356 protein-coding genes, 2 tRNA genes, 3 rRNA genes and 7 pseudogenes (2 of these 368 only partly in view) are annotated in these 461,373 nt (G+C 69.4%); 210 read left to right on the plus strand and 158 right to left on the minus strand.

Annotated features, from left to right (window positions below; translation table 11 throughout):
- Positions 1–79, plus strand: partial view of a flagellar basal body-associated FliL family protein gene (locus BKK80_RS22410; RefSeq protein ID WP_071016936.1) — the end only. The gene continues 422 nt to the left of window position 1, outside the view; only the last 79 of its 501 coding nucleotides appear in the window; its start codon lies off the left edge, out of view; the stop codon is at positions 77–79.
- 248 nt (positions 80–327) lie between these two features.
- Positions 328–1,269: a phosphate ABC transporter substrate-binding protein PstS gene (pstS, locus tag BKK80_RS22415; protein ID WP_236903920.1), complete on the plus strand. Its 942-nt coding sequence runs from the start codon at positions 328–330 to the stop codon at positions 1,267–1,269.
- A gap of 157 nt (positions 1,270–1,426) precedes the next feature.
- Here the strand turns inward: pstS and BKK80_RS22420 are convergent, their stop codons facing one another.
- Positions 1,427–1,681 carry a hypothetical protein gene (locus tag BKK80_RS22420; protein WP_071016933.1) on the minus strand — a complete coding sequence of 85 codons (255 nt, stop codon included), beginning with the start codon at positions 1,679–1,681 and terminating at the stop codon, positions 1,427–1,429.
- Positions 1,682–1,876: 195 nt separating this feature from the next.
- On the opposite strand from BKK80_RS22420, the gene BKK80_RS22425 reads away from it, so the two are divergent.
- From BKK80_RS22425 to BKK80_RS22455, 7 genes are all read left to right on the plus strand, one after another.
- The gene (locus BKK80_RS22425) at positions 1,877–2,806 is read left to right on the plus strand and encodes a LysR family transcriptional regulator (protein WP_071016931.1); all 930 of its coding nucleotides are present in this window, start codon (positions 1,877–1,879) and stop codon (positions 2,804–2,806) included.
- 261 nt (positions 2,807–3,067) lie between these two features.
- Positions 3,068–4,330 (plus strand): serine hydrolase domain-containing protein, encoded by a 1,263-nt coding sequence (locus BKK80_RS22430; protein WP_071071367.1) that lies wholly within the window; start codon positions 3,068–3,070, stop codon positions 4,328–4,330.
- 88 nt (positions 4,331–4,418) lie between these two features.
- Entirely contained in the window at positions 4,419–4,751 is a 333-nt protein-coding gene (locus BKK80_RS22435) for a DUF2322 family protein (RefSeq protein WP_071016927.1), read from the plus strand.
- Positions 4,752–4,869: 118 nt separating this feature from the next.
- Positions 4,870–5,736: a GntR family transcriptional regulator gene (locus tag BKK80_RS22440; protein ID WP_156811395.1), complete on the plus strand. Its 867-nt coding sequence runs from the start codon at positions 4,870–4,872 to the stop codon at positions 5,734–5,736.
- A 349-nt stretch (positions 5,737–6,085) separates the two neighbouring features.
- Positions 6,086–6,973 (plus strand): IclR family transcriptional regulator, encoded by an 888-nt coding sequence (locus BKK80_RS22445; RefSeq protein ID WP_083384712.1) that lies wholly within the window; start codon positions 6,086–6,088, stop codon positions 6,971–6,973.
- Positions 6,974–7,199: 226 nt separating this feature from the next.
- Positions 7,200–8,456, plus strand: coding sequence for an MFS transporter (locus BKK80_RS22450; RefSeq protein ID WP_071016923.1), 1,257 nt, complete (start codon positions 7,200–7,202; stop codon positions 8,454–8,456).
- Between the two features lie 145 nt (positions 8,457–8,601).
- Positions 8,602–9,285: a hypothetical protein gene (locus BKK80_RS22455; protein WP_236903922.1), complete on the plus strand. Its 684-nt coding sequence runs from the start codon at positions 8,602–8,604 to the stop codon at positions 9,283–9,285.
- Between the two features lie 34 nt (positions 9,286–9,319).
- On the opposite strand, the gene BKK80_RS22460 is transcribed toward BKK80_RS22455, so the two are convergent.
- The 4 genes from BKK80_RS22460 to BKK80_RS22475 form a co-directional block, all read right to left on the minus strand.
- Complete coding sequence (locus BKK80_RS22460; protein ID WP_071071369.1) at positions 9,320–10,177, minus strand: hypothetical protein; 858 nt, start codon at positions 10,175–10,177, stop codon at positions 9,320–9,322.
- Between the two features lie 205 nt (positions 10,178–10,382).
- Positions 10,383–11,027: a HugZ family pyridoxamine 5'-phosphate oxidase gene (locus tag BKK80_RS22465; protein ID WP_071071371.1), complete on the minus strand. Its 645-nt coding sequence runs from the start codon at positions 11,025–11,027 to the stop codon at positions 10,383–10,385.
- A gap of 258 nt (positions 11,028–11,285) precedes the next feature.
- Complete coding sequence (locus BKK80_RS22470; protein WP_071071373.1) at positions 11,286–11,720, minus strand: ester cyclase; 435 nt, start codon at positions 11,718–11,720, stop codon at positions 11,286–11,288.
- 87 nt (positions 11,721–11,807) lie between these two features.
- A complete protein-coding gene (locus BKK80_RS22475; protein ID WP_084545702.1) occupies positions 11,808–12,830 on the minus strand; it encodes a Bug family tripartite tricarboxylate transporter substrate binding protein in 1,023 nt (340 codons plus the stop codon).
- 254 nt (positions 12,831–13,084) lie between these two features.
- On the opposite strand from BKK80_RS22475, the gene BKK80_RS22480 reads away from it, so the two are divergent.
- The 3 genes from BKK80_RS22480 to BKK80_RS22490 all read left to right on the plus strand — a co-directional run bounded on the left by BKK80_RS22480 (position 13,085) and on the right by BKK80_RS22490 (position 15,705).
- Positions 13,085–13,624 carry a VOC family protein gene (locus tag BKK80_RS22480; protein ID WP_071016913.1) on the plus strand — a complete coding sequence of 180 codons (540 nt, stop codon included), beginning with the start codon at positions 13,085–13,087 and terminating at the stop codon, positions 13,622–13,624.
- Positions 13,621–14,409, plus strand: coding sequence for an SDR family NAD(P)-dependent oxidoreductase (locus BKK80_RS22485; RefSeq protein WP_071071375.1), 789 nt, complete (start codon positions 13,621–13,623; stop codon positions 14,407–14,409). The genes BKK80_RS22480 and BKK80_RS22485 overlap by 4 nt, the downstream gene beginning before the upstream one ends.
- 219 nt (positions 14,410–14,628) lie before the next feature.
- The gene (locus BKK80_RS22490) at positions 14,629–15,705 is read left to right on the plus strand and encodes a LacI family DNA-binding transcriptional regulator (protein ID WP_071016909.1); all 1,077 of its coding nucleotides are present in this window, start codon (positions 14,629–14,631) and stop codon (positions 15,703–15,705) included.
- A gap of 10 nt (positions 15,706–15,715) precedes the next feature.
- Here the strand turns inward: BKK80_RS22490 and BKK80_RS22495 are convergent, their stop codons facing one another.
- Positions 15,716–17,050, minus strand: coding sequence for an MFS transporter (locus BKK80_RS22495; protein WP_071071377.1), 1,335 nt, complete (start codon positions 17,048–17,050; stop codon positions 15,716–15,718).
- A gap of 358 nt (positions 17,051–17,408) precedes the next feature.
- On the opposite strand from BKK80_RS22495, the gene BKK80_RS22500 reads away from it, so the two are divergent.
- On the plus strand, positions 17,409–18,095 hold the full coding sequence (locus tag BKK80_RS22500) for a Crp/Fnr family transcriptional regulator (RefSeq protein WP_071021861.1): 687 nt from the start codon (positions 17,409–17,411) through the stop codon (positions 18,093–18,095).
- Positions 18,096–18,146: 51 nt separating this feature from the next.
- Here the strand turns inward: BKK80_RS22500 and BKK80_RS22505 are convergent, their stop codons facing one another.
- A complete protein-coding gene (locus tag BKK80_RS22505) occupies positions 18,147–18,653 on the minus strand; it encodes a 2,4'-dihydroxyacetophenone dioxygenase family protein (RefSeq protein ID WP_071039419.1) in 507 nt (168 codons plus the stop codon).
- Between the two features lie 37 nt (positions 18,654–18,690).
- Complete coding sequence (locus BKK80_RS22510) at positions 18,691–19,197, minus strand: ester cyclase (RefSeq protein WP_071071379.1); 507 nt, start codon at positions 19,195–19,197, stop codon at positions 18,691–18,693.
- Between the two features lie 295 nt (positions 19,198–19,492).
- On the opposite strand from BKK80_RS22510, the gene BKK80_RS22515 reads away from it, so the two are divergent.
- The 3 genes from BKK80_RS22515 to BKK80_RS22525 all read left to right on the plus strand — a co-directional run bounded on the left by BKK80_RS22515 (position 19,493) and on the right by BKK80_RS22525 (position 21,220).
- Positions 19,493–19,999 (plus strand): MarR family winged helix-turn-helix transcriptional regulator, encoded by a 507-nt coding sequence (locus BKK80_RS22515; protein ID WP_071021858.1) that lies wholly within the window; start codon positions 19,493–19,495, stop codon positions 19,997–19,999.
- The gene (locus BKK80_RS22520; RefSeq protein WP_071071381.1) at positions 19,996–20,781 is read left to right on the plus strand and encodes a DNA alkylation repair protein; all 786 of its coding nucleotides are present in this window, start codon (positions 19,996–19,998) and stop codon (positions 20,779–20,781) included. The genes BKK80_RS22515 and BKK80_RS22520 overlap by 4 nt, the downstream gene beginning before the upstream one ends.
- Before the next feature lie 88 nt (positions 20,782–20,869).
- Positions 20,870–21,220, plus strand: coding sequence for a DUF6616 family protein (locus BKK80_RS22525; RefSeq protein ID WP_071016901.1), 351 nt, complete (start codon positions 20,870–20,872; stop codon positions 21,218–21,220).
- A gap of 31 nt (positions 21,221–21,251) precedes the next feature.
- Here BKK80_RS22525 and BKK80_RS37530 read toward each other — a convergent pair whose 3' ends face one another.
- On the minus strand, positions 21,252–21,398 hold the full coding sequence (locus tag BKK80_RS37530; RefSeq protein ID WP_335582973.1) for a hypothetical protein: 147 nt from the start codon (positions 21,396–21,398) through the stop codon (positions 21,252–21,254).
- An 18-nt stretch (positions 21,399–21,416) separates the two neighbouring features.
- Here BKK80_RS37530 and BKK80_RS37535 point away from each other — a divergent pair, with 18 nt between their 5' ends.
- Entirely contained in the window at positions 21,417–21,548 is a 132-nt protein-coding gene (locus tag BKK80_RS37535) for a hypothetical protein (protein WP_236903985.1), read from the plus strand.
- A 43-nt stretch (positions 21,549–21,591) separates the two neighbouring features.
- On the opposite strand, the gene BKK80_RS22530 is transcribed toward BKK80_RS37535, so the two are convergent.
- The 6 genes from BKK80_RS22530 to BKK80_RS22555 all read right to left on the minus strand — a co-directional run bounded on the left by BKK80_RS22530 (position 21,592) and on the right by BKK80_RS22555 (position 27,696).
- Positions 21,592–22,359, minus strand: coding sequence for a flagellar brake protein (locus BKK80_RS22530; protein WP_071016899.1), 768 nt, complete (start codon positions 22,357–22,359; stop codon positions 21,592–21,594).
- Positions 22,360–22,814: 455 nt separating this feature from the next.
- Positions 22,815–24,845, minus strand: coding sequence for a family 2A encapsulin nanocompartment cargo protein cysteine desulfurase (locus BKK80_RS22535; protein WP_071071383.1), 2,031 nt, complete (start codon positions 24,843–24,845; stop codon positions 22,815–22,817).
- Positions 24,820–25,752, minus strand: coding sequence for a family 2A encapsulin nanocompartment shell protein (locus BKK80_RS22540; RefSeq protein ID WP_071016896.1), 933 nt, complete (start codon positions 25,750–25,752; stop codon positions 24,820–24,822). Before BKK80_RS22540 ends, BKK80_RS22535 begins: the two co-directional genes overlap by 26 nt.
- Positions 25,753–25,881: 129 nt before the next feature.
- Positions 25,882–26,106, minus strand: coding sequence for a helix-turn-helix domain-containing protein (locus tag BKK80_RS22545; protein WP_071016894.1), 225 nt, complete (start codon positions 26,104–26,106; stop codon positions 25,882–25,884).
- Positions 26,103–27,101, minus strand: coding sequence for a serine O-acetyltransferase EpsC (epsC, locus tag BKK80_RS22550; protein ID WP_084085239.1), 999 nt, complete (start codon positions 27,099–27,101; stop codon positions 26,103–26,105). The genes BKK80_RS22545 and epsC overlap by 4 nt, the downstream gene beginning before the upstream one ends.
- A gap of 127 nt (positions 27,102–27,228) precedes the next feature.
- Entirely contained in the window at positions 27,229–27,696 is a 468-nt protein-coding gene (locus tag BKK80_RS22555; protein ID WP_071016892.1) for a rhodanese-like domain-containing protein, read from the minus strand.
- A 578-nt stretch (positions 27,697–28,274) separates the two neighbouring features.
- On the opposite strand from BKK80_RS22555, the gene BKK80_RS22560 reads away from it, so the two are divergent.
- The 12 genes and pseudogenes from BKK80_RS22560 to BKK80_RS22615 all read left to right on the plus strand — a co-directional run bounded on the left by BKK80_RS22560 (position 28,275) and on the right by BKK80_RS22615 (position 44,056).
- A complete protein-coding gene (locus BKK80_RS22560) occupies positions 28,275–30,443 on the plus strand; it encodes a hydantoinase/oxoprolinase family protein (protein WP_071071384.1) in 2,169 nt (722 codons plus the stop codon).
- Positions 30,440–32,194 carry a hydantoinase B/oxoprolinase family protein gene (locus BKK80_RS22565; protein WP_083384269.1) on the plus strand — a complete coding sequence of 585 codons (1,755 nt, stop codon included), beginning with the start codon at positions 30,440–30,442 and terminating at the stop codon, positions 32,192–32,194. Before BKK80_RS22560 ends, BKK80_RS22565 begins: the two co-directional genes overlap by 4 nt.
- Before the next feature lie 126 nt (positions 32,195–32,320).
- A complete protein-coding gene (locus BKK80_RS22570) occupies positions 32,321–33,961 on the plus strand; it encodes an ABC transporter substrate-binding protein (protein WP_084545704.1) in 1,641 nt (546 codons plus the stop codon).
- 7 nt (positions 33,962–33,968) lie between these two features.
- On the plus strand, positions 33,969–35,021 hold the full coding sequence (locus tag BKK80_RS22575) for an ABC transporter permease (protein ID WP_084545705.1): 1,053 nt from the start codon (positions 33,969–33,971) through the stop codon (positions 35,019–35,021).
- Positions 35,022–35,092: 71 nt separating this feature from the next.
- Complete coding sequence (locus tag BKK80_RS22580) at positions 35,093–36,013, plus strand: ABC transporter permease (RefSeq protein WP_083384266.1); 921 nt, start codon at positions 35,093–35,095, stop codon at positions 36,011–36,013.
- Positions 36,014–36,068: 55 nt separating this feature from the next.
- Positions 36,069–37,907: pseudogene (locus BKK80_RS38020) on the plus strand (ABC transporter ATP-binding protein).
- Between the two features lie 149 nt (positions 37,908–38,056).
- Complete coding sequence (locus BKK80_RS22595) at positions 38,057–39,694, plus strand: ABC transporter substrate-binding protein (protein ID WP_071071389.1); 1,638 nt, start codon at positions 38,057–38,059, stop codon at positions 39,692–39,694.
- Positions 39,691–40,659, plus strand: a complete 969-nt coding sequence (locus tag BKK80_RS22600; RefSeq protein ID WP_071016883.1) for an ABC transporter permease — start codon at positions 39,691–39,693, stop codon at positions 40,657–40,659. The genes BKK80_RS22595 and BKK80_RS22600 overlap by 4 nt, the downstream gene beginning before the upstream one ends.
- A 2-nt stretch (positions 40,660–40,661) precedes the next feature.
- Positions 40,662–41,588 carry an ABC transporter permease subunit gene (locus BKK80_RS22605; protein WP_084545706.1) on the plus strand — a complete coding sequence of 309 codons (927 nt, stop codon included), beginning with the start codon at positions 40,662–40,664 and terminating at the stop codon, positions 41,586–41,588.
- Between the two features lie 60 nt (positions 41,589–41,648).
- A complete protein-coding gene (locus BKK80_RS22610; protein WP_071071391.1) occupies positions 41,649–43,391 on the plus strand; it encodes a dipeptide ABC transporter ATP-binding protein in 1,743 nt (580 codons plus the stop codon).
- Between the two features lie 90 nt (positions 43,392–43,481).
- On the plus strand, positions 43,482–43,625 hold the full coding sequence (locus BKK80_RS36625) for a hypothetical protein (RefSeq protein WP_156811393.1): 144 nt from the start codon (positions 43,482–43,484) through the stop codon (positions 43,623–43,625).
- Between the two features lie 86 nt (positions 43,626–43,711).
- Positions 43,712–44,056, plus strand: a complete 345-nt coding sequence (locus tag BKK80_RS22615; protein WP_071016879.1) for a DUF3088 domain-containing protein — start codon at positions 43,712–43,714, stop codon at positions 44,054–44,056.
- A 45-nt stretch (positions 44,057–44,101) separates the two neighbouring features.
- Here BKK80_RS22615 and BKK80_RS22620 read toward each other — a convergent pair whose 3' ends face one another.
- The 9 genes from BKK80_RS22620 to BKK80_RS22660 all read right to left on the minus strand — a co-directional run bounded on the left by BKK80_RS22620 (position 44,102) and on the right by BKK80_RS22660 (position 55,584).
- Positions 44,102–45,922, minus strand: coding sequence for a dipeptide ABC transporter ATP-binding protein (locus BKK80_RS22620; protein ID WP_084545707.1), 1,821 nt, complete (start codon positions 45,920–45,922; stop codon positions 44,102–44,104).
- Positions 45,919–46,860, minus strand: a complete 942-nt coding sequence (locus BKK80_RS22625) for an ABC transporter permease (protein WP_071016877.1) — start codon at positions 46,858–46,860, stop codon at positions 45,919–45,921. Before BKK80_RS22625 ends, BKK80_RS22620 begins: the two co-directional genes overlap by 4 nt.
- Positions 46,861–46,946: 86 nt before the next feature.
- Positions 46,947–47,912: an ABC transporter permease gene (locus tag BKK80_RS22630; protein WP_071016875.1), complete on the minus strand. Its 966-nt coding sequence runs from the start codon at positions 47,910–47,912 to the stop codon at positions 46,947–46,949.
- Positions 47,913–47,958: 46 nt separating this feature from the next.
- On the minus strand, positions 47,959–49,569 hold the full coding sequence (locus tag BKK80_RS22635; protein ID WP_071071392.1) for an ABC transporter substrate-binding protein: 1,611 nt from the start codon (positions 49,567–49,569) through the stop codon (positions 47,959–47,961).
- Between the two features lie 98 nt (positions 49,570–49,667).
- A complete protein-coding gene (locus tag BKK80_RS22640; RefSeq protein WP_071071395.1) occupies positions 49,668–51,125 on the minus strand; it encodes a leucyl aminopeptidase family protein in 1,458 nt (485 codons plus the stop codon).
- A gap of 54 nt (positions 51,126–51,179) precedes the next feature.
- Entirely contained in the window at positions 51,180–52,160 is a 981-nt protein-coding gene (locus BKK80_RS22645) for a tripartite tricarboxylate transporter substrate binding protein (RefSeq protein ID WP_071016870.1), read from the minus strand.
- A 172-nt stretch (positions 52,161–52,332) separates the two neighbouring features.
- A complete protein-coding gene (locus BKK80_RS22650) occupies positions 52,333–53,298 on the minus strand; it encodes a bifunctional helix-turn-helix transcriptional regulator/GNAT family N-acetyltransferase (protein WP_071071397.1) in 966 nt (321 codons plus the stop codon).
- Positions 53,299–53,485: 187 nt separating this feature from the next.
- Positions 53,486–54,532 (minus strand): tripartite tricarboxylate transporter substrate binding protein, encoded by a 1,047-nt coding sequence (locus BKK80_RS22655; protein ID WP_084545708.1) that lies wholly within the window; start codon positions 54,530–54,532, stop codon positions 53,486–53,488.
- A gap of 68 nt (positions 54,533–54,600) precedes the next feature.
- Positions 54,601–55,584 (minus strand): Bug family tripartite tricarboxylate transporter substrate binding protein, encoded by a 984-nt coding sequence (locus BKK80_RS22660; protein WP_157903317.1) that lies wholly within the window; start codon positions 55,582–55,584, stop codon positions 54,601–54,603.
- A 446-nt stretch (positions 55,585–56,030) separates the two neighbouring features.
- On the opposite strand from BKK80_RS22660, the gene BKK80_RS37540 reads away from it, so the two are divergent.
- The 3 genes and pseudogenes from BKK80_RS37540 (at position 56,031) to BKK80_RS22670 (ending at position 57,598) form a co-directional block, all read left to right on the plus strand.
- Entirely contained in the window at positions 56,031–56,282 is a 252-nt protein-coding gene (locus tag BKK80_RS37540; protein WP_071071399.1) for a hypothetical protein, read from the plus strand.
- Positions 56,276–56,975, plus strand: a pseudogene (locus BKK80_RS35780) (acetate--CoA ligase family protein); the annotation flags it as partial. The gene BKK80_RS37540 and the pseudogene BKK80_RS35780, both read left to right, overlap by 7 nt.
- 23 nt (positions 56,976–56,998) lie before the next feature.
- Complete coding sequence (locus tag BKK80_RS22670) at positions 56,999–57,598, plus strand: IclR family transcriptional regulator domain-containing protein (protein WP_084545710.1); 600 nt, start codon at positions 56,999–57,001, stop codon at positions 57,596–57,598.
- Positions 57,599–57,746: 148 nt separating this feature from the next.
- Here BKK80_RS22670 and BKK80_RS22675 read toward each other — a convergent pair whose 3' ends face one another.
- On the minus strand, positions 57,747–60,311 hold the full coding sequence (locus tag BKK80_RS22675; protein WP_071071400.1) for a flavin-containing monooxygenase: 2,565 nt from the start codon (positions 60,309–60,311) through the stop codon (positions 57,747–57,749).
- Positions 60,312–60,435: 124 nt separating this feature from the next.
- Here BKK80_RS22675 and BKK80_RS22680 point away from each other — a divergent pair, with 124 nt between their 5' ends.
- The 9 genes from BKK80_RS22680 to BKK80_RS22715 all read left to right on the plus strand — a co-directional run bounded on the left by BKK80_RS22680 (position 60,436) and on the right by BKK80_RS22715 (position 70,913).
- Positions 60,436–61,467 (plus strand): AraC family transcriptional regulator, encoded by a 1,032-nt coding sequence (locus tag BKK80_RS22680; RefSeq protein WP_071071402.1) that lies wholly within the window; start codon positions 60,436–60,438, stop codon positions 61,465–61,467.
- Between the two features lie 145 nt (positions 61,468–61,612).
- The gene (locus BKK80_RS22685) at positions 61,613–62,254 is read left to right on the plus strand and encodes a DsbA family oxidoreductase (protein WP_071016855.1); all 642 of its coding nucleotides are present in this window, start codon (positions 61,613–61,615) and stop codon (positions 62,252–62,254) included.
- A gap of 284 nt (positions 62,255–62,538) precedes the next feature.
- Positions 62,539–62,778 carry an RHS repeat domain-containing protein gene (locus tag BKK80_RS22690; RefSeq protein ID WP_071016853.1) on the plus strand — a complete coding sequence of 80 codons (240 nt, stop codon included), beginning with the start codon at positions 62,539–62,541 and terminating at the stop codon, positions 62,776–62,778.
- 165 nt (positions 62,779–62,943) lie between these two features.
- Positions 62,944–66,585, plus strand: a complete 3,642-nt coding sequence (locus tag BKK80_RS22695; RefSeq protein WP_071071405.1) for an RHS repeat-associated core domain-containing protein — start codon at positions 62,944–62,946, stop codon at positions 66,583–66,585.
- Between the two features lie 56 nt (positions 66,586–66,641).
- The gene (locus BKK80_RS22700) at positions 66,642–67,187 is read left to right on the plus strand and encodes a tetratricopeptide repeat protein (protein WP_162287354.1); all 546 of its coding nucleotides are present in this window, start codon (positions 66,642–66,644) and stop codon (positions 67,185–67,187) included.
- Between the two features lie 152 nt (positions 67,188–67,339).
- The gene (locus BKK80_RS22705) at positions 67,340–67,888 is read left to right on the plus strand and encodes an RHS repeat-associated core domain-containing protein (RefSeq protein ID WP_071071409.1); all 549 of its coding nucleotides are present in this window, start codon (positions 67,340–67,342) and stop codon (positions 67,886–67,888) included.
- A gap of 47 nt (positions 67,889–67,935) precedes the next feature.
- Complete coding sequence (locus BKK80_RS36630; RefSeq protein WP_157903318.1) at positions 67,936–68,334, plus strand: hypothetical protein; 399 nt, start codon at positions 67,936–67,938, stop codon at positions 68,332–68,334.
- A gap of 533 nt (positions 68,335–68,867) precedes the next feature.
- Complete coding sequence (locus BKK80_RS22710; RefSeq protein WP_071071411.1) at positions 68,868–69,698, plus strand: fused MFS/spermidine synthase; 831 nt, start codon at positions 68,868–68,870, stop codon at positions 69,696–69,698.
- Between the two features lie 60 nt (positions 69,699–69,758).
- Complete coding sequence (locus BKK80_RS22715; protein ID WP_071016847.1) at positions 69,759–70,913, plus strand: DUF1275 family protein; 1,155 nt, start codon at positions 69,759–69,761, stop codon at positions 70,911–70,913.
- A 38-nt stretch (positions 70,914–70,951) separates the two neighbouring features.
- Here the strand turns inward: BKK80_RS22715 and BKK80_RS22720 are convergent, their stop codons facing one another.
- Together BKK80_RS22720 and BKK80_RS22725 are read right to left on the minus strand one after the other, a co-directional pair.
- Positions 70,952–71,395: a hypothetical protein gene (locus tag BKK80_RS22720; RefSeq protein WP_231908172.1), complete on the minus strand. Its 444-nt coding sequence runs from the start codon at positions 71,393–71,395 to the stop codon at positions 70,952–70,954.
- Positions 71,396–71,636: 241 nt separating this feature from the next.
- Positions 71,637–73,421: an acyl-CoA dehydrogenase gene (locus BKK80_RS22725; RefSeq protein WP_071016846.1), complete on the minus strand. Its 1,785-nt coding sequence runs from the start codon at positions 73,419–73,421 to the stop codon at positions 71,637–71,639.
- A 341-nt stretch (positions 73,422–73,762) separates the two neighbouring features.
- On the opposite strand from BKK80_RS22725, the gene BKK80_RS22730 reads away from it, so the two are divergent.
- Entirely contained in the window at positions 73,763–75,382 is a 1,620-nt protein-coding gene (locus BKK80_RS22730) for a 3-(methylthio)propionyl-CoA ligase (protein WP_071039446.1), read from the plus strand.
- A 93-nt stretch (positions 75,383–75,475) separates the two neighbouring features.
- Here BKK80_RS22730 and BKK80_RS22735 read toward each other — a convergent pair whose 3' ends face one another.
- The 3 genes from BKK80_RS22735 to BKK80_RS22745 all read right to left on the minus strand — a co-directional run bounded on the left by BKK80_RS22735 (position 75,476) and on the right by BKK80_RS22745 (position 80,356).
- Complete coding sequence (locus BKK80_RS22735) at positions 75,476–76,414, minus strand: AraC family transcriptional regulator (protein WP_083384709.1); 939 nt, start codon at positions 76,412–76,414, stop codon at positions 75,476–75,478.
- A 560-nt stretch (positions 76,415–76,974) separates the two neighbouring features.
- The gene (locus BKK80_RS22740; protein WP_071016842.1) at positions 76,975–78,096 is read right to left on the minus strand and encodes a porin; all 1,122 of its coding nucleotides are present in this window, start codon (positions 78,094–78,096) and stop codon (positions 76,975–76,977) included.
- Positions 78,097–78,706: 610 nt separating this feature from the next.
- Positions 78,707–80,356 (minus strand): acyl-CoA synthetase, encoded by a 1,650-nt coding sequence (locus BKK80_RS22745; RefSeq protein WP_071016840.1) that lies wholly within the window; start codon positions 80,354–80,356, stop codon positions 78,707–78,709.
- A gap of 261 nt (positions 80,357–80,617) precedes the next feature.
- Here BKK80_RS22745 and BKK80_RS22750 point away from each other — a divergent pair, with 261 nt between their 5' ends.
- Positions 80,618–81,238 (plus strand): DUF938 domain-containing protein, encoded by a 621-nt coding sequence (locus BKK80_RS22750; protein WP_071016839.1) that lies wholly within the window; start codon positions 80,618–80,620, stop codon positions 81,236–81,238.
- A 391-nt stretch (positions 81,239–81,629) separates the two neighbouring features.
- On the plus strand, positions 81,630–82,463 hold the full coding sequence (locus tag BKK80_RS22755) for an AraC family transcriptional regulator (RefSeq protein WP_071016837.1): 834 nt from the start codon (positions 81,630–81,632) through the stop codon (positions 82,461–82,463).
- Positions 82,464–82,694: 231 nt separating this feature from the next.
- Here BKK80_RS22755 and BKK80_RS22760 read toward each other — a convergent pair whose 3' ends face one another.
- Entirely contained in the window at positions 82,695–83,789 is a 1,095-nt protein-coding gene (locus BKK80_RS22760) for a M14 family metallopeptidase (protein ID WP_071039448.1), read from the minus strand.
- A gap of 260 nt (positions 83,790–84,049) precedes the next feature.
- Between BKK80_RS22760 and BKK80_RS22765 the strand changes: the two genes are divergently transcribed.
- Entirely contained in the window at positions 84,050–84,958 is a 909-nt protein-coding gene (locus tag BKK80_RS22765; RefSeq protein ID WP_071016833.1) for a LysR substrate-binding domain-containing protein, read from the plus strand.
- 78 nt (positions 84,959–85,036) lie between these two features.
- Here BKK80_RS22765 and BKK80_RS22770 read toward each other — a convergent pair whose 3' ends face one another.
- Together BKK80_RS22770 and BKK80_RS22775 are read right to left on the minus strand one after the other, a co-directional pair.
- Positions 85,037–85,459 (minus strand): hotdog fold thioesterase, encoded by a 423-nt coding sequence (locus BKK80_RS22770; RefSeq protein WP_071016831.1) that lies wholly within the window; start codon positions 85,457–85,459, stop codon positions 85,037–85,039.
- 111 nt (positions 85,460–85,570) lie between these two features.
- A complete protein-coding gene (locus BKK80_RS22775) occupies positions 85,571–86,596 on the minus strand; it encodes an AraC family transcriptional regulator (RefSeq protein WP_084085265.1) in 1,026 nt (341 codons plus the stop codon).
- Between the two features lie 433 nt (positions 86,597–87,029).
- On the opposite strand from BKK80_RS22775, the gene BKK80_RS22780 reads away from it, so the two are divergent.
- From BKK80_RS22780 to BKK80_RS22795, 4 genes are all read left to right on the plus strand, one after another.
- Positions 87,030–88,076 carry an aldo/keto reductase gene (locus BKK80_RS22780; RefSeq protein ID WP_071071413.1) on the plus strand — a complete coding sequence of 349 codons (1,047 nt, stop codon included), beginning with the start codon at positions 87,030–87,032 and terminating at the stop codon, positions 88,074–88,076.
- 174 nt (positions 88,077–88,250) lie between these two features.
- Positions 88,251–89,507: an MFS transporter gene (locus tag BKK80_RS22785; RefSeq protein ID WP_084085267.1), complete on the plus strand. Its 1,257-nt coding sequence runs from the start codon at positions 88,251–88,253 to the stop codon at positions 89,505–89,507.
- 933 nt (positions 89,508–90,440) lie between these two features.
- Positions 90,441–91,997, plus strand: coding sequence for a ShlB/FhaC/HecB family hemolysin secretion/activation protein (locus BKK80_RS22790; RefSeq protein ID WP_084545898.1), 1,557 nt, complete (start codon positions 90,441–90,443; stop codon positions 91,995–91,997).
- 69 nt (positions 91,998–92,066) lie between these two features.
- Positions 92,067–95,126, plus strand: coding sequence for a two-partner secretion domain-containing protein (locus tag BKK80_RS22795; RefSeq protein WP_071071415.1), 3,060 nt, complete (start codon positions 92,067–92,069; stop codon positions 95,124–95,126).
- Between the two features lie 6 nt (positions 95,127–95,132).
- Here the strand turns inward: BKK80_RS22795 and BKK80_RS36635 are convergent, their stop codons facing one another.
- Positions 95,133–95,309, minus strand: a complete 177-nt coding sequence (locus BKK80_RS36635) for a hypothetical protein (RefSeq protein WP_157903319.1) — start codon at positions 95,307–95,309, stop codon at positions 95,133–95,135.
- A 47-nt stretch (positions 95,310–95,356) separates the two neighbouring features.
- Here BKK80_RS36635 and BKK80_RS22800 point away from each other — a divergent pair, with 47 nt between their 5' ends.
- The 3 genes from BKK80_RS22800 (at position 95,357) to BKK80_RS22810 (ending at position 101,028) form a co-directional block, all read left to right on the plus strand.
- Positions 95,357–98,887 carry a two-partner secretion domain-containing protein gene (locus BKK80_RS22800; RefSeq protein WP_335582975.1) on the plus strand — a complete coding sequence of 1,177 codons (3,531 nt, stop codon included), beginning with the start codon at positions 95,357–95,359 and terminating at the stop codon, positions 98,885–98,887.
- Positions 98,888–99,322: 435 nt separating this feature from the next.
- Positions 99,323–100,375, plus strand: a complete 1,053-nt coding sequence (locus tag BKK80_RS22805) for a phytoene/squalene synthase family protein (protein ID WP_071073230.1) — start codon at positions 99,323–99,325, stop codon at positions 100,373–100,375.
- 92 nt (positions 100,376–100,467) lie between these two features.
- Complete coding sequence (locus BKK80_RS22810) at positions 100,468–101,028, plus strand: hypothetical protein (protein ID WP_071040407.1); 561 nt, start codon at positions 100,468–100,470, stop codon at positions 101,026–101,028.
- Positions 101,029–101,109: 81 nt separating this feature from the next.
- Here the strand turns inward: BKK80_RS22810 and BKK80_RS22815 are convergent, their stop codons facing one another.
- Together BKK80_RS22815 and BKK80_RS22820 are read right to left on the minus strand one after the other, a co-directional pair.
- Positions 101,110–102,438: a collagen-like triple helix repeat-containing protein gene (locus BKK80_RS22815; protein WP_071071419.1), complete on the minus strand. Its 1,329-nt coding sequence runs from the start codon at positions 102,436–102,438 to the stop codon at positions 101,110–101,112.
- 480 nt (positions 102,439–102,918) lie between these two features.
- On the minus strand, positions 102,919–103,926 hold the full coding sequence (locus BKK80_RS22820) for a helix-turn-helix domain-containing protein (RefSeq protein ID WP_071016823.1): 1,008 nt from the start codon (positions 103,924–103,926) through the stop codon (positions 102,919–102,921).
- A gap of 283 nt (positions 103,927–104,209) precedes the next feature.
- Here BKK80_RS22820 and BKK80_RS22825 point away from each other — a divergent pair, with 283 nt between their 5' ends.
- Positions 104,210–105,661, plus strand: coding sequence for an aldehyde dehydrogenase (locus BKK80_RS22825; RefSeq protein WP_071071421.1), 1,452 nt, complete (start codon positions 104,210–104,212; stop codon positions 105,659–105,661).
- A gap of 37 nt (positions 105,662–105,698) precedes the next feature.
- Here the strand turns inward: BKK80_RS22825 and BKK80_RS22830 are convergent, their stop codons facing one another.
- Positions 105,699–106,463: a sulfite exporter TauE/SafE family protein gene (locus tag BKK80_RS22830; protein ID WP_071016819.1), complete on the minus strand. Its 765-nt coding sequence runs from the start codon at positions 106,461–106,463 to the stop codon at positions 105,699–105,701.
- A gap of 530 nt (positions 106,464–106,993) precedes the next feature.
- On the opposite strand from BKK80_RS22830, the gene BKK80_RS22835 reads away from it, so the two are divergent.
- The 3 genes from BKK80_RS22835 to BKK80_RS22845 are packed head-to-tail and all read left to right on the plus strand — an operon-like array spanning position 106,994 to position 112,764.
- The gene (locus tag BKK80_RS22835; RefSeq protein WP_231908263.1) at positions 106,994–108,373 is read left to right on the plus strand and encodes a TolC family protein; all 1,380 of its coding nucleotides are present in this window, start codon (positions 106,994–106,996) and stop codon (positions 108,371–108,373) included.
- Positions 108,357–109,634: an efflux RND transporter periplasmic adaptor subunit gene (locus BKK80_RS22840; RefSeq protein WP_084545711.1), complete on the plus strand. Its 1,278-nt coding sequence runs from the start codon at positions 108,357–108,359 to the stop codon at positions 109,632–109,634. The genes BKK80_RS22835 and BKK80_RS22840 overlap by 17 nt, the downstream gene beginning before the upstream one ends.
- Before the next feature lie 13 nt (positions 109,635–109,647).
- Positions 109,648–112,764 (plus strand): efflux RND transporter permease subunit, encoded by a 3,117-nt coding sequence (locus tag BKK80_RS22845; RefSeq protein ID WP_071071423.1) that lies wholly within the window; start codon positions 109,648–109,650, stop codon positions 112,762–112,764.
- Positions 112,765–112,875: 111 nt separating this feature from the next.
- On the opposite strand, the gene BKK80_RS22850 is transcribed toward BKK80_RS22845, so the two are convergent.
- The 7 genes from BKK80_RS22850 to BKK80_RS22880 all read right to left on the minus strand — a co-directional run bounded on the left by BKK80_RS22850 (position 112,876) and on the right by BKK80_RS22880 (position 118,429).
- The gene (locus BKK80_RS22850; protein WP_071071425.1) at positions 112,876–113,313 is read right to left on the minus strand and encodes a PIN domain-containing protein; all 438 of its coding nucleotides are present in this window, start codon (positions 113,311–113,313) and stop codon (positions 112,876–112,878) included.
- The gene (locus BKK80_RS22855; protein ID WP_071039454.1) at positions 113,300–113,545 is read right to left on the minus strand and encodes an AbrB/MazE/SpoVT family DNA-binding domain-containing protein; all 246 of its coding nucleotides are present in this window, start codon (positions 113,543–113,545) and stop codon (positions 113,300–113,302) included. Before BKK80_RS22855 ends, BKK80_RS22850 begins: the two co-directional genes overlap by 14 nt.
- 55 nt (positions 113,546–113,600) lie before the next feature.
- The gene (locus BKK80_RS22860; protein WP_071016813.1) at positions 113,601–114,410 is read right to left on the minus strand and encodes a LytR/AlgR family response regulator transcription factor; all 810 of its coding nucleotides are present in this window, start codon (positions 114,408–114,410) and stop codon (positions 113,601–113,603) included.
- Positions 114,411–114,417: 7 nt separating this feature from the next.
- Positions 114,418–115,617: a sensor histidine kinase gene (locus BKK80_RS22865; protein ID WP_071071427.1), complete on the minus strand. Its 1,200-nt coding sequence runs from the start codon at positions 115,615–115,617 to the stop codon at positions 114,418–114,420.
- 4 nt (positions 115,618–115,621) lie between these two features.
- A complete protein-coding gene (locus BKK80_RS22870) occupies positions 115,622–116,584 on the minus strand; it encodes a sterol desaturase family protein (RefSeq protein ID WP_071071428.1) in 963 nt (320 codons plus the stop codon).
- Between the two features lie 91 nt (positions 116,585–116,675).
- Positions 116,676–117,188: a DUF6622 family protein gene (locus tag BKK80_RS22875; protein WP_071016808.1), complete on the minus strand. Its 513-nt coding sequence runs from the start codon at positions 117,186–117,188 to the stop codon at positions 116,676–116,678.
- 317 nt (positions 117,189–117,505) lie between these two features.
- On the minus strand, positions 117,506–118,429 hold the full coding sequence (locus BKK80_RS22880) for a LysR substrate-binding domain-containing protein (RefSeq protein WP_071016807.1): 924 nt from the start codon (positions 118,427–118,429) through the stop codon (positions 117,506–117,508).
- A gap of 189 nt (positions 118,430–118,618) precedes the next feature.
- On the opposite strand from BKK80_RS22880, the gene BKK80_RS22885 reads away from it, so the two are divergent.
- Positions 118,619–119,203, plus strand: a complete 585-nt coding sequence (locus tag BKK80_RS22885; RefSeq protein ID WP_231908170.1) for a hypothetical protein — start codon at positions 118,619–118,621, stop codon at positions 119,201–119,203.
- Positions 119,204–119,231: 28 nt separating this feature from the next.
- Here the strand turns inward: BKK80_RS22885 and BKK80_RS22890 are convergent, their stop codons facing one another.
- Positions 119,232–120,608, minus strand: coding sequence for an amidase family protein (locus BKK80_RS22890; protein WP_071071430.1), 1,377 nt, complete (start codon positions 120,606–120,608; stop codon positions 119,232–119,234).
- A 215-nt stretch (positions 120,609–120,823) separates the two neighbouring features.
- On the opposite strand from BKK80_RS22890, the gene BKK80_RS22895 reads away from it, so the two are divergent.
- The 6 genes from BKK80_RS22895 (at position 120,824) to BKK80_RS22920 (ending at position 129,797) form a co-directional block, all read left to right on the plus strand.
- Positions 120,824–122,323, plus strand: a complete 1,500-nt coding sequence (locus BKK80_RS22895; RefSeq protein ID WP_236903924.1) for a TolC family protein — start codon at positions 120,824–120,826, stop codon at positions 122,321–122,323.
- Positions 122,324–122,353: 30 nt separating this feature from the next.
- A complete protein-coding gene (locus BKK80_RS22900) occupies positions 122,354–123,523 on the plus strand; it encodes an efflux RND transporter periplasmic adaptor subunit (RefSeq protein ID WP_071071432.1) in 1,170 nt (389 codons plus the stop codon).
- 1 nt (position 123,524) lies between these two features.
- Complete coding sequence (locus BKK80_RS22905) at positions 123,525–126,689, plus strand: efflux RND transporter permease subunit (RefSeq protein ID WP_084545713.1); 3,165 nt, start codon at positions 123,525–123,527, stop codon at positions 126,687–126,689.
- 128 nt (positions 126,690–126,817) lie between these two features.
- On the plus strand, positions 126,818–127,000 hold the full coding sequence (locus tag BKK80_RS22910) for a hypothetical protein (protein ID WP_071016802.1): 183 nt from the start codon (positions 126,818–126,820) through the stop codon (positions 126,998–127,000).
- Positions 127,001–127,082: 82 nt separating this feature from the next.
- The gene (locus BKK80_RS22915; RefSeq protein ID WP_157903320.1) at positions 127,083–127,640 is read left to right on the plus strand and encodes a DUF746 domain-containing protein; all 558 of its coding nucleotides are present in this window, start codon (positions 127,083–127,085) and stop codon (positions 127,638–127,640) included.
- Between the two features lie 189 nt (positions 127,641–127,829).
- Complete coding sequence (locus tag BKK80_RS22920; RefSeq protein ID WP_071016798.1) at positions 127,830–129,797, plus strand: APC family permease; 1,968 nt, start codon at positions 127,830–127,832, stop codon at positions 129,795–129,797.
- A gap of 49 nt (positions 129,798–129,846) precedes the next feature.
- Here the strand turns inward: BKK80_RS22920 and BKK80_RS22925 are convergent, their stop codons facing one another.
- Together BKK80_RS22925 and BKK80_RS22930 are read right to left on the minus strand one after the other, a co-directional pair.
- Entirely contained in the window at positions 129,847–130,272 is a 426-nt protein-coding gene (locus BKK80_RS22925; protein WP_071016796.1) for a universal stress protein, read from the minus strand.
- Positions 130,273–130,512: 240 nt separating this feature from the next.
- On the minus strand, positions 130,513–131,229 hold the full coding sequence (locus BKK80_RS22930) for an SDR family oxidoreductase (RefSeq protein ID WP_071016794.1): 717 nt from the start codon (positions 131,227–131,229) through the stop codon (positions 130,513–130,515).
- A 272-nt stretch (positions 131,230–131,501) separates the two neighbouring features.
- On the opposite strand from BKK80_RS22930, the gene BKK80_RS22935 reads away from it, so the two are divergent.
- The 3 genes from BKK80_RS22935 (at position 131,502) to BKK80_RS22945 (ending at position 134,580) form a co-directional block, all read left to right on the plus strand.
- Positions 131,502–131,717 carry a hypothetical protein gene (locus BKK80_RS22935; RefSeq protein WP_071071434.1) on the plus strand — a complete coding sequence of 72 codons (216 nt, stop codon included), beginning with the start codon at positions 131,502–131,504 and terminating at the stop codon, positions 131,715–131,717.
- Positions 131,718–131,916: 199 nt separating this feature from the next.
- A complete protein-coding gene (gene purT, locus BKK80_RS22940; RefSeq protein WP_071071436.1) occupies positions 131,917–133,122 on the plus strand; it encodes a formate-dependent phosphoribosylglycinamide formyltransferase in 1,206 nt (401 codons plus the stop codon).
- Between the two features lie 294 nt (positions 133,123–133,416).
- Entirely contained in the window at positions 133,417–134,580 is a 1,164-nt protein-coding gene (locus tag BKK80_RS22945; RefSeq protein WP_071071438.1) for an MFS transporter, read from the plus strand.
- Positions 134,581–134,740: 160 nt separating this feature from the next.
- Here BKK80_RS22945 and BKK80_RS37230 read toward each other — a convergent pair whose 3' ends face one another.
- Complete coding sequence (locus tag BKK80_RS37230; RefSeq protein ID WP_071071440.1) at positions 134,741–136,906, minus strand: Ig-like domain-containing protein; 2,166 nt, start codon at positions 136,904–136,906, stop codon at positions 134,741–134,743.
- A 525-nt stretch (positions 136,907–137,431) separates the two neighbouring features.
- On the opposite strand from BKK80_RS37230, the gene BKK80_RS22955 reads away from it, so the two are divergent.
- Positions 137,432–138,367 (plus strand): DUF535 family protein, encoded by a 936-nt coding sequence (locus BKK80_RS22955; RefSeq protein WP_071016783.1) that lies wholly within the window; start codon positions 137,432–137,434, stop codon positions 138,365–138,367.
- A gap of 63 nt (positions 138,368–138,430) precedes the next feature.
- Here BKK80_RS22955 and BKK80_RS22960 read toward each other — a convergent pair whose 3' ends face one another.
- The 4 genes from BKK80_RS22960 to BKK80_RS35790 form a co-directional block, all read right to left on the minus strand.
- Entirely contained in the window at positions 138,431–140,542 is a 2,112-nt protein-coding gene (locus BKK80_RS22960; RefSeq protein WP_071071442.1) for a TonB-dependent receptor family protein, read from the minus strand.
- Entirely contained in the window at positions 140,539–142,710 is a 2,172-nt protein-coding gene (locus tag BKK80_RS22965) for a PQQ-dependent dehydrogenase, methanol/ethanol family (protein ID WP_071039468.1), read from the minus strand. Before BKK80_RS22965 ends, BKK80_RS22960 begins: the two co-directional genes overlap by 4 nt.
- 310 nt (positions 142,711–143,020) lie before the next feature.
- Positions 143,021–144,511, minus strand: coding sequence for a phenylacetaldehyde dehydrogenase StyD (styD, locus tag BKK80_RS22970; RefSeq protein ID WP_071071444.1), 1,491 nt, complete (start codon positions 144,509–144,511; stop codon positions 143,021–143,023).
- Between the two features lie 136 nt (positions 144,512–144,647).
- Positions 144,648–145,643, minus strand: coding sequence for a helix-turn-helix domain-containing protein (locus BKK80_RS35790; RefSeq protein ID WP_162287355.1), 996 nt, complete (start codon positions 145,641–145,643; stop codon positions 144,648–144,650).
- Positions 145,644–145,917: 274 nt separating this feature from the next.
- Between BKK80_RS35790 and BKK80_RS22980 the strand changes: the two genes are divergently transcribed.
- The 3 genes from BKK80_RS22980 (at position 145,918) to BKK80_RS22990 (ending at position 149,669) form a co-directional block, all read left to right on the plus strand.
- Complete coding sequence (locus BKK80_RS22980; RefSeq protein ID WP_198173427.1) at positions 145,918–146,685, plus strand: GntR family transcriptional regulator; 768 nt, start codon at positions 145,918–145,920, stop codon at positions 146,683–146,685.
- An 81-nt stretch (positions 146,686–146,766) separates the two neighbouring features.
- The gene (locus BKK80_RS22985; protein ID WP_071040412.1) at positions 146,767–148,305 is read left to right on the plus strand and encodes an acetolactate synthase large subunit; all 1,539 of its coding nucleotides are present in this window, start codon (positions 146,767–146,769) and stop codon (positions 148,303–148,305) included.
- A 731-nt stretch (positions 148,306–149,036) separates the two neighbouring features.
- Positions 149,037–149,669 (plus strand): DUF3313 family protein, encoded by a 633-nt coding sequence (locus BKK80_RS22990; protein ID WP_071016774.1) that lies wholly within the window; start codon positions 149,037–149,039, stop codon positions 149,667–149,669.
- A gap of 376 nt (positions 149,670–150,045) precedes the next feature.
- Here BKK80_RS22990 and BKK80_RS22995 read toward each other — a convergent pair whose 3' ends face one another.
- The 5 genes from BKK80_RS22995 to BKK80_RS23015 all read right to left on the minus strand — a co-directional run bounded on the left by BKK80_RS22995 (position 150,046) and on the right by BKK80_RS23015 (position 154,299).
- Entirely contained in the window at positions 150,046–150,474 is a 429-nt protein-coding gene (locus BKK80_RS22995) for a nitrile hydratase accessory protein (protein WP_083384252.1), read from the minus strand.
- Positions 150,471–151,133 carry a nitrile hydratase subunit beta gene (gene nthB, locus BKK80_RS23000; RefSeq protein WP_071071448.1) on the minus strand — a complete coding sequence of 221 codons (663 nt, stop codon included), beginning with the start codon at positions 151,131–151,133 and terminating at the stop codon, positions 150,471–150,473. Before nthB ends, BKK80_RS22995 begins: the two co-directional genes overlap by 4 nt.
- Complete coding sequence (gene nthA / locus BKK80_RS23005) at positions 151,130–151,813, minus strand: nitrile hydratase subunit alpha (RefSeq protein ID WP_071071450.1); 684 nt, start codon at positions 151,811–151,813, stop codon at positions 151,130–151,132. The genes nthB and nthA overlap by 4 nt, the downstream gene beginning before the upstream one ends.
- Positions 151,814–151,957: 144 nt before the next feature.
- Positions 151,958–153,085, minus strand: a complete 1,128-nt coding sequence (locus BKK80_RS23010; protein ID WP_071039473.1) for an acyl-CoA dehydrogenase family protein — start codon at positions 153,083–153,085, stop codon at positions 151,958–151,960.
- A gap of 14 nt (positions 153,086–153,099) precedes the next feature.
- Complete coding sequence (locus BKK80_RS23015) at positions 153,100–154,299, minus strand: acyl-CoA dehydrogenase family protein (protein WP_071016768.1); 1,200 nt, start codon at positions 154,297–154,299, stop codon at positions 153,100–153,102.
- Between the two features lie 315 nt (positions 154,300–154,614).
- Here BKK80_RS23015 and BKK80_RS23020 point away from each other — a divergent pair, with 315 nt between their 5' ends.
- From BKK80_RS23020 to BKK80_RS23030, 3 genes are all read left to right on the plus strand, one after another.
- A complete protein-coding gene (locus BKK80_RS23020; protein ID WP_071016766.1) occupies positions 154,615–155,619 on the plus strand; it encodes a tripartite tricarboxylate transporter substrate binding protein in 1,005 nt (334 codons plus the stop codon).
- Positions 155,620–155,716: 97 nt separating this feature from the next.
- Positions 155,717–157,237 (plus strand): class I adenylate-forming enzyme family protein, encoded by a 1,521-nt coding sequence (locus BKK80_RS23025; RefSeq protein ID WP_071071452.1) that lies wholly within the window; start codon positions 155,717–155,719, stop codon positions 157,235–157,237.
- A gap of 159 nt (positions 157,238–157,396) precedes the next feature.
- Positions 157,397–158,362: a Bug family tripartite tricarboxylate transporter substrate binding protein gene (locus BKK80_RS23030; RefSeq protein WP_071016762.1), complete on the plus strand. Its 966-nt coding sequence runs from the start codon at positions 157,397–157,399 to the stop codon at positions 158,360–158,362.
- 160 nt (positions 158,363–158,522) lie between these two features.
- Here BKK80_RS23030 and speE read toward each other — a convergent pair whose 3' ends face one another.
- From speE to BKK80_RS23070, 8 genes are all read right to left on the minus strand, one after another.
- Positions 158,523–159,794, minus strand: a complete 1,272-nt coding sequence (gene speE / locus BKK80_RS23035) for a polyamine aminopropyltransferase (RefSeq protein ID WP_071071454.1) — start codon at positions 159,792–159,794, stop codon at positions 158,523–158,525.
- Between the two features lie 239 nt (positions 159,795–160,033).
- Positions 160,034–160,531 carry a MaoC family dehydratase gene (locus BKK80_RS23040; protein ID WP_071016759.1) on the minus strand — a complete coding sequence of 166 codons (498 nt, stop codon included), beginning with the start codon at positions 160,529–160,531 and terminating at the stop codon, positions 160,034–160,036.
- Positions 160,532–160,637: 106 nt separating this feature from the next.
- Positions 160,638–161,627, minus strand: a complete 990-nt coding sequence (locus tag BKK80_RS23045; RefSeq protein WP_071016757.1) for a Bug family tripartite tricarboxylate transporter substrate binding protein — start codon at positions 161,625–161,627, stop codon at positions 160,638–160,640.
- Positions 161,628–161,724: 97 nt separating this feature from the next.
- Complete coding sequence (locus tag BKK80_RS23050; protein ID WP_071016755.1) at positions 161,725–162,588, minus strand: HTD2 family dehydratase; 864 nt, start codon at positions 162,586–162,588, stop codon at positions 161,725–161,727.
- A 56-nt stretch (positions 162,589–162,644) separates the two neighbouring features.
- A complete protein-coding gene (locus BKK80_RS23055) occupies positions 162,645–163,487 on the minus strand; it encodes an HpcH/HpaI aldolase/citrate lyase family protein (RefSeq protein WP_071021799.1) in 843 nt (280 codons plus the stop codon).
- 17 nt (positions 163,488–163,504) lie between these two features.
- A complete protein-coding gene (locus tag BKK80_RS23060; RefSeq protein ID WP_071071456.1) occupies positions 163,505–164,887 on the minus strand; it encodes an MmgE/PrpD family protein in 1,383 nt (460 codons plus the stop codon).
- 247 nt (positions 164,888–165,134) lie between these two features.
- A complete protein-coding gene (locus BKK80_RS23065) occupies positions 165,135–166,328 on the minus strand; it encodes a CaiB/BaiF CoA transferase family protein (protein ID WP_071071459.1) in 1,194 nt (397 codons plus the stop codon).
- A gap of 16 nt (positions 166,329–166,344) precedes the next feature.
- Complete coding sequence (locus BKK80_RS23070) at positions 166,345–167,514, minus strand: acyl-CoA dehydrogenase family protein (protein ID WP_071039480.1); 1,170 nt, start codon at positions 167,512–167,514, stop codon at positions 166,345–166,347.
- A 472-nt stretch (positions 167,515–167,986) separates the two neighbouring features.
- Here BKK80_RS23070 and BKK80_RS23075 point away from each other — a divergent pair, with 472 nt between their 5' ends.
- The 3 genes from BKK80_RS23075 to BKK80_RS23085 all read left to right on the plus strand — a co-directional run bounded on the left by BKK80_RS23075 (position 167,987) and on the right by BKK80_RS23085 (position 171,896).
- The gene (locus BKK80_RS23075) at positions 167,987–168,949 is read left to right on the plus strand and encodes a tripartite tricarboxylate transporter substrate-binding protein (protein ID WP_071016747.1); all 963 of its coding nucleotides are present in this window, start codon (positions 167,987–167,989) and stop codon (positions 168,947–168,949) included.
- 143 nt (positions 168,950–169,092) lie between these two features.
- Positions 169,093–170,526, plus strand: a complete 1,434-nt coding sequence (locus BKK80_RS23080; RefSeq protein WP_071071461.1) for a TldD/PmbA family protein — start codon at positions 169,093–169,095, stop codon at positions 170,524–170,526.
- On the plus strand, positions 170,523–171,896 hold the full coding sequence (locus BKK80_RS23085) for a metallopeptidase TldD-related protein (RefSeq protein WP_084085275.1): 1,374 nt from the start codon (positions 170,523–170,525) through the stop codon (positions 171,894–171,896). The genes BKK80_RS23080 and BKK80_RS23085 overlap by 4 nt, the downstream gene beginning before the upstream one ends.
- 165 nt (positions 171,897–172,061) lie before the next feature.
- Here the strand turns inward: BKK80_RS23085 and BKK80_RS23090 are convergent, their stop codons facing one another.
- Positions 172,062–172,964: a LysR family transcriptional regulator gene (locus tag BKK80_RS23090; protein ID WP_071016742.1), complete on the minus strand. Its 903-nt coding sequence runs from the start codon at positions 172,962–172,964 to the stop codon at positions 172,062–172,064.
- 155 nt (positions 172,965–173,119) lie between these two features.
- Here BKK80_RS23090 and BKK80_RS23095 point away from each other — a divergent pair, with 155 nt between their 5' ends.
- From BKK80_RS23095 to BKK80_RS23120, 6 genes are all read left to right on the plus strand, one after another.
- Positions 173,120–174,139, plus strand: coding sequence for a Bug family tripartite tricarboxylate transporter substrate binding protein (locus BKK80_RS23095; protein WP_084545715.1), 1,020 nt, complete (start codon positions 173,120–173,122; stop codon positions 174,137–174,139).
- Positions 174,140–174,164: 25 nt separating this feature from the next.
- Positions 174,165–174,851 carry a 3-oxoacid CoA-transferase subunit A gene (locus BKK80_RS23100; protein ID WP_071071463.1) on the plus strand — a complete coding sequence of 229 codons (687 nt, stop codon included), beginning with the start codon at positions 174,165–174,167 and terminating at the stop codon, positions 174,849–174,851.
- Entirely contained in the window at positions 174,841–175,545 is a 705-nt protein-coding gene (locus BKK80_RS23105) for a 3-oxoacid CoA-transferase subunit B (protein ID WP_071016739.1), read from the plus strand. Before BKK80_RS23100 ends, BKK80_RS23105 begins: the two co-directional genes overlap by 11 nt.
- Positions 175,546–175,675: 130 nt before the next feature.
- A complete protein-coding gene (locus BKK80_RS23110; protein ID WP_071016737.1) occupies positions 175,676–176,590 on the plus strand; it encodes an SDR family NAD(P)-dependent oxidoreductase in 915 nt (304 codons plus the stop codon).
- A gap of 1 nt (position 176,591) precedes the next feature.
- Positions 176,592–177,455 (plus strand): MaoC/PaaZ C-terminal domain-containing protein, encoded by an 864-nt coding sequence (locus BKK80_RS23115; RefSeq protein ID WP_071071465.1) that lies wholly within the window; start codon positions 176,592–176,594, stop codon positions 177,453–177,455.
- Entirely contained in the window at positions 177,452–178,741 is a 1,290-nt protein-coding gene (locus BKK80_RS23120) for a CaiB/BaiF CoA transferase family protein (RefSeq protein ID WP_084085277.1), read from the plus strand. The genes BKK80_RS23115 and BKK80_RS23120 overlap by 4 nt, the downstream gene beginning before the upstream one ends.
- 171 nt (positions 178,742–178,912) lie before the next feature.
- Here the strand turns inward: BKK80_RS23120 and BKK80_RS23125 are convergent, their stop codons facing one another.
- Positions 178,913–180,814 (minus strand): bifunctional sugar phosphate isomerase/epimerase/4-hydroxyphenylpyruvate dioxygenase family protein, encoded by a 1,902-nt coding sequence (locus BKK80_RS23125; RefSeq protein ID WP_071071468.1) that lies wholly within the window; start codon positions 180,812–180,814, stop codon positions 178,913–178,915.
- 191 nt (positions 180,815–181,005) lie between these two features.
- Between BKK80_RS23125 and BKK80_RS23130 the strand changes: the two genes are divergently transcribed.
- On the plus strand, positions 181,006–181,773 hold the full coding sequence (locus BKK80_RS23130) for an IclR family transcriptional regulator domain-containing protein (RefSeq protein WP_071016729.1): 768 nt from the start codon (positions 181,006–181,008) through the stop codon (positions 181,771–181,773).
- Between the two features lie 55 nt (positions 181,774–181,828).
- Here BKK80_RS23130 and aroQ read toward each other — a convergent pair whose 3' ends face one another.
- From aroQ to BKK80_RS23150, 4 genes are all read right to left on the minus strand, one after another.
- Positions 181,829–182,320 carry a type II 3-dehydroquinate dehydratase gene (aroQ, locus tag BKK80_RS23135; RefSeq protein ID WP_071071470.1) on the minus strand — a complete coding sequence of 164 codons (492 nt, stop codon included), beginning with the start codon at positions 182,318–182,320 and terminating at the stop codon, positions 181,829–181,831.
- 48 nt (positions 182,321–182,368) lie between these two features.
- On the minus strand, positions 182,369–183,433 hold the full coding sequence (locus BKK80_RS23140) for a porin (RefSeq protein ID WP_071071473.1): 1,065 nt from the start codon (positions 183,431–183,433) through the stop codon (positions 182,369–182,371).
- Positions 183,434–183,487: 54 nt separating this feature from the next.
- Entirely contained in the window at positions 183,488–184,816 is a 1,329-nt protein-coding gene (locus BKK80_RS23145) for an MFS transporter (RefSeq protein ID WP_071039490.1), read from the minus strand.
- A gap of 138 nt (positions 184,817–184,954) precedes the next feature.
- Positions 184,955–185,788 (minus strand): shikimate dehydrogenase family protein, encoded by an 834-nt coding sequence (locus BKK80_RS23150; RefSeq protein ID WP_071016721.1) that lies wholly within the window; start codon positions 185,786–185,788, stop codon positions 184,955–184,957.
- A 301-nt stretch (positions 185,789–186,089) separates the two neighbouring features.
- Between BKK80_RS23150 and BKK80_RS23155 the strand changes: the two genes are divergently transcribed.
- Entirely contained in the window at positions 186,090–187,184 is a 1,095-nt protein-coding gene (locus BKK80_RS23155; protein WP_071016719.1) for a 4-hydroxyphenylpyruvate dioxygenase family protein, read from the plus strand.
- A 28-nt stretch (positions 187,185–187,212) separates the two neighbouring features.
- Here BKK80_RS23155 and BKK80_RS37780 read toward each other — a convergent pair whose 3' ends face one another.
- Positions 187,213–187,338 (minus strand): hypothetical protein, encoded by a 126-nt coding sequence (locus tag BKK80_RS37780; protein WP_257786835.1) that lies wholly within the window; start codon positions 187,336–187,338, stop codon positions 187,213–187,215.
- Between the two features lie 392 nt (positions 187,339–187,730).
- On the opposite strand from BKK80_RS37780, the gene BKK80_RS23160 reads away from it, so the two are divergent.
- Complete coding sequence (locus tag BKK80_RS23160; RefSeq protein ID WP_071016718.1) at positions 187,731–187,967, plus strand: hypothetical protein; 237 nt, start codon at positions 187,731–187,733, stop codon at positions 187,965–187,967.
- A gap of 248 nt (positions 187,968–188,215) precedes the next feature.
- Here the strand turns inward: BKK80_RS23160 and BKK80_RS23165 are convergent, their stop codons facing one another.
- The 6 genes from BKK80_RS23165 to mhpA all read right to left on the minus strand — a co-directional run bounded on the left by BKK80_RS23165 (position 188,216) and on the right by mhpA (position 195,255).
- Positions 188,216–188,581, minus strand: a complete 366-nt coding sequence (locus BKK80_RS23165; RefSeq protein WP_071016716.1) for a hypothetical protein — start codon at positions 188,579–188,581, stop codon at positions 188,216–188,218.
- 339 nt (positions 188,582–188,920) lie between these two features.
- Positions 188,921–190,018: a porin gene (locus tag BKK80_RS23170; protein ID WP_071071475.1), complete on the minus strand. Its 1,098-nt coding sequence runs from the start codon at positions 190,016–190,018 to the stop codon at positions 188,921–188,923.
- 147 nt (positions 190,019–190,165) lie between these two features.
- Positions 190,166–191,167 (minus strand): NAD(P)H-quinone oxidoreductase, encoded by a 1,002-nt coding sequence (locus tag BKK80_RS23175; protein WP_071039494.1) that lies wholly within the window; start codon positions 191,165–191,167, stop codon positions 190,166–190,168.
- A 60-nt stretch (positions 191,168–191,227) separates the two neighbouring features.
- A complete protein-coding gene (locus tag BKK80_RS23180) occupies positions 191,228–192,568 on the minus strand; it encodes an MFS transporter (RefSeq protein WP_071016710.1) in 1,341 nt (446 codons plus the stop codon).
- 189 nt (positions 192,569–192,757) lie between these two features.
- Positions 192,758–193,603: a fumarylacetoacetate hydrolase family protein gene (locus BKK80_RS23185; protein WP_071016708.1), complete on the minus strand. Its 846-nt coding sequence runs from the start codon at positions 193,601–193,603 to the stop codon at positions 192,758–192,760.
- A 140-nt stretch (positions 193,604–193,743) separates the two neighbouring features.
- Positions 193,744–195,255, minus strand: a complete 1,512-nt coding sequence (mhpA, locus tag BKK80_RS23190; protein ID WP_071073236.1) for a bifunctional 3-(3-hydroxy-phenyl)propionate/3-hydroxycinnamic acid hydroxylase MhpA — start codon at positions 195,253–195,255, stop codon at positions 193,744–193,746.
- Between the two features lie 118 nt (positions 195,256–195,373).
- On the opposite strand from mhpA, the gene BKK80_RS23195 reads away from it, so the two are divergent.
- The gene (locus tag BKK80_RS23195) at positions 195,374–195,922 is read left to right on the plus strand and encodes a VOC family protein (protein WP_071016705.1); all 549 of its coding nucleotides are present in this window, start codon (positions 195,374–195,376) and stop codon (positions 195,920–195,922) included.
- Positions 195,923–196,037: 115 nt separating this feature from the next.
- A complete protein-coding gene (locus tag BKK80_RS23200) occupies positions 196,038–196,805 on the plus strand; it encodes an IclR family transcriptional regulator (protein ID WP_071016703.1) in 768 nt (255 codons plus the stop codon).
- A gap of 34 nt (positions 196,806–196,839) precedes the next feature.
- Here BKK80_RS23200 and BKK80_RS23205 read toward each other — a convergent pair whose 3' ends face one another.
- From BKK80_RS23205 to BKK80_RS23240, 8 genes are all read right to left on the minus strand, one after another.
- Entirely contained in the window at positions 196,840–197,061 is a 222-nt protein-coding gene (locus BKK80_RS23205; protein ID WP_071039495.1) for an acyl-CoA carboxylase biotin carboxyl carrier protein subunit, read from the minus strand.
- 60 nt (positions 197,062–197,121) lie between these two features.
- Positions 197,122–198,675 (minus strand): acyl-CoA carboxylase subunit beta, encoded by a 1,554-nt coding sequence (locus tag BKK80_RS23210; RefSeq protein WP_071071478.1) that lies wholly within the window; start codon positions 198,673–198,675, stop codon positions 197,122–197,124.
- A 34-nt stretch (positions 198,676–198,709) separates the two neighbouring features.
- Entirely contained in the window at positions 198,710–200,473 is a 1,764-nt protein-coding gene (locus tag BKK80_RS23215) for an AMP-binding protein (protein WP_071039497.1), read from the minus strand.
- Positions 200,470–201,507 carry an ABC transporter ATP-binding protein gene (locus tag BKK80_RS23220; protein ID WP_071071481.1) on the minus strand — a complete coding sequence of 346 codons (1,038 nt, stop codon included), beginning with the start codon at positions 201,505–201,507 and terminating at the stop codon, positions 200,470–200,472. Before BKK80_RS23220 ends, BKK80_RS23215 begins: the two co-directional genes overlap by 4 nt.
- 11 nt (positions 201,508–201,518) lie before the next feature.
- Complete coding sequence (locus tag BKK80_RS23225) at positions 201,519–202,487, minus strand: ABC transporter ATP-binding protein (protein WP_071039499.1); 969 nt, start codon at positions 202,485–202,487, stop codon at positions 201,519–201,521.
- An 86-nt stretch (positions 202,488–202,573) separates the two neighbouring features.
- Positions 202,574–203,494 (minus strand): ABC transporter permease, encoded by a 921-nt coding sequence (locus BKK80_RS23230; RefSeq protein WP_071071487.1) that lies wholly within the window; start codon positions 203,492–203,494, stop codon positions 202,574–202,576.
- On the minus strand, positions 203,487–204,398 hold the full coding sequence (locus tag BKK80_RS23235) for an ABC transporter permease (protein ID WP_071071490.1): 912 nt from the start codon (positions 204,396–204,398) through the stop codon (positions 203,487–203,489). The genes BKK80_RS23230 and BKK80_RS23235 overlap by 8 nt, the downstream gene beginning before the upstream one ends.
- 115 nt (positions 204,399–204,513) lie before the next feature.
- Positions 204,514–206,127 (minus strand): ABC transporter substrate-binding protein, encoded by a 1,614-nt coding sequence (locus BKK80_RS23240; protein WP_071071492.1) that lies wholly within the window; start codon positions 206,125–206,127, stop codon positions 204,514–204,516.
- 278 nt (positions 206,128–206,405) lie between these two features.
- Here BKK80_RS23240 and BKK80_RS23245 point away from each other — a divergent pair, with 278 nt between their 5' ends.
- A complete protein-coding gene (locus BKK80_RS23245) occupies positions 206,406–207,218 on the plus strand; it encodes a GntR family transcriptional regulator (protein ID WP_071039502.1) in 813 nt (270 codons plus the stop codon).
- A 39-nt stretch (positions 207,219–207,257) separates the two neighbouring features.
- Here the strand turns inward: BKK80_RS23245 and BKK80_RS23250 are convergent, their stop codons facing one another.
- Entirely contained in the window at positions 207,258–208,409 is a 1,152-nt protein-coding gene (locus tag BKK80_RS23250; RefSeq protein WP_071016700.1) for an AraC family transcriptional regulator, read from the minus strand.
- 236 nt (positions 208,410–208,645) lie between these two features.
- On the opposite strand from BKK80_RS23250, the gene BKK80_RS23255 reads away from it, so the two are divergent.
- From BKK80_RS23255 to BKK80_RS23300, 10 genes are all read left to right on the plus strand, one after another.
- Entirely contained in the window at positions 208,646–209,653 is a 1,008-nt protein-coding gene (locus BKK80_RS23255; protein ID WP_071016698.1) for a tripartite tricarboxylate transporter substrate binding protein, read from the plus strand.
- Positions 209,654–209,722: 69 nt separating this feature from the next.
- Entirely contained in the window at positions 209,723–210,760 is a 1,038-nt protein-coding gene (locus BKK80_RS23260; protein WP_071021787.1) for a Bug family tripartite tricarboxylate transporter substrate binding protein, read from the plus strand.
- 74 nt (positions 210,761–210,834) lie between these two features.
- Positions 210,835–212,583: a long-chain fatty acid--CoA ligase gene (locus BKK80_RS23265; protein WP_071071494.1), complete on the plus strand. Its 1,749-nt coding sequence runs from the start codon at positions 210,835–210,837 to the stop codon at positions 212,581–212,583.
- A 153-nt stretch (positions 212,584–212,736) separates the two neighbouring features.
- Positions 212,737–213,723, plus strand: coding sequence for a tripartite tricarboxylate transporter substrate binding protein (locus BKK80_RS23270; RefSeq protein ID WP_071016694.1), 987 nt, complete (start codon positions 212,737–212,739; stop codon positions 213,721–213,723).
- Positions 213,724–213,768: 45 nt separating this feature from the next.
- On the plus strand, positions 213,769–214,548 hold the full coding sequence (locus BKK80_RS23275; RefSeq protein ID WP_071071496.1) for an enoyl-CoA hydratase/isomerase family protein: 780 nt from the start codon (positions 213,769–213,771) through the stop codon (positions 214,546–214,548).
- Between the two features lie 62 nt (positions 214,549–214,610).
- Positions 214,611–215,777, plus strand: coding sequence for a thiolase C-terminal domain-containing protein (locus BKK80_RS23280; RefSeq protein WP_071071498.1), 1,167 nt, complete (start codon positions 214,611–214,613; stop codon positions 215,775–215,777).
- 101 nt (positions 215,778–215,878) lie between these two features.
- Entirely contained in the window at positions 215,879–217,066 is a 1,188-nt protein-coding gene (locus BKK80_RS23285) for an acyl-CoA dehydrogenase family protein (protein WP_071016689.1), read from the plus strand.
- Positions 217,067–217,535: 469 nt separating this feature from the next.
- Positions 217,536–219,458, plus strand: coding sequence for a PrkA family serine protein kinase (locus BKK80_RS23290; RefSeq protein ID WP_071016687.1), 1,923 nt, complete (start codon positions 217,536–217,538; stop codon positions 219,456–219,458).
- 37 nt (positions 219,459–219,495) lie between these two features.
- On the plus strand, positions 219,496–220,758 hold the full coding sequence (locus BKK80_RS23295) for a YeaH/YhbH family protein (RefSeq protein WP_071016685.1): 1,263 nt from the start codon (positions 219,496–219,498) through the stop codon (positions 220,756–220,758).
- Positions 220,759–220,843: 85 nt separating this feature from the next.
- Positions 220,844–222,373, plus strand: a complete 1,530-nt coding sequence (locus BKK80_RS23300; protein WP_071016684.1) for a SpoVR family protein — start codon at positions 220,844–220,846, stop codon at positions 222,371–222,373.
- Between the two features lie 76 nt (positions 222,374–222,449).
- Here BKK80_RS23300 and BKK80_RS23305 read toward each other — a convergent pair whose 3' ends face one another.
- Positions 222,450–223,904 (minus strand): protoporphyrinogen/coproporphyrinogen oxidase, encoded by a 1,455-nt coding sequence (locus BKK80_RS23305; RefSeq protein WP_084545718.1) that lies wholly within the window; start codon positions 223,902–223,904, stop codon positions 222,450–222,452.
- A gap of 242 nt (positions 223,905–224,146) precedes the next feature.
- Between BKK80_RS23305 and BKK80_RS23310 the strand changes: the two genes are divergently transcribed.
- The gene (locus BKK80_RS23310) at positions 224,147–224,845 is read left to right on the plus strand and encodes a TetR/AcrR family transcriptional regulator (RefSeq protein ID WP_071016680.1); all 699 of its coding nucleotides are present in this window, start codon (positions 224,147–224,149) and stop codon (positions 224,843–224,845) included.
- Positions 224,846–224,892: 47 nt separating this feature from the next.
- Here BKK80_RS23310 and BKK80_RS23315 read toward each other — a convergent pair whose 3' ends face one another.
- Genes BKK80_RS23315 through BKK80_RS23325 form a run of 3 tightly spaced genes read right to left on the minus strand, consistent with a single transcriptional unit; the run spans position 224,893 to position 227,619 of the window.
- Positions 224,893–225,879: a Bug family tripartite tricarboxylate transporter substrate binding protein gene (locus BKK80_RS23315; protein ID WP_071039506.1), complete on the minus strand. Its 987-nt coding sequence runs from the start codon at positions 225,877–225,879 to the stop codon at positions 224,893–224,895.
- Between the two features lie 58 nt (positions 225,880–225,937).
- The gene (locus tag BKK80_RS23320) at positions 225,938–226,399 is read right to left on the minus strand and encodes a MaoC family dehydratase (RefSeq protein WP_071016676.1); all 462 of its coding nucleotides are present in this window, start codon (positions 226,397–226,399) and stop codon (positions 225,938–225,940) included.
- A complete protein-coding gene (locus BKK80_RS23325; RefSeq protein ID WP_071071502.1) occupies positions 226,396–227,619 on the minus strand; it encodes a CaiB/BaiF CoA transferase family protein in 1,224 nt (407 codons plus the stop codon). Before BKK80_RS23325 ends, BKK80_RS23320 begins: the two co-directional genes overlap by 4 nt.
- Positions 227,620–227,744: 125 nt before the next feature.
- On the opposite strand from BKK80_RS23325, the gene BKK80_RS23330 reads away from it, so the two are divergent.
- Positions 227,745–228,635 carry a LysR substrate-binding domain-containing protein gene (locus BKK80_RS23330; protein WP_071016673.1) on the plus strand — a complete coding sequence of 297 codons (891 nt, stop codon included), beginning with the start codon at positions 227,745–227,747 and terminating at the stop codon, positions 228,633–228,635.
- A 43-nt stretch (positions 228,636–228,678) separates the two neighbouring features.
- Here the strand turns inward: BKK80_RS23330 and BKK80_RS23335 are convergent, their stop codons facing one another.
- Positions 228,679–229,791, minus strand: a complete 1,113-nt coding sequence (locus tag BKK80_RS23335) for a helix-turn-helix transcriptional regulator (RefSeq protein WP_071016671.1) — start codon at positions 229,789–229,791, stop codon at positions 228,679–228,681.
- A 363-nt stretch (positions 229,792–230,154) separates the two neighbouring features.
- Positions 230,155–232,587 carry a mechanosensitive ion channel family protein gene (locus tag BKK80_RS23340; protein WP_071071504.1) on the minus strand — a complete coding sequence of 811 codons (2,433 nt, stop codon included), beginning with the start codon at positions 232,585–232,587 and terminating at the stop codon, positions 230,155–230,157.
- A 319-nt stretch (positions 232,588–232,906) separates the two neighbouring features.
- On the opposite strand from BKK80_RS23340, the gene BKK80_RS23345 reads away from it, so the two are divergent.
- From BKK80_RS23345 to BKK80_RS23365, 5 genes are all read left to right on the plus strand, one after another.
- Positions 232,907–233,440 (plus strand): hypothetical protein, encoded by a 534-nt coding sequence (locus BKK80_RS23345; protein ID WP_157903323.1) that lies wholly within the window; start codon positions 232,907–232,909, stop codon positions 233,438–233,440.
- Positions 233,441–233,623: 183 nt separating this feature from the next.
- Positions 233,624–234,406, plus strand: a complete 783-nt coding sequence (locus tag BKK80_RS23350) for an SDR family NAD(P)-dependent oxidoreductase (RefSeq protein WP_071016668.1) — start codon at positions 233,624–233,626, stop codon at positions 234,404–234,406.
- Between the two features lie 77 nt (positions 234,407–234,483).
- Positions 234,484–236,061, plus strand: coding sequence for a fatty acid--CoA ligase (locus tag BKK80_RS23355; protein ID WP_071016666.1), 1,578 nt, complete (start codon positions 234,484–234,486; stop codon positions 236,059–236,061).
- A 1,477-nt stretch (positions 236,062–237,538) separates the two neighbouring features.
- Positions 237,539–238,255, plus strand: coding sequence for a helix-turn-helix transcriptional regulator (locus BKK80_RS37235; RefSeq protein ID WP_071016664.1), 717 nt, complete (start codon positions 237,539–237,541; stop codon positions 238,253–238,255).
- Between the two features lie 64 nt (positions 238,256–238,319).
- Complete coding sequence (locus BKK80_RS23365) at positions 238,320–238,592, plus strand: DUF7696 family protein (RefSeq protein ID WP_071071506.1); 273 nt, start codon at positions 238,320–238,322, stop codon at positions 238,590–238,592.
- A gap of 73 nt (positions 238,593–238,665) precedes the next feature.
- Here the strand turns inward: BKK80_RS23365 and BKK80_RS23370 are convergent, their stop codons facing one another.
- Positions 238,666–239,901, minus strand: coding sequence for an acyl-CoA dehydrogenase family protein (locus tag BKK80_RS23370; RefSeq protein WP_071039510.1), 1,236 nt, complete (start codon positions 239,899–239,901; stop codon positions 238,666–238,668).
- Between the two features lie 105 nt (positions 239,902–240,006).
- Positions 240,007–241,173 carry an acyl-CoA dehydrogenase family protein gene (locus BKK80_RS23375; RefSeq protein WP_071016659.1) on the minus strand — a complete coding sequence of 389 codons (1,167 nt, stop codon included), beginning with the start codon at positions 241,171–241,173 and terminating at the stop codon, positions 240,007–240,009.
- A gap of 249 nt (positions 241,174–241,422) precedes the next feature.
- On the opposite strand from BKK80_RS23375, the gene BKK80_RS23380 reads away from it, so the two are divergent.
- The 3 genes from BKK80_RS23380 (at position 241,423) to BKK80_RS23390 (ending at position 248,391) form a co-directional block, all read left to right on the plus strand.
- Positions 241,423–242,967: an AMP-binding protein gene (locus BKK80_RS23380; protein ID WP_071039511.1), complete on the plus strand. Its 1,545-nt coding sequence runs from the start codon at positions 241,423–241,425 to the stop codon at positions 242,965–242,967.
- A gap of 202 nt (positions 242,968–243,169) precedes the next feature.
- Entirely contained in the window at positions 243,170–245,956 is a 2,787-nt protein-coding gene (locus tag BKK80_RS23385; RefSeq protein WP_071071508.1) for a winged helix-turn-helix domain-containing protein, read from the plus strand.
- Between the two features lie 305 nt (positions 245,957–246,261).
- Positions 246,262–248,391 (plus strand): hypothetical protein, encoded by a 2,130-nt coding sequence (locus tag BKK80_RS23390; RefSeq protein ID WP_071071511.1) that lies wholly within the window; start codon positions 246,262–246,264, stop codon positions 248,389–248,391.
- A 100-nt stretch (positions 248,392–248,491) separates the two neighbouring features.
- On the opposite strand, the gene BKK80_RS23395 is transcribed toward BKK80_RS23390, so the two are convergent.
- Together BKK80_RS23395 and BKK80_RS23400 are read right to left on the minus strand one after the other, a co-directional pair.
- A complete protein-coding gene (locus tag BKK80_RS23395; RefSeq protein WP_071016652.1) occupies positions 248,492–249,163 on the minus strand; it encodes a nitroreductase family protein in 672 nt (223 codons plus the stop codon).
- A 73-nt stretch (positions 249,164–249,236) separates the two neighbouring features.
- Positions 249,237–250,118, minus strand: a complete 882-nt coding sequence (locus tag BKK80_RS23400) for a crotonase/enoyl-CoA hydratase family protein (protein ID WP_071016650.1) — start codon at positions 250,116–250,118, stop codon at positions 249,237–249,239.
- A gap of 293 nt (positions 250,119–250,411) precedes the next feature.
- On the opposite strand from BKK80_RS23400, the gene BKK80_RS23405 reads away from it, so the two are divergent.
- From BKK80_RS23405 to BKK80_RS23415, 3 genes are all read left to right on the plus strand, one after another.
- Positions 250,412–251,386 (plus strand): NAD(P)H-dependent flavin oxidoreductase, encoded by a 975-nt coding sequence (locus BKK80_RS23405; RefSeq protein ID WP_071016648.1) that lies wholly within the window; start codon positions 250,412–250,414, stop codon positions 251,384–251,386.
- 1 nt (position 251,387) lies between these two features.
- Positions 251,388–251,858: a PaaI family thioesterase gene (locus tag BKK80_RS23410; protein WP_071016646.1), complete on the plus strand. Its 471-nt coding sequence runs from the start codon at positions 251,388–251,390 to the stop codon at positions 251,856–251,858.
- Between the two features lie 202 nt (positions 251,859–252,060).
- Complete coding sequence (locus BKK80_RS23415; protein ID WP_071016644.1) at positions 252,061–253,239, plus strand: acetyl-CoA C-acetyltransferase; 1,179 nt, start codon at positions 252,061–252,063, stop codon at positions 253,237–253,239.
- 198 nt (positions 253,240–253,437) lie between these two features.
- On the opposite strand, the gene BKK80_RS23420 is transcribed toward BKK80_RS23415, so the two are convergent.
- Positions 253,438–254,112 (minus strand): histidine phosphatase family protein, encoded by a 675-nt coding sequence (locus BKK80_RS23420; protein ID WP_071071513.1) that lies wholly within the window; start codon positions 254,110–254,112, stop codon positions 253,438–253,440.
- Between the two features lie 230 nt (positions 254,113–254,342).
- Entirely contained in the window at positions 254,343–255,020 is a 678-nt protein-coding gene (locus BKK80_RS23425; RefSeq protein ID WP_071016639.1) for a TetR/AcrR family transcriptional regulator, read from the minus strand.
- 161 nt (positions 255,021–255,181) lie between these two features.
- Here BKK80_RS23425 and BKK80_RS23430 point away from each other — a divergent pair, with 161 nt between their 5' ends.
- From BKK80_RS23430 to BKK80_RS23455, 7 genes are all read left to right on the plus strand, one after another.
- A complete protein-coding gene (locus BKK80_RS23430; protein ID WP_071016637.1) occupies positions 255,182–255,988 on the plus strand; it encodes an IclR family transcriptional regulator in 807 nt (268 codons plus the stop codon).
- 88 nt (positions 255,989–256,076) lie between these two features.
- Positions 256,077–257,315 (plus strand): CoA-binding protein, encoded by a 1,239-nt coding sequence (locus BKK80_RS23435; RefSeq protein WP_236903927.1) that lies wholly within the window; start codon positions 256,077–256,079, stop codon positions 257,313–257,315.
- 53 nt (positions 257,316–257,368) lie between these two features.
- The gene (locus tag BKK80_RS37550) at positions 257,369–257,650 is read left to right on the plus strand and encodes an acetate--CoA ligase family protein (protein ID WP_236903929.1); all 282 of its coding nucleotides are present in this window, start codon (positions 257,369–257,371) and stop codon (positions 257,648–257,650) included.
- Between the two features lie 137 nt (positions 257,651–257,787).
- Entirely contained in the window at positions 257,788–258,333 is a 546-nt protein-coding gene (locus BKK80_RS23440) for a Bug family tripartite tricarboxylate transporter substrate binding protein (protein WP_236903931.1), read from the plus strand.
- Entirely contained in the window at positions 258,330–259,634 is a 1,305-nt protein-coding gene (locus BKK80_RS23445; RefSeq protein WP_071039516.1) for a DUF1254 domain-containing protein, read from the plus strand. Before BKK80_RS23440 ends, BKK80_RS23445 begins: the two co-directional genes overlap by 4 nt.
- A 15-nt stretch (positions 259,635–259,649) precedes the next feature.
- The gene (locus BKK80_RS23450) at positions 259,650–261,014 is read left to right on the plus strand and encodes a DUF1254 domain-containing protein (protein WP_084545720.1); all 1,365 of its coding nucleotides are present in this window, start codon (positions 259,650–259,652) and stop codon (positions 261,012–261,014) included.
- Positions 261,011–262,000 carry a Bug family tripartite tricarboxylate transporter substrate binding protein gene (locus BKK80_RS23455; protein WP_071071515.1) on the plus strand — a complete coding sequence of 330 codons (990 nt, stop codon included), beginning with the start codon at positions 261,011–261,013 and terminating at the stop codon, positions 261,998–262,000. Before BKK80_RS23450 ends, BKK80_RS23455 begins: the two co-directional genes overlap by 4 nt.
- Positions 262,001–262,042: 42 nt before the next feature.
- Here BKK80_RS23455 and BKK80_RS23460 read toward each other — a convergent pair whose 3' ends face one another.
- Positions 262,043–262,933 carry a LysR family transcriptional regulator gene (locus BKK80_RS23460; protein WP_071039518.1) on the minus strand — a complete coding sequence of 297 codons (891 nt, stop codon included), beginning with the start codon at positions 262,931–262,933 and terminating at the stop codon, positions 262,043–262,045.
- 122 nt (positions 262,934–263,055) lie between these two features.
- Here BKK80_RS23460 and BKK80_RS23465 point away from each other — a divergent pair, with 122 nt between their 5' ends.
- From BKK80_RS23465 to BKK80_RS23485, 5 genes are all read left to right on the plus strand, one after another.
- Complete coding sequence (locus BKK80_RS23465; RefSeq protein ID WP_071071517.1) at positions 263,056–263,697, plus strand: glutathione S-transferase family protein; 642 nt, start codon at positions 263,056–263,058, stop codon at positions 263,695–263,697.
- Positions 263,698–263,772: 75 nt separating this feature from the next.
- A complete protein-coding gene (locus tag BKK80_RS23470) occupies positions 263,773–264,768 on the plus strand; it encodes a pyridoxamine 5'-phosphate oxidase family protein (protein ID WP_071071519.1) in 996 nt (331 codons plus the stop codon).
- A gap of 410 nt (positions 264,769–265,178) precedes the next feature.
- Positions 265,179–267,503: a patatin-like phospholipase family protein gene (locus BKK80_RS23475; protein ID WP_071022876.1), complete on the plus strand. Its 2,325-nt coding sequence runs from the start codon at positions 265,179–265,181 to the stop codon at positions 267,501–267,503.
- 208 nt (positions 267,504–267,711) lie between these two features.
- On the plus strand, positions 267,712–268,878 hold the full coding sequence (locus BKK80_RS23480; RefSeq protein WP_083384697.1) for a porin: 1,167 nt from the start codon (positions 267,712–267,714) through the stop codon (positions 268,876–268,878).
- Between the two features lie 102 nt (positions 268,879–268,980).
- Positions 268,981–269,742, plus strand: a complete 762-nt coding sequence (locus BKK80_RS23485) for a YoaK family protein (RefSeq protein ID WP_071039520.1) — start codon at positions 268,981–268,983, stop codon at positions 269,740–269,742.
- Positions 269,743–269,775: 33 nt separating this feature from the next.
- Here the strand turns inward: BKK80_RS23485 and BKK80_RS23490 are convergent, their stop codons facing one another.
- Both BKK80_RS23490 and BKK80_RS23495 read right to left on the minus strand, forming a co-directional pair.
- Positions 269,776–270,873 carry a Zn-dependent alcohol dehydrogenase gene (locus BKK80_RS23490; protein ID WP_071071521.1) on the minus strand — a complete coding sequence of 366 codons (1,098 nt, stop codon included), beginning with the start codon at positions 270,871–270,873 and terminating at the stop codon, positions 269,776–269,778.
- A 167-nt stretch (positions 270,874–271,040) separates the two neighbouring features.
- Entirely contained in the window at positions 271,041–272,057 is a 1,017-nt protein-coding gene (locus BKK80_RS23495; RefSeq protein WP_071039521.1) for a ferredoxin--NADP reductase, read from the minus strand.
- A 188-nt stretch (positions 272,058–272,245) separates the two neighbouring features.
- Here BKK80_RS23495 and BKK80_RS23500 point away from each other — a divergent pair, with 188 nt between their 5' ends.
- Positions 272,246–273,334 carry a ferritin-like domain-containing protein gene (locus BKK80_RS23500; RefSeq protein WP_071021765.1) on the plus strand — a complete coding sequence of 363 codons (1,089 nt, stop codon included), beginning with the start codon at positions 272,246–272,248 and terminating at the stop codon, positions 273,332–273,334.
- A 156-nt stretch (positions 273,335–273,490) separates the two neighbouring features.
- Here BKK80_RS23500 and BKK80_RS23505 read toward each other — a convergent pair whose 3' ends face one another.
- The 3 genes from BKK80_RS23505 to BKK80_RS23515 all read right to left on the minus strand — a co-directional run bounded on the left by BKK80_RS23505 (position 273,491) and on the right by BKK80_RS23515 (position 277,089).
- Positions 273,491–274,255 carry a TetR/AcrR family transcriptional regulator gene (locus BKK80_RS23505; RefSeq protein ID WP_083384696.1) on the minus strand — a complete coding sequence of 255 codons (765 nt, stop codon included), beginning with the start codon at positions 274,253–274,255 and terminating at the stop codon, positions 273,491–273,493.
- A 282-nt stretch (positions 274,256–274,537) separates the two neighbouring features.
- The gene (locus tag BKK80_RS35795) at positions 274,538–275,794 is read right to left on the minus strand and encodes an alpha/beta fold hydrolase (protein ID WP_084545721.1); all 1,257 of its coding nucleotides are present in this window, start codon (positions 275,792–275,794) and stop codon (positions 274,538–274,540) included.
- Entirely contained in the window at positions 275,791–277,089 is a 1,299-nt protein-coding gene (locus BKK80_RS23515) for an MASE1 domain-containing protein (protein WP_071039524.1), read from the minus strand. The genes BKK80_RS35795 and BKK80_RS23515 overlap by 4 nt, the downstream gene beginning before the upstream one ends.
- 263 nt (positions 277,090–277,352) lie before the next feature.
- Here BKK80_RS23515 and BKK80_RS23520 point away from each other — a divergent pair, with 263 nt between their 5' ends.
- A complete protein-coding gene (locus BKK80_RS23520; protein WP_083384690.1) occupies positions 277,353–278,345 on the plus strand; it encodes a Bug family tripartite tricarboxylate transporter substrate binding protein in 993 nt (330 codons plus the stop codon).
- 58 nt (positions 278,346–278,403) lie between these two features.
- Here the strand turns inward: BKK80_RS23520 and BKK80_RS23525 are convergent, their stop codons facing one another.
- From BKK80_RS23525 to BKK80_RS23560, 8 genes are all read right to left on the minus strand, one after another.
- On the minus strand, positions 278,404–279,879 hold the full coding sequence (locus BKK80_RS23525; RefSeq protein WP_071071523.1) for an amidohydrolase family protein: 1,476 nt from the start codon (positions 279,877–279,879) through the stop codon (positions 278,404–278,406).
- Positions 279,876–280,670, minus strand: a complete 795-nt coding sequence (locus BKK80_RS23530; RefSeq protein WP_071039526.1) for an ABC transporter permease — start codon at positions 280,668–280,670, stop codon at positions 279,876–279,878. The genes BKK80_RS23525 and BKK80_RS23530 overlap by 4 nt, the downstream gene beginning before the upstream one ends.
- 33 nt (positions 280,671–280,703) lie before the next feature.
- Positions 280,704–281,609, minus strand: coding sequence for an ABC transporter ATP-binding protein (locus BKK80_RS23535; protein WP_084085293.1), 906 nt, complete (start codon positions 281,607–281,609; stop codon positions 280,704–280,706).
- A 51-nt stretch (positions 281,610–281,660) separates the two neighbouring features.
- Positions 281,661–282,656, minus strand: coding sequence for an ABC transporter substrate-binding protein (locus BKK80_RS23540; protein WP_071071525.1), 996 nt, complete (start codon positions 282,654–282,656; stop codon positions 281,661–281,663).
- 442 nt (positions 282,657–283,098) lie between these two features.
- Complete coding sequence (locus tag BKK80_RS23545; RefSeq protein ID WP_071071527.1) at positions 283,099–283,548, minus strand: hypothetical protein; 450 nt, start codon at positions 283,546–283,548, stop codon at positions 283,099–283,101.
- 76 nt (positions 283,549–283,624) lie between these two features.
- Positions 283,625–284,953, minus strand: coding sequence for an MFS transporter (locus BKK80_RS23550; RefSeq protein ID WP_071021743.1), 1,329 nt, complete (start codon positions 284,951–284,953; stop codon positions 283,625–283,627).
- 54 nt (positions 284,954–285,007) lie between these two features.
- Positions 285,008–286,519 (minus strand): amidase, encoded by a 1,512-nt coding sequence (locus BKK80_RS23555; RefSeq protein WP_071071529.1) that lies wholly within the window; start codon positions 286,517–286,519, stop codon positions 285,008–285,010.
- Positions 286,520–286,797: 278 nt separating this feature from the next.
- Positions 286,798–288,393, minus strand: a complete 1,596-nt coding sequence (locus BKK80_RS23560; RefSeq protein ID WP_071071531.1) for a 3'-5' exonuclease family protein — start codon at positions 288,391–288,393, stop codon at positions 286,798–286,800.
- A gap of 545 nt (positions 288,394–288,938) precedes the next feature.
- On the opposite strand from BKK80_RS23560, the gene BKK80_RS23565 reads away from it, so the two are divergent.
- The 5 genes from BKK80_RS23565 to rrf all read left to right on the plus strand — a co-directional run bounded on the left by BKK80_RS23565 (position 288,939) and on the right by rrf (position 294,096).
- Positions 288,939–290,470 (plus strand): 16S ribosomal RNA (locus BKK80_RS23565).
- A gap of 61 nt (positions 290,471–290,531) precedes the next feature.
- Positions 290,532–290,608 (plus strand) — tRNA-Ile (locus BKK80_RS23570).
- A gap of 10 nt (positions 290,609–290,618) precedes the next feature.
- Positions 290,619–290,694, plus strand: a tRNA-Ala gene (locus tag BKK80_RS23575).
- A gap of 287 nt (positions 290,695–290,981) precedes the next feature.
- Positions 290,982–293,860, plus strand: a 23S ribosomal RNA gene (locus tag BKK80_RS23580).
- 122 nt (positions 293,861–293,982) lie between these two features.
- Positions 293,983–294,096, plus strand: a 5S ribosomal RNA gene (gene rrf / locus BKK80_RS23585).
- The 16S, 23S and 5S rRNA genes sit together here with 2 tRNA genes alongside, the layout of an rRNA operon.
- A gap of 451 nt (positions 294,097–294,547) precedes the next feature.
- On the opposite strand, the gene BKK80_RS23590 is transcribed toward rrf, so the two are convergent.
- Positions 294,548–295,468 carry a DMT family transporter gene (locus tag BKK80_RS23590; protein ID WP_236903933.1) on the minus strand — a complete coding sequence of 307 codons (921 nt, stop codon included), beginning with the start codon at positions 295,466–295,468 and terminating at the stop codon, positions 294,548–294,550.
- 161 nt (positions 295,469–295,629) lie between these two features.
- On the opposite strand from BKK80_RS23590, the gene BKK80_RS23595 reads away from it, so the two are divergent.
- The gene (locus BKK80_RS23595) at positions 295,630–296,088 is read left to right on the plus strand and encodes a CopD family protein (protein ID WP_071021735.1); all 459 of its coding nucleotides are present in this window, start codon (positions 295,630–295,632) and stop codon (positions 296,086–296,088) included.
- Between the two features lie 22 nt (positions 296,089–296,110).
- Here the strand turns inward: BKK80_RS23595 and BKK80_RS23600 are convergent, their stop codons facing one another.
- Both BKK80_RS23600 and BKK80_RS23605 read right to left on the minus strand, forming a co-directional pair.
- Positions 296,111–297,565 (minus strand): GntP family permease, encoded by a 1,455-nt coding sequence (locus tag BKK80_RS23600; protein WP_071071533.1) that lies wholly within the window; start codon positions 297,563–297,565, stop codon positions 296,111–296,113.
- 255 nt (positions 297,566–297,820) lie between these two features.
- Positions 297,821–298,357 (minus strand): hypothetical protein, encoded by a 537-nt coding sequence (locus BKK80_RS23605; RefSeq protein WP_071071534.1) that lies wholly within the window; start codon positions 298,355–298,357, stop codon positions 297,821–297,823.
- A gap of 375 nt (positions 298,358–298,732) precedes the next feature.
- Between BKK80_RS23605 and flhB the strand changes: the two genes are divergently transcribed.
- The 6 genes from flhB (at position 298,733) to BKK80_RS23635 (ending at position 306,469) form a co-directional block, all read left to right on the plus strand.
- Entirely contained in the window at positions 298,733–299,875 is a 1,143-nt protein-coding gene (gene flhB, locus BKK80_RS23610; RefSeq protein ID WP_071021725.1) for a flagellar biosynthesis protein FlhB, read from the plus strand.
- Positions 299,872–301,962, plus strand: coding sequence for a flagellar biosynthesis protein FlhA (gene flhA, locus BKK80_RS23615; protein WP_071021722.1), 2,091 nt, complete (start codon positions 299,872–299,874; stop codon positions 301,960–301,962). Before flhB ends, flhA begins: the two co-directional genes overlap by 4 nt.
- A gap of 10 nt (positions 301,963–301,972) precedes the next feature.
- Positions 301,973–304,333 carry a flagellar biosynthesis protein FlhF gene (flhF, locus tag BKK80_RS23620; RefSeq protein ID WP_071039532.1) on the plus strand — a complete coding sequence of 787 codons (2,361 nt, stop codon included), beginning with the start codon at positions 301,973–301,975 and terminating at the stop codon, positions 304,331–304,333.
- 4 nt (positions 304,334–304,337) lie between these two features.
- Positions 304,338–305,171, plus strand: coding sequence for a MinD/ParA family ATP-binding protein (locus BKK80_RS23625; protein WP_197524016.1), 834 nt, complete (start codon positions 304,338–304,340; stop codon positions 305,169–305,171).
- 120 nt (positions 305,172–305,291) lie between these two features.
- Positions 305,292–306,008: an RNA polymerase sigma factor FliA gene (locus BKK80_RS23630; protein WP_071021717.1), complete on the plus strand. Its 717-nt coding sequence runs from the start codon at positions 305,292–305,294 to the stop codon at positions 306,006–306,008.
- Positions 306,008–306,469: a flagellar protein FlhE gene (locus BKK80_RS23635; RefSeq protein ID WP_071021715.1), complete on the plus strand. Its 462-nt coding sequence runs from the start codon at positions 306,008–306,010 to the stop codon at positions 306,467–306,469. The genes BKK80_RS23630 and BKK80_RS23635 overlap by 1 nt, the downstream gene beginning before the upstream one ends.
- Before the next feature lie 243 nt (positions 306,470–306,712).
- On the opposite strand, the gene BKK80_RS23640 is transcribed toward BKK80_RS23635, so the two are convergent.
- From BKK80_RS23640 to flgA, 3 genes are all read right to left on the minus strand, one after another.
- Positions 306,713–307,171, minus strand: coding sequence for a flagella synthesis protein FlgN (locus BKK80_RS23640; protein WP_071021712.1), 459 nt, complete (start codon positions 307,169–307,171; stop codon positions 306,713–306,715).
- A 69-nt stretch (positions 307,172–307,240) separates the two neighbouring features.
- Positions 307,241–307,537, minus strand: coding sequence for a flagellar biosynthesis anti-sigma factor FlgM (gene flgM, locus BKK80_RS23645; RefSeq protein ID WP_071021709.1), 297 nt, complete (start codon positions 307,535–307,537; stop codon positions 307,241–307,243).
- A gap of 152 nt (positions 307,538–307,689) precedes the next feature.
- Positions 307,690–308,487 carry a flagellar basal body P-ring formation chaperone FlgA gene (flgA, locus tag BKK80_RS23650; protein ID WP_084545723.1) on the minus strand — a complete coding sequence of 266 codons (798 nt, stop codon included), beginning with the start codon at positions 308,485–308,487 and terminating at the stop codon, positions 307,690–307,692.
- A gap of 202 nt (positions 308,488–308,689) precedes the next feature.
- Between flgA and flgB the strand changes: the two genes are divergently transcribed.
- The 11 genes from flgB (at position 308,690) to flgL (ending at position 319,542) form a co-directional block, all read left to right on the plus strand.
- Positions 308,690–309,109, plus strand: coding sequence for a flagellar basal body rod protein FlgB (flgB, locus tag BKK80_RS23655; RefSeq protein WP_071021703.1), 420 nt, complete (start codon positions 308,690–308,692; stop codon positions 309,107–309,109).
- A 7-nt stretch (positions 309,110–309,116) separates the two neighbouring features.
- Positions 309,117–309,524, plus strand: a complete 408-nt coding sequence (gene flgC / locus BKK80_RS23660) for a flagellar basal body rod protein FlgC (protein WP_071021699.1) — start codon at positions 309,117–309,119, stop codon at positions 309,522–309,524.
- A 37-nt stretch (positions 309,525–309,561) separates the two neighbouring features.
- Positions 309,562–310,242: a flagellar hook assembly protein FlgD gene (locus BKK80_RS23665; RefSeq protein WP_071071536.1), complete on the plus strand. Its 681-nt coding sequence runs from the start codon at positions 309,562–309,564 to the stop codon at positions 310,240–310,242.
- Between the two features lie 64 nt (positions 310,243–310,306).
- Entirely contained in the window at positions 310,307–311,539 is a 1,233-nt protein-coding gene (gene flgE, locus BKK80_RS23670; protein ID WP_071021694.1) for a flagellar hook protein FlgE, read from the plus strand.
- 47 nt (positions 311,540–311,586) lie between these two features.
- Complete coding sequence (gene flgF / locus BKK80_RS23675; RefSeq protein ID WP_071021693.1) at positions 311,587–312,330, plus strand: flagellar basal-body rod protein FlgF; 744 nt, start codon at positions 311,587–311,589, stop codon at positions 312,328–312,330.
- A gap of 58 nt (positions 312,331–312,388) precedes the next feature.
- Positions 312,389–313,177: a flagellar basal-body rod protein FlgG gene (gene flgG / locus BKK80_RS23680; protein WP_071021690.1), complete on the plus strand. Its 789-nt coding sequence runs from the start codon at positions 312,389–312,391 to the stop codon at positions 313,175–313,177.
- A 2-nt stretch (positions 313,178–313,179) separates the two neighbouring features.
- Complete coding sequence (locus BKK80_RS23685; protein ID WP_071021688.1) at positions 313,180–313,857, plus strand: flagellar basal body L-ring protein FlgH; 678 nt, start codon at positions 313,180–313,182, stop codon at positions 313,855–313,857.
- A 98-nt stretch (positions 313,858–313,955) separates the two neighbouring features.
- A complete protein-coding gene (locus BKK80_RS23690) occupies positions 313,956–315,029 on the plus strand; it encodes a flagellar basal body P-ring protein FlgI (protein ID WP_197524085.1) in 1,074 nt (357 codons plus the stop codon).
- A gap of 1 nt (position 315,030) precedes the next feature.
- Positions 315,031–316,116, plus strand: a complete 1,086-nt coding sequence (gene flgJ, locus BKK80_RS23695; RefSeq protein WP_071021683.1) for a flagellar assembly peptidoglycan hydrolase FlgJ — start codon at positions 315,031–315,033, stop codon at positions 316,114–316,116.
- Positions 316,117–316,349: 233 nt separating this feature from the next.
- Positions 316,350–318,263 (plus strand): flagellar hook-associated protein FlgK, encoded by a 1,914-nt coding sequence (gene flgK / locus BKK80_RS23700; protein ID WP_071021677.1) that lies wholly within the window; start codon positions 316,350–316,352, stop codon positions 318,261–318,263.
- A gap of 43 nt (positions 318,264–318,306) precedes the next feature.
- On the plus strand, positions 318,307–319,542 hold the full coding sequence (gene flgL / locus BKK80_RS23705; protein ID WP_071021674.1) for a flagellar hook-associated protein FlgL: 1,236 nt from the start codon (positions 318,307–318,309) through the stop codon (positions 319,540–319,542).
- Positions 319,543–320,107: 565 nt separating this feature from the next.
- Here flgL and BKK80_RS35805 read toward each other — a convergent pair.
- Both BKK80_RS35805 and BKK80_RS23710 read right to left on the minus strand, forming a co-directional pair.
- On the minus strand, positions 320,108–320,440 hold the full coding sequence (locus BKK80_RS35805; RefSeq protein WP_157903325.1) for a helix-turn-helix domain-containing protein: 333 nt from the start codon (positions 320,438–320,440) through the stop codon (positions 320,108–320,110).
- 143 nt (positions 320,441–320,583) lie between these two features.
- A complete protein-coding gene (locus BKK80_RS23710; RefSeq protein WP_071071537.1) occupies positions 320,584–321,255 on the minus strand; it encodes a hypothetical protein in 672 nt (223 codons plus the stop codon).
- A 365-nt stretch (positions 321,256–321,620) separates the two neighbouring features.
- Between BKK80_RS23710 and BKK80_RS23715 the strand changes: the two genes are divergently transcribed.
- From BKK80_RS23715 to BKK80_RS36650, 3 genes are all read left to right on the plus strand, one after another.
- Entirely contained in the window at positions 321,621–323,327 is a 1,707-nt protein-coding gene (locus BKK80_RS23715; RefSeq protein ID WP_071071538.1) for a DUF4236 domain-containing protein, read from the plus strand.
- Between the two features lie 150 nt (positions 323,328–323,477).
- On the plus strand, positions 323,478–325,235 hold the full coding sequence (locus tag BKK80_RS23720) for an SNIPE associated domain-containing protein (protein ID WP_236903936.1): 1,758 nt from the start codon (positions 323,478–323,480) through the stop codon (positions 325,233–325,235).
- A gap of 24 nt (positions 325,236–325,259) precedes the next feature.
- Entirely contained in the window at positions 325,260–328,652 is a 3,393-nt protein-coding gene (locus BKK80_RS36650; RefSeq protein WP_157903326.1) for a hypothetical protein, read from the plus strand.
- 2,034 nt (positions 328,653–330,686) lie between these two features.
- Here the strand turns inward: BKK80_RS36650 and BKK80_RS23730 are convergent.
- On the minus strand, positions 330,687–331,589 hold the full coding sequence (locus tag BKK80_RS23730; RefSeq protein ID WP_071021672.1) for a LysR family transcriptional regulator: 903 nt from the start codon (positions 331,587–331,589) through the stop codon (positions 330,687–330,689).
- Between the two features lie 184 nt (positions 331,590–331,773).
- On the opposite strand from BKK80_RS23730, the gene BKK80_RS23735 reads away from it, so the two are divergent.
- The 5 genes from BKK80_RS23735 to BKK80_RS23755 are packed head-to-tail and all read left to right on the plus strand — an operon-like array spanning position 331,774 to position 336,030.
- Positions 331,774–332,976 carry an alpha-hydroxy acid oxidase gene (locus BKK80_RS23735; RefSeq protein WP_071073242.1) on the plus strand — a complete coding sequence of 401 codons (1,203 nt, stop codon included), beginning with the start codon at positions 331,774–331,776 and terminating at the stop codon, positions 332,974–332,976.
- A gap of 58 nt (positions 332,977–333,034) precedes the next feature.
- Positions 333,035–333,712 (plus strand): RraA family protein, encoded by a 678-nt coding sequence (locus tag BKK80_RS23740; RefSeq protein ID WP_071071542.1) that lies wholly within the window; start codon positions 333,035–333,037, stop codon positions 333,710–333,712.
- A 38-nt stretch (positions 333,713–333,750) separates the two neighbouring features.
- Positions 333,751–334,776, plus strand: coding sequence for a hydroxyacid dehydrogenase (locus tag BKK80_RS23745; protein ID WP_232346344.1), 1,026 nt, complete (start codon positions 333,751–333,753; stop codon positions 334,774–334,776).
- Positions 334,777–334,834: 58 nt separating this feature from the next.
- Positions 334,835–335,842, plus strand: a complete 1,008-nt coding sequence (locus BKK80_RS23750) for a tripartite tricarboxylate transporter substrate binding protein (protein WP_084545727.1) — start codon at positions 334,835–334,837, stop codon at positions 335,840–335,842.
- Positions 335,827–336,030 (plus strand): hypothetical protein, encoded by a 204-nt coding sequence (locus tag BKK80_RS23755; RefSeq protein ID WP_071071544.1) that lies wholly within the window; start codon positions 335,827–335,829, stop codon positions 336,028–336,030. The genes BKK80_RS23750 and BKK80_RS23755 overlap by 16 nt, the downstream gene beginning before the upstream one ends.
- 397 nt (positions 336,031–336,427) lie before the next feature.
- Here the strand turns inward: BKK80_RS23755 and BKK80_RS23760 are convergent, their stop codons facing one another.
- Positions 336,428–337,411 carry a GlxA family transcriptional regulator gene (locus BKK80_RS23760; RefSeq protein ID WP_071071546.1) on the minus strand — a complete coding sequence of 328 codons (984 nt, stop codon included), beginning with the start codon at positions 337,409–337,411 and terminating at the stop codon, positions 336,428–336,430.
- A 92-nt stretch (positions 337,412–337,503) separates the two neighbouring features.
- On the opposite strand from BKK80_RS23760, the gene BKK80_RS23765 reads away from it, so the two are divergent.
- Complete coding sequence (locus BKK80_RS23765; protein WP_071071548.1) at positions 337,504–338,289, plus strand: MBL fold metallo-hydrolase; 786 nt, start codon at positions 337,504–337,506, stop codon at positions 338,287–338,289.
- On the opposite strand, the gene BKK80_RS35815 is transcribed toward BKK80_RS23765, so the two are convergent.
- From BKK80_RS35815 to BKK80_RS23775, 3 genes are all read right to left on the minus strand, one after another.
- Positions 338,286–338,570 carry an H-NS family nucleoid-associated regulatory protein gene (locus tag BKK80_RS35815; RefSeq protein ID WP_083384681.1) on the minus strand — a complete coding sequence of 95 codons (285 nt, stop codon included), beginning with the start codon at positions 338,568–338,570 and terminating at the stop codon, positions 338,286–338,288. The genes BKK80_RS23765 and BKK80_RS35815 overlap by 4 nt on opposite strands.
- Before the next feature lie 444 nt (positions 338,571–339,014).
- Positions 339,015–340,271 (minus strand): alpha/beta hydrolase family protein, encoded by a 1,257-nt coding sequence (locus tag BKK80_RS23770; protein ID WP_071071550.1) that lies wholly within the window; start codon positions 340,269–340,271, stop codon positions 339,015–339,017.
- Between the two features lie 67 nt (positions 340,272–340,338).
- Entirely contained in the window at positions 340,339–341,388 is a 1,050-nt protein-coding gene (locus BKK80_RS23775) for an SDR family oxidoreductase (protein ID WP_071039540.1), read from the minus strand.
- Positions 341,389–341,469: 81 nt separating this feature from the next.
- Here BKK80_RS23775 and BKK80_RS23780 point away from each other — a divergent pair, with 81 nt between their 5' ends.
- Entirely contained in the window at positions 341,470–342,153 is a 684-nt protein-coding gene (locus BKK80_RS23780) for a TetR/AcrR family transcriptional regulator (RefSeq protein ID WP_269466357.1), read from the plus strand.
- A gap of 160 nt (positions 342,154–342,313) precedes the next feature.
- On the opposite strand, the gene BKK80_RS23785 is transcribed toward BKK80_RS23780, so the two are convergent.
- The 4 genes from BKK80_RS23785 to BKK80_RS23800 form a co-directional block, all read right to left on the minus strand.
- Entirely contained in the window at positions 342,314–343,153 is an 840-nt protein-coding gene (locus BKK80_RS23785) for an HpcH/HpaI aldolase/citrate lyase family protein (RefSeq protein ID WP_071071552.1), read from the minus strand.
- A 205-nt stretch (positions 343,154–343,358) separates the two neighbouring features.
- Complete coding sequence (locus BKK80_RS23790) at positions 343,359–343,559, minus strand: hypothetical protein (protein WP_071021652.1); 201 nt, start codon at positions 343,557–343,559, stop codon at positions 343,359–343,361.
- 155 nt (positions 343,560–343,714) lie between these two features.
- A complete protein-coding gene (locus tag BKK80_RS35820; protein ID WP_084545728.1) occupies positions 343,715–345,751 on the minus strand; it encodes a 4-oxalomesaconate tautomerase in 2,037 nt (678 codons plus the stop codon).
- A 1-nt stretch (position 345,752) separates the two neighbouring features.
- Positions 345,753–346,343, minus strand: a complete 591-nt coding sequence (locus BKK80_RS23800; protein ID WP_236903938.1) for a tripartite tricarboxylate transporter substrate-binding protein — start codon at positions 346,341–346,343, stop codon at positions 345,753–345,755.
- 133 nt (positions 346,344–346,476) lie between these two features.
- Here BKK80_RS23800 and BKK80_RS23805 point away from each other — a divergent pair, with 133 nt between their 5' ends.
- Positions 346,477–347,622 (plus strand): IS481 family transposase, encoded by a 1,146-nt coding sequence (locus tag BKK80_RS23805; RefSeq protein ID WP_071037586.1) that lies wholly within the window; start codon positions 346,477–346,479, stop codon positions 347,620–347,622.
- Between the two features lie 33 nt (positions 347,623–347,655).
- On the opposite strand, the gene BKK80_RS23810 is transcribed toward BKK80_RS23805, so the two are convergent.
- Positions 347,656–348,009 carry a Bug family tripartite tricarboxylate transporter substrate binding protein gene (locus BKK80_RS23810; protein ID WP_071071554.1) on the minus strand — a complete coding sequence of 118 codons (354 nt, stop codon included), beginning with the start codon at positions 348,007–348,009 and terminating at the stop codon, positions 347,656–347,658.
- A 145-nt stretch (positions 348,010–348,154) separates the two neighbouring features.
- On the opposite strand from BKK80_RS23810, the gene BKK80_RS23815 reads away from it, so the two are divergent.
- Positions 348,155–349,078, plus strand: coding sequence for a LysR family transcriptional regulator (locus BKK80_RS23815; RefSeq protein WP_071021643.1), 924 nt, complete (start codon positions 348,155–348,157; stop codon positions 349,076–349,078).
- A gap of 22 nt (positions 349,079–349,100) precedes the next feature.
- Here BKK80_RS23815 and dctA read toward each other — a convergent pair whose 3' ends face one another.
- From dctA to BKK80_RS23835, 4 genes are all read right to left on the minus strand, one after another.
- Positions 349,101–350,429 (minus strand): C4-dicarboxylate transporter DctA, encoded by a 1,329-nt coding sequence (gene dctA, locus BKK80_RS23820; RefSeq protein ID WP_071021640.1) that lies wholly within the window; start codon positions 350,427–350,429, stop codon positions 349,101–349,103.
- Positions 350,430–350,499: 70 nt separating this feature from the next.
- On the minus strand, positions 350,500–351,846 hold the full coding sequence (locus BKK80_RS23825; RefSeq protein ID WP_071021639.1) for a class-II fumarase/aspartase family protein: 1,347 nt from the start codon (positions 351,844–351,846) through the stop codon (positions 350,500–350,502).
- Positions 351,847–351,899: 53 nt separating this feature from the next.
- Entirely contained in the window at positions 351,900–353,090 is a 1,191-nt protein-coding gene (locus tag BKK80_RS23830) for a CaiB/BaiF CoA transferase family protein (RefSeq protein WP_071071556.1), read from the minus strand.
- Between the two features lie 21 nt (positions 353,091–353,111).
- The gene (locus BKK80_RS23835) at positions 353,112–353,972 is read right to left on the minus strand and encodes an HTD2 family dehydratase (protein ID WP_205683740.1); all 861 of its coding nucleotides are present in this window, start codon (positions 353,970–353,972) and stop codon (positions 353,112–353,114) included.
- 129 nt (positions 353,973–354,101) lie between these two features.
- Between BKK80_RS23835 and BKK80_RS35825 the strand changes: the two are divergent.
- Positions 354,102–354,390, plus strand: a pseudogene (locus BKK80_RS35825) (transposase); the annotation flags it as partial.
- Positions 354,391–354,473: 83 nt separating this feature from the next.
- Here BKK80_RS35825 and BKK80_RS23840 read toward each other — a convergent pair.
- From BKK80_RS23840 to BKK80_RS37555, 3 genes and pseudogenes are all read right to left on the minus strand, one after another.
- A complete protein-coding gene (locus tag BKK80_RS23840; RefSeq protein ID WP_071071558.1) occupies positions 354,474–355,547 on the minus strand; it encodes a porin in 1,074 nt (357 codons plus the stop codon).
- 154 nt (positions 355,548–355,701) lie between these two features.
- A pseudogene (locus BKK80_RS23845) lies at positions 355,702–355,885 on the minus strand (IS3 family transposase); the annotation flags it as partial.
- 3 nt (positions 355,886–355,888) lie between these two features.
- Positions 355,889–356,068: pseudogene (locus tag BKK80_RS37555) on the minus strand (integrase); the annotation flags it as partial.
- A gap of 259 nt (positions 356,069–356,327) precedes the next feature.
- Between BKK80_RS37555 and BKK80_RS23850 the strand changes: the two are divergent.
- The 5 genes from BKK80_RS23850 to BKK80_RS23865 all read left to right on the plus strand — a co-directional run bounded on the left by BKK80_RS23850 (position 356,328) and on the right by BKK80_RS23865 (position 358,431).
- Positions 356,328–356,768 (plus strand): Hsp20/alpha crystallin family protein, encoded by a 441-nt coding sequence (locus BKK80_RS23850; RefSeq protein ID WP_071021628.1) that lies wholly within the window; start codon positions 356,328–356,330, stop codon positions 356,766–356,768.
- Between the two features lie 15 nt (positions 356,769–356,783).
- Positions 356,784–357,191, plus strand: coding sequence for an Hsp20/alpha crystallin family protein (locus tag BKK80_RS23855; RefSeq protein ID WP_071071562.1), 408 nt, complete (start codon positions 356,784–356,786; stop codon positions 357,189–357,191).
- A gap of 53 nt (positions 357,192–357,244) precedes the next feature.
- Complete coding sequence (locus BKK80_RS35830; RefSeq protein WP_231908161.1) at positions 357,245–357,379, plus strand: Hsp20/alpha crystallin family protein; 135 nt, start codon at positions 357,245–357,247, stop codon at positions 357,377–357,379.
- Between the two features lie 120 nt (positions 357,380–357,499).
- Positions 357,500–357,889, plus strand: coding sequence for a hypothetical protein (locus BKK80_RS23860; RefSeq protein ID WP_071021623.1), 390 nt, complete (start codon positions 357,500–357,502; stop codon positions 357,887–357,889).
- A 308-nt stretch (positions 357,890–358,197) separates the two neighbouring features.
- Positions 358,198–358,431 carry a BON domain-containing protein gene (locus tag BKK80_RS23865; RefSeq protein ID WP_071071564.1) on the plus strand — a complete coding sequence of 78 codons (234 nt, stop codon included), beginning with the start codon at positions 358,198–358,200 and terminating at the stop codon, positions 358,429–358,431.
- 302 nt (positions 358,432–358,733) lie between these two features.
- Here the strand turns inward: BKK80_RS23865 and fabF are convergent, their stop codons facing one another.
- Positions 358,734–360,023: a beta-ketoacyl-ACP synthase II gene (gene fabF / locus BKK80_RS23870; protein WP_071071566.1), complete on the minus strand. Its 1,290-nt coding sequence runs from the start codon at positions 360,021–360,023 to the stop codon at positions 358,734–358,736.
- 99 nt (positions 360,024–360,122) lie between these two features.
- Between fabF and BKK80_RS23875 the strand changes: the two genes are divergently transcribed.
- Positions 360,123–360,758, plus strand: a complete 636-nt coding sequence (locus BKK80_RS23875; RefSeq protein WP_071073248.1) for a TetR/AcrR family transcriptional regulator — start codon at positions 360,123–360,125, stop codon at positions 360,756–360,758.
- A gap of 9 nt (positions 360,759–360,767) precedes the next feature.
- Positions 360,768–360,924 (plus strand): annotated as a pseudogene (locus BKK80_RS38125) (IS30 family transposase); the annotation flags it as partial.
- 38 nt (positions 360,925–360,962) lie between these two features.
- Here BKK80_RS38125 and BKK80_RS35845 read toward each other — a convergent pair.
- The 3 genes and pseudogenes from BKK80_RS35845 to BKK80_RS23880 form a co-directional block, all read right to left on the minus strand.
- Complete coding sequence (locus BKK80_RS35845; protein WP_084085301.1) at positions 360,963–361,559, minus strand: lysophospholipid acyltransferase family protein; 597 nt, start codon at positions 361,557–361,559, stop codon at positions 360,963–360,965.
- A 71-nt stretch (positions 361,560–361,630) separates the two neighbouring features.
- Positions 361,631–361,931, minus strand: a pseudogene (locus tag BKK80_RS35850) (Mu transposase C-terminal domain-containing protein); the annotation flags it as partial.
- A gap of 12 nt (positions 361,932–361,943) precedes the next feature.
- Entirely contained in the window at positions 361,944–362,570 is a 627-nt protein-coding gene (locus BKK80_RS23880) for an NADPH-dependent F420 reductase (protein WP_071039547.1), read from the minus strand.
- Positions 362,571–362,652: 82 nt separating this feature from the next.
- On the opposite strand from BKK80_RS23880, the gene BKK80_RS23885 reads away from it, so the two are divergent.
- On the plus strand, positions 362,653–363,033 hold the full coding sequence (locus BKK80_RS23885) for a winged helix-turn-helix transcriptional regulator (protein ID WP_071039548.1): 381 nt from the start codon (positions 362,653–362,655) through the stop codon (positions 363,031–363,033).
- Positions 363,034–363,376: 343 nt separating this feature from the next.
- Here BKK80_RS23885 and yddG read toward each other — a convergent pair whose 3' ends face one another.
- Both yddG and BKK80_RS23895 read right to left on the minus strand, forming a co-directional pair.
- The gene (yddG, locus tag BKK80_RS23890) at positions 363,377–364,309 is read right to left on the minus strand and encodes an aromatic amino acid DMT transporter YddG (protein WP_071071568.1); all 933 of its coding nucleotides are present in this window, start codon (positions 364,307–364,309) and stop codon (positions 363,377–363,379) included.
- Between the two features lie 490 nt (positions 364,310–364,799).
- Entirely contained in the window at positions 364,800–365,615 is an 816-nt protein-coding gene (locus BKK80_RS23895; protein WP_236903940.1) for an NUDIX hydrolase, read from the minus strand.
- A gap of 218 nt (positions 365,616–365,833) precedes the next feature.
- On the opposite strand from BKK80_RS23895, the gene BKK80_RS23900 reads away from it, so the two are divergent.
- The 13 genes from BKK80_RS23900 to BKK80_RS23960 all read left to right on the plus strand — a co-directional run bounded on the left by BKK80_RS23900 (position 365,834) and on the right by BKK80_RS23960 (position 411,981).
- Positions 365,834–366,484 carry a TonB family protein gene (locus BKK80_RS23900; protein ID WP_162287356.1) on the plus strand — a complete coding sequence of 217 codons (651 nt, stop codon included), beginning with the start codon at positions 365,834–365,836 and terminating at the stop codon, positions 366,482–366,484.
- Positions 366,477–366,980 (plus strand): RNA polymerase sigma factor, encoded by a 504-nt coding sequence (locus BKK80_RS23905; RefSeq protein WP_071071570.1) that lies wholly within the window; start codon positions 366,477–366,479, stop codon positions 366,978–366,980. The genes BKK80_RS23900 and BKK80_RS23905 overlap by 8 nt, the downstream gene beginning before the upstream one ends.
- 130 nt (positions 366,981–367,110) lie before the next feature.
- Positions 367,111–368,106, plus strand: coding sequence for a FecR family protein (locus BKK80_RS23910; RefSeq protein ID WP_071071572.1), 996 nt, complete (start codon positions 367,111–367,113; stop codon positions 368,104–368,106).
- A 221-nt stretch (positions 368,107–368,327) separates the two neighbouring features.
- A complete protein-coding gene (locus tag BKK80_RS23915) occupies positions 368,328–380,480 on the plus strand; it encodes a filamentous haemagglutinin family protein (RefSeq protein ID WP_071071574.1) in 12,153 nt (4,050 codons plus the stop codon).
- Between the two features lie 377 nt (positions 380,481–380,857).
- A complete protein-coding gene (locus BKK80_RS23920; protein WP_071021602.1) occupies positions 380,858–381,604 on the plus strand; it encodes an RNA polymerase sigma factor in 747 nt (248 codons plus the stop codon).
- A gap of 216 nt (positions 381,605–381,820) precedes the next feature.
- On the plus strand, positions 381,821–382,594 hold the full coding sequence (locus tag BKK80_RS23925) for a secretin and TonB N-terminal domain-containing protein (protein ID WP_071071576.1): 774 nt from the start codon (positions 381,821–381,823) through the stop codon (positions 382,592–382,594).
- On the plus strand, positions 382,591–383,103 hold the full coding sequence (locus tag BKK80_RS23930; RefSeq protein WP_071039554.1) for an RNA polymerase sigma factor: 513 nt from the start codon (positions 382,591–382,593) through the stop codon (positions 383,101–383,103). The genes BKK80_RS23925 and BKK80_RS23930 overlap by 4 nt, the downstream gene beginning before the upstream one ends.
- 155 nt (positions 383,104–383,258) lie before the next feature.
- Positions 383,259–384,263, plus strand: a complete 1,005-nt coding sequence (locus BKK80_RS23935) for a FecR family protein (protein ID WP_071071578.1) — start codon at positions 383,259–383,261, stop codon at positions 384,261–384,263.
- Positions 384,264–384,417: 154 nt separating this feature from the next.
- The gene (locus BKK80_RS23940) at positions 384,418–396,774 is read left to right on the plus strand and encodes a filamentous hemagglutinin family protein (protein ID WP_071071580.1); all 12,357 of its coding nucleotides are present in this window, start codon (positions 384,418–384,420) and stop codon (positions 396,772–396,774) included.
- 156 nt (positions 396,775–396,930) lie between these two features.
- Positions 396,931–397,731, plus strand: a complete 801-nt coding sequence (locus BKK80_RS23945) for a hypothetical protein (RefSeq protein WP_157903328.1) — start codon at positions 396,931–396,933, stop codon at positions 397,729–397,731.
- Complete coding sequence (locus BKK80_RS23950) at positions 397,728–398,234, plus strand: RNA polymerase sigma factor (RefSeq protein WP_071021589.1); 507 nt, start codon at positions 397,728–397,730, stop codon at positions 398,232–398,234. Before BKK80_RS23945 ends, BKK80_RS23950 begins: the two co-directional genes overlap by 4 nt.
- Before the next feature lie 105 nt (positions 398,235–398,339).
- Positions 398,340–399,362 (plus strand): FecR family protein, encoded by a 1,023-nt coding sequence (locus tag BKK80_RS23955; protein WP_157903329.1) that lies wholly within the window; start codon positions 398,340–398,342, stop codon positions 399,360–399,362.
- Between the two features lie 367 nt (positions 399,363–399,729).
- The gene (locus BKK80_RS23960; protein WP_162287357.1) at positions 399,730–411,981 is read left to right on the plus strand and encodes a filamentous haemagglutinin family protein; all 12,252 of its coding nucleotides are present in this window, start codon (positions 399,730–399,732) and stop codon (positions 411,979–411,981) included.
- Between the two features lie 67 nt (positions 411,982–412,048).
- Here BKK80_RS23960 and BKK80_RS23965 read toward each other — a convergent pair whose 3' ends face one another.
- Positions 412,049–412,498 carry a hypothetical protein gene (locus BKK80_RS23965; RefSeq protein ID WP_236903942.1) on the minus strand — a complete coding sequence of 150 codons (450 nt, stop codon included), beginning with the start codon at positions 412,496–412,498 and terminating at the stop codon, positions 412,049–412,051.
- A 202-nt stretch (positions 412,499–412,700) separates the two neighbouring features.
- Here BKK80_RS23965 and BKK80_RS23970 point away from each other — a divergent pair, with 202 nt between their 5' ends.
- The 12 genes from BKK80_RS23970 to BKK80_RS24025 all read left to right on the plus strand — a co-directional run bounded on the left by BKK80_RS23970 (position 412,701) and on the right by BKK80_RS24025 (position 424,427).
- On the plus strand, positions 412,701–414,383 hold the full coding sequence (locus BKK80_RS23970) for a ShlB/FhaC/HecB family hemolysin secretion/activation protein (protein ID WP_084085313.1): 1,683 nt from the start codon (positions 412,701–412,703) through the stop codon (positions 414,381–414,383).
- Positions 414,384–414,520: 137 nt separating this feature from the next.
- Complete coding sequence (locus BKK80_RS23975; RefSeq protein ID WP_071039560.1) at positions 414,521–416,302, plus strand: DUF2341 domain-containing protein; 1,782 nt, start codon at positions 414,521–414,523, stop codon at positions 416,300–416,302.
- Positions 416,303–416,314: 12 nt separating this feature from the next.
- Positions 416,315–416,725, plus strand: coding sequence for an ExbD/TolR family protein (locus tag BKK80_RS23980; RefSeq protein WP_071021575.1), 411 nt, complete (start codon positions 416,315–416,317; stop codon positions 416,723–416,725).
- Between the two features lie 10 nt (positions 416,726–416,735).
- Positions 416,736–417,452 (plus strand): energy transducer TonB, encoded by a 717-nt coding sequence (locus BKK80_RS23985; protein ID WP_071021573.1) that lies wholly within the window; start codon positions 416,736–416,738, stop codon positions 417,450–417,452.
- A 125-nt stretch (positions 417,453–417,577) separates the two neighbouring features.
- Positions 417,578–419,320: a putative porin gene (locus BKK80_RS23990; RefSeq protein ID WP_236903944.1), complete on the plus strand. Its 1,743-nt coding sequence runs from the start codon at positions 417,578–417,580 to the stop codon at positions 419,318–419,320.
- 10 nt (positions 419,321–419,330) lie between these two features.
- Complete coding sequence (locus BKK80_RS23995; protein WP_084545734.1) at positions 419,331–420,092, plus strand: hypothetical protein; 762 nt, start codon at positions 419,331–419,333, stop codon at positions 420,090–420,092.
- Between the two features lie 41 nt (positions 420,093–420,133).
- Positions 420,134–420,712 (plus strand): YbjN domain-containing protein, encoded by a 579-nt coding sequence (locus BKK80_RS24000; RefSeq protein WP_071021565.1) that lies wholly within the window; start codon positions 420,134–420,136, stop codon positions 420,710–420,712.
- Entirely contained in the window at positions 420,709–420,942 is a 234-nt protein-coding gene (locus tag BKK80_RS24005; RefSeq protein ID WP_071039564.1) for a hypothetical protein, read from the plus strand. Before BKK80_RS24000 ends, BKK80_RS24005 begins: the two co-directional genes overlap by 4 nt.
- A gap of 54 nt (positions 420,943–420,996) precedes the next feature.
- Positions 420,997–421,911, plus strand: a complete 915-nt coding sequence (locus BKK80_RS24010) for a peptidylprolyl isomerase (RefSeq protein WP_071071589.1) — start codon at positions 420,997–420,999, stop codon at positions 421,909–421,911.
- 38 nt (positions 421,912–421,949) lie between these two features.
- Entirely contained in the window at positions 421,950–423,359 is a 1,410-nt protein-coding gene (locus BKK80_RS24015; protein WP_071073258.1) for a Do family serine endopeptidase, read from the plus strand.
- 100 nt (positions 423,360–423,459) lie between these two features.
- The gene (locus BKK80_RS24020) at positions 423,460–423,825 is read left to right on the plus strand and encodes a hypothetical protein (RefSeq protein WP_071021556.1); all 366 of its coding nucleotides are present in this window, start codon (positions 423,460–423,462) and stop codon (positions 423,823–423,825) included.
- 95 nt (positions 423,826–423,920) lie between these two features.
- Positions 423,921–424,427 (plus strand): hypothetical protein, encoded by a 507-nt coding sequence (locus BKK80_RS24025; RefSeq protein WP_071073260.1) that lies wholly within the window; start codon positions 423,921–423,923, stop codon positions 424,425–424,427.
- A 100-nt stretch (positions 424,428–424,527) separates the two neighbouring features.
- Here BKK80_RS24025 and BKK80_RS24030 read toward each other — a convergent pair whose 3' ends face one another.
- Complete coding sequence (locus BKK80_RS24030; protein WP_083384659.1) at positions 424,528–425,421, minus strand: IclR family transcriptional regulator; 894 nt, start codon at positions 425,419–425,421, stop codon at positions 424,528–424,530.
- 134 nt (positions 425,422–425,555) lie between these two features.
- Here BKK80_RS24030 and BKK80_RS24035 point away from each other — a divergent pair, with 134 nt between their 5' ends.
- The 4 genes from BKK80_RS24035 to BKK80_RS24050 all read left to right on the plus strand — a co-directional run bounded on the left by BKK80_RS24035 (position 425,556) and on the right by BKK80_RS24050 (position 429,889).
- The gene (locus tag BKK80_RS24035) at positions 425,556–426,359 is read left to right on the plus strand and encodes an enoyl-CoA hydratase/isomerase family protein (RefSeq protein WP_205683741.1); all 804 of its coding nucleotides are present in this window, start codon (positions 425,556–425,558) and stop codon (positions 426,357–426,359) included.
- Between the two features lie 12 nt (positions 426,360–426,371).
- Positions 426,372–427,610 carry a CaiB/BaiF CoA transferase family protein gene (locus tag BKK80_RS24040; protein WP_071021553.1) on the plus strand — a complete coding sequence of 413 codons (1,239 nt, stop codon included), beginning with the start codon at positions 426,372–426,374 and terminating at the stop codon, positions 427,608–427,610.
- Positions 427,607–428,773, plus strand: a complete 1,167-nt coding sequence (locus tag BKK80_RS24045; RefSeq protein WP_071021551.1) for an acyl-CoA dehydrogenase family protein — start codon at positions 427,607–427,609, stop codon at positions 428,771–428,773. Before BKK80_RS24040 ends, BKK80_RS24045 begins: the two co-directional genes overlap by 4 nt.
- 114 nt (positions 428,774–428,887) lie before the next feature.
- Positions 428,888–429,889, plus strand: coding sequence for a tripartite tricarboxylate transporter substrate binding protein (locus tag BKK80_RS24050; RefSeq protein ID WP_071021548.1), 1,002 nt, complete (start codon positions 428,888–428,890; stop codon positions 429,887–429,889).
- A gap of 117 nt (positions 429,890–430,006) precedes the next feature.
- Here the strand turns inward: BKK80_RS24050 and BKK80_RS24055 are convergent, their stop codons facing one another.
- Positions 430,007–430,636 (minus strand): LysE family translocator, encoded by a 630-nt coding sequence (locus tag BKK80_RS24055; protein ID WP_071021545.1) that lies wholly within the window; start codon positions 430,634–430,636, stop codon positions 430,007–430,009.
- Between the two features lie 396 nt (positions 430,637–431,032).
- On the opposite strand from BKK80_RS24055, the gene BKK80_RS24060 reads away from it, so the two are divergent.
- From BKK80_RS24060 to BKK80_RS24070, 3 genes are all read left to right on the plus strand, one after another.
- Positions 431,033–432,217, plus strand: a complete 1,185-nt coding sequence (locus BKK80_RS24060; protein ID WP_197524083.1) for a lipid-transfer protein — start codon at positions 431,033–431,035, stop codon at positions 432,215–432,217.
- Between the two features lie 45 nt (positions 432,218–432,262).
- Positions 432,263–433,090, plus strand: a complete 828-nt coding sequence (locus BKK80_RS24065) for an SDR family NAD(P)-dependent oxidoreductase (RefSeq protein WP_071071591.1) — start codon at positions 432,263–432,265, stop codon at positions 433,088–433,090.
- Positions 433,091–433,267: 177 nt separating this feature from the next.
- On the plus strand, positions 433,268–434,515 hold the full coding sequence (locus tag BKK80_RS24070; protein WP_071021536.1) for a CaiB/BaiF CoA transferase family protein: 1,248 nt from the start codon (positions 433,268–433,270) through the stop codon (positions 434,513–434,515).
- Positions 434,516–434,601: 86 nt separating this feature from the next.
- On the opposite strand, the gene BKK80_RS24075 is transcribed toward BKK80_RS24070, so the two are convergent.
- From BKK80_RS24075 to BKK80_RS24085, 3 genes are read right to left on the minus strand one after another with little or no spacing between them, the layout of a single operon-like run.
- Positions 434,602–435,243 carry a flavin reductase family protein gene (locus BKK80_RS24075; protein WP_071021533.1) on the minus strand — a complete coding sequence of 214 codons (642 nt, stop codon included), beginning with the start codon at positions 435,241–435,243 and terminating at the stop codon, positions 434,602–434,604.
- 29 nt (positions 435,244–435,272) lie between these two features.
- Entirely contained in the window at positions 435,273–436,028 is a 756-nt protein-coding gene (locus BKK80_RS24080; protein ID WP_231908157.1) for a GntR family transcriptional regulator, read from the minus strand.
- A gap of 31 nt (positions 436,029–436,059) precedes the next feature.
- Positions 436,060–437,067 (minus strand): polysaccharide deacetylase family protein, encoded by a 1,008-nt coding sequence (locus BKK80_RS24085; RefSeq protein WP_071021531.1) that lies wholly within the window; start codon positions 437,065–437,067, stop codon positions 436,060–436,062.
- Between the two features lie 330 nt (positions 437,068–437,397).
- On the opposite strand from BKK80_RS24085, the gene BKK80_RS24090 reads away from it, so the two are divergent.
- From BKK80_RS24090 to BKK80_RS24105, 4 genes are read left to right on the plus strand one after another with little or no spacing between them, the layout of a single operon-like run.
- Complete coding sequence (locus BKK80_RS24090) at positions 437,398–438,573, plus strand: ABC transporter substrate-binding protein (protein WP_071021528.1); 1,176 nt, start codon at positions 437,398–437,400, stop codon at positions 438,571–438,573.
- Positions 438,574–438,611: 38 nt separating this feature from the next.
- A complete protein-coding gene (locus BKK80_RS24095) occupies positions 438,612–439,490 on the plus strand; it encodes a branched-chain amino acid ABC transporter permease (protein ID WP_071071594.1) in 879 nt (292 codons plus the stop codon).
- Positions 439,487–442,126 (plus strand): branched-chain amino acid ABC transporter ATP-binding protein/permease, encoded by a 2,640-nt coding sequence (locus BKK80_RS24100; RefSeq protein ID WP_236903946.1) that lies wholly within the window; start codon positions 439,487–439,489, stop codon positions 442,124–442,126. Before BKK80_RS24095 ends, BKK80_RS24100 begins: the two co-directional genes overlap by 4 nt.
- A 4-nt stretch (positions 442,127–442,130) precedes the next feature.
- Positions 442,131–443,732, plus strand: a complete 1,602-nt coding sequence (locus BKK80_RS24105; RefSeq protein ID WP_071021522.1) for a gamma-glutamyltransferase family protein — start codon at positions 442,131–442,133, stop codon at positions 443,730–443,732.
- Between the two features lie 48 nt (positions 443,733–443,780).
- Here BKK80_RS24105 and BKK80_RS24110 read toward each other — a convergent pair whose 3' ends face one another.
- The 8 genes from BKK80_RS24110 to pgaA all read right to left on the minus strand — a co-directional run bounded on the left by BKK80_RS24110 (position 443,781) and on the right by pgaA (position 454,410).
- Positions 443,781–444,764: a tripartite tricarboxylate transporter substrate binding protein gene (locus BKK80_RS24110; RefSeq protein WP_071071596.1), complete on the minus strand. Its 984-nt coding sequence runs from the start codon at positions 444,762–444,764 to the stop codon at positions 443,781–443,783.
- 157 nt (positions 444,765–444,921) lie between these two features.
- Positions 444,922–445,749, minus strand: coding sequence for a GntR family transcriptional regulator (locus BKK80_RS24115; protein ID WP_071071598.1), 828 nt, complete (start codon positions 445,747–445,749; stop codon positions 444,922–444,924).
- Positions 445,746–446,981, minus strand: a complete 1,236-nt coding sequence (locus BKK80_RS24120; protein ID WP_071071601.1) for a CaiB/BaiF CoA transferase family protein — start codon at positions 446,979–446,981, stop codon at positions 445,746–445,748. Before BKK80_RS24120 ends, BKK80_RS24115 begins: the two co-directional genes overlap by 4 nt.
- 229 nt (positions 446,982–447,210) lie before the next feature.
- Entirely contained in the window at positions 447,211–448,449 is a 1,239-nt protein-coding gene (locus BKK80_RS24125; RefSeq protein ID WP_071071604.1) for a hypothetical protein, read from the minus strand.
- A 70-nt stretch (positions 448,450–448,519) separates the two neighbouring features.
- Positions 448,520–448,963 carry a hypothetical protein gene (locus BKK80_RS24130; protein ID WP_071071606.1) on the minus strand — a complete coding sequence of 148 codons (444 nt, stop codon included), beginning with the start codon at positions 448,961–448,963 and terminating at the stop codon, positions 448,520–448,522.
- Positions 448,964–448,977: 14 nt separating this feature from the next.
- Positions 448,978–450,294: a poly-beta-1,6-N-acetyl-D-glucosamine synthase gene (pgaC, locus tag BKK80_RS24135; RefSeq protein WP_071039576.1), complete on the minus strand. Its 1,317-nt coding sequence runs from the start codon at positions 450,292–450,294 to the stop codon at positions 448,978–448,980.
- Positions 450,295–450,330: 36 nt separating this feature from the next.
- On the minus strand, positions 450,331–452,370 hold the full coding sequence (gene pgaB, locus BKK80_RS24140) for a poly-beta-1,6-N-acetyl-D-glucosamine N-deacetylase PgaB (protein ID WP_071071608.1): 2,040 nt from the start codon (positions 452,368–452,370) through the stop codon (positions 450,331–450,333).
- Between the two features lie 18 nt (positions 452,371–452,388).
- Positions 452,389–454,410 (minus strand): poly-beta-1,6 N-acetyl-D-glucosamine export porin PgaA, encoded by a 2,022-nt coding sequence (gene pgaA, locus BKK80_RS24145; RefSeq protein WP_236903948.1) that lies wholly within the window; start codon positions 454,408–454,410, stop codon positions 452,389–452,391.
- A gap of 928 nt (positions 454,411–455,338) precedes the next feature.
- Here pgaA and BKK80_RS24150 point away from each other — a divergent pair.
- The 5 genes from BKK80_RS24150 to gsiC all read left to right on the plus strand — a co-directional run.
- A complete protein-coding gene (locus tag BKK80_RS24150; protein WP_071071612.1) occupies positions 455,339–456,310 on the plus strand; it encodes a MurR/RpiR family transcriptional regulator in 972 nt (323 codons plus the stop codon).
- On the plus strand, positions 456,307–457,275 hold the full coding sequence (locus BKK80_RS24155) for an isoaspartyl peptidase/L-asparaginase family protein (RefSeq protein WP_071021494.1): 969 nt from the start codon (positions 456,307–456,309) through the stop codon (positions 457,273–457,275). Before BKK80_RS24150 ends, BKK80_RS24155 begins: the two co-directional genes overlap by 4 nt.
- Before the next feature lie 50 nt (positions 457,276–457,325).
- A complete protein-coding gene (locus tag BKK80_RS24160) occupies positions 457,326–459,218 on the plus strand; it encodes a dipeptide ABC transporter ATP-binding protein (protein WP_071071615.1) in 1,893 nt (630 codons plus the stop codon).
- A 62-nt stretch (positions 459,219–459,280) separates the two neighbouring features.
- A complete protein-coding gene (gsiB, locus tag BKK80_RS24165) occupies positions 459,281–460,834 on the plus strand; it encodes a glutathione ABC transporter substrate-binding protein GsiB (protein ID WP_071071617.1) in 1,554 nt (517 codons plus the stop codon).
- A gap of 187 nt (positions 460,835–461,021) precedes the next feature.
- Positions 461,022–461,373: the 5' end (the start) of a glutathione ABC transporter permease GsiC gene (gene gsiC / locus BKK80_RS24170; protein ID WP_071021486.1), read on the plus strand. It continues 569 nt past the right edge of the window; the window shows 352 of its 921 coding nt (coding positions 1–352); it begins with the start codon at positions 461,022–461,024; the stop codon falls past the right edge of the window.

The raw sequence follows: 461,373 nt of genomic DNA on the forward strand, positions 1-461,373 counted from the left end.
GGTCGCTGCCGTGGCCAAGGGCAGCCGCGCCGACGGGCAGGTCGGCGAGGTGTTGTTCACGGAATTCGTGGTGCAGTGACGGACGCTCCCGCGGGGCGCCGGCCGGCCGGGGACAACGCCGTCCTGTGCAGCGCCCCGCGGCGTCCTAGAATGGCCCTATCGCTGCCTCGGAATCGCCGCGCCGCCTGATCGCGATCGCGCGGCACCCGGCGCGGCACCCGGCGCGGCGCGGGCCGGCCTGGCGTACCGGTGCGCCGATGCGCCGGTGCGCCGATGCGGCCGCGGATCCTGGATCCTGCAAGAGCAAGAACAAGCGGAGGTGCCGGCATGGACCGTTCCGACCTGAGCGGCGCCGCGCGGCGCTGGCTGCCGGGCCTCATCCGGCGGTCGCTGTTGTCCCTGGCGTTCCTACTGCCTGCTGCGCACGGCAGCGAGATCACCGGCGCGGGCTCGACCTTCGTCTACCCGGTGCTGGCCAAGTGGGCTGCCTCCTATTACTCCAAGACCGGCAAGGCGGTGGACTACCAGCCGATCGGCTCGGGCGGCGGCATCCAGCAGGTCAAGGCCGGCTCGGTGACCTTCGGCGCGACCGACATGCCGCTCAGGCCGGAGGAACTGCACAGCGCCGGGCTGGCGCAGTTCCCGCTCGTGGTCGGGGGCGTGGTGCCGGTGGTGAACCTGGACGGCATCCAGCCCGGCCAGCTCCACCTCACGGGGCCGCTGCTGGCCCGCATCTACCTGGGCACGATCAGCAACTGGAACGATCCGGCCATCGCCGCCGACAATCCCGGCCTGGTCCTGCCCGACCGCAAGATCGTGGTGGTCCACCGCAGCGACCTGTCGGGCACCACCTTCAACTGGACCGATTACCTGTCCAAGGTCAGCGATGGCTGGCAACGCCAGGTCGGCGCCGGCACCACGGTACGCTGGCCGGTCGGCTTCGGCGCCAGCGGCAGCGATGGTGTGTCGCTCTACATCCGTAACGTCAAGGGGGCGATCGGCTATGTCGAGCTGACCTATGCGTTGCAGCGCAAGCTGGCCTACGCCGCGGTGCGCAACCAGGCGGGCGTCTTCGTGCAGCCGACCTGGGATAGCTTCAGCGCGGCGGTGGCGTCGGCGCAGTGGACGCCGCAGCAGGACTTCTACCAGGTCATCACCAACGCCTCCGGGGACAAGGCCTGGCCCATCACCGGGGTGGTCTACGTGCTGATGCAACGCCGCGGCAAGAGCGCGGGCGATGCCAGGGACGCGCTAGCCTTCTTCCGCTAGGTGCTGCAGGAGGGGCAGGCGGACGCCGACCGCGAGCACTATGTGGCGTTGCCCGAGCCGCTGGTCAGGCAGGTGGAAGGGTATTGGAGCGAGGCGTTCCGCTGAGGGCGGCGGGCACGCGCAAGGCGCGCCGGTATGCGGCCTGCCGCGCCGCGCCTTACAGCGGTGCGCGGTCGGTCGTTTCGTAACGGGCGCCGTCGCTGTAGCTGTCGAACCTGGCGGACTTGGCGCCGTCGACGAAGGTGTCGAACTTCGCGCCGCTCTTGGCGCCGTCGGTGTAGACGTCATAGCGGGCGGTACGGGCGCCGTCGCTGTAAGTGTCGAATCTGCCACTCTTGGCCAGCGCCGGAGCGGCCGTCAGGGCGGCGGCGATGGCGGTGACGACGATCAGGGCGTATTGGTAGGTCTTCATGGCTCACTCACTCCGTTTCTTCAACGGGATGCCGCGTCTTGTATTTGGTCTGCTGCATTGCGACATCCGATGGCGGAATATTAGGCGTTTCCCTTATTTCAATAAATGCTGGCGGCGGAAATGATTGGTTTTGTTTTTGACAATAAATAGGCCGCGCTACGGAAAGAATTCCGGGACAGGCCGGGGGACTGTGCCATGGATCGTCTGCAATCGATGCGTGTCTTCACCAAGGTGGTGGAACTGGGCAGCTTCGCCCGTGCGGCGCAGCAGCTCGAAATGTCCAACGCCGTCGTGACCCGCTACGTGGCCGACCTGGAGAGCCACCTCGGCACCCGCCTGCTGAACCGCACCACGCGCAGCCTGTCCCTGACCGACGCCGGCGAGACCTATCTGCAGCGCTGCCAGCAGATCCTGGAAGACCTCGACGAGGCGGAAGGCCTGGTCACCGCGCGCAGCCAGTCGCTGTCGGGCACGCTGCGGCTGGTCACACCGGTGATGTTCGGCCTGCACCTGCTGCCGGCCTTGATGGCGCGTTTCCAGCAGCGCTACCCCGAGGTGGTCTTCGACGTGATGCTGTCCGACCGCAATGTCGACATCGTGGAGGAGGGGCGCGACGTTGCCGTGATGCTGTCGGACCTGGGCCTGGGCCCGCACCTGGTGGCGCGGCCGCTGGTCTCGGCGGAGATCGTGATGTGCGCTTCGCCCGGCTACCTGCGCGCCCACCCGCCCTTGACCCACCCGCGCGAACTGAGCCAGCACAGCTGCATCGCCATGCGCCTGACAGGCCTGGATACCGAGTGGACCCTGACCGGCCCGGAAGGCGAGCTGACGGTGCCGGTTCGGGCCAGCCTGCTTTGCAGCAATGCCGAACTGGCCCACCAGGCTGCCCTGGCCGACCTGGGCGTGGCGATGCTGGGCTCCTACGTGGTGCGGCCCGAGATCGAAGCCGGGCGGCTGGTGCATGTCCTGCCGCAATACCAGCTGCCGCGCCGCGACGTCAGCGTGGTCTACCCCAGCCGCAAGTTCCTGCCGACCAAGGTGCGGGCCTTCATCGATTTCCTGGTCGACGAGGCGCGCGTCGGCGCCAAGATGGGCGTGCGCGCGGCGGTGCCGGACGTAGCCTGAGCGCTCTTCCTTTCCTTCTCCCTGACAGCCTGATTACCTGGCTGCCTGGCTGCCTGGCTGCCTGGCTGCCTGATTGCCGTGGCTGGCTTGCCCGAGGCCTGGAGCAAGTGCTTTGTCATGCGCAAAGATGCTATCATTCTATTTTTAGAATGACTTGATGCGGCAGCAACGTGCGCCGGAGCGCGAGGGGGCATCCGTCTCCTTCCGTCCGTTTCCCGTTCGTTCGGGCCGGTGCCAGCACAGAACACAGGAGAAACACAGATGACCAAGGCAGAGCGACTGGGGTTTTCGGCCGGACGGCTGGCGGCGTTCGATGCGTGGCTGGATGCGCGCTACGTGGCGCCCGGCCGGCTACCGGGCGCGGTCACGCTGGTGCACCGGCGCGGCGAGCTCGTGCACCGCAACGTAGTCGGCTCGATGGACCTGGAGCGCGCCCGGCCCATGCGCGAGGACGCCATCTTCCGCATCTACTCCATGAGCAAGCCGGTCACCAGCGTGGCGTTCATGACACTGGTCGAGCAAGGCCTGGTTGCTCTCGACGATCCGGTCTCCCGCTTCATCCCGGCGTGGAAGCATCTCGGCGTGGCCGTGGCCGGCGCGCGCAGCCTCGGCGGTTTCCACACCCGCCCGCTTAACCGCGAGATGCTGGTGGTGGACCTGCTGCGCCATACCGCGGGCCTGACCTATTATTTCCAGGCCCGCACCAATGTCGACGCGGCCTATCGCGAGCTCGCCCTCGGCGAACCGGACAATCCGACCGGGCTGGCCGGCATGATCGAGAGCCTGAGCCAGCTCCCGCTCGACTACTCGCCGGGTGAAGCGTGGAACTATTCGGTGGCGACGCATGTGCTGGGCTATCTGGTCGAGACGATCTCCGGGCGGCCCTTCGCCGACTACCTGCAGGAGGCGGTCTTCGGCCCGGTCGGCATGCCCGACACGGGCTTCTTCGTGCCGGACAGCAAGGCCGAGCGCCTGTGCGCCTGCTACAGCCCGGCGCCCGGAGGCGGGCTGGCGCTGCAGGACGACCCCGCGCACAGCAGCTTCCGCCGCGTTCCGGCCCTGGCCTCGGGCGGCAGCGGCCTGGTGTCGACCGCTCACGACTATCTTCGCTTCTGCCGCATGCTGCTGGCAGGCGGCTCGATCGACGGGCAGCAGGTACTGAGCCCCAAGACGGTGGAGCTGATGACGATGAACCATCTGCCCGGCGGCAACACGCTGGACAGGATGTCGCGCTCCAGCTTCAGCGAGGCGGTCTATCCGGGGCTGGGTTTCGGCCTCGGCTTCGCTGTCACGCAGGATGTGGCCGCCACCATGATGCCGGGCAGCGCGGGGGATTATTTCTGGGGCGGCGGCGCCAGCACCAGCTTCTGGATCGATCCGGTGGAGGACCTGGCGGTGGTGTTCATGACCCAGCTGCTGCCGTCGACCGCCAGCCAGATCCGCCGGGACCTGCGCCACTGGATCTACGGCGCGCTGAGCGAGAGCGAAAGCGACGGCGGGGCGCGCCGGCGGCCGGCTGCCTGACGCCGGCCGTCCCGGGCTCGATCGGATAAGATACGGCCCGCCGCGCCACGCGGCGTGACAAATCCATGGAGTGAATTCAGTGACTGCAGTGATCCAGCCGAGCCATGTGTTCAAGGACAACCTCGCCCAGCTTCCCGCCATCGACGGCATCGAGCGCATCGAACTGGTCGACGCCGGCGGCGCGGTGAGCGCCAGCATCGAGAACGTGCCGGGCAAGCAGGGCTCGCTGGCCGTGTACCACTACCTGCAGCAGGCCTTCGGCGCGCTCGACGCCAAGGCGGCCGAACACGGCCTCGCCGTGTTCGCCGAGCACACCGCCGACGCGCGCAACCGCCCGGGCGCACACCCGAACGTCGATCGCCTGCTGGCTATCGTGGCCGGCGGCGAGCCGCTGGGCCTGCGCGTCGTCGCCAAGGCCTGAGCGTGACCCGGGGCGCTTGCGCCCTGCCGGTCCCGTCCGCAGCAGCCTGCCGGCGCGCCGGCAGGCCGGGAATCCGGCCGGCGGCGGCGCCCAGGCGTGAATCCGGGAGCTTGTGATCTTGAGCACATTGCAGAAGTCCGGGCGCAAGGGTGTCGCCCTCTACCTCCAGATCGCCAGCCTGCTGCGAGGACGCATCCTGCAGGGCGAATGGAAGCGCGGCGACCAGCTGCCGACCATCCCGGAACTGTGCGCCGCTCACGGCGTGGGTACCATCACCGTGCGCCAGGCGCTGGCCCGCCTGAGCGACGAGGGACTGGTGAGCAGTGCCCAGGGCCGCGGCACCTTCGTCACCGCCGACGTGGTCTCGCCGGCGGACAACGAACGCTTGCGCCACGCCATCAATGACCCGCTGCGCCTGGCGCCGGGCCAGGCCATCCGTGTGCTGCTGCGCGAGCCGGTCGACGCCTTGCCCGCGGCGCTGCGCACCGGCCAGCCCGAGCACCCGCCTTATCTGCGCATCCGCGCCCTGCACCTGCACGACGGCGAGCCCTACGGCGTGATGGATAGCTATGTCGCGCGGGAAACCTATGCGCGCTTCCCGGCGGGCAGCGACGAGCGGCACAAGATCGGCTACCTGGTCCGCCAGTACAACCGCATCCCGCTGGACAAGGCCCGCCAGGAAATCACCGCCGCCTATGCCGACCAGGAAACGGCCGACCTGCTGGCCGGCGGCGCAGACTGCAGCATGGCCGACATGCTGGTGCGCGTCCGGCGCTGGTGGACTGCGCGCGACGGGCGCATCGCCTATGCCGGCCTCTACCTCTATCGCGCCGACCGCTTCGTGCTCGACGTGACCCACGACCTCACCGACGGTGACGGCGGCCATGAGGCCGGCCGCAGCATCGACCTGGTGCCCGCCCCGCGCCAGGACAAGCCGCCGGCGCGCACCGCCGCCGCAAAGCCCCGGCGCAGGCTCGGGAACTAGCCTGCCGGGTCTTCCGCTTCTTCCGTTCGCGCAAGACCCATCGGGCCAGCTGCCTTCGTGGCAGGCCTTCTTCCCCCACACATTTTCTTGCTCCCCATTTCGGTCCGCATTGCGGACCATTCATTGTTCTAAGGGCTGCGCCAGCGCCTCCATCGCATGGAGGCTGCAGCACATGGATAGCGGGGTTTCGCCTTAATATTGCCTATTTCGATGGTTATCGGACCTATTGTTGCGGGATGGATCGATATACGCCGGCATTCGCAGGCATTTCCTTCGCGGCAGTGTCTCCGTTATGATGGTCCGCTATGCGAACCGAAAATTGAAATTCGTTGACATGGAGTTTTTCGCTATGACAGCATCCGGTCCAAGCAAGGGATCCACCGGCAGCCGGGTGGCGGGTGGCCGCCGACGTGGCGCCGAGGCGGCGCCGAAGCCGAACTACGAGCAGCGGGACATCACCCGTTTCGACGACGCCGCGGACAAGGACCGCCAGTTCGTCACCGCGCTGGCGCGCGGACTGGAACTGCTGCGTTGCTTCGGCGCGGGCGAGCGCCACCTCGGCCTGTCGGAGCTGGCGCGCCGCGCGGGCCTGCCGAAGGCCACGGTGGCGCGGCTGGCGGGCACGCTGGCCAAGCTGGGCTACCTGCGCTACAGCGAGGCGCTGGGCAAGTACAGCCTCGGCACGGGCGTGCTGTCGCTCGGCTACGCGATGCTGTCGAACCTCGACATCCGCGACGTGGCGCGGCCGCTGATGCAGGAGCTGGCCGAGCACGCGCGCGCCTCGGTGTCGATCGGCGTGCGTGACCGGCTCTCGGTGGTCTACATCGAATGGGTACGCAGCAGCGCGCCGATCACGGTGATGCGCGGGATCGGCGTGCGCCTGCCGATCGCCACCACGTCGATGGGGCGCGCCTACCTGGCCGCGGCCGGCGACGCCGAGCGCGACGAGGTGCTGGAACAGGTGCGCCTGCAGGACGCCGAGGCGTGGCCGCGTATCCGCCAAGGGCTGGAGCAGGCCCGGCAGGAATACGCGGAGCGCGGCTTCTGCCTGTCGGTCGGCGACTGGGACAAGGACATCGCCAGCGTCGGCGTGCCGTTCACCGCGCCGGATGGCACCCGCATGGCATTCAATTGCGGCGGCCCGGCCTTCGTGGTCAGCCGCGAGATGCTGGAGAACGAGATCGGCCCGCGCCTCGTGGCGCTGGTCAAGCGCGTGGGCACGGCCCTGGGCCGGTGACACGCGCAGCAGTGCAGGACAGCAGGCGATCGGCGCCTCCTGGCAGCCCCTTGCCCCGTGCGGGCAGGGCGGAGGCGGGGCGCCGCCCGCAGCAGAGGAACGGACGCCGCACGCGTACCGGTCCCGCCGCCGGGTCATGGTGATGACACGTGCCGCAGTCCGCCCGCATCGTCGGATCCGCTGGATCTGGCCGATCGGGAGGCAGGCGCGTCCTTTGGAGGAGTAGATGGAAGTGGGTTTGACCGGCCAGCGCGAACTGGCCGCACGCGACCGGGTATGGATCGCGGTGTTCGTTTTCGCCTTTCTCGGGCTGATGGTCGATGGCGCCGACCTGATGTTCCTGTCCTATAGCCTGTCCAGCCTCAAGCAGGAGTTCGGCCTGTCCAACGTGCAGGCGGGGGCGCTCGGCAGCATCACGCTGGCGGGCATGGCCTTCGGCGGCATCTATGGCGGCTGGGCCGCCGACCGCTTCGGCCGCGTGCGCACGGTGGTCTGGACCATCCTCGTCTTCTCGCTCGGCACGGCGGCGCTCGGCCTGACCCATGACTTCTGGCAGTTCGCGGTGTTCCGCTTCATCGCCTCGCTCGGCCTCGGCGCGCAGTACGTGGTGTGCAACACGCTGATGGCCGAATACGTGCCCACGGCGCGCCGCACCACGGTGCTCGGCACGCTCCAGGCCGGCTGGTCGGTCGGCTACGTGGTGGCGACGCTGCTGGCCGGCTGGATCCTGCCGTCCTTCGGCTGGCGCTGGCTGTTCTTCCTCGCCATCGTGCCGGTGGTGCTGGCGGTGCTGATGCAGCGCTATATCCCCGAGCCCGCGAGCTACCTCGCCGCGCGCGCCAGGGGCGATCTCGCGCGGCGCCGCGGCAACGCCGGGCCGAGCGCGATGCAGCGCATCTTCGGCAATCCGGCGCATCGCCGCATGTTCCTGCTGTGGTCGCTCACGGCGGGCCTGCTGCAGTTCGGCTACTACGGCGTCAACAACTGGATGCCGACCTACCTCGAGAAGGAACTGCACGTGAAGTTCTCCTCGATGACCGGCTATATGGTGGGCACCTACCTGGCGATGATCTTCGGCAAGATCGCGGCCGGATGGCTGGCCGACAGGTTTGGCCGCCGCGCGGTGTTCGCCATCGGCGCGTTCGGCTCGGCGGTCTTCCTGCCGGTCATCGTGCTGTATCACTCGCCGGCGAACATCGTCTACCTGATGACGATCTTCGGCTTTCTCTACGGCATTCCGTACGGCGTGAACGCTACCTACATGACGGAGAGCTTCGAGGCCAGCATCCGCGGTTCGGCGGTGGGCGGTGCCTATAACGTCGGCCGCCTCGGCGCGGCGATCGCTCCGGCGGCGATCGGCTTCATCGCGACCGACGGGTCGATCGGGCTCGGCTTCCTGGTGATGGGCGGTGCCTACTTCCTGTGCGGCCTGCTGCCGGCGCTCTGCATCAAGGAAAAGCTCTACGATCCGCAGCAGGCCTGACGGCACTGCGGGCGGGACGCATCCGCTTCGGGCGGGGCATCCGGGCATCGGAACATCGGGCCGGCGCGGCGCCGGACGGCTTCACTCAAGCCGTGCGGCGCCGAGGCCGTAAAATCCTGCGGATACCGATTGGAGATGTTCCCGAATGAAGAAGGCATTTTTCCTCGCCGCCGTGCTCGCCACCTCGCTGGCCCAGGCCGCCACCGGCCATGCCGCCGGTAACACGGTTGGCAATGCGACCGCCAATGCGACCGGTCGTGCGGCAGGCAATGCGGCCGGCACCGCCGCGCCGGCCAGGGGCGCCGTCGCCTCGGCCGCCTCGGCCGCCGTCGCCGGCAACGTGGCGGCACCGCTCGGCCTGGAACTCGGCAAGACCAAGTGCGCGCGCCTGACCTCCACGCAGAACCACGTGCGCAGCGGCAAGACGCCCTGGGCCGGCGGCGACGCGATCGAGATCAAGAACCTGGCCCGCTTCAACCTGCCGGGCCTGACCCGCGCCATCGTCAACTGCGACGACCAGGACAACGTGGCCCTGGTGACGCTGACCTTCGAGCGCACGGTGCTGGACGAGGTGAGCGGCAAGCTGGATGGCCGCTACGAGGCGAAGCGCAAGACCGAGTCCGGCGCACAGAACGGCTATGCCGAGTGGACGGCCGCCAACGGCAGCCTGGAATTGCTCTCCGCGCGCGATGGCCGGCAGTTCACCGTGGCCTACTGGGCCAAGAATGCCAAGGCCAGGTATTTCGCCTACAGCGCCGCCGCCGACAAGAAGCAACCGGCCGCCTCCGCGCCGGCGGCGAAGGCGCCGGCCCAGCCTGCACCACTCTGACGCCGGCGCCAACGCCCGACATCAACGCTAGGCACTAGCGCCCGACGTACTGCCCGTTGACGAAGCGGCAGTTCGCGCTGGGCCCGTAGAGCTGTGACAGCGGGAGGAACTGCATGCCATTCATGGTCTGCACGCCGACCATCGGCAGGCGTACCTCGAACACCGCACCGCAGTTGGTCTGGGTGCCGATACGCACGCGCGCGCGCATCTGCGCGGCTTCCTTCTGGATCGCTTCCTCGCGCGCCTGGCGCGCGGCGCGCTCGGCCGCCTGCTGCTGCTCGCGGCGCTGCAGCACCTGCTTCCAGCGCTCGTCCAGGCGGTCCAGCTTCGCCACGAGCTCGGCCTTGCCCGGCTCGTCCAGGAACACCACTTCACGCAGATTGCTGCCCGCGCTCGGAATGGCACGGTAGTCGTTCATCAGATCGGAGCCGGGAGCGCGGCCCGGCTCGCTGCGCGTCAGGTCGGCATCCGTGATGGCGGTAAGTATCCCGCCCAGGTCGCGCCGGTAATCGCTGCTGCCGAACGGGGAGCGCTGCGTGCAGGCCTTGCGCGTATCGCAGGCCAGCCAAGCCACGTTGTTGCCATTGAAGTCGACGTCGTCGGTGATGCTCTGCCCGGATTTCAGTACCAGGGTGACGCGGTAGGTGGTGCTGCGGCTGGGGCGCACTTCCACCACCGTGACGCGGGCGATGTCGCGGGCGTTGTAGGCCTGGCCGCGCATCTCGAGCGCCAGCACCGCCTGCTTGTCCTTGCTCCAGCCCCAGCTGCTCCAGGAACCGCCGCGGGCCTGGTAGGCGATGCGGTTGTCCTCGTAGACGTTCAGTGTCGAAGCCAGCCTCGCGGCCTTCTCCTGCGGCGTCGGGGCCACCGTGCAGCCCTGCAGCCAGACCATGGCAGCGCCACACGCGGCTGCCGTCAACATTCTCTTTGCCATACCTTGATGCCAGATGTTCGGGAGGGCCGGCAGCCTTTGCCGGCGTGAGGGGCTACCGTTGCGCGCAAGGCCGGGCATCCCGCTCGGTTATCGGCCGGCCGGATCGCATCTTGAGGACGCCGCGCTGCGGCGAGGGCGGGTGTCGCTTCGCGGTCCGCGGCCGTCAGCGCGGGCGGGCGAGGATGTCGCGCGCGGCGCCGGCGATCGCCTCGGGCTGCAGCGGACGCTCTGCGAAGCGTTCCCTGACGCGCTGCCCCCCGACGGCCAGGTCGATGCCGCAGGCATCCAGGCCGAGCACGCATACACCATCCGGCACCTGCGTGGCCAGCGTGGCGAGCAGGTCCGCTTCCACGCCGGCGTCCAGGCCCGGCAGCGCATCGAGTTCGGCCTGCTCGACCCAGCCCATGCGGCCGAAGCCGGCGATATACCGCACGCGGCGCGCGTTGAGGCGGTAGAAGTGGAAGTCGAGCGAGAGCAGCGCCTCGGTGTTCGGCGCATAGCGCAGGTAGCGCGCGCGCAGGCCGCCGTCCGGCTCGATCCGCTCGGCCTCGCCCAGCAGCGTCAGCCGGCTCGCGGTCTGGACGTCGGCGGCGCCCGGCTGCAGGACCGACAGGCTCGCGCGCGGATCGGCCAGCAGGTTGCGGGTGTGCTCGGCCAGCGCGCTGAGGCAGAGGACCGGACGATGGGCCGCGTCGGTGACATAGGGCACCACCGTCGCATAGGGATACCCGGGCGCGCTGGTCGAGTGGGTGGCGAGGGTGCCGTAGGCGGCTTCGTGCAAGAGATCGATGACGAGTTCGGCGGACATCTTTCACCTGGTTGCGGATCTGGAACGGGCGCGCTGCATGCCGCCGGCGGCGCGCAGCGCCTCTGCCATCGCGCCGCGGATCGGTGCCGACGCCGGGGCGGGCCGCTTCGATTGTAGGCGGGCCCGGCCCGGCGCACCACGCGCGCCTCTTCCGTCTCCCGTGGCTGCCCGGCAAGCGCCGACAGTCCCGTGGCCGCGGCGGGTGCCGTCCATCGCGCTGCCGGCAGAGCCTTCCTTGCGCAGGGCGCCGGGCGCGCCTTACAGCAGCCCGAGCGCGCGCAGCTTGGCGTCGGCCGAGGTGTAGGGACGCTCGCACACGATCTTGTCGGAACCGGGGGCGAATTCGAAGGTGGCGGCCATGCGCACGCGGAAGGTGCGCCCGGTCGGCGCGAAGGTCCTGCCGGCGGCCTGCAGCGGGCCGAGGTGGGTACCCTGCAGCCAGAACTCGACCAGCACCGTGTCGCCGGCGGCGGCGATGGCGATGATCTCGTTGCTCAGGTCGGGGAAGGCGGCGCGCGAGGCGGCGAAGTAGCCGCGCACCGCCTCTTCGCCGTCGTAGACCAGGCCACTGCCGTGCATCTCGTAACGCGGATGCGCGAAGGTGCCGATGACGGCGTCCCAGTCATGCACGCATTCGAGGGCCATATGGTCCCGCACGGTCTGCAGGCGGGCGTCGTTCAGCGGGTTGGACATGATGTGGCGTTCCTTTCCGTGGAGGGGGATGCTGAAGCCTGCGGGCGGGCGCAAGGCCTGCCCGCATGGGTGTGGTGGCGCGGCGCTTCAATCGAGCGAGATGTGCGCCTGTTGCGCGATGGCCTTCCAGGCGGGGATATCGCGCGCGTTGTTCTCCTGCTGCTGCGCGCCGGAGGCGTACCTGGCGGTGATGCCGAGCGCCAGCAGCCTGCCGATCACGTCGGGATCCTTCAGCGTGGTCTCCAGCACCGCGGAGAGCTTGTCGACGATGGGCCTGGGCGTCTTCGCCGGCACGTACATGGCCCAGCTCAGTTCGCGGTCGAAGTCGATGCCCTGTTCCTTGTAGCTGGCCACCTGCGGCAGGCTGGGCGAGCGCCGCGTGCAGACCGCCAGTGCCTTGAGCTTGCCGTCCTTGACGAAAGGCGTGGCGGTGACCATGTCGACGAAGGCCAGCGGGATGTGGTTGCCGAGCAGGTCGGTGATGATCTGCGAGGTGCCCTTGTAGGGCACGTGCTGCATCGGGATGCCGGCTTTCTGGCTGAGCACCTCGCCGCAGAAGTGGCCGGTCGAGCCCGCGCCCCAGCTCGCGTACTGCATGGGCGCGGCCTGCTTGCGGGCCAGCGCCGCCAGTTCCTTGAGGTTGTCGGCAGGAAAGGGATTGGCCGCCAGCATCACGATGGACGAGCTGCCGATGGTGCCCAGGCTCTGGAAATCCTTGACCGGGTCGTAGGGCAGCCGGGAGTAGACGGCCGGTGCCAGCGGATGCGTCGACATGCCGCCGATCATGATGGTGTAGCCGTCCGGAGCCGCGGTGGCCACCGCATGGGTGCCGATGGTGCCGGCGGCGCCGGGCCGGTTTTCCACCACCACCGGCTGTTTGAGCTGGAGCGCGAAGCGCTCGGCCAGGAAGCGGCCGAGGATATCGCCGCCGCCGCCGGCGGCGAATGGCAGCAGCATGCGGATGGGGCGTTCGGGGTAGCCGGCGGTGCCGGCCGCGGCGGCCGGCGCGGCCGGCACCGCCAGCAGCGCGGCGGCCACGGCGGGCAGCCAGGTGCGCAGCGGGCCGGCGAGGCGGCGCGCGCAGCCGGTGGCCGGGTGGGGCTGTCTCATGCTTGTCTCCTTCGGGCGGCACCCCTTCCAGGCGGGGGGGTGGGGGAACGTCTCCCGCTCCGGCTGGGGTGGCAGCCTCGGCTCCAGGGTCTTCTTTTTTAAAATAGTGGAAACGTTTCCATAAGAGTCTCGGCGACCATTGATGACATAACAATCATGGTTAACGCTAGGAAAACAGTACCTCGCAATTCCTCTAGACTGCTTGAATGGAATCGTTTCCATATCACATCAGACCATCGGACAAGGAGAGCGGAATGAGCCTGCGGTTCGGCGCGGTACGCCAGATCGGCTACGTGGTGCACGACATCGAGAAGGCGATGCGGCATTGGAGCGAGGTGCTGGGCGTGGGGCCCTGGTTCTACAAGGAAGAGGTCGGCACCACGGAGTTCCGCTACTACGGCGCGCCGTCGGCATTGCCGGCGCTGTCGATCGCGCTGGCCAACTCCGGCGGCGTGCAGATCGAGTTGATCCAGCAGCGCAACGATGCGCCCTCGCTCTACCTGGATTCGCTCGCGCGCGGCGCCGAGGGCATGCAGCACATCGCCTATTGGACCGACGACGGCTTCGATGCCGATGGCGCTGCGCTGCGCGCGCGCGGTTATGTCGAGGGCCACGGCGGGCGCATGGGCGCGCGCGGGCGCTTTGCCTACTACGTGCATCCGGACCTGCCGGGCAATATCGTCGAGATCTCGGAGATGGCGGGCGGCAAGGGCGAGTACTTCGCCATGATCGCGCAGGCAGCGCAGGGCTGGGACGGCAGCGAGCCGATCCGCCGCATCGGAGTGGCACGATGAGCGCGCCTGCCGAGCGGGTCCTCGCACCGGTGCCGGTGCCAAGGGTGGCCGTGGTCACGGGCGCGGCGCGCGGCATCGGGCTGGCGATCGCCGGCCGGCTCGCCGCCGAGGGCCATGCCGTGGCCTTGTGGGACCTCGACCCCGCGGCCGTGGAAGCGGCCGCCGCCGTGTTGCGTGCGCAGCATCGCGCCGTGGCCGCGGTGGCGGTCGACATCAGCAGCGCCGCACAGGTGCGGGCCGCGCTGGATGACACCGTCGCCGCGCTCGGCCGGCCCGCCCTGCTGGTGAACAACGCGGCCATCCTGGGGCCGAACGGTCCCACCGTACAGGTGGCTCCCGCTGCATGGCAGCGCGTCTTCGACATCAATGTGCTGGGCGCGCTGCACTGCGTGCAGGCCGTGGTGCCAATGATGGTGGCCGACGGCTGGGGGCGCGTGGTCAACGTGGCCTCGATCGCCGGCAAGGAAGGCAATCCCTTCGCCGGTGCCTACGCGGCCTCGAAAGCGGCGCTGATCTCTCTGACCAAGAGCCTGGGCAAGGAGCTGGCGGCCAGCGGCGTGCTGCTCAACTGCATCACGCCGAGCGCGGCCGATACCGAGATCTTCGGCACGCACGACGCGGCGCAGCGCGAGCTGCTGCGCCAGCGCCTGCTGGAGCGCGTGCCCATGCAGCGCTTCGTGCGCGTCGAGGAGGTGGCGGAGATGGCGGCCTGGTTGTGCTCCCCGTCATGCAGCTTCAGCACGGGCGCGGTGTTCGATATCAGTGGCGGACGGGCGGTCTACTAGACCACTGAATCATTGAATTGGCATGGCAGGTACCGACCGATTTCAGCGATTCCGTGGACTAGTTCAGTGGACCGGGCATCGCCCGCGCAACCGCATCGGCCTGCGCAGCCGCTTCGGCGATAATGGCCGGCCGGGCAAGACATGGCCCCCGAGCTGCGCCAGGCCAGTCTCTCCCCTCCAAGAATCCCCGGCAACCGCCCACCGGCCCCTGAGCACGATATGAGCAGTCCACCGCGCAGCCAACGCGCCGACCCGCCCGCGCGGGTCACGATCCGAGACGTCGCCCGCGCCGCCGGCGTTTCCGTCGGCACCGCTTCGCGCGCGCTCAACCGCAGCGGGCCGGTCAGCGAAGCCGCGGTACAGGCGGTCGAGCGTGCTGCCAAGGCGCTCGCCTACGCGCCCGACCCGATCGCGCAGAGCATGCGCACCGGCACTTCCGGCGTCATTGGCGTGCTGGTCTCGGACCTCGCCAACCCGCTCTACGGCCGCATCATCACCGCGGTCGAGACCCGCCTGCAGCGCGAGGGCTACGCCATGGTGGTCGGCAACACGCACAACAGCAAGGCACAGGAGCGGATGATGGTGGACCTGTTCCGCCGGCGCCGCGTGGACGGCCTGATCCTGGGACCGTGCGAGGAAGAGCGGCCGGCCTATCTCGAACAGATCGCGCGCGACCTGCCGGTGGTGGCACTGGACCGCGACTTCGGCGCGCACGGCGCCGGCGTGCACGTCGATCATCGCCGTGGTGCCGGCGAGGCCACGCGCTACCTGCTGGATCTCGGCCACACCCGCATCGCGCTGATGTCGTCCGATGGCGCGCTGCGCCCCGGGCGCGAGCGCATCGAGGGCTACCGCGCGGCCCTCGCCGAGCGCGGCCTGCCGGCCGATGAGGCGCTGGTGCGTACCAGCCGTTCGGCCATGGATCTCTCGTTCAGCGATGCGCTGGCCCTGCTGTCGGCGCCGGCACGTCCCACTGCCTTTCTCTGCCTCGGCACGCGCATCCTCTCCGGCGTGCTGCAGGCGCTCAAGCAGAGCGGACTGCGCGTGCCGCGCGATGTCAGCCTGATCTGCATCGGCGACGGTGACCTGCCGCAGCTCTTCTCGCCGGCCATCACCGCGGTGAGCTGGGACCTGGAGGCGGCAGGCACGTCGTCCGCCGAGATGGTGCTGCGTGCCATCGACGGCGCGGCACAGGGCAAGGAAGGCGCCGCGCCTGCGCGCCGGGAGGTCAGCTTGACGCCGCATCTCGTGGTGCGCGAGTCGTGCGCGCCGCCGCCGGCTGCGGCCGCGCGCTGACGCCCTTTGATCAGGCCGTTTCCGCCCGGCGAGGCCCGCTCATCGCCGGCCGGCCGGGGCGGAAATACAGTACGAAGATCAACGCGGCAAGCACCAGGGCCGAACTGAGCAACAGCAGGCTCAACGTGAAGCCGCCGGTCGCCGCCTTGATGGCGCCGACCGCCACCGGCGCCACCATGCCCGCGCTGCCGCCGACCGTGCTGACGATGGCGATGCCGGCGGCCGCGCTGCGTCCCGACAGCAGGCTGCCCGGCATGGACCACAGCACGGTGAACGCGCTGGAGGTGCCGGCCGCGGCCAGCGCGAGGCACAGGATCGCCGGCAAGGCATCGTGCTGGAAGCGCGTGGTCAGCATCAGGCCGGCAGCACCGGCGAGGGCGCCCGCGGCGAAGTGCCAGCGGCGCTCGCCGGTGCGGTCCGAGTGCCGGCCGACGAGGAGCGAGGCGATCACGCCGGTAGTGGCGGGCACGATGGCGTAGAGGCCGACCTGCATCACTGTCAGCCCCATGCCCTTGAGCATGGTCGGTTGCCAGAAGGCGAGCGCGTAGATGCCGAGGATCAGCAGGAAGGAGACGAAGCCCAGTACCCAGACGCGCGCATCGCGCATGGCGGCGCCGAGGCCGCTGTGGGCATCGGCCGGCGGCGCGGGCGAGTCCGCGCGCAGCAGTGCCTGCAGCCTTGCCTTGTCGGCCTCGTGCAGCCAGGCGGCCTCGGCGGGCCGGTCCGGCAGCGTGCGGAAGGCCACGATGCCCAGCAGCACGCAGGGGATGCCCTCCAGCAGATAGAGCCATTGCCAGCCGCGCAGGCCGGCGGCGCCATCGAGGTAGGTCATGATCGCGCCGGCCATCGGACCGGCCAGGATCGGCGCCACGCTGAACGCCATGAAGAACAGCGCGGTGGCTTGCGCCAGCCGGCGGCGCGGGAACCACAGCGTCAGGTAGTAGAGCACGCCCGGCGCGAAGCCGGCCTCGAACACGCCGATGAGGAAGCGCAGTGCGTAGAACTGCGTCGGCGTGCGCACGAACATCATCGCCGCCGAGGCCAGGCCCCACAGGCACAGGATGCGCAGCAGCGTCGCGCGCACGCCGATGCGCGCCAGCAGCAGGTTGCTCGGCACCTCGAACACCGCGTAGCCGACGAAGAAGAGGCTTGCGCCCAGGCCGAACACGGCATCGCTGAAGGCCAGCTGTTCCTTCATCTGCAACTGCGCATAGCCGACGTTGGTGCGGTCGAGGTAGTTGAACACATAGCAGAGGCACAGCACCGGCAGCAGCCGCCAGCCGATGCGGTGGAACAGCGCAGCCTCGTCGCCCGCGCGTGCCGGGATCGATGTACGCCCGTTCATCGCGCCGCTCCCGTCGGGGCGGCATGGACGGCAGGCACGGTGGGGCCGGCATGGGCCGGTGCGGGCAGGCGTGCGCCTGTTGGCGTGGCGAGGCTCATTGGGGGATGTCTCCGTTCTGTTCTGTTCTGGTCTTGTCTCGGGTGGATGCCATCGCTGCGGGCGATCGGCGCGGGCGAGCGGTGTGACTTGTCGCGCCCGCATCGATTGTCGGCAGCGGGCGCGCGGGACACTGTCGCCTTTTGGCAGTCGCGGATGGGGGAATACCCTTCTCGCCGTCGCCGGCCATTCCGCGGCGCGGGGATGGCTTGGTATATTGCAGCGGTCGTTTTCCCGAAGTCGCGCGATGCCGTCCGACACCATGCGAGACCACTCCACCACCAGGCCGGAAGGTGCTCCTGCCGAACTGCTCTCACCGGAACTGGAAGCCCTGCTGCGCGCGCACGCCATCCGCAAGCGCCTGGCCCGGGGCGACGTGCTGTTCACCTACGGTTCGTCGCCCGATGCGCTGTTCTGCGTGGAGCGGGGCCAGATCCGCTTCAGCGTCACCGCGGCCAGCGGCAAGGAGGCGGTGCTCAGCATGCTGGAGTCGGGCCAATGGTTCGGTGAGGTGTCGCTCTTCATCGATGCGCCGCGTGTCTACGATGCGCGCGCGATGGTCGACAGCGAACTGCTGATGGTGCCGGCCACTTCCTTCCACGAGATCGTCGACGAGCGGCCGGCTTTCCTGCTGGAGTTCATGCGCCTGGTCTGCCGGCGCTACCGCTGGGCACTGGAGTGGATCGACGAGACCATGCTGCTGCCGCTGCCCATGCGGCTGGCGCGCCGGCTGCTGGCGGCAAAGCATGCGCACGACCTGTCCGCGACGGGCGTCCCGCAAGAGCCGGCGGCGCTGCGGCTGTCGCAGGAAGACCTGGGGCAGATGCTTGGCGTCTCGCGGCAGAGCGTGAACCGCCAGCTCAAGGAATGGGAGGCGCAGGGGATGCTCCGGCTCGACTACGGGCGTGTCACGCTGCTCGACCAGGAGGCCTTGCGCCGCCTGGCCTGAGGCTTGGCTCGATGTCGGGCCGGCGCCGGGGCTCGCATCCCGGCCGGTGCCTCAGCCGACCGAGAATTCCGCACCGCCCCTGGGGCGGATATAGCGCGGCATCGGCATCATGCCGGCCTGCACCGCGCCGAGGATCGCCGCTTCGATCGCGCCCGCGTCCATGATGCTGTGGTATTCGCCGCCGACGAAATTGATGTTGGCGCCGTGCACGACCATGATGCCCTCCGCCGCCTCGCTTGCCTCCGCCGGCACCGAGAAGGTGTGGATCGAGCCGCCCGGCTCGTACAGGTAGCTGCCGGCGGTCTGCGGGTCGCCGGGATACTCCACGTAGTTCCACCGTCCCTTGGTCGTGTAGAAATGCACGGTACCGGTGTGGAAATGCGTCGGCAGCACGGTGCCGGGGGCGAAGCAGCCGTACAGTACCCAGACGCCATTCTCGCGGTCGAGGAACAATGGCGTGATGGTCACGCCCGGCACTTCGGTGGGCAGGCGCGGCGCCGTCTCGACATTGAGGGTCAGCAGGCGATCCTGGTGGGTGGTGGCTTCTGGCAGGGTCATGGTCGATGTCTCCGGATTTCGGTGGGGAACATGCCGCTCAGGCGGTGGCCGTCGCGGGCGCCCGGGCGTCGCCCAGCAAGGCCTCGATGGCCTGGTGCCTGCGCTCGGCCGGCAGGCCGGCCAGCAGTTGCCGCAGCATGGACAGGCTGTCGTAGTAGATGCGCTCGCAGGCCAGCCTGTCGCCGTCGAACAGGAAGAAGGCCGTCATGCGGCAGCGGAACGGGTTGCCGGTGGGCGGCAGCCCGTTCAGGTTGCCCCGGTGCGTGCCGAGCAGCCAGAACTCCACCACCACGGCATCGTCGGCGTGGCGCAGCTGGATGATCTCGCTGCGCTGGTCGGGGAAGGCCTGGCGGCTCTGCGCGTAGTAGCGCCGGACATCGTCATGGCCGTCGAAGACGTGCCCGGTGGCGATCAGTTCGTAGCGCGGGTGCGGGAAGGTCGACAGCACCGCGTCGAAATCCTGCCGGACCTCGTCGGCGAAGTGGTCCAGCACGATGCGCTCACGGCGGGCGCGCAGTTCGGCGTCGGGGATTGGGGTGTGCATTGCGGTCTCCATGCTCGATATCGTTGTGCGCGGATCGCGCCCGGCTGCGCAAGGGGCGTGCCGTGGATGCGATCGCGGGACGATTATCGGCAGGACGTGCGCGCAAGACTGTCGCGGATTGGCGGTTGCCGTTCAGGAGTTTCCTGGGGGAGCGGACCGGCGCGGCGTGCCGGCTCAGGCGTCCGCCGCCTCGCCGCGGATATGCGAGGCTGCCGCTTTCTGCAGGTCGAGGTCGTACTCGAGCTGCGCCGGATCTTTGACATGTAATTAGGCGCCATATAATATGGCGACTATGATTGAGCTTGAGCAAAAATACCGGGCCCTGCTGGACGAGGCGGAACGCCGTGGGCTGCCGGACGTGGACAATATCCGCCTGTGTTTCCAGGCGCTGTCGCTGGCCGCCGCGATCGACCGCGATTGCGCGGCGATGCTGGCGCCGCATGGATTATCCGAAGGACGCTTCGTGCTGCTGTTCCTGCTGGACGCGGCCGGCGCGGGCATCGCGCCCAAGGTGCTGGCCGAGCAGGCCGGCGTGACGCGCGCCACGGTCACGGGCCTGCTCGATGGCCTGGAGCGCGAGGCCCTGGTCGAGCGGCGGGCCGATGCCGAGGACCGTCGCGGCGTGCAGGTCCGGCTCACGCGCAAGGGCAAGCAACTGGCCGCGACTGTGTTCGCGCAGCATGGCGGCTGGATCGCCGGCCTGTTCGGCGGCCTGTCCGAGCCGGAGCGGCACCAGCTCTCGGCGCTGCTCGCCAAGGTGGCAGCGGACCTGGCCGCCCGTACGGCGGAGCGGGGCGCATGAACGCGGCGAACGCGGCGGCAACCCGCAAGGGCGCGAGCCGCGCCGCCGATATCGCCCCCGACGTGCTTGCCGCCCTGTCGCGCGGCGAGTTGCAGAGCGCGACGCTGGCGGAGTGCCTGGCGGTGGACCAGGCGCGCTTGCTGGGCGCGGTATTCCCGGCGCTGCCGCCGCCCTTGCACGAGGCCGCCGGGATGGCGTGCCGGCAGGGCATCCTGCAGCGCATGCGCTGCATCGCCGACCTGCTGTGGGCGGAACTGGGAGGCGCCGGCATCGACACCTGCGCCCGGCACGGCTCCGACACGGTGCGGGGCTGGTCCTGCTTCATGATCGGCGCGCAGCCCGGCCTGGACCTGGACGCGCGCCTGGACGCGATCCGTCAGCTGGCGGACGATCCGCACTTCGGTGTGCGCGAATGGGCCTGGCTGGCACTGCGGCCTCACCTGGCTGCGGCGCTGCCCGCCGCGATCGAGCGGCTGGCGGGATGGACTTCGCTGCCCTCGGAGCGCCTGCGCCGCTTCGCCTGCGAGGCGCTGCGTCCGCGCGGTGTCTGGTGCGCGCACCTGGCACCGCTGAAGAAGGATCCCGCCATGGCCCTGCCGGTGTTGTCGCCATTGCGGGCCGATCCGTCAGGTTATGTGCAGGACTCGGTGGCCAACTGGCTCAACGACGCGGCCAAGGACCAGCCGCGCTGGGTCAGTGCGCTGTGCGAGCAGTGGTCGGCACAGAGCCCGGCGCAGGCCACCGCGCGCATCTGCAAGCGTGCCTTGCGCAACGTGAAGTAGGGATGCCGTGAATCGGCCCAGCAACTCAGCAGCGCAGCAGCGCAACAACGCAACCGCGGAACCGCGGAACCGCAACAAGGAGAACGACATGACCACATCCGGCCATCACTATCTCGTCGAGCTGTACACGCCGAAGCCGGCGTGGCGGACGCTGGCACCGGAACAGCGCGAGCGCTTCCTGGCCGGCATCGCCCAGGGCATGCAAGGCCTTGGAGCGCTCGGGATCGAGATCCTGTCTCTGGGCCGGGCCGATGCCGGGGTCGAGCGTGCCGCGGGCCATCGCTACCTGGGCATCTGGCGCTGTGCTGACGCGGCGGCCCGGGATGCCTTGCTGGCGGGTATCGAGGCGTCGGGGTGGTACGGCTACTTCGAGCACGTCAATGCCGCCGGCGGCGGTGGCGGCCTGGCATCCCACCTGGCGGAGCTGGCCGGGGACTGAGGACGGGTTGGCGCGCCCGGCCGCCGCGCGCTCAGTCCGCCGAGATCTTGCCGACCTCGACGACCTTCTTCCAGCGCGCGAATTCACCGGCCTGGAGGACCGAGAACTGCTCCGGCGTGTTGGCCACGATCTCGAAGCCCGCCTCCAGCAGCTTGGGCCTGATGGCCGGATCGCGCACCTGAGCCCGTCGCTGACCATGGTGCAGGTCGACGGCGCCGGCATCGGCACCCGGGCGGCGCAGTTGCTGCTGGCGCGCTGCCGGGGAGAGTCGGTGGCGCCGGCGGTGGTGGATGTCGGTTTCCGTGTCGTCGAGCGCGGCTCGACCTAGTCCCTGCATTGGCCGCCGGGCGCCGGCCCGCGGTGCGGCAGGCCTACATCTCGCGGCCGGCCGTCTCGAAACGGTAGACCAGGCGCTGCAGGAAGGTCCGCTGCGCCGGGTCCAGGGCGAGGAAGCGGCAGCCGACCAGGTGCTGGACCAGCGCATGGCGCCGGATGATGCCGTGTCCGGTGGCCTGCAATGTTGCTTCCATCATGCCGTGCACGCCGAAGTGCAGTTCGCAGCGCTCCACCACGGTACCCGTGGGCAGCACGTCCTGCTGCGCCGCGCTCGAGCGCAGGCCGACGCCCGTCTGCGACAGGTTGTCGATGCCCAGCCGCTGCACGCGCCCGTCCCGCGCCGGCAGCGTGCAGGAAAAGTTGTACTCCGGCGCGATCTGCACGCGCGGCTGCTCGCGGCGCTCGTCGAAGTCGAGCCGGGTGGGGAATTCGGCGGCACAGGCCAGCCCGCCCCGGTAGCGCACCGTGCGCGGGTTCAGGATCGGGAAGCCGATCGGTACGTCGCGCAGCCGGGCGGAAAACCGCACCTCGCCCGAGGCCAGCAGGAAATCCTGTTCGGCTGGCGTGCGGCAGCCTTCGAAGAAAAACAGCCGCGCCACCGGATCGACGCCGAGCAGGATGGTCGACATCGCCGCGCCGCCGCGCCCGAGCAGCTGGCCCCGGCACTGCAGCCAGGCCAGGTCCTGCAGCGCCAGGCTGATGCGTGCCGGATCGAGGGCGGATTCCCGCCCGGCCGCCGGCAGGGAATCTGCCTGTGCCTCCGCGTCGGCGCCATGGCCCTGGCTGGGGTCGGGGTGATCCATGAGATATCCATCGGGAAGCGCCTGCCGCCCCGGGGAAGGCGGGCGGCAGGGCGCAAGATCGAACCAATCCGAAGGATAACGGCGCGCGGAGCTCCGGGCTGAAGTCGCCCTGGACGATTCCTTGCCGGAACGGGACGCCGCGGCGGACCGCGCGGCCGCCGCCGGCTGGGGCCGGACCCGGCTCCAAGCCGGCCCCGACGTGGTCTTAGCCGGCCGTCACCGCTTGACCGGGCTCGCCGTGCGCGGGTTCCCTCACCTGGCGATCCTGCTCTTGCATGTTTGGCTTCCTGACTTCCGGGGGGGAGGGGGGGAGCGCATCATCTCATGGCCCCGCCGGGCCGTTCCCTCGATGGAGTCGTGCGCCGGGGGGCGGCGTGGCCAGGCGCGCGCGGCGCGCCGGCGCCCTGCCCCGGGGAGCCGCCCGCGCCGCCGCGCCCGCCTTCGCGGCCTCTCCCTCAGCGGCGCCGTCCCGCCAGCCGCCGGACCGTGGCCACCATCGCGTCGACCTCGTCGCAGGTGTTGTAGAACGCCAGCGAGGGCCGCACCGTGGCTTCCAGGCCGAAGCGGCGCAGGATCGGCTGGGCGCAGTGGTGGCCGGAGCGCACCGCGATGCCGTCTTCGTTGAGCGCGCGGCCGACCTCCTCGGTGGTGTAGCCGTGCAGCACGAAGGACAGCACGCTGGCCTTGTCGCGCGCGGTGCCGACCAGGCGTACGCCGGGCACCGGGGCCAGCACGCTGGTGGCGTAGGCCAGCAGTTCGTGCTCGTAGTGCGCGATGCGCTCGATGCCGAGACGCGACACGTAGTCGAGCGCCGCGCCCAGGCCGACTGCATCGGCGATGTTGCCGGTGCCGGCCTCGAAGCGCGCCGGCGGCGGCTGGAACACCGTGCGCTCGAAGGTGACGTCGGCGATCATGTTGCCGCCGCCTTGCCAGGGCGGCATGCCTTCGAGGACCGCGCGCTTGCCGTAGACCACGCCGATGCCGGTCGGGCCGTAGATCTTGTGGCCCGAGAAGACGAAGAAGTCGGCGTCCAGCGCCTGCACGTCGACCCGCAGGTGCGAGATCGACTGCGCGCCGTCGACCAGGGCCAGCGCGCCGGCGCGGTGGGCCAGCTCCACGATCTCCGCCACCGGCACCACGGTGCCGAGCGCGTTCGAGACCTGCGTCACCGATACCAGCCGCGTGCGCGGGCCGAGCAGCTTGCGGTACGCATCCAGCAGGACCTGGCCGCTGTCGTCCACCGGGATCACGCGCAGCACGGCGCCCTTGCGCGCGGCCAGCTGCTGCCACGGCACGATGTTGGCGTGGTGCTCCAGGTGCGAGACGATGATCTCGTCGCCGGCGCCGATGTTCTGCTCGCCCCAGGAGTTGGCGATCAGGTTGATCGCTTCGGTGGTGCCGCGCACGAAGATGATCTCCTCGGGCGAGGCGGCGCCGATGAAGCCCCGCACCGTTTCACGCGCGTGTTCGTAGGCATCGGTGGCGCGGCCGGCCAGCGCATGGGCCGCGCGGTGGATGTTGGAGTTCTCGTGCGCGTAGAAGTAGGCCAGGCGGTCGATCACCGCCTGCGGCTTGTGCGTGGTGGCGGCGTTGTCGAACCACACCAGCGGCTTGCCGTTGACGCGTTCGGCCAGGATGGGGAAGTCGCGCCGCACGGCCTCGATGTCGAACGGCGGGCGCGCCGGCGCGAACGGTGTGCCGCGCCGCGCTTCGCGCGGGTGCGCGGCGGCGCGTGCCTCTTCCAGCGCGTAGTGGGCGTGCGGGCCGTGGCCCGCGGCCGGCGCCGCGGACGGTTCGAAGCGCCGCAGCGGCAGCAGGTCGCGCAGCGCGTGCTCGTCCGGCAGGCCGAAGGCGCGCGGGTCGACGGTGGTGCCCGGCAAGGTGGCCGGCGCGGTCGTTGCAGGCCCGCGGGCGGCGTGGTCGAGGAAGTAGTAGGGCGAGGGCGTGGCTGGCGTCGCGGCGGTGGCGCCCAGGCCGTCGGCCTCGGGCACGCCGAGCGCGGTGCCGCCGGCACGCGGCTCCAGCGCCGGCGCGATCGCCACCACGTTGTCGGGCAGGCCGTTCTGCGCCGTGCCGTGCGGCACCAGCGCGGGGGCGCGGTTGCCCAGCGACAGCACGTGCGTGGGGGCGCCCGGCAGCAGGTTGGCGCCGGGCACGCGGCCCTGCAGCGCGTCCTGCGGCGGCAGGCCGGGCACGCCGGTGCCACTGCCGCCCGGCCCGGCCAGCGGCGAGCCGGCGGGGGCCGGGTTGCTGAGCGAGGACAGCAGCGGCGCGGCCGCCGGCAGCGCCGAGGGCAGGCCGCCCACCGCGCCGCTGCCGGCGTTCACTTCGGGCGCGGCGGCGTGGCCGGGCAGCGCGCGGAAGAACCCGGCCGCCAGCCGTGCCAGCGTGGCGGGGTCGGGCAGGCCGGCCGGCAGCGTGGCTGCCGGCACCTCCGGCAGCGCGCCGCCCGCGGCGGCATTACCGGTAGGTGTCTGCATAGTCATGGTACTTGCCGATCTCCACGTCATCGAGCACGGCCAGCGCGTCGGGCGAGTGCACCGCCAGCGAGCAGTACAGCGAGATCAGGTAGGACGCGATGGCCTGGTTGTTGATGCCCATGAAGCGCACCGACAGGCCCGGGCCCTGCTCGCCGGCCACGCCGGGCTGGTACAGGCCGACCACGCCCTGGCGCTTGTCGCCCACGCGCAGCAGCAGGATCTTGGTCTTGCCGTCGGCCACCGGCACCTTGTCGGACGGGATCAGCGGGATGCCGCGCCAGGTGATGAACTGCGAGCCGAACAGGCTGACCGTGGGCGGCGGCACGCCGCGCCGCGTGCATTCGCGGCCGAAGGCGGCGATCGCCAGCGGGTGGGTGAGGAAGAAGGCGGGCTCCTTCCACACCTTGCTCAGCAGTTCGTCCATGTCGTCGGGCGTGGGCGCGCCGGTGAGCGGGAAGATGCGCTGGCTGTCGTCGACGTTGGCCAGCAGGCCGTAGTCGGCATTGTTGATGAGCTGGCTTTCCTGCAGCTCCTTGATGGTCTCGATGGTGAGCCGCAGCTGCTCCTTGATCTGGTCGTGCGGGCTGCTGTAGAGGTCGGAGATGCGGGTGTGCACGTCCAGCACGGTGCTGACCGCGTTGAGGAAGTACTCGCGCGGCTGCTCTTCGTAGGGCACGAAGGTGGTCGGCAGCACGCCCTCGTCCTCGCGCGCGGTGCAGGTGGCCTGCACGGCTTCCGGATCCTTGACGCGGTTCAGGCGGTAGATGCCGGCTTCCACCGGGACCCACTGCAGCAGGTGCGTGAGCCAGCGCGGCGTGATGGTGGAAAGCTGCGGGACGGTCTTGGTGGCATTGGCAAGTTGCCTTGCGGCGTTGTCGCCGAGCGCCGTCTGGCCGCTCACTTGTGTCGACATGGGAGACTCCGGTGGCTTAGAAGAAGAACACAGATGCTTATGACGAAACGGATTATCGGGAGCGCGCCGCGGCGGCTCAACATGCTATAGCCATCAAGCGGGCGCTCGCGGAGGGGGGCGCCGCCGCGCTCAGGACAGCAGCGCGGCGCCGGGCAGCAGTGTCGCGATGGGCACGTGCAGGGCGCGCGCCAGCTTCTCCGCGGTGACGATGGATGCGATCACGGTGCCGCGCTCGATCTCGCCCACGTAGGAGCGGTTGAGCCCGGCGCGCTCGGCCAGCTGTTCCTGCGACCACGCGTGGGTCTCGCGCAGGCGGCGCACCCGGGCGCCGAAGTCGCGGATCAGCGCACTCATGGCGAGGGCCCCGCCAGTGCTCCGGCCGCGTTGCCGAGGGTATGCGCGGCCGCGCCATCGCCGCTGCCGTGCCGCGCTTCATGGCGAGTTTCGTGGCGCGTTTCGTGGCGCGACACCGCCTGCGTCACGTGCGCGCCGGCCGGCACGTTCTCGGTCAGCCACACATTGCCGCCGATCACCGCGCCGCGGCCGAGCGTGACGCGTCCGAGGATGGTGGCGCCGGCATAGATGACCACATCGTCCTCGACGATGGGATGGCGCGGGTAGCCCTTCTCCAGGTGCCCGGCGGCGTCGCGCGGGAAGCGCTTGGCACCCAGCGTCACCGCCTGGTAGACCCGCACGCGGTCGCCGATCACGGCGGTCTCGCCGATCACCACGCCGGTGCCATGGTCGATGAAGAAGCCCGCGCCGATGCGGGCGCCGGGATGGATGTCGATGCCGGTGGCCGCATGCGCCAGCTCCGACAGGATGCGTGCCAGCAGCGGCAGCCCGAGCCCGTACAGTTCGTGCGCGATGCGGTGGTGGATCATGGCGAGGATGCCCGGGTAGCACAGCAGTACCTCGTCCACGCTGCCCGCGGCGGGGTCGCCGTGGTAGGCGGCCAGCACATCGCTGTCGAGCAGCACGCGGATGGCCGGCAGCCGGCCGGCGAACGCGTGCACCGCCGCGACCGCGCGCGCTTCGATGCCGGCCGGGTCGGCGTTGTCGTGGCGCGCCTTGTGGTGCAGCTCCAGGCGGGCCTGCGCCAGCAGGCCGTGCAGCGCGGCGTCGAGCGCATGGCCGACGTAGAAGTTCTCGGTCTGCTGGCGCAGGTCGGGCGGGCCCAGCCGCATCGGGAACAGCACCCCCTTCAGGGTGTCGATGATGTGGGACAGCGTCTCGCGCGCCGGCAGCTCACGCCCGCCGGGTTCCAGCGAGCGCCGCTGCGCCTCGCGCCAGCGCTGGCGCAGATCCTGCAGGTCGTCGACCACCTTGGCCACATCGAACACCGTCACAGCACTTCCTCCGTCTGGTTGGTCCTTGCGTCGATTCCTGCGATGCCTGCTGCGGTGCTTACTGCAGTGTTTACTGCGGTGCCGCCACCGCTGCGGCCGCCGCGCCAGCCGGCGCGGCCGGGCAGGCTCAGTCCTGCAGCCAGGGCAGGCGGTGGAAGCGCCAGCCGTTGCGGGTGCCGCGCTGGCCGGCCTCGTCGAGGTCGCCCTCGAAGCCTTCCAGCACGTTGAAGACCTGTGTGAAGCCGGCCTTGGCCGCGGCCTCGGCGGCCAGCGCGGAGCGCTTGCCGCTGCGGCACAGCAGCACGATCGCGGCCTCCTTGCCGGTCTTGGCTTCCAGTTCGCGCACGAAGCGCGGGTTGCGCGTCAGGCTGGTGCCGCTGGCCCAGGCCACGTGCAGGGTGCCGGGCACCTGCCCGACGAATTTGCGTTCCTCCGCCGAGCGGACGTCCACCAGCACCGCCTCGCCGGCGCTGTGCAGCGCCCACGCCTGTTGCGGCGTGACGCTGCCGGCATAGGGCAGGCCGGCGGCCGCGCCGGCGCGGCGTGCCGCTTCGAGGTCGGCGTGCAAGGGCTTGTCGAGAAGTTCGGCCGTCATGGGGGTCTCCTTGGTTGGCGGCGGCGCCGGGGGGCATTGCCGTCTATAGCCATCAGGAGCCCACTATGCGGGGGCGGCCGGCAAAAGCGAACCAATAAAAACGGCTATCGACATGCGCCGCCGGACGCCGGCGTCACATGCGCAGGGACACCGTGGCGCCGCAGCGCGCCAGCGGCCGGGCTGCCGGATCGCCGGGGAAGGCGCAGGCGATCCGCAGGCGTGCCCGTGCGGTGCGCCGGCATCCCCGTGCGCCTCGGCTGTGCCGCCGGGCGGCATCCCGAACGAAGCAATACGCATATCCATCACCTGTGGCGGCGCATAAGCAAGCACGGAATGCTTCGTTCCGCCGAGGCCGGCCGCGCGTCTAAGCTGGCCCGGCTTCCTGCGCGGCGCGGCGGCTCGCCACCGTGTCCGCCGGCAGGGCGCCGCCGTCTCGTCGTTCCCCTCTGCAAGGCGCGTCGCGTGCCTCCGTGCGGTCTCGCCGGGGCGCCGGCGCTTTCCGCTGTCGCGGTCCCGGTCGAGTGCGCGGCCCCGCCGTGCCCGCGCGCAGGCCCATCCTTCCCATCACACTCTGCGACATGCACGCACAAGATTCCCTGCCGGACGGCGCCGGCATCCGGCTGGCCGTCGACGTCGGCGGCACTTTCACCGATACCGTGCTGCTGGCCGGCGCGCGCCGCTACACCAGCAAGGTGCTGACCACGCCCGAGGCGCCCGAGAACGGCGTCATCCAGGGGGTGCAGGAGCTGCTCGCCAGCGCCGGCCTGACGCTGGCCCAGGTCGATCTGTTCATCCTCGGCACCACCCTTGCCACCAATGCGCTGATCGAGCGCAAGGGCGCCCGCACCGCGCTGATCACCACCGAGGGCTTCCGCGACCTGGTCGAGATCGGATGGGAGGACCGTTTCGCCCAGTACGACATCTTTCTCGACAAGCCCGCGCCGCTGGTGCCGCGCTACCTGCGCTTCGGCGTGCCCGAGCGCATCGACGGCAAGGGGCGCACCCTGCTGCCGCTGGACGAGGCGGCGGTGGCGGCGCTGGTGCCGCAGCTGCTCGAGGCGCAGGTCGAGAGCGTGGCGGTGACGCTGCTGCACGGCTACGCCAATCCCATCCACGAGCAGCGCATCCGCGCCATCCTGGGCGAGCTGGCGCCGCGGCTGTGGGTGTCGCTGTCTTCCGAGGTGTGCCCGGAGATCCGCGAGTACGAGCGTCTTTCCACCACCTGCGCCAACGCCTATGTGCAGCCGCAGGTGGCCGGCTACCTGGAGCGGCTGCGCGCGCGCGTGGCCGCGCTGGGCCTGCGCAGTCCGCTGTTCCTGATGACCTCGGGCGGCGCCATCACCAATATCGAGGCGGGCATCGCCCAGCCGGTGCGCCTGGTCGAGTCCGGCCCCGCCGGCGGCGCGGTGCTGTCGCGCCGCGTGGCCGAGCAGTCCGGTATCGCGCGCGCGCTGTCCTTCGACATGGGCGGCACCACCGCCAAGATCTGCTTCATCGACGACTACCAGCCGCAGATCACGCGCAGCTTCGAATTCGGCCGCGTGCACCGGCACCTGAAAGGCTCCGGCCTGCCGATCCGCATCCCCGTCATCGAGATGGTGGAGATCGGCGCGGGGGGCGGTTCGGTGGCGCGCATCGATGCGCTCGGCCGGGTGCAGGTGGGCCCGGACAGCGCCGGCTCGGATCCCGGCCCGGCCAGCTATGGCCTGGGCGGCGCCGAGCCGACCGTGACCGACGCCAACGCCGTGCTCGGCGTGCTCGATCCGGCCCGCTTCGCCGCCGGCAAGGTGGCCCTGCAGCCGGAGCTGGCGCGCCGCGCGCTGCAGGCGCGCATCGCGCCGGCGCTGGAGGCGGCGCCGGAGTATGCGGCGCTGGCGGTGGCCGAGATCGTCACCGAGAACATGGCCAATGCCGCGCGCGTGCATGCCAGCGAGCTGGGCAAGACGGTGGAGGACTATACGCTGGTCGCCTTCGGCGGCGCCGCCCCGCTGCACGCGGCGGCGCTGGCGCGGCGCCTCGGCATCCGCCGCGTGGTGGTGCCGCAGTCGGCCGGGGTCGGCTCGGCGCTGGGCTTCCTGTGGGCGCCGATCGCCTACCAGGCGGTGCGCAGCTTCTACCAGCGCCTCGATGCCTTCGACGCGGACGCCGCCAATGCGGTGCTCGAACAGCTCGCCGGCAGCGCGCGCGCCATCGTGGCGCAGGCGGCGCCGGGCCAGGCGCTGGCAGTGCAACGCCTGGCTTATATGCGCTATGCGGGGCAGGGCCACGAGATTCCGGTGGAGGTGCCGGCCGGCGCGCTCGGCAGCGCCGATGCCCAGGTGCTGGCCGCCGCCTTCGAGGCGGCCTACGCCGCGCTGTATGCGCGCACGCTGCCCGGCAATCCGGTCGAGGTGATCAGCTGGTCGGTCAACGTCAGCACGGCGGCGCCGCGGCTGGATGCCGCCGGGACTGCTGCCGCGGCCGGCACGCCGGCGCGCCATGCCGTCGCCCAGGGCGTGCGCGTGGTGGTCGAGGCCGGCAGCGGCGCGGCGCGCGGGATACCGGTGTACGAGCGTACCGTGCTGCCCCCGGGGGTGGCAGTGGACGGCCCGGCCCTGGTGGTCGAGGACGAGACCACCACGGTGGTGCCGGCGGGCTTCCGCTTCGTGCTGGACGGCGATGGCCACCTCGTGCTGGACGCCGTGGAAGCGGCGCAGGCGGCGGCCGCCGTGGCCGAGGCAACGGCTGGCGCGGAGGTGCTGCAATGAACGCCCCCCTGCCCGCATTCGCCTCCCGGCCCGGTCCCGGCGAGGGCGGCGCGCGCGACACGCTGCGCCACCAGCTGGTGTGGAACCGGCTGCTGTCGGTGGTCGAGGAACAGGCGCAGACCCTGATCCGCACCGCCTTCGGCACCTCCACGCGCGAAGCCGGCGACCTTTCGGCCGGCGTGTTCCTGCCCGACGGGCGCATGGTCGCCCAGGCCGTCACCGGCACGCCCGGCCACGTCAACTCCATGGCCGAGTCGGTCAGGCATTTCCTGCTGGCTTTTCCCACCGCGCAGATGCGCGCCGGCGACGTCTACCTGACCAACGACCCGTGGAAGGGCACCGGGCACCTGTTCGACATGACCATGGTGACGCCGGTGCTGCGCCAGGGCGAGGTGGTCGCGCTGTTCGCCTCGACGCTGCACGTGGTGGACATCGGCGGCATCGGCGCGGGCCCGGACGGCACGCAGGTGTACCACGAGGGCCTGTTCCTGCCGATCCTGAAGCTGTTCGAGGCGGGCGAGCCGAACCGGGCGGTGTTCGATATCGTGCGCGCCAATGTGCGCGAGCCGGTGCAGGTGGTGGGCGACCTGCACGCGCTGGTGGCCTGCAACGAGATCGGCGCGCGGCGCCTGCTGGCCTTGTTCGACGAGTTCGGCCTGGCCTCGCTGCAGCCGGCCGGCGAGTACATCATCGCGCGCTCGGCCCAGGCCATGCGCGAGGCCATCGCCGCCTGGCCGCAGGGCAGCTGGGAAACCAGCATGACCATCGACGGCTACGAGTCGCCGCTGACCCTGCGCGCGCGCCTGACCATCTCCGGCGAGGGTATCCGCGTCGATTTCGCCGGCTCGTCGCCGATGGTGGCACGCGGCATCAATGTGCCCAAGGCCTATACCGATGCCTATACCTCCTTCGGCGTGCGCTGCCTGATCGGCGCCGACATTCCCAACAACGCCGGCTCGCTGGCGCCGGTGCAGGTGCTGGCGCCGGAGGGCTCGATCCTCAACGCGCCCTTTCCCGCCGCCGTGACCGCGCGCCATATCGTCGGCCAGATGTTGCCCGACGTGGTGTTCGGCTGCCTGCGCCAGGCCCGTGCCGAGGCGGTGCCCGCCGAGGGCGCTTCCAGCTTGTGGAACCTGCAGCTCTCCGGCGGCCAGCCGCTGGCCGGTGACGCCGCCGGCGCGCTGATGCGCAGCCGGCCCTTCGCCATCACCAGCTTCTCCACCGGCGGCACCGGCGCGCGCCCCGGCAAGGACGGCCTGTCGACCACCTCGTTCCCGAGCGGCGTGCGCAATGTCTCGGTGGAGGTGCTGGAAACCGTAAGCCCGCTGGTGTTCTGGCGCAAGGAGTACCGCCCCGACTCGGGCGGCGCCGGGCAGTGGCGCGGCGGCCTGGGCCAGGTCATCGAGGTGGCGCACGGCGACGGCGAGCCGATGGTGCTGGCCGCCGCCTGGGACCGCCTGCTGTACCCGGCGCGCGGCGCCGATGGCGGCGAGGCCGGCGCGCCCGGCACGGTGGCGCTGGCCTCGGGCACGCCGCTGCGCGGCAAGGGCCGCCAGGTGGTGCCGGCCGGCGAGCGCCTGGTGGTGCAGACGCCGGGCGGCGGCGGCATCGGCGCGCCGGCCCGGCGCGAGCCGGCACGCCTGGCCGCAGACGTGCGCAACGGCCTGGTCAGCGCGGCCGCGGCGCACGCCCGCTACGGCGCGCCTGGTAGTGCCAGCGGCGCTGAGGCCGTGCCGCAGGGAGGCGCCTGACCCACGCTCCCACGCAAACCGATGCAGCGGCCGCGTGTTCCGCGGCCGCGCCGATCCGACTCACCCAGCCAGCCTTGCTGGCCCCAAGCGTGATTCCACGCATGGTCCCACGCTGAACTCTTGCCGATGACCCGAGTTTTCCTGCCCGCGCGCGCGCTGCGCCGCACCCTCCTGCCGCTGATCGCCGGCAGCTTCGCCGTCGCGGCCAGCGCCGCCACCGCTGCTACCACCGCCGCCGTGCCCGGCGCGCCCTCCGCCCAGCCGGTGCGCGGCGGCACCTTGACGCTGCTGCTGAACTACGAGCCACCGACCTTGGTGTCGCTGGCCAACGTGGCCACGCCGGCGCTGAGCGTCAGCGCCAAGGTGACCGAGGGCCTGCTGGCCTACGGCTACGACCTGACGCCGCGCCCGCAGCTTGCCACCGCCTGGCAGGTCAGCGCGGACGGCAAGCAGTACACCTTCCAGTTGCGCCGCGGCGTCAAGTGGCACGACGGCAAGGACTTCACGGCGGCCGACGTCGCCTTCTCCATCCAGTTGCTGAAGAAGGTGCACCCGCGCGGCAGCAGCACCTTCGCCAACGTCACCGAGGTGCGCACGCCCGATCCGTACACCGCGGTGATCGTGCTGTCCAGGCCCGCGCCCTACCTGATCAAGGCGCTCGCCGCGACCGAGTCGCCGATCGTGCCCAAGCACCTCTACGAGCACGCCGACCCGGTCTCCAACCCGTACAACGGCGCGCCGGTAGGCACCGGGCCCTATCGCTTCAAGGAGTGGGTGCGCGGCAGCCACATCGTCTACGAGCGCAACCCCGACTACTGGGACAAGCCCAAGCCCTACGTCGACCGCCTCGTGGTCAAGTTCATTCCCGACCCGGCCGCACGCGCCATCGCCTTCGAGACCGGCGCGGTCGACCTCGGCTACCGCACGCCGGTGCCGCTGTCGGACCTGGCGCGCCTGAAGACGGTGCCGGGCCTGGTCTTCGAGACCAAGGGCAACAGCTACTCGTTCAACGTGACGCGGCTGGAGTTCAACCTCGACAATCCCTACTTCAAGAACCTCAAGGTGCGCCAGGCGGTGGCGCAGGCGGTCAACCGCGACGTGGTGCTGAAGACCGTCTACTACGGCTACGGCACCCGCACCGCCTCGCCCATCGCGCCGGGCCTGTCGGCCTTCCACGACGGCGCGCCGACGCCTTACCCCTTCGACATCCAGGCCGCCAACCGCCTGCTCGACGAGGCCGGCTATGCACGCCAGGGTTCGGCGCCGCGCTTCCGCGTGACGCTCGACTACAACCCGATCGGCGAGGACGGCAAGCGCCTGGCGGACTATCTGCGCTCGGCGCTGGGGCGCGTGGGCATCGAGGTGGCGATCCGCTCGCAGGACCTGCCGGCCTTCGTCAAGCGCATCTACACCGACCGCGACTTCGACTTCACCGTCAACGGCGCCAGCAACCTGTTCGACCCCACGGTCGGCGTGCAGCGCCTGTACTGGTCGAAGAACTTCAAGAAGGGCGTGCCCTTCTCGAATGGCACGCACTATGCCAATGCGGAGGTGGACAAGCTGCTGGAAGAGGCTGCCGTGGAGAACGAGCCGGCGCGGCGCGTGACGCTGTTCCGCCAGTTCCAGCAGATCGTCGGACGCGAGGTGCCTGACCTGAACCTGGTCTCGCCGCAGTTCATCACCATCGCCAACAAGCGCGTGCACGACCACTCGCTGACCGCGGACGGCGTCGAGTCCAACCTGGCCGACGTCTACCTGGACAAGTAGGGCGGCCATGCCTAGCGAAGCGCAATCGCCGACCGCCGCGCCCGGCGCGCCTGCCGCGCCTGTCACCGCGCCCGCCACCCCGGCGCGCCGCGTCGCCGCGGTGCTGCGGCGGGTGCTGTGGCGCGCGCTGCCGACCGCACTGCTGGTGGTGGTGTTCAACTTCCTGCTGCTGCAGCTCGCCCCGGGCGACGCCGCCGACGTGCTGGCCGGCGAGTCCGGTTCGGCCACCGAGGCCACCATGGCCCTGCTGCGCGCGCGTTTCGGCCTGGACCAGCCCTTGCTGCACCGCCTGCTGGGCTACCTGTGGGGGCTGGCACATCTCGACCTGGGCTTCTCGCCGCGCTACAACATGCCGGTGGCGGACATGATCCTGGCCCGCCTGCCCAATACGCTGCTGCTGACCGGCGCCGCGCTGACCTTGGCGCTCGCGCTCGGCGTGGCCGCCGGCACCGTGATGGCGGCGCGCGCGGGCGGCTGGACCGATCGCCTGCTGTCCCTGTCCGCGCTGCTGCTGTACTCGGTGCCGGGCTTCTGGATCGGCCTGATGGCCATCGTGCTGTTCTCGGTGCGGCTGGGCTGGCTGCCGAGCGAGGGCACCGCCACCATCGGCGCCGGCCTGGGCGGGCTGGCGCACGCCGCCGACGTGGCGCGCCACCTGCTGCTGCCGGCGCTGGCCATGGCCTCCTTCTATATCGCCATCTACGCGCGCCTGACGCGTGCGGCCATGCTGGAGGTGCAGCGGCTGGACTTCGTGCGCACGGCGCAGGCCAAGGGCCTGCATCCGTGGCGCGTGACGCTGCGCCACGTGCTGCGCAACGCGCTGCTGCCGATCACCACCTTGGCCGGCATGCACTTCGGCGCGCTGCTGGGCGGCACGGTGGTGGTGGAGACCGTGTTCAGCTGGCCCGGCCTCGGCCGCCTGGCGCTGGAGGCGGTGCTGGCGCGCGATTTCCCTGTGCTGCTCGGCGTGCTGCTGCTGTCGTCCTTCCTGGTGGTGCTGGCCAATGTGCTGGTCGACCTGCTGCAGGCCTGGCTCGATCCGCGCATCAAGGCGGCGTGAGGCGCGCCGCCGCGCCCCTGCATCGCCACCATCCCCATCTCCATCCCCGTCACCGCAAGGAGCAAGACCCGATGGCGAAACCGATTCCTGTTCCCGCCGGCGCGGCCACCATCGCGGTGGCCGGCACCGCCCCGGCGCCGTTGCCCGCCGCGGCCGCGCGCAGCGGCGCGCTGCGCATCTTCCTGCGCAACCCGGCCGGCGTCGCCGGCCTGCTGGTGCTGCTGGCGCTGGGCCTGCTCGCGCTGCTGGCCGGGCACCTGTTCCCCGGCGATCCGCTCGACATGGTGGCGCAGCCCTTCCTGTGGCCGGGCGCCGATCCGGCCTATCCGCTCGGCACCGACTCGCTCGGGCGCGACGTGCTGGCCGGCATCGTGCACGGCGCGCGCGTGTCGCTGCTGGTCGGCCTGGCCGCGGCCGCGCTCAGCCTGGTCATCGGCACCGTGGTGGGCGCGCTGGCGGGCTACTTCGGCGGCCTCGCCGACGCGCTGCTGACACGCCTGGTCGAACTGGTGCAGACGGTGCCCGGCTTCCTGCTGGTGATCGTCATCGTGGCCATCGCCGGGCCCTCGGTGAGCACCATCGCGCTGGCGATCGGGCTGGCCTCATGGCCCACGGTGGCGCGCCTGGTGCGCGCCGAGTTCCGTACGCTGCGCGAGGCCGACTTCGTGCTGGCCGCGCGCAGCCTGGGCTATCGCAGCCGCCGCATCATCTTCGCCGAGATCCTGCCCAATGCGCTGCCGCCGGTGATCGTCACCATCTCGGTGATGGTGGCCAGCGCCATCCTGATCGAGTCGGCGCTGTCCTTCCTCGGCATGGGCGATCCGAACGTGGTGAGCTGGGGCAGCATGATCGGCGCCGGACGCGAGGTGCTGCGCAGCGCCTGGTACCTGACCGCCTTGCCGGGCGGCGCCATCATCGTCGCCGTGCTGTCGCTCAACCTGGTCGGCGATGCCCTCAACGACGCCCTCAATCCGCGCCTGCGCCAAGCATGAACCACACCATCGACCCCCATGGCGGCGCCCGCCGCCGCCCACTCCGGAGCCAGCGATGAGCGCGCTGCTGGAAGTCGAAGGCCTGCGCATCGCTTTCGGTGCGCAGCCGGTGGTGCATGCGCTGAACTTCGCCGTCGAGGCCGGGCAGACACTGGCCCTGGTCGGCGAGTCCGGCTGCGGCAAGTCGGCCACGGCACTGGCGCTGATGCAATTGCTGCCCCGGCCCGGACACATTGCCGCCGGCAGCGTGCGGCTCGACGGCCGCGAGCTGCTCGGGCTGCCGCCGGCGGCACTGCGCGCGCTGCGCGGGCGCGACATCGGCATGGTGTTCCAGGAGCCGATGAGCGCGCTCAATCCGGTGCAGACCATCGGCGCGCAGATCGCCGAGGTGCTGCATTGCCACCAGCGCCTGTCACGCCGCGCGGCGCGTGCCCGCGCGGTGGAGCTGCTCGACCTGGTGCGCCTGCCCGAGCCGGCGCGCCAGCACGATGCCTATCCGCACCAGCTCTCGGGCGGGCAGCGCCAACGCGCGATGATCGCCATGGCGATCGCCTGCGGGCCGCGCCTGCTGATCGCCGACGAGCCCACTACCGCGCTCGACGTCACCATCCAGGCGGAGATCCTCGGCCTGCTCGACCGGCTGCGCCGCGAGCTGTCGATGGCGCTGCTGCTGATCACGCACGATCTCGGCCTGGTGGCACAGTGGGCCGACCGCGTGGTGGTGATGTACGCCGGACGCAAGATGGAGGAGGGCGGGGCGCAGGCGCTGTTCGCCGCGCCCGCCCACCCCTATACGCGCGGCCTGCTGCGCGCCTCGCTGCGCCTGGCGCAGCAGCGCTTCTACCGCGACGGCCCGCTCGACGAGATCCCCGGCAGCGTTTCCTCGGCCGCGCAGGCCAGCGGCTGTCCGTTCGCGCCACGCTGTGCCCAGGCGGAGACCGGCTGCGGCGCGAGTCCGCCCGAGCCGCGGCCGCTGCCGGGCGGCGCGGCCGATGCCCGCCTGGTGGCCTGCGTGCCGGTCCTGCGCGCGGCGGCAGCGTCGGCGCCCGCGCCCGCGCCTGTACCTGTACCTGTACCGGCTGGCACATCCCTCTCCACTGCGCTGGCCTGACCTGCCTCTATGTCTTCCTTGCTCTCGGTGCAGGACCTGCACGTGCACCACATTCGCCGCGGCGAATCCATCCATGCCGTGCGCGGCGTGTCCTTCACGCTCGCGGCCGGCGAAACGCTCGGGCTGGTCGGCGAATCGGGCTGCGGCAAGTCCACGCTCGGCAAGGCCATCCTGCAGCTGCTGCCGGCCAGCGCCGGGCAGGTGCGGCTGGACGGCGCCGAGCTGGGCACGCTGGCACCCGCGGCGCTGCGCGCGCTGCGCCCGCGCATGCAGATGATCTTCCAGGATGCGCAGGCCTCGCTGAATCCGCGCCGCACCGTCGGCGACGCGCTCGACACCCTGCTGCGCGTGCACGGTGAGCGCGATGCGCGCCTGCGCCGGCAGGCCGTGCTGGCCATGCTCGACCGGGTCGGCCTGCCGGCCGGCGCGCTGGCGCGCTACCCGCATGAGTTTTCCGGCGGGCAGCGCCAGCGCATCGGCATCGCCCGCGCGCTGCTGCTGCGCCCGGCGCTGGTGGTCTGCGACGAACCGGTGTCGGCTCTCGACGTGTCGATCCAGGCGCAGATCCTCAACCTGCTGGTCGAGTTGAAGGCAGAGTTCGGCCTGGCCTACCTGTTCATCTCGCACGACCTGGCGGTGGTGCGCTACCTGGCCGACCGGGTGATGGTGATGCAGGCCGGGCGCATCGTCGACGGCGGCGCGCAGCCGGAGTTCTGGCAGGCGCCGTCGCATCCCTATACGCGCGCGCTGATCGCCGCCGCGCCCGATGCCGCCGGTCCATAGCCGCCGGTCCACAGCCGCCGATCCATAGCCGCCGGCCGCTGGCTGCAGGCCGGTGCGCGCCGGCATGAGCAAATCCGGAATCCTTCGTTGGGATGGCAGGCTTGTCTGCTTAGACTTTTCCCCACGTTATTGCAAAGGAGTCGAGGATCATGGCGGTTGGGTTGTTGTCGCGCATCGCGCGGGGCCTGCGCGCGCAGCGCGGCCGGCGCACGGGCCTGCGCCTGTCGGCGCTGGCGGGGGCCGGCTTGCTGGCGTGGGGTGTGGTGGCCGGTGGCACGGCGATGGCGCAGGCCAAGCCGAAGAGTGGCGGCACGCTGGTGGTGGGCCAGTACCAGGAGCCCACCGTCTACGACCCGAACCGGCAGTATTCTTGGGAGACCTACCGCGTCGACAAGCACATCTACGAGTCGCTGCTGGCCGAGGACCTGTCCCATCCGGCCAAGGCGGGACCGCCGCCGCTGGTGCCGGCGCTGGCCACCGCCTGGCAGGCCAGCCCCGATGCGCGCACCTTCACCTTCCAGTTGCGCCGCGGCGTCAAGTTCCATGATGGCACCGATTTCAATGCCCAGGCGGTGCGCTTCAACGTGCGCCGTTTCACCGATCCCGCCTTCGAGTACTACGACGTGCGCGCGGCGGCGACCATGAAGCCGGTCTACGGCAACCTGCAGGAGCTGAAGGTCGTCGACGACTACACCGTACAGTTCGTCTTCAAGGGACCGTTCACCGATTTCCCGCGGCTGCTGCCGCAAGGCAACTACGTTTCCGGCATCTTCAGCCCGGAGGCGCTGAAGAAGTACGGCCAGGACGGGCTGGCGCTGCACCCGACCGGCACCGGACCCTACAAGTTCGTCGAGCGCGTGCACGGCGAGAAGACCGTGCTGGTGCGCAACGAGCAGTATTGGGGCCCGCGTCCGCTGCTCGACCGCATCATCTTCCGTCCCATCCAGGACGACGCGACCCGCCTGGCGGCGCTGCGCTCGGGCGAGATCGATATCCTCACGCGCGTGCCGGCCGATGCCGCCGACGGCCTGGAGAAGAGTGGCTACACCGTACACGACAGCACCACCGCCGGCGAACTGTTCCTGAGCTGGAACTACCGCAATCCCTACACCAGCAAGCTCGCGGTGCGGCAGGCGGTGCTGCTGGCGATCGACCGCGAGGGATTGGCGCGCACCATCTTCAAGGGCCGCGCGCAGGCCGCCTACAGCCTCTACAACATCGGCAACAGCGCCTACGATCCGGCCCAGCGCGACTATCCCTACGATCCGGTGCGCGCGCGCAAGCTGCTGCAGCAGGCCGGCTACAAGGACGGCGAGGTCCACTTCACCATCATCACCGACGTGGCCAACCAGCCGTCGATCGAATGGATCCAGCGCGATCTCGCCAAGGTCGGTATCAAGGTCGACGTGGTCTCGCAGGAGTGGCTCACCTACACCAGCAAGCTGGCCAACCTGGCGCCGGAGACCGGCCTGTTCACCATGGAGTGGGGCTTCGTCACGCCCTACTGGTTGAAGCTGGCCTACGACGGCTACGTGGTCACGCGCGGCGGCGGCGAGAAGGTGGTCGACCCGGCGGTGGCGCAGGCGATCGCCAAGGCCACCGCGCAGACCAGCGAAGGCGCGGCGCTGGCGGCCTGGAAGCAGGCCAACGGGCTGGCGCAGCGCGAGGCCCTGTTCGTGCCGCTGGTGACTTTCCGCAACCACTTCGCCAGCAGCCCCAAGGTGCAGGGCTTCAACGTGCCGGCGCAGAACTTCTACGACCTGACCCGGGTCTCGCTGCAGAAATGAGCCGCGCCATCGTGCTGCGCCTGCTGCAGGCCCTGCCCATCTTCCTGGTGGTCTCGGTGCTGGTGTTCCTGGCTGCCCATGCCGGCGGCGGCGATCCCATCACCAATGCGCTGGGCGGCACGCTGACGCAGGATTCGCTCGACGCCATCCGGCGCGAGTACGGGCTCGACCGCCCGGTCTGGGTGCAGTACGGCCTCTGGCTGCAGCACCTGGCCGCCGGCGACTGGGGCACTTCGCTGGTGCTGCGCACGCCGGTGTTCGAGGTGCTGGGGCGCAGCTTCGCCAACACGCTGGTGCTGGCCGGGGCGGCGGTGCTGCTGTGCCTGGCCGGGGGCGTGGCGGTGGGGGTGGCCAGCGGCCTGCGGCGCGGCACCTGGCTGGACGGCGCCGCCATGCTGCTGATCCAGGTCGGGCACAACTTCCCGGTGTTCTGGTCGGGACTGCTGCTGATCTGGGTGTTCGGCGTCAAGCTGCAGTGGTTCCCGGTCTCGGGCATGTACGACATGCGCGGCGAGCAGGACTGGCCCGACCTGCTGCACCACCTGGTGCTGCCGGCGCTGTCGGCCGCGCTGATCTCCATGCTGGTGCTGGCGCAGCTGGTGCGCGCGCAGGTCATCGAGATCCTCGGCTCCGACTACCTGCGCACTTTCCGCGCCCAGGGGCTGCCGCGGCGCGTGCTGCTGGGGCGCCACCTGGGCCGCAACCTGCTGCCGCCGGTGCTCAATGTCACCGGGCTGCAGATCGGCTACCTGCTGTCCGGCGTGATCTTCGTCGAGAACGTCTTCAACTGGCCGGGCATCGGCACCCAGCTCTACAACGCCGCCGCCGGCAAGGACTATCCGATGATCCAGGCCGGCGTGATGCTGGTGACGGCGTGCTTCATCGCCGTCAACCTGGCCACCGACATCGCGCTCGACCTGCTCAATCCGCGCCTGCGCGGGGGCGTCGCACAGGGGCAGCCGTGAACATGCCGTCGACCGGGTTCACATCGGCGCCGACACCGGCACCAACATCGGCACCAACATCGGCACCCACACCGGCGCCGGACGCCGCCGGCGGTGCTCCGCGCCCGGCGTGGCGGCGCTTCGCCGGCAACCGGCTGGCGCTGGCCGGGCTCGCGCTGATCCTGCTGGTGCTGGCGGCCACGCTGCTCGCGCCCTGGCTGGCGCCCTTCGATCCGGACGCCGCCGATCCGCTGCAGCGGCTGGCGCCGCCCGGCACGGCGCACCACCTGCTCGGGCTGGACGCGCAGGGGCGCGACATCGCCAGCCGCCTGCTGTGGGGCGGCCGCCGCGCACTGCTCGGCAGCCTGCCGCCGGTGGTGCTGGCGGTGCTGCTGAGCCTGGCCCTGGGCCTGCTGGCGGGCTACTACCGCAATCCCTGGTCGGCGCTGATCATGCGGGTCATCGACATCCTGTTCGCCTTCCCCATGGTGCTGCTGGCCATCGGCCTGGCCACCGCGCTCGGGCCCGGCACCTGGGCGGTGGCGCTGACGGTGGTCGCGGCGGCCACGCCCTACCTGACGCGCGTGGTCTATGCCGCGGTACGGGCCGAGCGCGACAAGGAGTACCTGGAAGCGGCCCGCGCCGGCGGCGCCGGCGCCGCCGCCGTGCTGCTGCGCGAGCTGCTGCCCAATGTGGCCAGCGGTGCCGTGGTCTACGGCACCACGCTGGTGGGCGGCATGATCGTGTTCCAGGCCGGGCTCAGCTTCCTCGGCCTCGGCACGCAGCCGCCGCAGGCCGACTGGGGCCGTATGGCGGCCGAAGGCGTGCAGGTGATGGTGCTGGGCGCGCCGCACGTGGCGACCGCGCCGGCACTGGTGATCGTGGTGCTGGCGCTGTCATTCAACTGGCTGGGCAACGGCCTGCGCGATGCGCTGGATCCGCGCGACTGAGCCGGGCCCGGCCTCCATGACAACGCGAAACGCCGGCACGGGCCGGCAAGGAAGCCTGCGATGAGTCTCCTCAGCATCCGCCAGCTCGGCATCGAATTCACCGGCGCGCACGGGCCGCAGCGCGTGCTGCACGGGGTGGACCTGGAGGTCGGCGCCGGCGAGGTGGTGGCCGTGGTGGGCGAGTCGGGCTCGGGCAAGAGCCTGACCGCTGCCGCCGTGATGGGCCTGCTGCCGGCACGCGGCTGCCGCGCCTGGGGCCAGGTGCGCTTCGACGGGCGCGAACTGCTCGGGTTGCGCGAAGCCGAGCACAACACGGTGCGCGGGCAGGGCATCGGCATCGTCTTCCAGAATTCACTGTCTTCGCTCGACCCGTCCTTCCGCATCGGCGAGCAGATGGCCGAAGGGCTGCGCTACCGGCTCGGCCTGGGCCGCGCGCAGGCCGCCGCCACCGCGGGCAGCTGGCTGGAGCGGGTCGGCATACGCGAGCCGGGGCGGGTGCTGCGCGCCTACCCGCACGAGCTGTCGGGCGGCATGCGCCAGCGCATCCTGATCGCCATGGCAGTGATGGCGCGGCCGCGGCTGCTGATCGCCGACGAACCCACCACGGCGCTCGATCCGACCGTGCAGAAGCAGATCCTGGACCTGCTGCGTGATCTCCACCGCGAGGACGGCACCGCCATCCTGCTGATCACCCACGACTTCGGCGTGGTGTCCTACCTGAGCGAGCGCGTGGCGGTGCTGCGCGCCGGCCGCGTGGTCGAGCACGGCCGCACGGCCGACGTGCTGCGCGCGCCCGATCATCCTTACACGGCCGCCCTGCTGGCGGCCGTGCCGCAGAGCAGGGCGCCGGAGCCGGCGTCGGTGTCCGTGCCGGCGTACGAAGCGGGCGCGCCGGGGCAGGGCGAAAGCACGGTGCTCGCGCTGCGCGGTATCGGCCGCCGCTTCGGTAGCGCTGGCGGCGGCGGTGTCGGCGGCTGGCTGCGGCGTGGCGCGGACGAGGTGGTCGCCCTGCAGCCCACCGACCTGGCGCTGCGGCGTGGCGAGATCCTCGGCCTGATCGGTGAATCGGGCTCGGGCAAGTCGACCCTGGCACGTCTCGCGGCACGCCTGCTGGAACCCTCCGGCGGCAGCGTGCTGGCCGGCGGCCAGGACGTCACCGCCTTGCACGGGCGCGCGCTGGCGGGCTTCCGGCGCGACGTGCAGTTCGTCTTCCAGGACAGCGGTGCCTCGCTCAATCCGCGCCGCACCATCGGCGCGCAGATCGCCGATCCGCTGCTGCGCCTGGGCGTGGCGCGCAACGCCGCCCAGGCGCAGGCACTGGCCGCGCAGGCGCTGGAGCACGTCGGACTGCAGGCGCAGCACCTGGCGCGCTACCCGCACGAGTTCTCGGGCGGGCAGCGCCAGCGCATCGGCATCGCGCGGGCGCTGGCGCCGCGCCCGGCCTGCGTGATCCTGGACGAGCCGACCTCGGCGCTGGACGTCTCCATCCAGGCACAGGTGCTGGCACTGCTGCGGCGCCTGCGCGACGAGCTCGACCTGACCTATCTGTTCATCAGCCATGACCTCGGCGTGGTGGCCTCGTTCTGCGACCGCATCGCGGTGATGGAGCGCGGGCGCATCGTCGACCGCTTCGCCAGCGCCGCGCTGCACGATCCTGCCCGGCACGCGGCCACGCGCCGCCTGCTCGATGCGGTGCTGCCGTTGCCGGTGCCGCTTCAGGTGCCGCATCAGGTGCCGCATCAGGTGCCGCTTCATGCGCCGGTGATGCAGGACGCCACGGCGCCGGCCCGGCAGGCGGCCTGACCACCGTTCTTCGCCGCCGACCACTTCGAGCGGGCGGCCATATCCACAGGCCCCGGCGGGATGGCCGGCGGCGGCACCAGGAGCCATGACATGAACAAAGCAAGAGATCTCGACCAGCGCGCGCCGCGGCGCGCCGTCTCCAGCCACAACCCGCTGCGGCACAAGACGCAGGTGCCGGGTGCCCATGACCTGAACGGCGAGACCACCCGCCTGAAGGAAGGGCGCACCTTCTGAGTCCGGGCGTGGCGGCGGGCAGCCATGCCGCCGCCACGCCCGATCACATCCATCCTCGACCCAGTCCACCGCTATCACCGACCACCATGAGCCGCGACCGCCTTTTCCTGCTGGAACCCGGATTCACCGATGCCGCTCGTCCGGGCGAGCGCTTCGTCTGCCCCGACTGCCTGCCCATCGAAGGGCTGCTGGCCGCCGACCCGGCGCGCGCGGCGCGCCTGGAGATCGTGCGCGTGCCGTTCGCGCGGCCGCGCGCCGCCGTGGCGGCCGTGCTCGGCCCCGACAACCAGGGCCTGCCGGTACTGGTGCTGGATGGCGACGCCGCGCCGCCGGCCGACGCGCATGTCCATGGCGTGCTGCGCTTCGTCACCGATACGCGGCGCATCCTCGACCTGCTGGCCGAACGGCACGGCTTCCCGCGGGTGCATTGAGGACGCCTGCCCGGCCTGCCCCGCCCTGCGCTGCTCCTCCCTGCTTCAGGCTCTGGCGGCCAGCGGCCGCCGTCCGTGCCCCAGGTCGGGCACTGCCGCCAGCAGGCGGCGCGTATAGGGGTGGCGCGGCGTGTCCAGCACGGTTCCGGCCGGACCGCATTCGACCAGCTCGCCCGCCTGCATCACGCCCACCTGGTCGCACATCTGGCGAATCACCGCCAGGTTGTGGCTGATCAGCAGATAGGTCAGGCCCAGCTCATCCTGCAGGTCACGCATCAGGTTGAGGACCTGCGCCTGCACCGAGACATCGAGCGAGGAGGTGGGCTCGTCGCAGATCAGGAAGTCGGGCCGGCTGACCAGCGCGCGCGCCAGCGCGATGCGCTGGCGCTGGCCGCCGGAGAACTGGTGCGGGTAGCGCCGCGCCGCATCGGCCGGCAGGCGCACGCGCTGCAGCGCCTGGGCCACCCGCTCGCGTATCGCGCCGGCATCCAGCGCCGCGTCGCGTGCCCGCAGCGCCAGCAGCGGCTCGGCGACGATGCGCCCGACGCGCCAGCGCGGGTTGAGACTGGCGTAGGGATCCTGGAACACCATCTGGAAGCGCCCCAGCAGCGCGGCGGCGGCCTGCGTGCCGGACCAGGGATCGATGCCGTCCAGCGTCACGCTGCCGGCGCTCGGGCGCAGCAGGCCGGCGATCATGCGGGCGACGGTGCTCTTGCCCGAACCGGACTCGCCCACCAGCCCGAAGGTGGTGCCGCGCGGGATGGCGAAGCTGACTTCGCGCGCCGCCTGCAGCACGCGGCGCGGCTCGCGCGCCAGGGTGCGCAACAGCCACGGGGCGGACAGGTCGAAGCGGCGCGACAGGCCGCTCACCTGCAGCAGCGGCGCGGCGCCGGCCGGCATGTGCACGGTTGGCAAAGGCTGTGCGGCCTGTGCCTGCTGCGCGGCCACGGCGAGCGGCGCGGGCGGCACCGCGTCGTCGGGCGTGGGCAGTCGCCGCAGGCGCCGGTCCAGCGGCGGTATGGCGGCGACCAGTGCGCGCGTGTACGGCGCGCGCGGGTGCTCCAGCACCTCGGCCACCGGGCCGCTCTCGACCACGCGCCCGGCCCGCATCACCATCACGCGGTCGGCCACGCCCGCGATCACGCCCATGTCGTGGCTGACCAGCATCAGCGCGGTGCCGCGCTCGCGGCACAGGCGGCGCAGCACCTCGATCACCTGGGCCTGCACGATGACGTCGAGCGCGGTGGTGGGCTCGTCGGCGATCAGCAGGGCAGGGTCGGCGCACAGCGCCAGGGCGATGGCCACGCGCTGGCGCATGCCGCCCGAGAGCTGGTGCGGGTATTGGCGCAGCCGGGCCTCCGCCTGCGCGATGCCGACCGCCTGCAGCAGCGCCAGGGCGCGCTCGCGTGCTTGCGACGGCGTCAGCGGCAGGTGGGTGCGGATGGTCTCTTCCAGGTGGCGCCCGATGGTGAGCACCGGATTGAGGCTGGTCATCGGATCCTGGAACACCATGCCGATGTGCTTGCCACGCAGGCGGCGCCGGTCTTCGGCGCCGAGCGTGTCGATGCGCTCGCCGCGCAGCCATATGCTGCCGGCGCCGAGATGGCCGCCGGGGTCGAGCAGGCCGGCGATGGCCTTGCCCAGCATGGACTTGCCGGCGCCGGACTCGCCCACCACGCCGAGGATCTCGCCCGGCGCGAGCGTGCAGCCGACCTCGGCGAGGATGCTGAGCGGGCCGCGCGGGGTGTCGAAATGCACCGACAGGCCGTCGACGCGCAGCAGCGGTGGCGCGCTGCTGGAGGGCGGGGAAGGCAAGGAGGGCGCGGGGGGCGGCGGCGCGCACGGCGCCAGGGCTTCGGTGGTCATTGCAGCTTGGGGTCGAAGGCGTCGCGCAGCCAGTCGCCGAGCAGGTTGACCGACAGCGCCAGCGCGAGCAGGGTGAGGGCGGGGAACAGCAGGATCCACCATTCGCCGGAGAAGAGGAAGGCCTGGCCGATGCGGATCAGCGTGCCCAGCGAGGGCTGGGTCGCCGGCAGGCCGACGCCGAGGTAGGACAGGGTGGATTCCGCCACCACGGCCAGGGCGAAGCTGAGCGTGCCGATCACCAGCACGGGCGCCAGCATATTGGGCAGCAGGTGGCCCAGCAGGATGGCGTTGCGCGAGCGGCCGCTGATGCGCGCCGCGGCGATGTAGTCCTTCTGTTTCTCGACCAGGGTCACGCCGCGGATGGTGCGCGCGTACTGCACCCACTCGGACAGGGCGATGGCGAGGATGATGACGTACACCGCCATGTCGTCGCGATAGCCCTCCGGCAGCAGGCCGCGCGCGATGCCGAAGATCAGCAGCGCGACCAGCAGCACCGGGAAGGTGAGCTGGATGTCGGCCACGCGCATCACCAGGGCGTCGAACCAGCCGCCGGCATAGCCCGCCAGCAGCCCCAGCGCGACGCCGGCCAGCAGCGACAGCGCTACCGCGGCGGCGCCGACCAGCAGCGAGACGCGCAGGCCGTAGAGGATGGCCGACAGCAGGTCGCGTCCCTGGTCGTCGCTGCCGAGCGGGTAGAAGGCACCCGAAGGGCCGTGCCGCCACGGCGGGGTGAAGGCGTCGAGCAGTTCCAGCGCGGCCGGGTCGAAGGGATTCTGCCGTGCCAGCCAGGGCGCCAGCAGCGCTGCCAGCAGGAGCAGGCCCAGGGTCAGCAGCGCGGCCTGCACCGCGCGCGAGCGCGCCAGCGTGCGCAGTGCCGCGTGGTCGGACTGGCGCCAGCGGGCCAGCAGGCCCGGGCGTGGAAGAGGCGGTTGGCTCATGTCGGGGCGGGAAAGGTGGAGGGTGGAACGTTGGCGATGAGAGGACGGGGCGGCGCGTGCAGGCACGCTCGATCGCACAGGCACACTCAGGCGCGCCGCAGGCGCGGATCGGCCAGCGCGTAGACAAGGTCGACCACCAGGTTGATGACGACGTAGAGCAGCGCGATCAGCAGCAGGTAGGCGGCGATCACCGGCACGTCCACGGCCTGGATCGAGGCGATGAACAGCGCGCCCAGGCCGGGCCACTGGAACACCGTCTCGGTGACGATGGCGAAGGCCACCAGCGAGCCGACCTGCAGCCCGGCGATGGTGATCACCGGGATCAGGGTGTTGCGCAGCGCGTGGCCGTAGACGATGCGGCGCTCGCCGAGCCCGCGCGCGCGGGCGAAGCGCACGTAGTCGCTGCGCATCGCTTCCAGCATCTCCGCGCGCACCAGGCGCTGGATCAGGGTGAGCTTGAACAAGGCCAGCGTGGCCACCGGCAGGATCAGCGACAGCCAGCCCGAGGCGGTCAGCAGCCCGGTGCTCCAGCCCCCCAGCATGACCACCTCGCCGCGCCCGAACGAGGGCAGCCAGTGCAGCCGGACCGCGAACAGGTAGATCAGGCCGATGCCGATCAGGAAGGTGGGCAGCGACACGCCCACCAGCGAGGCGGCGGCCAGCAGCCGGCCGGTCCAGCCGTCGCGCCGCAGCGCGCCGCGCACGCCCAGCACGATGCCGCCGAGCAGGGCGACGAGCGCGGCCACTGCCGCCAGTTCCAGCGTGGCCGGCGCGCGCTCGGCGATGACCTCGGTGACCGGGCGCCGCACGCGGTAGGAAATGCCGAAGCGGCCGTGCAGCACGTTGTCGAGATAGCGCGCGAACTGCACCGGCACCGGCTGGTCGAAGCCGAGTTCGGCCACCAGGCGCTGGCGTTCCGCCAGCGAGGCATCTTCGCCCAGCAGGCTCACGGTGGGATCGCCGAGATGGCGGAACACCAGGAAGGAGAGGAAGGAGACGGCCAGCAGCACCAGCAGCGACTGGCCCAGGCGGCGCATCAGATGGACGAGCATCGGCGTAGCGTGTGGCGTGTGGGTTGTGCGGGAGCGGGCGGCGGCGTCATCCCTTGGCCAGCTTGAACAGCTTGAAATAAGGCGTGTTCGACGGATTCACCGGGATGTCGAGCTTGCGCACCATCGCATAGGTCTGGATCTGGTCGTGCAGCGGCAGGTAGATCAGCTCCTTCTGCACCGTGGTCCAGATGCTGCGGATGGTCTCGTCGCGCCGGCGCGCATCGCCCTCGGCGGCCAGCGAGACGATCTTGGCATCCAGCTCGGCATTGCTGTAGCGGGTGGCGTTGGTCGCCCCGCGCGAGTTCTTGCCGCGCGAATGCACCAGGTAGTCGAAGATGTAGGCCGAGTCGTAGGTCGGCACGCCCCAGCCGTACAGGTAGAAGTCGGTGTCCAGGTTGTTGATGGCCGCGGTCTGGAGCGCCAGCGGACGCGCGGCCACCGTGGTCCTGACGCCGATGCGGCCGAGGAAGCCGGCCGCGGCCTGGCAGATCGCCTCGTCGTTCAGGTAGCGGTCGTTGGTGCAATGCAGGGTGATGGCGAAGCCGTTGGGATAGCCGGCTTCGGCCAGCAGCGCCCTGGCGCGTGCCACGTCGCTCTTGCCGACCACGTCGAAGGCCTTGTCGTAGCCGTGCACGAAGGGCGGGGCGATGATGTTGGTCGGTACCGACAGGCCGCGCATGACCGCGGTCTTGATGGCGTTGCGGTCGATCGCGAGCTGGAAGGCCTCGCGCACGCGGCGGTCCGCCAGCGGGTTGCGGTCCTTGACGTCGGCGTACTTGAGCGGGGCGCTGCCCACGTTGAGGCCGAAGAAGATCACGCGGTTCTCGGCGGCCTGGTTGACCCGCAGGCGCGGCTCGGCGCGCAGGCGCGCCGCATCCTGGATGGGCAGGTCCTGCACGAAGTCGACCTCGCCCGACAGCAGCGCCGCCACGCGCGTGGCCGGCGACTTGATCGGCAGGTACACCAGTTCGTCGATCTCCAGCGGGAACTGGCCGCGTCCCCAGTACTGCGGGAACAGCTTCAGCACGGTGCGCACGTCCTGCTCGCGCGACGCGATCACATAAGGACCGGTGCCGTTCTCATGGCGGGTGGCGTAGGTCTCCTCCTTGGCGGAGGCGTTCTGCGGCTGCTCGACGTTGTGCGCCTTGGCCCAGGCCGCGCTCAGGATCTGGATATTGGTCAGGCTCTCGGGCAGCAGCGGGTTGGGGCCGGCGGTCTTGATGCGCACCACGAACGGCGAGACCTTGCTGACTTCGGTGATCGACACCAGCAGGGACTTCATGTCCGAAGTCGGGGCCCTGGCGCGCTGCAGGGAGAAGACCACGTCATCGGCGGTGAAGAGGCTGCCGTCGTGGAACTTGACGCCCTTGCGCAGCTGGAATTCCCACACGGTGGGATCGTCGGTGCGCTGCCAGGAGGCCGCCAGCGTCGGCAGCAGCTTGCCCTCGGCGGTGCGGATGATCAGCGGCTCGTAGACCTGATGCAGCAGGTTGTGGTTGGGGCCGTTGTTGAGCGCGTGCGGATCGAGCGTCGAGGCATCGGTCGAGCGCGCCCAGCGCACGGTCTCGGCGAGGGCCGGAGGCGCGGCGAGCAGGTTGGCGGCGAGGGTGGCGAAGGCGGCGGTGAGGGAGGCCGTGCGGGCCAGGCGTTGCAGCATCGGGAGGGTCTCCACGGGAAAGAGGGACAAGGTGGCAGGGCAGCGGGGCGCCCTGCGGAAAATCGGAACGCGCTGGTGGCGATGTTCAGTCGTAGTGCTCAGTCGCCCGGCGTGCCGCCGGTGCCGCCGAAGCGCTCGCACAGCCAGGCCGCCAGCGCGCGCAGGCCCTGCGCCTCGCCGCCGCGCGGACGGCCCGGGCGCGCCTCCGGGTTCCAGGCGAACAGGTCCAGGTGCAGCCAGGGCGTGCCGGCCGGCACGAAGCGCGACAGGAACAGCGCGGCGGTGATGGCGCCCGCGTGCGGGTTGGCGGCGGCGTTCTGCAGGTCGGCGCTGGAAGACTTGAGCATGGCCTGGTAGGGCTGCCACAGCGGCAGCCGCCACAGCGGGTCGGCCACGCGCCGGGCCTGCTCCAGCAGGCTGGCGGCCAGCGCATCGTCGTGGCAGAACAGGGCCGGCAGCTCGGGCCCGAGCGCCACGCGCGCGGCGCCCGTCAGGGTGGCGAAGTCAATCACCAGGGCGGTGGCGCCGTGCCGCGCGTCGAGCGCATGGGCCAGCGCGTCGGCCAGCACCAGGCGGCCTTCGGCATCGGTGTTCTCGATCTCCACCGAGAGGCCGTTGCCGGCGCGCACGACGTCGCCGGGGCGCAGCGCGCCGGCGCCGACGGCGTTCTCCACGGCCGGCACGAGCAGGGTCAGCTGTACCGGCAGGCGCGCCTGCATCAGCAGTTGCGCCAGCGCGATGGCGTGGGCGGCGCCGCCCATGTCCTTTTTCATCCAGCGCATGCCGGCGGCGGGCTTGAGGTCGAGCCCGCCGGAGTCGAAGCAGACGCCCTTGCCGACCAGCACCAGGCGCGGCGCGCCGGGCTCGCCCCAGTGCAGCGCGGCCACGCGCGGGGCCTGTGCCGCCGCGCGCCCGACCGCGTGCACCAGCGGGAAGCCCGCGCCGGGCAGCGCCTCGCCCGTCCATTGTTCGTAGCGCGCGCCATGCGCCCGCGCCAGCGTGCGCACCTCGTCGGCGAGCTGCTGCGGGCCGAGCACGTTGGCGGGGGTATTGACCAGGCGGCGCACCAGGCCGGTGGCGGCCGCCAGCGGGGCGACGGCGGCACGCTCGGCCGTGTCGCTGACCAGTTCGGCCACGGCGGAATCCGGGGCATCCTGGGTATCCGGTGTGCCGGCCTCCCAGCCGCCGGGCAGGGCGCCGATGGCCCAGCCCAGCGCAGCGAGCGGCCGCTCGGGCGCCACCGTGCCGGGTACGGCGGCCAGGGCGTAGCGGCGCGCGGGAAGCTGCGCCGGCAGGCCGGCGAGCTGCCACAGCGGCTGGGCCGGATCGGCGCCCGCCACGGCGCCGGCCAGCGCGCCGTCGGGTGCGGGCAGCAGCAGCGTGGTGCCGGCTTCGGCGGCGAAGCCGGTGGCGCGCACCCAGCGCGCCTGGGCCGCGGGCAGCACGTCGAGCAGCGCGGCGAGCCCGGCCGGCGTCACCACGTAGAGCGGCAGGGCGTCGTCGGCCGTGCCGGTGAGTCCGCGCGGCGGCGGGATCGGGGCGGAAGCGGTGCTCATGTCGAAGGCGAAGGCGCCGGTTGCGGGGCGGGAACGGCGGCTGGCGCGGCGGTGTCAGTGCAGCGAGATGCCGGCCGCGGCGATGACCGAGGCATAGCGGGGCAGGTCGCGTGTCAAGGTGGCGTCCAGCTCCTGCGGCGTCGAGCCGACCACGGCATAGCCGGCCTCTTCGAGCTGGGCGCGCACCGCCGGTGCCTGCAGCACGGCGGCGACGTCGCGGCTGAGCTTTTCCACCACGGCGGTGGGCGTGGCGGCCGGCGCGATCAGGCCCTGCCAGCTCTCCACGGCGAAGCCGGGCACGCCGGATTCGGCCAGGGTCGGCACCTGCGGCAGCGCCTTGGCGCGATAGGGCGTGGTGACCGCCAGCGCGGTCAGGCGGCCGCTGCGCACATAGTCGGTGACGGCCGCCAGCGTGATCAGCGTGGCGTCGATATGCCCGCCGAGCAGGTCCATGGTGGCGGGCGCGCCGCCGCCATAGGGGATGTAGTTGACGCGGATGCCGAGCTGGCGCGCCAGCATCTCGTGGGCGACATGGGCGATGCCGCCGTTGCCCGGCAGGCCCAGCGCGATCTCGCCGGGGCGCTTTTTCACCAGGGCCGCGTACTCGCCGAAGGTCTTCACGCCCAGGTCCGGGCGCACCACCAGGATCTGCGGGTTGACCACCGCCTTGGTGACGCCGCGGAAGGCGCGGCCCGAGTCATAGGGCAGGCTCTTGAACAGCACGGCGTTCAGGGTCACGCCCTCGCCGGCCAGCAGCAGCGTGCTGCCGTCCGGCCGCGCCTTGGCCACCTGGGCCGCGCCGAGCGTGCCGCTGGCACCGACCACGTTGTCCACCACCACCGGGCGCCCCCACTTCTCGCTCAAGCGTGGCGCCAGCGTGCGGGCCAGCTTGTCGGCGCTGCCGCCGGCGGCCACTGGCACCACGATGCGGATGGCCTGCGCGGTGTCGTTGGCCGCGGCCGCGGGGCTGGCCGCCGCGAGGCCGGCGAACACAACCGTGACAGCGGTGGCAGCCATGGTGGCCGCGGCGCTCATGTTGCCAAGGGCCGCACGCAGGGCGGAGCGCAACGGACGCAGGGAACGGAGGGAGCGGAGCGGAGTGCGGCGGAACATGGCTGGCCCATCGTGTCGAAAGGGCCAGCTTAGTCAGCGCGGCGGCGCGCTCAAACGAATGTTTCCTCGTAAGGATATGCGGGGGAAGCTTGCGTCATGCGCGCCGCGTGAAGCGTTGTTCGACCACCTTGGTCCCCCACTGCTCGCCTTCCGCTTCACTGTGCAAGACGAAGCCGAAGGCTTCGTACAAGTGGCGCGCGGAGTCGAGTCCCTTGAAGGTCCAGAGGTAGGTCTCGCGGAAGCGCGCGTCGACAAAGCGCATCGCGTGCGCGAGGAGCTGCCGCCCGATGCCGGCGCCGCGCAGGGCGTCGTCGACGATGAACCAGCGCAGGTGCGCGACCCCGGTGTCGAGGTCGCCGTCGATCGCCAGGGAGGCGAGGGCGCGCCCGTTCTCGACATACAGCCAGAGCGCCTTGCCGGCGGCGGGCAAGGCGCCGGCGAAGGCGGCGAGTTCCGTTGCGACCTTCTGTTCGAAGAAGGCGCCGAAGCCCCAGTGCTGCGCATAGAAGCGCGCGTGCAGGGCAGCGATGTCGCCGATGCAGCCGGGCTGGTAGCCCTCGACGATGCGGGCGGAGGCGGCGTCTGCCACGCTCGCCTTGCTGTCGTTGTCCTGCGCCAGCGCATCGGCATAGAGTGCCAGCGAGCGCAGCAGTGCCTGCTGGTCGGAGGGCAGCAGGCGCCGCAAGGCGCTCGACACCTGATCCGTGGCGAAGCGGTCGATCTTGCTGCGCAGGGTTTCGCCCGCCGGCGTCAGGTAGAGATTGGCGGAGCGCGCATCCTCCTGCGAGGCCCGCCGCGTCACCAGGCCATCGGCTTCCAGCCTGGCCAGTTGCCGGCTGGTGTTCGATTTATCGAGCCTGAGGATCTTGCCCAGGTCGCGCGCGCTGATGCCCGGCGCCATGCCGATCTCGAGAACGGCGTGGACGGCCGAGGGCGCCAGATCGCTTTCGGCCAGGGTCGCGCGCATGAAGCCCAGCTCGCGCACCAGTCGGCGGGAGAAGTCGCGCAGCTCCAGGATGGTGGTTTCGCGCGGGGTGGCGGGGACGTCGACGAGGTCCATGGTTGACTCGCTAAGGTGGCTCGGCTCGCACAGGTTGCGCTGCGCAACCCAATATAGTTGCGAGTCGCAACTTTGTCAAAGCGGGCGTTCCATCGGCGTTCCGTTGCCGTGACACCGGGCCCGGGAACTGCGGGGGCGCAGCGCCGGGCCCCGGCTCTCGTCTCTCGTCTCGCGTCTCCTCCCGGCTTCAGTCGACCGTGATGTGGTTGTCCTTCACCAGCTTCGCCCAGCGCGCCAGCTCGCCGTGCAGGAAGCGGGAGAACTCGTCCGGCGTGCCGCCGACCGGGACCACACCCAGCTCCGTCAGCCGTGCCTTGACCTTGGGGTCGTGCATGGCGGCGGCAACGGCCGCGGCGAGGCGCGCCACCACCGGAGCCGGCGTGCCCTTGGGCACGAAGACGCCGTTCCACTCCAGCACCTCGAACCCCGGCAGGCCGCTTTCGATCAGGGTCGGCACGTCCGGCAGCGCCGGCATGCGGCGGGCCGACGTCACCGCCAGCGCGCGCAGCTTGCCGCTCTTGACGTAGGGAATGCCGGAGGCGGCGTTGGCGAAGTAGGCATCGACCTGCCCGCCCATCAGATCGGTCAGCGCGGGCGCGCCGCCCTTGTAGGGGATGTGCACCAGGTCGACCTTGGCCTGGCTCTTCAGCAGCTCGCCGATCATGTGGGCCGGGCTGCCCGGCCCGTAGGAGGCATAGGTGATCTTGCCCGGCGCCTTGCGCACCGCGTCGAGGAAGGCCGCCAGCGTCTGGTAGGGGGCGCCGGGCGGCACCACCAGGATGTTCGGCGCGGTCACCGCCAGCGAGACCGGGATGAAGTCCTTGACCGGGTCGAACGGCAGCTTGCGCAGCGCCGGATTGACCGCGAAAGTCGACGCGTCGTACAGCACCGTGTAGCCGTCGGCGGGGGCCTGGGCCACCGCCATCGCGCCGATGGTGCCGCTGGCGCCGGGCTTGTTGTCGACGATCACCTGCTGCTTCAGCGACTGCGACAACTGCGCGGCGATGATGCGCGCGGCATTGTCGGCGCCGCCGCCGGCCGAATAGGGCACGACCAGCCGGATCGGCTTGGCCGGGTAGCCCGCTTCGCCCTGCGCGCCGGCCGGCGCGCAGAGGCCGAGCGCGGCGCAGGCCAGCAGGGCGCCGACCAGGGCGCGGCGCCGGGCCGGCGCGGCCCCGCTGCCTGCGCGTGGCGCTTTGCGGGGGCAATGAGTGGGGACGAGGGGGAAAGTCATGTCGATCCAGGGTGTCGGGACGCGGGAGATCCCGCGCCTTATTGGGTAGGGGCTGATTCGGTGGCGGCCTATTCGATGGTGGCGCCGGAAGCCTGCACGACGCGCTTCCATTTGGCCGCCTCGCGTGCCATCAGCTCGGCGTAGGCCGCCGGCGACGCGATCAGCGGGGAGGCGCCTTCGGCGCGCAGGCGCGCGGCGACGTCGGGCAGGCGCAGCACCTTGTCGATGCGCGCATGGAGGTCGTCGATCACCGCGCCGGGCGTGCCGCGCGGCGCGAGAATGCCGTAGCTGAGCGTGCTCTCGAAGCCCGGCAGCGCGGCCTGCGCCACCGTCGGCACCTTGGGCAGCAGTTCGCTGCGCTGCGCCCCGGTCACGGCCAGCGCGCGCAGCCTGCCGGCGCGGATGAAGGGCAGCACCGGCGGGATCACGCTGAAGGTGAAGTCGACCTGGCCGCCCAGCAGGTCGGTCAGCGCCGGCCCGGTGCCCTTGTAGGGCACGTGGGCCAGCCGGATGCCGGCGGTATTGGCGAACAGCACCGCGGTCAGGTGCGAGCCGGTGCCGTTGCCGCTGGAGGCATAGTTGAGCGCGCCGGGCCGTGCCCGGGCCGCAGCGATCAGGTCCTTGGCCGTATGCAGCGGCGAGTCGGCCCGCACCACCAGCACCAGCGGCGTGCTGGCGATCGGCGCGACCGGCACCAGATCGTGCCGGGGATCGAAGCCGAGGTCGGCGTAGAGGGCGGGATTGACCGCGAGCGTGCCGGTGTGGCCGAGCAGCAGCGTGTAGCCGTCGGCACGCGCGCGCGCCACCTGCTTGGTGCCGAGGTTGCCGCCGCCGCCCGGCCGGTTGTCGACCACGATCTGCTGCGGCAGGCCCTCGCTGACCTTCTGCGCGATCAGGCGCGCGAACACGTCGTTGCCGCCGGCCGGCGCGAACGGCACCACCAGCTTCACCGGGCGCTCCGGCCACGGCTCGGCGCGGGCGGTGCCGGCGGCCAGGGTGATGGCGCCGGCGGCGAGCCAGGCCAGCGCGCGGCAGGCCCTTTGGATTCTCACGTCTGTCTCCCTGGCGCTGGCGGCCTGTCCCGCGGGGCCGTCACGCCGATGTTCTATATAAGAACCGTTGTTCTTTCCTGGAACAAAGTCTAGCGAGGCGGCTTTGCCGGCCGGAATCGGGATATACCCCGAACACCGGTGCCGGAGCGGCCTTCCCGATCTCTCTCGGTCCCCCCTCGATCTCCCTCGATCCTTCTCCGGCCACGTCCGATCCTGTTCGTCCGGGACCGACCCTGCCCGATCTCCATTGGACGGTTCGGCACATGGTCCCGCGCCGCGCCCGCAATTCCACGCCATGGAATTGCGGGGGTGTGCCGCAGGGCCCCGCTGACTAAGCTGTCTCCCATAACGAAACGCAAAGAAACGCCCCCGCTTCCTGCCGCCGGCAGGGGCGCGGTGTCCCGCACCGTTCCCGCACCATTCCCGCACCGTTCCAGGAGACCAGCATGCCGTCATCCCGCGCCGTCCGCCTTCGCCTCAGGGCGACCGCGGCTTTCGCCTTCCTCGCCTTCCTCTGCGGTCTTGCCGCCGCGCTGCCGCGGCCGGCGCTGGCGGCGTTCCCCGACCATGCGCTGCGCCTGGTGGTGCCGTTTTCGCCGGGCGGCGGCACCTCCGCCCACCTCGCCGGCGAGCTGTTCAAGGCGCTGGCCAAGGTGGACCTCAACCACACCTCTACCGCGGCGCGGGGCCGGCCCTGACGGACCTGATGGCCGACGCGATCCGCGATTGCCTGCCCGCCAGCGACAAGCCGGTGATCGCTTACGTGAGCCCGCATGCGCCCGAGGCCGCGGCGCTGCTGAACCGGCTTCGGCGTGCCGGTCGCGCGCGAGGTGGTGGTGGGCGATGCCGAGGCGGCCCGCGCGGCCGCGCAGGGCCTGGGCGACAGCGTGGTGCTGAAGATCCTGTCGGCGCAGATCACGCACAAGAGCGATGTCGGCGGCGTCGCGGTCAATGTGGCACCGGCGGCCATCGCCGCGCGCATGGCGCGCATCGCGGCCGAGGTCGAGGCCGCCACCGGCGCGGCGCCGGCGCGCTACCTGGTGCAGGAGATGGTGCGCGGCGGCGTCGAGGTCATCCTCGGCATGCACCGCGATGCGCTGGGCACGGCCATCCTGCTCGGCATGGGCGGGGTGGCCGCCGAACTGTTCGGCGACACCGTGCTGCGCATGCTGCCCGAGGGCCGCGGCCTGGCCCGCGCCGACGCCATGGAGATGATCGGCGCGCTGAAGACCGCGCCGCTGCTGTACGGCTTCCGCGGGCGTCCACCGGCCGACGTGGCGGCACTGGCCGATGCCATCGTGGCCTTTTCGCGCATGGTGGCGTCGCTGGGCGGGCGCCTGCTCGAGGCGGAGATCAACCCGGCCTGTCGCGCTCCACGGTCAGCCGGCTGACGCAGTCGCTGATCGAGACCGGCATGCTCGAATACATCCCGCAGTTCCGTGCCTACCGCCTGGGCGCGCCGGTGCTCAGCATGGCGCACGCGATGCGCGACAGCTCGCAGGTGCTGAAGGTCGCCACGCCGATGATGGTGGAGGTGGCGATGCGGCACCGGATCAATGTGGGGCTGGCGGTGGCCGACGGCGACGAGATGATCTACCTGGAGTCGTTCCGCTACAACCGCCGCCAGTCGCTGCGCACCGTGGTGACGGGCCAGCGCATCCCGATGGCGCTGACCTCGCTGGGCCGCGCCTACCTGGCCACGCTGGCGCCGGTCGACCTCGCCGCCATGCTGGCCGGTTTCGCCGCGCGCGCCCGCGGGCGCGGCTGGCGCGAGCTGCGCCGCGAGATCGAAGCCGCGGTGGCATCGGTGCGCACGCGCGGCTACTGCGTGGCGTCGTGGCAGCCCCAGGTGGTGGCCCTGGCGGCGCCGGTGCATTGCGAAGGCTATGGCGTGCATGTGCTGAACGTCAGCGTGTCCAGCCAGCAGGAGGCGGCGGAAGTCGAGGCGGCGCTGGCGGGGCCGCTGCTGGCGCTGGCCCGGGACATCGAGGCGCGCGTGCGCTTGCCGGAGTGAGGCGTGGCTTCACGGGTGCCGGCGCATCCTTGAAGCCACGTTCGTGACGCCACGTGCCCCGGCACCTGCTGCCGCTCCGCCCGAAGCCTGAAGCCGGGCGATGCCGCCTTACGCGGCCTTACGCGGCTTCACGCAACTTCATGCCACCTCATGCTGCAGGAACGCCGTGGTCAGGCGGCAGCGCGGGTTCTGGCCGCGGTGGCGCCTCGGACGCGACGGCCGGCGCTTGCGCTGCCACCTGCCGGCGCGCGAAGGCCGCCAGCCCGCGCAGCGCCGCCCTGGCCGAAGGCAGGTAGAAAGCCTGCAAGTGGAAGACATGCCAGCGCCCCAGGTGGACTTCGAGCCGGCATGGCACGCCGCAGGCCTGTGCGTGCGCGGCGAGACGGGTGGCGTCCGCCAGCAGCACTTCCTGGTCGCCGGCCTGGACCAGCATCGGCGGCAGGCCGTGCAGGTCCGTTGCGAGCGGCCGCGCGGCGGAGCCGCTGCCGCCGGTGCCACCGTCATACCAGCGCAGGCCCTGTTCGAGCCAGGCCCGGCAGATCATCGGGTCCTGCTTGCGCCGCGAGGCCAAGGTGTCGCCGCCGAGCGTGGGGTCGGTCACCGGGGACAGCAGCAGCAGGGCCGCCGGCGCGGGATCGCCGCGCTCGCGCAGTGCCAGGGCGAGCGCCAGCGCCAGGGCACCGCCGGCGGAATCCCCGGCGATGACGATCTGCCCGGGAGCGTGGCCGGCCGCGCGCAGGGCCGCGTAGCTGGTCAGTGCGTCCTCCAGCGCGGCGGGATGCGGATGCTCGGGCGCGAGCCGGTAGTCGGGCACCCACACCGGCATGCCGGCGGCGGCGGCCAGCCGCGTGGTGATGCTGCGATGGGTGGCGGGGCTGCCCAGGCAGAAGGCGCCGCCATGCAGGTAGAGGATGGCGCCGGCAGAGGCCGCGCCGCTTGCGGGCGTCGCCACTGGCGCCATCACTGGTGCCACCACTTCGAGCGCGATGCCGCCGGCGCGGCGCCACGAGCGGGCGGTGCCGCCGGCGCCCGGCATCAGCGGCGTCAGCAGGGCCACGATGCACCGCTGCGCCCGCGCGCCCAGCGGCGGGCCGATCAGCGTGCGGAAGGCCACGCGCAGGAAGGCACGCAGGAACCCCGCGGCGGCTGCCTCGGGCCAGGCGCGCGCTTCGGCCACCTCGACGCCGCCGGCGGGTCCCGTCGGCCCGGGCAGCGGCCGCGTCAGGCGGTAGGCGGCCAGGCTGGAGTGGCGCGCCAGCCAGCGATAGGTCAGGGTGAAGCCCGGCCAGTTGGTGCTGTTGTGCCCGCTGGCGTCGACATACCAGCTGGTGCAGCCATTCCACACGGTGCCGGCCAGGCGTTGCTGCACGCGCGTGTTGAAGCGCCGGTAGGGTGCCTCGTCGACCTCGATGGCGCTCGCCCGCGCGTCGCGCATCGCCTGCAGGCAGCGCAGCACATGGGCGATCTGGCTTTCCAGCATGTAGACGATGGAGTTGTGGCCGAGATTGGTATTGGGCCCGTACAGCATGAAGAAATTGGGGAAGCCCGGCACCGTCAGGCCCAGGTAGGCCTGGGCGCCGTGGCGCCAGGCCTCGTTCAGGTCCTGTCCATCGCGGCCGGTGATGCGCATGGGCGAGAGGAACTCGGTGGCGGCGAAGCCGGTGCCGTAGACGATGGCATCGACCGCATGGTGCGCTCCGTCCGCGCACTCGATGCCATCCGCGGTGATGCGGCGGATGCCGGCGGTCACCAGGGTCACGTTGGGCTGGCTCATGGCGCGCAGGTATTCGCTCGACAGCAGGATGCGCTTGCAGCCGATCGGGTAGTCGGGTGTCAGCCTGGCGCGCAGCGCGGCATCGGGCACCTGCCGCGCCAGCAGCCGGCGGAAGGGCAGGCCCACCGCCAGCTTCATCAGCCAGCGGAAGCGGGTGAAGGCCAGCGCGCGCGATTCGTAGCGCAGGTAGATGCCGGCACGGTGCAGGCGCATCGCCCATGGCAGGCGACGGTACAGCAGCTTCTCCCAGCCCCGGTAGGCCCGGTCCGGGCGCGGCATCAGGTAGGCCGGCGAGCGCTGGAACACCGCCAGCGAACCGACGCTGCCGGCAATGGCCGGCACGAACTGGATGGCCGAGGCCCCCGTGCCGACGACGGCGACGCGCTTGCCCGAGAGGTCGTAGCCATGGTCCCAGTGCGCGGAATGGAAGCTGTGGCCACGGAAGTGCTCGATGCCCGGCAGTTTCGGCAGCGCCGGCCGGCTGAGCTGGCCGGTGGCGCTGACCAGCAGGCGCGTGTGCAGGGTGGCGCCGTCGGCCAGCGTCACCTGCCACAGCGCCCGCGCTTCGTCGTAGCGTGCCTGCGCCACCTCGGCGCCGAAACGCAGGTGCGGCGCCAGGCCGTACTTGCGGGCGCAGTGCTGCAGGTAGCGGTGGATCTCCGCCTGCGGCGCAAAGGTGCGTGACCAGTCCGGGTTGGGCTCGAAGGAGAAGGAGTACAGGTGGGACGGCACGTCGCAGGCGGCGCCGGGATAGCTGTTGTCGCGCCACACGCCGCCGACGTCGCGGCCGCGTTCGAGGATGAGGAAGTCCTCGATGCCGGCGCGCCGCAGGGCCACCGCCATGCCGATGCCGGCGAAGCCCGCACCGATGAGGATGGCGGCGAGCGGTTCGTCCGGCGTGGCGCCGGGTGCGGCGGGGGTGGGAGCGGTGGCGGGCATGGGCTGTCTCCTGTGGTTCTGTGCTGGCGCCAATGTTGCGGCCGTCTGGGGATTCCTCCAATGGCGCGCGGGGACAGTTGTTTTAGTATTCGGGCCACATCAGACCGTTTCCGGGTATCCCCTCATGCGCTTCTGGGAGTTCACGAGAAGTCCGGCGAGCGTCCACCTGCTGGTGGATTTCGGCGTGGCGCGCGGGCTGGCGCCGGCGCAACTGCTGGCCGGCACGCGCCTGTCGCCCGAACGGCTGGCCGACCCTAACCAGGGCGTGAGCGCCGCGCAGGAACTGCGCGTCGCCGGCAACCTGCTGCGCTGGCTGGAGCATCCGCCCGGACTGGGGCTGGAGGTGGGGCTGCAGTATCACTTCTCCGCCTACGGCGTGTGGGGCTACGGCCTGATCAGCAGTGCCACGGGAGCCGACGCCATGGCGCTGGCGCTGCGTTTCCTGCCGCTCACCTTCGCCTTCTGCGGGATTGCCTACCACGAGGAAGGCGAGCTCGGGGTGCTCGGCTTCGGCGAGCCGGCGCTCGCCGATGGCCTGCGCCAGTTCCTGCTGGAGCGCGACATGGCCGCCGCCGCGGTGCTGCTGCGCGAAATCGGCGGCGGCGACTTCCGCGTGCGGGCCTTCACGCTCACGGCCAGGGCGCCGGCGCGCGGGAACTCCCGGCGCGACCTGCCGACGGTGTTCGGTGCCACGCCCACCTACGGCGCCGCGCGCGACAGCCTGCTGTTCGACCGCGCCTGGCTGGCCAGGCCCCTGCCGCAGGCCAATCCGGTCACGGTGGCGATGTGCGAGCAGATGTGCGGCCGGCTGCTGGAAGAACGGCGCGCGCGCCTCGGCACCGCCGCGCTGGTGCGCCACTACCTGGACAGCGCCCCGGGCGGCCAGCCGCCGACGCTCGACGGCATGGCGCAGCGCATGCACACCAGCCCGCGCACCTTGAAGCGCCGCCTGCAGGAAGACGGCAGCTCCTTCCGCGCGCTGCTGGCCGAACACCGCTCCGCGCTGGCGCGGCAATGGCTGCAGGAGGGGAACCTGAGCCTGACCGAGATCGCGGCGCGGCTCGGCTTCAGCGACCTGTCGACCTTCTCGCAGGCCTTCAAGCGCTGGCACGGCGTGGCCCCCAGCGCTTACCGCGGCATGCGCGAGGGCGCCTGAGCGCCGGCCATCGTCGCTCAGCGCTTCCGGCGGCGCGCCCGGCGCGGCTCCCTGCAGGCTTCGGCGATTCCGGCTACGCTGTCGGCTTGAATATCCTGCGCTCCACCCGGAGCGCAGCTCACCGCACCCAGAAGCCAGGATCACCATGCCCGCTCCCCTCAAGATCGACTTCGTCTCCGATATCGCCTGCCCCTGGTGCGCGATCGGCCTGGCCTCGCTTCAGCAGGCGCTGGCGCGCCTGGATGGCGAGGTCGATGCCCGCATCGCCATGCATCCCTTCGAACTGAACCCGCAGATGGGTCCGCAGGGCGAGGCCATCGTCGACTACCTCGGCAAGAAATACGGCCGCACCCCGGCCCAGATCGCCGAAACCCAGGCCATGATCCGCGAGCGCGGCGCCAGCGTCGGCTTCGCCTTCGGCCCGCGCGAGTTCGTCTACAACACCTTCGACGCCCACCGGCTGCTGCACTGGGCCGGCCTGCAAGGCAAGCAGCTCGCGCTCAAGCAGGCGCTGCTGCAGGCCTACCACGGCGACGGCAAGGATCCCAGCAGCCACGACGTGCTGGTCGAGGCGGCCGCCTCGGTCGGGCTGGACGCCGAACAGGCGCGCGGCGTGCTGGCGCGCGGCGACTACGCCGACGAAGTGCGCGCGGAAGAGCGGGAATACCAGGCGATGGGCATCCAGTCGGTGCCGTCGATCATCTTCAACGACCGCTACCTGGTGAGCGGCGGCCAGCCGCCGGAAGCCTTCGAGCAGGCGATCCGGCAGATCCTGGCAGAGGGCTGAGCGGCGTCCCCGGGGCCGGCCCGCTCGAGGTGGGCCCTTCTCCGCCACGGCACGCCACGCCACGGCACGGATGCGGCTCGCATTCGTCGCCAACTTGCAGACTCGTCCTATGTACGCGCGATCCGCGAGGCCATAGCATTTTGCTCATCCCGCGCCGCCCCGCAGGGCGGTGCGGGCAGGCCCTGCGGCCCGGCCATCGCTTCCGTTCCTCCCTCGCTTCTCTCCCGCTTTCCCGCGACGGCCCCGCAGCCATGCGTTGCAATGTCCACCGAGACGATCGACCCATGACTCGCTTCCTGCAGACCCGCCCCGCGTCGCCGCGGCGGCCCGCACCGCGCTGGCTCGCCGCCCTGGCCCTGGCCGGCGCCCTCTGCGGCACCGGCGCGGCCAGCGCCGCCGACCTGGTGCTCGCCTATGACGAACTGGGCCGCCTGGTCCGCGTCACCGACAAGGCCAGCGGCGCCACCGTCACCTACGAATACGACGCGGCCGGCAACCTGGTCGCGATCCGCCGCACGTCCTAGCGCCGGGCACACCGGGTGAGCCGGCGCCGCCGCGCGGCGCCACGCCTTCCCCGCTCTCTCCGCTTCGCCGCCCGCTGCCGGGCCGGCCCTCCCGGGGCCGCGCCCGCGGCCCCCGTTCGCCCGGGCGCCGGCACGACCCGGCCGCCTCACCAAGGAGCATCGACCATGCTGTCCTGGTCTCGCCTGCACTGGAAGCCCCCGATCCTGCCGCGCCACTGGCTCGGCAGGCTGCTGCTGGCCTGCGTGATCGCCGGCCTCGCCCCCGCCGCGTGGGCCGAAGACTGCTACGACAAGTTCGCCGCGGCCGGCGCCTTTCCTGGCTCGAAGAACTGCCTGCTCTACGCCTCCACCGTCACCAGCGGGCTGGGCGGCCTGTGCAGCGCCACGCTCGCCACCGAGTACTGCGCCGGCGCGCCGCCCGGCGGCGGCAAGCCCTATAGGCCGGACGACACGCCACTGTCGCTGGATGCGCCCGACAACGTCGAATACATCGTCGGCGACGTCAGCATGGACGACGTCAGCGGCGGCTGCGGCGATGCCGATGCGGGCCAGTGCGCGGAAGCCAGCGGTGGCGACCCGGTCAACCTGTTCACCGGACAGTTCGACTACGCGGTGGTCGACCACACCGTGGCCGACCTGGTCCCGCTGCAGATGGGGCGCGTCTACCGCAGCTCGCTGCGCAATGCCGACGGCCAGGCCGTGCTGGGGGCCTTCGGCCTCGGCATGCAGCCCCACTACGACCTCTACCTGCGCGAGACGGAGGGCGGCGCGCGCCTGCAACTGGTGCTGCCCAGCGGCGTGGCGATCCCCTTCGCCCGCGTGGCGGACGGCCGCTGGCGCAACGGCAGGAGCCGCGGCAACCTGTACGGCACCGAGATCGCGCAGAACGGCGCCCGCGAGCGGGTGCTGACCCTGCACGACCGCCACCGCTGGACCTTCTCGCTGATCGGCCAGCGCTGGTACCTGAGCGAAGTGGCCGACCGCAACGGCAACCGCCTCACGCTGACCCGCGAGCAGACCGGCCTGCTGATCGCGGTGCAGGGCCCGAGCGGGCGCAGGCTGCAGATCGGCTACTCGGGCAGTGACGACGTGCGCGCGCGGCGCCTGATCTCCCGCATCACCGACCCGCTCGGCCGCACCACCACCTATGCCTACGACGCGCGCCTGCGCCTGGTCAAGGCGACCGCCCGCGACGGCGGCACCACCACCTACGAGTGGGACGGCCAGGACCGCCTGGTCGGCATTACCGACGCGCTTGGCATCAAGGCCCTGGTCAACGAGTACGATGGCGCGCAGCGCGTGGTGCGGCAGACCCTGGCCGACGGCAGCACCTTCCGCTTCGCCTACACGCCGTCCAGCGGCACCGTGACCCGCACCGAGGTGACGGACCGGCGCGGCGCCGTGCGCCAGGTCGACTTCGATGCGAACGGCAATGTGGTGGCCAACCAGCAGGCCGCCAACGGCAACATCCTCGAACGTAACGAGCACCGCTTCACCTACGACGCCGCCAGCGGCAAGCTGGTGCGCAGCGAGGACTACCGCGGCCGCGTCACGCTGTATGCCTACGACGCCAACGGCAACCTGGCCAGGCGCACCCAGGTGGCCGCCTTCAGCTACGGCGACCGCGTCACCGAAGCCACCTACGACCCGGTGTGGAACGTCCCCACCCGGCTCAAGCTGCCCAACGGCGGCGAATGGACCTACCAGTACGACGGCCGCGGCAACCTCGTGCGCGTGCGCGCGCCCGATGGCGGCGAATGGACCCAGGCCTACGACAGCCAGGGGCGGCGCACGCGTGCCGCCAATCCGCTCGGCCACGCCACCACCTACGGCTATAGCGGCGCCGACCTCGCCAGCGTGACCGATCCGCTCGGCCGCACCGTGCGCTACGCGACGGACGCCGCAGGCCGCCGCACGCGGGTAACCGACCCGCTGGGCCACGCCACCCAGGTGCGCTACGACGCCATGGACCGCGTGCTGGAAATCGTCAACGCCCGCAACGGCAAGATCGCCTTCGCCTACGATGCCGCCGGCCGCCTGACCGCGCGCACCGACGAACGCGGCAACACCACGCGCTTCACCCATACGCCGATCGGCCGCGTCGCCACCAGGACCGAAGCCGACGGCGCTCGCACTACCTACGGCTACGACCTGGCCGGGGCGCTGAGCGAGACGGTGGACCCGCGCGGCAAGCGCATGACCATCAAGCGCGACAAGCGGGGCCAGCCCGAGACGATCGAATACGGCGCGGCCACGGCGGACAACTGGCCATGGAAAAGCCAGCTGGACATCATCGACCTGGGGAATGGGTTCAACCTGGGTGACACCAATGTCGGCCTCAAACTGCTGCGCTACGACAACGCCGGCCGCCTGGTGTATGAGTGGATGTCCGGCATCACGCGGGTGTACCGTACCTACGAGGCCAGCACGCCCGGTCAGTTGACGACGATGCGCATGAAGGGCTCGAGCGTCATCCCGGACTCCCCCACGCTGCGCTATGCCTACGATCCGGTCGGCCGGGTGACCCGTATCAGCCAGGACGGCCGTGCCACCGCCCTGCAGTTCGAATGGGACCGCGCCGGCCGCCTCGTGCGCAGCACCGCCACCGGCCAGGGCGGCCGTGCCCGGCTCGTTACCGACTACAGCTATGACGCCGCCGGCCAGCTCACCGGGCTCGACTACCGCAGCGCGGGCGGCAAGCTGGGCGAGATCCGCTACAGCTACGACGCCGCCGGGCGCCGCACCGGCATCGGCGGCAGCCTCAACCCGATCGAGTTGCCCGGCGCCAGCGTGACCGACGCCCAGTACGACGCGCGCAACCGCCTGACACGCTGGGCCGGCCGCACCCTGCGCTACGACGCCAATGGCAACCTGATCGACGACGGCGTGCGTACCTACACCTGGAACGAGCGCGACCAGCTGCGCCGGGTCACCACTGCCGCCACGGGACTGGTGCAATTCGGCTACGACCCTGCGGGCCGGCGAACGATCCGCAACCAGGGCGACGAGTGGCTCGACTACATCCACGACGGCGCGAACCTGGCGCAAGAGTTTGACCGCCACAGCAAAATCACCACGCTCCACGGCCCGGCGGTGGACATGCCGCAGATCCGCCAGGATTCAGACGGCACCGAGCGCTTCCTGCTGCAGGACGGCAACGGCAACGTGATCGGCCTGAGCGACGGGCTGGGCACGACACTGGAGACGCAATACCGCTACGAGCCCTACGGCAAGACGCGGGTGCTGGGACAGGCCAGCCGCAATACCCAGCAGTACACGGGGCGGGAGAACGATGCCACCGGGCTGTACTACTACCGGGCACGTTACTACGATCCGGAGACGGGGCGCTTCGTCAGTCCGGATCCGATCGGGTGGGCGGCAGGGCAGACGAATGGGTATGCGTATGTGGGTGGGGATCCGCTGAATCTGGTGGATCCCGGAGGGGATGTACCGATCTATCGGGGTGACAACGTCACGATGCATGCCTACCCCGGTCCGCAGGCGGGGGGGACCGAGCATGCACGTTGGGGCCCTGGGCAGAGCTACCACGTGCACATGGTCGACAATCAGGGGCGCGAGGCGAGAATGTCTACGGAAACTTGGAAGCCTCTCACGGAGAAGGATGCGGCAGTGTTTAACCAGAGCAAGCAAATGCAACGTGCGTGCAACAGCCTGACAGACGGCGAGAAAAAGTTCCTTGATCGGGTAAACCGTCAGATTTTCCATCGGGGGGTGCCGACGGCTAACCAATTGTTGCGCATGGGCGGATGGCGGGGAAGAGGTAGCTCCGGCCGCTCAGACAATTGAGGGACCCTTGCTGGAGTTGACGGATGCGGAAGAGATCTCCCGAGTTCAAGAGGGCGATGGCAGCATACGACGCCGACGATGGCGCCCAAGCCTTTCAATTGATGGAGACCTGCGCCGAGGCGGGAGAGCCGATGGCCTGCGCCATGGCCGCCCTGTGGTGTCAGAAGGGGGAGGGCACTGCCGTGGATCCGGAGCGCTGTGCGCATTGGATCGAGCGCCTCCAAGCACTGGCCGACGATGGAAATCTGGAGGCACAGTGGGAACTGAGTTGCATGCAGCGCTGGGGTGACATAGTGTCCCTAGACATCAGGATCGCGAACCACTGGCTGGAACGTGCTGCGAAGGGCGGCTATGGCGAGGCGCAGCACCTTCTCGCTTGGTATTACCAGACAGGACAGTATGGCTACCCAGTCGATCTATCAAAGGCGAACGCTTGGTACGAGAAGGCGTTTGCACTCGGAAATCCGGAAACGCTGTATCTGTTCGCCTTGCGCGAGTTCCTTGATGGGAAGCCTACCGAGGCTGCGATCAGGCTGCTGAAGCAGGCAGCGGACAAGGGATTCAGTCAGGCCAGGTATGTGCTGGAGGACTTCGGGTATTGAGTGGCGGAGGCTTGGGCCATCGCGCATTCAATAAGGTGGGGAACCGAGCCTCACGCATGGGCTACCGACGCACTCCGGACATGGTGCTGTCGCAGACATAGCGCGGATCCGCGAGGACTGGTACCGCACCGAGCGAGGACGGCAACGGCAACGTGATCGGCCTGAGCGACGGGCTGGGCACGACGCTGGAGACGCAATACCGCTACGAGCCCTACGGCAAGACGCGAGTGCTGGGACAGGCCAGCCGCAACACCCAGCAGTACACGGGGCGGGAGAACGATGCCACCGGGCTGTACTGCTACCGGGCGCGCTACTACGATCCGGAGACGGGGCGCTTCGTCAGTCCGGATCCGATCGGGTGGGCGGCTGGGCAGACGAATGGGTATGCGTATGTGGGTGGGGATCCGATTGGCTACGTGGACCCTGACGGACTCGCGCCGGGAGATAAGAACTTTGGCATCAAAGACCCAGATTTCTGGAAGTGGTGGGAAGCGGAAAAGCGGAAAGGAAGCTGGTTTAGCGAGAACGAGCCGGGTTTCAATCCGAAGAAGCCGCTAGACATCCCGAATCAGCAATGTGCTGATGCCATGAAGCAAGACTACGATATGCAGAAGGGCCAAGCGCAGAGCAATGCTCGTCCTGGCCGGACAGGGCGAACCCTCGCGCTCGTGGTGGCGGAAGAGGCTGGGAGTAATCGTTAATGAACTGCTTTTGTACTCTATTCATCAACTCCAGGCATAACGCCGACTTGCCTGTCTCGATGTTCTCCTACCGGTCGATCAGCCAGTTCGATTTCACAGACAACGAATCGCCAGAGCGCCTCGCGATGCGTTCGCGGTTGGAGATGAAGGGAATACTCCAGTCGGCCGACAGACCACGATACTGGTGGAATATCAATACAGATGGGAAGGTGTCAGGGAGCGATATTGACGAGCATATCGCCTGGCTGGTCGCGAGAGTGCGACCTGGCAGGCTTCTCAATGAGCTTAGCGCTGCTGGATACGGGTATTTTTTCTCGGTGTTCTGGCCAGGCAACGGGACAGGCGGAGGGCCACTGATTACGCTGCGGACAGTTGAGATGCTGGCATCGCATCGAGCCGAGCTGGGCGTTGGTTTCTATTACGACGACGCATCTGGTGCAGGATGAGTCTGAGTCTTGATTCGCGGATATGAATCACGAAGATTGATGGCAGCCTCAAGTCTGTATTGCAACACCTTGCCATTCGGTAAGGCGGGTGACTTCACGTGCATCATGCGCAATCGCTGAAAGAGATCGAGCGGAGCGCCGATATAGATCTGATCACGGAATCCTTAAGGGGCGCACCGACAGGGCCGTCAGCCGGAGCGCAGGTGGTCGCGTCCCGTGCACTCTGATCTTGCTAGCTAGCAAAGTCAGACGCCGGTTCGCCGTCGGCTGAGAGCATCCAGTCCCTGGCCGGCATCTCCCCTGGCGGCAGACCAACACGGCACCCGCGTGCACCTAAGTTGCATCTTATGATAATGTGATTATCATTGTATGCAATTCATCGCAAAGCCTGCCTGCCGCGTTGTCATGGGTGACGTCGCGGCCACGTCCGCGCAGGCGCGATGCCGGGACGGCGGCCGGATGGGGCCGGATCCCGGGCGGCGCCGGCGCGGCCGGTGCCGGCGCTCCGTGTCCATCCATGACGAGGCTGGTAGATGGATTCTTCGCGCGCTTCCCTGGTTACCTATCTGAAGCTCCTGGCCGAGGCGCCGCACGACGGTACGCCGGTGGTGCTGGAGACGGAGCGGGCGTTGTCGCTGCATTTCGACCTGCATGCCACGCAAAGCCTGATGTCGCGGCGCGATCCCAATGCCTTGGTGCTGGGTTACACGCGGGCGATGATGGGCTTCCTGCTGCTGCATCCGGAGCCGGCGCGGATCGGGCGGATCTCGCTGATCGGGCTGGGGGGCGGTTCGCTGGCCAAGTATTGCTATCACCACTTGCCTGGGGCCAAGGTGGTGGCGGTCGAGATCGACCCGGCGGTGATCGCGCTGCGCGAGACCTTTCATATTCCGCCGGACGGCGAGCGCTTCGAGGTGGTTTGCGCCGATGGCGCCGACTACGTCCAGGGCCGGGAGGCGCGTCCGGACGTGATCCTGGTGGATGGCTTCCTGGCCGGCGGCATGCCGGCGCGGCTGGGCTCGCCGTCCTTCTACGAGGACTGCCTCGAGCGGCTGGCCGACGATGGCGTGCTGGTGGCGAATTTCCTCGAGGACGACGAGCAGATCCCGTTCTACCTGGACGCGGTCCGTGCCGCGTTCGGTGAGGGGGTCTCGCTGGCGTTGTCCGAAGATGGCTGCAACTACACGTTGTTCGCGTGGAAGGGCGGGGCGGCGCTGCCGCCCCTGGACACGCTGCTGGCCCGCGCGCAGGGGCTGGAGGCGGCCCATCCCTTGAAGCTGCGCGCCACGGCCAGGCGCTTGCGGCAAGGCCGGCGCTTCGCCACGGAGCGCGGCTGGTGGCAGGCGCCGGGCAGACGCCGTTAGCGCCGCCGCCCCGCCTGCCCGGGCGGCGCGCCGCTCCTTCCACGTTCGACGGACCCCATCATGCCAATCACCTACCTGCGCCAGCTGAGTGGTCGCGAGCGCAGCCCCGAGGCCAACCGGCGCCTGGCCTGCTTTCTCGCCTTCGTGGCGGGGGCGGCCAATGCGGGCGGCTTTCTCGCCGTGCACCAGTACACCTCGCATATGTCGGGCATCATCTCCGCGATGGCGGACAGCCTGGCGCTGGGCAGCATCGGCCTGCTGCTGGACGGCCTGGGTGCCTTGTTGTCCTTCATGGCCGGCGCGGCCTGCTCGGCGGTGCTGATCCACTGGGGCCGGCGCGAGCACCTGCACAGCGAGTACGCGCTGCCGCTGCTGCTGGAGGCTTTCCTGCTGCTGGTGTTCGGCCTGCTGGGCGGCAACCTGGAGCGGCTCGAGTGGTTGTTCGTGCCGGCCACGGTGATGGTGCTCTGCTTCATCATGGGCTTGCAGAACGCCATGGTGACCAAGGTGTCGAAGGCGGAGATCCGCACCACGCACGTGACCGGCATGATCACCGATATCGGTATCGAGCTGGGCAAGCTGTTCTACTGGAACCTGGGCCTGGCCGACGATGCCGGCCCGGCGGTGCGCGCCGACCGGCGCAAGCTGCGCGTGCTGGGCACGCTGGTGGGGCTGTTCTTCCTCGGCGGGGTCAGCGGGGCGCTCGGCTTCCATCGCTTCGGTTTCATCGCCACGCTGCCGCTGGCCGGCCTGCTGTTGATACTGGCCGCCGTGCCGGTGTTCGACGACGTGCGGCTGCGCGTCTGGCGGCGCGACCTGCCCGCGCGCCTGCAGGCGCGGCTGAAGCGCTGGGCGGCGGCGGCCGGCGCCGATGTGCATGCGCTCTGGCTGGCCGCGCGCGATCCGGGCACGCCGCGCCCGGTGCGCTGGCTGGCGCGGGCCGTGTCCGGCTATGCGCTGTCGCCCCTCGGCGTGGTCCCGGCGGCCGTGCCGGTGCTGGGCCCGCTGCATGGCCTGGTGCTGGTGCCGCTGGCCATCCTGGCGGTGCGGCGCCTGGTGCCGGCGGCGGTGCTGGAGGCCCAGCGGCGGGCGGCGGACGCAGCCGGCCCGGCGCCGGTGTGCTGGCCGGCGGCGCTGCTCGTGCTGGGATTGTGGGGATTGGGCGTGGTAGCGCTGGTGCGCTGGCTGACGCCTGCCGCTGCCTCGCTCCGGTGATCCGGTGATCCGGTGACGGGCGCGGGCGGCGCCGCGCCTCAGCCGTCGCGGCGCGGCGGCTGCTGCGGCCGGCTGTCTTCGCCGTGCGCGGCCTCGTGGCTGGCGTGCAGCGCGATCTCCCTGGCCACCCAGGCGCAGGCGCCGGCGATCAGCACGCTCAGGATGGCCACGGTGAAGGCCAGCGTGCGGCCATGCCACAGGCTGCCGAACCAGTTGGCGAAGTCCGCCGCCAGCACGGCGGCCTTGCCGCCGATCTTCTCCAGCTCGAATTCGTACTGGCGGCGCGCCGCGTCGTCGTCCAGCAGGCCGGCCTGGTCCGGGCCGGCGGTCATGAAGATGGCCACCGAAGCCAGCAGGCCGATGGCCAGCACGGCCACGGCGGCGCGGTTCAGCAGCACCGGCAGCGGCAGGCCGCCGGCGGCCGCGGGGCTCGGCTCGTCGTAGTCGCGCGGGGCTTGCGGGTGGTGGTCGCGCTCGCTCATGCCTGGTCGTCGTGCGGGGCCGGGTGGCCGGAGCGCACAGTATGGCAGATGGCGGGAGCGCGGTCAGGGCGGTCCAGGGCAGGCCGCCACGTGGCGGCGGGCGCTGCCGTGCAAATAAAACGGGCGCTTCCGCCAGGAAGCGCCCGTTTGTGTTTGTCTTTGTCTTTGCCTTTGCGCCTGCCTGCCGGCGCGTTTGGACCGCCGCCGGCCGGCTCCGGCCAGGCGGCGCCCACGCGCCCGCTCAGAACTGCGCTTCGTCCAGCGCCGTGGCCGCCGCGCCGCCCGCGGTGATGGCGTCGCGCAGCCCGCCGGCCTGCGACAGCACGTGCTCGGCGAAGAAGTGCGCGGTGGCGATCTTGGCCGAGTGGAAGGCCGGGTCCTCGGCGCGCCGGGCGTCGGCCGCCAGCATCGCGCGCGCCAGCTGCCAGCCGGAGAACACGATGCCGCACAGCTTCAGGTAGGGCACGCTGCCGGCGAACACCGCGTTCGGGTCCGCCTTGGCCTGCGACACCACGAACTCGCCCACCGCTTCCAGCGCCGCGCGGCCCTTGGCCAGCTGCGCCTGCACCGCCACGAAGGCCGCGCCGCCGTGCGCGCCCAGCGCCTGCTCGGTCTGCGCGATGCGCGCGCAGATCGCGCGCAGCACGGCGCCGCCGTCGCGCACCGTCTTGCGCCCCACCAGGTCATTGGCCTGGATCGCGGTGGTGCCTTCGTAGATCGGCAGGATGCGCGCGTCGCGATAGTGCTGCGCCGCACCGGTCTCCTCGATGAAGCCCATGCCGCCGTGCACCTGCACGCCCAGGCTGGTCACGTCGATCGACAGTTCGGTGCTCCAGCCCTTGACCACCGGCACCAGGAATTCGTAGAAGGCCTGGTTCTCGGCGCGCGCCGCGGCATCCGCATGCTGGTGCGCCGCGTCCGAGGCCGCCGCCGCCACGTAGGCCAGCGCCCGCGCGCCTTCGGTGAGCGCGCGCATGGTCATCAGCATGCGCTTGACGTCCGGGTGGTGGATGATGGCCACCGCCTCGCGCGCCGAACCGTCGACGGGGCGGCTCTGCACGCGTTCGCGCGCATAGGCCACCGCCTGCTGGTAGGCGCGCTCCGAGACCGCCACGCCCTGCATGCCCACCGAGAAGCGCGCCGAGTTCATCATGATGAACATGTACTCCAGGCCGCGGTTCTCCTCGCCCACCAGCGTGCCGATGGCGCCGCCGTGGTCGCCGAACTGCAGCACCGCCGTCGGGCTGGCCTTGATGCCCAGCTTGTGCTCGATCGACACGCAGTGCACGTCGTTGCGCGCGCCCGGCGAGCCGTCGGCGTTGACCAGGAACTTGGGCACGATGAACAGCGAGATGCCCTTGACGCCCTCGGGCGCGTCCGGCGTGCGTGCCAGCACCAGGTGGACGATGTTGTCCGCCATGTCGTGCTCGCCGTAGGTGATGAAGATCTTGGTGCCGAACACCTTGTAGGTGCCGTCGCCCTGCGGCTCGGCGCGCGTGCGCACCATTGCCAGGTCGGAGCCGGCCTGCGGCTCGGTCAGGTTCATGGTGCCGGTCCACTCGCCGGCGATCAGCTTGGGCAGGAACAGCGCCTTCTGCGCCTCGCTGCCGGCCGTCAGCAGCGCCTCGATGGCGCCGTCGGTGAGCAGCGGGCACAGCGCGAACGACAGGTTGGCGCTGTTGAGCATTTCGTTGCAGGCGGTGGCGATCAGCTTGGGCAGGCCCTGGCCGCCGTACTCGGCCGGGTGCAGCACGCCCTGCCAGCCGCCCTCGGCGAACTGGCGGAAGGCCGCCTTGAAGCCAGGCGTGGTGGTCACGGCGCCATCCTGCCAGCGGCTGGGATCGAGGTCGCCGGCGCGGTTCAGCGGCGCCACCACCTGCTCGTTGAACTTGGCCGCCTCTTCCAGCACGGCCTGCGCCGTCTCCGGGGTCGCCTCTTCGTAGCCCGGCAGCTGGCTGACGGCCTCCAGGCCGGCCAGCTCGTTCATCACGAAGAGCATGTCCTTGATCGGTGCGCGGTAGGTCATCGCGTGTCTCCTGTCGGGTTGTATCCAGCCAGCGGCCTTGCCCGCATGGCTGCTCAGAGGCGTGATCGTAGCTCCGGGGCACCTGTACAGGCTAACAAAAACTGCCCATTCATTGACAAAACCTGCCGAATTGCGCCGTGGCGGGGCAGGCGCGGCGGTTGGCAGGATTTGTCAGAAATTCGGCCGGTCCTGTCAATGCCCGCGCGCGGGCTTGTCCCTAGAATGGCCGCCACAGGCCACCGCGGGCCATTGCAAGCCAGCCCGCCGGACTGCCGGCATCCCGGCCCGCTCCGGGCCATGCCCGCACTCTTCCGCCCACTATATTCCCAGGAGACCCGCCCATGGACCATTTCGGCCAGATGATGTATGCGCCACTACTGTTGCCGTCGCTGCTGGAGCAGGCGGCGCGGCATGCCGGCCGGGTCGAGATCGTCTCGCGCCGGGTCGAGGGCGACATCCATCGCTACACCTACGCCGACTGCCACCGGCGCACGATGCAGCTTGCCAACGCGCTTACCGCCGCGGGCATCGCGCCCGGCGACCGCATCGGCACGCTGGCGTGGAACGGCTACCGGCACATGGAGATCTACTACGCCACGGCCGGCATCGGCGCCGTCTGCCACACCATCAACCCGCGCCTGTTCCCCGAGCAGGTGAGCTACATCATCAACCACGCGCGGGACCGTTTCCTCTGCTTCGATGCGACCTTCCTGCCGCTGGTCGCGCAGATCGCGCCGCAATGCCCGCACGTCGAGCGGTGGATCCTGCTGGGCGATGCGTCGGCGCTGCCGGACGATTTTCCGGTGCCGCTCGAAAGCTACGAGGCGCTGCTCGACGGCCAGCCGCAGTCGTTCGCCTGGCCCGAGCTGGACGAGCGGCAGGCGGCGCTGCTGTGCTACACCTCGGGCACCACCGGCAACCCGAAGGGCGTGCTGTATTCCCATCGCTCGACTTACCTGATGGCGTATGCCTCGGCCCTGCCGGACGCGCTCGACCTGCATGCCGCCGACACCGTCGCGCCGGTGGTGCCGATGTTCCATGTGAGCGCCTGGGGCCTGCCGTTCTCCGCCGCCCTGGTGGGCGCGAAGCTGGTGATGCCGGGGCCCCGGCTCGACGGCGCCTCGCTCACTGAACTGTTCACGCAGGAAGGGGTGACGGTGTCGGCCGGCGTGCCGACCGTCTGGCTCGGCATGGTCGACCACATGCGCCGCAGCGGCGAGCGCTGTGCCACGCTGGCGCGCGTGATCGTCGGCGGTGCCGCCTGCCCGCCGCAGCTGGCCGAAGCCCTGGGCGGCCTGGGCATCCGGGCGGTCCATGCCTGGGGCATGACGGAGTTGTCCCCGGTGGGGACGGTCTGCACGCCGTCGCACGGCTACGCGGAGAAGACGGCCGAGGAGCGCGCGCGCATCGACGCCAAGCAAGGCCGCGCCATCCCCGGCATCGACATGAAGCTGGTGGGGGCCGCGGGCGAGGAGCTGCCCTGGGACGGCCGCTCGGCCGGCGACCTGATGGTGCGCGGACACTGGGTGGTGGAGCGCTACTTCGGCGCCGAAGGCAGCGCGCTGGAGAACGGCTGGTTCGCCACCGGCGACGTGGCGACCATCGACGCCGACGGCTATATGCAGATCACCGACCGCAGCAAGGACGTGATCAAGTCGGGCGGGGAATGGATCTCGTCGATCGAGCTGGAGAACATCGCCCTTTCGCATCCCGAGATCGAGCTCGCCGCCTGCATCGCCGCCGCGCATCCGAAGTGGGACGAGCGCCCGCTGCTGATCGCGGTGCGCCGTGCCGGCAGCAGCCTGAGCGCCAAGGAGCTGCTGGACTTCTATGCCGGCAAGGTGGCGAAATGGTGGGTGCCGGACGACGTGGTGTTCGTGCCCGAGCTGCCGCTGACGGCGACCGGCAAGCTGCAGAAGCTGGTGCTGCGGCAGCGCTTCGGCCAGCATCTGGTCCGCTGAATCCCTGGAATCGGTCGGTGCCAGCCATGTCCTTCACCTCCCATTTCAAGGATTCAGCGGACTGGTGAGGCAGGGCGCCGCCGGCTGATCCGCTCAGTGCAGGCGCTCGGGCATGGTGCGGTAGGCCTTCGGCGTGCTGCCGGTCCAGTGCCGGAAGGCACGGTGGAAGGCGGTCGGGCTGTCGAAGCCGATGTCGTAGGCGATGGCGGCGATGGCATCGGTGGTGCGCGTCAGGCGCTGGATGGCGATGTCGCGCCGCATCTCGTCCTTGACCGCCTGGAAGGTCGTGCCCTCGGCCGTCAGCCGGCGGTACAGCGTGCGCACCGAACAGTGCAGCGCCTGCGCCACGGTCTCGATGGTGGGCGTGGCGGGCAGGCAGTCGGCCAGGTACTGGCGCACCCGGTAGCACATCATCTGCTCGGCGAAGGAGACGAAGATCCAGTCTTCCGGCGCGCGCGCCAGGAAGATCTTCAGGTCCGCCTTGCGGCGCCGGATCGGCAGGTCGAGGTAGGCCGCGTCGAAACTCAGGCGGGTGTGCCCGCCGCCGAACTGCACCGGCCCCGGAAAGAGGTAGAGAAAGTCGTCGGCGCGCGGCGGCCGGGGAAAGTCGAACTCCACCATGGCCAGCGGGATCCGCTTGCCGACCAGCCACGATGCCACGCCGTGCACCAGCTTCAGCATCAGCTCGCGGCCCAGTTCGCTGACCCCCGGGCCGGACGGCTCGGCGGTCAGTTCGACATGGCCGAGCGCCCCCGCGCGGCGTGATTCCAGCCGGAAGTCATCCAGGATCAGGTGGAAGAACTGGCCGAAGCGGTGCAGCGCCACCTCCAGCCGCGGGGCATCCAGCAGGCTCAGGCACAGGTACTTCAAGGTCCCGTTACGCAGCGGCCGGCGGAAGATGCCCGGCATCTCGTCATCCAGTTCGGTCGCCAGCAGGCGGTACAAGGTGGAGAACTGCTCCTCGGTGACGCGCGCGCCCGGGGTCTTCAGCAGCCCGTAGGCGATGCCGGAGCGGCCGGCCATGCGCTGCATGGCCGCAGGGTCGGCGCCGGCCAGGAAGCCGTTGACGAGGGAGATGGGAACGGTGGCGGAGAACGGATTCAAGGGCGTGGGAGCGCCGGGGCCGGGGCGGGCGGCCGCATCCGGACAGCGGCAGGCTGCATGCTGGGTGCGATTCTGCCAGTGGCGCGCGCCGGATGTCCAGCGCCGGGCCGGAGTACCGGGGCCGGCAAGGGGCCGCGCGAGGCGCGCGCAAGGGCCACTGGATGGGGGAATAATCCGAATGGAATCCATGCTTTTAATTCGCTTGGGGAATGCGTGGCGCAGGCGTAAGCTGAAGGCTCGGATACAGCATCGCGGCGCCGCAAGGTTCTGCCAGGCCATGTCCGGACGGCCTCCCCGTGGGCCGGCTCGTTTTTTTCACCGTGCTTCACCGTGCTTCACCGTTCTTCATCGTGCCTCCTGCAAGGCGCTTCCAGCCCGCACGTCATGCGTCGTGCGGGCTTTTTTTTCGAGCACGGCCGCCGCGACGGCTGGCGAACCGGCGCGCGGCGGGCGGGAGCGGTTGACGGCCTCTTCCGCCCGCCGATGTTTCAGAAGCGGGTGCGCAGGCCCACCCCCGCCCCCGTGCGGCAGCGGGTGCCGCCGAAGGAGCCCGAGGGGTTGTTGGGATCAGTGATGGAGCCGCCCGAGAGACGGCTGTAGTCCATCTCGAGATAGACCTCGGTGCGTTTGGACAGGCTGTACATCGCCACGCCATAGACCGTCTGCACCAGCCCGGCGACGCCCGGCCGGACCCCCGAGACGTTGTCCCGCATATACCCGGCGGTAAGCTTGAGCGCCCGCGTGGCCTGGTAGGTGACGCCGGCAGCGGCATATTGGTCGCGCCGCTCGGCCGTCTGCGTCCCGGCGCCGAGCACGGTATTGGCATTGCCGCCGATGCTGGTATTGGCCAGCGGCGTGCCGGAACCGTTGGCGCCGATGGCGAAGCCGGCCTGGCGCCAGGCGTCCAGGTAGTAGCCGTGCAGCGTGAAGGGACCGATGGCGTAGCGCGCGCCGGCGACCCACAGGCGCATCGCGTGGCCGTTCGCATCCTTGGACTGCTGGGCCACGGCGCCGCTGTGCAGGCTGTCCGTGTCATAGGTCAGCGCCAGTTGCACGGTGCTGCCGCTGGCCATGTCGCCGGCACGCTCGCCGAAGGCGTATTGCGCTTCCACGCCGAGTCCGGCCCACTGCTTGCTGTAGTCGACGGTGTTGTCGTAGCGCAGGCCCGTCAGCGATGTCTGCCAGCTCAACTCGCTGTAGTTGCCGATGCTGATGGGGTCGACGCCGATGACGAACAGATAGGCGGCGCCCATCTGCCGGCCCAGCTTGATCGTGCCCCAGGTGTCGTTGGCGAGCCCCAGCCACGCCTGGCGGCCGAACAGCTGGCCCTGCTGGGACGAACGGCCGGTGGTCGGGCTGAAGCCGCTCTCCAGCGTGAACAGGGCCTTGCTGCCTGCGCCCAGTTCCTCCACGCCGCGCAAGCCCCAGCGCGCGTTATTGAAGGCGCCGTCCTGCAGGCCGATCAGTGTCTGGGGACCGCTGCTGGTGGCCTGGTGGTTGGCAAAGCGGACACTCGTGTCGATGACGCCGTACAGCGTGACGCTGGACTGGGCCAGTGCGCCGCCGGACAGCAAGGACAAGCCTGCCAGCGGAATGATGCCGGGTTTCAAGATTCTCTCCCTTGGTGTGAAAAAGCGAACTCATCTGCGTCGTGTGTGGAGTGCGGAGTGGAAATCGCAGGGCATGCTTTGTGGACTCGCTTGTGCCGAGGCGCAGCGGGTGCGGTTCGGCACGGAGCAGAGGGTGGCCCTGTCGTGGTCTTTCATGGCTCAGGAACGGCGCTGGGAACGCCGAAGGGATGGGTGGCCCCGGCCCGGGTGGATTCGCGTTCAGCGAGGGGGCGTCCGGGTTTGCGTGGCCGTTTGGTGCGAGCGTCAGTGTAAGGACTGTGCGCTATGCGTGGGATGAATTAATTGCGCCGGATGGATTCGCTTTCTTCCTCTTGGGGCGGCGTGGCCCGGGCGCTTGCGGGGAGGAGGGAACAGGGAGCGGGGAGCGGGGACCGCCAGCGCGACACGAGCGGAGGCGCGCCGCTGCGGCGCGGCGGAGGGGCGCGGCGACGGCGCTCGCCTTGGTGTTCAGCGAGCGCCTTGCGCCGGGGCGGAAGAGCGGGGAGCGGAAGAGCGGGGAGCGGAGAGCGGGGAGAGCGCCCGGCGCGAGGGAGACGGCGGGCGCGGCCGCGCCCGCCGCCGGACGATTGCCGGACGATCGGGCTGTGCCTCAGCCCTGCGCGTCGCGCTGCCTGGCCACTTCCTGGTTGCGCAGGATGAAGCGCTGGACCTTGCCGCTCGGCGTCTTGGGCAGCTCCGCGACGAATTCGATTTCGCGCGGGTAGGCGTGGGCTGCCAGGCGATTGCGCACATGCAGGCGCAGTTCCTCGGCCAGCTCGGGGCTGGCGCGCTGCGCGGGGTCGAGTACGACGAAGGCCTTGATCAGTTCGGTGCGCTCGGGGTCGGGCTTGCCGATCACGGCGGTTTCCACCACGGCCGGATGCTCGATCAGCGCGCTTTCCACGTCGAAGGGGCCGACCCGGTAGCCGGAGGTGGTGATGACGTCGTCGGCGCGGCCGATGAAGCTGATGCTGCCGTCGTCGTTGAGTTCGGCGGTGTCGCCGGTCAGGTAGTAGTCGCCGACGAAGGCGCCGGTGCGGGTGCCGTGGTAGCCGGCGAACCAGCACATGGGCGACTGCGTCATGTCGATGGCCAGCGTGCCGGGCTGGCCGGGCGCCTGCTCGCGCGCTTCGTCGTCGACCACTACCACGCGGTGGCCCGGGCTGGCGAAGCCGGCCGCGCCCATGCGCACGGGGTGGCCGAGGGCGTGGTGGTTGCACAGCACCATGCCCAGCTCGGTCTGGCCGTAGTGGTCGTGGATGGTGGTGCCGAGTTCGTTGGCGAACCAGCGGATCACTTCGGGGTTGAGCGGCTCGCCGGCGCTGCTGACCGCGCGCAGCTTGCCGCGCAGCGGCCCGGCCGCGGCTTCGCCGGCGGCAATCAGCAGGCGGTAGGCGGTGGGCGAGCCGGCCAGGTTGGTGATGCCGTACTTGTTGATGACGCGGCAGGTGCTTTCGATGCTGAAGGGGCCGTCGTAGAAGGTGGTCGGGTGGCCCAGCGCCAGCGGCCCGGTCACGGCGTAGTACAGGCCGTAGGCCCAGCCGGGATCGGCCAGGTTCCAGAAGGCGTCCTCGGGGCGCAGGTCGACGGCGTCGCGCATGTAACCGGCGAAGGCGGCGATGGCCTTGAGCGGCACCAGCAGCGGCTTGGCCGGGCCGGTGGTGCCGGAGGTGAACATCATCAGGAAGGGGTCGTCGCCGCGGCGCATGACCGGCGCGAAATCGGCGGGACGGCGCTCGACCTCGGCCCAGAAGCTGAAGTCGCCGCGTACCAGGCCGCGGCCCTTGGCGCCGGCCACGGTCACCACGGCGGGGCAGCCCTCGACCTCGTCGAGCTTGGCGCGGTTGGCGCCGTCGGTCACCACCAGGCGCGCGCCCGAACTCTGCACGCGGTGCTCGATGGCCTTGGGCCCGAAGGCGGTGAACAGCGGCTGGTAGACCGCGCCGGCGCGCCAGGTGCCGAGGATGGTGACCAGCAGCTCGGGCGTGCGCGGCAGCAGGCCGGCCACGCGGTCGCCGGGCTGCACGCCCTGCTCCTGGAGGAAGTTGGCGAAGCGCGCCGAGAGCTGGTCGAGCTGGGTGAAGGTCCAGCTCTCGCTGCTGCCGTCGCGGCTTTCCCAGAACAGCGCGATACGCCCGGGCAGGGCATGGCGGCTGCAGCATTCGACGCAGGCATTGATGGCGTCGAGCGTGCCGCTCACCCGCTCGGCAAAGGCGTCCTGGTAATTGAAGCCGGCGATGGCCTCGGCGTAGTCGCGCATGATGGTCTCCACTGGGGTCGTCCCGGCCGCGGTCGGCGCGGGCGACTTGTCTGCTTTGTCGGTGGCCGACAGTGTGATTTAGCGCCGGATGGGGGGCAATGGCCGAAGGCTCCAGCTGTGGCGACCTGATTTGCCACTCCCGCTCCGCGCCGGCCGGCGGCCGTGGCGGCGCGGCGGTAAGATGCGGTATCCGGCGCCCCGCCGGCCCGGCCCGCCGTCCCCTGTGCCGGGTTTCATGTCCAGCCAGAGGAGAGTCTCCCCATGACCAGCAGCCAGCCCCCTTCCGACGCACGCCGCGTGGCGCCCGCGGCGGAGCGCAACCGGGATCCCATCCTGGAGGTGCTGCGGCGCGTGCTGCCGGCCTCCGGCCTGGTGCTGGAGATCGCCAGCGGCACCGGCCAGCATGCCGTGCATTGCGCCGGGGCGCTGCCGGGCCTGACCTGGCAGCCGAGCGATCCCGACGAGGCTGCGCGCGACTCGATCGCCGCCTGGACGGCGCATGCCGGCCTGGCCAATGTGCGCGCGCCGCTGGCACTGGACGTGCGGCTGCAGCCCTGGGGCGTGGAGTCGGCGCAGGCGGTGGTGTGCATCAACATGGTCCACATCTCGCCCTGGGCCTCCACGCAGGCGCTCTTCCTCGGCGCCGGCCGCCTGCTCGCGCCGGGCGGCGTGCTCTACCTGTACGGCCCCTACCGCCGCGACGGCGCGCATACGGCGCCCAGCAACGCGGCCTTCGACGCCCAGCTGCGCGCGGCCGACCCCGACTGGGGCGTGCGCGACATGGAGGCGGTGGTGGCGCTGGGCGAGGGCGCCGGCCTGCTGCTGGAGGAGGTGGTAGCGATGCCGGCCAACAACTTCAGCCTGGTGTTCCGGCGCGCCTAGTCCATTGCGTCAGGGACAGCGCATCCGGGCGGCGGTGCATGCCGCTCGCAGGCCGGGTGCAAAGAGCCCGGAGGCGCTGTCGATCGGGGGCTCTGGAATGACGCGGTGGACCAGGGACCGCGATGCGCCCATCCCCCCACACCGCGCCCGCTCGATCATGCGGCCCCGGCCTGCCGGTGGCGACCCGTTTGCTAGAGCGTGGTGGCGCCGTCGGATTGTCGGAGAGCCTTGGAGAGCCGCCCTGAACGGTTCGTTTGGCCGGCTCGTCGAACGCGGTTGCGGCCCTCCAGCAAGGACCGGGCGGGTTGGCCCTCTTCGTGCCAGCCCGCTGCGAAAAACCGCAAGATCTGCAAATCCAGCAAGGCTACATTGCTCCATAAGGAGCCCGCAATTGAAACCCCAGACCCGCACCCAATACGCCCGCCGCATGGACCCCGTCCTGCGCTGGCTGGCAAGCAACCCCGACGCCGCCCCGGATCTGTATCTGCTGGCCGACCTCGCCTGCTTGTCGCCGTATCACTTTCACCGCGTCTACCGTGCGATGATGGGTGAATCGGTGAACGCCACCGTGCAGCGCATCCGCATGCATCGTGCGGCGGTCGTGCTGGGCGGCACCGGGGTGCCATTGCGCGATGTCGCGCTGCGTGCCGGTTACGCGTCGGACGCCGCCTTCAACCGCGCGTTCGGCGCCACCTTCGGCATCTCGCCGGGGCGTTACCGCGCGGCCCGCTCCCGTCCCTTCAACCCCGAGGAGCTAGGCATGTACCCCATCACCATCGAAACCTTCCCCGGCACCGTGCTGGCCGCCTTGCCGCACCATGGCAGTTATCAGGAAATCGGTCCGGTCTTCACCCGCGTCTTCATGCTGGCCGCCGGCCGTGGCCTGGCCCGCCCCGATGCCATCGGCTTCGGCGTCTATTTCGACGATCCCGGGCAGGTGCCGGCTGGCCAGCTGCGTTCGATGGCGGGCATGCCGGTCGCGCCCGACGCAGACCTGGGCGACGAACTGGAACGCTTCGAGATCCCTGCCATCCGCTGCGCGATGCTGACCTACACCGGACCGTACAACGAGATGGACAAGCCGTACGGTTGGATGTTCTCCGAATGGCTGCCCCGCAGCGGCATGGAGCCCGCGGACTTCCCCATGTTCGAGCAATACCTGAACGACCCGCGTACCACACTGCCCGCCCAATTGCAGACGCGCATCTGCCTGCCACTGCGATAGGCTTCGCGCAGCCGGATGGATCCAGGCGGGGGGCAAGAGGACCTCCCGTTTGCATCCCGTTGCCATGAAGAGGAATAGGAAGACGAATGCGAACAGGGCCAGGAGGCGCCAGCCAGCGCCGGTCACACAGCCCTGGAGCCTCCTCGGCGGACGGGCGATGACGGATAGGTCCGGCCTGGCGGGGCGGGCCGCCGCTTCCCCGCGCCGGCGGCCCGCCCCGGCCGGAACGTGTCAGGCGCGGGCGTGGCGCGCCAGCGCCGCCACCGACTGCAGCACCGCCACGCGGGTCTGGCCGTAGACCTGGCCTTTCCAGTCGGGGCTGTCGCAGTAGAAGGCGTCGCGCAGGCCTTGGCGGATCTCCGCGCGGGTGTCGGCCGGCACGTCGGGATGGCGGTGCATCCAGTGGTCCGCGCGCAGGGCCTGCATCACTTGCATCGAATCGAGGGTGCCGAACTCGAGCGCCATGATGGTCTTCTCGATGCCCGGGTACTGCGTGTAGGCGAGATTCACCAGCGCCCCTTCCACCACCGACGAAACCGAGCCCGGCGCCGTGATCGGCAGCACGTCGGCGCCCCAGGTGGCGTTGGCGCGTGCCAGCTCGGCGGCGTCGCTGCCGACGAAGATCTTCTCGCCGTGGCCGTACGGGCCCAGGCCGGTATGGACGTCGATCCACACCATCGCGGCGAAGCGCGGCAGGTGGCGCGCCAGGAGCTCGCCCATCTGCCGGGTGCTCCAGCAGGGCGCGCTGCCGCCGTAGAACATGCCGTCGGGCACGCGGTACTGGCCGCCGGTCATGGCGTCGCGCAGCGCCTGCATGCCGCGCGTGGCGATGAACTGGTTGAGCGCGGCCTGGTCGGCCGGGCCGGGAGGCCAGGTCGCCGGCAGCAGCAGCGGGTCGACTTCCAGGTAGGCCGGGTTGCTGGCGGCCGCCGCGGCGAAGTCGGCGCTGTTGCGGTTCAGGTCGACGTTGTCCTCGTTGACGCGCCGCAGGTGGGCAAAGCCGTAGGGGTTGACCGCATGCACCAGCAGCAGCGCCACGCGCGCCTCGGTGAGCTTGGTGAACAGCAGATCGTCGCCGAGCAGGCCGACCTGGCAGCCCGAGCCGCAGAAGCCTTCGACGCCGTGCGTGCCCGAGGTGACGACCAGCACCGAGCGGGCGCCGTCCGGCGCGAACAGCGCGCTGTCGATCGACAGCGGCTCGCCGTCCGGGCCGGTTTGCCCGGGGTGGATGGCCCGTTCGATCTCCAGGCCGCGGGCGCGCGCGGCCGCGGTGAATTTCTCGCGCGCCTCGGCATAGGTCTCGGCGAAATGTCGTGCGACGTCCATCGGTCTGTCTCGCTTGTGTCGTGATGGGGAAGGGGCAGGGCTAAGGGGCAGGGCGGCGGCGCCGGAGTGCCGACGGCAATGATCGACCGGCACCGGCGCTTGCACAAGACAAGAATTCTGGAAGGCGATCAGGTTTTCTTATCACCCGCCGGGGCATGGCCTACACTGCGGCTTTGCCTTCTGTCTTCCGCCCGCCGCCTGCCGTATCCCTCCGACCGCCTCAGGCGGGATGCCGGCGAGCCAGCGAGCCAGCGCCAGCGATGAAGCCACAGCAACTGCAGGTCTTTCTCTCGGTCGTCGAACAGGGCAGCCTGCACGGCGCGGCACGCGCGCTCGGGCTGTCGCAGCCGGCGGTCACCTTCACCCTGCGCGAACTGGAAAAGAGCCTGGGCGTGCCGCTGCTGCTGCGTTCGGTGTCGGGCGTGCGGCTGACCGAGTATGGCGAGGCCTTCCTGGTGCGGGCGCGGCTGCTGGTGGAAGACATGCGGCGCGCGCGCGAGGACCTGATCGCGATGCGCGACGGCGCCGGCGGCCATGTCACCGCGACGGTGTCGTCGGCGGTGGCGCGCGCGATGATTCCACAGGCATTCGCGGCGTTCCGGCGCGCCGACGCCAAGACCACGGTGAGCTTCCGCGAGGCGGCCCTGTCCCAGGCGCTGCAGGCCCTGCGCGACGGCCAGACGGATTTCGCCGTGGTCAACAGCGTGCCGGGCATGCGCTGGCCGGACTATGCGCAGCACCGCACCCTGCTGCCGATGCGCCTGCTGGTGGCGGCACGGCGCGGCCATCCGCTGGCGCGCGTGCGCACGCTGGCCAGGCTGCAGGAGGCGGAGTGGCTGCTGGCCAGCGAGCCGGGCGACGATTTCGACCGCGGTTTCGCCCGTTTCTTCGCCGACAACGGGCTGGCCGCGCCGGAACGCATCTTGCGATGCCAGTCGCTGGCGCCGACCGTGGCCCTGCTGAAGACCACCGACGTGGTGGCGCTGGTGACCGAGCCGACCTTCGCGCTGGAACTGCGCCAGCAGCCGATCGTGGCGATCGGCGTGCGCGAGGCGCTGCCGGAGATCGAGGCCGGCATCGTGGTGCGGCGCGACCGCCCGCTGACCTCGGCAGCGGCGCGCCTGCTGGCCTGCATGGAGGCGGCGGCGCAGTCGTTCCGCGCCGGGTGAAGCGGGGCGCGGATGCGTGGATGCGCGGAGGGGAAGTCCTGCCCCTCCGGCCGGCATGAACTGCGCACTAACCGAGAATTAACCGCGCGCCAGGATCGACATCGTGATGCGCGAGATGCAGACCGGCTTGCCTTCCTCGTTGCGGATATCGATGGACCAGACGTGGGTGGAGCGTCCGACGTGGATCGGCGTGGCCTTGCCGATCACGTAGCCCGAGGTGACCGAGCGCAGGTGGTTGGCATTGATGTCGAGCCCGACGCAGTAGTGCGTCTGCGGATCCAGGCACAGGCTGGCGGCGCAGCTGCCGAGCGTTTCCGCCAGCAGTACCGAGGCGCCGCCGTGCAGGATGCCGAAGGGCTGCACGGTGCGCCGGTCGACCGGCATGCGGGCGGTGAGCGAGTCTTCGCCGATCTCGAGAAACTCGATGCCGAGATGCGTCACGGCGGTGTCCTTGTGCAGGGCCTGCAGGTCGGCCAGGTTCGGTGCTGCTTTCCAGAGCATTGTCTTTGTCTTCCTCATGGTGTCGGGATGTGCCGGCCGCGGCCGGCGCCGGCCCATTGTACTGGGGGGCCGCGCGCGCTGCAGGGGCGCCGCCGGGGTAGCCGGGCCGGCTCAGGCGGGCCGCGTCGCGGCGCCGCCGGCTTCCCCCCAGCGCTGCTTGTCGCGCAGCGGCGGCGCGCCGAACAGGCGGCTGTACTCGCGGCTGAACTGCGAGGCGCTTTCGTAGCCCACCGCGCGCGCGGCGCGCGCCACGCCCACGTCGCCGGTCAGCATCAGGCGGCGCGCTTCCTGCAGGCGCAGGTGCTTCTGGTACTGCAGCGGGCTCATGGCGGTGACTTCCTTGAAATGGAAATGCAGCGAAGAGACGCTCATGTGCACGTCGCGCGCGATCTCGTCGACGCGCAACGGCTGCGCGAAGCGCTCGCGCAGCAGGCGGATGGCCTTGGCCACGCGGCTGACCTGGCTGTCGTGCAGCGCCATCTGGCGCAGCCGCGCGCCCTGGCCGTTCATCAGCAGGCGGTAGAGGATCTCGCGCTTGATCATCGGCGCCAGGATGGGGATGTCGCGCGGGGTATCGAGCAGGCGCAGCAGCCGCAGCACCACATCGAGCAGTGCCGGGTCGAGCGGGTGCACGTACATGCCGCGCGCCGGCTCGCTGCGCTCCGGCGGCGGCAGCTTGGCGTCGCCGATGAGGGCCCGGATCGCCTCGGTGTCCAGTTCCAGGCGCAGTCCCAGGTAGGGTTCGCAGGCGCTGGCCGTGGACACCTGCGCCACCACCGGCAGGTCGACCGAGGAGACCAGGTAGTGCATGGGGTCGTACTCGTAGGCTTCGTCGGCGATCAGCAGGCGCTTGGAGCCCTGCGCGATCACGGCGAAGGCGGCGGTCTGGATCGCATGGTGGGGCCCGGTGGGGTGCTGCATGCGATGGATGCGCAGTCCCGGCACGGCGGTTTCCCGCGTGCCTTCGAGCGTGCCGGTGTGGCGCTCCAGCAGTGCGACCAGCTCGCGGCGCGGCAGTGCCAGCGGGTCATGCGCGGCTTGCGCGTCGTGCGCTTCATGCGGGGCTGGCCGGGTCTCCGGCGCAGTGGCGGGCTCGGCGATCGAGGCGGTGGCGGGGCGGTCGGGCAGGGCAGTCATGGCGCGGCGGCGGGACGGTACCGGTGCCAGCTTACTCCGTTCTTCCGGTTGCCTGTTTCTCCGGCGGCACAGGGTGGTGACAATCGGAGAATCAGGCAGGAATCCCGCAGGATCGGGTATGGCGCGGCGGGCGCCGGAAGCGCGCCTGAGCGCGGGGCAGGAGGAAACATCACAACGGAATGGCTGTCCGTGCACATGCGCCCGCCCATGACGGGCGAGGTTCGCGCCGGCGCTCATCCCGGTGCGTAGGAATAGGCAGGAAAGCGCGAGAATCCGGCAGCGCCGGATCGGCTGGCGGATTGCATAATCCTCCAGCGATGCAGCGGCCGCGGAACGCGCGGCACAGGCCGGCAGGCACCTGCCGGCACGCTGCCAGTCCTGCGCCCGGGCGAGCCCGTCCGGGCGCCAATCCTACGATCCAGGAGTCTCGACCATGCGTTACAGGAAACTCGGCAATACCGGCTTGTTCGTCTCGGAGCTGTGCCTGGGCACCATGACCTTCGGCGGGGAAGGGCAGCTCTGGAGCCAGATCGGCGACGTCCAGCAGGCCGACGCGGAGCGGCTGGTGGCGGCCGCGCTGGAGGCCGGCATCAACTTCATCGACACCGCCGATGTCTACTCCGAGGGCCGTTCGGAGATCATCACGGGGCAGGCCCTGAAGAACCTCAAGGTCAGGCGCGACGACGTGGTGGTGGCGACCAAGGTGTTCGGCGAGACCGGCAAGGGGCCCAATGCGCGCGGCTTGTCGCGCTACCACATCATGGAAGGCGTCAAGGCCAGCCTGTCGCGGCTGCAGCTCGACCATATCGACCTGTACCAGGTGCATGGCTTCGATCCGGCCACGCCGGTGGAAGAGACGCTGCGCGCGCTGGACACGCTGGTGCAGCAGGGGCACGTGCGCTACATCGGCGTGTCGAACTGGGCCGCCTGGCAGATCATGAAGGCGCTGGGCATCGCCGAGCGGCTCGGCCTGTCGCGCTTCGCCTCGCTGCAGGCCTACTACACCGTGGCCGGGCGCGACCTCGAGCGCGAGCTGGTGCCCATGCTGCAGAGCGAAGGCGTGGGGCTGATGGTGTGGAGCCCGCTGGCCGGCGGCCTGCTGAGCGGCAAGTACGGCCGCCAGGCGATGGGGGAGGCCGGCAGCCGCCGCACCGTGTTCGACTTCCCGCCGGTCGAGCTGGAGCGTGCCTATGACGTGATCGATGCCATGCAGGGCATGGCCAGCGTGCGCGGCGTCTCGGTGGCGCAGGTGGCGCTGGCATGGCTGCTGCACCAGAAGGTGGTCAGCAGCGTGATCATCGGCGCCAGGCGCCTGGAGCAGCTGCAGGACAACATCGCCGCCACCGGCATCGCGCTGAGCGCCGAGGAACTGGCCGTGCTGGACCAGGCCAGCGCCTTGCCGTCCGAGTACCCGGGCTGGATGTTCCGGCGCCAGGGCGAGGTGCGGCGCCGGCAGCTGGCCGAGGCCGGCCTGGCCTGAGGCGGCGGTCGGCGGGCAGCGGCGGTGCGGCGGGTGGCGTCGCCTGCACGGCTTGCTGCATCGCAATATAATGACCGGCCTGCACTGCGGGCCGACCCGGTCCGCAGCCGCCCCGCCGGCGGCCGCCTGACCGGCGGGCCCGCCACATTGCGTTTTCCACAAGGCCCACCCCCGATGCAGCCCCCCGCCCCAGCCCGCACCCCCGCCGATGTCCGACCCGAAGGCGCCACGGACCACGCGCCGCCGCAGCGGGTCGGCCTGGTGCTGTTCGCGCTGGCCGTGGGCGGCTTCGCCATCGGCACCACCGAGTTCGCCACCATGAGCCTGCTGCCTGCCTTCGCGCAGAGCCTGGGCATCGACGCGCCGACGGCCGGCCACGTCATCAGCGCCTACGCGCTGGGCGTGGTGGTGGGCGCGCCAGTGATGGCGGTGCTGGGCGCGCGGCTCGCCCGCCGCACCCAGCTGATCCTGCTGATGGCCATGTTCAGCGTCGGCAACGCCTTGAGCGCCGTCGCCCCGGACTACCACTGGATGTTGCTGTTCCGCTTCCTGAGCGGCCTGCCGCACGGCGCCTACTTCGGCATCGCCGCCTTGACGGCGGCCTCGCTGGTGCCGGCCCACCGGCGCACGCTGGTGGTGGGGCGCATCTTCCTCGGCCTCACCTGCGCCACCGTGATCGGCGTGCCGCTGGCCAACTGGCTGGGCCAGGCGGTCGGCTGGCGCTGGAGCTTCGGCCTGGTGGCCGCGCTGGGCGTGCTGACCATGACCTGCGTGCGGCTGTTCGCGCCCAGCACGCCGGCAGATCCGTCCGCGAGCCCGCTGCGCGAGCTGGGCGCGCTGACACGCCTGCAGGTGTGGCTGACGCTGGGCATCGGCGCCGTCGGCTTCGGCGGCCTGTTCGCGGTCTACACCTACCTGGCCGACATCCTGGCGCAAGTGACGCACGTCTCGGCGAGCACGGCGCCGCTGGTGCTGAGCGTGTTCGGCCTGGGGCTGACCGCCGGCAATATGGTGGTGCCGCTGTTCGCCGACCGCGCGCTGATGCGCACCGCCGGTGTGCTGCTGCTGTGGAGCGCCGCCATGCTGGCCTTGTTCCCGCTGATGGCCGGCAACGTCTGGGCCATCTCGCTGAGTGTCTTCCTGATCGGCCTCGGCGGCTCGCTGGCCACGGTGCTGCAGACACGCCTGATGGACGTGGCCGAAGACGCGCAGAGCCTGGCGGCGGCGCTGAACCACTCCGCCTTCAACATGGCCAATGCGCTCGGGCCCTTCCTCGGCGGCCTGGCCATTGCGGCCGGGCATGGCTGGACCTCGCCGGGCTGGGTCGGCAGCCTGCTGGCCCTGGGTGGCTTTGCGCTGTGGGCGGCTTCCGCGGCGCTGGCGCGCAAGGGCCGACGCGCCGTGCCGGCGGCAGGCGACACGGCCCGCTGAGCGCGGCAGCGAAGCGCTTGTCCAGAGCGTCACGCTTCACCGCCTTCTCCTTCTCTTTGCTGCGGGTGGGAACCCGCAAACATCCGCATCGCACGGGCGGCCCTCGACCGCCCCGCCCGGGCCGCCGAGCACAGTCTCGCGCACAGTCTCGCGCATGCAGCGGCAGCACGCCGCGTGCCGCGCCGGCCCTCAGAACCCCAGAACCCCAGAGCCCCAGAGCCCCAGAGCCCCAGAGCCCCTGAGCCCCTGAGCCCCTGAATCACTGAGACCGCCCGGTGCCCGCGACCTCATGCGGGCACGCCGAGCCGTTGCCTAGGCGCACGGCCATGGCGGCCCATGCGCGCGATGCCCGGCGCCGCCCCGCATCGCATCGACCGCCTCTCCCTCATCCCCGATCTCCATGATCCAGCGGCCGGCCGCCGATGCCGGCGCTGCGTCGGGCGAGCCGGTGCCAGCCGTACAAGGCAATGTCCGAAGGAGGCGAATTTCTTCCGAGTGATTTTCAGAATGTCCTGATGGACGCGCCCGGAGGCCATCGCTGACCATTGTCCCCAGAAACTCCACCGCCTTTTCCGGCCCGTCGGGCCGATCCACCGTACCCACATAGCAGCACTGGCGGGCATCGCCAGCGATTCCAGATGGTCGCATTCTTCACTCTCGAGCGGCCGCGCGTACCGCCTCACGGCAGGGATGATTCCGGTGTTTCCTGAACACTTCGAACGCGAACTCGCCGTTCCGCATCCCGCTGTCAGCGGTGCCGTCGGCACCATCTCATTCCGCGTGAGCCTGCGTGGCTACACGCCTTTGCGCCCCCCCGCGCGTGCCGCGCGTCCGCCGGGCCGTCCGCCGGGCCTGTCGCTGCTTTGGCGGGCCGGCGTGGCGCTGCTGCTTCCCTTGCCGGCGCACGCCCAGGTGCCGAACGCCGGGCAGGCGATGCGTGACATCGAAACCGCTCGGCCAGTCCTGCCGGCCGCGCCGGTGCCCGAGATCAAGATCACAACCCCCCAGCCCGATGCGGATGTCACGCCGGACAGCGGGCCGCGCATGTTCGTGCAGGCATTCACCCTCGAAGGCAACCAGGTGTTCCATGCCGATGAGCTGCTGCCGCAGCTGGCGGACCTCGCCGGCCGCGAGCTGGGCTTCGCCGACCTGCAGCAGGCCGCCGCACGGATCACCGCCTACTACCGCGAGCGTGGCTACGTGCTGGCCCGCGCCTACCTGCCCCACCAGGAGATCGACGGTGGTGTCGTGCGTATCGCGGTGGTGGAGGGGCGCTACGGCCGCATCGTGCTGAACAACCGCTCGCGCGTCAGCGACGGCGCGCTGCAGCAGCCGCTCTCCGCCCTCCGGCCGGGAGCAGTGGTGCGCGGCGCCGACCTCGAGCGCACCCTGCAGTTGCTCGACGACCTGGCCGGCGCCACCGCGCGCGGCACGCTGCGCGCGGGCATCGAGCCCGGCACGACCGACCTGGTGGTCGATGTCGAAGGCGGGCCCCTCGTTACCGGATCGCTCGACTTCGACAACTTCGGCGACACGTCGTCGGGCCGCTATCGCTTCAGCGGCAGCGTCAACCTCAATTCGCCGCTGGGGCTGGGCGACCAGCTGAGCCTGCGCGGCCTCGCCAGCGACGAGCGGCAGAGCTACTACCGCGCGGCCTACCAGTTGCCGCTGGGACCGGTGTCGACGCGCGTCGGCGTGGCCTATTCGGAGATGCGCTACCACCTCACCGGCAGCTTCGCGGAGCTCGACTACCGCGGCAGCGCGAGCGTGCAGAGCGCCTTCGTCGCGCAGCCGCTGCTGCGCAGCCGCAATCTGAACGTCACGGCGCAGGTCCAGTACGACAACAAGGACCTGAAGGATACCTACGGCCAGTTCGACGTGCGCAACGACAAGAACGTCGGCCTGTGGAGCGTCTCTGTCAGCGGCAATGGCGAGGACGGCTGGTTCGGCGGCGGCCGCAGCGCGTTGTCCTTGACGCTGGGCCTCGGCCGGTTACGTGGCAATGATGCACTCGGCTCGGACCGGTACACCAAGGCCATGGGCAGCTTCACCAAGCTGAACGTGAGCGCGCTGCGCCTGCAGGCGCTCGGCCGCCGCTTCCAGCTCTACACGCAGTTCAGCGGACAACTTGCCTCGCGCAACCTCGACGGCTCGGAGAAATTCAGCCTGGGCGGCCCCTACGGCGTGCGCGCCTACGCGCTAGGCGCCGGCAGCGGCGACCAGGGCTGGCAGGCGAGCGCCGAGCTGCGCTACCTGCCCGCGCCGCGCTGGCAGCTCAGTGCCTTCGTCGACGCCGGCCAGGTGCAGTTCAACAAGCATCCGTGGACGCGCGAGCGCAACACCCAGCAGCTGCAGGCGGCCGGCGTCGGCGCCGGCTGGAGCGACGGCAAGCGGCAGGCCACCCTGACCGCGGCCTGGCCGCTCAGTTCGGCTGCGGGCTCGCCGGCGCGCGCGCCCAGCGTATGGCTTCAGGCGACTCAGTACTTCTGAGGCGCTCTGTCGTACCTCGTCCTGTGGACGGGATTCCTACTGACGTGAATGACAAGAAGGGAAACCAGCATGAACAAGACCTACGCATTGGTGTGGAACGACGCCCAGGGTACCTGGGCGGTGGTCGGGGAAACCGCGCGCCGTCATGGCAAGTCGGGCGGCGGCAAGCGGCTCGCGGCCGCTTCCCTGTCGCTACTGGGGCTGGCGGCGCTGCCGGCCTTCGCGCTGCCGACCGGGGAAGCCATCGTGTCGGGGCAGGCGGATATCTCGCGCTCGGCGGACGGCAAGTCGATGTCGATCCAGCAGCAGACCGACCGCCTGGTCACCAACTGGCAGGACTTCAGCGTGGGCGGCGGTGAGCGCGTGGCGTTCCACCAGCCGACCAACCAGTCGATCGCGCTGAACCGCGTGATCGGCAACAACGGCAGCCAGATCCAGGGGCAGATCGACGCCAACGGCAAGGTGTTCCTGGTCAACCCGAACGGCGTGGTGTTCGGCGCGGGTTCGCAGGTGAACGTGGGCGGCCTGGTGGCGTCGACGAAGAACATCTCGGATGCGGATTTCCTGGCGGGCAACTACCGCTTCGCGGGTGCCTCGGGCCAGTCGGTGGAGAACGCCGGCACGATCACGGCGGCCGAAGGCGGCAGCGTGGCGCTGCTGGGCGCGCGCGTGTCGAACACGGGCGTGATCCGGGCGCAGGCGGGCCGCGTGGCGCTGGGCGCGGGTGAGGCGTTCCACGTGAACTTCGACGGCAAGGGCCTGCTGAACCTGCAGGTGGAAGGCGGCGCGATGGACGCGCAGGCCAGCAACGGCGGCCTGCTGAAGGCGGATGGCGGCGAGGTGCTGATGACGGCGCGCGCGGCCAACGGCCTGCTGAACGCGGTGGTGAACAACAGCGGCACCATCGAAGCGCAGGGCCTGAGCGCGCGTGACGGCAAGATCGTGCTGGACGGCGGCCTGGTGAAGGTCGGCGGCAAGCTGAACGCGGCCGGCGGCACGGTGGCGACGCGCGGCGAGCGCGTGCAGGTGGCGGACGATGCGCAGGTCGATACGCGCAGTGCCGCGGGCCGCACCGGCACGTGGACGATCGAGTCGGCGAACGCGAACGTCGAGGGCGCGGACAGCGCGATCGGCGCGCAGACGCTGTCGCGTGCGCTGGGCACGAGCAATGTGGCGCTGACCAACACATCGGGCGACCTGTCGGTGAACGGCGCGGTGAACTGGTCGAGCGACCACGCGCTGACGCTGACGTCGCAGCAGGGCGACGTGGCGCTGCAGCAGGCGCTGACGGCGAGCGGGGCGAAGGCGGGCGTGGCGGTGAACGCGGCCGGCGGCATCCGCGTGGACGACAAGCTGGCGCTGACGGGCGAGCAGGCCGCGCTGGCGCTGAACTCGGCGCAGGGCCACCGCTTCGCGCAGGACAAGGCGTCGGTGACGCTGTCGGGCCGCAACGCCTCGTTCTCGGCGAACGGTGACGCCTACCAGGTGATCCACGACGTGGCGGACCTGCGCAACGTGGACCGTGACCTGAAGGGACGCTACGTGCTGGGCAACGCGGTCGACGGCAAGGGCGCGGCGTTCCAGAGCATCGCTGCGAACAGCTCGTTCGACGGCGTGTTCGATGGTCTCGGCAACACGGTTTCCCGGCTGAAGGTCACCGGTGGCAGCCCGTCCGTCGGCCTGTTTGCCGCGAATCGCGGCCGTATCGCCAATCTTGCGCTCGATTCGCTTGCCGTGAGCGGTGCGGCAGGTCGCAGCGTTGCGGGAATCGGCGGTCTTGTCGGCTACAACCGGGGAACGGTTTCGAACGTGCGCGCGTCGGGAATGACCGTCTCGTCCATCGGCACGGGCTATAGCGTTGCCGGCGGACTCGTCGGCGTGAACGACGGCGGCGTCGTCGACAGCGCGCGCTTCCAGGGCCGTGTCAGCGGCAACGACAGGACGATGACGATCGGCGGGATTGCCGCCCAGAACGTCGCCGGCGCACGGATCGTGAACAGTCGCGCCGATGCCGAGATCACGACCCCGAAGGCACAGATTTCGGGCGGCATGTATATGGCGGGCGGCCTCGTTGGCATGAACTCGGATTCGACCGTGGCGAATTCGTCGAGCAGTGGCAGGCTCACGGTGGGCGACAACTTGATCGCGGGCGGTCTGGTCGGCTTCGCGGCCGGTGGTGCGATCGACCGCTCGGCTTCGTCGATGGCAGTGTCGGCCGGAAAAGCGAGCACGGTTGGCGGCGCGATCGGCTGGAGCGCCAATGCGGAGCTGTCGAACGTGTCGGCGAGCGGCAGCGTCAGCGCAACGACCGGAGCGACGGTCGGCGGGCTGGTCGGCAGCAATTCCGGCGGCACCATTCGCGACGCATCGGCAAGCGGCAACGTTGTTGCAGCGGCGGGCAGCACGATCGGCGGGTTTATCGGCAGCAACGACAGAGGCGAGATCGCCGCGTCGCACGCATCCGGCAACGTAAGCGGAAACGGTGCGACCACGGTGGGTGGCTTTGCGGGTGCGAATGCCGGCGCGATTCGCCAGAGTGCGGCGGAGGGCAGCGTGAGCGCAGGCAACACGAGCAAGGTCGGTGGGCTCGTGGCCGTCAACGACGGGACGATCGAAGATTCGCGGTCGAGCGGTACGGTGCGCGGCGGCCTGGACAACACGATCGGCGGCCTTGTCGGCGAGAACCACGGCACCATTGCATCGTCGAGTTCGACGTCGAACGTTTCCGCAGGGCGCGACAGCTATGTGGGCGGTGTGGTCGGCGTCAACAAGGGCCGGGGTGCCGTCGTGAGCGGCTCGAAGGCGTCCGGCAACGTGACGGTCGCCGGCGGGCGATTCATCGGCGGCTTTGCAGGCTGGAACGAGGCGCTGATCTCCGATTCGGAATCGTCGGGAACGGTGTCGAGCGCGGCTTCGTGGGGCGGCGGCTTCGTGGGCGGGAACGCCGGCACGATCCGTTCTTCCCGGACGAGCTCGAAGATCGAATACCCGACGCAGGCGCGGCCGGTGTTTACCGGCGGTTTCGCCGCGATCAACACCGGACGCATCGAATCGAGCCATACGACGGGCGCGGCATCGGCTGAACCGTTTGCCGATCTCAATATCGGGATGATCGACGGCAAGCGGTAATCCGCGTCAACGCGGGATGTGGCGCTGCTCGCCCATCCCGTTCTTCGAAGGCGGCAATCGAGTCGCGGCCGGTCCGATCAGGGCCGGCTTTTCCGTGTCGCATGACGCGATGCAGGCATGCCCGGCACCAGTCGTGTCGATATCCGCGATGCAGGCCGCGAATCGTTGCTTGCAGCCCTTCATTTTTCATTCAGGTATGCGAATCGATCGGCAACGGCGGGTCGATTCCGTTGCTCGGCCGCTTCGCGGTGCACCGGGTTCGACGGCCTGCCTGTCGGGCATCGGGGTTCGGGCCGCCCGGCCTTGCCGGACGGCCTGATCGGAGGTCCATCGCAGATGGACCTGTTTTAACGAAGTATGAAGAAGGATTGGAAATGAATAAGACCTATTCGCTGGTATGGAATGAGGCCCAGGGTGGCTGGTGCGTGGCGAGCGAAACCGCGCGCCGGCATGGCAAGTCGGGCGGCGGCAAGCGGCTCGCGGCCGCCTCCCTGTCGCTGCTGGGGCTGGCGGCGCTGCCGGCCTTCGCGCTGCCGACCGGGGAAGCCATCGTGTCGGGGCAGGCGGACATCTCGCGCTCGGCGGACGGCAAGTCGATGTCGATCCAGCAGCAGACCGACCGCCTGGTCACCAACTGGCAGGACTTCAGCGTGGGCGGCGGTGAGCGCGTGGCGTTCCACCAGCCGACCAACCAGTCGATCGCGCTGAACCGCGTGATCGGCAACAACGGCAGCCAGATCCAGGGGCAGATCGACGCTAACGGCAAGGTGTTCCTGGTCAACCCGAACGGCGTGGTGTTCGGCGCGGGTTCGCAGGTGAACGTGGGCGGCCTGGTGGCGTCGACGAAGGAGATCTCGGACGCGGATTTCCTGGCGGGCAACTACCGCTTCGCGGGTGCCTCGGGCCAGTCGGTGGAGAACGCCGGCACGATCACGGCGGCCGAAGGCGGCAGCGTGGCGCTGCTGGGCGCGCGCGTGTCGAACACGGGCGTGATCCGGGCGCAGGCGGGCCGCGTGGCGCTGGGCGCGGGTGAGGCGTTCCACGTGAACTTCGACGGCAAGGGCCTGCTGAACCTGCAGGTGGAAGGCGGCGCGATGGACGCGCAGGCCAGCAACGGCGGCCTGCTGAAGGCGGACGGCGGCGAGGTGCTGATGACGGCGCGCGCGGCCAACGGCCTGCTGAACGCGGTGGTGAACAACAGCGGCACCATCGAAGCGCAGGGCCTGAGCGCGCGTGACGGCAAGATCGTGCTGGACGGCGGCCTGGTGAAGGTCGGCGGCAAGCTGAACGCGGCCGGCGGCACGGTGGCGACGCGCGGCGAGCGCGTGCAGGTGGCGGACGATGCGCAGGTCGATACGCGCAGTGCCGCGGGCCGCACCGGCACGTGGACGATCGAGTCGGCGAACGCGAACGTCGAGGGCGCTGACAGCGCGATCGGTGCGCAGACGCTGTCGCGCGCGCTGGGCACGAGCAATGTGGCGCTGAGCAACACGTCGGGCGACCTGTCGGTGAACGGCGCGGTGAACTGGTCGAGCGACCACGCGCTGACGCTGACGTCGCAGCAGGGCGACGTGGCGCTGCAGCAGGCGCTGACGGCGAGCGGGGCGAAGGCGGGCGTGGCGGTGAACGCGGCCGGCGGCATCCGCGTGGACGACAAGCTGGCGCTGACGGGCGAGCAGGCCGCGCTGGCGCTGAACTCGGCGCAGGGCCACCGCTTCGCGCAGGACAAGGCATCGGTGACGCTGTCGGGCCGCAATGCCTCGTTCTCGGCGAACGGTGACGCCTACCAGGTGATCCACGACGTGGCGGACCTGCGCAACGTGGACCGTGACCTGAAGGGGCGCTACGTGCTGGGCAACGCGGTCGACGGCAAGGGCGCGGCGTTCCGGAGCATCGGCGCGCGCGGCGCCTTCGACGGCGTGTTCGATGGACTTGGCAACACCATCAGCGATCTGTCGGTTTCCAATCAGGGCAGCAATGCCGTCGGTCTCTTCGCCGTCAACTCCGGCCATATCGCCAACCTCGGTCTGGACAAGGTGTCGGCTCAAGCTGTCGTGCCGTACGGCTGGTCGCCGGCCAGCGTCGGCACGCTGGCCGGCTACAACACTGGCAGCATCTCGGATGTGAAGGCGACGAACGTCTATGTGGGAGGCGAGGGGCGCACCTTCGTCGGCGGGCTCGTCGGCAGCAACTGGGGTGGATCGATCGAGCGCGCAGCCGTGATGGGGCGCGTCGTCGGTGGCAGGGATGCGCAGGCCGTCGGAGGCCTGGTCGGTGAGAATATCTCGTTCATGGCGCCGGGCTCCGACGACGCGATGATCCGCAACAGCCGTGCCGACGTGCAGGTCGTCAGTTACTCGACCGGCAACGCAGGCGGGCTGGTCGGGGAAAACCGTGGTGTCGTCGATGCGTCGACGGTCACGGGCACCGTGGCAGCGCTCGGCGCCGGCGGCCGCATCGGTGGACTGGTCGGCAGCAACGCCGGCGGCGTGGTCAAGGGATCGACGGGCTTCGCGGACGTGGAGGCCAGGCACATTGCGACCGTGGGCGGTCTCGTCGGCCACAATGCCGGACGGGTGGATGCATCCGGGTTCAACGGGCTCGTGAAAGCTGGCGACATGGCTCGCGTGGGCGGCCTGGCCGGTGAGAATCGCGGCGTCATCCACGCATCGACGGCAGCCGGCAGGGTGACGGCCGGTGCGTCGAACGTCGGCGGCCTCGTCGGTGCCAATTTCGCGAGCCTGCGCGAGTTGACGTCCAGCGTCACCGTGGAGGCCGGTGCTGCCGGCGTGGCCGGGGGCCTGGTCGGGCATAACGCCGGCAAGGTCGACGCGTCGAGCGCAAGCGGCAACGTCATGGTGGGCAGGGGCGGCATCGCAGGCGGGCTGGTCGGCCGCAATGCGGCGAGCGGCGAAGTGCTCGCTTCGTCGGCTGGCGGCGAGGTGGTCGGGGGTGACTTCGCGACGGCGGGCGGTCTGGTCGGCGTGAACGACGGCGCGATCCGCGCATCGTCGTCGCAGGCCAGCGTGATGGCCGGCATGATGTCGCGGGCCGGCGGGCTGGTCGGTGCCAATGCGGGCACCGTGAAGGCATCGGCGTCGACGGGTTCGGTCACCGGCGATTTCGAGAGCGTCATCGGCGGCCTCGCGGCGACCAATAGCGGCACCGTCGACGGATCGACTGCGTCGGGCAAGGTCCTGGCCATGTTTGACAGCGTCGCCGGCGGGCTCGTCGGCCGCAACACGGGTTCGGTGCTCGGCTCCGATGCGAAGGGCTCGGTCACCGTGGTGGGCTCGGGCAAGGTCGGCGGCCTGGTCGGCTTGAACGCCGGCCGCGTGTCGTCGTCGAGCGCATCCGGTGACGTCGCGGGCGACCAGCGCGCCTATGTCGGCGGTCTGATCGGTGAGAACTACATGGGCGCATCGGTGGAGAAGTCCAGCTCGACCGGTTCGGCGAGCGGAAGCCACAGCAGCCAAGTCGGCGGCCTGGTCGGCTTCAACGGCGGGGCGATCGCATCGTCTTCGTCGGCCGGCACGGTTTCCGGTGGCTACTACGCACGGCTGGGTGGCCTGGCGGGCGCGAATTTCGGCACGATCGAGCGCTCGACGACGACGACCCGCGTCGCGCAGGTGCCGGCTTACGCCCAGCAATATGGCACGCTCGTTGGCTTGAACTTCGGCCTCGTGAAGAGCAGCAGCTCGAGCGGCAATGCCGCGTGGATGCCGCTTGCCGGCGTCAACTACGGCAGCATCCGCGACTGACCGGCGTCCGGCGTGCCGGACGCAGGGTGACGGCCTGAGCGGGACTGGCGGCCGTCGCCTTCGGGCACGTTGCCCGGCTGGAGCGGAGGCGGGCGAATCGCATCGCGCGCGCCGCTCCGGCCGGCCTCTTTCCCTGGGCCATTTCGTCCATTCGTCCATTCGTCCTTTCGCCCTTTCACCTTGTGGTCGCGGCAGGCTTCGTCGCGGCGTAAGCCGCTCGCATCGAGGCCTGCCCGCGCCACGCACGAACGGGGCCGCCGCTCCAGGCCGCCCCGTTCGCCTATTTCCCTTCGATCGCCCACAGCCGGGAGCCCGCAAGTCGGGCCGCCCGCTTCTTTCCGGGCAGCGCGTGGAGCGCAGGAAGATACAATGCGGCTGCGCGCGCTGCGCTCCTCCCGCAGCGCGGCCTTGTCGCTCCATTCCGCATCTCCCGCCATGTCCGATTCTTCCCGGGCCTTCCTGCTCGGTCCGCTCCTGAAAGGCGTCTCGCGCTCCTTCTACCTGACGCTGCGCGTCCTGCCGCATGGCATGCGCGATCCGGTCGGCCTGGCCTACCTGCTGGCGCGGGCCGCCGATACCATCGCCGACACCTCGCTGATTCCGCCGGAGCAACGGCTGGCCCTGCTGTTGTCGCTGCGCGAGCGGGTCAACGGCGCCGCCGACGACGGCACGCTGGTGCGGCGCCTGGCCGAGGAAGTCGGCGCCCAGCAGGCGCAGTCGGACGAGCGCGTCCTGCTGGAATCGCTGGGACCCGCGCTGGATGTGCTGGCGCAGCTCGATGCCGGCGACCGTCAGGCCGTGCGCGGGATCGTGTCCACACTCACCGAGGGCATGGAATTCGACCTGCGCACCTTTCCCGACGAGCGCTCGGGCCGCATCGTCGCGCTGCAGGCAGCGGCGGAACTCGATACCTACACTTACCTGGTGGCCGGCTGCGTGGGGGAGTTCTGGACCCGGATGACGTACGCTCACCTGCCCGGCACGCTCAAGGACGAACCGGCCGTCATGCTGGCGCGCGGTGTGCGCTTCGGCAAGGCGCTGCAGCTCGTCAACGTGCTGCGCGACTGCGGCAAGGACCTGCGCATCGGGCGCTGCTACCTGCCGCAGCCGATGCTGGCGCGCTGCGGCCTGCAGCCGCAGGACCTGCTGCAGCCGGAGGCGTCGCGGCAAGCCCGGCCCTTGCTGCAGGAGCTGCTGCGTACCGCGCTGGCGCATTTCCGCGCAGCGATCGACTACACGCTGGCCATTCCCGCCACCGCGCTGCGTCTGCGCCTGGCCTGCCTGTGGCCTATCCTGATCGGACTGGAGACCCTGGAGCTGCTGGCCGCCAATCCGGCCTGGCTGGATCCGGCCAGTGCATCCAAGCTGCCGCGCAGCGGCGTCTACCGCATCCTCGCCTGCTCGCTGCCGCTGGCGCCGCTGGATCCGGCCCTGCGCCTCTGGTTTTCCCGCCTGACGGCCCGCATCGAAGCGCAGCTGGACGACTGAGCGGCGCGCCGCTTCATACCAGATCGGGCGCGGCGCGGCGGCATGGCATAGTGTCGCCCTGTCCGTTGATGCACGCCGGAGTGCGCCGCGCCATGACCCTGCTCGATCAGTTCCTGCCCCGTTTCGATTTCCACGAGCGCCACGCCATCACCATCGACGCGCCGGCAGGCATCGTGCTGGACCATGCCGCGCGCCAGCGCGCCCAGGACGATCCCTTCATCCGCACGGCCATCCGCCTGCGCGAACTGCCGACGCGGCTGTTCGGGCTGTCGCAGCGGCAGCCGCTCGACCTGGACGATTTCACCTTTCTCGGTCGCGACGGTGACCGCGGGCTCGCCTTCGGCCTGACGGGGGCGTTCTGGCGCCCCGACTACGGCCTGGTGGAGATCCGTTCGCCCGAGCAGTTCCGCATGCACGGCCGCAACGATGTGTGCAGCCTGGTGATGGGCTTCGACACCGGCAGCGACGCCGCCGGGCGCACGGTGCTGCGTACCGAGACGCGCGTGTTCTGTCCGACGGCGGCGGTGCGGCGTCAGTTCGCGCCGTACTGGTACCTGATCCGGCCGGTCAGCGGGATGATCCGGCGCCGCATGCTGGCGCGCGTGCGGCAGCATGCCGAGAGCGAGGTGGCGCGGCGCGGGCGCGCCGGCTGAAACGGGGCAGGCGGGCGGGGAAGGCCGCGCCGGCATCCCCGCGGGGCACCGGCGCGGCCTCGCTGCCGTGCCTCAGTTCTCTCAGTTCTTCTTCTGGCCGGTCAGGCCGCCCAGCAGGTTGGTGACCGGCGCCAGCGGGCTGGCGGTCGAGCCACTGCTGCTGCCACTGCTGCCGCTGCCGCTCAGCCCGCTGGTCAGGCCGCCGACCAGGTTGGTGACCGGCGCCAGCAGGTTGGCGGGACTGTTGGTGCCGCCGCCGCTACCGCTACCGCTGCCGGCGCCGCTGCCGCCGGCCACCCCGCTGAGCAGGTTGGTGACGGGGGCGAGCGGATTGCTGCCGCTGCTGCCGCCGTTCTGCAGTCCGCCGGTCAGGCCTCCCAGCAGGTTGGTGACCGGCGCCAGCGGACCGCTGCTGCTGCCGCTGCTCCCGCCGAGCGTGCCGCCGAGGCTGCCGAGCAGGCTGGTGACCGGTGCCAGGGGATTGCTGCCGGTGCCGCCTGTACCACCGGTGCCGCCGGTGGGCGCATTGAGCAGGCCGCCGAGCGATGCCACCGTGGCGCCGGTGGTGCTGACGACACCGCCCAGGGTGGAGACGATCGGTGCATTGGTCTGGGTGAGCTGGTTGCCGACCTGGCCGACCGCGCCGCCCACGGTGGTGAGCAGGTTGTTGACCGGCGCACCCAGTCCGGTGGCCTGGCCCAGGGTCTGGGTGGTGCTGACCAGCGCGGAGGTGAGGGGCTCGATAGCCTTGCCGACCGTGGTGGTCAGCTGGGTGACCGGGGTGGTCACGGACTGCGGGCTCAGGTTGCCGACCAGGCCGCCGACCTGGCTGACCACCGAACCCACCGGCTGGGTGACCGGCGCCAGCGCGCCCTGGCCCAGGTTGCTGACCGCGCTGCCGACGCCGCCGATGGTGGTGCCGAGCTGGTTGAGCGCCGAGGGGCCGGTGGCGCCCGTGGCGCCGGTGGAGCCAGTGGATCCGGTCGTGCCGGTGGACCCGGTCGTGCCCGATGGCCCGGAGGGGCCGGTGGCGCCGGTGGACCCCGTGGCGCCGGTCGGTCCGGTGGCGCCGCTGCCACCCGTCGCGCCGGTGCCACCGGTGGCGCCGGTCCCGCCGGTGCTGCCCGACGGTCCGGTCGCTCCGGTCGAACCCGTGGTGCCGGTGGTGCCGGTCGCGCCCGAGGCACCGGTGGTGCCATTGCTGCCATTGCTGCCATTGTTGCCGGTGGCCCCGGTGGTGCCTTGCGGGCCTGCGTTGCCGGTGGCGCCGGTAGTGCCCTGGCTGCCGGCGGTGCCCGCCGTGCCGGCCGGGCCGGTTGCGCCCATGGCGCCGTCACTGCCGTTGGCGCAGCCGCCGAGCAGGACCAGGGTGCCGACAGTGATGCCGAGCAGGAGATGCGGATTGCGCACGGTAATTCCCCTCTAAGATCGTTGTTTGACTCGGAGAGGTCGGACTGCAATTGGCGTGCCCGTGCCCTCGGGCTGTCGCGCGGCGCCGGCCGCGCTGCCTTCGATTGCCCACAATCCCTTGTGGCGCAAGGATCCGCGGGTGGAGGCGGGGATTGGCACGGGCCGTCGCCGGAGCCCGTTCAGGGCGCTTCCCGCGTTACGGTGTCCGTAACGCGCCCGTAACGCCGTCCGCCATGCTGTCCGTTATCTCCCCTGTCCAGCGGAGCCTGCGTCACGTGGCGGCTCGGCCGGCCGGCTGGCGGCGCTGCGGCGCTTCCGTTCCCGCCCGCACTTGACAATGCCGGGGCGCGCTGACGGCCGCGAGCGGCGCCGGCGGCATCGCGCTCGGCACGCACCTGAGCGCCATCGCGCTGTCGCCTTGATGCCCTGAAATCCTGATGCCTTGATGTTCTTGATGTCTCCGGCGCGGCGGCCTGGGCTTCAGGGCCGCGCCTGCCCGGGACTCCCGCGATGTTCGCGGTATTCACTGGGGCTCAGGCCGGTGTGCGCGCGGAAGGCGCGGCTGAAGTGCGACAGGTTGCCGAAGCCCCAGGACAGCGCGATCTCGGTGATCGAGCGGCCCGCCAGCTGCGGGGCGCGCAGGTCGCGCATGCAGCCTTCCAGGCGCTGGCGCTGGATGCGCTCGGCGGGCGTCTCGCCGCTGCCGGAGAAGGCGTTGTACAGGTGGCGGCGGCTGCAGTTCAGCAGCTGCGCCAGCCGCTCGGGGGTGAAACCCGGGTCGCGCAGGTGCGCGCCGATGGCCTGGCGGATGCGGTCCAGCAGCAGCGCGCGCTGGCTGGGCGCGCTCTCCACGCCCTGCAGTTCCAGCAGCGACAGCTGCACCAGTTGCAGCAGCATTTCGCCGGCGCCGTGTGCGGCCGCATCGCTCATGTGCGGCAGCTCGCGGAAGGTGTGGCGCATCGATTCGAGCGCCACGCGCGAGATCCCGGCCGCGCCGCCGACCTGGCGCGCCATCAGCGCGTCGAGGCGCAGGCCAGAGGCGGCGATGCGTTCCTTGGGCACCATCACGACCAGGTGTTCGCACGCGAGCGGGTTCGAGACGGCGTAGGGCGCCGTGGTGTCATAGATGGCCCAGGCGCCGGCGCCCACCTGCGCGGTGCGTCCGGCCTGCTCGACCTCGGCCACGCCAAGCGCGGGCGCCACGATCTTCAGGTAAGGCTGCTCGCTCTGGCGGGCCAGGGCGCGGCTGCGCAGCACGCGGTGGCGGTCGGCGCGCAGGCGCGTGAGGATCACGCCGCCGGCGTGGCAGGCGCACAGGCTGCCGCGGAAGCCCGCGCTATCTGTGCGATCGGCGTGATCGGTGCTTTCGCCAGCGCCGTAGAGATCCGACTGCAGCCCGCCGAAATGCTCGTGCATCCACTGCCGCCACGCCGCAGCGCGCTCGCGCGGGGCGAGCGGTTCGGTGGTCAGGGTGGTGACGGTCTGCATGAGGATGGGCGTTCGTGGTGGCGTTCGTGGGGGCTGCCGTGCGTCCGGCCATGGCCGGATCCGCTGCATTATAGGGCTGCCCCGTGCACCGGCCGCGGCGGCCCGCTCGGGGTTAACCCCGGCCGGCTTGCACGCCGCGCACAGCCCGAAGTGCACGCCCGGCACAGCGGTGCGCGCGGGCCTTGCCTACCATCGCCTGCGTGGCACGGCACCGCCGGCCAGGGCCGGCGCAGCGTCGCGCCGCCATCACGGCGCCATCACGAACCAGGAGACGAGGACAGCCATGCAGGATATCCAGATGCTGATCGGCGGCGCCATGCGCGCGGCCGCCAACGGCGCCACCTTCGCGCGGCGCAATCCGCTCGACCAGAGCGTGGCCACGCGCGCGCCCGCCGCCACGCCCGAGGACGCGGTGGCGGCGGTCGAGGCTGCCGCGCAGGCGTTCCCGGCCTGGGCCGCGCTGGGCCCGGGCGAGCGGCGCGCGCTGCTGATGCGCGCCGCCAAGGCGCTGGAAGCGCGCGCCGAGGACTTCACCGCCGCCATGGCGGCCGAGACCGGCGCGTCCGCCATCTGGGCCGGCTTCAATGTGCACCTGGCCGCCGGCATGCTGCTGGAGGCCGCCGCCCTGACCACGCAGATCGCCGGCGAGGTGATTCCCTCCGACGTGCCCGGCAGCCTGGCCATGGCAGTGCGCCAGCCGGCCGGCGTGGTCCTCGGCATCGCGCCGTGGAACGCGCCGGTGATCCTCGCCGTGCGCGCCATCGCCACCCCGCTGGCCTGCGGCAATACCGTGGTGCTGAAAGGCTCGGAGCTGTGCCCGGCCACCCACGGGCTGATCATCGAAGCGCTGCAGGAGGCGGGCCTGCCGCCCGGCGTGGTCAACTTCGTCACCAACGCGCCGGCCGACGCCGGCGCCGTGGTCGAGGCCATGGTGGCCCACCCGGCGCTGCGCCGCGTCAACTTCACCGGCTCCACGCGCGTGGGCCGGCTGATCGCGCAGACCTGCGCCAAGTACTTGAAGCCGGTCGTGCTGGAACTGGGCGGCAAGGCGCCGATGGTGATCCTCGACGACGCCGACCTCGATGCCGCGGTGGCCGCGGCGGCCTTCGGCGCCTTCGCCAATTCCGGGCAGATCTGCATGTCCACCGAGCGCATCGTGGTCGATGAGGCGGTGGCCGATGCGTTTGTCGCCAGGTTCGCCGCCAAGGCGCGCAGCCTGCCGCTGGGCGACCCGCGCCAGGGCCCGGTGGTACTGGGCTCGGTGGTGGACCTGGCCACGGTGGAGCGCTGCAATGCCCTGATCGACGACGCGCTGGCGCAGGGCGCCACGCTGGTGTGCGGCGGCAAGGCCGACAGCACGCTGATGCCGGCCACCGTGCTCGACCATGTCACGCCGTCGATGCGGATCTTCCGCGAGGAGTCCTTCGCGCCGGTCAAGGCGGTGGTGCGCGTCAAGGGGGTGGAGGCCGCCATCGCCACGGCCAACGACAACGAGTTCGGCCTCTCCTCGGCCGTGTTCGGCCGCGATATCGCACGCGCCTGGCAGGTGGCGGCGCGCATCGAGGCGGGCATCTGCCATATCAACGGCCCCACCGTGCATGACGAAGCGCAGATGCCGTTCGGCGGCATGAAGCACTCCGGCTACGGCCGCTTCGGCGGCAAGGCCGGCATCGATGCCTTCACCGAACTGCGCTGGGTGACGGTGCAGACGGCGCCGCGCCACTACCCGTTCTGACGTCCGGTGCGTTCGGGGCCGCCACGGCGCGGCGGCCTCAGCCGCGCACCAGCATCACCAGCGCGATCGCCAGCAGGCACATGGCGAACAGCGCGCGCAGGCGCCGCTCGGGGAGCCGGTGCGCCAGCGCGACGCCCCAGGAGATGGTCAGCATGCCGCCCAGCGAGAGCGGCAGGCCCGCCGCCCAGTCGACCTGGCCGGCGTGCGCGTAGGCGGCCAGCGCCACCAGCGCGCCCGGCGTGACCAAGGCCAGCGCCAGCCCCTGCGCGGCGGCCTGGCGCTGGCCGAACAGCCCCACCAGGGCCGGGGCCGCCACCACGCCGCCGCCCACGCTGAAGAAACCGGAGAAGGCCCCGCCCACCACGCCGACCAGCGGCAGCCAGCGCGGCGACAGCCGCGCCCGCTGCGCCGTGGCGGCGCGCCCCGGCAGCAGGCGCCACCAGAAGTAGAGCGCCAGTCCGATCAGGAAGGCGGCGAAGATGCGGCGCAGCAGCGCGGCATCCAGCGCGGTGGCCAGGCGTGCCGCGGCGTAGGTGGCGAGCACGGCCGACATGCCCAGCAGCAGCGCGGTACGCAGCGGGATCTCGGCGCGCCGCCGGTACTGCCAGAAGCCGATCAGCACATTGGGCGCGATCATCACCAGCGCCGTGCCCTGCGCCAGCTGCTGGTCCATGCCGTACAGCAGCCCCAGCGCCGGGATGGCGATCAGCCCGCCGCCGATGCCGAACAGTCCGCCGACCGCGCCGAGCAGGCCGCCGAGGGTGAAGAGGGCGAGGAAGGGCAGTATTGAATAGGTGGACATCGTCGGGAGATCGAAGCGAGGGGGGGCGCGGGGGGCAGTGGACCGACATGGCCCCGGCGAGGTGGCGGGGCCGCCGGGCCGCGCGCTGAGCAGGGGCGCCGTTCGGCCTGGGTCAGGATCCAGGATTCAAAGTCTTAATCATAAAACATTGTTGCGCCGGAGCCGCTGCAGGCAAGCGCTGCGCTGATGCCGGGTGATGCCTGCTACCCGGATGACAGGCACCCGGCCGTGCTGCGGCCGGTGCGGCCGGTGCGGGAATGCGACGCGGCAACGTATTTCCTTGTCAGTTTGAAAGCTGTTTGTAATCATCTGCGGTTTAAATCTCGCAGGGACCGTCGGACGCAGTCCACTCTGGCGAAATCCGCCGGAATTCCATCGCGTAGCCGGCGGATGGCGGCAGCTGGATGAAAATTCACTGCGAAGTGCGCCATACATCTCTTTAGTTTTGCGCGATCCCGCATCCACCTTCTGATTCGAACCCAAGCCTTCTGATCGTGCGTTTTTCCCTGACTTGTGCGTCTTCCGCCGCCCTGATCGCCGTCGCCGCCAGCGCGCACGCGGGCAGCGGGCCCCTGCCGCCGGACGGCCCCTGCCTGCCGCCGCCGGCCAAGGCCGCCCTGACCCTGGCCCAGGCCAGGCTCGACGCCTTGCGCTGCAACCGCGACATCATCGCGGCGCGCCGCGGCGAGGAAGCCAGCCAGGCCGATATCCAGGTGGCTTCGCAGCGGCCCAATCCGGTCTTGAGCCTGGGCATGGCCAACATCAACCCGCACCTCGGGGTCGGCAGCGGCGGCCCGCGCAGCAAGACCGTGGATTCCACCTTCCGCATCGACCAGCTCATCGAGACCGCCAACAAGGGCGGCCTGCGCGAGCAGACCGCCCGGCGCGCCAGCGCCGCCGCCGGCGAGATGCTGCAGGCCGTCACCGCCCAGCAGTCCACGGCGGTGGAGCAGGCCTTCTACGATGCGGCGGCCAGCCAGGAGCGCGTGGCCGTGCTGACGGAAACGGTGGCGCTGTACGGCCGCACCCAGCAGGCCAACGAGACCCGCCTCAAGGCCGGCGACGTGTCGCGCGCCGACGTGACCAAGCTGCAGCTCGACGTGCTGCGCGCGCAGGCCGACCTGCGCCAGGCCAGCGCCGACCACCTGCGCGACAAGGCCATGCTGGCGCAGGCCATCGGCGTGCCCGGCACGCTGCAGAGCAATCGCCTGGTGCCCGACTGGCCCGCGCTGGACGCACCGGCGCCGGCGGTCGCCCCCGACACCCTGGAACGCCGCCCCGACGTCACCGCGGCCGAGGCCCGCCTGGCCGCCGCCGCGTCCGCGCGCGACCTGGCCCGCGCCGGCCGCGTGCCCGATGTCACCATCGGCGCCCAGGCCGAGCACTACCCGGTGTCCGAGACGAATACCACCGGCAGCGGCAACAGCTATGGCGTGTTCATCTCGATCCCGCTGTTCGTGCGCCACAGCTTCGGCGGCGAGGCGCGCCGCGCCGAGGTGGATTACTACGCCGCGCTCGACGATCGCAACCGCGTGCTGCTCGAGGCGCAGAACGAGATCGGGCGCCTGCACGACCAGGTCGAGGCGGCGCGCCAGTCGCTGCGCCAGATGCGCGAGGCGGTGCTGCCGGCCGCCGAGAGCGTGGCCGCCAGCGCCGAGTTCGCCTACAACAAGGGCGCCTCCGGGGTGCTCGACCTGCTCGATGCGCGCCGCGCGCTGCGCCAGACGCGCCTCGACGCGGTCGGCGTGCAGAGCGAGTTCGCCAAGGCGCTGTCGGCCTATCGCGCCGCGCTGCAGCGTTCCAGCACGCCCCCGGCGGAGGCCGCCGGCACCACCAGCCCCGCCAGCCTGCCGAGCCAGGCCCTTCCTTCCACGAATTCCCAGGTCAGTACCGATGCGCCGCGTCCTTGATCCGCAGTCCCTGTCCCAACGCCAGCTCCAGCCTCGGCTCCAGCCGCTGCCGCCGTCGGCGCCGAGCGCCGCCGCCCGGCTGGCCGCGCTGTCGCTGGCAGCCCTGGCCCTGACCCTGGCCGCCTGCGGCAAGGGCGAGGCGCCCAAGGCCGACGATGAGCCCAAGGTCAGCGGCGCCACCGTGACCTTCCCGGCCAGCGTCAAGGCCCTGCCCGGCATCGCCGGCGAGGCGGTCAAGCGCGGCGGCGAGCGCGTGGTGAGCCTGCCCGGCCGCCTGGTCTGGGACGAGGACCGCACCGTGCGCGTGGCCTCTCCCTTCGCCGGCCGCGTCACCGGGATCCTGGTCCAGCCCGGTACCACCGTGAAGGCCGGCGAGGCGCTCGCCACGCTGACCTCGCCGGATTTCGGCGCGGCCCAGGCCGACGCGCGCAAGGCCGCCGCGGATCATGCGGTGGCGGCCAAGGCGCTGACGCGCCAGCGCGAACTCTACGAGGCCGGCATCGTCGCCCAGAAGGAACTGGAGCAGAGCCAGGCCGACGCCGCGCGCGCCGCCGCCGACCTGCAGCGTACCCAGGCGGCCCTGCGCCAGTACGGCCAGGCCGGCGCCGACGTGGTCAACCAGCGCTTCGCGCTGCGCAGCCCGATCGCGGGCCTGGTGGTGGAGCGCAACATCAATCCCGGCATGGAACTGCGCCCCGACCAGCCCCCCGCCGCGCCGCTGTTCCTGGTGACCGACCCGACCGCGCTGTGGGCCCAGCTCGATGCCGCCGAGGCCGACATCGGCCTGTTCCAGCCCGGTGTCGACGTCAAGCTGGTGTCGGCCGCCTACCCTGGCGAGACCTTCACCGGCAAGGTGGTCAAGGTGGCCGACTATGTCGATCCCACCGCGCGCAGCGTCAAGGTGCGCCTGGCCGTGCCCAATCCGGACCGCCGCCTGAAGGCGGAGATGTTCGTCACCGCCAAGCTGCGCGCCGCCTCCTTCGACGGCATCGCGGTGCCCGCCAAGGCCGTGTTCCTGGCCGATAACCGCAACTATGTGTTCGTGCGCACCGCGCCGAATATCTTCGAGCGGCGCCAGATCCGCGTCGGCCTGTCGCTGCCCGGCATCACCGAGGTGCGCGAGGGCCTCAAGGACGGCGAGGTGGTGGTGACCGAAGGCAACCTCTACCTGCAGGACATCCTGCGCGACGCCACCGCGGTCAACGCCGCGCGCGCGGCGGAGCAGGGCCGGCCGGCCGCCGGCTCGGACGCGAAGCACTGAGGACGGCCGCCCCATGATTTCGCGCATCGTCAATTTCGCCCTGCACCAGAAGCTGTTCGTCTGGCTCGGCCTGCTGATCTTCGTCGGCGGCGGCCTGGCCGCCTTCAAGAACCTGCCCATCGAAGCCTTCCCGGACGTCTCCGACATCCAGGTCAACGTCATCACGCTCTATCCCGGCCGCGCCGCCGAGGAGGTCGAGCGCCAGGTCACCATCCCGATCGAGACCGCGCTGGCCGGCACCCCTAACTCGGTGCGGGTGTTCTCGCACACGCAGTTCGGGCTGTCCTTCCTGATGGTCACCTTCAACGACCGCGCCACCGACGTCACCGCGCGCCAGCAGGTGATCGAGCGCCTGCGCAGCGTCGACCTGCCGGACGGCGTGCATCCCGACCTGGCGCCGCTGTCCACCGCGATCGGCGAGATCTTCCGCTTCCGCCTGGCCGGCAAGGGCTATACGCCGCAGGAACTGCGCACGCTGCAGGACTGGGTGGTGGAGAAGAACCTGCGCCAGGTGCCCGGCGTGGCCGACGTGGTCACCATCGGCGGCAGCATCAAACAGTACGAGGTGAACCCCAACCTGGGCAAGATGCGCGATTACAAGATCTCGCTGGCCCAGCTCTTCACCGCGCTGCAGCGTGGCAACGCCAATGCCGGCGGCGGCGCCGTCGCGCACGGCCGCCAGCAGTACCTGCTGCGCTCGCTCGGCAGCTTCCGCACCTCGGCGGATATCGCCAACGTGGTGGTGGCGGAGAACAACGGCACGCCCATCCTGGTCAAGGACATCGCCGAGGTGAAGATCGGCGCGGCGCCGCCGCAGGGCCTGATGGGCCAGGACGACGAGGACGACATCGTCTCGGGCATCGTGGTGATGCGCAAGGGCGAGAACCCCTCGCTGGTGCTGGAAGCGCTGAAGAAGAAGATCGACCTGCTCGACGACCAGATCCTGCCGCGCGGCGTCAGGATCGTGCCGTACTACGATCGCTCCACGCTGATCGACAAGACCCTGCACACGGTGTTCGGCAACCTGGTGGAAGGCGCGCTGCTGGTGATGGCGGTGCTCTACCTGTTCCTGGCCAACGTGCGCGCCGCCGCCATCGTGGCGCTGGTGATCCCGCTGGCGCTGCTGTCGACCTTCATCGGCCTGACCTGGGTCGGCATTCCCGCCAACCTGCTGTCGCTGGGCGCGATGGACTTCGGCATCATCGTCGACGGCGCGGTGATCGTGGTGGAGAACATCTTCAAGCGCCTGGGCGAGTTCAAGGAGCAGCAGATCCAGGACAACAAGGCGCGCATGCACGCCATCCTGCAGGCCACCACCGAAGTGGGCCGGCCGACCGTGTTCTCGATGATCATCATCATCGCCGCCCATATCCCCATCTTCACGTTGCAGCGCCACGAGGGCAAGATCTTCGCGCCCATGGCCTACACCGTGACGGGCGCGCTGGTGGGCTCGCTGATCGTCTCGCTGACGGTGGTGCCGCTGCTGTGCTACCTGCTGCTGAAGAAGAACATCGCCCACGACGACAACTTCGTGGTGCGTTTCTGCAAGGGGCTCTATGAACCGATGCTGGCCTGGGCGCTGGACCACAAGCGCTCGGTGGTGGGCATCGCGGTCGGCCTGCTGGTGGCCACCGTCGGCGTGGGCAAGTTCCTCGGCAGCGAGTTCCTGCCCGAGCTGGACGAAGGCTCGATGTGGGTCAGCTTCGACCTGCCCGCCTCGGTTTCGCTCGACGAGGCGCGCGACCAGGCGCGCCGGCTGCGCGGCGTGATCCGGCAGACGCCGGAGGTCAACTCCACCATCTCCAAGGTGGGCCGCCCCGACGACGGCACCGACCCGAAGCTGATCAACACCGTCGAGATCCTGGTCGACCTCAAGCCGGACAAGCTGTGGCGCGCCGGCTACGACAAGCGCAAGATCATCAACGAGATCAACCACAACCTGCGCCGGCTGCCCGGCATCGAGCCCAATTTCTCGCAGCCGGTGCGCGACAACATCCTGGAGAGCATCTCGCAGATCAAGGGCCAGATCGTCATCAAGGTGCAGAGCGACAGCCTGGAGCACAACAAGGCGGTGGCCGACCAGATCCTGGCCAATGTGCAGTCGGTCCGGGGCGTGATGCGCGCCTTCATCGACCGCGACGGCGAGCTGCCGCAGTATGTGCTCGACTTCGACCGCGCCCAGGCCGCGCGCTACGGCATCAACGTGGCCGACGTGCAGGACCTGATGGAGACCGCGCTGGCCGGCAAGGCCGCGACCGAGCTGTGGGAGGGCGAGAAGCACTTCAGCGTGGCCGTGCGCCTGAAGCCGGGCGAGCGCGAGCTGCCCAACCTGCCCAACATCTTCATGCAGACGGCCGATGGCGCGCAGGTGCCGCTGTCGCAGCTGGTGAGCTTCCGCGCGGCTTCCGGCGCGATGAACATCAGCCGCGAGAACGGCCAGCGCACCACCTCGATCGGCATCTTCATCCACGACCGCGACATGGGCAGCGTGGTCAAGGACATGCAGGCGCTGGTGGCCAAGAACGTCAAGGCGGACGACGTGAAGATCAACTGGTCGGGCGAGTTCGAGAACCAGGAGCGCGCCATGGCGCGGCTGTCGATCGTGGTGCCGCTGTCGGTGCTGCTGATCTTCCTGCTGCTGTTCAACGCCTTCAAGTCGTTCAAGAGCGCCACGCTGATCATCTCGAACATCCCGTTCGCCCTGATCGGCGGCGTGTTCGCGCTGTTCCTGACCGGCATCCCGCTGTCGGTGTCGGCCGCCATCGGCTTCATCGCGCTGTTCGGCCAGGCGGTGCTCAACGGGGTGGTGATGGTGACCTACTTCAACCAGTTGCGCGAGGAAGGCATGCCGGTCCGCCAGGCCGTGCTGACCGGCTCCATGGACCGCCTGCGCACGGTGCTGATGACCGCGCTGCTGGCCATGCTGGGCCTGTTCCCGATGGCCATCTCGCGCGCCATCGGTTCGGAGACGCAGCGTCCGCTGGCCATCGTCATCATCGGCGGCCTGATCACCGCCACGCTGCTGACGCTGATCGTGCTGCCCACGCTTTACGAATGGATGGTCGGCCGCAGCTGGCCGGATGAGGAAGTGGGCGAACACAACCGCCTGTCGGGCGCGCTGCCCGAGTAAGCGCGGCGCGGACGCGGCGAGACCCGCCATTGCCCCCGGGCGATGGCGGGTCTTTTTCCATCGGGGCCGGGGAGGGCGGGGCGCCGCCTCCGGCGCATGCCGCCGGCGGCTTCAGGGGAAAGGGTTCGCCAGCACTGGCCCGCCCTCGACGGCGAGGCCGTGATGCATGGCTTCGCTGTAGAGCGTCTCGCAGCCCTCGAGCGACGCACAAGCCACGATGCAGGCGTCATAGAACGCCAGGCCGTACCGCGCGGCGAGACGCCGCGCCAGGTCGTGCATGTCCACGGTCAACGGCGCGATGCGGCACAGGCTCTTGACCAGCGTCAGGAACTCGTCGACTTCGTCCCAGCGCATGCCGAGCTTGCGCACGCAGACGTGGGTGACTTCGTTCAGCACCTGGACGCTGATGACCGGCCTGCTGCGCAGCAGCGCTTCGGCGCGGTCGGCCTTGGCGGCATCGGCCGACAGCAGGTAGAGCAGGACATTGCTGTCAAGGAATCCTTCGGCCTTGCCGCGACCCGCTGCGCGGGAGGACTCAATCCCGCCCATCGTCCCGCTCGTTGGCATCGTCGCGGCTGAACTTGAAGTCGGCCGGGAGCCGGCCACGGAATCGGCGCAGGCGCTGCAGCAGTTCATCCGTTCCCGGCTTCCTGCGGATGGCGAAGGTGCGGGACTGCTCGACCACGATCTCGATATCGTCGCCCTCGCGCAATTCCAGCGCTTCCACCACGCTTGCCGGCAGGCGCACGGCGAGGCTGTTACCCCACTTCGCGACTTGCATTGCAACCTCCTGCTTGGATATACATCCGGAATTGTATATCCAGTCCGGCGCCGGCCTACATGGCGCGGAACAGGTCCGCGTACAGCCGGCTCACGCTCAGTGTGTCGCCATGGCCGCGCAGGTGCAGCGTGAGCCGGCCGGCGTCGTCGCGCACCGCGCTGGCGATGGCGGTGCAGCGCACGATGGTGCTGCGGTGGACCTGCCAGAACACGGCCGGATCCAGCCGCAGCTGCAGCTCGCGCAAGGTCATGCGGATCAGGTGCTCGTGCGTGGCCGTGACCACCCGCACGTACTTGTCGGCGGCTTCGAAATAGATGACCTCGTCGACGGGCACCAGGGAAATGGTGTTGCCGGCGCTGGCCTGGATCACCTGCAGCGGGGCCGGCCGCGCGGGCGGCTGCGCCACGCCGGCCTGCAGCAGCGCGCGCAACTGGTCCAGCGGCGCCTCCCAGGCGGCGGCGCCTTGCGCCTGCGCGCGCCGTCCCAGCGCCGCCTGCAGGCGCGCGCAGGTCTTGGCCAGCCGCTCGGGCTGGGCCGGCTTGAGCACGTAGTCGGCGGCGGCGTGCTCGAAGGCGGGCAGGGCGTAGTTGTCGTAGGCGGTGACGAAGACGATCAGCGGAAACGGCCGGCCGCCGTCGGGCCAGTCCTCGGCCAGCGCCTGCGCGGCTTCCAGGCCGCTCATGCCGGGCATGCGGATGTCGAGGAAGAGCAGGTCCGGCTGCAGCGCCAGCGCGCGCTCGGCCGCGCTGGCGCCGTCGCCGACGGTCGCCACGATCTCCAGCCCGGGCCACAGCCGGAGCAGTTGTGCGCGCAGGTCGGCGGCGAGCAGGGCTTCGTCTTCGGCGATGAGGGCGGTGGCGTGCATCGAAGGGTCAATGGCTGTTGTGAGGGGAGCGGGTGGCGTGGGCGGCGCCGGTGGCGCGCGCGGTCGCGGCAGGGCCAGGGTGGCGGGCCGCGCGGCCGTCCGGCGCGGCGGCGTCCGCCAGCGGCAGGCGCACGATGGCCAGCGTGCCGCCGTCGTCATCATCGGCCGCGCGCAGTTCCAGCGCCGCGCGCTCGCCGAACAGGTGGGCCAGGCGCTCCCGTACCTGCGCGGTGCCGAAGCAGCCGGGGTCGGGCGGCAGCGCGCCCAGCCCCACGCCGGTGTCGCGCACGGTCAGTACCAGGCAGTCATCCTCGCGGTGTGCGGCGAGGCGGATCCAGCCGCCGCCCACGGCGGGTTCGAGCCCGTGCTTGATGGCGTTCTCCACCAGCGGCTGCAGCAGCAGCGGCGGCACCGGCAGCGCCGCCAGCGCGGGCGGCAGCTCGGTCTCGACACGAAGCCGCTCGCCCATGCGGATCTGCATCAGGGCCAGGTAGTCGCCGATGCGGGCGAACTCCGTGGCAAGCGGATGGGTGCCGGCGCGCGAGGCGTCGAGGGTGGCGCGCAGGAAGGCGATCACGTGATTGAGCATGTCCTGCGCGCGCTGCGGATCCTGGCCGATCAGCACGCGCAGGTTGGCCAGCGTGTTGAACAGCATGTGCGGCTCCAGCTGCGACTGCAGCAGCCGCAGCTGGGTCTCGGCGGCGCTGCGCTGCGCGGCCTGCGCGCGCGCCTCGGTGGCCGCCAGGCGTGCGCGCGTGTAGTGGAAGTAGGTGATGCCGAGCGACAGCGCCAGCACCACGCACAGGCTCAGCAGCAGCGCGCGCGGGTTGCCCTCGACCAGCAGGCTCGGGTCCTGGGCGCCGCTCAGCCAGGCGGCGATGGCGTGGCCGCCGACGTAGCCGAGCACCCCGGACAGCACGATCCAGGGCAGCATCAGCTTCCAGTGCGGCCAGCTGCGCTCGCGCGCGGCGCCGAGCTCGACTTCGCTGCGGCCCGCTTCGAACCAGCGCAGGATGGCGAAGCGGCCGGCGCGGATCAGCAGCTGGATGGTGGCGGTGATGCAGGCCGCGTAGAGCAGGTTGGTGGCGAACGGCTCGCGGAACATTGTGCTGAAGAACAGCGCGCAGGACAGCGAGATGACCGCGCAGAAGACCAGCTCGCGCAGCAGCCGCATGCGCCAGGTGGCGGGCTGGAGAAGGCCGGCCATGCCATCAGCTCCCGCTCGGGCCATGTGCCGTCGCCGGCAATGCCGCTCCGGTGTGGCCGCTGCCCGCGATCGCGCCCGCACCCGCGCCGCCGGCATCGCGCCGCGCGCGCAGCGCTTCCGTGGTCTCGCCCGGGCCGTCGGGCGACCAGCCCGGCGGCAGGAACAGGTAGCCCAGCACGGCGCGCAGGCTGCGCGCTGCCGCCAGGTCGCGCAGCAGCGCGCGCCACTGGGCGAACTCGACGTGCAGCGGGTTGTAGCTGGTCATGGGGTGCACCAGGCCGTAGCGGCAGGGCAGGTCGGCGCGCTCCGGCACGTAGGTGCCGAAGAGCCGGTCGAACACCACCAGCACGCCGCCGTAGTTCGCGTCGAGGTAGTCCAGGTTGGAGGCATGGTGCACGCGGTGCGCCGAGGGCGTGTTGAGGATGCCCTCCAGCCAGCCCAGGCGGGGAATCCAGGTGGCGTGGAGCCAGAACTGGTAGAGCAGGTTGAGCGACAGCACGGCGAACACGGTGGCCGGTGGAAAGCCCAGCCAGGCCAGCGGCACGAAGAACAGGGCGGTGCCGCTGGCCTTGCCCAGCACACCGATGCGGAAGGCCGCCGACAGGTTGAGTTCGTTGGGCGAGTGGTGGACCGCGTGGTTGCACCAGAACCAGCGCATGCGGTGGGCGGCGCGGTGATACCAGTAGTAGCAGAACTCCTGGCCGAGGAAGAGCAGCGGCACGGCGGCCCAGTTGTCCAGGGGCAGCGTGGCGACGCGGTGCGCGTGGGCCGCGTGCACCAGCGGCGCCGCGATCGACAGCGGCAGGAAGATGCCGACCGCCAGCCGCGCCGCCAGGTCGAAGGTGGAGACGCAGAAGGCGCGCCAGTCGTAGCGCTGCCGGCGCGACAGCACGATGGCCTCGAGCAGCGCGAGCAGGAAGACGGCGGGAACGGCCGTATGGAGCAGGAAGCGGTCCAGGTCGTGCATGGTGGGCGGCTGGTCTCGTTGGGGGGGCGCGGTCCGTGGCGGCGGGATGGCCGGTGGCGGGCTGGGCGTCCGCCCGGCCCGCCCAGCCTGCTCAGCCCGGCAGGCCCTGCGGCAGCGCGCTGCGCATCAGCCTCCAGGCCTGCAGCCCGCGAGCCAGAAAGATACCGCTGACCCCACCATAGGCGAAAGCGAAGACAATCCCTAGGTCGCTGCGCAGGGCCAGGGCCGGGTCGCGCGCCAGGGCGACGCCGGCGGCGAAGCGGATGGCGAACAGGCACAGGATCAGCGCCAGCGGCAGCCAGCTGCCCGGCAGCAACAGGTGGCGTGCCGACGGCGCCCGCCGCATGCCGCGCCACAGGCCGAGCCCGCGCGCCAGGCCGAGGGCCGCCGCCGCGCTGGCGGCCCAGGCGGCCAGCGCCAGCGGCTGGTGGGGAAAGGCCGCCGCCAGGCCGCTCCCGGACAGCACCGCCATCACCAGCGGGGCCGCCATCGCGCGGGCGGCCGATACCTGCTTCGGCGTGGTCTGGGCCAGGCCGTAGGCGACCAGGGCCGCGAGCAGCAGCCAGACCCAGGCGGGCGTGTGTTGCAGGATGGCGATCAGCATGGCATGTCTCCGGGGTGGCGGCGCGCTCCCCAGGGCAAGGGAGGCCTGGTGGCGGGCGCCGTGGTGGGGCGATGCGGCATCATCGCCGGCCGGGCGCCACGGCGCCCGGCCGCTGCGACGGAATGCGGGCGGTTGTCGTGAAATGCGGAAGAACGGCGACGAAACGCCAACGAAACGCCAACGGGCAAGGCTGTGCAAGCCCGCCCAGAACGTGCTGTATCGGCAACCCTGCGTGCGCCGCGCCTGCCGCGCCTGCCGGGCCTGCCGGGCCTGCCGGGCCTGCCGGGCCTGGCGTCCTGCCTTGCCCAGGCGCCGGCTCAGTCCGCCGCGAGCCCGTCGAGCGCCGGCCCGTGCCGCTCGCGGGCGGTACGGAACAGCCACGCGGTGAAGGCGCCCAGCGCGCGGTCGCCGGCATCGTCGCGGTACAGGCAGTGGTAGGGCGGTCCTTCCAGGCGCACCTCGGGGAACAGCGCCACCAGCCGGCCATGTTCGATGTCGTCCTGCACCACCGCGCGCGGTGCCAGGCAGACACCCAGCCCGCTCTGCGCGGCCTTGACCACCAGCAAGAACTCCTCGTAGAAAGGCCCGCGCAGGGTCTCGCCGGCGGCCACGCCGGCCTGGTGGAACCAGTACTGCCAGGCGCGCGCGATGCCGGCGTAGTGCAGCAGCGGCGCGTGGCGCAGATCGGCCGGGGCGCGCCAGTCCGGCAAGGCCGGGTGATGCGGCGAGCAGACCGGCACCGCGGCATTGGCCAGCAGGGGCCGCGAGACGAAGCCCTGGCGGCGCAGTTCGGGCGTGTAGCGGCGGATCACCACGTCGCAGCCTTCTTCGATGCGCTCGCTGTCGCGGTCGGGCGTGGCCACCACCTGGACCTCGATACCCGGGTGTGCCGCGTGGAAGCGCGCCAGCAGCGGCAGCAGCCAGCCATGCGCGAACGACACCGAGCTGTTGACGCGCACCTGGCGGCGGTCGGGGGCGTCGAACATCTGCTCGGAGGCCTCGGCCAGGCGTCCGATGCAGCTCGCCACGTCGACGTGGTAGTGCTGGGCGCGCTGGGTCAGGCGCAAGGAGCGGCCATCGCGCTCGAACAGCTTCTGGCCGAAGAAGGCTTCCAGTACGCGGATCTGCTGCGCCACCGCGCTTTGCGTGACGTGGAGTTCCTCGGCGGCCAGGGTCAGGCTGTTCAGGCGTCCGGCGGCTTCGAAGCTGCGCAGGGCGTTCAGTGGCGGCAGGCGTCGCATGGGGCGTGGCTCGTCGTTCCTGTGGTTGGCGGTAGCGGATGGCGAAGCAAATCTAAAGCGTCGGTCAAGAAAACTCGTTTGTGGCGGCCGGGGCGGCTCCCTATCATGGCGCGTCTGGACAGCCCCCCGACAATCCCGATGCGGATCATATCGCCGTCTCCCGCGCCCGCGGCATCGAAGTGGCGCACCATGGCAGCCGGCGCAGGCCGGCGCGCCTGCCTGGCCGCCGTCATCCTGCTGGCCGCCTGCGCCGACCCACCCGCCAACGAACGCCAGATCGGCAGCGGCGGCAACCTGGTGCGCTACAGCTCCAGCCAGGTCGAGGTCGACCTGAGCGAGGCCGAGCGGCAGACCCTGCAGGGTCTGCGCGACCGCGTTTTCACCGGCGCCACGCCGGAGCGGACCCTCGACGCCGTGGCCGGTGCCCTGACCGCGCTGGGCTTCGCCCCGGTCTCGGTGGACAAGGAAACCGGGCTGGTGGAAGCGGGCCGCAGCCAGACCCTGTTGCCGAAATGGCGCCAGCTGCTGCGCGGCGCCATCAAGCAGCGCGCCGGCATGCTCCCGGCCAAGCCCGACCACGAGCGGCTGGCCGCCATCGTGCTGGTGCGCGCCGGACACGGCGGCCGTGCCACCCTGGTGCGGGCGCGCTTCGAGCGCACGGTCTGGGACAGCAATGGCGACTCCCGTACCAAGACGGTGCTCGAACGGGAGATCTACGACGGCTTCTTCGTGCAGACCGGCAAGGCGCTGTGCGCGCCGGCCTGCGCCGAGTGAGGCGCGGGCGCCGGCCGCGCGCCAGGCGTCAGGCGCCGGCTTCCTGCAGCCAGCGCGCCACCGCCAGCGGCGTGCGGTCTTCCAGCAGCGGCCCCACCACCTGCACCCCCAGCGGCAGGCCCTGCGCATCGGTGGCCACGGGCACCACGGTCGCGGGCAGGCCGGGCAGGGTGGCCAGCCCGGCCCAGGCGAGCTGCTCGCGGTAGAGCGCGGGCTCGCCGTCCAGGTCCAGCGTGGTGGCATCCCAGTCGACGCTGTCGATGTGGGGGAAGGCGGCGCTGCCGAACGGTGGCATCAGTACCACGTCGAAGGCTTCGAACAGCCGTCGGCAGCGGTTCTGCCACTGCATGCGCCGGTCCATCAGGCCCAGCCATTCGTGCGCGGAGATGGAGGGCGGCGGGTTCGGGCCGCCGCGCGTGGTGATGGTGAACAGGATCCGGGCGTAGTCCTCGTGCAGCGCGGCCAGGTCGGGCAGCCATTCGCTGTGGCGTGCCACTTCGGCACCGCCGGCGGCGAGGCGCTCCGCGGCGCTGGCCACCGCGCCACGCACGGCCGCGCTGGCGCGTGCCAGCGGGTGGGCATCCAGGGCCAGCACGCGCAGGCCGCGCATGTCGCCGTCGCGGCGCGCCGGCGGCAAGGCCAGGCGGTAGGCGGCCGCGGCCTCGCGGTCGGGGCCGGCCAGTACCTCCAGCGCCAGTTCCAGGTCCGCCACCCGGCGTGCCAGCGGACCCGCCACCGACAGCACGTCGGGGGCGCTGGGGTAGCCGGGAAAGTCGTGGCCGCGCGTGGGTACCAGGCCGTGGCTGGGTTTGTGGCCGCACACCCCGCAGAAGTGCGCCGGCACGCGGATCGAGCCGCCGATGTCGGAGCCCAGTTCGAGCGGCACGAAGCCCGCCGCCAGCGCGGCCGCGGCACCGCCGGAAGAGCCGCCCGGCGTGCGCGACGGGTCGTGCGGATGGCGGGTGAGGCCGTAGACCGGGTTGCGGCTCTGGTAGTCGGCCAGCACCACCGGCACATTGGTCTTGCCCAGGAGGACGGCGCCGGCGGCCTTGAGGCGCGCCACGGCGACGGCGTCTTCGGTGACGCGCGCCTGTGGCGCGATGGCCAGGCCCCAGGTGCTGGGCAGGCCCGCCACCCCGAACGATTCCTTGACGGTGATCGGCACGCCCAGCAGCGGCCGGCGCTCGCCGCGCGCCAGCGCCGCGTCGGCCGCGCGCGCCTGCGCGCGGGCACGCTCGAAATCGCGCACCACCACGGCATTGATGGCGCCGTCGCCGGCCTCGATGCGGGCGATGGCGGCATCGCAGGCGGCGAGCGCGCTCACGTGCCCGGCGGCCAGGGCCCGGGCCAGTTCCGCGGCCCCGAGGGGGGCCAGGTCCGGCAGGCCGGCGCTGTTTGCTTGCATGGCATTCCCTCCGCGGGGATCTTGGCAAGCCGTCATCTTACGGTGGCGCCGAGGCGGCGCGCACCCGTCGCCAGCAGGGCATGCGCGGCGCCAGGTCGCCACGTGCAGGGGAAATCCCTAGGTAGCGAGTAAGCCATCTGTAACCGCGCGGAAAGGTCGCTGAAAGCTGTACTTGCGATAAATGCAGCACAAAAGAGAAAAGAAGGGAAGAACGCGTGTTGAAGCAGATGACGCCCGCCGGCCTGGCGACGGGGGTACTGGCTTTGCTGGCGCAGCTCGGCCAGCCGGCCTTTGCCATCGAACTGAAAGACGATACCGATCCTGCCGCCGTGATGCGCGGCAGCCGGAGCGCGCCGGCGAGCCGCGCTGGAGCGGGCCCGCTGTCCGGCTGGGACCGCATTGCCGCACCGGCCGCGCCCAAGGCGGCGGCGACGACTGCGGCGGCGGCCGACGGCGCCGCAGCGCGCGCGGCCGGGCGCCCCGCCGAGGCTGCCGTGCAGGATGCAGCCGCGGGCGTGATCGGCCCCGGCTTCTCGCTGTGGGAACTGACGCAGGAACTGCGTGCCAACAACCCGCAGCTGATCCAGGCGCGCGCGCTGTACCAGGCCGCCAAGGCCCAGGTGCCGCAGATCGCCGCGCCCAACAACCCGCAGGTCGGCTTCATCTGGAACAACCTGCCCAAGAACAGCCCGCTGGCCTTTGCCCGCGCCGAGCAGTTCAGCTACACGCTGACGCAGTCCTTCCCCTTCCCCGGCAAGAAGGCGCTGGCGGCGGAGATCGCCGACACCCAGGCCGAGTCGCTGGACGCGCAGCGCGACGCGCTGTTCCTCGAGCTCTACGCCCAGCTCAGCACCACCTACTTCCAGTCGCTGTCGCAGAAGGCCCAGCTCGAGGTGCTGCAGCTCAACCTGAAGCGGCTCGAACAGGTCAAGCAGGTGGCGCGCATCCGCTATGCCAACAACGCCGCCGGCTATGTCGACTACCTGAACGCGCAGGTGGCGCAGAGCAGCGCGCAGAACGATGCCTTCACGCTGGAGCGGCAGTACGAGAACGGCCTGAAGTCGATCAACACGCTGATCGGCAAGGCGCCGGCCTTCCCGCTGGAACTGCGCCAGGACAGCAGCGCGACGCGGCTGCCGGCCGCGCCGCTGCCGGAGCTGGAGGAGATGGCGCTGCGCGAGCACCCGGGCGTGCGCGCCTCGCGCTACCTGGTGGAGGCCGCCGAGAAGGGCGTGCGGCTGGCGCGCAAGGCCTACCTGCCGGACTTCCAGGTGATCGGCACCTTCAACGGCAACAATCCGCCGCTGGGCTTCCGGCCGGCCAGCTACGGCATCGAATTCGACATCATCATTCCCCTGTTCTTCTTCACCAAGGAGCGCTACGGAGTGGATGAGGCGGTGGCCAACAAGGTGGCCTCCGACGCCAATGAACAATCCGTGCGCCAGCAGACCCTGCTGGGCGTGAACACCGCGCACAACACCCTGCGCCAGGCCGTCAACCAGATGGAGTTCCTGCGCCGCCGGCAGCTTCCCGAGGCGATGGCCGCCTACAAGATGGCCTTCACCAACTACGCCAACAACAACGCCGCTTTCACCGACCTGCTGACGGCCAGCACCGCCTTGAAGAACGCGGAGCTGGCGGTGGCGCAGGCGGAGGCGGACGCGCGCCAGGCGTACTACACGCTGGCGGCGGCGGTGGGCCGGGAATCTCTTTGATGGAATGCAGGATTAGCGGGATCTGAGCGGATGAACAAGAACCTGATGATGGGCGCCGGCCTGGTGGTGGCGCTGGCATGCGGCGCCGTGGGCGGCAATTTCTGGGCGCAGCGCAATGCCGGACAGGTGCCGGGCGCTGCCGGCAAGCCGACGGCGCTGGCCGACGCGGCGGCCGGACAGGCCGCGCAGCCGCGCGCGCGCGCCATCCCCACCACGCTGGCGCTGCCCGAAGGCGGCTTCGACCCGAAGATCGTGCAGAGCGCGACCTTCAGCGCGCAGCCGGTGCGGGTGGACATGCCGACGCCGGGCCGGCTGGCCTACAACGTGCAGCAGGCCAAGCTGGCCTCGGCGCGGGTGGCGGGCCGGGTGGAACGCATCCTGGTGTACGAGGGCGCCAAGGTGCGCGCCGGCCAGCCGCTGGCCGAGCTGTACTCGCCCGAGTACATCGCGGCGCAGAACGAGTTCCTGCTGTCGCACAATGCCTACCACACCTTGTCGAGCAGCGACCTGAAGGAGCTGCTGGACGATGCGCGCCAGACCATGCAGTCGGCCGAGAACAAGCTGCGCGTGCTGGGCGCGAGCAGCGAGGACATCGCGCGCATCCGCGAGCGCGGCACGGTCAGCGAGACGCTGACGATCCGGGCGCCGATCAGCGGCACCATCGTCAAGCGTGAGATGGACCAGGGTTCCTACCTGAACGTGGGCGACGCGCTGATGAGCGTGATCGACACCAGCTCGGTCTGGTTCACCGGCAACCTGTACGAGCACGATATCCGCAACGTCAAGCTGGGCCAGGCCATCGAGATCGAGACGGCGGCCTACCCGGGGCGGCGCTACACCGGCCGGGTGAGCTTCATCGCGCCGAACGTCGATGCCGACACGCATACGCTGCAGGTGCGCTGCGACGTGCCCAACCCGGACGGGCTGCTCAAGCCGGAGATGTACGCCACCGCGCGCATCGTGACCGGCAGCCGGCAGGCGCTGGTGGTGCCGCAGTCGGCCATCGTCAAGGACCAGGGCAAGCTGGTGCTGCTGACGCAGCCGGACGCGCAGCATGTGCGCCGGCAGGTGGTGCAGGGCATGCCGCACGGCGACGGCATGTTCGCCGTGACCGACGGCGTGCCGCTGGCGCAGCCGCTCAAGGTGTTCACGCAAGGGGGCATGCTGCTCAACGAGATGCTGCTCAAGCAGGAGTCCTGAGATGGCCTTCTCGCCGATTCAAGCCATCATCAAGCGGCGCCTGATGATCGTCTTCCTGGCCGTCGCCCTGCTGGTGGCCGGGGTCCTGAGTTTCCTGCGGCTGCCGCTGCAGGCCTATCCCGGCGTGGCGCCGGTGACGGTGCAGGCCATCACCCAATGGCCGGGCCGCAGCACGGTGGAGGTGGAGCAGCAGATCACCATCCCGGTGGAGAACGCGCTGGCCAGCGTGCCGGACGTGCAGTCCTTCCGCTCGGTGTCGCTGTTCGGGCTGTCGGTGGTGACGGTGAAGTTCAAGGAGGGCGTCGACAGCTTCAAGGCGCGCCAGAACTTCGTCACCTACCTGTCGCAGGCCAACCTGCCGCAGGGCGTGCAGTCGGATCTCTCTCCGGACGGCGACGCCACCGGCGAGATCCTGCGCTACCGCATCGAAGGCAACGGCGTGGACGTCACCACGCTGAAGACGCTGCAGGACTACAGCGTCTACAAGGAGATCAAGCACGTTCCCGGCGTGGCCGACATCACGGCCTTCGGCGGTATGGTCAAGCAGTACCAGATCGTGCCGACGCCGGAGAAGATGCAGGCCTACGGCCTCACGCTCAAGCAGGTCATCGACGCGGTGACCAATGCCAACGCCAACACCGGCGGCGGGCTGATGAAGGCCGGCGAGCAGCAGTTCGTGGTGCGCGGCGTGGGCCTGCTGCAGACGCTGGAGGATATCCGCAACGTCACCGTGGCGGCGACCAACGGCGTGCCGGTGCGGGTGCGCGACATCGCCGAGGTGCGCGAGGGCCATGCGCAGCGCCTGGGCATGGTGCAGTTCGACCAGCATGACGACATCGTGCAGGGCATCGTGCTGATGAAGCGCGGCGAGAATGCCACCGAGGTGCTGGCGCGCGTGCGCGACAAGATCGACGAGATCAACCGCAACGTGCTGCCGCCCGACGTCAAGGTCAAGACCTTCTACGACCGGCAGAACCTGCTCGACCTCACCATGGGCACGGTGGAGCATGCGCTGTTCGTCGGCATCTCGCTGGTGCTGGTGGTGCTGTTCATCTTCCTCGGCAGCTTCCGCGCGGCCGCGGTGGTGGCGGCGGTGATTCCGCTGGCGCTGTGCGTGTCCTTCATCAACATGGATCACTTCAAGGTGCCGGCCAACCTGATCTCGCTGGGCGCCATCGACTTCGGCCTGATCGTGGACGCAGCGGTGATCGTGATGGAAAACATCATGCGCCACCTGGAGGAGGGCAAGGCCAAGCCGCAGGACGCCATCGTCAAGGCCACCGGCGAAGTGCAGCGGGCCATGATCTTCTCCACCGGCATCATCATCGTGGCCTACTCGCCGCTGTTCTTCATGGGCGGGGTGGAGGGCATCATCTTCAAGCCGATGGCCTTCACCATGGGCTTCGCGCTGCTGGCCTCGATCGTGCTGGCGCTGACCTTCGTGCCGGCGGTGACCTCCTTCGTCTTCAGCGGTTCGCTGCGGCCGCATTCGCCGCGTTTCATCGCCTGGATCCTGCGCGGCTACAAGCCGCTGCTGCGCGGCCTGCTCAAGCGCCCCGGCATGGTCTTCCTGGCCGCCGCGCTCGGCCTGGGCGCCACCCTGTACAGCTCGCGCTACCTGGGCACCGAGTTCCTGCCCACGCTGGAAGAGAACAACCTGTGGCTGCGCGTGACGCTGCCGGTGACCACCGACCTCGACTACTCGGCCGGCGTCGCCAAGGAGCTGCGCGCCTATTTCCGCGAGCAGCCCGAAGTCGCCACCGTGGCGGTGCAGATCGGCCGTCCCGATGACGGTACCGATTCGGGCGGTGTCTACAACCAGGAATACGCGCTCTACTTCAAGCCGCGCGACGCCTGGCCCAAGGGCACGACCAAGCAGCAGGTGGTGGAGCGCCTGAGCGCGCGGCTGGACCGCGTGCCGGGCATCGAGTACAACTTCTCGCAGTACATCCAGGACAACGTCAACGAGGCGCTGTCCGGGGTCAAGGGCGAGAACTCGGTCAAGATCTTCGGCTCCGACCTGCTTGCCCTGCAGGACAAGGCCAAGGAGGTGGAGGCGGTGCTGAAGAAGGTGCCGGGCCTGGCCGATGTGGGCATCTTCAAGGAACTGGGCCAGCCCACGCTGAACATCTCGGTGGACCGCGAGAAGATGGCGCGCTTCGGCCTCAGCGTCGACGACCTGCAGACCGTGGTGCAGTACGCCATCGGCGGCGACCCGGTCACGCAGATCCTCGACGGCGAGAAGACCTTCGGCCTGACCGTGCGCCTGAACGACAGCGCGCGCAGCAGCCCGGACGTGATCAACCGCCTGCTGGTGGACACGCCCGACGGGCAGCGCATCCCGCTGTCGATGGTGGCCAAGGTGGAGGCCACCGACGGTCCCTTCTTCATCTACCGCGAATCCGGCAAGCGCTATATCGCCATCAAGTTCAGCGTGCGCGAGCGCGATCTCGGCAGCGCGGTGGCCGAAGCGCAGGCCGAGGTCAAGCGCGCCGTGGCGCTGCCGGCCGGCTACACCATCTTCTGGGACGGCCAGTTCAACCAGATGAAGATCGCCCAGGGCAAGCTGGCGGTGATCGTGCCGGTGACCATCCTGGTGATCTTCCTGCTGCTGTACAGCACCTTCGGCAACTTCAAGGACGCGCTGATGGTGGTGCTGAACGTGCCGTTCGCGGCCATCGGCGGCCTGCTGTCGCTGCATATCGCCGGCGAGACGCTGAGCATCTCCGCGGGCATCGGCTTCCTGTCGCTGTTCGGCATCGCCATCCAGGACGGGGTGATCCTGATCTCCTACATCAACCGCCTGTCGCAGTCCGGCGCGGACGACCTGCATGAAGCGGTGGTGGAGGGTGCCTCGCTGCGGCTGCGCCCGGTGGTGATGACGGCCATGCTGGCCGGCCTGGGCCTGCTGCCGGCGGCGCTGTCGCACGGCATCGGTTCGGAGGCGCAGCGGCCGCTGGCGCTGGTGATCGTGGGCGGCATGGTGACCACCACGCTGCTGACGCTGCTGGTGCTGCCGGTGGTGTTCGCCTGGGTCAACCGCCGCCGCAATGGTGGTGGCAACGGTGGGGGCAACGGTGGGGGCAACGGCGGCAACAACGGCAATCATGGTGGCGACTATGCTGGCGCCGAGCCTGGCGCGCTGGCGGGGGCCGCGAGCGCCTGATGGCGGCGGTGCCGGAGGCTTGCCGGCACCTGCCGGCACTTGCGCAGCCGCTCCGCCGGGGCCACCATCGGCTTGACGATCTTGCCCGCGCGCCCCACCCGGCGCGCGGGCCCGCAGGGAGAAGGAAGATGAACGGAACCAAGACGACGCCGGGACGCCTGGCCGTGGCCATGATGGCCTGCTGTCTCGCGTTGGCCCCGGCGCTGGCGGGGGCCTCGGCCAGGTCCGCCGGCGGCGGTGCGCAGAAGCCGGCCAAGCCGGCCAAATCGGATAACCGGAACTCCGTGCTGCCGGGCAATGCGCGCCGCTGAGCGTAGCGGAGCACGCGGCGGAGCACGCAGCAAAGAGCGCGGCACGGGCAGGACGGCGGCGGATGACGGCGCCACGGCGCTGATGCACTGGCGCCCCAGCGTCGCCGACGAGGCGGCCGACCAGGCGCTGGCCGGCTTTCTCGAGGCGGCCTGGCGCCGCCTGCGCTCGGACAGCCGGCAGCCGCCGTCCTGCCCGCGCTGCGGCACGCAGGACGCGAGCCCGTGCGGCCACGACAGCTCGGGCTTGCCGCAGTTCCTGTGCCACGCCTGCCGGCGCCGCTTCAACCGGCTGACCGGCACGCCGATGGCGCGGCTGCGTCCGCAGGACAAGCTGCGCGCCTTCTTCGGCATCGCCTCGCACCACTGGTCGGTCGCCGACGCTGCTCGCCAGCTCGGCGTGAGCAGCGAGACCGTGCTGCACTGGTCGCTGCAGACGCGGCTCTGGCTGCTGGAACTCGACCCCTCCGGCACCTGGGAGCGGCGCGTGCAACTGGGCGTGCACTACCGCTTTGTGCCGGCCACGGTCCCGGCCGTGGCCGGCTGCCGCTGCGAGCCGCCGGCCGCGGAGACTGCCGGCGCCTTGCAGGACGGGGGGCTGCAGCGCATCTGTCCCCTGTGCGAACAGGCGAAGCATGCCTGAGTTGTCTTGCGCCTGACACCTGGCGCGCCAGGTCTGCCTGGCGCACGCGGCGGCGTTGCGTGCCGCCTGTCCCTCGCCTAGATTGGTTGCATCCGGGCCACGTCCCCGGCCTTCGGCGTGGACGTGCCTGCGGCCCGGCATCCCGCGCGCCGGCATCTGCCGCGCGGCAGACGGGGACGGGAGGAGACCATGGCGCGCCAATCGAAGTGGTGGAACCTCCTGGCCGGCCAGCCGCTCGATCCGCTCGCCCCGGGCACGCGGCACGCGATCGCCGTGGTGCCGCTGCTGGCGTGGGTGGGACTCGGTGCCGACGGCCTGTCCTCTTCCTGCTACGGTCCCGAGGAAGCCTTCCTGGCGCTGGGCGCGCATACGCCGCTGGCGCTGTTCCTGGCGGTGGCCACCGCCACCACGGTCTTCATCATCGCCGTCGGCTACAACCAGGTCATCGAACTGTTCCCCAGCGGCGGGGGTGGTTACCGGGTCTCGACCGCGCTGCTGGGGCCGGTGCCCGGCCTGGTCTCGGGCGCGGCCCTGCTGGTCGACTACGTGCTGACGGTCAGCACCTCGCTGGCCAGCGGCGTCGACGCCTTCTTCAGCCTGCTGCCGGTCGGGGCGCAGGGTTTCAAGCTGGCCACCGAGCTGCTGATCGTGGTGCTGATGACCGGCCTGAACTTCCGCGGCATGAAGGAATCGATCCTGGTCCTGATGCCGATCTTCCTCGCCTTCGTCGTGCTGCACCTGGGCCTGATCGTCTACGGCGTCGCCGCGCACGGGCAGCGCCTGGCCGCCGTGGTGCCGGATGCGGTGGGCGAGGCCTCGCACCTGTCGCAGACCATGGGCACCATGGTGGTGGCGGCGTTGCTGATGCGCGCCTTCTCGCTCGGGGGCGGCACCTATACCGGCCTGGAAGCGGTCTCGAACAATGTCAACATGCTGGCCGAGCCGCGCGTGGCCAACGGCAAATGGACCATGTTCTACATGGCCAGCTCGCTGGCCTTCACCGCCGGCGGCATCATCCTGCTGTACATGCTGTGGCATGCCGCGCCGCAGGAAGGGCAGACCCTCAACGCGGTGGTCTTCCGCAGCGTGATCGGCAATCTCGGGCTGGGCTCGGATGCGCTCGCGCACGGCCTGCTGGCGCTGGTGCTGGCTTCGGAGGCGGGGCTGCTGCTGGTGGGCGCGCAGACCGGCTTCCTCGACGGGCCCGCGGTGCTTTCCAATATGGCGGGCGATTACTGGGTGCCGCGCCATTTCCGCGACCTGTCCGCGCGCCTGGTGCGCCAGAACGGCGTAGTGGTGATGGGCGTCGCCAGCCTGCTGATCCTGCTGTGGACGCGCGGCGAGGTGTCGGTGCTGGTGGTGCTCTACAGCATCAACGTCTTCCTGACCTTCAGCATGTCGCTGTTCGGCCTGTGCGTGTACTGGTGGCGCCATCGCACGCAGCCGCGCTGGCTGGTGCGCTTCGCGCTGTCGCTGCTGGGCTTTTCGGTGACCGCCTCGGTGCTGGTCATCACGCTGGTGGAGAAGTTCGGCGCCGGCGGCTGGCTGACGGTGCTGGTGACCGGGCTGGTGATCGCGCTGTGCCTGGGCGTGAAGCGCCACTACACCACCACCCGCGCCGAGCTGGCGCGCGCCGATGCGCTCTTCGCCGGCAGCGCGCCGCTGGTCGATGCCGAGCGCGTGCGGCCGCTGGACCCGGCCGCGCCGACCGCGGTGCTGCTGGTGGGCAAGCACCGGGGCGCCAGCATGCATGCGCTGCTATGGGTGCAGCGCCTGTTCCCCGGGCACTTCAAGAACGTGGTCTTCCTGGCCGTGGGCGAGGTCGACGCGCAGAGCTATGAAGGCCAGGAGACGCTGCAGCGGCTGCAGCAGGCCGTGGGAGAATCGCTGCGCTACTACGTGGCCTGCAGCCAGCGCCACGGGCTCGCGGCGGAAGCGCGCGCGGCCTACGGGACCAATCCGGTGCGCGAGTTCATCGGCCTGGTCGACGCCGTGACCGCCCAGTACCCCAACAGCGTCTGCTTCGCCAGCAAGCTGATCTTCCGCCGCGTGAACTTCCTCACCGCCTGGCTGCACAACCAGACCCCGGTGGAACTGCAGGAGCGGCTGCACCTGCAGGGCAAGCAGATGGTGCTGCTGCCGATGAACGTGCAGTGAGAGGGGCGATGGCGCGCGGCACGGCGGGCGGGGCGCGCAGCCGCCCGGCCTACCTGACCAGTGTCACCGGCACGCGCGACAGGCGCAGCAGCCGGTTGGAGAGGTGGCCGGCGAAGAGGGCGCCCATCGGCGAGCGCGCGGCGGTGCCCATCACGATGGCGTCGCAATCGTTGGCGGCGGCGGTGTCGGCGATGGTGCGGGCGATGTCGCCCACCTTGACCTGGGCGACATAGGGGGTGCCGGCGTCTTCCAGGATGCGGCGGGCCTCCTGCAGGGCGGCCTCGCCATCGCGCGCCTCGAGCCGGCGCAGGGCGTCGAGGCGGTGGAAGGCCGCGGCGCGGCCCGCTTCCAGCGGCTCCTGCACATTCAGCAGGACGATATCGGACACGCACTTGTCCCGGTACATGAAGGCCGCGTGCCGCACGGCGTCCAGGGCATGCTTCGAGCCGTTGACCGGTACCAGTACCTTGAGCATGGCTTTCTCTCCCGTTTGCCTGCGCTTGTCTTGCCTCTTGCCTCTAGCCTCTTGAGGGGGGCGGGGGCTGGCGTGCCGTCCCGCCACACCTCTATCTAATCCCCGGCGGTGCAAAGATTGTGTAAAGAGTGGCGGGCGCGGCCTTGCGGTCGGGGCCATGCGGTACCGGACGGGGACGGCTGCCGGCGGCACCGGGGGTGGACCGCCACGGGCCGGTCGGGCTGGCCTGGTGCTCAGCGCTCAGCGCCCTGCCAGGCCGCCGCCGCCGTCGACGCCGAGCACCTGCCCGGTGATGAAGCCGGCATCGGCAGACAGCAGGAAGCACACCGCCGCCGCTACTTCATCCGGCTGGCCCATGCGGCCCATCGGGATGCCGGCCAGCACCCGCCGTTCCGCCTCGCTGCCGACCGGGCGCGAGCGGCGGAACAGTTCCGTCTCGACCGGTCCGGGCGAGACGGCGTTGACGGTGATGCCGTGCGGCGCCAGTTCCAGCGCCCAGGTGCGGGTGCAGCCGACCAGCGCGCTCTTGGCGGCCGAGTAGGCGGTGCGGTCGCGCGCGCCGAGGATGGCGCGGCTGCAGATGTTGACGATGCGGCCATGGCCGCGCTGGCGCATCGCCTCGACGAAGGCCTGCGTGACCTGCACCGCGACGCGCACATTGAGGTCGAACACCGTCTGCAGCGCGGACAGGTCGATGCCGCCGAGCGGCTGCGGCGCCACCAGGCCGACGTTGTTGACCAGTCCCACGATGTCGAAGCGGGCGCTTACCTGTGCCAGCACCGCGTCGGTCTCGTCGACGCGCGACAAGTCGCAGGGCAGCAGCGTGCCCGGGAAATCCGCCTCCGCCGCGCCGCGCGCCAGCCCGACCACATGCCGGCCGCTTGCCGCCAGCCGTTGCGCGATCGCCAGGCCGATGCCCTTCGAGGCGCCTGTCACCAGTACCGCTTCCTGCTTCATGCCGTGTTCTCCTCCGTGTCGGGCCCGCCGGCGGCGGGCAGTGTGGGTCACCGCGCATGCTACCGCTGTCGTCCGCTCCCTGCTGCCGACGCGGCGAACAGATGCCGGATGCGGCGCGCCAGGGTCTTGGAATTGCGCAATGCATCACACGACATGCCATTGTCTGAAGCGGGTTCTCAGAGTTTTTCTATAATCAATGTTGCGGTGCCGCATATCACTGCCGGCGGCCGCCGTGCGGCACGAGGGACGCGGGGCCGGCAAGGAGACAGCAGATGCCACCATGCGAGCGATGCCATGAACAGGCGGGCCGGCCAGGGCACTTCCCGCCGCACCGCGACCTCGTGCCCGGCCCGGTGCTGCGCGACGAGGCGGGCCAGAAGGTCTACACCTACCGCTGCCGCCGCTGCGGCCAGGCCATGCTGCTGCAGGCGCCCGCGGCCGACCTGCCGGACCGCTGGAGCTTCGGCGGGCGGACCTGCAGGTTCTAGTTGGAATGGCTTGCGCAACGGATCGAAGACTCCGGGCGCCAGGACTCCGGGCACCGCTTCCGCAACGGGTATCGGGCCCGAGCGCATGCGCGGACAGGCCATCGCACGCCGCCGCCGGGCGGCGCAGGATTTACAATCGCGCTTTTACCCGGCGCGGATCCTCCGGCCCGGGCGACCTGACTGAGCAGACAGACCTGATATGAGCCACATCGGAACCCCCCTCTCTCCCTGCGCGACCAAAGTGATGCTGCTCGGCTCGGGCGAACTCGGCAAGGAAGTGCTGATCGCCCTGCAGCGCCTCGGCGTCGAGACCATCGCGGTCGACCGCTATGCCGACGCGCCGGGGCAGCAGGTGGCCCACCATGCGCGCACCATCGCCATGAGCGACGCCGACCAGCTCAAGGCGCTGATCGAGGCGGAGAAGCCCGACCTGGTGGTGCCGGAGATCGAGGCCATCGCCACGCCCGCGCTGGAAGCGCTGGAAGCGGCCGGCGTGGCGCGGGTGGTGCCGACCGCGCGCGCCGCGCGCCTGACCATGGACCGCGAGGGCATCCGCCGCCTCGCCGCCGAGACCCTGGGCCTGCCCACCAGCCCCTACCGCTTCTGCGATTCGCTGGAAGAGCTGCAGGCCGCCATCGACGGCGGCATCGGCTATCCCTGCGTGGTCAAGCCGGTGATGAGCAGCTCGGGCAAGGGCCAGAGCAAGATCGACGGCCCCGACGGCGTGCGCGCCGCCTGGGACTACGCCATGGCCGGCGGTCGCGTCAGCCACGGCCGCATCATTGTCGAAGGCTTCATCGACTTCGACTACGAGATCACGCTGCTGACGGTGCGCGCGCGCGGCGCCGGCGGCGAGGTCGAGACGCAGTTCTGCGAGCCGATCGGCCACGTACAGGTCAGCGGCGACTACGTCGAGAGCTGGCAGCCCCACCCGATGCATCCGGCGGCGCTGCAGAAGGCGCAGCAGATCGCCGCCGCCGTGACCGCTGACCTGGGCGGGCAGGGCATCTTCGGCGTGGAGCTGTTCGTCAAGGGTGAGCAGGTCTGGTTCAGCGAGGTCAGCCCGCGTCCGCACGACACCGGCATGGTGACCATGATCACGCAGTGGCAGAACGAGTTCGAGCTGCACGCGCGCGCCATCCTCGGCCTGCCGGTCAGCACCGCGCTCAAGAGCCCGGGCGCCAGCGCGGTGATCTACGGTGGCGTGGACGCCAAGGCCGTGGTCTTCGAGGGCGTCGACGAAGCGCTGCGCGTGCCGCAGACCGACCTGCGCCTGTTCGGCAAGCCGGAGAGCTTCGTCAAGCGGCGCATGGGTGTGGCCCTGGCGCACGCCGCCGACGTCGACACCGCCCGCGAGCGCGCCAAGGAGGCGGCCGCCAAGGTCAAGGTGCGCGCGGCCGGCTGATGCAGCGCCGCATCACGAGGTCCTGACGAGGGGCGGGGCGCCGCGCCCGCGTCTGCAGGCTTGGTGCAGTTGAGGCATCATGCAGTGCTTTGCTGCATTGCCACAAGGATGCCGCCGGGGCACGCGCCTGCTGTCTGCGACGCCCTCCCGTGCCGGACCGCCATGACCTCGCCCAGCCCCTCCTCCTGCCGCACCAGCCAGGCCAACCAGGCCAGCCAGACCTGCCAGAGCGCCTTGTCTTCCACCCCAGCCGCCGCTGGTGCGCACGCGGGTCCGGTCGGCGGCGCCGCCTGGATGACACCGCTGCTGGCCGCCGCCTGCGGCCTGGTGGTCGCCAATCTCTACTACGCCCAGCCCCTGATCGGGCCGATCGGCCAGGCGCTCGGCCTGACGCCGCAGGCGGCCGGCCTGATCGTCACGCTGATCCAGCTCGGCTACGGCCTGGGCCTGCTGCTGATCGTGCCGCTGGGCGACATCGTCGAGAACCGCCTGCTGATCGTGTCGCTGCTGGGCGCCAGCGCGCTGGCCCTGGCGCTGGCCGCCGTCGCCATCCATACCGCGCCTTTCCTGGTGGCCGCCGGCGCCATCGGCCTGTGCTCGGTGGCGGCGCAGGTACTGGTGCCCTTCGCCGCCCACCTGGCGCCGGCAGCCTCGCGCGGCCGCGTGGTCGGCAACGTGATGAGCGGGCTGATGCTGGGCATCATGCTGGCGCGCCCGGTCGCCAGCCTGGTGGCCGATCGCTGGGGCTGGCACGCCATCTTCGCCGCCTCGGCGTTCGGCATGGCCGTGCTGGCGGTGGTGCTGCGGCGCCTGCTGCCGCGCCGCCAGCCGTCGCCGACGGTGCGCTACGGCGACCTGCTGCGCTCGATGGCGACCCTGCTGGCCACGCAGCCCGTGCTGCGCCGGCGCGCCGCCTACCAGGCCTGCATGTTCGGTGCCTTCAGCCTGTTCTGGACCACGGTGCCGCTGTGGCTGGCCAGCCCGGCCTTCGGCCTGTCGCAGCGCGGCATCGCGCTGTTCGCGCTGGCCGGGGTGGCGGGCGCCATCGCCGCGCCGATCGGCGGCCGCCTGGCCGACCGCGGGCGCAGCCGGCAGATGACCGCGCTGGCCATGGTGCTGGCCGCCGGCGCCTTTGCCTGCGGCGATATCGGCCCGAGCGGCCCGAGCGGCCCGCTGCTGGCGCTGGGTGTGCTGACGGCGGCGGCCATCGTGCTCGACTTCGGCGTGGCCGCCAACCTGGTGGTCGGCCAGCGCGCCATCTTCGCGCTCAGCGCCGAGCACCGCAGCCGCCTCAACGGCCTCTTCATGGCTCTGTTCTTCGTCGGCGGCGCGGCCGGCTCGGCGCTCGGTGCCTGGGCCTACGCCACCGGCGGCTGGACCCTGGCGAGCCGCTTCGGGCTGGCGCTGCCGCTGCTGGCGCTGGCGTATTTCGCCACCGAGCGGCGCGCGGCGCGGTAGGCGAACAGCCGCCGCCAGTGCGGGCGCGCCGCGGCAACCCCGGACAAAGAAAAGGGCCGGCGCAATGCCGGCCCTGTCGCTTGCGGCCGCCCGCCGCGGGGGCCGCGGGGGCGGTAGCGGCGCGCGCATGACGCGCGCCGGAATGCGGCTTCGCTGTGCCTCAGCGCACCGTGCCGACCACGCGCACGTACTTGTAGATATCGTCCGCGGTGCTGGAGCGGATCTCCAGGTTGCGCTGGTCGCCGGCCTGGTTGAAGGCGGCGAAGCCGGCGCCGATGCAGCTTTCGCCCGCGGACGAGCCCACCATGTCCGGCTTCAGCGTGATGGTCTTCACATTGCGCGGCAGGTAGTTTGCCTGCGCATACATGCGCTGCGGCAGCGGCGAAGCGGGTGTGACACCGAAGGCGGAGGCCTGGTCGACCGGCTCGTCGGTGACATCGTTGCTCCAGGCCACGTCGACGGTGGGCTGGAAGCCGGTCTTGTCGCTGCCGGCGGTGACGAAGCCCAGGCTCGCCGCGGCGATGCCGTTCCACGACAGCTGCGCCAGGCGCGCGGGCGGTACCACGCCGCTGCCCGCCATGGTGGTGAAGACCACGTCAGGCGCGGCCGCCAGCGCACCGTCGTAGTAGCCGCCGCCGATGGGGCGGTTCCAGACCTCGAAGCGGTAGCGCCCGAATTCCGGCAGCGCGGCGAACTGCGCGTCGCTGAGCGGTGTGGCCGGGTAGGACGCGCTGGTAGCCAGGCGGCTCCAGTCGAGCGTGTCGCCGGCACGCAGCGGGCTGGCCGCCAGCACCACGTGGGTGGTGTTCTGGGCGGTGGTCTGGATGGTCTTGTTCGGCGAGATCGGATCGTCTGCCGCATAGGTGAGGCTGCCGCGGGTGTTCTGCACCGACAGGTAGCCATTGGTGCCGCACACGCGCGAGCGCGCCAGCACCACGCCGGCGGCCGGCAGGCCGGGGCCGCTCACGCGCACGACCTGGGCCTGGGCGCCGGGGCCCCGGTTCGGGTTGAAGAACACGCGCAGGCCGGTCTCGTAGCGGGAGACCACGCCGGCGGCCGGGTTCAGCTCGGTGACGCGGGTGATGCGCGGCGCCACCGAGGCATCGTAGTCGTGCTGGTTGCCGGTCAGCTCCCATTTGGCCGGGGCACCGGCGGCGGCGCGGTTGGTGGCCAGGCGCGTCAGGTGGCCGGTGCTTTTCTCGCTGTCGTTGCGCACATAGGGCAGGCGCAGCAGGGCGGTCGGCTGGCTGGCGGCATTGGTCGCGTGGAAGACGATCTGCGGGGTGCCGAAACGGGCGCCGGTCATGTCGTCGCGGGAGAACAGGCCGCTGAGGTCGTCCGACAGGTTGTAGCTGCTGTTCTTGTAGTCGGCAGCGAAGGCCGCCTGGCAGCTGCCGAGCACGGTGCTGCCGCTCCGGCGGGTCTCGGGCTTGCCGGCGAAGCAGGCTTGCAGCGCGGCGCGGATGGCTTCGAAGTCGGCGGCCGTGGTTTTCACGGTCGGCTTGGGCAGGGCGGCGGCAGGCTTGCCGAGGGCATCCTGGGTCAGCGTGAGCTGGGTCTGGGAACTGTCGGTGCCCATCGGCACGCCGACGCTGACCAGGCGGGCGCCGTTGCCGGTCAGCGAGACCTTGACCAAGTCGAGGACTGCGTCCGCGCCTTCGCCCTGGCGCGTCAGCGGCGTAGCGATCGGGTCGAAGCGGGCCGGATCCAGGCCGGTCTCCGTGGCTACGTTCTGCAGCGCCTGGCGCAGCAATGCGATGGCGCTCTGCACCTGCTCGCTGCCGGCCTTGCTGCGGAGCACGCCCGGCTGGGTCAAGGCGAGCGGGTCGCCGCCGGTCAGCAGGGCGGCAATGGCGGTGGTGAGCGGTGTCGTGTTGACGATGGCGGTGGTGTTGGACGGCCTGGCCGCCAGCACGGAGACATGGGTGACGCCGCTGCTGCTCTTGGCGATGACCGCGAACGGCGCCTTGAAGTCGCCGAGGTCGAAGCGGTAGCCGCCATTGGCATCGGCGGTCTGGGTGCCGACCAGCTTGCCGTCGGCGTCAAAGACCGTCACCGTGGCCCCGGCCATGAAGGCGCCGGTGGCAGCCGTGCCTTGCAGCGAGGCCTGGGTCGGCTGGTTGGGTGCCGGGCTGCTGCTCCCGCCACTGCTGCCGCTTCCGCTGCTGCTGTTGCTGTTGCTGTTGCCGCTGCTGCTGCTGCTGCTGCTGCTGCTGCTGCTGCCATCACCACCACCGCAGGCCACCAATGCCGCGACCGCAGCCGCCAGCGCGGGCCAAAGCAGGCCCTTGCCGGCCAGCGGCCGGTTCTCCCTGTTTGCTTTCATCGAGATCCCTTCGTTCTTGTTGTGTTCAGGCTCGGATAGCCTGCGCCAGATCGGCGCAACCCCGTCCTTTGTGTTGTACGGCAGACATGGAGTGACGCACCAGCGCCGCCGCGAGCACATCTTAGCGACGCGCATCCGGCGGCCGGCCCCTACCGAAGAAGGGAGGGGGGCGAAACAGGGGCCGGGCGTTGGTTTGTAATTTTTTGTCCACGCCGTCAACGCCATATATTTCATTGCGTTACAGTCAATTACAGAAGTGCCGCGCCAGTTACAAAAATCCCGGTGCTGAACGGGGGTGTGGCGGCGCGGCGACAGGCGGCCCGGGAGGAGGCCGCCGGATCTGAGGTGTCGCATCAAGGCGGCAGGCGAACAGACCGGAAACCGGCACCGCCCGCCGTGGCAACAGGGGAGCGTTCAATCGTGCAAGAACCTTTGTCGAGCCTGTCATGGCTCGCCAGCGGGCCGCACGCCAGGGGACTGGCGTCCTGGGCTGGCCCGCTTTTGTATTGTCGGTACCTGGGGACCGTGGCCAATGTCTCGGCGGCCTGCCATCCGGTCGGCGTGCGCCGCTGGTGGCTCAAGCGGCTCAAGCTGATCGGGCGTGCCGCCTTCCGCGCCATGGCGGTGCTGTCCTGGCTGCGCGCGGCGGCATCCTGCGCCCTGCTGCGGCGCGTGGCGTCGGCGCGGCCGGTGCTGCTGGAGCGGCCGTTCCGCCCGCTGGCCCGCTTCGGGCTCGGCTTCGACGAGCGCGCGCGCGTGCTGCTGGAGCACTACCGCCTGATGCACGACAAGCTGCCGGCGGCCGTCAGCGAGCGCATCTACCTCGACGGCGGCCTGCGCTGGGCGCTGCCCGACGTGCCCTACGCGCTGCGCCTGGCCGACTCCGGCCCCAATCCGAAGGAGGGCGAGCTGGCCTTCTACTGGATGGACCTCGCGCGCGGGACCTGCCTGGCACAGCTCAGCTTCTACCTGGCGCAGGGCCAGCACGGCATCGAGCTGTTCGTCGGCGGCCTGCAGGGGCCGGCCGGCCCCGACAGCCGCGACGCGATCCGCGAGGCGACGCGCGCCTGCGACGGGCTGCGTCCCAAGGATGCCGTGATGGAGGCGCTGCTGGCGCTGGGCGCCGCGCTCGGCGCCGAGCGCGTGGTGGCGGTGTCGCGCCGCAACCATGTCGGCCGCCAGCGCCGCACGCCGCGCGCCATCCAGGCCGACTACGAGAGCTTCTGGACCGAGGCCGGCGGGCAGGGACTGCCCTGCGGCAATGTCTCGGTGCCGGTGGCGCAGCCGCGCCGTGATCTGGCCACCGTGCCGTCGAAGAAGCGTGCCGCCTACCGGCGCAAGCAGGCGCGCGGCGAAGCGATCGAGGCGGCGGTGCGCGCCTGGCTCGCGGTGCCGGCCGGCGTGGCGGCGGACGTCCCCGCCACCGGCGCGTCGACCGCGCCCGCGTTGGCCTTTGCCTAGTTTTTCACCTGGTTCTCTGCCTGGTCCTGGGCCTCGGCCTGCGCCGACCGCCCGGGCCGGCGCTCAGATCTCCGCGCGCAGCCCGATGAAGAAGCGCCGCCCCGGCGCCGGCTCGAAGTAGCGCCCATTGCTCTCGTTGACGATGACCGAGCCGATGTAGCGGCGGTCGGCCAGGTTGTCGAGGCGCCCGTAGGCGTACCAGCGCGTGCCGGCGGCGCGGAAGGCATAGCCGGCACGCAGGTTGAAGGTGGCGTAGGCGGGCGCGGCCTGGGTGTTGAGGTCGTCGGCGAAGACGCGGCTTTCCACGCGTACGCCGGCGCCCAGCACCAGCCCCGGCAGCGCCTCGACGCTGGCCTCGGCGGCCAGGCTCTGGCGCGCCGTGCCCGGCAGCCGGTTGCCGGCCGCCACCAGCAGGCCCTGGGCGTTGCGGAAGGCCTGGCCGAAGAAGGCGTCCAGCCAGGTATAGCTGAGCGCCGCGCCGAAGCGGTCGGCGGGGCCGAAGCGCCCGCTCCAGCCCAGTTCCAGCCCGCGCCGCCGCACTCCGTCGACGTTCTGGTAGGTGGTGCGGCCGTTGTCGCTGGAGAGCGGCACGATCTCGTTATGGCTGTCGGCGTCGAACACCGTCGCTTCGAGCCGCTGGGTGCCGCGCTGCCACTTGAGGCCGAGCTCGCCCTGGCGGCTGGTGGATGGCTGCAGCCCCAGGTTGGCGCCGCTGCCGCCGGGGCCGTAGGCGACCTCGGTGAGCGTCGGCGTTTCCAGCCCGCGGCCGAGGTTGGCGTAGAGGTTGAGCGAGTCGAGCGCGTGCCACACCACGCCCAGCACGGGATTGACCCGGCGGTAGGTGGCGCTGCCGCTGTCGTCGGGGCTGGCGGCGGTGATGTAGTGGTCGTCGATGGAGAGCCGGACCTGGCTGGCGCGCAGGCCGCCGACCAGGCGCCAGGACGGGTGCACGGTCCAGTCGAACTGGGCGTAGGCGCCCAGGCTGCTGGCACGGTCGGTCTCGTCGCGCCGCAGCGCACCCTGCGTGCCGTTCTGGTTCACGTAGCCGGTGCGTGCGTCGCGCATGCCGTCGGCCTCCAGGCCGGCGCTCCATTGCAGCGGCAGCCCGGCCAGCCGCGTCTCGTGCTGCCAGGACAGTGCGCCGCCGCCGTAGCTGCGGCCGATGTCGACGATGCCGCCGGCCGAGCTAGGCGCGGCGCCGCTCATGCCGAGGTACTGGGTGAGCTGGCGGGTGCCGCCGTAGAGCCGGAAGGACAGGCTGTCCTGCGCGCCCAGCCGGTGCTCGACCACCACGCCGCCCTGATTCTGCTCGATCTGCTTGCGCGTGTTGAACTGGTCGGCCAGGGCGATGGCCTGGCGCGGGTTGGCGTCGGCCTGGGCGCGCGTGAGCCCCAGCGGATCCTGCGCCAGCGGCTGGCTGAACACATTGAGCAGGGCCGTCACGCGCGTGCCGGCGGCCGGCTCGGCCACCACCTTGGCGTTGAGCTGGCGGCGGCGCGCCGCGCTGTGCCCGCGGTAGCCGTCGGTGGTGAAGGTCCAGGCATCGACGCTGGCGCCGAGCGCGCCGGTGCCGCCGGCGGCGCTGACGCCGGCCATCCACTGGCCGTCCGATCCCATGCCGGTGGTGGCGCGCGCCGTCGCGCTGTCCTTGGGCGGATCGGGCGAGAAGACCTGCACCACGCCGCCGGAGGCATTGCCGTACAGCGCGGCGAAGGGGCCGCGCAGCACCTCGATGCGGCTGGCGTTGGCCAGGTCGGCGGTGGCCGCCTGGCCCTGTCCGTCCGGCATGGTGGCGGGGATGCCGTCGACCAGCAGGCGCACGCCGCGCACGCCGAAGGTGGAGCGGCTGCCGAAGCCGCGCACGGCGAGCTGCAGGTCCTGCGCGTAGTTCTGCCGCTCGCGCGCGCTGAGGCCCGGCACGCCGCCGAGCACCTCGGAGAGGTTGACCAGCGGCGTGGGCGAGGCGAGCGGGTCGAGCGTCACCGCGTCGATGGCGGCCGGCGCGTCGAAGCGCTTCTGCTCGGCGCGGCTGGCGCTGACCACCACGTCCGACAGGGTGGCCTCGTCGGCCCAGGCCGCGGCCGGGGCCGCGGCGAAGGGCATGGCGGCCGGCGTGGCGAGCAGCGCGCCGGCCAGCCAGCGGCGACGCCGGCCGGCGCGTACCGCCTTCCTCACGGCTTGGGTCGCACGGCGTCGGCCGTCGCCTGGATGAAGGCCTTGATCTTCTCCACGTCATCCATGCTCAGCTTGCCGGTGAAGTCCGGCATGCCGCGCGACATCGCCGGCCCCTTGAAGATGAACTTGTCCAGGTTCTGGATGTAGGCCGTGTGCATGTAGCCGAGGTTGGGAATGTTGCCGCCGCGGTCGACGCCGGGCACGCCGTGGCACAGCACGCAGTTGCTGACGTACAGCATGGTGCCCGCCTGCACGTTGGCCGGGTCGTACTTCACGCCCGACAGCAGCGCGCCCTGCTGGTAGGCGACGAAGGCCGGCAGCGGCGCCTTGCCGCCCACGGCGAAGGTGTAGACCGTGCCCGGGCCCTTGCGCTCGGTGGCGCGCTGCGCCTCGCCGTAGACGCCGCCCCAGCCCACCGCGATCGACACGTACTGCTTGCCGTCGACCAGGTAGGTCACCGGCGCGGCGATCACGCCGGTGCCGGTGGGCGTCTCCCACAGCTTCTCGCCGCTGGTGGCGTCGTAGGCGAGGAAGCGCCCGTCGGCGGTGCCCTGGAACACCAGGTTGCCGGCCGTGGTCAGCGTGCCGCCGTTCCACGGCGAGACGTAGTCCTGCGTCCAGGCGGCCTTCTGGCGCACCGGGTCCCAGGCGATCAGGCGGCCGAAGGGCTGGCTCTTGGGCGGCTCGGCATTGAGGAACTTGGCCGTGTTCCAGCCCAGGTTGCCGTGCGGCTGGCCGGGCTGGCTGCCGTTGAAGGTCCAGTTCTTGTCGTCGATCAGGTTGATGGGCACGTGCTGGGCCGGCAGGTAGACCAGCCCGGTCTGCGGGTTGAACGACATCGGGTGCCAGTTGTGCGCGCCGTAGGGCCCGGGGATGGCATCGTAGGGCTTGGCGCCGTCGCGCGCGGCCGGCAGCTCGATCGGGCGCCCGTCCTTGTCGTAGCCGCTGGCCCAGTTGACGTCGACGAAGTTCCTGGCCGAGATGAACTTGCCGTTGGTGCGGTCGATGACGAAGAAGAAGCCGTTCTTGGGCGCGTGCAGGATGACCTTGCGCGGCTGGCCGTCGAGCTGCAGGTCGGCCAGGATCATCGGCTGGGTCGAGGTGTAGTCCCAGTTGTCGCCCGGGGTCTCCTGGTAGTGCCACACGTACTTGCCGGTGTCGGGGTCGAGCGCGACCACGGAGGCCAGGTAGAGGTTGTCGCCGCCGGCCGGGCTGCGCCGGCTGCGCGACCACGGCGAGCCGTTGCCGGTGCCGATGTAGAGCAGGTTCAGTTCGGGATCGAAGGCCATGGTGTCCCACACCGTGCCGCCGCCGCCGGCTTCCCACCACTTGCCGGCCGGGTCCCAGGTCTTGGCGGCGCGTTCCAGCGCCTCGTCCTCGAACGGCTTGGCGGGGTCGCCCGGCACCGTGAACCAGCGCCACTTCTGCTCGCCGGTGTCGGCGTCGTAGGCCGTCACGTAGCCGCGCACGCCGTACTCGGCGCCGCCGTTGCCGATGATGACCTTGCCCTTGACCACGCGCGGCGCGCCGGTGATGGTGTAGGAGTGCTTGTGGTCGATGATGGTGTCCTTCTCCCACAGCTTGCGGCCGGTGGCCGCGTCCAGCGCGACCAGGCGGCCGTCGTAGGCGCCTACGTAGACCTTGCCTTGGTAGATCGCCACGCCGCGGTTGACCACGTCGCAGCAGCCGCGGTAGCCGATCGAGCGGTCCACCTTGGGATCGAAGCTCCACAGGCGGCGGCCGGTGCGTGTGTCGATGGCGTGCACCACGCTCCAGGAGGCGGTGACATACATGATGCCGTCCACCACCAGCGGGGTGGCTTCGACCCCGCGTGTCGACTCCAGGTTGTAGGACCACACCAGGCCGAGCTGCTTCACATTGCCGCTGTCGATCTGCTTGAGCTTGCTGAAGCGGCTTTCCGCGTAGTCGAGGCCGTAGCTGGGCCAGTCGCCGGTCTTGGCCGCATTGGCCTGGATGAAGGCGCCGTCGACGGCGCCGGTGGCGGCGCGGATGCGCGCGGCCTTGTCGTGGGTCTTGCCCTGGGCCTTGCCCGGCGCCTTGTCCTGGGCCGTGGCGGCCGGGGCCGCGGCGATGGCCAGGGCGAGCGGGGCGACGATGGCGGCCACGCGGGCGAGGCGCCGCGCGGCGGGCTGCGATGCTGGGGTCATGATGTCTCCTGGGGTTCGGTCTTTGTTCTTCTTGCCGTGCTTTTTGCTGTGCTTGTTGCCGTGCTGCTTCTTGCTGCCGTTCCCGTTGTGGACACGGCGCTTGCCGCCGCCATGGCTGCAGCGGCTGCGGATCGACTGCTCAGGACTGCTCAGGACTGCTCAGGACTGCTCAGGACTGCTCAGGCTGCGGGGCACTGCACCGCGGTCCTCCCGGTGCCGCGGGTTTGCCGCGCTCCCGCGAGGGGAGCGCCGGGGAAAGCTGCCGGCCGCCGCGCAGCCGGCGACCGGCCGGAGATCGGCCGGTCAATCGTCAATAGGCCATGCAGACCGACTTGAGCTCGGTGTAGGCATCGATGGCCGAGCGGCCGTGCTCGCGGCCCACGCCCGAGGCCTTGTAGCCGCCGAACGGCAGGTTGGGGTCGACCACGTTGTGCGTGTTGACCCACACCGTGCCGGCGTGCAGCCCGTCCACCAGGCGCTGCACCGCGCGCAGGTTGTTGCTCCAGATGCTGGCGCCGAGGCCGTATTCGCTGCGGTTGGCCTCGGCCAGCACTGCCTCGGGATCGTCGAAGGGCATGGCCACCACGACCGGGCCGAACACTTCCTCGCGCACCAGCGTCAGGTCCTTGCATGCGCTGTTGGCCACCACCGTGGGGCGCACGAAATAGCCTTCGCGCTCCAGCGCGGTACCGCCGGCGACGATCTCCGCGCCTTCGGCGCGGCCGCCGCCGATCAGGCCCATCACCTTGTCGCGGTGGCGCGACGACACCAGCGGGCCCATCTGGCTGGCGGGGTCGAAGCCCGAGCCCAGCACGGTGGCGTCGGCCACCCGGCCCAGGCCCTCGACCACCTGCTCGTAGTGCTTGCGCGCCACATACAGGCGCGAGCCGGCCGTGCAGACCTGGCCCTGGTTGAAGAAGATGGCGCCGGCCGCGCCCTGGATGGCCATGGCCGGATCGCAGTCGTCGAGCACGATCACCGGGCTCTTGCCGCCCAGCTCCAGCGCCACGCGGCGGATGTCCTGGCCGCAGCGCGCGCCGATCAGGCGGCCGACCTCGGTCGAGCCGGTGAAGGTGATCTTGTCCACGCCGGGGTGGGCCACCAGCGCCGCGCCGGGCACGCCGTCGCCGGTCACCACATTGAGCACGCCCGGCGGGAAGCCGGCTTCCAGCGCCAGTTCGCCCAGGCGCAGCGCGGTCAGCGGCGTCTCCTCGGCGGGCTTGAGCACCACCGTGCAGCCGCAGGCCAGCGCCGGCGCGATCTTCCACACCGCCATCAGCAGCGGGAAGTTCCACGGCACGATGGCGCCCACCACGCCGACCGGCGCGCGCCGCGTCATCGCGCTGTAGCGGGTGCCCGGCGGGAACGGCACCGAGACCTCCAGCGTGCTGCCCTCGATCTTGGTGGCCCAGCCCGCCATATAGCGCAGCCATTGCACCGCGCCGGGCACTTCCATGCCCTGCGAATGGGCCAGCAGCTTGCCGTTGTTCAGCGTCTCCAGGCGCGCGAGTTCCTCGCCGTGCTGCTCCACCAGGTCGGCCAGCTTGAGCAGCAGGCGCTCGCGCTGGGCCGGCAGCGTGTCGCGCCAGGCCGCGCCCTCGAAGGCGCGCCGCGCCGCGGCGACGGCGGCATCGATGTCGGCCTGGGCGCCCGCCGGCACGCGCGCGATCTCGCTGCCGCTGGCGGGGTCGAACACGGCGAAGGTCTCGCCGCTGGCTGCCTGGCACCAGGCGCCGTCGATCAGCATGGCATTGCGGATGGCCCGCTCCAGGCCCTGGTGTCCCTGCATCGGTGCGTTCATCTCTGTCTCCTGTCGTTCTCGGCATGTGCCTGTTCGGGAACGGCAAAAGTAGCACCCGCTCGCGGCGCTGGCTTGCCTGCCGGTGCACACCGCTTGCCGCTGCGTGCAACGATGCCCGCGCGCCGTGCGTGCCACCTCAGGCGCGCGTGGCGGCGTGGCGCTGGCGCCATTGCGACGGGCTCATGCCGAAGCGCTCGTGGAACACGCGGCTGAAGTGGGCCGCGTCGGCAAAGCCGAGCGCGAAGGCGACTTCGGTGATGCTGCGCTGCACCCCGCCGTCCTGCGCGAGCCGCAGCGCGGCCTGCCGCAGCCGGCGCGACTGGATATAGGCGTGCGGGGTCTGGCCGATCTCGCGGAACAGGTTGTAGAGCGTGCGGCGGGAGATATTGAGCGCGGCCGCGAGGTGCTGGGCCGACAGCTCGGGCTCGTGCAGGCGCGCGTCCACCAGTTCGTGGATGCGCTGCAGGCGCGCTTCGTCGGCGCGCGAGGGCGCCAGCGCGGGCTGGCCGCCGCCGCCGCCGCTGCCGCCGCTGCGCAGGGCCGTCTCCATCAGTGCCACCACCGAGTCCTGCAGCACCCGCTGCGCGTGGGCGTCGAGCGGATGGCCGGTGCTGCTGTCGTGCAGCAGCGCGCCCAGCGCCGACATGGCGATGCGCGCTGCGCCCTCGCCGCGCTGCGCCTGGCCGCCCATCGCCGTGGCGGCGTCGCGCCAGCCGTAGGCCTGGTCCTGCGGCACCAGCAGCACCATCGCGCGGGCGCCGTCGTCCAGTTCGATGCTGTAGGGCTGGGCAGTGTCGTAGAGGGTCCACATGCCGGGATCGAGCGCGGCCTGGTGCTCGCGCTGCGCCACCCGGCTGCGCCCGTGCAGTTGCCAGAAGACCTTGAAGAAGCCGGCATCGGAGTCCTCGGCATGCCGGCGCAGGCGCGCCACGCGGTGCGCGCTGACCTGCATGTCCGCCACCGCGCAGGCGCCGAAGCGGGCGTAGCTGACCTCGCAGTGGAAGCGGCCGTGCGACTCGCGCGCATAGTCCAGCGGCAGGAAGCGGGTGTCGATGATCTCGCGCCACTGGTCGAAGCTCGACACGGTCAGGCGCGTGGCATGCGGCGACGGCATCGGGTCAAGGGGCTGCATCGCGTCTCCAGTAGCCGGCGGCGGTGCGGGAGGGCCGCGCGGGTGCCAGGGGGAGGCCCAGCCTAATGCATGCCCCGGGTTCGGACAATGGGAACAAGTGCGGAGCCCGCCGCCGCGCCGGCGGGCCGGTCCTGCGGTTAACCCTAGTGGTCTAGGTATGTAGACCTTAATAGAGTGAGGGGTCATCCGGAGTTGCCGGGCTGCGGTGCGGACGCTGTTCCGCGCCGGGCCGCGCCACGCCGCACCACACCACGCCATCCCGGGCCACCATCCCTTGCCGCCGCAACCACCCGCCAACGACCTGCTGTCGCGCAGCCGCGAACCGGTCTACCTGCAGCTCGCCACCATCTTCCGGCGCCGCATCGAAAGCGGCGAGTGGGCACTGGCGCAGCGCATTCCTTCGCTCGATGCGCTGAGCCGGCAGTTCGGCGTGGCCCGCATGACCATGCACAACGCGCTCTCCGTGCTGGAGGATGAGGGGCTGATCGAGCGGGCGCGCGGGCAGGGCACCTTTGTCAAGGCACGCTGCCGCGAACGGCGGCCGCTGAACCTGCCGACCAGCTGGCACCAGGCGGTGGCGGTGGGCGAGCGGCTGGCCACGCAGGCGCTGCATGAGTCGGACGGCGAGGTGGCCCTGCCGGCCGAGCTCGGCATGCCGTGCGCGGCCGCGCGTGCCCCGGCCTACCGCTTCCTGCGCCGCCTGCACACGCAGCAGGGGCGGCCCTTCGCCATCGGCGAGGTGTTCATCGAGGCGGGCGTGTTCGCGCGCGACCCGGAGGCTTTCCGCCAGGGCGCCTCGGTGCCGGTGCTGGACCGCTTCCCGGGGCTGCAGGTGAACGCCGCCCGCCAGCGGCTGCAGATCGTCGCCGCCGGCGCCGACTCCGCCGCCCGGCTGCAACTGCCGGTGGGTGCGCCGCTGGCCGAACTGCGGCGCTATGCCTGCGTCGACGACGTGATCGTCTACTACGCCCGCATCGAATTCCCGACCGAGTATGTCTGCCTCGATTTCGACCTGCTCGATCCCGGGGGCGCACGCCCCTGAGGCGCGTTCGCGCCCGGCCGCGCTTGGCTTTTCCTCCCTCCCACCTACCACCGCAAGAACAACATGGACACCAACGAACCGATGAATGGCGCCGAAAGCCTGGTCAAGACCCTGCTGGCCAGCGGCGTCGACACCTGCTTCGCCAACCCCGGCACCAGCGAGATGCACTTTGTCGCCGCGCTCGACCGCATTCCCGGCATGCGCTGCGTGCTCGGCCTGTTCGAGGGCGTGGTCACCGGCGCCGCCGACGGCTACGCGCGCATGGCCGACAAGCCGGCGGCGACGCTGCTGCACTGCGGCCCCGGCCTGGCCAACGGTCTCGCCAACCTGCACAACGCGCGCCGGGCCAACACGCCGGTGGTCAATATCGTCGGCGACCAGGCCACCTATCACCGTCCGCTCGATGCGCCGCTGACCGCCGATACCGAAGGCTGGGCGCGCCCGGTCTCGGTCTGGACCCGCACCGCCACCCGCGCCGCCTCGGTCGGCGCCGACGCTGCCGCCGCGGTGCAGGCCGCGCGTGGCGCGCCGGGCGGCGTGGCCACGCTGGTGCTGCCCTCCGACGTGTGCTGGGACGCCGGTGGCCGCGTGGCCGCCCCGCTGCCCGACCTGCCGGTGCCCAAGGTCTCGCCCGATGCGGTGCAGCAGGCCGCGCGCGTGCTGCGTTCGGGTCAGCCCACGCTGGTCGTGCTCGCCGGCGCGGCGCTGCGCGAGGCCGCGCTGGCCGATGCGCACCGCATCGCCGCCGCCACCGACGCGCGCCTGATCACGCCGATGTCGAACGCGCGCGTGGCGCGCGGGCGCGGCCGTCTCGCCGTCGAGCGCATTCCCTATTCGGGCGAGGCGGCGCGCACCAGGCTGGCCGGCATCCGCAACGTGATCCTGGTCGGCGCGCCGCCGCCCGTGACCTTCTTTGCCTATCCCGGCCAGTCGCCGCGCCCTTATCCCGAGGATGCGGTCATCCACGTGCTGGCGCGTCCCGAGGAAGACCTCGGCGAAGCCCTGGCGCGGCTGGCGGATGAGCTCGGCGCGCCCAAGGTGCAGCCGTCGGCCGGTGGCCCGCGCGCGGAGATCGCGCGCGGCGCGGTGACCTCGGAAGCGGTGGCGCAGACGCTGACCGCGCTGCTGCCCGAACAGGCGGTGGTGGTGGAGGAGAGCGTCAGCTTCGGCCGTGCCTTCTATCCCGGCACCGTGCACGCGGCCCCGCACGACTGGCTGCAACTCACCGGTGGCGCCATCGGCGACGGCCTGCCGCTGGCCACCGGCGCCGCCGTGGCCGTGCCCGGACGGCGCGTGGTGGCGCTGCAGGCGGACGGCTCCGGCATGTACACGCTGCAGTCGCTGTGGACCATGGCGCGCGAGCGGCTCGACGTCACCGTGGTGGTGCTGGCCAACCGCAAGTACGCCATCCTGCTGGGTGAGCTGGCCGGCGTCGGCGCCAACCCCGGCAAGACCGCGCTCGACATGCTGGACCTGGGCAATCCTGACCTCGACTGGGTCAAGCTGGCCAACGGCATGGGCGTGGAAGCCGCGCGCGCGGCCGACATGGAGAGCTTCGCCGACCTGTTCCGCTCGGCCAACCAGCGCAAGGGCCCGTTCCTGATCGAACTGGTGATCTGAAGCGGCGGCCGTCCGCTTGCCGGCGCGGCATTCTGCCCCGCGGCCCCGGGTATTGCCGGCGGCAGCGCTCCCCTGCGCTGCCGCCGGCCGCTCCGCCCCGGTCGGACTCCACCACACCCTGCCTGCATCCCCCCTGCGACAAAAGGTAGCATTGATAATCACCGGAAGCTGTGTGCAAAGCCGCCCGGTTTATATTTCCTGATTAATTTATTTTCCCTTTTATTCGGCTGCAGGCTGTACAGACATTATTGTGTCTGTCAATCAATCGGAAAAATATTTTTTAAAATCAATAAATCCAATTGTCAGTCGCGCCAGCCGCCCGCTAACATACGCCGCGTTATGCCCTTGCCCGCTCGCCTGGTGATTGCAGTTCACCGCTGGCCGCGCCGGGACGGGGGCCGGGCGCCGGTCGTCGGGCCGCCTGTAGTCCGCCTCTAGCCCGCTTGCAGCCTGCCTTGTGGCCCGGGTCTTGATTCGTCGAAGCATCAAGGCTGTCGAGAGGCCGCACCGGGCCAGGAAGGCAGCGCGCGGCTCGTCGGCGGACTGAGTCAAGGTATTCCTGATTCAGGGCGCCAGGTCTTTCTCGCCGTATTCCATTGCCACCACGCAGCCAGGCCTTACCGGCCAGGCTGTGCGGCAGCGTGCGCGCGCCATCCGGCGACGCGCCGGCAGCGGGCAGGGCGTTATCAACGCTTTGCCGATTTTGTCTTTCACCTTGAAAGGAATGCCGCATGTCCAGCAAAACCCTCAGTGCCATCCTTCTCGCGCTCGGTCTTTCGGCCTGTGCCAGCCTGCCACCGCCGGACACCGGCGCTGCCGGCAGTGCCGGTACCCTGTCGCTCGTGACGCAAAGCCGCACGCTCCACCTCGCCAGCCGGCCGGGCTTCAGCCCGGCGCGCTATGACGGGTTGGCAGTCGGCCGCATCGACATCCGCCGCCCCGCGCAGCTGGATGACCAGGACCAGGCCGGCTACGAGACGCTGCGCGCGGCCCTGGCCGAGCAACTCGCCAAGACGTCGGCCGCGCCGGGTACGTCGGGTACGCCGGCCGCGCCGGCGAAGAACGCCTTGCGCATGGATGTCGCGCTGTACGATGTCCAGCCGGTCAGCCCCGCGCTGAACGTGCTTTCGGCCGCCGCGCTGTTCCTGCCGCTGGATACCGGCGCCGTGACGCTGGAAGCGACCTTCACCGATGCCGACGGCACCGTCCAGGCGCGCCGCACGGAACGCCTTAGCGGCGATGTGACCAGCATCCTGAGCGGATTCTCGCGCTATGAACGGTTGAAGGAGGCCCTCGTCGATTGGGCCGCGCGCTGTGGCAGCTGGGACAAGCAGGCCTGCGCCACGGCGGCAAGCGGAAGCTGAAGGGGTTTGCCCCGCGCCGGTTTGCCAAGACCGTGCGCTTGGCGATTGGCGTTGGCGTATCTCGTCGGCTTCGTCCAGTGCGATGGCAATCGCCTCGCGCTGGTTTGCTCCCCTCTCCCGCTTGCGGGAGAGGGGCCGGGGGAGAGGGCAGGCGCTGGCTGTGCCGTGGCGGCTGGGATCACACCATCCGCTTCGTTTCCGTGCTCGCGGGCTGGATCACACCGAAGGCTTCGTTTCCGTGCTCGCGGGCTGGATCACACCGAAGGCTTCGTTTCCGTGCTCGTGGGCTGGATCACACCGACGGCTTCGCCTGGGCGCTCGCGTGCTGGACCACACCGTTGGCTTCGCTGGATGTGGCGCCTTGCTGAACCACCCCTCACCCCCGCCCTCTCCCCATGCGGGGAGAGGGAGCCAAGACCGTGTGCTTGGCGATCGGTGTTGGCGCATCTAGCACGATCGCCTGTCCGTGTGGCGTGCGCCGCGCGGCCGCATCCCATTGCTGGCGGCGCTGTTCGAGCATGCCGTCGGTGACCAGTCCCTTCTCGGCGCTGATGCGTTCCAGCGCGGTCAGCCAGTGCTCGTAATAGGTGTCGCCGAGATCGGGGTCGCCGGCCTGCTGGGCGTCGAGGATGGCGCGGTTCAGGTGTGCCGCCCATTCGCTCCAGGTGAAGGCGCCGCGCTGGTGCAGTGCCAGCGTCATGGCGAAGGCCTGCGCCTGCCAGGGCGCGCCGAACACGGGGCCTTCGCTGCCGCAGGGCAGGTCGGGCAGGCTGGCGCGCAGGGTGTCGAGTTCGCTTGGCTTCATGCGTCCACCGCTTCCAGATAGGGTTCCCAGCAGTCGACGTGCACGCACGATGCCGTGGTGTCCGTGCCCCACAGCTCCGCGGCCTCGAAGCGCACCGTGTACAGCCATTGGGGCTGCTCGCCCTGGCCGATGGCGTTGGTGTCGGGAAAGACATGGGCGCCATGCACGCTGACGATGTGTCCGCGCCGGCCGCGGCAGTAGCGTGGCAGGCGGGTGTGCGTGGCCGGGTGGAGCTGGCGCGTGCGTACCGCATCGCCGACGGCGAAGCGTGCCGGCCCGGGGGCGGGGCGCTCGCTGGGGCCGCCGCGCAGCATCGCCGCGCTGACCTGGTCGGCCGCCAGCACGCGCGCCACCGGCACCGGCTCGACCTGGCGCCTGCCGCTCTCGATCTCCGCAGGCGTGGCCATGCCATTGGCGAGCAGCAGCCGCTTCAGGCCCTCGAACCAGATTTCGTAGTAGCTGCTGGACAGGTATTGCGCCGGCGGCAGGCTTTCGCGCGCGGCGCGCGAGGCGTCGAGGTTCCACTTGCCGCAGGCACCCATGGCCACGGTGATGGCCAGCATGCGGCGTTCCCAGTCGGCATGGAAGGGGTGCGGGTCGGGGTCGGGGCGCACCGGGCCGAAGCCCTGCATGCCGCCCAGGTCCTGGGCGCCGTTCATGGCCGTGCTCCCGGCGCCTGCGTGGCGATGGAAGACGGCGCGAGCGCCACGCCGGTGCCGATCATGGCATCGCGCGTGACCAGCCCGGCCAGTGCCGCCTGGTCCCAGCCCTCGGTGCCCGCGGGCCGCATCGGCAGCACCAGGTAGCGCAGTTCGGCGGTGGAGTCCCACACGCGCACCTCGGTGTCGGCCGGCAGCGAGACGCCGAAATCGCCGAGCACGCCGCGCGGATCGATGACGGCGCGCGAGCGGTAGGGCGCCGACTTGTACCAGACCGGCGGCAGGCCGAGCACCGGCCACGGGTAGCACGAGCAGAGGGTGCAGACCACCAGGTTGTGCACCGCGGGCGTGTTCTCCAGCACCTGCATGTGCTCGCCCTGGCGGCCGCTGTAGCCGAGCGAGGCGATGGCCGCGGTGGCGTCCGCCAGCAGCCATTGCCGGTAGGCCGGTTCTGCCCAGGCCTTGGCGACCACGCGGGCGCCGTTGTGCGGGCCGACCTGTTTCTCGTAGGTTTCGATCAGGACGTCGAGGGCCTTGGGATCGAGATAGCCCTTGTCGACCAGCAGCGATTCCAGCGCGCGCACGCGCAGGTCCATCTCGGCGAGCGGGCTGCCGCCGTGGTCGTGATCATTCTCATCGGCGTGATCGTGCTCATGGTCATGGTCGTGCGCGTGGCTCATCGGAAACCCGCCCGGGTGGGATGGCGATAGCGCACAGTATGGTGCCGGCCCGCGCCGATGGCAATCGGCGCGGGGGAGGGGGAAAAGGGGGGCGCGGCGTGCATGCCGCTGCCCTCCCGGCCCGCCGCGGGCGCCGTCAGGCCGTCAGGCCGCCATCACCTGCGTATAGCGCTGCAGGTGGTAGTCGCTGTCGCCGAGCAGCGGGTCGATCATGGTCAGGCGCTTGAAGTAGTCGCCCACCGCCAGCTCGTCGGTCATGCCCATGCCGCCGTGCAGCTGCACCGCCTGCTGGCCGACGAAGCGGCCGGCCTTGGCCACCGTGACCTTGGCGGCCGAGAGCATGCGGCGGCGCTGCGCCGGGTCGGCCTCGTCCAGCGCCTGGGCGGCGACGTAGGCCATCGACATGGCGAGCTCCTTCTGTACCAGCATGTCGGCCACGCGGTGCTGCAGCGCCTGGAAGGCGGCCAGCGGCTTGCCGAACTGCTGGCGCGTGCCCAGGTACTCGGCGGTGATCTCGATCAGCTTTTCCATGGCGCCGGCGGCCTCGGCGCACAGCGCCGCGATGCCGTGCGACAGGCCCAGGTCGAGCGCGGCCAGGCCGTCGCCCGGCTGGCCCACCAGGGCGTCGGCCGGCACGGCCACGTCGGCCAGCTTCACGTCGGCGGCGCGCAGGCCGTCCATGGTCGGATAGCCGCTCACGCTCAGGCCGGCGCTGTCGCGCGGCACCAGGAACAGGGCGATCTCGTCGCTGCCGGCGACGCGCGCGGTCAGCAGGAAGGCATCGGCCGCCTCGCCGTGCCAGGCCAGGCTCTTGGTGCCGTTGAGCACGTAGCCGCCGCCGCTGCGGCTGGCGCTGGCGCGCGCCGCCTCGGGGCGGTAGCGCGTGCCCGGCTCCAGGTAGGCCAGCGTGACGATGCGCTCGCCGGCGGCGATGGCGGGCAGCCAGTCCTGCTTCTGCGCGGCGCTGCCGTAGGCGCCGAGCACCGCCGCGGCCATCACGCTGCTGGGCGTGACCGGCTCCAGCACCAGGCCGCGGCCCAGTTCGCGCTGCACCACGAGCTGGCTGGTGGCGCCCTCGCCGAAGCCGCCGTATTCGCTGTCGATGGTCAGGCCCAGCACGCCCATCTCGGCGAGGCCCTTCCACACCGCGCGGTCCAGGCTGCCGCCGCCGCGTGCGCTCTTGCGGCGCGCCTCGAAGCCGTACTCGGCATCGATGAAGCGGCGCAGGCTGTCGGCCAGCATCCGCTGTTCTTCGCTGTAGGTGAAATCCATGTGCGCTGCTTCCTTCAGAATCCGATGATCATCTTGGAGATGATGTTCTTCTGCACCTCGGTGGCGCCGCCGTAGATTGTGGTCTTGCGCATGTCGAAGTAGGTGGAGGCGGCGGGCGCGGCCCAGTCGGGGCCGGCCACCGGCTGGGTGGCGCCTGGCTCGAGCCACTCCGGCGCATAGGGCCAGGCGTCGGGGCCGGCCACTTCCATCTGCAGCATGGCGAGGTCCTGCTGGATCTCCGAGCCGCGGATCTTGACGATGGAGGCTTCGGGACCGGGGCCCTGGCCGGCTGCATCGGCGGTGGCCACGCGCAGCAGCAGCATCTCCAGCGCCATGATGTCCATCTCGATGCGGGCGATCTTGTCGCGCATGCGCACGTCCTCGATCAGCGGACGGCCGGCGCCATCGGTGGCCAGGCTGGCGTAGTGCTTGAGCTGGCGCAGCTCGCGGTTGCAGTGGCCGATGCCGGCGATGCCGGTGCGCTCGTGGCCGAGCAGGTACTTGGCGTAGGTCCAGCCGCGGTTCTCCTCGCCCAGCAGGTTCGCCACCGGCACTTCCACGTCCTCGAACCAGGTCTCGTTGACGTCGTGGCCGCCGTCGAGCGTCTTGATCGGGCGCACCGTCACGCCGGGCGACTTCATGTCGATCAGCAGCATCGAGATGCCTTCCTGCGCCTTGGCCTCGGGGTCGGTGCGCACCAGGCAGAAGATCCAGTCGGCGAAGTGGGCCATGGTGGTCCAGGTCTTCTGGCCGTTGACGATGAACTTGTCGCCGCGGCGCACCGCGCGCGTCTTCAGCGAAGCCAGGTCGGAGCCCGAGCCAGGTTCCGAATAGCCCTGGCACCAGAAGTCCTCGACGGTCGGGATGCGCGGCAGGAAGCGGGCCTGGTGCTCGGGGCTGCCGTACTTCATCAGCACCGGGCCGATCATGGTCAGGCCGAACGGCAGCAGGCGCGGCGCGCCGGCGCGGAAGGCCTCGATCTCGAAGATCAGGCGCTGCAGCGCGTTCCAGCCGGTGCCGCCGTGCTGCTTCGGCCAGCTCGGCGCGCCCCAGCCGTGCGCGTGCAGGATACGGTGCCAGCGTACGTAGTCGTCCTTCTCGATGCGCTGGTGGCCCAGCACCTTGGCGCGGATATCGGCCGGCAGCTTGGCCTGCACGAAGCCGCGCACTTCCTCGCGGAACGCCTGTTCCGCAGCGGTGAAACGCAAATCCATCTGCTTGTCCCCTGAGTGTCGGAGACGGCGCGCAGGCCGTCTCGCCATGGTGGGCCGATTGTATGGGCGGCGTGCCGTTCGCTTCTTCCGCAATGGCAAAGCGCCTCTTCGCAGCAGCGAAACCATCGCCCGCCAGGCCTTGCGGGACGGGCGCTTCCGTCCAGGCCAAAGGTGGCCTTAGTCAAATCGGAATGGCAAGGGGGCAGGCCCTGCCGCACACTGCGGCGGTGCCTCCCCGACGGGGCATGCCGTGCCGCAGCCGAGGGCATGACGACATGACGCGCCGCAACGAGCGCGCAACCTGGAGACAAACCGATGGCCCGCTGGACCTCTCGCGCGCTGGCGCTGGGAATCTCGCTGCTGGCACTGGCCGCAGGCGGCCTGCCTGCGGCGTCACATGCCGCCGCGCCCGCCGCAGCCTCCTACCCCGACAAGCCGCTGCGCCTGGTCGTGCCCTTCCCGCCGGGCGGCGCCACCGACCTGCTGGCGCGCGAGATCGGCAATGCGCTGGGGGCGCGCCTGCACCAGTCGGTGGTGATCGACAACCGGCCCGGCGCCGGCGGCAACCTCGCGGCGATGGCGGTGGCACGCGCGCCGGCCGACGGCTACACGCTGCTGTTCGGCACCTTCGGCTCGCTGGCGGTCAACAAGAGCCTGTACGACAAGCCGGGCTACGACCCGCTCAAGGATTTCGCCCCGGTTGCCTCGGTGGCCTACCTGCCCAATGTGCTGGTGGTCAATCCGTCGGTGCCGGCACGCAATATCGACGAACTGCTGGCGCTCGCGCGCCGCGACCCGGGCAAGCTGACCTATGGCTCCTTCGGCATCGGCTCGTCCTCGCACCTGGCCGGCGAACTGTTCACCCACCTGGCCGGCGTCGACATCCGCCACGTGCCCTACAAGGGCAGCGCCGCCTCGATGACCGACCTGCTGGGCGGGCGCATCACCATGATGTTCGACAGCATCTCCACCGCGCTGCCCTTCGTGCGCGAAGGCCGTGTGCGCGCGCTGGCCGTCACCACCGAGCGGCCGTCCGACCAGTTGCCGGGCGTGCCGACGCTGGCGCAGGCCGGCGTCAAGGGCTACGAGCTGACCGCCTGGTTCGGCGTGGCGGCGCCGGCCGGGACGCCGCGCGCGGTGATCGATCGCCTCAATGCCGACATCGTGGCCTCGCTGCGCCAGCCCGACCTGGCCGCGCGGCTGGCTCAGCAGGGCACCGTGCCGTTCCCCTCCACGCCGGAGCAGTTCGGCGCCTATATGCGCACGCAGTACGAGAAGTGGGACGGGCTGATCCGCTCGGCCCATATCCGTGCCGACTGAACCGAGCCGGCTGAGCCGCACCGACTGAACTGCATCGACTGAATACCCGCCGGCCATCCCGGCCCTGTCTTACGCATCCTTGCCATCCCGGAGCACCATGTCGTCCTTCCGTCCCGAGTTCATCCACGAGATTCCCCGCCACTGGGCCGTGCAGGCACCGCAGGCGCCCTGCCTGCGCGAGGCCGGCGGCATCGTCAGCTACGGCGAGCTGTGGCGGCGCATCGAGGCCGCGCGCGACTGGCTGGCGGCGCAAGGCGTGGGCGCGGGCGACCGGGTGCTGGTGGCCGGCGAGAACTGCAACGAGATGGTGGTCATGCTGTTCGCCTGCAGCGCGCTGCACGCCTGGCCGATCCAGGTCAACGCCCGCCTGTCGGCGCGCGAGATCGACACCATCCGCGCCCATGCCGAGCCGCTGCTGACCTTCTTCACCGGCCACGTCTCCGAGGTGGCGGCGGCGCACGGGCAGCGCCTGGGCGCGCAGCCCAGCGGCTGCCCGGTGTTCCATGCCGGCATGCACGTGCTGCGCGCCGCCACCGTGCCGCAGCGCGTGGCGGCGGAGGAGGCGCGCCAGGTGGCGACGCTGATCTACACCTCGGGCACCACCGGCGCGCCCAAGGGCGTGATGGTGCCGCATGCCGGCCTGACGCACTTCGCCCGCATCTCGGCCACCTCGCGCGAGCTGGGGCCGGCCGACATCGCCTACGGCGCGCTGCCGATGTCGCACATCTTCGGCATCGCCACCGTGCTGATGGCCACGCTGTACGCGGGCGCCAGCCTGATCCTGCGGCCGCGCTTCGATGCCGGCGAGGTGTTCGACGCGCTGGCCGAGCCCGGCATCACCATCCTGCAGGGGGTGCCGACCATGTTCACGCGGCTGATGGCGGTGGCGCCCGGGCGCGCGCACCCGGCCGGCGGCTATCCGCGCCTGCGCTACCTGTACACCGGCGGCGCGCCGCTCGATCCCACCCTCAAGCGCGAGGTCGAGCAATGGTTCGGGCAGCCGCTGCACCATGGCTACGGCATCACGGAGTACGCCGGCTCGCTGTTCATCACCCGCATGGAAGCGCCGCGTGCCGACTGCTCGGCTGGCTACATCGTCGAAGGCGTCGAGATTGCCATCACCGACGGCGAAGGCAAGCCGCTGCCGGCGGGCGGGCGCGGCCAGATCCGCGTGCGCGGCCCGGGCGTGATGGCCGGCTACTTCCGCAACCCGGAGCAGACCGCGGAGGCGCTGCTGCCCGGCGGCTGGCTCAATACCGGCGACCTGGGCTACCTGGCGGACGACGGCGCGCTGTTCATCTCGGGGCGCTCCAAGGACCTGATCATCCGCTCGGGCTTCAACGTCTACCCGATCGAGGTCGAGGCCGTCATCAACGCCTTCCCGGGCGTGCGGCAGTCGGCGGTGGTCGGGCGCACGGCCGCCGACGGCAACGAGGAAGTGGTGGCCTTCGTCGAGCCGCAGGAAGGTGCCGTGCCGGACCAGGCGGCGCTCGATGCCTACCTGCGCGAGAACCTGGCGCCCTACAAGCGGCCGGCCGAGATCCGCGTGATCGACAGCATTCCCACCACCGCCAGCGGCAAGCTGCTCAAGCAGCCGCTGCGGGCGTTGCTGGGCTGAGACGGAACCGACGAGCCGACGAGCCGACGACAAGAGCGGCAAGCAGCGCGGCGGCAAGCGTGCCGCCGGCGCCCCGACGAGTTCCCGCAGCAACGCGCACAGACCGCGGAGACCGCAGGGAACCGTACAAGACCCGAAGGACATCAAAGGAGAAGACAGATGAAGCGATGGATGGCCGCGGCAGCGGCATTGCTGACGATCGTGCAGGGCAGTGCCTGGGCGGAGAGCTACCCGAGCCGGCCGATCCGGCTGCTGGTGGGCTATGCGCCGGGTGGCCCGGTGGACACCGCGGCACGCATCTACGCCGACCAGCTCGGCCGCGTGCTGAAGCAGCCGGTGGTGGTGGACAACCGTGCCGGCGCCAGCGGCGCGATCGCCGCCGACCTGACCGCCAAGGGCAAGCCGGACGGCTACACGCTGTACTTCGTCGCCAGCCCGACCATGACCATGACGCCGCTGATCCAGAAGACGGTGAACTTCAACCCGACCAAGGATTTCAGCTACATCGGGCTGATCACCGATTACACCAACGTGCTGGTGATCAACAAGGACTTCCCGGCCAAGAACGTCAAGGAGCTGGTCGAGTACGCGCGCAAGCATCCCGATGGCGTTTCCTTCGGCTCGGCCGGTATCGGCGCCTCCAACCACCTGTCCGCCGAACTGCTGGCGCAGATGAGCGGCGTCAAGATGCTGCACGTGCCCTACAAGGGCAACGCGCCGGCGATGACCGACGTGATGGGCGGCAAGGTCACCTTCATGTTCGACATCACCGGCACCGCCATCGGCCATATCCAGGGCGGCAAGGTGCGCGCGCTGGCGGTGACCTCGCGCACGCGCAACCCGGCGCTGCCGGACGTGCCCACGCTGATCGAGTCGGGCCTGAAGGACTATGACCTGACCGGCTGGTATGCGCTGGTCGGCCCGCCCAAGCTGCCGGCCGAGGTGGTCGACAAGCTGGTGGCCGCGCAGAAGGCCGTCGGCGAGGTGCCGGAGTTCAAGCACCGCATGAGCGAAGTCGGCTACGACCTCGACGTGACCGGTCCCAAGCCGCTGGCCGACCGCATCCAGCGCGAGCTGGCGCTGTGGGGCAAGGTGGTGAAGACAGCCGGGATCGAGACGCAATGAGCGCGTGATCCGATGGCCGCGTGACCGCATGACTGCATGACCGCAAGGAGGGTCCCGCCGCGGGCGGGGCCTTTGCCACCAGCTTAGGCGTGGGGCGGGACGGGCCGGCTGGCCGGTCCCGCCCCGTTTTTTTGGGCGGCGCGCGGCGGGCGTGTGCCGTTCAGCAGGTGGGGGTGCCTTGCCCCGGCAGCAGCTCGCGATAGAAGTTCGGCAGCGCGAACTGGGCCTGGTGGACGGCGCCGTTGTAGTAGCGCAGCGCGCCGATGCCGCGCGTGCGGATGCGCTCGTCGATGGTCTCCGCCGGCACGGCGAGCGGGTCCAGCGTATCGGAGACGCAGGCCATGCCCCAGTAGCAGCCGTACAGCGGCACGTAGAGCCCGAAGGGGCGCACGTGCGCGAAGAGCCGGCCCAGCAGGGCGAGCTGGCGCGCCACCTGCTCGCGCTGGAACACCGGCGAGCCGATGTGCAGGGTCAGTGCGCCGCCGGGCGCCAGCAGTTGCCCGGCCACGCGCAGCGCCGTCTCGCCGTAGAGCGGATGCGCGGGCGTGTCGGGATCGGTCAGGTCGAGCACGATCAGGTCGAAGCGCTCGCCCTGCGGGTCGGCCGCCTGGGCCTCCATATAGGCCAGTCCGTCGCCGATGCGCAGCGCCAGCCGCGCATCTTCGAAGGCGCCGCGATGGATGGCGTGCAGGTGCTTGCGCGCCAGGCGCACCACTTCGGCATCGAGTTCGGCCAGCACCAGCCGTTCCAGGCCGGGATGCTTGAGCAGTTCCTCGCTGCAGCCGCCGTCGCCGCCGCCCAGCACCAGCGCGCTGCGCGGCGCCGGGTGCGCCAGCGCGGCGGCATGGGCCATGGGTTCGTGATAGAAGAACTCGTCGCGCTCGGAGGTCATGTAGCGGCCGTCGATGCGCAGCAGGCGGCCCCATTGCGGGGTGTCGAACACCTCCAGCAACTGGTGCGCCGAGCGCAGCGTTTCCAGCCGCCGGGTGGCGCGGAAGCCGTAGGCGCAGTCCGCGTTCAGCCACTCCAGCAGCAGTTCGTTGGCGTTGTCCTGCGGCTCGTCGCTGCCGCGCAGGATGCGGTTGGTGCTCTGTTGCGCGGGCGCGAAGGCGACCAGCAGCGCGTCGAGCAGGGCCTCGGCCTTGGGCGAGTTGTTGGCGGAGAAGTTGCAGACGTAGACGTCGAGGGTGACGCCGCCGCGCTCGGGCCAGGTGTGCACCGCCAGGTGGGATTCCGCCAGCAGGCAGGCGCCGGTGACGCCGCCGGGCTGGCCGCGCCAGCGCGGGAAGGGGTGGTATTTCTGCGCCACCAGGCTCAGGCCGGCGCCGGCGACGGCCTGCCGGCACAGTTCGGCGAGCGCCGTTTCGTCGGTCAGCAGCGCGGGGTCGCACTGGCAGCCGTAGAGATCCGCGGTGAGGTGCAGGCCATGCATGTCGGTGAGCGTCCTCCTGTGCAGGGCGGCCCGAGGCCAGGCTGGCGGGCCGGCGGGCCGGATGGTGTCGGGCGGCGCGCGTTCCTCGGGGAGGAGAGGGCACGCGCCGCCCGGCACGGTGTCGCGGGGAGGGGAGGATCCCCGCGCCGGAGAACGACGCAGTATAGCCGGCGAAGCCTGGGGTAGCCAGCCGATGTACGGGAATTGTGAAATTTCCCGCCGCCGGCGCTCATGCCGGTTCAGCCGGCCGGGCGCTTGCGCAGCAGGTAGCGCTGCTCGCCATCCATCACCAGCTCGCCGCGCTGGTTATGGACGGTGCTGCGCAGCGCCAGCACGCCGGTGCTGCGGTTGGGCGACAGCTCGCAGACTTCCAGCGCGGCGTAGAGCGTGTCGCCGACGAAGACGGGATGCAGGAAGCGGCTGCGCTGCTCGATGAAACCCATCAGCGAATCCTCCACCATGTGCGGAAACAGGCCGGCGCCGGCGGCGGTCTGGATCAGCACCTGGTAGCCGTGGGCCAGCATGTGCGGCATGCCGCGCGCGCGGCAGTACTCGGCATCGTAGTGGACCGGGTGGTTGTCGCCGCTGGCGAGCTGGAAGGCGGCGAACAGCGCTTCGGTCATGGTGCGCGACGGCAGCACGAAGCGCTCGCCGAGACGGAAGTCGTCGAAGTAGCGCGATTCGCACAGGCGGTGGGCGCGCGGGTCGAAGGGGATGTCGGTCGGGGCGGTGCTCATGCTGCGTGGCGGTCCGGAAGCGTGAAGTGTGGGCCGCGCCGGGGCCGGCGCGGGCGGAGACCGGCGGGGCGCGCAGGGGCGTCCGGCCGCCGGGGGGCTTGCGCCGTCAATCGGCGCGGATGCCGAGCCGTTCCACCAGCGCTTTCTCCTCGGCGATCTGCTGCAGGGCGAAGCGGGTATAGGCCGCGCTGTCGAGATACATGGGTTCCTGGTCCATGCGCTTGAGCGTGGCGAGGTAGCGCGGGTCCTCGGTGGCCCGGCGCAGCGCGTCCTGCAGCACGGCGACCACCTGCGGTGCCATGCCCTTGGGGCCGGCGACGCCGTAGGGCGAGCTGGAAACCATGTCGTAGCCGAGCTCGCGCAGTGTCGGCGCGTCCGGCCAGCGCGGCGAGCGCTGCGCGGTCCACAGGTTGAGCCAGCGCAGCTTGCCGGCATCGACCAGCGCTCCAGCGGCGCTGCCGGCCGCGCACAGCTGGACGTGGTTGCCCATCAGCGCGTTCAGGCAGTCGGCATCGCCCTTGAAGGGGATGTGGTTGACGTCGAGCTTTTCCTTGGCGGCCAGCTCCAGCATGGTGACATGGGGCGAACTGTACTGGCCCGGCGAGCCATAGCTGATGCCGCCGGGGCGCGCACGGGCGTCGCGCAGGAAGTCGGCCCAACCGCGCCAGGGCGAGTCGGCGCGTACCACCACGCCGAAGATGTAGCCCGTGATGCGCGACAGGTAGGTGAAATCGCGCGCGGGATCGAAAGCGGTCTTCTGGATGAAGGGCTGGCGGAAGACCGTGACAGGCATCAGCGACAGCGTATAGCCGTCTGGCGCTGCCTGGCGCAGCGCCAGCGCGCCCATGGTGCCGGCGACGCCCGGCTTGTTTTCCACCACCACGCTCTGGCCGAGCGCGCCCTGCAGCGACTGGGCGAACTGGCGTGCCACCACGTCGGTGGTGCCGCCCGGGGCGTAGGGCACGATCAGCGTGAGCGGGCGCGTGGGGTAGGCCGGCTGTCCCTCGGCCCTTGCCGCCGGGGCGCAGGCCAGGACCATGGCAAGCGCTGCGCCGGCCGTCCGGGCCGTGCGCAGGGTGAAGCGTGCTGCTGTCATCGGATGTCTCCTCCTGTGCATTGGCTTGCCCTGTTATCGCGGCGCCCGCGCGCTTGTTCTGGGGGCATGGCGCGGTGCGCCGGCTGGCGCGGGGCGATCAGCCCGCCAGCTCCGCCCAGGCTTCCATCGCCTGGCCGCCGGTGTCGTCGCCGGTCCACAGCACGACGCGGCCGGGCCGGTCCGGATCGGGCGTGCCGCCGACGGTGACGGTGTCGTGGTCGAACAGCGGCGCCACGCCGCGGAAGCCGAAGCGGGCCACGCGCGCCTGCGGCTGCTCGCGCGCCAGCAGGTCGAGCGTCAGCACGGCCTGCAGCGGGCCGTGCACCACCAGGCCGGGATAGCCTTCCACGTCGCGCACGTAGTCGTGGTCGTAGTGGATGCGGTGGCCGTTGAAGGTCAGTGCCGAGAAGCGGAACAGCATGACCGGGTCGGCGTGCAGGCTGCGCTGCCAGCGCGGCGCGTGTTGCAGGCGCGGGCGCGGCGGCAGGGGCTGGCCCGGCTCGGGCATGGCGCGGTAGACGAGGTCCTGGCGTTCGCTCAGCACGCTTTCGCCGTCCACGGTGAGGTCATGCTCCACGGTGGCGAACCACAGTTCGCCGCTGCGCCCGGACTTGTGCTGGACGTCGGCGATGGTGGAGGTGCGCGTGACGGTGTCGCCGACGCGCAGCGGACGCTTGAACGCGAGCTCGCCGCCGGCCCACATGCGGCGCGGCAGCGGCATCGGCGGCATGAAGCCGCCCAGCGCGGGGTGGCCGTCGCCGCCGATCTCGTGCTGGGGCGCGCGCGGGAGGAAATAGAGCCAGTGCCACAACGGCGGCAGCGCGCCGCGCACGATGGCGTCGCCGTCGAGGTCCAGCGTGGCGGCCAGGCCGATCACGGGTTCGGGGGCGAGCGTCTCGGTGCGGCTTTCGCTGCGGCCGATCCACTGGCGCAGGTGTTCGAGGGGGCTGTCTTGGGTCATGGCGGTCGGTTGTGGAGAGGGCCGCGCGCGAGCGCGGCCCGGTAGGTGGGTGGCGGTCAGCTGGAGGCCGGCGCGGACAGCAGGGCCAGCAGGCGCTTGGCCTGCTCGATCACCGGACGGTCGACCATCTTGCCGTCGACCTGCACCGCATGGCTGCCGGCGGCGGTGGCGGCGAGCACGCGGCGCGCCCAGTCCGCCTGCTCGGGCGTGGGCAGGAAGCCGGCACGCACCGCCTGCAGCTGCGCCGGATGGATGCACAGCTTGGCACCGAAGCCCAGCGCGCGCGCGTAGGCCACGTCGTCGGCCAGCACGGCCTCGTCCTTGAGCGCGGTGGTGACGCCATCCACCGGCTGGGCCAGCCCGGCCACGCGCGAGGCCAGCACGATGCGGGCGCGCGCATGGGCCAGGGCCTCGCGCACGTGGGCGCAGCCCAGGTCCACGGCATAGTCGAGCGAGCCGAAGGCCAGCCGCGCGACGCCGTCGGCCGCCGCCACCTCGTCCACGCGATGCAGGCCGAGCGCGGTCTCGATGATGGCCACCAGCGTGCCTTGCGGGGCGATCTGGCGCAGGGCGTCGGCGATCCCGGCCAGCGCGGCGGCGTCTTCCGCCTTCGGCACCATCAGGCCGGCCAGGCGCGTGCCGGCCGGCAGCGCGCGCAGCCAGGCCAGGTCTGCCGGGAAGGCCGGCGAGGCCGCGTCATTGATGCGCACCAGGGCGGCCGGGCCGGGGCCGCGTGTGGCCAGCCAGGCGGCGATGGCCTCGCGCGCCGCGGGCTTCGCGTCCGGATGCACGGCGTCCTCGAGGTCGAGGACCATCACATCGGGGGCGGCCGCGGCGGCCTTGTCGAAGCGTTCCGGACGGTCGCCCGGCACGAACAGGTAGGAAATGGCGTTCTGCATGGACATGGCGCGATGGATCAGCGGGCGGCGGGCAGCCAGTCCTTGACGTCGGGGGCGGCTTCCAGGGCCCACACGCGCGCGATGATGGCGCGCATCTCGGCCTCGGAAGCACCGTGGCGGAAGGCGCCGAGCTGGATCGCCTTGGCCTCCAGTTCGGGGCGCGACAGCGTGTTGTCAGGGTCGCCCTTGGGCACGTCGACGCGGCCTTCCAGCGTGCGCCCGTCGGTGGTGCGCACGGTCACGCGGCCGATCCACTGGCGCGGGTAGGCGTTGTTGATCTCGTCGTCGAGCGCCATCGCCACCTTGGCGCGGAAGGCCGCCACCTTGGCGTCCTGCAGCGCGTGGTCCTCGAATTCGCCGAGGCCGGCGTGCGCGTGCACGGCCACCAGGCCCAGCACCGTGCCCATCGAGAACTTGGCCTGGTGGATGGTGACCGGGTTGACCACCGGGCCGAGCACGTCGATGGCGCCCTGGTGCACGTGCGCGGTGACGCTGGCGATGTCCTCGGCGCGCAGCCCTTCGCGCACCATCACCGCCTTGAGCGCATCGGCCGCCGGGTGGGTGTGGCGGCAGGAGGCGAAGAACTTGAACGAGGTCTCGGCGGTGGCCCAGCGTGTGCCCAGGCCGTCGGTCAGGCGCGACGGGTCGGCATCGCTCGACATGCCCGCGGCCATGCCCTGCGCGCCTTCGAGGATCTGGCGCGCGCCGGTGAAGCCGGCACGGGCGAGCCAGGCCGACTGCAGGCCGTCGGCGGCCGCCTTGGCGGTGTGGAGCTGCTTGGAGTCGGCGGCGTCGCGCAGGAATTCCCACAGGCCGGCGGCCTGCGTGCCGGCCGAGCCCAGCGCCTGGTTGATGCCCTCGGCGTCCAGGCCGTAGAGCTTGGCCACCGCAGCGGCGGCGGCCAGCGTGCCGACCGTGCCGGTGGTGTGGAAGATGCGGTAGTGCGAGCGGCCGAGGAACTCGCCGATGCGGATGCCGGCCTCGTAGCCGGCGATCGAGGCCAGCAGCACCTCGGCGCCGTTCTTGCCCTCGGCCTGGGCCGCGGCCACCACGGCCGGGAACACCACGGCGGCGGGATGCAGCACCGAGCTGTTGTGCACGTCATCCTGCTCGACCACGTGCGAGGACGCGCCGTTGATCAGCGCGGCGAAGTAGGGCGAGGTGCGGCGGCGGTCGACGAAGACTTCGCTGTCGCCCTGCTGCGGACCCATGGCCGCGGCGAACTCCTGGATGCGGCGCACGGCCGGCGCATCCTTGCCGGCGATGGCCGAGGCGATCCAGTCGAGGAAGAGGTCCTTGGTGCGCTCCACCACCGGGGTGGGCACGTCGGCCAGCGTGAAGCGCGCGAGGAACTCGCACAGCTGGCGGGTCGGGTAGGAATGGTCTGCGGGTTGGCTCATGCCGGCTCCGGAGGAGGGTTGTCTGTTCGGGTGCTGCACTGTGTCCTGCGATCTGTCTGCGGCCCGGCTTCCGGGGACAAGCGGAAGGGGGCATATGCTGGTGTGGGAGAGAGGGCCGGCCTTCGCCGGTACGACGGTGTTCACTCCGCGCTGGCGCCCGTCCTCACCCGCACCCCACTCCCACCAGTGTGAGCGGGGCGAAAACCTGGCGGTCGACGCTGCGTTCCCGCGCACGCCCGCCTGCCCGTCACACCACCTTGCGCTGCATCATGTCGTCGATCTGTGCCACGCCATAGCCCAGCTCCGCCAGCACGGCGCGCGTGTGCGCGCCCAGCGCCGGCACGTCGCCCATCACCGGGTCCACGCCCGACAGGTTGGCGGGCGGCAGCAGGGCGCCGATCGGGCCGCCGGGGCAGCCGACTTCGCGCCAGCGCTTGCGCGCGGCCAGCTGCGGGTGGTTCCAGACCGCTTCGATGTCGTTCATCGGTGCGTTGGCGATCTGCGCGGCATCCAGCAGCGCTTCCACCTCGCCGACGCTCAGCGTGGCGAAGCGCGCCTCGATCAGCGCGGTGAGCGCGTCGCGGTGCTTGACGCGCCCCGAATTGCTGGCGAAGCGCTCGTCCTGCAGCAGTTCAGGCTGGCCCAGCACCTTGTCGCAGAAGGCCTGCCATTCGCGTTCGTTCTGCAGGCCGAAGATGACGCTGCCGCCGCCTCCGGTGCGGTGCACGCCGTAGGGCGCGATGGCCGGATGGGAGGCGCCGAAGCGGGCCGGCGGCGTGCCGCCGTAGTGGCCGAAGTAGAGCGCGTAGTTCATCCACTCGGCCAGCGCTTCGAGCATGGTGACCTCGACGCGCAGGCCTGCGCCGGTGCGGCCGCGCTGCAGCAGCGCGGACAGGATGCCGCTGTAGGCATACATGCCGGCGGCGATGTCGGCGATCGAGATGCCGGCGCGCGAGGGTTCTTCCGCGCTGCCGGTGATGCCGATCAGGCCGGCCGCGGCCTGGATCAGCAGGTCGTAGGCCTTCTTGTCGCGGTAGGGACCGGAGTCGCCGTAGCCGGAGATGTCGCACACGATCAGCTTGCGGTAGCGGCCGTGCAGGGTGTCGAAGTCCAGGCCCATGCGCGCGGCGGCGCCGGGGGCGAGGTTCTGCACCAGCACGTCGGCCTCGGCCAGCAGCTTGTGCAGCACGGCCTGCGCTTCCTCCTGCTTCAGGTCCAGCGTCAGGCTCTGCTTGCCGCGGTTGAGCCAGACGAAGTGCGAGGCCTGGCCGTGCACGGTTTCATCGTAGCCGCGCGCGAAGTCGCCCGCGCCGGGCCGTTCGATCTTGATCACGCTGGCGCCGAGGTCGGCCAGCTGGCGGGTGGCGAAGGGCGCGGCCACGGCGTGCTCCAGCGAAACCACGCGGATGCCGTCGAGGGGGCGGATGCCGGGAATTGTCATGTCAGGGTAGGGGGGCTTAGAACGAACGCGGCAGTTCGAGCACGTGCTCGGCCACGTAGGACAGGATCATGTTGGTGGAGATCGGCGCCACCTGGTACAGGCGCGTCTCGCGGAACTTGCGCTCGATGTCGTACTCGGCGGCGAAACCGAAGCCGCCGTGCGTCTGCAGGCAGGCGTTGGCCGCTTCCCAGGAAGCGTCGGCGGCCAGCAGCTTGGCGATATTGGCTTCCTTGCCGCAGGGCTGGCCGGCATCGAAGAGCTCGGCGGCCTTGTAGCGCATCAGGCTGGCGGCCTCGACGTTGCAATAGGCGCGCGCGATGGGGAACTGGATGCCCTGGTTCTGGCCGATCGGGCGCTCGAACACCACGCGCTCGCGCGCGTAGCCGCTGGCGCGCTCGGTGAACCAGTAGCCGTCGCCGATGCACTCGGCCGCGATCAGGATGCGTTCGGCGTTGAGGCCGTCGAGGATGTACCTGAGTCCCTGGCCTTCCTCGCCGACCAGGTTCTCGGCGGGCACCTCCAGGTTGTCGAAGAACAGCTCGTTGGTCTCGTGGTTGACCATGTTGCGGATGGGGCGGACGGTCAGGCCGCGGCCGAACGCCTCGCGCAGGTCGACCACGAACACCGACAGGCCCTCGGACTTGCGCTTGACCTGGTCCAGCGGCGTGGTGCGCGCCAGCAACAGCAGCAGGTCGGAGTGCTGCACGCGCGAGATCCACACCTTCTGCCCGTTGACCACGTACTTGTCGCCGCGCCGCACCGCGGTGGTCTTGAGCTTGGTGGTGTCGGTGCCGGTGGTCGGCTCGGTCACCGCCATCGACTGCATGCGCAGCTCGCCCGAGGCGATGGCGGGCAGCCAGCGGCGCTTCTGCGCTTCCGAGCCGTGCCGCAGCAGGCAGCCCATCACGTACATCTGGCCGTGGCAGGCGCCGGAATTGCCGCCGGAGCGGTTGATCTCCTCCATGATCACCGAGGCGGCGCTCAGCGGCAGGCCGGAGCCGCCGTAGGCCTCGGGGATCAGCGCCGACAGCCAGCCGGCTTGCGTCAGCGCCTGCACGAAGGCCTCGGGGAAGGCGTTCTGCTCTTCCACGCGCTGCCAGTAGGCGGAGTCGAAGCCGGCGCACAGGCCGCGCACGGCTTCGCGGATATCGGGATAGCTCTGGTCTTGTACCGCTGCGGCAGCCATGGGCGGATGCATTCGATGCTGGAGAGGGAATGCGGCCATTATTCCCGAGGGGTTCCGGCGCCGAAATTCGGATTTGCGAAAGAGCGGCTTAGGGGAGCCGGAATTCTGCTGCCGTTCCCGGGGCGGTAACCAGGGCAAACAGGGCAACCAGGGCAACCAGGGCGGCCTAGGGTTGACCCCGCTTCATGCGCGCCTTGTCCTGCCTTCGGCAAATGCGAATGGCGCGCGCGCGTGATTCGTCCGACCCTTGGCTTCGCACCTGCCGGCGGCATGGCGCCCGCCGGAAACCAGATCCGTAACGAAGCAGCGAAGCCACGAAGAACAGGACAGAACAGGACCGAGGAGACCAGGCATGAAGCACTTCCTAGCGAGGCATCCGGCAGCATCCGCGCAGCGTCGACACACCCAGCCGACCGCCGGCGCGGCGGCGGTCGGCGGCCGGGCGGGCTGGACGGGCTGGGCTGACTGGCTGATGGGCGCGGCACTGGCCGCGCTGCTGGCGCTGCCGCTGCCTGGCGCGGCGGCCGATGCCTACCCCAGCCGTCCCATCGCCATGGTGGTGCCGTTCGCCGCGGGCGGGCCGACCGACGTGGTGGCGCGTACCCTGGCTGCCTCGATGTCGAAGACCCTGGGCCAGAGCGTGGTGGTGGAGAACCGGCTCGGCGCGGGCGGCACCGTGTCGGCGGCCTATGTGGCCAAGGCGGCGCCGGACGGCTACACCATCCTGATCCACCACAATGGCATGGCCACGGCACCGGCGCTGTACCCCAGGCTGCCCTACCATCCGCTGACCGACTTCAGCTTCGTCGGCCAGGTCGCCGACGTGCCGATGACCCTGCTGGGCCGCCATGACCTGCCGGCCGCCAACCTGGCCGAGCTGGTCCGCTACATCCGCCAGAACCCGGGCAAGGTCAACCTCGCCAACGCCGGCCTGGGCGCGGTCTCGCAGTTGTGCGGCATGCTGTTCCAGAAGGCCATCGGGGTCGAACTGACGGCCATCCCCTATCAAGGCACGGCGCCCGCGCTGACGGCCTTGCTCGGCAGCCAGGTCGACATCCTGTGCGACCAGACCACGCAGACGCTGCCCCATATCAAGGCCAGCCGCGTCAGGCTCTACGGCGTCACCACGACCGCGCGCATCCAGGCCCTGCCGGACGCGCCGACCCTGGCCGAAGGCGGCCTCAAGGGCTTCGAGGTCAAGGTGTGGCACGGCATCTACGCGCCCAAGGGCACGCCGCCCGCGGTGATCGCCCGGCTCAACGGCGCGCTGCGCGCCGCGCTCAAGGACCCGGCGGTGGCCGCGCGGCTGGCCGACCTGGGCGCGCAGATCGTGCCGGAGGACAAGCAGACGCCGGAGGGCCTGCGTACCTGGCTGCAGTCCGAGATCGAGAAATGGTCGCCGATCATCAAGGCGGCAGGCGTGAAGGCGGACTGAGGAGGTCCGAGGCGGACCGAGGCGGACCGAGGCGGACCGAGGCGGGCGGAGCAGGGCGCGCGGTAAGATCACGGCTATCGTGTCTTCCCGCCCATGCCCGCCGCTGCCTGCCCGCTCAGCGGCGGCGGTTTCCGGAGCCCGCCTTGTTCGACGACATCAGGCAACACTTCCCCCGCCTGCGTACCGGCGCCGACTTCCACGCGCTGCGCGCCGTGCGCGAACGCGGTGAATACTGCGCCATGCGGCGCGGCGTGGCGGAGCCGCCGCGCCTGAACGACGACGCCGGTGCCATGCTGAGCGTGCGCGTGGGCGGTGCCGAGGCCTATGCCGCCACCGCGGACCTGAGCCAGTCCGGCCTGCAGGCCGCGCTGGGGCGGGCCGAGGCGCTGGCGCGGCGCCTGGCCGCCCACATGCTGGTCGACGCACGCGGCCTGCCGCCGCCGCAGGGGCGCTCGCACTATGCGTCGCCCGGCGCGGGCAGCTCGTTTCCCTCGCTGGCGGAGCGCTTCGCCCTGCTGGCCGACGAATCGGCGCGCCTGCCGGCCGATGCGCGGCTGGTGAACTGGCAGCTCTACCTCGATCACCGCAGTGTCGAGCAGCTCTACCTGAACAGCGCCGGCGCCGAGCAGTGGCAGTCGCTGCGTTTCGTCTATCCCGGCATCAGCGTGACCGCCTTCGACGGCAGCGACAGCCAGACGCGCACCTTCGGCGGCTTCGGCAGCGGCCGCCAGGGCGGCGTGGAGGTGCTCGACGCGCTGGGCTTCGCCGGCGCCGCGCCGCGCGTGGCGGAGGAGGCGCTGCAGTTGCTGGCGGCGCCCAACGCGCCCGCCGGACGGCGCGACCTGCTGCTGATGCCCGAGCAGATGATGCTGCAGATCCACGAGTCCATCGGCCATCCGCTGGAACTGGACCGCATCCTGGGCGACGAGCGCAACTATGCCGGCACCAGCTTCGTGCGGCAGGAGGATTTCGGCCACTACCAGTACGGCTCGGCATTGCTCAACGTGACCTTCGATCCCGGCATCGCCGAGGAGCTGGCCAGCTACGGCCACGATGACGATGGCTCGCCGGCGGACAAGGCCTACCTGATCCGTGCCGGCCGCCTGCTGCGGCCGCTGGGCGGCGCGCTGTCGCAGCACCGCACCGGCATGCCCGGCGTGGCCAACAGCCGCGCCAGCGGCTGGAACCGCGCACCCATCGACCGCATGGCCAACCTCAACCTGGAGCCCGGCGACCGCAGCCTGGCGCAACTGGTGGGCGGCATCGAGCGCGGCATCCTGATGACCACCAACCGCTCGTGGTCGATCGACGACGCGCGCAACAAGTTCCAGTTCGGCTGCGAATGGGGGCGGCTGATCGAGAACGGCGAACTCAAGGGCGTGGTCAAGAACCCCAACTACCGCGGCATCTCGGCCAGCTTCTGGCGCAGCCTGGCGGCGGTGGGCGATACCAGTACCTTCGAGGTCCACGGCACGCCCTTCTGCGGCAAGGGCGAGCCCAACCAGATCGTGCGGGTCGGCCATGCCTCGCCGGCCTGCGTGTTCAGCGACGTGGAAGTGTTCGGAGGGGCGGCATGAGCGACCTGAGCAGGATCCCGGCCCGGACGGTCGATGGAGCGGATGGCGCCGAAGCCGCCTTCGCGCGGCTGGCCGACGATGCCCGCGCCGCGCTGCGGCCCGGCGAGGACTTCACGCTGTGGTACAGCGCCGAGGTCTCCGAGTTCGTGCGCTTCAACCGCGCGCGCGTGCGCCAGGCCGGGCAGGTCAGCCAGGCGGTGGCGCGGCTGCAGCTGATCCGCGACGAGCGCCACGCGGAGATCGTGCTGACGCTGGGCGGCGGGCCCGAGGTTGACCGCCTGCGCCTGCAGGAGGGCCTGGCGCGGCTGCGCGAGGCCATCGGGCAGCTCCATCCCGATCCCTACCTGATGATCCCGCGCGAAGCCTGGCAGCGGCGCCGCGTCGAGGCCGACGGCGCCGCGCCGGACAGCACGGCGGCGCTGGCGCAGATCGCCGGACTGGCGGCCGGCCTCGACCTGGTGGGCATCTACGCGGCGGGGCCGCTGCTGCGCGGCTATGCCAACAGCTTCGGCGCCTACGGCTGGCACGCGGTGCCGGCCTGCCATTTCGACTGGAGCCTGTTCCACGCCAACGGGCAGGCGGTCAAGGCCGACTATGCCGCCGCGCGCTGGGACACCCAGGCCTTCGCCGCGCGCTTCGCGCAGGCGCGCGCGCAGCTCGATCACCTCGGCAAGCCGGCGCGCACGCTGGCGCCCGGCGCCTACCGCGCCTACCTGGCGCCGGCGGCGCTGGACGAAGTGGCCGGCATGCTGGGCTGGGGCGCCTTTTCGGCGCGCGGGCTGGCCGACAAGGAAAGCCCGTTGCAGCGTCTCTACGATGGCGGCGCGCGCCTGAGCCCGCTCGTGCAGCTGGACGAGACGGCCAGCGGCGCGCTGGCGCCGGCCTTCGGCCCGCAGGGCCTGCCGCGCGCCGACGTGGCCCTGGTGCGCGACGGCGCGGCGGCGGGCCGGCTGGTCTATCCGCGCAGCGCGCGCGAGTACGGCCTGCAGGCCAACTGCGCCGACGCCGGCGAGTCGCCGCAGTCGCTGGCCATGGCCGGCGGCACGCTGGCGCAGGCGGACGTGCTGTCCGCGCTGGGCACCGGGCTCTACATCGGCAACCTGTGGTACCTGAACTGGTCGGATGCGCCGGCGGCGCGCCTGACCGGCATGACGCGCTTCGCCACCTTCTGGGTGGAAGACGGGCGCATCCAGGGCCCGGTCGGCACCATGCGCTTCGACGACAGCCTCTACGATTTCCTCGGCACGCACCTGGAAGCGCTGACGCGCGAGCAGGACCTGCGGGTGTCGAGCAGCACTTATGGCGAGCGGCAGACGCAGTCCGCGCTGCTGCCGGGGGCGCTGACCAGCCGGCTGGTGCTGACGCTGTAGCAGGAAGGGGAGACCCCGACCGTCACCGGGGACGGGCCGGTGCGGACCGCCCCGGCCCGGCTCAACGGCTCAACGGCTCAACGGCTCAACGGCTCAACGGCTCAACGGCTCAACGGCTCAACGGCTCAACGGCTCAACGGCTCAACGGCGCATCCGCCCGGCAGATCAGACCGGCTCGCGTGCCGCGTCCTTCAGGTATTCGATCAGCGTTTCCGCGAACTGCGGCAGCTCGCGTCCCGGGCGCCGCACCAGGCGCAGCTCGCGCCGGGCCCATTCGTCCTCGAGCGGGATGAAGCGCAGCACCTTGCGGCTGGCGTAGCGGCGCGCGCAGCTGTTGGGCACGATGGCGATGCCGGCGCCGGCCTCGACCATGCGGCACACGGCGTCGAAGCTGCCCACCTGGATGCGCAGGCTGATGCGCTTGCCCATGCCGGCCGCGATGCGGTCGAGGAAGGACTGGATGGCGCTGAACTGGTTCAGGCCGACGAAGCGGCAGGTATCGAGCAGGTCGGCGAAATGCAGGCGCTTGAACTGCGGCAGCGGGTGGTTGACCGGGGCGATGACGATCAGCTCGTCGCTGCACAGCTGCATCGCGTCGAGGTCGTCGGTGGCCACTTCGCCGGCCACGATGCCGAGGTCGGCGGCGCCCGCGCCGATGGCCGAGACGATCTCGGCCGACAGGTGTTCTTCCAGCTCCACGTCCACGTCCGGGTTCTCGGACAGGAAGCGCGACAGCGCCGTGGCCAGGAAGGAGTTGGTGGCCGTGGTATTGGCCAGCAGGCGCACCCGGCCCTTGACGCCCTTGGCATAGGGGCTCAGGTCCGAATGCAGGCATTCGAGCTCGCGGAATACTTCGCGCGCATGGCGCAGCAGCGCCTCGCCCGCGGGGGTCAGGCGCACGCCCTTGACCTGGCGGATCAGCAACTGGGTCTGGAAGGCCTCTTCGAGCTGCTTGATGCGCGTGCTGGCGGCGGGCAGCGACAGGAAGCTGCGTTCCGCGGCGCGGGTCAGGTTCTCGGTTTCACCGACATTGAGGAACAGGCGCAGGTCGGTCAGATCGTAATGCATGCGTTTCGTCGGGCCAAAGGCCGCTTTTGTGAATGGTGAATTCCCATGTCTCCGCCGCCAATTTATCGTATCTGGCGGTTCAATAGAACAATGCAAAGACAATGCGGCGTCGCCGGGGCAGCAAGGCGGGCGATAGCCGGACAAGGAGACACGGCATGACAAGTGGCACGGGCGGCGCGCGGCGCCGGGGGCGCCTGCGGCTGGCCAGGGCCCTGGGCCTGGCGGCCGGGGTGGCGGCAACGGCGTTCTGCATGGCGGGCGCGGGTGTGGCCCGGGCCGCCTATCCCGACCGGCCGATCCGCCTGATCGTGCCGGCCGCGGCCGGCGGCACCACCGACATCGCCGCGCGCCTGGTCGGCAAGCGCATGGCTGACCTGCTCGGCCAGCCGGTGGTGGTGGACAACCGCGCCGGCGGCGCCGGCATCATCGGCTCGCAGGCGCTCAAGCAGGCGCCGGCCGACGGTTACACGCTGATGATGGGCAATATCGGTCCCAATGCCATCAACTACGCGCTGTACCGCCAGTTGCCGTACAAGCCGGAAGACTTCGTGCCGATCACCCTGGTGGTGTCGGTGCCCAACGTGCTGGTGGTCAATCCCAAGGTGCCGGCGCACAACGTGGCCGAACTGGTGGCGCTGGCCAAGGCCAGCCCGGGCCGGTTGTCGTTCGGCTCCTCGGGCACCGGCCAGTCGGTGCACCTGTCGGGCGAGCTGTTCAAGAAGCGCGCCGGCATCGACATCATCCACGTGCCCTACAAGGGCGCCGCCCCGGCCGTGGCCGACCTGGTGGCGGGGCAGGTGACCATGATGGTCGACAACCTGCCCAGTTCGCTGCCGCAGATCCAGGCCGGCAAGCTGCGCGCGCTGGCCGTGACCAGCGCCGCGCGCCTGCCCGAGCTGCCCGAGGTGCCGACCATGAAGGAAGCCGGCTTCGACGACTTCCAGGTCACCGCCTGGTTCGGCCTGGTGGCGCGAGCCGGCACGCCCCCGGCGGTGATCGCGCAGCTGTACAAGGCCGCCGCCGCGGCGCTGGCCGACCCCGAGGTGAAGGCGCGCCTGGCCGACCTGGGCGGCCAGGCCGGCGGCGACACGCCCGAACACTTCGGCCGCTTCATCGACCAGGAGCGGCAGCGCTGGGCGCGCGTGGTCAAGGACACCGGCATTCCGCTGCAGTGACGGGCGGCCAGCGCATGGAGACGGCATGATCGACAAGACAGTGGATTCCCTGGACACCGCGGTGGCCGGGATCTCCGACGGCGCCACGGTGCTGGTCAGCGGCTTCGGCGGCTCGGGTATTCCCGGCGCGCTGCTCGACGCGCTGCTGGCCCAGGGCGCGCGTGAACTCACCATCGTCAACAACAACGCCGGCAACGGCGACACCGGCATCGCCGCGCTGATCCGCGCCGGCCGCGTGCGCAAGGTGATCTGCTCGCACCCGCGCTCGAACAATGCCGAGGCCTTCATCGAGGCCTACCGCGCCGGCAAGGTGGCGCTGGAGTGCGTGCCGCAGGGCACGCTGGTGGAGCGCATGCGCGCCGCCGGCGCCGGCCTGGGCCCCTTCTTCACGCCCACGGCCTACGGCACGGCGCTGGCCGAAGGCAAGGAAAGCCGCGTCATCGACGGCGTCGGCTACGTGCTGGAGCAGCCGCTGGGCGCTGACTTCGCCCTGGTCAAGGCGCACCGCGCCGACCGCTGGGGCAACCTGACCTACCGCTACGCGGGCCGCAATTTCGGCCCGGTGATGTGCACCGCCGCGCGCCATACCATCGTGCAGGTCGACGAGATCGTGCCGCTCGGCGAGATGCCGCCGCAGCAGGTGATGACGCCGGGCATCTTCGTGCAGGCCGTGGTGCTGGCCGCCTCGGGAGCTTGCCGCCATGCCGCATGACGCCAAGCCGGACCTGTCCCGCCTGCCGCGCCTGAGCCGCGCCGCCATGGCACGCCTCGTCGCCCACGATATTCCCGACGGCAGCGTCGTCAACCTCGGCATCGGCATGCCCACGCTGGTGTCGGACCAGCTTCCCGCCGACCGCGAGATCGTGCTGCACAGCGAGAACGGCATCCTCGGCATGGGCGCGGTGATCCGCGCGGGCGCGACCGACCCGGACCTGATCAATGCCAGCAAGGAGCCGATCGGCCTGCTGCCAGGCGCCTCGATCTCGGACCACGCGCTCTCCTTCACCATGATGCGTGGCGGCCATATCGACATCACGGTGCTGGGCGGCTTCCAGGTGTCCGCCAGCGGCGACCTGGCCAACTGGTCGACCGGCGAGCCCGATGCGATTCCCGCCGTGGGCGGTGCCATGGACCTGGTGGTGGGCGCCGCGCGCCTGTTCGTCATGATGGAACACGTGACGCGCGACGGGCAGCCCAAGCTGGTCGAGCGCTGCAGCTACCCGCTGACCGGCCTCGGCGTGGTCGACCGCATCTATACCGACCTGGCCGTGATCGACGTCCGGCCCGGCGGCGGGCTGCTGGTGACCGGCCTCGCCGAAGGTGTGCCGTTCGCCGCGGTGCAGGCGCTGAGCGCCGCGCCGCTGGCGCTGGCCGACGATTGCCGCGTGCTGCGGGCGCTTGCCTGAGCGGCCCGCGGCATCCAGTGGAAAGACGATGCCCGCGTGGAGCCGGCATCGGCAAGACAAGCAGGTCAGCGCGCGGCGGCAGCGCCGCGCAACCGGACCCGAACCCGTGTATTCGACAGGAGTGGAAGCAATGAGTGGACTGATGGCAGGCAAGGTGGCGCTGGTGACCGGCGCGGGCGGTGGCATCGGGCGCGGCATCGCGCTGGAACTGGCGGCGGCCGGCGCCAAGGTGGTGGTCAACGACCTGGGCGTGTCGCTGACCGGCGAGGGCGGCGACAAGGGCCCCGCCGAACGCGTGGTCGAGGAGATCCGCGCCGCTGGCGGCGAGGCCGTGGCCAATACCGACAGCGTGTCGAGCTGGAACGGCGCCAACGCCATCGTGCAGTGCGCGCTCGACAACTTCGGCCGCATCGATGCCGTGGTCAACAACGCCGGCAACCTGCGCGACCGCATGTTCTTCAAGATGAACGAGGAAGAGTGGCGCGCCGTGATCGACGTGCACCTGAACGGCACCTTCTTCGTCAGCCGTGCCGCCGCCAACTACTTCAAGGACCAGGAGAGCGGCGCCTACGTGCACATGACCTCGACCTCGGGCCTGATCGGCAACCTGGGCCAGGCCAACTACTCGGCGGCCAAGCTGGGCATCGCCGCGCTGTCGAAGTCGATCGCGCTGGACATGGCGCGCTTCAACGTGCGTTCGAACTGTATCGCGCCGTTCGCCTGGAGCCGCATGACCAGCTCGATCCCGTCGGAGACGCCGGAAGAGAAGGCGCGCGTGGCCAAGCTGCAGAAGATGGAAGCCGGCAAGGTGGCGCCGATGGCGGTGTTCCTGGCCAGCGACGCCGCGCGCGAGGTCAATGCGCAGATCTTCGCCGTGCGCGCCAACGAGATCATGCTGATGAGCCAGCCGCGCCCGGTGCGCTCGGTGCACCTGTCGGAAGGCTGGACCCCGGAGTCGATCGCCGAGATCGCGCTGCCGGCGATGCGCAACAGCTTCTTCAAGCTGGAGCGCTCGCCCGACGTGATCAACTGGGACCCGATCTGAGATGGCGCTCGACTACGCCCGCATCAAGCACTGGGCCTTCCCCGAGATCCGCCAGAGCTACGCCGCGAAGGACTCCATCTTCTACGCGCTGGGCCTGGGGCTGGGGGAGGACCCGGTCGACGCGCGCCAGCTCCGCTATGTGTACGAGGACGGCCTCAAGGCCTTCCCCACGCAGGCCGTGGTGCTGGCCTATCCCGGCTTCTGGATGCAGAACCCCGAGACCGGCATCGACTGGGTCAAGGTGGTGCACGGCGAGCAGCGCCTGCGCCTGCACCGGCCGCTGCCGGCGGCCGGCACCGTGCGCGCGCGCGCCCATGTCTCGCACGTGGTCGACAAGGGCGCCGGCAAGGGCGCGCTGGTGATCACCGAGCGCACGCTGGTCGATGACGCCACCGGCGAGGCCCTGGCCACGCTGGCGCAGACCACGTTCTGCCGCGCCGACGGCGGCTTCGGCCAGGGCGATGCCCCGCCCGAGCCGCTGCCGGCCGTGCCGGAGCGCGCGCCGGACGCCGTGCGCGAGATCGCCATCCTGCCGCAGGCGGCGCTGCTGTATCGCCTGAACGCCGATCCCAACCCGCTCCATGCCGACCCGGCGGTGGCGCGCGCGGCCGGCTTCGAGCGCCCCATCCTGCATGGGCTGTGCACCTATGGCGTGGCCGCGCGGGCGCTGCTCGACGCCTTTGCCGGCGGCGACGGCGACCGCCTGGCCGAGCTGAACGTGCGCTTCTCGCGCCCGGTCTTCCCCGGCGAGACGCTGCAGGTGCGCATGTGGCGCGAGGCCGATGGCCGTGTGCGGTTCGACGCCCGCATCCCCGCGCGCGACGTGACGGTGCTCAGCCATGGCGTGGCGGAGTTGCGTCCATGAGCGCGGCCGACGGCAAGACTGCAGCGGCTGCGCCGTCCGCTGCGCCGTCCGCCGCTCCATCGACGGCGCGCGCGCTCGACGGCGTGCGCGTGCTCGACCTGTCGCGCATCCTGGCCGGCCCGTGGTGCGCGCAGAACCTGGCCGACCTCGGCGCCGAGGTGATCAAGGTGGAGCGCCCGCGCGTGGGCGACGACACCCGCTCCTGGGGCCCGCCCTGGCTGCCGGACGGCGAAGGCAATCCCTCCGGTGACGCCACCTACTACGCCGGCGCCAACCGCGGCAAGCGCTCGCTCACGCTGGACATCGCCAGCGCCGAGGGCCAGGCCATCGTGCGCGAACTCGCGGCGCGCTCGCACATCGTGCTGGAGAACTACAAGGTCGGCGACCTGAAGCGCTACGGGCTGGACTTCGACAGCCTCAAGGCCATCAATCCCGCCCTGGTCTACTGCTCGATCACCGGCTACGGGCAGCAGGGCCCGAGCGCGCACAAGCCCGGCTACGACTTCATCTTCCAGGGCCTGGGCGGGCTGATGAGCATCACCGGCGAGCGCGACGACCTGCCCGGCGGCGGCCCGCAGAAGGTCGGCGTGGCCGTGGTCGACATCTTCACCGGCATGTATGCCACGGTGGCGGTGCTGGGCGCGCTGCGGCATGCCGAGCGCACCGGCGAAGGCCAGCATCTCGACATCGCCCTGCTCGACGCGGCGGTCGCGGTGGGCGCCACGCCCATCATCGGCCAGCGCATCACCGGCAAGGTGCCCGGGCGCTTCGGCAATGCCCACGCCAATATGGTGCCCTATCACGTGTTCGCCACCGCCGACGGCTACATGATCGTGGCCGCCGGCAACGACGGGCAATGGCAGGCCTACTGCCGCGGCGTCGACCGGCCCGACCTGGCCGCCGACGAGCGCTTCCGCAGCGGCCCCGGCCGCCTGGTCAACCGCGACGCGCTGGTCCCCCTGCTGGAGGCCCATATGCGTACCCGGCCCACCGCATTCTGGGTGGAGGCGCTGGAGCGCGAGGGCATCCCATGCGGGCCGATCAACGACTACGCGCAGGTGCTCGAAGACCCGCAGGTACGCCACCGCGAACTGCAGGTCGACCTAACGCGCAGCGACGGCGGCCTGTGCCCGACGGTCAAGAGCCCGCTGCGGCTGTCGGCCACGCCGGTGCGCTACGACGCGCCGCCGCCGCGCCTGGGCGAGCACACCGAGACGGTGCTGTCCGGCGTGCTGGGCAAGAGCCCGGAAGAGATCGCCGCGCTGCGCGAGCGTGGTGTGATCTGAGGGGCAGCGACGCTGCAGCGCATGGAGCGATGGGGCTCCATGCCAGTCTGCGTCGCTGCATGCTGTGCGGAAGTGCAGCGAATGGAAAGAGGGCTGGTGGATGCCTTTCTCGGCAGCATTCTGTGCCACCCGTCGGCGCTCGCGCTGCCGTCCGCACCACCATTCTCCCGCTCAAGCCGGCTCCAACTGCGTCAGCGCGGCCATGCGCACCGCGGCATTGGCCGCCCCGTAGCCGCGGTAGCCGTCGCGCTGCACGATCTCGAAGAAGAAGCGCTGCTGGAAGGGCGCCGTATAGGCGTGCAGGAAGTCGCCGTGCGCGTCGCGGTCGTAGAGCATGCCCAGGCGCTGCAGCCGTGCCAGCAGCGTGTCGTCGAGCGCGAGCCGGGCGGCCACGTCGTCGTAGTAGTTGGCGGGCACCGGCAGCATGCCGGCGCGCCGGCGGTCGATGGCCTGCACCGTGCCCTCGATCCCCGTGGAGCGGAAGGCGATGTGATGGACGCCCGCGCCGGCGTGGGCCTGCACGCAGCGCCCGGTGGTGGTCAGGCCGCTGTCGGACACATTGAGGGGGATGCGCACCCGCCCGTCCGCGCTGACCATGGCGCGGCTGCGCACGAGGCCGTAGGGGTCGGCGATTTCGTGCAGCGCCTCGGCCTGCATGCCGAACACCGTGCGGTAGAACAGCACGAAGCTGTCGAAGCGATGGGCCGGCAGCGCCTGCGCCAGGTGGTCGACGCCGGCCAGGCCGGCATGTCCGCTGTCCGCGTTGGCAGTGTCCGCCACAGGGGCGGCGCCCGTACGGGTCCAGTCCGCCAGCGCGAAATCGCTTTCGTAGATGCTGCGCTCGGCGCCATGGTCGTCGATCAGGTGGAACAGCATGCCGTCGGGCGCGCGCAGCGCCGGGATGGTGCGCTCGCCGGGCCCGGTGGGCTCGCGCCACTCCGGGCAGCGCAGCGCGCGGGCGCGCGCCATGGCGCGGCCGGCGTCGTCGACCTTGAGGCCGATCGCGCATACCGAGGGGCCGTGCTGGGCGAAATGCCCGGCGGCGGCGGTATCTGGCTCGGCGTTCAGGATCAGGTTGACGTCGCCTTGCCGGTACAGCTCGACCGCCTTGCTGCGATGCCGGCCCGCATGGGTGAAGCCCAGCGCCTGCAGCCGTTGCGCCAGCGCCTGGCCGGCGGCGGCATCGACGGCGAATTCGAGGAAGTCGACGCCGGCCAGCGCAGGCGGCGCGGGCAGCGCGGCGCCGCCCGCCTCGGATTCCAGCCAGATCAGCGAGCGCAGCCCGTCCTCGGCGGTCAGCCGTGCCGGGGCGGCGCGGAAGCCGTCGTTGAAGACCTCCAGCGAGAGCGGCCCGGCATAGCCGGCGCGCAGCACGGCGTTGGTGAAAGCGGTCACCGGCAGTTCGCCCTGGCCGGGAAAGTTGCGGTAGTGGCGGCTCCACGACAGCACGTCCATCGACAGGCGCGGCGCATCGGCGAGCTGGACGAAGAAGAGCTTGTCGGCCGGTACCGCGTCGAGACCGTCGAGGGTGTCGCCGAGCGCGAGCGTATGGAAGCTGTCCAGTACCAGCCCCAGCGCCGGATGATCGGCCTGCCGCACGATCTGCCAGGCCTCGCGCCAGCGGCGCGTGTGACGGCCCCAGGCGAGTGCCTCGAAGCCCACGCGCAGGCCGCGCCGGGCGGCGGCCTCGGCCATCCGGCGCAGGTCGTCGGCAGCGCGCGCAGGATCGTCACTGGCGGCCTCCTGCACATTGCTGCACACCAGCACCATGCCGGCGCCGAGCTGCTCCATGACGTCGAACTTGCGCTCGGCGCGCGCCAGGTTGCGCGCGAACTGCTCGCGCGGCATGGCCTCGAAGTCGCGCAGCGGCTGGTAGAGGAAGACCTGCAGGCCCAGCCCGGCCGCGATCCCGCGCACTTCGGCCGGCGAGCCGCCGAAGTGCAGCAGGTCGTTCTCGAAGATCTCCACGCCATCGAAGCCGGCGGCCGCGGCGGCCTCCAGCTTTTCCGGCAGCGTGCCGGAGAGGGAAACGGTGGCGATGGATTTGGGCAGTGGGCGGGATGCGGTGGTCATGGCGGTCAGCTGGGGAAACAGGGGTGGCAGGTTCAGCAGGGGCGGCAGGGGCAGCGAAGGGGGTCAACAAAGGCTGGGTCACGCGCCGAAGATTAGGAAACATCCCTGCGGCCAACAATCACCATTCGCGCCTTGGCGTGCGACAATCGCTCGTCAATGAGCGGCATTCGCTCTTTACCAGGGTTAACCACATGGACAAGGAACCGTTGAACCGGCGCGACTGGATCGCCGGGCTGGAGAAGGGGCTTGCCATCCTCGAAGCCTTCGACAACGACCATCCGCGCCTCACGCCCACGCAGGCGGCGCAGCTCACCGGCCTCACGCGCACGGCCGCGCGGCGCTACCTGCTGACGCTGGAGCACCTGGGCTACACCACCAGCGACGGCACGCTGTTCAGCCTGACGCCGCGCGTGCTCAAGGTGGGCTGGTCCTATTTCGATTCGGCGCGCCTGCCACGCACGGTGCAGCCCTTCCTGCAGCAGATCACCGCGCAGCTCGGCGAGGCCGCCTACCTGAGCGTGCTCGATGGCTGGGAGCTGGTCTTCATCGCCCGCACCAGCGCCAGCCGCGTGATGAGCACCGGCTTCGTGCTGGGCGCGCGGGTGCCGGCGCCGCTCGGCTCGGCCGGCGTGATGATGCTGGCCTCGCGGCCGGAGGAAGCGGTGCGCGAGTGGCTGGAGAGCTGCGTGCTCGCCCCCTACACGCCTTACACCATCATGCAGAGCGACCGTCTGCTGGAGGAGATCCGCAAGGCTGGCCAGCGGGGCTATGCCATGCTGGAGCAGCAGTTGCAGACCGGCGTGCGCGGCATCGCGGTGCCGCTGCGGGATCGCCACGGCAAGGTGATCGCCGCGCTGTCGGTCAATATGCCGATCGGGGACGAGACTGCCGAGCAGGCGCTGGAGCGCGTGCTGCAGGTGATGCAGGACACGGCGCTGCTGATCATGCGGGTACTCTAGCCGGGGCCACCGGTCCGCCGCGCCGGGCCCCCTCCGGGGGCGCGGCGGCATCCGTCTATTTTCCGTTGATTCCCGGCGACTTCCCCTCTTGCGCGGCCACGCCCGCGAGCTGCGCCAGCGCGGCGATCGCCAGGCCGTAGCCCTGGACTCCCAGCCCCGCCATCACGGCGCGCGCTACCGGGGAGACCCAGGAGTGGTGGCGGAAGGCCTCGCGGGCATGCACATTGCTGATGTGGTACTCGATCACCGGCAGTGCGGTGCCGCGGATGGCATCGTGCAGGGCGATCGACGTATGCGTGAGCGCGCCGGCATTGAGCACGACCCCGATCGCTTCCCCCTGCGCACACAAGCGGCCCGCCTCGTGGATCCAGTCGATCAGCACGCCTTCGTGGTTGCTCTGCCGGCACGCTGCGCGCAGGCCGAAGCGTTGCGCGGCATCCTGGCAGATGCGCTCGACGTCGGCCAGCGACTCGCTGCCATATACCGCCGGCTCGCGCGAGCCGAGCAGGTTGAGGTTGGGACCGTTCAGCACCAGCACCGATGGCATGGCATCTCCTGATTCAGATGAAACGACGATAGAAGGTGCGGCGCGCCGTCAGAACTTGTGGCGCATGCCTGCCATCGCGCCCAGGCGGGTGCCGTTGCCATAGGTATTGCCGCTGTTGGCGAAGGCCGGCGCGCTGTTGAGGGCGATCCACTGGCCCTGCAGGTTGGTGTAGTCCACTTCCAGGTAGACGTCGGTGCGCTTGCTGAAGCTGTACATCAGCATGCCGGCGGTGGTGAGCCGCTTGCCGCCCTGGCCAGCATGGCGCAGCCAGTCGTACTGCACGGTGCCGATCAGGGCCAGCGCATCGTTCAGGTTGTAGCGCGCGCCGGCGTAGGCGGCCTGGTTGCGGTAGTCGGCCACGTCGAGCCGGTTGTTGGTGTAGCCCAGGTAGTACTGCGCGCGCGCGGCCTTCCAGGTGCCGCCCAGGCCCCACACGGTCTGCTTGCTGGCCAGCGCGGCCGGCACCGCGCCGAAGTAGGCGCTGGTGACGTTCTGCGTCTGCTGGTAGACCGCGCCCACCTCGAAGGGGCCGGAGCCGTAGACCAGCGAGCCGGCCGCGGCCGAGCCGGTCTTCAGGCTGCCCGGCACCTCGCCGAAGGTATAGGCCGCCGCCGCCTGCAGCCCGCCGAAGGACTTGATGTACTTGATGGTGTTGTCGTAGCGCAGGCCGGTGTAGTTGCCGCCCTGGTAGCCGACGATGGAGTTGTTGGCGAAGGCCATGGCCTCGTAGGAGGACAGCACCTCGTGCGCCAGCGTGTACTGGCGGCCCAGCGCCAGCTTGCCGTAGGCGCCCTCCAGGCCGACCGCCGCGGTGCGGCCGAACAGGCGGCCGCCCTGCTGGCTGCCGCCGGTGTCGGGGAAGAAGCCGGATTCGAGGATGAACCAGGCCTTGGTGCCGCCGCCGAGGTCTTCGCTGCCGCGCACGCCCCAGCGGCTGCCGGTCAGCGCGCCGTCGCCGAGCTGGGTGCGGCTGTTGCCGGCGGCGTCCTCGTGGGTGCTGTAGCGGACAGCCGTGTCGATCAGGCCGTAGAGGGTCACGCCGCCGGCAGTCTGGGCGGCCGCGGGCACGCTGCCCGCGCCCAGCGCGAGCAGCGCCATCATCGTCTTCTTCATGCTTGGTGTCTCGGAGTCTTGTGGTGTGATCGGTGGGGCGGCGGGTGCGGGGCGTCAGGCGGCGCCCGCCACCTTGCGCGGGGCGAGGATGAACAGCCAGGCCAGCGCGATGAAGTAGGCGCAGGGGATCATGGTGAAGAGCACCGTGTAGTTGTCGTGCGTGGCGGTGAGCACGTAGCCGACCAGCTGGGTCATGAACATGCCGCCGATGGCGCCGATCATGCCGCCGAAGCCGAACACCGAGCTGATCACGTGCTTGGGCGTGTAATCCATCACCAGGCTCCAGATATTGGCGGTCCAGGCCTGGTGAGCGCCGATCGCGACCGAGATCGCGGCCACCGCCATCCACAGGCTGCTGGCGCCGGCGGCCATGACGATGGAAGTGATGCACAGGGCGAAGGCCAGCATCGACAGCAGGCGTGCGCGCACCGCCGGCATGCCGCGGGCGATCAGCCAGGAGGAGAGCGCGCCGCCGCCGACGCTGCCGATGTCGGCGCACAGGTAGATGACGATCAGCGGGATGCCCATCTGGGTGACGCTGATGCCGAGGTGGTACTGCTGGTTGAGGAAGGGCGGCAGCCAGTACAGGTAGAACCAGAACACCGGCGCGGTGATGGCGTAGGCCAGCGCGAAGGCCCAGGTGCCGCGCATGCGCAGGATGCGCGAGTAGGGAATGCGCTGCGGGGCGGGCTCGATGTCGCGCGTGACGTGGGCCAGCTCGGCCTGGCTGACCGTGGGGTGCTCGTCGGGGTTGTGGTAGCGCACCAGCCACAGCACCAGCCACAGGGCGCCGAAGGAGGCGATGACGAGGAAGGCGGCCTGCCAGCCCCACGCCTCCAGGATCAGCGGCAGCATCAGCGGCGTCAGCATGGCGCCGACATTGGTGCCGGCGTTGAAGATGCCGGTGGCGATGGCGCGCTCACCCGCCGGGAACCACAGGCGCGTGGTCTTGACGCAGGCCGGGTAATTGGCTGCCTCGGACAGGCCGAGGAAGAAGCGGCAGATCATGAAGCCCACCGCGGAGGCCGCGAAGGCATGCGCGCCGCAGGCGATGCTCCACAGCAGCACCGCCAGCGCGAAGGCCCGCTTGACGCCGACCATGTCGATGAAGCGGCCTTGCAGCGCGAAGCCGATGGCATAGCCGACCTGGAACCAGAAGTTGATGTTGGCGTAGTCCTGCGCGGTCCAGGCCATGGCCTTGGCCAGCACCGGCTGCAGCACGCCCAGCGCGGCGCGGTCGACGTAGTTCAGCGTGGTCGCGAAGAACACCAGGGCGAGCATGCCCCAGCGCACCTTGCCGGCGGCGAAGGCCGCGCGGATCTTGCCGCCGAGCGAGGCGCCCGGGGTGGCCGCCATGGGCAGCTCCTTGTGTGTCGTGGTCATTCGATTGTCTCCACCAGTAGATGAGAATGGCTGGCCGGCGTGCCTTTGTCACGTGCGCATGGCAACGCTCGGCGGGGTTTCTTGGGGGCGATTGGGGCGATTAGGGCGATCGGGGCGATTGGGGGGGCGGGGGCGCCCTCAATAGCGGATGCGGGACACCGCGCGCAGCGCGTCGGGCGTGGCGGTACCGAATCCGAAGAACTCCAGGTAGGCCGGGATCATCTCAAACAGCATGTCGGTGCCGACCTGGACGGTGCAGCCGCGCGCCAGGGCGGCGGCCAGGAACGGGGTGACCTCGGCGCGCATCACGACCTCGCCGACGATCGCCGCCGGTGCGATGCGCGTGACGTCGAAGGGCAGCGGATCGTCGGCGCGCATGCCGAGCGGAGTGGCGTTGACGATGATGTCGAAGCCGTGCGGATCGCCGCAGCCGGTGCGCACGGCCAGGCCCGGATAGTGCTCGGTGAGGCGCAGGCCAAGCGCCTCGGCGACGGCCGGGCGTGTATCGGACAGGGCCAGTTCGGTCACGCCCTCGGCGGCCAGCGAAGCAGCGATGGCGCTGCCCACGCCGCCGCAGCCCGAGATGATGGCGCGCGCGCCGGCGAGCCGGGCGCCCTTGCGGCGCAGGCCGCGCACGAAGCCGGCGCCGTCGAACTGGTCGCCCAGCAGGGTGCCGTCGGCGCGCCGCAGCACGGCATTGCAGGCGCCCGCGATGCGCGCGGTCGGGGTCAGCTCGTCGACCAGTTCGACCGTGGCCACCTTGTGCGGCATGGTGACCAGCGCGCCGCGCAGGTTGCTGAGCCGGAACAGCGCGCGGAACACGTCCGGGTAGTCATCCGGCCGCACCCCCAGCGGGACCACCACGGCGTCGATGCCCTGCTGTTCGAACCAGGGGTTGTAGATCATCGGCGCCTTGAAGGACTCGGTGGGATAGCCGAGATGCGCGATGACGGTGGTCTTGCCATTGATCATGATGTGCGGGAATCCGGAAGCGGCGTGCCGGCTGCTGTCGAGGTGCCGGCCGCGGGTTGGGTTGCGACGACCGGAGATTAGTGGCCGGCCGCGGGTCAGCCAAGCAACTCAAGGGGCACATTGCGCGATCATCGTACGAAGATGCGCGATGATGATTCGCAGTACGGGTTTCCACGAGGTGGGCCGGATGGCCTCGCCGCGGCGGCAGGGCAGACGCGCGTTGCTAAGATGCGGAGCGTCGCCGCCCGCCACGGGCGAACCCCGCCATCCCCCCCGACGCCACCGCACAGGAACCATGACGATGCACCCCGCACAGGCCGCTTCCGCGCGCGTCGACGCGCCCCAGCACTGGGACAACCCGCTCGGCATCCAGGGCTATGAATTCGTGGAGTTCGCCGCGCCCGATCCCGCCGCGCTGGGCCGCACGCTGGAGCGCTTCGGCTTTGCCGCGATCGCCCGCCACCGGCACAAGGCCGTGACCTTGTACCGCCAGGGCGAGATGAATTTCATCCTTGACGCCGAGCCCGGCTCGTTCGCGGCCCGCTATGCCGGCGAGTACGGCTTGTCGATCTGCGCGCTCGGCCTGCGCGTGGACGATGCCGCCGGCGCTTTCGCCCGCGCGCTGGATGCCGGCGCGTGGCCCTTCGAGGGCGGCGCGATCGGGCCGATGGAACTCAATATCCCCGCCATCCAGGGTATCGGCCAGTCGGTGCTGTACTTCATCGACCGCTGGCGCGGCAAGGAAGGGCAAGCGGGCGATGTCGGCGATATCTCGATCTACGACGTGGACTTCCGCTCCCTGCCGCGTCAGTCCCGCGCGCCGGGCGCGGGACTGACGCGCGTGGACCACCTGACCCAGGCGGTCGAGCCCGGGCACCTGGCGGAATGGCTGGAGTTCTATCGCAAGGTGCTGGGCTTCCGCGCAGTGGGCGCGGCCGACGGCACCGGCCCGGCACATGCCCTGGTCTCGCCCTGCGGCGGCATCCGCATCCCGCTCTATGAGAAGGGCACCGAGCGCCATGACCAGATGCGCGGCTACCTGTCCGAGCAGCACGGCGAAGGCATCCAGCACATCGCGCTGGCCACCGGCGACATCCTGGCCAGCGCGGCCGCGCTGGCGCAAGGCGGGGTCGAGTTCGTGCAGCCGCCGGCGGCCTACTACGATACCGTGGACGCGCGCCTGCCGGGCCATGGCCTCGACCTGGCGGCCTTGCGCCGCTACGGCATCCTGGCCGACGGCGCATCGCACGCGGACGGCAGCCCGGACCGCTTGCTGCAGGCCTTCGCCAGGCGCGAGGCCGGTGAGTTCTTTTTCGAGATCGTGCAGCGCGACGGACGCGCGCAAGGCTTCGGCGAGGGCAACCTGCCGGTGCTGGCGGCGCTGGCCGGGCGCTGAACGCAGCCAGCACCGGGCGGCGCGTGCGTCAGCCCGACACGGCCTGCATCACGCGGCGCAGGCCCGCCTTGCCTTCGAAGCCGATGCCCGGCAGGTCCGGCAGGGTGCCGTTGCCGTAGCGCCCGGTGGCCTCGCTGGGGACCTGGCGCAGCATCGCTGCATCCTCCACCGGCTGAACGAAGATGCTCCCGCCGTCTGGCGCTTCCGCCAGCGCGGGCGCAATGAAGTGGTGAAGGTCGAGGGCATGCTGTCGCGCATCGATGGCCGAACGATGGCGGCATCGTGCCCGGCTGGGCGCTGGTTGCCGCGCGGGTTGTCACGGCATCCTGATCCGCGTTGGCGAGCGTGTCGATGCCGCATCGCATCATCGCGCGCGCCGGGAACCTCATCGATCTTCGCGCGTCGCAGGCCGCGCGGGAAAGCGGGTTTCTCCCTATGTTCTCCTCACGCGACTTGCGAGAGTCTAGCTGCACGGATGCGCACAAACAGCTGTCCGCGCCGTGCAGGTGTACCGTCAGCGTGTGGTGCTAAATCGCGGAGGTGAACATGGAAGCCAGCAAAAAGGTAGTCCGCAATCGCCAAGTCGGGTTTGCCCTGTTGTTCTTGTGCGCCTTCTCGACTTACCTGAACGTCGGCCTGATCGCTGTGGGCCTGCTCAATATCTCCGATCTCGTGTGGGTGCCGTCCGAAGTGCTGGGCGCGATCGCACTGGTCACCGGGCTGGCGGGTGGTTTCTACCTGAGCCGCCGTTCGGTGAACCTGCATCTCCCTGCGATGGCTTGAAGCGCTGAGCCGCTGAGTCGGTAGGCGCTGAGTCAACGCCGCGCGGCGCGGGGCAGCAGCCCGGCACCGCGCGCCGCCGCCACGCACCGGCTTGCCGCGCCGCGGCCTGCGCCGGTGTGCGGCGAGGCCGGAGCCCCGGGCGCCGGCCCGTTCTTCCTGTCCTGTCCCTGCCTCTTCGCTTGTCCGCGGCCCTCGCGGGAGACGCCGGGCGTCTCTGCCCGGCTCGAGCGCTCTTGTCGCTGATCGCCTTACTTCTTGCCGCGCTGGCCTGACGCATCGCCGCCCGCGCCGTTGACCGGCTCGCGCGACGCCGCGGGTGCAGTCGCCTGCGCCACCGCATCGAGGATTTCCGCCGTGCGCATCAGCGCATCGCCACGCTTCGCGAGCCGGCCCATGGCGGCATCGAATGCCCCCGACAGCGTGGGGCCGCGCCCCAGCACGACTTCCACGCCGGTGACGAAGTCCGCGCGCCGCAGCAGCACCCATTCGATCTCGTAGCCCTGGTCGACGCGCCGGCTGACGCAGGTGGCGAACGCATCGTGCACCTCGGCCCAGAGCAGGCGCCGCTGGTCTTCGGCAGACCACCCCCAGAATGCCTCTGCCACTGATTCCATTGCCGGCTGTCGATCCTTGGGCAAGGCGCGCCGCCATCGCGGTGCGCAGAAGAAAAATGGCGGCGCCGGTGCGCCGCCAGATCCAGGTGGATACAGCGAGTCGGGTACCTCGCCGGCACGCGAAGTCAGGCGTGCTACGGCACAAATTTATGGGCAGGCCCGGCTTGGCGTTACCCGCCGATTGTGGGGAGCCTGAGGCCGGCATGCCGGCGCCCGGCGCACCTTGGCAGGGTTTTTGTCGCGCTGCGTCATGGCCGGCGCGAAGGGATGCATCACGACCCGCGGGTGGCAGCGCGCCGGGGAAGCCCGCGGCCTGCAGGACGGCGCGCTGGCCCGCATCTAGAAGACGTGCTTGACCCCGGCCATCGCGCCGAACTGCCTGGCGCCGGCAACAGGATTGGTGCCGGCCTGCCCGCTGTTGACGGAGAGCGCGAGATCGCCACCGTTGACGATATAGCCGAGCGTGCCGTAGACGGCAGTGCGCTTGGTGAAGGCATAGGTGGCGCGGCTGGCGAACAGCCAGACCTTGTTCGGGCTGTGGTGGAAGCGCTGGTAGAAGGCTTCGGCTTCGAGCGTCAGCGCCGCGGTGACGGGATAGGCAGCGCCGCCGTAGAAGAGATCGCTGCGCGGCGCGGTGGGGCTTGCCTGGTTGTCGCGCCGCAGCCAGCCGCCGCCGATCTTGGCCTTGCCCAGCATCACGAAGCCGTTGACCGACAGGCGGTCATCGCGCAGCGCGCTGCGCGTGAGGCCGGCGAAGGCACCCGGGCCGCCGCGCAGCGAATCGTAGGCGACCGCGAGGCTCCAGGCCGCGGCGTCGTACTTCAGCATGGCCGACCACTCGCGGCAGGCGCGGGTATCGGCGGGATTCTCGCCCGCGCAGTTGGTGCCGGCCGGGCTCGGGCCGGCGTTCACGGTGTCGCGGCCGAAGCTGTAGGTCGCGCCCACCGTGAAGCTGCCGAAGGTGCCCTTGTAGGACACCGCGTTGTCGGCGCGCGTATTGGGAATGTAGCTGTCGATCGAGCCGGAACCGAAGATGTTCGGGCCGAGGATGTCGGGCTCCGCCATGGCCCAGAACAGCATGGTGTACTGGCGGCCCAGCGCCACCTGTCCCCAGCCGCCGGCGAGGCCGACCAGCGCCTGCCGGCCGAACAGGCGCCCGCCCTGGTTGGCCGTGCCGCTGTCCGCGGCGAAGCCCGATTCGAGCCAGAAGATGGCCTTGTTGCCGCCGCCGATGTCCTCGCTGCCGCGCAGTCCCCAGCGCGAGGGCACGGTGCCGGTGATGTTCGGCATCAGGGCGGCGCTGTCACGGTTTGCACCGATGCCGTTGACGTAGGCGATGCCGGTGTCGACGACGCCGTACAGGGTGACGCTGTCCTGCGCCTGCGCGAAGGCAGGCAGCGCGGCCGCGCAGGCGGCCGCGAGCATGGGGAACTTCATGGATGTCTCCTCTCGGTGGTGCTCGATCAGTCGAGCCGGGAATGACGTGGGTGGTGTGGGTGGCGGGGATGGCAGGGATGGCAGGGATGGCGGATTTGACCGGGATGGCGTTCGCAGGCCTGCCGGCGGCCGATGGGCCGGGCGGGGCTACTGCACGTCCAGCAGGATCTTTCCCGCCAGGTCGCCGCGCTCCAGCGCGGCGTGGGCTTCGCCGGCCTGCGCCAGCGGCAGGCGCAAGGCGATCTGCGGCCGGATCCTGGTGCCGAGCACCGGCCAGGCCCGCGCCAGCAGCCAGCGGGCGATTTCCGCCTTCTCGGCGTCCGGCAGCGGGCGCAGCAGGGAGCCTGTCACCACCGCCTCCTTGCGCATCAGTTCGCGCAGCGGCAAGGCGATATCGGCGTTGCCGCCCGGCGCCAGGTGCACCACGCGGCCGCGGCGTGCGAGGGCCGCCACGTTGCGGCGGCCGTAGTCCGGGCCCGCCATGTCCAGGATCACGTCGACACCGCGGCCGCCGGTCGCGGCCAGCACGGCCTGTTCGAAGGCGGTCTCGCGGTAGTTGAAGGCCTGCGCCGCGCCGAGCGCCTCGGCCATGGCGCATTTCGCGTCGCTGCCGCAGGTCGTGTAGACGCGATGGCCGAGCCAGCTCAGCAACTGGATCGCCAGCGTGCCGACGCCGCTGGTGCCGCCATGGATCAGCACGGACTCGCCGGGTGCCAACCTGGCCACGTTGAAGAAGTTGTGCACGGTGGTGAAGAGCGCCTCGGGCAGGGCGGCCGCATCGCGCAGGGACATTGCCGCCGGCACCGGCAGCACCTGTCCGGCATCGGCCAGCGCGTATTGCGCATAGCCGCCGCCATCGACCAGGGCGCAGACTTCGTCACCGGCCGCCACGCCGGCCACCTGCGCGCCGGTGCGCACGACCACGCCGGAGACTTCCAGCCCGGGGACGGGACGATGGGACGGGTCCGGTCCGCGCCGGCGCTGGTTGATATCGTGGCGGTTCACGCCGGCGCAGGCCACGCGGATCAGCACCTCGCCGGGGCCGCACGCGGGCACCGGCAAGGTGGCGGGAAGCAGGACCTCGGGGCCGCCGGCGGCGCTGATCAGGATGCCGGTCTGCTGTGCCGGCACGGTATCGGGAAATGGCATGGCTATCTCTTTGGCGGGAGTGGGTAAGGCAGGCGAAGGGGGAGGCGACATCGCCCGGCGTTAGGCCAGGCCGACGGGATCGGCCTGGCTGGCCGCGGCCCGGCCGCTGCGCGCCAGCAGCAGCACGAACACCGCCGCGACCGCCAGCACGCCCCCGTACAGGCGATAGAGTTGCGCCGGGGTCCAGCCGAAGGTCAGCATGTAACCGGTCCAGACCGGCACCAGCACCGATACCGCGCGCCCGAAGCCGAGCATCAGGCCGACCGCGGTGCCGCGCACGAAGGCCGGGTAGAGGGACGGGCTGACCGCGTAGAAGGCCGCCACGCCGCCACTGGCGCACAGCCCGACCAGCATCGACAGCGGTACCGCCACGTCGAGCTGCCGGAAGCAGGCGGCGTAGAGCGAGAAGACCGCCGCGCCGGCGAGCAGGATCAGGGCCGTGACCAGCAAGGGGGGCAAGCGAAGCGACAGCGCGGCGAACACCAGCGCACCCGCCACGCCGCCGATCATGATCAGCATGCCGACGTGCACGCCCAGCGCGGCATCGCCGCTGGCGTCGGCGATCAGCTTGGCGGTCCAGGTATTGGCGAAGTAGAAGGCGGCGATCAGGCCGGCGTAGCCCAGCCACAGGCAGGCGGTACGGCGCAGCATGGCCTGGCCGAAGATGGCGCGCAGGGCCGCGGCAACGGCCGGGCCGTCCCCCCTGCGTGCCGGCGCGGGCAGTTCGCGCGCCGGCGCATAGCCGAGCCAGGCGGCGATCCTGTTGTATTTTTCCAGGGCGCGGCGGGGGCGGCGCTCGATCAGGTATTCGACCGATTCCGGCAGCAGCGGAAACACGATCGCGGCCATGGCGAGGGTGAGCAGCCCGCCGCAGGCAAGCGGGCCGCGCCAGCCGAAGTGGGCCACCAGCGGCGCGATGGCGCTGCCCGCCAGCGCGGAGCCCAGCGGCAGCCCGATGCCGTACAGGCCCATCACCACGCCGCGGCGCTTCTCCGAGCTGTATTCGGAGACCAGTACATTGATGCTGGCGATGACGCCACCGATGAACAGCCCGGCGAAGGCGCGGCACATGATCAGTTCGTCGAGCCGTTGCGCGCTGGCCGACAGCAGCATGCCGCCGCTGATCAGCAGCAGGCACAGCAGGATGTGCGCGCGCCGGCCGATGCGGTCGGCCAGCGGCGAGATCACCACCGCGCCGATCGCCATGCCGAGCACGCTGGCGCTGAGCAGGTAGCCGACCTCGACCGGGCCCAGCCCCCAGGCCTTCGCCAGATGGGGCATGACGAAGGGCATGACGATGATTTCGTAGCCGTCGATCATGGTCAGCATGATGCAGATGGCCACGACGGCGATCTGCGGCCATCGCATCGGACGGTCGTGGATGGCTTGGCGGATGTCCATGGTGTTGTCTCCTCGGATCCTCGGATCCTCGTTGTTCTCGGTGTTGTTGTTGTGCGTTCTTGTCGCGCGTCTTCGCGCGCTGGCGCCCGCCCCGTGGGGGCGAGCGCTTCCCCGCGCCGGTCGATCGCGTCGGCAGCCCGCTGGCGCGGACCTTCGGCTCGGGGGGGCCGCCGCCTGCGGGCGGCAGGCTTATTCGGCGCGCACCGGGTTGCGCAGCACGCCCAGCTTGCTCACTTCGACCTCGACCACGTCGCCGTCCTTCATGAAGACCGGCGGATTGCGCTTGGCGCCGACGCCGCCCGGGGTGCCGGTGACGATCACGTCGCCGGGAGCGAGCGTGACGAAGCTGGAGCAGTAGGCGATCAGCGTGGGGATGGAGAAAATCAGCATGTCCGTGGTGGCGTGCTGCATGACCTGGCCGTTGAGGCGCGTCTCGAGCGTCAGCACCTCGTTCTCGCCGATCTCGTCGCGCGTGACCAGCGCCGGACCGAAGGCGCCGGTGGACTGGAAGTTCTTGCCGGGCCCCCATTGCGAGGTGTGCAACTGCCAGTCACGGATGCTGCCATCGTTGTAGCAGGCGAAGCCGGCGATGTGCGCGTAGGCCTTGTCCTCGGCGATGCGGCGGCCGCCCTTGCCGATCACCACGGCGATCTCGCCTTCATAGTCGAGGCGTTCCGATTCCGGCGGCAGCACGATGGCTTGCTCGTGGCCGGTCTGCGAGGCGGCCACGCGCAGGAAGATCGTCGGGCGCTCGGTGCGCTGCTTCCTGGTTTCCTGCACGTGCTCGTCGTAGTTGAGGCCGGCGCACAGGATCTTGTCGGGGTCGGCCACCACCGGGCGGAAGGCGTCGATCTCGGCCAGGGCGAAGTCGGCCGGCGACCTGGCTGCCAGTTCCTGGATGGCATCGAGGCCGGACTGGCGCAGGGCGGCGCCGAGCTCGGCCAGGCCGAGACGCGCGCCCAGGTCGACCACGCCCTCGTTGACGACGGCGCCGAAGCTGTTGGCGCCCTGGCGGGAAAAGCTGATGAGTTTCATCTGGATATCTCCGGTTGCGGATAGGTGATTGCGGATCGTGATTGCGGATCGTGATGCTCGGGACGCGAAGCCCGGGCGGCAGGCCAGGGCGATGAGAGGGTTTGCGGGGGCGGCGGCGGTGGGGGAGGCCGTGTGGGCTGTCAGGGCCGGCAGGCGGCGAGCGCCTGCGCGTCCGGGCGCAGGGCCTGCCCCAGGCTTGCCAGCAGGGCCTGCAGGCCAGGCAGGTCCGCTGCCGCGCCGTAGACGTAGCGGTCAGGGCGGATCACCAGCGCAGCGGCCTGCAGCGCATCCAGGCACGCCTGCACGGGCGCGCTGCCCTCGGTGATGACGGCGAGCGGATAGGGCAGCCGCTGCTGCAGGGCCGCCGCGGTATCGGCTGGCAGCAGGCCAGGCCTGGCCAGCACGGCGAAGGACTGCGCCGCGGCGCAGTCGAGGCGCTGTCCGTCGGCCAGCAGGGGCTGGGCGGCAACCGTGCCGCTGGCCGGCTGCGCCAGGCGCAGCGCGCTCGGGCCGAGGCGCGGGCTGAGGCTGCGCAGCAGGCGCGGCGCCGATGCCAGGGTGCGGTCGCGTTCGGCGACTTCGTCCGGGTCGCGGGCCTGGATGATACGGCCCAGCTCGACGGCCAGCCGGATGTATTCGCCGACGTGGGGCGCGCGTTCCTCCTGGTAGCTGTCGAGCAGCGTCTCCGGAGCGCCATGGCGCAGGACCGCGGCGAGCTTCCAGGCCAGGTTGGCGGCATCGCGCAGGCCGGCGCACAGGCCCTGCCCGAGGAAGGGCGGCGTCTGGTGCGCGGAGTCGCCTGCCAGCAGCAGCCGGCCGTGGCGCCAGCGCTGCGCCACCAGCGCGTGGAAGGTGTAGACCGTGGCGCGTTCGAGGTCGGCATCCTCCGGCGTCATCCAGCGCGAGATCAGCGACCAGACCGTCTCCGGCCGCGCCATCTCGGCGGCGTCCTCGCCCGCATGCAGCATGATCTCGAAGCGGCGGCGCTCGCCCACGCCGCGTACATAGGTGGCGGGGCGGGCCGGATCGCAGAACTGCACGCTGTGGTCGCCCAGCACCGACCAGGGGCGCTTGAGCAGCGCGTCGAACACCAGCCACCGCTCATGCAGGCCCAGGTCCTCCATCTCGCTGCCGATCAGCCGGCGCACCAGCGAGCGGGCGCCATCGGCGCCGATCACGTAGGCCGCCTCGATCGCCGCGAGCCTGCCGCAGCGCAGGTCTTCGTACCGGACCGTGGCACGCTCGGCGGCCGCTTCGATCGCGTAGACCTCGCAGCGCAGGTGGACCGTGGCCCCCGGCTGTGCGGCGAGGCGGGCGCGCAGGATGCGTTCCAGGTCCGGCTGGTGGAAGCGATAGCTCGCATGCCAGCCCTGCGCGCCGACCTCCGGCGGCCGGGGCCAATCCACCAGCAGCTGCCCGCCGGCATTGAGGAACTTCATGCCGGGCGACACATGGCAGGCGGCGCCGACTTCCCCGGCGACGCCGATCGCGTCGAACACCCGCATGCATTCGGCGTCGAAGTGCACCGCCCGGGGCAGCGCATAGGGGGTTGCTTCGCGCTCCAGCACCGCGACCGACAGCCCATAGGCGGCCAGCAGGTTGGCTAGCGTGGCGCCGACCGGGCCCAGCCCGATGACTGCGACATCAAACATCATGCACCGTCTCCGTATTCGTCTACTATCACAATGCGATAACAATACACAATTGATAGGATCTAAGTCAATGTAAACGTGCTAAAGTATCAATATACGATTCCAAAGGAGATCATTGATGCGCCCGGGACTGAGCTTCAGCCATGTCGGCCTCTATGTCAGGGAGCTGGCGGCCATGACCCGCTTCTATACGGAGCTGCTCGAATTCACCATCACGGACTCCGGCCAGTTGAGCGGGCCGCATGGTCCGGTGGAGCTGGTGTTCCTCAGCCGCGACCCGGACGAGCACCACCAGATCGTGCTGGCCACCGGACGGCCGGAGCACATCGATTTCAACGTCATCAACCAGGTCTCGCTGCGGGCCGACAGCCTCGCCACGCTGAAGGCGCTGTACGGGCGCCTGGCGGCGGCCGGCGCGACGGACATCCAGCCGATCACGCACGGCAACGCCGTCTCGGTCTATGCGCGCGACCCCGAGGGCAACCGTCTCGAACTGTTTGTCGATACGCCGTGGTACGTCAGCCAGCCGATGCGGGTGCCGCTGGACTTCTCGCTGGACGACGGCGTGCTGATGGAGGTGGTGGAGAAGCACGCGCGAGCGCTGCCGGGATTCGAGCCGCGGGCGGCCTGGCGGGCGCGCATGGCCGCGAAGATGGGCGTGGCCTGACCTGGGTGGCGGAGGGCGCAGGGGCAGCGGGGGCGCCAGGCGCTTTCGCTACAATGCGGGCTGTTCCCGGGCGGGCCTGCCCCCGCCCGCCGTCCTGTCCTCCGGCACCGCTTCCATGTCCAGCTCCTCCAAGATGCTCTCGATCCTCGACCTCTTCTCGGTCGAGAGTCCGGTGTGGTCATCGGATGCCATCTGCGGGGTGATCGGTTGCTCGGCGCCGACGGGCTATCGCTACCTGCGCGAACTGGTGGAAGCCGGCCTGCTGTCCCGCCTGGGCAACGGCAGCTATACGCTGGGGCCGAGGGTCATGACGCTGGACTACCAGCTGCGCACGGTCGACCCGTTCTTCCGCATCGGGCAGCCCCTGATGCGCGAGTTGTCGGAGCAGACCGGCTGCGATTGCGTGATGACGCGCATCTTCGACGAGGAGATCGTCGACACCCACCGCGAAAGCGCCGGCGGCGGCCTGGATCTCGCCTATGGCAGGGGCCGTCCGCGTCCGCTCTTCAAGGGGGCCGCGCCCAAGGTCATCCTGGCGACGCAGACACGGCCGCGGCTTGCGCGGCTGTTCGAAAAGCATGCCGCCGAGATCCGCGAGGCGGGCATGGGGACGGACTTCGAGGCGTTCTGGCGCGGCATGCAAGCGATCCGCAAGGCCGGCTACTACGTATCGCGCGGCGAACTGGAACCGCAGATGAGCTCGCTCGGGGTTCCGCTGTTCGCCTCCGGTGCCCAGGCCATCGGCGCCTTGGGGCTGGTGGCGCCGCTCAGCCGCTTCGAATTCATGGATCAGGCCAAGCTGCTGGAGCGCCTGCAGGCGACGGCGCAGAAGATATCCGGCACCGTCGCCGAGCAGGCGGTGAGCGACCAGGCGGACGGCTAGGCGAACGGCCGGGCGCGCGCCGCGCGCGGCCGGCTCAGGGCGTGACGACGGCGACCACGTCGCCCTCGGTCACGCTGTCGCCTTCGGCCACGCTGAGCCGGCCCACCCGGCCGGCGACCGGTGCTTCCACCGGGATCTCCATCTTCATCGATTCCAGCACCATGATGGCCTCGCCGGCCACCACGCTGTCGCCCTCCTGCTTCTCGATCTTCCAGACCTTGCCGGTCACGATCGCTTCCACATTGGTCGTTGCCATATTGTGTTCTCCCTTTGTCCTGGTGGTATTGCGGGTTCCTGCCGTGCCGGCGGGCCCGGCTCAGAAATTGGTCGGCCAGGTGGCCAGGTGATGCTTGCCGATGCCGCCCGCGCGCTCGCCGCGGGCCAGCTCCAGCGTGCGCACCAGGGTGGCGCGCGTGGCTTCGGGCGCGATCACGTCGTCGAGATGGCCCAGCCCGGCGGCACGCCAGGGCGCGCTGGCGCTGCGCAGTTCCTCGTAGAGCCTGGCCTTCTCCTCGCGGTCGTGGGCGGCGTCGCCGCTGGACGGGCGCAGCACGTTGACCGCCACCTCGGGCGACATGAAGCTGATGTCGGCGCCAGGCCAGGCGAACACGAAATCGGCGTCCATGCCGCTGCCGGCGAGGTTGGAGTAGGCCATGCCGTAGGACTTGCGGATGACCACTGCCACCTTGGGTACCGTGGCCAGCGCCAGCGCTTCGACGAAGTTGATGATCTTGCCGGGCATGCGCTTGTGCTCGGCGGCCTTGCCGACGAAGAAGCCCGGCGTGTCGTGCAGGAACAGCAGCGGGATGTTGAAGGAGTCGCACAGGCAGATGAAGCTGGTGCACTTGTCGCAGCCGTCCGGGCCCATCGCGCCCGCCGAGTAGAGCGGATTGCTGGCGATGATGCCGACGGTCTGCCCGTCGAGCCGCGCCAGGCAGGTGATCACGCTGCGGTCGAACTCGGGCTTGAGCTCGAACAGCTCGCGGTCGTCGACCAGCACGCGCAGCACTTCCCGCATGTCATAGGCGCGCCGCGGCGCATCCGGCACCAGCTTGCCGAGCCCGGCCTGGCGCGCGGCGATCGCCTCGGCCGTCTCGCGCGGCGCGCGTGCCGGCGGCAGCGCGCCGGCGTGCGAGGGCAGGTAGGCGAGGAAGTCGCGGATCAGTTGCAGGCAGCCTGCCTCGTCCTCGGCCACGCGGTCGACCAGGCCGGTGGTGCGTGCATGGAGCTGCCAGCCGCCCAGTTCCTCGTTGCTGACCTTCTCGCCCGTGGCGATTTCCAGCACGCGCGGTCCCGACACGGCCATGCAGCTGCCTTTAGCCTGCACCACGAAGTCGGCGAAGGCGGCGTGCCAGGAGGGGCTGCCGAAGCATTCGCCGAGGATGGCAGCGGCCATCGGCACCTGGCGCACGCGCCGCGCCAGGCTGGTGCCGACCGTCATCGAGCTGAGGCCGTCCGAACCCTGGATGTCGGGCAGGCGGGCGCCGCCGGCCTCGCCCAGGTTGACGATGGGGTAGCCCTTGTCGAGCGCCAGCTTGACGAGCTGGCGCGACTTGCGGCTGCCGACGCGGCCGCCGGTGCCGGCCAGCACCGAGACGTCGTCGGCCTTGACCACCACCGGGCGGCCGTCGATGCGGCCGACGCCGCAGACCTTGCCATCGGCCGGCGTCTTGCCTTCCATGCCGGGCACGTCCGAGTGGTTGAGCATGCCGAGCTCGAAGAAGCTGTCGGCGTCGAGCAGGGCGGCGATGCGCTCGCGCGCGTTGAGCGCGCCGCGCGCGCGGATGCGCGCGAGCTTGTCCGGGCCGCCCATCTGCGCTGCCTGCGCCTTGCGCAGCGCCAGGTCTTCGGCGGGGTTGTGCACGTTCATGGGGATTCTCGATCGGGTTCGATGGGGAGGGGGTTCAGTCCAGCTGGCTGGCCAGTTCGTGCTTCTTGACCTTGCCGGTGGCTGTCATCGGCAGGGCGCTGACGAAGCGGATCTCCGGCACCTTGTAGGTGGCCATGTTCTGCCGGCACCACTGCGTCAGTTCGGCCTCGGTGACGGTGCCGGCCAGTTCCGGGTGCAGCAGGATGAAGGCCACGGGCACCTGGCCGCGCTCGGCATCCTCGCGGCCGATCACGCCCGAGCCGACCACGGCCGGGTGCTGGCCCAGCAAGGCCTCGATCTCGGCGGGGAACACGCTCATGCCCTTGACCTTGAGCATTTCCTTGCGCCGGCCGAGGAAGTGCAGATAGCCCTGTTCGTCGTAGACGCCGATGTCGCCGGTATGGAACCAGCCGCCACGGATCGATTCGGCGCTGGCCTCGGGCTTGTTCCAGTAGCCCTTGAGCAGCGACGGCGTGCTGACCACGATCTCGCCCTCCTGTCCGGGCGGCAGCAGCGCGCCGCTGTCGAAGTCGCAGATCTTGATGCGGGTGCCGGGCATGGGAATGCCGACGAAGACGGGCTGGCCCTTGAGGTCCATGTCGTCCTCCTGCATGCCGGTGGTGAAGGTATCGCTGGTGTGGGTCTCGGTCATGCCCCAGGCACCCTCGGCCATCACCGTGCCGGTCAGCGCCAGCCAGCGGCGGCGGAACGCCGGGTTGACCTTCTTGACGAAGGACGAGACGCGCGTGGCGGCGAGCGAGCGCAGGTCATAGCGGCCGGCGTCGGCATGGTTCATCAGCTCGTCGGCGTTGTCCACCAGCATCACGGTGCGGCGGACCCGGTAGCGCTCGATGGCGGCCATCACTCCGACCGGATCCCAGCGTGCCAGCAGCACCAGCGTGCCGCCGCTGAAGATCGGGTAGATCAGGCCGATGTTCTCGCCGGCGATCCAGAACATCGACATGAAGTTCAGCGAGACCTCGTCGGGCGCGGCGCCGTGGCGGTCCGGCGCCAGCATGCCGGACATGGTGCAGCCGGTGGCGGCGGTGTAGAGCATGTCGCGCTGGGTGTGCACGCAGCCCTTGGGCATGCCGGTGGTGCCGCCGGTGTAGTTGAGCGCGGCGACCGCGTCGAGGTCGGGTGCCACCTGCGGCGGGGCGGCGCTGCAGGTCGCCAGGGCCGGCATCAGGTCGATGGTGCCGGGCGGCACCACGCGCGGGGTGTCGATGCTGTCGGGGACCGGCAGCGTGGGCCGGGCCGGCAGCAGGTCGCGATAGCCGGTGACGAAGACCGTGCGCACGCCGGTGCGCGCCTGCACCGCCAGCGCCAGCGGGGCCAGCTGGTCGAGCACCAGCAGCGTCTGCGCGCCGGCGTCGTTCAGTTCATAGACCAGCTCCTGCTCCTTGAAGAGCGGGTTGACCGGCACGTGCACCGCGCCCAGCTTGAGGATGCCGTAGAAGGCGATGTGGAACTGCGGGCAGTTGCCCAGCATCACGGCGACGCGGTCGCCGGGGCGCACGCCGTGGGCGTGCAGCAGGGCGGCGAAGCGGTCGCTGTAGTCGTCCAACTCGCGGTAGCTGAGCTCGCTGCCGTAGAAGACGATGGCGCGGTGGTCGGGGCGCTCCCTGGCCCAGGCGCGCAGGTAGCCGGTCAGCGCGATCTCGCCATGCGGGTAGATCGGCGCGCGCGGCACGCCGGCGGGCCAGTTGCGTTGCTGCAGGGCTTCGAGCTGCGAGAAGAAGGCGGCTTCGGCGGGAGTGGACACCGGAGGGCGGTGGCCGGCGGCAGCGGAGGTCATGACGCGATCAGCTCCTGTTTCGGTTGGGTGGCGGAAGGCGGGGCGCCCGCGGCGGCGAGCAGGTGGCAGGCCGCCAGGTGGGGCGGCCCGGCATTGCCGGCGGCGGCGTCGGTGGCATCGGCGGCATCGAGGCGCTGTAGCACTGGTACCTGTTCGGCACAGCGCGGCAGGGCATGCGGGCAGCGCGGATGGAACTTGCAGCCCGGTGGCGGCTGCAGGGCGGAGCCGATCTCGCCGTGGATCAGGCCTTCGGCGGGCTGGTGGTCGGGGTCCGGGCGCGGCGCAGAGCCCAGCAGCGCCTGCGTATAGGGATGGCGCGGCGCGCCGAACACGGCGGTGCTGGCGCCGCTTTCGGCCAGCGCGCCCAGGTACATCACGCCGACCGCCGAGCTGAAGTGCTCGACCAGCGCGAGGTCGTGGGCGATCACCAGGTAGGCCAGGCCGAAGGCCAGCTGGATGTCGGCCAGCAGGTTGACGATCTGCGCGCGGATGGAGACGTCCAGCGCCGAGGTGGGCTCGTCGAGCACGATCAGCCGCGGGCGCAGCGCCAGCGCGCGCGCCACCGCGATGCGCTGGCGCTGGCCGCCGCTGAACTCGTGCGGATAGAGGTCGAGCGCGCCGGCGGGCAGGCCGACGATGTCGAGCAGTTCCGCCAGCTTGGCGCGCAGCGCATCGCGGCTGCCGGCTTCGCCGTGCGCCAGCAGCGGCTCGGCCAGCAGGGTGCGCACCTTCAGGCGCGGGTTGAGCGACGAGGACGGATCCTGGAACACCGCCTGCACCTGGCGCCGGTAGCGCATCGTGCCGGCGCGGTCGAGCGCCAGCACGTCCTCGCCGTCGAAGCGGATGGCGCCGCCGTTGGGGCGTTCCAGCAACAGCAGCAGGCGCGCGATGGTGGTCTTGCCGCAGCCGGACTCGCCCACCAGGGCGAAGGTCTGGCCGGCACCGACGGCGAAGCTGACGCCGTCCACCGCGCGCACCGTGCCGCCGCCGCGGGCGGGGAAGTGCTTCTTCAGGTTGTCGACTTCGAGCAGCATGCCGGCCTCCTTCATGTGCCCTGGGCCAGCCAGCAGCTGACCTTGTGGCCGGGCGCCAGTTCGACTTCCGGCGGATAGGCGTCCTCGCACAGCGGCTTGCGCTGCGGGCAGCGCGCCGCGAAGCGGCAGCCCTTGGGCGGGTCGACCAGGCTGGGCGGGGTGCCGGGAATGGCGAACAGGCGTTCCTGGCGGCGGCCGAAATGGGGGATCGCGCGGAACAGCGCCTGGGTGTAAGGGTGGGCCGGCTCGCGGTAGAGGGTGCGTACGTCGGCGGTCTCGACGATGCGCCCGGCATACATCACCGCCACGCGGTGGCAGAGGCTGGCGGCCACGCCCAGGTCGTGGGTGATCAGGATGATGCCGACCCCGGTCTTCTGCTGGATGTCGCGGAACAGCGCCATCATCTGCACCTGGATGGTCACGTCCAGCGCCGAGGTGGGCTCGTCGGCCACCAGCAGGCGTGGCGCGCCGGCGATGGCCATGGCGGTGACCACGCGTTGCCGCATGCCGCCGCTGAACTGATGGGGGTAGTCGTCCAGCCGTGTCGCGGGCGAGGGGATGTGCACGCGTTCCAGCACCTCGGCGGCATGGCGGCGGTTGTCGGCGCGGCCGTGCGTCAGGCCGTGGTAGCGGCCGGGCGCGCCGACCTGGTCGCCGACGGTGAAGACCGGGTTGAGCGAGGTCAGCGGATCCTGCGAGACCATGGCGATCTTGCGTCCGCGGTAGACGCGGCTCATGGTGGCCTCGGGCAGCTGCAGCAGTTCCACGCCGTCCAGGCGCACGCTGCCGCCGAGCGCCACGCCGCCCTGGCGCGGCAGCAGCCGCATGATGGAGAGGATGGTCATCGACTTGCCCGAGCCGGATTCGCCGACCACGCCCAGCGTCTCGCCGGCATCGACCTGCAGGTCGACACCGTCCACGGCGCGCACCGTGCCGCGCTTCAGGCGCAGGTGGGTGGTCAGGCCGCGCACCGACAGCATCGGTTCCGCTGTGCCCGCCCCGCCGGTGGATGGCGCCGCGGTCCGCGCGCGGGCCGTCGCCTCGGCGGCGGAAGAAAGGGATTCGCTCATAGCTGCCTCCGGCGCGGGTCGAACTGGTCGCGCAGCCAGTCGCCCAGCAGGTTGGATGCCAGGCAGGTGGCCATGATGGCCAGGCCCGGCATGGTGATGACCCACCAGGCATTGCTGATGTAGTTGCGCGCATCGGCCAGCATCAGTCCCCAGGAGACGTCGGGTTGCTGGATGCCCAGGCCGAGGAAGCTCAGCGAGGCCTCGAACAGGATGACCTGGCCCACCTGCAGCGTGGCCAGCACCAGCAGGGTGTTGAGCAGGTTGGGCAGCAGGTGGCGGCGGAAGATCACCAGCGTGCCGCAGCCGGCCACGCGCGCCAGCGCGACGTAGTCGCGCTGCTTGAGCGACATCACTTCGCCGCGCACGATGCGCGCGTACCAGGTCCAGTAGGTCACCACGATGACCAGCACCACCGTCTCGAAGCCCGGCCCGAGCACGGCGGCCAGCACCAGGGCCAGCGCCAGCGCGGGGATCGACATCTGGATGTCGACCAGGCGCATGACGAGCGCGTCGACGCGGCCGCCGAAGTAGCCGGCCGCCATGCCCACCGCGGTGCCGATGCCGCCCGAGATCAGGATGGCGTAGAGCGCGACCACCAGCGAGATGCGGGTGCCGGCCAGGATGCGCGACAGCACGTCGCGTCCCATATTGTCGGTGCCGAGCGGATAGGACCAGTGGCCGCCGGCAAGCCAGGCCGGCGGCTGGAAGGCGAGGCCGAGGTCGAGCACGTTCGGATCGTGCGGCAGCAGGGCTTCGCCGCCGAGGGCGCAGGCCAGCAGCACGGCGAACACCGCGCAGGGGAACCAGGGCAGCGCGGCCAGCGTGGACCAGCGCAGCCAGGCCGGCGGCGGCGCGCGCCGCCGGGCCGCAGAAGGGGCCGGGGCCGGGGTCATCGAAGCATCGGCGCGATCAGCCATGGCGCATCCTCGGGTCGATCAGGCCGTAGCTCAGGTCGACCAGTGTGTTGGACAGCACGAACAGCACCGAGGTCAGCATGACCCCCGCCTGCACCACCGGGAAGTCGCGCGCGAACACGGCTTCCACCACGGTGCGGCCGACCCCGGGCCAGGCGAAGATGACCTCGACCACGAAGGCGCCGCCGAGCATGGCGGCGAAGTAGACGCCCAGCATGGTGACCAGCGGGATGGCCGCATTGCGCAGCGCGTACTTCCACACCAGCGCGCGCTCGGGCACGCCCATGGCGCGGCCCATGCGGATGTAGTCGCTGTCGAGCACGTCGAGCATGGCCGAGCGCACCACGCGCGTCTGCGCCGCCACCGGGTACCAGCCCAGCGCGATGGCGGGCAGCACCAGGCTGGCCGGTCCTTCCCGGCCGAAGGCCGGCAGCCAGTTCAGGCGCACGGCGAACAGCAGGATCAGCAGCAGGCCCACCCAGAAGTTGGGCATGGCCTGGCCGAGCATGGCGAAGGCCTTGCCGAAGCGGTCGAACCAGCCGCCGCGGTAGCGCGCCGACAGCACGCCGAAGGGCACGGCCATCGCCACCGAGAACAGCAGCGCGGCGACGGCCAGCTCCGCGGTGGCCGGCAGCCGCTCCAGGATCAGTCCCAGCGCCGGCACCTGCCAGCGGTAGGAGTTGCCGAAGTCGCCGCTCAGCGCGTGGCCGAGGAAGTAGAGGTATTGCGTCAGCAGCGGCCGGTCGAGGCCGAGGTGCAGCCGGGTCTGCTCGATCACGTCGGGCGGGGCGTCGGCCGGCAGCAGCAGGGCGAGCGGATCGCCCGAGAGCCGGGAGATCACGAAGATGATGACGCTCGCGCCGAGGATGCTGACGAGGCCGTGCAGCAGGCGTCTGGCGATGGGCATGCGTGGTGCCTCCAGCGGGGGAGGGAAGGGAGGCCGCACCGCGTGGCGGGCGCGCGCGGTGCGGGCGGCGGCGGCCGGCTAGTGTCCTGAGTCCACGAATTCGTGATTCAGGGCACTAGGGCTTCAGGCCGACTTCCTGGAAGGCGCGCCAGTAGTCGCGGATCGGCCAGGGCACGTAGTCGACCTTGTCGCGCCAGGCAAAGGTGACCAGCGGGCGGTAGGTGGGCAGGCCGCCCTCGACGCGCTCCTGCTTGAGGCGCGCGATCTGCTGCAGCAGGTCGGCGCGGGCGGCCGGATCCATGGTGCCGCGCTGCTTCTCCAGCAGGGCGTCCATGTCCTTGTCGCTGGTGTAGGAGTAGGTGCCCCAGCCGCTGCCCTGCTGCCAGCTATGCAGGTGGCCGGACCAGGCCAGGCCGGGGTCGCCCGGCAGGCCCTGCGACCACATCCAGCTCAGCACGCCGTCCATCTCGGGCGGGCCGCTGCGGCCGCGCTTGCCCAGGCTGATCCAGGCGCCGTACTCGAGATTGCGCACCTGGCAGCGGATGCCGACCGAGGACAGGTAGGCGTACATCGCCTCGCCGACCTCCTTCATGCTCGGCTCGCGCGGCGTGGTCAGGTTGTAGCAGGGTGTATCGAAGCCGTTGGGGTAGCCGGCCTGCTTGAGCAGGTCGCGCGCCAGCTTGGGGTCGTAGGAATAAGGCTTGAGCGCGGGGTCGTAGCCGACCGAGCCCTGGCCGACCTGGGCGTAGCGCTCGCCCTGGCCGAACAGCACGCGCTTGATGATGGCGTCGACATCGATGGCGTGCGCGGCGGCCTGGCGCACGCGTACGTCGTTGAACGGCGACCTGGGCATCTGCGTATTGAAGTTCAGGAAGAGATTGTTGCCGCTGACCAGCGTGGCGGTCTTCACGCCGGGCATCTTCTTGAACTCGTCGACCATGGACGGCGGCACGTTGTCGATCCAGTCGACCTTGCCGGTCTTGAAGGCCGCCACGCGCGTCATGTCCTCGGGGATGATCTTGATCACCAGCTCCTTCACGCGCGGCCGGTGGGCCTGGTTCCAGTAGCCGTCGAAGGCCTCCAGTCGCAGTTCGTCCTTGACGGTGCGCGAGACGAACTTCCACGGCCCGGTGCCGACCGGGCGGCGCGCGAATTCTTCCTCGCCGACCTTCTGGATGTACTTCTTGGGCATGGCCCACAGCTGCATATTGCCCGCGATGAACTGGGCGTCGGGCTCCTTGAAGTAGAGCTTGAAATGATAGGGATCGAGGATCTCGAAACGCTCGACCGATGACACATAGTGCGAGAAGAAGCTGCTCTTGGGGTCGCGCTGGCGCTGCCACGAGAACTCGAAGTCCTCGGCCGTGAGCGGGTCGCTGTTGTGGAACCTGACGCCTTTGCGCAAGCGCACGTCCAGCACCGGCTTGCCGTCCTTGCCGTTCTCCAGCTTCCACGATTCGGCCAGCCAGTTCTCGTCCTTGAGCGCGGCATTGCGCCGCGTCAGCATCTCGAAGATCTGGCCGACGAAGTAGTGGTCGACGCCGGCCGAGATCTTGACCGGGTCCAGCGTGGTGGATTCGGCCGCGAAGGCGACCGTGAGCGTGCCGCTGGCGGCGGCGGGCGTGGTGGGTGTGGCGGGTTTGCCCTGGGCGGCGGCGGGGCCGGCGGCGCAGGCGAGCGCCCCCAGCATGAGGGTGCCGATCCAGGCTTGCAGCGAGTGCTGACGCATCGTGCTCCTCCTTGGGTGCCGGCGCGCGGCCGGCGGGGTTGTCTCCGCCCCCGTTTCTGGTACGTGGTCCGGTCGCCGGCGGGTCGCGGCCGCGCCCGGGGTGGCGATGCGCGCCGGGGCTGGCCGTGCCCGCGCAGTCGCCGCGGGTGGCGGAAAAAATTATGGAAGCGCTTAACTCACAAGTCAACGGTCAATTGTTAACAATCGACGATTTACGCGGCAAAGCCAGCCCGGATAGAATGGGACATCTCTGTATCCACCTCTCTCCACCTCTCGTCATGAGCGGACTTTTCGACTTCCTGCAGGCGCGCTCGGTGCCGGACGCAGCGGCGGTGGCGGACGGCCCTGCGTCCGAGCCACCGGCAGGCACTGCCCGCCGCAGGCTGACCGCGGCCACCATCCCGGAGCAGGTGGCCAAGCACCTGGGCCAGGCCATTCTCAATGGCCAGTACGCGCCGGGCGAGCAGATCAAGGAGCAAGCGATCGCCGAGCTGTTCGGCATCAGCCGCGGGCCGGTGCGTGACGCGCTGCGCGTGCTGCAGGCGCAAGGCCTGGTCGAGATCTCGCCGCGCCGCGGCGCCTTCGTCGTCGAACTGCAGCTCAACGACGTCATCGATATCTTCAATATCCGCAGCGCCCTGCTGTCACTGGCGGTGCGCTACCTGGCCATCAATCCGGACAAGGCGGCGCTGGCGCCGCTGCGCGAGCGGCTGGCGGAACTGAAGGATCTGGGAAGCCAGGACGAGCCGGCGCTGATCGAGTTCGTGCGCGCCATCGGCCGCATGGGCGTGGGCCTGATGCATGCGTGCGGCAACCGGCAGCTGATCCAGGCCTACCGCACGCTGCCGCATGACGGCATCTGGCAGATGCTGTGGGTCACCACCCGCCCCATGGACTACATGACGCGCGCGCGCCGGCAGGAGAGCGTGCGCGACTACACGCAGGTGCTGGCGGCCATCGAGGCCGGCGGCGCCGACCAGGCCGAGCGCACCATGCGCAAGATCATGCAGGATTCCCGCAACGAGGTGATCCGGCAGATGAGCCAGGCCCACGGCGAAGCCATCGAGGCCTTCCGCCTGCAGACGATCTGAGGGCGGAAGGTCTTGCCCGGGGCGCGGCCCCGGGGCCGCTCAGGCGCCCGCCGCCAGGCCGGCCGCCAGCTGCCGGTGGCGGTACTCGCCCGGTGCCACGCCGGTCCATTTCTTGAACGCGCGGTGGAAGGTGCTCGGCTCCGAGTAGCCGAGGCGCAGCGCCACCTGGTGCAGCGGCAGGTCGGAGCGTTCCAGCAGGCCGATGGCCGCGTCGCGGCGCAGGTCGTCCTTGATGCTCTGGTAGCCGCGGCCTTCCTCGCGCAGGCGCCGCCGCAGGGTCTGCGGCGTGAGCTGCAGGGTGGCGGCCACCGCCTCCAGCGAGGGCAGCTCGCCGTCGAGCTGGCAGCGCAGCTGGCGGCGGATGCGCTCGGCCAGGCCGCAGTCGTCGCGGTAGCGCACCAGCAGGTCGCGCGGCGCGCTGCGCAGGAAGCGCTGCAGGCTGCTGGCGTCCTGCGCCAGCGGCAGGCGCAGCCAGGCCGCGTCGAAGTGCAGCGCGGTGCGCGGCCGCCCGTAGGCGACCTCGGCGCCGAAGATGCGTTCGGTGTCGTGGCGCTGCGCGTGCGGCGCCGCGCTCAACTCGACGGCGCTGATCGGCAGGCGGCGCGCCAGCAGCCAGCACAGCAGCCCGTAACCGTGGAACACGAAGGTCGATTCGGCGAAGCGGCTGCAGGGCGTGGCGGGCGCCTGCGGCACCAGCACCAGGCTGGCGCAGCCGTCCTGTACCCGCAGGCGGGGGGCGAAGTCGTCGATCAGCAGGCGGTAGTGGCGGACCAGCGCGCGCAGGGCGTCGCCCAGCGTGGCGCAGTGGATGGCCGCCGCGCAGGCCTGGGCGAGGGCGCCCGGCAGCACCGGGCGCGACAGCAGGCCGCAGAACTCGTCGCGCATGACGCGCCGCAGCGAACGCATCAGCGCCGCGTACTGGCCCTGGCTGACGCGGGCGCTGGGCGACAGCAGCAGGGCCGGCGAGATGCCCGCGCGGCGCAGCAGCGCGTCGATATCGTGGCCGAGCCGCTGGGCGCCGAGCAGGATCTGCTCGACATGCTGCACTGCAATGGTGTGGCGCGCCTGGGCGCAGCCGTCGGCGGCATGCGGTGCCACGCGGCTGGCGGCGTGCGCGCGGGCGGCGGGTGCCAGCAGCGGCATGGCGGGGGGCGGCGGTGCTGCGCGTCCGCCGGACATCGCACGGTGCATGGGTCTCCTCTTCTGGTCGCCTTCGGGTCGCGCTCGCGGGACTGGCCCGCGCCGTTGCAGGCAATTTGCCGCAGCCGGCCGGCGCGTGCAATCCGCATTTGCCGAAGGCAGCCTTTGCCCTGAACGATTCGGCCAATCATTTTGGGCCGATTGGTCATTGTCCACGCGGCGCAGCATCGCGCAATCTTCGCCTGTTCGTGACCGAAGGCAACAGACCGAGGCAAGGAGGAGGCAAGATGCAGGCAAATCGTCGCCAGGTGCTGTATCGGCTGGCAGCCGCACCGCTGCTGCTGGCGGGCATGGCCCTCGGGCCGGCCGCGGCCCAGACCGCCGCGTCCGCCCCCGCGGCAGCGTTCCCGCGCCGTCCGGTGCGCATCGTCGTGCCCTATCCGGCCGGCGGCGCCACCGACGTGCTGGCGCGCGCCATCGCCGAGCCGCTGGGCAAGCAGTGGCAGCGCCCCATCGTGGTGGAGAACAGGCCCGGCGCGAGCGGCATGATCGGCGCCGACGCGGTGGTCAAGGCACCGCCCGACGGCCATACGCTGCTGCTGACCCTGACCGGCGTGGTGCAGGTGCCCAGCCAGTACGCCAAGCCGCCCTTCGATCCGCTCAAGGACCTGGCACCGGTGTCGGAGCTGGCCACCACGCATCTGGTCGTGACCGGCAACGCCGACATGCCCGCCTCGCTGGCCGGCTTCGTCGCCGAGGCCAGGCGTCGCCCGCACCACTATTCCTACGGCACCTATGGCACGGGTTCCGGCGCCCACCTCTATATGGAGGTGTTCACCGCCGCCGCCGGCCTCGACATGATCCACGTGCCCTACAAGGGCGAGGCGCCGCTGTTCAACGACCTGCTGGGCAAGCAGGTGTCGCTGGCCACGGTATCGCCGATGGCGCTGCGCCAGCACCTGGCCTCGGGCAAGGTGCGTCCGCTGGCGGTGACCGGAAGCACCCGCTCGCCGCTGCTGCCCGACGTGCCGACCTTCGCCGAGCAGGGTTTCGCCGGCCTCGACGGGCCCGGCTGGTTCGGCCTGTTCGCGCCGGCCGGCACGCCGGCCGCCATCGTCGACAGGGTCTCGGCCGACGTCAACGCCGTGCTGGCCGGCCCCGATATCCGCCGGCGCATGGACGAACTGGGGGTGCTGGTGAAAGGCACCAGGCCGGCGGAGTTCGCCAAGGTGGCCGCCGCCGACCACCGCTACTGGTCCGCGCTGGTGCGCAAGCTCGACCTGCGCATGGACTGAGGGACTGAGCGGCGCATGGGCCATCACAAAGACAACCAGGGAGGAAAAGGGATGCAGGAGGCAGTCAGCATGCAAGGATGCGGCCGCGTGGCCGGGCTGTTCGCACGTCGGGGCCGGTCCGGCCGGTCCGCTCTGTCCGGGCTGTGGCTCGGCGCGCTGGTCGCCGGCCAGCTGGCCATGTCCGGCGCGGCCGCGGCCCAGCCCGTCCAGGCCTTTCCCAGCAAGCCGGTGCGCATCGTCGTGCCCTATCCGGCCGGCGGCGCCACCGACGTGCTGGCGCGCGCCATCGCCGAGCCGCTGGGCAAGCAGTGGCAGCGCCCCATCGTGGTGGAGAACAAGCCCGGCGCGAGCGGCATGATCGGTGCCGACGCGGTGGCCAAGGCGGCGCCCGACGGCCACACCGCGCTGCTCACCATCACCACCCTGGTGCAGGCGCCCAGCCTCTACGCCAAGGCGCCGGTCGACCCGGTCAGGGACTTCGTGCCGGTGTCGGAACTGGGTACCACCAGCCTGGTACTGGCGGTCCATCAGTCGGTGCCGGCCAGCACCCTGGCCGAATTCATCGCCCTGGTGCGCGCCGCTCCCGGCAAGTATTCCTACGGCTCCTTCGGCACCGGGTCCAGCGGCCACCTGTACGGCGAGATCTTCAAGGAGTCGGCCCGCCTCGACATGACCCATGTGTCCTACAAGGGCGAGGCCGCCGAACTCAACGACCTGCTGGGCGGCCAGGTGCCCGCCGCCATCATCTCGGTGATGGGCGCCAAGCCGCATGTGGCCAGCGGCCGCCTGCGCGCGCTGGCGGTGACCGGCCCGGCGCGTGCGCCCCAGTTGCCGGGCGTGCCGACCTTCGCCGAGGCGGGCATCGGCGGCATGGAGTCGATGGGCTGGTTCGGCCTGCTGCTGCCGGCGGCGACGCCGCGGCAGATCGTCGACAAGTACGCCGCCGACGTGAACCGCATCCTGGCCACGCCGGCGCTGCGCGGGCGCATGGGCGAGATGGGCGTGGTGCTCAGCGGCAGCACACCGGACGCGTTCGCCCAGACCGTGCAGAGCGACTACGCCCGCTGGGGCAAGGTGATCCGTACCCGCAATATCCGCTTCGACTGAAGGCCCGATCCCGCGGCGGGGGCACGCAGTTCCTCCCGACGCGCTGCATTTCCGCTTGAACCCACTGGCACGATATGACGCAGTCCCCGCATTCCGGCGCCGCCCAGGCGTCCAGCCCCGCTCCCCGCCGCTCCCCGTTCTGGCCGACCGGCCTGCCCGCGGAAGCGCACATCCCGCGCACCAGCCTGGTCTACAACGTCGAAGCGGCGGCGCGCCGCTATCCCGGCAAGACGGCCATCCAGTACTTCAGCCGCGCGATCCGCTACGCCGAGCTGCATGCGCAGATCGAGCGCATGGCGGGCTACCTGCAGCGCGCCTGCGGGGTCGGTCCCGGCGACCGCGTGCTGCTCTACAGCCAGAACTGTCCGCAGTTCATCATTGCCTACTACGCCATCCTGCGTGCCGAGGCGGTGGTGGTGCCGGCCAACCCGATGTGGCTGACCGACGAACTGGCGCACGTGGCCGGCGACAGCGGCGCGCGCGTGGCGTTCGCTGCGGCCGAGCTGTACGAGCGGCTGGCGCCGCTGCACGGCGAGGCGCTGCCGCATGTGATCGTGCACGACTATGCCGACATGCTGCCCGAGCCGGCGCAGGAGGCGGACGGCCCGTCCGTGCCCGCCTGGCTGCGCGAGCGCGCGCCGCTGTCGGCGCGGGCCCCGGCCGGCTGTACGCTGGTGCGCTGGCAGGATGCCGAGGCGGCCGGCCTGGCCCCGCTGCCGCACGCCGCCGGATTCGACACCCTGTGCATGCTGGCCTACACCTCGGGCACCACCGGCCATCCCAAGGGCTGCATGCACACCCACGGCACCCTGATGAGCGCGGCCGTGGGTTCGCAGATCTGGCGCAGCAACACGCCCGAGGCGGTCTTCCTGTCGGTGGCGCCGATGTTCCACCTGCTGGGCATGCAGAACGGCATCCACGCGCCGCTTTACCTGGGTGCCACCATCGTGCTGCTGCCGCGCTGGGAGCGTGCGCTGGCAGCAGACATGATCGAGCGCTACCGGGTTTCCAACTGGGGCGCGCCGCCAGCCATGCTGGTCGACTTCTTTTCGCAGCCGGGCATCCTGGAGCGCGACCTGTCGAGCCTGGCCTTCCTCGGCGGTGGCGGGGCGGCCATGCCCGACGCCGTGGCCAATATGCTGCAGGAGCGCTTCGGCCTGGGCTACGTCGAAGCCTACGGCCTGACCGAGACCGCCGCCTTCCTGCTCTCCAACCCACGCCAGCGGCCCAAGCGCGAATGCCTCGGCATCGCCACCTTCGGCGTCGACGCGCGCGTGATCGATCCGCACAGCGGCGCCGAGCTGCCCCAGGGCGAGCTGGGCGAGATCGTCGCCAGCGGGGCCCAGGTGATGCGCGGCTACTGGCGCAACCCGGAGGCGGACGCCGAGACCTTCATCGAGATCGACGGCAAGCGCTTCCTGCGCACCGGCGACCTGGGCTTCATCGATGCGGATGGCTACTTCTTCATGCGCGATCGCCTCAAGCGCATGATCAACGCCTCCGGCTTCAAGGTGTGGCCGGCCGAGGTGGAAAACCTGCTGTACGGGCACCCGGCCGTCCATGAAGCCTGCGTGATCGCCGCCAAGGACGCGCGGCGGGGCGAGACCGTCAAGGCGGTGATCGCCCTCAAGCCGGGCATGCAAGGGCGCGATGAGGCCGGCGCCGAACAGATCATGCAGTGGTGCCGCGAGCGCCTGGCCGCCTACAAGGTGCCGCGCCTGGTGGAGTTCGTCGAGGCGCTGCCGAAGTCGGGCACCGGCAAGATCCAGTGGCGCGCGCTGCAGGAGGCCGAGAATGCCGCGCCGGCGCGCGCGGTGGAGTAGGCGGCGGACGGCAACGGGCGACAACGGGCAGCAGCGGACGACAGCGGACGACAAGCGGTGGCCGCGGGCAGGCCCGCCGCCCGCGGCAGGGCGGGGCCGGACAGGCAAGAAGAGGGCGCCGGCGCGCCCCGCAACGAGAACGAGGAGACAGCAATGGACAAGCAGAGAAGGCAGTGGCTGGCACAGGCCGCCGCACTGGGCGGCGGCGCCGCATTGACGAGCTGGGGCGTGCGCGCCCAGGGCGACTACCCGGCACGCCCGCTGCGCCTGGTGGTGCCGTATCCGGCCGGCGGCGGCACCGACACCGTGGCGCGGCTGATCGGGCAGAAGCTGTCACAGAACTGGGGCCAGCCGGTGGTGGTGGACAACAAGCCCGGCGCCAGCGGCATGCTGGGCAACGACATCGTCGCCAAGGCCGCGCCGGATGGCTATACCGTGCTGCTCGGCATCACGGCGATGATCCAGTCGCCCGGCCTGTACAAGAAGATTCCCTACAACGTCGAGCGCGACTTCGCGCCGGTCTCGCTGGTGGCGCGTTCGTCGGACCTGTTCGTGGTGCCCAACCGCGTGCCGGCGCGCACGCTGGCGGAGTTCGTCGCGTTGGCCAAGGCCAGCCCCGGCAAGCTCAGCTATGGCTCCTACGGCAACGGTACCTCGGCCCACCTGCACGGCGAGCAGCTCAAGATGCGTGCCGGCATCGACCTGGTCCACATTCCCTACAAGGGGGCCGCGCCGCTGGTCAGCGACGTGCTGGGCGGGCAGGTGGACTCCGCCTTCGTCGACGTCACCTCCGCCAATGCCTACGTGACTTCCGGCAAGTTCCGCGTGCTGGCCATCACCGGCACGCAGCGCCACAAGGCGCTGCCGGCGGTGCCGACCTTCGCCGAGGCGGGCTTCGCCGGCTTCGAGCCGAACGGCTGGTTCGCCTTCTTCCTGCCCGCCGGCGCGCCGCGCGACGTTTCGTCGCGCTTGTCGGCGGAGATCGTGCGCATCACCCGCCTGCCCGATGTGTCGCAGCGGCTGGCCGACATGGGGCTGCAGCCGGTGGGCTCGACCCCGGAAGAACTGGCCGCGGTGGTCGCGACCGATACGCCCAAGTGGGCGCGCATCGTGCGCGATGCCCATATCCAGCTCGATTGAAGCGGCCCGCCGCGGCCGCCACGTGACAGGCCACAGGAGACTCCGATGGAAACCATCCGCTACGCCGTCGAGGACGGCATCGCCACGCTGACGCTGGACTACCCGGCACGCAAGAACGCCCTCAACGGCACCATGCGCCGCGAGATCGGCGAGGTGATCCACGGCCTGCGCCAGGACAGCTCGGTGCGCGCCCTGATCCTGACCGGCGCCGGCACCGACTTCTGTTCCGGTGGCGACATCAGCACGATGAAGGGCCAGATCAGCGCCGACCAGGGGCGCCAGCGCCTGGCAGCCATCCACCCGTGGCTGGAAGACCTGATCCAGCTCGACCGCCCGGTCATCGCCGCCGTCGACGGCGCCGCCTTCGGTGCCGGCTTCAGCCTGGCGCTGACCGCCGACATCGTGCTGGCCACGCCGCGCGCGCGCTTCGCGCTGCCCTTCCTGCGCCTCGGCCTGATTCCCGATTGTGGCGCTTTCTACACACTGCCGCGCATGATCGGCCTGCAGCGCGCCAAGGCCTTGATGTTCTCGATGCGGGAGCTGAGCGCCGAGGCGGCGCGCGACGAGGGCATCGTCATGGAGATCGTGCCGGCCGAGGCCCTGCAGGCACGGGCGCGCGCCATCGCCTCCGCCTTCACCGAGGCCTCGCCGGTGGCGCTGGCGTTGACCAAGCGGGCACTCAACGCATCGCTCAACCAGGACTTGCACAGCATGCTCGAGATGGAGGCGGACGGGCAGGGCATCGCCTTCGCCACCGAGTACCGCGAGCAGGCGGCGACGCGCTTCCTCGACAAGCAGCCGGCGCGCTATCGCTGGCCGGACTGACCAGGACCGCGCGGGCGCCGGCACAAGACACAGGCACAGGACACAGCACAGGAGACAGGCCGATGGAGAGCGTGTGCGTGGTGGGCGTGGCCATGGTGCCGTTCCACGAGCCGGGCGCGGGCGGCAGCGAAGCCGCGCTGGGCGCGCGCGCCGCGCGCGCGGCGCTGGACGACGCCGGGCTGTCCTATGCCCAGGTCGAGCAGGCCTATGCCGGCCACGCCTGCGGCGATCCCTTCGGCGGCCAGCGCGCGCTGTATGGCCTGGGCATGACCGGCATCCCGGTGGTCAATGTCAGCAGCCACGACGCGAGCGGTGCGGTGGCCTTGTTCCTCGCGCGGCAGGCGGTCGCCTGCGGTGCGGTGGAATGTGCGTTGGCGCTGGGCTTCGACCAGCCCGGGGCGGGCGCCTCGGCGGACCTGCCGGAGGCCTTCCTCGATGCGCTCGACGATCTGCAGGGCTTCGATCCGGAAGTGCCATGCGAGGCCCAGTTCTTCGGCGGTGCCGCGCGGGCCTATATGCGCGAGCATGGGCTGCGGGCGGAGACACTCGGGCACATCGCCGTCAAGGCCCGCCGGCATGGTGCGAGCAATCCGGGCGCGCTGGCGCGCACGCCGCTCGGCCTGGCCGAGGTGATGGCCTCGCCCACCGTGTTCGCGCCGCTGACCCGCCTGCAGTGCTGCCGGCCCGCCAGCGGGGCCGCCGCCGCGGTGCTCTGCTCGCCCGTCTTCGCGCGCCGGCACGGTCTGCCGCGGCAGGTCGAGATCGCTGCCCAGGCGATGGCCTCGGCCCTGCCGTCCGCGCTCGAGGGAGCCGACCTGCGCTGCCTGGCGGGCGCCGACATGGCGCAGGCGGCGGCGCGCCAGGTCTATGAAGCCGCGGGCCTCGGCCCCGCCGACCTCGACCTGGTCGAACTGCACGACAGCGCGACCGCCAATGAGCTGATCACCTATGAGGCGCTCGGGCTGACGGCGCCGGGCACGGCCGAGCGCTTCGTGCTCGACGGCGGCAATACCTACGGCGGCGCGATCGTGACCAATCCGTCCGGCGGCCTGCTGGCGCGCGGCAACCCGCCCGGGGCGACCGGGCTGGCGCAGTGCGCCGAGCTGGTGTGGCAGCTGCGCGGCAGCGCCGGGGCGCGCCAGGTCGAGGGTGCCCGTATTGCATTGCAGCACACGCTTGGACTCGGCGGCGCCTGCGTCGTCGGGCTTTACCGCGCGGCGGGCCGATGATGGCCAGGCCGCCCCGGCAGCCGGTCGCGGCGGCCTTCCGCCGCAACCGGCCATGACCCAATCCGCATTCATCCCAACTGCAACGAACCAGGAGAAAGACCATGGGAGCGCAAGACAGACACAATGAAATGGCGCCGCGGCCCACCCCGTGGATGACCGACGACCTGCGCCTGTTCCAGGAAACCGTGCGGCGCTTCATCGAGCGCGAGCTGGCGCCCCACGAGGCGCGCTGGGCGGAGCGCGGCTATATCGACCGCGAGGTGTGGAACCGCGCCGGCGAGGTCGGCCTGCTGTGTGCCAGTATTCCCGAGGAATACGGCGGCGGCGGCGGCAACTTCGCCCATGAGGCGGTGATCACCATGGAAATGGCGCGCGCCATCGTCTCCAGCCTGGGTAACGGCGTGCACAGCGGCATCGTGGCGCATTACCTGCTCAACTACGGTACCGAGGAGCAGAAGCGCAAGTGGCTGCCGAAGATGGCCACGGGCGAGCTGGTGGCCGCCATCGCCATGTCGGAGCCCGGCGCGGGCTCCGACCTGAAGTCCGTGCGCACCCGCGCGGTGCGTGAAGTGACCCAGGATGGCGAATGCTATCGCATCAACGGTGCGAAGACCTTCATCACCAACGGCTATCACGCCGACCTGGTGTGCGTGGTCGCCAAGACCGACCCGGAGGCCGGCGCGCGCGGCGTGTCGCTGATCATGGTCGAGACGCGTGACCTGCCGGGCTTCCGCCGCGGCCGGATCCTGGAGAAGATCGGGCAGAAGGGGCAGGACACGGCCGAGCTGTTCTTCGATGACGTGCGCGTGCCGGTGGCCAACCTGCTCGGCGAGACGGAGGGGCAGGGCTTCTACCAGCTGATGCAGCAGCTGCCGCAGGAGCGCATGATCATCGCGCTCGGCGCGGTGGCCAGCATGCATCGCGCGATCGAGCTGACCACGGACTACGTGCGCGAGCGCAAGGTGTTCGGCCAGCCGCTGCTGGACCTGCAGAACACCCGCTTCAAGCTGGCGGAGTGCAAGACCAATGCCACCATTGCCGCCACCTTCGTTGACGACTGCATGGTGCGGCTGATGGACGGCAAGCTCGACGCCGCCACCGCCGCCATGGCCAAGTGGTGGTGCTCGCAGCGCAACTGCGAGGTCATCGACGAATGCCTGCAGCTGCATGGCGGCTATGGCTACATGCTGGAGTACCCGATCGCGCGCATGTACGCCAATGCGCGCGTCAGCAAGATCTATGGCGGCTCCAACGAGATCATGAAGGAGCTGGTGGCGCGCACGTTATAGCCACGCCGCGCTGCATGCATCCGCGCTCGTGCGAATGCACTAGGGCGTTCGCAGTAGACCGCCCGCAATCGCTTGTGCCGCCGGCCTTCGCGCCGGCGTTCTCTTTGGGCCTGAGGTTTCTCGTTACAAAAGCACCTGTGCACGCCCGCGGCATAAGGTGTAAGGTGTGACCAGAAAGTGGTCGGATAGACCGACAGAAGCGGGTGGGGGAGCGCAATCATCGCCGGCGGCTTCATCGCTTGGCGCACTAGCAAATGCAGGGATCGCGCATCCGTTGCACATTTGCAGCGATCGAAAAAAGTGCGTCAACTCTCTCCTCCGCTCCGCCGTTATTTGACTATGATGAAGTAAAGAATTCGCAACTTTGCCAGCTTCCGTCAGGCCGGGGTGGCGGAACCGTCAATGCTGGCGTGCAGTCTCAGGTAGTAATACACCTTCGCCTCGGACGATTCGCTGACGGGAGTGAGGTATGGACATTTTCGGCCACTACGCATCGCGCTTCGAAGCCCGCAAGGAAGAGGAGTACAGCATCCAGGAGTACCTGGATATCTGCAAGAAGGACCCTTCCGCCTATGCGACTGCCGCCGAGCGCATGCTCGCGGCGATCGGCCAGCCGGAGCTGGTGGATACCCACCACGATCCCAGGCTGTCGCGGCTCTTCTTCAACAAGGTCATCAAGATCTATCCTGCGTTCCGCGAGTTCTACGGCATGGAGGACACGATCGAACAGATCGTCTCCTTCTTCAAGCATGCCGCGCAAGGGCTGGAGGAACGCAAGCAGATCCTCTACCTGCTCGGGCCCCCGGGGGGCGGCAAGTCCTCGCTCGCCGAGAAGCTGAAGGCGCTGATGGAGCAGATCCCCATCTACGCGCTGAAGGGTTCGCCCATCCACGAGTCCCCGCTAGGGCTGTTCGCGCCCGAGGAGGACGGCAAGATCCTGGAGGAAGACTACGGCATACCGGTCCGCTACCTGAGTACCATCGCTTCGCCCTGGGCGGTCAAGCGGCTGCACGAATTCAACGGCGACATCACCCGCTTCCGCGTGGTCAAGCTGCGCCCGTCGGTGCTGTCGCAGATTGCGATTTCGAAGACGGAGCCCGGCGATGAAAACAACCAGGACATTTCCTCGCTGGTCGGCAAGGTCGATATTCGCAAGCTGGAAGACTACCCGCAGGACGATCCGGATGCTTACTCGTATTCCGGCGGGCTGTGCCTTGCCAACCGTGGCCTGCTCGAGTTCGTCGAGATGTTCAAGGCGCCCATCAAGGTACTGCACCCGCTGCTGACGGCGACGCAGGAGGGCAACTACAAGGGCACGGAAGGCTTCGGCGCGATCCCCTTCGACGGCGTCATCCTGGCGCACTCGAACGAGGCGGAGTGGCAGTCGTTCAAGTCCGACAAGAACAACGAGGCTTTCCTCGACCGCATCTACATCGTCAAGGTGCCGTACTGCCTGCGCGTGTCGGACGAGGTCAAGATCTACGACAAGCTGCTGCGCAACAGTTCGCTGACGGCCGCGCCATGCGCGCCCAGCACGCTGAAGATGATGGCGCAGTTCGCGGTGCTGACGCGGATCAAGGAGCCGGAGAATTCCAACATCTTCTCGAAGATGCGGGTCTATGACGGCGAGAACCTGAAGGACGTGGACCCCAAGGCCAAGTCCTACCAGGAGTACCGCGACTACGCCGGCATCGACGAGGGCATGACCGGGCTGTCCACGCGCTTTGCCTTCAAGGTGCTGTCGAAGGTCTTCAACTTCGACAATACCGAGGTGGCGGCCAATCCGGTGCACCTGCTCTACGTGCTCGAGCAGCAGATCGAGCGCGAGCAGTTCCCGCCGGATGCCGAGTCCAAGCTGATGTCCTACATCAAGGAGTACCTGACCACGCCTTACGTGGAGTTCATCGGCAAGGAGATCCAGACGGCCTACCTGGAATCGTATTCGGAGTACGGGCAGAACATCTTCGACCGCTATGTGGTGTTCGCCGATCTCTGGATCCAGGACCAGGAATACCGCGACCCGAATACCGGCGAGATCCTCGACCGCAACGCGCTGAATGACGAACTCGAGAAGGTGGAGAAGCCCGCGGGCATCTCCAACCCGAAGGACTTCCGCAATGAGATCGTCAACTTCGTGCTGCGGGCGCGCGCCAACAACGGTGGCAAGAACCCGAACTGGACCAGCTACGAGAAGTTGCGCATGGTGATCGAGAAGCGGATGTTCTCGACCACGGAAGACCTGCTGCCGGTGATCTCGTTCAACGCCAAGTCTTCGCGAGAAGACCAGGAAAAGCACGAGAACTTCATCAACCGCATGGTGGAGAAGGGCTACACACCGAAGCAGGTCAGGCTGCTGGTGGAGTGGTACCTGCGCGTGAGGAAATCGTCGTAACGGCGCCAGGACGAGGCCTACAACCGAGGACGATCCTATGGCCACGGTCATCGATCGGCGCGAGAACGGCGGTGGCAAGAGTACCGTCAACAAGCAGCGCTTCATCAAGCGCTACCGGGAGCAGATCCGCCAGGCGGTGGCGAAGGCGGTGTCGGGCCGGAAGATCATGGACATCGAGCAGAGCGGGCAGGTGTCCATTCCGGTCAAGGACATCTCCGAACCCGTCTTCCACCACGGCCACGGCGGGCGGCGCGAGTGGGTCCACCCGGGCAACAAGAAGTTCGTCCGGGGGGACAGCTTCGACCGCCAGCAGCAGGGCGGCGGTGGCGGCGGCTCCCAGGCGAGCGACTCGGGGGAGGGCGAGGACGATTTCGTCTTCACGCTTTCCCGCGAGGATTTCCTCAATTTCTTCTTCGAGGACATGGCGCTGCCGGACATGGCCAAGCGCCACCTGGCCAAGATTGCGGAAGTGCGCAAGGTGCGCGCCGGCTTCTCGCTGGACGGCACGCCGTCCAACCTGTCGATCCTGCGCACCATGCGCAGTTCGCTGGGGCGGCGTATCGCGCTCTCCAGTCCCTACCAGCGCAAGCTGCGCGAGCTGGAGCACGAGTACGGCGAAGTGCTCGAGCAGGACGGCCCTTATGGCGAGCGCGCGCTCGAGCTGATGCAGGAGATGCGCCACCTGCGTTCCTGCCTGGACCGGGTGCCCTTCATCGAGAAGCTGGACCTGCGCTACAACAACCGGGTGCTGCGCAAGCGTCCGCAGGCGCAGGCGGTGATGTTCTGCGTGATGGACGTGTCGGGCTCGATGGACGAGAGCCGCAAGGATCTCGCCAAGCGCTTCTTCATGCTGCTCTACCTGTTCCTGAAGCGCAACTACGAGCGCATCGACGTGGTCTTCATCCGGCACCACACGGTGGCCAAGGAAGTGGAGGAGGACGATTTCTTCCATTCGCGCGAGTCCGGCGGCACCGTGGTGTCGAGCGCGCTCAAGCTGATGGCCGAGGTGATCCAGAACCGCTATCCGCCCAGCCAGTGGAATATCTACTGCGCCCAGGCATCGGACGGCGACAACTGGGCCGGCGATTCGGAACTGTGCGGCCGCCTGCTGCGCGAGTCCATCCTGCCGCTGGTGCAGTACTACGCCTATGTGGAAGTTGCGTCCGAGGAACCACAGAATCTCTGGGAAGAGTATCTTACGGTGAAGGCCGGGCACGAGAACTTCGCGATGCAGCGCATCATCACCGCGGACGAGATCTATCCGGTCCTGCATGACCTGTTCCAGAAGCGGGCGGCGTGACGCGATTGCCGGCGGATGAGCGCCGCCGGCCGCCGCAGCCCCGGGAGCGGGGAGCGCATCGCAGACGCAGCCAACGGGAGCGCATATGGCTTATCTCTCCACCGGTTCGGAGTGGACCTTCGAGCTGATCCGGCGCTATGACCAGGAAATCGCCCGCATCGCCGGCGAATTCGGCCTGGATACCTACCCGAACCAGATCGAGATCATCACCGCCGAGCAGATGCTGGACGCCTATGCGTCGGCCGGGCTGCCGGTCGGCTACAGCCACTGGTCCTACGGCAAGCATTTCCTCGCCTCGGAGCGCAGCTACCAGCGCGGCCACATGGGGCTGGCCTACGAGATCGTCATCAACTCGAATCCGTGCATCGCCTACCTGATGGAGGAGAACACCATGCCCATGCAGGCGCTGACCATCGCGCACGCCTGCTACGGCCACAACTCCTTCTTCAAGGGCAACTACCTGTTCCGCACCTGGACCAACGCGGACGCCATCATCGACTACCTGCTGTTCGCCAAGAACTACGTGGCGGAATGCGAGCAGCGCTATGGCGAGCAGGAGGTGGAAGCGCTGCTCGACTCCTGCCACGCGCTGCAGAACTACGGCGTGGACCGCTACAAGCGCCCCAAGAAGCTGTCGATCACCGAGGAAAAGGCGCGCCAGGCGGAGCGCGAGAACTACCTGCAGATGCAGGTCAACGACTTGTGGCGGACCCTGCCCAAGCACCGCTCGCACGCGCTCGCCACCGAGGACGAGGCGCCGGAGCCGGAACCGCAGTTCCCGCCGGAGCCGCAGGAGAACCTGCTCTACTTCATCGAGAAGAACGCGCCCAAGCTGCAGCCGTGGCAGCGCGAGATCGTGCGCATCGTGCGCAAGGTCGCGCAGTACTTCTACCCGCAGCGGCAGACCAAGGTGATGAACGAGGGCTGGGCGACCTTCTGGCACTACACCATCCTGCACCGGCTGTACGACGAGAAGCTGGTCAACGACGCCTTCATGCTGGAGCTGCTGCAGGCGCATACCAACGTCATCTACCAGCCGCCGTACCACAGCCCCTACTACAGCGGCCTCAATCCCTACACGCTCGGCTTCCTGATGTTCCAGGACATCCGCCGCATCTGCGAGGACCCGACCGAGGAAGACCGCCGCTGGGCGCCCGAGATCGCCGGCAGCGACTGGCACCAGACGCTGGACTTCGCCATGCGCAACTTCAAGGACGAGAGCTTCCTGCTGCAGTTCCTCTCGCCGCGCGTGATCCGCGAATTGAAGCTGTTCTCGGTGCTGGACGATGACCGCGAGGGCAAGCTGCGCGTGACCGCCATCCACGATGACGAGGGCTACCGCCTGATCCGCCAGCTGCTGGCCAGCCAGTACGACCTGTCGAACATGGAACCCAATATCCAGGTGACCAATGTCGACGTCGGCGGCGACCGTTCGCTGACGCTGCGCCACCTGCAGAGCAGCCGGCGTCCGCTGGCGCACAACTACGAAGAGGTCGTGCGCCATGTGACGCGGCTGTGGGGCTTCACCACGCGGCTGGAAGTGGTGTACGAGGACGGCCGCCGCGAAATGAAGTACGAATGCCGGCCGGAGCGCCGGCACCGCAAGGCCGCCTAGCGTTGTTTATGGCTGCTTAGGGCCGCTTAAGGCCGCTTAAGGCCGCTTAGGGCCGCTTAGGGCCGCTTAGGGCCGCTTAGTCGCGGCGCGCGGCCGCCGTCGGCAAGGCCGCGGTCGCGAGCAGTGCTTGCGCGGCCCACTGGCCGCTGAGGGCGGCCGCGTCGGTGAAGGGCGCGTTCAGGTAGTCGCCCGCCAGGAAGACGCGCTGCCCGCCGGCCGGCCGGCGGGTGCGGTAGGCCTGCACGTCCCGCGCATGGCCGACGTCGGCGCACGGCATCGCGTGTTCCCAGCGCGACACCAGGCAATCGGCCAGCGCGTGCGAGATCCCCGGCAGATACTCCTCCAGTTCCGGCAGCACGTCGGCCAGCACGCTGGCGTCGCTGGCGCCCAGGCGCGCGGCCGCGGCGCTGTCGCTGAGCATCACATTGATCACCTGCGCGCCGTCCGGGGCGGGTCCCAGCTTGCCGGCCTCCAGCGCGATGGCGGCAATGTGACGCCGCTCCGTGCGCGGCACGAGCAGGCCATACAGGTTCTGCAGGGCGGGGGGCGGGCGGAAGCCGGGACGGGTCAAGAGGCCGAGATTGATGGTGCGGCTGTACGGCGTTTCCATCAGCCGGCGCGCAAGCGTGTCGGCGTCGCGCCAGGCGCGGCGGGCGTGTGGCGCGGGCATCGCGCAGACCAGGTAGTCGGCGCGCGCCTCGAAGCCCGGCCCGCTGGCACGCACGCCCTGGCCGTCCTGCACGATCTGCTCGACCCGGTGGCCGTAGCTGACCGGCAGCGACTGCGCCAGCTTGTGCGGCAGGCTCTGCATGCCGCTGGCCAGGGCGGTGGTGGCCTGGCGGCGCCAGCCGAAGGCGCTCACCTGCAAGGCCAGTGCGGCCGAGGTCGTTTCGGGGTCGAGGAAATAGAAGCCGTGCAATACCGGCTCGCTGACATAGGCCAGGGCGCCGCCGGCGCGCCGCCGCCCGAGCCAGGTGGCGGCCGATTCGCGGTCGAAGTCGGCCCAGGCGCCCAGGTCATTGAGCGCAAGGGTGCCGAGCGGGCCGCGCACGCCCCATAGCGCCATGCCCATGCGCAGCCACTCGGCCGTGCCGAGCAGGCCGCTGCGCAGCGGATCGGTGGCATGGGTGGCGCGCAGGCGGCGCGGCCGGCCGGCGCGCACCACGGCGCTGGCCGTGCTGGCGAGCGGGCGCGCCGGCGCCAGCCCGGCGGCAGCGGCCAGCTGCGGCACCGCCGTATAGCCGGACGACAGGAACTGGGCGCCGCGCTCGAACAGGTGCTGTCCCGCTGCCACCGTGCTCATCCGTCCCCCCGGGGCATCGCCGGCTTCCAGCACGCGCACGCGCAGGCCGGCCTGGGCCAGATGCCAGGCGGCAGCCAGGCCGGCGATGCCTGCACCCACCACCAGCACCGAAGCGGGCTGGCCCTGGTGGGAGGCAGGGCCCGTGCCGCTGGGCAGGGGCGGTCCGGCGTGGGGGGAGAGGGGAGCGGGGGAGGCCGGTGCGGCGGGGAGGTCGGTCGGTGCGGACATCGCGGGGCGGCAGGTGGTGGCTGGTGGTAGCGGTCGATGGTGGCCGGTCGGGAAGCAGGACGGCCGGGCGAGGTCGGCGCCGGCCGGTGTGCGACAATCCTGCGGCAACGCGGCCCGCTTGCCTACTCGCTTTCCCCTCAGGTTTCGCCCCGGCCCCCGGCCCGGTCCATGTCCGGGCTGCCGCGCTTGCCGCTGCGCCGCAGCGCGGCCGGGTCGCCACCCGCTCGATCCGACCCGAACCGATGTCCACCGCCGCTCCTCCCGCCGAGCCCGCCCGGCGCCGCAAGCCCACGCAATCACGTGCCCGCTTCACCGTCGATGCCATCCTGGATGCCGCCGCACGCCTGCTGGCCGGGCAGGAGCACGAGGACGGCGCGGCGCCGTCCACCGACCGTATCGCCGAGCTCGCCGGCGTGTCGATCGGCACGCTCTACCAGTATTTCCCGGACCGCGATGCCATCGTGCGGGCGCTGGTCCAGCGGGAACGCGAGGCCGCGCTGGCCAGGCTCGACGAGCTGGTCGCACAGGGCGCGCAGGCGCTGGCTGGCCGCAGCGATGGCCCGCCTTGCGGCGATGCCGCCCGGCAAGGGATGCGCGCGCTGCTGCGGGCCTATGTGGCGGCCTACGTGCGCAGCTTCGGCGGCGAAGGCGCGGCGGGACGGGCGCTGGCGCGGCTGGCGTGGCGCCACGATCGGGAGGAGGATGCGCTGGTCGCGCTGCGCGCGGCCGGGGAACGCCTCGCCGCCCAGTTGCAGGCGCTCGAGATGCCGGGCCTGCGCGTGCCGGGACCGGCCCAGATGTACGTGCTGACGCGGGCGCTGTTCGGCAGCGTGCGCGCCGCCTCGCTGGAGCGTTCTCCCCTGCTCGGCACCGCTGCCTTCGAGGCGGAACTGGTGCGCCTGTGCTGGGCGATGCTGTGGGACGAGGGCCACGGCGCCTGAGACCGCACCGGCGGGCCACGGCCTGCCCCCTGGCCCGCGGCCCGCGTTCAGTCCAGCGTGACGCCCGAGTCCTTCACCACCTTGTGCCAGCGCTCGATCTCGCGCGACAGGTACTTGCCGTAGGCTTCCGGCGTCGAGCCGAGGGGCTCGGCCCCCTGCGCGGCCAGGCTGGCGCGCAGTTCGGGCGAGGCCAGCGCCTTCATCACCGCGGCATTGAGCCGCTGCACCACCTCGGCCGGCGTGTGCGCCGGCACCAGCATGCCCTGCCAGGCACCGACCTCGAAGCCGGGCATCGCGGCCTCGCCTACCGTGGGCACCTCGGGGAGCTGGGAGCTGCGCGCGCTGCTGGTGACCGCCAGGGCCTTGAGCCGCTTGTCGCGGATGAAGGGCAGGGACGAGTTGATGGTGTCGGTCATGAACTGCACCTGGCCGCCCACCAGGTCGTTCAGCGCCGGCGCGCTGCCCTTGTAGGGTGCGTGCACGGCGGAGAGTCCGTTGGCCTGCAGGAAGAGGAAGGCGGCCAGGTGGGTGACGTTGCCGTTGCCGGCCGAGCTGTAGGTCAGCTTGCCGGGATGGGCCTTGGCGTACTGGATGAACTCCTTGACGTTGTTCACCGGCAGCTGGGCGTTGACCTCCAGCACCAGCGGCACCACCGCGGTCAGCGCCACCGGGGCGAAGTCGCGGCGCACGTCATAGGCGAGCTTGCGGTACAGCGCGGGGCTGAGCGCGATCGACGAGGTGTTGTACAGCACGGTGTAGCCGTCCGCCGGGGCCTTGGCCACCATCTCGGCGGCGATGTTGCCGTTGGCGCCGGGACGGTTGTCGACCATGACCTGCTGGCCGAAGCTCTCGCTCATCTGTTTCGCGATCACGCGCGAGACCAGGTCGGTCGGCCCGCCGGCGGGGAAGGGCACGACCAGGCGGATCGGGTGGGCGGGGAAGTCGCTGGCCGCCTGCGCGGCGCCGGCGGTCCAGGGGCCGAGCGTGGCCAGCGTGGCGAGCGAGGCCGCCAGCCAGGTTCTACGGTTGGGCATCGGGTGTCTCCTCCTTGTGTTGGGTGGCCGGCGCACCGCCGCGAGGCGCCGCGCGGCCTCAGCGGCCCGCCAGCAGCCGGCGTGCCGCGTACGTCATGACCTTCTCTGCGCGCTGGTTGAAGACCTCGATGGTCGAGTCGACCACGGCGCGCCCGCTGCGCGAGGTGGGGCGGATGGCGTCGACCGTGACCGTGGCCCGGATGGTGTCGCCCACCACCACCGGCGCGAGGATCTTCTGCTGCAGTTCCAGCATGGCCAGGCCCGTGCCCTGGATCATGGTCTGCAGGATGAAGCCCTCGATCAGCGTATAGGTCAGCGCCGCCGGCACCGGGCGGCCGGGGATGGCGCCGGCCTCATAGCCGTCCTCGATGAAGATGGCCTCCAGCATGCCGGTCACCGAGATGAAATTGACCAGGTCGGTCTCGGTCACGGTGCGGCCGAAGGTCTGGAAGGCCTGGCCTTCCTTCAGGTCCTGCCAGTAGAAGCCCTGGCCCAGCCGGGGCAGCTGCATCGGCGTCATGTCGTCTCCTTGTCGTTGTCGTTGCCCGCGCCGGCGCAGACCGCCGCGCCGCTGCGTACCAGCGCCTCGAGCTGCGCCGCGTCGAGCCCGGCGGCCAGCAGCTCGGCGCGGGTATGCTCGCCCAGGCGGGGCGGCATGCCGACCGCGCCGCGCTCACCGTCGAAACGCACCGGCGCGCCGGGAAAGCGCAGGGTGCCGAGAGCGGGATCCTGCAGGCGGGAGAAGAAACCGGTCGCCTGCAGGTGCGGATCGTCGGGCAGTTCGTCCAGCCCGTTGACCTTGGCCACCGGGATCTGCAGCGATTCGCACAGCGCCAGCCAGGCGGCGGTGGTGCGGCTGCGCACGATCTCGCCGGTAAGCTCGTACAGGGTCTCGATGTGCCGCGTGCGTGCACCGATGTCGGCGAAGCGCGCGTCGGCGGCCAGGTCCGGGCGGCCCGCCGCGGTGAAGAAGTCGCGCCAGTGGGCATCGGTGTACGGCATCATGCAGACGTGGCCGTCCGCGCTCTGGTAGGGCCGGCGCAGCGGCGCCAGCACGCGCGGGTAGCCGGCCGGGGCGCGCGGCGGCTCGAAGTGCCGGCCGTAGAAATGCTCGACGAGGTTGAAGGCGGCCATCGTCTCGAACATCGGCACTTCCACCAGGGTGCCGCGTCCGTCGCGCGCCGGCCGCCCGGCCAGCGCGGCGGCGATCGACAGCGCCGCCACCAGTCCGCTGGTCTTGTCGGCGGCGATGGTGGGGAAGTAGCGCGTCGAGCCGGTCTGTGCCGCCATCAGCGCGGCGTTGCCGGACAGGCCCTGGATGATGTCGTCGTAGGCGGGGCGACCGCCGTAGGGGCCGTCCTGGGCGAAGCCGAGCAGGCTGACATAGACGAGGCGCGGATGGCGCGCCATGACCTCGGCCGGATCGAGGCCCAGGCCGCCGAGTTTCTGCGGGCGCATGCTGTGCAGGAATACGTCGGCGCCGGCCAGCAGGCGGTCGAGCGCGTCCTGTGCGGCGGGCTGCTTGAGGTCGAGCACCACGCTTTTCTTGCTGCGGTTGACGCCCAGGAAGATGGCCGCCATGCCGGCCTCGGCGCCGGGACCGGTGCGGCGCGTGGAATCGCCGCCGGGCGCCTCCACCTTGATCACTTCGGCGCCCAGGTCGGCCAGCCACTGGCTGGCGTAAGGACCCATGACGACGGTGGAAAGATCGATCACGCGGATGCCCGCGAGTGGCTGCATGCCCTGTCTCCTGTCGGTCTGTGGGCGGCGCCGGGCCGGCGTCGCGATGTCGGCCAAGAGTAGATCAGCGGGGCTATCGCGTCTAATATTAGATTTTTAGCTTTCGATATTCAGGCGATATCAGCATGGATCTGCGCCAACTGCAGCAGTTCGTCGCGCTGGCCGAGACCGGCAACTTCCACCGTGCCGCCGAGCGGCTGCACATGGCGCAGCCGCCCTTGTCGATCTCGATGCGCCGGCTGGAGGAACAGCTCGGCACGCCGCTGTTCGTGCGCACGTCGCGCGGCGTGCGGCTGACCCAGGCCGGCGAGGCCGCGCTGGACGATGCGCGGCGCGCGCTGTTCCACGCCGGGCAGGCGCGCGCGGCGGTGCTGGCGGCGGCGCACGGGGAGCGCGGCGCGCTGCGCGTGGGCTTCGTCGGCTCCGCCACCTATGCCTTGCTGCCCAAGCTGATTCCCGCCTTCCGCGCCGCCCACCCCGGCATCGAACTGGTGCTGCACGAGTCCACCACGGCCGCCATCCTGGAGCGGCTGGAGCGGCATGAGCTCGACGCCGGCCTGGTGCGCGTGCCCATCCTCAACGCCGGCACCTTCGCCCTGACACCGCTGGAGGAGGATGTCTTCCTGGCGGCCGTGCACGCCGACAGCCCGCTCGCGCAGCGCGAAGCGGTGGCCTTGCGCGAACTGGCGGACGAGCCCTTCATCATGCACCCCAGCGCCGACGTGCCCAACCTCCATGCGGTGACCATGATGCTGTGCCAGCGCGCCGGCTTCGTGCCGCGCGTGGCGCAGGAGGCGGTGCAGGTGCAGACCATCGTCAGCCTGGTGGAAAGCGGGCTGGGCGTGGCGCTGGTGCCGAGCGTGGCGGCACGCTATGCCAACCGGCGCGTGCGCTTCCTGCCGCTGTCGAGCCCGCGCCCGGCCGGGCGCATCGGCATCGCGCTGGCGACGCGGCCGGACGGCGACGAGCGCCAGGTCAGGCGCTTCGTGCAGGTTGCCTGCGCGGCGGTACGCTAGCGCAGCCCGACGCGTTGGCGGGAGGCAGGAGCGGGCCGGGAACTCAGGTGGTGGCGCCGCGCCGGCCGCGCGGCGCCGGCAGGCCGGGGGCGCCGCCTCGCTCCAGCGCCACGCCGGGCAGCAGGTGCAGCAGCCGCACCAGTTCTGCCTGGCGGTGCGTGCCGGTCTTGCGCAGGATGTCGCGGATGTGTACGCGTACCGTGTGCGGCGAAAGGAATTCGCGCTCGGCAATCTCCTGCAGCGTCTCGCCGGCGGCGAGGCGGATGGCGACGATGCTCTCCTTGCGCGACAGGCCGAACAGCGAGCTGAGCACCGAGGTGTCGAGCACCGAGCGCGATTCGGAATTGCCCATCAGCAGCATGGCGACCGGAAGCTGCCAGGCGCTTTCCACGGTCTGGCGCGATATCAGCGGCATCATGATCAGCGGCACCGGCTGGCCGCCTGAGGTGACGTGCATCCAGGAGCCCGCCGAGGCGCCACCGTCGCGGCCCTGCACCGCGCCGTCCAGCAGCTGGCGCAGCACCGATTGCAGGGCATCCGCGCGTGCGCGCAGCTTGCCGTCCACCAGGGCCAGGTTGGCGTCGGCCCGCACCAGCGCTTCCGCCCAGCTGTTGCAGTAGCGCACCCGCATATCGCCTTGCAGCACCATCACGCCGAAATCCAGCGTGTCCAGGCTGGCCAGCCCGAGCGCCGCCATGCCGCTCAGCTCGACGTTGCGTTGCTGCAGGCGCGCGGCGCGTGCCCAGTGCGGCAGCACCTGGGTCAGGCGGCGGTGGCGGTGCTGTTCGTCCAGGTCCTGGCGGCCGGAGCGCGCGCCGCTCATCAGCACGCACACCTCGTCGCTGTCGTACAGCCGCACGCCCGCGGCCAGGTCGGCATGCTCGCGCAGGCCCGGGCCGCCGGCAGGTGCGATCTCGCCTTCGCTCAAGGCGCCGGGGAGTTCGTTGCCGCCTGGCGAGAAACTGCCGTGCGGGGTCATGCCGAGCCGCGTGACACGCACCAGCTTGTCCCAGACCACGTAGCGCGGGTGATCGGTGCAGGTGTACTGCGAGAAGCGGTCCAGCGCTTCGGGCAGCATGGTGACGTCGAGGGCTGACTCGTAGATGGAATCCACCAGGCGGTGGAAGTCCTCGTCAGGCGACGGAAGCTCACCCATTTTGATTTCCCCGGAGGCAAGGCGCCTCCTCAACTCTTATTCGCCGCGGCCGGCCGGCGCCACGGTCCTTTGTTATCGGTGTGCGTTGCCTCGTTCTGCCACAGACGGGTGGCAGCCTGCCGCGGACGTGCGCACGGGCGTCCGGGGCTTCGCTTCTGCGTGGCGTTGGTAACCGGCACACCTTCCTCGAATCGGGGGGCGGGAAGGGTGCACCGGTCCGGTGCCGTGCGCCGTCCCCGCGGCGCCCGGCCATGTTAGCGTCGACTATCCGATTCCTCAAATTGTTTCGCGAGCCGGGCGGAGGTGGCTATGGCGTACCGGCAACAGTGGGGCGGGGCAGGGTGCACGCGTGAGAGCCTTTCGTCATATTTTCGACGCACCCCGAACTTTGGCTGCCTTGCCGCGTGCCGCAGCACCGGTCGCAGCATCGGTCGTCGCAGCGGTCGTCGCAGCGGTCCCAGTATCCCTTGCCGCCGGCGCGGGCTGCGTCGCCCGGGCGGCCTTGGTCTGCGGCGCCTCCTGTGGGGCCTCCTGTGGAGCCTCCTGTGGCGCGGCACCGTCTCCGGCCTGCGTGGCCATGCGTACCACCATCTGCTGCGTGGCCAGGCCGATGCCGTTCTCATCGAACTTCCGCTTGAGGCGGGCATTGAAGGCGCGCGTGACCTCCGACTGCATCAGCGGCTGTGTCTTGAACTGGGCCAGCACCACCGGACCATTCGGCCCGAGCTGGTCCAGGCCGAGCACGTCCAGGCCGGACAGGAGCTTGCGCGAGTGCCGGTACTCGCGGGCCACTTCGGCGCCGGCCTCCCGGATCAGCTGCAGCGCGCGGTCGAGGTCGCTGTCCGGGGCGATGCCGATGCTCATCACGGCGTAGGCGTAGCCGCGCGACAGGTTCTTGATGGCCTTGATCTGGCTGTAGGGCAGCACGTGTACGGCGCCCTTGCCGTCGCGCAGCTTGACGGTGCGGATGGTCATGGCTTCGACCGCGCCCGCGTGGTCGGGCAGCTCGATCGAGTCACCGATGGCGATGGAGTCCTCGATGACGATGAACAGGCCGGTGATCAGGTCCTGCACCAGGCTCTGCGCGCCGAAGCCGATCGCCAGGCCGACCACGCCGGCGCCGGCCAGCAGCGGCGTGACGTTGACGCCCAGGTTGGCCAGCACGGCGATCAGGGCGACCGTCAGCAGCATCACCAGCAGCGCGTTGCGCACCAGCGGCAGGATGGTCTTGGCGCGCAGGCTGGGCTGCGCGCCACGGCCGTGCGTGGGAGACAGCAGCTGGGTGGTGGCGGTGTCGATCAGCAGCCAGAGCAGCCAGGTCAGCAGCACGGTACCGGTCACGCTGGCCACCGCTTCGCCGATGCGCCGGCCCAGCGGCGAAGCGCGCATCAGGTCCAGCGCCGAGACGTCCCAGACGCGGCCGGCCAGCTCGATGAAGCCACACCAGATCAGCAGCCGCACCAGGGTCAGCGCGAACTTGCCGAAACGGGCCAGGTAGGCCGAGCGCCGCCGGTCGCGGATGCGCGGCGCGCGGTGCGCGGCCTTGGGCGAGCGGCCGCTGACCAGGGTCAGCAGCAGGGCGGCCACGAACAACGCCACCGACGCCACCGTGCGGCGCAGGAATTCGTCGGCATGGCCGCTGGCGAGCACGGTGCCGAACACCGAAGCGACCACCACCGCGAGCACCGGCACGTGCCAGGCGCTGCCGGCGATGCGCAGTAGGTCGACCACGGCCGGGTGGTCCTGGCGGAAGGCCAGCGGCCGGTGGCTGATCAGTTGGCCGACCGGGCGCCGGAAACGCAGGCTGAAGTAGCCGATCAGCAGCGCCGCCGCGATGTTCGCCGTGGTGCCCAGCAGGGCGGCCAGGTTGATGCCCAGCGCGTTGATCACGCGGCCGTCGGTGGCGGCATCGCCCAGCGCCGCCAGCGCGCCGCAGGGGTACAGCAGGCGTGGCGCGTGCACCAGCAGGTCGCGGATCGCGTGGTTGCGGTGGGCGGTGCGGAACACGGTGAAGATCACCTGGCAGGTGGCCGACAGCACCGCGCCGGCGAGAATGCTGTAGGCCACCAGCAGCGCCGCCACGCTGGCCGGGGAACGGGCGAAGGCGCGATAGGCCAGCAGGAAGGTCAGCACGAAGGCCGCCACCCACGGGCCGATGCGGCGCAGCATGTAGAAGCTGACATCGAGCCAGGAGGGAAGCGCCGGCAGCTGGGCATGCGCCGCGGGGCCGAGCCGCCGGTCGCGCAGGCGCCGCGCCAGCTCCCACAGCAGCCAGCCGGTCAGCGCCCAGGCGGCGATGACCAGGCTGAACTCGCGCAGCGAGTCGAGCGCGCTGCGCGTGCCGTGCGCGGTCACCGCCGCCTGCCATTCCTCGGCGGCGAAGCCGAGGCGCCAGGTCCAGTAGTGCCAGGGCCCGCGATCGTTGACGCGCAGCCGGGCGTCGACGTGGTCCATGGCCTCGGCCAGTGCGCCGATCAGGCCGGCCCCGGCCGGCTGCGCGGCGCTGGCCGGCACGGCCGATGCCGCCAGTCCTTTGCGCACGGCTTGCAACTGGCCGACCAGGGCCTCGCGCTGCTTGTCGTTCTGCAGCGTGCCGATCACCTGATCCAGCGATTGCGCCAGTGCCTCGCTGGCGGGCGCGGCGGGCTGCGACGCGGCCGGGACGGCGGTGCCGGTCAGTGCCGCCAGCGTCGGCGGTGCGGCCGTGGCCGGCAGGGGCAGGTAGGCGAACAGGGCCAGCGTGGCCAGCAGGGAGATCGCGCGACAGGACAGGAGAGACGACAGGAGTTTCCGCATGAGGTATGGCGTATCGGCGCCCGTGGCCGTGGTGGAGGTTATCCAGCACCCGGCACGGGCATCTCCGTCACTGTAGCGCAGGAAGCGGCGCGCGTCGGCGCAGGGACCGCATGACGCACATTGTCCCCGTCCTCGCGGCTTTCTCGCCCCTCCGGGCGCGACAACGTCAACGGCAGTCGCCCGCGCGCCGTTCTCGCCATGGGAGGCGCGCCCCGGCACGCGCCTGCCGGCGTGCGGCGCTCCGCTTCGCGGCGGTCCCGCATTCGCCCAGGTGCAGTCGTGTCCGGCTCAACCGTAGCCCACTGCAGGAGTTCCCCCTATGCGCCAAGCGTCTTCCGCCCAGCGACCCGCTGGCTCTCCCCGATCCTGGTGCCGCGCCGGCCTGCTGGCCGCGCTGCTGTTCGCCGCCGCAGGCGGCCAGGCCGTCCTGGCGCAGGGCGCCCCGGCGGCCGGCCAGGCCCCGACCGGTACCTGCAAGGACGGTTCCAGCTATTACGGCGCCAGCAAGCATGGTGCCTGCGCGCACCACGGTGGCGTGAAGGACTGGTACGGCGCCAGCGCGCCGAAGGCCAGTGGCGCCGCACCGGCTCCGGCGGCTGCAGCACCCGCCGCACCGGCGGCGCCCGCACCGGCCGCTGCCGCTCCGGCTCCCGCAGCCAAGCCGGCAGCCAAGGCCATGCCGGCGGCGGCCCCCGGCGGCGGCCCCGGCCAGGTCTGGGCCAACACCGATTCCAAGGTGTATCACTGCCCGGGCACCAAGTGGTACGGCAGGACCAAGCACGGGCAGTACATGAGCGAGTCGCAGGCGACCTCGCAGGGCTTCAAGGCCGATCACGGCAAGGCCTGCGGCTGACGCGCGCTACGGCGCGGCGGTGCCGCGCCGCGCGGGCTTCCCGCATTCGTCGCTTCCGACGATGCGGGCAATGCGCCAATCCCCGAATCTCCATACCAGTCCGGCAGCGGCGTCCATGGCGGCGGCTGCCGGCTCCTACAACACCGGCGGCGCGCCAGCGGCGTGCCGCCCCCTGGAGACGGTATGGAACTCAATGCATCGGTGTCCGCGGTGGTGACCGGCGGTGCCTCCGGCCTGGGCGAAGCGACCGCGCGCGCGCTGGCCGCGCACGGCGTGCGCGTGGCCCTGTTCGACCTGAACGCGGAGAAGGGCGAGGCAGTGGCGCGTGAGCTCGGCGGCGTGTTCTGCCGCGTCGATGTCACCTCGGAAGAACAGGTCGAGGCAGGCTTCGCCAAGGCACGCGCGGCCATCGGCCAGGAGCGCATCCTGGTCAACTGCGCGGGTACCGGCAACGCCTTCAAGACCGCCTCGCGCGCCAAGGAAGCGCCCGACCAGATCAAGTTCTTCCCCTCGGACGCCTTCGAGCGCATCATCCAGATCAACCTGATCGGCACCTTCCGCTGCATCGCCCGCTCCGCCGCCGGCATGCTGACGCTGGACGCGCGCGGCGACGACCGCGGCGTGATCATCAACACCGCCTCGGTGGCGGCCCAGGACGGCCAGATCGGGCAGGCCGCCTACTCCGCCTCGAAGGCCGGCGTGGTCGGCATGACGCTGCCGATCGCGCGCGATCTCTCCGGCGAAGGCATCCGTGTCAACACCATCCTGCCGGGCATCTTCAACACGCCGCTGCTGCAGGGCGCGCCGGAGAACGTCAAGGCCGCGCTGGCCGCCTCGGTGCCCTACCCCAAGCGCCTGGGCCAGCCGGAAGAGTTCGCCTCGCTGGCGGTCGAGATGTGCCGCAACGGCTATTTCAACGGGGAAGCAGTGCGGCTGGACGGCGCCATCCGCATGGCGCCGCGCTGAGCGCGATCCGTGGCACGGCGGGGCGGCGCTCCGCCGCAGCCTGCGCGCGGCCTGCGCGCACAGCAAGGGAGACCCGGATGGACTACAACTACCTGGCGACGCTGCCGGCGGCGGTGCGCCATTTCGCCCGCACGCGCGGCGCGGCGGTCGCCTATGACTTCGAAGGCCGCCACACCACCTATACGGAGCTCGACCGCCACACCGATCAGGTCGCGCGCGCGCTGCAGGCAGACGGCGTGCGCGCGGGAGACCGCATCGCCTATGTCGGCAAGAACAGCGACCACTACTTCGAGCTGCTGCTGGGCGCGGGCAAGCTCGGCGCCGTCATGGTGCCGGTGAGCTGGCGCCTGGCGCCGCCCGAGGTGGCCTTCATCGCCGGCCACTGCGACGCGGCGATGCTGTTTGCGGGCCCCGAATCCTCGGCGCTGGTGCGCGAACTGCTGCCCGGCCTGCCGCTGGTGCGCAAGGTGTTCGCCATGGAAGGCGGCGAGCCCGGGTGGGCGGACTACGCCGGCTGGCGCGACGCGCAGCCCGCCGACCCGCTCGCGCACGAGGCGGCGCCGCATGACGTGGTGCTGCAGCTCTATACCTCGGGTACCACGGGGCGGCCCAAGGGGGCGATGCTGACGCACCGCAACCTCACCGCCGGCACTCTTGCCAGCGAGATGGAGAACATCCCGTGGTCGCGCTGGAGCGCCGACGATGTCTCGCTGGTGGCGATGCCGGTCGCGCATATCGGCGGCTCTGGCTGGGGGCTGCGCAACCTGCTGTCCGGCGCCAAGGGTGTGATCGCGCGCGAGTTCGACCCGCGCGCGGTGCTCGACTTCATCGAGCGCGACCGCGTCAGCAAGCTGTTCCTGGTGCCCGCCGCCATGCAGATCGTGCTGCGCGATCCGCGCGCGCGGCAGGTCGACTACTCGCGCCTGAAGTACCTGCTGTACGGCGCCGCGCCCATTCCCGCCGCGCTGCTGCGCGAGGGTCTCGAAGTATTCGGCTGCGGCTTCGTGCAGCAGTACGGCATGACCGAGACCACCGGTACGGTGGTGGCCCTGCCACCCGAGGACCACACCACGGAAGACGTGCCGCGCATGCGCGCCGCCGGCAAGCCGCTGCCGGGCTCCGAGGTGGTGGTGGTCGACTGGGAAGGCCGGCATCTTGCGCCGGGCGAGGTCGGAGAACTGATGATCCGCTCGCCGCAGAACATGGCCGGCTACTGGAAACAGCCCGACGAAACCGCGCGCACCATCGACGCCGACGGCTGGCTGCGCACCGGCGATGCCGGCTACCTCGATGCCGATGGCTACGTCTATATCCACGACCGGGTCAAGGACATGATCATCAGCGGGGGCGAGAACGTGTACCCCGCCGAGGTCGAGAGTGCCATCTACGGCCATCCGCAGGTGGCCGACGTGGCCGTGATCGGCGTGCCCGACGAGAAATGGGGGGAGGCGGTCAAGGCCATCGTGGTGCCGCGTCCCGGGGTGGAGCCGGATCGCGATGCCATTATCGCTTGGGCGCGCCAGCGCCTGGCTGGCTTCAAGATCCCCAAGACCATCGAGTTCGTCGATGCGTTGCCGCGCAATCCGTCCGGCAAGCTGCTGCGGCGCAAGTTGCGCGAGCCCTATTGGGAAGGGCTGTCACGGCGCGTCAACTGAGGCGCGATCCGAGGTCGGATGCCACGTGGTGCCTGCCGGTGGGGCGTGGCAACGGCCTGTTTCGACTCCCCTGCGGGGAGCCGGCCAACCGTCGTAACTTGGCGCTTGTCGCGTGGGTTCGAGCGGTGCCGGGTCGCGAGGCAACGACCTGTTTCGACTCCCCCTGCGGGGGAGCCGACCTACTTTCTTGGTCTTGCCCAAGAAAGTAGGCAAAGAAGGCGCGCCGGGTGCGGCTCAAAGACCCCTCGCGTGCTGAGGCAAAGAGCGGCCGGGCCCCAACTCGGATCGCCTTAAGGCGATCCTCAGACAGGGGGCCCTCTTTTCCGCTCTTTGCCTCAGCACGCGAGGCGCCGCACACGGCAGGGAAAAGAAGTCACGCCTCGCTGCGCTTCGGGTGGGCTGTGTTCGGCCAGCTTGCTGGCCGAACACCAATGCACGCGTGACTCGATGCCTTGTCGCTTGTCTTCGGGCGGTGTTGGTGTGCGAGGCAACGGCCTGTTTCGACTCCCCCTGCGGGGGAGCCGACCTACTTTCTTGGTCTTGCCCAAGAAAGTAGGCAAAGAAGGCGCGCCGGGTGCGGCTCAACCCCCCTCGCGTGCTGAGGCAAAGAGCGGCCGGGCCCCAACTCGGATCGCCTTAAGGCGATCCTCAGACAGGGGGCCCTCTAATCCGCTCTTTGCCTCAGCACGCGAGGCGCCGTACACGGCAGGGAACAGATGCCACGCCTCGCTTCGCTTCGGGTGGGGGGTGTTCGGCCAGCTCGCTGGCCGAACACAAAGGCTCAGCCAACCAGGCCGTCACGCAAAAGTGAGCCCGCTCGCAGACCAACGGTTGGCCTTTCCCTCCCGTGTGCGGCGCCTCGCGAATTAGCCCCGGCCGCCGATGAAGCCCGTCCGCTGTCTGAGCGGCCGCAGGCCGCGAGTTCGGACGGGCGCGGCGGACGGGGCCCATTCGCGAGGGGGTTTCGCCGCACCCGGGTCGCCTTTCTTTGCCTACTTTCTTTGGCGAGACCAAGAAAGTAGGTCGGCTCCCCCGCAGGGGAGTCGAAACAGGCCGTTGTCTCGCACACCGACACCGCCCGAAGACAAGCACCAAGACACGAGAGCCAAAACAGGCCGTTGCCCCACACACCGACACCGCTCGAACCCACACGACAAGCGCCAAGCCACGAGAGCCAAAACACACCATCGCCTCGCCCCCCGTAACGCGTCACGTAACCCGTAACATCCCCCCACCGCCAACAGGCAAGCAACGAGACGCCCGGACAACGAGGGGTTGCATGCCGCCAAGCCAGCCCCGGCGCGGCCCTCCGGCCATGCAAGCGACCCCGCGCAGGCACCCCGCCACGCCACGAGCGTTTGGGCATGAGGTTTGCAGAGAGAAGACGACGGCCGTGTTGCCGATGTCCTCACAGCCCAACCTGTACCGAGGGGTGAGCCATGCAAACGAGAATCGCTTGCGCAGATGGCGGTATGCCATGAATGCCCTGCTGCTGGAGTCCAGCCCGCTGCTGCGCATCGCCCTGCAACAGATGCTGCTGGCGACGCCCGGCATCCAGCAGGTTCTCTGCGTGGAACTGGTCGACCTGCTCGGCGGCTATACCGCCCCCCGCGACGAGGTGATGCTGGTGCTCGGCGTGGCGCGCTGGGATCCCCGGGGCGAAGAGATGTTCAAGCTGATCTGCCGCATCATCGGCGCCCGCCATGTGCTGCTGCTGGCCGATCTGTCCTCGCCGGGCCAGATGCCGGCCGCGCCGGTGGCCGGCCGCTTATCGTGGGCGGCCCGCTCGGCCGAGCCCGCCGTGATCGAGGTCGCGATCCAGCGCTGTCTCGCCGGCGTGCTCGGCCAGGGCGGTGCCCGCGGCGCCCCGGATGCGGCGCGCGAAGTCGACGACGCGGACGGAAGTGCCGATGCCGGACAAGGTGCGGGCAAGGACCGGCGCTGGATCATCGCCGAAGCGCACCGGCTGCAGCTGACGGTCCGTCAGTACGAGGTCCTGGTGCTGCTGTCGCGCGGGTATCCGCTCAAGACCATCAGCCGCATGCTCAATATCTCGATGGCGACCGTGAAGACCCATGCACGCATGGTCTACCGCCGCCTGCGCGCGCGCAACAAGGGCGAGGCCGTGTACGCCGCGCGCAGGCTGGGATCCAGGCTGTTGCTGGCCGAGGCGTCGGCGGTGCCGGGGGCATGAGCAGGGGCAGGCGGCCGCGGGGCACGCAGGTGGAACGGAAGACATGACGCAGAGGGAGGGAACCATGCAAGGCAGGACACCAGGGCAAGGCCCGGGCCAGGCGGATATCACGGCCACCATCGACCGCGTGCTGCTGGGCCGGCGCAGCCAGTTCGCCGGGCAGCCGGCGGCCTGGAAGCTCCTGTGCGAAGCCGCTCACGTGGCCACGCTGGAGGAGCCGGCGCGCACCGCCTTCGTCGAACGGGTGGCCGAGCAGCGCGGCGCGGACATCGCGCTGCGCCTGCGGCTGAAGGCGGATGCCCTGCGCGCCGATGCCCTCGAGGCCTGCGGCGCCTGAGGGGGACGCCTGAGGGGGGCGAGGGGGGCGCCGAGATGGGGGAGGAGGGCAGGCCGGCAGCGCCGGCCCGCCTTCACAGCCCGAGCACGAGCTTGGCGATGATATTGCGCTGGATCTCGTTGGAGCCTGCGTAGATCGAGGCCTTGCGATAGTTGAAGTAGCGCGGCGCGACCGGCCCGGCGTAGTCCGGTCCGACGCGCGGGGCCGCCGGGCGGCCCTGCACCTCGGCCCAGGTGTCCTGCACGAAGGGCAGCGCATCGGGGCCGGCGGCCTCGACGGCCAGTTCGCTGATGGCCTGCAGCGTATCGGTGCCGACCAGCTTGAGCATGCTGGACGCGGCGCCGATCGAAGTGCCCGAGGCCACGCCGGAGAAGATGCGCAGCTCCACCGCCTCGAGCGCGGCGGCGCGCAGGTGCAGCTCGGCCAGCTTGCGGCGGAAGGCGGGATCGTCCAGCACGGTGCCGCCGCCGTCGCCCGGCTGGTCGGCGGCGATGCGGGCGACCTTGCCGAGCTGCTGGCGCAGCGTCGGCGCATGGCTGCCGCCGCGCTCGAATTCGAGCAGGTACTTGGCGTAGGTCCAGCCCATGCCTTCCTCGCCGATGCGGTTCTCCACCGGCACGCGCACGTTCTCGAAGAAGACCTGGTTGACCTCCTGCTGGCCCGGCACCGGCCCGTCCAGCGTCGGCAGCGGCGACACCGTGATGCCGGGCGTGCGCATGTCGACCAGCACGAAGCTGATGCCGTCCTGGCGCCGTGCCTCGCGGCCGGTGCGCACCAGGCAGAACATCCAGTCGGCCCACTGCGCGTGCGTGGTCCAGATCTTGGAGCCGTTCAGCACGTAGTGCTCGCCCTGCGCATCGCGGCCGTGGTCGGCGCGCATCTGCAGCGAGGCCAGGTCCGAGCCCGAATTGGGTTCCGAGTAGCCCTGGCACCACCACACGTCCGAGCTCAGGATGGGCGGCAGGAAGCGCGCCTTCTGTTCGGGCGTGCCGAACTTCATGATCACCGGCGCCACCATCTTCAGGCCCATCGGCGATACCGTCGGGCAGCCCGCCGCGGCGGTCTCCGCCTGGAAGATGTAGCGCTGCGCCGGCGTCCAGCCGGGGCCGCCGTATTCGCGCGGCCAGTTCGGCGCGGCCCAGCCGCGCGCGTGCAGCTTCTTCTGCCAGCGCACCTGCCCGGCCTTGTCGAGATAGCCGTTCTTCGACTGGGCCATCAGGGTCTTGAGTTCATCGTCGTAGGCGTCGTCGATCCAGGCGCGCACTTCGTCGCGGAACTGCAGCTCTTCGGCGGAGAATTCGAGTTGCATGGTCAGGCCTCGTTCGGTTCTGGCGGATGGGGCCGGTCGTGTCCGGCCTCATCCGGTGGTATGCGGTGCGGTCGGGCCGCGCTCAGGCAGACACCCAGGCGGCGTTCAGGCAGCGTGCGCCAGGCCGGTCGCGCCGGCGGGATAGAGCAGGTCGGCGTAGCGGCGCAGGTGGTGTTCGGCCGAGCCATGCTGCAGGTCGATCGCGGTGACGCGCTTGAAGTAGTGCCCCACCGCCAGTTCCTCGGTGACGCCCATGCCGCCATGGATCTGCACCGCGGCCTGGCCGACGAACTTGCCGCCCAGGCCGGCCTGGGCCTTGGCCGCGCTGGCCGCCAGCGCGCGCTCGCGTGGCGAGGCGCCGGCCTGCATCGCGGCCACCAGGCTCAGCGCCGAGGCCTGCTCGGCCTGCACGTACATATCGGCCATGCGGTGCTGCAGCGCCTGGAAGGTGCCGATCGGCACGCCGAACTGCTTGCGCTGGCGCGCGTAGTCCACGGTGTCGGCGAGCATGCGCTGCATGGCGCCGGCGGCCTCCGCGGCCAGCGCGGCCAGCGCCTGGTCGTTCAGGTGCTCGACCAGCGCGAAGGCGGCGCCGGCTTCGCCGATGACGTCGGCGGCGCCGACCTCGACCTGGTCGAGGTCGAGCTCGGCGGCGCGGGCGCCGTCGATGGTCGGGTACTCGCGCAGGCTCAGGCCGCGCGCTTCGCGCGGAATCCAGAACAGGCTGATGCCGTCGCTATCGCGGCGCGCGCCGGCGCTGCGTGCGCTGACGACGAAATGGGTGGCCCAGGGCGCGGCCACCACGCCGCGCTTGCGGCCGGACAGGCGCCAGCCCTGGCCCTGCCGTTCGGCGCGGGTCTGCACGTCGCTCAGGCAGTAGCGGCCGGCCGGCTCGGCGTGGGCCCAGGCGGCCACCGCCTCGCCGCCGATCAGCGCCGGCACCCAGGCCTGCGCCAGCGCCGGACTGCCTTCGGCCAGTGCGCCCGCGCCCAGCACGATGCTGGACAGGTAGGGCTCGACCACCAGGTGGCGGCCGAACAGCTCCATCACGATCGCATGTTCCACGGCGCCGCCGCCCAGGCCGCCGAAGCGCTCCGGCAGCCCGGCGCCCAGCAGCCCGAGCTGGCTGGCGAGCGCCTTCCAGATGGCCGGCCGCCAGCCGGCGGCCGAATGCACGCCGGCCTGGCGCGCCTCGAAGTCATAGTGGTCGGCCAGGAAGCGCGCCAGCGTGTCGCGCAGCATCGCCTGTTCTTCGCTGAATTGGAAATCCACCGCTGTCCTCCACGGGTTGGGCGCGGCACTCGGGCATGCCGCGGCATCCGGCCATTATCCCGGTGCGGCGGCGGCCCGCATCGTCGGTTGCGACGAATCCCGGCCGGCGCGGCGCGCCCGGCGGCCGCGCATGGCGCGGCGCAGCATCGGCGCGATCGTCGCTTCCGACGATGCCGGCGCCGGGGTGCGCTGCCGAGAATGCCCGCAACGGCCGTCGCGGCCCGCCAGACCTAGCCGAGGAGAGGTTCCATGCATCCGTATGTCCATGCGCAGCGCAGCCCGGAGAAACCGGCGGTGATCATGTCGTCCGGCGCCACCGTCACCTACCGGGAGCTCGACGAACGTTCCAACCAGGTGGCCCGGCTGTTGCGCGACCTCGGGCTGCGCCCGGGCGACCGCGTGGCGTTCCTGATGGAGAACCACCCGCGCCTGTTCGAACTGTGCTGGGGCGCGCAGCGTTCGGGCATCATCTACGTCTGCATCAGCACGCGCCTGACCGCCGCCGAGGCCGCCTACATCGTGCAGGACAGCGGGGCGCAGCTGCTGGTGACCACCCATGCCCAGGCCGCCACCGCGCGCGAGCTCGCCACGCGCCTGCCCGGCCTGCGCGCGCTGCTGATGATGGACGGCACCATCGACGGCTACGATGCCTACGAGACCACGCTGGCACAGTACCCGGCCTGGCGCATCGAGGACGAGACCACCGGCGGCGACATGCTCTATTCGTCCGGCACCACGGGCCGGCCCAAGGGCGTGTTCTCGCCGCCCGCCGATCCCCGCATCGATGCCCCGACCTCGCTGGTCGAGCTGTGCCGCGGCCGCTACGGCTTCAGCGCCGACTCGCGCTACCTGTCGCCGGCGCCGCTGTACCATGCGGCGCCGCTGCGCTACAACCTGGCGGTGCAGGCGCTGGGCGGCACCTCGGTGGTGATGGATCATTTCGATGCCGAGCAGTACCTGCAGCTGGTGCAGGCGCACCGCATCACCCACACCCAGCTGGTACCGACCATGTTCTCGCGGATGCTGAAGCTGCCGCAGGCGGCGCGCGAGCGCTACGACCTGTCCTCGCTGCGCTTCGCCGTGCATGCCGCCGCGCCGTGCCCGGTGCAGGTCAAGGAGCAGATGATCGGCTGGTGGGGTCCGATCATCTGGGAGTACTACGCCGGCACCGAAGGCAACGGCTCGACCTCGGTCGACTCGCAGGAGTGGATGGCACGCAAGGGCACCGTGGGTCGCGCGTCGATCGGCACGCTGCGCATCTGCGACGACGGCGGCGAGGTGCTGCCGCCCGGCGAGCCGGGCATCATCTACTTCGCCGACGGGCGCAGCTTCCAGTACCACAACGACCCGGACAAGACCGCGCAGGCGCGCCATCCGCACCAGGCCGGCTGGACCACGCTGGGCGACATCGGCTACCTCGACGCGGACGGCTACCTGTTCCTGACCGACCGCCAGGCCAATATGATCATCTCCGGCGGGGTCAATATCTACCCGCAGGAAGCGGAGAACCTGCTGATGACCCACCCCAAGGTGCTGGACGTCGCGGTCATCGGCGTGCCCAACGACGATTTCGGCGAGGAGGTCAAGGCGGTGGTGCAGCCGCTCGACATGGCGCAGGCCGGCCCGGCCCTGGCCGAGGAGCTGGTGGCCTTCTGCCGCGCGCAGCTGTCCGCCATCAAGTGCCCGCGTTCGGTGGACTTCGTGCCGGAACTGCCGCGCCTGCCCACCGGCAAGCTGCTCAAGCGCCTGCTGCGCGACCGCTACTGGGAGGGGCGCGGCAGCAAGCTGGTGTGAGCGCGGCCCGTGTCCGCTGCCTCGGGCGGATTTACGCCATAATCCTTGGTTCGACAAGATGGAAGCCGGCCGGCACAGGGCGGCCCTTCGGCCCTCCGGTCTTTCCCCGCGCAGGCCGGCATGCCCGGCCGCGCGATGAACTGACCCGACGAGATGGCACGGATGGCGCGGCAAGGCCGCGCGGCGACACGGCGAATGGCGCATGGCGAGTAGCGAGGAGACCAGTGGGCGCACGGCCCCGGACAGGAGTGGCGCAGCATTGCTGGCGAAGCTCCGTCCGCCCGTGCCGAGTCCATACCAGGTGCAGCGCGAGCGGATCTGCGAGTCCGTATGCGCGGCCGACTTCGTCAAGCTGGTGCTGGTGCGGGCACCGGCCGGCTTCGGCAAGACCACGGCGATGCTGCAGTGCAGGGCGCGCCTGGAGGCGGGCGGGGTGCCCACCGCCTGGCTGACGCTCGATCGTGCCGACAACGACGTCGGCAGGTTCCTCGCCTCGCTCGAGGCCGCCTTCGACCAGATGCGGCGCGCCGCCGGCCGGCCGCGCGCGCGGACCGCCGCCGGGCGTTCGGCCGGCGAGCGCGCACTGGCCCTGATCGACCGCATGGCGGGGCTGGGCGGGAAGGATGGCCGTTTCGCATTGTTCCTGGACGACTTCGAGGCGATCCAGGATCCGGCCGTGACCGACCTGCTGTGGCAGCTGGTGGAAGCGCTGCCCCACGGCGCGCGCCTGGTGCTCGGCAGCCGCTGGGTGCCGCAGCGCGGCCTGGGGCGGCTGCGCGCGCGCGGCGAACTGCTGGAGATCGAACCGGCCGAGCTGCGCTTCACCGCCGCGGAAAGCGCCGCCTTCCTGGTGCGGGCGCGCGGCCTGGCGCTGCCGGCCGCGGCGGTGAACAGCCTGCACCGGCGCACCGAAGGCTGGGCCACGGCACTGTGGCTGGCCTCGGTGGCGCTGGAGCGGCGCCCGCACCCGGAGGCCTTCATCGCCGGCTTCTCGGGTACCGACGCGGCCATCGCCGACTACCTGCTCGAAGACGTCTTCCTGCACCTGCCGCAGGCGGTGCGCGGCTTCCTGTTGCGCACGGCCGTCCTCGACGAGCTGAGTGCGCCGCTGTGCGATGCGCTGCGCGCGGCCGCCGGGGAGGCGCGAGACAGCGCCGAGATCCTGGCCTGGCTGGAGCGCGCCAACCTGTTCCTGATCCCGCTCGACGGTGCCCGCGAGGCAGCCGGCGGCCCTGCCGCCGTCGCGGGCGGACCCGCGCGCTGGTACCGCTACCACAGCCTGTTCTCGGATTTCCTGCGCGCGCAGCCGGCCGCTGCCGGGCCGGACCAGCTGCCGGCGATGCATCTGGCGGCTTCGCAATGGTTCGCCACGCAGGGCCGGCCGGTGCCCGCCATCGAGCATGCGCTGGCCGCCGGCGACAGCGGCCGCGCGCTGCCGCTGCTGCGCGACAATGTCGACGACCTGCTGGCGCAGGGCCGCATGCGCCTGCTGGCGCGCTGGCTGGGCTCGGTGCCAGCCGGCGGGCTGGCCGCATGGCCCAAGCTGCAGATCGCGCAGGTGTGGGCGGTGTCCTTCACGCGGGGGCCGTCCGATGCCATCGCGCTGCTGCAGGCCATCGACCCGGGCGCGTGCGAGCCCGAGGTGCAAGCCCACGTGCGCGCGCTGCGCCATATGCTGCTGCACATGATGGACCGCTTCGACGAGGCGCGCGCCGCCAGCCGCGACGATCCGCTGCCCCTGCCGATGGGCTATCCGTTCCCCGATTCCATCCTGGCCACCTCCATGGCACGGCTGGCCGCGGTCAGGGGCGACTACCGCGAGGCACGCCGCCTGCTGGCGCTGGCCCGCCAGGCGGTGCATGGTTCGGACAGCAACTTCAACAAGATCTTCTCGGAGTCGGTGGAGGGCCTGATCGACCTGCGGCAAGGGCGCCTGCAACAGGCGCTGGCGCGCTTCCGCGTGGCCGCCAGCACCATGCTGCCCAACCGCTACGGACCGACCAACGGCAATGCCATGGCCTGCCTGCTGCTGGCCGAGGCGCTTTACGAAAGCAACCACTGCGAGCGCGCCGAGCGCCTGCTCAACGTCTATGTGCCGCTGGCGCGCGACCTGGGCCTGCCCGATCAGATCATCTCCGGCCATATCGTGCTGGCGCGCATCGCCTTCGAGCGCGGCGAGGCCGACCAGGCCTACCAGTGGCTCGCCGGCCTGGAGCATCTCGGCCATCATCGCAGCCTGCCGCGCCTGGTGCAGAGCGCCTTGCTGGAGCGCGGCCGGCTGGCCCTGCTGCAAGGCAACCGGCATGCGGCGGCCGATGCGCTGCAGCGCGCCAGCGATCCGGACCTGTGGAAGACGCGCGCCGGCGTGACTTCATTCGCCAACGACGTGGAGAATGTCGCGCTGGCGCAGTTGCGCCTGGATCTCGCCAACGGGCCAGCGCCGGCCGCGCGCGAGGCCATCACGCGCGAGCTCGCCGCGGCCCGCCGCGGCGAGCTGATGCGGCGCGCGCTGAAGCTGCGCGTGCTGCAGGCCGTGGCGTGGGAGCGCGAGGGCGACGAGGCCAGGGCGCGCGAGGCGATGGCGGAGACGGTGCGCTTCTGTGCCACCGAAGGCTTCGTGCGCATCGTCGCCGACGAAGGCGCGGTGGCACGGCGTCTCGCCGCGCAGGCGGTGCAGGACGCCGGCGACACCTTGCCCGCCGCTTATGCCCAGCGCCTGCTGCAGGCCTGCGCGCCGGAGCGGTCCGCTGAGCAGGCGGCAGCCCCGCAGGCGGCGCCCACGCGTGCGGCGCTGCCCGAGCCGCTGACCCCCAAGGAGGAGAAGGTGCTGCACCTGCTTGCCGAGGGCTTCTCCAACGTGGCCATGGCCGAGCGCCTGTTCGTGTCCGAGACCACGGTGCGCACCCACCTGCGCAATATCAGCGCCAAGCTGCGCGCCAGCAACCGCACCCAGGCCGTGGCGATCGCGCGGCAGCTAGGGTTGCTGTAGTCCACGGAATCACGGAAACCGGCCGGAGCCGGCCGCGCCGTGCGGGCGCGCCGCGGGGCGGGGGCAAACGCTCGCCATCGTGCGCATTGCGCCTGGCGGCGCTTCCCGCATGGCATGTCCATCAGCTCTCGTTTCACTGATGTGATGCTTGCCATACATGAAAAGTGGCGCATACGACGCGACTTTCAAATATCACTCAAGGAGCCGCCTGCGCGCTCCGTAGACCGTCTTGTCCGGGGCGTTCGCGCGGCCGGATAGCGCAAATCAACAAGACGAGTGAAGAGCCAACTTCAGGGAGAAGTCCAGTGAGCAGACCTATTCAGAGCATCGGCGCCGCCTTGGGCGGCGCCGCGGTGCTGGCGCTGTCGGCATGCGGCGGCGATGGCGGCACCACCACCACCACGACCAGTGCTACGCCGGCGGCGGCGGCCACCTTGAGCGGTACCGCGGCCACCGGCAGCGCGCTGGCCAACGCGAACGTGGCGGTGACGGACAGCAGCGGCAATTCGCCCTGCCAGGAATCGAGCATCACCACCAGTGCCTTCGGTACCTACACCTGCACGCTCAAGGCGGGCGAAGCGGCGCCGTTCTTCATCGTCGTCACCGATCCCACCGGCAACACCCAGCCCCTGGTCAGCGTCAGCACCACCACGCCGGCTGCCGGCGCGGCGCTGACGGTCAACGCCACGCCGCTGACCACGGCGATCGCCGCCCAGCTGGCGCCGGATGGCAATGCGCTCACCCTGGTCAGCGGCGGCACCGTGGATGCCGCGGCACTCAAGCAGACCATCGCCAACGTGGTGGCGCAGTTGAGCAGCGTGCTGGCCGCCATCGGCGCGCCGGCGGGCTACGATCCGTTCACCACCGCCATCACGGCCGCGACCGCCTCCGGCGCCGGCAACACGGCCGACCAGTTGCTCGACATCGTCAAGGTGGTCAAGGACCCGGCCACCGGCAAGGCCGCCCTGGCCACGGTGGACAATCCGACGCCGATCACCCTGGCCACCGCCACCAGCGCAGGCGGCACGCTGAGCGCGCCGGCCGCCGGCGTGGCCAGCCTCCCGCAGGCCATCCAGGCGGTCGCCCAGGCCCTGAGCAGCTGCTTCGCACTGCCCGCCAGCCAGCGCGTGCTGGCCACGGATACCACCATTCCTGCCGCGCAGGGCGGTCCTTCGGTGACATCCGTCGCCGGGGCCTGCCAGAACCTCACGGCATCGAGCAGCAATGCGGCTGGCGTGGATTTCCTGCACAACGGCTACCAGGCCGGCCAGTTCCTGTTCAACACGCTGACCGCCGACAGCATGACCGGGGCCCGTTTCGGCGTGCCCGAGGTGATGGCTTTCTATCCCGCCGCGAACTCCGCTTCCGGGCAGGACGAGGCCGTGCTGAACATCAAGTATGCCGATGGCAACGGCAATCCCGGCAACTTCATCACGCTGGCCCGCAGCATCCCCAACAGTGCCACCAGCGCGCATGCCAGCAATTGGTGGCTGACCGGCAACCAGCAACCGGTCGACGTCTCGCTCAAGACGCTGATCCGCCGCGTGCAGCAGCTCAATGCCAGCAACACGGGCAACTTCAGCCGCTTCCAGAGCGGCCTGCAGTTCTCGATCAATGCGATGGGGCCGGGCAGCGTGGATGGCAACGGCAACCCGCTCAACTTCGCGCGCGTGACCGGTCCGGGCCTGCCGTCGGGCGGCGTCGTGTACGTGGCGCCGGCCGCGGCAGAAAGCGGGCAGTCCTACATGGACGTCAGCAACACGAGCGGCGACATCACCGCGATCCTGTCCGCGCTGAGCGCCACGCCGCCGACGGCGCCGCTGCGCTGCGGCAACTCGCCGAGCGCCAGCCAGCCGTCCTACAACTGCCCCAACTTCTGGCTCTACCGTACCGCCGGCGTCAGCGGCGGCAGCGCCACCACGCTGGCGGCCAACCCGGCCAACAATTCGGGCATCACCGGCAATACCGTGTGGGCGCAGTCCGGCGACGGTTCCAACCCGGCGCTGGTGGTCAAGGGCACGCGCTACCAGGTCGAGCTGTTCTACGGCACCAGCGCCACGCCGACCTACACCTACAACAAGACCCTGCTGACCGACCTGGTGCAGGCCACGCAAGGCGTCAACCTGGCATGGAACACGCCGGGCAGCACGACGCTGGCGGCGCTCGACCCGGGCAACGGCGGCCTGAACGGTGCGCAGGCATCGCTGAGCGCGGACTGGGCGCAGAATGCCGCCGCCGAGCAGATCGGCAACGTGCAGGTGACGGTCGACACCAAGGGTAACTGGGGTGCTTCGACGCCGGTGCCGAAGGGGGCGACGTCCGTGGTGGTGAATGCCGCGGTGCCGGCCTTCACGACGACCACGACGCGCGGCTTCCTGTTCGGCTACCGCATGCTGGACAGCAGCAACAAGACCGCGGTGTACGAGTACAACTAAGTACCGTACCGTTGCGACGCCAGCCCGCACCGGGCTGGCGGGCAGGGCAGGGGCGGAACCGGCAACGGTTCCGCCCTTTGCCTTTTGCGGCCCGCGCCGCTCAGATGCCGAGGAACTCGGCGAACTCCTGCAGCGGCGCGCGCGCGGCGCGCAGGCGGTTGACCGGCGCGGCTTCGTTCTCGTAGCCGATCGACATACCGGTGAACAGCATGCGCTCCGGCGGCAGTGCGAGGAAGCCGGCGAGGGTCTCCGGATAGATCGCCCAGCATTCCTGCGCGCAGCTGTGCAGGCCCGCCTCGCGCAACAGCAGCATCACGGTCTGCAGGTACATGCCCAGGTCGGACCATTGCGGCGGCCCCATGCGGCGGTCCACGCTGCAGAACAGCGCCAGCGGCGCGCCGAAGAACTCGAAATTGCGGCCGAACTGCGCCAGCCGGCCGCGCTTGTCCTCGCGCGCGATGCCGAGGCAGCGGTACATGTCCTCGCCCACCTCGAAGCGGCGCTCGCGGTAGGGCGAAACCAGCTCGGGCGGGTAGATGTCGTACTCGCGCCGTTCGCCGCCCGGCGCTGCCGCCACGCGCTCGCGCATGAGGCCCTTGAGCCGGTCGAGCGACTCGCCGCCCACCACGTGGACGTGCCAGGGCTGGAGGTTGCCGCCCGAGGGCGCGCGGGCGGCGCTGTCGAGCACGCGCCGGATCAGGGCCGGATCGACCGGGGTGGGCAGGAAGTCCCGCACCGATTTGCGGCTGTCCACCGCTTCGCTGACACGCATGGCCAGTTCTCCTTCGTTCTTGCTTGGCGGCGGGCCTGCCTTCCGCCCGCCGGTCTTCTGCGCGGCGGCGCGCTCAGGCGAAGGGCGGCTCGCCGGTCCAGTCGAAGAAGTCCGGCATGTCGTGCGAGACGCGCTCGGGGAACGCGGCCTGGCGCTTCTCGAGGAAGGCATCCACGCCTTCCTTGACGTCGGCCGAACGCCCGCGCGACTGGATGGCGCGGCTGTCCAGCTTGTGCGCTTCCATCGGGTGGCTGGCGCCCGCCATGCGCCAGATCAGCTGGCGCGAGATGGCCACCGAGACCGGCGCGGCGTTGTCGGCGATCTCGCGTGCGAGCGCGCGCGCGGCCGGCAGCAGGTCTTCGGGCGCATGCAGCGAGCGCACCAGGCCGCGCTCCAGCGCTTCCTGCGCGCTGAAGACCCGCCCGGTGTAGCACCACTCCAGCGCGGTGGAGATGCCGACCACGCGCGACAGGAACCAGGAGGAGGCGGCTTCGGGAGTGATGCCGCGGCGCGCGAACACGAAGCCGAACTTGGCTTCGGTCGAGGCCAGGCGGATGTCCATCGGCAGTTGCATGGTCACGCCCACGCCGACCGCGGCGCCGTTGACCGCGCTGATCACCGGCTTGAGGCTGCGGAAGATGCGCAGCGAGACGCGGCCGCCGCCGTCGCGGTGCGCGGTATTGGCAGGCGTGGCGCCATAGCGCTTCTCGAAATCGAAGGTGGAGCCGCCGGCGGCGAGGTCCGCGCCGGCACAGAAGGCGCGCCCGGCACCGGTGACGATGACCGCGCGCACGGCGTCGTCGGCATCGGTGGCGTCGAACGCGGCGATCAGCTCGTGCATCATCTGCGGCGTGAAGGCATTGAGCCGGTCCGGGCGGTTCAGCGTGAGGGTGGCGATGCCGTCCTCGACGGCATACTGCAGGGTTTCGAAGTTCGGGGGGCTGGCGTCTGGCATGGCGGTCTCGCGCGAGGGGCAGGGTTGAGGTGACGGAGGGGCCGGCCGCGGCGGGCGGCACGGCGGTGGCCGATGCTCGACAGCCTAGTGCGGCACGCGCCGCTTGTAATCGTCGCTTCCGACGAAGCCCGCCGGGCGGGGCGCGGCTAGACTGGCAGCCGTACAGGCCCACTATATAGGCCCACGCAAGACGACGACCCGCGCGTGCCCGCGCGGGTGGGCCGGTCCGCCGGCGGCACCCGCCGCACCGGACGCTTCGCTTCCGTATTCAACTCGTTTCATCAAGGAATTCCATGAAAACGCGCATCACCGAGCTGCTGGGCATCCGCTATCCGATCATCCAGGGCGGCATGCAATGGGTCGGCTACGCCGAGATGGCCGCGGCCGTCTCCAATGCCGGCGGCCTCGGCGTCCTGACCGCACTGACCCAGCCGACGCCGGAGGCGCTGGCCGACGAGATCCGCCGCTGCCGCGAGATGACCGACCAGCCCTTCGGCGTCAACCTGACGCTGCTGCCGTCGATCAACCCGCCGCCGTACGCGCGCTACCTCGACGTCATCATCGACAGCGGCATCAAGGTGCTGGAGACCGCCGGCAACAATCCCAAGGAGCATATCGCGCGCGCCAAGGCGGCCGGCATCAAGGTCATCCACAAGTGCGTGGCGGTGCGCCACGCGCTGTCGGCCGAGCGCCTGGGCGTCGATGCCGTGTCGATCGACGGCTTCGAGTGCGCCGGCCATCCCGGCGAGGACGATGTGCCGGGCCTGGTGCTGATCCCGCTGGCGGCCCGGCGGCTGGGCATCCCGGTGATCGCCTCGGGCGGCATCGCCGACGGGCGCGGAATGGCTGCCGCCCTGGTACTGGGCGCCGAGGGCGTGAACATGGGCACGCGCTTCTGCGCCACGCGCGAGGCGCCTATCCACGACCACATCAAGCAGGCCCTGGTCGACTCAAGCGAGCGTGACACCAAGCTGATCTTCCGCACCCTGCACAACACCGCACGCGTGCTGAAGAACGCCATCTCGGAAGAGGTGGTGGCGATCGAGCGCCGTCCCGGCGGCGCCCAGTTCGAGGAAGTGCGCCACCTGGTGGCGGGCGCGCGCGGCAAGGCCGCGCTGCAGGCCGGCAACGTACACGACGGCATCGTCAGCGCCGGACAGTGCGTGGGCCTGATCGAAGACGTGCCGACCTGCGCCGAGCTGATCGAGCGCATGGTCGCGGAGTGCCGCGAACGCCTCGGCGCGGCCTCGCAGTACTTCGCCGCCTGAGATGGGCGGCGATAGCACCGACGGCCGCGCGCTGGCCGCCGTAGCGGCCGACGGGGCGCCGGCGGACGATCCGCCGGAAGGCTTCGTCGCCTTGCGCGGCACCAGCGGTTTCCTGGCCAACTTCGGCCAGCTCTACGTGCATCCGGCCAGGCGCGCGGTCGGCATCCGCATCGGGCCGCAGCACCTGAACCCGCTCGGCATTCCGCACGGGGGCATGCTGGCCACGCTGGCCGACACCGCGATCGGCATGATGATGTCGCTGGAGACAGGCAGCAAGCGTCCCACCGCGGTGACGGCCAACCTGAGCCTGGACTTCTTCGACTCGGCGCGGGTCGGCGACTGGGTCGAGGCGCACGTGAGCTTCGACAAGCTCGGCAACCGGCTGCGCTTCGGCAGCTGCCGGCTGCTGGCCGGCGAGCGCTGCCTGCTGCGCGCGACGGCGATCTTTTCCGTGCTGCAGCCGCGCACCTAGGCGCACACCCCGGCAGGCACCTGCCCGTGCACCTGCCCATGCACCTAGCCGCGCAATCGTCGCTTCCGACGACGCCACGCGCGCGGCGGGCGCCGCAGAATCGAGGCATCGGACGGCGGGCCGCGCAGTGCCCGGCCGCGTCCGCCCGGCGCCGCCATGCGGCGGCGCCACGACCACGACAACTGGGGACAAAGGAGATCACATGGCAGAGGCATACATCGTTGCCGCGGTGCGCACCGCGGGAGGACGCAAGGGCGGCAAGCTGTCCGGCTGGCATCCGGCCGACCTGGCGGCGCAGGTGCTGGACGCGCTGGTCGAGCGCACCGGCGCCGACCCGGCCTTGATCGAGGACGTGATCATGGGCTGCGTCGGCCAGGCCGGCGAGCAGTCGGGCAATATCGCGCGCAATGCGGTGCTGGCCTCGCGCCTGCCGGAGAGCGTGCCCGGCACTTCGGTGGACCGCCAGTGCGGCTCCTCCCAGCAGGCCCTGCACTTCGCCGCGCAGGCGGTGATGTCGGGCACCATGGACATCGTCATCGCCGCCGGCGTGGAGAGCATGACGCGCGTGCCGATGGGGCTGCCGTCGACGCTGCCGGCGCAGAACGGCTTCGGCAGCTCGATGAGCCCCAACATGCAGCAGCGCTATCCCGGCGTGAAGTTCAGCCAGTTCACCGGCGCCGAGATGATGGCGCGCAAGTATGAGCTGCAGCGCGCGGACCTGGACCGCTATGCGCTGCAGAGCCACCAGCGCGCCATCGCCGCCACCCAGGCCGGTGTGTTCGCCGCGGAGATCGTGCCGGTGGCCGTGCGCCTGCCCGACGGCAGCACCAACGGCGAGCTGCATACCGTGGACGAGGGCATCCGCTTCGATGCGACGCTGGAGTCGATCGGCAGCGTCAAGCTGATCGCCGAAGGCGGGCGCGTCACCGCCGCCACCGCCAGCCAGATCTGCGACGGCGCGGCCGGCCTGATGGTGGTCAACGAAGCGGGCCTGAAGAAGCTGGGCGTCAAGCCACTGGCGCGCGTGCATCACATGACCATGCTGGGCCACGACCCGGTCATCATGCTGGAGGCGCCGGTGCCGGCCACGCTGCACGCGCTCAAGCGCGCCGGCATGAAGATCGACGAGATCGACCTGTTCGAGGTCAACGAGGCCTTCGCCCCGGTGCCGCTGGCCTGGCTCAAGACCACCGGCGCCGATCCGGACCGGCTCAACGTCAACGGCGGCGCGATCGCCCTGGGCCATCCGCTGGGCGGCTCGGGCGCCAAGCTGATGACCACGCTGGTGCACGCGCTGCACCAGCGCGGCAAGCGCTACGGCCTGCAGACCATGTGCGAGGGCGGCGGCATGGCCAACGTGACCATCGTCGAGCGGCTGTGAGGCTGCGGGGCTGAAACGGCGTCGCGCGCAACGAGAGGGGCCGGGTGACCGGTCCCTTTTTCTTTGACGGTGCGGGGCGCCGTGGCTCGCTGGCGTGCTCCCTGGTTCGCTCCCCTCTCCCGCTTGCGGGAGAGGGGCCGGGGGTGAGGGCGGGCGCTGGCATGGTGCGTTGCCTTGCCCGGCCGCCGCACCGCGCCGTCAGGCGAAGGTGATGGCCTCGCGCCGCTCGGGCTGGTCGAGGTGGGGCAGGTTGTTGAAGCTGAGCAGGCGCTGGGCCGAGCGGCCGGCGATGATCTCGCAGAAGGCCGTATTGCGGAACTGCAGGTTCAGTTCGATGGCGGTCTGCGCGGGCGCGCCGAGCAGGTCGGCGGTGGCGCGGCCGATGGCGCCGCCGGAGCTGACCACGAGGATGTTGTCGTCGCGCGTGGCGCCTTCCAGGGACTGTTGCAGCCCGGCGCGGATGCGGCGGCCGAAGTCGGCCCAGGACTCCGGCATGTCGCTCAGCTTGTCTTCGGTCCAGGCCTGGTAGGCGGCGCGGAAGGTGCGCCAGTAGTCGTTGTAGTCGCCGTTCTGGTGGGCGCGATGGTCGCCGCCGCCGGTGTAGCTGCGGTACAGCGCCTCGCCATCGTATTCGTCCAGCCCGGCGTGGGTCTGCACCGTGGCGCCGGGGCCGCCCAGGCCGGCCAGGATCTCGCTGGCGGTGTCCTGCTGGCGCACCAGGGTGCCGGCGAAGACGCGGCTGAAGGCGAGGCCGCGCGTGCGGAAGTATTCGCCCAGCCAGCGGGCTTGTTGCCGGCCGGTGGCCGAGAGGCAGTCGTAGTTGGCCGCGCCGAAGGAGGCCTGACCATGTCGCACCAGGAAAAGCGTAGCCATGTCCGCAAGGGCGCGGCGAGGCGCCCGCAATCGATTGGGTGGAAAGGGTGCCGGGGCCGTGCCGTGGTGGACGGCCGCGCGGGATGCGGGGCCATTGTAGGCGTGATGCCGCAGCGCGCCAAAGCAAGCCGCGCAGGATTCATAGCGGTCATTTCCCGCCTGCATTGTCGCTGCCTGCGCGAGGGGCGGCGCCGTCTCTCGCGCAGGCTACGGCAGGCGCGGGCCTTGCCTCAGGCGGGCAGGTCGAGATAGCGCGTCACCATGCCGCTCAGTTCGGCGGGCAGGCGCTCGTCGTCGAGCTGGAGCGGGCCGGGATCGTTGATCACGGCATTGACCAGCACGCTGAAGACGGCCTGCAGGGCGAAACGCACGCGCAGCTCTGCCTGGTCCGCGGCGTAGGGCAGGCGGGGTACCAGCAGTTCCACCATGCGGCACACCACGTCCTCGCCGCTCTCGCGGTGCGGCAACCATTCTTCCGGGCGGGTGGAGGCATGCTTGAGCGAAGCGCGGATCACGCCGCGGTTGGCCTGCACGCCGCGCACCAGGAAGCGCATGGTCTTGTCCACCATCTCGCGGGTGGAGACCTCGATCCAGCGTTCCTGGCTCAGGTAGCGCGCTACCGAAGCGGCGGTTTCCTCCATGACCAGGGCGCGCAGGGCCTCGAAGAAGGCCATCTTGTCGCGGAAGCGGCCATAGAAGGCACCTACCGAGACTTCGCAGGCGGCGGCGATCTGCGCCACCGAGACGGCGGCGAAATCGCGCTGGGCCAGCAGGTCGCGGCCGGCGCTCAGCAGGGCCTGTTCGGTCTCGCGGGCGCGCCGCTGGCGCGGCGGCTGCAGGATGGTCGGCGTGGCAACGGTCGGGAAGGCGGACCCGCCTGACGCGCTGCGCGCGGGTGAGGTGTGCATGAAGCTGTCTCCAGAAATTCGAATCTTCGTTCGGTTTTCGAACCATATGGTTCAACGCGTTCCACGTCAAGCGACTAGACTCATTTCCAATATCTGGAAATGAATTCCGGACTTTGACACTGCGGAGCCGGACGACCCAAACTGGTCAGAGGAGACAAGACATGAATACGCCGGTCGAACAATTCATCGCCGAGCGCCGCCTCGAGGACCCGTCCTTCGGCGGACTGCTGGCCAAGGGCTTCGCCTTGCTGCGCTGCTTCATCGACGAGCCGCAGCCGCTCGGCAACGGGGAGCTGGCGCAGCGCCTGCAGTTGCCGCGCGCCACCGTGTCGCGCATCTGCCGCACGCTGTTCGAGCTCGGCTACCTCGACTGGGATCCCAAGCTCGACAAGTACTTCGTCAGCGCCCAGGTGCTGGCGCTGGGCTACCCCTACCTGGCCGGCCTGCAGGTGCGCCACCTGGCGCGCCCGTTGATGCAGGCGCTGGCCGACCGCGTCGAGGGCGCGGTGTCGATGGGCGTGGCGCACCGGCTGGATGTCACTTACCTGCTGTCCTGCACCCACAACGAGGGCACGCCGGCCAAGCCCGGCGTGGGCGCAGTGCGCTCGGTGATGCGCACGGCCATGGGCCGCGCCTTCCTGTGCACGCTGTCCAAGCAGGAGTTCGGCAAGCTGATGGCCTCGGCCAAGGCGGAGCGGCCCGAGGAATACGAGGCCTGCTACGACCGCGTCTGCCACAACGTGGCCCATTACCCGAAACGCGGCTTCGCCATCAACGAAGGCGATGCCGGCAGCGGGGTGCATGGCGCCGGCGTCTATTCGCGCATCGTCTACCTGAACCGCCCGCTGCTGTTCAACTGCGCGCTGGCGGGCTCGCAACTGCGTCGCGGCACGCTGGAGCGGCGCATCGCGCCGATGCTGATGGAGATGGTGCGCGCGGTGGAGGCGGCCGCGGGCCTGCAGCGCTAGCGCCGCCGAGGCAGCCGCGCGCCGTGCGGCCGGCGCGGACAACGAAAAACGGACGGCGCCGCCGCCCAAGACGAGGAGACCTTTGCCGATGCACGATCTCGATGCCCTGCTGCAGCCCCGTTCCATCGCCGTGATCGGCGCCTCGACGCAGCCCGACAAGGTGGGCGGCATGCCGATCCGGCTGCTGCGCGAGCTCGGCTACCCGGGCCGGATCTACCCGGTGCACCGCGATGCGGGCGAGATTCAGGGCTTGCGCGCCTATCCTTCGCTGGCCGCCATCGGCGTGCCGGTCGACCTGGCCATCGTGGCGGTGCCGGCGGCGGCCGCGCTTGACGTGATGGCGCAGCTTGGCCAGGCCGGCGTGCGCGCCGCGGTGTACTTCACCTCCGGCTTTGCCGAGACCGGCGGGGCGGACGATGATGCACAGGGTGCGCAGGATGCGCGGGGCGCGCGCCTGCAGCAGGCGCTGGCCCGCGCCGCGCAAGCCCACGGCGTGCTGCTGCTCGGCCCCAATTGCCTGGGCGCGATGAACCTCCGGGAACGTGTGTTCGCGACCTTTTCCCCGGTGCCGCTGGCGGGCGTGCCGCCGGTCGGCGATGTCGCGCTGGTCAGCCAGAGCGGTGCCTTCGGCGCCTACGCCTTCGCGCTGGCGCGCGAGGCCGGCCTCGGCCTGAGCCATTGGGTGACCACCGGCAATGAGGCCGGCCTGCAGCTGGCCGACGTGATCGCCTGGCTGGCGCGCGATGACGCCACGCGCGTGATCCTGGTCTACATGGAGGGCTGCCGCGACGGCGCGCGCCTGCGCGGCGCACTGGCGGCGGCGCGCGCGGCCGGCAAGCCGGTGGTGGTGGCCAAGGTGGGCGTCACCGCGGCCGGGGCACGCTCGGCGCAGTCGCACACGGCCAGCCTGACCGGCGAAGACGCGGTCTACCAGGCGGTCTTCGACGAATACAACGTGCATCGCGCCGACACGCTGGAAGCGTTCTTCCGCCTCGGCTATGTGCTGTCGCGCGGGCGCCGCCCGGCGCGCTGGTCGAGCCCCGCGGGACTGGCGGCCGGCGCGGTGGCGCCGCTCGCCATCGTCACCGTGTCGGGCGGGGTCGGCATCATGATGGCCGACAGTGCCGAGCGCCTCGGCGTGCCGCTGCCGCCGATGCCGCCGGAAGCCGCGCGGGCGTTGCGTGAGGCGATTCCCTTCGCGAGCACCGCCAACCCGATCGACGTGACGGGCCAGATCATGGCGCAGCCGGCCGTGCTGCTGGGCGCGCTCGAGGCCGTCGCGGACAGCCCGGCCTACGGCTGCGTGGCGGCGCGCCGCTGCTGCTGAGCGGGCTGGTCGACGACGACAAGCGCGCCTGGCTGGAAGCGCGCGGCTGCCTGGTGTTCCGCGAGCCAGCGCATGCCGTCGAGGCGGTGGTGACGCTGTCGCCGGCACGCGCGCGCGACATGCTGGCACGCAGCCGCGCTGCAGCCCTGTGCGAGAGCCACCGCGGCCATGCGCCGCTCGACCTCGACGCGATCGCCGAGGTGCTGGTGCGCGTCTCGCGCTGCGCGGTGGCGCTGGGCGAGCGGCTCGATACGCTGGAGATCAATCCTTTCATCATCGGCGCCGACGGCTTGTGCGCGGCCGACGCCGTGATCACGCTGCGGCCACCGGCCTGAGAGGCACGGCTCGCGAGCGTTCGCGCCAGACGGACGCCGATCCTGGTCCACTGAATTCTTGACATGGGCGGTGAAGGACACCGCATGCACCGACCGATTTCAGGGATTCCGTGGACCCAAGACAACTGGAGACAACGATGGAACGATCGGCAGCATGGACGCTGCGGGGCGCGCTCGCCCGCATGCGGGGCTGTCTGGGCGCGGCAGGCATGGCAGGAGCGGTCGGCGTGGCCGGCCTGGGCGGCGTGGGCAGTGCCTGCGTACTGCTCGCGTCCAGCGGGCCCGCGCGCGCGGGCGGCTACCCGGACAAGCCGATCCGCCTGGTGGTGCCGTTCCCGCCGGGGGGCGGCACCGACGTGCTCGGGCGCCTGGTGGCGGTGCGCCTGGGCGCCGAGCTCAAGCAGACCGTGGTGGTGGAGAACGTGGCCGGCGCCACCGGCACCATCGGTTCGGCGCAGGTGGCGCGCGCCGCGCCCGACGGCTACACGCTGCTGCTCGGCATCTCGGCCACGCACGCGATCGCTCCCTCGGTGTTCCCGCGCCTGCCCTATGCGCCGCTGCGCGACTTTGCCCCGGTCGCACGGCTGGCCTACGGTGGCAACGTGCTGGCCAGCACAAGCAGCACAAGCAGCACAAGCAGCACAAGCAGGACAACGAAGTCAGACGAGGAGACTCCCGCATGAATGCCCCCATCCTTTCCGCCGCCAGCCCGCAGGAGGCGCTGGCCGCCGCCGCCGCGCTGCCGCTGGTGCTGTACGGCTACCCGCTGGTGGAGAGCCTGCGCACCTGCCGGCTGCAGACCTCGGCGCGCGAGGCCACCGGCTACGGCCGCGCGCCGGTCAACGTGCTGTCCGCCAGCGAGCGGCAGTGGACCCACGAGGACCGCGACATCGTCACGCCGGCCAACGACCTGTTGTACTTCTGCGGCTGGATCCACCTGGCCGACGGGCCGGTCACGCTGCGCATCCCGCCGCTGCCCGAGCGCGAGCGCTACTACGTGATCGAGCTGCTGGACGCCTACACGCACAATTTCGCCAACCTGGGCCCGCGCAACATCCCGCCGGAGGGCGGCGAGGTCGTGCTGGCCGGGCCCGGCCGGCAGGCCGGCGGCGCGCATGTGGTGAACTGCCCCACGCCGCTGGTCTGGCTGCTGGGCCGCGTGCTGGTGCAGGGCGAGGCCGACCTGCCGCGCGCGCTGGCCTTCGAGCGTGGCTTCGCCATCGCCGCCGCGCCGGGCCGGCGCCGCCCGCCCAGCATCGAAGCCTGGAGCGAGACCGGCGACGAGGCCATGGACTTCTTCCAGAACCTGTTCAACGGCCTGCGCGATTTTCCGCCGGCGCCGCGCGACCAGGGCCTGCTGACGCTGCTGCGCAAGGTCGGCGTGCGCCTGGAGGATGCTCCCGAGGTCGCTGCGCTGCGTCCGGCGGTGCGTGCCGGACTGGCCGGCGCCTACCGCCAGGGCATGGCGCTGATCGAGGCCCATACGCGCAGCCAGCAGCGCAAGAGCTGGGGCTACAGCCTCCAGCTCGGCCGCTTCGGCGACGAGGGCGACGACTGGCTGCTGCGGGCCACCACGGCGATGAAGGGCCTGGGCGCGCTGCGCGCCGACGAGGCGGTCTACGCCATGGCCGATTTCGACGCCGACGGCGAGCCGCTCGACGGCCGCCACCGCTACGCGCTGCGCTTCGCGCCGGGGCAGCTGCCGCCGGCGCAGGCCTTCTGGTCGGTGTCGCTGTACGGCGAGGATCGCTACTTCGCCGCCAACGAGATCGGCCGCTATGCGGTCGGCGACCGCACGCCCGGGCTGCGCTTCGAGCCCGACGGCAGCCTGGTGATCCCGATCGGGCATGGCCGTCCCGAGGCGGAGGCGAACTGGCTGCCGGCGCCGGCCGGCCGCTTCTACCTGATCCTGCGCCTCTACCATCCGTCGCCGGCCTTCATGGCCGGCCAGTACGCCATTCCCGCGGTGGTGCGCCTCGACTGAATCCGGAGACCGACGATGACCTCCCATCCGACCCCCCATGACCCGCACGCACCCCACTCCGGTTCGCTCTCTGCGCAGCAGGCGCTGGCGCGCGAGGCGGTGCTGCACACCCTGCCGCTCTACGAAATGGCGCGCATGCGCGCGGCGACCTGCCCGCGCCGCGATGCGGCGGGCCGCTTCGCCGGCGACGGCCCGGCGTCGACGCTGCGCTGGGTCAACCAGATCACCCACACGCGCGAGCTGCTGGGGCCGCGCCATCGCCAGGTGGTGACGCCGAACAACGACACCCTGTACACCAATGCCTGGCTGGACCTGTCGCGCGGGCCGCTGCTGCTGGAGGTGCCGGACAGCCTGGGGCGCTACTACGTGCTGGGCCTGCTGGATTTCTATACCAATCCCTTCGGCTACATCGGCACGCGTACCACCGGCGCGGGGCCGGGCCGCTTCCTGCTGCATGCGCCGGGCTGGCAGGGCAGGGTGCCGGACGGCGCGCGCGCCATCGCCTGCCCGACCGATGCGGTCTGGATGATCGGCCGCCTGCTGGCCGAGGGCGAGGCGGACCTGCCCGCCGTGCATGCCTTCCAGGACGGCATCCGGCTGAGCCGTGCCGACGGGCAGCCGGCGGCCTTCGCCTTCGATGTGGCGATGCGCCCGGACGAGCGTCCCGGCGAGGCGCGCCGCTTTGCCGAGGTGGTCAACCGCGCGCTGCGCGACTATCCGCCCGACGCGCAGGAGGCGCCGCTGGTGGCGCGCTTCGCGCAGGTCGGCATCGGTGCCGGCTGCGAGGCGGGCGCGCTGGGCGAAGCGCAGCTGGCGGAACTGGCGGCCGCGCTGCAGGCCGTGCTGGCGGAACTGGACGTGCCGGCCGAAGCCGCCCTGGGCGGCGGCTGGAGCCTGCCGGTGGCGATCCGTGCCACCTTCGGCGCGCAGACTCTGCAGCGGGCCCAGGTGGCGAGGAACTATATCGGCGCGCTCGGCATCGAGGAGGCGATGTACGTGATCGCCGAGCGCGACGGTGACGGCGTGCCGCTCGATGGCCGCCAGGCCTACGTGCTGGACTTTCCCGCCGGCGGGCTGCCGCAGGTGGGCGCCTTCTGGTCGCTGACCCTGTATGACAAGCGCGATTGCATGCTGGTGGAGAACCCGCTGCAACGCTACTCGCTGGGCGACCGCTCGCCCGGCCTGCGCCACGAGGCCGATGGCGGCCTGCGCCTGCACCTGTCGGCCGTGCCGCCGGCGGACCCGGCATGCCGTGGCAACTGGCTGCCGGCCCCGACCGGTCCGTTCTACGTGGTGCTGCGGCTGTACATTCCCGCCGCGGCCCACCTCGACAACCACTTCGCCTATCCGCCCCTGCGCCGCGTGGAGGTGGGGCAATGAGCGCGCGCCTGACGCGGCGCGACCTGCTGGCGCGCGTGCCGGCGCTGGCCTTGCTGCTGGCCGGGGGCGTGCCACCGGCACGCGCGCAGGACTATCCCTCCCGCGCGGTGCGGCTGCTGTCGCCCTATGGGCCCGGCGGCTCCAACGATACCTCGGCACGCCTGCTGGCCGAGGCGCTGAGCCGCCGCTACGGCCAGCAGTTCGTGGTGGAGAACAAGCCGGGCGCGGGCACGCGCCTGGCCAATGAGCAGGTCGCCCATGCCAAGCCGGACGGCTACACGCTGCTGTGGGCGGCGGCGCCGTTCGCCATCAATACTACCGCCGGACTGCCGCAGCCCTATGACATCCGCAAGGACTTCGCCGCCATCGGGCCGCGCGTGCTGGGGCCGTTGTTCCTGATCGTGCGGGCCGATTCGCCGGCGCGCAACGTGGCGGACTTCGTGCGCCTGGCGCGCGCGCAGCGTGAGGGCGCGACCTTCGCTTCGCCCGGCGCGGGCTCGGGGCCGCACCTGGCTGCCGAACTGTTCGCCGCGCAGGGGCGTTTCCGCGACGTCAACGTGCATTTCCGCGGCGACGCCACCGCCTACACCGAGCTGCTGGCCGGCCGCGTCGATGCCACGCTGACGGCCATCACGTCGGCGCTGCCCTTCGTCAAGGCCGGCAAGCTGCGCGTGCTGGCCGTGGCGTCGGAGCAGCGCACGCCGGTCTACCCGCAGGCGCCGACCTTCGCCGAGCAGGGCTACCCCGGCGTGGTGGGCTACGGCTGGTTCGGCCTGCTGGCGCCGGCCGGCACGCCGGCGGCCATCGTGCAGCAGCTCAATCGCGATGCCAGCGCGGTGCTGGCCGGCGCCGGCACGCGCGACCGGCTGGTGGCGCTGGGCCTGCAGCCCGAGCCGGGCTCGAGCGCGGCGTTCGCCGGCTTCATCGATGCCGAGGTGAGCAAGTGGCGCGAGGTGATCCGCAGCGCCGGCATCGTGCTCGAGTAAGCGCCTGGTGCGGCGGCTGCGGCGGCGGATTCTGCTGCGACGCTAGCGGAAGCGCGGCCCCAGGTCGGCCTTCATCCACTCGAGGAAGGCCCGGCTGCGCGCCGGCAGCAGCCGCGCGTGCGGATAGATCAGCGACAGGGGCCAGGGCGTTTGCTCGAACGATTGCAGCACGATGCGCAGCTGGCGCGCCGCCACCAGCGGCGCCACCTGGTAGGAGAGGAAGTTGCCGAAGCCCGCGCCGGCGGCGCAGGCCGCCACCGCCGGCGCGGTCTGGTTGAATTCGAGATTGCCGCTCACGGGGACGTGGAAGGACTCGCCGTCCTCCTGGAAGGTCCACCAGTGCGCCGCATTGCCGATGAAGCGCACGCAGTTGTGCTGCGCCAGCTCGCGCGGGTGCGCCGGCACGCCGTGCCGGCGCAGGAAGGCCGGGGTCGCCACCACCACGCGCCGGATCCGGCCGACCGCCTGCGCCACCAGCGTGGAGTCCGCCAGCGGGCCGATGCGGATGCCGACGTCGATGTTCTCCTCCAGCAGGTTCACCACGCGGTCGGTGAATTCCATGCGGCAGCTCACCGCCGGATAACGCGCCGCGAAGCCCGTCACCGCCGGTGCCACGTACATCTGGCCGAACAGTACCGGCGCGGTGATGGTCAGTTGCCCGGCGGGCTCGACGTGGCGCGCGCTCAGCCCGGCCTCGACCTCGTCGACGGCGGCCAGGATGCGCCGGCAGCCGGCCAGGTAGCCGCGGCCCTCGTCGGTCAGCGAGAGCCGGCGCGTGGTGCGGTTGAGCAGCCGCACATTGAGTTCGGCCTCCAGCGCGGCGAGGGTGCGCACCACGGCCGGCAGCGAACTGCCGAGGGCGGTGGCGGCGGCAGTGAGGCTGCCTTCCTCGACGATGCGAACGAAGGCCTGCATGGCGCGTAGCTTGTCCATGGCCGCCACATTACTCCGATTCGTGGAGTAGTCAAATACGGACCGCCCCATTTATTGCAATCAGCGCGCGGGCCAGAATGGAGGCAACCGTTCGGCGCAAGCCGTTTCCCCGGAGACCCGAGATGACCCTTGCCGCATCCCCCGCCAATCCGCTCGTGCTGTATCACATGCCGCTGTCGGGGCACGCGCACCGCGCGCAGCTGTTCCTGTCGCTGCTCGGCCTGCCCTACCGGCTGGTGCCGGTGGACCTGCGCGGCGGCGAGCACAAGCGCCCGCTCTTCCTCAAGCTCAATCCCTTCGGCCAGGTTCCGGTGCTGGACGACAACGGCACCATCGTCAGCGATTCCAACGCCATCCTGGTCTACCTCGCCTTGCGCTACGACGACGGCCGCTGGCTGCCGCGCGACCCGGCCGGCGCCGCGGCGGTGCAGCGCTGGCTGTCGGTGGCCGCCGGCGAGATTGCCTTCGGGCCGGCGGCGGCGCGGCTGGCGGTGCTGTTCGGCGTGCCGCGGCCGCTCGATGACGCCATCGCGCGGGCCCGCGGCCTGTTCGCCTTGATGGAGCCCCTGCTGGCAGGGCAGCGCTTCCTGGCGGCAGACGCGCCGACGCTGGCCGACGTGGCGGCCTACAGTTACATCGCGCGTGCCGATGAGGGCAATATCTCTCTCGCGCCCTATCCGGCCCTGCGTGCCAGGCTGGCGGCGGTCGAGGCCTTGCCGGGCTTCGTGCCGATGCCCGCGACACCGGCGGGCCTGGCCGCCTAACCACCTGGCCGCTTGCGCGCCTGGCGCTGCCGCCTCATCTGCCTAAGGGAGCTAAGGGAGCTAAGGGAGATCATCATGGACACCAAGCCGGATGCCGCCGCCGGCGGCGACCTGCGCGGCTGGCCCCTCGCCGGCTCGCCGTTCCACGCTGGCGAGCAGGCCGCGCAGGAGCGCGCGGGCAAGCGGGCGTGGAGCGAGGCGGCCGGGCGGCGCGCCGTGCGGGCGCACATGCCCGTGCAGCACCGCGAGTTCTTCGCCCAGCTGCCGTGCCTGCTGCTCGGCGCGCTCGACGCCGAAGGGCAGCCGTGGGCGACCATGCTGGCCGGGGTGCCCGGCTTCGTGCAGGCGCCGGATCCGTATCACCTGAATATCGGCGCCGGGCTGCTGCCGGCCGATCCGCTCGACGGCGCGCTGCAGGCCGGCAGCGACGTCGGCATGCTTGGCATCGAGCTGCAGTCGCGCCGGCGCAACCGGGTCAACGGGCGGATCGAGGCCATCGGGCCGGCCGGCCTGCAGGTCGCGGTCAGCCAGAGCTTCGGCAACTGCCCGCGCTACATCCAGTTGCGCGCGGTGCGCACGGTGGCGCCGGCACCGTTGCCGGCCTGGCGCGGCGGGCGGCTCGACGAGGCCGCGCAGGATCTGCTGCGGCGGGCCGACACGGCCTTCATCGCCACGTACCACCGCGCGGCAGGGGAGCCGGCTACCGGCGGCGCCGACGTGTCGCACCGCGGCGGCAAGCCCGGCTTCCTGCGCGTGGATGGCGACGGCACCGTGACGTTTCCCGATTTCAACGGCAACGCCTACTTCAATACCATCGGCAACCTGCTGGCCTGGCCCCAGGCCGGGCTGCTGGTGCCCGATTTCGAGGACGGCACGCTGCTGCACCTGGGCGGAAGCGCCGAGGTGATCTGGGACGGGCCGGAGCTGGCCGGCTTCGCGGGCGCCGAGCGGCTGGTGCGCATCCATGTGGAGCGGGTGCTGCGGCGGCCGGGCGTGCTGCCGCTGCGCTGGGACTTCCAGGACTGGTCGCCGGCGCTGGCGGCGACCGGCAGCTGGCCGGCGCCGGCCTGAGGCGGTGGCTTGAGATGCCGGCCTGAGGTGCCGGCCTGAGGTGGCAGGTTCGGGCGGTGGCCGCACACGCCATGGCGGAGCATCGCGCGGCCGGATGGGCAGCGCGCAAGTGTTGTATCGTGTACACACGTCGGAGGCCCGCCGACGGCGCGGTGCCGCAATCGCCGCAGTGCTTGGTCTGCGGACCCGGCCCGGCCCCGCGCCATGCTTCTCAAGGGGCGGCGATTCGCCTATTGTGAGAGGTTTTGTCGCGCTGAATGGCGCGCGCCGCGAACAGGCCGGCGCGCCACGCGGCCCTGCCCGACTTCATCCGCCCCCTCGCCATGATCCGCACAGCCCATCGTGCCGCCGCCAGCCGCCTTGCGCCGCTCGGCGTCTGGCTGCTCCTGCTGGCCGCGCTCGCCTTGCCGATGCTGCTGCCTGTCGCCCGTGCCGCCACGCTGGCGAGTGCCTCCAGCGACGCTTCTGCGCCGGCGCGTGGTGGCTCGGGCGCTGCGGCGCCAGCCCTGCAGGGGCTGGCCGATGCCGCCCACGGCGCGCCCGGCAAGCGTCCGCGCATCTGCCTGGCCTTGTCCGGCGGCGGTGCGCGCGGCTATGCGCATATCGGTGTGCTGAAGGCGCTGGAGGCGCTGCACGTGCCGGTGGACTGCATCGCCGGCACCAGCATGGGTGCGGTGGTCGGCGGTCTCTACGCCAGCGGCCTGTCCGCCGGCGAACTGGAGCAGCGCCTGTCGCACACCGACCTGAGCGATATCGCCTTCGACCGCAATGAGCGCGCGCAACTGCCGCAGAAACTGCGTGAGGACAATTTCGCCTATCCGATCGGCATCTCGCTCGGTTTCGGCGACAAGAAGTTCAAGCTGCCGACCGGCCTGGTGCAAGGCAACCGCCTGTTCGCGCTGCTGCAGAACTGGACCGCGCAACTGCCCGCGGAGGTGGATTTCGACAAGCTGCCGGTGCCGTTCCGCACCGTGGCCACCGATCTCGGCAGCGGCCAGCCGGTGGTGTTCGACCACGGCTCGCTGCCGACCGCCATCCGCGCCAGCGTGGCGGTGCCGGGCCTGTTCGCGCCGATCCAGGTCGGCGGGCGCACGCTGGTCGACGGCGGGCTGGTCAGCAACCTGCCGGTGCAGCTCGCGCGCGACATGGGCGCCGACGTGGTGATCGCCGTCAACGTGGGTTCGCCGCTGGAGGACCCGGCCAGCCTGAACTCGCCGGCCGACGTCACCCAGCAGATGGTGACCATCCTGATGAACCAGAACGTCGCCACGCAGAAGGGCTTGCTGCATGGCAGCGACGTGCTGCTGGAACCCCAGCTGGGCGACCTGTCCTTCACGGACTTCTCGCGTGCCAACGACGGCGTCCAGGCCGGCTGGCTGGCGACGCAGGGAGCCAGCCAGCGCCTGGCGGCGCTGGCGCTGGCGCCCGAAGCCTGGCAGGCCTATCTGGACACGCGCCACGGCGCGCCCGAATTGTCGCCGCTGGCGCGCATCGATGGCATCGACATCAACACGCACGGCCACATTCCCGCCAGCTATGTGCGCGAATACCTGAACGTGCGCGAGGGCGATCGTTATGACGCGGTGGCGCTCAACCGCGAACTGGCCCAGTTGTCGACCACGGGTGATTTCGAGAGCGTGACGCAGGAACTGGTCACCCAGCCGGGGCCGGACGGCACGGCGCGCAATGTGCTCAAGGTGGACGCGCACGAGAAGTCCTGGGGGCCGCAATTCCTGCTGTTCGGCTTCGGCCTGTCGAACAGTTTCAACGGGCAGGGCGCCTTCAACCTGCAGATCGGCCACCGCTACCCGTGGCTGACGCCGGGCGGCCTCGAATGGCGCAACGACCTGGTGCTGGGCAGCAACCAGGCCAGCTGGCACACCGAACTGCGCCAGCCGGTGTTCGACCGCTTCGGTTTCTACATCGCCCCCTATGCCGAGTACAGCCGCAAGCACATCGATGTCTATCCCGACAACGCCTCCGACCGCCGCGCCACCCCGCTGACCGCTTACCGTGTCGACACCGCCCTGGCGGGGATCGACTTCGGCGTGCCGATCGGCCGCCTGGGCGAATTCCGCGCCGGCCTGAACTACCAGCAGGTGCAGTATTCGCCCTCTTATAACGTGACCAGCAGCAGTGGCAGGCTGTTCCCCAGCGGCCGCGTCAGCCAGCCTACGGTGCGCGCGCAGCTGACCATCGACCAGCTCGACGATCCGCAGTTCCCGCGCAAGGGCTACTACCTGCTGGCCACCAACGAAATGGCGCTGGGCGGCACCGACAACCGCTTCGACGAAGCCTACGCCAAGGCGCTGTGGGCGGCCAGCGTGGGGCGCCATACGCTGAACCTGGCGGCCGAGGCCGGCATGACCTACGGCGATCACCGCTCGAACTCCAGCTTCAGCGGAGGCCTGGGCTTCACGCTGGGCGGTTTCCAGCACCTGGCAGCCTATGCCACCGACCAGTTCGCCGGCAACTACCTGCTGTACGGCCGCGCGACCTACCTGAACGACCTGCACGAATTCATCCTGCCGGGCTTCCGCACCACCGTGGTCGGCGCCAGCCTGGAGGTGGGGGATGTCTGGCTGCGCCGGCGCAATTTCGGTAATGGTCCGTTCAAGAGCAGCGGCAGCCTGTTTATCGGTGGCAACAGTGCGATCGGCCCGCTCTACTTCGGCGTGGCGGGCGCGCCCAACGGTGTGTGGAACCTGTACCTTCAGCTCGGCCGGGTCTTCTAGCGCCTGCGCGGGGTGTGCCTGCGCTCACCGGGGGCGCGCACATGTGTAGCGGGCAGGCAACTCACACTGAAGTTTGATATCGCCACGCGGGCAGCCGGCGTACGCTGCGGGCTTTCCAGACCCACGCGGCGGCGTGAGCCGGCCGGTGCCGGCATGGCCGGCATCGCTGCCAGCCGCCGCGGCGATCGAGCCAGAGGAGGAAGGCCGCATGCAGGAGCCGCTGTCCACGCGATCTTGGCCCCATCCGCGCCGGCGCGCGCGGCAAGGCGCCGCCGCCATCTGCCGCAGCGTGTCGCTGGTGCCGCTCGGACTGTCGTTGCTGGCCGCCTTGCCGTCGGCGCATGCGCAGTCCGCGGTGGTCATCTACGGGCGCCTGAACACGGCACTGGAATACGTCAGTGCCAGCACCGCCAGCGACGGCAGCAAGCTCGGCGACGCGGCGCGGCTGTCCAACTACCGCTCCGTCTTCGGGCTGCGCGGCGAGGAGGCGCTGGGCTACGGGCTCAAGGCGGTGTGGCAGATCGAGAGCACCTTGTCGATCGACACCGGTGCCGGCCAGATCGCTGCGCGCGATACGCGCCTCGGCCTCGACAGTCCCTACGGCATGGTCTTCATGGGCAACTGGGACACGCCCTACACCGCGTCGACCAAGACCTACGATCCCTATTACCCGACCACGGCCGGCTACATGGCCCTGCTCGGCAACGGTGCCGCGGCGACCACCGACAACGTGCAGAACACCAGTTCCTTCGACCGCCGCCAGAAGAACATCCTGCAGTACCAGTCGCCGTCCTGGGGCGGCTTCTCCGCCAACCTCGGCTACGGCCTGCCGGAGGAGAAGCTGACCGTGCCGCGCAATCCCGCGCTGTACTCGATGGCCGCCGCCTACAACCGCGGCGGGCTCAACGTGGCGCTGGCCTACGAGATCCACCAGCACTACCAGGCCGCTGGCCGCAACGACGACGCGATCAAGTTCGGCGTGTCCTACCAGTTTGCCGCCACGCGCCTCAGCGCCTTGTACGAACATCTGCACTATCGCACCGCCAGCGGCGATCTCGAGCGCAACGGCGCCTACGCCTCGCTGGTGCAGCAGGTCGGCACAGGCAGTATCCGCGCGGGCGTGGGCTGGGTCGGCAACGGCACCGGCAGTGCCACGGAGACGATCGGCTTCTTCCGCAGCGGGCCGGGGACCGGTGCGTTGCAGTTCACCGTGGGCTACGACTACCCGCTGTCCAAGCGCACCGCGCTCTACGGGTACTACAGCCGCATCAACAACCGCAGCAATGCGGTCTACGATTTCGCCATCAACCCCGCCGGTGTGAAGGCGGGGGCCGATCCGCAGGTATTCGCGCTCGGCATGCGGCACAACTTCTAGCGGCGCGCGGCGCGCGGAGCGCCGGCGCCGCGGCGACAGGGAGAGCCCGATGACAATGCATGATCCTTCGTTCCGCATCGCGGCCCGGCCGGGGAGGCCGTCATGAACCCGGCCGCTGCCGGCGCCGTGGCCAAGGCCGGCGTTCCCGCGGATGCGCTGGCCGGGCAGCGCCGCCTCGACCTGCTGCTCGGCACCTTGTTCGCCTTCGTCGCGGGCTATGTCGACGCGGTCGGTTTCGTCGCGCTGTCCGGCCTGTTCACCGCGCACGTGACCGGCAACTTCATCATGATCGGCATCGGCGTGGCGGGGCACCCGCATGGCCTGCTGCTCAAGCTGCTGGCCTTGCCGGCCTTCATCGTCTCGGTGGCCGCCACGCGCCTGGCCGAGGGCCGCCTGATCCGCTCGGGGCGTGCGCCGGTGCCGCCCCTGCTGCTCGCGCAGTGCGCGCTGCTGGCGGGCTTCATGCTGGTGGGCCTGCGTGCCGTGCCGAACGATCCCGGCACGCCGGCCGCGCTCGCCGCCGGCCTGCTCGGCGTGGCCGCCATGGGTGTGCAGAATGCGTTGTCGCGGACCGTGCTGGCGCGCCTGGGGCCGACCACCATCATGACCGGCAACACCACCCAGATCGTCATCGACCTGGTCGACCTGCCGTTTGCCGAGGGTGAGCGGCGCGCCGACCTGCGCGCGCGACTGGCCAAGATGGCACCCGCGGTCGGCGCCTTCGCCGCCGGGGCGGTGCTGGGTGCGCTCGCCCACGCGGGCTGGTCCCTGTGGAGCTTGCTGGTGCCCCTGCTGCTGCTGGTGGCGGTCGACCTGTACCTGTGGCGCGGGCAGCCCGGCGGCAGCCCGCCGCCCGGCCACTGAATGCGGCGGCGGGCCCGCGCGTCAAGCCATTCCCTACAGGCCGCCTACGCCCGGGAACGTGACCACGCAGCGCGCCACACTGCCGGACTGCATGGCGATAAAGCCCTCGTTGATCTCGTCGAGCGGGATCCGCTGCGAGATCAATTCGTCGAGCAACAGCTTGCCCTGCATGTACAGCTCGACCAGGCGCGGGATGTCGATGCTCAAGCGGTTCGACCCCATCAGCGAGCCCTGCAGGCGTTTCTCGCGCAAGAAGTCGATGGCCGGAAGCTCGATCTTCGTGTCGGGGCGGAACAAGCCGATCACCGTGGCGGTGCCGGCCGGCCCCAGCATCGCATAGCACTGCTCCACGGTCTGCTTGAGGCCGATGCACTCGAAGGCGAAGTCTGCTCCGCCACCTGTCAGCGACAACACTTGCGCCACCGCATCGCCCTCGCTGGCATTCATCACGTCGGTGGCCCCGAATCCGCGCGCCATCTCCAGCTTGGCCGGCAGCATGTCGACCGCGATGATCCGCGCGGCCCCGGCGATGGCGGCGCCATTGATGGCAGAGAGGCCGACACCGCCGCAACCCACCACCACGACGCTGCTGCCCGGCTGCACTTTCGCGCTGTGGAAGACCGCTCCCGTGCCGGTGATCACCGCGCAGCCGAGCAAGGCCGCGCGGTCGAGCGGCATGTCCTCGCGGATTTTCACCAGCGCATTTTCGTGTACCAGGATCTGCTCCGCGAAGCCCGAAAGGTTGAAGACCTGGCTGAGCGGATTGCCGGCCAGGCGCAGACGGTCGGCCTTGCCTGCGGCCTGCTTCACTTCGGGGTTCTGGCACAAGACCTGATGGCCCGATGCACAAACCGGGCAGTATCCGCAATAGACCGACAGGCAGCCGACCACGTGGTCGCCTGCCTTCAGGCCGGAAACCCCGGATCCGACCGCCTCCACGACTCCCGATACCTCGTGGCCGAGCACCGCGGGCAATGGCAGCGGATAGATGCCGTGGATCATGTGGAGATCGCTGTGGCACAAGCCCACGGCAGCCGTGCGCACCAGGACTTCGCGCGAGCCCGGCTTGGCGACGGCAACGTCGCGAATGACAAGCGGTGCGCCTATCGTTTCCATCACTGCAGCTTTCATCTTCTGTCTCCTATCGTTTTTCAACTCCAACCATGCTGATCCGCCTACTCGGTCGACCCGTTCGACCCGCTCGACCCGTTTGAATTGTCTGAGTCGCACCCTTGCGCCGCCGCGCGCGGGCCGGGTCCCGCAACGGCTGCCGCTGCGGACCTTGATGCCCGCAAGATTCAAACGTCGAAGGTGACGGCCACCGGCCGGCCGTGGCGCGGATGCGCCTGGCAAGCGAGGATCCAGCCGGCCGCGAGATCGTCGGCATTGAATACGTCATTGCGTGCGTGGATGACCTCACCGTCCATGCATTTCGCCGCGCACGATCCGCAGTAGCCCTCCTCGCAGGCGTACGGCACGTCCAACCCGACCGCGCGAGCGGCCTGCAGCAGTGTCTGGCCGCCGGCCACGCGCACCACGTGCTCGGTTCCCCGGGTCGTGATGCGTGCATCGCAATCGTGGCCCGGCCCGGGCGCGATTGCCTGCCCTGGCGCGGCGGGCGGCGCGTCGAATCGCTCCAGGTGCACACGGGCGTCCGGGATCCCTGCGGCCGCCGCCGCCTGTTGCACGGTCGCCATGAAAGGCGCCGGACCGCACAGGTAGAGCTGGCAGCCGCTGCTGCGCCCGAGCAGCCGGGCGAGGCTGCCGGTCTCGGGGTAGCCATCGCGGTCGTCATAGTGCATCACGACCTCCAGCCTGTCCGGATGCCCGTGCGCCAGGCGGGCGATGGCGTCCCCGAAGATGACGCTGTCCGCGTCCCGATTGGCATAGAAGAGCGTGACCGAGCGCCGCGTGCCCGCCAGTACGGAGCGGATCATCGAAAGGATCGGCGTGATACCGCTGCCGGCGGCGCAGAACACCACGGACGATTCGCCTTCGTCGCACACGAACCGGCCGCTGGGCGCGCTGACTTCCAGCACCGTCCCGGGCCTGACATGGGCATGGAACCAGTGCGAGACCCGGCCGTGCGGGACACGCTTGACCGTGACCGTCGGTGGTCCGCCTGCCTCCGGCGAGCTGGACAACGAGTAGCTGCGGGTCAGGATTTCCCCATGCACGTTTACCCTGAAGGTCAGGTGCTGCCCTCCTCGATAGCGGAACGACGCTTGCAGCGCCTCCGGCACGAGAAGCGCGTAGGAGCGCGCTTCTCCAGTCTCCTCGACCACATCGGCAACGGCCAGGCTATGGAACTGCATGGGGTCTCCTCCTCCTTCTTCGTACCGCGCGTATCGCGTCCCGGGTACTTGATTTCATCAGAAACAGAATTATGCTTCTATTTATAGCCGGAGACAAAAACGAAGACAAGGCCGTTCTCCCCGAACTCCGGCAAGGCGGTCCGCGGGGATGGATCGGCTATCGGCGCGAGCCCATCAAAGGAGACAACATGTCATCGCTGCACCGCTACACCTTGCCCGTGATGCAGACCGGCTGGTCTGTCAGCAGCCAGGTAGCCACCGAGTTCAACTGGGAGTACGACGACGAGTCGTCGAAGCTCCTGCAGCTCTATGAGACCAGCAAGAAGCAGCAGTGGAACGCGACGGACCGGATCGACTGGTCGCAGGAACTCGATCCGGAGAATCCGCAGGAGCTCGACGACCGCATGATCCCCATCTACGGCACGAAGTTGTGGGACCGGCTGGGCGAGAAGGAGCGCATCGACGTACGCATTCATCAGCAGGCACATTCGCTGTCGCAGTTCCTGCATGGCGAGCAAGGTGCGCTGATGGTCGCCGCGCGCATCGTGCAGATGGTGCCGGAGATCGACGCCAAGTTCTACGCGGCTACCCAGACCATGGACGAAGCGCGCCACGTGGAGGCGTATTCCCGCCTGCTGCACGAGAAGGTAGGCGTCATGTATCCGATCACGCCTGGCCTGAAATCGCTGCTGGAATCCATTCTCACCGATTCGAGGTGGGACTTCTGCTATCTCGGCATGCAGGTTCTGGTCGAGGGGCTCGCGCTTGCGGCCTTCCAGCGTATCCGCGACTACTCGAAGAACCCTCTGGCGGCATCGATCAATGCCTATGTGATGCAGGACGAGGCGCGCCACGTCGCCTTCGGGCGCACCGCGTTGCGCGGCTACTATCCACAACTGACGCAGGCCGAACAGCGCGAGCGCGAAGATTTCGTCATCGAAGCGTGCTACCAGATGCGTGACCGCTTCGACCAGAAGGAAGTATGGGGCCGCTTGGGCCTGCCCGAGGAGGAGTGCGCAAAGGCGGTGCTGGAGTCGGAGCATATGCGCATGTTCCGCCATCGACTGTTCAGCCGCATCGTGCCCACCGTGAAGGATATCGGCTTGTGGAGCCCGCGCGTGCAGGAGGCTTTCGCCGCCATGGGCGCGATCGAGTTCGCCAATGTCGACGTCGAGGCGCAGTTTGCCAACGACCAGAAGGTCGCGGAGGAGTTCGATGCGCGCCGCCATGTGATGAGCACCATCGACGGTGCGCGCAGCGCCGGCCTCCAGCAGTAGCCGGACACGATGGGTGCCCGGGCACGCGGAGGTCCGCCCGGGCCGCATCGAGGATGAAAACGGAACCGAAATTCTATTTTTGTGCCGATGCGCATTGTGAAGATCGCGCGGCTCCGGCCATGCGGCTGGAAGGCGAGACGGCTTCGGGGAGAGCGGCTATCGCGCAGGACGGTGCTTGCCGCGGGGGGCTCGGGATTCGGGCAATCCGAGGTAGCGGCTCACCATGCGGTTCAGATGCGGTTCGATTGCCGCGTCGTCGAGATGCAGCGGCCCGGGATCGTGCAGCAGGACGTTGGAAAGCGTTCCGACAATGAACTGGATGGCCGCACGGACCTCGAAGATCGCAATCTCGCGGGAGCGGTCACGGAGCTGGCTGGCCAGCCAGGGCTCTACCAGCCCGATGATGCGGCGATTGGCATTGCGCAGGGGATTCAGTTCGAGACCACGCATTGTGTAGTGCCGCAGGAAGGCGCGAAACAAGCCTCGGTTCTCGCGATACTGGCTGACATAGAGATGCGTGATCTGGTCGACGATGGCCTCGGCCGGCCCGGTCTGCCAGACCGTATGTTCTGCGATCGAACGGAGCACGACCTGTTCGACTTCACCGAGCGCCACGTCGAGGACATAGGCGAGCATGGCCTCCTTGTCCTTGAAACGCGCGTAGAAGGCGCCGATGGATGTCTTCGCGGCCGCCACGACTTCGCCAAGGGAGATCTCGTCGAGGTTTCCCCGCTCCTCTGCCAGCGCCCGGCAGGCCGCCACCATCTTCGCCAGGCTCTGTTCGCTGCGCGATTGGAGCGGACGGCGGACCAGGCCTTCGGCCTCCCCGCTGGTCCTCGGCATCCTGGTCCCGCGCTGCGCGGTGGAACCGGCTCGCGCCACGGCAGTTCGTCGCGAGGTGGACTTGGGCGAAGTGGGCATGGCGATCCGGCTGTGCCTATCCTATCTGGAGGTCGTTTCCATTCGAGGAAATGGCGAACGTCTGGTCAGTGTCCTGCCTGTTGCGTCAGCGAGGAACAATGGAAAATGGTCCGGGCGCTGTCGGGCGGCATCGGGCAGGATTCTAACTCCCAAAGACAGGCCAAGGCATTCGAGAGTACTCGGGATACGACCGACAGCCCGCGGATCGACGACTCCACTGAATCGCTGAAATCGGTCGGTGCCTGCCATGTCTTTCCCCTCCCATTTCAATGATTCAGTGGACTAGGCGGCGACGCCGCTGTGATCGCCCGAGCCGCCATCGTTGCCCCCCTCGTTGCCGTCATTGCGGTGGCCGCGGTAGTCGACGGTGGCGATGCGTCCGTTGCGCAGGCGCAGCGTCTGCACGCCGTGGCTGGCCACCGGGCGGCCCTCGTGGACGGCGGAGACATGCAGCTCCAGCTCGACGGTCTGGCCCTCGATGCGCGGCGACGCCGCGGTCTCGATGCGCAGCGTGCCGCCGGTCATGGCGCCGGCCTGCGCGAACATGGCGATGACCGCGTCGCGGTCGTCGAAGCTGCCGTCGAGCAGCAGGCTGTTCTGGTGGCGCCAGCGCACGCTGGGCTCGAGCAGGGGGAACAGCGATTCCTGCTGACCATGCGTCAGCGCGCGCAGGTAGTCGTCGGCGAGCGCGCGCACGGCATCGGCATCCATCGGGATCTCGACCTCGGCACGTGCCTGCCGGCGTGCGCGTGGCGAGGCGGCATCGGCGCTCAGCCCGAAGAAGCCCAGCACGGTGCTGACCACCTGTTCTCGATCGTTGTCCACGCAGATCATGTGGTAGCTGTTCTCCAGGGCCACCGTCTGGATGCCCGGTACGCTGCGCGCGAGGAAGCGCAGCGATCGCAGGCTGGTCAGCTCGTCCTCGCGCGCATGCATCGACAGCGTCGGGCAGACGATGCGGTGGGCGCTGCGCAGCACCCAGCCGCGCAGGCGGTCCACCTGCCGCACGCAGGCCAGCGGCACCCAGCGGTAGTGGAAGTTGTCGCCGCGCTCGAACTTGGCCTTGACGATGGCGCGCACGAGGTCGTTCTTGATGCCGTAGGGTTCGTCTTCCTCGACGCGCATGCGCGCCGGCAGGCCGGGAATGCGGTAGACCGGATAGCGCAGCCAGCGGTACCAGGGCGTCGACCAGCCGTCGATGTAGACGGGCGCCGCCAGCGTCACCAGCCGGCCCTTGCGATGCTGGCGCCGCTCGCACAGCTGCGCCGCCAGCAGCCCGCCCAGGCACATGCCCATCACGTGGAAGGTCTCGTACTGGCCGACCAGCTCGTCGTAGGCATCGAGCACGGTGTCGAGCCAGTCCTCGGCGCGCACGCCCACCAGGTCCTCGGGACGAGAGCCGTGCCCGGGCAGCGTGACCGCGTGCGTCTGCACGCCCGCGCGACGCAGGGCCTTGTGCAGCGGGCCCAGGTCGAACTGCGTGCCGCCCAGTCCGTGGATCAGCAGGGCGCCGGTGCCGGCGCCCGGGGTCGGAGTCATGCCGCGTCGCGCTCCGTGCCGGTCGATTCGGCCTGCCCGGGCTCCAGGCGCCAGGCGCCGGCGATCAGGGCGACCGATTCGTCGCCGTCCAGCAACGGCCCGCTCATATCGACCACGGTGCGGGTGGCGCCGGCCGGCAGCAGCAGGCGGAAGCGCAGGTCGGCGCGCGCGTCGCCGTCGCTCTCGGCGAGCCAGCGCCGGCGTACCTTGCCGCGGTCGTCAGGGTGGACATGGGCGAGCACGGCGTCGAGATCGGCCAGGCCGGCCTCGGCGATACCCAGCGTGCGCCGGGTATCGCCGCTCCAGCGCAGCCGCCCGCTGTGCGGATCGAGGCAGTAGACCAGCTGGCCGCTGGCGGCCAGCGCCAGCGTCACGTCGTTCTGGCGCCGTGCCGATTGTTCGTGCAACTGCTCGCGGCTGGTGCGCAGCGTGCTGATCAGCAGGGTCAGCAGCGCAGCCACCGCCAGGTAGATCTGCGCTTCCAGCAAGGAGTGGCCGCGATGGATCGCGGTCTCGGCGAAGGGACCTTCGCCCTGGCCGGTATTGAGCAGCACGAACACGGCCAGGAAGGCCACCGCCATCGAACCGCCGCGCCCGCCCCACAGCAGCGTCACCATGGCGGCGAAGAAGAGCGGGAAATAGGTCAGCGCGTAGGCGATGCCCAGCGGCAGCTGCGCGCTGGTCCTGCCGTCGAAGACGACGAAGGTGGTCAGCACCAGCGCGATGAAGGCGGCCAGGCCGAACAGGAAGTCGGCGCGGTCCTGCCCGCCGGAGCGCATGGCACGGAAGCGCGACCAGCCGGCGAAGACCGGCGTGACGATCAGCACGCCGACCAGGTCGGCCACGGCCCAGACGCGGGCGGTGCGCCAGAAGGGCACGTCGAGGAAGAAGGTGAACCAGCCCGCGCCGATGACAGCGCCGACCACGCTGGAGAACAGGCCGGCCAGCAGCAGGCCGCGTACGAAGGCCACGCCCTCCAGCGAGAAATGCGTCATGCGCACCAGGGCCACGGCCAGCGCCGCCGAGCCGATCTCGTCGGCGGAGAACAGCACCATGCGGAAGGCGTCGCGTCCCTCCACCCAGCCCAGCGCCATCTGGGCGGCGAAGAAGGCCAGGCTGACCGGCAGCCAGCGGCGCGTCGGCGTGAGCATGAAGGCTGCCATGGTGACGCCGGCCGGCAGCCAGATATAGCCGGCGGCGGCGAAGGGCCCGTTGAGCTGGTGCGAGGCGTAGCCGCTGAAGGCGTACAGCGCCGCCCACAGCAGCAGGCTTGCAGCTTGATTCAATGGTTTCACGATCAGATTCCTTGGCTTCGGCCCGGGGCTGGCGTGCCGCCGACGGGAAAACGCGCCAGCCGGTGCCGCGGCTGACCCGCACCGGCCCGGGCCGGAAGGGGATGATAAGCGGGCATGGGTCTTCGCGCACCCCCGTGTGCACGCCAGGGCATTGCCTATTGTCATAAAAACGTCACAATTGCGGCTGGCGCGCGCCGGCGCGATGTCCGCGGGACCACTTCGCCGGCCGGCCTTGCCCATACCTGGAATCAAGGGGAGACTCCATGCACGACAAGATGACACGACGCGGTTTCGGTCGCCTGGGCGCCGCCGCGCTGCTGGCCGGCGCAGCCCTGGGTGCGGGCCCGGCCGCCGCGGCCTGGCCGGACAAGCCGATCCGCCTGGTGGTCGGTTTCCCGCCCGGCGGGCCGGTCGACACCCATGCGCGCCTGCTGGCGGAAAAGCTGCAGCCGCTGCTGGGCCAGACCATCGTGGTCGACTACAAGGCCGGCGCGGCCGGCAACATCGGTTCCGACACCGTCGCCAAGGCCGCCCCGGACGGCTACACGCTGCTGCTGGCCAACACCGGCCAGATGGCGATCAACGGCTCGCTCTATCCCAAGCTCAGCTACGCCATGCCGCGCGATTTCGCGCCGGTGGCGCGCACCGCGCTGATCCCGCTGGTGATGGTGGTCAACAACAACGTGCCGGCGCACAACCTGAAGGAATTCATCGCCTACGCCAAGGCCAATCCCGGCAAGTTGAACTTCGCCTCGGGCGGCAACGGCGGCATCTCGCACCTGATGCCCGAGATGTTCATGCAGGCCACCGGCACCGACCTGACCCACGTGCCCTACAAGGGCAGCGCGCCGGCCCTGACCGACGTGATGTCCGGACAGGCGCAGATGATGGCCGACTCGGTGCCCCTGTTCACCGGCTTCATCAAGGGCGGCAAGGTGCGTGCGCTGGCCGTCACCTCACGCCACCGCTCGCCGGCGCTGCCCAATGTGCCGACCATGGAAGAGGCGGGACTGAAGAATTTCGAGGTGGTCGGCTTCTACGGCATGCTGGCGCCGGCCGGCACGCCCAAGGACGTGGTGGCCCGCCTGGCCGGCGCGCTGGAAACGGTGCTGAAGGACCCGGACACGCGCGCCAAGCTCGAGGTGCAGGGAGCGGAAGCTGCCTGGCAGGGGCCGGAAGCCTTCGCCAGGACCATTGCCGCTGAGCAGAAGCTGTGGGGGCAGGCGGTCAAGGCCTCGGGCGCCACCATCGACTGAGGTCCGAAGCCTTTCCCGCGGCGGCGCCCACGCAAGTCACGCAAGTCCCTCAAGTCCCTCAGGCCGCCAGCCGGTCGGCGCGTTCGCGCAGGGCGCGCACGGCCGCGCGGGCCTGGGCGCCCAGTTCCGCCAGGTCGAGGCCGGCTACCTGGTCGTGCTCGGCCACCAGCCGGCCGCCGACCAGCAGCGCGCGCAAGGCGGGCCGGCCGCCGCTGGCCACCGGGGCGATGCCGGGATCGTGCAGGCCGAAGCAGCGCGGATCATCCAGGCGGTAGATGGCGAGGTCGGCGGCCATGCCCTCGCGCAGCGTGCCGACCCGGCTCAGGCCCAGCACGGCGGCGCCGCCGGCGGTGCCCCAGCGCACCACGTCCTCCACCCGCGCCGCGTCGGCGCCGCCCTCGAAGCTGCCGCCCTGCGCCAGCGGCCGGGCTGCCTCTCCACGCCGCGCGCGCTGCAGCAGCCAGGCCGCGTGTGCCTCCGAGATCATGTCCGCCGCCTCGTTCGAGGCGGCGCCGTCCACCCCCAGCGAGACCGGCACGCCGGCCGCCTCCAGTGCGGGGATATCGGCGATGCCGCTGCCCAGCCGGCCGTTGCTCTGGGGGCAGTGGGCGATGCCGGTGCCGCTGGCGCCGAGCTGCCGGATCTCCTCCGGCGCCAACTTGACCAGGTGCGCGAACCAGACGTCGGGGCCCAGCCACTCGTGCTCGGCGCAGAAGCCGACCGGCGTGGCGGCGAAGCGTGCCAGCGCCGTATTCTGGTATTCGACCGTCTCCGACAGGTGGCTGTGCAGCCGGATGCCCAGCCGGCGCGCGCTGCGCGCGCAGGCGCGCAGTTCCTCCGGCGCCATCGAATAGAGCGGCGTGGTCGGGGCCATCGCCACGCGCCGCATGGCGTCCGGGGCCGGGTCGTGGTAACGCGCCACCAGCCGCTCGCAGTCGGCCAGGAAGGCATCCAGCGATTCCGGGCGCAGCGCCTGCGGCAGCTCGCTTTCCAGCTGGCGGGTGCGGGTGGCGCCGCCGCGGCACAGCACGAAGCGCAGGCCGAGCGCCTCGGCCTCCTCGAACAGGATGGCCGAACTGTCGAAGGGCATGCCCGGGTAGTAGAGATAGTTGTGGTCGGCGACCGTGCCGCAGCCGCTGCGCAGCAGCTCGACCAGGCCGATGCGCGCGGCCAGGCGGAAGGTGGCTTCGTCGAAGGCGGCGCGGAATCGGTAGGGCGTGGCGCCCAGCCAGGGCGTCAGGCTCAGGTCGAGGCCGGCCGGGTCGCCCTTGAGCAGCGACTGGAACAGGTGGTGATGGGTGTTGACCCAGGCCGGGTAGACCGCGCAGTCGGTGGCGTCGATCTGCGCTTCGCCCGCCAGCGGCGCCAGCGCGCCGATGGCCTCGATGCAGCCGTCGCGCACGCGCAGGTCGGGGCCGGGATGCCGTTCGCCGGGGCCGGGCAGCCCGGTCAGGATGGCCGCGGCGTTGCGGATCAGCAGCGAGGGCGCCGGCGAGGGAGAGGGAAAAGGAGAGGAGGGGGCGGAAGGGGTCATGCCAGCTCGCTTTCGTGCCAGTGGGAGAGAACCAGCCGCGACAGCGCGACCATCAGGCCGAACAGGGCCACGCCGGTCAGCGTGATCAGCAGCAGCGCCGCGAACAGGCGCGGGATGTTCAGCGCGAAGCCGGCCTGCAGGATCTGGTAGGCCAGCCCCGCGCCGGTGCCGCCGGTGCCGGCGACGAACTCCGCCACCACCGCGCCGATCAGCGCCAGCCCGCAGGAGATGCGCAGGCCGCCGAAGAAATAGGGCAGCGCGCTGGGGATGCGCAGGCGCCGCAGCGTGTCCCAGCGGCTGGCGCGGTTCAGGCGGAACAGGTTGAGCAGGCCTGGGTTGACGCTGCGCAGGCCGAGCACGGTGTTGGAGAGGATGGGGAAGACCGCCACCATGGTGGCGCAGATCACCAGGGCCAGGGTCGGCTCCTTGACCCAGATGATGATCAGCGGGGCGATGGCCACCACGGGTGTCACCTGCAGCAGGATGGCGTAGGGGAACAGGCTGGCTTCGATCAGCCGGCTCTGCACGAACAGGAAGGCGGCGGCGGTGCCGAGCACCACGGCCAGCGCGAAGGCCAGCAGCGTGATCTTCAGCGTCACCAGCAGCGAGCCGGCCAGCAGGCTCCAGTCTTCCACCAGCGTGTGCAGGATGGTCAGCGGGGCGGGCACCAGGTAGGCGGGTACCTGCAGCACCATGCAGGCGGCCTGCCAGGCCAGCAGGAGCAGCACGCCGACGGCGAGGGGCGCGGCGATGCGCTGCGCGGCGGGGCGCGAGAGCAGCGGAGGGGTCATGATGTTCTCCTGGCGAGGGATGGGGGCAGCGGTTCAGGACGGCTGGGCGGCATCGCCGGCGGCGGCGTTGGCCTCGGCCAGCAGTGTCGACAACTGGCTGCAGTACTGCACGAAGGCGGGCGAGACGCGGAAGGCTTCGTCGCGCGGCCCCGGCGCTTCGATCGGCACGTCGGCGATCACGCGGCCCGGGCGCGCCGCCATCACCACCACGCGGGTCGACAGGTAGACCGCCTCGTAGATGCTGTGGGTGACGAACACCACGGTCAGGCCGCGCTCGGCCCATAGCGCGCGCAGGTCGGCGTCGAGCTTGTTGCGCGTGAACTCGTCCAGCGCGCCGAAAGGCTCGTCCATCAGCAGCAGGTCGGGACCGGTGGCAAGCGCGCGGGCGATCGATACGCGCATCTGCATGCCGCCCGACAGCTCGCGCGGATAGGATCCGGCGAAGCGCTCCAGCCCGACCAGTGCCAGCGCGCGCCGCACGCGTTCGTCGCTGTCGGCGCGCGGCATGCGCGCCAGGTCGAGCGGCAGGCGGACATTGGCCGCCACCTTGGCCCACGGCATCAGCGTCGCTTCCTGGAACACCATGGCCATGGTGCGCCCGCCGTCGCGGGCCGTGCCCACGCCGATGGCCGGGCCGCCCCACCAGCGCAGGTGTCCGGCGCTGGGCGTCTCCAGGCCGGCGAAGAGCTTGAGCAAGGTGCTCTTGCCGCAGCCGGACGGGCCCAGCAGCGAGACGAAGTCACCGGGCCGGATGGCAAGCTTGACGCGCTCGAGCGCCACCGTGCCGTTGGGATAGGTCTTCTCGACCTGGTTGGCGAAGAGCAGGGCGTCGTCGGCGCCGGCCGGCAAGGCGGTGCCGGCGGGCGGCTGCCCGGTCTGGGCGGGAGCGGGGGCGGGTGCGCCGCCGAGGGGCGCGCCGCTGCGGAAGAGGGCGGTCATGGCAATCTCCGGCTGTCTGGCTTCATGTCTTGCCGTTGGCGGCGCGCCCCGTCAGGGCATCACCTTGAGGTCCTTGACGAACTGCGTGGTGTAGGCCTGCTTCCAGTCGACGTCGGCCTTCAGCAGCCCGGTGCCGACCATGAAGTCGCGCGTCTTCTTCCAGCGCGTGTCGGTCATCACGCCGATGCCCTGCACCGCCGCGTCGCCGCCGCCCACCAGCTTGAAGGCCTTGAGCTTGTCCACGCCCCAGGCGAGCTGGTCGTCCTTCATGTTCGGGTTGTCCTGCTTGATCAGGGCATTGCCCGGCGCGGGGTCGGCCAGGTAGCTCTTCCAGCCTTCCATCGAGGCCTTGACGAAGCGCGCCACCAGCTCGGGCTTTTCCTTCACGGTCTTCTGCATGGCCACGATGGTGGTGCCGTAGGGCGGATAGCCGTCGTCGGCGAACAGGAAGAACTTCGTCTTCACGCCGGCCTTGGTGGCGGCGAACACCTCGGACGAGGCGTAGGCCTGCTGGGTCGACTTCGGATCGGCGATGAAGGGCTGCAGGTTGAAGGTGTAGACCCGCGACTGGCTCTCGTCGAGCTGGTACTTCTCCTTCAGCCAGGGCCACCACGTGGTGCGGCCGGAGGTCGAGACCAGGATGGTGCGGCCCTTGAGGTCGGCCAGGCCCTTGACGTCCTCGTGCGTCATCAGGCCCTGCAGGTCCGACTGGAAGGACGCGGCCACGGTGGTGGCCGGCACGCCCTGCTCGATGCCCTTGAGCACCTGCAGGTCGTAGCCCATCAGGAAGTCGGCCTGGCCGCTGGTCAGGATCTGCATGCCGTTGACCTGCGGGCCGCCCATGCGGATGGTCACGTCGAGCCCGTACTTCTTGTAGATGCCGGTGGCGACCGCCTGGTAGAAGCCGCCATGCTCGGCCTGGGCATACCACGAGGTCAGGAAGGTGACCTTGTCGGCCGCGGCCGCGGTGCCGGGGGCGGCGGCGAAAGCGCCGAGGGCGAGCGCGGCGGCGAGGAGCGCGCGGCGCAGGGGGGAAGGCGACGTCATGGGGACTCCTTTCAGGGTGGTTTGATACGCAAGGGACAGCAGGGCGCGCGGTCCGGACGGGCGGGGTCCGGAAGCGGATGGGGGGAGGCAGCAATGGGGAAGTCGGGACATCGTCGGCCAGGCTCTCGGTCAGCCGGCCACGCCGGCCGGTGTCGAACACGGCGCCCCCTGCCGGGCTGGCCGGCGCGAGGCGCATGGTGTGCAACCCGTGGGTTGCGAGAGCAATGTCCCGCGCCGGCGAACCCCGCCCCGCGGGGGGGCGATGCCGGCGCTAACCGCTTCTACTCGATACAGGGATCAGCAAGGGCCGTGCCAAGGCGCCGGCGCTGCCGGAGGGCCGGCGCGGCAGCCGGACGGGGTGCGTGGCCGGGGGCTTGAGCCGTTTTGGTGCGCGGCGGACAGGCGTCGGCACCAAGTCGGTGTGGCGCGCCGGGACGGGCGCTCAGGACGCCGCCGGCGGGGCGGAAGCCGGCACCTTGCGCGGCAGTTTCGCGCATTGTCCGAAGGCCGTGGTCATGCAGCAGGCGTCGCCGCTCCAGTCGGCGCGGAAGACGCGGCCGTCGGGGCCGGTGACCAGGCGGCGCCGGCAGATGCCGTTGTGCACGACCAGCGGCGGGTCGGTCGGGGCGCGCGCATCGTTCGGGCCGGTGCCGGGCGCGCGGGCGCCAGGGACTTCCTCCACCCAGAGGTAGGCCGTGCCGTCGGGCACGACCTGCACGGCCTGCGGCGGGCCCCACTGCACCTTGGCTTCTTCGATGGGGGCCGCGTGCCAGGTATCGAGGGCACGCTGCATGACGTTGTCCTGCAGGCTGGCGCAGGCGGCCAGCGTGCAAAGGGCCAGGCCCGCGCAGAGTGTGGAGCGCCGGGGCTGGCGAGGGCGGGCGTGCGGCATGGTTCCTCCGGCGGCAAGGGGATCCCGCCAAAGGCTAGCCCGCGGCCGCGCGGCTGACAAGCGGCCGGCCGCCGCCTTATGCGGGTTTGCCCACCACCGGCGCCAGCACCGGCGCGCTGCCGTCCGCTGCGCGGTCGTCATCCGGGCCGCCGCTGCCGCCGGCCTGGTCGAGGTCCATGCCGCGCGTCTCGGGCAGCAGCAGCGCGGCGCCCACCACCATGGCGTAGCCGGCACCGGCGACGATAGCGATGGCGATCGGCAGCGAGGTGCGGCCGCTGCTGAGCCAGCCGACCGACAGCGGAAACAGCGAGCCGATCACGCGCCCGATGTTGTACGAGACGCCGTAGCCGGTCGCGCGGATATCGTTCGGATAGGACTCCGAGATGGTGGCGCCGATGCCGGCGAACACGCCCTGCATCAGCACGCCCAGCGGGAAGCCCAGCAGCAGCATCGAGGTGTTGGAGACCGGAATCACCATATAGACCATGGCCATCACCAGCGCGCCGGCGGCGAAGGCGACATAGGTCAGGCGCCGGCCCCAGCGATCGGAGGCATAGGAGCCGGCCACGTAGCCGGCCAGCGAACCGACGATGGTCACGGCCAGGTAGGAGCTGGTGCCGAACACCGACAGGCCGCGTTCCGTCTTGAGGAAGGTCGGCAGCCAGGTGGCGATGGCGTAGTAGGCGCCCAGCATGCCGCCGGACAGCAGGCTGCACAGCACCGTCTTGCCCAGCAGCTGGCGGCTGCCCAGGCGTGCCAGCTGGCCGAGCGCCGAGGGGCCGGTGCCGGCCTCGGCCCGGCTCTTGACGAAGACCTCGGGCTCTTCCAGGTTGCGGCGCATGTAGATGACGATCAGCGCCGGCAGGATGCCGACGAAGAAGCAGGCCCGCCACGCCGTCTCCGGCGGCAGCACGCTGAAGGCGATCGCATAGGCGATGGCGGCGGCGCCCCAGCCGAAGGAATAGCTGCTGGCGGTGAAGCCGGAATACTTGCCGCGGTGGGCCGGGTTGCGGATCAGCTCGGTGACCAGCACCATGCACAGCGAGGACTCGCCGCCGAAGCCCAGGCCCTGCAGCATGCGGAAGGCCATCAGCTGTTCGGGGCTGTTGGCCAGGCCGCACAGGAAGCAGGACACGCAGAACAGTACGATGGTCCAGCGCAGCACGCGCACGCGGCCATAGCGGTCGGCCAGGATGCCGGCGCCGATGGCGCCGACCAGCGAGGACACCAGCGTCCAGGTGACGATGGCGCCCGCCGTCGACTTGCTCATGCCCCACTGGGCGATCAGCGTCGTGATCAGGAAGGAATAGATCATGAAGTCGAACACGTCGACCGCATGCCCGAGGAAAGCGCCGTAGAAGCCCTTGCGCTCCATGCGTGATAGATCCCGGAACCAGTCCAGCATGATCGCTCCTTCTGTTCTTTGAGATGAGTGGGGGTGGTGGGGTGGCGGCTGCTCTTATGGCAGCGCGCGCGGGGAGGCCGCAGGCGGCCGGAAGGCGAAGCCCGCTTGCTCCAGCAGGCGGGCGAAGCGCAGCGAAGTCAGGTCGGCGTAGCGTGCCGCCACGATCTGCACGCCCACCGGCAGGCCGCTGCGGCCCGGGCCGATCGGCGCCACCGTCGAGGGCAGGCCGCACAGGCCGGAATGGCCGGCCCAGAACAACTGGCTGGTCAGCGGCAGCGTGCCGCCGTTGACCGCGAGCGTGCGTTGCCAGGGCTCGCCGCTCTCGTCGATGGGGAAGGCGGTGGTGACCGCGGCAGGGCAGAGCAGGACGTCGAACTCGGCGAAAAAGCGCTGCCATGAGGCGGCGAAGGCTGCCCGCTTCTGCTGCAACTGCAGCCAGTCGCGATGCCGGATGCCCGCCCCCGTATACTGCAGCGCGGCGTAGTCGCGCCGCTGCGGATCGAGCCCGGCGGCCTGGGCCAGCACCGCGCCGAAGCCGGCCTCGTCCATGTGGACCGAGGTGGTGGCGCGCAGCATCGTCACATAGGTGTGCCACAGTTCGTCGGCGTCGAAATCCGGGCGCCGGTGCCATGCCACCTGCGCGCCCTGTGCCTCCAGCCAGCGGCCCAGGCCTTCGATCTGATCGCCGACCTCGCTGTCGGCCTCGGCCAGCGCATGGGTGGGCAGCACCGCCACGCGGAAGTCCGCCAACCCTTGCCTGGGGCAGGCCGGCAACTGCAGGCGCCAGGCAAGGGCCGTTTCGCCATCGGGCCCGGCGAGCGTATCCAGCACCAGCTCCAGGTCGCGCGCGCTGCGCGCCAGCGGGCCGGCGACATTGATCTCCTGTTCGCCGTAGTGCGTGCCGATGCCGTGGCCGCGCAGCGGTACCACGCCGTGGCTGCTCTTGTGCGAGAACACGCCGCAGTAGTGGGCGGGGTTGCGCAGCGACGAGCCGATGTCGGAACCGATATCGAAGAAGCTCATGCCGGCACAGACCGCGGCGGCACTGCCGCCCGAAGAGCCGCCTGGCGTTCGCGAGGGGTCATGCGGATTGCGCGTCGTGCCGTAGAGCGCGTTATAGCTCTGCCAGTCGCGCAAGGCGATGGGGACATTGGTCTTGCCCAGCAGCACCGCGCCGGCGGCGCGCAGGCGTTCGAGCACGGCGGCGTCCGCGGCGGGCACATTGCCAGCATGGGCAGGGTTGCCGCAGGTGGTCGGCCAGCCGGCGACATCGAAGGATTCCTTGATGGAGAAGGGGATGCCGTCGAGCGGTCCCAGCGCTTGTCCCCGCGCGCGCCGCGCATCGCTCCGCGCGGCCGCGGCCCGCGCCGCATCGAAGTCGGCCAGCACCAGCGCGTTGATGCTGGCGTGGCCCTGGCGGTAGGCCGTCTCACAGCAGTCGACCAGTTCCATGGCGCAGGTCTCGCCGCGCGCCAGGCGGGCAGCGGCCTGCCATACGGGCAGGAAGCGGAGGTCCTGGGAGTCCTGCTGCCAGGCTTCATCGCCTGCGAGATCTTGCCGGTTCACGATTCACTCCATCTCTCTGGTCGGTGCCGGCCGAAGGGGCGGCTGCCGTGGGGGCTGGGAGAGTTGAATCGGTATACTATATTCTAAACGCACCCCTCTGCAAGGCGATTCTGCGGGCTACCTGGTTTTCCCGTATATGGTGCAATGCAGCGTGATTTTTAAGGAGATTTTGCAGGATTCTGCGCGGAAATGGGGATTTCAGCAGCATCCCTTGAGCGGTAATGCGCGAGTCGCGGGATTCTTTTGGTATACAAAGCACCGTTTCGGTGCTTTCTGGCTCAGTCGCTGAATGGTAGCGGCAGGGTGTCGGCCTGCCGGCGCCGCCGCGCGCGTCCGGCGGACACGGTGCGGTCCGCGGCGCCCGTGACGGCTTCTCCGTGTGCGGGTGTCGGGGCCAGCGTGGCCTGAGGTGCCTCCAGCACGAACTCGCGGCCGCGCGGGAGCGGGCGGGCCTCGGCCAGCAAGACGTCCAGGTGGGGTAGCAGGATCTGGTAGGTATCGAGATCGAAGCTGGCATGCCTGCCCAGCAGGTCCGGCGTGGCTGCCAGGGTCGGGGCCGAGCCGAGGTAGCACCAGTTCTCCAGCACATGCCAGGGGTGGCGCGCGCCCCGCCCCTCGCGCCAGGCCACCGGGCCCGGGAAGGGCCAGGGGCGCAGCGCCATCGACGCCAGGGCCGACTCGGTGCGGGCGCGGTGCTCGGCGGCCGGCTCCTTGCCCACGCAGGCGCCGGCGCAGCGCTGCAGTTGATGGGCAAAGCAGGGCGTGCCGGCGCGCTTGTGGCGTTCCAGGCGCAGGGTGGACTCGCACAGGCCGTGTTCCTGGGCCAGCGCACGCAGCGCGCTCTCGGCAGCGGCGCGGCTCGGGAAGGCGCCATAGAGGGCGGATGGCCGGCTGAAATCGGTGTCGCGGTCCGAGCGCAGTCGCGGCGCCGCCAGGCCTGGCGGCATCTCCCAGGAATAGAGCCGGGCATTGCGCCGCAGGCGCTGGTTGTGCAGCGGCTGCAGGGTCTTGATCAGCCGGGCCTCCAGCAGCAGGGCGCCGATTTCGCCCCCGGTCTCGCGCCACTCCAGCCGTCGTATGGCGCGTGACAGGCTGGCGTCCTTGGCATCGCGGTGATCATTGGAGAAGTGTGCGCTGATGCGTTGGCGCAGGTGGATGCTCTTCCCTATATAGAGAGGCATCGGCTGGTCGCCGTAGAACAGGTACACGCCGGGACGGTCGGGGATGCCGTCGAGGGCGTCCTCCTCGAGTCCTGGCGGCAGGCTGCCATGCTTGACCAGGGAGCGCACGGCGGTATCCACCAGGGCCGGCGAGTACTGCGCGTGGATGTGCTGCCAGAACTGCCACAGCAGCTCGGCGTCGGCCAGCGCGCGGTGGCGCCCCTTCGGCTGCAGCCCGAAGCGCCCGATCAGTGCGTCGAGGCCGTGGCGTGCCGCTGTGGGAAACAGGGAGCGCGACAGCCGGACCGTGCACAAGACATCGGCGCGGAAGTCCACGCCAGCACGGCGGAATTCGCTTTTCAAGAAGCCATAGTCGAAACGGGCGTTGTGGGCGACGAAGAGCTTGCCGTGCAACCGCTCGGCCAGCCCTTCCGCCAGGCTGTCGAAGCTGGGTTTGCCGCGCACCATCTCGTCGTGGATGCCGGTCAGCCGCTGGATGAACGGTGGGATCGGCGTGCCGGGGTCGACCAGGGTCTCCCACTCCACGATGCCGTCCGGGCCGACCTCCACCACGCCGATCTCCGTGATGCGGTCGTGCTGGGCGTTGGCCCCGGTCGTCTCCAGGTCCACGAAGGCGATCGGTCGCGGTAGCGACGCCGCCAGCGCGAGCGGGTCGAGTTCCAGGGCGGGGTGGGAATCTGGATGGTCCGGCATCAGGCGATTCTATCCGGATCTCAGCATGGGCCTTGCCGTCAGTGTCGGGGTGCCCGCTGGCCGGCCGCGGGAGGCTGTCAAAATTTCTTCATGAAGGTCTTGCCAAGGCGGCCGGACTGGCCTACTATTCGCCCCCTCGCAACACGAAGCGCAGCGGCAAAGCCAGCAGCGACGCGGGTTGCGGGGTTGGCAGGATGGTGGGTGGTGCTGCGAAGCGCGACTGACCGAAGCGAAAAAGATGCTTCGAACCTGTTGACGAAACGCAGAAAGTTGTTCATAATCTCGTTTCTCTGCTGCTGACAACGCAGCGACGCGGTAAGCAAAGCGAATCGCGTGAGTTCTTTAACAAACAAACAGCCGATAAGTGTGGGCGCTTGATGCGGGAAGCGGAAGACCTCGGTCTTCTAGCTTACAAGTTATCAGTGCTCGCACAGTAAACATGTTTGGTTTCGTCTTCGGACGGAGCCAGTCAGTTTTCTGAGAGTGAGCGACCGCTCGAAAGAGCGAGGTTTGCGCAGGCAACTGCGCGGAACCACACAGAGATTGAACTGAAGAGTTTGATCCTGGCTCAGATTGAACGCTGGCGGCATGCCTTACACATGCAAGTCGAACGGCAGCGCGGACTTCGGTCTGGCGGCGAGTGGCGAACGGGTGAGTAATACATCGGAACGTGCCCTGTTGTGGGGGATAACTAGTCGAAAGATTAGCTAATACCGCATACGACCTGAGGGTGAAAGCGGGGGACCGCAAGGCCTCGCGCAATAGGAGCGGCCGATGTCTGATTAGCTAGTTGGTGAGGTAAAGGCTCACCAAGGCGACGATCAGTAGCTGGTCTGAGAGGACGATCAGCCACACTGGGACTGAGACACGGCCCAGACTCCTACGGGAGGCAGCAGTGGGGAATTTTGGACAATGGGGGCAACCCTGATCCAGCAATGCCGCGTGTGTGAAGAAGGCCTTCGGGTTGTAAAGCACTTTTGTCCGGAAAGAAATCCTTTGGGCTAATACCCCGGAGGGATGACGGTACCGGAAGAATAAGCACCGGCTAACTACGTGCCAGCAGCCGCGGTAATACGTAGGGTGCGAGCGTTAATCGGAATTACTGGGCGTAAAGCGTGCGCAGGCGGTTTTGTAAGACAGGCGTGAAATCCCCGGGCTCAACCTGGGAATGGCGCTTGTGACTGCAAGGCTAGAGTGCGTCAGAGGGGGGTAGAATTCCACGTGTAGCAGTGAAATGCGTAGAGATGTGGAGGAATGCCGATGGCGAAGGCAGCCCCCTGGGACGTGACTGACGCTCATGCACGAAAGCGTGGGGAGCAAACAGGATTAGATACCCTGGTAGTCCACGCCCTAAACGATGTCAACTAGTTGTTGGGGATTCATTTCTTCAGTAACGAAGCTAACGCGTGAAGTTGACCGCCTGGGGAGTACGGTCGCAAGATTAAAACTCAAAGGAATTGACGGGGACCCGCACAAGCGGTGGATGATGTGGATTAATTCGATGCAACGCGAAAAACCTTACCTACCCTTGACATGCCACTAACGAAGCAGAGATGCATCAGGTGCCCGAAAGGGAAAGTGGACACAGGTGCTGCATGGCTGTCGTCAGCTCGTGTCGTGAGATGTTGGGTTAAGTCCCGCAACGAGCGCAACCCTTGTCTCTAGTTGCTACGAAAGGGCACTCTAGAGAGACTGCCGGTGACAAACCGGAGGAAGGTGGGGATGACGTCAAGTCCTCATGGCCCTTATGGGTAGGGCTTCACACGTCATACAATGGTGCGTACAGAGGGTTGCCAACCCGCGAGGGGGAGCTAATCCCAGAAAACGCATCGTAGTCCGGATCGTAGTCTGCAACTCGACTACGTGAAGCTGGAATCGCTAGTAATCGCGGATCAGCATGCCGCGGTGAATACGTTCCCGGGTCTTGTACACACCGCCCGTCACACCATGGGAGTGGGTTTTGCCAGAAGTAGTTAGCCTAACCGCAAGGAGGGCGATTACCACGGCAGGGTTCATGACTGGGGTGAAGTCGTAACAAGGTAGCCGTACCGGAAGGTGCGGCTGGATCACCTCCTTTCCAGAGCGTGCTTCCCAAGTGAAGCGTTCACACTTATCGGTCTGTTTGCTGTTACAGCCAAGGGTCTGTAGCTCAGGTGGTTAGAGCACCGTCTTGATAAGGCGGGGGTCGTAGGTTCAAGTCCTACCAGACCCACCAAGTTATCCGAGGGGGATTAGCTCAGCTGGGAGAGCACCTGCTTTGCAAGCAGGGGGTCGTCGGTTCGATCCCGTCATCCTCCACCATCGACCTTGGGTTGGACAAGCCAAATGCAAGCGCTTAGCGTTGAGCGCTTGCATTTGGCGTTGGCCAAGCGATGCGAAAGCATCGGCTGTTCTTTAACAATATGGGATGTAGTAAAGGTGTCACGGCGTGTTGATGAGACGCGCAGTAGTTTAACGTGATACCGGGTTGTGATTGTATCAACCAAAGTATTTAAGTGATCGAAAGATGACTTGGAATACGGCACAAATGCGAGAACTCAACCTGTAATGAGCGTTTCAAGCGCGAGCTTGAGACACACTCGTTATAGGGTCAAGCGAACAAGTGCATGTGGTGGATGCCTTGGCGATCACAGGCGATGAAGGACGCGGTAGCCTGCGAAAAGCTTCGGGGAGCTGGCAAACGAGCTTTGATCCGGAGATGTCCGAATGGGGAAACCCGGCCCGTATGGGTCATCCCTTGCTGAATACATAGGCAAGGGAAGCGAACGCGGCGAACTGAAACATCTAAGTAGCTGCAGGAACAGAAATCAACCGAGATTCCCAGAGTAGTGGCGAACGAAATGGGAAGAGCCTTGTACTCTTTAGCAGCATTGTTAGCAGAACGGGATGGAAAGCCCGGCCATAGCAGGTGATAGCCCTGTATGCGAAAACAGCGTTGTGGAACTAGGTGTACGACAAGTAGGGCGGGACACGTGAAATCCTGTCTGAAGATGGGGGGACCATCCTCCAAGGCTAAATACTCGTGATCGACCGATAGTGAACCAGTACCGTGAGGGAAAGGCGAAAAGAACCCCGGGAGGGGAGTGAAATAGATCCTGAAACCGCATGCATACAAACAGTCGGAGCCTGGAAACGGGTGACGGCGTACCTTTTGTATAATGGGTCAGCGACTTACATTCAGTGGCAAGCTTAACCGATTAGGGCAGGCGTAGCGAAAGCGAGTCCGAACAGGGCGTTCAGTCGCTGGGTGTAGACCCGAAACCAGATGATCTATCCATGGCCAGGTTGAAGGTGCGGTAACACGTACTGGAGGACCGAACCCACTAGTGTTGAAAAACTAGGGGATGAGCTGTGGATAGGGGTGAAAGGCTAAACAAATCTGGAAATAGCTGGTTCTCTCCGAAAACTATTTAGGTAGTGCCTCGTGTCTCACCTTCGGGGGTAGAGCACTGTCATGGTTGGGGGGTCTATTGCTGATTACCCCGCCATAGCAAACTCCGAATACCGAAGAGTGCAATCACGGGAGACAGACATCGGGTGCTAACGTCCGGTGTCAAGAGGGAAACAACCCAGACCGCCAGCTAAGGTCCCAAAGATTGGCTAAGTGGGAAACGAAGTGGGAAGGCTAAAACAGTCAGGAGGTTGGCTTAGAAGCAGCCACCCTTTAAAGAAAGCGTAATAGCTCACTGATCGAGTCGTCCTGCGCGGAAGATGTAACGGGGCTAAGCCAGTCACCGAAGCTGCGGACGCGCGCAAGCGCGTGGTAGGAGAGCGTTCTGTAAGCCTGTGAAGGTGTCTTGTAAAGGATGCTGGAGGTATCAGAAGTGCGAATGCTGACATGAGTAGCGATAAAGGGGGTGAAAGGCCCCCTCGCCGTAAGCCCAAGGTTTCCTACGCAACGTTCATCGGCGTAGGGTGAGTCGGCCCCTAAGGCGAGGCAGAGATGCGTAGCTGATGGGAAGCAGGTTAATATTCCTGCACCGTCGTATGATGCGATGGGGGGACGGATCGCGGAAGGTTGTCCGGGTGTTGGAAGTCCCGGTCCCTGCAGTGGAGAAGGCGCTTAGGCAAATCCGGGCGCGGGATTCAAGGCTGTGGGGCGAGCGACCATGTGTCGCGAAGCAATCGGAAGTGGTTCCAAGAAAAGCCTCTAAGCTTCAGTCATACGAGACCGTACCGCAAACCGACACAGGTGGGCGAGATGAGTATTCTAAGGCGCTTGAGAGAACTCGGGAGAAGGAACTCGGCAAATTGGTACCGTAACTTCGGGATAAGGTACGCCCTGGTAGCTTGACTGGCCTGCGCCAGAAGGGTGAAGGGGTTGCAATAAACTGGTGGCTGCGACTGTTTAATAAAAACACAGCACTCTGCAAACACGAAAGTGGACGTATAGGGTGTGACGCCTGCCCGGTGCCGGAAGATTAAATGATGGGGTGCAAGCTCTTGATTGAAGTCCCGGTAAACGGCGGCCGTAACTATAACGGTCCTAAGGTAGCGAAATTCCTTGTCGGGTAAGTTCCGACCTGCACGAATGGCGTAACGATGGCCACACTGTCTCCTCCCGAGACTCAGCGAAGTTGAAGTGTTTGTGATGATGCAATCTCCCCGCGGCTAGACGGAAAGACCCCATGAACCTTTACTGTAGCTTTGCATTGGACTTTGAACCGATCTGTGTAGGATAGGTGGGAGGCTTTGAAACCGGGACGCTAGTTCCGGTGGAGCCGTCCTTGAAATACCACCCTGGTTTGTTTGAGGTTCTAACCTTGGCCCGTGAATCCGGGTCGGGGACAGTGCATGGTAGGCAGTTTGACTGGGGCGGTCTCCTCCCAAAGTGTAACGGAGGAGTTCGAAGGTACGCTTGGTACGGTCGGACATCGTACCTAAAGTGCAATGGCAAAAGCGTGCTTAACTGCGAGACCGACAAGTCGAGCAGGTGCGAAAGCAGGACATAGTGATCCGGTGGTTCTGTATGGAAGGGCCATCGCTCAACGGATAAAAGGTACTCTGGGGATAACAGGCTGATACCGCCCAAGAGTTCATATCGACGGCGGTGTTTGGCACCTCGATGTCGGCTCATCTCATCCTGGGGCTGTAGCCGGTCCCAAGGGTATGGCTGTTCGCCATTTAAAGAGGTACGTGAGCTGGGTTTAAAACGTCGTGAGACAGTTTGGTCCCTATCTGCCGTGGGCGTTGGAATCTTGACGGGGGCTGCTCCTAGTACGAGAGGACCGGAGTGGACGTACCGCTGGTGTACCTGTTGTCTCGCCAGAGGCATCGCAGGGTAGCTATGTACGGAAGAGATAACCGCTGAAAGCATCTAAGCGGGAAACTCGCCTGAAGATGAGGATTCCCTGGAGGCTTGACCTCCTTGAAGGGTCGTTCGAGACCAGGACGTTGATAGGCTGGGTGTGGAAGCGCAGTAATGCGTTAAGCTAACCAGTACTAATTGCCCGTAAGGCTTGATCCTATAACCAGTGTGTTTCACTGGTTGACGTATCGCGTGTGCCCAGGACGGTGCCGATACCTCACAACCAAGACTACATCCCTATTCGCTGCGACGGCTCAACCCCGGCGCAGCAACCCCTTATGCCTGGTGACCATAGCGAGTCGGAACCACCCCTTCCCATCCCGAACAGGACCGTGAAACGACTTTGCGCCGATGATAGTGCGGACTACCCGTGTGAAAGTAGGTCATCGCCAGGCTCTCCCTCCCGCAAAACCCCTCGACAGCAAACGCTGCGAGGGGTTTTGTCTTTGCGGCGCTCGCAGCACGCGCGGATGCCGACGAAGCGAAATACCGGGCAGTCTCGCCGGAAGGCGAAGCCCAAGATTGGGCGCGAAGCTGCGACAAGCGGGTCGGGCCAAAGGTGCTTCGCGTCGCATAACGTGCTCGCTTCAGCATCGAACAGGCTGCTTTTTGGGCGAGTCTGCCGGCTACACCCTCAACTTCCTTGCAATCAGCCGGATCGGGCGAATTGCCCGGCAATCAGCGGTTTTCAGCGAAGAGAGGGGCGCCGCAGGTGCCCGGCGGATACATTTTCCTGTAGTGTCGGCGAGGGCCATGCGAATGCCCGGTCGACCAGGATCTGTGCTGAATCATCCGGCTTCCTTCGCGATCGTTTGCGATTCCTCCTGCGTCGCGCGATTCGCGTGCCTATCGCTTCTGTGCCAGCAGGATGCCCATGCCGATCGCCACCAGGCCGACGCCGTGGTACCAGTGCGGCCATTCGCTCAAGAGCAGCGTTGACAGCAGCGCCGCGAACACCGGCGTCAAGGTGATGAAGAAGACCGGGAGCTGCGCTCCCGCCCGCGCGATAGCGCGATCCCAGGAGAAATAGGCCAGCAGGGACGGCACGGTTCCGACATAGGCCAGGATGGCGGCAACGCGCCAGCTCCAGCGGATGGACTCCTGCGCCACGCCGAGCTCCCAGCCGACGAAAGGCACGCTGACCACCAGGCCGGTGAGGATCTGCGCCAGCATGAAGGCGGGTAGCGGCAGGTCGGGACGATGCTTGCGCAACAGCCAGGTGTAGCCGCTCCAGGCGATCGTCGCCGCCAGCATGAACAGGTCGCCCGCGACGAAGTCGAGCTGGGCCAGCCGGGCGGGCTCGCCCCGCAGCAGCACGAAGCCTACGCCGATCAAGCACAGCAGGGCGCCGGCGACATGCCAGGGCTTGACTGGCTCCTTGAACACGGTGGCACCCAGTACCAGCAGGAAGAGCGGCGTCGACGCGCCGATCAAGGTGACATTGATCGGGGTCGACGTTTTCAACGCCAGGTATTGCAGCGCGTTGTAGCTGGCGATCGAGAGCGCGCCCAGGACCCACAGCATGACGGCGTGCCTCTGCAGGGCGCCGCGGTGCGCGAGCAGGCTGCGGCCGGCAAAGCACGCAAGGATGGCCCCGGCGATCACCCAGCGGATGAAGTTCAGCGTGATCGGCGGCACATGGCCCGCCGCCAGCCGGCCGACGATGGCATTGCCGGCCCAGCTCAGCGGTGGAAACGTCAGCAAGAAGAGCGTGCCCCACCGGGATGGCGGGGTGTGGCGGCTGTCGAGGCCCATGGCGGTCATCATGCCGGATTGAGGATCTCCAGATTATGCGGCGAACACGTCACGGCGAACAGCCGTGGATCACGGCACCGTGCCATCCGCGGGCCACGCCCGCGCTTGCCAGCGCATAGAATGGAGGCCGCGTCCCGCGCACTTGGGCGGGTGCTTCCGAGGAGCCGGTCCCGATGAATGTCGAACTTCTGCTGCGTTTCGTCCACATTGCCGCTGCCGCGATCTGGGTCGGCGGGATGTTCTTTGCCTATGTCTGCCTGCGGCCGGCGGCGGCCGAACTGCTCGAGCCACCGCCGCGGCTGCGCCTGTGGCGCGCCGTGCTGGCGCGTTTCCTCGGCTGGGTCTGGGTCACCGTGATCCTGATCGGCGTGACCGGCATGGTGCGCTTCGGCCAGGCAGGATCTGCGGCGCCACCCAACTGGCATGTGATGATGGGCAGCGGCCTGCTGATGTTCGCGATCTTCGTCTATGTCTACACGGTGCCGTTCGCGGCCCTGCGTCGCAGCGTCGATGCCGAGGACTGGGCCCAGGCCGGCGTGGCGCTCGGACGGATCCGTCAGGCGGTGGGCTGGAACCTGCTGCTGGGCCTGCTGACCATCTGCGTGGCCACGCTGGGCGCCGCCCTGGGCTGAGGCGGAAGCGGGCAGGCGCGGATCAGAAGGCCCCGAACAGGTTGCCCAGGCAGATCACGGCGACCAGTGCCAGCACCGGGCCGATGATGCCGACCACGGCGATGTCGCGGTAGCTGCCGCGGTGCCCGGCACCGCAGACGGCGAGCAGCGTGACGACCGCACCGTTATGCGGCAGCACGTCCAGCGTGCCGGCGCCGATCACGGCGACGCGATGCAGCAGCGCCGGGTCGATGCCGCTGGCGGTGGCGATGTCCATGAAATTCCCCCCGAGCGCCTGCAGCGCGATCGTCAGGCCGCCCGAGGCCGAGCCCGTCAGCGCGGCCAAGACATTGGTGGCGAGCGCCAGCGAGACGAGCGGGCCGCCTTCGATCGACAGCACCCACTCGCGCACCACGGCAAAACCGGGCAGCACCGCTACCACCGAGCCGAAGCCGACCAGGCTGGCTACGCTCAAGGCCGGCAGCACGGCCGCATTGGCGCCGGCGTCCATGGTTTCACGCAGGGCCGGCAGGCGGCGGTGGTTCAGCACCAGCAGGCAGAGGATGGCTGCGGCCAGCGCCACCAGCACCGCCCACACTCCGCCCACCGCCGCCAGGCTGGTGCTGCCCCAGCGTTCCTCGGCCAGGTAGCCGGCATTCCAGCGCGGCAGCACCACCAGGCTCATCAGCAGGTTGACGCAGACCACCACGGCCAGGGGCAGCAAAGCGGCCCCGGGCGAGGGCGAATCGTTGCTGCGCTGTCCGCGCGGCGCCTCGGCCGGATCGAACTCGCGCGCCACCGAGGCGCGTTCGCGCACCAGCTCGCGCTCGGCCACTTCTTCCACCGGCACATCCGCCCCGTCTCCGAAGCCCTCGCCGGCCGCTCGCGCCGCAGCCTCGGCGCGCCCGAGCCACCACAGGCCGAAGCCCAGCATGATCGCGCTGGCGATCGCCCCCAATCCGGGCGCGGCGAAGGGCGTGGTGCCGAAGAAGGGCATCGGGATGGCGTTCTGGATGGCCGGCGTGCCGGGCAGGGCCGACATGGTGAAGGTCGAGGTGCCGAGCATGATGGCGGCCGGCGCCAGGCGGCGCGGAATGTCGGCGGTACGGAACAGCTCCAGCGCCATCGGCGCGATCACGAAGAAGGCGACGAACAGGCTGACGCCGCCATAGGTGACCAGCGCGCCGGCCAGCACCACCGCCAGCATGGCACGCCGGGTTCCCAGCGTGCGGGTCATCAAGGTGGCGATGGCCGAGACCGAGCCGCTGTCGGCCATCAGCTTGCCGAACAGTGCCCCGAGCAGGAAAAGCGGGAAGAACTGCGCGACGAAACCGGCCGCGTTGTACATGAAGGTCTGGGTCCAGTGGGCCAGGGGCGGCTCGCCGGCGAAGACCGCCGCCAGCATGGCGGCGCCGGGCGCCAGCAGCAAGGTGCTCCAGCCGCGATAGGTCAACCAGATGAGCAGGGCGAGGGCCAGCAGGATGCCGAGCAGGCTCATGGGGTCAGACCTCCTTGCACAGTCCGTCGGGATCGTACTTCGGCGATTGCATCTCCATGCCTCCGCGCGCGAGGCGAGAGGACGGGAAGCCTGCATTATTCCCCGCGACCGGCCAGGCCACAAGATGTTGCCCTGCACAAAGCGATGTCCGGCGTGGCTCCCATGATTCCAATGACCCCAATGGAAAAGTCCCCGGCGTAGCGGGGACTTGCCATGTTCGCATCAGGCCGGGGATCGCCGCCCGGGCGGCGTGGCTCAGGTCGCCGCGCCATCGGTGTAGGGATTGGCCTTGCCGCCGAGCGCGCCCTCGCCGTAGGCGTCGAAGCTGCGCTGCGGGACAGAGGAGACACCGCTGCGGTCCAGGCCGGCGATGCGGGCACCTTCGGTATAGGGATCGAACTTCGCGCCACGCGCACCTTCGGTGTACGGATCGAACTTCGCGATGCGGGCACCTTCCGTGTAGGGATCGAACTTCGCGCCACGCGCACCTTCGGTGTACGGATCGAACTTCGCGATGCGGGCACCTTCCGTGTAGGGATCGAACTTCGCGCCACGCGCACCTTCGGTGTACGGATCGAACTTCGCGCTACGGGCGCCTTCGCTGAAGGCATCGAACCTGCCGCCGCGCGCACCTTCCGTGTACACGTCGTGCACTGCGCTGCGGAAGTCGTAGCCGTACTTGTCGCCGGGCTGCATGTTCTTCGGGCCGGCGGCCAGCGCGCTGCCGGCAGCGGCGGCGGCGAGGGACAGCACCAGGGTGGAAACCAGCTTGCGGGTGATAGCGTTGTGCATGATTCTCTCCAGTTCGTTTAATTTTCCAGAAGGCGTCGTGCCGTCCTTGAACGCAATGATAGGTAACCTTCCGGGCGGGAAAGGCGATGAGTCGTGGATCATTTATTCAAAAAATTTGAATTAACGGCCGAGGATGCCGATACCATGCCGAGGCAGCCCATGGCACGGGTCCGCCCCCATCTGTCGCCCCGTCGCTCAAGTTGCCCCGGCCCCGTCCGTTATCCCTCGCAAGAGGCGGAACTCCGCCTTGGTGGCTGCCGCTGATCACGCAAACAGCAACCGATTCCCCTCCCTATTCCCGCTAATGGCAGGACTGGCCCGCTTTGATAATCGTCACTGACGAAGGGCCGCCTGGCGCTTCGCAACGGAGCGTCCATGTCCGAAGAAAGCGATCTCGAGAAAACTGAACCCGCCACACCCCGGCGCCTGGAAAAGGCGCGCGAGGAGGGGCAGGTGATCCGTTCGCGCGAGCTCGGCACCTTCATCATGCTGCTGGCCGGCGTGGCCGGCCTGTCGACGCTCGGGGCGCCGCTTGGGCGCCGGCTCGATGCCAGCATGCGCCACAGCCTGAGCTTCGAGCCGGCCACCGCTTTCGACGTATCGCGCATGCTGTCCCAGTTCGGCAACGTGGTCTGGGACAGCCTGCTGGCCCTGATGCCCCTGCTGGCGCTGCTGACCGTGGCGGCCCTGGCCGCGCCGCTGCTGCTGGGCGGGTGGATGTTCTCCACCAAGTCGCTCCAGCCCAACTTCGGCCGGCTGTCGCCCTTGCAGGGTCTGGGGCGCATGTTCTCCATGCAGACGCTGGCCGAGCTGCTGAAGGCGATCGCCAAATCCGTGCTGGTGGGCGGCGTGGCAGCCTGGGTGCTGTGGCGCCGGCTGCCCGAGGCCATCTCGTTGATGAACGTGCCGGTGCAGGAAGCACTGCTGCACATGCTCGAACTGGTGCTGTACTGCTCCGGCCTGGTCGTGCTGTCGCTGGTGGTCGTGGTCGGGCTGGACGTGCCCTGGCAGTTCTGGCAGTTCCACAAGAAGCTGCGCATGACCAAGGAAGAGGTCAAGCAGGAACACAAGGAAACCGAGGGCGATCCGCACGTCAAGGGCCGCATCCGCCAGCAGCAGCGCCAGGCCGCGCGCCGACGCATGATGTCCGAGGTACCCAAGGCCGATGTGGTGGTGACCAACCCGACCCACTTCGCGGTGGCGCTGCGCTATGAGGAAGGCCGCATGAGCGCACCGCGCGTGGTGGCCAAGGGCAGCGACCTGGTGGCGGCACGCATCCGCGAGATCGCGGTCGAGCATCGCGTCCCCATCCTGTCGGCGCCGCCGCTGGCGCGCGCGCTGCACCGCCATGTCGAGCTGGGGCAGGAAATCCCGGCCGGCCTGTACACCGCCGTGGCCGAGGTGCTGGCCTGGGTCTTCCAGCTGAAACACTGGCACTACTCCAAGGGACCGCAGCCCGCGGCTCCCAGCAACCTTCTCGTGCCTGACGAACTCGCCGTACCGGAAAGCCGCGCATGAATGCCCTGACCTCCTTGCTGAAGCTGCCCGGCGGGCAGACCGCCGGCCAGATGCGAGCCCTGGCGGGCCCGCTGCTGATCGTGATGATCCTGGGCATGATGGTGCTGCCGCTGCCGCCCTTCCTGCTCGATCTGCTGTTCACCTTCAACATCGCCCTGTCGATCATGGTGCTGCTGGTGGGCATGTACACCCAGCGGCCGCTCGATTTCGCCGCCTTTCCCGCGGTGCTGCTGTTTTCCACGCTGCTGCGCCTGTCGCTGAACGTCGCCTCCACCCGCGTGGTGCTGCTCGAGGGCCATAGCGGCCCCGATGCCGCCGGCAAGGTGATCGAGGCGTTCGGCCACTTCCTCGTGGGCGGCAACTTCGCCGTGGGCATCGTGGTGTTCGCCATCCTGGTGGTGATCAACTTCATGGTGATCACCAAGGGCGCGGGCCGTATTGCCGAGGTGGGCGCGCGCTTCATGCTGGATTCGATGCCCGGCAAGCAGATGGCCATCGATGCCGACCTCAACGCGGGCCTGATCAACGAGGAGGGCGCCAAGAAGCGCCGTACCGAGGTGGCCCAGGAAGCCGACTTCTACGGCGCCATGGACGGTGCCAGCAAGTTCGTGCGCGGCGATGCCGTGGCCGGCCTGCTGATCATGTTCATCAACGTCGGCGCCGGCATGGTGGTCGGCATGGTGCAGCACGACCTCGACTTCGCCACGGCCGTGCGCAACTACACGCTGCTGACCATCGGCGACGGCCTGGTGGCGCAGATTCCCGCGCTGGTGATCTCCACTGCAGCCGGTGTCATCGTCTCGCGCGTGTCGAACGACGAAGACGTCGGCCAGCAGCTGACCGGCCAGCTGTTCTCCAATCCGCGCGTGCTCTATATCACGGGCGCCATCATCGGCCTGCTGGGCGTGATCCCGGGCATGCCGCACATCGCCTTCCTGCTGTTCGGCGCCGGCCTGATCTGGTTCGGGCGCTACCTGGCGCAGCGCCAGCAGGCCGACGCGCAGGCCAGCAAGAAGGGCGAGTCGCGCCCCGCGCAGGCGCAGCCGGAATCCACCGAGGCGACCTGGGACGACGTCACCATGGTCGATCCCCTGGGCATGGAAGTCGGCTACCGACTGATTCCGCTGGTGGACCGCGCGCAGAACGGCGAGCTGCTCGGCCGCATCAAGAGCATCCGCAAGAAGATGGCGCAGGAGATCGGCTTCCTGGTGCCGGTGGTCCATATCCGCGACAACCTCGAACTCAAGCCCAACGCCTACCGCATCACGCTCAAGGGCGTGGAGATCGGCAGCGGCGAAGCGGCGCCGGGGCAGTGGATGGCGATCAACCCCGGCCAGGTCAGCGGCACCCTGCCGGGCGCCGAGACGCGCGATCCGGCCTTCGGGCTGCCGGCCGTGTGGATCGACGCCGCGCACAAGGAGCGCGCGCAGGCCTTCGGTTACACGGTGGTCGATGCCAGCACCGTGGTGGCGACCCACCTGAACCACCTGATCCAGATGCACGCGGCGGAACTGCTGGGCCGCCAGGAAGTGCAGCAGCTGCTCGACCGCATCGCCAAGGAATCGCCGAAGCTGACCGAGGACCTGGTGCCGAAGACCATCTCGCTGACCGGCCTGCAGAAGGTCCTGCAGAACCTGCTGGAGGAGGGGGTACCCATCCGCGACATGCGCACCATCCTGGACGTGGTGGCGGAGCACGCGCCCAAGATCAGCGAGCCCAGCGAGCTGACCGAGCTGGTGCGCGTGGCGCTGGGCCGCGCCATCACGCAGCAGCTGTACCCGAACGGGGCGGAAATGCAGGTGGTCGGCCTCGAAGCCGGCCTGGAGCGCGTGCTGACCCAGGTGCTGAACAGCGGCGGGGGCCTCGAGCCCGGCCTGGCGGACGCCCTGCTGCAGCAATCGCGTGCCTGCGTGGAGCGGCAGGAGCAGATGGGCTACACACCCGTGCTGCTGGTGCCGCCGCCGCTGCGGGCGCTGCTGGCTCGTTTCCTCCGGCGTACGCTGCCGCAGCTCAAGGTGCTGTCGCATGCCGAGGTCCCCGACAACCGAAACATCAGGATCACCGCCGTGATCGGCGGTGCAGCATGAGGAAGGCGCGATGAGCGTAGCGAAATTCGTGGCGGCCAATGGCCGCGAGGCCCTGCGGCGCGTGCGCGAGGCGATGGGGCCTGACGCGGTGGTGCTGTCCAACCGGACCGTCGATGGCGGCGTCGAGATCGTCGCCATGCGCGACACCGATGTCGGCGCCATCTCCAGCAGCGCCCAGCTCTATGTGCCGCCCGCACCGGCGCGCGACGACGAGGCCGAGATGGGCGAGCTGCGCGGCGAGCTCAAGTCGATGCGCGCGCTGATCGAGCGCCAGTTCGCCGGCATGGGCAACGTGCCGGTGGCGACGGGCGACCCGCTGCGCGAGTCGCTCTTCACCTGGCTGGCCGGCGCGGGCTTCTCGGGGCAGCTCGCGCGCACGCTGCTGGCGCACCTGCCGGTCGGTCACGACCGCCAGTCGGCGATGGCCTGGATCCGCCAGGAGCTGGCGCGCAAGGTGCAGGTGCTGGCCGATGAGGAGGCACTCTTCGCCCAGGGCGGCGTGCTCGCGCTGATCGGGCCGACCGGCGTCGGCAAGACCACCACCACCGCCAAGCTCGCCGCGCGCTTCGTGCTCAAGCACGGTCCGGAGCGGCTGGCGCTGCTGACCACCGACAGCTTCCGTATCGGCGCGCACGAGCAGCTGCGCATCTATGGCGACATCCTCGGCGTGCCCGTGCACGCGGTGAAGGATGCGGCCGACCTGCGCTTTGCGCTGAACGCGCTGGCCGACAAGCACCTGGTCATCGTCGACACGGTCGGCATGAGCCAGCGTGACCGCAACCTGTCCGAACAGATCGCCATGCTGGCCGGCGTGCAGGCACCGGTGCAGCGCGTGCTGCTGCTCAATGGCGCCAGCCACGGCGATACGCTCAACGAGGTGGTGCACGCCTACCGGCAGGACGCCGGTCTCGGCGGTGAGCCCGGCTGCGGCCTGGACGGCTGCATCATCACCAAGCTGGACGAAGCCACGCACCTGGGATCGGTGCTCGACGTCGTCATCCGCCACCGCCTGCCGGTGTTCTACGCCTCCACCGGCCAGCGCGTGCCTGAGCACCTGGAGCTGGCGCAGGCGCCGGCCCTGGTCGAGCGCGCCTTCCTGACGCCCCGCCGCGGCTCGGTCTTCGCCGATGCGGACGTGGCCCGCCGCCAGGCCGGTGCCCTCGAGGATGCCGAGGCGCAGCGCGGTCCCGCCGCCGAGGACATGCTGCGCTCGCTGAGCGACAGTGCCGATGCGGTCGGTGCCTGCGTGGCCGAGCTCGATGCCGGTACGCAGGGTTTTCCGCTGCTGCGCGCGCTGTGGCAGCAGCGCGACGACGACGCCGCATCGCTGCGCAGCGTCGCGCAGCAGGTGCGCGAAGCTGCCTGCCGCGACCTCGGTCGCGGCTGCGATCGCCATGTGCTGGCGCTGTCCGCCACCGCCCAGTTCGCGGCTGGCGGGCGCCGGGCCCCGCACCATGTTCAGACGACCCTGTGGCTGTCGGATCGCGACGGCTTCCCGCTGGCCGCCGCCGTGAGCGGTGCACGCAACGGCAGCGGCGAAACCGAGGCCGCCACGCTGCGCGCCGCGCTGGCGGCCACGCGTACGGTCGTCAACATGGTCGATGCGCTGCCGGCTCCGGCCGTGCTGGCGCGCTGGCAGCAAGGCGGCGAACGCTGGCTGGCGCGGGCCCGCAAGGGCGCGCGCATGCTCAGCGGAGGCACGGCCTGGAAGGTCGAGGCCCTGGCCGAAACGCTGACCTTCCATGCCGTGGGCGAACTCCATGAGCAGGGCTGCGATGCCGTGCAATGGCTGGCCCAGGTGCCGGTGCGGGTGCCCGACGGTCCGCTGCAGCGCCGTGCCGGCCGCGGCAATGCCGACGGCGGCACCGATGCCTGCCTGCTGGTTTCCCGCCTGGTGGAGCGCGACAGCGGCCGCCTGCTGGACACCAGCTATCTGCTGTGCGACCCCGCCCTGGCCGATGAATCCGCGCGGCTGGCGCAGTGGGCGCGCTGGGCACTGGCCGCCGAGGCACGCTTCCGCACGCTGCGCCACGCGCTCGACCATCTTGCCCGCGGCGCCGTGCCGGCCGCGGACGAGGCGCAATGCCGCGCCGCGCTGATGGCGCTGCAGGCCGGCCTGACCGCCCTGCGTCTCGAATGCGAGCCGGGCGCCGTGGCGGCCGGCTTCCTCTCGCGCCTGGCCGGCCGCGCCGCGGGCAAGGCCGCGCAAGCGGCGCCGGGCCAGGCGCTGGTCGAAGGCCTGGCGCGCCTGCTGGCGCTGCTGGACGTGCTGGAGGGCTATCCCGTGCGCGCAAACCGTGCCGCTGCGGCGGACCCGGTCCGTGCGGATACGTCCGCTGCCGAGCAACAACTGGAATCCGTAGGAGAGTAGGTCTGTGCACACTCTGGCAACCGATCAGGCCGAGGGGCTGCGGCGCCTGCTGGCGCCGCGCGCCACACGGCACATCGCCGTGGTAGCCAGCGAGCCGGGGGCCGGCGCCACGACGGTCGCGCTCGGACTGGCCAGCGCGCTGGCCATGCAGGGCGAGCGCGTCCTGCTGGTCGACGAGGATGCCCCGGGCGCGCGCGCCGCGCACCTGGCCGGAGCCGCGCCGCGCGGCACGCTGGCCCAGGTGCTGGCCGCACAGGCGACGCTCGACCAGGCGCTCGGTGCCGCCGGGCCCAGCGGTGTCGCCGTGCTGCCCGCGGGCGCTGCCGGCCCGGCCGGCGGTGGCCTGCCGGGCACCTTCGGCGCCTTCCGCACCGTGCTGGCCGATGCCCGCGCCGACGGCCAGGGGACGCTGTCGGCGCTGGCCGGCGCCGCGCACAACCTGCTGGTGGTGATGCGCCCCGAGGCGGCCTCGATCACCGCGGCCTACGCGCGCATCAAGCAACTGCATCACCGCTACGCCATCCGCCATTTCCAGCTCGTCGTCAATGCGGCGGCGGGCGAGGGCATCGCCGGCGCGGTGGCCGGCAACCTGGCCCGCACCGCCAGCCAGTATCTCGGCATCGAGGCCTCGTGGGCCGGCTATCTGCCGCTCGATCCGCTGGTCAGGCAGAGCGAGCAGCTGGGTCGCGGCGTGGTCGATGCCTACCCCGCCGCACCGGCGACGATGGCCTTGCGCCGCATCGCCAGCAGCATCGGCGCGTGGCCCATGCGCGCCGCGTCCACCACCTTCCCCGGCGTCGCCTCGGCGACGCCTCCGACCAGCCCACGCATTCATTGACGCCGATGCCGCACGTATCGTTCCCCCAGGCCATCGACCGGGCCCAAGCCATCGGGCCCCGGTCCCTGCACGGTACGCGCGCGGCCGGCGCTGCGCTCTAGAAGCCACGAGAGTCCCACCATGTACACCGTTCAGGGAAAGCTCGAACAGACGGATCTGGTCAAGGCACACGCATCGCTGGTGCGCCGCATCGCCTTGCAACTGGCGGCCAAGCTGCCGGCCAGCGTGCAGCTCGACGACCTGATCCAGGCCGGCATGATCGGCCTGCTGGACGCGGCCAAGCGCTACGAAGACACGCACGGCGCGCGCTTCGAGACCTATGCCAGCCAGCGCATCCGCGGCGCCATGCTCGACGAGGTGCGCGCCAACGACTGGCAGTCGCGCAGCCTGCGCCAGTTCACCCGCCGCATCGAGCGGGCCATACGCAGCCTGGAGCAGAAGCTTGGCCGCACGCCCCTCGATTCCGAAGTGGCCGAGCATCTCGAGATGCCGTTGCCGGAGTACCAGCTGCTGCTCAACGAAGTGCACGGCTGCCAGCTTCTGCATTACGAGGACTTCGAGCGCTCCGGCGAAGAGGATTTCCTCGAGCGCCACCTCGGCGTCAACGAAGACAGCGACCCGCTGATGGTGCTGATGGAGAGCGGCATGCGCGAAGCGCTGATCCGCGCCATCGAGCGCCTGCCCGAGCGGGAGAAGCTGGTGCTGTCGCTGTGCTACGACCAGGAGCTGAACCTGCGCGAGATCGGCGCCGTGCTGGACGTGACCGAGTCGCGCGTCTGCCAGATCCGCGGCCAGGCCATCGCGCGCCTGCGTGGCCAGCTGCGGGGACTGCTCTGATGCGAGGGCCCGGCCGCGCCGCGCCGCGCGTGCAGGCATGCGTTGCGACGGGCGTCGCCGCACTCGGCCTGGCGACCGCCGTCCCGCCGGTCCGGGCGGACGAAGGAGGTCCCGGTCATGCCTGGCAGAGCGTGGTGCAGGGGCCGATGCTGTCCGTGCGCGGGATGCGCATACTGTCGCCTGCGCTGCGGCCCGGCGCCATGCCGGCGCTGGCGACCGGCAAGGTGACATCCGTGCGCTGGCAGTACACCTTCAGCGGCGTGCCGCCGCATGATCTCCAGGTCTACCTGTGCAATGGCAGCCGATGCGTGCTGTTGCCGGCGGCGCAAGGCCACACCGAGGCATTCCGCGGCGATGCCGCCGCACAGGATTTCACCTTTGCTTTCCTGGCCCCCGGGCGTGGCGCGCTGGCGCCCGTGCTGCAGGGGCGCGCCAACCAGGTCATCGTCGACTATCGCTGATCGTCGAGAGCGGTCCGCCGCCGCTGCGGCCGGCGGCGATGTTCCGCCGCCGCTGCGGCGACACCCGCGACGCCGTCCTCGGCCGATCCGGCTCGGTTCAGCGCAGTTCAGTTCAAGGAAGAGGATGGCGGCGCCGGACGGCGCGGTAGCGAGGGGCGATCGCGCGACCATCGTCGCGCGGCCATGTCACCAGCCGGAGCGGGGCGCTGCGAGCGCGCGTCAGTCCCAGCCGCCGCAGTGGCCTCAGCCGCGCGCCAGGCTCAGGCCGGATGCCGCGTTCTGGGTGCGGCCGTCGCGGCCGTAGAGGCCGGCATCGATGCCGCGCTGGCGCAGTACCTGGATGGCCGCGCGCGTGTGTTCGAGATGGGCGGCGATGACCGCCGAATTCAGCGTGCTTGCCTGGTGCGCGCCGAGCGCGGCCAGGCGCAGGGTGCGCCAGGCCTGATGCACGGCGGGGTCGATGCGCAGGCCGACCAGCATGCCGTTCGGGCCGGCGCGCAAGCCGGCGGCGGCCATCTGCGCTTCGCGCGCGGCGCCCAGCTCGGCCAGCGCGGAGGCCAGCGCCGTCTTGCGGTCCAGCACCGCGCCGAGCGCCTGCGCGTCGCCGCTCTTCATCACTTCGCGTTCGTCGGCCAGGGCCTCGGCGAATGCCTTCACGGCTTCGGTTTCGCGATGCAGGATCTGGATCAGGGGCAGGCTCATGGTTTCTCCACGCGCGGCGCTCTATGCCGTTCGCTCTCGGCTCGCTGCTGGGTTCCTGCCGCGGACCGTTTACTGGCCCTGGTTCAGCTCGCGCAGCGTGGCGAGCAGACCGTCGGCAATCTTGCTCGGATCGATCTTGATCCGGCCTTCGACGATGGCCTGGCGGATTTCCTCCACGCGGGCCGTGTCGATGTCGTTGTCGCTATCCTGGCTCAGGCTGGCGCCGATCTGGCGGACCTGGGCGCTCAGGGGGCTGGTCTGCACCTCGGCTGCCGTGGCCGGGGCGGGAGCGGGGGCCGTGGTGGCGCGCGCCGTGCCTTCGGCGGGGGCGCCGGTCCTGGACGAAGTGGACTGATTGATCTTCACGACTGTTCCTTGCTGGGTTCCACATGCATATCGGACGCCCGGCCGCAAACTTTAGGGCCGCCTTGCCGCATGGGCATCGCAAGCCCGCATTGTCGCACGCCATCCCGCCGCTGCGCCGCGTACCCGGCCGCCGGCCGGTCGCTTTGCCGCGCCTATTGCTGCAGTACCACGGTATCGCCGCTGCGCACCAGCCCGGTGACCACCTGGCCGTTCTTCAGCCGCACCTGCACCGAGCCGCCCGTCGGCGCATCATTCATCACTTTTCCTTCGCTGCTGATCTGGAAGGCCTCGCCTTCGATGGTCACCGACACGGTCTGGCCGTTGCGTACGGCGGCCGGCCGCTTGAGCAGGTCGGCGCGCAGCGGCGAGCCGGCGGCGATGCGGGTGGCGGCGACGGCACCGTTGGCCTGCGCCGGGTCGGTCACCACCGCGCGCGGCAGCATCGCGAGGTCCCCCTGGCGAACTTGCAGGTCGGCGCTGCCGATCGGTTCGCCGGGGGCGATCGCGCGGGCTGCCACGTAGTAGTCGGTCAACACGCCGACCCGTGCCTGCACGTAGCGTATCCACGGACGTTCGCCACCGCAGCGCACGCCGACCGTGACGCGGCCCCAGGGCGAGCCGCCCGGCGGCAGGAAGGGATCGGGCGCCTCGCATTCGGGAGCGCGGCCGCCGGAGGGCGGCACGACCTGGATGCTGACCTTGCCCGGCAGGCCGGCGCTCTGGCGTGCGAGGAACTGCTCGACCGCGCTGCGCACGGGATCGTCGGGGAAAGGTGTGGCGGGCGTGGCGGGCGTGGCGCCATTGCCGGCCCTGGCGCCGGCCGGTTGCGCCGCGACGTGGGCGCCGGCCAGGGCCAGCGCCAGCGCGGGCAGCAGGCGCGTCGCGCGGAGCAGGGCGCGGAACAGGGCGCGCAATGGGGCGCGGAACAGCGCTCGGGACAGAGGCTTCATGTGGGTCTTCCAGCAAGTGCGCGGGCCTTGCGGCACGCAGCGGAACGTCCCGTATTGTAGGCAGCCACCCCGCGCGCTTCGGAGGGAATTGCGCGGGTTTCCGCCGCCTATTCGCGCGATTGCGCTGGCGTCGCCGCACCTACCATGGCAAGCCTGAAGAAGCATGCGCTTCCATGTTCTCCCTTCCCAGCGAGACGCAGACATGATTGACAAACTCGATGCGGCTTTCCGCTTCCAGCAGGAAGCGCTCAACCTGCGTAACCAGCGCCAGTCGGTACTGGCGGCGAACATCGCCAATGCCGATACGCCTGGCTTCAAGGCGCGTGACTACGACTTCGCGAGCACGCTGTCGCAGACCATGCAGCGCGGCGGCGCCGGCGGCGCGCAGGGCGGCCTGGTGCTGACCACCACGTCGGCGCGGCACCTGCCCGCCGAGGCACCGTCGGGCACGAGCGACCGCGACCTGATGTACCGCATCCCGACCCAGTCCAGCATCGACGGCAACTCCGTGGAAATGGACACCGAGCGCGTCGCCTTCGCCGACAACACCGTGGGTTACCAGTCGGACCTGACGGTGATGACGTCGAAGATCAAGACGATGCTGGCCGCGATCCAGCAGTGAGCATGCCATGGCAGCCATGAATATCTTCGACGTGGTCGGTTCGGCCATGTCCGCGCAGTCGCAGCGCATGAACGTCACCGCGTCCAACCTCGCCAACGTGGACAGCGCGGTCAGTCCCAACGGGCAGCCCTATCGCGCCAAGCAGGTCGTCTTCGGGCTCGCGCCGACACCCGGTCAGAGCGAGATCGGCGGGGTGCAGGTGCAGGGCGTGGTCGAGGATCCCTCGCCGGCCAAGATGGTCTTCAATCCCACGCATCCGCTGGCCAATGCGGAAGGCTACGTGACCATGCCCAACGTGAACCCGGTGGAGGAGATGGTCAACATGATCTCGGCTTCGCGTTCCTACCAGGCCAACGTCGAGGTGTTGAATTCCGCCAAGAACATGATGCTCAAGACGCTGACCCTGGGTCAGTGACGCCGACAGGCCAACCCGACAAGCCGATGGATTTGACATGACCACCACCTCGAACGTTAGCGGTACCGGATCTTCCACCACCAGCTCCTCCGTGAACCAGGCGCTGAGCAGCAGCTCGGCGAGCGCCTCGGACCTGCAGAGCCAGTTCCTGACGATGCTGGTGACCCAGATGAACAACCAGGATCCGCTCAACCCGATGGACAACTCGCAGCTGACCTCGCAACTGGCGCAGATCAGCACCGTGAGCAGCCTGCAGACCATGAACACCACGCTGAACCAGCTGCTGTCGCAGAACAGCGCGAGCCAGGCGATGAATTCGGCCAGCCTGATCGGCCGCTCGGTGGAAGTGCCCGGCTCGCAGATCTCGGTCGCCGGCGGCACGCCCAGCAAGTTCGGCGTCGACCTGCCGACGGCGGCCGATACCGCCAGCGTCACCATCAAGGACTCCGGCGGCAACGTGGTGCGCACGCTGACGCTGAGCAACAAGGCAGCCGGCGTGCAGGACGTGAGCTGGGACGGCAAGGACAACAACGGCAATACCGTGGCCGACGGCCAATACACCTTCAGCGTGAGCGCGACCGCCAAGGGCAACAGCGTATCGCCGGTCGCCCTGAACTACGCCACGGTGCAGAGCATCACCGGCGACTCGAGCGGTGTGCTGGTCGGCCTGACCAACGGCCAGTCTGCCAACGTCAACGACATCCGCCGGATCAGCTGATCGGGCAACCATACCGCGCGCAGGCGGGTCATTCACGCAAGACAGCAAGTCAAGGGGAAAATCAATGGGTTTCGGTCAAGGGGTAAGCGGGATCAACGCAGCCGCCGCCAATCTGGACGTGATCGGCAACAACATCGCCAACGCGAACACGGTGGGCTACAAGCAGTCGACCGCGCAGTTCGCGGACGTCTATGCCGGCACCAACATCGGCCTGGGCACGAAGGTCAACACCGTGATCCAGTCCTTCACCCAGGGCAGCATCTCGTCGAGCAACAACTCGCTGGACGTGGCCATCACCAGCGGTAACGGCTTCTACCGCCTGGTCAACGCCGATGGCGGCGTCTACTACTCGCGCAACGGGCAGTTCCAGCGCCAGGCCGACGGCAGCCTGACCAATGCGCAGGGCCTGCAGCTCACCGGCTATCCGGCAGGGACGGCGGCCGGCGGTTCGGTCCAGCCGCAGCCGCTGGTGGTGTCGAACACCAATATGCCGCCGGTCGCCACGACCAAGCTGACGGCGCAGTTCCAGCTCAATTCGAGCAACACCGTGCCGGCCACCGCGTTCGCGAGCGCGCCCGGCGCGTTGCCGACGTCCGGCATGTACAACTACGCGACCAGCTTCACGGTCTATGACTCGCTCGGCAATGCGAAGCAGATGACCGCCTACTTCGCCAAGCAGGCGGCAGGCCCCGGCACCACCGCCGGCGGCTCGGACTGGAACCTCTACGTCACGGACCCGAGCGGCAACCTGACCGGCGGCAGCCCGATGGCCATGCAGTTCAACAGCGCCGGCGTGCTGACATCGCCGACCGCTGCCACCGCGCCCAGCTTCACGATGCCGGCGGCCAACGGCGCCGCGGCGATGTCGGTCGCGGTCGACCTGACGGGCACCACCCAGTACGGTGTCACCAGCGGCACCAATTCGCTGTCGCAGAACGGCTACGCCTCGGGCAGCCTGCTGAGCTTCGCCGTGCAGGGCGATGGCACCATCGTCGGCAGCTATTCGAACCAGCAGACCCAGAACCTCGGCCAGATCGTGCTGGTCGGCTTCGCCGATCCGCAGGGCCTGAAGCCGTCGGGCGACAACGTGTGGCAGGCCACCGGCACCTCGGGCGCGCCGCTGGTCGGCACGGCGGGCGGTAGCCTTGGCACGCTGCAGGCCAACGCCGTGGAGGATTCCAACGTCGACCTGTCGGCCTCGCTGGTCAACCTGATTGTGGCCCAGCGCAACTACCAGGCCAACGCCCAGACCATCAAGGCGCAGGACCAGGTGATGCAGACCCTGGTGAACATGTAATGCCGGGCACGGCCAACGCGCGCTGCCGCTGCCGCTAGGGGACGACCATGGATCGCCTGATCTACACCGCGATGTCCGGCGCCAAGCAGACGCTGGAGCAGCAGGCCGCGGTATCCAACAACCTGGCCAACGTCTCCACGCCGGGCTTCCGCGCGCAGATCAATATGTTCCGCGCGGTGCCGGTAGTGGGCAATACCAACCCCACCCGCGCCTTCACCCTGGCCAGCACGCCGGGAGCCGACCTCAAGGCCGGCCCGCTGAACTACACCGGCCGCGTGCTGGACGTGGCGATCAAGGGCAACGGCTGGCTGGCGGTGCAGACCCCCGACGGCGGCGAGGCCTACACCCGTGCGGGCGCGCTGCAGGTGGGCGCGGACGGGCAGGTGCTGACCCCCAGCGGGTTGCCGGTGCTCGGCCAGGGCGGTCCGCTGACCGTGCCGCCGGGCTCCGAGCTGACCATCGCCAGCGACGGCACGATCACGGCGCGCGGCCCCGGCGAGACCGCCAACGGGCTCGCCAACGTCGGCAAGCTGCGCCTGGTCAGCCTCACCGGCGACCAGGTCGAGCGTGGCGACGATGGCCTGTTCCGGCTCAAGCAGGGCGTGCAGCCACCCGAACCCGATGCCGACATCCGCATCGTCTCCGGCGCCGTGGAAGGCAGCAACGTCAACCCGGTCGAGGCCATGGTCGACATGATCGCCAACGGACGCCGCTTCGAGATGCAGATGAAGATGATCCAGAACGCGGACAGCAATGACCAGCGCGCCAACGCACTGCTGTCGACCAACTGATCCAACGTAAACACCGAACCCGGCCGCGGCGCAGTGCCGCGGCCCCGCAAGGAAAACCATGATCCGCTCACTCTGGATTGCCAGAACCGGCCTCGATGCGCAGCAGACGCAGATGGACGTCATCTCGAACAACCTGGCCAACGTGTCGACCAACGGCTTCAAGCGCAGCCGTGCGGTGTTCGAGGAACTGATGTACCAGACCGTGCGCCAGCCCGGCGCGATGAGCTCGGAGCAGACCACGCTGCCGTCGGGCCTGCAGCTCGGCACCGGCGTGCGCCCGGCCGCCACCGAGCGCATCCACCTGCAGGGCAACCTGACCCAGACCGGCAATCCCACCGACGTGGCGATCAACGGCAAGGGCTTCTTCCAGGTCTCGATGCCGGACGGTACCACCGCGTACACGCGCGACGGCTCCTTCCAGGTCGACCAGAACGGCCAGCTCGTGACCTCCAACGGCTTCGTCGTGCAGCCCGCGATCACCATTCCGGCCAACGCCACCTCGCTGACGATCGGCCGCGACGGCACCGTCTCGGTGACCCAGCCCGGCTCGACCAACAATGTGCAGATCGGCCAGCTCCAGCTCGCCACCTTCATGAACCCCACCGGGCTGGAAAGCCTCGGCACCAATCTCTACGCGCAGACCGATGCCTCCGGCGCGCCGAACACCACGGTGCCCGGCCTGAACGGCTCCGGCGTGCTGCAGCAGAACTACGTCGAGTCGTCGAACGTCAACGTGGTGCAGGAACTGGTGGACATGATCCAGACGCAGCGCGCCTACGAAATCAACAGCAAGGCAGTGCAGACATCCGACCAGATGCTGCAGCGGCTGACCCAGCTCGGTAGCTGACGATGGCACTGGCGCAGCTCCGACTCGGCGTGCTTTCGCTGTGCTGCCTGGCGACAGGCTGCGCACTGGCGCCGCGCGAGCCCTTGGTGCAGCTGCCGACCACGGCCCGCGCCGAGATGCGGCCGCGCGGCGCACCCAACGGCTCCATCTTCCAGTCCTCGTATGCCGGCATGCCGCTGTTCGAGGATGCGCGCCCGCGCAACGTCGGCGACATCCTGACCATCATCGTCAGCGAGAACGTCAACGCGACCAAGAACTCCGGTGCCAACGCGAGCCGGGCCAGCAGCTCCACGCTCGCGTTCGATGCGGTGCCCCGCCTGTTCGGCGGCCTGTTCGGCACCAGCCAGAACGCCAATATGAGCGGCGCCAACTCGCTGAAGGCCAGCGGCGGCGCCAGCGCGGCCAACACCTTCAACGGCACCATCACCGTCACCGTGCTGGAGGTGCTGCCGAACGGCAACCTGCTGGTCTCCGGCGAAAAGCAGATGGAGATCAACCAGGGCACCGAATTCATCCGCTTCTCCGGCGTGGTCAATCCGCGCACCATCACCGCCGCCAACGCCGTGCCCTCCACCCAGGTGGCGGATGCGCGCATCGAGTACACCGCCAAGGGCTATATCGATGACGCGCAGAATATGGGCTGGCTGCAGCGCTTCTTCCTCAGCGTGGCACCTTTCTAATGTCCTATCCGATTCCATCGTCGCCTGCATCCGCCGTTCCGCTGTCATACCCGGCGCGCCTGGCGCGCAAGGTACTGGCCGGGCTTTCGCTGGGCCTGATGCTCGGCCTCGCGCTGTGCGGCAACTCGCACGCGGAGCGGCTGAAGAACCTGGTCTCGGTGCAGGGCATGCGTGACAACCCGCTGGTCGGCTACGGCCTGGTGGTGGGTCTGGACAACACCGGCGACCAGACCATGCAGACGCCGTTCACCACGCAGACGCTGACCAATATGCTGTCGCAGCTCGGCATCACGCTGCCGGCCGGCAGCAATATGCAGCTCAAGAACGTGGCGGCGGTGATGGTCACGGCGACGCTGCCGCCGTTCGCGCAGTCCGGCAGCCAGATCGACGTGGTGGTGTCGTCGATGGGCAATGCCAAGAGCCTGCGCGGCGGCACGCTCCTGATGACGCCGCTCAAGGGGATCGACGGCCAGGTCTATGCCGTCGCCCAGGGCAACCTGCTGGTGGGCGGCGCGGGCGCTCAGGCCAACGGCAGCCGCGTGCAGGTCAACCAGCTCGCGGTCGGCCGCATCTCCAACGGCGCCATCGTCGAGCGCGCCGTGCCCGCCTTCCAGCCGGAGGGTGGCCTGATGAGCCTGGAACTGCGCGATTCCGACTTCGGCACCGCGCAGCGCGTGGCCGATGCCATCAACCGCAGCTTCGGCGGCGGCGTGGCCAGCGCGGTCGACGCCCGCGTGGTGCAGGTGCGGGCGCCCACCTCGCCGACCGCGCGGGTCAGCTTCCTCGCCCGCATCGAAGAACTCGACGTGACGCCGGAGAAGGCTGCGGCCAAGGTGATTCTGAATGCGCGCACCGGCTCCATCGTGATGAACCAGGCCGTGACCGTGCAGGACTGCGCGATCGCGCACGGCAATCTCTCCGTCGTCATCAACACCCAGCCGGTCATCAGCCAGCCGGCGCCGTTCAGCGGCGGCCAGACGGTGGTGGCGCCGGTCTCGCAGATCGACATGAAGCAGGCCGCCGGCTCGCTGCAGATCGTCAAGGCAGGCGCCTCGCTGGCGGCCGTGGTCAAGGGCCTGAACGCGCTTGGCGCGACGCCCGCCGACCTGCAGAGCATCTTGCAGGCGATGCGTGCGGCGGGCGCGCTGCGCGCCGAACTGGAGGTGATCTGACATGAACAATGCGGCGATGGCCCAGGCCGACGTGTCGCAGCGCTTCGCGCTCGACACGCAAGGCTTCGAGGCACTCAAGCAGTCGGCGCGCCAAGGGGCCAGCGCTGATACGCTGAAGTCGGCCGCGCGCCAGTTCGAAGCGGTGTTCACGCAGATGGTGCTCAAGAGCATGCGCGACGCCACGCCGCAGGACGGCGTCTTCGACAACGAGCAGACCAAGCTCTATATGTCGATGTTCGACCAGCAGCTTTCCCAGCAGTTGTCGACGCGCGGCATCGGCCTGGCGGACGTGATGGTACGCCAGCTGGCGCGCGCAGCCGGCTCGGCGCTGGCGCCGGACGCGGCCGCCCTGGCAGCCGCCGGCATGCAGGGCGGGCAGGGCGCGCAGGCCGCCCAGGAAGCGGCGCTGCGCAAGGCCCTGCAGGCGATGCAGGGTGCGCAGGGCAGCCAGTCCGGCCAGCCGGACGATGGCGCGGCACAACCCTGGGACGCGGATGCCCCGCCCAAGGTGGGCACGGTAGTCCCGGGCGCGGTATGGAATCCGACGGCCGGCGTGCGCCAGTACCAGGCGCAGGAGGCCTATACCTGGCAGGGCGGCAGCGGCACCGCGAGCTACGGCAGCGACGACGCACCGGCCCATGTGAGCGCCTTCCTGCAGCGCATGAGCGCGCCGGCGCAGGCCGCCGAGCGCACCAGCGGCGTGCCGGCGCAACTGATCCTCGGCCAGGCCGCGCTGGAGTCCGGCTGGGGGCGGCGCGAGATATCCCACCCGGATGGCAGCACCACCTACAACGTGTTCGGCATCAAGGCCGGCGCGAACTGGCGCGGCCAGGTGGCCGAGATCACCACCACCGAGTACGTCGACGGCCAGCCGCAGAAGGTCAAGGCGCGCTTCCGCGCCTACGGCTCCTACGAAGAGGCCTTCGCCGACTACGCCCGCCTGCTCACCAGCAACCCGCGCTACGCCGGGGTGGTGGGCGCCAACTCCCCCGAGGAGGCCGCGCGCGGCCTGCAGCGGGCCGGCTATGCCACCGATCCGTTCTACGGCGAGAAGCTGGTGCGGATCATGAAGCGCGTCACCGCCTGAGGCGCCTTCCTCCACGCCTTCCCGCACGCCTTCCGTCTCGCAGTCCTGTGCGCCGTCCCGCGCGCCGCCACGGGCGAAGCGGCCGTGGCGGCCGGCAAACCGGTCCCGGCCCCGGGTCGGAAAGCCGCCCTAAAGTCCGCGTCCGAAGCTGCCGATATCACTAGCATTCTTCGAATGCACCTTCGTCCCACCGGCCGCGAGCCGGGGTAAGCCAAGCGATCCAGGGTTAGAGCATGTCTCTCTTCAATATCGGTCTTTCCGGCCTGAACACGGCACAGAACGCGCTGACCACCGTCAGCCACAACCTGAGCAACTCGACCACGCCCGGTTACTCCAGGCAGAACGCTATCATCGCCTCGGCGGGCGCGCTCTACCAGGGCTCGGGCTACTACGGGCAAGGTGTCCAGACCACCTCGGTGACGCGTTCGTACAGCGCCTTCCTGACGACCCAGCTCAACAATGCGCAGTCGCTCAGCTCGCAGCTGTCCACCTACCAGACCCAGATCAGCCAGATCGACAACCTGCTGTCGAACAGCACCAGCTCGCTGTCGAAGGTGATGCAGTCGTTCTTCTCGGCCGTGCAAGGTGTGGCGAACACGCCCGCCGATCCGTCCGCACGCCAGAACATGATCTCGTCCGCGCAGACGCTGGCCGGGCAGATGCGTTCGACCTCGGACTTCTTCACCCAGCTGCAGTCCGGCGTCAATACCCAGCTGAAGTCGTCGGTCACCCAGGTCAACGACTACACCAAGCAGATCGCCACGCTGAACACCCAGATCGCCGCCGCCACCGCTTCCGGCAACGGCCAGCCGCCCAATGACCTGCTCGACCAGCGCGACCAGGCCGTGTCCAGCCTGTCGCAACTGATCGGCGTCAAGGTGGTGGTGCAGGACGGCACCTCCTACAACGTATCGCTGAGCGATGGCGAGCCGCTGGTACTGGGCGGTACTTCCTACAGCATGCAGGCAGTCACCTCGTCGGCCGACCCTTCGCGCACGGTGGTGGCCATCAGCAGGCCTGGCGGTGGCGCGATGCAGCTCGACGACAGCACGGTGTCGGGCGGCTCGATCGGCGGCCTGCTGCAGTTCCGCAGCCAGACGCTGGACCCGGCCCAGAATGCCATCGGCCAACTGTCGGTCGTGCTCGGGCAGACAGTCAATGCCCAGCAGGCCCTGGGCATCGGCCTGACCGGGCAGCAGGGTACCAACCTGTTCCAGGTCGGCACGCCGACCGTGCTGACGAACGCCAACAACACCGGCAACGCGCAGCTCAACGCCAGCGTGACCAACAGCAGCGCGCTCACCAACAGCGACTATACGCTGAGCTTCGACGGCACCAACTACACGCTGGTACGCGCCTCCGACAAGCAGACCATGGCCACGGTTGCCGCGGCAGGCGCGACCTACCCGCTGTCGATCTCGGCCGATGGCGTGACCATGCAGCTCACGGCCGGCATGGTCAGCGGCGACTCGTTCCAGGTGCAGCCGACCCGCAATGCCGCGGCGTCGTTCAACCTGATCATGACGGATCCGGCCGGCATCGCCGCCGCCGCGCCGTCGCGCGTGGACGCAACCTCCACCAACACCGGCTCCGGCACCGCTTCGCTGAGCAGCGTCGCGCCCGGCTACACCATGCTGGCGGGGCCCCTGACGGCCACCTACAACGGCGCCGGCTACACCTTCACCGATGCCACCGGCGCGGCGGTGACGCCGACCAGTTCGAGCACCAGCGGCTCGACCACCTCGTACGTCATCAACGGGCAGACCTTCAGCTTCGGCGGAACGCCGAAGACGGGCGACACCTTCAAGCTGTCGTCCAATGTCGGAGGCGTGTCGAACAACAGCAATATGCTGCAGATGGCAGCATTGCAGAACGCCAAGACCATCGGCGGCATCTCCAGCTACAACGATGCCTACGCGCAGCTGGTCAACTCGGTCGGCAGCCAGGCGAACTCGCTCAACGTGGCGGCCACCTCGCAGCAGAGCATCACCACCCAGATCCAGACGCAGCAACAGTCCGTGTCGGGCGTCAACGTCGACGAGGAAACGGTCTCGCTGATGCAGTACCAGCAGCTCTACCAGGCGAATGCCCAGGTGATCCAGGCGGCGAACACGATGTTCCAGACCCTCCTCGGCATCGCCAACTAAGGCCAAGGCCCGCAACCGTTCACCCCGCAGCGAAGGAATACTCATGCGCGTCGCTACCTCAATGCTCTACCAGCAAGGGCTGGCTTCGATCCAGGGCCAGCAAAGCTCTCTGATGCAGGTCCAGCAGCAGCTCGGCACCGGCAAGCGGATCGTGACCCCGTCCGACGACCCCGTGGGCGCCACGCGGGCGCTCGGCGTGTCGCAGTCCATCGCCGTCAACGACCAGTACACGGCCACGCGGACGCAGGCCACCAATATGCTCGGGCTGGAGTCGAATGCCCTGCAGAGCGTCGTCACCACCGTGCAGAACATCCAGGGCCTGCTGGTGCAGGCCGGCAACGGTACCCTGAACGACTCCGACCGCGCCTCGCTCGCCACCTCGCTGCAGGCGCAGTACAACCAGCTGCTCGGGCTGGCCAACAGCGACAACGGCAACGGGCAATACCTGTTCGCCGGTTACCAGTCGGGCTCGGCGCCGTTTACCCAAGGCGCCGGCGGCGGCATCCAGTACAACGGCGACACCGGCCAGCAACTGCTGCAGGTCGACGTCTCGCGGCAGATGGCGGCAGGCGACAGCGGCAGCAGCCTCTTCATGAGCGTGCAGCCCTCGGCCGGCTACGTGGTGCAGGCCGGTGCCACCAACACCGGCACCGGTGTCTTCAGCGCGCTTGCGGTGACCAATCCGAGCGACCCGCTGTACGGCCACTCGATGCTGATCAACTTCCAGAACAACGCGACCACCGGCGCCCTGGAGTACACGGTCACCGACGAGACCGTTCAACCGCCGGCCGCGGTCGGCTCCCCCGTCGGGTACACCCCCGGCAGCGCGATCCAGGTGGGTGGCGTGTCATTTACCCTGTCCGGCACGCCGGCAGCGGGCGACACCTTGACGCTGGCGCCCGCGCAGCAGTCCGGCACCAATGTCTTCAGCTCGCTGTCGCAGATCATCCAGGCGCTGAAGACGCCGGTCGGCTCGGCCGCAGACCAGGCCAACCTGAGCAACGCGCTCTCCACCGGCAGCACCAAGATCACCAATGCGCTCGACAACGTGCTGACGGTGCAGACCTCGGTCGGCTCGCGCATCCAGGAACTGACGACGCTCAACGACGTCGGTACCAACCGCAACCTCAACTACACCACCACGCTGTCGAGCCTGGAAGATCTCGACTACGCGTCGGCGATCTCGCAGTACTACCAGTACCAGACCGCCCTCCAGGCCGCACAGCAATCGTTCGTCAAGATCCAGGGGATGAACTTGTTCAAGTATGTGCAGGGGTAAGTCTGGGATCCAGCCTGAACGCTGGCAATGAAAAGAACATGACTGCAAACAGCACAGAAAAGTAGCTGTCGTGCACATATCAATCTGGCTGCACCCCTTGTCCTGCAAGGCGTGCAGCTATTTTTTTTCGAAGGTGAGGGGCAGGTCTCCGGATGTCGCCGGCTGTTTTGGGCTCAGAAGGGTTGGTTTGTGGGAGCTAATTTTCCGGGAGGCTCTTCTTGGGGAACTATCAGCTAAATCGCGCAAGGACTCCGCTCTAAACTCGGCCGCTCTAAACTCGGTAGTGGGCTCGCGAATGGATTCCTCCCCATCTTGTAAGAGGGGTGTCTATACAGCGGATGCACCTGCCGCCAGCCAAATACCTTGACGCTTACGACCTTGCTGTCATCTTCAAGGTCACCCCTGCCACCATTCTTCGCCGTGCCAGGACGAAACCGGAGACCCTGCCACCGCCAATGTATCTTGGTCCCGGCTTTCCTCGTCGCTGGCGCCAGGCGGATGTCGCTCGTTGGCTTTACGAACGAGGGCTGATGCCCTCGGCCGGTCGAGCTAGTGTTGAACTACCTCAGGCGAGCACATAGACACCGACCCGATGTTCTCCGCCGTTCTCGACCCTCACGGTCTGCCGATGAGTCTTAATGCGGTAACCCTGCTTGATGAGGTCATACTTGCGTGCTGGCGGGCAGTAGATATCCAGATGTCTGCGGCATTCGTATGTGGACACTGACTTCAGTTCCTTGAGCGCCAAAGCCAGCCGTTGGGTTTGCGTCGCGTGATGGGTACCGCGACACCGGTGATAGATTGCCGCCAGGCGCTCTTCCCGAGAAGCTGACCCCGAGGACGGTTGGGGGTACTCATGGTTCTGGTTATCTTCCGGCGAAAACAGTTCCAGATTCATACGAGGCGACCGCAGGGAGCGGTGTAGTTGAGACGCCTCAATCATCCGGCCTACGCTGCTGTGGGCAGAAGTCAGCACAACCCCATCGTGAGCCTAGTTCTGTCCGGACACGAAGATGCAGATTTCTTGTTTTTGGTGTCCGCTCAGCTATCCCGGAGTTCGAAGTCGAACTCGGCCAGGATATTCTGAATCCCCTGTACCAAGCTTGAGGCCAGCTCCGTGTCCTCGAGGCTCTGCAACATTGTGAGAGTGTCTCTGAGCCTCTGACTGTCGCTGGGCGACGAAGTGAGTGCGCCCTCCGGCGACGGGGCGGGCTTGCGCTGAGCGCGGCTAAGGAGCGCTGTGGCTTCTACGGCTGCACGGCCGCTGGCGATGTTCTCCGCCTCAGCGGCTTTTGCAATCTCTGCTTTTCGCTCTGAAGTCAGCTCGTGCCGTACGTTGCGCTCGTCTGTCGCAGGCCAAAGCAGTGCCACGATTTCCGTGATTGCTTGGATGTGAAATTCGTGGAAGTGCTTGTAGAAGGCTCGGGCAATAGCCCAGATAAATTGCCTTCGAGCAGGGTTTCCCTTGCGAGTCCGCACAGGGACATTCCGAGGGGGATAGTAGTCGCGGAGGCGCTCGAGGCCAGAGCGAAACATCGGTTCCGTCGTGATGAAATTGAGTGACGCGATGTCAGTTACCTCGTCGTCGAGCTTCCTCGCTGCGGCCCTTATCCTCTCCGCCTTTTGGCTCGTGACTGGCAACGGCGTGCTTGCCGTGGCTTCGAGGCTGAGGATGCAACCTGTCACCATGGCAACATAGATTTGCTGTGCCATGGCAGTTGGTAACTCCTGTCTTGTCAAGAACCGGCGCGCTCCAGGCTGCCGGAGGAGGGCCTGAGTCCAAGAGTCATTCAGCCGCTCTTTGGGCGGCAATTCTGATACTCGTTGAGCGTCTGCAATGAGCTGTGCGTTGTCGAGAAGCAGTTCCACCGTCGCTGTTCAATGACATGGGGGAGCTGGCATTATATAGCTTGGCCACATCGACTCTGAGAGGGGGCGTAGTCCATTTACCCCTCGAAAGGCGGGTTAAATTCACCCTGTGGTGGTCGCTGCTGATGGTAACTAGTTACAAGCCCAACTAATCGAGCAAGGCCGCTGGCCGGCTTTCTCTGAGCGGGCAGCTACTACCGGGGGAGATAATGGGCTGGAGTTTTAGGAAACGTATCAAGGTAGCGCCGGGCATCCATATCAACCTCAGCAAGAGCGGGGTAAGTACGTCAATCGGCGGAAAAGGTTTCACCTACAACTCTCGCGGACGCGTCACGGCAAGCATCCCCGGCACAGGTATTCGATACTCGCAGAGTCTCAATTCGAAAAGAGCCTCGAGTCCCGTCAAGTCTGTTGTCGCCGGTAGTGGTCGTATTGACCCCGCAACCACTGAGCGCTTGTCAAAGCGAGAGCAGGCAACCCGAGAGTTTGTCGCGATGGTGCAAGCTCGAACCTCAACCGCGTTGGTGCAGTACTTCACTTCGTACGGCGTCCACGTGGAGGTTGGTGACCTGAGTGAAGCTGTAACCCTAGATGAGCATCAGCCCTTCCTCGAGACCTTGTCGCAAGAGTTCGAAGTCACGACAAAGGTCATTAGGTTAGCCGTTGACATTGGCTCGATTTCGCTTGCCGAGAAAGAGCGGGCGATGCTAGCGGTGTATGAAATTGAGAGGAAGTGTACGGAGCATCAAGGAACGCATGGCGAGCTTGAAGCGGCGTCAAGCTCGCTTCAGCGTAGGGTGCAAGAGTGGCCGAAGGCGCCGGGGTTTGTGGCACCGTTCCTAGCCGGGTTTCTTGGTTGCTTTGTGCTTGCCCGCAGCTTGCCAACCGGCTTGGTACTAGTTGGCCTTGCGCTCGCGTATGGCGGCTACCGTACGGCAATGTTCATTCGTAGGAAGGCCGCTGCTGCAGCGGCAATTGCCGAGGCGAACGAATGGTTCGACTCCTTGGTCACTGTCGAAGTGACCCCTCGGCCCGCGGTCGCTGCAGGTAAAGACTACGTATCGCAGAAGGCTATTGGATTCGGCGCCGTGATTTTGGCGGCCGCGACGTACGCCTTGGTTGCATCCCCCCATCAGTCGAACAGTCAGGAAGATGCCCCTGCACAGGCATCTAGCATGGCGATGAGCATCCCGGCAGCGGGCACCTCGGCCACGCGCGCGGATGTCAGTCGCTCGGGCGGCGACTTAAGTTGGCTCGTGGGTAAGAACCCTTCGGATGTCGTCAATGACCGTCGCTTTCGCGCAGCCTTCAGTGGCCTCTCACGCATCGACTGGGAGCGAGCCGCAGAGCGTCTCGCCGTGACAAACTCGTCCGGTATTGAACGCAAGGATGGGTACCTTTTTGGGCAGGGCTGCAAAGCGCATTCCTGCAGTTCGGACCAGGCAGCGTTTGCAATCAATGAGGCGACGGGCAAAGGCGACTTGGTTCTCAGCGAAACCTTGAGTTCCTCGAGCAATGCCGTGGTGAGGACATACCAGTGGCGAGAACTGCCGCTTAGCGAAACCCCGCTGTTTGCATGGGCGCGCGAGACCGGAGTCAATCTGGCCCCTCAGGTCGCAGCATCAACCAGACCTACGGTGCGGACGAGCTTTGATTGCACGAAGGCACGCTCAGACGCCGAACACATCATCTGCAGCGACCCAGAACTGGCGGCAGATGATGTAAAGCTCGCAGCTATCTACGCCAAAGCAAAGGCCGTCGCCAAAGACCAGGCGGCATTCAAGGCGCGGACACGGGCCCAGTGGAACATCCGCGAGCAACAGTGTCACGACAGACAGTGCCTAGCACGTTGGTACGCAGACCAGAACGCGGCGCTCACCGAGATTGCGAATACGGGTGACGTCGCTGGTCTCTGAGAACTGTCAGGGCTGGGCCCAAGCTATCACTTGCAGAGCGAGGGGACGCCAGGCGCGGTGCTAGGCGTATCGCGATTTCCATCGCGGCAGCGCGCACATCACGCGGATGCTTGATTCTGCCTGCAAACGTTACGAGAAATTCTAGGGGTGATGATGGAACTGTTTGTTCTTCTGTTGGTGATTGGTATTGCTTTCTTGGCCTGGAGGGCCAAGAAAATGAGTGGCGACCTAGCGAGCGTCAGGGCTGCTCATAAGGACCTTGACGCGCGCTTCAATGAGTTGCGCCAGGCGAAGGAAGAGCTGGATGCCGCAAATGCCGAAGCAATTCGTTCGCTCACGCGGCGCGCTACTACCGCCGAAGAGGACCGGGACTCTCTCGCCAAGTTCACGCACGTCCGGGATGTGGCATTGGAGGCGGATAGGCTGATGGCAGAAGCTTCTGCCACGGTGAGCAAGGCGCAGAAGGACGCATCGGAAATCGTCGATGGAGCGAAGGCAGATGCTTTGAAGGTGACCGCAGACGCTTCAGCGGACGCTAAAGCGAAGCGCTCTGAATCTGAGCAAATGATTGTGCGAGCGAGCGCGCAGGCCGCGAAGGTTATCGAGGACGCACAGCAACGCGCCAAGGAGATTGCCGGCGACGCGATGCGAGCTCTCGAAGATGCCGATAAGCTTGAGGCCATCAGCGTCGCCATGCGGAACGTCATCGACGGCTATGGTGACAAGTACATGATTCCTGCTCACAGTCTCCTCGATGAGTTGGCCGAGGCCTACTCATTCGCGGAGGCAGGGAAGCAACTAAAGGTAGTGAGGGAGTACTCCAAGGTCATGGTTGCGCAGGGGCGTGCTGCGACTTGTGAGTACGTCGAGAACAATCGACGGGTCACCGCAATCCGCTTTGTTGTGGACGCCTTCAACGGGAAGGTTGACTCGATTCTGTCTCGTGTAAAGGTCGATAACGTTGGCAATCTTCAGCAGGAAATCAAGGATGCTGCGGCGCTGGTGAATCACAACGGTTCGGCGTTCAGAAACGCGCGAGTACTGAAGGAATACGTTGACGCACGCATCGATGAGCTGGTCTGGGCCGCCCGCACAATCGAGCTGCGTGAAAATGAGAGGGAGGAGCAGCGACGTATTCGTGAGCAGATGCGTGAAGAGGAGCGTGCCCGACGCGAGTATGAGCGAGCGATGCGCGACGCTGAGAAGGAAGAGGCTTTGCTACGCAAGGCCATGGAGAAAGCTCAACAGCAGATTGCGAGAGCGTCAGACGAGCAACGAGTTCAATTCGAGCAGCAGTTGGCCGAGTTGGAAGAGAAGCTGAAGCAAGCAGAAGAGAAGAACCAGCGCGCGCTCTCCATGGCGCAGCAAACGAAGGCTGGCCATGTGTACGTCATTTCCAACATTGGCTCATTCGGTGAGCATGTCTACAAGGTTGGTCTGACTCGACGGCTCGACCCGCACGACCGCGTGCGGGAACTTGGAGATGCGAGCGTACCGTTCCCGTTCGACGTGCACGCGATGATTTGGTCTGACAATGCACCGGCGCTCGAAACGCTCCTTCATCGCAAGTTTGTCGAGGCGCAAGTCAACAAGATTAACCCTCGCAAAGAGTTCTTCCGGGTCGGAATCGCGGACCTGCGCCAAACCGTTGAAGAGTTGGGGCTCAATGTCTCGTGGACGATGTCGGCTGCTGCAGCCGAGTATCGGGAGACTCAGGCAATTGAGCGCCGGCTGCAGGCCGACCCTGTCCTTCGCGATAGGTGGTTCAGACAACAGCTTGCATACGAAGCTCGCCAGGCCTTGGAGGGCGAGTCGGCTGGAAATGAGGACGAGCTGCCCACGGCCGAGCTGCACGGAAATGATTCGTTGGAGCTAGGGGGGCTACCGCCTCCTATGGCACATGTATAAAAAATAAAAAATGGGAGAACTGGGTTGAATTGGTTTAAGACTCCGTGGTCACTTAAATCGGTGGTCAGTAGCGAGGACAAGAAATGGCTGGCGTCTAACTCAGTTCGGCAGCGATTCCTGTTGTCGCGGCTGGAGCGCGAACTGATGTTCGCCGGCGAGCATCCTTTTCGCTTCGCTGCATCACTTCTTATGCTCCAGATGACGTTGCTGGAGTTGGTCAATCAGCTCCCTGATGGATGGCTTACTTCAACATGGGGTACATGGGGAGCGGCTGAGCAGCTGTCCTACTTTTCTGCGCTGTGGGCTGTCCAGGCGACGCTGGCTGCGTTAGTTTATCCAATCGTCATCGCATTCGTTGCGGTCTTTCTGCAACGTAGGCCGGCTGCCGAAGCATTTGTTCACCTCTACATGCTTGATTCTGGAGCGCTCGTCGCGGGGCTGTCATCGGTCGCGCTCGTGGTCGTGATGGGCGTCCAGTTTCTCCTGCTGCCGTCCTGGGGGGCAAGCTCATTGCCAAGGTGGGCGGCGGTGGACAGCGTTTGGTTTGTCGCGAATGCGGTACTGACAACATATTTTCTTTTCCGTACAGTCGAGTTTCTCCGGCCGGAAGTACAAGTTCAGGTAATGCAGCGCTATGCAGTAGGCGTAGCGCTGCCTCGAGATGTCGGTCGCTTAACTGCGTACCAGGTTCTGATTTCTGGGCATAGATTTGGCTGGTTGCCTATTCCGATGTTTGGTGACTCCACGGCCAAAGGCGGTCCGCGTGTCTACTTCGGGAGATTCTCCCTGAACGATAATGGCGTCCATGGGACTCGCCATTTGAAATCACCGCATCGTATAGTCGATATTCGTCTCTGGCCGCTCCGGCTTGCGCTGGCGACATGGTTGAAAGCAACTGAGCGCCATTCTCGTCCAATGCAACAAGGGAACTTAGACAACCCTGGCCGCGAGTCACTGTTGTGGCTTCCCATGGTGCCAGGCATGCTATGGGAATCGCAATTTCCCCTAGCGAAAGTTGAAGACGGCCCAAGCCTTTCGCGGTGGCAGTTGAAGTTGGTGTGCTGGTCTATTGTCCTCTTTCCGACGGCTCGTGAGCGATATGGTATTCAAGTCCAAGCTATTCTGGATGAGTTGTCTCGCGATGCCCGACAAGCAGCTTCTCAGGCCGACAATGAGGCCTTTTCCTCCGCACTAGATGCCATTGTGCGCATGCATGAGTTGCTCTTGAACGCATGTGTCTATTTTGACGAGGGTAGGAGTGGAAGTTGGGCACTGCTGCGAGAACCAGGGGCTTTTCTCGGGCGTCCGATGCACGAAAACTGGTGCGAGGTCTACAGAGGCGTTTACGAGTCTGCCATTCATGGCATGACCAGGGATATGCGCATGCTTAGGCAGCTAGCATACCTTCCGTCTCGCCTGAAAGGCGAAGAGTCTCTGCCGTGGCCTCGTGAGATTCGACTGAACTTGCTGCGGTTGTCTCCACTATTGTCTTACCTACTTGGAAACTGGTGGTCGAGGCGTGTGGAAGAACAGGGTTTGGTCGAGCATAGTCACCTGCAGATGGTGACGCTGCGGGCGCCGTTGAACCGAGTTTATGAAGAAGCGCTGTCACATTTCGTAGGTGGGTGGGAGGGGGGGTCACCAAGCAAGGGGCAGCGGTCCAAGAAGGAAATTGTCTTCCCATGGGAGTCAGCATCCGAACGTGCCTCGCTCAGCGCACGGTATATCGAGGAAACCGCCAAGATGCTGCTGGATGCAGTGCAAAGGGGCGACCGGATGGCGGCGGAATGGATGGGCGATATCCTTAACAAATGGTGGGATGCGTCAAATTTCGAATCGAGTCCCCCGCTCCAACTCCTACGGAAGTCCGATTTCATCACGCTTGACCATCTTAGTCTCAGCTGGGACGACTTCATCGCCTCCTTTGGGCTAGCCGATGACACGCGCCCACTTAGCGAAGCCCAACATCAACAACTCAAATACGGCGCCTACGTCTCAGCACTTCGAAACTTCTGGAACGACCTGCGCCTCTTGGTCGTTGAGCTCTTGGTCTTCGAACTTCTGAGTTGCAGCAAGGACGACGCAAGTGAGGCACTGTCCACGGAAATTGCCGTCGGCTTGCTTTCCGGCAAGCAATGGCGAGGTGGAGGTCGCATTAGCGCTTCATTGCAAAACCTGACGGCGCCTAGCTATCTGGCGGCAAAGGTCCGGCAGTATTGCGGTGGTACTGAAGGATGGCGAGATGGCTATATCGGTGTACTAGACAAATTTGTCGAGCGCGCGAAGAACAGCAACAGACAAAATATGGTGACTTCTCGTGTCTATCTTCATGGCGGAGCCGATGACGTCGAATCTCTGAGCAGCGCGCAAGTTGCGGTATTTGGCATTTTGACAACCGAGGCCTGGTCGATGACCCCAGGCCTGGAGCAGAGGATTGACGATTGGCTGAACGCGAAGCCGGTTAGCATCGAAATCCTGCGAAGTTGGCTGGCCGATTTGATTCGCTCCTGTAATGCAATGGGCGAGGATGCTTGGATTGTGGTGTCCCACTTGAAGGGGCGTGCACGGTCAGGTGCTGATATCCACACAGTTGCCGATACGGTGAAAGGCAGCTTTGTCGCTGCCAGCGCAGCGTTGGAGGAAGCTCGCACCGAGGTCGTCGCGACGCTACCAATTGACCCAGACCGATTGCTGGAAATTGCACGCGCGGCATCTGTCAACGCATTCGGCAGAAGCAGCGGCGAATTTCCGATGCAACTTCTCGAGGTCGAATCGAGCGACCAGAGGCTGAAGGACTTCTCTCTCACGTTGAGTAAGGTACGGCGGGGTGAGCTAACTCGCGTCGAGCTGGACCAGCGAGCAGGAAATGAGGCGGAATTCTATGACGAGATGTTGACAAGGCAGGTTGCCGTAGTTGTTCTTTCAGATATTCTTCAGAGTTGCTCAATTCGCTCCGTCGTTGCAGAAAATGCTGACCTCTACTGGCGTTTGCTGAAGGCGGAGGCAGAGAGCATGACTTCGCGCGGCTACGAGGCTGTTCTGCTACTTGACAACGATACTCGTCCGGAGTGGGTAAAGGAATGGATGTACCCGGAAGGTCAGGTCAGATTCGAGCGTCCAGACGACCTTCGTGTTCAGCGGCTTGATGAGCAGGGGGTGGGGTATGCCTGTCACTTCAATGACATCGCAGTCTACGTGGCGCCGATACAGTATGGCGAGTCGTTGCTCATGTCCAAACAGACGTTCGTGGGTGTCAAGTTCACACAGTTCAGCCTAGGGCGATTCGTCGAGGTGAGCGTGGATGAAGCTACCGAGAACAAGGAGTTTGTTGATTTGAAGTTCACCTTCTCTCGTGAAGTTCGGGTCAAAGCTGGGGAGGTTATTCGACTGAAGTACGATGATGGGGCTTATAGATAGTTGCATGTGCAGGCGCTTTGCTCAGTCTCGCCGGAGAAAGGAGCGATATAGTGCGCCTGCACCGTTGAAATCGTCTACGAGCGCCTAAGCGATGCGTTGGTCCTTGTGGTAAGGGGCGAATAAACATCAGCCTTGGCTCAAGGGCGGACCTGTGATGCATGAGGTGCGGTTATGTTGGACTCCCTGATATAGGGCTGGTTGTATGTAGGCCGCTCGAGAACCCATTCTCTATCTGAGACTGCGCACCGTGAAGTGCAACGCTTCGAGAGTGCTTGGGCTTGCCTCTGCCTGCGCGAAGGCCTCGCAACCTAACGGGCATCTCGTCATTTACTCCTCGACCGAGGGCCGCTTGCCCGGGCTGCTGTTGACCTCCTTGACTCCGCAGCTAGGCGGCCTACACTGCAGTCACAGCGCCGGCTCGGCGCTCCATCCGTTGCCAGCAGAAGTAGAACTACATTTCGGCAACAACTGTTCCCAACTCATTTGCGTCCGAGTTATCGCGCCAAGCGTTCGTGGTGACATGTTCACCTGTCCGACGCAGGACATCTGGTGAGACGTTGCGCACTCTCGTATCCTGGGCGCGGTGACCAAGGTGGTTGCGCTGTTGTCAACTGCAGCGGCTGGCCTGCATTGGTGCGGTGAGCTCATCGAAATCGAGCGAATTGCCGCCGTTCGGAGGCAGGGAAAATCCATGTCCATTTGGTCGGTAGCAGACGTCGAGGACCAGCCTGAAATTACACTTCGAGGCTGGAGGGTCTTCGAAACGGAACGCGGTGAACATCACTTTGTTGGCTACTGCGTGGAGAACGAGTCAGGCCGGGTAAGCTCTGCAATCACGTCGTTTGATGCCAAGTCAAGAACAGGCATCACCCGTAGTGGGAGGCGATACATCCTATCCGGGGAGCCTGGCTTCGACCAGGATGCTCTGCATGTGTGGAGTTTTTGGGCTACCCACAATCGCGTCACTGAGTCCACGGACGTCAGCGGTGAGTACGTGGTGGACCCGAATGAGGGCGTGCCTCGCGAAGCCGAGCGAAGTGGATGAGAGTTTCGGGGGGGGCTGAGCATGTCTGAATGGATTTCTGAGCCGCGCGATACGGCGGGTGACGCGGTCCTGAAGGAATGGCGAGTACTCCTGACTTACCGCGGTTCCAGACACTTCGTCGGCAGATGCACGCTTACAGGTCAGTATCGAGTCAGCCCTCCGATTGTGTCGTTTGACCCAGATACACGGACAGGCCGGACCACGCAGGGGCTCTGCTTTGCACTGACAGGTCCCCCGGTCGAGAGGATGGACTGTCGTGGCTTCACTGGCTGGTGGCAGCATGGAACAACAAGGTCTCGGGTGCGAAGGACATCACCGGCGAGTATCGATGGCTGTAGCGCAGCACCATGTCAACAGTTAAGAGGGCAACTAAAGGATTACCTGAGGCGGCGAGCTCGTCGCAGAAGCGCCGCAAGGTGTGGTTGGTACGTTGGCGCGTCCTCCGAACAGACCTAGGGACACAGCACTTCGTTGGATTCAGCGTTGAAGAATGCATTGGCTGGGTGAGCACACCAATTTGCAGCTTCGACGCCGCGTCAGGGGTAGGTGTCGCGTCGAACGGGCGTTCCTTCAAGCTGCTAGGTCCGCCGGGCTTTGACGATGAGGCCGAGTATGTGTGGGAGCATTACAAGCTGCTCTGGAAGTTCGGCGAGGTGGCGGATGTCAGTAGCGAGTATCAGGCAGGGAGGGGGGCTAGCTATGGTCGAACGAGCCGCATGCTCGGAAATGGCAGGGCGGTGGCGCCACGGCTATATGGATGTCGAAAGGGGCAGTCATAGCGAGGAACGACGGCATGTATTCTGCATGCGTAGATGGGGTACGTTCGGGCACCACCGTGCAGGTCATCATCCTTGTTGCTAGGGTTGTGGAGACGCTCATTGAGCCGTGGAGGGCGCGCCCGACACTGACCAAGATGATGGGCATATCGTCCGTAGGCTGGATGGTACTGGGTAGTACTGGACCACCACAAAGCTAACCACAGGGTTTCTTTAGACGAAACAACGCGGAGCCTGGAAATCGATGGTGCCGCGGATAATCTCGCGCATTGCCAGAATCAACGGCCGGGTGTCATCGCGGCGCCACTGCACGGCATAGTGCAGTGGCTCCAGTGCTTCGTTATCGGGGAGAATCCGCAGCGCGCCGCGCTCAACCAGCGCGTCCGCCCACAGCTGCGGAACGAAGCCGAAACCGAGTCCTTCGACCAGCATGCCGACGACCGCGCCCCAGCTGTTGCACATCAGGCGCCGGCCGACCATGAGGCCATGGCGAGCCAGCCATTGGTCGAGCACTCGTGTCCCTCCGGCTCCCACCGGAAGCGTCAGCAAAGTCTGCTCTCCCATGAGTACTCGCGGATTGTCAGTGCCGGCCAACTCCACAAACGACTGGCTGGCGACCCAGGCGAAATCCACCTGACCAATCCGTTCGGCAGCGAGGCTGCTCCTGGTGGATGGCCCGGCCAGGACCCCGATATCCAGCTCCCCGTCATGGAGCCGCTGCTCCAGAACCTGCCCGATATCGACATGGGGCTCCAGCAGCAGGCCCGGGTGGCGTGATGCCACCTCACGCACGAGCTTGGGCAACCAGGTAAGCCCGCTCAACTCACCCAGGCCGATATGGCATCGCCCCATCAAGCCGTGGCGCTGCCCGGCAGATTGCTGCAACTCTGCGGCGGCGTGCAGCATCGAGCGAATCTGCGGCAGCATCCGCTCCCCTTGCGCGGTGAGTTTGGCGCTTCGCCCGCTGCGGTCGAACAAGTCCACGCCCAACGAGGCCTCTAATTCGGCAATCCGCTTCGAGAGGGAGGAAACCGACAGGTGGACCCGCTCGGCCGCGACCGTGAAGTTGACGCAGGTTGCCGCCCAGTAGAAGGCCTCGAGTTGCTTGAGAGTCATGGGGCGTTGTGGACTGAGAGCCGATATTTTCCGAAAAGAGAAATTATATCTTCGTTATTTTTCGCTTTTTTCGTTGCCTTTGCGTTGCTAGATTTGCCCTCAATCCATCGCAATCGCTCCCATGTCAGCTCCTTCCTTCGACAACGCCCCGCACACGTCCGCCTCCGCGGCCGGTAGGGGGGAGATGCGTAGTGCCTCCTCATGCGCTGATCGTGGGCGAGAGGCTGCATGGCTCAAGCGGCACGTCTTGTCACTGAAGGACTTCGAGCCTTTGGCTCGAAAGCGCTTGCCCAAGCCGCTGTATGCCTACGTGAGCGGCGCGGTCGAAGACAACCTATCCCTAGGGCAGAACCGGCGGTCCTTCGAGGAAATCGCACTGCGACCACGCGTGTTGGTGGGCGTTTCTAGTCGTGACCTGAGCTTCAGCCTATTTGGCCATCGATACACCGCCCCCTTCGGTCTCGCCCCGATGGGCATCTCCGCGCTGTTCGCGTATCGCGGCGATGTCGTCATGGCACAGGCAGCTTGCCAGGCGTCCGTACCTGCAATCATGAGCGGCTCATCGCTGATTCGGCTTGAGGAGGTGATGGCAGCGGCGCCGGGTACCTGGTTTCAGGCATACCTGCCCGGTGACATGCATCATATCGAAGGCCTGTTGGCGCGAGTGGAAGCTGCCCGGGTCGAGACGCTGGTAATCACGGTCGACACACCCGTGGCAGGCAACCGCGAAAACAATGTGCGAGCGGGCTTTTCCACGCCGCTGCGGCCGAACGCGGCGCTTGCCTGGCAAGGCATCTCGCACCCCCGTTGGCTGCTTGGCACGTTCGCGCGGACCTTGTTGCGCCACGGCGTGCCGCACTTCGAGAACGCCTACGCCCGTCGTGGCGCCCCTATCGTATCGCGCAGCGTCGAGCGCGATTTTTCGGACCGTGCCCATTTCACGTGGGACCACCTGGCGACTATCCGCCGCCGCTGGAGAGGGCAGCTTGTCGTCAAGGGCATCCTGACTGCCGAAGACGCGCGCCTGGCTCAGCAGCACGGTGTGGACGGAATCATCGTGTCGAACCACGGTGGCAGGCAGCTTGATGGTGCCATTGCGCCAATGCATGCCTTGCCCGAGGTCGTCGAAGCCGTGCCGCAACTGCCGGTGATGCTCGACAGTGGTGTGCGGCGTGGCACCGATGTCATCAAGGCGCTGGCCCTAGGGGCCCGATGCGTTTTCATCGGACGGCCGTTCGCCTATGCGGCAGCGGTCGCCTCCAGCCACGGCGTCACACATGGAATCGGCCTGATGCAAGCCGAACTCTCGCGCGACCTGGCCCTGCTGGGCGTGACGCGTGTTGCTGACGTGGGTGCCCATTGCATTCAACGGCCTGCTGTGAATTAAGTCACCACCGCTAAATCATGCCAATCGGCCATACACCGCCACAACAGGAGACAGAACAATGACTTCGCCGCACGGCTTCCGCATCCATCCGCGCCCCGCTCACACGGTCAGTGCCTCGCTGATGGAACGGTACCGCAACTTCCCGGTCGCCAATATCAGCGATGCGATGAGCCGCACAACCGGGACCAGTGGACTGCGCCCGTTTCACCGCCGCAATGGCAATCTGGTCGGGCGAGCGCTAACCGTTCGCACGCGTCCGGGCGACAACCTCATGGTCCACAAGGCAATCGACCTCTCCGGCCCCGGCGACGTCATCGTGGTGGACGCAGGCGGCGCGGGGCCTAACGCAATCATTGGCGAGATCATGCTTGCGCTCGCTATCGCGCGCGGGGCGGCGGGCTTTGTCATCGATGGCCTGATTCGCGACAGTGACACGATTGGCCAGGAGCCTCTGCCGGTTTATGCGCGAGGTGTCTCGCACCGTGGCCCCTATAAGGACGGCCCTGGCGAACTACACGTACCGGTCTGCATCGACGGCATGGTTGTCCGGCCGGGCGACCTGATTGTCGGAGATGGAGATGGCCTGCTGGTCGTTCCCGCCGAAGAGGCCGAAGCCATCGCGGTATGCGTGGAGCAGATACAGCGGAACGAGGCCGGTATTCTCCAATCGATTGCGCAAGGCCGCGCCGACCGCACCTGGGTGGACCGCTCATTGGCTGACAAGGGGGTACTGTGAGTCAGTCGGGCACCGAACTCGGGGGCCAGCGTCAAGTCGTGCGCTTCGACTACTGGCTCGACCCTGCTTTCAATCGCATTGTGAGCGAGAGGCCAGGCGTTCGCTTACATACGTGTCAACGCGAAGGGGCTGACGACGAGGCCTGGGCACGCCTCTCCCAGGCGCACGTGTACCAGATCACGGCCGCCAAGGATGAATTGCCCCGTCGCTGGTTTGTTACCGCGGAATTGCTTGCGCGCTGTCCCAATCTCGTCGCCGTGTCATCTAGCGGGTCCGGCTGCGACACGATTGATATCGATGCCTGCACAGCAGCGGGCGTTGTCGTCATGAACCAGGCCGGCGGAAACGCCGATTCTGTCGCCGAGATGGCAGTGGGATTGATGTTGTCGGTGATGCGACGCATTCCTGAATCCGACCGGCACATGAAAGCGCATAGCACAGGCAGCCGCGAAGACTTGATGGGCCACGAACTCCGTGGGCGGACGTTGGGTCTGGTTGGCGTTGGCCATGCGGGAAGCCGTACGGCAGCACTTGGTCGTGCTTTTGGCATGCGCGTGATTGGATTCGACCCCTTTCTCGATGGTTCGGAGATGCGTGAGCGAGGAGCGGAGCCAGTCTCGTTCAACCAGTTGCTGCGCTCGGCTGACATCGTGTCATTGCACTGCCCGCGCGACGCCAGCACCTTGGGAATCATGAATGCTGAGGCCTTCGCAGCCATGCGTCCCGGAAGCATTTTCATCAGTACGGCTCGCGGAGGCATTCACGATGAGATGGCGCTGTACCGAGCGTTGTCCAGCGGCCACCTTGCTGGAGCTGGTCTGGACGTATGGGACGAGGAACCTCCCCCTCCCGGTCATCCTCTCCTCTCCCTTGGGAACGTCGTGGCCACATTTCACACCGCAGGCGTTACGCATGATGCCCGACGCAGGAACGCCACACTGGCCGCTACCCAGATTGTGGAGTTGCTGGCAACCGGTGAGAGGCCGGAGCGCCTGGTGAATCCGGAAGTCTGGCCCAGGGCGAAGCAACGAATGGAGACGGCCTCGCTGATTGCCGCGAGCTGACCCAGTAGTCATCACAACAATATGCTGGTGCCATGAGGGCCGGCGAGGAGACAACATCATGCGTTTCACTTTCGACGCCGCTCGTCTGCGTCTTTCCGTTCGCCTTGCGGCGTGCTCGTTCGCTGTTGTGGTTGGCGCTCTCGCATCCGTCGCGGCGCAAGCGGAAACCGCGGCCTGGCCAAATCGCCCCATCGAAATGATTGTCGCGTACGCTCCAGGGGGCGGAACGGACCTGGTTGCTCGCCTGCTCTCGCGATATCTCGAGAAGGAGCTTGGCACGACTATTGTCGTGCAGAACAAGCCGGGAGCGGGCGGTGCCATCGGCTTTGCCGAATTGGCGCGCGCCGTACCGGACGGCTACACGATTGGCTTCATCAACACGCCGAACCTGCTGACGATTCCGATTGAGCGCAAGACGCCGTTCACCTGGAAAAGCTATGACCTCATTGGCAACCTGGTGGACGACCCGGGCGCCTTCACTGTCAATCAGTCGAGCCACATCGATTCGCTTGCCACGCTGGTGAAATACGCCAAGACGAACCCGGGTGCGGTCACCGTGGGCACCACGGGTGTCGGCTCCGACGACCACCTCGCCATGCTGTTGTTCGAGAAGGCTGCTGGCGTGAAGATGACGCACGTGGGCTATAAGGGTGCGGGCGAAGTCCGCGGCGCGCTGGCTGGCCAGCAAATTACGATTGGCGCTATCAATGTCGGGGAGGCGCTGGCTTACCAGAAAGGGGGCACGCCCCTCAGGTTCCTCGGGCAGATGGGGGCAGCACGCGCCGTTCTTGCTCCTAACGTATCCACGTTCCGTGAACAGGGCTACAACATCGAGCTGGCATCATTGCGCGGGCTCGCTGCGCCAAAGGGACTGGCCGAGCCCGTGAAGAAGAAGCTTGTCGACGCCATGGCGAAGGTCGCATCCGACCCGCAATTCAAGCAACAAGCAGAGGCCATGTTTGCGCCGCTTCGCTATCTGGCACCCCCGGCCTATGCCACCGAACTCGAACGCAGTGAGGCAAGCTTCCGTCAACTGTGGAAGGAGATGCCATGGCAGGAGAAGTGAAGCGGCTCCTCCGGCTGAACGCTGCGCTGAACCAGGCCTTGAGAGACCCGGAGCTGCAAAAGCAGTTCGCGGAGCAAGGTTCACTGCCCGTCAAGCCGATGGGGGTGGATGAGTTCTGGAGCTTCGTCAAGAAACAGATGCCCCTGGCGGCAGAGCAGGTGCGCATCTCCGGGGCAAAGGCGGACTAGGGAGGAGGCCGGCAGTGAGAGGGGGGGCTGCTTTCGAACTGATGAACAGGCTGAACCCTCTCGCCTTGGGACGCAGCGACCGCTTTGTGGCGGCCTGAAACCCGGGCGCGGCCGGTGGCGTTCGTATGTCGGTCCCTCAAGTGAAAATGCATGTCGCACGCCCTGCGCCACGTGACGGGTGTCCCTTCGGGAGCGACGAAGGGACAGGGTCGCCGCAAAGTCGAGGCGCTACAGCGATCGCACGTGGATCGTGTGGAGCGGGCATCGGCGTTGTATAGGGTGGTGGCGCATTGCCCGCCTGAGGCGGTTGGGCAGAACCTGCCCGGATCTGGATGCATGCGTCCCTGTTCTTCGGTGCCGACGAGAGTCAGCCTTGCCCAGGCTAACCGACCTTCGTCTACGGAGTCCAGGACCGTCCAAATGCCTGCCGGTATTGCGCTGGCGTAAGCGCTGTCAGATCCTTGAACATCCGCCGCATCCCGGAGTCACTGCTGAAGCCGAGTTCCGCGCTGATCGTATTGGCCGGCGCAGAGGTATGAATCAAGCGCTCGCTGACTTGATTGAGCTTTATCCTGCGCACATAGCTTGCGACCGGCAAGCCAGTCGCGGCAACAACTTTCCGGGCCAGGGTTCGCTCTGTCATATTCAGTTCCTGAGCCAGGCGGCTGACCGTTGCTTCAGTGGCAGAAATCTGTTCCGTGATCCTGTGCAGCTCGCGCAGTAGCCGATCCGGCTGCTCGATGAGACTCATCATCTGAAAGGCATGGTGAGTACGCTCGGGTCGCGGCAAGACCATGAGCTTCGTCAGGTCCCGATAGGCTTCCTTGCCAAGCCGCGTTTCTATGAACGTCTGCGCGATCGGCAGATAACCGTTGATCCCTGACGCGGTCGCGGTACGCGAGTTGTAGGCAATTGTTCGTTCGGTTTGCCAAACGGCTTTTGGGTACTGTTCCCGCACCATGTCGGCCAGCCACCATGTGATGGTGGCTTTTTGCCCATTCAGCCTGCCCGTGGCGGCAGCCAGGCAGACACCGGTGCAGTAGCTCCACATCATCACGCTTTCTTGCAGGCCGGCCAATACCGTAATCATGTCTGCATTCTTCGCCAAGGCGCTGGCTATCTGCCCGGAAGATTCAGCCCACAACCCGGGTATCAGTATTGCATCGAGACAGGCCTCTTGAGCCGATAATCCGGCTTTCAGCGAATGGCCGTGAGCGCATTCGACAACGCCCGCCTGGGCCGCTACAAACATCGGCTCGAAGAGAACCGTCCCGGCCCGGCGGTTCGCCGCATGAACAAGATCCGCGAACGCGAATAACCCGGCCGGCATGAATTCCGGGTACAGCAGCAAACCGATGCGGCAAGGAGTCGGCGGAGGCATGGCAGAAAACAGTCGTTTTATGTCAGTTCTCGCCATTCCAGGCGAGTGGCGCGCAGCACACAATGAACTCCTCCCATCAGGACGGATAGATCATGAAAATAACGCAGCTCCGCAATGCCACGGTCGTCGTCGAGATTGGTGCCCACAGAATCCTGGTTGATCCGATGCTGGCTCCCAAAGGCGCAATGCCGCCACTGAGGCTCCTCGGCCAGCGAGAGCGTAATCCCCTCGTTGATTTGCCGCCGGTGACCGATTCGTTACTGGAAACGGTGACGCATTGCCTGATTACGCATTGCCAGAAAGGGCATTTCGACCATCTCGACCGCGTGGGCAAGCACTGGCTACGCAGCAGGAAAATTCCCGTTATCTGTACGCCGCATGACGCGAAGCATCTTCGTCAACGCGGCTTAAACGTGAGTCCACTGGCGGAGAATCATCATGATCCGCAGCCATTCCTCGGCGGGAGAATCAGGACGATGGCTTGCAAGCATGGGAAAGGCATGGTTGGACTGTTGATGGAGCACGGCGTCGGCTACTTGATCGAGATGCCGGGGGAGCCCAGCCTGTATCTCTCCGGCGATACCATTTTTACACCTGCAATTCGTGAATTCATCGCGTGGCATCGGCCCAAGGTTTCCCTGATTCCAGCCGGAGGCGCCAGGTTCGACGTCGGGCATGAAATCATCATGGGCATGGAAGGCGTGATTGAATTCACCAAGGCCCTGAAAGGCGTAGTAGTTGCCAATCATCTGGAAGCGCTGAGTCATTGCCCCGTACAACGGGCGGAACTAAGGGCCGCTGCAGCCCTGGCAGGCGTAGGCGATCGGCTGCGGATTCCCGCGGATGGGGAGGCATTGGAATTCGATCCTCTGAGCTAGGAGGCAGCACGAAAATGCTCGATGGTCTGGCCCGCATTCACCGCGCGTCGCAGCCAGTCTGGTAGCTCACCGTCACCGTCCCAGGTATGGCCTTGTGCGTCCCTGAAGCGAATACGCCCACCCTGCTCGGCCTCAATGGGTGACGACACCCAGCATCCCGCAGCCTGGAGATCAGCCAGATGCAATCCAAATCGAGCCATTTGCGTCTTGATCCAGAGAATTGCCTCCGCGCGTTCGCGCAGCAGTTGAACTTCGGAGTTGAGGGGGAGGGCACGGAGCATACACGCCGGCGGAATGACCGCGGATCAGTTGAGCGTCGAAGGCAAGCGCCAGACCAGTATTCCAGCAGCTGTGGCTGGCAACTCAGGGCTGAACGCGACGCACATTCTAGCCTAAGAAGGACATCCCCCAGCCAGGGAAACGCTGATCAATGAGGTCGGCGTATCATGGCATGCCGCTGGACCGGGTGGCCACATTCTGCGCGGCGACCGATGGTGCGTCTGCCGCCATGCCAAAACCTCACTTCGGGGCATAAGACTATTGCGCATGGTCGAAACCGGTGCTGACAATTACTGATATTCGGCTCTCAGGAGCCATATGCACGCCCGGCGCAATCCCCAGGCAATTGGTGCAGTCGCCTTCTGAACGGCAGCGGCGCATCGGGATAATTTCTCTGTCCCATTGCGCAGGGATGCGAACTAATCGATCTATTGTCAGCGGCCAAATCAATTGCCGGTCTTCAGGCGTCGCATGAGCCAGTTCGCGGTGAACTCGAAGTGCTCTCGCATGTTCGATTCGGCCGTGTGCCCATCATCCCCAAAGACCAGTTGCGTCACATTGAAGCCAAGCGCGGCAAGAGCTGTAGGTTCGTCTCTGGAAACGAGATCTTCACGGGCGCCGTTCACCATGAGGATGGGTTTGCGCAACTGCGCCGCGGTTGGCATCTTCAATTGACGTGAGAGTTGGAACGCTTCGTAGTATTCGCACATCGTCTGACGAGGTGTCGTCCGCGGATTCATGTTGGCAAATACAGTGTAGGGAGCGACGATCCATGCAGGCGCTTTCTCGCAATGCACTTGTCCGAAGCTCGCATCGCTGGGGCCACCTATATTGACAATCGCTCGGTAGAGGTCGTTTCGCAGCCCGCCAAGTGTTCCCAGATAGCCCCCCATGCTCCAGCCGTACACTGCCACTCGGCTTGTGTCCAGGTCGCTGCGAGTCTTGATGTAGTCTGCAATCGTGTCAAGCATCGCAGAGGACTCCGGACGAAATCCCAATTGATTCTCCCCGGTGTCCGGATTTTCCACAATGAGGGTTGCAAAACCGCGACCCATGAAGTAGTCGCTGTGCCGGATCATCTCCGTCTTCAGGTTGTCCAGGCCGCCGAGAATGACCAGAACCGGCGGCTTCTGATTGCTGCCGCCTTGCCTCGGCAGTGCACGGAAGTAGCCGACGAATTCCTTTTCGCCAGACTTGAATGCTATTCGCTGGAGCGGTTTTCCCAGGACCGCGTAGGCTCGTTCGGTCGCCTGCAGGTCTGCCGCGGGGATCTGCTTGGGTAGCCGATTCATCCGCAGATAGAAAGCGGCCTTCTTGTAAGCGGCCGACGCGGACGCATTGTCGCCCCGCTCCTCGGCCGCGCGGGCTTGTTCCAGATGCATCTGAGCGGCCTTGCTAAAAGTCGCTTGCCAGGTCGGTTCCAACGGTCCTGCATGTTGCGGCAGAGTTCCAACCACGTCATCGAATGTGCTTGGCTCTATGCCGGCATCCTCGAGCCACCAACAGATGTTGAACTTGAACGAAGGATGCATGCGAGCGATGCCCCCCGGATACTCCGCCTGTCCTTTCCTGCAGAACTCGGCCATGCTGTCCGCGGCCCTCGCTGAGGGGGTGCCCTGTGCAGCGGATTCGCGCGGCACAACCGCAGCAAGAAGGACGGCTCCAAGCAGCGTCAAGAGATTCGAGATCAATTTGTCCGTCATAGTCTTTCCTTTTTGCGGTTCGTCGGCTCCCCCCAAGAACCAGGGCGATGGAGAGGTCTACCTGGCGTTACCGGGGCGACGCACTGGGTAGCCAGCCATTGCGGCGATACCAAGCGACCGTATCGGCAAGGGTTTGCTCGATGGGGCGAAATTTCAGTTGAAGTTTCTGCTCGCTCTTCGTGTGAATGAAATGACTGCGTCCCGCCTCCTTGCGCATCAGCCTCACCGTCGCCAAGCTGAGCAAGATGGGTTTGCCGCTGATCTTTGCGTAGACTTCCTGTGCTGCAGCCAGGAAATACAGAAGCAGGAAAGGCAAGTTGTTTGTGGGCGTCTTGATGCCCGCGATCTTCCCCAGCAAGGGAACCAATTCCTGCATCGTCATGTGGCGGCCAGCAGCCAGATAGCGTTCGCCGCGCTGACCGCGCTCTGCAGCTGAAATCTGCGCCCTCGCTACATCACGAGCATCGACAAGCGAGAAGCTCCCTGGCAGCAACCCAGGCAATTTCCCAAGCACCACATCGTTGACAAATTGTCCTGACGAAGTCGGGCCGATATCGGCGGGCCCCCACATCCACCCAGGCAAGACAAAGCTCGCATGCATGTCCGGATGCGTTTCAAGAAAGGCCGATACGACTTGATCGGCCAGTATCTTGCTTCGGTAATAGTCGTCGTCAGCATCTGCCAGATCACGCAGGCAGGTCTCGTCGATGGGCATGCCCGGTTCGCCGTTCAGCACCGCGATGGACGAGGTCTGAACGAAGCGCCGGATGCCGGCCTCGTATGCCCGCTCGATAAGCTGCCGCGTGCCATCCACATTGATGCGTTTGAGCGCTTTCCAGTGGCTGCCGCCCTTGAAGTTGTCGCGAAAGAATGCGGCGGTGTGGAACACGACGTCACATCCCTGGAGGGCTGCGGAGAAAGCGGGTACATCCGCCATGTCGCCCAGCACCAATTCAACGCCTTTCAGTCCCGCGAACTGTTGCATACCTTTGGTCTCCGAGCGGACGAGCGCCTTGACGGAGACGCCGCGTGCGACCAGCTCACGCACAAGGTTGTTGCCGAGAAGGCCTGTGGCGCCGGTGACGAACGCGCGCCGTGGGCTGCTGAGTTTTTCCATATCGACTGAACTTCAAAAATCACATGAATTTTCAATATACATCCGGCAGGTTGAAATATCAAGTGACATCCGGAATGGCGTTTGACTTCGGTCCAGATGCACCGCCCGACGGCCGACATCCGAATTTCATGTGATATCTTTCCCGGCATGAGCACTACGACAGCAAGAAGGCGCCTGACCCGCGAAGAAAGCCAGGCGCAAACTCGCGAGCGCCTGATCAACGCTGCACAGCACTTGTTCGTGTCGAACGGGTATGGGGGTGCATCGATCCGTGACATCGCGAACAACGCGGGCTATTCCCAAGGCGCCTTTTATTCAAACTTCTCGAGCAAGGAGGACATCCTGCTAGAGTTGCTGCGGCGGCACATGGAAGCAGAAGCGCTGCAGCTGTCCACGGTCATGGGCAACAACGCGCAGCAGCTCGAGCAAATACTGGCCGAACTGGAAGCCTGGGCTTCTACGCTCAATCAAGATGCTGACTGGTGCATGCTTTCCATCGAACTGCAGTTGCATGCCAAACGCAGCCCGACGTTCGCTGCCGAGTACCAGAAGGTATGGGGCAAGCACCGGTCCGAGATCGGTAGCGTAATCAGCCTGTTGTTTGAGAAGCTCGGGCGCCCGGCCCCTGCCTCGCCGGACGAACTAGCTGCTGCCTTCATGGCACTTTCGCATGGGCTGGCGCTGCAAAGGACCACCGATCGCCTGGATCCGCCGGGGCGGCTGATCATGGTGTTCCTACGTGGATTGATCGCAAGTGCGAAGTAGTCTCAAGAATTGAGAAATGCGTTCGTACTGGAGCGCGGGCACCACACGGCTGATGTGTATTAGTTATGACTCGATCTGACATGTGGCCGGACTGCTGAACCGGCATCCACCGATTCAATGAGGAACCGGTCGCCCTCCGGCTCGGCCGGGACAGCGCCTACTAGCTGCCAGACAGAGCCAGGATGCGCTTCGCCTGCTCGATGACGGGCCGGTCAACCATCTTTCCGTCGACCTGCACGGCATGGCTGCCGGACGAGGTGGCCTCGATCACGCGCCGGGCCCAATCGGCCTGTTGCGCGGACGGACGGAAGCCCGCTTGCACGCCGGCCACCTGCGACGGGTGGATACACAGCTTGCCGGCGAAGCCGAGTTCCCGGGCGTAGGCGACGTCGTCAGCCAGAACGGTCTCATCCGTCAGCGCGGTGGTCACGCCGTCGACAGGCGGCGGCAGACGGGCGACGCGCGAGGCCAGCACGAGGCGGCTGCGTGCGTAGGCCAGTGCGTCACGGGTGTGCTCGCAGCCGAGGTCGACAGCGTAGTCGATGGAGCCGAACGCCAGCCGCGCCACGCCGGGCGCCGTGGCGATGGCGTCGGCCTGATGCAAGCCAATGGCGCTTTCAATGATCGCCACCAGTACGCCGTGCGGATTGATCCTGCGCAGCGCCTCGGCGATGCCGCCCAACGTCGCAGGTTGTTCGGCCTTGGGAACCATCAGCCCGGCCAGCGGCGTGCCGGCGGGCAGGGTGGCGAGCCACTCAAGGTCGGCATTGAAATAAGGCGAGGCGGTGTCATTGATCCGGACAAGGACATTCGCCACCTGCCCTGAAAGCTGCCTTGCCGCGAGCCACGAGGCGATTGCCACGCGGGCGGCGTCCTTGCCGTTGGGATGGACTGCATCCTCCAGGTCGAAGACTGTCACGTCGGCGCCGGCGGCAACGGCTTTGTCGAAGCGCTCGTGCCGGTTGCCCGGCACGAAGAGATAGGTGGTGGCGATGTTCATGGCGGTGCCTTTCAGCGGGCGGCAAGGTGGAACACGGAGCCTTCGTGCTCGTCGTCCTGCTCGATCATGTGCGACGAGGCGCCGTTGATCAGCGCCGGGCAGTACGGCCAACGGCGACGGCGTCGACGTGATGCAAGAAATGAAGACTATGGCTCGCCACGGAAGTCGTGGCGTACCGTTCGGGGCTCGCCATCGTCGAGAAGCGCTAGTTGTATCCCAAGAACGCGATGGCGGTCACGTCTTGCCGGTCATTCAAATTCTCCATCAGCACCTCGGTCGGTGTCCGTCTCCAGGAAATGGCCGTTGGATCGGGGTCTTTAACCGCAACCGGTGTGACCGCGTGGCAAGGCCGGGATACCAGCTCCAGCCTGTTTTCGCTGCCCAAGTGAGCTTCGACTAGGGTCATGGCTTCTCCTATTGCTGTGATTGCTGAATCTGTACTTCATCAATTCCCGCAAGTCTGTCGAAATCATTGCCGACTTGCTTCGAGCCGACACGGAACCCGCCTGATATGCAGTTGCAAGACTGTAGGCAGTCCTTGGCCGGTTCGTCACGGCGCAGTTAACACGAGTCGGCTAATTGAGGATATGGAGCAGGAAGTGCTGGCGCCAGACTTGACTCGATAACGACGCGCCGCCATCGCGTCAACTCGGCCTCCACTTTTGCTGCGAGCGCCTCCGGACTGCTTGGCTCCGCCGTCGCACCGTAACTTTCAAAACCCGCAATGACGTCTGGGTCTCGCAAGACTTCGTTCAATACCTGATTCAGCTCATCCACCTGGGCGGAGGGAGTGCCAGCGGGCGCGAACAGTGCGTACCATTGTGTCAATTGCACGCCGGAAATCCCCGCTTCAGCCAGGGTAGGAACATCCGGCAAACAAGTGAGGCGTTGCGGACCGGCAACCGAAAGCGCATGAAGGCGCCCGGCACGTAGCGGCCGATACGCAGTGAGCAGGCTGGAAAACATCACCTGTGCGTGCCCTTCGATGGTGGACGCAATTGCCGGAGCAGCGCCGTCAAAGGTGAGAGAGCGCATTGATGTGCCAGTGGCAAGCTGGAAGAGTTCTGCAGCGAAATGAGGCGGTGTGCCGTCGCCTGCGGACGCGTAGCGCAGACCCTGTGGCTCTTGTTTCAAGCGGGCGATCAGAGCCTCCACGTCAGCCGGCACGTTCGACGGATTTGCCACCAGCAATATCGGAGATGACCCAATGAGACCTATCGGCGCGAAGCTGCGGAGGGGATCGTACCCGACCTTCTGAAGGGCGGGATTCATCGCGTGTGTTCCCACGTAGCCAAGGAGCAACGTATGTCCATCGGGGACCGCCCGCGCAACATACTCGCAGGCTATCCCTCCGTTCGCTCCGGCCCGGTTATCGATGACCACCTCTTGTCCGAGCAGACGCCTGATGCGGGGACCGATGAGGTGAGCCACAGCGTCATTGCCACCGCCTGCGCGTGTAGGAAGGATGATCTGCAAAGGCTTCGCGCGCGATCCCACCGAAGCCTTTGCCATTGGCGCGGGCCGGGAGAAAACGTAGTCGGGCAGATGGAGTTCACCAGCCATGATTTTTCGGGCCGTTCGAACAAGCGCTGCTCGAGTTACTTTCGTGGCACCACCTTCGCCCTCCAGTTCGACTTCGACTTCGATCCGCCCAGCGGGATGAAGCACCACGAGGGCATGTCGGCCAGCGTGCCTTTCGTTTTGGCTCGCGACGGTACCCGGCAATGCGAAGGCGCTGGCCACGCCGATCGCTCCTGTAACGGCATGAGAGGCATGGCACTTGCGCGGAGTGAAGTAGCGCGATGTGATGCTATCGCGCGAGTCGCCCGGGCTGACCAGCACTGGCTTCGGAATGACGCTGTCAGACACATCGCCGAGGCCCATCAGCAGGCCGGCTTGCAATCGCAGCGTCTCCAGTCGCGCCAGCAATGCTGCATCGCTGTCGAGCGTGGCCGGTGCTTCACGGCCGCTGACGCCCAGGTCGCAGGCCCGGACAATCATCAGCGGCATGGCCGCGTCGATGCAAGTCACCTCGATGCCATCGATCACATCGATGCGTTTTCCCGTTGGGAATACTTGGCCTGTCACGGCACCCCAGGCATCCAGAAAATCAAGCAAGATCGGCGCGCCGGTTCCAGCGACACCGTCGATGCGGGTGTCACCGTCATAGGTTATCCGGCCATCCGGCGTACGTACGGTCACGTCAATTCGAGCGCCAGTATTGACGTTATGCACGCGTATGCGAGTCGTGTCGCGCTCGACCTTGACGAGACCCTGCTCGATGGCGAAAGGCGCGACGCCTGACAGCATGTTGCCGCAGTTGGGGCGTGTATCCACCGAGCAATTGCCGACTCCTACCTGAACAAAAAGATAGTCCAGGTCACAATCCGGCTGCGTGGACCGTGACACAATGGCCACCTTGCTGTTAAGCGTGCTGCCTCCTCCAACGCCGTCAAGTTGCAAGGGATCCGATGCTCCGATCGCGCCAATCAACGCCTGGTCACGCTCCTCGTCGCTTTCCGGTAGCCATTCGCGCAGGAAAAACGGTCCGCGAGAAGTGCCGGCGCGCATCAGGACACAGGGAATAGTTTTACTCATCTCAGTCCGCCTTCAACTTCGCCGCCTGCACGACCGCCTTCCATTTCACTTGCTCCTGTTGCATAAAGATCTGCATTTGATTCGGCGTCATTGTCGCGACCTCCGCGCCCTGGCCTTCCAGGCGTTGAACGACGCTTTTCTCCGCCAGCGCCTGGTTGAGCGTCTTGTTTAACGCCTCTATGATCGGCGCCGGGGTATTGGCAGGTGCGAAGATCCCATACCACTGCGAAACGTCGACATCATTGATGCCCTGCTCTTTTAGTGTGGGGACGTCTGGCATCAATGCGGAACGCTTGCTGCCCGCGATGCCAACCGCCTTAAGCTTGCCCCCCTTTACATAAGGGATGGCCGTAAAAAGACTTGGAAACATCACTTGTGTCTGGCCTGCTATGGTGTCGTTGATCGCAGGTGCAGACCCCTTGTACGGAACATGAAGCATGTCGGTGCCCGTGGAGAGTTTGAACATCTCGGCGGCAAAGTGCGGGGCGGTCCCATTGCCAGCGGATGCGTAGCTGACCTTGCTTGGCGTCGCCTTCAGCAGAGCCACGACGGCCTTCGCATCGTTCGCTTTCACCCCGGGATTGAGGACCATCACCGTCGCCGACGACCCGACCATGCCGACTGGCACGAAGTCCTTAACGGGGTTGTATAGACCGGGGACATGGTGGACAGGTGTGCGAGGACATGGTTGACACTTCACGGCAGAGTTTCTGCCGGAGTCCGTCATGCCCTGGAGCCCACGCGACACCATGAGCCTGCGCCACGAATTCGTCCTGCTCGCCCAGCAAGAGGGCTGCAATCGCCGCCAGCTATGCCAACGCTACGGCATCTCCCCGCAGACCGGCTATAAGTGGATTGCTCGGTACACCGAACAGGAGATGGCTGGTTTGGTCGAGCGGTCGCGCCGGCCCGCGACCAGTCCGACCCGAACGGCGGAGGAACTGGAGCGGTTGGTCGTCGCCCTGCGCCTGCAGCACCCGGCTTGGGGCGGACGCAAGATCAGCCGGCGGCTTCAGGATCTGGGCCACACACCGGTGCCGGCTCCGAGCACCGTGACGTCCATCCTGCATCGACATGGCCTGATCTCACCCGAAGCCTCGGTCAAGGCCCAGCCCTGGCAACGCTTTGAACATGCGGCGCCCAATCAGCTGTGGCAAATGGATTTCAAGGGCGGCTTTCGCACGCACGATGGCCAGATGTGCTCACCATTGACGGTACTGGACGATCATTCCCGCTTCGCCGTCACGCTGGCCGCCTGTACGCAGACCCACACCGCTGTGGTCCAGGAGCACCTGGCCCAGGCCTTTCGCCACTTCGGACTGCCTTGGCGTATCAACGCCGACAATGGGGCGCCGTGGGGCAGTCCTTCACAACCGGGGCAGCTCACCGGCCTGGGGGTCTGGCTCATCCGGCTGGGCGTGCGCCTGACCCATAGCCGTCCGGCCCATCCTCAAACCAATGGCAAGGACGAACGCTTTCACCGCACCCTCAAAGCCGAAGTGATCAATGCCCGTGGCTTTGCCTCCAGCCTGCAAGCCCAGCATGCGTTTGATGCCTGGCGCGATATCTACAACTTGCAGCGCCCACACGAGGCACTCGGCCTGGCGACGCCGGTGACACGCTATCAGCCCAGTCCTCGCTCCTATCCGGAGGTGCTACCGGAGATCGAATACGGCCCTGACGATCTGGTGGTGAAGATCAAATGGGACGGACAACTGCGCTTTCGCGGGCAAACCTTCAAAGTGTCCAATGCCCTACGAGATTTCCCGGTCGCCTTGCGCCCACAACCCAACCACGATGGACGATTCGATCTGTATTTCGTCGATCACTGCTTCGGCTACATCGATTTGAACGACCACCAGGCGGCTTAATATGTGTCAACCATGTCCTCGCACAGGTGTCACCTATGTCCCCGGTCTATACACGGGGTCATAGCGCAGGCGCTGCAGTGCGGGATTCATCGCATGGGTGGCGACGTATCCAAGCAGGAGCGTGTAACCGTCGGGCGGAGCCCGCATGACGAACTCGCTGGCAATTGCGCCGTTGGCGCCGGCTTTGTTGTCGACCACAACGGTCTGTTTGAGAATTGACGACATGGCTTGCGCAACCACACGTGCAATGGCGTCGTTGGCGCCTCCTGCGGCAGTGGGCACGACCAACGTGATCCGCTTGTCCGGGAAGGCGCTCCAGGCACCGGGGCTGGCCATGGCGGCCGCGACGGCGAGACTGCCAAGGACAAGTCGTTGGATAAACCGCATCTGTCTGCTCCTATTGGATATTGTTCGATCTAGGGCCTCTCCGCCCGCAAACGTATCGTCATACTTTTCCGGTTCCCATGGAATTGCATAATTGAGAACGGTTGATGCACACTATGGATCAGTGACGACGACGCGAGGCACAGCGATGACCATCAATTTCAACCTCAACGACTTGCAGGCATTCCGTGCAGTTGCCGAACTGAACAACTTCCGGAAGGCAGCCGACACGCTGCATATTTCGCAGCCGGCCTTCAGTCGCCGAATCGAGAAGCTGGAAGAGGCACTGGGTGTCCGCTTGCTGGATCGCACCACGCGAAGCGTCAGCCTTACATCGGTGGGGCGGGAGTTCGACCGCAAGCTACAACAGATTCTGGATGACCTGGACCAGACACTGCTTAGCATACGGGGGGTAACGACCACACGCATGGGGGAAGTGACGATCGCCTGCGTGCCTTCAACGGTCTATTACTTTTTGTCGCAGGTCATCTCGCGCTATCACGAGCGCTATCCGAAGATTCGCGTCAAGCTTCTTGACGCCAGCGCGAACGAGGTCTTGTCCGCAGTATCGTGCGGTGAAGCGGACTTCGGACTCAATTTCGTTGGCAACCAGGAGCCGGAAATCGAGTTTCGCCCCCTTCTTGAAGAGAGGTTCGTGGCGGCATGCCGGCGCGACCATCCACTCGCCAAGCATCGGCGCGTCAAATGGGCAGACCTGGCCGAGTATGACTATATTTCTGTGAGCAAGGCATCCGGCAACCGGCTACTGCTGGACCAGGCGCTATCCAACGTATCCGGCCTCCCATACAGCATCTATGAGACGCAGCACGTCACAACAATGCTGGGACTAGTCGAAGCCGGGCTCGGCGTTGCGGCTGTGCCTTCGATTGCCATGCCTGGTCCGGACCATCCGCTACTCGTAAGCGTTCCGCTGACCGATCCCGTCATTACACGCAATATTGGACTCATTCATCGGAGGGGCCGTTCGTTGACGCCTGCGGCACAGCAACTCTATGATTTCCTCAGCGAAATGAAATCAACCCGGGGCAAGCGCGGCAGTCGCCGCGCATAGATACGAGCAGCCGCACACTGATTCAGAGCGGCGACGGGCCGGCGGTGACCACGGACGGCGCATCGCCCGCCTCCAGTTTTTCCTCCGTGAATGGGTAGTTCGAAGTCAACTCGCGCTTCAGTACGTCACGATCGCAAGCCTTTTCCCACATCGAAACCACGATACAGGCGACGACGTTACTGATCGTACTCGTCAGGGCGCGAGCCTCGGACATGAAGCGGTCAATGCCCACGATAAGCGCGACGCCGGCAACGGGAAGGTCGGGCATGACGGTCAGTGTCGCTACCAATGCCACGAATCCGCTCCCGGTTACCCCCGCTGCGCCCTTTGACGTCAGCAACATGATGCCGAGCATGGCAGCAATCTGATGCCAGGTCAGGTGGATGTCGCACGCCTGGGCAATAAACATCGATGCAAGCGTCAGATAGATAGCAGTGCCGTCCAGGTTGAAGGAGTACCCTGTCGGAAGTACCAACCCGACGACGCCCTTCTTGCAGCCCAAGCGCTCGAGCTTCAACAACAACCGAGGCAGCACCGGCTCGCTTGACGATGTACCGAGGACGACAAGCAGTTCTTCCTTGATATAGCGCAGCAACTGCCAAAGCCGGAACCCATGCAGGCGACACAGGAGACCGAGTACCACTACGACGAAGAAGGAACAGGCAACATAGAACGTCCCGATGAGGAGCCCCAAAGAACCAATCGACTTGATTCCATAGCGTCCGACCGTGAAAGCCATCGCCCCGAAAGCCCCGATGGGTGCCACCCGCATGATGACGCCAAAGACGGCGAAAAGCATGTGGGAAAAGCCGTCGATGGTGTCCAGTACGGGACGGGCCGCGGACCCGATGCGTGTAAGGCCGAAACCGCACAACACCGCGAGCAACAGGACAGGCAGGACCTCACCTTGCGCGAACGCCCCGACGAACGCATTCGGGATGATGTGCAATGCAAAGTCGGAAAAGCCTTGGATATGGATGTCGTTGGCAAAGCGCGCCGCAACGCTCGCGTCGAGTTGCTTCGGGTCGATGTGCATACCTGTGCCGGGCTGCATCAGAAACACCGTGACGAGACCGGTCAGCAAGGCAATGATGGTCAGTGCATAAAATAACCCCATCGACTTCAGCAGAGTCTTTCCGATCTCCTTGGTATCGCTAAGCGACGTAATACCGGTCACGATCGTACAGAACACGACCGGCGCGATCATCATCTTGACCAGCTTGACGAACCCATCGCCGAGCGGTTTGAGGGATGCACCGATATCCGGCCAGTAGTGACCGACAGTGATGCCGAGCATCAGTCCGATGAGTACCTGGACGTATAAGTGCTTGAATAGGCTCCGTAGTTTCACAACGGTGTCTCCTTATTTTGGTGCGACCGGCATGAGAGTTGCCGGAATCTTCGCCAGGCGGGTTGATCTTTCAACGCCGGCTTGCAAGCACGCGGTCGACCATCACGCCAGCCTGCCCCAGGTTATTGGCGGGGTCGCACATCGCCTCGAGTTGAGATCGTGTGACATGTCCGCGGATTTCCGGGTGAGTCGCGAGTATGTCGATCAATGGCCGGTTTTCGTCGATGGCCTTGCGGCATAGGTCATAGACCAGGTCATGCGCATATTCCCGGCCGATGTACGGGCCCAACCCCATCATCACCGCTTCGGACATCACCAGCCCGTTGGTCATATCGATGTTGGTGCGCATGCGGTCGGCGTCCACTTCAAGCCCTTGCAGGACAAATTTCGCCTGTTTCAATGCGCCGGAGATCAAGCAGAAGATCTCTGGCAACGACACCCATTCAATTTCCCATGGCCCGGTGGAGCGCTCATGGTCGGCGACCATCGCATCCATCAGGGCCGCTGCGTGCTGTCGCGCCACTGCAATGTTCGCGTGGATGTATAGGCACGAAATCGGGTTGCGCTTCTGCGGCATGGTGGACGACGAGCCGCGCCCGGGCGCGAATGGTTCGAATACCTCCGCGACCTCCGTCTGCATCATCAGCTTTACATCCATGGCAATCTTGCCAAGCGATCCACCGACGAGACCCAGGAAGGCGCCAACCTCGGCTACGGTGTCGCGTACCGTATGCCAGGAGATGAGCGGCTGCGCTAGACCCAGCTCCTTCATCAGCGCGGCTTGCGTCTCCATCGCGCCTGTCTGCAGAGAAGAAAGCGTACCGGAGGCGCCGCCGAACTCTCCCATCAGTACACGCGGCTTGAGCTGCTGCAACCGCTCGCGGTGACGGTCAATGCCAGCCAGGATGCTGGCCATCTTGTAGCCGAACGTAATCGGCGTGGCTTGCTGCAAGTTAGAACGGCCGATGACCGGTGTGTCCCGATATGTCTTCGCTAGCTTAGCGAGCGCTCCCGCAATGTCGTCCAGATCCGCCTCGATCAGTGCGAGACCCTCACGCATTTGCAGCACCGCCGCGGTGTCAGTGATGTCCTGGGTCGTGGCTCCCCAGTGACAGAACTCGCCGAGGCCGTCTCGGCAGTTCTGATTGATCTGGTTGACCACGGCGATGATTGGATAGCCGATTTGCTCGGTTTTGGCTTTGAGCTTTACCCAGTCAATCTGCGAAAGTTCGCAGTTGCGTACGATTTCGTCAGCGGCCTCTTTCGGGATGATACCGAGTTCGCCCTGCACCTTTGCCAGGGCGCGCTCGATGTCAAGGTACTTGGCGGTCCGGTTCTCGTCCGACCACACCTCGCGCATGCGCGCATCACTGAACATGTCGCCAAAGATGCGCGAGTCAATAATTGTGGAAGCCATAATGTTCTACCTCTGCTTGATCTTGTCGAATGGGTCGACGGATGGAGTCGGATTCACACCGCATTGTCCGAACGCAGTGCCGTAATCTCGTGGGGGGCGTATCCGAGTTCCGCAAGAATGGAGTCGGTGTGTTGACCAAGGGCAGGGATCGGGTCCATACGCGGCCCTTCGTTCCAGGTGCCCGGCGGCAGCAGGGCCGGCAGCGTGCCCCGGGGCGATCCAACCTCGGTCCAGCGGCACCGCGCTTTGAGCTGCGGATGTTCCCAGACCCCGTTCATATCGTTGACACGGGCATTGGCAATCTGCGCGATTTCCAGCCGCTCCACCACCTGCGCCCCGGTCAGGGAAGCGAAGGCGTCCACGATAATCTGCCGCAAGGCTGTGCGCGCAGCCACCCGCTTCGGGTTGGAGGTGAACCGCGGATCCTCGACAAGTTCGGGCTGCTGCAATACTTTCAGGCAGAAGCTCGCCCACTCCCGTTCATTCTGCAGACCCAGCATCACCGTGACGCCGTCGCCTGCAGGAAAAGGACCATACGGATAGATCGTGGCGTGACTTGCGCCAGTGCGCGGCGGCGGCTCTGCGCCGTCGAACGCATAGTAAAGCGGGTAGCTTGTCCACTCCGCCAGCGATTCAAGCATCGAGATATCGATACGCTGACCGCGCCCGGTCTGACCGCGCTGGAGCAGCGCGGCCAGAATATTGCTGTAGGCATACATGCCCGCGGCAATATCGGCGATGGACGGTCCAGCCTTGCAGGGCTCCTCGGGGGTTCCTGTCACCGAGACGAAGCCGGCCTCGCTTTGAATCAGCAGATCATAGGCCTTCTTGTCCCGATAGGGGCCTGGATTGACCGGGTCATCGCCGTAGCCGGAAATGTCGCAGACAATCAATTCCGGCTTGACTGAGGAGAGCCTCTCATAGCCCAGTCCCAAGCGGGCGGCCGCACCGGGCGCGAGATTCTGCACCACGACGTCCGCCTTATTCATGATGAGACGCTCGAGCACGCCAGCCGCCGCCGGATGCTTGACGTCCAGCGTCAAGCTCTCCTTCGAACGATTGGTCCAGACGAAATGCGACGCCAAGCCGCGCACCCGTTCGTCGTATCCGCGAGCGAAGTCGCCCACGCCCGGCCTTTCGATCTTGATGACACGGGCGCCTAGATCGGCTAGCTGACGGGTCGCGAACGGCGCCGCGATAGCATGCTCGAAGGTAACGACGGTGATGTCTTTAAGTGGTTGCATCGTGAGAATCCGGGAGGAAGATCAGCGCAAGACGGCAGTGGCGTCCATGGTCAGCCATCCTTCATGGTCCGACGCCCAAAGATGAATGGTCTTGCCGTCAGCCTGAGGCTGCCCATTGACGTGGAAGGGGTGCAGGTCGAATGTCGGACGCACTGCGCGAAAGCGGAAGCTCGCCACGTCAGCTTGCGGCAGCTCGCGCCGAAGCAGGTCCAGCAACAGCGTCGCGATAAGGGGTCCGTGTACGATGAGGCCCGGGTATCCTTCCACTTCGGTCACATAGCGGCGGTCATAGTGAATGCGGTGGCCATTGAATGTCAGCGCCGAATAGCGGAACAGCAGTACATCGTCCGGCACGATTCGGCGCCGCCAGGCCGCATCAGAAGGTGCCGCCTGGGGTATGGCGGCAACATCACCCGATGGCTGTGCCTCGCGATAGACGATGTCATGAAACTCCACCAGCGAGGGCTCAAGGAGCCCTTCGACGCACACCTCATGACGGACCTTGACGAAGACCAGCTTGCCGGTCCTGCCTTCCTTGGTCGAGACGTCATCGATGGTCGAGGTGCGCACAACGCGGTCGCCTACACGAAGCGGAGCACGAAATTCAAACTGGCCACCAGCCCACATGCGGCGTGGCAAAGGCACGGGAGGCAGGAAGCCACCACGCTTGGCATGACCATCCGCACCGATCTCGCTCTGTCGGTGCATGGGAAGAAAGTAGAGCCAATGCCACAGCGGGGGCAATGGCGTACCAGTCGGCTGCGGTGCAGCCGGATAGTCCAGCGTAGCCCGCAGAGCAGTCACGGGAACCGCGGTAATCGTATCTTCGTGCTGCTCCCTGCGTCCGATCCATGTCCGCGGGTCCACTGCCTGTTCGTTCATTCCTCTCTCCTCGCTGTCCGTGCCAGACCGACACCTGCATGCGAATGGATTCTGGTCTCCTCGCGCAAGGGAGGGAATTGCATAATTCCTATGGATTGATCATTCGGGTGCATGAGTCGCGCGCCCGCCTTCTCGCGCGTGATCGTTGACTCCTCTTCTGTCCGCGCGGTCGGGGCGGGCCAAAACTGGACCGAACCCCACCGATCGCACGCGACCCGGTTCCAGGCACCACGTCGCCACCGACGCCGACGGCACGCCGATCACGGTCATCCTGACCGGCGCAAACCGTAACGACGTTACCCAGCTCATGCCTCTGATCGAGGCCATTGCCGCTATCCGGGGTCGGCGAGGCCGGCCCTTGCGCAAGCCAGGCCGGGTCTATGCCGACCGCGCATACGACCACGACAAATATCGTCGACCGCGGGCTTCCTCAAGCTGGCCGGTTGCCTCATCTGCTGGCGCACCCTTCAGCGTGACGAGACTTCATCTTGAAATGGGTTCTCAGAAGCGGTGCCGCAAGCCGATACCGCCACCGACCTTGCTGCCCTTGACGCCCATGAAGGAAGGACGCGCGTAACCGCCATGGATGCGGTTGAAGTCCACCTCAGCGTAGACATCGGTGCGCTTCGACAGGTTGTAGTCAGCAACACCCGTGACCATGATGCGGCTGCCTTCGGCGTTGCGCTGGCGATCGTAGTGTGACGCTACGGATAGTGTCAGGGCTCGAGTCGCGGATACCGCCAAGCCGCCTGTAAAGACGTCATTGCGTGTCGGGCTCACGTCAAATCGGTTGTTGAGGTAGCCAAATGTCAATTTGACGATTCCCCACTGGTAGTTGCCGCCCAGTCCCCATACCTTTCGCGCCTCGGGAGTTGTCAACGCGTTGGCCTGTTGCCAGAAGGCGCCGACGTCGACCGGACCTCTCGTGTAGCCAAGCGAGATCCCGTAACTGGAACTGCGCTTCGTCTGGCCAGGCACTTCGCCGAAGGTATAGTGAGCGCCTGTCGACAGCGCCCCCCATTGCCCAAAGAACTTGGCCATGTTGTCTTGGCGCGGCCCCGTATAGCCGTTGATGATAGTGACGGCGTCCAGATTTGGATGTCCGTTCGGCTGAAAGCGACCTGCTGCATCGTAGGCCGTCGTAAATTGACGCCCGAACGTCAGTCTGCCTGCCCCCTCCTTACTCAGACCCACCCACGCTTGCCGCCCGAACAGGCGCCCTTGTCCGCCCGTGCCCTGCTGCCCATAGTTGGCGGTCGCCGTACCTTGTGACGATACGCCTGTCGTTGGGTCGAAGCCGCTTTCCAGATTGAAGATGGCGGACAGCCCCTCACCGAGCGCCTCGCTGCCGCGCATGCCCCAGCGCGATCCGTTGAAATATCCGTCGCTCAGTTCTGCAAGGTGCTTGTCCCCGGCATTGTTATTGGAGTACCGGATGTTGGTATCGATGATGCCGTAAAGATTGACACCAGACGAGGCTTGGGCCTGCGCTGCCCCGCTGATGGCGACTCCCAAGGCAACTCCGGTTGCCAGGTCTTTGTACGTCCAGGTTCTATGCGGTTGCCTGATGCGCATTCGATCTCCTCCAGATGGTTCTTGTTGATATTTCGCCGTTGTGTGCCAACTCACCAGAGTTGGCCGGCGAGCGGGAGGCAGTTTGGGTGAGGCTGCAAAGGTGCGGAATTGCGATATTTGGAGGAATTGATGCAGGCGGTGCATCATTTGGGGATGAGCACACGGGCGTGGTCAGCGTGCTCCAAGCCCAGCGCGAAGCTGCACGTGCGATGGTCGATGCAGGCCGAGCCGTTGTCCGTCAGGCATTCGGTGGGCTGCGCGGTATCGAAGCGCTGCTCGACGGCGGCCAGCATCACGTCGCACACCACGTCGCCGCTATGCCCGCCGGCCGTCGCGGCCCGCTGCTGATGCGGCGTGGGCCGGCGCAGGAACGCGCGGTGGGCAAGGGCGTCCTCGATTGCCAGCGACGACAGCGCCTTGCCGCGCTCGACGACCGCCCACAAGAGGCGGCGCTCGGCTTCCCGGCGTTATGCGCGCGCGGTTTCGGTCGATTCGTGCAAGGTCAGCCAGGCGCGCAGGGCGGCTAGCAGGGCGGCGTCGGGAAAGTCGACCGTGATCGAGAAGCTCCGCATGGGACGCACCGCAAGTGATGAGAGGTGCGCTCGCCGACCGCGCCGCAGCCCCCCTTGAAATCGTCCTGCCCAATTGCTATTTTAGTTTCGCTCAGGCAGTCGCGTCGTTGCGCGCTGCGTGTTTCTGTTTGTTTGCCAGCAGCTTGGCGGGTGGATGGGAGCGCGTAGGCCCCGTCGCCTCCTTGCTGCATCGAAGGAGGATACGACCATGAGTGACCTTTTCTCGGGAGCCGACCTCTTCAGCGAACTCGACCGCATGCAAAGACAGATGGCGAGTTTGTTCGGTGGTTTCCCTTCCAGCCTTCGTACCGGACGCTTCGGCGCCTTTCCACCCGTCAATATCGGCTCCACGGACGACTCCATCGAGATCGTCGCATTCGCACCGGGCATCAAGCAAGACAAGCTCGAGGTGTCGATCGACAAGGGCTTGTTGACCATCAGCGGCGAGCGCGAAGCGGCGTATCACGGGTGCGATCCGGAAGCACGGCTATACGCGCAAGAGCGGTTTGCCGGCGCGTTCCGACGCGTGATCGAGTTGCCGCAAGGCGCCGATCCCGACAAGGTGCAGGCGCGCTACGCCAACGGCTGCTTGTCCATCCGTGTTGGCAAGCGTGAGTCCTCAAAGCCGCGGGCAATCGCGATCCAGTAATGCCAGGAGACTGCCATGACCGATAGTACCGAAGTCGCCAAGCGCGACCCGAACGCGCTGGCACAACGCGAGGAAGACCGGTCGACGCCGACCATGACACTGCTCCCCGCAGTCGACATCATCGAGGACCGCAGTGGCGTCACCCTCTGGGCCGATCTGCCAGGCGTGACCAAGGACAAGCTCGAGGTGCATGTCCACGACGGCAACCTCAATATCGAGGCAGAGGCGATCGTGCCGATGCCGCCCGGGCTGCGTGTGCAACATGCAGAGATCCGTCAGCCGCACTTCGCGCGTGCGTTCTCGCTGAGTCCCGACCTCGATGCGGCGAAGATCGAGGCGAACCTGCAGGACGGGGTATTGAAGCTGACGATTCCGCGTCGCGACGAAGCTCGTCCGCGCCGCATTGAAGTCACCGTGGCGTGATGTCCTTCAGCGAGGGGTGACGTTGCGGAGCTGGCGACGGTGGCGTCCCGTTCATGCGCAGTATTCCGCTGCCGGATGGCCTCGATCTGGACCATGTCGATGCCCGATTCGAACGAGGCCTGCTAACCCTGCGCCTACCCAAGTCAGGTGCGCAGCCACCCCCCGTCAGGAGAATCGAGGTCAAGTAAGCGGCTCGGAAATTCTAGGAACCTGAAGGGAATGCCTTGCGCAATTGACGGCGACGTATGGTCGGCTTGTCAACAGTCAGGCATCCCGGCAGATCCGTGAACGAAGCGAAGGAGGTAACGATGGAATTCGATTCTGATTGGCTTACGCTGGGTAGACATCGGTTGAGGCTCAGGTGTGTACGCGGATTTCCTACCGAGAAGACACGGGCAGTGGCGGAACTGGCGAGGATCGCCATCGATAACAACCTGAGTGCGGCGGCCCGACTAGTCGAAGTCTCCGTTACTGGTCCAGGGGAAAACGCTTACACGATCACCGTTGGCACGACCTTCGCAAAGGACAGGGATGTGACCCCGCATCTTGAGCTGGCGCTGGCCACGATGCTAGGCATTCCGGCTGACCACCTCAATATGGAGGTGGAAGTCATCAGCCAGGCGGAAGTGGATACACATTTTGGTGTGTATGAACGATGCTTGGCAGAGAAGCTTGGCATCGTGTTGCCCATTCAGTGAGAAGCCGATGGACACGGCCAAATCCGCTTTGGCATCACCGGAGGTGGAGTACTGAAAGGGAGCGCGAGGCGTGCGGGCCGTGGTGAACGCAGCCAAGCTCACGGGGAATTTCCGAGTTGGGAAGCAATGGTCGCTTGAGCAGCATGAGTCAGGTCATCGGAATCGATCCGGGTACCACGAGGCCGTCGATCGTCGCCTGGATGGACGAGGGTGAGATCCTCGCCGGTGACCGCAAGGAACTGATGATTCGTTAGCCTGATGATTCGTTAGCCTGATGATTCGTTAGCCAAGACGGCGAGGAAACCGAGATGGAAACAGTAAAAAGACTGCTGAGTGACAGTGCGATTACCATAAAGGTAAGAGTTGAGCTGATTGCAGCGAAAGGTCTCGATTCCACTGGCATCAAAGTCAGCACCAACAATGGCGTGGTGCATCTTGGAGGCAAGGTGAAGAATGATAACGATCACCTGGCAGCACTTAAGGCGGCCGTATCGGTGACGGGGGTCGACACCGTGGAAGATGAGATGCAGGTTGGCGGGTAGCTGGCAGAACCGCGTCCGGCATCGATCCCCCCATTGTTGCAATAGGCCGAGGCAGGTGGATTTCAGCTCAGTTCGTTTTACCCTTCGAGTTTTGACTGTCGGCGATCAATTGTGGCTTGGCTCAGCGATTGGCCTCCAGCGGCCGAATCCCGGGCAGGCCGTGCCTTGTTTAACGGAACGACTGGACGAACAGAAGCAGACGCCATCCCCGTTGACGTCAACCAGCGAAGACATGAGCAAGGCGGAAGCGGCCCGGGCCGAAGCCGCCGCCGAGGAGGATGTGGCGGCCCGCATCGCTGCCATCAAGCTCTCCAACGCTTGAAGACGACGCTGGCGTTCACGCCGCCGAAGCCGAAACCGTTGGCCATCGCGTGAACGATCGGCAGGTGCCGCGGCGCATCGCGCACGATGTCCAGGCCCTCGGCGAGTGCGTCCGGCTGTTCGAGGTTCAGCGTCATCGGGACGACCTGATCGCGCAAGGCCAGGGCGGTGAAGATCGCCGCTACGCCACCGGCCGCGCCCAGCAAGTGGCCCGTCGCCGACTTGGTGGAGGTGATGGCGAGCGGGACGTCGACGCCGAACAGGTCGCGCACCGCGGCCAATTCGCCCAGGTCGCCGACCGGCGTCGAGGTCGCGTGAGCGTTGAGATGCTGCAGGTCGGACGGAGTCAGGCCGGCCTGCGTCAGCGCCGTCTGCATCGAGCGTCGCGCGCCGCTGCCGTCTTCGGGGCCGGAGGTAATGTGAAACGCATCGGCGCTGGTGCCATATCCAATGAGTTCGACCAGGGGGGCGGCGCCGCGCGCAAGCGCGTGCTCGAGCGATTCGATCACCAGCATGCCAGCGCCTTCGCCCATCACGAAACCGTCGCGGGCCCGGTCGAAGGGTCGCGATGCGCGGGTGGGTGTGTCATTGAAGCCGGTGGACAAGGTCTTCGCTGCGGCGAAGGCGCCCAGGCTGACGCGATCGATTGCGGCCTCGGCGCCACCGCACACCGCGATGTCGGCCTCGCCGCAGCGGATCAGCCGCGCCGCGTCACCGATGGCCTGGATGCTCGCGGCACAAGCCGTCACCGGGGCACCCATCGGCCCCTTCAGGCCGTGCCGGATCGACACGTGGCCCGCCGCAAGGTTGACGAGGAACGAGGGGATCGTGAACGGCGACAGACGCTTCGGTCCGCGCGTCTCAGTCGTCCGCACCGCGCCCGCAATCGCCGGAAATCCACCGATGCCCGACGCGATGACCGTGGCGGTGCGCCGCTGGGACGCTTCGTCGGCCGGGGCCCATTGCGCCTGCGCGAGTGCCTCTTGCGCGGCGGCGAGCGCGAAGGCGATGAAGCGGTCGATCTTGCGCTGGTCCTTGGTCGACACGAAGCGGTCGATGTCGAAGCCGCCGCACCCGTCCTCGTGCACGTCGGGCACCACACCGCCCACGCGGGCCGCGATGTCCGCCGTCATCGAATCCGGTAGCCGGCGCAAGCCCGACTGGCCGGCCAGCAGCCGCTGCCACGCCAGCTCGACTCCGCACCCCAGCGGCGAGACCATTCCCATCCCGGTGACGACGATTCGGCGGTTCGCAGTGGGCGTGATGTGCATGGATTCTGTCCTGGTCGATCTATTGATGATGATCGACATCATACAGTATTGAGTATGATTGTCATCAACACGCAATGCCATGCGCACGAAAGGATCTTCATGAAAGTCTCGAAAACGCAGGTGGCCGAGAACCGCCTGGCCATCCTGCAGGCCGCGGCCCGGCTATATCGCGAACGCGGTTTCACCGGCGTGGGAGTGGCCGACATCACACGCGAGGCCGGGCTCACCCACGGCGGGCTGTACCGGCACTTCGAATCGAAGGATGCCCTGGCGGCGGAGGCCGCGGAATATGCGTTCGAGTGGAAACTCTCCGAGCTGGAGACACCGGATGCCGATGCGAACACCGACGCCGACGGGTTCCTTCGAACCGGCGTCGCGAATTACCTGTCGGCACAGCATCGCGACAGCGTCGGCCAGGGCTGCCCGGTGGCCGCGCTCGCGGCAGACGCGGCACGCGAAACGGGTGCGATCGCAGACGCTTTCGCCCAAGGCATCGGGCGCTACATGACGCTATTCGCGCAGCGGAGGCCCGATGGCACCGAGGCTGCGCAGATCGAACCCGAGGACCGGGTTCGCGCAATTTCGATGCTGTCGACAATGGTGGGCGGATTGATCCTCGCCCGAGCCACCGCGCGGGGATTGCCCGCGCTATCGGACGAGATTCTCGCGACCTTGCGCGATCATCTTGCGGCCACATGGGACCTCGACAAATACAACCGCGATGGGTGCGACTAGCGCTGCAGATCCCGTTCGGCGGTGGGCACGCCGGTCGAGCGCAAGACGCGCTTCGTGGTGTCGTGTCGCATGGACGGCTGCACGGCCCAGGATGCCCTGGAGGGCTTCACACGGCAAATGAAGCAGCTGCGGGCCTCTGCGCGAGAGTCTGACCTGCGATCGCGGTGCCGGCGACCAGGAGATCGCCGGTCTTCTCGCCATCTGCTAGGCCAGGGCGCTCATGGCATTTTCGAGTTTCGCCGTCAGTGTCAACGCTGCCTCTTTATCGGCAGATGCGTCCAGGGGAGTTGAGATGGGAGCCCCGAATGTGACGCGAATCACCGGACGGCGAAATAAATGAATGAGCCGGATATGTTCCGGCCCTTCGTAATGCGCGGGAATAATTGTCGCCTTGGCATGCAAGGCGATAGTCGCAGCGCCGCGCTTTGCTTCGATTTGATCGCGGGTGCGCGTTCCCTTGGGAAATATGAGGACGCGTTTCCCCTGTTGTACGAGCGAGATAACTTGCTTGATGGCCGCAGTGGAAGGGCGGCCACGATCGATGGGAAACCCACCTCCGTTCCGGACAAACCAACCGATGACTGGATTGTCGAAGAGTTCCTTCTTGGCCATCTGATGCAAAGTAAACGGCAGGGCAGAATACCCGATCCATAGCGGATCTGCCCACCCGACGTGATTGCATACCACGATTTTCCCTTCCGGGCCGTACAAGTTTTCAACGCCACTCACCGTGACCCGACCAAAACGCGACAGCACTACTTTCAGCACACGGATAAACAAAGATGGATTAGAAACGGACACGCGGCAAGTCTCCTTATGCGTCTTACACCCGAATTAGGTTCGCGACAGTGATTTTGCACCATCGGAGTCTCGGGCGGAACGGGCTTGTCCGGTGGAGTCGACGCCTTGAGGCGCTGGCGGCGATCCGTGTCGCGCCGCGCCTTGCGTGTGGCCTTCCGGGCCGAGGTCACGATCTCGTGCATCGGCCCGATCATGCGGAGCAGCGCGGATTCGTCCCCTGTTCACGCCCTTGCGGCCGTAATGTCGCCAGTGCCTGCCGCTGCTCCCGCAGGGTGACGGCCGGGGCGGCAAGGTTCGGCAGGGGATTCCCAGGCAATGCTGTCCCTGCTGTTCCAGCACCCGGATACGGCTGAGGCCGCCCGCCGCCCGCCGCCCGCCGCCCGTTCAGCCGCGGACCCGGTGATACACGAAGCCGGCGTTCGTGCCACCGCCCCCGACCACGGCGATCTGGATATTGAGGTGTGCCATGGCCTCGAGATAGCGCGCATTGTGCAGGGCGCCGGTGATCAGCGGTGCGAACCCGGCGCTCGCCGCAAGCTCCGCCACGGTCGCGTTGGCCTGCGCGTCGTCCCCGGCGATGAACGCGGTCACGGCATGCCCGCCCCGATCGATGCGATCCGGCGTCATCACGTCGGCGAACACCGTGTTGAAGCACTTGACCAGACGGCTGCCTGGCAGCAGTCGATGGATTTCCCGTGCGGCGGAGCTGCCGGCGTCCAATGGGAGTGGCGACCAGTCGTCATTCAGCGCATTGGTCGGGTCCACCACGATCTTGCCCGCCAGCCGCCCGGCCAGCGGTGGCAATGCCGCGGCGCAGGCTTGATAGAGCATGGCGATGATGACGAGATCGCCATGCTCCGCAGCGTCTTCGAGCGCTGCCACGCGGTAGCTCGCGCCAGGGCGGGCCCTTGCTGCATCGCGCAGCCCGACCACCACCTCATGCCCGGCAGCCACCAGCAACTCGGCCAGGTTTCCCCCGAAGCTTCCACCACCCAGGAATGCGATTTTCACGGCTATATGCCTCACGGTTGATTGGGTGGCATCATTCTTCCGATTGTGGTTTCAATTTGCAATTAGGTACCTCAAGGTAACCATGTCGAAGAAGATCGAACTGCCCCCGGATGCGTTTCTCAAAGTCTGTCCGTCTCGCGCGGTGCTGTCGCGCATCGGGCAGAAGTGGACCGTATTGGCGATGGTCGCGTTGCAGGACGCACCGATGCGGTTCGGCGACATCCGGCGCCGCCTGGAGGGGGTCTCACAGAAGGTGCTGACCCAGACGCTGCGCGCGATGGAGCGTGATGGCCTGATCGAGCGTAACGTCTATGACGAACTGCCGCTGCGTGTCGAATACATGCTGAGTCCACTCGCGCACACGCTTCTTCCGCTTGTCGTCGCGCTCAAGGCCTGGGCGGAGGATGCGCTGGAAACGATCGAAGCGAACAACCGCGCCTTCGATCTGGCGGGCCCTAAATAAGGGGCGTTGACCGTTCGCCCTCGGCCGCGGCGCTGTGGAGATACGCCATGGCAAGCAGCCGGTCGCGCGGCCGGGTGAATGCCTGGCGTCCAGGCGTAACCGTGGATCTGCGTGCCGCTACCGACTGGAGAAGCACGCTCCATGGGCAAGCTGTCAAAACGCTTTGCCTTGAAGGAGTGATACCTGGCAAAGTGGCATGCTAGTGTTCTCGTGTGACGGTCACCCAGGCAGACGCCGAACCCGCGCACAGGGCAGCCGTGCACAGGCAATGTGCAATGTGCGCGCCAGTCTCTCCGGTTTCCTATGAGTCGCTCTTTTGGGCTACGTGGCCCCGGGGAACCTGCTATGCCGTCGGACTGGAATCCGCCGCCGGAGACGCTCGCTCGCCTCGCCCACGCGTGGCCAGCCAGCAGAGGATGGAGCCTGCGCATACCATCGCCGCTCCCTTCCAGAACGCGAAGGAAAGCGGCGTATGCAGCAGCGCGGCGGCCAGGGCGGCCGAGAACACCGGGATGAAGTACGAGGCGCCGGCCAGCACCGTCACGTTGCCATGCAGGATGCCGACGTTCCAGGCGGCATAGCCGAAGCCCATCGCGCAGGCCGCCAGTACCAGGTGGATCATGCCGTTGGCGCTGAAACTCATCGGCGCGCCGTCCGTGAACAGGTACTTCGCCCACAGCGCCGATGCGGTCAGGATGAAGAACAGCGTGACGCCGTTCTTGCCCTGGGCGATGCGCGCCGTCACCGTGCAGTAGCCTGCCCAGATCACGGCGCCGGCAAGCGCCAGGCCGTAGCTCAGGGGGTTGTCGCGCACATTGCTCGTCATGCTCGCCAGGTCCAGCCCCTGGTCGCCGCCCAGCACCGAGGTGATGCCCAGGATGGCGATCAGGAAACCGGGCACGATCAGCCAGTTGGCCCGTTGCCGGTTGAACAGGATGGCTGCCAGCATCGTGAAGCTGGGCCACAGATAGTTGACCATGCCGACCTCGATGGCTTGCCTGCCGGTGTTGGCGTAGCCGATCGACAGCGACAGGCACAGTTCGTACGAGACGAACAGCAAGCTGCCCCAGAGGCGATAGGAGCGCGGCAGCGTGTCCAGCCGCACCGGACCCACCGAGAGCCAGAGCAGCACGGAAGCGACGGTGTAGATCAGGGCCGCACCGCCCGTGGCGCCGAAGCTCTCGCTGACGCCGCGGATCAGGCCGACGATCGAACTCCAGAGGAGCACCGCGACAAGCCCGATCAGCGTTGCCTGTTTTCTTTGCATGACTGCCATGAGGATGAAGCCGTTGATAGAAGCTGGAAGGCCATACTTTACCTGGCGGCTCTCGGCCGGCGCGCCTTCGCTCAGGATGGGTTTGATCCGTTGGATAAGCAGACCCTGGCCGGCAGCGGGCGGGGCTTGCCGCGCTTCGTTCCTGGCCTCGCACGTCTTCTCGGCAGATTTGGCGATGCAGCGAATCCAGCAATCAGGAAGGATACTAGTCCACTGAATCCCTGAAATCGGCCGGTGCCTGCCATGGCATGCGGGCTCATCGTGTCGTTGCAAAGGCTCGCCATCGCCGTGCGATGGCTGCGCTTTGCGCCTGGCGCTGATTCCCGCATACCATGTCCTTCCCCTCCCATTTCCATGGCAGCCGCGGCGAGAGAACGGCGGGGCAGTTCGAATCCCTCTTCCGCGGATTCAATGGCGAGGTCCGTCATTGGCAGGTGGCGAATCGCTCGATCATGGAGGATGGGCCGGGCGGGTGGCGCCGGTCTTGCCGCTAGCCCTGGCCGGGCGGGGAGGCGGCGGCGGAAGCCAGTGCCGCCAGCGACTTCAGGATGACCGCCGTGACCCCCCAGATGTCATACCGCTGATCCGCCCAGTACCAGGAGCCGGCGCGTTCGCCATCGAGGTACTGCCTGGGCAGCGTCGGATCCAGCAGCGTGGCGAAGGGAAGCTCGAAAATCTCCTCGACTTCGGCAGGGGCCGCTTCCCAGCCGGCTGTAGCCGGCACGATGCCGATGACGGGAAAGATGGCGTGATGGCGCTTTCTTGTCTTGTGGATCGGCAGGCAGCCGACCAGCCGCACAGCGCCGGGCTCCAGGCGGATCTCCTCGAAGGCTTCGCGCAGGGCCGTGGCGCCGACATCGTCGTCGCAGTCCGCCGGGCGTCCGCCGGGGAAACTCACGTGCGAGGAGTATTCGCTCAGATTCCACGAGCGCTTGGTCAGCAGGATCGTCGGCTCGTCCCGCGCCACGATCGCCACCAGGACGGCGGAGAATTTCCACTGCCCATCGTTGTCCGCAAGGTATCGCCGCGCGGCGGCCCAATCCAGCGAGGCAGGAATCCGCAGGCCTTCCACGCCGCGCACGATCGTTTCCAGGGCGGCCTGCCGCGGCCCGGCATCCGGGCGCATGGTGGCGGGTACGCCGTTGGTTTCCAAGACACTTCTGTCGATTCCCACGTCTTCCTCCTGCGAGCCCGTACCTGCAGGCTCAGAGTGACCTTGTGCCGGAACGCTCTCGAACCGGCGAGCATCGATAGCGATGGCGCCGGCTTCAGAGGTCTTCAGGATCCCCTGTAACAACACTGACACACAGCGTCACTACCCTACGCGCTGATTCCAATCCCCGCGCTATCCCCCCATTGCCGCCGTGCCAGGCGGGCATGGCGGGTCGTGCGCCCTTTGCCCCGGGTATGCCTGGAAACGTCGCCTCCGGCGCTCCACGGCCGACACTGCGATTGTGCATCGCCATGTTCAGCGCCTGCGTTTCCTCTTCTGCCGTGTCAGCACCGCCGCCCGAGACCGGGCCGGTGGCGATCGGCAGCGCGTCGCCGTCGGACCTGCAGCGCTCGTACGAGATTGCCCCCCAGTCCTTGCTGTCCGCGCTGGAGCAGTATGGCGCGGCCAGCGGTGTGTCGTTGATCTATGACAGTGCCCTGGCGGCGGGACGGACCTCGCCGGGCGTCCATGGCGTGATGACCGCGCGAGCGGCGCTGCAGTCGCTGCTGGAAGGCAGCGGGCTTGCGCCACGCTACACCGGATCCGACACGCTGGTGCTGTTGCCGGTGCGGCCCGAAGCGGTGGCCGAGGCCGGCGCCACGGGGGCGGAGGCGGCATTGTCCCAGCGTCGTTACTACGGGCTTGTGCAGAGCCGGGTGCGCGATGCCTTCTGCGCGCAGCCGACCCTCGCGGAGGGCCGCTACCGCGTCGCCCTGCGCTTGTGGGTCGATGTATCCGGCACGATCGGGCGCGTCAGCCTGCTGGATTCGACCGGCGACAAGGCGCTGGACGGACTGGTGGAGCAGGCGCTGCGCGGCGCGCCGGTGGGCGAGCCGCTGCCTGCCGGGCTGGCACAGCCGTTCACACTGGTGGTGATGCCGCGGGCGTCCGGCCAGAACTGGGGATGTCCGTTGCCTGCCGCGCCGGCATCCTCGCCCGCGGGCCGTCGGCACCATGGTTGATGGCGCCCGCACCTTGCTGCGCGACTACCTGGTCGAGCGCTACGGTCATTTGAAGCGCCTGCTGTCGCGGCGCCTGGGTTCCTCGGACCTGGCCGGCGACGCGCTGCAGGACACCTGGCTGCGGCTGGAGAACAGCGAGAACATCGAGGCGGTGCGCAATCCGGGCGCCTACCTGTACCGGATGGCTTTCCATTCCGCCATCGACAGGCAGCGTGCCGAGGAGCGCCGCCTCAGCGTCGGCGAGGTCGAGCTGATGCTCGACCTGGCGAGTCCCGAGCCCGGTCCGGCCGAGATGGCGGAGGCGAACTCGGAGCTCGATGCACTGATCCGGGCGCTGGAGCAGATGCCCCAGCGCCGTCGCGATATCCTGCTGGCCGTGCGCCTGGACGGCATGCCGCAGCGCGAGGTGGCGGAGCGCTTCGGCATTTCCCTGCGGCTGGTGGAACTGGAACTGAAGCGGGCACAGGAACATTGCGCGGAGCAACTCGGCAGATAGCCCCTGCCTGCGGCGAAAATTTCTTCCGATGGCTTGCGGTTCCGGGCGGCGGGAATCGTCATGGTGATAAGGCCGCCGCAATGGCGACCGGCCAGGCCCGGAGATGGCGGAACAGCGAAGACTTGGATCGATGAAGGCAGCACCCGACACCTCGACGAATCAGGCGACACCCCGGCAGCCCACACCCCAGGCGCTGCGGCGTGACGCCCATGCCTGGGTGCGCCGTCTCGCGTCCGGCGAGGCCACCGTGGCGGATGCCCAGGCGCTCAAGCACTGGTGCGAGACCAGCGAGGCACATGCCACGGCGTTTGCCGAGGCGCGCCGGCTGTGGCGGGAACTGGCTCCGGCCGGCGAGGCCGTGCGCCGCCGGCAGGCCGGCGCCGCGCGCCGTGCGCCCAGGATCGGCCGCCGAGCCTTCCTCGGCGGCGCCATTGCCACCGCGGCCGGCGCCGCGGTGGCCGTGGTGGCGCCGGCCGGGCTGCTGAGCGCCTTCCCGTCCCTGGCCGCCGATCTCCATACCGCCACCGGCGAGCAGCGGCAGGTGGCCCTGGCTCCCGGCGTGACCGTCGACCTCAACACACGCACCAGCGTGGCGCTGAGGCGGGCTGCCGGTGTCCTGCAGGGCGTGGACCTGCTGGGCGGCGAAATCGCCGTCGACAACACCCGCGGCGCCGCGCAGCCCTTCGTGGTGGCCGCGGGCGAGGGGCGGGCCATCGCCACGCGGGCAAGCTTCGAGGTGCGCGACCTGGGGCAGCACGTCTGCGTGACCTGCGTGTCCGGCAGGGTACGCGTCGAACTCGGCAGCCGCGGCCTGGGGCTGGTGGCGGGACAGCAGGTGACCTACGACAAGCGCGTCCTCGGGGCCCCCGTCCAGGCCGATGCGAACATCGCCTCGGCCTGGCGCAGCGGCGTGCTGGTCTTCCGCGACACGCCGCTGGCGGAGGTGGTGGACGAGATCAACCGCTACCGCGCGGGCCACGTGGTGGTGGTCGACGGCAAGCTGTCGCGCAGCCGCTTGAACGGACGTTTCCGCATCAACCAGCTCGAGGCGGTGTTCGCACAGATCCAGGAAGTCCTGGGTGCGAGCGTGACCCGGTTGCCTGGCGGCATCGTGCTGCTGGGCTGAGGCGGACCTCGGCAGCGCGGGAACCGTCTTCCGTTTTGTTTTCGCGTTGCGGGTTTTGCACATGGGCGGCGTCATAGAGGAAGAGGCCGCCGGCACATGTGCCGACGTTGCGGCCGCCGTCCGATTGCCAAGGCGAACCCCACATGCAACCGAGCCAGATCGTCCCGTCCCATTCCTCCAGGCCCGCGCTTGCGCGCCGACACCAACGCACTGAACGTGCCATGCGTGCCATGCGTGCATGGCAATGCAAGCCCCTGGTGCAGGCCGCCCTGTTGACCTTCGTGGCAAGCACGGCCCATGCGGCGGCTCCGGCCTTCAGCAGCGCGTGGTTCGCCGCCAAGGGCGCGGCGCAGAGCGCGGCACAGCAGACCGGGCGCCTGCCCAACGGCATGCCGGTGTCGGCGCTGGCGAGCCCCACGGCGCAGCAGCAACAGGCCAGCGCCGAGCTGCAGCGCTCGCTGGCCAACCTGGGCACGGCCGCGCAGGGCATCGCGGCGATGCAGGCCGCGCAGGCCAGCGCGCGCGCGGCGGCTGCGGCGGCCAACGCCACAGTGCCGGACGGGCTGGCCGAGGGCGGCCTGAAGATCGACACCAACAGCCTCACGCAGGGCTGGGTCAACGCCAATGCGCCGGCGCAGACGGTGGCCGACGGCAAGACCACGGTGGCGATCCAGCAGACCGCGGACCGCGCGGTGCTGAACTGGGAGACCTTCAACGTGGGGCGCAGCACCACGGTGGATTTCAAGCAGCAGGCGGACTGGGCGGTGCTGAACCGGGTCAACGACCCGCAAGCGCGGCCGAGCCAGATCCAGGGGCAGATCCGTGGCGACGGCACGGTGATGATCGTCAACCGCAACGGGGTGATCTTCAGCGGCACCAGCCAGGTGGACACGCGCAACCTGGTGGCGGCGGCGGCGCGCATCAGCGACGGGCAATTCAGCAGCAACGGCATCTACGGGCTGAACGGCACCACGCCGAGCTTCACCGACGCGCTGGGCAAGGTGGAGGTGCAGGCCGGGGCGCGCATCGCCACGCGCGCGCCGGCCACGGTGACGCAGGGCGGGGGCTATGTGCTGCTGCTGGGCGGGGAGGTCGGCAACGCGGGCACGATCGCCACGCCGCGCGGGCAGGCGGTGCTGGCGGCGGGCGACAGCTTCGTGATCCGGCGCGGGGTGGGCACCGACGGCAACACCACGTCGACCACGCGCGGCAACGAGATCTCGCCGCAGTTCGTGGCCAGCGGTGGCACGGGAAGCGCGGGCAAGGTGGCCAACAGCGGGCTGATCCTGGCCCCGGAGGGTGACGTGACGCTGGCCGGGCGCGACGTGCAGCAGCTCGGGGTGGCGGTGGCGACCACCACGGTCAACACGCGCGGCACGGTGCACCTGCTGAACTCGGCGGCGGACACGCAGGGGCGGGTGACGCTGGGGCCGGGGGCGGTGACGGCGGTGCTGATCGACGACGACGGCAAGACCACGGCGCTGGACAGCCAGCGCGACGCGCTGATGCAGGACTCGGCGGCGCAGGACCTGCTGCGCGCGGGGGCGGCGTCGGGGCTGTTCGACAACCTGTCGAAGCTGTCGGACCGGCGCGACCAGTCGCGCGTGGAGATCGTCAGCGGGGGCGACGTGCTGTTCCAGGGCGACTCGCTGACGCTGGCCACGGGCGGGCAGATCGCGGTGAGCGCGACGGGGCGCAGCTTCGTGGCCAACCGGGCGCAGCTGGATGTGTCGGGGGCGGTGGGCGTGGCGCTGGCGATGGACACCAACAACGTCAAGATCAACGTGCAGGGCAACGAGCAGCGCGACGCGCCGGGCAACCGCGACAGCGGGAACCTGCTCAATGCGAACGTGTGGATCGACCGGCGCCGGCTGGTGTACGTGCCGGCGGGCGTGGGCGGCTACGCGACCGAGCGCTGGTACACGGGAGGCGGGCTGCTGGAGGTGGGCGGCTACCTGGGCAACCAGGGGCACCGCATCGGCGAGTGGGCGGCACAGGGCGGCACGGTGACGCTGGGCGGCAAGGAGGTGGTGACGCAGGCGGGCTCGTCGATCAACCTGTCGGGCGGCAGCCTGGACGTGCAGACGGGGTACCTGAAGCAGACCTGGTTCAAGGCGGCGGACGGGACGCTGACCAAGGCCGACAACGCGCCGGCGGGGGTGTTGTACACGGGGGTCTACACCGGCTTCGACGACGAGCACCCGCGCTGGGGCAAGACGGCGATGCAGTCGTACGCGAGCCCGCTGATCGCGCCGCAGCAGGTGCTGCAGAACGGCTACACGGTGGGGCGCGACGCGGGGCGGCTGCAGGTGAGCGCGCCGACGGCGGTGCTGGAAGGCGAGGTGGTGGCGCGGGTGTTCAACGGGGCGCAGCAGACGCAGGCGCGCGCGGCGGGCCTCGCCGACGGCTACAAGCAGGGGCAGTACGCGGTGGCGCAGGCGGGCGGGCTGGCGCTGGGGCAGTACACGGGGCCGGGGCGCACCGGGGTGTTCACCAGCGAGGTGAAGATCGGCACCGAGGTGGGGGTGACGCCGGGCATGGGTGCGGCGGATGCGCTCGACCCGCAGCGGCAGAACACGGTGTGGCTGGACGCGGGCATGCTGAACGGCTTCCAACTGGGCGTGCTGGACCTGGCCAGCGGCGGGCGCATCGTGGTGAGCCAGCCGCTGGTGCTGGCCGACGGCGGCCAGCTGAGCCTGGTGGCGCCCAAGGTCGACATCGATGCCAACCTGACGGTACGCGGCGGCACGGTGAACGTGTCGAACCTCTTCCAGCAGGCCGGATCGAAGTTCCCGGTCGCGCTGACGGCGGCCGACGGCTCCTCCGCGCTGACCTTGGCGCCGGGGGCAACGATCGATGCGCGCGGGGTGTGGGTCAACGCCCGCACCGATCCGGATGCGCTCACGGGCCTCGCCTATCTCAATGGTGGCAACGTCACCTTCGATTCGTCGGGCGACCTCATGCTGGGCGAAGGCAGCGTGATCGACGTGTCGTCCGGTGGCGCGGTCCTGGCCAGCGGCAAGACGATGGGCGGCAAGGGCGGCAACGTCACCCTGGTCGCCGGGGACTCGATCAACCAGAGCGGCGACGGCACGCTGGCGATCAAGGGCGAGATCCGCGCCTACGGCGTCAACGGCGGCGGCACGCTGACCATCTCATCGCCGGACAGTGTGCTGATCGGCGACAACGCGATGCTGAGCGGCGGTGTGCTGGCCGCCGGCACGCCGGTTTCGACGCCGGTGAGGCTGAGCCAGCCGCTGACGATCCGGGCGGGGCAACCCCTGCCATTCACGCTGACGGAAACGTTCAGCACGCTCAAGCTGGATGTCCCTGCCCCCACCGTCATCTCCCTGGTGAACTGGCCCACTGTGCCGACCGCCGCGGACTGGGTCGTGCCGGACGGTGTGGACCTGTCTTCCAAGGGGAGCAATGGCCTGCTGGTCTACTACAATCCCGGCGACGTGATGCCGGCCGGGACGCTCATCGCCAACGGCCCCGACCACCTCCCGGCCGGGACCGTGATCCCCTCGAGCGTCTTCCCGAATGGCATTGCCATCAACCCCTACCATCTCGTCTACGGCGCGGGTTCGGTTCAGACCCGGGACATGACCTACCAGGCCGGTACCGTGATCCCGGTCGGCGTGGCCCTGGGCCAGACCGTGTCGGTGGTGCCGCTGCCCTCGCTCGGTGGCGCCTTCTTCCGTGCCGGCTTCTCCAGCTACGATATCAACGGCGGCCGCGGCGTGCTGATGACGGATGGCACCGCCATCGCACCGGCCATGCCCGTGTACCGCTTCACGTCCGACAGCGTCAAGGCACGCGCGGGCAGCGATCCGTCCGCGGCGATGTCCTTGTGGCTGCCGCCGCTGTTCGCGGAACAACCGCAGAGCGCGACACTGAGCCAGCGCGCGGGCGCCAGCCTGGTGCTGCGCTCGCTGGCCAAGTCCGCCAGCGGCGACCCCTCGGGCGGCGCCATCGTGATCGGCAGTAATGCCAGCATCGCCGTCGATGCGGGGCAGAGCATCCGGCTCGATGCCTTCGGCCAGGTGACGGTCGATGGCAGCCTGACGGCGCGCGGCGGCAGCATCAGCCTGGTCAATGAAACGGATGGCAGCACGGACCTGGCGCGCAACTTCGATGCGGCCGGGGTCAACCGCGGCGTGTCGGTGTGGATCGGCCCGCAAGGCCGGCTCGATGTCTCGGGCCAGGCCTACACGGCGGTGGATGCCCAGGGCCGCCGCTATGGCACGGTCACCGATGGCGGCACCATCAAGGTGAGCGGCGGCACCGCCTTTGTGGTGATCCGCCCTGGCGCCGAACTGAACGCGGATGGCAGCGCCGCGGCCGTCGATGCGTCGACCGTTGCGGGCCAGGCCGGTGCGGGCGCGATCACGCTGGCGGGCAACGGCGGCAACATCGCGCTGTCCTCGATGAGCGGCCTGGACCTGGGTGGGAACCTGCATGCCGCGGCGGGCGCAAAAGGGGCCGCCGGCGGGGAACTGTCCGTTGCGCTGGTCACGCCCGCCTTCCCCGATCCGCTGGCGCAGATCCCGTTCAGCGTGCTGGTGCCCAGCGTGATGACGGTGACGCAGGCGCGTCCGGCCGCGGCGGCCTTGTCCGGGCCGGGTGCCCCGGTGGCCGCGCTGCCGCTCGGGCAGGCGGCGGTGAGCGCGGACATGGTCAAGCAGGGCGGCTTCAGCGCCCTGTCCCTGTCCTCCGGCGACTACCTCGTCTTCTCCGGCGATGTCTCCCTCTCCCTGGACAAGAGTCTCAAGCTCAATGCCGGAGCGTTCACCTCCGGGCCGCGGGTTCCGGGCACCGATCCGGCGCTGACGCCAGGCAGCGGCGCCGTCCGCCTGGCGGCGCCCTACGTCATGCTCAGCGGTACGCCGGTGGTCGTGCGCGACGGCAGCCGCAGCGGCACCATCTATAACCCGGGGGCTGCTCCGTCGCCGACCACGGCGACCCTGGAGGTGGACGCGAACCAGATCGACGTCCAGGGCCTGGTGGTCTTCTCGGCCCGCAACAGCTACTTCGATCCCGCGCAGGATACCTATCTCAACTCGCCGGCGCCCGGCTTCCGCGTGGCGAAGCTGGTCAGCCAGGGCGACATCCGTTTCCTGCCCACCGCCGTCCAGAATGGCACGATGCTGGCATCGTCATGGGACCTGGACCTGGAAGCGGCGCAGGTCTATCCGGCCACCAATGCGGTCGCCAGCGTGATCGCCGGCCAGAACAACAACGGCTATGCCGGCACGCTGAGGATCGGCCGCACCACGGCCACGGTGCCGGACGCGCCGCTGTCGGTCTTCGGCCATCTCAGCCTGGTTGCCCCCGTCATCGAACAGGGCGGGATCGTCCGGGCTCCGTTCGGGGGTATCACGATCGGAGGGAATGCGTACTCGATCCTCGCGCAGACAGTCGACCTGCTGCCCGGCAGCGTGACGTCGGTATCGATGGCCGGCTTGACGATGCCCTACGGCGGGACGATCGATGGCGTCACATACAACTACAACGGCAACGCGGTCCAGGCTTTGAACCTGTCCGGGCATAGCGCAATCGGCGTCCAGTCCGGCGTACAGCTGCAAGGCCAGACCGTGAACGTCCGCGACGGCGCGCTCATCGACCTGTCCGGCGGCGGCACGCTGACCGGCGCGGGCTTCGTCTCCGGGCGGGGCGGCTCGGTCGACATCCTCGGCACGCCGCTGGTCAATGCCAACCCGGCCAACCGCTTCAGCAAGGCGGGCGACAAGGTCTATGCCATCCTGCCCGGCTATGCCTCCGGCTACGCGCCGGTGGCGCCGGAGAACGGCGCCGGCGACCCGGCCATCGGCCAGCAGATCACCGTGGGCGCGGGCGTGCCGGGCCTGCCGGCGGGCACCTATACGCTGCTGCCGTCCAACTATGCGCTGCTGCCCGGCGCCTACCGCGTCGAACTCGGCGCCACCGGCGCCAAGGTGGCGGGCGGCGTGACGGCCGTCGGCGGCGGCACCTATCTCACTTCCGGCGTCATGGGGATCGCGAACACCGGCATCCGCAGCCAGCTTCCCACCACCGTGCTGGTGACCCCGGGCACGGCAGTGCGCTCGTATTCCCACTACAACGAACAGGGCTACGCCGACTTCCTGACGGCGCAGGCCGCGCTCTCCGGCGGCCTGCGTCCGCTGCTGCCCATCGATGGCAAGGTGCTGGACGTGCAGTTCAATGCGGCCGGCGACATGACGATGCCGTCGCCCACGCCGGCGCCGTCCGCGCTGAACTTCGGCGGAACGGTGCTGTTTTCCCCAGCGCAAGGCGGCATCAGCGGCCAGGTGTCGCTGCGCAATATCGGCGAGGTGTTCAACGAGGTCCCGACAGCGGGCTTTCCCGGCGTCTCGGTGAGTGCCGGCAGCATCAATGCCATCGGCGCGCCGCGCCTGACCGTCAACGCCTTCGTGGCACAGGCCAACGGCACGCTGCAGTTCGCCGCCAACAATGGCGCGGATCTCTTCATCCGCGATGGCGTGACCCTCCAGGCGGGCGAGATGTTCCTGGTGGGCGGGAATATCGTGGTGGGCCGTGGCGTCACGCTGTCGACGATCGGCCGGGGCGCGGTGCCGTTCGACTCCGCTTCGACGGGATTGAACTACTTGGCGGACCCGGTGACGGTGCTCGCCCTGTCGAACGGGAACGTGAACCTGCTCAGTTCCGCCAACAGCAACGGCTCGATCACGGTCGGCGCCGGTTCGTCGCTGTACGCGGAGGGCACCCTGGCCTTTGCCACCAACGGGCAGTCGAGTCTCGATCCGAGCGCCCATTTCGGCGCGCGCAACATCTCGCTGGCCGTGGGCACGCTCAATGTGGGCGCCGCCAGCGCCGTCACGGCGGCGGGCGCGAGCGGAGGCCTGCTGATCGACCAGGCGCTGTTCAACACACTGCTGCACGGCGACCCGGACCATGGCGCGCCCGCGCTGCAGCGCTTCACCCTGAGCGCGGCCAATGCCATCAACACCTTCGGCAGCACCGGGCTGGATGCCACCGGTTCCGGCGTCGACCTGCAACTGGCGACGCCCGCGCTCTACGGCTATGGCAACGCCGGCGACCGCGCGACCTTCGCCGCGGACAGGATCGTCTGGAGCGTGGTGCCGGGCACCTCGCCGCCGGCCGTGGGCGCGGGCGGCCCGGGCACCGGCCTGGGCACGCTGGACCTGGTGGCCAGGGAGATCGACCTGGGCCAGTTTATGTCGCTGGACAACGCCAAGGTCAGCCGCACGGTCTATGGCTTCGGCAACGTCAACCTGAAGGCCAGCGAGAAGATCGTGTCGGCCGGCAACGGTTCGCTCTTCGTCTACCAGGCACCGAGCACGGACGCCGGCGCCGTGTTCGGCCAGAGCGGCAGCGGCGGCAACCTGACGCTGGCGACGCCGCTGCTGACCGGCATGCAGAAGTCGATCATGGCCTATACGGCGGGCGGGGCGCTGAACGTGGCGCCGCCGCCGGGCCAGGCGCCGAGCCAGGCGGTCTCGACCGTGGCGGGCGCGGAGATCGACCTGGGCGGCGACAGCGTCGCCATCGGCAGCACCATCCTGCTGCCGAGCGGCAAGCTGGTGGTGAACGCCACCCACGATATCGCGCTGGACGCGGGCAGCCGCATCGACCTGAGCGGGCGGCCGTCGGCCATCCAGCGGGCCACGGTGTATGGCTTCGGCGGCACGGCCAGCTTGCGCAGCGCGCAGGGCGGCGTGGTGCAGGCCGGCGGTTCCATCATCGACGTCTCGGCCACCCATGCCAACGCCGGCGAGATCACGATCGATGCCGGCAACGGGCAGGTCGCGCTCAACGGTACGCTGAACGGCGGCGCGACCGAGGGCCAGGCCAGCGGCGACTTCAGTGCGCGGGCGGGGACGTTCGCCGACTTTGCCGGCCTCAATGCCGCGCTGACCCGGGGCGGCTTCTTCGATGCGCGCAGCTTCACCGCCAGGCAGGGCGACCTGGTGGTCGGCGACGGCGTGAAGGCGCACCAGGTGTCGATCGCGACGGACGGCGGGCAGCTGACCGTGAACGGCACCATCGACGCATCGGGGGCGGCGCCCGGGACGATCCGGCTGTCGGCGGCCAAGGGGCTGACGCTGGCAGCGGGCGCGGTGCTCGATGCGCACGGCACGGTGCTGCAGGTGGACAGCTACGGGCAGCCGATCGAGGCGAAGAACCGCGGCCATGTCGAGCTCACCGCGGCCGGCGGCACCCTGTCGCTGCAGCCGGGCGCCGCCATCGACCTGTCGACGCCGGATGGCGTGGCCCATGGCGATATCGTGCTGAATGCGCAGCGCACCGGTGAGACGTCAGGTGATATCGCCATCAACGCGAGCGGCCCGCTCGCCATCAAGGGCGCGAACAGCCTCGCGCTCAATGCCTTCTGGACCTATGACCTGCCCGGCGGCAGCGCCATTTCGCAGGCCACGCTCGACGGTTACGACGCCGCCAGCACGGACTTCATCCACGCCGCGCTCGGCAATGCCGCGCTCGCTTCGCGCATGGCGGGCCTGTCGGCCCTGGGCGCCGCCTTCCACCTGCGGCCGGGCGTCGAGATCGCCTCCAGCGGCGATCTTTCCACCTCGGGCGATATCGACCTGGCCAGGTATCGCTACGGAGCGGGCGCCGATCGCGACCCGGCATCGGCGACCTACGGCGCCGGCGAACCGATGGCCCTGGTGGTCCGCGCCGGCGGCAACCTGACCATCGGCGGCAGCCTCTCGGATGGATTCCAGGCCGGCGCATCCGTCGCGCCCACCTTTGCCGCCATCCTGCCGTCTGCCCTGTCCACCGATAAGGTTCACTTCGGCGCGCAGGGCCAGTTGCTGTGGCGCCTGGTACCCGGCAATATCGTGGCGGTGACCGAGCCTGGGGGATGGACCGTGCCCACGCTGGCCACCGGCGCAGCCCTGCCTATGCCTTTCCGGCCGCAGGCCGTCGACGGCACCACCTATGCTTCGGGAACCGTCATCCCGTATGGCACGCAATTGAAGCGCCTCAATATCGCGGTCGGCCTGGAGAACACGGTCACGGGCCTGTCGCTGCAGACGGATCCGGGCAGCCCCGCCGCAGCCGCGACCTCGGCGCGCGCGAGCATGCTGGCGCCCGGTTCGCTGTCGGCGTCGCTGCGCCTGGTCGCGGGCGCGGATATCGCCGCGGCCGACCAGCGCGCGCTGCAGGCGACGCAGGCGCTCGGCGGCGGCGGCAACCTCACGCTCAACGACCCGGCCTACAACGCCGACTTGGCGGGAACCTTCTTCAGCGTGCTGCGCACGGGCACCGGCAGCCTCGACCTGCTGGCCGGCGGCAGCTTCAGCGAAGCCACGCCTTACGGCGTCTACACCGCCGGCACGCAGTCGGCGCCGCTGAGGACGGCCGACGGCCGCAACCCTTACGATCTTGCCGCGAGCGTCAGCGGCGGCGCGTCCCAGGCGTGGTACCCCGAGCACGGCGGCGACCTGCTGCTGACGGCGCAACAGGACGTGACCGGCAATATCCAGATCGCGGACAACACGCTGCGCTTCGTCGACAGCAACCTGACCAGCAACTGGCTGTGGCGCCAGGGCGGCGGAGGGATCAGCCCTGATCCGGCCGCGTGGTGGATCAACTTCGGCGCCATGGCAAAGACCAATCCCAACGGTTCCGCCTTGGGGCTGATCGGCTTCCAGGGCATCGGGACCCTGGGCGGCGGCAACCTGACGGTGATCGCCGGACGCCATGCCGGGGTGACGGCGAACGGCGCCCCTTACAGTTCGACCGGTCTCGATCTCGCCGTCGCCTCCAGCGGCCGGGTCATGGCGGATGGCACCCTGCTGCAGACCGGCGGCGGCGACCTGACCGTCAAGGTCGGCGGCGTCCTCAATGGCCGCCAGGCCCAGGGTTCCAACGGCTATGCCTCGGACTATTTCGGCTCGGTGACCGCGCTGCGGGGCGACATCGCCATCGATGCCGGGGCGGTGGGCGTGATCGAGCAGAACACGAGCGGGTCGTACTGGACGTCGTACGATCCCCGCGTACTGGATGGCGCGACGCTCAAGCGCTCGATGCAGACCCCCGGTCCGACGGTCGTGCCGGGCGACGGCACCGTGACGGTGTCCACGCGCGGCGACCTGGTGCTGGGCGGCGCCGGCGATGCCGGGATGACGGCGCTCGCGGACAGCGCTGGCATGCTCTACACGGTGCCCGGCGCAAGCGGTGCTCCGGCCAAGATCGTCAAGGGCGCCAACGCGCAGTTCACCTTGTGGCGGCCTGCGACGGCGATCCGCCTGCTTGCCGCGGGCGGCGACGTCGCGCCCTTGAACGGCGCCGTGGCGGGCAGCAGCGGGCAGAACGGCAATGGCTTCTATCCCGGCAGCCTGTCCGTTGCCGCGCCCAATGGTGACATCCGGCTGCGCGAGGTGGACTCCGCGGGTGCCCTGCCAGGCGTTATCGAGCTGATTCCGTCGCCTATCGGCCAGCTGGAACTGCTCGCGGCAGGGTCGATCTATGGCTCGGGTTCTGTCGTGGCCATGTCGGGCGCCGACATGGCCAGCCTGGCGACCCCCGCGCGGCCGCTGTTCCAGACCACCTCGGGCGCGGGCGGCCTCAGCAATGCGGCCGTCGATGGCGCGGTGCGCGTGAACGCCTCCAACCCGATCGCCTTCGGCGAAGACAACCCCACGAGCAACCTGCATGCCCAGGATCCGCGCCCGGCCCTGGTCTATGCGGGCATCGATATCGATGACCTGCAGATCGGACAGGCGCCGGTACGGAGCCGGTCGCCCTCGAGCAATTTCACGCCGACGCACCGTACGTGGTATGTCGCGGCCAAGCCGTTCGAGGTGCTCGCGGGCCGGGACATCGTGGGGACGGGCCCGGTGCCGAGCGTGTTCCTCAACGTGGGGGCGAACGACATCACCGTGATGCAGGCCGGCCGCGACATCTTCTATCAGTCGGTCAATGTGGTCGGCCCCGGCCTGCTGCAGGTCCAGGCCGGGCGCAACCTGTACCAGGGCTACTACGGCGCGCTGACCAGCGTGGGCGACGTGGTCAACGTGTCGAACAAGTCGGGCGGGGCCGGCATCACGGTGCTGGCCGGGGTCGGCGCGAACGGCCCCGACTACACGGGCTTCGCCAGGCTCTACTTCGATGCGGCGAACCAGCTGAACGCCGGCACGCCGCTGGCGGGCAGCGGCAAGGTGGCGCATGCCTACGACGGGGAGCTGCTGGCCTGGCTGCGGCAGCGCTTCGGCTACCAGGGCACGGCGGCTGATGCGCTGGCGTATTTCCTGGCGTTGCCCAAGGCGCAGCAGGGCGTCTTCGCGCGGCAGGTCTACTTCCAGGAGCTGCTGCTGGGCGGACGCGAGTACAACGACCCGGCGAGCACGCGCTACGGCAGCTACCTGCGCGGGCGCGAGGCCATCGCGACGCTGTTCCCGGCCATGGATGCGCGCGGCAAGGCGATCGCCTACCGGGGCGACATCACCATGTTCAGCAGCATCACGGGCTCCACCACCGTCAACGGGCAGACGGTGCCAGTCATCACCGACGCCGGCATCCACACCAACTTCGGCGGCGACATCCAACTGCTCAACCCGGGTGGCCAGACGCTGGTCGGCGTGGAGGGCGTGCCGGCGGGAGCCGGCGCCGGCCTGATCACGCAAGGCTCGGGCGACATCGCCCTGTATTCGAAGGGCAGCATCCTGCTGGGCCTGTCGCGCGTCATGACCACCTTCGGCGGCAGCATCCAGGGCTGGTCGTCGGATGGCGACATCAACGCCGGCCGGGGCTCCAAGACCACGGTGGTGTACACCCCGCCCAAGCGGGTCTACGACGCGCTGGGCAATGTCACGGTGTCGCCGAACGTGCCGTCCTCGGGCGCGGGCATCGCCACGCTGAGCCCGATCCCGGAGGTGCCGCCGGGCGACGTGGACCTGGTGGCGCCGCTGGGCACCATCGACGCGGGCGAGGCGGGCATCCGGGTCTCGGGCAACGTGAACTTTGCCGCGCTGCAGGTGGTGAACGCGGCCAATGTGCAGGTGCAGGGCAAGTCGACCGGCCTGCCGGTGGTGGCCAGCGTCAACGTGGGGGCGCTGAGCAATGCCAGCGCGGTGGCCTCGCAGGCGGCGGCCGCGGCGCAGGATGCGATGACGCGCGAGCGCGCCGCGCAGCGCCAGGGCCTGCCATCGATCTTCACTGTGCGCATGCTGGGCGGCGACGCGCAGCCGTCCGGCACGGGCGAGCCGGCCGCAGCGCAGCCCACGCGCCAGGACCGCGCCAGCTATGACCCCGCCAGTGCTTTCCAGATGATCGGCAACGGGGAGCTGAGCGAGCGCCAGAAGATGCAGTTGACGTCGGTGGAGCGGAAGAACCTGTCGCGCTGAGCGGCGCGGCGCGACACCCTTGCGCTTGCCGGAGCGGTCGTGCGTGCGGCCGCTCCGGCTGGCGCGCGCCCTGCCGCCGCGCGCGATCGTCCATCGACCTGTGGTGCGGGGAGGGGCACGGGGCGCGGGGCCGCTGCACCGCGCGCCATGAAGGTTCCATGACACGGCAATCAGTTTGCGGGTTTCCTCCTCCCCAAACGTCTCTTCAGTGAGGACGGTCGAAACGCCGTGCGCGCCCGGGCCCATCTCGTAGGTGGGGCGTAGACGGGGACGTCGATGGGAGCGCCGATGGAGGCGTCGATGAGAGCTCGCGTATCGGAGCGGGGCAGGCGTTGGCCGGCTTCGCCCCGGCCCTGCTAGACGGAGGAAAACCTGTGATGGATATGAGCATCCCGCACTGCGTCCGGGCGCCCGAGCCACTCGAAGGCGCGCCCGGCGCGGTGGGTGGCGCGGCGACCGGCGCAGTGACCGGTGAAGAGGCCGCCGCCGTCGTGCTGCGCGAGATCCTGGTGACGAACTACGACCGGCTGCACCGGCGCCTGATGCGCCAGTTCGGCTGCCGCGACACGGCCAGCGACAGCCTGCAGGAAGCCTGGCTGCGGCTGGGGAGCGCCACCGTGTCGGATGCGGTGCGCTGCGCCGAGGCCTATGTGTACCGCGTCGCCTGCAACGTGGCCACGGACCAGCTGCGCGACCGCAATCTGTGGCCCTCCCTGGTGGATCCGGACCTGGTGTTCGAGCACCTGGCCGACCGCGGGCCGGGGCCGGACGCGGTGGCCGAGGCGCGTTCCGACCTGGCGGCGCTGGACCGGGCCCTGCAGCAGGTGCCGGGACGCCATCGGCGCGTCCTGGTGGGCCTGCGCCTGGAGGAGCTGACGCGCGAGGAGGTGGCGGCGCGCGACGGCATCTCGCTGCGCAACGTGGATACCGCGCTGCGCCAGGCACTGGACCACTGCGCGGCGCTGACCGGCCGGCGCGCCGTCGGCGGCGTCAGTGCGCCACGACGTACCCTGGCACGGGCCGGGGGGGCGGGCAGTGTGCCCGCGCCGGCAGAGAAACCGGTGCGTCGGCACGCGCCCAAGGCGCGCTCGGAAGCGGTGCCGGCGCTCTGGAGCGGGCTGTGAAACACGCTCCGACGCGCGGGTCGAGCCGGACCGCCTCGGCCGCGAGGTAGCCCGGCGCCGCCGGGATCCGCGCCGAGCCCAGCGGAATGCCGTAGCGCCTGTCCGGGTGGGAGTACACCCTGTCACAACGCTGACATGTGACCGGGGCAGCATGGGCGCGACTTGTGCTCTCCGTTCCCGATGCGGTCCGATCCCGCATCGCGCGTGACCCGATGCATGGCCACAGCCCTCCTTCCACGACCGCGCCGCGTCCGCTATGGCGGCCGCTGCCTGTGCATCGGCTGGGTACTGGCGCTGCTCTGCCATCTGGCGTTGGCGGCGCAAGGCATGCTTGAGGCCGTGGCGCCGGAGACCGGCGCGACCCTGCGCTTCGACATCGGCCGCCTTCCCATGCGCCAGGCACTGGAGCAGTACCTGCGGACCAGCGGCCACTCGCTGCTCTACGACGATGCCATCACCGCCGGCAAGCAGGCCGGACCGCTGCGAGGCGAGTTCACGCCCGAGGCCGCCTTGCGCACGCTGCTGGCGGGAAGCGGCATCATCGCCAGCAGCACGGCGCCGGCGGCGTGGGTCCTGCTCGATGGGCGTGCAGCGGCAGCGGCCACCGCAGGCACCGGGGCAGGGATGCCTGCCGCCGCGGAGAGCGGGGCGCAAGCGAGCGGGGCCACTGCCTACTACGCGGTCCTGCAGGCCCGCATCGGCCAGGCATTGTGCGGGGATCCCGTGACGATGCCGGGCAGCTATCGCCTGGCGCTGCGCCTCTGGATCGGCGCGGACCAGGCCATCGAGCGCGTGCTGCTGCATCCGAGCGGCAATGCCGTCCGGGATCAGCGTGTGCAGCGCCGGCTGCAGGGCCTGCAGATGCCCGTGCCGGTCCCGCCCGGGATGGTGCAGCCCATGACCCTGGTCATCCTGCCCAGGGCGCCCGCGCTGAGCGGCGATTGCGCGGCCGCCCGCCTCGCGCCGGCCGGCAGGGTGGAGGCCGCATGAACCAGCCCGCCGACCTGGTCCGCTTCCTGCTGGATCACTACGAACTCATCAAGCGCCGCGTCAGCTTCCGGGTGGGTTCGCGGGAACTGGCCGAGGACGTGATGCAGGACACCTACCTGCGGCTCCAGGCGCGCGGCACGGCAGCCCCGGTGCGGGATCCTTCCGGCTTCCTGCTGCGCACCGCGCTCAACCTGGCCATCGACCGCATCCGCTCGGACCGCCGCCTGCTGACGGGCGAGGAAGTGGAGTACCTGATCGACCAGGAAGTGGCGGCCGTCGACCCGGCCGAGGAGGCGCTGGGCCGGATCGAGCTGGAAGCGCTGGCGCGCGCGCTGGACCGGCTGCCCGCGCTGCGCCGCGAGCTCTTCGTGGCGTCGCGCGTCGACGGCATACCGCAGAAGGAGCTGGCCCGCCGCTACGGCATTTCGCTGCGCAAGGTGGAGCTGGAGATCCACCTCGCGCATGAGACACTGGCGCGGCAGATCGAGCGATACCCGGATCCGGCGTGAGGGCTCCCCAGGAAAACACCGATGCGGCTGCCGCCGCCCCGGGCCGTCTGATGAAGCAGGTGGCCGGCGTTTCCGCCTGTCCTGCCATGGCCGCCGCCATGGCGATGCGCGGGCGCCGCCGCGCAGGAAAGTAATGAAGACCGAATAGGGTGGGCATGCAAGCAGACAAGGCCGAGGACGACGCCGCCGCGCTCGATGCGCAGGCCAGGGCGTGGCTGCGCCGGCTCCGCAGCGGCGCCGCGACGGAGCGGGATGCGCGCGAGTTCAAGGCGTGGTGCGCGCGCAGTCCGGCGCACCGGCGGACGCTGGCGCGTGCCGAGCAGGCGTGGCGGGCCATCGGGCAGGCGCAGGCCTGCTACGAGGAGATGTTCCCGGAGGGCCGCGGCCAGGCCGCGGCCCTGCTGCGGCGCCAGGCACCGGTGGAATCCCGGCGGCGCTTCCTGCGGGGCGCCGCCGTGGCCGGCGCCGCCGCCGCGCTGGCGGCCGTGACGCTGCGGCCGCCGCTGCATCTGTGGCCCTCGCTGCAGGACATGGCCGCCGACCACCGCACCGCGACGGGCGAGCAGGCACGCCTGGCCCTGGCCGGCAACCTCGAATTGCTGCTCAACACGCAGACCAGCATCGATATCGCGCGCGGTGCCGGCCCGGCCGGCGGTGACCGCATCCTGCTGATCGATGGGGAGGTCGCGCTGCGCCGCCAGCCGGGCGCCGGCCAGGTGGAGATCGTCGCCGGTGGCGGACGCATCGTGCCCGGCGATGGCGCCGTCGAGGTCCGCCGTGCCGGCACGCGCTACTGCGTGACCTGTACCGCCGGCGAGGCACGGCTGGCGCATGCCAGCGGCACGATGGCGCTGCGCCAGCGCGAGCGCGTCTGGTACGACCGGCAGGGTGTCGGGCCTGCCGGCGCGGTCGACCTCGAAGTCGCCAGCGCCTGGCAGCACGGCCAGCTGCTGTTCCGCGCCGTGCCCCTGCGCGAAGCGGTGGACGAGATCAATCGCTATCGCCGCGGCCGCGTGATGGTGTCGAACCAGGAACTGGCGTCGCGGCGGCTCAGCGGCCAGTTCCGCATCGCCGACCTGGATGAGGCGATCCGCCAGATCCAGCAGATCTATCACGCGCAGGTGACGCGATTGCCCGGAGGGTTCGTGATTCTGGGATGACGGCGCCTGCCGTGATCCGGAGTGCCGGGGTTGCCGGGGTTACAAAAAAGATTGCGGTTGGCCGCCGCTGGTCCGTCTTGTTCACATCGCCTGCTCGACCATCGCCGATGGCCGGCAGCACAAGACCGATCCGGACGTATCCAGGAACCCCGCCATGACGCCTCGCACGCTTCCTTCCCACGCCACGCCGCGCAGCCAAGCAGGCGCCCGGGCCATCGCCGCCGGGCCGTCGCCACGGCGTACGACGGTGCGTCCGATCGCACGTTCGATCGCGCTCCCGAACGCGCTCCCGAACGCGCTCCCGCTCGCACGGGCGGTGGCACTGGCGCTGGTGGCGGGCGGCGCGGCCGGCAGTGTCCACGCCCAGCAAGCGTTCAGCCAGGCATGGTTCGCGGCCAAGGGCGCCGTGCAAGGCAACGTGGCCGCCACGGGCCGGCTGCCCAACGGCATGCTGGCCGGCACGCCGGACGGGCCGCAGCAGCAGTCGCAGGCGGCGCGCCAGCAACTGCAGCGCTCCATCGACAACCTGAACCTGGCGGCGCAGGCCATCGCGGCCCAGCAGGCGATGCAGCAGGCCGCCCGCGATGCCGCGCAGGCCGCCGGCTCCCCGGTGCCGGATGGCCTGGCCGAAGGCGGCCTGAAGGTCGATACCAACAGCCTGACGCGCGGCTGGATCCACGCCAACGCGCCGGCGCAGACGGTGGCCGACGGCAAGACCACGGTCACCATCGAGCAGACCCAGGCCAAGGCCATCCTGAACTGGGAGACCTTCAACGTCGGCAAGAACACCACGGTGGACTTCAAGCAGCAGGCCGACTGGGCGGCGCTGAACCGCGTCAACGATCCGCAGGCGCGGCCGAGCCAGATCCAGGGCAGGATCCGGGGCGACGGCACCGTGCTGATCGTCAACCGCAACGGCATCCTCTTCGGCGGCGGCAGCCAGGTGGACACGCGCAACCTGGTCGCGGCCGCGGCGAAGATCAGCGATGGCCAGTTCACCGGCAACGGCCTGTATGGCGCCAACGGGACGCCGACCTTCACCGACGCGCTGGGCGCGGTGCAGGTGGAGCAGGGGAGCCGGATCAGCACGCGCGAGCCGGATGCCGTGACCACCGGCGGCGGCTATGTGCTGCTGCTGGGCAAGACGGTGCACAACGCGGGCGAGATCACGGCGCGGAAGGGACAGGCCCTGCTGGCGGCCGGCGACAGCTTCGTTATCCGCAAGGGCGTCGGCACCGAGGGCAATACCGCTTCCACCACGCGCGGGAACGAGGTGGCGCCGCTGTTCGCGGCGGACAGCGGCGCGGGCGCGGTCGGCAACAGCGGCCTGATCCTGGCGCGCGAGGGGGACATCACGCTGGCCGGACGCGACGTGCGCCAGCAGGGCGTGGCCATCGCCACCACCACGGTCAACACGCGCGGCACCATCCACCTGCTGAACTCGGCCGCCGATGCCGCCGGGCGCGTGACCCTGGGCAACGGCGCCACCACGGCGGTCCTGGTCGAGGACGATGGCAGGACGACGGCACTCGATACCCAGCGCGATGCGCTCATCAAGGAGTCGCTGGCGCAGGACAGGATCCGCGCGCAGGCCGCCCAGGGAACCTTCGACAACTATGCGAGGCTCGCCGACCGGCGCGACCAGTCGCGTGTGGAGATCGTCGCCGGCGGCAGCATCGTGTTCGAGGGCGGCAGCCTGACGCTGGCCACCGGCGGGCAGATCGCGGCCAGCGCGGCCGGGCGCAGCTTCCTGGCCGACAAGGCGCAGCTGGACGTGTCCGGCGCGGTCGGCGTCAGCGTGGCCATGGAGGCCAACAATGTGCTGGTCAACGTGCAGGGCAACGAACTGCGCGACTCGCCGCTCAATCGCGACAGCGGCAAGCTGGCCAACAACAATGTGTGGATCGACCGGCGCAGGCTGGTCTATGTCCCCGCCGGCACGGGCAGCTACCAGAACGAGCGCTGGTACACGGCGGGCGGCCTGCTGGAGGTCGGCGGCTACCTGGGCAAGCAGGGCCACCGTATCGGCGAATGGGCCGCCCAGGGTGGCACGGTGACGCTGGGCGGCGCGGAAGTGGTGACGCAGCCGGGCTCCAGCGTGAACCTGGCCGGCGGGACGCTGGATGTCGCCACCGGCTATCTCCGCAATACCTGGCTCAAGGGCAGCGACGGGCGCCTGTACACGGTCGAGAATGCCCCCGCGGGCATGGTCTTCTCCGGCGTGTACAAGGGCTTCGAGACGGAACACGCGCGCTGGGGCAGCACGGCCAGCGAGGCCTTCTACAATCCGCTGATCGCGCCGCAGCAGCGCCTCGAGAACGGCTACAGCGCGGGGCGCGATGCGGGCAGCCTGATCGTCAGCGCGCCCACCGCCATCGTCGATGGGGATGTGATCGCGCTGGCGTTCGATGGCGCGCAGCAGACGCGGCGCCGCAATGCGTCCGCCGACGGCTACAAGCAGGCGCAGACCGCCGTGGCCCAGCGCGGCGGCCTGGTCTTCGGCAACTTCAACGCGCTGGGCCTGGCGGGCGGCCACGCGACCGACGTGCGGATCGCGGCCGGCCAGCAGGGGCCGGCGCTCGAACCCGGCGAGGCGATCGCCGCGGACCGCCTCAACACCACCTGGCTCGACGGGCAGCGCCTGTCCGGCTACGGGCTGGGGCGCCTGGAGATCAATACCAGCAAGCCGGCCGTGGTCGAGGCCGAGGTGAGGCTGGCCGACGGCGGCCGCTTCAGCCTGACGGCACCGCGCAGCGAGATCGGCGCCGCCATCGTCGCGCACAGCGGCGAGATCGTGCTCACCAACGTCTACCAGACCCAGGGCGGCTCCCTGGCCGGCAGCCAGGGCTCGATCACGCTGCGCAGCGGCGCGGTGCTCGATGCCAGCGGAACCTGGACCAATGCCGTCAAGGACCCGCGCAGGCTCGCCGGCCTGGCCTATATCGATGGCGGCTCGGTGACGCTGCGCAGCACGCAGGACGTTGTATTGGAGACGGGCTCCCTGATCGATGTCTCGTCCGGCGCCGCGCTGCGCAGCGGCGGCTCGCTCGCCGGCGGCCGCGGCGGCAATGTGGCGCTGGTCGCGGACTATGCCATCCCGGGGGCCAGCGACGGCACCGGCACGGTCGCGCTCGGCGGCACCATCCGCGGCTACGGGGTGCTCGGCGGCGGCAAGCTGACCGTCGAGGGCGGGCCGGCGATCGTGCTCGGCGGCAGGCTGCTGGCCAAGGAGGGAGAACTGGGCGCAGGGGAGCGCGTCGGGGTCGACCTCGTGGCCGACGCGGCCTTCACGGTCAGGGCCGGCGAGATCCTGCCCGCCGACTACCACTACACCCGCACCGTTGCGCTCGCCGGTGAGCGCGTGGCCGGCGTGCCGGCCTTCTCCAGCGAGGCACCGGTCGTGCTCGGGGCCGACTGGACGCTGCCGCCGGCGCAGCACGTTGCCTACACGCTGATGGTGGACAGCGTGCCGATCGAGGTCACGCCTTTCACCCAGCTCACGCTGCGCGCGGGCCAACGCATCACCGGCATCGCCAATCCGGGCGAGTTCCCGCCCGGCTACGTCGTGCCGGCCGGTGTCTTCGCCGGCGGCATCCCGATCCAGCCGGCAGCGGCGGTGCTGCGCGCCGGCGACACTGCGGCGGCGGCGGTCACCTTCGATGCCGGCACGCACATCCTCGCCGGCATGAGCCTGGCCCGCCCGGTCAAGGTCAGGCCGCTGCAGCACCTCGATGCGGGCCTCACGGGGCTGGGCTTCTCCAGCTATGTGATCGACGGCCACCAGGGCCTGGCCGTCGCGGACGGCGCGCGTATCGCCGCGACGGTGCCGGTGCTGCGCCCTGGCGCGAACGCGCCCGAGCTGGCCACCGGCGCCGATGCGGCCATGGCCCTGGAGATATGGACACCGCCGCTTCATCGCGAGGATCCGCTCGCGGGCAGGCTGACCCAGCGGGCCGGCGCGGATCTCACGCTCGATGCCAACGCGGCGCGGACACGGCCCGGTGGCGGCGTATCCATCGGCACCGGCGCGGAGATCCTGGTGGACCCGGGCCATGCCATCGCGCTCCATGCGCTCGGCCCGATCCACGTGGACGGCAGGCTGGCCGCGCCGGGCGGCACCATCGACGTCATCCAGGTGAACACCGCCTCCAACGGCGGGGCGAGCGCCGATCCGCAGGGCGGCCGGCGCGTCATCGAGATCGGCGGGCATGCCGTGCTCGACGCGGCGGGGCGCGCCTTCACCGCACTCGACCAGGCGGGCCGGCGCTACGGCATCGCCCAGGACGGCGGCAGCATCACCATCGGCGCGCCGACGCTGCTGGAGAGCGCGGGCGGCGTCGCCCAGGCCGCCGACGCCTTCGTCGTCGTGCGGGCCGGCGCCCTGCTGGAGGCGAGCGGCGCCAGCACCACCATCGACCAGCGCCAGCCGGGCGGAACCGGCGGCGCCAGCGCGCCGCTGGCGCTGGCGGGCAACGGCGGCACCATCGCGCTCCATTCCTTCCAGGGACTCTATCTCGACGGCACCCTGCGCGCGGCCGCCGGCGGCTCCGGCGCCCTGGGCGGTGCCTTGATCCTCACGCTGCAGACACCCCGCTACGGCGTGATCTCGAGCGACCCGAGCGTGCCGGACGAACTGCGCTATTTCCGCGAGCTGACGATCGGCCAGCGCGCGCAGCCGAGCGGCGCCGCCGACGGGCTGCGCGCCGGCCGCGCCCGCATCAGCGCGGAGCAGATCCAGGCGGGCGGCTTCGACAGCTTCACCGCCTACGCGGACCTCGTGCGCTTCGACGGCAGCGTCGACCTCGCGCTCGGGCGCGCGCTGACGCTCTACCACGGCGGGCTGCTGAGCGATGGCTCCGGCATGCACGTGCGCCTCGCCGCGCCCTACGTGAACTTCCGCGCGGCGCCCTTCCTGTCGCTCGAAGGCGACCCGGTCTATCCCAAGGCCTATACGCCGACCATGACCGTGTCGGCGCTGCCGACCCGGGCCAGCTTTTCCGTCGATGCCGACCTGATCGACCTCGGCAAGCTCACCCTGCACGGCGTGGCCGGATCGATCCGCCTGGTTTCCGGCACCCGCGCCTACGATGCGCCCGGCTTCGATACCGCCGTGCTCACCAGCCGGGGCGACATCCGCCTGGGCGGCGGCGTGACCGGCACCCGCCTGCTGGAGCTCGATGCCGCCCAGCTCTACCCCTATGGCAGCGCCATCGGCCGCATCCCCAACTTCGCCGACTGGGCCACCATCAAGGCCACCGAACGCGTGCGCATCGGCCGTACCACCGACACCGTGCCGGAAATGCCCTATTCCCTGTTCGGCGGCGTGCGCATCTGGTCGCCGGCGATCGAGCAGGGCGGCATCCTGCGCGCGCCGATGGGGGCGATCCAGTTCGGCGAAGCCAGCAACGGCATCGGCAACAACTACGACCGCGCGGTGGTGGCCGATACCGTGACCCTGCTGCCAGGCAGCATCACCTCGGTCAGCGCCAGGCACCTGTCCATGCCCTACGGCGGCACGGTCGACGGCCTGGTCTTCAGCAACGACGGCAACCGCGTCACCCAGGCCGTGATCAGTGAAGCGCGGGTGGTGCTGTCGGGCCGCGCCAACGATGTCCAGGCGGGGGCGGTGATCGACCTGTCCGGCGGCGGCGACCTGCCGGGCTCGGCTTTCATCAGCGGGCGCGGCGGCTCGGTCGACGTGCTGGCGACCGCGCTCGCCGATGCGGGGCCGGGCCATGGCTACAGCCGTGCCGGCAGCCCGGTCTACGCGCTGGTCCCCGGGGCGCAGCCGTTCGCCGCGCCGGTGGGCGGCGGCGCGGGGGCACTGCCCGCGACCGGCCAGCAGGTCACGATCCCGGACGGGGTGCCCGGGCTGCCCGGCGGCACCTATACGCTGATGCCGGCGCGCTATGCGCTGATGCCCGGCGCGTACCGCGTCGAAGTGGGCGGCCATGTCGGCCCCGCGGCGCAGCGGACGGTCGACGCCGGCAATGGCAGCTGGATCGTGCAGGGCCGCCTGGGCGTGGCCGGCACCGGCCGCAGCGATGCGCTGGCGACGCAGCTCATCGTCACGCCCGGCAAGACGGTGCGGCGCTATGCCCAGTACGACGAGACCGGCCTGCAGGCCTTCCTGATGGCCGATGCGGCGCGTTCCGGCGCCGCGATCCCCTACCTGCTGCGGGACGCCAAGTCGCTCGAGGTCCGCTTCCCCGAACTGGGCAGCGCGCCCAGCGACAAGCCGGCCCTGACCTTCGCCGGCAGCGCCGATTTCACGCCCGCCGAAGGCGGCCAGGGCGGCACCTTCACCGCGCGCTTCGGCGAGCGCGCCACCAGCAAGATCGAGGTCGTCCGTGCCGGCCAGGCCGGCACGGCGGGCTACCTGACCCTGGTCGACAGCACGCTCGACGGCATCGGCGCGGCGCGCCTGCTGATCGGCGGCTACGCCAGGTACGCCGGCGATTCCAGCATGGTGATCACGGCCGGTGCGCGCGAGCTGGTGGTGCGCCCGGGGGCCGTGCTGTCCGCGCCGGAAGTGATGCTGGTGGCGAGCCACGGCGGCATCACGGTCGAGGATGGCGCGGTGCTGAGCAGCATCGGCAAGGGACGTGCAACGCCCTACTCGGCCGGGGCGGGCTATATCACGGCCCTGGAAAACGACGACCTGTTCCAGACCAACCTGGTATCGGTGTCCAACGGGCTGCTGAACGTGTCGGTGACGGCCGGCAACGGCGCCGGGCCCGGCATCCGCATCGGCGCGGCGGAACTCTATGCCGAAGGCGCGCTGACGCTGGCGACCGGCGCGCGGGGCGCGCTGGTGCTGGATCCCGCTGCGCGCTATGGCGCCAGGTACCTGAACCTCGGGCTGGCCAACATCAATATCGGCGAGACCTCGGCGCTCGACGCGGCACGGGCCGCCGGCGTGCTGCCGGGCGGGCTCAGCCTCTCCCAAGCGGTGCTGGACGGCCTGCTCCAGGGCAACCGGGGCGCCGGCATCCCCAAGCTGGAAACGCTGATCCTCTCGGCCGGCCAGTCGATCAACTTCTTCGGCCCGGCGGGCATCGACACCATCGATCCCGTCACCGGCAAGTCGAGCCTGGCGGAGCTGGTGTTCAACACGCCGGCGATCTATGGCTCGGGCGCGAGCGGCGATAAGGCTTCCGTCACCACGGGCACCCTGATCTGGAACGGGGTCCGGACCGGCGCGGGCAACGCCGGCGCCAGTGCCGCGGCTCCCGCGGTGGTGCCCGGAGGTGCGGGCACCGGCAGCGGCACGCTGACCATCGCGGCGGACCGCATCGAATTCGGCTATGTGCCGTTCAGCAAGCCCGACACGCAGCTGACCCTGGATCGCACCACGCTGGGCTTCGCCACGGTGAACCTGCTGGCGCAGGACCGCATCACCGCCAACCAGCGCAACACCTTGTCGGTCTACCAGTCGCGCGCGGCGGATGGAAGCTATCACGGTGGCGATCTCAATCTCGTCACCCCGCTGCTCACCGGGGAGGGTGCCTCGATCAACCGCATCCAGGCCGGCGGTGCGCTCGCGCTGGTGGCCCCGCAGGGCGCGGCGGCCCCGCATACCGATGTCACCGGCGCCGAGATCGGGCTGCAGGGCGGCAGTGTGCGGATCGCCGGCACCATCGCCCTGCCCAGCGGCAAGCTGACGCTCACGGCGGACCAGGACCTGATCCTGGCGGATGGCGCACGCATCGACCTGGCCGGGCGCGCGCTCAAGATGATCGACGTCACCAAGTACAGCTGGGGCGGCGACCTCGTCCTGGCCAGCGCGCACGGCGATATCCGGCAGCAGGCCGGGGCGGTCATCGACCTCTCCGCCGTCAACAACAGCGGCGGCAGCCTGTCGGCCAGCGCGCTCGATGCCGGCCAGGGCACCATCGAGCTGGCCGGAGCCATCCTCGGCCAGGTCAGCGGTGAACGCGACATGGGCGGAACGATGATGCCCTATGCGGGCGCGGCGGTGGACCTGCGCGCCCAGAGCATCGCCGGTTTCGCCGCGCTCAACGAGATGCTGAACCGGGGCGGCGTGTTCGGCGGCCGCGACTTCCAGCTCAAGCGCGGCGACCTCGCGGTGGGCAGCGAGGTGAAGGCGAACCGCGTCGCGCTGTCGGTGGACGGCGGCAGCCTCGCTGTCAACGGACGCATCGATGCCAGCGGCGCGCAGGCGGGGACGATCCGGCTCAGCGCGCGCGACGGCCTGGTGCTCGGGGCCGGTGCGGTGCTGGACGCCCATGGCACCAGGCTGCGCGTCGACAGCCGTGGCCAGCCCATCGATGCGAGCAATCGCGCCACCGTCGAGCTCACCGCCAGCGGCGGGCGGCTGGCGCTCGCCCCGGGTGCCGCCATCGACGTGCGCTCGGCCGACGGGGTGGCGCGCGGCATGGTGACCTTCAATGTGCCGCGCCTGAGCGAGAGCGGCGGCGACATGGCCATCGACGTCGCCGGCCCGGTCGCCATCGACGGCGCCAGGAGCCTCGCGGTCAACGGCTTCTGGCGCTATACCGACGCGCCCGCCGGCACCCCGGGCAGCGACGGCAGGCCGGTGCAGCGCATCACCCAGGCCTATCTCGATGCCATCCATGAGCGGAGCACGGTATTCGAGAACGCGGCGCTGGCCAACCCGGCCCTGCAGGCGCGCCTGGCCGGCCTGAAAGCCTACGGCGCGGCCTATCATCTGCGCCCCGGGGTCGAGATCGCCAGTGCCACGCCCGATGGCAACCTGCTGGTGGACGGCGACCTGGACCTGTCGGGCTATCGCTACGGCCCCACGGCGAATCCCGCGGCGCGCGGCTCGGGCGAGCCCGGGATGCTGGTGATCCGTGCGGGCGGCGACCTGGTCGTCAAGGGCAGTATCAACGACGGCTTCGCGCCGCCCCCGGCCACGCCGGACGACTATGGCTGGCGCATCGCGACGACCGTCAAGATCGGCGATCCGCTGCCGCAGGCCATCAACAGCTCCGATCCGTGGCAGTTCGAGAGCAGCTACCAGGTCCCCGCGGACTGCTGGGATTGCCTCGTCTTCACCACCGATGGCGGCGCGTATTTCAACGGCGACACCGTCCCGGCGGGTGCCAGCACGACGCTGCTGATGCTGCCGCAGGGGATTCCCAGCCCCTTTGCCTTCTCGTCGACCACGCCGCGGCCGGAGCCGGGCCGGGTGTGGGCGGTGTCGCCCATGCTGCCCGCCGGGTCGCAGTCCTGGTCGATGCGGCTGGCGGCCGGCGCGGATCTTCTCGCCGCCGACAGCCGCCGCACCGGCGCGGCCCGGAAGGGGGACCTGGTGCTCGACGACGAGCATTTCACCGGCATCGACCAGACCCTGAAGGCCATCAGCGTGGTGCGCACGGGCACCGGCGACCTGGATCTGCTGGCTGGCGGCAGCGTGGCCATGAAGTCGCTGTACGGCGTCTACACCGCCGGCACCCAATCCGCCCCGATCCTGGCCGCCGATGGGTCCAATCCCTACAACCAGCCGCGCGGCGTCCCGCGCGGCGCCTCCGGGGTGCTAGGCAGCGCCGGCGCGGCCTACGAGTCCCTGGTGAGCGGGGCGGGCAGCCCCTACCAGGCCTGGTATCCGGAGGCGGGCGGGAACCTCTACATCGCCGCGCAGGGCGATGTGACCGGCTACGGCGTGGCGGGCGCCAACACCTCCGCCATGCCCGGCAACTGGTTGTGGCGGCAGGGCGGGGCCGCCTATGGCCTGCCCACTGCCTGGTGGGTCAATTTCGGCACCTACGCGCTGCCGATCAACTCCGGCGACGTGGCCAGCAATGCGCCCCAGATGGTCGGCTTCACGGGCTTCGGCGCGCTGGGCGGCGGCAATGTCGCCATCCGCGCCGGCGGCGATGCCGGCATGATCGTCGATCCGGGTTCGTCGGTCGCCTACGCCAGCCAGGGCCTGACCATTGCGGTCGGCGGCAGCGGGCGGGTGGCGCCCGACGGACGCCTGGTGCAGACCGGCGGCGGCGATATCGCGCTCAGTGTCGGCGGGGCGCTCAATCCGATGAGTTCCTACCGCAAGCCGAGCATCTTCACGGGCCGCGAAGGCGTGATCACCGCTGTGCGGGGCGCGATCGACGTGCAGGCCGGGTCGATCGGCCGGATCGACCTCGGCTATGGCGTGTGGAACTATGCCCTGCCGGGCGATCCCCGCGCCTTCTCCAGCAACGAACCGAACCAGGGGCTGCCCTTCGGCGGCCCCTACCTCACGCTCGGCGACGGCACCGCCACGCTGCGCTCGCGCGGCGACCTGGTGCTCAGCGGCGCCGACGACGCCGGCCGCACCCTGCAGCAGAACACGACCCCATACAGCCTGGTGGCCGATGGCGTGCGCACCGATTTCGCCGGTGGCGGCTATAGCTGGTTCTCCCTGTGGACCGGCCGCACGGCGGTGGACCTGTTCGCCGCAGGCGGCAACCTGACGCCGGTGCTGCTCGGCGAGCGGGCGAGGCGTGAGTATCCCGCCACGCTGCGCGCCACGGCCGCGCAGGGCAGCATCTACTACGGCGCCCCGCGCGACACCATCAACCCGGTCGTCACGTCGCTGATCCTGGCGCCTTCGGCGACCGGCGAGCTGGAACTGCTGGCGCGGGACTCGATCTATGCGCTGCGCTCGGCCGTCGACATGTCGGGCGCCGACCCGGCCGCGATCGCCACGCCGGCCAATCCCGCCTTCCTCGGCATGGGCCGGCAACTGCCGGTAGGCAACCTCAGCGCCGACAGCGAGAGCCGGGCGAGCCCGCTGGGCCTGTTCACCTTCGGCCCCAACACCGTGCAGGGCGACCTCCACGCCGGCGACGGCTCGCCGCAGCGCTTCTACGCGGTGGAGGGCGATATCATCGGCCTGCGCACCGGCGAACTGCTCGACCACACCAGCGGCGGCACCTCGGTGTCCCGCTACCAGCTCGACAAGTGGCATGTCGCCGCCAAGCCGGTGCGGATCATTGCCGGGCGCGACATCATCGGCTCAGGCGAGCCGGCCATGTTTCTCTCGCCGACCGGCCAGCCCGTCTTCCCGACCAGTGCCAGCTACGGTTCGCCGTCCCAGGGCAACCTGATCTACCACGCCAACGCGACCGACGTCTCCGTGGTGCGCGCGGGGCGCGACATCCAGCTGTCCAATTTCCAGGTCGCGGGACCCGGCACGCTCGATATCTCGGCGGGCCGCAATCTCTACCAGGCGGACAAGGCCTCCGTCACCTCGATCGGCCCGCTTGCCGGCGGCGACACACGGCCGGGCGCTTCGATCGCCCTCGCGGCAGGCGCCGGCGCCAACGGGCCGGACTATGCCGCCATCGCCAGGCGCTATCTCGATCCCGCCAACCTGGCCGATCCCGGCGCGCCCCTGGCCGACCAGCCGGGCAAGGTAGCCAAGACCTACCTCGGTGAACTCGGCGCCTGGCTGAAGGCGCGCTACGGCTACGACGCCGGCGGCGAACGGGCGCTGGCCTATTTCAACGGCCTGGCGCCCGAGCAGCAGGCGATCTTCCTGCGGCAGGTCTACTTCGACGAACTGAAGGCGGGCGGACGCGAATACAACGATCCCGCCAGCCGCCGCTACCAGAGCTACCTGCGTGGCCGCAATATGATCGCCACCTTGTTCCCCGACAAGGACGCACAGGGCCAGGCCATCGAGCGCGCCGGCAGCATCACGCTGTTCGGCGGCTCCGGCGTCCGCACCGACTTCGGCGGCGGCATCGACATGCTGGCGCCGGGCGGACAGATCGTGGTGGGGGTGCAGGGCGAGGTACCGCCCGCGAGCGCGGGGGTGATGACGCAGGGGAACGGCGACATCCGCCTGTTCAGCCGGGGCTCGATCCTGCTCGGCCTGTCGCGCATCATGACGACCTTCGGCGGCGGCATCCTGGCCTGGTCGGCCGAGGGCGATATCAACGCCGGGCGCGGCAGCAAGACCACCGTGGTCTACACGCCGCCCAGGCGCGTCTACGATGACCTCGGCGACGTCAAGCTGTCCCCGCAGGTGCCGAGCACCGGCGCGGGCATCGCCACGCTGGCGCCTATCCCCGAGGTGCCGCCCGGCGATCTCGACCTGCTGGCGCCGCTGGGCACGATCGACGCGGGGGAGGCGGGCATCCGTTTCTCGGGCAGCGCCAACTTCGCCGCGCTGCAGATCGTCAATGCCGCCAACATCGTCGGCAACGGCAAGGCGACGGGCCTGCCGGTGATCGCCGCGGTCAATGTGTCGGCCTTGGCCAATGCCGGCGCGGTCGCCGGCAGCGCGGCCAGCGCCGCGCAGGACGCTGTGCAGCGCGAGCGCGCGGCGGCGCGCCAGGCCATGCCATCGGTCTTCACGGTGCGGATGCTGGGCACCGGCGGAGAAGCCCAGCCCGGCAGCGGGCAGGCAGATCCCCAGGCGGGCAAGCCCATGACCTATCGCCCCGGCAGCGCGGTCCAGGTGCTGGGCGATGCCCGCCTGGGCGAGGCCGCCCGCAGCCAGTTGACGGCGGCGGAGCGGCGCTCGCTCGGACTCTAGTCCGGGTCCGGACCCGGCCGGCGCGCGCCGCTGCCCCGCCTTGCCTCCGGGGAAGCGGCGCCTTGCCCGCCGTCCTGATGCGCCGGTACTGCTGAAATGCTGCTGTCACAGCCGTGTCATGTCGCGTAAGTAACGTTCCCGGCGTTTCGCGAGGGTTTGTCCTTCCCGCTCTCGCGAGGCGTTGGCGATTTCCTTCTCGACATGACAGGCTGCTTGGCGTCGCTCCGTGTGCTTGCGCTGGCGGGTTGCTTGAGCGGCGTGGGCGGCTTGGGCGGCTTGGGCGTTCCGGCGGCCGCGGCGCAGGAGCATGCGCCGTCCTCCGCGGGCGCCGATATCCCGGCGCCGGATGCGGCAACGCCGCCGCTTGCGTTCGACATCCCGGCACAGCCCCTGGCCGACGCGCTCCGGCAGTACGCCCTGCTGACCCGGCAACCGGCCTTGTTCCGCAGCGAGATCGTGGCGGGGCGGGTGTCGTCGCCGGTGCACGGGCCGTATCCGCCCGGCGAGGCACTGCAGCGGCTGCTGGAAGGGACCGGGCTGATCGCCGAGACGGTGGAAGGCAGTACGGGCAAGGCCTTCGTGCTGAAGGCGGCTGGCGCGGCTCCGGCCGGCGGCGGCGCTGGCCTGGGTAACTTGACCGGGTATCCGGGCTTGGTTCAGACGGGTGTCTGGGAGGCGTTGTGCAGCAATCCGCGTACTGCTCCGGGAACATACCGATCCTTGTTGCGCTTCCGGGTGGACGCGGGGGGTGCCTTGCGCGCCGTGCAACTGCTCGGCCCGAGCGGCGACGCGCGGCGCGACGCGGCGATCGTGGCCGCCTTGCAGCGCGTGCAGCTTGGTGCGCCGCCGCCCGCCGACCTGCCGCAGCCCGTGATCATGCTGATCTTGCCCCGCGCGGCCCGCGGACCCGATGCCGGGCCGCGCTGCGCGCCGGCTAGCGGGGCGCAGCCACCATGACCGAGGAAACCCGTCCGGTTCTCGCCGACTACCTGGCCAGGCACTACGGCAGCCTGAAGCGGCGCGTCACGCGCCTGCTGGGCAGCAGCGACCTGGCCGGCGATGCCCTGCACGATGCCTGGGTGCGCTTGAGCGCCGACCCGGCCGAAGCCTCGCCGGTGCGCAGTCCGGGCAGCTATGTGGTGCGGATGGCCGTCAATATCGCGGTGGACGCCCTGCGCCGGGGCAGCCGTTCCCTGCCGCTCGACGAGGTCGAGGCGCTGATCGAGCTCGCCGATCCGCTGCCGGGGCCGGCGCAGACCACCGAGGGACGCTCCGAACTGGCCGCCATGGCGAGGCTGCTGGAGCGCATGCCGCCACGCCGGCGCGAGGTGTTCCTGCTGGTCCACCTGGAGTGCCTGACGCAGGAAGAGGTGGCCAGGCGCCTCGGCTGCTCCAAGCGCACCGTCGAATACGAACTGAAATACGCCCATGACTATCTGGTGGCCCGCATGGAGCGGTGAGCAAAAAAGTTTGCGGAGTGCGCGGCGGCCAATCGTCTTAGCACTGCAAGGACCCGGCGACCGTGCCCGCTGCCGCGCGGCAGGCGCCCGCCAAAGCACTTCGGCATGGCCGATCCCCGTCACACGATGAAGACATCCGCCGACCACCGCACCGCCCCGACCGACACGCTGCGCCAGCAGGCCTGGGTCTGGCTGCGCCTGCTCAAATCCGGCGACGTCAAGCAGTGGGATGCGGAGCGCTTCCAGCACTGGCTCGACGCCAGCCCGGCGCACAAGGCGGCGTTCGCCGACGCCAGGCAGCGCTGGGAAGCCTTCCAGCCGGCCGCGGCGGAACTGCTGCGCAGCAGCCCCAAGGCGGCGCGCTTCCATGCGCAGGCCGCGCAGCGGACGCGATCGCAAGCCGGGCGGCGCGCCTTCCTCGGTGCCGCCGCGGCCGGGGCGGCGGCGGTCGCCGCGGTTGCCCTGGTGCATCCCCCCGGCGGGCTGTGGCCGCCGCTCGACGGCTGGGGAGCGGACTACCGCACGGCCACCGGCGAGCAGCGCTCCGTCACGCTGGCCGGCCGGGTCAACGTCATGCTGAACACCCAGACCCGGATCCGGCGCGAGGCCACGCGCGAGGGCGTGCCGGGCATCGCGCTGCTCGCGGGCGAGGCCGCCATCGACCTGCCGGCCGGCGGGCAGCGCTTCGGCGTCATCGCCGCCGGCGGCCAGAGCGTGGCCGATGGCGGGCGTTTCGAGGTCCGCCACCTGGACGGCAAGGTCTGCGTGACCTGCCTCCAAGGCAAGGTCCGGGTGGCGCATCCGGCCGGCGTGCGCGAGCTGCAGGCCAGCCAGCAGACCGTCTATGACGGCCGCTCGATTGCCGGCATCGCCAGCATCGATCCGCTCAACGTCTCGGCCTGGCGCAGCGGAGAACTGGTGTTCCGGCAGACCAAGCTGAGCCTGGTGCTGGCGGAGATCAACCGCTACCGGCCAGGGCGCGTCGTGCTGGTGAATGACGCGGTACGCGACATGCCGGTGAGCGGCAGCTTCTACATCGCCTCGCTGGACCGGGCCCTGGCCCAGCTGCAGCACAGCTTCGACCTGGACGCCCGTGCGTTGCCGGGCGGCCTGCTCATCCTGAGCTGAATCCTCGCTGCCGTGCATGACCGCCGGATGACGCGCGACGCGCGTCTGCGGCGTCCTCGCGTCTTTCCGCTGTGCCGGTGCCACGTCCTTGTCCTGTCATGCCGTCTTGCCTGCAGTCTGCCTGCAACACGCGTGCCGAAAAATACTTTGCGGACTGGTGCGCTCTTCAATCGTCTTAGCTCGTCAGAAAACTTCCGCAGCGATGGCGTGCAACGCCGCGTTGCGCTGGACACCCTGAGCGCGGCGGTCCCCCGGGCGGGGCCGCCGGGCCGGCATCGACGCAAAACCTAGGCGAGACCTCAAGATGAGCACACGCGGGCGCAAGTGCGCAGGAACGAAACCGGATCGGCTGGCACAGGACAGGCGCGTGCTGCGCAGGGCACCGATGGCCCAGGCCGCTGTGCTGATTCTCGCCAGCGGCGGGATCTGGAGCACGGCGCAGGCACAGCAGGCCTTCAGCAGCGCATGGTTCGCCGCCAAGGGCGCGGCGCAGAGCGCGGCACAGCAGACCGGGCGCCTGCCCAACGGCATGCCGGTGTCGGCGCTGGCGAGCCCCTCGGCGCAGCAGCAACAGGCCAGCGCCGAGCTGCAGCGTTCGCTGGCCAACCTGGGCACGGCCGCGCAGGGCATCGCGGCGATGCAGGCTGCGCAGGCCAGCGCGCGCGCGGCCGCCGCGGCGGCCAACGCCACGGTGCCGGACGGGCTGGCCGAGGGCGGCCTGAAGATCGACACCAACAGCCTCACGCAGGGCTGGGTCAACGCCAACGCGCCGGCGCAGACGGTGGCCGACGGCAAGACCACGGTGGCGATCCAGCAGACCGCGGACCGCGCGGTGCTGAACTGGGAGACCTTCAACGTGGGGCGCAGCACCACGGTGGATTTCAAGCAGCAGGCGGACTGGGCGGTGCTGAACCGGGTCAACGACCCGCAGGCGCGGCCGAGCCAGATCCAGGGGCAGATCCGTGGCGACGGCACGGTGATGATCGTCAACCGCAACGGGGTGATCTTCAGCGGCACCAGCCAGGTGGACACGCGCAACCTGGTGGCGGCGGCGGCGCGCATCAGCGACGGGCAGTTCAGCAGCAACGGCATCTACGGGCTGAACGGCACCACGCCGAGCTTCACCGACGCGCTGGGCAAGGTGGAGGTGCAGGCCGGGGCGCGCATCGCCACGCGCGCGCCGGCCACGGTGACGCAGGGCGGGGGCTATGTGCTGCTGCTGGGCGGGGAGGTCGGCAACGCGGGCACGATCGCCACGCCGCGCGGGCAGGCGGCGCTGGCGGCGGGCGACAGCTTCGTGATCCGGCGCGGGGTGGGCACCGACGGCAACACCACGTCGACCACGCGCGGCAACGAGATCTCGCCGCAGTTCGTGGCCAGCGGTGGCACGGGCAGCGCGGGCAAGGTGGCCAACAGCGGGCTGATCCTGGCCCCGGAGGGTGACGTGACGCTGGCCGGGCGCGACGTGCAGCAGCTCGGGGTGGCGGTGGCGACGACCACGGTCAACACGCGCGGCACGGTGCACCTGCTGAACTCGGCGGCGGACACGCAGGGGCGGGTGACGCTGGGGCCGGGGGCGGTGACGGCGGTGCTGATCGACGACGACGGCAAGACCACGGCGCTGGACAGCCAGCGCGACGCGCTGATGCAGGACTCGGCGGCGCAGGACCTGCTGCGCGCGGGGGCGGCGTCGGGGCTGTTCGACAACCTGTCGAAGCTGTCGGACCGGCGCGACCAGTCGCGCGTGGAGATCGTCAGCGGGGGCGACGTGCTGTTCCAGGGCGACTCGCTGACGCTGGCCACGGGCGGGCAGATCGCGGTGAGCGCGACGGGGCGCAGCTTCGTGGCCAACCGGGCGCAGCTGGATGTGTCGGGGGCGGTGGGCGTGGCGCTGGCGATGGACACCAACAACGTCAAGATCAACGTGCAGGGCAACGAGCAGCGCGACGCGCCGGGCAACCGCGACAGCGGGAACCTGCTCAATGCGAACGTGTGGATCGACCGGCGCCGGCTGGTGTACGTGCCGGCGGGCGTGGGCGGCTACGCGACCGAGCGCTGGTACACGGGAGGCGGGCTGCTGGAGGTGGGCGGCTACCTGGGCAACCAGGGGCACCGCATCGGCGAGTGGGCGGCGCAGGGCGGGACGGTGACGCTGGGCGGCAAGGAGGTGGTGACGCAGGCGGGCTCGTCGATCAACCTGTCGGGCGGCAGCCTGGACGTGCAGACGGGGTACCTGAAGCAGACCTGGTTCAAGGCGGCGGACGGGACGCTGACCAAGGCCGACAACGCGCTGGCGGGGGTGTTGTACACGGGGGTCTACACTGGCTTCGACGACGAGCACCCGCGCTGGGGCAAGACGGCGATGCAGTCGTACGCGAGCCCGCTGATCGCGCCGCAGCAGGTGCTGCAGAACGGCTACACGGTGGGGCGCGACGCGGGTCGGCTGCAGGTGAGCGCGCCGACGGCGGTGCTCGAAGGCGAGGTGGTGGCGCGGGTGTTCAACGGGGCGCAGCAGACGCAGGCGCGCGCGGCGGGCCTCGCCGACGGCTACAAGCAGGGGCAGTACGCGGTGGCGCAGGCGGGCGGGCTGGCGCTGGGGCAGTACACGGGGCCGGGGCGCACCGGGGTGTTCACCAGCGAGGTGAAGATCGGCACCGAGGTGGGGGTGACGCCGGGCATGGGTGCGGCGGATGCGCTCGACCCGCAGCGGCAGAACACGGTGTGGCTGGACGCGGGCATGCTGAACGGCTTCCGGCTGGGCGTGCTGGACCTGGCCAGCGGCGGACGCATCGTGGTGAGCCAGCCGCTGGCGCTGGCCGACGGCGGCCAGCTGAGCCTGGTGGCGCCCAAGGTCGACATCGATGCCAACCTGACGGCGCACGGCGGCAGCGTGACGGTATCCAACGAATTCACGCGCGCCGGTGATCGCTATCCCGGCGCGCTGATGGCGGCCGATGGCACATCGAAACTGACGCTCGCGGCAGGCAGGACGATCGACGTGCGCGGAGTGTGGACCAATGCGCGCATCGATCCGGCCGGACTTGCCGGGCTTGCCTATGTCAATGGCGGCAGCGTTACGATCGACGGCTCGCAGGACGTGACCATCGCCGCCGGCAGCGTGATCGACGTCTCGTCCGGCGCGGCCATCCTGGCCAGCGGCAAGACCGTGGGCGGCAAGGGCGGCAACGTCACGCTGATCGCCGGCGACGTGTCCGGCGGCACCAGCGCCGTGACCGGTAATCTGGTGCTGGACGGTGCGATCCGCGCGGCCGGCGTCAGCGGCGGCGGCACGCTGACCTTGTCTTCGCCGAACAATGTGCTGGTCGGCGAAAACGCCTCGCTGGCCGGCGGCGTGCTGGCCGCCGGCACGCCGGCGCCGCTGCGCATGCAGCTCACGCAGCCGCTGACCATTGCCGCCGGGCAGCCCTTGCCCTTCACGCTGACGGAGGTGCACAACACGCTGCCGCTGGACGTTCCGGTTCCCGTCGACATCGCGGTATCGGGCGTGCCCGCCATCCCGACCGCGGCAGACTGGGTGGTCCCGAGCGGGATGAGCCCGTTGAATGCCAGGGATGGCAATGGCAACATGGTCTATTACTTTCCCGGCCAGCGGATCCCGGCGGGAACGCTCATCACCGGGGTGGCCGGCCTGGGCACGATCGCGGCCGGTACGGTGATTCCCTCCAGCGTCTTCCCGCAGGGCCTGCCGATCACCCCCTACAACCTTGTCTATGCCACCGGCTCGGTGCAGGCGCAGGACATGACCTACCAGGCGGGCACCGTGATTCCCCCGGGCACGGTCCTGCCGCAGACGGTGTCGGTGGCGCCGGCCCCGGCGCTCAGCCCCGCGTTCTTCCGCGCGGGCTTCTCCAACTACGACATCAATGCCGGGCTGGGCATGCTGGTGGCGGGCTCCGCCATCGCGCCGGCGATGCCGGTGTACCGCATCACCGCCGACAGCCTCATGGCGCCCTCGGGCAGCGATCCGTCCGCGGCGATGTCCTTGTGGCTGCCGCCGCTCTATGCCGAGCATCCGCAGAGCGCCACGCTCACGCAGCGCGGGGGCGCCAGCCTGACGCTGCGTTCGCAGACCCGCAGCGCGAACGGCGTGCTGATAGGCGGCGGGTCGATCGTCATGCAGAAAGACGCCTCGATCACCGTCGATCCGGGGCAGGGGATCAAGATCGACGCCACCGGGCAGATCGATATCGAGGGCAGGCTGACGGCGCGCGGCGGCAGCATCAGCCTGCTCAACGAAGCGGACGGCTCGCTCGACGCCCTGCGCAATTTCGATGCGGCCGGGGTCGGGCGCGGCGTGTCGGTGTGGGTCGGCCCGAGCGCCAGGCTCGATGTCTCGGGCCAGGCCTACGCAGCGGTGGATGCCCAGGGGCGCCGCTATGGCACGGCCATGGATGGCGGCACCATCAAGGTGAGCGGGGGCACCGCCTTCGTGGTGGTGCGCCCGGGCGCCGAGCTGGGCGCCGATGGCACCCGCGTCGTGGTCGATGCGGGCACGGTGGACACGCGCGCCGCGCCGGGCGGTGCCGTCACGCTGGCGAGCAATGGTGGCGCCATCTCGCTCGATTCGCTGAGCGGGATCTACCTGGACGGCACCTTGCATGCCGTCAGCGGCGGAGCCGGGGCGAGCGGCGGCAGCCTGTCGATCGCGCTGCTTACGCCCTATTTCTCCAACCTGGGCGGCGTGCTGCCGGCCAACGTCCTGGTGCCGAGCACCATGACCGTGGTGCAGGCACAGCCCGCGCCGTCGCTGCCCGCGGATCTCGCCGCGGGCACCAATGCCGCCGCGCTGGCCCTCGGCCGCGCCACCGTCAGCGCGGACGCGGTCAAGGCCGGCGGCTTCGACGCGCTGGCGCTGAGGTCCGGCGACTACATGCAGTTCTCGGGGGATGTCTCGCTGGCGCTCGGCAAGAGCGTGTCGCTGACGGCGGGCGCGTTCACCTCGGGGCCGGTGCTGGCGGCGCCACCCGATGCCTCCACGCCGCCGGCAAGGGGCAGCGTGCGCATTGCCGCGCCCTATGTCCTGCTCAGCGGGGTGCCGGTCATCGTGCCGGACGGCAACAGCAGCGGCACGATCGGCAACCCGCTCGCCGCGGCGGCTCCGACCGTCGCCACCTTCGAAGTCGACGCGAAGCAGATCGATATCCAGGGGCTGCTGGCCTTCTCGGCCGACATCGCCCACTACGATAGTTCGATCTTCGGCTTCGTCCACACGCCGTCGCCCGGCTTCCGCACCACCCGGCTGGCCAGCCAGGGCGACATCCGTTTCCTGCCCACCACCGTCGACCAGGGCACCACGCTGGCCAGCGCCTGGGACATCGACCTGCAGGCCGCCCAGGTGTACCCGGCCACCAATGCGAGGGCCACCGTCATCGCGGGGCAGGGCAATACAAGCAATGCGGGCAATGCGGGCAATGCCGGCTACGTGGCGAAGCTGACGATCGGGCGCACCACGCCGGACGTCCCGGACGCTCCCTTGTCCGTGTTCGGCAGCCTCACTTTGCTGGCGCCGATCATCGAGCAGGGCGGCATCGTGCGCGCTCCCTTCGGCGCCATCACGCTGGGCAACCACTTCCCGGCGACGCAGCGGGTGGACCTGCTGCCCGGCAGCCTGACCTCGGTCTCGATGGCAGGCCTGGCCATCCCCTATGGCGGCACCGTCGACGGCGTGACCTACAGCTACGGCGGCACCAGCGTGCGGCCCCTGGACCTCACCGGTTTCAGCGGCAACACCACCTTGCGCTCCGGGGCCGGGATCACGCTGGACGCGCAGGCCGTCAACGTGCAGGGCGGGGCGACGCTGGACCTCTCCGGCGGCGGCACCCTGGCCGGCGCGGGCTTCGTCTCGGGCCGCGGCGGCTCGGTCAACATCCTCACCACGCCGCTGGTCAATGCCAACCCGGCCACGCCGCTGAGCAAGGCGAGCGACAAGGTCTACGCCATCCTGCCGGGCTATGCTTCCGGCTACGCGCCGGCGGCGCCGGAGAACGGCGCCGGCGACCCGGCCATCGGCCAGCAGATCACCGTGGGCGCGGGCGTGCCCGGCCTGCCGGCGGGCACCTACACGCTGCTGCCCTCCAACTACGCGCTGCTGCCCGGCGCCTACCGGGTGGAGCTCGGCGCGGGCAGCGGCAAGCCGCCCGGCGGCGTTGCCGCGATCGGCAACGGCACCTATGCCACCGCGGTCCAGAGCGGTATCGCCAACACCGGCTTCCGCAGTGCCTTGCCGCTGACGGCGCTGATCACGCCGGGCTCGGCGGTGCGCCGCTACGCGCAGTACAACGAGCAAGGCTACGCCGACTTCTTCACCGCCAGCGCGGCGCAGTTCGGCGGCCTGCGCCCGCTGCTGCCGGGCGACGGCAAAGTCCTGCAGATCAGGTTCGAGCAGCCGATCTCGCAACCGGGCATGGCGGCGCTGGGCTTCGCGGGGACGGCGCGGCTGCAGGGCGACGCAGGCGGGATCGACGGTTCCGTGGCCCTGGCGAACGTGGGCGAGATCGTCGCGGACGCCGCCACGCCGGGCTTCAACGGCGTCTCGGTGCGTGCCGCCGACCTGAATGCGATCGCGTCCCCGCGACTGCTGGTCAACGGTACGGTGGGCGTGGTCAACGGCACGCTGATGTTCCAGGGCGGGCAGGACCTTGCCATCCGCGACGGCGTCACCCTCCAGGGCGGCGAACTGGTGCTGGTCGGCGGCAATATCGGCGTCGGCAACAACGTGACCCTGAGCACCATCGGCCAGGGCCGGGCGCCGTTCGACTCGGCCTCCACCGGCATGGGCTACTCCACCGGCTACGGTACCTCGGTGCTGGCGCTGTCCAACGGCCGGCTGGACTTTCTCGGCTCGCAGGGCACCGGCGCCATCACCATCGGCGCCGGGTCGCAGCTGTACTCGGAGGGCACGCTGGCGTTCGCCACCAACGGCGGGGTCAACATGGACGCGGGCGCCCGCTTCGGTTCGCGCAATATCGCGCTGGCCATGAACACCGTCAACGTCGGCAGCAGCGCCGACATCGCCGCGGCGGGCGCCCCGGCCGGCCTGCAGTTCGACCAGGCGCTGTTCAACCGGCTGGTCAGCGGCGATCTGCCGCGGGGCGTGCCCGCGCTGCAGACGATCACGCTGGGCGCGTCCAGCGCGATCAACGTGTTCGGCAGCGCCGGCCTGGACGCCACCGGCACCGGCATCAACCTGGTGCTGAACACGCCCGCGCTCTACGGCTGGGGCGGGGCCGGCGACCATGCCACCATCGCGGCCGGCAGGATCACGTGGAACAGCATCGCCGGCGCCACGCCGCCGGCGCTCGCGGCCGGTGGCCCGGGCACGGGCCTGGGCACGCTGGACCTGGTGGCCAGGGAGATCGACCTGGGCCAGTTCCTGTCGCTGGACAACGCCAAGGTCAGCCGCACGGTCTATGGCTTCGGCAACGTCAACCTGAAGGCCAGCGAGAAGATCGTGTCGGCCGGCAACGGTTCGCTCTTCGTCTACCAGGCGCCGAGCACGGACGCCGGCGCCGTGTTCGGCCAGAGCGGCAGCGGCGGCAACCTGACGCTGGCGACGCCGCTGCTGACCGGCATGCAGAAGTCGATCATGGCCTATACGGCGGGCGGGGCGCTGAACGTGGTGGCGCCGCCGGGCCAGGCGCCGAGCCAGGCGGTCTCGACCGTGGCGGGCGCGGAGATCGACCTGGGCGGCGACAGCGTCGCCATCGGCAGCACCATCCTGCTGCCGAGCGGCAAGCTGGTGGTGAACGCTACCCACGATATCGCGCTGGACGCGGGCAGCCGCATCGACCTGAGCGGCCAGCCATCGACCATCCAGCGGGCCACGGTCTATGGCTTCGGCGGCACGGCCAGTTTCCACAGCGCGCAGGGCGGCGTGGTGCAGGCCGGCGGTTCCATCATCGACGTCTCGGCCACCCATGCCAACGCCGGTGAGATCACGATCGATGCCGGCAACGGGCAGGTCGCGCTCAACGGGACGCTGAACGGCGGCGCGACCGAGGGCCAGGCCAGCGGCGACTTCAGTGCGCGGGCCGGGACGTTCGCCGACTTTGCCGGCCTCAATGCCGCGCTGACCCGGGGCGGCTTCTTCGATGCGCGCAGCTTCACTGCCCGGCAGGGCGACCTGGTGGTGGGCGACGGCGTGAAGGCGCGCCAGGTGTCGATCGCGACGGACGGCGGGCAGCTGACCGTGAACGGCACCATCGATGCCTCGGGCGCGGCCCCCGGCACGATCCGGCTGTCGGCCGGCAAGGGGCTGACGCTGGCAGCGGGCGCGGTGCTCGATGCGCACGGCACGGTGCTGCAGGTGGACAGCTACGGGCAGCCGATCGAGGCGAAGAACCGCGGCCATGTCGAGCTCACCGCGGCCGGCGGCACCCTGTCGCTGCAGCCGGGCGCCACCATCGACCTGTCGACGCCGGATGGCGTGGCCTATGGCGATATCGTGCTGAACGCGCAGCGCGTCGGCGCGACCGTGGCCAGCGCGACCGGCGCGGGGGCTCCGGCCAATGCGACCGGCAACGATGTCGCCATCTCGGCCGCCGGACCGCTCACCCTCCGCGGGGCGCGCAGCATCCTGCTGAACGGCTTCGCCACCTATGCGAACGCGCCGGCCGATCCGGGCGATGCCAACGGCCAGGTCATCACGCAGGGCTGGCTCGATCTGGTCGATCGGGACAGCCAGCTCTTCATGGCCGGTGCGCTTGCCAATGCCGCCCTGCAGGGCCGCCTGGCGGGGCTGTCCGCCTATGGCAGCGCCCTGCACCTGCGCCCGGGCGTGGAGGTGGTGAGCGCCACCTCGCAGGGCAACCTGACGGTATCCGGCGATATCGACCTGGCCGGGTATCGCTATGGTCCCGGCGCCGACCGCGATACCACGTCCGCCGCCTATGGCGCGGGTGAGCCGCTGGCCCTGGTGATCCGCGCCGGCGGCAACCTTGCGGTCAAGGGCAGCATTTCCGACGGCTTCCGGGCGGTCACGGGCAAGCCGGCGATCTATGACGGTATCCTGGATATCACCAACAGTGCCGAGTTCTCCCTCCAGGATGGCTACTGGGGCACGCCGGGGGCCAGCTACGTCGCGTCGAAGGACGTCTATCTGATGACGAGCTGGACGGTGCCGAACGACGACTTCTACAACTACCTCGGCGGCCTCATCGGCTCGGATGGAACCATCTACTACGTCGGCAACACGATTCCCGCCGGCACCAGGCTGTCCGCCTCGGACGGCCTGCTGTTCGAGGCCGGGATCCCGCTGCCGGGTGTCGCCACCACGCTGGTCAGCAATGGCATGCCGGGCGCGCCGGCCGCGTCGGCCGCGGCGACCATGCTGGCGGCCGGTACGTCATCCGCGTCGCTGCGCCTGGTTGCCGGCGCCGACCTGGCCGGCGCGGACCAGCGCGCCTTGCAGACCGTGCGCGCGCTCAACGGCGGCGGCAATCTGACCCTCAACGATCCGAGCTACAACGCGTCCCTGAACGGCACCTTCTTCAGCGTGCTGCGCACCGGCACCGGCAACCTCGAATTGCTGGCCGGCGGCAGCTTCAGCGAGGCCACGCCCTACGGCGTCTACACCGCCGGCACGCAAGCGGCGCCGCTGCTGGCCGCGGACGGCAGCAATCCCTATGACATCATCGCCACGCGGGGCGCCGGCCTGCATGCCTGGTACCCGGAGCATGGCGGCGACCTGCTGCTCGTGGCCCAGCAGGACGTCACGGGCCGCGTGCAGATCGCCGACAACAATTCCCGCTATGTCGATTCGGACCTGAGCGGCAATTGGCTGCGGCGCCAGGGCGGCGGCGCGTCCGCCGATCCCACGGCGTGGTGGATCAACTTCGGTTCCCTGACGCAGACCGCCAGCTGGAAGGTGGATAGCTCGATGACCGGCTTCCAGGGGATCGGCACCCTGGGCGGCGGCAACCTGACCGTGATTGCGGGCCGCAATGCCGGCCTGACCGGCGGCGGCTCGACCGCGCTCGATCTCGCGGTGGCCTCGACCGGGCGCGTATTGGCCGACGGCACGGTGGTCGCCACCGGCGGCGGCGATCTCACGCTGAAGATCGGCGGCGGACTCAACGCGGTGTTGCCGAATACCTCCGTCCAGCCGCCCGACTACTATGGCGCGATCACGAACCTGCGCGGCGACATCAATGTGAATGCCGGCTCCATCGGTGCGCTGACGGTCGTGCAAGGCGGCTCCTTGTTCACGTCGTTCGATCCGCGCGCGGTCGAAGCCAACGTCTTCGAGCGCTCGACGAAGACGCCCGGCCCCACCTTGACGCCGGGCGACGGCGTCGTCAATGTCTCCGCGCGCGGAGACCTGGTGATCGCCGGCGCCGCCGATGCCGGCATGGGCAACGCGGTCGACCAGGCCGGCATTCCCTATCTGCTGCGCAATGCGGACGGGAGCACGACCCTGGTTCCGACTGGCGGCTTCTCCGCCTTCACCCTCTGGACGCCGGCATCGGCGATCCGGCTGTACTCCGCCGGTGGCGATGTGGCACCGTTGCAGGGCGGGGTCTTCGGCAACAGCCTGTCGAACAGCAACGGCTTCTATCCTGGCACGCTGATCGTCGCGGCTGCCAACGGCGACATCCGTTTCGCCGAGCCCTTGGCGGGGCTCACGTATCCGGTGCTCGAACTGGTGCCGTCGCCGCGCGGCCAGCTCGAGCTGCTGGCGGCGGGCTCCATCTACGGATCGAGCCAGGTGGTGGCCATGTCCGGCGCCGGCATGAGCACGCTGGCGACGCCCTTGCGCCCGGTCTTCGAAACGTCGGTCAATGGCGGCGGCACGAACAATGCCAGTCCGACCTCGGCCTATCTCGGCTTTACGCGCAGCAGTCCGATCGCGTTCGGCCCGGACACGCCGCTGGGAAATCTCCATGCGGGGGATGACCTGCCGGCGCTCGTCTATGCCGGCAAGGATATCGTCGACCTGACGCTCGGGCAGGTACAGAACCCGCCGCCGGGGTTCGGCCCCGGTTCCTTCCAGCCGTTCCCCACCACCTGGTACGCCGCCGCCAAGCCGTTCCAGGTCATCGCCGGCCGCGATATCGTCGGCACGGGTACCACGGCGAGTACCTTCTTGAACCTGGATGCGGGCGACATCACGCTGATCCAGGCCGGCCGCGATATCTTCCGCCAGTCGGTGACGATCGCCGGGCCGGGCCTGCTGCAGGTCCAGGCCGGGCGCAACCTGTACCAGGGCTATGACGGCTCGCTGACGAGCGCGGGCGACGTGGTCAACGTGTCGAACAAGTCGGGCGGGGCCGGCATCACGGTGCTGGCCGGCGTCGGCGCGAACGGCCCCGACTACGCCGGCTTCGCCCGGCTGTACTTCGATGCGGCGAACCAGCTGAACGCCGGCACGCCGCTGGCGGGCAGCGGCAAGGTGGCGCACACCTACGACACAGAGCTGCTGGCCTGGCTGCGGCAGCGTTTCGGCTACCAGGGCACGGCCGCCGCCGCGCTGGCCTATTTCCTGGCGCTGCCCGGCGAGCAGCAGGGTGTCTTCGCGCGGCAGGTCTATTTCCAGGAGCTGCTGCTGGGCGGGCGCGAGTACAACGATCCGGCGAGTTCGCGCTACGGCAGCTACCTGCGCGGGCGCGAGGCGATCGCGACGCTGTTCCCGGGCGCCGACGCGCAGGGCAGGGCGATCGCCTACCAGGGCGACATCACCATGTTCAGCAGCATCACGGGCTCCAAGACGGTGAACGGCCAGGCGGTACCCGTGACGACGGACGCCGGCATCCACACCAACTTCGGCGGCGGCATCCAGATGCTCAATCCGGGCGGCAAGACCCTGGTCGGCGTGGAAGGCGTGCCGGCAGGGACCGGCGCCGGCCTGATCACGCAAGGGTCGGGCGATATCGCTCTGTACTCGAAGGGTTCGATCCTGCTGGGCCTGTCGCGCATCATGACCACCTTCGGCGGCAGCATCCAGGGCTGGTCGTCGGACGGCGACATCAACGCCGGCCGGGGGGCCAAGACGACCGTGCTGTACACCCCGCCCAAGCGCGTCTACGACGCGCTGGGCAATGTCACGGTGTCGCCGAACGTGCCGTCCTCGGGCGCGGGCATCGCCACGCTGAGCCCGATCCCGGAGGTGCCGCCGGGCGACGTGGACCTGGTGGCGCCGCTGGGCACCATCGACGCGGGCGAGGCGGGCATCCGGGTCTCTGGCAACGTCAACTTCGCGGCGCTGCAGGTGGTGAACGCGGCCAACGTTCAGGTGCAGGGCAAGTCGACCGGCCTGCCGGTGGTGGCCAGCGTCAACGTGGGGGCGCTGAGCAATGCCAGCGCGGTGGCTTCCCAGGCGGCGGCCGCGGCGCAGGATGCGATGACGCGCGAGCGTGCCGCGCAGCGCCAGGGCCTGCCGTCGATCTTCACCGTGCGCATGCTCGGCGGCGACGTATCGCCGGCCGCAGACGGCGAGCGCAGGCCGGCAGCGGGGCTGCAGTCCGGCATGCCCTATCGCTACGACCCGTCGAGCCCCGTGCAGATCGTCGGTCTCGGCGGCAAGGTCGACCCCCGGCTGTGGGCGCGCCTCAGCGACGACGAGCGCCGCCGCCTGCAGCAGGCGGCCGAGCCGGCGCACTGAGGCCGCCAGCGTCATGGTCCCGGCGAAAAGCGCCGGGAGGGGCGCCGGGAGGGGCGCAGGGCGGGGCTCAGGATCCGGGCCGGATCAGCGGGGACGGCGGCGGTGAAGCGGCGGGGCGCTGCGGCGTGACCGAGGTGCCGAAGGTATTGCCCATGCGCTGGGAGGTGGCCGACCAGTTGAACACGCCGAGCTGATTGCCCGGCCGCTGGGCGATGGCTTCCGACTCCGGTTGCCGCGGCGGCCTGGCGCCCGCCGCCGAGGCGGCGGGCTTGAGCTTGTCGGTCAGGCAGTCGTAGGACGGCGAGCGCATGCCGTTGACCTCCACCTCCACGCAGCCGGCCGCGTGCCCTGCCATCTCTTCCCGTGTTTCCAACTCCCTGGCGGCGGGCGCGGATGCCGCGCCGGCCGCCAGGGCGGATCCCGCCAGCGCCGCGCCGATGGCGCAATGCCGCCAGCCCTTCCCCGTTCGCTTGATCATCGCGTCCTCCATGGTCATGTCGATGCCGGCTTCCAGCATAGGCCAGGCGCCGTGTTCCTGCAGCGAGCATGAAATCTTCGTGACAAACGCTAGGCAGTGCGACGCCAGCCCGTCTAGAAGGCTGTGCACGACGTCGGCACGGTTGCGGGCCGGCGTTGCGGGAAGCGGCTTCTCCAGTGGATCCCGGTGGCCCCACGGCGGCAGTGCAACGGCAATCGAACCAACAGATCAGAGTCACACAATGCGTGTCATCAGGACGAATCGGCCCTGGCTCCACTGGGCGGCCATGTGCGCGGCGACGATGGGGGCGGCCGGCCACGGCGTGGCGTCTGCGCAGGACGATGCCGCCGCCGCGGCCCCGCGCGCGGCGGCGGTGGCCGGCGCGGAGGCGGAAGCGGAGGCGGGCAAGGCGGCAGCAGGCGCCGCCGCGGAACGGAAGGTCAATATCAACGAGTACATCGTGCGCGGCAATACCGCCCTCGACGTGCGCACCATCGAGAAGGCCGTCACGCCCTACCTGGGGCCGAACCGCTCGCTCAAGGACATCGAGGCAGCCCGCGACGCCTTGCTGGCCGCCTACCAGGCGAAGGGCTACCAATCGGTCTATGTCGACCTGCCGGAGCAGCAGGTCAGCGGCGGCGTGGTCTACCTGCAGGTCAGCGAGACGCGCGTGGGGCGCGTGCGGGTGGTCGGCGCCGAGTACCACTCGCCGCGCGAGGTGCGCGAGCAGGTGCCGTCGCTGGCGGAGGGCAAGGTGCCGGACTTCAACACGGCGCAGGCCGAACTCTCGGCATTGAACCGCACCGGCGATCAGCAGGTCGTTCCCCTCGTCAAGCAGGGGGCCGTGCCCGGCACCATGGACGTCGACCTGAAGGTGCAGGACAGCAATCCGTGGCGGGCCAGCCTCGGCCTGAACAACGACCGCAGCGCCGATACCAAGCCGCTGCGGATGACGGCCACGCTCGGCTACGACAACCTCTGGCAGCTCGGCCACCGGGCCTCGGTCAGCTTCTTCGGCGCGCCGCAGGACCTGAGCCAGACCAAGGTGTGGTCCGCCTCCTATGTCGCGCCGCTCAAGGGCACCCAGTGGTCGCTGGAAGCGAACGCCTACAAGTCGGACAGCAACGTGGCGACCACCGGCGGCACCACGGTGCTCGGCAAGGGCCATGCCTTCGGCGTCAAGGGCAGTTACACGGTGCCGGACACCGGGGCCTGGTGGCATGCGTTCAGCCTGGGGGTCGACTTCAAGGACAACACCGAAGTGACGCGGCTCGGCAGCGCGGGCGACACCGTGCCGCTCAAGTACGCGCCGATCACGCTGGGCTACAGCGGCTTCTACCAGGGCGAGCGCGGACAGTACGCGCTGAACGCGGCCATCGTCACCGGCACGCAGAGCTTCTTCGGCTATGGCAGCAACGAGCACCAGTTCGATGCCAAGCGTTACAAGGCGACGCCGAGCTTCACGCTGGTCAAGGCGGACACCAACGGCACCTACACCTTCCAGGGCAATTCGCAGCTCGCCTGGCGCGTGGCCGGCCAGCTCACCGACTCCCCGTTGATCTCGAGCGAGCAGATCGCCGGCGGCGGCATGAACTCGGTGCGCGGCTACCTGTCCGCCGAGGCGACCGGCGACTATGGCGTGGTCGGGTCGATCGAGTGGCGCGCGCCGCCGATCCCGCTGCTGACGCCGTACGTGGAGGACTGGCGTGTCTACAGCTTCGTCGACGCCGCCCGCCTGGGGCTGCGCGATCCGCTGCCGGAGCAGAAGGCGCGCTTCTCGCTGGCCTCGTTCGGCATCGGCACCTCGTTCCGGCTGGCCACGCATGTGTACGGACGGTTCGATGCCGCCTATCCGCTCAAGGACGGACCGCGCACGCCGCGCCATCGTCCGCACCTGAACTTCAGCGTGACAGCGACCTACTGAGCGCCGCGGCGACGCGGCCCGAAAAAACGATCACCGCAAACGATCACCGCAAACGATCACCGAAATCGATCCATCAACGACTTGACCGCCCGGTGGGTTCCGCAAGGCACCGGGAGCACCCACGGAGAAACACTGAAATGCGACGCATCCTTCCGTTCCTGCTCGCGCTGCTGGGCGCGATGATGCCCGCGCTGGCGCACGCCTGGTGGCAGCCAGACTGGGCTTACCGCAAACCGATCACGATCGACGCCGGCCCCCAGGGCGGCAATATCGCTGCCGATCCCGGCCGCATGCCGGTGCTGCTGCGGCTGCACACCGGCAACTTCAGCTTCGAAGGCGTCAACGAGACCGGCGCCGACCTGCGCTTCGTGGCCGCCGACGACAAGACCGTGCTGAACCACCAGGTCGAGCAGTTCGACCCGATGCTGGGCATCGCGCTGGTGTGGGTGGACGTGCCGGCGGTCTCCGCCAGCGGCAAGCAGCAGATCTGGATGTACTACGGCAACCGCAAGGCGCCGGCCGCCGGCAACGGGCAGCGCGTGTTCGATCCGGACTACACCGCCGTCTACCACTTCGGCGAAGCCAATGTGCCGGCGCGCGATACCACCGCCTACGGCAACCACAGCCAGAGTGCGGTCGTCACGCTCGACGGCGCCATCATCGGCAAGGGCGCGCAGGCCGGCGCCGCACCGGTGATCCTGCCGGCCTCGCCGTCCCTGGCCGTCGCCGCCGGCGGCAGCTTCACGTTCTCGGCCTGGGTGCGTCCGGAGAAGCTCGGTCCGCAGGAGGCCATCTACGTGCGCCGCGACGGTGCCGGCGAACTGGTGGTCGGCATCGACCAGGGCGTGCCCTTCGTGCGCGTCAACGGCCAGACCAGCCAGCCGGGACAGCCGGTGCAGGCAGGCCAGTGGTCGCATCTGGCCGTGAGCGCGGACGGCAAGGCCGTGACGCTGTATGTCGGCGGCCGGCCGGCCGCGACGCTGGCCGCCGCGCTGCCGGCGCTGAAGACGCCGGCCTCCATCGGTGCCGATGTCGAGGGCGCGAACGGCGCGGGCGGCGCGCTGGCACGCTTTGCCGGTGCGATCGACGAAGTCCGCGTGTCCAAGGTCGCGCGGCCGGCGGCCCTGCTGCTGGCGGACGCGGTGTCGCAGGGCGCGGAGTCGCGCCTGACGGCCTTCGGCCCCGACGAGCAGCAGGCGGGCAAGAGCCACTTCGGCTTCATCATCGCGGCGATGCCGATCGATGCCTGGGTCGTGGTCTGCCTGCTGGGGGTGATGATGGCGCTGTCGTGGCTGATCATGATCACCAAGAGCCGCAGCTACAGCAGCAACGCACGCGCCAACGCGGCCTTCATGGACCATTTCCGCGAAACCGCCGGCGCGCCGCTGGACCGCCTGGCCGAGAGCGGCCGCGTGCCGGAAGACGTGCGCGCGCAGTCTTCGCTGTGGCGCCTGTACGAGGTGGCGGTCGACGAGATGCACCGGCGCCACCAGCTGGGCTATGACATGAACGCCGTCTCGGATGCCACCATCAGCGCCATCCGCGCGTCGATGGACGGCGCGATGGTGCGCGAGGTCGAGCGCATGGGCGCGCGCATGAACTGGCTGTCGACCACCATCGAGGGCGCTCCCTACGTCGGCCTGTTCGGCACCGTGATCGGCATCATGCTGGTGTTCGTGGTGGCGGCGATGGCCGGCGCCGTCGACATCAACTCCGTGGCGCCGGGCATGGCGGCCGCGCTGCTGTGTACCGCCGCCGGCCTCGGCGTCGCGATCCCGGCGCTGTTCGGCTACAACTGGCTGGCCTCCCGCTCGGAGGGGATCGCCGCCGACATGGCGGTCTTCGTCGACGAGTTCACCACGCGCCTGGCGGAAGAGCAGGGCGAAGGCCGCCGCGTGCCTCATCTGCAGCGGGCCTGACGGGGGCGGACCATGGCATACGCAAGACGATTCGGCACCAAGAAGCGGGCCAGCGGCATCAACATCACGCCCTTCGTCGACGTGCTGCTCGTGGTGCTGGTCATCTTCATCCTGACCAGCAACGCCAGCATTCCCGGCATCAAGGTGGACCTGCCCAAGGCGAGCTCGTCGGTGGCGCTGGAGAAGCCGAAGACCAAGGCGATCACGGTGGACAACTCCGGGCAGGTGTTCCTCGACGCCTATCCGGTGTCGCTGCCGGAACTGGAAGACCGCCTGCGCACCGAAAAGGCGCTGACGCCGGACTTCCCCGTCATCGTGCGCGGCGACGCCGCGGTGCAGTACGCCAAGGTCGTCGAGGTGCTCGACCTGCTGCGCCGCATCGACCTGAACCAGGTCGGCCTGGTGACCGGCAAGCCGGCGTGAGGAGCGCAGCGTGAAACTTCGCGATTCCACAGTCCGGCCCGCCGGCGGTCCGGCCGGCGCGGCGCTCGCGCTGCTGCGCCGGCGCAGCGGCGCGGTGGCCGGCGTGCTCGTGGCCGCCGGTGTCGCCGCGCTGGTCTGGCACCTGCTCACGGATACCGCCAGCGTGCGCCGTGAGGTGGCCGCGACGCCGATGCTGATGCTGCCCCCGCCACCGCCGCCGCCGCCGGAGCCCGAGAAGCTGCCCGAGCCCCAGCCGGAGAAGATCAAGCCGGAAGTCGTCGAGCCGAAGCCGGTGGAGCCCGTGGAAGCGCCGAAGGACGACGCGCCGCCCAGCCCCAGCAAGGATCTCGGCGACGCGGTCACCATCAATGGCGATGCGCAGGCCGGCACGGATGCCTTCGGCATCGGCGCCGGCGGTGGCGGCGGCATGACGGGCGGCGGCGGCGGGCTCGGCAGCCGCTCGTACAGCGCCTGGCTGTCCGGCGCGATGCAGCAGGCCTTCGCGCGCGACGCGCGCACGCGCCAGCTGGCCTTCGACGATGTGCGCATCGACCTCTGGCTGGATGCCGACGGGCGCGCGGTGCGCGTGCAACTGGCGCGCGGCACCGGCAACAAGTCGATCGACGATGCCGTGCTCGCCATGCTGCATGACTTCCGCGCGGAGGAGCGGCCACCGGCATCGCTGCGCTACCCGCTCTCCATGGCCATCCGGGGGCGGCGGCCGTGAACGACAAGACCGCAGCCGTCCTTCCTTCTCAAGCAACGCACAGACAAAAAATGAACGCAATCGCAATGCAAGCTCCCCGGGAGGAGCAAGCTCGGAGGGCCGCCGCGGCGGCGTCGCCGAGATCGGTGCCGCGCCGGTCGGTGCTGGCCGCCACGCTGGCAGCCTCACTGTTCGTGACGGCCGGCGCCGCCCACGCCGAGGCACCCAGGGAGAGCGCCATGGTCAAGCTGATCCGCGGCCTGATCAGCAGCGGCGCGCTCGACAAGGCAACCGGCGAAGCGCTGCTGGCGCAGGCCCAGACCGAGGCATTCGCCGCGCAGCAGGCCTCGCAGCAAGCAACCCAGCAGGCAACCCAGCAGGCGGCCGCCACGCCGCCGGCCGGCGCGCCGCGCGTCGAGGCGGGCGATGTGCGCGTGCCCTATATTCCGCAGACGGTGCGCGACGAGATCCGCGACGAGGTCAAGGGCGAGGTGATGGCCCAGGCCAAGGCGGAAGGCTGGGCGGCGCCGAACGAGCTGCCGGAGTGGACCAAGCGCATCCATATCGAAGGCGATATGCGCCTGCGCAACGAGTCGCGCTTCTACTCGAGCAACAACAACAACATCCAGATCGACTTCGCCGCGATCAACAAGAGCAGCAACGGCGTCGACGTCAACCCGAACACCAGCGTCGCGCTGCCGCCGCTGCTCAATACGCGCGAGAACCGCACCAACCAGTGGCGTGCGCGGGCCCGCTTCGGCATCTTCGCCGACGTCTCCGACAGCATCAAGGCCGGCGTGCGCGTGGCCGCCAGCAACGACAACAGCCCGGTGTCGACCAACACCACGCTCGGGGGCGGCCTGGCGAAGAAGGACATCTGGCTCGACCAGGCGTGGGTGTCCTACCAGGCGACCGACTGGATGAACGTGATCGGCGGGCGCTTCGCGCCGCCCTTCGTCACCACCGACATGCTGTTCTCGCCGGACCTGAATCTCGACGGCATCGCCGCGCGCTTCGACAAGGACCTGCCGATCAACCGCGACATCAACCTGTTCGGCTCGATCGGCTTCATTCCGCTGGAGTACTCCAACGACAATGCGCCGTCGAACAGCCAGGACAAGATGCACAGCGAGTACAAGTGGCTGCTCGGCGCCCAGGTCGGCGCCAACTGGAAGATCGACAGCGCCAACCGCCTGCGCGGCGCGCTCGCCTACTACGACTTCCACAATATCAACGGCCGCCTGTCGAGCCCGTGCGCGCTCTACGCGGGCGCGACGAGCTGCGATTCCGACTGGTCGCGGCCGGCCTTCATGCAGAAGGGCAATACGCTCATGCTGCTGCGCAATATCTCGCTGAATCCGCTCGATCCGGCCAACACGGCGCAGCCGCAGTTCGTCGGCTATGCCTCGAAGTTCCAGCTGTTCGATGTCAACCTGCGCTGGGACACGCGTGTCGCCGGCGTCTACGGCCTGCGCTTCGACGCCAACTTCATCCGCAACCTGGCCTACAACGAAAACGCGATGTTCACGCGCGCCAACGGCGGCATCGTCAACAACTTCGGCGCCGGCGATGCGACGCGCGCCAGCTTCAAGAGCGGCCCCAACGCCTACATGCTGCAGGCCACCTTCGGCAAGCCGTCGCCGGCCGCGCGCGGCGACTGGAACGTCATGTTCGGCTACAAGCGCATCGAGCCGGATGCCGTGCCGGACGCGTTCAACGATTCGACCTTCCATGGCGGCGGCACCAATGCGCGGGGCTACTACCTCGGCGGCTCGTACGCGCTGGACAAGAACGCATGGGTGACCGGACGCTGGATCTCGACCAAGGAGGTCTTCGGCCCGCCGCTGTCGATCGATACGCTGCAGTTCGAATTCAATGCCCGCTTCTGAGGAGGGCGTCATGACAAAACCGTCCCCGCGTGCATGGGGCATGTCCGCCGCTGTGATGATGGCCGCCGCGCTCTGGGCCGGCAACGGGCTGGCCCAGCCGGCTCAACCGGCCCAGAGCATGGAGGAGCGCCTGCGGGCGCAGCTGCGCAACACCACCGCGCAACTGCAGCAGGCGCAGAACGAACTCGCGGCCTTGAAGGCGGGGCAGTCCGGCCCGGCCGGCGCGCCGGCAGGCAAGGACTCGCCGGACGCGCTGCGCAAGGCGCTCGAGGCCGCGCAGGCCCAGCTCGCGAGCGAGAAGCAGGCTCGCGAGCGCCTGGAGCAGGGTTCGCGCGCGTCGCAGTCGCAGGCCCAGGCCATCGCCGACAAGGCCAATGCCCAGATCGCGCAGTACCGCAATGCCTATGAGGAGTTGCTGAAGCTGGCGCGCAACGCAGAGGCCGAGCGCAAGCGGCTGGGCGACGAGGCCGGCGCGCAACGCAGCGCGCTGGCGCTGTGCGAGGCGAAGAACGCCAAGCTCTATGCCGTCGGGCAGGAGATCCTCGACGCCTACGAGAACGTCGGCATCGGCACGGTGATCGCCTCGCGGCAGCCGTTCGCCGCCAAGGCGCGCGTGAAGTACGAGCAGATCGCGCAGGAGTACGGCGACAAGCTCTACGAGAGCAAGTTCGACCCGCGCGCCGCCGCCGCGGCGGCGCCGGCGAGCGCCCCCGCTGCGGCCCCTGCTGCGGCCCCTGCTGCGGCACCGGCGGAACAGGCCGCCCGGCAGTGATGCGATGACGAACCGCTTACCGAACCACAGGAGTTACCAGCATGAATGACCTGAACCAGGACCTGTCCGCGGAAGGCGCCGCCAGCGGGACCCATGACAAGGCCGCGGAGGCCTCGGGCGCGATCCATCGCTTCGTCACGGCGGAGCAGGTGGCCGATGCCATCCGCGCCGCCGGCTGCGCGGTGACGCTGCTGCAGGAGGACGGCGTCACGCGCCTGCACAGCGCCAGCCACGGCATCGGCTACCAGGTCCATTGGGGCAATACGCTCGGGCCGGACCAGTACCTCGATTTCACGCTCAGCTGCCCGCTGCGCGTGCAGGGCGGCCCGCTGCCGGACGGCCTGGTCGATGAATGGCATCGCACGCGCAGGCTGGCCCGCCTGGCCACGCACGGCGATTTCCTCGTGCTCGAGATGGATGTGGTGGTCACCGGCGGCGTCCACCTGGACTACCTGTCGGTCGCCATCCGGCTGTGGATCCAGATGATGGGCCAGTTCTTCCTGCATCTGCGCAACTTCCGTGCGGACGGCGCGGGCAGCGCAGGCGGCGCGGAGGGCGTGCTGCCGGAGAACGCCGCCCTGGAACCCGCGCCAGCAGGAGCCGAGCCGGTCTTGCAATGAGCGGCTTCGTGCAGGGCGTCCTGACGCTGGCCAGGCAGGCCGAGCACTCGCGCCGTGCGGAGTCAGCGCGCCAGCGGCAGCGGGCTGCGCTGGTGCGCCTGATCGCCGAAGTCTCGATCGAGTTCGGCATTTCGGCCGAGGAGATCGTGCAGGCGCGCCGCGCCGTGCGCATGCGCACGGCGGGCACCGCGCCGCCGGTGTCCGGCCCGATGCCCGGCCCGATGCCCTGAGGCGCCGCCGGGCCGCCGCCATGCGGGCGGCACAGTCTTGCAGTGGAGTCAGTCATGATGAAGAGAACGAATCGGATCGCGCCGGCACTCGGCGCATGGTTGCTAGGGGCGGCATGCCTGGTAGCGGGCGCCGCGCGCGCGCAGGACGAGGTGGTCGCCAGGGGCGCGGGCGCTGCGGTGACGCGGGCCGAGGTGGCCGGGCTGTCGCGCTCGCTGAGCCCGGAAGGCCGCGCGCGCCTGCTCGCGGATGCGGCGGCGCGGGACCAGGTCGTGCGCACGCTGCTGGCGCAGAAGGCGGTGTTGGCCGAGGCGAAGGCCAAGGGCTGGGACAAGCAGCCGCTGGTGCAGGCGGCGATCGAGCAGGCGCAGCGCGAGGTCCTGCTGCAGAGCTACCTGGCGGCGCTCAGCGAGCCGGCTGCGGATTATCCGCCGGAGCCGGAGATCCAGGCCGCCTACGAGCGCAACCGTGCCACCTTCATGGCACCGCGTGCCTTGCACCTGGCCCAGCTCTATGTCGCGCTGCCGCCCGGTGCCGACGCGGCCGCCGTCGATGGCGCGCAGAAGAAGTCCGCCGACCTGGCGCGGCGGGCGCAGGCGCGCGGCGCCGACTTCGAGGCCCTGGCGAAGATGTATTCCGAAGACAAGGCCAGCGCGGCGCGCGGCGGAGACCTGGGATTCGTGCCGGAGACCATGATCCAGCCGGCGGTGCTGGCAGCGGCGAACGCGCTCAAGCGCGGCGAAGTGTCGGCGCCGGTACGCACGCCGACAGGCTTCCACGTGCTGAAGCTGGTCGAGGTCCGCGAGGCGGCCCTGCGGCCGCTCGACGAGGTCAGGGCGCAGATCCGGGCCGCGCTGCGCGAGCAGCGCGCGCAGCAGAATGTGCAGGCCTACCTGGCGAAGCTGGCGGCGGCGGACGCGGTTTCCATCGATGACGAGGCATTGAAGAAGGCGCTGGTGCCGAGCCAATGACGGCAGGCCCGGGTGAACGCGCGGGAGCGGGCACGATGATGCGGCGAGGGAAGAGGGACGGCGGGCCGGCAGGTGGCGCCGCAGCGCTGGCGGCGGCCTGGGCGACGGCGCTGGCCCTGGCCGCGGCGGGCGGCTTCGCGCCCGTGGCCGCCCATGAAGTGGCGCCCGCCTTGCCGAACTTTGCCGCGCTGGCCAGGCGCTACGGCCCCGCCGTGGTGAATATCGGCGTCACGCGTGAAGTGGCGCAGGTGGGCATCCAGCTGCCCCCCGGCATCGAACCCGGCCATCCGCTGGCCCCGTTCCTGGCGCGCCGCGTCATCGGCAACCGCGAGGAGGTCAGCCTGGGCTCGGGCTTCATCGTCAGCGCCGACGGCTACATCCTGACCAACCGCCACGTGGTCGGCGACGCCGATGCGGTGACGGTCAAGCTGACCGACAAGCGCGAGTTCAAGGCCAAGGTCGTCGGCGGCGACGCGCTGTCGGACGTGGCGCTGCTGAAGATCGATGCGGACCACCTGCCGGTGGTGGTGGCGGGCAGCGCCGGCAGCACCGAGGTCGGCGACTGGGTGATGGCGATCGGCTCGCCTTACGGTTTCGCCAACTCGGTCACGAGCGGCATCGTCAGCGCCAAGGCGCGTTCGCTGCCCGGCGAGTCCGGCATCCCCTTCCTGCAGACCGATGTGCCGATCAACCCGGGCAGTTCGGGCGGGCCGCTGTTCGACCTGGACGGCCGCGTGATCGCCATCAATTCGGCGATCTACTCGAGGACGGGAGGCTACCAGGGCCTGTCGTTCGCGATACCGATCGACGTGGCCATGGACGTCAAGGCACAGTTGCTCGGCACCGGCAAGGTCAGCCGCGGCCAACTGGGCGTGACGGTGCAGGAGGTGACGCAGGCCCTGGCGCGCTCCTTCGGGCTGGCGAAGCCGGACGGGGCATTGATCAGCGCGGTGCGGGCGGGTGGCCCGGCCGCGGCGGCCGGCCTGCAGGCCGGCGACGTGGTGCTGGCGGTCGACGGCGCGTCCGTGCGGGATGCCGCCGACCTGCTGGCGACCGTGGCCAGGATCCGGCCCGGTCGCGAGGTCGATCTGCAGGTCTGGCGCGGAGGCGCTGCCAGCCAGGTGAAGGCCGTCGTGGGAGCCCTGGAAAGCCCGGCCGGCAGCGCGCCGGGCGCGCCGACGCCGCAGTGGCTGGGCATGACACTGCGGCCGCTGACGCCGCGCGAGCAGCAGCGCGTCGGCGTCGACCACGGGCTGCTGATCCAGCAGGTCAGCGGGCGCGCCGCGCGTGACGGGATCGCGCCGGGCGACATCGTGCTGTCGCTCAACGCGCGCCCGGTGGCGACGCTGGAGCAGTTCGCCGAACAACTGCGGCAGGCGGGTGGCAACGCCGCCCTGCTGATCCAGCGCGGCCGGACGCGGCTGTACCTGCCGCTCGACCTGGGCTGAGCGGGGATGCCGGCCGCCGGCACGGCGCTTCCGTGCGGTATATTCCGTCCTTCGACAACACGTTCAAGCAAGCGCAAGAGCAAGCGCAAGATCAAGCGGCATGGCCAAGAAATCGATTCGCGTCGCGCATGTGGCGATACCCGGTGACCTGAGCGTCCTGAAGCTGAAGGGGCATCTGAAAACCGCGCTGGCCGAGGCGGCGGAGGGGTCCGGCGACCAGGAAATCCTGCTGGTCAAGGTGCTGGTGCCACGGGCATTGGGCCTGAAGGCCGGGGAAAAGCTGTTCGACAAGGTCCTGCAAGGGATTGTCGACAAGGATGCGCGCGTGTATCGGGTATCGGTCGAGTTCATCGACGGCGAAGTGACGCCGGAGAGGATTTCGGAAAGCCTGGCACGGGCGCAGAAGGAAATCGACGCCTACGGGCACCTGCTGCAGGAATCGGCGGACGACCAGCCACCCGGCTGATGCCCCGGCGGCGAGATCCCGCTGCCCGGTAGCCGCTGCCCGGTGCGGTATCCTAGCGGGTTTCCCGACCGCTACCTGGCAGATTGATGCCCCTGATGCACCATTCCGACGACTCTTGCGCAGCGGAGGAGGTCTCCGCAATCCACCAGCCCCGGCTTTGGCAGGACAAAGGCTGGACCGCCCGCGTCATCAAGAACGAGGATGGCGACGGATGGGCGGTCGAGATGATCCAGGACGGCAGCGCCGAGCCGGCGCTGGTCGGCCCCTGGACCATGGGGCGCAACAAGGTCGACCCGAAGCCGCTGGATGCGGCGGCCTTCCAGACGCTGGTCAAGACCGCCAGCGAGGTCATCCGGCGCCATGAGCAGCAATTGCATGCCCGCCTCAACAAGCAGTGCCAGATCGAGACCGAGGCGGGAAGCGTGAGCGTCAGGCTCGCCGTCACGCCCGATGAGTACGAGCCCTTCGGCACGCTGACCGCCGTCGATTCCTTCGGCGAGGTGATCGCGAGCGTCAAGGTGCCCGCCGATTTCCGCCTGACGCGCGAGAGTGCCGGCCGCTGGGCCGACAGCGGCTTCGGCAAGATCGGCCGGCACGGCTGAAGGCAGGTCGATGCCTGGGGGTGGATCGGGCCGGCGATGCCGTGATGCCGGGCAGCAGTCCTCGGTCCCCCGACCCTCGATCTACCGGTCCCGCGATTTCTCAAGCGCCCGCCGAGCCGCATGCGGACTGGATCTTCCCGATCAGGCCGAGCAGCAGCGTCGCATACCGTGACACCGCGCGCTTGCCACCGGGCTTGGGCGGAAAGCTGATGTTGAGCCCGTACCACAGCTGGTCAGGGCCGCGGAACGCCGCGCCGACGGCGGTGAGGTGTCCGGGCTGGTAGTCGGCCGTGCAGTATCCGAGCGACTGTGCCTGGGCGATCCCGCGGCCCAGCTCCCGCTCGACCGCCGGCCAGGCGTCGCCGGCCTTCTCGGCGATGCGCTCCAGGATCGCGCCGCGCACCGCCGGCGGCGCGGCGGCCAGCCACGCCATGCCGATCGACGTCTGCTCGATCGGCACCCTCGTGCCGGGCTCGACGCGGCGGGTGCGCGACACGCTGTCGACGCTGTGGCGCACCGCGGCCAGGTAGACCATCGCGGTCTGGTCGGGCACGGCCAGGCCCACGTTGACCTTCTCGGCGTCGGCGATCTCGCGCATCAGCGGCAGCGCGATGGCCGGCACCACGGTGGCGTGGTGAAAGGCATCGGCCAGGCTGACGACCACGACCGCCAGGCGGTAGGCGCGCTCCGTGGTGTCGTAGAGCAGGAAGCCGCCGTCCACCAGCGAGCGCGTCAGCCGGCTGACCGTCGGCCGCGGCAGGCCCGTGCGCGCCGCCAGCTCCGCATTGCTCAGGCTCGATGATCCCACCCGGAACGCGCGCAGCAGGCGCAGGCCACGCTCCAGCGACTGGCTGCCGTCGGTCTGCCGCGTAAAGCTGCCGGTGCGCTGTGTCAGCGCGCGGCTGGAGGGCGCGACCGCGGCGGCTTCCGCCGCCGTGGCGGGGCGGGGAGCAGGGGAAGGGGCAGCAAGGGTCCGGCGGCGCGGGGCAGGCATGGGGAGACGGTTCGGCGTGGTGCGATGCGGGATGCCTGGGTCGTGAGCAATTTCGGTATCCGAAATTGCAGTGTAGCGCAGTGACACGTAGCGGCGAATACTGTGCGCGTCCTTGTTCCCCGGAGCGCTACGCCATGGCCTTGGCATCTTCCCCCGATCTCAGCGTGACACGCGACCAGCATGTCGCGCGCATCGAGCTTTCCCGTCCCCCCCACAACTTCGTCGACGCCGATCTCATGCGCCGGCTTGCCGAGGCACTGTTCTGTCTCGACGAAGACGAGAGCTGCCGCGCCATCGTGCTGGCGTCGGGCGTGGGCACCTTCTGCGCCGGCGCGGACTTCAGCGGCACGGCACAGGCCGGCGCTTCGGGCGCTTCGAGTGCTTCGGATGTCTCACGCGATCCGTCGGCGTTCTACGAACAGGCCATGAAGCTCTACCGCAGCCGCAAGCCGATCGTGGCGGCGGTCGAAGGCGCCGCCATCGGCGCGGGCCTCGGCCTGGCGCTGCTGGCCGATTTCCGCGTCACCTGCCGCGCGGCGCGCTTCAGCGCCAACTTCAACCGGCTCGGCTTCCATCCCGGCTTCGGCATGAGCGTGACGCTGCCGCGCCTGGTCGGCGAGCAGCAGGCGGCGCTGTTGTTCTATACGGGCCGCCGCATCGATGGCGCGGAAGCGGTGCGCATCGGCCTCGCCGATGCCCTGGTCGACCAGGGCGAGGTCCTGTCCCGCGCGACCGCGCTGGCACACGAAATCGCGGCGTCCGCCCCGCTCGCCGTCGAGAGCACGCGCGAGACCTTGCGGCTCGGGCTGGCCGAGCGCGTCGTCGCGGCGAACCGGCGCGAGCTGGAGATCCAGCGCGTGCAGTTCGCCACCGCCGATTTCCGCGAGGGCGTGGCGGCCATGGCGGAGCGCCGTGCACCGCTGTTCCAGCGCCGTTGAGGGAGCCACCGCATGCAAACGAAGAATGCGGCCTGCGCCGGACCGCTCGACGGCATCCGCGTGCTGGACCTGACCTCGGTGGTGCTCGGCCCCCTGGCCACGCAGGCCCTGGCCGACCTCGGTGCCGACGTCATCAAGATCGAAGGGCCCGAGGGCGATCTCATGCGCGCCAATGGCGTGTCGCGCAGCGAGGGCATGAGCTCGATCTATCTCGCGCTCAACCGCAACAAGCGCTCGGTGGTGCTCGACCTCAAGCGCGAGGCGGGCGCGGCAGCCCTGCGGCGCCTGATCGAGGGGGCCGACGTGCTGGTCCACAATATGCGCGTCGCCGCCATCGAGCGGCTGGGCTTCGGCTATGCCGCGGTGGCAGCGATCAACCCGCGCATCGTGTACTGCGTCGCCACCGGCTTCGGGCAGGACGGCCCGCACCGCGACAAGCCGGCCTTCGACGACATCATCCAGGCGGCCTGCGGGCTGGTGGCGCTGGGCTCGTCGGGCGGCCGCCCGGAGTACGTGCCGAGCCTGATCGCCGACAAGACCACCGGCATCGTGCTGGCCAATGCCGTGCTGGCCGCGCTGCTGCACCGGGAGCGGCACGGCCAGGGCCAGTCGGTGGAGGTGCCGATGCTCGAAACGATGGCCAGCTTCGTGATGGCCGAGCACCTGGCCGGCCTGACCTTCGATCCGGCTGCCGGGCCCGCCGGATACGCGCGCCTGCTGCAGGGCGGCCGGCGGCCCGTGCAGACCGCCGACGGGTGGCTCTGCGCGCTGCCCTACACCGGGCGCCACTGGAAGGCATTCTTCCATGCGGTGGGGCGCGACGACCTGGCCGAGGCCTACCGCATCGACAGCCGCGCGCAGCGCAATGCCCATATCCGCGACCTGTACCGCCACCTGGGCGAGATCACGCCCACGCGCACCACGTCGGCCTGGATGGCGTTGTTCGAGTCGCTCGACATCCCGGCCACGCCGATCTACGCGCCGGACGACCTGCCCGCGCATCCGCACCTGCAGGCGGTGGGACTGTTCGAGAAGACGACCCATCCCACCGAGGGGCCCTTGCGCGAAATGCGCCCCACGGCGCGCTTCTCGGCCACGCCGCTGGCGCTGCGCCGCCACGCGCCCACGCTGGGCGAGCATACCGAAGAGGTCCTCCGCGAAGCGGGGCTGGAGCCGGGCGAGATCGCCCGGCTCGCCGGCACGCGGGGGACGGTCCGGGACGATACCGACGAGAGAGGAGAACGTTCGTGAATTTCGCACTTGCAGAAGAGCACCAGATGCTGAAGGACCTTGTCGCACGTTTCGTGCGCGAGGAACTGATCCCGCTGGAGGCCGGCGCGCTGGCCCGGGAGGCGGAGAGCGGCCAGCTGACGCTGCTGCAGCACGACCAGGACAGGCTCGACCGGCTGTCGCGCGAGCTGGGTCTGTGGGGCCTCGATGCACCGGCCGAACTGGGCGGCGCGGACCTGCCGGTGGTGGCGATGGTCGGGGTCAACGAGGAGCTTGGCAAGACCATCACGCCGTACGACCTGCCGCCCGATTCGCCTAACCTGCGCATGCTGCTGCGGAGCGCGAACGCCGGGCAGCGCGCGCGCTACCTGGAGCCCTATGCGCGCGGCGAAACGGTGTCGGCCATCGCCATCTCCGAACCGGGCGCGGGCGGCGACCCGGCCATGATGAGCACGCGCGCGGAGCGGGACGGCGACGACTGGGTGCTCAATGGCCGCAAGATCTGGATCAGCCGCGCCGCGCGCGCCGACTGGACCATTGTCATGGCGGTCACCGACAAGGCGCGCGGTGCGCGCGGCGGCATCTCCGCCTTCCTGGTCGATCGCGGCACGCCGGGATTCAAGGTGGAACGCCGTATCGCGATGATCGGTGGTGCCTCCACCTATGAGGTGGTGCTGGAGGATTGCCGCCTGCCGTCCGCGCAGCTGCTCGGCGTGGAAGGACAGGGCTTCGGGCCGATGCAGGCGCGGCTGTCCAGCCGGCGCGTCCAGATGGCGGCCTGGTGCATCGGGCGGGCGCAGCGCGCGCTCGACATGATGTGCGAGTACGCGCTGCAGCGCCGCACCTTCGGCGCGCCCCTGGCGGAACGGCAGGCCATCCAGTGGTGGGTGGCGGACGCCGCCACGCGCATCCACGCCTGCCGCCTGATGACCTACGAGGCCGCGGCGCGCATCGATGGCGGCGACGAAGCGCGCACCCAGGTCTCGATGATCAAGGTGTTCGCCACCGAGATGGCATGGGATGTGATCGACCGCGCGATGCAGACGTTCGGCGCCATGGGCATGACCAAGGAGATGCCGCTGCAGCAGATGGCCAACGAAACGCGCCTGATGCGCATCTATGAAGGCCCGTCCGAAGTGCACCGCTGGGTGATCGCCCGCGACCTGCTCGGGCTCAAGCGCTGACGGCTGCGGCCGGGAGCTGCCTCGCCGGAGGACGGAGCGGCAGGCGGGGCACAGCGCCGCAGGCAAGGCATAGGCAGGACATCAGCAGGACATAAGCAAGACACAGGAGACAAGATGAGCACCATCGACAACGCATCGCGCCGCCGCTTCGTCATCGCGGCCGGCATCACCTGCGCGGCCGGCTTCGCCGGGCTGCCCGCCCCGGCGGCGGCGCAGGCCCCGGCATTCCCCAGCCGTCCCATCCGCTTCATCGTGCCGTTTCCGTCGGGCAGCGGCACCGATATGACGGCACGCGTCTTCGCCAAGAAGATCGGCGAGCTGAGCGGGCAGGGCGTGGTGGTCGAGAACAAGCCCGGCGGCAACGGCTTCATCGGCGTGCAGACGCTGCTCGGCGCTCCCGCCGACGGCTACACGGTATTCATCGGCAGCAACTCGACGCTGTCCACCAATGCCGCCACCTTCCGCAAGCTGCCCTACGATCCGCTCACCGATTTCACGCCGATCACGCTGCTGTCGCGCGGCCCGTGCCTGATCATCGTGCCGGCGAACTCGCCCTACCACTCGCTCAAGGAGCTGGTGGACGACGCGCACAAGCGGCCCGGCGCGCTCAACTACGGCACCGGGTCGGTGTCGTACACCCTGTACAGCGAATGGCTCAACGAGCAGAGCCATATGAAGACCACCGGCGTGCCGTACAAGGGGGCGGGAGATGCCATCAACGGCGTCATGGCAGCGAGCGTCGATTTCGCCGTGGTGGATGCCAGTGGCGCGATCGAGCTGGTCAAGGCGGGCCGGCTGCGCGCGCTGGCCTACACCGCGCCGCAACGCTCGCCGCTGCTGCCCGAGGTGCCGAGCGCCCCCGAAGCGGGGATCCCCGATTTTCTCGCCTACAACTGGGTCGCCGCGGCGGTCTCCGCCAGGACGCCGCCGGCCGTCGCGCAACGGCTGGGAGAGCTGTTCGCGCAGGCGGGCGCCAGCGCGGAGGTCAAGGCCTACTACCAGCGCCAGTCGACCTCGCTGATCCTGTCCACCCCGGCGGAACTGCGGGAGTACCAGAAGACGGAGATCGCGCGCTGGAAGCGCCTGGCATCGATTGCGAAGATCGAACTGCAGTAACGGCGCACCGGCTTGAGCGCGGATGCCCGGGGGCCGCCAGCTGCGGCCCGCCGGGCGCCGGCGCAGGGGAAGGGAGCCGCAGGCGCCATGCGCGTGCGGCTTGCCCTTGGCGCTTCCTCAGTTGCGGCGCTCGAAGGCCAGCTTCAGCCCGAGCCCGATCATCACCACGCCGCTGGTGCGGTGCAGGCCGGTCAGGAAGCGCGGATTGCGCCGGATCCAGTTCGACAGCAGTCCGGCGGACAAGGCCACCGGCCCCTTGACCAGGAAGGTCAGGCACGCGAAGACGAGGCCCAGCACGAAGACGCCGAGGGTCGGATGGGCGGCGTCCGCATGCACGAACTGCGGCAGGAAGGCCAGGTAGAAGATCGCCACCTTGGGGTTGGAAAGATTGGACATCGCGCCTTGCGCGAAGGTGCGCAGCGGCGAGTGCGCGCGACCGGCATCCGCCGTCACTTCCAGGGTGCCGGACGATCGCAGCAGCCCGATGCCGAGATAGAGCAGGTAGGCGGCGCCGACCAGCTTGAGCGCGGTGAACAGCCATTCGGACGCCTGCAGGATGGCGCCCAGGCCCAGCGTGGCGAGAATGGTGTGGCCGATGAGGCCGACGCTGACGCCGGCCGCCGTGACGAGGCCGGCCCGCGTGCCGCGCGCCAGCGTGCGCGACATCACCAGCACCATGTCCTGGCCCGGCGTGGCGATCACCAGCAGAGAGGTGAGGATGAAGACAGACCACGACACTTCCATCATGAAGATCCCTTGTTGAGCGGTCAGCCGGCGAGCGGCTGGCGCCGCCCGTTGCGGGCCGGCGCGGTTGCTTTGGACGACGCATTATGCGCGCTCGGTGCGGATTGCGCTGAGGTGCGCCACGGGGCACCCCGGCGCGGGGGGCAGGCTGCGGCGTCGTTCGGACAGCGGAGGGGGCGTCGATGGCGGGCGACCGCGGCGCGGCGCGGCGGGCAGCACCGGCGGCGCCCGGCCTGATTGTTTCTGCCAATGCTTTTGTCCCAATCGGCGATTGGCGACGCCGCGCCCCCGGCGCACACTGCATCGCGTGGGCCGGCCGGCCGGCGCGGTGCCGGAGGCGGCCCGACGCGGCACGGTCCCGTCGCCGGCCGCCAGCACAGGAGACCCTCGATGACCCAGATGAAACGCGCCGTCCACGTCGTCGGCGTCGGCATGATTCCCTTCACCAAGCCGGGTGCCTGCGATCCCTACCACGTCATGGGCGCGCGGGCGGCGCGGCTGGCGCTGGAGGACGCGGGCGTCGACTACCAGCATGTGCAGCAGGCCTATGTCGGCTATGTCTACGGCGACTCCACCGCCGGACAAGCCGCCATCTACGGCGTCGGGCTGACCGGCATTCCCGTCTTCAACCTCAACAACAACTGTTCCAGCGGCTCCAGCGCGCTGTTCCTGGCGCGCCAGGCGGTGGAGAGCGGCCTGGTGGAGTGCGCGATCGCGCTCGGCTTCGAGCAGATGGTGCCGGGCGCGCTCAAGGGCGCCTACGACGACCGGCCCTCGCCGATGGCGCGCTTCGTCGACACCATGACCGCGCAGCAGGGCTACCAGCCGGACGCGCCGCGCGCGGCGCAGTTCTTCGGCGGCGCGGGGCAGGACTACATCGAGCAGTACGGCATCCGTGCCGACACCTTCGGCCGCATCTCGGTCAAGGCGCGCCAGCACGCGGCGCGCAATCCGCTGGCGGTGTTCCGCCAGACGCTGACGCTGGAGGAGGTGATGGCCTCGCCCACGGTGTTCGGCCCGCTGACGCGCTACCAGTGCTGCCCGCCGACCTGCGGCGCGGCCGCCGCCATCGTCTGCTCGGAGCCGTTCGCGCGCAAGCACGGCCTGGACCGTCGCGTGGTGATCGCGGCCCAGGCCATGACCACCGATACGCCGAGCACCTTCGACAGCGGCGACATGCGCAAGGTGGTGGGCTACGACATGACGGCCGCGGCCGCGCGCCAGGTCTACGAGGCCGCCGGCGTGGGACCGGAGGATCTCGACGTGGTGGAGCTGCACGACTGCTTCAGCGCCAACGAGCTGATCACCTACGAGGCGCTCGGCCTGACGCCGGAAGGCACGGCGGAGAAGTTCATCGTCGACGGCGACAACACCTACGGCGGCCGCGTGGTGACCAATCCCTCGGGCGGGCTGCTGTCCAAGGGGCATCCGCTCGGTGCCACCGGCCTGGCGCAATGCGCCGAACTGGTGTGGCAGCTGCGCGGCCAGGCCGACCAGCGCCAGGTGGCGGGCGCGCGCAACGCGCTGCAGCACAACCTCGGCCTGGGCGGCGCCTGCGTGGTCACGCTGTACCAGGCAGCGTGAGGGCGGCGTGATGATCGACACAGACGACAAGGACAGGAGGCAACGATGACTCGCAAACTCGAAGGCAAGGTGGCGCTGGTTTCCGGCTCCGGACGCGGCATCGGCCGCGAGATCGCTCTCAAGCTCGCCAGCGAAGGCGCGCGCGTGGCGATCAACGACCTCGACGCGGCGCCCGCGGAACAGACCGTCGCCGACATCCGCGCGGCCGGCGGCGAGGCGGTGGCCTGCGTCGGCAGCGTGACCGAGGCCGGCTTCGCCGACCGCTTCGTCAAGCAGGCGCTGGACAGCTTCGGCGGGCTCGACATCATCGTCAACAATGCCGGCTACACGTGGGACAACGTGGTGCAGAAGATGAGCGACGAGCAGTGGGAAGCCATGCTCTCGGTGCACCTGACCGCGCCGTTCCGCATCCTGCGCGCCGCCTCCGGCTTCATCCGCGAGGCCGCCAAGCGCGAGGCCGAGGCTGGCCGGCCGGTGTTCCGCAAGGTCGTGAACATCTCCTCCACCTCGGGCGTGTACGGCAACGCGGGGCAGGCCAACTACGCCGCCGCCAAGGCCGGCATCAACGGCCTGACCCGGGCCATGGCCAAGGAATGGGGGCGCTACAAGGTCAATGTCAACAGCGTCGCCTTCGGCCTGATCATGACGCGCCTGACCGAGGCCGCGGCCGACGCCGATGCCAGCATCGACATCGCCGGCCAGCAGATCAAGGTGGGCGTCAACCCGCAGGTGCTCAAGAATGCCGAGGCGCTGATCCCGCTGGGGCGCGGGGGCACGCCGGAGGAGGCGGCCGGCGCGGTCTACATGTTCTGCATCCCGGAGTCCAACTACGTCAGCGGCCAGGTGCTGGTCTGCGGCGGCGGCCGCCCGTGAGCACGGCGGCGACCTGCCGCCGGGTCACACCGGCAGCTGGTCGCGCCTGGTGGAATTGCTCTTCTGCCATGCAGAACGAAAAACGGCATCCGGCCTTCCGCGCTGCGCTGTCTCGGCTAGACTACCGCCTGCACAGCGGGGACACACCTGCCTCGCAAAGCACTACGGAGACAAGCAGTGACGAACCAAGAGCAATCCCAGGATCTCGACTTCCCGCTGGAAGGCGTGCGTGTACTCGACCTGTCGCGCGTGTTCGCGGGGCCGCTGTGCGGCCAGGTGCTGGCCGACTTCGGCGCCGAGGTGATCAAGGTCGAGCACCCTGGCCGCGGCGACGATACGCGTGACTGGGGCATGCGCATCGGCAAGACCGAGACCACCTACTACAACAGCATGAACCGCAACAAGCGGTCGATCACGCTGGACCTGCAGAGCCCGGAAGGCGTGCAGATCGTCTATGACCTGCTGCCGCAGTTCGACGTGGTGATCCACAACTTCAAGACCGGCGGCGCCGAGAAGCTGGGCCTGGGCTATGCGCAGCTCAAGGCGATCAAGCCGGAGCTGATCTACTGCGCGGTGTCGGGCTACGACAGCAGCGGCCCGGAGGCCAAGCGGCCGGGCTACGACCTGGTCATCCAGGGCGAGGCCGGCCTGATGGCGCTGAACGGCGAGGCCAGCCAGCCGCCGCTGAAGTTCGGCGTGGCGGTGGTGGACCTGATGACCGGCATGTACGCCGCGCAGGCCGTGCTGGCGGCGCTGTTCCGCCGCGAGCGCACCGGCAAGGGCCGCCTGATCGAGATGGCGCTGTACGACTGCGGCGTCATGGTGACCGGCTATTACGGCCTCGATGCCATGCTGCTGGGCCGCGATCCGGCGCGCTATGGCAATGCCCACCCGTCCATCGTGCCCTACGGCATGTTCGATGCCGCGGACGGTCCGCTGATCATCGCGGTGGGCAACAACAGCCAGTTCGAGAAATTCTGCCGCCAGGTGGTCGAGCGCCCCGACATCGTCGAGGACCCGCGCTATGCCACCAACGTGGAGCGGGCCCGGAACCGTGAGACGCTGACACCGCTGATCACCGGCGTGATCCGCGGCTTCGCCCGCGACGTGCTGCTGGAGCGCATGTCGGCCTGCGGCATCCCCTGCGGCAAGGTGGCGGGGCTGCACGAGGCGCTGACCAGCGAGCGCACCCGCCGCGGCGGCCTGCTGCGCGAGATGCCGCATCCGGTGGCGGGCAGCACGCATGTGTTCGCGCCGCCGTACCGGCTGGACGGCCAGCGCCTGCCGATCCGCAGCGCGCCGCCGACGCTGGGCGAGGGCACGCGCGCGGTGCTGCAGCAACTGCTGTCGCTGAGCGACGCGCAATTGCAGGACCTGCAGGCGCGCGGCGTGCTGACGCTGCCGGAGGGCCAGGCGGGCGCCTGAGGGCCCGCTTGCGGACCGCCTTGGCGTCGGTCCGTGCGTCGGTCCGTGCGTCGGTCCGTGCGTCGGTCCATGCGGCGCCGCGCGCCCTACATCTCATCGATCGCTGTCGACAGGCTGGCCACGCCGGCGTCCGCATCCCGCTCCAGCGAGAAGCGGTCGCGCGTGGTCACGTAGAAGCTGGCGCCGAAGCGACCGACCGGGAAGTAGTCCTGCAGGCGCACGCGCCAGCGCTCGGTGTCGATCAGGCCGTCGCGCGCATGCAGGTGCAGCACGCGCCCGATGAAGATCTGCCGGCTGGCGGTCTCCAGCGTTTCCCACAGCGTGCATTCGAAGGCCACCGGCGCCTCGGCGATGCGCGGCGGCGCCACTTGCGCGCAGGGGGCCGGCGTCAGTCCCGCGCGCGCCAGCTCGCTGACGTGCGGCGGCAGCCGCTCGCCGCACTGGTGCATCTTGTTCGCCATCGCTTCGTCGCTCAGGTGCACGACGAATTCGCCGCTGCGCACGATATTGGCCGCCGTGTCCTTGAGCGAGCCGTCGGCCAGGCGATTGACGCTGATCATGACGATCGGCGGCTCCTCCCCCAGCATGTTGAACATGGAGAAGGGCGCGGCATTGGCCGTGCCGTCGGCGCCGAGCGTGGTGACCAGCGCGATCGGGCGCGGCACGATCAGGCTCGCCATCAGCTTGTAGCGCTGGTACTCGGTCAGGGTGCTGAAATCGATTTCCATGGGGTTTCCCGTGCGTGGCCGGCACGTGCCTACTGCTTGCCCTGCTGCGGCAGGCCCAGCATCTGGGCCAGGCTCTTCTCGCCCTTCATGCGCGAGGTTTCGATCCGCTGCTCGAGTTCGAGCAGGTGGGCCTCCATCCGTGCCACCGCGCCGGCAGCGTCACCAGCTTCGATGGCGGCGACGATGGCGGCATGCTCATCATGTTCGCAGGGGGCGTGCCCGGGCGGCTCGTAGAGGCCGACGATCAGCGAGCAGCGCGAGACCAGTTCGGTCAGATAGCGCTGCAGCACCGGGTTGCGCGCCAGCGCGGCGATGCGCAGGTGGAAGCCGCTGGCCAGCCGCGCCCAGGAAGGCTGGTCGAAGCGGTGCATGGCGTCGTGTTCCTCGTCGAGCTGCCGGCGCAGCTCGCGCAGGTCGTCCGCGTTCACGCGCGACACGGCCAATTCCACCAGCACCCGTTCCATGGCGCGGCGGGCTTCGAAGATCTGGCGGGTTTCCTCGGGCGTCGGCTCGGCGATCACCGCGCCCTTGTTGGGGCGCAGCGCCACGATGCCGTCGTGGGCGAGCTTTTCCAGCACGCGCCGCACCACGGCGCGGCCGACGCCGAACAACTGGCACAGCTCCGGCTCCGGCAGCTTGGTGCCGGGCACCAGGCGGTGATTGAGGACGCCGTCGAAAATGGTCTGGTAGATGCGCGCGTCGGCGTCGCGCGCCTCCGTTTCCGCTTGTTCGGCGGCGGGCGCCTGCTGTGCGGCGCGGGTCTTCTTCACGGGGGAGGAGGGCATGGGAGCGAGCGGGCAATCGATGGCCATGATGTTAGCGTGACGCGGCCAGGGCAGTGAACGGTGCGCCCGCGTCCTGCGCCGGCGGCTGGGCCTCCATGGCGGCGCAGATGGCGCCGGGCGTGGTCATCCAGATGTCGCCGCGGTCGCGGTGCGCGGCGATGTGCGCCAGTGCGCGGCGCAGGTGGCGCAGGCGGTAAGGCTGGCCGACCAGGTAGGGATGCAGCGCGATGCCCATCACCAGCGGCTGCGGATGGCGGGCATGGCCGGCCTGCGCCAGCATCTCGTCGAAGTGGTCGATGATCATGTCGGCGAAGGCCGCGCCGTCGAGTTGGCGCGCCACGATCATGGGGATGTCGTTGAGTTCCTGTGGGTAGGGAATGGCCCACAGCGGACCGCCGCGGGTCTGCATCGGCACCGGCCGGTCGTCGTGGCACCAGTTCAGCGTGTAGCGGTAGCCGCATTCGGCCAACAGGTCCGGTGTGGCCATCGTCTCCGAGATCCAGGGCGACAGCCAGCCTGCCGGGGCCTGCCCGCTGTGCGCGCGGATGCGCTCACGGCAGTGGCGCAGCAGCGCGCGCTCGCCGGCTTCGTCGAGTTCGCTCTGGCGGCAGGCATTGGTATGGCCATGGCCGATCAGTTCATCGCCGCGCGCCAGGCAGGCATCGAGCACCTCGGGGCAGTGATCGTACAGCGCGGTGTTCAGCAGCACGCCGGCCGGCATGGCGAACTGGTCGAACAGCTCCAGGCAGCGCCACACGCCGACCCGGTTGCCGTATTCGCGCCAGCTGTAGTTGAGCACGTCCGGCTGGGGCGACACGGGGCCCAGGCTGGCACCCAGGCCCTCGCCGAAGGCGAAGTGCTCGATATTGAAGCCCAGGTAGACCGCCAGGCGGGCGCCGCCAGGCCAGCGGAAGGCATCGGCGTCTGTGATCGGGCGGTAGGGAAAGCGGCCGTGGCTGCGCAGCGGGCCGAACTGCGGTGCGGGTGCGGGTGCGGCATGTGGTCGTGGTGTCGCCGGCGGACTCGGATGGTGCGTCATGGACGTTTGCCTTTCTTCCTTTCTTCGCTTGCAGGGTGTCGGGGTCCGGCGGGGTGGGCGGAACCATTGCGGGGAACGCCTGCCCCGACTTGCGGCGCCGCGCACCGCGCTCGTGCAAGAGCCTGGCCGCGCATCGCAATCCGGAACGATGTCGGATCGTTCGCAAAAAGCAGGCCAGATCGTCTGCATATAGCCGTAGAGATCGTCATCTGATCAGTTTCCGTTTCGCGTGCAGATTGGCATGGCTCTTGCAATCGATGGGCCTGTACCAGGGCGGCGCCTGCCGTCCTGCCGCATCCACTCATCGTGCAGACGCCTCCGGAGAACCCCATGCCCCGTCCCCAACGCCGTGCCCTCTTGCTTGCCGCCGCCGCGGCCTGTGTGCTGCCTGCCTTGCGGGCGCAGGCGGCCGAGCCGATCAAGATCGGCCTGATCACCGCGCTGTCCGGCCAGTCCGCCCGTGCCGGCGAGGCGCTGACGCGCGGCATGACGGTCGCCATCGACGAGATCAACGCCAAGGGCGGCCTGCTCGGCGGCCGCAGGCTCGAACTGGTGCGGCGCGACGACGAGGGCAATCCCGCCAAGGGCGTGCTGGCTGCGCGCGAGCTGATCTACAAGGAGAAGGTCGCGGTGCTGTTCGGCGGCCTCGACACGCCGGTGTCGATGGCGATCGTGCCGATCGCCAACCAGGAGAAGGTGCCCTTCATGGGCCCGTGGGCCGCCGGTACCGCGATCACCCGCAACGGCGCCAATCCCAACTATGCCTTCCGTGTCTCGGCGGTCGACGAGGTGGTCGACAAGGCCATGCTGCAGTACGCACAGAAGGCTTTCGGCGCGAGCCGGCCAGGCCTGATCCTGGTCAACAACCCGTGGGGCGAGTCGAACGAGAAGGGCATCGTGGCAGCGCTGGCGGCCAAGGGCGCCAAGCCCGCCGGGGTGGAGAAGTTCGAGGCCAGCGATGTCGACGTGGTGCCGCAGCTCGGCCGGCTCAAGGCCGCCGGCGCCGATGTGCTGTTGCTGGTGGGCAACGTGGGCCCGTCGGCGCAGGTGGTGAAATCGCTCGACCGCATGGGCTGGAAGGTGCCGGTGGTCTCGCACTGGGGCCCGGCGGGCGGCCGTTTCACCGAGCTGGCCGGCCCCAATGCCAGGAACGTGCACTTCGTGCAGACCTACAGCTTCTTCGGGCCGCAGACCCCGGTCAGCACGCGCGTGGTGGCCGAGCTGAAGGCCAGGTACGGTGACATCAAGGGCCCGGACGACATCACGCCTGCCGTGGGCGTGGCCAACGCCTATGACGCGACCCGGCTGGCGGCACTGGCCATCGCCCGCGCCGGCAGCACGCAGGGCGATGCGGTGCGCGAGGGCTTCTACAAGATCGACCGCTACGAAGGCCTGATCAAGACCTATGTGAAGCCCTTCACGCCGCAGGCCCACGACGCGCTGTCGGAGAACGACTACGTATGGGCGCAGTTCATCGACAACCGTATCGTGCCGGTGGGCAGGTAAGGCAGGCCGGCCGCTTCCGGCAGCGACGAGGTTTCTCCATGCTTTGGATTTCCGCCCTGATCAGCGGGCTCGGCCTGGGCAGCATGTACGGGCTGATGGCGCTGGGCTTCCATCTCACCCACGCGGTGTCCGCCACCGTCAACTTCGCCCAGGGCAGCTCGATGATGCTGGGGGCGGTGCTGACCTACACCTTCGCGCAGACGCTTGGCTGGCCGATGCCGCTGGCCATGCTGCTGGCCCTGGCGCTGTGCGCGCTGTACGGGCTGGCGGTCGAGTTCCTGGCGGTGCGGCCGTTCGCCAGCCGCGGCTCCGATGCCTGGCTGATGGCCACGGTGGCACTGGGCATCGTGCTCGACAACGTGGTGCTGCTGGCCTTCGGCAGCGAGCCGCGCAGCCTGCCGTCCCCGCTGGCCACGCAATCGCTGCAGCTCGGCGCCACCGGCGTCGGCGTCTATCCGCTGCAGCTGGTGATCCCCGTGGTGGGGCTGGCGCTGGCCGGGCTGCTGCACTGGGCGCTGCGCCGTTCGCGCTGGGGCGTCGCCATGCTGGCGGTGGTGCAGAACCGCGACGCCGCGCGCCTGATGGCCATCCCCATCCGGCGCACCGTGGCCGGCGCCTTCGCGCTGTCGACGCTGCTGGCGGGCGTGGCCGGCGTGCTGATCGCGCCGCTGTTCAACGTGCAGGCCGACATGGGCACGGTGTTCGGCCTCAAGGCTTTCGCCGTGGCCATCCTGGGCGGCCTGTCGAGCGCCTGGGGCGTGATGGCGGCCGGCCTGCTGTTCGGCCTGGCCGAGGCGCTGGTGACCGCCTGGCTCGGCTCCAGCTACACCCAGATCATCACCTTCGCGCTGGTGATCGCGCTGCTGGCGCTGCGGCCGGACGGCCTGTTCGGGCGTGCGGAGGTGCGCAAGGTATGAGCGATCCGATGCTGTCTTCCCCTTCGTCTCCCTCGTCTCCCTCGTCTCCGCCTTCCGCCGCGGTGCCGCCGGTGGCATCGTCTGCCGCCAGGCGCGGCGCGCCGCTGCTCGGCCTGGGGTCTGCGGCGCAGGTGGCGGCCGTGGTGGCCCTGCTGCTGGCCGCCGCGGCGCTGGCGTTGTCGCTGAACGGCTACTTCGTCTTCGTGATCGCCGGGGTGGCCTTGCTGGCGATCTGCGGCGTGGGCCTGAACCTGCTGCTCGGCCTGAGCGGGCAGGTGTCGTTCGGCCACGTTGGCTTCTATGCGATCGGGGCCTACACCGTGGCCATCCTGACCGGCCAGGCGGGCTGGAGCTTCTGGGCGGCATGGCCGGCCGCCGCGCTGCTGGCGGGCGCGCTCGGTGCCTTGCTGGCCTTGCCGGCGCTGCGCGTCAAGGGGCCGGGCCTGGCCATGGTGACCATCGCCTTCGGCTTCATCGTCGAGCACGGCGCGGTCGAGTGGCGCGCGCTGACGGGCGGCCAGAACGGCCTGATGGGCATCGCCCAGCCGGCGCTGCCGGGCCTCGGCGGCGGCGAACGCAGCGTGGCGCTGCTCGCGCTGCTGGTGCTGGGCCTGGCGCTCGCCGCCTATGCCCGCATCGCGCGCGGAAGCTGGGGCGCGGCCATGCGGGCGGTGCGCGACAGCGAGACCGCGGCGGCCTCGATCGGCATCGATCCGCTGGTGGTCAAGACAGTCGCCTTCGCCGTCTCGGCGGCGCTGGCGGGCCTGGCCGGCGGGTTGTACGCGCCGCTGCAGGGCATGGTCACGCCGGGCATGTTCTCCTTCCTGCAATCGATCCTGTTCGTGCTGGTGGTGATGATCGGCGGCGCCGGCACGGTGGCCGGGCCGGTGGTCGGCGCCCTGGTGGTGGGCCTGCTGCCGGAACTGCTGTCCAGCCTGGAGAATCTGCGCCTGTTGTGCTTCGGCCTGCTGCTGCTGGTGGTGCTGTGGGTGGCGCCGGTGGGTGTGGCCGGTGTCGCCGGCGTCCTGCTGGGGCGGCTGCGGCGGCGCCCGAAGGCCTGGCCCGGAGGCGGCCGCGCCGATGCCGCCGCCGCCAGCCGCCTGCCCGTACGGCCACCGGCCGAGCGCGCGGGGCTGGCGGCGCGGGGATTGTCGATGGTGTTCGGCGGCGTGCGCGCGGTGGATGCGCTGTCGTTCGAACTGCCGCCCGGCCGGGTGACCAGCCTGATCGGCCCCAACGGCGCCGGCAAGTCGACTGTGCTGAACATGCTCTCCGGCTACTACCGCCCGAGCGCTGGCCAGCGCTGGCTGGGCGAACGCGCGCTGCCGGCGCGCGGTGCCTGCCACAGCGCGCGCCACGGTATCGCGCGGACCTACCAGACCACGCAGCTGTTCGCCGGCATGAGCGCCGCCGACAACGTGGCCATCGCGCTGTCCGGCGGCCGCCTGGGCAGCCTGCTCGGGGTCACCGGCTTCACCTCGGCGGTGGTGCGCGAGCGGGCCCGCGGGCTGCTGCTGGCCTGCGGCTACACCGGCGACCCCGACGTGCGCGCGGCCGACCTGCCCCACGTCGACCGCCGCCTGGTGGAGATCGCGCGGGCGCTGGCCACGCGCCCGGCCGTGCTGCTGCTCGACGAGCCGGCCGCGGGCCTGTCGCGCGAGGACAAGGTGGCGCTCGGCCGCCTGCTGCGCGCGATCGCCGGCAGCGGCGTAGCGGTCGGGCTGGTCGAGCACGATATGTCGCTGGTGATGGACGTATCCGACGGCATCGTGGTGATCGACGCCGGCCAGCGCCTGGCCGTGGGCACGCCGCAGGACGTGCGCGCCGATCCGGTGGTACGCCGCGCCTACCTGGGCGATACCGGCGGCGTGCCGGCGCGCGCGCGGCGTGCCGGCACGGGCGAGGGTGCGCCGCCGCGCGAGGCGCTCGGCGTCAGCGCGCTGCGTACCGGCTATGGCGCCGCGCCGGTGCTGCACGAGGTGGACCTGCAGGTGCGCGAGGGCGAGATGGTGGCGCTGCTCGGCGCCAACGGTGCCGGCAAGTCGACGCTGATGCGCGCGCTGGCCGGCCTGCACCGCCCGGTGGCGGGCGGCATCGCGTTCGACGGCACGGACCTGGCGCGGCTGGACGCCGCGCGCGTGGCGGCGCTGGGCGTCGTCCTGGTGCCGGAGGGACGGCAAGTGTTCCCGGAATTGTCCGTGCTCGACAACCTGCGCCTGGGTGCCTTTCCCTCGGGGCGCCTGCCGCGCGCCGAGACGATGCGGCGCGTGGAAGCGATGTTTGCCCGCTTTCCGCGTCTGCGCGAGCGCCAGCACCAGCGCGCCGGGTTGCTGTCGGGCGGCGAGCAGCAGATGCTGGCGGTCGCGCGCGGCCTGATGTCGCGGCCCAAGGTGCTGCTGCTGGACGAGCCCTCGCTGGGCCTGGCGCCGAAGATCATCGAGGAGCTGTTCGCCTCGCTGGATCACCTGCGCGAATCGGCCATCACCATCCTGCTGGTGGACCAGATGGCCGCGCTGGCGCTGTCGCTGGCCGACCGCGCCTATGTGCTGGAGGAGGGGCGGGTGGTGGCCAGCGGCCCGGCCGGGCAGTTGGCGAGCGACCCGTCGCTGGCGCAGGCCTATCTCGGCGGAGCGTGACACCATGGCATGCCTGTCTCCTGCCAACTCCGCGCTGGCCGAGTCCTCGGCCGGCATGGTCACCAGCCCGCACGCGCTGGCCAGCGAGGCCGGGCTCGAGGTGCTGCGCGCCGGCGGCAATGCCATCGAGGCCGCCATCGCCATCGGCGCCACGCTCGCGGTCACCTATCCGCATTTCACCGGACTGGGCGGCGATGCCTTCTGGCTCTTGAGCGACGGAGCCGGCCAGGTGCGCGGCCTGTCGGGCATCGGCCAGGCGGCCGCGGCGCTGCCGGCCTTCGATGGCGCGATTCCCCAGCGCGGCGGTGCCGCCGCCTTGACCAGCGCCGCCACCGTCGACACCTGGGCCCGGGCCTACGCCGTGGCCGGCGAATGGGGCGGCCGCCTGGGCTGGAGCGAGCTGTTCCGGCGCGCCATCGACTATGCGCACGAAGGTTTTGCGCTGACGCCCTCGCAGCACTTCTGGCAGTCCTTCCGCCGCCAGGAACTGGCCGGCTGGGCGGGCTTTGCCGACACCTTCCTGCCGCATGGCAGCCTGCCGGCGGTCGGCAGCCGCCTGCGCCAGCCGGCGCTCGGGCGCAGCCTGGAGCGCATCGCCACCCATGGCGCGCGCGAGTTCTACGAGGGTGAACTGGCCGCGCGCATTGTCGCCGGCCTGCGCGCCGCCGGCTCGCCCCTGACGCGGGCCGACCTCGCCGCCACCGCGGCGCGCGAGGCCGCGCCGCTGCGCGTTTCCTACCGCGGCGGCGAACTGCTCAGCCTGCCGCCGCCGACGCAGGGCGTGACCACGCTGCAGATCCTCGGTGTGCTGGAGCGCTTCGACGTGGCCGCGCTCGCCGAAGGCAGTGCCGACTACTACCACCTGCTGGTGGAGGCGGTGAAGGAGGCCTTCATCGAGCGCAACCGCTATGTCGCCGATCCCGACTTCGCCGAGGTGCCGGTGGCGGACATGCTGAGCCCGGCGCGGCTTGATGCCATGGCACGCCGCATCGACCCGCAGCGCGCGTTGTCTTGGCCGCATGTCTACCAGCATGGAGATACCGTCTACCTGGCGGCGGTCGATCGCCAGGGCCGCTGCGCCAGCGTGCTGCAGACCATCTACTTCGACTGGGGCAGCGGGGTGGTGGCGGGCGATACCGGCATCCTGTGGCACAACCGCGGCGCGGCCTTCCACACCGATCCGGCGCACCACAACGCGATCGGCCCGGGTAAGCGGCCCTTCCATACCTTGAATCCAGGCATGTACCTGCGCGAGGGCCGGCCGCGCCTGCTGTACGGCACGCAGGGCGCCGATGGCCAGCCGCAGACCCTTGCGGCCGTGCTGACGCGCCTGATCGACTACGGCATGGATCCGCTGAGCGCGCTGGCGCGGCCCCGTTTCCTGCTCGGGCGCACCTTTTCCGATGCGCGCGACAGCCTCAAGCTGGAGGCCGACGCCGGCGCGCAGGTGATGGCGGAACTGGCGGCGCGGGGCCACGAGATCAGCGAGATCCCGGCGCAGAGCCCGCTGGCCGGGCACCCGGGCGTGATCGCCATCGATGCCGACGGGCGGCATTGCCGCGGCGCCCACGACCCGCGCAGCGACGGGGTGGCGATGGGCCTGTAGCGCTGGCCCGCCGGACCCGCCGGGGCGGCTTCGTTCAGCGAGCCTGGCTCACTCCGGCTCGATGCCGGCAGCCTGGATCACCCGCGCCCACTTGAGCGTCTCGCTGCGCACGAAGGCTGCCAGTTCGTCCGGCGTGGACGGCAAGGCCTCGCCGCCGGTGCGGCCGAAATGCTCGATCGTGGCCGGGGCCGCCAGTGCCTGGCGGATCAGCGCGTTCATGCGCGCCACCAGGGCCGGGGGCGTGGCCGCGGGAAAGAAGGCGGCCACCCAGGCGGTCATCTCATAGCCGGGCAGGCCGCTTTCGGCCATGGTCGGCACCTCGGGGAAGAGCGGATGGCGCCGGGCGGTGGTGACGGCGACGGCGCGCAGCTTGCCGCCCTGGATCAGGGGCCGGGCCGGCGAGATGTCGGAGACCATGAAGTCGACCTGGTGCCCCATCAGGTCGGTCAGGGCCTGGGGCACGCCCTTGTAGGGAATGTGCTCGGCCGGCGCACCGCTCATCATCTTGTAGAGTTCGCCGGCGATGCGGGTCGAGGAACTGCCGCTGGCGAAGGTCAGCTTGCCCGCCCGCGCCTTGGCGAGCGCGCTCAGGTCAGCCACCGTGCGCACCGGGCTGTCGGCCGGCACCACCAGCACCAGCCCGCTGCGGGCGATCAGCGAGACCGGCGCGAAGTCCTTGACGGGATCGTAGGGCAGCGTGCGGAACAGCGAGGCATTGGCCGCATGCGTGGTGTTGGTGGTGATGAACAGGGTGTAGCCGTCCGCGGGCGAGGCGGCGGCCGCCTTGGCGGCGATGATGCCGCTGGCGCCGGGACGGTTGTCGACCACCACCGGCTGGCCGGTCTGCGCCGTCAGGCTCTGCGCGACATAGCGCGCGCTGTCGTCGGTGCCGCTGCCCGGCGGGAACGGCACCAGCACGCGCAGGGGCCGCTCCGGATAGCCGGCCGCGCGCGCCGGCCGTGGCGCCGCCGCCGCCGCGGCCAGCAGCGGCAGCAGGGCGAGAAAGCGGCGCCGTTCGATTCGCTCGTTCATCTTGTCTCCTCTTCTCTTCTCGTGCCTTCGCGGCATCTTGGCGGGGAGGCGGGACGTGCTGGCTCGCGCCAGGGGGCGTCGTCTCCCGGTCGTGCCGGCGCTTGCCGGCGATCGGCTGGCGGCTGGCCGCCAGCGGCTGATCGATAACGGCCAGCGGCTAGCCGCGGCTAGCCGGGATCGCCAGCGCCGGATAGTGCTCGGTCAGCCTGGCCGGCAGCTCCATGTCGAGCACGAAGCGGTCGCCGCGGTACCAGAAGAAGCCGGCCATCAGGATGTCGCCGTCGATGTCGCGCGCGGTGCGCACCATCCTGGCCACGGGGGCGCCGAAGCCATAGCCGAGCTCGCGCACCAGCACGTGGTCGGCGGGCTCGACCGTCAGGGTCTGGTGCATCACGGCCAGGCGCTCGCCGGCGACGCGGCGCAGCAGGTGCACCAGCTTGTGCCGCTTCTCGCTGCCGCGCGGGAAGCGGGCGAACACCGGGGCGGCGATGTACATCTCGATCAGGCAGAACGGCGCGCCATCATGGATATGCAGCTTGCGCACCATCACATAGCGCTCCAGCGGCCTGCCGTGCCGGCCCAGCTCGGGTGGCAGGCTGGCGTCCTTGCGCTTGTCGAGCACGCGGATCTGGAAGCCGGCGCCATCGGCGCCATCGGCGGATTCGTCGTTGATGGCCGAGCGCAGCCGCGCATCCGGCCCCGGCGGTCCTTGCAGGACGTGGGTGCCGCGTCCGCGCCGGCTGCTGACCAGGCCCTCCTCGGCGAGCAGCGCGAAGGCCTGGCGCACCGTCACCTTGGCGATGCCGTAGGCCTGCGCCAGCGCCTCCACGGTGGGCAGGCGCGCGCCGACCGGGTATTCGCCGGCGACGATCTTGTGGCGCAGCACGCTGGCGAGCTGGCGATAGCGCGTGACGCCGCCGCTGCCGCCATCGTCGGCAAAGGCCCGGCCGCGCGCGGCCGGGGCGGCGGTGCGTGCGGACTTCACGCTTGCGCGGCGCCGTCGCGCGAGATGCCTGCCGCCACCAGCGCGTCGATGGCGGCGTCGTCGTAGCCGGCCTCGCGCAGGATCTCGCGGCTGTGCTCGCCCAGGGACGGCGCATGGCGGCGCCGCAGCGGCGGCGTGCCATGCCATTCGCTGGGCACCGCCATCTCGCGGATGCGGCCCACGGCGGGGTGTTCGGTCTCGCGGAAGAAGCCGATGTCGTCCAGGTGCGGATCGTCGAGCAGCGACTCGAAGGTGTGCATGGGGAACACCGGGATGTCGGCATCTTCCAGCAGCGTGCGCCATTCCTCCGTGGTGCGCTTGGCCATCTCGTCGCTGACCAGCGCGTACAGCTCGGTGATGTGGGCGGTGCGCGTGGTGATGCTGGCGAAGCGCGGGTCGCTGTCGTAGAGTTCCGGCCGGCCGATCACCTTGAGGAAGGTGCGCCAGTGGTGGTCGTGGTAGATCAGGCAGCAGACATGGCCGTCCAGCGTGCGGTAGGGGCGGCGTTCCGGCGACAGCAGGCGCGGATAGCCGAAGCCGCCCTGGGGCGGCACGAAGGTCTCGCCGTACAGGTGGTCGCCCATCACGTAGGGCACCATGGTCTCGAACATCGGCACGTCGACGCGCTGGCCCTTGCCGGTGCGGGCCTGCGCGTACAGAGCGGCGCTGATCACGCCGAAGGCATAGAGTCCCACCGAGCGGTCGGCGATGGTGATCGGCAGGTAGCGCGGCAGGCCGCCGGTGCCCGCCGCGACCGCCTGCGGCAGGCCGGTGGCGGCCTGGATCAGGTCGTCGAAGGCGGCCTGGGGCGCGTAGCGGCCGCGCTGCGAGAAGCCGAACATGCCGACATAGACCAGGCGCGGGTTGAGCTGCGCCAGCGTGTCGTAGCCCAGGCCCAGGCGCTCCATGGCCTGGGGGCGCACGTTGTAGGCCAGCACGTCCGCCTCCGTGGCCAGCCGCAGCAGCGCCTCGCGCCCGGCCGGGGCCTTCAGGTCCAGCACGATGCTGCGCTTGTTGCGGTTCAGGCCGAGGAAGAGCGGGCCGAGCTTGCGGTCGCCGCAAGGGCCGATGGCGCGCGTGCTGTCGCCGCCGGGCGGTTCCACCTTGATCACGTCGGCACCCAGGTCGGCCAGCATCTGCGTGGCCGACGGGCCCATGAACACCGAGGTGATGTCCACCACCTTGACGCCGGCCAGCGGGCCGGCGTTCTCCTCCTGTCGTGCTTGCTCCATGGCTTGCGCGCTCCTCGGGGCCGTGCGCCCGAACAGGCTGCCGGCCGGTCTTCGTTCTTTAGTTCTATGTTTGGAACTATAGGAGAAAAGCCGGTGTCGCTCAATGCGTGGATGCGCCGCAGTGCAGCAGTGCAGCAGTGCAGCAGCGCCGCAGCGCCGCAGCGCCGCAGCGGGTGCGGCGGGTGCGGCGGGTGTCATGGGCGCCGGCGCGGCCGCCGGAGCGCTCCGGTCAGCGGCACAGGTCGGCCGGCGTCGGCGGCGTGGCGCGGGCGAGGTCGAAGTCGGCCTCCTGCAGCCCGCTCGGCGTCAGCGCCACCCAGTGCAGCACCGAGGGCGAGCGCACCAGCCCCAGGCTGCCCTGGTAGGTCCAGGGGATCGGCGAGGGCTGGCTGCCGCGCAGCGTGATGCGGTCGGCGGACAGCGCCAGGTGCAGCAGGCGGCCGTCCTGCGACGGCGTGTAGGCGGTTTCGCCGGCCACGGCGATGCCGGCCTCGCGCACGCTGGCCGGCATGCAATCCAGCGTGGCGCGCACCTGGCCGTCGTCGTCGAGCAGGCGCGCGAAGCCGGTGCCGGCATCGCTGGTGCCGACCACCAGGAAGCGCTCGAGCGCGGGCACGTAGGCCACGCCGTAGGTGTAGTACTTCAGGCGGTCGCTCAGCACCTGCGCGGCGGACAGGGTGCCATCGGCCGGGCGGAACAGCGCGGCCTTCAGGCGGGCATGGGTCTCGCCCGGGATGTACTGCTGCCAGACCAGCAGGGCGGCATCGCGCGAGCCCGCCAGCAGCGGCCACCACTCGCGCTGCCGGCGGGCCACGTCGTCGCTGCGCAGCAGTCGCCCCTTGCCGTCGTAGGTCTTGAGGTAGACGCCGTTGCCGGTGCCCAGGTCGTCGACACCGCCGCCTTCCACCCAGTCGTCGGCATAGAACACCACGAAGCGGTTGCCCACCGCCGCCACGTGGCCGGAGTGTCCGCCGGCCCGGACGTCGATCGATCTTGCCTGCTGCGGCCGCAGGTCACGGGTGTAGAGACGGTAGCGCTGGCTGACGGTATTGACGGTGTCCGAGCCGTCCTCGAAGGTCAGCATGATGCGGCCGGCGGCATTCTGCGCCACCGACACAGGTTCCTGCGCTTCCTTCTGCGCCACCAGCAGGCGGGGTTTGCCGAGCACGGGCCGGGCCGGCGACCAGGCCGCGACGTAGATGTCGTGGGTCCAGTTGCGGTTGCGGTCGGGGCCGCGCGGCGGCAGTCCGGCACTGCTGAAGAAGACATAGGTGAGGCCGCCGGGGCCGGCCGCGGCGCCGATGCCGTGCATATAGGCACGCAGGTCGACGCCGGGGCGCGCGCCGGTGGGCAGGGCGGCCTCGGTGGCCGGAATGGCGCCGCCCTGGGCCGCAGTCGCCCACGACAGCGCCGCGGCGAGGGCCAGCGCCGCATGCCATGGCGCCATCGCGCCGATCGTGCCGCGCATGGTGGTTTCCGCAGTCGAGCCCGGCCGGATGGCCCCGGTCCGCCCGCGCGGACCGGGTCGCCGGCGCTGCTCAGGCCAGTTCCTGCTGCAGCGGCGCGACGCGCGAGATCAGCCCGTCCTGGTCGTGGTAGGCGACCAGGCGGCGCCCGGCGCCCACCGCCAGCACGACGTCCTTGGCCAGGTCCAGTGACGGTGTGGCGGCCGCGCGCGGCGTATGGTGGGCGCCCGGCCGGTGTTCGCCGGCCAGGCGCGCGAGCGCCCACAGGCTCAGCGCCAGCGCCATGGCGGCCACGGCCAGCATTTGCGGCACGAATTCGCGCCACGTCACCGGGCTGCCGCCGCCGGACAGGACGCAGCGGTAGATGTAATACGCGGCCGCCAGCCAGGCGCCGGCGACGATCGCAGGGCGCGCCAGCCGGAACCAGAGGTAGCGCCGCAGCGCCTTGCCGCGCCCAAGGTACTGCAGGTAAGCCTGCAGTCCGGCGCCGGATGTGTCGATGATCGGCTCGTTCATGTCGGGGTTCCTCCTCAAGTGTGCTCTTCAAGCTGCGTGGCATGCGGCGATGCCGGCGCGGGAGACGTTGGCTGCGAGGGCGCGCCCTCGCGGATGCCGCGGTCCGGGCTGACCCACCGCGCCCGCGAGCCGCGCTGGTGCAGCAGCACGCTGGGCAGGGCGATCACCGAAGCGACCATGCCGATGGTCCAGAACGCGACCGGATACCAGATCGTGTTGAGGAAGTAGCGCAGCAGCCGGGTGTCGTAGTGGCGATCGATGAGGCAGCCGACCACGATCTGCGCGCAGCAGGTCAGGAAGAGAGCGATGCCGGCGCCGCGCGGCACGTTGGCGAAGTGCCAGGCCGGCGGCAGGTCGAACAGCGCGTTGGCGAGCGTCATCACCAGCGTGAACAGCATGCAGTAGGCCCACAGCACGCTGGCGGCATATTCGAGGAAGATCGGCCACATCATCGTCGCGCGCTTGCGGAGGATGGGGACGGCGTACTTCTGCAGCACCTGGATGCCGCCCTTGGCCCAGCGCAGGCGCTGCCGGAACAGGCCCTTGAAGGTCTCGGGCATCAGGATCCAGCTCAGCGCATGCGGCTCGAAATGGATGCGCCAGCCACTGACCTGGAGCTTCCAGCTGATGTCGATGTCCTCGGTCAGCATGTCCGGGCTCCAGTAGCCGACGCTGCGCAGCGCGCTCTTGCGGAACATGCAGATCACGCCGGACACGGTCAGCAGGCGCCCGTACATCTCCTGTGTGCGCTTGATCAGGCCGACGATGGAGGAGAACTCGCCGACCTGCATGCGCCCGAGCAGCGAGGTGCGCGTACGGATGCGCGGGTTGCCGGTGACGCCGGCGACGTCGGGGTCGCGCAGGAAGTGGCGCAGCATCCAGCCGATGGTCTCGCGGTCGAGCAGGGAATCGCCGTCGATGCACAGCAGGTACTCGGCATCGGTCAGCATGGCCGCCGTGGTCAGGCCGATCGCCTTGCCTTCGTTGTGGCTCTGGTGGATCACCAGCAGCTGCGGATACTGGTCGGTCAGTTCGTTGAGGATCTCGCCGGTGGCGTCGCTGCTGCCGTCGTTGACGGCGATGATGTTGTAGTTCGGGTAGCGCAGCCGGGCCAGGCTGGCCATCACTTCGCGCACGTTGTCGGCCTCGTTGTAGCAGGGCACGATCACCGAGACCTTGGGGCAGTCGGGCAGCGCGTCGGCGCGGGCCTTGCCGCGCTCCTTGTGCTCGACCAGGAAGTAGTGCAGCAGTCCGCCCATCATCCAGAGGTAGGACATCAGCAATGGATAGTAGAAGACGAAGTTCGAGATCACGCTTGCTACGTTCTTCATGGTTTTCCCCGCCTGTAGCCTTGCCCTGCGCCGCCGCTATACCTTCATGCCGGTGCGCGGCCGCACCAGGTTCTGCATCGACATGACATCGCGCAGCACCGCCAGGTCCGGCTGGTCGGCCATGAACTGGTCGGGGCTGTAGCCGAGATGCCTGGCGCCGGCCGCGCGCAGGCGCTGCATCTGTGCGCGCAGCGCGCTGCTGGCGATCGGTGTGCCGGTGCGGCCGTCCAGCGCCTGCAGCGAAAAGATGGTCTTGCGCAGCGCGAGCGGATGGGCCGCCACCGCGCGCGCCAGGCCGTCCAGCCACGCCGTCGACGGGGGCGCGCCGGAGTCCTCGCTGGCCGGCAGCTTGACGAAGTCGTAGGCGGCGGCGAAGGCATCGAGGTCCTGCGCCAGCCGCGCGACGCCGTCCGGCTCCAGCACGGCGTCGGCGCGGAGGGTGCGCACGGTCAGCACGCTGCCGCCCTGGTAGTCGGTGACGAGGGCGGCGAGATCCCGGGTGAGGTCGCCCAGGTGGCGCAGCTTGCCTTCCGACCAGCGCCGCCGCAGCTCGGGATCGGCGCGGATCGCCGCCACGCTGGGCGGCAGGCCCCAGTCGGCGTAGGCGGCCAGCGCCGCGTCGCCGGCATCCTCGGACTCGCCGAGACAGGCGTCGGCGCCGAACACGATGCCGTTGAAGCTGGTGTAGCGCGCCAGGTCGTAGTAGATATCGCGGATGGTGGCTCGCGCCCGGGCGTCGAAGGGGCTCAGGCGCGGCATGCCGCGCGCGGCGGCCGGCGTGCCGTCGGCCCCGGGTGCCGCGGTGACCAGGCGCGCGGCGGCCGCATGGCCGGCCGGCAGCCGGAACGCCAGCAGCGGCAGCGCCGCGTAGACCTGCACCCCGGTGCGCGTGATCAGTTGCCAGGCCGTGCGCGAGAACAGGTCGGCGCGCATCGGCAGGTGGCGGTTGGGGAAGTACAGCGCGCGGGCGCTGCCGCTGCCGTCCGGATCGTGGTAGGCCTTGAGGAAGACCGACTTGGGCTCGAGCGCCTTGATACGGTCCAGCAGGTGCGACAGGCGGGCCTCCTGGCGTGCGGGATCGGCATCGTAGACATCGTCCAGCGCCACGTCGACCACCCGCTCGATCGGATGGCTGTCGCCGCGATAGGCCGACTGCCGGCGGAACTGCGCCAGCATGACGCCCGCGTCCCAGTCGTAGGAGACCAGCTGGCGGCGGATCCTGGTGAGCGGCACGTCGGGCGTGTTGGGGCCCTCGTCGAGCGTGAAGTGGACACGCATGCCGAGCTGGCGCGAGGCGCCGATCAGGGCGGAGTTGTAGGTGCCGTAGGGCCATACCATCGCGCGTGGCGCGACGCCGGTGTTGGCCTGGATCAGGTCCGAGCAGCGCTGCAGGTCGGCGGTGGTGCGGCGCTGGTACTCGTCGTCGTTCTCGTAGCGCCCGAGCTCGGGGAAGTAGAGATGGGCGCTGGCTGCCGGCAGTTCGTTGCCCTGCGGGTTGGCCACCGCGCCGTGGTGCATGTCGTGCGTATGCGAGGCGATCTCGACCAGCCCGGAGTCGGCCATCTCGCGCAGGTGTTCCCAGCGCATGAAATAGCCCGGCGCCATGAGCGACTTGTAGCCGATGCGCACCGGCTGCCCGCGCGGCGTGTCGGTCCAGCGCGATACCACCGCGATCAGGGCCGGGTAGCCGTACTGCTTGAGCAGCGGGAAGGCCTTGGTGTACTGGCTGGCGTAGGCATCGTCGAAGCTCAGCAGCACGGCGCGGGGCGGCAGCGGCGCGCCGCCGTTGCGCGCGGCGATGATCTGCTCGACGCTGACCGGGCGGAAGTCGTTGGCCCGGATCCAGGCGAAGATGTTGTTGAGCATGGCGGTGCTGATGGCGCAGGTGTCGGCCACCGTCGCCACATCGGCGCGCAGGTCGTCGCGGATGTCGTGGATGGCAAGCACGCGGAAGGTCAGGCCGTCATCGGCATCCTGCTGCGGCAGCAGCGACAGGGCTAAGCCGGCGTGGGCGGCCTGGCTCACCGACAGCGCGCCGGCAAGGCCAAGGAAGGAGCGGCGATCGAGCTTGTGCATGATGGCTTGGCGGCTGGCTCAGAGTGGCACGTTGAGGGTGAGGTAGATCAGCTTGCTGGTCTCGCACGCGGCGTCGTAGCGGCGGCTGCCGATGCCGATGCCGTAGGTCAGCGAGGCCTTGCGCCCGAGCTGCCAGTAGTGCTCCAGGCGGGCCTCCCACAGCATGCTGTCGCCGAAGCCGTCCTGGTGGTAGCCGCCCGCGCTCACGTAGACGCGCTGGCTGAAGGACCTGTCGGCGTAGCGCCAGGGCGTCCACTGGTACATCGAGCGCACCTGGGCGATGTAGTCGCGGCGCGGGTTGAAGTAGGCGGTGCCGGCGAGCGTGTTGCTGTCGGTGCCGACGTCGAGCCAGAGCGAGACCTGGTGGCGCGGCGTATTGAGCAGGCGCTGGTAGACGGTGCCGAGCCATTGCTGGTTCAGGTTGGTGTCGCTGTAGCGCGAGAGGGCGTAGGACAGGTTGAAGTAGCGCCGGTCGTCCTGCGAATAGCGCGCGCTGGCGGTGCCGGTGCGCCCGGTGACGCCGGCCTGGTAGGCCTTCCAGGGCAGGTCGTTGGCGTCCGAGTCGAAGCCCAGGCTGAAGCGCCAATGGTCGTCGGGCTGGTAGGCCAGCGTGCTGGTGCCGCCGGTGCGCCCCTCGCCGCCGGTGGACTGGTGCACTTCGGCGCTGGCTTCCCAGCCGTCGCGCCGGTAGTCGACGCCCGCGCCGTTGCGCACGCGGCTGACGCTGTTGCCGTTGCCGGTGTCGGCGCGCCCCGAGAACTGGTGCGCGAACACGCGCCAGTACAGCGCGAGCGGCGACGAGTACAGGTGCGTATCGATGGCCCAGGCCTGGTCGGCCAGCGCCGCGTTGCCGCGCTCGCCGCCCGCCTCGATGATCAGCTGGGGCCGTTCGTAGATGCGGTAGTCGCGCTCGAACAGCCGCACCGCGTTGTTGTCGGGGAAACCGGCGCCGAAGGTGGTGGCAACGGTGCGCGCCTGCTCGAACTGGTAGCGCTGCAGTGAGGTTTCGCCGATGCCGGCGAGGCTGGCGATGTCCTCGGGGTGGTCGTTGTGGACCTGCAGGTAGAGCTCCTGCGCGCCGTGCGGCCGCTCCTGCACCAGCGCGCCATCGGCGCGGGCCGTCAGCAGGGTCGGGTCGAACGGCGCATCCCTGCGCAGCGCGTCGAGCGCGCGCACGCCCTCGTCGACGTGGTTGGTGTACAGCAGGTACTGCGCCTGCAGCTTCATGACGGTGCCGTAGTCCGGATTGGTCTTGTCGATATCCACCGACAGCGCGTCCTGCGCGGGGGTGGTGCGCAGCATGCTGGTCACCAGCGCATGCGCGGTCTCGTAGCGGCCCTGGTCGAGGTAGGCGAAGAACAGGCTTTCCTGCACGCTGACGCGGGTCAGGGCGTAGGGCTCGGTGGTTTCGGCGATGGGTTCGCGCGGCGATTGCAGGGCCAGCTCGTAGGCGTGCGCCGCGAGGTCGGGCTTGTCCTGGTAGGCATAGGCGTCGCCGGCGGCGACGTAGGCGGCGGCCGGCAGCGGCTCGCCGGCTGGCGGCGCGATCTGCTCGTACAGCGCGCTGGCCTCGGCCATGCGCCCGCGCACCGCCAGGGCGGTGAGGCGGTCGGCCTGGGCCGTGCGCCGCAAGGCCTGGTAGGACTCGTCGGGCGGGATGCGCTCGAGCAGCGCGTCGGCGCCGGCCAGTGCGTGGTCGGCGGCCGCCAGCCGGTCGGGGGCGTTGGAGGCGCCGGCCTGTTGCCGCGCCCAGCGGATCTCCTGCGCGACGACCAGGTGCTCGAGCTGCAGCAGGTCGGCGCGCGAGAACACCTCGGGCCGCGCCGTGGCCTGCTCCAGTGCCAGTTGCGGCGAGCCGTCCTCGGCTAGGGCGAAGAGGCGCTGGCGCAGGGCCTGCGGCGACTCGGGCGGGCTGGCGGGCGCTGCCTGGGAGGGCCGCGCCGCTGGCGCCGCGCGCTCGGCGCCGGCGGCCTGGGCTCCGCCATGATCACGCGCGAACAGGGCTAGCAGCACCGCCGTCGTCTTGAGCGTGCTCCGCAAGCGCCTGCGATTCGGCTGGGATGATTTCACGGTGACCCCCCCCGGAGTGGTCGGTAGAAGAGCCGCAGCTCGTCTCCCTGGGGCGTCTTTGCCGGCCATGCACCACATGGTCTTTTCTCGGGCAACGGGACTTCGCCGGCGAGCGCGATCGCCGTCGCATGGCGCCGGAAGAACGGTGCCATGCCGCCGTGCCATTCTCGGTAACCCGAAACGCAAAGAACGCGACCTGACTTGGCGGCCATCCGGCAGAGCGCCGGCCGGCCGCGCACTTTCCCCATCCAAGGACCGGCGTGCCGCCGCGGTACAAGGCGCTGCGGCGGCACGGACGGCCGTCCTGCTTCGATTCAAAGTGCCCTGGGTCGCCGGGGCGCGCTTTTTTGCCGCGTCGTCTCCCGGGTTTCCAAAAGCGGGCTTGTGCCATGGAATCTTGGTCGATCCGGGCGGGTAGCGGCAGTGGCCAGAGGATCTAGGGCGCGCGGGGGAGATTTGGATGAGGACTCATCCTTCTAGCTGGCTTGTGCGGCACAAGGCGCGTGGCAGCTTGCTGCCACGCGGCGGCTCCTGCACCGATGGTTCGCCGCTGGCGGTTCGGCATCTCATCCCACCTTCGGCCACGTTGCGGCCGCGCGGCATCCACGTCCCGCCCGCCTTGCAGGCGCGCGCTCCCGCCTCCCGCCGCCCCGCCGCCGCCCGGAACTGCGCCGGCCGGCGCGAACGGCCCGTTCTTCGTCCTCCCCGTCCGCCAGGCACGCTCTCAGGGATTTCCCTCGGTGGGGTCTTCCTCACTATCGCTGGCCCGGTCTTTGCGTGTAAATTCATTTACATTGAATCAGCTAGCAAGAAATCCCATTTTCATGCACACCTGCCCCATCTTCGCGCAGGGTCGCCGCGGCGGCCGTGGCGCTGCACCAGGCCGAGGCATCCGCCAATGACCCAGGCCAGCCAGACCATCGCCGAGCGCATTGCCCGCAGCCTGCCGGCGTTGACGCCCGCCCACCAGCGCATGGCCCACTACGTGCTGGACAATCCGTTCCGCGCGGCGACCATGCGCATCGACGAGCTCGCCGCCGCGGTGCAGGTTTCGGTGGCGACGGCCAACCGCTTCGCCCATGCGCTCGGCTTCGAGGGCTATCCGCAGTTCCGCGCGGAGCTGGTGCGCGGCTTCGAGGCCACGCTGGCGCCGGTGGAGCGCCTGCGCGACGAGCTGGAGCGCCCGGCCACCGCGGCCGAGGCGATGGCGGCATCGCTCGACGATGCCGCCCGCAACCTCGAGGCCACGCGCCGCGGCCTCGATGCGGACGCCTGCGAGCGCGCGGTGGAGGCGATCCTGGCGGCGCACCGCGTCTACATCATCGGCTTCGGCGCCAGCGGCTTCCTGGCGGGGCTGCTGCAGCACGGACTCGAACTGCACTGCCGCACGGTGTCGTCGGTGTCGACCGCCGCCGGTGCCTCGCATGCCGCGCGCCAGTTGTTCAAGCTCGAAGCGGGTGACCTGGTGATCGGCATCGCCTTCCCGCGCTACGTTTCGGATACCGTGCTGCTGGCCGAGCGGATCAAGGCGCGCGGCGTCAGGCTGCTGGCGCTGACCGACGGGCCGCTCTCGCCGCTGGCGCCATTGGCCGATATCGCGCTCTATGCCAGCGCCGGCAGCCGCCTGTCGGCCAATGCCGATGCCGTCGTGACCGCGCTGATCGAAGCGCTGTGCGATGCGGTGGCGCACCGCTCGGCGCATTCGGTGCAGCGCGCCGCCGAGATGACCGAATTCCTGCTGCCCTGGCTGCACGGTACGCCGGCCTTGCGCACTCCCGAGGCGCCGCGCGTGGCCGAGGACCGGCGCGAGGCACCGGACGTGCCGCCGCGCCGCCCCGTCAACAACGCCAGATCCCGCAAATCGTCATGAAGCAAGCAGTCATCGCCATTCACGGCGGCGCCGGCACCATCACGCGGGCCGCCATGGACGCCGCCCGCGAACGCGAGTACAGCGCCGCGCTGGAGCACGTGCTGCAGGCCGGCCAGCGCATCCTGGCCGGCGGCGGCAGCGCGCTCGATGCCGTCACCGAGGCCGTGCGCCTGCTGGAGGAGTGCCCGCTCTTCAATGCCGGCAAGGGCGCCGTGCTGACCCGTGCCGGCACCTATGAGCTGGATGCCGCCGTGATGGACGGCGCCACGCTGCGCGCCGGCGCGGTGGCCTGCGTGCAGCGCCTGCGCAATCCGGTCCTGGCGGCGCGCGCGGTACTCGAGCACAGCGAGCACGTGCTGTTCGCCGGCGAGGGCGCCGAGGCCTTCGCCGCGGCCCAGGGCCTGGAGTGCGTGCCGCCCGGGTTCTACTACACCGCGGCGCGCACCGAGCAGTGGCAGCGCGCGCGCGCCGCGGCCGGCATGCTGCTGGACCACGATGCCGCCACGCTGGTGGCGCAGGAGCAGGCCGGGGCCGAGCCGATCGACCCGGACAGCAAGTTCGGCACCGTCGGCGCGGTCGCCTGCGACCGGCACGGCAACCTGGCGGCGGCGACTTCCACCGGGGGCGTGACCAACAAGCTGGTGGGACGCGTCGGCGACAGCCCGCTGATCGGCGCCGGCTGCTATGCCGACGACGTCGCCGCGGTGTCCTGCACCGGCACCGGCGAGATGTTCATCCGCGCCGTGGCCGCGCACGACGTGGTGGCGCAGATGCGCTACGCGGGCCTGTCGCTGCAGGAGGCGGCGCGGCGCGTGGTGATGGAGAAGCTGCCCGCCATCCGGGGGCGCGGCGGCCTGATCGCCGTGGACCGCGCGGGCAACGTCGCGCTGCCGTTCAACACCGAAGGGATGTACCGCGGCAGCGCGCGCGTGGACGGGCCCGTCGAGGTATCGATCTATGGCTGAGGCCGTGCCGTTCCGGCCGCCGCGCCAGCCGCATTGCAAGGAGAGCCGCCGTGGCTAGCCATTCCACTCCATCCCAGCTGGTGCTGCCGCCGCAGCGGGTCGTCTCGGTGGACGACCTGACGGTGCGCTTCGTCACCTCGGAGCGTACCGTCGAGGCGGTGCGCAACCTGTCCTTCCACGTCGACCGCGGCGAGACGCTGGCGGTGGTCGGCGAGTCCGGCTCCGGCAAATCGGTGACCTCGCTGGCGCTGATGCGCCTGGTCGAGCATGGCGGCGGCACCATCGCCGGCGGCAGCATGGCGCTGCGCCGGCGCGGCGGCGAGGTGATCGACCTGGCGCGGGCCGGCTCCGCGACCTTGCGCGGCGTGCGCGGCGCCGACGTGGCGATGATCTTCCAGGAGCCGATGACTTCGCTGAACCCGGTGTTCCCGGTCGGCGAGCAGGTGGCGGAATCGATCCGGCTGCACCAGGGCAAGAGCCGCGCCGCGGCGCGCGCCGAAGCGCTGCGCATGCTGGAGCTGGTGCGCATCCCGGAAGCGCGCCGCGTGCTCGACCGCTTCCCCCACCAGTTGTCCGGCGGCATGCGCCAGCGCGTGATGATCGCCATGGCGCTGTCGTGCAAGCCGGCGCTGCTGATCGCCGACGAGCCGACCACCGCGCTCGACGTCACCATCCAGGCCGAGATCCTGCAACTGATCCGCAGCCTGCAGGCCGAGATGCAGATGGGCGTGGTCTTCATCACCCACGATATGGGCGTGGTGGCCGAGGTGGCAGACCGCGTGCTGGTGATGTACCGCGGCGAGAAGGTGGAAGAGGGCAGTGCCGGCGAGGTGTTCCGCGCGCCGGCCCATCCCTACACGCGCGCGCTGCTGTCGGCCGTGCCGAGGTTGGGCGCGATGGCGGGCAAGGACCTGCCGGCGCGCTTTCCGCTGGTGCAGTCCGGCGCCGAGGCGCAGCCGGTGGACGAAGCGCCGCAGGACACGGTGCCGGCCGATGCCGCGCCCATCCTGCGCGTGCGCGACCTGGTGACGCGCTTCGACGTGCCCGGCGGCCTGTTCGGCCGCGTGCAGCGCCGCGTGCACGCGGTGGAGCAGGTCAGCTTCGACCTCTACCCGGGCGAGACGCTGGCGCTGGTGGGCGAGTCGGGCTGCGGCAAGTCCACCACGGGGCGCTCGCTGCTGCGGCTGGTGGCGTCGCAGCGCGGCACCATCGAGTTCGCCGGGCAGAACATCGGCCAGTTGCAGGGCGCGGCGCTGCAGAGCCTGCGCCGCAATATCCAGTTCATCTTCCAGGATCCGTTCGCCTCGCTCGACCCGCGCGTGCCGGTCGGCTACTCGATCATGGAGCCGCTGCTGGTGCACAAGGCGGCCAGCGGCAAGGAGGCCGAGCAGCGCGTGGCCTGGCTGCTGGAGAAGGTGGGCCTGACGCCGGCGCACGCGGCGCGCTATCCGCACGAGTTCTCGGGCGGCCAGCGCCAGCGCATCTGCATCGCGCGCGCGCTGGCGCTCAACCCGAAGGTGGTGATCGCCGACGAGTCGGTGTCGGCGCTCGATGTCTCGATCCAGGCGCAGATCGTCAACCTGATGCTGGACCTGCAGCGCGAGTTCGGCGTGGCCTTCCTCTTCATCTCGCACGACATGGCGGTGGTGGAGCGCGTCAGCCACCGCGTGGCGGTGATGTACCTGGGGCAGATCGTCGAGATCGGCCCGCGCCGGGCCATCTTCGAGAACCCGCAGCACCCGTACACGAAGAAGCTGATGTCGGCGGTGCCGATCGCCGACCCGGCGCGCCGCCACCTCAAGCGCGAGCCGCTGTCGGACGAGATTCCCAGCCCGATCCGCGCCATCGGCGACGAGCCGGAGGTGAGGCCGCTGGTGCATGTCGGCGGCAGCGGCGCGCACGCGCACTTCGTGGCGCGGCACGCCGTCGGCGGCCTGTATTGAAGCGGGTTGAAGCGGATCGTCCCGATCCACCCGCACCCATGGTTTTTCAAGGAGCAATGCTCATGAACCTGCGCAGATTCACTCCCGGCCTCGCTGCCGGCGCCTTCGCCGCCACCGCCCTCGGCCTGCCGGCGACGCCCGCCTTCGCCGCCAAGGACGCGGTGATGGCGGTCTATTCCACCTTCACCACGCTCGACCCCTACGACGCCAACGACACGCTGTCGCAGGCCGCCTGCAAGTCCTTCTACCAGGGCCTGTTCGGCTTCGACAAGGACATGAAGCTGGTCAACGTGCTGGCCGAGAGCTACGACGTCAGCAAGGACGGCCTGGTCTATACCATCAAGCTGCGCAAGGGCGTCAAGTTCCACGACGGCACCGCCTTCGACGCCGCCGCGGTCAAGGCCAACCTGGACCGCGTCACCGACCCGGCCAACAAGCTCAAGCGCTATACGCTGTTCAACCGCGTGGCCAAGACCGAGGTGGTCGACGCCGGCACCGTGCGCGTGATGCTGAAGGAGCCGTTCTCGCCCTTCATCAACGTGCTGGCCCACCCCTCGGCGGTGATGATCTCGCCCGCCGCGCTGAAGAAGTACGGCAAGGAGATCGCCTTCCACCCGGTCGGCACCGGCCCCTTCGAGTTCGTCGAGTGGAAACAGCCCGACTTCCTCAAGGGCCGGAAGTTCGCCGGCTACTGGAAGACCGGCTATCCGAAGATCGATTCCATCACCTGGCGTCCGGTGGTCGACAACAACACGCGCTCGGCCATCATGCAGACCGGCGAGGCGGACTTCGCCTTCAGCATTCCCTTCGAGCAGGCCGCGGTGCTCAAGGCCAGTCCCAAGGTCGACCTGATCGACGCGCCCTCGATCATCCAGCGCTACGTCACCTTCAACACCATGGTCAAGCCGTTCAACGACCCGAAGGTGCGCCAGGCGATCAACTACGCCATCAACAAGGAAGCGCTGGCCAAGGTGGCCTTCAACGGCTACGCGGTGCCGTCGGTGGGCGTGGTGCCGCCGGGCGTGGACTATGCCGAGAAGCTGGGTCCGTGGCCGTATGACCCGGCCAAGGCGCGCGAGCTGCTCAAGGAGGCCGGCTATCCGAACGGCTTCGAGACCACGCTGTGGTCGGCCTACAACCACACCACCGCGCAGAAGGTGATCCAGTTCGTGCAGCAGCAGCTGCAGCAGGTCGGCATCAAGGCCCAGGTGCAGGCGCTGGAAGCCGGCCAGCGCGTGGAGCGGGTCGAGAGCGTGCAGAAGCCGGAAGAGGCGGGCGTGCGCATGTACTACGTCGGCTGGTCGTCGTCGACCGGCGAGTCGGACTGGGCCCTGCGTCCGCTGCTGGCCTCGGAGTCGATGCCGCCCAAGCTGCTGAATACCGCCTACTACAAGAACGACCACGTCGACGCCGACATCGCCGGCGCGCTGCGCACCACCGACCGCGGCGAGAAGGCGCGCCTGTACAAGGACGCGCAGGAGCGCATCTGGAAGGATGCGCCGTGGGCCTTCCTGGTGACCGAGAAGGTGCTGTTCGCGCGCGCCAAGCGCCTGAGCGGTGCCTACGTGATGCCCGACGGTTCGTTCAACTTCGACGACATCGACATCAAGCAGTAAGGACGTCGCGCGCGTACCCCGGCCGGGTACGCGCGGTGTCCCGCAGGACACGGCGGGCGCGGCGCATGCCGCCACGCTCCGCCGCGTCGAGCAGTCAGCCGCGAGCGGCCGCCCGTCCGGGTTGCGGGGTCATGGACGAGCGGCCGGCGGTCCCATTCCGTTGTTGTTGGTGCGTTGTTGGTGCGTCATGCTGAACTACTTTCTCAAACGATTCCTGGGCGTCATCCCCACCCTGCTGATCGTGGCGGTGCTGGTGTTCCTGTTCGTCCACCTGCTGCCCGGGGATCCCGCGCGGCTCGCCGCCGGCCCCGAGGCCGATGTGGGCACGGTGGAACTGGTGCGCAAGGACCTGGGGCTGGACCGGCCGCTGCCCGAGCAGTTCGTGCGCTTCTTCTCGAACGCGGTGCGCGGTGAGTTCGGCACCTCGCTGCGCACCAAGCGCCCGGTCAGCGAGGAGATCGGCGACCGCTTCCTGCCGACGCTCTACCTGACCCTGGCCTCGATGGCCTGGGCCGTGGTGTTCGGCATGGTGATCGGCG

The sequence above is a fragment of the Cupriavidus malaysiensis genome (assembly GCF_001854325.1).
GTDB classification, from domain to species: domain Bacteria; phylum Pseudomonadota; class Gammaproteobacteria; order Burkholderiales; family Burkholderiaceae; genus Cupriavidus; species Cupriavidus malaysiensis.

What these genes read in the sequence shown, in the direction of transcription:
- BKK80_RS22580 (WP_083384266.1), top strand. Translation starts at nt 35,093, where the DNA reads ATGGCGAAACCGATTCCTGTTCCCGCCGGCGCGGCCACCATCGCGGTG.
- BKK80_RS23420 (WP_071071513.1), bottom strand. Translation starts at nt 254,112, where the DNA reads ATGGCTACGCTTTTCCTGGTGCGACATGGTCAGGCCTCCTTCGGCGCG.
- BKK80_RS23365 (WP_071071506.1), top strand. Translation starts at nt 238,320, where the DNA reads ATGCAAGGCAGGACACCAGGGCAAGGCCCGGGCCAGGCGGATATCACG.
- BKK80_RS22675 (WP_071071400.1), bottom strand. Translation starts at nt 60,311, where the DNA reads ATGCCCGCCACCGCTCCCACCCCCGCCGCACCCGGCGCCACGCCGGAC.
- BKK80_RS23085 (WP_084085275.1), top strand. Translation starts at nt 170,523, where the DNA reads ATGAGCGACCTGAGCAGGATCCCGGCCCGGACGGTCGATGGAGCGGAT.
- BKK80_RS22615 (WP_071016879.1), top strand. Translation starts at nt 43,712, where the DNA reads ATGAGCCGCGACCGCCTTTTCCTGCTGGAACCCGGATTCACCGATGCC.
- BKK80_RS23235 (WP_071071490.1), bottom strand. Translation starts at nt 204,398, where the DNA reads ATGCCCATCGCCAGACGCCTGCTGCACGGCCTCGTCAGCATCCTCGGC.
- BKK80_RS23710 (WP_071071537.1), bottom strand. Translation starts at nt 321,255, where the DNA reads ATGGCACAGCAAATCTATGTTGCCATGGTGACAGGTTGCATCCTCAGC.
- BKK80_RS22795 (WP_071071415.1), top strand. Translation starts at nt 92,067, where the DNA reads ATGAACAAGACCTACGCATTGGTGTGGAACGACGCCCAGGGTACCTGG.
- BKK80_RS22745 (WP_071016840.1), bottom strand. Translation starts at nt 80,356, where the DNA reads ATGCGCGACTACGCCGAGGCCATCGCCGGCTTCAATTACCAGGACGCC.
- BKK80_RS22570 (WP_084545704.1), top strand. Translation starts at nt 32,321, where the DNA reads ATGACCCGAGTTTTCCTGCCCGCGCGCGCGCTGCGCCGCACCCTCCTG.
- BKK80_RS23120 (WP_084085277.1), top strand. Translation starts at nt 177,452, where the DNA reads ATGAGCGCGGCCGACGGCAAGACTGCAGCGGCTGCGCCGTCCGCTGCG.
- BKK80_RS23910 (WP_071071572.1), top strand. Translation starts at nt 367,111, where the DNA reads ATGAAGGCAGCACCCGACACCTCGACGAATCAGGCGACACCCCGGCAG.
- BKK80_RS24075 (WP_071021533.1), bottom strand. Translation starts at nt 435,243, where the DNA reads ATGGAAATCGATTTCAGCACCCTGACCGAGTACCAGCGCTACAAGCTG.
- BKK80_RS22900 (WP_071071432.1), top strand. Translation starts at nt 122,354, where the DNA reads ATGAACAAGAACCTGATGATGGGCGCCGGCCTGGTGGTGGCGCTGGCA.
- BKK80_RS24085 (WP_071021531.1), bottom strand. Translation starts at nt 437,067, where the DNA reads ATGACGCACCATCCGAGTCCGCCGGCGACACCACGACCACATGCCGCA.
- BKK80_RS24065 (WP_071071591.1), top strand. Translation starts at nt 432,263, where the DNA reads ATGACTCGCAAACTCGAAGGCAAGGTGGCGCTGGTTTCCGGCTCCGGA.
- BKK80_RS23370 (WP_071039510.1), bottom strand. Translation starts at nt 239,901, where the DNA reads ATGCAACTCGAATTCTCCGCCGAAGAGCTGCAGTTCCGCGACGAAGTG.
- BKK80_RS23140 (WP_071071473.1), bottom strand. Translation starts at nt 183,433, where the DNA reads ATGAAGAAGACGATGATGGCGCTGCTCGCGCTGGGCGCGGGCAGCGTG.
- BKK80_RS23730 (WP_071021672.1), bottom strand. Translation starts at nt 331,589, where the DNA reads ATGACTCTCAAGCAACTCGAGGCCTTCTACTGGGCGGCAACCTGCGTC.
- BKK80_RS23690 (WP_197524085.1), top strand. Translation starts at nt 313,956, where the DNA reads ATGCTCGGCCTCGCGCTGTGCGGCAACTCGCACGCGGAGCGGCTGAAG.
- BKK80_RS23535 (WP_084085293.1), bottom strand. Translation starts at nt 281,609, where the DNA reads ATGACCGCCCTCTTCCGCAGCGGCGCGCCCCTCGGCGGCGCACCCGCC.
- BKK80_RS23470 (WP_071071519.1), top strand. Translation starts at nt 263,773, where the DNA reads ATGGACACCAAGCCGGATGCCGCCGCCGGCGGCGACCTGCGCGGCTGG.
- BKK80_RS24010 (WP_071071589.1), top strand. Translation starts at nt 420,997, where the DNA reads ATGATGAAGAGAACGAATCGGATCGCGCCGGCACTCGGCGCATGGTTG.
- BKK80_RS23855 (WP_071071562.1), top strand. Translation starts at nt 356,784, where the DNA reads ATGACCGATAGTACCGAAGTCGCCAAGCGCGACCCGAACGCGCTGGCA.
- BKK80_RS24105 (WP_071021522.1), top strand. Translation starts at nt 442,131, where the DNA reads ATGGCATGCCTGTCTCCTGCCAACTCCGCGCTGGCCGAGTCCTCGGCC.
- BKK80_RS22770 (WP_071016831.1), bottom strand. Translation starts at nt 85,459, where the DNA reads ATGCTCTGGAAAGCAGCACCGAACCTGGCCGACCTGCAGGCCCTGCAC.
- BKK80_RS22685 (WP_071016855.1), top strand. Translation starts at nt 61,613, where the DNA reads ATGCCCGCTCCCCTCAAGATCGACTTCGTCTCCGATATCGCCTGCCCC.
- BKK80_RS23285 (WP_071016689.1), top strand. Translation starts at nt 215,879, where the DNA reads ATGGGAGCGCAAGACAGACACAATGAAATGGCGCCGCGGCCCACCCCG.
- flgC (WP_071021699.1), top strand. Translation starts at nt 309,117, where the DNA reads ATGGCAGCCATGAATATCTTCGACGTGGTCGGTTCGGCCATGTCCGCG.
- BKK80_RS23425 (WP_071016639.1), bottom strand. Translation starts at nt 255,020, where the DNA reads ATGCACACCTCACCCGCGCGCAGCGCGTCAGGCGGGTCCGCCTTCCCG.
- BKK80_RS24080 (WP_231908157.1), bottom strand. Translation starts at nt 436,028, where the DNA reads ATGCCCTCCTCCCCCGTGAAGAAGACCCGCGCCGCACAGCAGGCGCCC.
- flgK (WP_071021677.1), top strand. Translation starts at nt 316,350, where the DNA reads ATGTCTCTCTTCAATATCGGTCTTTCCGGCCTGAACACGGCACAGAAC.
- BKK80_RS22935 (WP_071071434.1), top strand. Translation starts at nt 131,502, where the DNA reads ATGCCACCATGCGAGCGATGCCATGAACAGGCGGGCCGGCCAGGGCAC.
- BKK80_RS23290 (WP_071016687.1), top strand. Translation starts at nt 217,536, where the DNA reads ATGGACATTTTCGGCCACTACGCATCGCGCTTCGAAGCCCGCAAGGAA.
- BKK80_RS37230 (WP_071071440.1), bottom strand. Translation starts at nt 136,906, where the DNA reads ATGAAAGCAAACAGGGAGAACCGGCCGCTGGCCGGCAAGGGCCTGCTT.
- flgF (WP_071021693.1), top strand. Translation starts at nt 311,587, where the DNA reads ATGGATCGCCTGATCTACACCGCGATGTCCGGCGCCAAGCAGACGCTG.
- BKK80_RS23270 (WP_071016694.1), top strand. Translation starts at nt 212,737, where the DNA reads ATGGACAAGCAGAGAAGGCAGTGGCTGGCACAGGCCGCCGCACTGGGC.
- BKK80_RS22750 (WP_071016839.1), top strand. Translation starts at nt 80,618, where the DNA reads ATGACCAGCAGCCAGCCCCCTTCCGACGCACGCCGCGTGGCGCCCGCG.
- BKK80_RS22620 (WP_084545707.1), bottom strand. Translation starts at nt 45,922, where the DNA reads ATGACCACCGAAGCCCTGGCGCCGTGCGCGCCGCCGCCCCCCGCGCCC.
- BKK80_RS23225 (WP_071039499.1), bottom strand. Translation starts at nt 202,487, where the DNA reads ATGCTGTCGGTGCGCGGCCTGACCACCCACCTGCGCCTGAAGCGCGGC.
- BKK80_RS35830 (WP_231908161.1), top strand. Translation starts at nt 357,245, where the DNA reads ATGCGCAGTATTCCGCTGCCGGATGGCCTCGATCTGGACCATGTCGAT.
- BKK80_RS23385 (WP_071071508.1), top strand. Translation starts at nt 243,170, where the DNA reads ATGGCGAGTAGCGAGGAGACCAGTGGGCGCACGGCCCCGGACAGGAGT.
- BKK80_RS23185 (WP_071016708.1), bottom strand. Translation starts at nt 193,603, where the DNA reads ATGAAACTCATCAGCTTTTCCCGCCAGGGCGCCAACAGCTTCGGCGCC.
- BKK80_RS22880 (WP_071016807.1), bottom strand. Translation starts at nt 118,429, where the DNA reads ATGCGACGCCTGCCGCCACTGAACGCCCTGCGCAGCTTCGAAGCCGCC.
- BKK80_RS24020 (WP_071021556.1), top strand. Translation starts at nt 423,460, where the DNA reads ATGGCCAAGAAATCGATTCGCGTCGCGCATGTGGCGATACCCGGTGAC.
- BKK80_RS23805 (WP_071037586.1), top strand. Translation starts at nt 346,477, where the DNA reads ATGCCCTGGAGCCCACGCGACACCATGAGCCTGCGCCACGAATTCGTC.
- BKK80_RS23130 (WP_071016729.1), top strand. Translation starts at nt 181,006, where the DNA reads ATGGACAAGGAACCGTTGAACCGGCGCGACTGGATCGCCGGGCTGGAG.
- BKK80_RS23630 (WP_071021717.1), top strand. Translation starts at nt 305,292, where the DNA reads ATGTACACCGTTCAGGGAAAGCTCGAACAGACGGATCTGGTCAAGGCA.
- BKK80_RS22495 (WP_071071377.1), bottom strand. Translation starts at nt 17,050, where the DNA reads ATGAACGGGCGTACATCGATCCCGGCACGCGCGGGCGACGAGGCTGCG.
- BKK80_RS22565 (WP_083384269.1), top strand. Translation starts at nt 30,440, where the DNA reads ATGAACGCCCCCCTGCCCGCATTCGCCTCCCGGCCCGGTCCCGGCGAG.
- BKK80_RS22630 (WP_071016875.1), bottom strand. Translation starts at nt 47,912, where the DNA reads ATGCTCGTCCATCTGATGCGCCGCCTGGGCCAGTCGCTGCTGGTGCTG.
- BKK80_RS24150 (WP_071071612.1), top strand. Translation starts at nt 455,339, where the DNA reads ATGACCCAGGCCAGCCAGACCATCGCCGAGCGCATTGCCCGCAGCCTG.
- BKK80_RS23100 (WP_071071463.1), top strand. Translation starts at nt 174,165, where the DNA reads ATGATCGACAAGACAGTGGATTCCCTGGACACCGCGGTGGCCGGGATC.
- BKK80_RS23835 (WP_205683740.1), bottom strand. Translation starts at nt 353,972, where the DNA reads ATGAACGAACAGGCAGTGGACCCGCGGACATGGATCGGACGCAGGGAG.
- BKK80_RS22845 (WP_071071423.1), top strand. Translation starts at nt 109,648, where the DNA reads ATGATTTCGCGCATCGTCAATTTCGCCCTGCACCAGAAGCTGTTCGTC.
- BKK80_RS22640 (WP_071071395.1), bottom strand. Translation starts at nt 51,125, where the DNA reads ATGAGCACCGCTTCCGCCCCGATCCCGCCGCCGCGCGGACTCACCGGC.
- BKK80_RS23550 (WP_071021743.1), bottom strand. Translation starts at nt 284,953, where the DNA reads ATGCTGGACTGGTTCCGGGATCTATCACGCATGGAGCGCAAGGGCTTC.
- BKK80_RS23230 (WP_071071487.1), bottom strand. Translation starts at nt 203,494, where the DNA reads ATGGCTGATCGCGCCGATGCTTCGATGACCCCGGCCCCGGCCCCTTCT.
- BKK80_RS23260 (WP_071021787.1), top strand. Translation starts at nt 209,723, where the DNA reads ATGCAAGGATGCGGCCGCGTGGCCGGGCTGTTCGCACGTCGGGGCCGG.
- BKK80_RS23830 (WP_071071556.1), bottom strand. Translation starts at nt 353,090, where the DNA reads ATGCAACCACTTAAAGACATCACCGTCGTTACCTTCGAGCATGCTATC.
- BKK80_RS22805 (WP_071073230.1), top strand. Translation starts at nt 99,323, where the DNA reads ATGTCCGATTCTTCCCGGGCCTTCCTGCTCGGTCCGCTCCTGAAAGGC.
- BKK80_RS22910 (WP_071016802.1), top strand. Translation starts at nt 126,818, where the DNA reads ATGAACGGAACCAAGACGACGCCGGGACGCCTGGCCGTGGCCATGATG.
- BKK80_RS24040 (WP_071021553.1), top strand. Translation starts at nt 426,372, where the DNA reads ATGCAAACGAAGAATGCGGCCTGCGCCGGACCGCTCGACGGCATCCGC.
- BKK80_RS23560 (WP_071071531.1), bottom strand. Translation starts at nt 288,393, where the DNA reads ATGCCGGACCATCCAGATTCCCACCCCGCCCTGGAACTCGACCCGCTC.
- BKK80_RS22670 (WP_084545710.1), top strand. Translation starts at nt 56,999, where the DNA reads ATGCTCGAATACATCCCGCAGTTCCGTGCCTACCGCCTGGGCGCGCCG.
- BKK80_RS24100 (WP_236903946.1), top strand. Translation starts at nt 439,487, where the DNA reads ATGAGCGATCCGATGCTGTCTTCCCCTTCGTCTCCCTCGTCTCCCTCG.
- flhB (WP_071021725.1), top strand. Translation starts at nt 298,733, where the DNA reads ATGTCCGAAGAAAGCGATCTCGAGAAAACTGAACCCGCCACACCCCGG.
- BKK80_RS23970 (WP_084085313.1), top strand. Translation starts at nt 412,701, where the DNA reads ATGCGTGTCATCAGGACGAATCGGCCCTGGCTCCACTGGGCGGCCATG.
- flhF (WP_071039532.1), top strand. Translation starts at nt 301,973, where the DNA reads ATGAGCGTAGCGAAATTCGTGGCGGCCAATGGCCGCGAGGCCCTGCGG.
- BKK80_RS23490 (WP_071071521.1), bottom strand. Translation starts at nt 270,873, where the DNA reads ATGAAAGCTGCAGTGATGGAAACGATAGGCGCACCGCTTGTCATTCGC.
- BKK80_RS23930 (WP_071039554.1), top strand. Translation starts at nt 382,591, where the DNA reads ATGAACCAGCCCGCCGACCTGGTCCGCTTCCTGCTGGATCACTACGAA.
- BKK80_RS23885 (WP_071039548.1), top strand. Translation starts at nt 362,653, where the DNA reads ATGTCGAAGAAGATCGAACTGCCCCCGGATGCGTTTCTCAAAGTCTGT.
- BKK80_RS24015 (WP_071073258.1), top strand. Translation starts at nt 421,950, where the DNA reads ATGCGGCGAGGGAAGAGGGACGGCGGGCCGGCAGGTGGCGCCGCAGCG.
- BKK80_RS23500 (WP_071021765.1), top strand. Translation starts at nt 272,246, where the DNA reads ATGTCATCGCTGCACCGCTACACCTTGCCCGTGATGCAGACCGGCTGG.
- BKK80_RS23955 (WP_157903329.1), top strand. Translation starts at nt 398,340, where the DNA reads ATGGCCGATCCCCGTCACACGATGAAGACATCCGCCGACCACCGCACC.
- BKK80_RS23485 (WP_071039520.1), top strand. Translation starts at nt 268,981, where the DNA reads ATGAACCCGGCCGCTGCCGGCGCCGTGGCCAAGGCCGGCGTTCCCGCG.
- BKK80_RS24155 (WP_071021494.1), top strand. Translation starts at nt 456,307, where the DNA reads ATGAAGCAAGCAGTCATCGCCATTCACGGCGGCGCCGGCACCATCACG.
- BKK80_RS23770 (WP_071071550.1), bottom strand. Translation starts at nt 340,271, where the DNA reads ATGACGGACAAATTGATCTCGAATCTCTTGACGCTGCTTGGAGCCGTC.
- BKK80_RS23495 (WP_071039521.1), bottom strand. Translation starts at nt 272,057, where the DNA reads ATGCAGTTCCATAGCCTGGCCGTTGCCGATGTGGTCGAGGAGACTGGA.
- BKK80_RS23280 (WP_071071498.1), top strand. Translation starts at nt 214,611, where the DNA reads ATGGAGAGCGTGTGCGTGGTGGGCGTGGCCATGGTGCCGTTCCACGAG.
- BKK80_RS23720 (WP_236903936.1), top strand. Translation starts at nt 323,478, where the DNA reads ATGATGGAACTGTTTGTTCTTCTGTTGGTGATTGGTATTGCTTTCTTG.
- BKK80_RS23165 (WP_071016716.1), bottom strand. Translation starts at nt 188,581, where the DNA reads ATGGAATCAGTGGCAGAGGCATTCTGGGGGTGGTCTGCCGAAGACCAG.
- pstS (WP_236903920.1), top strand. Translation starts at nt 328, where the DNA reads ATGGACCGTTCCGACCTGAGCGGCGCCGCGCGGCGCTGGCTGCCGGGC.
- BKK80_RS23045 (WP_071016757.1), bottom strand. Translation starts at nt 161,627, where the DNA reads ATGACAGCAGCACGCTTCACCCTGCGCACGGCCCGGACGGCCGGCGCA.
- BKK80_RS22430 (WP_071071367.1), top strand. Translation starts at nt 3,068, where the DNA reads ATGACCAAGGCAGAGCGACTGGGGTTTTCGGCCGGACGGCTGGCGGCG.
- BKK80_RS37235 (WP_071016664.1), top strand. Translation starts at nt 237,539, where the DNA reads ATGAATGCCCTGCTGCTGGAGTCCAGCCCGCTGCTGCGCATCGCCCTG.
- BKK80_RS22820 (WP_071016823.1), bottom strand. Translation starts at nt 103,926, where the DNA reads ATGCAGACCGTCACCACCCTGACCACCGAACCGCTCGCCCCGCGCGAG.
- BKK80_RS22470 (WP_071071373.1), bottom strand. Translation starts at nt 11,720, where the DNA reads ATGTCCAACCCGCTGAACGACGCCCGCCTGCAGACCGTGCGGGACCAT.
- BKK80_RS24005 (WP_071039564.1), top strand. Translation starts at nt 420,709, where the DNA reads ATGAGCGGCTTCGTGCAGGGCGTCCTGACGCTGGCCAGGCAGGCCGAG.
- BKK80_RS23150 (WP_071016721.1), bottom strand. Translation starts at nt 185,788, where the DNA reads ATGATCAATGGCAAGACCACCGTCATCGCGCATCTCGGCTATCCCACC.
- BKK80_RS22445 (WP_083384712.1), top strand. Translation starts at nt 6,086, where the DNA reads ATGACAGCATCCGGTCCAAGCAAGGGATCCACCGGCAGCCGGGTGGCG.
- BKK80_RS23340 (WP_071071504.1), bottom strand. Translation starts at nt 232,587, where the DNA reads ATGCGGAAACTCCTGTCGTCTCTCCTGTCCTGTCGCGCGATCTCCCTG.
- BKK80_RS23545 (WP_071071527.1), bottom strand. Translation starts at nt 283,548, where the DNA reads ATGCCGCACGCCCGCCCTCGCCAGCCCCGGCGCTCCACACTCTGCGCG.
- BKK80_RS22840 (WP_084545711.1), top strand. Translation starts at nt 108,357, where the DNA reads ATGCGCCGCGTCCTTGATCCGCAGTCCCTGTCCCAACGCCAGCTCCAG.
- BKK80_RS35820 (WP_084545728.1), bottom strand. Translation starts at nt 345,751, where the DNA reads ATGAGTAAAACTATTCCCTGTGTCCTGATGCGCGCCGGCACTTCTCGC.
- BKK80_RS22455 (WP_236903922.1), top strand. Translation starts at nt 8,602, where the DNA reads ATGAAGAAGGCATTTTTCCTCGCCGCCGTGCTCGCCACCTCGCTGGCC.
- BKK80_RS37780 (WP_257786835.1), bottom strand. Translation starts at nt 187,338, where the DNA reads ATGCTGCGCCAGGTCCCCAGCGAGGCCACCGGGCGCTACGGCAACGGC.
- BKK80_RS23430 (WP_071016637.1), top strand. Translation starts at nt 255,182, where the DNA reads ATGAATACGCCGGTCGAACAATTCATCGCCGAGCGCCGCCTCGAGGAC.
- styD (WP_071071444.1), bottom strand. Translation starts at nt 144,511, where the DNA reads ATGAACGCACCGATGCAGGGACACCAGGGCCTGGAGCGGGCCATCCGC.
- speE (WP_071071454.1), bottom strand. Translation starts at nt 159,794, where the DNA reads ATGCATGGCCTGCACCTCACCGCGGATCTCTACGGCTGCCAGTGCGAC.
- BKK80_RS23250 (WP_071016700.1), bottom strand. Translation starts at nt 208,409, where the DNA reads ATGCACCGTGCGATGTCCGGCGGACGCGCAGCACCGCCGCCCCCCGCC.
- BKK80_RS22870 (WP_071071428.1), bottom strand. Translation starts at nt 116,584, where the DNA reads ATGCACGACCTGGACCGCTTCCTGCTCCATACGGCCGTTCCCGCCGTC.
- BKK80_RS23255 (WP_071016698.1), top strand. Translation starts at nt 208,646, where the DNA reads ATGCAGGCAAATCGTCGCCAGGTGCTGTATCGGCTGGCAGCCGCACCG.
- BKK80_RS23925 (WP_071071576.1), top strand. Translation starts at nt 381,821, where the DNA reads ATGGCCACAGCCCTCCTTCCACGACCGCGCCGCGTCCGCTATGGCGGC.
- BKK80_RS22460 (WP_071071369.1), bottom strand. Translation starts at nt 10,177, where the DNA reads ATGGTCTGGCTGCAGGGCTGCACGGTGGCCCCGACGCCGCAGGAGAAG.
- BKK80_RS23210 (WP_071071478.1), bottom strand. Translation starts at nt 198,675, where the DNA reads ATGAACGTGCACAACCCCGCCGAAGACCTGGCGCTGCGCAAGGCGCAG.
- BKK80_RS23460 (WP_071039518.1), bottom strand. Translation starts at nt 262,933, where the DNA reads ATGGACAAGCTACGCGCCATGCAGGCCTTCGTTCGCATCGTCGAGGAA.
- BKK80_RS23345 (WP_157903323.1), top strand. Translation starts at nt 232,907, where the DNA reads ATGCGCCAAGCGTCTTCCGCCCAGCGACCCGCTGGCTCTCCCCGATCC.
- BKK80_RS23440 (WP_236903931.1), top strand. Translation starts at nt 257,788, where the DNA reads ATGGAACGATCGGCAGCATGGACGCTGCGGGGCGCGCTCGCCCGCATG.
- BKK80_RS23205 (WP_071039495.1), bottom strand. Translation starts at nt 197,061, where the DNA reads ATGGCAACGACCAATGTGGAAGCGATCGTGACCGGCAAGGTCTGGAAG.
- BKK80_RS23305 (WP_084545718.1), bottom strand. Translation starts at nt 223,904, where the DNA reads ATGTCCGCACCGACCGACCTCCCCGCCGCACCGGCCTCCCCCGCTCCC.
- BKK80_RS23965 (WP_236903942.1), bottom strand. Translation starts at nt 412,498, where the DNA reads ATGCTGGAAGCCGGCATCGACATGACCATGGAGGACGCGATGATCAAG.
- aroQ (WP_071071470.1), bottom strand. Translation starts at nt 182,320, where the DNA reads ATGCCATCGGTGCTGGTGCTGAACGGTCCCAACCTCAACCTGCTCGGC.
- BKK80_RS23775 (WP_071039540.1), bottom strand. Translation starts at nt 341,388, where the DNA reads ATGGAAAAACTCAGCAGCCCACGGCGCGCGTTCGTCACCGGCGCCACA.
- BKK80_RS23445 (WP_071039516.1), top strand. Translation starts at nt 258,330, where the DNA reads ATGAATGCCCCCATCCTTTCCGCCGCCAGCCCGCAGGAGGCGCTGGCC.
- BKK80_RS23850 (WP_071021628.1), top strand. Translation starts at nt 356,328, where the DNA reads ATGAGTGACCTTTTCTCGGGAGCCGACCTCTTCAGCGAACTCGACCGC.
- BKK80_RS23640 (WP_071021712.1), bottom strand. Translation starts at nt 307,171, where the DNA reads ATGAGCCTGCCCCTGATCCAGATCCTGCATCGCGAAACCGAAGCCGTG.
- BKK80_RS23110 (WP_071016737.1), top strand. Translation starts at nt 175,676, where the DNA reads ATGAGTGGACTGATGGCAGGCAAGGTGGCGCTGGTGACCGGCGCGGGC.
- BKK80_RS22765 (WP_071016833.1), top strand. Translation starts at nt 84,050, where the DNA reads ATGAAGCCACAGCAACTGCAGGTCTTTCTCTCGGTCGTCGAACAGGGC.
- BKK80_RS22780 (WP_071071413.1), top strand. Translation starts at nt 87,030, where the DNA reads ATGCGTTACAGGAAACTCGGCAATACCGGCTTGTTCGTCTCGGAGCTG.
- BKK80_RS22905 (WP_084545713.1), top strand. Translation starts at nt 123,525, where the DNA reads ATGGCCTTCTCGCCGATTCAAGCCATCATCAAGCGGCGCCTGATGATC.
- BKK80_RS23935 (WP_071071578.1), top strand. Translation starts at nt 383,259, where the DNA reads ATGCAAGCAGACAAGGCCGAGGACGACGCCGCCGCGCTCGATGCGCAG.
- BKK80_RS22710 (WP_071071411.1), top strand. Translation starts at nt 68,868, where the DNA reads ATGGATTCTTCGCGCGCTTCCCTGGTTACCTATCTGAAGCTCCTGGCC.
- BKK80_RS23355 (WP_071016666.1), top strand. Translation starts at nt 234,484, where the DNA reads ATGGACTACAACTACCTGGCGACGCTGCCGGCGGCGGTGCGCCATTTC.
- BKK80_RS23590 (WP_236903933.1), bottom strand. Translation starts at nt 295,468, where the DNA reads ATGATGACCGCCATGGGCCTCGACAGCCGCCACACCCCGCCATCCCGG.
- BKK80_RS22625 (WP_071016877.1), bottom strand. Translation starts at nt 46,860, where the DNA reads ATGAGCCAACCGCCTCTTCCACGCCCGGGCCTGCTGGCCCGCTGGCGC.
- BKK80_RS24060 (WP_197524083.1), top strand. Translation starts at nt 431,033, where the DNA reads ATGAAACGCGCCGTCCACGTCGTCGGCGTCGGCATGATTCCCTTCACC.
- BKK80_RS24095 (WP_071071594.1), top strand. Translation starts at nt 438,612, where the DNA reads ATGCTTTGGATTTCCGCCCTGATCAGCGGGCTCGGCCTGGGCAGCATG.
- BKK80_RS23975 (WP_071039560.1), top strand. Translation starts at nt 414,521, where the DNA reads ATGCGACGCATCCTTCCGTTCCTGCTCGCGCTGCTGGGCGCGATGATG.
- BKK80_RS23735 (WP_071073242.1), top strand. Translation starts at nt 331,774, where the DNA reads ATGCGTAGTGCCTCCTCATGCGCTGATCGTGGGCGAGAGGCTGCATGG.
- BKK80_RS23480 (WP_083384697.1), top strand. Translation starts at nt 267,712, where the DNA reads ATGCAGGAGCCGCTGTCCACGCGATCTTGGCCCCATCCGCGCCGGCGC.
- flgE (WP_071021694.1), top strand. Translation starts at nt 310,307, where the DNA reads ATGGGTTTCGGTCAAGGGGTAAGCGGGATCAACGCAGCCGCCGCCAAT.
- BKK80_RS36625 (WP_156811393.1), top strand. Translation starts at nt 43,482, where the DNA reads ATGAACAAAGCAAGAGATCTCGACCAGCGCGCGCCGCGGCGCGCCGTC.
- BKK80_RS22575 (WP_084545705.1), top strand. Translation starts at nt 33,969, where the DNA reads ATGCCTAGCGAAGCGCAATCGCCGACCGCCGCGCCCGGCGCGCCTGCC.
- BKK80_RS23475 (WP_071022876.1), top strand. Translation starts at nt 265,179, where the DNA reads ATGCTGCTGCCTGTCGCCCGTGCCGCCACGCTGGCGAGTGCCTCCAGC.
- flgJ (WP_071021683.1), top strand. Translation starts at nt 315,031, where the DNA reads ATGAACAATGCGGCGATGGCCCAGGCCGACGTGTCGCAGCGCTTCGCG.
- BKK80_RS22850 (WP_071071425.1), bottom strand. Translation starts at nt 113,313, where the DNA reads ATGGGCGGGATTGAGTCCTCCCGCGCAGCGGGTCGCGGCAAGGCCGAA.
- BKK80_RS23070 (WP_071039480.1), bottom strand. Translation starts at nt 167,514, where the DNA reads ATGGCTGCCGCAGCGGTACAAGACCAGAGCTATCCCGATATCCGCGAA.
- BKK80_RS23520 (WP_083384690.1), top strand. Translation starts at nt 277,353, where the DNA reads ATGCACGACAAGATGACACGACGCGGTTTCGGTCGCCTGGGCGCCGCC.
- BKK80_RS23875 (WP_071073248.1), top strand. Translation starts at nt 360,123, where the DNA reads ATGAAAGTCTCGAAAACGCAGGTGGCCGAGAACCGCCTGGCCATCCTG.
- BKK80_RS22535 (WP_071071383.1), bottom strand. Translation starts at nt 24,845, where the DNA reads ATGACTATGCAGACACCTACCGGTAATGCCGCCGCGGGCGGCGCGCTG.
- BKK80_RS23810 (WP_071071554.1), bottom strand. Translation starts at nt 348,009, where the DNA reads ATGCGGTTTATCCAACGACTTGTCCTTGGCAGTCTCGCCGTCGCGGCC.
- flgB (WP_071021703.1), top strand. Translation starts at nt 308,690, where the DNA reads ATGATTGACAAACTCGATGCGGCTTTCCGCTTCCAGCAGGAAGCGCTC.
- BKK80_RS23450 (WP_084545720.1), top strand. Translation starts at nt 259,650, where the DNA reads ATGACCTCCCATCCGACCCCCCATGACCCGCACGCACCCCACTCCGGT.
- BKK80_RS24030 (WP_083384659.1), bottom strand. Translation starts at nt 425,421, where the DNA reads ATGCCTGCCCCGCGCCGCCGGACCCTTGCTGCCCCTTCCCCTGCTCCC.
- BKK80_RS23200 (WP_071016703.1), top strand. Translation starts at nt 196,038, where the DNA reads ATGTCCAGCTCCTCCAAGATGCTCTCGATCCTCGACCTCTTCTCGGTC.
- BKK80_RS23115 (WP_071071465.1), top strand. Translation starts at nt 176,592, where the DNA reads ATGGCGCTCGACTACGCCCGCATCAAGCACTGGGCCTTCCCCGAGATC.
- BKK80_RS22985 (WP_071040412.1), top strand. Translation starts at nt 146,767, where the DNA reads ATGAATGGCGCCGAAAGCCTGGTCAAGACCCTGCTGGCCAGCGGCGTC.
- BKK80_RS23750 (WP_084545727.1), top strand. Translation starts at nt 334,835, where the DNA reads ATGCGTTTCACTTTCGACGCCGCTCGTCTGCGTCTTTCCGTTCGCCTT.
- BKK80_RS22920 (WP_071016798.1), top strand. Translation starts at nt 127,830, where the DNA reads ATGGCGCGCCAATCGAAGTGGTGGAACCTCCTGGCCGGCCAGCCGCTC.
- BKK80_RS22560 (WP_071071384.1), top strand. Translation starts at nt 28,275, where the DNA reads ATGCACGCACAAGATTCCCTGCCGGACGGCGCCGGCATCCGGCTGGCC.
- BKK80_RS23400 (WP_071016650.1), bottom strand. Translation starts at nt 250,118, where the DNA reads ATGCCAGACGCCAGCCCCCCGAACTTCGAAACCCTGCAGTATGCCGTC.
- BKK80_RS23635 (WP_071021715.1), top strand. Translation starts at nt 306,008, where the DNA reads ATGCGAGGGCCCGGCCGCGCCGCGCCGCGCGTGCAGGCATGCGTTGCG.
- BKK80_RS35790 (WP_162287355.1), bottom strand. Translation starts at nt 145,643, where the DNA reads ATGCAGCCCCTTGACCCGATGCCGTCGCCGCATGCCACGCGCCTGACC.
- BKK80_RS23155 (WP_071016719.1), top strand. Translation starts at nt 186,090, where the DNA reads ATGCACCCCGCACAGGCCGCTTCCGCGCGCGTCGACGCGCCCCAGCAC.
- nthB (WP_071071448.1), bottom strand. Translation starts at nt 151,133, where the DNA reads ATGAACGGCGCCCAGGACCTGGGCGGCATGCAGGGCTTCGGCCCGGTG.
- BKK80_RS23075 (WP_071016747.1), top strand. Translation starts at nt 167,987, where the DNA reads ATGGGCGCGGCACTGGCCGCGCTGCTGGCGCTGCCGCTGCCTGGCGCG.
- BKK80_RS22830 (WP_071016819.1), bottom strand. Translation starts at nt 106,463, where the DNA reads ATGTCCACCTATTCAATACTGCCCTTCCTCGCCCTCTTCACCCTCGGC.
- BKK80_RS24125 (WP_071071604.1), bottom strand. Translation starts at nt 448,449, where the DNA reads ATGCGCGGCACGATCGGCGCGATGGCGCCATGGCATGCGGCGCTGGCC.
- BKK80_RS23300 (WP_071016684.1), top strand. Translation starts at nt 220,844, where the DNA reads ATGGCTTATCTCTCCACCGGTTCGGAGTGGACCTTCGAGCTGATCCGG.
- BKK80_RS24110 (WP_071071596.1), bottom strand. Translation starts at nt 444,764, where the DNA reads ATGAACGAGCGAATCGAACGGCGCCGCTTTCTCGCCCTGCTGCCGCTG.
- BKK80_RS22990 (WP_071016774.1), top strand. Translation starts at nt 149,037, where the DNA reads ATGTCCAGCAAAACCCTCAGTGCCATCCTTCTCGCGCTCGGTCTTTCG.
- purT (WP_071071436.1), top strand. Translation starts at nt 131,917, where the DNA reads ATGAGCCACATCGGAACCCCCCTCTCTCCCTGCGCGACCAAAGTGATG.
- BKK80_RS24035 (WP_205683741.1), top strand. Translation starts at nt 425,556, where the DNA reads ATGGCCTTGGCATCTTCCCCCGATCTCAGCGTGACACGCGACCAGCAT.
- BKK80_RS22695 (WP_071071405.1), top strand. Translation starts at nt 62,944, where the DNA reads ATGCTGTCCTGGTCTCGCCTGCACTGGAAGCCCCCGATCCTGCCGCGC.
- BKK80_RS23715 (WP_071071538.1), top strand. Translation starts at nt 321,621, where the DNA reads ATGGGCTGGAGTTTTAGGAAACGTATCAAGGTAGCGCCGGGCATCCAT.
- BKK80_RS23220 (WP_071071481.1), bottom strand. Translation starts at nt 201,507, where the DNA reads ATGCTGCTCGAAGTCGACAACCTGAAGAAGCACTTCCCCGCCCGCGGC.
- BKK80_RS23760 (WP_071071546.1), bottom strand. Translation starts at nt 337,411, where the DNA reads ATGCCTCCGCCGACTCCTTGCCGCATCGGTTTGCTGCTGTACCCGGAA.
- BKK80_RS22500 (WP_071021861.1), top strand. Translation starts at nt 17,409, where the DNA reads ATGCGAGACCACTCCACCACCAGGCCGGAAGGTGCTCCTGCCGAACTG.
- BKK80_RS23595 (WP_071021735.1), top strand. Translation starts at nt 295,630, where the DNA reads ATGAATGTCGAACTTCTGCTGCGTTTCGTCCACATTGCCGCTGCCGCG.
- BKK80_RS22720 (WP_231908172.1), bottom strand. Translation starts at nt 71,395, where the DNA reads ATGAGCGAGCGCGACCACCACCCGCAAGCCCCGCGCGACTACGACGAG.
- BKK80_RS22760 (WP_071039448.1), bottom strand. Translation starts at nt 83,789, where the DNA reads ATGGACGTCGCACGACATTTCGCCGAGACCTATGCCGAGGCGCGCGAG.
- BKK80_RS22650 (WP_071071397.1), bottom strand. Translation starts at nt 53,298, where the DNA reads ATGGACCTCGTCGACGTCCCCGCCACCCCGCGCGAAACCACCATCCTG.
- BKK80_RS23800 (WP_236903938.1), bottom strand. Translation starts at nt 346,343, where the DNA reads ATGGTCCTCAATCCCGGGGTGAAAGCGAACGATGCGAAGGCCGTCGTG.
- BKK80_RS23335 (WP_071016671.1), bottom strand. Translation starts at nt 229,791, where the DNA reads ATGGGTGAGCTTCCGTCGCCTGACGAGGACTTCCACCGCCTGGTGGAT.
- BKK80_RS35795 (WP_084545721.1), bottom strand. Translation starts at nt 275,794, where the DNA reads ATGACTCCGACCCCGGGCGCCGGCACCGGCGCCCTGCTGATCCACGGA.
- BKK80_RS22725 (WP_071016846.1), bottom strand. Translation starts at nt 73,421, where the DNA reads ATGACCTACCGCGCACCGATCAAGGACATGCTCTTCGTGATGAACGAG.
- BKK80_RS22595 (WP_071071389.1), top strand. Translation starts at nt 38,057, where the DNA reads ATGGCGGTTGGGTTGTTGTCGCGCATCGCGCGGGGCCTGCGCGCGCAG.
- BKK80_RS23020 (WP_071016766.1), top strand. Translation starts at nt 154,615, where the DNA reads ATGGCCCGCTGGACCTCTCGCGCGCTGGCGCTGGGAATCTCGCTGCTG.
- flhA (WP_071021722.1), top strand. Translation starts at nt 299,872, where the DNA reads ATGAATGCCCTGACCTCCTTGCTGAAGCTGCCCGGCGGGCAGACCGCC.
- BKK80_RS23015 (WP_071016768.1), bottom strand. Translation starts at nt 154,299, where the DNA reads ATGGATTTGCGTTTCACCGCTGCGGAACAGGCGTTCCGCGAGGAAGTG.
- BKK80_RS23415 (WP_071016644.1), top strand. Translation starts at nt 252,061, where the DNA reads ATGGCAGAGGCATACATCGTTGCCGCGGTGCGCACCGCGGGAGGACGC.
- BKK80_RS22775 (WP_084085265.1), bottom strand. Translation starts at nt 86,596, where the DNA reads ATGACTGCCCTGCCCGACCGCCCCGCCACCGCCTCGATCGCCGAGCCC.
- BKK80_RS23825 (WP_071021639.1), bottom strand. Translation starts at nt 351,846, where the DNA reads ATGGCTTCCACAATTATTGACTCGCGCATCTTTGGCGACATGTTCAGT.
- BKK80_RS23785 (WP_071071552.1), bottom strand. Translation starts at nt 343,153, where the DNA reads ATGAACATCGCCACCACCTATCTCTTCGTGCCGGGCAACCGGCACGAG.
- BKK80_RS23315 (WP_071039506.1), bottom strand. Translation starts at nt 225,879, where the DNA reads ATGCCCAACCGTAGAACCTGGCTGGCGGCCTCGCTCGCCACGCTGGCC.
- BKK80_RS22475 (WP_084545702.1), bottom strand. Translation starts at nt 12,830, where the DNA reads ATGAGACAGCCCCACCCGGCCACCGGCTGCGCGCGCCGCCTCGCCGGC.
- BKK80_RS23330 (WP_071016673.1), top strand. Translation starts at nt 227,745, where the DNA reads ATGGATCTGCGCCAACTGCAGCAGTTCGTCGCGCTGGCCGAGACCGGC.
- BKK80_RS23665 (WP_071071536.1), top strand. Translation starts at nt 309,562, where the DNA reads ATGACCACCACCTCGAACGTTAGCGGTACCGGATCTTCCACCACCAGC.
- BKK80_RS22925 (WP_071016796.1), bottom strand. Translation starts at nt 130,272, where the DNA reads ATGCTCAAGGTACTGGTACCGGTCAACGGCTCGAAGCATGCCCTGGAC.
- BKK80_RS22995 (WP_083384252.1), bottom strand. Translation starts at nt 150,474, where the DNA reads ATGAAGCCAAGCGAACTCGACACCCTGCGCGCCAGCCTGCCCGACCTG.
- BKK80_RS23030 (WP_071016762.1), top strand. Translation starts at nt 157,397, where the DNA reads ATGAAGCGATGGATGGCCGCGGCAGCGGCATTGCTGACGATCGTGCAG.
- BKK80_RS23950 (WP_071021589.1), top strand. Translation starts at nt 397,728, where the DNA reads ATGACCGAGGAAACCCGTCCGGTTCTCGCCGACTACCTGGCCAGGCAC.
- BKK80_RS23405 (WP_071016648.1), top strand. Translation starts at nt 250,412, where the DNA reads ATGAAAACGCGCATCACCGAGCTGCTGGGCATCCGCTATCCGATCATC.
- gsiB (WP_071071617.1), top strand. Translation starts at nt 459,281, where the DNA reads ATGAACCTGCGCAGATTCACTCCCGGCCTCGCTGCCGGCGCCTTCGCC.
- BKK80_RS22545 (WP_071016894.1), bottom strand. Translation starts at nt 26,106, where the DNA reads ATGAGTGCGCTGATCCGCGACTTCGGCGCCCGGGTGCGCCGCCTGCGC.
- BKK80_RS23175 (WP_071039494.1), bottom strand. Translation starts at nt 191,167, where the DNA reads ATGCCATTTCCCGATACCGTGCCGGCACAGCAGACCGGCATCCTGATC.
- pgaB (WP_071071608.1), bottom strand. Translation starts at nt 452,370, where the DNA reads ATGCACAAGCTCGATCGCCGCTCCTTCCTTGGCCTTGCCGGCGCGCTG.
- BKK80_RS22965 (WP_071039468.1), bottom strand. Translation starts at nt 142,710, where the DNA reads ATGACCCCAGCATCGCAGCCCGCCGCGCGGCGCCTCGCCCGCGTGGCC.
- BKK80_RS23455 (WP_071071515.1), top strand. Translation starts at nt 261,011, where the DNA reads ATGAGCGCGCGCCTGACGCGGCGCGACCTGCTGGCGCGCGTGCCGGCG.
- BKK80_RS23540 (WP_071071525.1), bottom strand. Translation starts at nt 282,656, where the DNA reads ATGACGTCGCCTTCCCCCCTGCGCCGCGCGCTCCTCGCCGCCGCGCTC.
- BKK80_RS23125 (WP_071071468.1), bottom strand. Translation starts at nt 180,814, where the DNA reads ATGACCACCGCATCCCGCCCACTGCCCAAATCCATCGCCACCGTTTCC.
- nthA (WP_071071450.1), bottom strand. Translation starts at nt 151,813, where the DNA reads ATGAGCCACGCGCACGACCATGACCATGAGCACGATCACGCCGATGAG.
- BKK80_RS22530 (WP_071016899.1), bottom strand. Translation starts at nt 22,359, where the DNA reads ATGGATCACCCCGACCCCAGCCAGGGCCATGGCGCCGACGCGGAGGCA.
- BKK80_RS22465 (WP_071071371.1), bottom strand. Translation starts at nt 11,027, where the DNA reads ATGTCCGCCGAACTCGTCATCGATCTCTTGCACGAAGCCGCCTACGGC.
- BKK80_RS23905 (WP_071071570.1), top strand. Translation starts at nt 366,477, where the DNA reads ATGGTTGATGGCGCCCGCACCTTGCTGCGCGACTACCTGGTCGAGCGC.
- BKK80_RS23525 (WP_071071523.1), bottom strand. Translation starts at nt 279,879, where the DNA reads ATGACCCCTTCCGCCCCCTCCTCTCCTTTTCCCTCTCCCTCGCCGGCG.
- BKK80_RS22420 (WP_071016933.1), bottom strand. Translation starts at nt 1,681, where the DNA reads ATGAAGACCTACCAATACGCCCTGATCGTCGTCACCGCCATCGCCGCC.
- BKK80_RS23025 (WP_071071452.1), top strand. Translation starts at nt 155,717, where the DNA reads ATGTCGTCCTTCCGTCCCGAGTTCATCCACGAGATTCCCCGCCACTGG.
- BKK80_RS23275 (WP_071071496.1), top strand. Translation starts at nt 213,769, where the DNA reads ATGGAAACCATCCGCTACGCCGTCGAGGACGGCATCGCCACGCTGACG.
- BKK80_RS35805 (WP_157903325.1), bottom strand. Translation starts at nt 320,440, where the DNA reads ATGAATCTGGAACTGTTTTCGCCGGAAGATAACCAGAACCATGAGTAC.
- BKK80_RS23090 (WP_071016742.1), bottom strand. Translation starts at nt 172,964, where the DNA reads ATGCATTACGATCTGACCGACCTGCGCCTGTTCCTCAATGTCGGTGAA.
- BKK80_RS23195 (WP_071016705.1), top strand. Translation starts at nt 195,374, where the DNA reads ATGCGCCCGGGACTGAGCTTCAGCCATGTCGGCCTCTATGTCAGGGAG.
- BKK80_RS22825 (WP_071071421.1), top strand. Translation starts at nt 104,210, where the DNA reads ATGCAGGATATCCAGATGCTGATCGGCGGCGCCATGCGCGCGGCCGCC.
- BKK80_RS24000 (WP_071021565.1), top strand. Translation starts at nt 420,134, where the DNA reads ATGAATGACCTGAACCAGGACCTGTCCGCGGAAGGCGCCGCCAGCGGG.
- BKK80_RS22485 (WP_071071375.1), top strand. Translation starts at nt 13,621, where the DNA reads ATGAGCGCGCCTGCCGAGCGGGTCCTCGCACCGGTGCCGGTGCCAAGG.
- BKK80_RS23040 (WP_071016759.1), bottom strand. Translation starts at nt 160,531, where the DNA reads ATGAGCACCGCCCCGACCGACATCCCCTTCGACCCGCGCGCCCACCGC.
- BKK80_RS23920 (WP_071021602.1), top strand. Translation starts at nt 380,858, where the DNA reads ATGGATATGAGCATCCCGCACTGCGTCCGGGCGCCCGAGCCACTCGAA.
- BKK80_RS22680 (WP_071071402.1), top strand. Translation starts at nt 60,436, where the DNA reads ATGCGCTTCTGGGAGTTCACGAGAAGTCCGGCGAGCGTCCACCTGCTG.
- BKK80_RS23395 (WP_071016652.1), bottom strand. Translation starts at nt 249,163, where the DNA reads ATGCGTGTCAGCGAAGCGGTGGACAGCCGCAAATCGGTGCGGGACTTC.
- BKK80_RS24120 (WP_071071601.1), bottom strand. Translation starts at nt 446,981, where the DNA reads ATGGAGCAAGCACGACAGGAGGAGAACGCCGGCCCGCTGGCCGGCGTC.
- BKK80_RS22605 (WP_084545706.1), top strand. Translation starts at nt 40,662, where the DNA reads ATGCCGTCGACCGGGTTCACATCGGCGCCGACACCGGCACCAACATCG.
- BKK80_RS22540 (WP_071016896.1), bottom strand. Translation starts at nt 25,752, where the DNA reads ATGTCGACACAAGTGAGCGGCCAGACGGCGCTCGGCGACAACGCCGCA.
- flgL (WP_071021674.1), top strand. Translation starts at nt 318,307, where the DNA reads ATGCGCGTCGCTACCTCAATGCTCTACCAGCAAGGGCTGGCTTCGATC.
- BKK80_RS23095 (WP_084545715.1), top strand. Translation starts at nt 173,120, where the DNA reads ATGACAAGTGGCACGGGCGGCGCGCGGCGCCGGGGGCGCCTGCGGCTG.
- BKK80_RS24055 (WP_071021545.1), bottom strand. Translation starts at nt 430,636, where the DNA reads ATGATGGAAGTGTCGTGGTCTGTCTTCATCCTCACCTCTCTGCTGGTG.
- BKK80_RS22635 (WP_071071392.1), bottom strand. Translation starts at nt 49,569, where the DNA reads ATGCTGCAACGCCTGGCCCGCACGGCCTCCCTCACCGCCGCCTTCGCC.
- BKK80_RS23530 (WP_071039526.1), bottom strand. Translation starts at nt 280,670, where the DNA reads ATGACCCCTCCGCTGCTCTCGCGCCCCGCCGCGCAGCGCATCGCCGCG.
- BKK80_RS23685 (WP_071021688.1), top strand. Translation starts at nt 313,180, where the DNA reads ATGGCACTGGCGCAGCTCCGACTCGGCGTGCTTTCGCTGTGCTGCCTG.
- BKK80_RS22600 (WP_071016883.1), top strand. Translation starts at nt 39,691, where the DNA reads ATGAGCCGCGCCATCGTGCTGCGCCTGCTGCAGGCCCTGCCCATCTTC.
- BKK80_RS22945 (WP_071071438.1), top strand. Translation starts at nt 133,417, where the DNA reads ATGACACCGCTGCTGGCCGCCGCCTGCGGCCTGGTGGTCGCCAATCTC.
- BKK80_RS23815 (WP_071021643.1), top strand. Translation starts at nt 348,155, where the DNA reads ATGACCATCAATTTCAACCTCAACGACTTGCAGGCATTCCGTGCAGTT.
- BKK80_RS23060 (WP_071071456.1), bottom strand. Translation starts at nt 164,887, where the DNA reads ATGAGCCAACCCGCAGACCATTCCTACCCGACCCGCCAGCTGTGCGAG.
- BKK80_RS22690 (WP_071016853.1), top strand. Translation starts at nt 62,539, where the DNA reads ATGACTCGCTTCCTGCAGACCCGCCCCGCGTCGCCGCGGCGGCCCGCA.
- BKK80_RS22490 (WP_071016909.1), top strand. Translation starts at nt 14,629, where the DNA reads ATGAGCAGTCCACCGCGCAGCCAACGCGCCGACCCGCCCGCGCGGGTC.
- BKK80_RS23505 (WP_083384696.1), bottom strand. Translation starts at nt 274,255, where the DNA reads ATGCCCACTTCGCCCAAGTCCACCTCGCGACGAACTGCCGTGGCGCGA.
- BKK80_RS23915 (WP_071071574.1), top strand. Translation starts at nt 368,328, where the DNA reads ATGCGTGCCATGCGTGCATGGCAATGCAAGCCCCTGGTGCAGGCCGCC.
- BKK80_RS24130 (WP_071071606.1), bottom strand. Translation starts at nt 448,963, where the DNA reads ATGAACGAGCCGATCATCGACACATCCGGCGCCGGACTGCAGGCTTAC.
- BKK80_RS22865 (WP_071071427.1), bottom strand. Translation starts at nt 115,617, where the DNA reads ATGGCCGGCCTTCTCCAGCCCGCCACCTGGCGCATGCGGCTGCTGCGC.
- BKK80_RS23310 (WP_071016680.1), top strand. Translation starts at nt 224,147, where the DNA reads ATGTCCACCGCCGCTCCTCCCGCCGAGCCCGCCCGGCGCCGCAAGCCC.
- BKK80_RS22730 (WP_071039446.1), top strand. Translation starts at nt 73,763, where the DNA reads ATGGACCATTTCGGCCAGATGATGTATGCGCCACTACTGTTGCCGTCG.
- fabF (WP_071071566.1), bottom strand. Translation starts at nt 360,023, where the DNA reads ATGCACATCACGCCCACTGCGAACCGCCGAATCGTCGTCACCGGGATG.
- BKK80_RS22645 (WP_071016870.1), bottom strand. Translation starts at nt 52,160, where the DNA reads ATGAGCGCCGCGGCCACCATGGCTGCCACCGCTGTCACGGTTGTGTTC.
- BKK80_RS23325 (WP_071071502.1), bottom strand. Translation starts at nt 227,619, where the DNA reads ATGCAGCCACTCGCGGGCATCCGCGTGATCGATCTTTCCACCGTCGTC.
- BKK80_RS23215 (WP_071039497.1), bottom strand. Translation starts at nt 200,473, where the DNA reads ATGACCTCCGCTGCCGCCGGCCACCGCCCTCCGGTGTCCACTCCCGCC.
- BKK80_RS22655 (WP_084545708.1), bottom strand. Translation starts at nt 54,532, where the DNA reads ATGACTTTCCCCCTCGTCCCCACTCATTGCCCCCGCAAAGCGCCACGC.
- BKK80_RS23605 (WP_071071534.1), bottom strand. Translation starts at nt 298,357, where the DNA reads ATGCACAACGCTATCACCCGCAAGCTGGTTTCCACCCTGGTGCTGTCC.
- BKK80_RS23245 (WP_071039502.1), top strand. Translation starts at nt 206,406, where the DNA reads ATGAGCGGACTTTTCGACTTCCTGCAGGCGCGCTCGGTGCCGGACGCA.
- BKK80_RS37540 (WP_071071399.1), top strand. Translation starts at nt 56,031, where the DNA reads ATGCCGTCATCCCGCGCCGTCCGCCTTCGCCTCAGGGCGACCGCGGCT.
- BKK80_RS23350 (WP_071016668.1), top strand. Translation starts at nt 233,624, where the DNA reads ATGGAACTCAATGCATCGGTGTCCGCGGTGGTGACCGGCGGTGCCTCC.
- BKK80_RS23105 (WP_071016739.1), top strand. Translation starts at nt 174,841, where the DNA reads ATGCCGCATGACGCCAAGCCGGACCTGTCCCGCCTGCCGCGCCTGAGC.
- BKK80_RS22860 (WP_071016813.1), bottom strand. Translation starts at nt 114,410, where the DNA reads ATGCACGCCACCGCCCTCATCGCCGAAGACGAAGCCCTGCTCGCCGCC.
- BKK80_RS22480 (WP_071016913.1), top strand. Translation starts at nt 13,085, where the DNA reads ATGAGCCTGCGGTTCGGCGCGGTACGCCAGATCGGCTACGTGGTGCAC.
- BKK80_RS22875 (WP_071016808.1), bottom strand. Translation starts at nt 117,188, where the DNA reads ATGCTGATCGCCATCCTGCAACACACGCCCGCCTGGGTCTGGCTGCTG.
- BKK80_RS23240 (WP_071071492.1), bottom strand. Translation starts at nt 206,127, where the DNA reads ATGCGTCAGCACTCGCTGCAAGCCTGGATCGGCACCCTCATGCTGGGG.
- BKK80_RS23435 (WP_236903927.1), top strand. Translation starts at nt 256,077, where the DNA reads ATGCACGATCTCGATGCCCTGCTGCAGCCCCGTTCCATCGCCGTGATC.
- BKK80_RS23170 (WP_071071475.1), bottom strand. Translation starts at nt 190,018, where the DNA reads ATGAAGTTCCCCATGCTCGCGGCCGCCTGCGCGGCCGCGCTGCCTGCC.
- BKK80_RS22715 (WP_071016847.1), top strand. Translation starts at nt 69,759, where the DNA reads ATGCCAATCACCTACCTGCGCCAGCTGAGTGGTCGCGAGCGCAGCCCC.
- BKK80_RS22735 (WP_083384709.1), bottom strand. Translation starts at nt 76,414, where the DNA reads ATGCAGCGCATGGCCGGCCGCTCCGGCATCGCCTACGGGCTGCTGAAG.
- BKK80_RS23050 (WP_071016755.1), bottom strand. Translation starts at nt 162,588, where the DNA reads ATGACCCAAGACAGCCCCCTCGAACACCTGCGCCAGTGGATCGGCCGC.
- BKK80_RS24090 (WP_071021528.1), top strand. Translation starts at nt 437,398, where the DNA reads ATGCCCCGTCCCCAACGCCGTGCCCTCTTGCTTGCCGCCGCCGCGGCC.
- BKK80_RS24050 (WP_071021548.1), top strand. Translation starts at nt 428,888, where the DNA reads ATGAGCACCATCGACAACGCATCGCGCCGCCGCTTCGTCATCGCGGCC.
- yddG (WP_071071568.1), bottom strand. Translation starts at nt 364,309, where the DNA reads ATGGCAGTCATGCAAAGAAAACAGGCAACGCTGATCGGGCTTGTCGCG.
- BKK80_RS35815 (WP_083384681.1), bottom strand. Translation starts at nt 338,570, where the DNA reads ATGCTCCGTGCCCTCCCCCTCAACTCCGAAGTTCAACTGCTGCGCGAA.
- BKK80_RS37535 (WP_236903985.1), top strand. Translation starts at nt 21,417, where the DNA reads ATGGTGCAGGTCGACGGCGCCGGCATCGGCACCCGGGCGGCGCAGTTG.
- BKK80_RS23940 (WP_071071580.1), top strand. Translation starts at nt 384,418, where the DNA reads ATGACGCCTCGCACGCTTCCTTCCCACGCCACGCCGCGCAGCCAAGCA.
- BKK80_RS22555 (WP_071016892.1), bottom strand. Translation starts at nt 27,696, where the DNA reads ATGACGGCCGAACTTCTCGACAAGCCCTTGCACGCCGACCTCGAAGCG.
- BKK80_RS24025 (WP_071073260.1), top strand. Translation starts at nt 423,921, where the DNA reads ATGCACCATTCCGACGACTCTTGCGCAGCGGAGGAGGTCTCCGCAATC.
- BKK80_RS23265 (WP_071071494.1), top strand. Translation starts at nt 210,835, where the DNA reads ATGACGCAGTCCCCGCATTCCGGCGCCGCCCAGGCGTCCAGCCCCGCT.
- BKK80_RS23740 (WP_071071542.1), top strand. Translation starts at nt 333,035, where the DNA reads ATGACTTCGCCGCACGGCTTCCGCATCCATCCGCGCCCCGCTCACACG.
- BKK80_RS36635 (WP_157903319.1), bottom strand. Translation starts at nt 95,309, where the DNA reads ATGAAGGGCTGCAAGCAACGATTCGCGGCCTGCATCGCGGATATCGAC.
- BKK80_RS23010 (WP_071039473.1), bottom strand. Translation starts at nt 153,085, where the DNA reads ATGGATTTCACCTACAGCGAAGAACAGCGGATGCTGGCCGACAGCCTG.
- BKK80_RS23055 (WP_071021799.1), bottom strand. Translation starts at nt 163,487, where the DNA reads ATGCAGAACGCCATTTCCTACCTGTTCGTGCCGGGCGACCGTCCGGAA.
- BKK80_RS22890 (WP_071071430.1), bottom strand. Translation starts at nt 120,608, where the DNA reads ATGCAAGCAAACAGCGCCGGCCTGCCGGACCTGGCCCCCCTCGGGGCC.
- BKK80_RS23160 (WP_071016718.1), top strand. Translation starts at nt 187,731, where the DNA reads ATGGAAGCCAGCAAAAAGGTAGTCCGCAATCGCCAAGTCGGGTTTGCC.
- BKK80_RS23380 (WP_071039511.1), top strand. Translation starts at nt 241,423, where the DNA reads ATGCATCCGTATGTCCATGCGCAGCGCAGCCCGGAGAAACCGGCGGTG.
- BKK80_RS23980 (WP_071021575.1), top strand. Translation starts at nt 416,315, where the DNA reads ATGGCATACGCAAGACGATTCGGCACCAAGAAGCGGGCCAGCGGCATC.
- BKK80_RS23465 (WP_071071517.1), top strand. Translation starts at nt 263,056, where the DNA reads ATGACCCTTGCCGCATCCCCCGCCAATCCGCTCGTGCTGTATCACATG.
- BKK80_RS22915 (WP_157903320.1), top strand. Translation starts at nt 127,083, where the DNA reads ATGCACTGGCGCCCCAGCGTCGCCGACGAGGCGGCCGACCAGGCGCTG.
- BKK80_RS23295 (WP_071016685.1), top strand. Translation starts at nt 219,496, where the DNA reads ATGGCCACGGTCATCGATCGGCGCGAGAACGGCGGTGGCAAGAGTACC.
- BKK80_RS23840 (WP_071071558.1), bottom strand. Translation starts at nt 355,547, where the DNA reads ATGCGCATCAGGCAACCGCATAGAACCTGGACGTACAAAGACCTGGCA.
- BKK80_RS23865 (WP_071071564.1), top strand. Translation starts at nt 358,198, where the DNA reads ATGGAAACAGTAAAAAGACTGCTGAGTGACAGTGCGATTACCATAAAG.
- BKK80_RS22785 (WP_084085267.1), top strand. Translation starts at nt 88,251, where the DNA reads ATGCAGCCCCCCGCCCCAGCCCGCACCCCCGCCGATGTCCGACCCGAA.
- BKK80_RS22525 (WP_071016901.1), top strand. Translation starts at nt 20,870, where the DNA reads ATGACCACATCCGGCCATCACTATCTCGTCGAGCTGTACACGCCGAAG.
- pgaC (WP_071039576.1), bottom strand. Translation starts at nt 450,294, where the DNA reads ATGAAGAACGTAGCAAGCGTGATCTCGAACTTCGTCTTCTACTATCCA.
- BKK80_RS23145 (WP_071039490.1), bottom strand. Translation starts at nt 184,816, where the DNA reads ATGACCACGACACACAAGGAGCTGCCCATGGCGGCCACCCCGGGCGCC.
- BKK80_RS22700 (WP_162287354.1), top strand. Translation starts at nt 66,642, where the DNA reads ATGGCAGCATACGACGCCGACGATGGCGCCCAAGCCTTTCAATTGATG.
- BKK80_RS23065 (WP_071071459.1), bottom strand. Translation starts at nt 166,328, where the DNA reads ATGACAATTCCCGGCATCCGCCCCCTCGACGGCATCCGCGTGGTTTCG.
- BKK80_RS23995 (WP_084545734.1), top strand. Translation starts at nt 419,331, where the DNA reads ATGACAAAACCGTCCCCGCGTGCATGGGGCATGTCCGCCGCTGTGATG.
- BKK80_RS22610 (WP_071071391.1), top strand. Translation starts at nt 41,649, where the DNA reads ATGAGTCTCCTCAGCATCCGCCAGCTCGGCATCGAATTCACCGGCGCG.
- flgG (WP_071021690.1), top strand. Translation starts at nt 312,389, where the DNA reads ATGATCCGCTCACTCTGGATTGCCAGAACCGGCCTCGATGCGCAGCAG.
- BKK80_RS23320 (WP_071016676.1), bottom strand. Translation starts at nt 226,399, where the DNA reads ATGACGCCGATGCAGCTGCCCCGGCTGGGCCAGGGCTTCTACTGGCAG.
- BKK80_RS23790 (WP_071021652.1), bottom strand. Translation starts at nt 343,559, where the DNA reads ATGACCCTAGTCGAAGCTCACTTGGGCAGCGAAAACAGGCTGGAGCTG.
- mhpA (WP_071073236.1), bottom strand. Translation starts at nt 195,255, where the DNA reads ATGTTTGATGTCGCAGTCATCGGGCTGGGCCCGGTCGGCGCCACGCTA.
- BKK80_RS22810 (WP_071040407.1), top strand. Translation starts at nt 100,468, where the DNA reads ATGACCCTGCTCGATCAGTTCCTGCCCCGTTTCGATTTCCACGAGCGC.
- BKK80_RS22855 (WP_071039454.1), bottom strand. Translation starts at nt 113,545, where the DNA reads ATGCAAGTCGCGAAGTGGGGTAACAGCCTCGCCGTGCGCCTGCCGGCA.
- flgA (WP_084545723.1), bottom strand. Translation starts at nt 308,487, where the DNA reads ATGAAGCCTCTGTCCCGAGCGCTGTTCCGCGCCCCATTGCGCGCCCTG.
- BKK80_RS22510 (WP_071071379.1), bottom strand. Translation starts at nt 19,197, where the DNA reads ATGCACACCCCAATCCCCGACGCCGAACTGCGCGCCCGCCGTGAGCGC.
- BKK80_RS22425 (WP_071016931.1), top strand. Translation starts at nt 1,877, where the DNA reads ATGGATCGTCTGCAATCGATGCGTGTCTTCACCAAGGTGGTGGAACTG.
- BKK80_RS22930 (WP_071016794.1), bottom strand. Translation starts at nt 131,229, where the DNA reads ATGAAGCAGGAAGCGGTACTGGTGACAGGCGCCTCGAAGGGCATCGGC.
- BKK80_RS22885 (WP_231908170.1), top strand. Translation starts at nt 118,619, where the DNA reads ATGGCAGCCGGCGCAGGCCGGCGCGCCTGCCTGGCCGCCGTCATCCTG.
- BKK80_RS22505 (WP_071039419.1), bottom strand. Translation starts at nt 18,653, where the DNA reads ATGACCCTGCCAGAAGCCACCACCCACCAGGATCGCCTGCTGACCCTC.
- BKK80_RS23600 (WP_071071533.1), bottom strand. Translation starts at nt 297,565, where the DNA reads ATGAGCCTGCTCGGCATCCTGCTGGCCCTCGCCCTGCTCATCTGGTTG.
- BKK80_RS22450 (WP_071016923.1), top strand. Translation starts at nt 7,200, where the DNA reads ATGGAAGTGGGTTTGACCGGCCAGCGCGAACTGGCCGCACGCGACCGG.
- BKK80_RS23180 (WP_071016710.1), bottom strand. Translation starts at nt 192,568, where the DNA reads ATGGACATCCGCCAAGCCATCCACGACCGTCCGATGCGATGGCCGCAG.
- BKK80_RS23765 (WP_071071548.1), top strand. Translation starts at nt 337,504, where the DNA reads ATGAAAATAACGCAGCTCCGCAATGCCACGGTCGTCGTCGAGATTGGT.
- BKK80_RS23410 (WP_071016646.1), top strand. Translation starts at nt 251,388, where the DNA reads ATGGGCGGCGATAGCACCGACGGCCGCGCGCTGGCCGCCGTAGCGGCC.
- BKK80_RS22790 (WP_084545898.1), top strand. Translation starts at nt 90,441, where the DNA reads ATGCGTGACATCGAAACCGCTCGGCCAGTCCTGCCGGCCGCGCCGGTG.
- BKK80_RS23860 (WP_071021623.1), top strand. Translation starts at nt 357,500, where the DNA reads ATGGAATTCGATTCTGATTGGCTTACGCTGGGTAGACATCGGTTGAGG.
- BKK80_RS23755 (WP_071071544.1), top strand. Translation starts at nt 335,827, where the DNA reads ATGGCAGGAGAAGTGAAGCGGCTCCTCCGGCTGAACGCTGCGCTGAAC.
- BKK80_RS22520 (WP_071071381.1), top strand. Translation starts at nt 19,996, where the DNA reads ATGAACGCGGCGAACGCGGCGGCAACCCGCAAGGGCGCGAGCCGCGCC.